This is a genomic window from Streptomyces sp. P9-2 (assembly GCF_051903975.1).
GTDB lineage: Bacteria > Actinomycetota > Actinomycetes > Streptomycetales > Streptomycetaceae > Streptomyces > Streptomyces cellulosae.
The window spans coordinates 1,921,185-2,377,811 of the sequence record NZ_CP192633.1 but is presented as its reverse complement, the minus strand read 5'-3'; the positions used below and the strand labels follow the sequence as shown (position 1 = coordinate 2,377,811).

Genomic DNA, 456,627 nt, shown 5'->3' with positions numbered 1-456,627 from the left:
TCATCTGGACCTGGCGGCTGCCGAGTCCGCGCTCGTACCCCTCTTCGGGGGCTTCGGTGACCTTCTCAGAGGTCATGTGTCGTGCGCCTTTCTCCATGCCGACCCGGGCCGTCCGTCGGCCTCGGATCGGGTCTCGATCCCCCCGGACTGATGGAGCTGAGCGGGCGCGGGGGCCCGCTCGTGCCTGGCCGGCGGTGACCGGCTCGGTGGCGCACCCGGCCGAACGTTCGGGTGGCGTTCGCCGGGCGGTCGTGAAGGTCTATCACGGCCGCCATACTGATCACACGGGGTCGCTGTGGCGCGCATCACAGGAAGAAGCGGGCAAAAGGCACCTGAAGAGCCCATAGATGGCGGTCATTTGACGCGATCGTTATCCGGATTTGAGTGTCCTCTGAGCGAACACTTCCGTGGACTTTTCCGGACATTCAGACCGCATGTCCGGCATGCCGCCCGGCGCGGGCGGCATGCGGCGGCGGGCTCACGGCATGAGCGGCAGGCTCACGGCATCAGCGTCGAGACGAGCGTCTCCTGGAGGCCGCCCAGCCAGAGGTAGGCCATCACCATCGGCTTGCGCGGGTCCTCGTCCGGGAGGTGGAACAGCACGTCGCTGTCGTCCTCGTCGGTGATCTCCAGCCGGGCGCCGATCGCCAGGCGCAGGTCGTTCAGCGCGCCGAGCCAGCGCAGGGACTCCTCGGGCGTCAGCTTGAGGACCGCCTCGCCCTCGCCGGCCGCCGCCGCCCGCAGCCCGTCCAGGGAGCGGATCACCGCCAGCGCGTTCTCCCGCTTGCCGGCCCGCAGGTCGTTCTCGGTGTAGCGGCGGAACTCGGCGGAGTGCGCCCGCTGCTCCTCGGCCTCCTCGGGCCGCTCGGCGCCCTCGGGGTCGACGTAGGCGTCGGGGAAGAGGCGGCGCAGCACCGGGTCGGAGGGCGGCTCGCTGGGGCCGTCGGCGAAGAGCTCCGCGAGCGGGTCGCCGCCGGACTCCTCGGCCGGGCCGGGGCCGATGATCTCCATCAGCTGCACGGCGAGCGAGCGGATGATGGAGATCTCGACGTCGTCGAGGGCGACGGCCGCGCCGCCGCCGGGGAGCGGTTCGAAGTGTCCTGGCATAAGGGCGATTCGCTGCTTCCGGTCCTGCGGGCGGGGGCGGGCCACGTCCGGTGCGGTCATGTCCGGCTTCATTTCCGGTCGTGCTGGAGGGTCGCCCACAGGCCGTAGCCGTGCATGGCCTGGACGTCGCGCTCCATCTCCTCGCGGGTGCCGCTGGAGACGACGGCCCGGCCCTTGTGGTGGACGTCGAGCATGAGCTTGGTGGCCTTGTCCTTGGAGTAGCCGAAGTACGTCTGGAAGACGTACGTCACGTAGCTCATGAGGTTGACCGGGTCGTTGTGGACGATCGTGACCCACGGGACGTCAGGCTCGGGTACGGCGAAGACCTCCTCCGCCGACTCGGTGCGTTCGATCTCCAGGGGTGCGGGTGACGTCACACTGCCCATGCTGCCACCGGAGGGGGGTGGTCGCACAAACCGGCCCGCCCCGCGACCACCCGCGCACCCAAATCGTCAGAGTGACGAAATGGGGGTACCATTCTCGCCATGGACACAGCGGACCTTGGGTTGCCGGTGAATGTTCCGTCCACGGCGCTCTTCACCGACCAGTACGAACTGACGATGCTGCAGGCGGCGCTGAAGGCCGGCACGGCCGGGCGGCACAGCGTGTTCGAGGTCTTCACCCGGCGGCTGCCGCACGGCCGCCGTTACGGCGTCGTCGCGGGCACCGGGCGGGTGCTCGACGCGGTGGAGAACTTCCGCTTCGACGAGGGCGTGCTGCGCTTCCTGCGGGAGAAGGCCCTCGTCGACGAGGAGACCCTCGACTGGCTGGCCGGCTACCGCTTCTCCGGGGACATCTGGGGCTACCCGGAGGGCGAGGTCTACTTCCCCGGCTCGCCCGTCATGCGGGTGGAGGGCAGCTTCGCCGAGTGCGTGCTGCTGGAGACGGTGATCCTGTCGATCCTCAACCACGACTCGGCCATCGCCGCCGCGGCCTCCCGGATGTCGTCCGCCGCGCAGGGGCGGGCGCTGATCGAGATGGGCGCCCGGCGCACCCACGAGCTGGCCGCCGTCGCCGCCTCCCGCGCCGCCTACATCGGCGGCTTCTCCTCCACCTCCGACCTGGCGGCCGGCTTCCGCTACAACATCCCCACGGTCGGCACCTCCGCCCACGCCTTCACCCTGCTGCACGACACCGAGCGGGACGCCTTCCGCGCCCAGGTGGACTCCCTCGGCGCGGGCACCACGCTGCTGGTGGACACCTACGACGTGGCCGAGGCGGTCCGCGCGGCCGTCGAGGTGGCCGGGCCGGAGCTGGGCGCGGTGCGCATCGACTCCGGCGACCTGCTGCTGGTGGCGCACCGGGTGCGGCAGCAGCTCGACGAGCTGGGCGCGAGGGACACGAAGATCGTGGTGACCTCGGACCTGGACGAGTACGCCATCGCCTCGCTGGCCGCGGCGCCGGTGGACGCGTACGGGGTGGGCACGCAGCTGGTGACCGGCTCGGGGCACCCGACCTGCTCGATGGTCTACAAGCTGGTCGCGCGCGCCGAGTCCGCGGACCCGGGGGCGCCGTTGGTGCCCGTGGCGAAGAGGTCCACCGGCGGGAAGACGTCGATCGGCGGCCGCAAGTGGGCCGCGCGGCGGCTGGACGCGGACGGCGTCGCCGAGGCCGAGGTGATCGGCACCGGCGAGGTCCCGGCCGAGCTGGCCGGCCGGGAGCTGCTGGTGCCGCTGGTGCGGGGCGGCGAGGTGGTCGCCCGGGAGCCGCTGGACGTGGTCCGCGACCGGCACGCGGCCGCCCGGGCCGGTCTCCCGCTGTCCGCGACACAGCTCTCCCGCGGGGAACCCGTCCTTCCGACGGAGTACGTGCACGTGCCGTCGGGTAGCTAAGAGCAAGCCGAAGGCGCGAGCCCCCCGTCCGCGTCCGCTCCGTACCGGGGCCCGAGGTGCGCCCGCCCGGTCCCGCCGAATCCATCCGTCCGCCCAGAGCCGAAGGACACCGACCATGCGCCGCGCACTGATCGTCGTAGACGTGCAGAACGACTTCTGCGAGGGGGGCAGCCTCGCCGTCGCCGGCGGCGCCGACGTGGCCGCCGCCGTGACCGAGCTGATCGGCCAGGCCCCGGCCGGGTACCGGCACGTGGTCGCCACCCGGGACCACCACGTGGACCCCGGCGACCACTTCTCCGACCACCCCGACTTCAAGCGGTCCTGGCCCGCCCACTGCGTCGCCGGCACCGAGGGCGTCGGCTTCCACCCGAACTTCGCGCCCGCCGTGACCTCCGGGGCGGTCGACGCCGTCTTCGACAAGGGGAAGTACGCGGCGGCCTACAGCGGCTTCGAGGGCGCCGACGAGAACGGCACACCGCTCGCCGAGTGGCTGCGGGAGCGGGGGATCGACGAGGTCGACGTCGTGGGCATCGCCAGCGACCACTGCGTACGGGCCACCGCGCTGGACGCGGTGCGGGAGGGCTTCCGCACCCAGGTGCTGCTCGACCTCACCGCGGGCGTCTCCCGGGAGACCACCGAGCGGGCGCTGGAGGAGATGCGCGAGGCGGGCGTGGAGCTGACCGGCAAGCCGGTCGTGCGGTGAGCCGGGTCAGGCGGAGGCGGCCGGGCGTCTGATCAGCGCCCGGATCGGGTGCCACAGCTCCACCGCGAGCACTCCCCCGGCGGGCGCCGTGCGCCATATCAGGCCGTCGGGATGGTGCAGCACCGCCGTGATCTCGTCGGGCGTGGGCGGCGCGGTGTTCCCGCGCAGGTAGACCGAGCGCAGACCCAGGTTGCGCAGCCTGGTCAGGGCGCGCGCCCGGTTCTGGGCGTGGACCAGCACCCGTACCCCGGCCGGGGCGTCGGCGGCGGGGCTGGGCAGGTTCATCGCCACCACCACCGTGCCGTTCGGCAGCTTGCAGAAGCCTCCTGCGGCCATGCGGTCATACCCCCGTGTCAACAGGTGTCAATAAGAGAGCCACAGGAGGCACCTAAACACGGATCGGCGGTGACCCGCCAGGGGGTCACCGCCGATCACGCTCTGACCTGCGAGAACGCTATTTACCGGCCCGCAGGGCCCACCTCGAGCTCGATCGTGGAGCCGTCCTTGGCCTCCTTGGTGATCTTGATCTTGGTGTTGGTGTCAGTGACCTGGACGCTGCCGGTCGGGTTCGCCGGGTCCCAGTAGGTGCTGGTGCGGTCGTTGAAGACCGCGACACCCTTGGAGCCCGGGATGTACTTCGCGACGTCCGCCTTGTGCAGCGTGATCGCGTCGGTGCGGAACTTGCTGAACGTGGCGTCGTAGGTCTGGATGCGGTTGCGCATCAGGGTGCCGTCGGACCACTTCAGCGCGGTCGGGTGGGAGTCGATCGGGAGGATCAGACCCTTGCCCGGGTGCACGCTGGTGTTGTTGTCCAGCTGGGAGGTGTCCCACTTCCAGATCAGCAGGCCGTTCTGGTACGCGTAGTGCTCGACCCAGTCCGGACGGCTGTTCGCGAAGCCGAAGTTGTACGGGCCGACCTTCAGGGTCTTGTCGTACGAGACGTACTGCCGGTTCTCGGCGATGTAGTACTGCTCGTAGTCGTTGGTGAACGACGCGCCGATGCGGGAGAAGCCCTTCGCCGTCCAGGCCGCGTCGGCCGTCTCGGCGTTGTCCGTGAAGAGCGCGGTGCCGTCCGCCGTCACCGTGATCGAGTCGGCCGTGAAGCCCTTCAGGGCGACGCCGCCGTCGGTCTGGTAGCGGAAGCGCAGGTCGATCTTCTGGCCCGCGTAGGCGTCCAGCGGGTACACGAGCTTCTTGAAGCCGTCGACCGTGCCGTGCAGGGCCGGCTTGTCGCTGCCGTCCCGCGGGATCGGCTGACCGTCCACCGTGCCGTCCAGGGCGGTCCAGTTGGCGCCGCCGTCGGTGGACACCTCGGTGTAGAGGAAGTCGTAGTCGGACTCGATCTCGTACCAGCCGTCCAGGGACAGCGCGGCCGACGACCTGCCGGTGAGGTCGACGCTGCGGGTGAGCGTGTTCCGCAGGTCGTCACCGCTGCCGCTCCACCACTGGGTCTGGCCCTCGGCCGGCTCCACGATCTCCGTGGTGACGGCCTTCTTCGGGAGCTCGACGACCAGCGCCTGCTTGTGCTTGGTGTTGTACTCGGCGACGCCCAGCTTGTGCCAGGAGTTGACCCCGGCCTTGGCGACGTCGTAGTTCAGCCAGCCGAGCTGCAGCTTGTCCCAGGCGGTCATGTCGCCGGGGAGGTCGCCGATCTCGTTCTTGCCCGTGCCCAGCCAGGAACCGGACGACATCAGCGTCCAGAAGCCGGTGGCGTTCTCGCCGCCCTGGGTGTCGTAGAGGTCCGGCAGGCCGAGGTCGTGGCCGTACTCGTGGGCGAAGACGCCGAGTCCGCCGTTCTCCGGCTGGATGGTGTAGTCGCCGACCCAGATACCGGTGTTGCCGATCTGCGTGCCGCCGAGCTTGTTGTTCTCGGGGCCGGTGGCGCCGGCGTCGGTGCCGAAGGCGTACCAGCGGTGGGCCCAGATGGCGTCCTCGCCCTGGGCGCCGCCGCCGGCGGACTCGTCCTCACCGGCGTGCACGATCTGGAAGTGGTCGATGTAACCGTCGGGCTCGTTGAAGTCGCCGTCGCCGTCGAAGTCGTAGCGGTCCCACAGGTCGTACTGGGAGAGCTGCGCCTTGATCTGGGCGTCGGTCCGGCCGGCGGCCTTCTGCTGCTCGGTCCAGGCGGTGACGCCGTCCTGCACCGCGTACCAGGCGCAGTTGTCGGGCACGCACTTGTTGGAGCCGTAACGGGCCTCGTTGTACGGCACCTTGACCCAGTCGGAGACCTCGCCGTCGACCGAGTAGCGGCCCGAGGACTGCTTCTCGTAGTAGGTCTTGACCGAGTCGACGCCCTTGCCGGAACCGAAGTACAGCTCCTCGAAGTGCTGCTGGTCGTAGTCCTCCTGCCAGGCCGTGGAGTTGTCGACCTTGCGGTCCGGCTCGGCGATCTGGTTGTGCAGGGGGCCCGGGGTGCCGCCGTAGCGGCTGTCGATCTTGTCGCCGAACTCCACCAGGATGGTGAAGATCTTGTCGGTCTTCTCCCGGCCGAGCTCGACGTACTTGCTGTCGCCCTTCTTGCCCTTCAGCTGGACGACCTTCGAACCGTCACGGTTCTTGACCGACGTCCTGCCGGAGAGCACCTGGTTGAGCGCCTCCTCGCGCTGGGCCGCCTGCGTCTTGGAGAGCGGGCCCTCGAGGTCGTGGTCGACGTGGTTGTTCGACGCCGGGTCGTGCCGGTCCACGGCGCCGGGACGGTCGGCCGGGTCGGCCGAGTCCGCCTGCGCCACGGTGAACGCAGAGCAGGTGGCGGTGGCCGCCGCAAGGGCCACGCCTATCGCGGCCGCTCTGAACGTCCAGGGTCTACTGGTCACTTGAGATCCCCTCCCGCGTGCCTGCGCGCGGCCGAAGGAGGTTCCGTCTATGGAAGGTCCCGCGCGCACGTGATCAACGCGTGTAGTCAAGTGACGTCATTTGACTAGAGGTTCGTCAGAAAAAACAGACCTTGACTTGAACAGATCAAACGCGTTATGCGGATCGGTGGTTCGCATTGCGGACAGTTCCGCGCGAAACCCCGGCGGGCGCGTCCGCCGGGCCCCGTGTGGGGCGCCATGAATCCGTGCGCCCCCTGTGCACCGGCCCTGTAGGTCACGTCACGCTTACTGTTCGTTCCCCTCGGGCACGCTCGCGGTTAGAGTCGCTTGGCGGAACGCCCTTGAGCCGGTGGAAAGCCAGGCCGACAGCCCCCGACTTCCGAGGACACGATGGCCATGCCCCGTCCGACTGTCGCTCAGTTCGCCTACGGCTCGTGCGCCGTGATCCTGTCGACCCTCGCCTTGCTGCTGCTGTCCGGAACGAGTTCCGGCGCGGGCGTCGCGGTGGTCGCCGTCGTGGCGCTCGCCCTGGGACTCGTGGTGGCCGTGCGCGTACCGGGCCCCACGTCCCGCCGTCCCGCCGCGGTCCCGCCCGCGACGCCGCTCCCGGTGCGGGCCACGGTGCCGTCCCCGTCCCGCGAGCGGGTCCGCGAACCGGTCCACGAGCGGGCGGCGTCCTGACGCACCGCCCGCCCCGCGTAAGGCGATTTCCGGCCGCGTGGCCGGGAGCGGGACGACGGCCCTCTGGCGCGCCGCCGGTGGTGCGACGGCCCGGGGTCACTGGGCCGTGACCACGACGGTTCTGGCCGCCTTGTCGTGCAGACCCTGCTTGTACGGCCGGTCGAAGTAGCTCCAGCCGCCCGAGATCGCGGTCCACACGCAGGCGCAGCAGAAGGCGAACGGCAGCCACAGCACGGCCGCGCGGATCAGCGCGGTCTGCACGGAGGGGTTGGAGCCGTCGGCGAGGTTCGCCACCCGCATGCCCAGCCACTTCTTGCCGAGGGTGCGACCGTAGCGGACGGCCATGAAGGTGTCGTACGCGATGTACAGGGCGGCGGCGATGACCGACTGGGCGAAGCCGCTGCCGACGTTCACGTCGTCGCCGTCGAAGTTGTACTCGCTGACCCCGACGGGCCAGGTGAGCAGCCAGACGACGATGCCGACGAGGATCATGTCGATGATGCGGGCGAGGGTGCGCCGGCCGCTGTCGGCGAGCGGGGGCATCCCGGCCAGCGGGTCGCCGGGCCCGCCGCCCCCGTAGGGACCGCCGCCGTACGGGCCGCCGGGTCCGCCTCCGTACGGGCCGCCGCTCCCGCCGTAGGGGCCGCCCGCTCCTCCGCCGCCGTAGGGGCCCGAGGCGCCGCCGCCCTCGTAGGGGTGGCCGCCGCCCTGGCCGGGCGGGGGCGTGGAGCCCGGGGTGTCGTACGGGGAGCCGGGGCCGGGGCCGCCCGGCGGGGGCTGTTTCCTGAACGGGTCGTCGTCCGGCGGCGGCTGCTTCCGGAACGGGTCCTCGTCCGGCGGCTGCTGACCGGGGCCGGGGGGCGGTTCGGTGGTCATGCCCCCGATCCGATCCCGAACCCCGCGGCCCCGCATCCGGCGGGCCGCCGTCCGGAGTACCGGCGCCGCCCGCCGGGCCTACACGCCGTCAGGCGGCTCGCACGGGCGCCCGTGTCAGGCGGCGGCGACGAAGGTGTGCGCGGCCTTGTCGTGCCAGCACTGGCGCCAGGGCTTGTCGAACAGGCACCACAGCACGCCGACCACCCCGATCACGAGCAGCCCGGGCACGCTGTAGACCAGCCAGCGCCGCAGCGCCGCGCCGAACTCGGGGGCCTCGTGCGCCTCGATGTCCCGCACCTCGATGCCCATGAGCCTCTTGCCCAGCGTGCGGCCCCACTTGACGGTGGGCAGCACCTCGAGGAGCACCCCGCCGAGCAGCAGGACGGCGAGGACGACGCCGAGGTGGACGGAGGTGGTGCCGTCGAGCAGCCACACCGTGACGGTCCGTCCGGACAGTCTGGCCGCCTCGATCTTCGCGTCGATGTGGTCCAGGGCCTTCATGCCGAGCGGCACGGCGGCCGCGGCGGTGACGGCGCCGATGACGGCCGTGTCGATCAGCCGGGCGGCCAGCCGCCGGCCCAGTGTGGCGGGGCGGGCGGAGGCCTGGCGGCGGGCGGCGGCCTGGAACACGTCGTCGACCGGCGGCTTCCAGGGCGCGACCTGCGGCTCCGGGGAGGCGCCCGCGAGCCGGTGCACCTGCTGCGGCCAGGAGGGCTGCCCGCCCCCGGGGCCAGAAGTCAGCGGGGCGGAGGCGGCGGGGGCCGCGGCCGGAGTCGCCCGAACGGGGGCGGCCGGGGCCGAGGCGGGTCCTGTGGTCTGCGGGGGCACGCCCGGCGCGGTGGCCTGCTGCGGGCCCGACGGCGGGGCGGCGGGCGCGGACGCCGGCGCGGCGGCGGCGCGCTCGGCCGCGGCCTTCCCGGCGGCGAAACCGGGCCGTCCGGGCGCGTTGGTCTCCCCGGTGCACGGGGAGACCGCGCGGAAGGTCATGGTGCCCTCGTCGGGGGACGCGGCGCCTGACGCGGCCGGCGGCTGCGCGGAGCCGGCCGTGGGCCTGCGGAACACGAACGTCCCGTCCGCCCGTGGGGCCTCCGAGGAGGCGGCCGCCGGCGCCGAGGCGTCCGGGGTGTGCGGGACGCGGGGGTCGGCGCCCGCGGCCCCCCAGGAGACCTTGCGGTCCTGGTCGCCGCCGAAGCCGGTCTGGCGGGAGCGGTCGGCGCCCCAGGCGGAGGCGGGCTCGGGCCGGCTGCCGTGCTGGGCGTCGGCCGGGGACGCCGGGGAGCCGTCCGCCGGGGCGGGCGCGTCGTCCGGGTCCTCGTCGAAGAAGTGCGGGCCGGTCTCCTCCACGGACGGCACGGCCGGGGCGGCGCCGGAGGACGCGGCCGGGGCGGCGCCGGGCGGCGGGGCGAGCGGCTCTCCGTCGGCGGGTGCCGGACGGCTGGTGCCCGGCACCCAGGAGGCGCCGTTCCAGTACCGGACGTAGCCGGGAATGGAGGGGTCCGGGTAGTACCCCTCGCGGGGCCTGTCGTCTCCGGGTGCCGGGGTTGGGGCGCTCATGTCCGTCGTCCCGTATCTGCTCGAGGGATGGGTTCGGGGGCCACCACATCTATCAGACGGGCGGGGCCCGGACGTCCCGTCCGGCCGGACCCCACCCCTTTCGGGCATCTCTTCGGTCAGAAGAGCTTGCCGGGGTTCAGAATGCTCAGCGGATCGAAGGCGAGCTTCACGGCCCGCTGCATCTCCATGGAGACGGGGCCCGCCTCCCGCGCCAGCCACTCCTTCTTCAGCACGCCGACGCCGTGCTCGCCGGTGATGGTGCCGCCGAGTTCCAGGCCGAGCGCCATGATCTCGTCGAAGGACTCGCGGGCCCGCCGGGACTCGTCCGGGTCGGAGGCGTCGAAGCAGACGGTCGGGTGGGTGTTGCCGTCGCCGGCGTGGGCGACGACGCCGATGGTCAGGCCGTGCTTCTCGGAGATCCGCTCGACGCCCTCGATCAGCTCGCCGAGCCGGGAGCGGGGCACGCACACGTCGTCGATCATCGTGGTGCCCTTGACGGCCTCCAGCGCGACCAGGGACATCCGGCGGGCCTGGAGCAGCATCTCCGACTCGGCGGCGTCCTCGGCGGGGACGACCTGGGTGGCGCCGGCCTCCTCGCACAGCGCGCCGACGGCGGCGAGGTCGGCGGCGGGGTCGGTGGTGTCGAACGCGGCCAGCAGCAGCGCCTCGGTGGACTCCGGCAGGCCCATGCGGGCCATGTCGTTGACCGCCTTGACGGTGGTGCGGTCCATCAGTTCGAGGAGGGAGGGGACATGGCCGCCGGCCATGATGCGGCACACCGCGTCGCTCGCGGCGGCGCCGGAGGCGAACTCGGCGGCCAGCACCAGCTGCTCCGGCGGCTTGGGCCGCAGCGCGAGGACGGCGCGGACGACGATGCCGAGGGACCCCTCGGAGCCGACGAACAGCCGGGTCAGGTCGTAGCCGGCGACGCCCTTCACGGTGCGGCGGCCGGTGGTGAGCAGCCGCCCGTCGGCGAGGACGACGTCCAGGCCGAGGACGTACTCGGCGGTGACGCCGTACTTCACGCAGCACAGGCCGCCCGAGGCGGTGCCGATGTTGCCGCCGATGGTGCACATCTCCCAGCTGGACGGGTCCGGCGGGTAGGCGAGGCCGTGCTCGGCGACGGCGCGGGAGAGGGCGGCGTTGATGACGCCCGGTTCGACGACCGCGATCCGGTTGACCGGGTCGATCTCCAGGATGCGGTCCATCTTGGTCAGCGAGAGCACGATGCAGCCGTCGGTGGCGTTGGCGGCTCCGGACAGGCCGGTGCGGGCGCCCTGCGGGACGACCGGCACGCGCAGCTCGGTGGCGGTGCGCATCACGTGCTGCACCTGCTCGACCGTGCGGGGCAGCACCACCACGGCGGGGCTGCCGGCCGGGCAGAAGCTCGCCATGTCGTTGGCGTAGGAGGCAGTGACGTCCGGGTCGGTGAGGACGGCCTCCGCGGGCAGGCCGCCGAGCAGCCGGTCGACGAGGGGGCCGGCCGCCACCGTGTCTTCATCGCGTCGCGCTTCGATACGGCTCATGATCACAGCGTCGCACCCGGGGCCATCGGTGTGAACCCCGTGGAAGCGGCCGGGTTCCAGCGGAGTGTGATGATCATATGGAGGCGGTGTGTGACGCACAGTGTGCGCCATGGACGACAAGCCTCGTGCGCGCCGACGGGGGCTCCGCCGCGCGCTGATCGCCTCGGCCGCCGGGGCCGCCGTGCTGGGCGGGGTGCTGGTGACGCTGCCGTGGGACGGACCCGAGCCGCCCCCGGCGCCCACCCCGCAGGAGCGCGCCCTGGTCGCCGTGACCAGCGGCGTCCCGGCCTCCCTGGGCGACCTGGAGGCGCTGGCCGCCGAACGCGAACGGCATCTGCGCACCCACCCCCGTGACGCGCGTGCCTGGGCCGAACTGGGCGCCGCCCGGGTGGAGCAGGGGCTGCGGCTGGCCGACCCGCGCTACTGGCCGCGCGCCGAGAAGGCCCTGCGCACCGCGCTGGAGGTACGGAGGGACGACGTGCGGGCGCTGCGCGCGATGGCCGTCCTCGCCAACGCCCGCCGCGACTACGCGAGCGCCCGCGCCTGGGGCGAGGCGGCGCGGAAGCTGGACCCCGGCCGGTGGACGACGTACCCGCCGCTGATCGAGGCGTCCGCCGGGCTCGGCGACGACGAGGAGGCCGGCCGGCTGCTGGAGAAGCTCGGGAAGCTGCGCTCGGGTCCCGCGGTGATGGCGCGGGCGGCGGCCGTGTACCGGGACCGGGGCTGGCGGGAGGACGCGGCGGCGAAGCTCGCGGACGCCGCGTCGGCCGCCGGGGAGCCCGCCGAGCGCGCGGCCTATCGGGAGCGGGCCGGGCAGCTCGCCTGGGAGCGCGGCGACCGGGAGGACGCGCTGCGCCACTTCCAGGAGGCGGTGCGCACCGACCCCGACCAGCGGGCGGCGTACGCCGGGCAGGGCAGGGCGCTGGCCGCGCTGGGCCGCACCAAGGAGGCGCTGAGCGTGTACCGCACGGCGCTGGCGAGGCATCCGCGGCCGGAGTACGCGCTGGAGCTGGGCGAGCTGTACGAGTCGCTGGGGATGCGGCCGGCCGCCGGGGCTCAGTACGCGCTGCTGCGGGAGCGGGTCCGGCTGGCCGCCGCGCACGGCGCGGACGAGGAGCTGGTGCTGGGCCGCTTCGAGGCCGACCACGGGGATCCGGAGGCGGCGGTGCGGCGGCTGCGGGCGGAGTGGAGGCGGCAGCCGTCGACGGAGGTCGCGGACGCGCTGGGCTGGGCGCTGCACCGGGCCGGGGAGAACGAGGAGGCGCTGCCGTTCGCGGTGCGGGCCACGGAGGGCACCGACGGCGGGGGCGTGCGCAGCGCGCTGTTCGCCTACCACCGGGGGATGATCGAGCACTCGCTGGAGCGGTACGGGGCCGCGCGCCGCCATCTGACGGAGGCGCTGCGGATCAACCCGTGGTTCTCGCCGCTGCACGCGCCCCGCGCGAAGGAGGCGCTGGCCCGCCTGGGTGAGCCGTCCGTCCAGGCGGGCCCCGAGTCCTCCTGAGGGCGCGCGGCGCCTACAGGTTGCCGCGCTTGGCCTGCTCGCGCTCGATCGCCTCGAACAGGGCCTTGAAGTTGCCCTTGCCGAAGCCCATGGAGCCGTGGCGCTCGATCATCTCGAAGAAGACGGTCGGACGGTCCTGGACCGGCTTGGTGAAGATCTGCAGCAGGTAGCCGTCCTCGTCGCGGTCGACGAGGATCTTCAGCTCGCGCAGCGTCTCCACCGGCACGCGGGTCTCGCCCGCCCACTCGCCGAGGGTGTCGTAGTACGAGTCGGGGGTGTCCAGGAACTGCACGCCGGCGGCGCGCATCTGGCGGACGGTGTGCACGATGTCGTTGGTGTTCAGCGCGATGTGCTGGACGCCGGCGCCGCCGTAGAACTCCAGGTACTCGTCGATCTGGGACTTCTTCTTGGCGACGGCGGGCTCGTTGATCGGGAACTTGACCTTGAGCGTGCCGTCGGCCACGACCTTCGACATCAGGGCGCTGTACTCGGTCGCGATGTCGTCGCCCACGAACTCCTTCATGTTCGTGAAGCCCATGACCTTGTTGTAGAACTCGACCCACTCGTTCATCCGGCCGAGCTCGACGTTGCCGACGCAGTGGTCGACGGCCTGGAAGGACCGCTTGGCCGGCGGCTCGACGATCGGGTCGGCGGAGACGTAGCCGGGCAGGTAGGGGCCGTCGTAGCCGCCGCGCTCCACCAGGGTGTGACGGGTCTGGCCGTAGGTGGCGACGGCGGCCAGCACGACGGTGCCGTGCTCGTCCTTCAGCTCGTACGGCTCGGCGACGGAGGTGGCGCCGTGCTCGATGGCGTACGCGTACGCGGCGCGGGCGTCCGGCACCTCGATGGCGAGGTCGATCACGCCGTCGCCGTGCGCGGCCACGTGGTCCTCGAGGAAGGCGCCCCACTCGGTGGACCGCTTGATCACCGAGGTGAACACGAAGCGGGCCGAGCCGCTCTCCAGCACGTAGGAGGCGGTCTCGCGGCTGCCGTTCTCCGGTCCGGAGTAGGCGACGAGCTGCATGCCGAAGGCGGTGGAGTAGTAGTGCGCCGCCTGCTTGGCGTTGCCCACGGCGAAGACGACCGCGTCCATTCCCTTGACCGGGAAGGGGTCTGCCTGCCGTGCGGTGTCGGGAGCGGTGTGTGTGGTCTGCGTCATAGGGGCAGGGTGGAACAGCCCTGCAAGGTGCGCAATAGTTCGGCCGTTCACTGGGCAACCTGCCCAGCGGAACGCCCGTAGCTGCGGGCTTTCTGTACAGGATGACCACTGGGGAGAGCGGTATGGCGATCGATCATCTGGACGGGCGGATCATCCTGCTGCTGGCGCGTGAGCCGCGGATCGGGGTGCTGGAGATGTCCCGCCGGCTGGGGGTGGCGCGCGGGACCGTGCAGGCCCGCCTGGACCGCCTTCAGTCGAACGGAGTCATCCGCGGATTCGGCCCCCAGGTGGATCCCGCGGCCCTCGGCTACCCGGTCACCGCGTTCGCCACCCTGCAGATCAGACAGGGTCAAGGCGCGGACGTACGGGCCCACTTGGCGACCGTGCCGGAGGTCCTGGAGCTGCACACCACCACCGGGACGGGGGACATGCTGTGCCGGCTCGTGGCTCGCTCGAACGCCGATCTTCAGCGGGTGATCGACCGCGTCGTCGGTTTTGATGGCATCGTCCGGGCGTCCACGGCGATCGTCATGGAGAACCCCGTTCCGCTGCGGATCATCCCGCTGGTGGAGCAGGCCGCGCTCGGCGAGTGACCGGACCTGGCCGAGCTGGGGGTGAGCGGATGTGAACTTCTGGGAGTACCTGGAGAGCCGGCACCAGCAACTGCTCGTCGACGCCTACCAGCACGCCAGCGTCGTCTTCCAGTGCATGGTGGTGGCCACCGCCCTCGGTGTGCTCATCGGGATCGTCACCTACCGCAGCGAGTGGGCGGGCAGCCTCGCCACCACCGTCACGGCGACCCTGCTGACCGTCCCGGCGCTCGCCATGATCGGCCTGCTCATCCCGATCGTGGGGCTGGGCGTGCCGCCGACCGTGATCGCGCTGACCCTGTACGGGCTGCTGCCCATCGTCCGGAACGCGATCGTCGGTCTGCGCGGGGTCGATCCGTCGCTGGTCGACGCGGCCACGGGCATCGGCATGTCCCGGCTGTCCCGGCTGGTGCGGGTGGAACTGCCGCTGGCGTGGCCGCCGATCCTCACCGGCATCCGCGTCTCCACGCAGATGCTGATGGGCATCGCGGCCATCGCCGCCTTCGCCTCCGGACCCGGCCTGGGCAACCTGATCTTCCGCGGGATCGCCTCCCTGGGCAGCAAGAACGCCCTGAACCAGGTGCTCGCGGGCACCCTCGGGATCGTCGTCCTCGCCCTGCTGTTCGACGCCGCGTACGTCCTGATCGGACGGCTGACCATCTCCAGGGGGATCCGTGCCTGAGCCGGAGACGACCGAGGCCGCTCCCCCGTCGTCCGGGGCGGCCATCGAGCTGGAGGGCCTCACCAAGCGCTACCCGGGCAGCGACCGGCCCGCCGTCGACAACGTCACCATGGAGATCGGGGCGGGCGAGACGGTGGTCCTCGTCGGCCCCTCCGGGTGCGGGAAGTCCACCACCCTGAAGATGATCAACCGGCTGATCGAGCCGACCGGCGGCCGGATCCGCATCGGCGGCGAGGACGTCACCGACATGGACCCGGTGAAGCTGCGCCGCACCATCGGCTACGCGATCCAGGCGAGCGGGCTGTTCCCGCACATGACCGTCGCGCAGAACATCGCCCTGGTGCCGAAGATGCTGCGCTGGCCGTCCGGGCGGGTGCGGGACCGGGTGGAGGAGATGCTGGACCTGGTCGGCCTGGACCCCGGCGAGTTCCGTGACCGCTATCCGCGCCAGCTCTCCGGCGGCCAGCAGCAGCGGGTGGGCGTGGCGCGGGCGCTGGCGGCGGACCCGCCGGTGCTGCTGATGGACGAGCCGTTCGGCGCGGTCGACCCGATCACCCGGGACCATCTCCAGGACGAGCTGATCCGGCTCCAGCGGGAACTGCACAAGACGATCGTGTTCGTCACCCACGACTTCGACGAGGCCATCAAGATCGGCGACCGGATCGCGGTGCTGCGCGAGCAGTCCCACATCGCGCAGTTCGACACCCCGGAGGCGATCCTCACCAACCCCGCCGACGACTTCGTGTCCGGCTTCGTCGGCGCGGGCGCGGCGCTGAAGCGGCTCAACCTCACCCGGGTCGGGGACGTGACGATCACCGACTACCCGACGGTGGGCGTCGACGACCCGCTCGACGAGATCTCCACCCGGCTGCGCTCCGCCGGCACGGACGAGGTGCTGGTGCTGGACAAGCGGGGCCGCCCCTACAAGTGGCTGCGGCGCGGCGACATCGTGCGCGCCCAGGGTTCGCTGGCCCGCGCGGGCGTCCTGGTGCACGACACGGTGACCCGGGACGCGACCCTGCGGGACGCGCTGGAGGCGGTCCTCACGGACAACACGGGCCGCGTCGCGGTGACCGGGCGGCGCGGCGCGTACGAGGGTGTCGTGGACGTGGAGACGCTGATGAACTCCGTGCACGAGCTGCTGGAGGCGGACCGCCTCGAGGCGCGGGAGTCGCAGGCGGGACTGGAGGAGCAGCGGTCCGCGCAGACGCACGCCGAGCAGGAGGGGGCGGACCCCTCGGGCGACCGCGGGGAGGCGCAGGCGTGAGGACCTCCGAGGGTCGGCGGCCCGAGGACGGGCCCGGAGTGCGTGAGGAGACGGGCCCCGACGGGGAGGAGGCCCCTCCCCCGGTCCGGCCCGCCGTGGCGCCCACGCGGGTCACCTGGCAGAAGCTGACGCTGCTGCCGCTGCTGCTGATCGCCGTGCTGCTGGCGACCTGGCTGTGGTTCGAGCAGGCCGACCTGGACGCCCTCACCCGCAACGCGCTGTCGGACGGGCGGGTGTCGAAGGCCCTGTGGCAGCACATCGAACTGACCCTGATCTCGACGTTCTTCGTGCTGATCATCGCCATCCCGCTGGGCATCCTGCTGACCCGGGGGCAGGCCGCGAGGGCCACCCCGGTCGTCATGACGCTCGCCAACATCGGCCAGGCCACCCCGGCGATCGGTCTGCTGGCGCTGCTGGTGATCTGGCTGGGCATCGGCCGCCGCGCGGCCCTGATCGGCATCATCGCGTACGCCGTGCTGCCGGTGCTGTCCAACACCATCGCCGGGCTGCGGGCCAACGACCCGGCGCTGCTGGAGGCGGCGCGCGGCATCGGCATGTCCCTGCTGGGCGTGCTCACGCGGGTGGAGCTGCCGCTCGCCGTGCCGCTGATCCTCGCGGGCGTGCGCACCGCGCTGGTGCTGAACGTCGGCACGGCGACGCTCGCCACGTTCGGCGGGGGCGGCGGGCTCGGCGTGCTGATCACCACCGGGATCACCAGCCAGCGCATGCCGGTGCTGGTGGTGGGGTCGGTGCTCACCGTCGCGCTGGCCCTGCTGGTGGACTGGCTGGCCTCGCTGGCGGAGCTGCTGCTGCGGCCGCGCGGGCTGGAGGCCGGGCCGTGAGCGGGCGTACGGGGGCACGGCCGGCCTTTGCGGCGGTGCTGCTGGCGGTGGTGTCGGGGTGCGGGCTGACCAGCGGGTCGCCGATGGTCGACGACGTGGAGCCGGGCACGATCGGACAGGGGAAGCCGCTGGAGGGCGCCGAACTCACCGTCACGTCCAAGGAGTTCACCGAGCAGCTGATCCTCGGCGCGATCATGGGCATCGCCTTCCAGGCGGCGGGCGCGGAGGTCGTGGACCGGACCGGCATCCAGGGCTCGGTCGGTTCGCGGGAGGCGGTCGTCAAGGGCGAGGCGGACGCCGGGTTCGAGTACACGGGCACGGCGTGGATCACGTACCAGGGCAACAGCAGGCCGATCCCCGACCCGCGCGAGCAGTGGCTGGCGGTGCGGGACGCGGACAGGAAGAACGGGGTGACCTGGCTGGAGCCGTCGGAGCTGAACAACACGTACGCCCTGGCCATGAACCAGGCCAACTACGAGCGGTACGGCACCCGCACCCTGTCGGAGGTGGCGGAGCTGTCGAAGACCGACCCGGGCGCGGTGACGCTGTGCGTGGAGGGCGAGTTCGCCAACCGCGCGGACGGGCTGCCCGGCATGGAGAAGGCGTACGGGATGAGCATTCCGGCGGGGAACATCACGCAGATGGACTCCGGGATCATCTACACGCAGACGGCCAAGGGCGCCTGCACCTACGGCGAGGTGTACACCACCGACGGGCGGATCAAGTCCATGAACCTGGTGGTGATGGAGGACGACAGGAAGTTCTTCCCCAACTACAACGCGGCCCCGACCGTGAACAGCGAGACGCTGGAGAAGTGGCCCGAGATCGCCGAGGTCCTCGCCCCGGTCACGGAGAAGCTGGACAACAACGTGGCGCAGACCCTGAACGCCCGGGTCGACGTCGACGGGGAGGACCCCCACCAGGTCGCGCTGGACTGGATGGTGGCGGAGGGGTTCGTGACGGAGAGGTAGCGGCGCGCCGGGTCAGCAGGCGGGGACCTTGCCGGTGCCCTTCTCCAGGGCGACGAGCGCGTCCACGGCGCCCTGGAGCGTGGTCACGGGGACCAGGCGCAGGCCCTTCGGCAGTTCGGCCTTGGCCTCGCCGCACTCGTCGCGCGGGACGAGGAAGACGGTGGCGCCGTCCCGCTTGGCGGCCTGCGTCTTCAGCGGCACGCCGCCGACCGCGCCGACCCGGCCCCCGGCGTCGATGGTGCCGGTGCCGGCCACGACCCTGCCGCCGGTGAGGTCGCCGCCGCTGCCGTCGCCGTCCAGCTTGTCGACGATGCCCAGGGAGAACAGCAGGCCGGCGCTCGGTCCGCCGACGTCGGCGAGCTTCAGGCCGACGTCGATGCCCTCGTTCTCCCGGCCCAGGTACTTCAGCGCGGCCCGGGTGGCCTCGTCCTGGGACTCCTTCATCTGCTTCCGGTTGTACTGCTCGATCTCCTGGACGTCGTCCCCGCTGGGGTAGACGGCGTCGCGGGGCATGACCGCCTCGTCGGTGCGGAACCAGCTGTCGATCACCTGCGTCAGATTGACGCGGGTGTCGGGCGAGGTCGCCTCGATCGTGGTCATCCGCAGCTGGCCCGTGGTCTTCCGTACGTCGGCGCCGGAGATGGTGATGACCTGCTGCCCCTTGTTCTCGCCGAGCACGTCGGCCGTCATCCCGGGCTGCGCCACGGAGAAGGGCAGCGGCGCGAGCACGGCGGTGGCCAGCAGCGCGGCGACCGGGGCGGCGCAGACGGCCAGGGCCTGGGGACGTGTGAGGCGAGTGAGCACGGGGCCAATCTAACGTGACGGACGGGGGGCCTGGCCGGGTGCCCGTCGGGCGGGCACGCGGGGTGGTCGCCGCCGGCCGGTGCGTGAGGCCGACGCGGGACGGCTGCGGCTTCCCGGGCCGTGCGGGGTGGTCGCCGCCGACCGACGCGTGCGGCCGGCGCGGGGCCTCCGCGGCTTCCCGGCCTGTGCGGGGCGGGACACCGCCCGATGCGTCAGGCCGACGCGGGACGACCGCGGCTTCCCGGCCCGTACGGGGCGGGCCACCGCCCACCGATGCGTGAAGCCGACGCGGGACGACCGCGGCTTCCCGGCCCGTACGGGGCGGGCCACCGCCCACCGATGCGTGAAGCCGACGCGGGACGACCGCGGCTCCCCGGGCCCGCGGGGCGGTCACCGCCCACCGATGCGTGAAGCCGACGCGGGACGACCGCGGCTTCCCGGCCCGTACGGGGCGGGCCACCGCCCACCGATGCGTGAAGCCGACGCGGGACGACCGCGGCTCCCCGGGCCCGCGGGGCGGTCACCGCCCACCGATGCGTGAGGCCGGCGCGGGACGACCGCGGCTCCCCGGCCCATACGGGGCGGGTCACCGCCCACCGATGCGTGAAGCCGGCGCGGGACGACCGCGGCTCCCCGGGCCCGCGGGGCGGTCACCGCCCACCGATGCGTGAAGCCGGCGCGGGACGACCGCGGCTCCCCGGCCCATACGGGGCGGGTCACCGCCCACCGATGCGTGAGGCCGACGCGGGACGACCGCGGCTTCCCGGACCGTGCGGGGCGGGCCACCGCCCACCGATGCGTGAAGCCGACGCGGGACGACCGCGGCTTCCCGGACCGTGCGGGGCGGGTCACCGCCCACCGATGCGTGAGGCCGACGCGGGGCCTCCGCGGCTTCCCGGGCCCGCGGGGCGGTCACCGCCCACCGATGCGTGAAGCCGACGCGGGACGACCGCGGCTTCCCGGCCGGAAGGCCGGTCATCCCCGCCTGGTGCGTGCGGTCGGCGCGGGGCTCGGCGGCCTCCCGCGCCGTACGGGGCGCGTCACCCCCCGCCCGATCCGCGCGCGCGGCTCAGCGCAATGCTTCCGCGACCTCCCGGGCCGCCTCCACCACGCGCTTGCCGACCCGTTCCGGTACGACGTCCGCCAGCATGACGACGCCCACGCTGCCCTCGACGCCCGTGACACCCACGAGCGGCGCGGCCGCCCCGCAGGCGCCGGTCTCCAGTTCGCCGTGGGTCAGGGTGTAGCCGGGGTCGCCGGGGGCCTTCCGCCGGGCGGCGAGTATCGCCTTGCCGGCCGCCCCGCGGTCCAGGGGGTGCCGGAAGCCCGCCCGGTACGCCACGTGGTAGTCGGTCCACGACGGCTCCACCACCGCCACCGCGAGCGCCTCCGCGCCGTCGACCAGGGTCAGGTGGGCGGTCGCGCCGATGTCCTCCGCGAGGGACCGCAGCGCCGGCATCGCCGCCTCCCGTACCAGCGGGTGGACCTGCCGTCCCAGACGCAGCACGCCGAGGCCGACCCGCGCCCGGCCGCCCAGGTCGCGGCGGACCAGCGCGTGCTGCTCGAGCGTGGCGAGCAACCGGTACACGACGGTCCGGTTGACGCCCAGTTTGTGGGAAAGCTCGGTGACGGTCAGCCCGTGGTCCGTGTCGGCGAGCAGTTTCAGGACCCGTAGGCCCCTGTCGAGCGTCTGAGAGGTCTCCGCGGTCACGACGCCCACTCCTTCAGTGGTGAGGTCGACGGCCCCCTCCCCGCATGTGCGTCACCGGTCCCGGCGGTCACGCGCTTCAGAGGGCCGCCGATCGGCCGGCGGCCCGGACCAGTCCCGGGCACAGTCGCTTCACGGCTGCGCTCCGCGGCGGCGCTGCCACGGGGCGTGTGCGTAGCGGGACAGTAGCGAGCCGGTCCGCTGAGCGGAAGGCTCCGTCCAGAATCCGGTCACCAGTTGAACAAACCGGTCACTTTTCTCCCGGTATGCACACAGGGGGACCGCTCCTGCCCACCTCACCGTCCACAGGAGACGCACAGGCGTCTCACCGCATGCGGGTGGCCCACTCCTGCACCTTGGCGATCCGCTGCCGCAGCTGTCCCGCCGTCGCCTCGGCGGAGGGCGGGCCGCCGCACACGCGGCGCAGCTCGGTGTGGATCACGCCGTGCGGCTTGCCGCTCTGGTGGACGTAGGCGCCGACGAGCGAGTTGAGCTTCTTGCGCAGCTCCATCATCTCCTTGTGGGAGACCACGGGCCGCCGCTCGGCGGGCAGTTCGAGCAGGTCGGCCTCCTCGGCCGGCTTCTTCTTGCTGTGCGCGATCTGCCGGGCCTGCCGCTTCTGCAGCAGCAGCTGCACCTGGTCGGGTTCGAGGAGTCCCGGGATACCCAGGTAGTCCTGCTCCTCCTCGCTGCCCGGGTGCGCCTGCATGCCGAACTCGGCGCCGTTGTACATCACCCGGTCGAAGACGGCGTCGGACTCCAGCGCCTCGAAGGGCAGCATGTCCTGCTCGCCGGTGTCCTCGTCCTGCTGCTTGTTCGCCTCGTCCATCTCCTTCTCGGACTCGGCGTACGGGTCCTCCTCGCCCTCCTTCTTGGGCTTGTCGAGGACGTGGTCGCGCTCGCGCTCCATCTCGTTGGCGAAGCCGAGCAGGTCGGGGACGGTCGGCAGGAACACGGACGCGGTCTCGCCGCGCCGCCGGGACCGCACGAAACGGCCGACGGCCTGGGCGAAGAACAGGGGCGTGGAGATCGTGGTGGCGTAGACGCCGACCGCGAGGCGCGGGACGTCGACACCCTCGGACACCATGCGGACGGCCACCATCCAGCGGTCGTCGCTCGCGCTGAACTCGTCGATCCGTTTGGACGCGCCGGCATCGTCGGAGAGGACGAGGGTGGCCTTGTGTCCGGTGATGTCACGGATCAGCTTGGCGTAGGCGCGGGCGGACTCCTGGTCGGAGGCGATGACCAGGGCGCCGGCGTCCGGGATGGCCTTCCTGACCTCGGTGAGCCGCTGGTCGGCGGCGCGGAGCACGGACGGCATCCACTCGCCGCGCGGGTCGAGGGCGGTGCGCCAGGCCTGGCTGATCGCGTCCTTCGTCATGGGCTCGCCGAGCCGGGCGGCGATCTCGTCGCCGGCCTTGGTGCGCCAGCGCATGTTGCCGCTGTACGACATGAAGATCACCGGCCGGACGACGCCGTCGGCGAGGGCGGAACCGTACCCGTAGGTGTAGTCGGCGGACGACCGGCGGATCCCGTCGTCGCCCTCCTCGTACGTCACGAACGGGATGGGGTTGGTGTCCGAGCGGAACGGCGTACCGGTCAGCGCGAGGCGGCGGGTGGCCGGCTCGAACGCCTCCAGGCAGGCCTCGCCCCACGACTTGGAGTCGCCGGCGTGGTGGATCTCGTCGAGGATCACGAGCGTCTTGCGCTGCTCGACACGGTTGCGGTGCAGCATGGGGCGCACGCCGACACCGGCGTACGTGACGGCGACGCCGTCGTACTCCTTGCCGAGCGGACCCGCGCTGTACTCCGGGTCGAGCTTGATGCCTATCCGGGCGGCGGCCTCCGCCCATTGCTTCTTCAGATGCTCGGTGGGCGCGACGACGGTCACCTGCTGCACGACGTGGTGGTGCAGCAGCCAGGACGCGAGCGTCAGCGCGAACGTGGTCTTGCCGGCGCCGGGGGTGGCGACCGCGAGGAAGTCACGGGGCTGAGCCTGGAGGTACTTGTCCATCGCCCCTTGCTGCCAGGCGCGCAGCTTGCCGGCGGTGCCCCAGGGGGCACGTCCGGGGAAGGCCGGGGACAGGTGGTGCGAGGCGGTGCCGGCGGTGGTAGTCACGATCTCCGGGAGGGTGGTTCGGGCGGCTCTGGTGCGTGGGACGACCGGGCCACCCTACCGATGGCCTGGTGGCGGCAACGCCGGTACGGGGCCGCGTCGCCCGGGGGTGGGACCCACGTCACAGTCAACGCGCGAAGCGCGGCAACTGGGCTGCGATCTTGGGCACGTCCAGCTCGCCCTGGCACACGTCCAGCACAAAGCGCTCGGCCTCGTCCACGTCGAACTGCGGGTCGAGCGGATGCCCGTTCATGTGCAGAAAGACCCAGGTCGCATACCAGGCGAGACGCTTGTTCCCGTCGACGAGCGCATGGTTACGCGCGAGGGACTCCATCAGGGCCGCGGCCTTCTGCCACACGTCGGGATAGGCATCCTGGCCGAACACGCTCGACTGCGGGCGCGCCAGCGCAGAGTCGAGCAGGCCGTAGTCGCGCACCGCGTCCTCCCCGAGCCGCTTCGCGAGAATCAGCAACTCGGGCAAGGTGAGGTAGTGCATCAGGCGAGCCTCCGGTTCAGCTCCGCACTCGCCTTCAGCACGTGGTCGGCCGCCTCGTTGAACAGCCGGGAATGTTCGTTTACGGCCGCCACCACCGCGTCGTGCGCGAAGGCCTGCATGCTGCGCCCCTCGGCAGCGGCGCGCTCGCGCAGGGCGTCGAGCTCTTCTTCGGTGAAACGCACGTTGAGTCCGGCCATACTTCGACGGTACTACGCGGTACCACCCGGTGTCACCTCGTGCCGTCCATGCCGTCCGGCACCGGGCGGAGGCGGGTGGCTATCCAGACGCCCACCAGGGCGACCGCCGCCATCGGCAGGAACACCGCGGCGAAGGCGGCCGGGTGGGACCCGGTGGCCTCCGTCGCCGCGTGGCTGACGGTGCCGCCGCCGAGGGCGGCGAAGGCGGCGCCGCCGATCGCCAGGAGGAGGACGTTGGAGAGGCCGTCGGAGATCTGGAGGGCGGCGGAGTTGGTGCCGGCCTCCTCCGGGGCGGAGAGGTGGAGCAGCAGGACGCTGGTGGAGGAGATCACCAGGCCCATGCCGAAACAGCCGAACGCCCAGGCGACCGCCAGCGTCCAGGCCGGCACGGAGTCGATCAGCACGCTCGGCGCGGCGGCGATCGCGAACGCGACCAGCAGCATCCCGACGGTCATCAGCCGCTCCCGGTGCGGCTCCAGGCGGGGCCGGGACTGCACCCAGGAACCCAGCGCCCAGGTGCCGCCGCCCGCCGCGAGGGAGAAGCCGGCGAGCGTCGGGCTGAGCCCCCGCTGGGTCACCAGCATCAGCGGCACGAAGGACTCCGCCGCGATGAACGACCCGGCGGCGACACCGCGCAGCAGCACCACGGAGGGCAGGCCGCGGGCCGCCCGGTACGTGCCGCGCGGGAGCAGGCCGAGCACGGCCGGGACCAGCAGCGCCACGCCCAGGGCGCCCGGCAGCAGGGACAGCCAGCGCAGGTCCTGCGCGGCGTACTGGAGGAGGCCCGCGCCGAAGGAGATCGCCAGCGCCAGCCGGATACGGCGGCGGTCGAAGGAGGCCGGGGCCTCTGAGGCGTCACCGACCGGGCCGGAGGCGAGCCGCCGGATCTGGGGCAGGGCCAGCGCCACCGGGAGCACCACGATCACCGGGATGCCGAGGAAGACCCAGCGCCAGCCGATGTGCTCGGTCACCGCGCCGGAGGCGAGCGGGCCGACGATCGACGGGACGACCCACGCGGCCGCGAACGCCGCCATGATGGCCGGGCGCAGCCGCTCGGGATAGGCGCGGCCGACGACGACGTACAGGGCGACGATCACCAGGCCGCCGCCGAGGCCCTGGACGGCGCGGCCCAGGATGAACAGCCACATCGTGCCCGCGGTGCCGCCGATCAGCAGACCGGCCGCGAAGGAGGCGATGCCCCAGGTGAGCGGGGCGAGCGGGCCGCGCCGGTCGGACCACTGGCCGGACAGCACCATGCCGAAGAGGCTGGTGGTGAAGTACCCGGAGAACGCGAACGCGTACAGGGAGACGCCGTTCAGCTCGCGCGCCGCGACGGGCATCGCCGTGCCCACCGCGGTCGCCTCGAAGGCGATCAGCAGCACGACGGAGACGACCCCGATGCTCAGCGCCCGGTACCGGCGGCTGAGGACGGTGTCGTCGGGGACGACGGCCGGGGCGGGCGCGCCGGCGGGCTCGGCGACACCCGTGTCGCGGGGGTTCGGGGCGGTCATGACCGCCAGGGTAAGGGCCACGGCCCTGTTTGACCCCTGTCGGGGGTCGGGGCCGGCACCGGGACCTTGGTCGTAGGACCCGGGGCACCCGGGGGCCTTTCCCTTTGTGAACGGCGCATGGCAGTCGCGTTGCACGCCCCGGTGCCCCCTTGAGCCCCGCGAGCGGACCACCGTACGGTCGAAGTACCGGTCAGGGAGAGGCGCCGTTCGGCACCTCGCCCCACCGACACGGCCGTGTGCCCGAGTGGTTCAGGGACTCGCCTGCAAAGCGAGTTACGCGGGTTCGATTCCCGCCACGGCCTCCGAGAAAGGGCGGACACCCCACACTCTCCGGGGGTGCCCGCCCCTTTCGACATGCGCCCGCGCCCGCGTGCCCGAGTGGTTCAGGGACTCGCCTGCACTGCACCCATCAGCGAGCTCCGCTCGCGGAGAGTTACGCGGGTTCGATTCCCGCCACGGCCTCCGAGAAAGGGCGGACACCCCACACTCTCCGGGAGTGCCCGCCCCTTTCGACATGCGCCCGCGCCCGCGTGCCCGAGTGGTTCAGGGACTCGCCTGCACTGCACCCATCAGCGAGCTCCGCTCGCGGAGAGTTACGCGGGTTCCATCCCCGCCACGGCCACCGAGAAAGGGGAGACACCCCACACTCTCCGGGAGTGCCCGCCCCTTTCGACATGCGCCCGCGCCCGCGTGCCCGAGTGGTTCAGGGACTCGCCTGCACTGCACCCATCAGCGAGCTCCGCTCGCGGAGAGTTACGCGGGTTCGATCCCCGCCACGGCCACCGAGAAAGGGCGGACACCCCACACTCTCCGGGGGTGCCCGCCCCTTTCGACATGCGCCCGCGCCCGCGTGCCCGAGTGGTTCAGGGACTCGCCTGCACTGCACCCATCAGCGAGCTCCGCTCGCGGAGAGTTACGCGGGTTCCATCCCCGCCACGGCCACCGAGAAAGGGCGGACACCCCACACTCTCCGGGGGTGCCCGCCCCTTTCGGCGTGCGCGTCGGAGCACCGATCCGCCGCGCTCCAGGGACGCCCCGCGTCAGAAGCGGCCCGCCCCCGTCGGGGCGACCCGCCTCAGAGAACCCCGCCCGCCTCGTCCTGGAAGAGCCGCGTCCAGTAGTGCCAGTCCGTGTCCTCCGTCGTGCCCGTGGGGTCGACCGAGGCGAGGACCTGGATCATCGTCAGGGCGAGCTGGTCGTAGGCGTCGCTCGTGAGGGCGTGGCCGGAGGCCTCGTCGAGGGTGCGCTCGCGGTGCAGGAGCCAGAGGGTGAACGCCAGCGTGGAGATGTCCGTGTTCAGCGGGCGCAGCGCGCCGTCCGACTCGCTCCAGCTCAGCACCGCCCCCGTCGCCCCGTCGACGACCAGGCTGTGGTCGTCGATCAGGTGCCCGACGCGTATCAGCCGGTCGGCGTGGGCCGGGAGGAGACCCGGCGGGAAGCCGCTGCCGCAGTCGTCCGCCGCGTACTCCGTGAGCGTGCGCAGCGGCTGGTCCGTGTCCAGGGAGAACAGGAAGCCGTCCTCGGGCAGGCCCGTCTCGCGCAGGAAGCGGCGGGTCGGCTCGTGCGTGAGCGTCGCGGGGAAGTCGACCTCCTCGAAGCGGACCACGCCGCCCCGGCCGAACTCCTCGTCCAGCAGGCGCAGCGGGAGGTCCAGGGCGAGGCCCGACGCCGTGCCGGGGCCGGCGACCAGGGCGAGGGGGCGGATCAGCGCCGCCATCCGCCAGAACGGCGCGGGCTCGCCGTCCGCGCCCTCCTCGAACACCGCGAGCAGTTGCCGCGAGGCCTCGGCGACCGCCTTCGTGCCGTACCGCCCGGCGTAGGCGGCGAACTGGCCGCGCAGTCCCGCCAGTTCGTCCGTGGCCGCGGCGAAGCGGACGAACGTCGGCAGGGACGGGGCGAGCGGGCGGCAGTCCATGAGGTCGGGCCGGTCCTGGACGTACGCGCTGGAGACCTCGCCGGTCGCGCCGTCGAGCAGCACGGACTCCGGCTCCAGGCCCGCCGGGACGGCGAACGCGCCGATGACGAGCCGGTCGCGCAGGGGCGGCGACAGCCGGTCGGCGGCGCCGGTCACCTCGGCGACCGTGTTCGGGCCGCCGGGGCGGGCCGCCTCCGCGAAGCTGAACAGGCCGTTGCCGCACGGCAGTCCGGGTCCGGTCAGCCAGCTCCGCGTCGACGCATGCGTGACCTGGGGACCGAGGTCGTGCTCGGTGAGTGTGATCGCCCTCGCGACAACGGTGTCGGTCGTGCTCATGATTCCCCCGCGATACGTGTGCTCGGTCCCGGGCCCGCGAACGTCCCGCCCCGGGCAGGACGGCCCGCGCCCTGCCGGGCCCACGGCCGTCCCCCACTGCTCCGAAGAGTACGCGGCGCCACTGACAACGCACCGGAAACGGGGAGCGCGGCCGGCGCCCTGTACATCAAGACGCGCGGAAGGCCCCGAGCGTTGCGCCGACGGCCCGACCGGCCCGGCGGAATCGCTCAGTTGGAGGTCACCACGGCGGCCTGCGGGCGGATCGGCAGCCGGTTGACCGGGCGGCCGGTGGCGGCGCGCACGGCGGAGGCGATCGCGGCCGGCGAGGCCACCACCGGCGCCGCGCTGACGGCCTTCGCGCCGAACGGCGCGACCACGTCACGCTCCTCGACGAGCTTCACGATCCGGATGTCGGGCGCGTCCAGCGCGGTCGGCAGGGCGTACCCGGTGAGGTCGGGGTGGCGGATCAGGCCGCGCGGGGTGCGCAGGTTCTCGGTGAGCGCGGCGCCCAGGCCCTGGGTGACGCCCGCCTCGATGCGCGCGGCGAGCTGCGCCGGGTTGAGCACCCGGCCCACGTCCTGCGCGACGGCGAGCTCCACGACCCGGACCGAGCCCAGTTCGATGTCGACGTCCACGACGGCGCGGATCGCGCAGAAGGCCATGCCGACGAAGGCGTCGCCCTGCCCGGTGTCGTCCAGCGGCTCGGTGGGGTGCGGCCGGCACTGCGCGGTCGCCCACAGCTCCTTGCCGTCCATGGCCTCGGTGACGGTCGTGGACAGCACTCCGTCGTACGAGGTGATCTTGCCGTCGGTGATCTGGAGCAGCTCGGTGGACATGCCGAACTTGTGCGCCAGCGGCTGGAGGAGCTGGGTGCGGACCATCTTGGCCGCGCGCTCCACGGCCCCGCCCGACACCCAGGTGTGGCGTCCGCGGCAGCCCGCCCCGGCCGGGGGCTGGTCGGTGTCGACGGGCACCACGTGCACCTCGTCGATGCCGAGGGTCTCCTGCACGATCTGCCGGGCCAGCGTGGAGAAGCCCTGTCCGGTCTCGACGGCCGCGCACAGCACGGTCGCCACGCCGTTCTGGACGCGCACGGTGGCCGTGGACACCTCGTCGGCGCCCTCGGCGCCCAGCATGTGCACCATGCCCAGGCCGTAGCCCACGCCCCGGCGCACCGCGGCCGGTTCGCCCGCGCCCTCGGGGCCGCCGGGCAGCAGCCACTCGTCCTCGGGGGTGTCCTTGGGCAGCGGCGGCAGCGGGAAGTCCCGTACGGCTTCGAGCAGTTCGGCGACGGGGGCGGGGCAGGTGACGGTCTGGCCGGTGGGCAGCACGTCGCCGGTGGCCATCACGTTCCGCAGCCGCACCTCGGCCGGGTCGAGGCCGAGCTTCTTGGCGAGCTTGTCCATCTGCGCCTCGTACGCGGCGCACACCTGCATCGCGCCCTCGCCGCGCACATGGCCGGAGGGCGGGTTGTTGGTGCGCACGGCCCAGCCCTCGATGAAGGCGTTGGGCACGACGTACGGGCCGCAGGCGAAGGCGACGGCGGCGGCCAGGGCGTCGGAGGAGGTGCCGGCGTAGGCGCCCGCGTCGAGCAGGATCTGCGCCTCGACCTTGACCAGTTTGCCCTCGGCGTCGGCGTGGTGGCGGTAGCGCAGCAGGGTGGGGTGGCGGTGGGTGTGGCCGAGGAAGGACTCCTCGCGCGTGGCGGCGAGCTTCACCGGGCAGCCGGTCTTCAGCGCGAGCAGCCCGAGGGGGAGCTGAAAGCTCTGGTCCTCGCGGTCGGCGGTGGCGCCGGGCACACCGGTGACGACGATCTTGACCTGGTCCTGCTGGAGGCCGAACGCGGCGGCGGCGGTGTCCCGGTCGCCGTGCGGGTCGGTGGACGCCAGGTACAGTTCGACGCCGCCGTCCGGGCGGGGCACGGCGAGCCCGGCCTCGGCCCCTATGGGGGCGGGGTCCTGGCGGCCGATGCGGTACAGGCCCTCGACGACGACCTCGCCGACCGCGTCCGCGTCGCCGTGGCGCAGCGGGATGTGCCGGACCAGGTTGCCGTCGGGGTGCAGCGGTTCGGCCTCGAAGGCCTGCTCGGGGTCGGTCACCGGGTCGAGCACCTCGTACTCGACGATGACCGCGGCGGCGGCCATGCGCGCGGTGTCCGGGTGGTCGGCGGCGACGGCGGCCAGCGGCTCGCCGTGGTGGCGTACGACCTCGGAGGCGAAGACGGGGCGGTCGGCCGTGCCGCGGCCGAGCACCGGGGTGCCGGGGACGTCCTCGTGGGTGACGACCGCGCGGACGCCGGGCATCTCGCGCGCGTGCGTGGTGTCGATCGACTTGATGCGCGCGTGCGGGTGCGGGGAGCGCAGCACGGCGGCCCACAGCAGGCCCTCGGCCCAGAGGTCGGCGGCGTACGGGAAGGTGCCCTCGGTCTTGGCGCGCGCGTCGGCGGCCGGGAGGGAGGCGCCGAGTCCGCGGCGCGGGCCGGTCTCCTCCTCGGTGGCCGCGTCGGCGGTCTGCACGGTGGCTGCTTCGTTGCTCACGCCTGGCCTCCGTCCTGGCCGTAGGGCTGGTCCTGCGGGGCGACGCCGAACGCCGAGGGGTTGACCCCGCCGGCGCCGGGGCCCGCCTGGTGCGGGATGCGGGGGGTGCCGTCGTCGTCCGCGGCGGCCTCGGCCTCGGCGTGCGCCTCGCGTTCGGCGACGACCTCCTGCACGGCGTTCACCACGCCCCGGTAGCCGGAGCAGCGGCACAGGTTGCCGCAGAGGGCCTGGCGGGTCTCCAGATCGGTCGGGGCCGGGTTGCCCTCCAGCAGGTCGTGCACGGTCATCGCCATGCCGGGCACGCAGAAGCCGCACTGCACGGCGCCGCAGCGGGCGAGGGCGCGCTGCACGTCGGAGGGGCGGCCGTCCTGGGCCAGTCCCTCGACGGTGCGGACCTCGCTGCCGGCCGCGGTGACGGCGGGGACCAGGCAGGACGCGACGAGCCGGCCGTCCACCTGGACGTTGCACGCGCCGCACTCGCCCTGCGAGCAGCCGTCCTTGGCGCCGGCGAGACCGAGGCGCTCGCGCAGCACGTAGAGCAGGGACTCGCCGATCCACGCGTCGCTGACGGGCCGGTCGGTGCCGTTGACGCGGAGCACGTAGGAGGCGAGGGGGTGGTCGTCGTGGTGGGCCACGAGGACGTCGGGGGCGGGGGTGTCCTCTTCGTCGGAGGCCTCCGGGGCGTCCGGACCCTCGGCGTCGGGGGTCTCGCCGTCGGCGGAGGGCTCCGCAGCGCCCTCCAGGGCCTCCGAGGGCCCTTCGGGGGCCTCGGCGGCCTCCTGGGCGTCCTCGGGGTGCCCAGGGTCGCCGTCGGCCTCGGACGCGGGTTCCTCGGCCTCCGGGGGGGACTGGGGGGACTGCGGGGCCTGAGGGTGGTCATGGGCACCGTCGGCCCCCGCGTCACCCTCGGCGGGCTCCTCCGACTGCCACTGCTGCTCAGGGCGTTCCTCGGCGGGCTCCTCCGACTGCCACTGCTGCTCGGGGTGTTCCTCGGCGGGCTCCTCCGACTGCCACTGCTGCTCGGGGTGTTCCTCGGCGGGCTCCTCCGACTGCCACTGCTGCTCGGGGCGTTCCTCGGCGGGCTCCTCCGACTGCCACTGCTGCTCGGGGCGTTCCTCGGCGGGCTCCTCCGACTGCCACTGCTGCTCGGGGTGTTCCTCGGCGGGCAGCGGCTGGGAGGCCTGCGGGGCGTCGTGCGACGCGGAGGCGTCCTCGGCGGGGCGCGCCTGCTCCGGGGAGGCGCCGGGCGCGCCCGGGTACGCGGGCGGGCCGCCGTGCTGCCGGGCGGAGGAGTCCTGGGCGTCCTGGGCGGGGCCGTGGTCGCCGCCCTGAGTGCCCTGGCCGTCGTAGGCGCCGGGCTGCGGCCCGTACGGATCGCCCTGCTGCTGGTGCTCCTGCGGCACGCCGGGTACGCCGGGGCCCCAGGGCGTGCCGATGGACTGCGACTCGGCCCAGGGCGCCGCGGCGCCGCCCGGGAGGGTCGCCGGCGGGGTGCCGCCCCACTGCTCGACCAGGGAGGACGTGGTGAACTCGCCGGACTCGTCCGGCAGGTCGCCGCCGGCCACGGGGATCGACCACTGCCCGGTGACGTCCTGCCCCGGCGCCTGTCCGTGCCCCTGGTGCTGCCCCTGATGCTGGCCCTGCGGGTGCTGCCGGCCCTGCGGGTGCTGCCGGCCCTGCGGGTGCTGCTGCTGCGCCTGCGCGTTCGGGTCGTAGGCCCACTGCCCGCTCGCGCCCGGGTCGTAGCCGTACGGGTCGCCGGCCGCCGCGTCGCCCTCCGCGGCGCCCGGGTCGTGCCACTGGGCGCCGTCGACGGGGGCGCCCGGCGTGGCCCAGCTGCCGGTGGCCGCCGGGTCCGTGCCCGCGGTGGTGGCAGGCGTGACGGTGATCTGCGGCGGGACGTAGCCGTGGCCGGGGGCGGCCAGCGGGCTCTCCATGGCGTCCAGCAGGGCGTCTATGCCGCCCTCCGGGAGGTTCACGAAGGCCGTGGCGCCGTCGTCGTAGTCGCCCTGCGGCAGCGGGTCCCAGCGGCTGCCGCCCGGAGGCGTGCCGCCCTGTCCGTGCTGGTCGTCGGTCACGACAACGCCCTCCCCAGTGCTCGTCGGGCCAGCGCGGCGACGGTGCGCCGCAGGTGCAGTACCGCGGGCGGCAGCGGCGGGACGGTGCCGTCCTCGCCGCGCGCGGCGTCGGGGATGCAGGCCGCGGCGACGTACTCCCCGAAGGCGCTGAGCGCCTCAGGGACGATCGCGCGGTTGTTGTCCCAGTCGATGAGCTGCGCGACCCACTGCTCGGCCTCCAGGGGCCGCAGCGGCATCGGCGCGATGGCGCCCACGGCGCAGCGCACCCCGCGCCGGGCGGGGTCGAGCACCAGGGCGACGGAGGCGACGGCGCGGCCGGGTCCGGTGCGGCCGGTCGCCTTCAGGAAGACCTGGGGGGCGTGCAGCAGCGGCACGCGCACGTAGCCGATGAGCTCACCGGGGCGCAGCACGTCCATGCCGGCCAGCAGGTGCGACACCGGGACCTCGCGGCGGGCGCCGCCCGGGCCCGCGACGATCAGCGTCGCCTCCAGGGCGGCCAGCACGGGCAGGGCGTCCCCGGTGGGGGCGGCGGAGGCGATGTTGCCGCCGAGGGTGCCGGCGTTGCGGATGTGCGGGGGTCCGGCGGCGCGCGCGGCGGCGGCGAGCGCCGGGATGAGCGCGGCGAAGTCGGGGCGCCCCATGCGCGCGTGCGTGAGTCCGGCGCCGAGCAGCGCGTGTCCGTCCAGGTACTGCCAGCCGCGGATCTCGCTGATCTTGCCGAGGCCGACCAGCGCGGCGGGCCTGAGCTGCCCGGAGTTGACGGCGGCCATCAGGTCGGTGCCGCCCGCGACGGGCACGGCGGCGGGCATGGCGGTGAGCGCCGCCACGGCCTCGTCCAGCGTCGTGGGCAGCGTCACGGCCTGCGCCGCCTGCGGTGCGTGCGTGCTCAAAACCGGCTGCCCCTTCCCGCTGCCCCACCTGGTCCCACCCGTGCGCCGTACGGTACGTGCTGACAGGGCGGACGTGGCAACTCTGGCACATCTTGGCAGGTGCCGAAGACGGGGGTCCGCTAGGAGGCATTCGCCCGCCTGGGCCCGGACCTGGCCGAATCCGTCCCTGAATCGCCCCGGCGCCGCGGAATCACAGCCTTCGGAAGCCCTTGTTCCGTTATGGCCCGACCTGTTCGGCCCGCAGCGAACGCGGGAGGCATGCGTCGTCCCCCGGGGCAGGAGAGCACCGGGGGACGGCCGGGGCCCGCGCCTGCGACGGCCCAGGTACGCGTCTACAGGGCGGGCGGCGGTCCGTCGATCGGGCGGCCGAGGACGCGCGGGCGGCGCTGCCACGGGCGGGGACCGGTGGGCGGGCGGTAGGCGACGCCGAGGGCGTCCAGGCGCCGGTAGTGCTCGGTCATGCGCCGCTCGAAGCCGGGGAAGTCCCGGCCGTCGGGGTGGGGCAGCTCGCTCCAGGCGACCTCGGCGAGCGCGGCGAGCCGGGGGAACGTCTGGTAGTCGACGCGCCCCTGGTCCTCCATCACCTCGGTCCACACGTTGGCCTGCGTGCCCAGCACCCGCCCCCTCTCCTCGGGCGTCAGCTCGGCCGGGAGGGGCTCGAACCGGTAGACGTCCTCCAGGGTGCGCACGTACCCGATGGGGACGGGCTCGTCGGGGCCCGCGTCCTGGCGGTGGTCGAGGTAGACCTGCTGCTCGGGGCACATCACCACGTCGTGGCCGGCGCGGGCCGCGGCGATCCCGCCCGCGTAGCCGCGCCAGGACGACACGGCGGCGCCCGGCGCGAGTCCGCCCTGGAGGATCTCGTCCCAGCCGATGAGCCGCCGCCCGCGTTCGGCCAGCCAGCGGTCGAAGTGGCCGATGAACCAGGACTGCAGGGCGTCCTCGTCCGCGAGCCCCAGCTTCGCGATCTGTTCCCGCGCCGTCCTCGACACCCGCCACTGGTCCTTGACGCATTCGTCGCCGCCCATGTGCACGAACCGCGAGAACGGCCCGGCGTCGGCGGGGAACAGTTCCAGGAGTTCCTCCAGCACCCCTTCGTAGAAGCGCAGGGTGTCCTCGGTGGGGGCGAGGACGTTCGGATTGATGCCCCAGGTGTCCCAGACGGTCAGCGCGGCGGTGTCGACGACATCGGAGTTGCCGAGTTCCGGATACGCGGCGATGGCCGCCTGCGAGTGTCCCGGGACGTCGATTTCGGGGACGACGCCGATATGCCGTTCGGCGGCGTAGGCGACGATCTCGCGGAGGTCGTCCTGCGTGTAGTGGCCACCGTGCGGACGCTCGTCCCAGAGGTCGGACGCACGGTGGCCGATTTTGGTGCGGGAGCGCCAGGATCCGACGTCGGTGAGGCGCGGATACCGCCGGATCTCGACACGCCAGCCCTGGTCGTCCGTCAGGTGCAGATGCAGCACGTTGAGTTTGTGCGCGGACATCAGATCGAGATAACGCAGCACGCCTTCCTTCGGCATGAAGTGGCGTGCCACGTCCAGCATCAGCCCGCGCCAGCGGAAGCGGGGCGCGTCCTCGACCGTCAGGTGCGGCACGGTCCACACCCGGTCGCGGCGGACGGGCGCCCTGCGGAACGCGTCGGCGCCGAGGAGCTGCCGCAGGGTCTGCGCGCCGTGCAGCACTCCGGCCGCGTCACCGCCCTCGACGAGGACGCCCGCGGGGCCGCTGACGAGCCGGTACGCCTCCTGCCCGAGCTCCGGCGCGAGCGCGAGCCGCACACCCTCGTGCGCCTCCGAGGGCTCCCGCGCCTCCCTCCAGGGCAGCCCGGTGGCGGCCCGCAGCACCCCCGCGAGCCACCGCCCGACGCCCTCCGTACCGGCGCCGGCATACAGTCCGGAGTCCTCCGTCAGACGGGTCTCCCCGGCGCCGGCGACGACGCTCCGGGGCGCCGGAATCAGTGAAGTCGGCATCACGTCAGTCCTTTACCGCGCCGCCCAGTCCGGAGACCAGACGCCGCTGCACGAGTACGAAGAAGACCAGCACCGGAATCGTCATCACGGTGGACGCCGCCATCACCCCGCCCCAGTCGGGGTCGTCGGGTTTGTAGAACACCAGCAGCGCCATCGGCAGGGTCGACTGGGAGATGTCGCTGATGATGAACGACTTGGCGAACAGGAAGTCGTTCCAGGCCGAGATGAACGAGAACACACTGGTGGCCACGAGGCCCGGCAGGACGAGCGGGAAAAGGATCTGCCAAAGGAACCGCGCACGGCTGGCGCCGTCCATGTACGCGGCCTCCTCCAGTGCCTCCGGAACGCCCTTCACGAACCCCCTGAGCATCCAGATCGCGAACGGCAGCGAGAAGGCGATGTGCGGCAGGATCAGCGACCACAGCGTGTTCAGCTGACCGAGATCCCGCATCACGAAGAACAGGGGGATCGTCAGCGCCTCCACGGGCACCATCTGGGCCACCAGAAACATGATCAGCAGGGTGGTCCGCAAACGGAACCGGAATCGTGTCACGGCGGTCGCGGCGAGAAATGCGATGAACGCGGAGGCGATCACCACGGCGACCGCGACGACCACGCTGTTGAGGAAGTAACGGCCGAAATCCTGCTGCCCGAACACCCGCCGGAACGAGTCCAGCGTGGGCGCGAGCGTCCACGGCCGCGGCTCGCCCCGGATCTCCCCGGCCGGCTTGAACGCGCTCAGCACCATCCAGTACAGGGGGAAGGCCACCACGGCGGCGACCACCAGGGCGGTCACCTCGGCCGCCGTCCGGCCCGGACGCCGGGTGAACCGGCGCAGAAGATTCACCCGGGATTCCACGTCCTGCCTCACGAGACTCACAGTTCCTCCCCCTGGCGGCGCAGCAGCCGCAGGTACACCAGCGTCACGGCGAGCAGGATCAGCAGCATCACCACGCCGATCGCGGCGCCCAGGCTGTACTGCGAGGACGCGAACGCCTTCTGATACGCGTACACGTTGAGCACCAGGTTCTGTCCCGCGATGCCCCCGCCGCCCGTCATGACGTAGATCTGTGTGAAGACCTTGAAGTCCCAGATGACCGACTGGATGGTGACGACGACCAGGATCGGGCGGAGCATCGGCGCGAGCACCGACCGCCAGATCCGCCACTGCGAGGCCCCGTCCAGGGCGGCGGCCTCCAGCACCTCGGCCGGGACGGCCCGGATGCCGGCGTAGACCGTCACCATGACGAACGGGAAGGAGCACCACACCACTTCGAGCAGCACCAGGAGGAACGCGCTGAACCTCCCGTACGTCCAGGAGTGGTCGCCGAGCCCCAGCACCCGGTTGACGGGGCCGAAGTCGGCGTCGAACAGGAACAGCCACACCGTGGACCCGGTGATCGCGGGGGTGGCCCAGGCGCCGAGCGCGGCCAGCATCAACGCCAGCCGCGGCACGGCCCGCACCCGGGTGAGCAGCACGGCGAGCGCACACCCCACGGCCAGCGTGGAGACGACACAGGCCGCCGCGAACACCACGGTGGCCAGCAGCACCTCCCAGAACTGCCCGTCCGAGAACAACGCGGAGTAGTTCCCGAACCCTTCGAAGGTGGTCGGCTCCCCACCGCTGACCTGCGCCTGGGTGTAGTGAAAGACCGAAATCAGCCCGAGCTGGTAAATGGGATAGGCGAGCAGCCCCCCAAGAACCACCAACGCCGGCGCGAGATACAACCAGGGTGCACCCGAACGCCCCCTCCGGGGGCGCGGGGCCGTGCCGGATCTGCGGCTGCCGCCGCGTGGGCGCGCCAAGCCCCCACCGGCCCGCGCCCGCGACCGCTCAAGAACCCCCGCCCCGGTAGGCCCGCTCACCCGACCGACCCGAACGCGTCGTTCATCTTCTTGGCAGCGTCCGCCGCGGCGGTGTCCACGTCCTTCTTGCCGGACACGACCTCCTGGAACATCGTCGGCAGCACCTGCCCCGCGTCGATCTGTGCCCACGCCGGCGACGCGGGCACGAACTTCGTGTCAGCGGCGAGCGTCGCGACGAACGGCTTCACGAAGGCCTCCTTCGCGGCCACCTGCTCCCGCACGTCGGAGAACGTCGGCAGGAACCCCATCGCCTCGAACAGCTTCCCCTGCGCCTCCTTGGAGGCGAGCCGCTTCATCAGGTCGACGGCGAGGGTGCGGTGCGTGGTGGACTTCAGCACGCCCAGGTTGTTGCCGCCCGCGAACGCGGGGGCGATCGACCCGGCCTTCAGGCCCGGCAGCGGCACGACCGCGTACCTGCCCTTGACCTTGCCGGCCTCGACGGCGGCGTGGCTGAAGTCGCCGCCGATCGCCATGGCCGCCTTGCCCGCGGCGAACGCGGTGATCGTGTCATTGCCGGTCATCGCGGCGCACTTGGCGGCCGGGCAGTTGTCGTCGCCGAACAGCGAGGTGTACGCCTCGATGCCCTTGCGCGCGGCAACGCTGTCGATGGCGGCGGCGTACGAACCGCCCTTGCCGGTGGCGAGTTCGCCGCCGTGGGCCCAGATGAAGGGCATCGCGCCGTAGGTGTAGGCGCCGCCGACGGCGAGCCCGTACAGCTCGGGCCTGGCGGCGCGGATCTCCTTCGCCGTGGAGATGAGCTCCTCCTGCGTCTTCGGGACGTCGAGGCCGAGCCCCTCGAAGACGTCGGTGCGGTAGTACAGCGCGCGGACGCCGACGAAGTAGGGGACGCCGTAGATCTTGCCGCCGACGGTGACGGACTGGCGGGCGGTGGGATCGGTGTCCTTGGCCTCGCCCCAGGCGCCGAAGTCCGCGGTGACGTCGGCGAGTCCGCCGTCCTTCACATAGCCGGCGGTGTCGGTGTTGCCGTACTCGATGAGGTCAGGGGCCGACTTGGGGTCGTTGAAGGCGGCCTTGATGCGTTGGGCGCGGGTCTCGACGGGGATGTACTCGACGGTGACCTCGGTGCCCTCGTGCTCCTTCTCGAAGTCGGCGAGGACGGAGTCGACGACCTGTTCCTTGGGCCGGTTGTTGACCTCCTGGAAGAGCCAGACGCGCAGGGTGCCGGTCTTCTCGTCCTTGTCGGAGGCGGAGTTGCCGGAGGTCTGAGGGGCGCAGGCGGCGGTGGCGAGGACGGCCGCGACGGCGACCATGCGGACGGACAGCTTCATGGAGTGCTCCTCCGAGCGCGTTGCATCATATGCAATGGCGGTTTCGCTGTGCACAACACACCGGAGGCTATGGAGTGGGTGAACCACGCCACAAGAGGTCTCAACCACTCTGTGACCGGCCGACGCACCCTGCGCAACGGGCAAGCAGCACAAAGCCCCCACAGGCACGCAAAGCGCGCCCACGGGGGCCTCGGAGGACTCGGACCGGCGTCAGGAAGGGGAGAGCGGGACTACTTGTCGCCCTTGCCCTTGTCGTCGCCGCCTTCACCCATGGACTCGTAGATCTCCTTGCACATGGGGCACACCGGGTACTTCTTCGGGTCGCGGCCGGGCACCCACACCTTGCCGCACAGCGCCACGACGGGCGTGCCGTCGAGGGCGCTCGCCATGATCTTGTCCTTCTGGACGTAGTGGGCGAAGCGCTCGTGGTCACCGTCGCCGTGGGAGGTCTGCGGCGTCGGCTCGACGAGGGTCCCCGTACCAGTCCCGCGCTCGGGCTCAAGAGTGCTCATAACAGCCAAGGGTACTGAAGCCCGCGCGGGTCAGTTGAGCGAAGGGTCGTCCGGATACGTGGCGACCATCGCCAGCTCGCTGCGCTGCCGGCGGAGCACCTCGCGCCACAGCCGCTCCGGCGCCGGACAGGACACGTCACCGGGCTCCGACTCCACCACGTACCAGGCGCCGTCGACCAGCTCGTCCTCCAGCTGCCCCGGGCCCCAGCCCGCGTAGCCGGCGAAGATCCGCAGCGAGCCGAGGACGGAGGCGAGCAGCTCCGGCGGGGCCTCCAGGTCGACCAGGCCGATCGCGCCGTGCACCCGGCGCCAGCCCAGCGGCGGGTCCTCCCCCGCCGCGCCGCCCGGGACGACGGCGACGCCGAGGGCCGAGTCCAGCGACACCGGGCCGCCCTGGAACACCACGCCGGGCTCGCCGGCCAGGTCCGCCCAGCCCTCCAGGATGTCGCCCACGTCCACCGGGGTCGGCCGGTTGAGGACGACACCGAGGGAGCCCTCCTCGTCGTGGTCGAGAAGGAGCACCACCGCACGGTCGAAGTTCGGGTCCGCCAGAGCGGGAGTGGCCACGAGCAGCCGCCCTGTGAGCGAGGACACCTCGGTCATGCCAGACATGATCCCGCATCTTCCCGCCGCGCGGGGAGGCAATGCGGGTGACGGAGTGAAGACGGCCGCCGCGCGCGAGAGCTTCCTGGTCGGGCGTCGTCCGGGCCGGGGTGAAGGGGTGCGGACGGGCGTCCGGGAGCGCGCCCGGCGCGCGTCGGCCGCCGGTGACCCCGCGTGGCCGCCGGTGAACGGTTCGTGTTGTGACAGAGCCATGACGTTCCCAGGGCCTCCTCGGGCTTACAGAAGGGGGGTGAAGGGCGATTACCCTTTCCCTTCTGACCCTCTGCCCCACTCCACGGAACGCGAGATTCATGACCGTCAACGACGTCGATGACGTACTGCTTGTCCACGGCGGAACCCCGCTGGAGGGCGAGATCCGGGTCCGCGGTGCGAAGAACCTCGTACCGAAGGCCATGGTCGCCGCGCTGCTGGGCAGCTCACCGAGCCGGCTGCGCAACGTTCCGGACATCCGTGACGTCCGCGTCGTCCGGGGGCTGCTGCAACTGCACGGCGTGACGGTCCGTCCGGGCGACGAGCCCGGCGAACTGGTGCTCGACCCCACGTACGTGGAGAGCGCCAACGTCGCTGACATCGATGCCCACGCCGGTTCCTCGCGGATCCCGATCCTGTTCTGCGGCCCGCTGCTGCACCGTCTCGGGCACGCGTTCATCCCGGGCCTCGGCGGCTGCGACATCGGCGGACGCCCCATCGACTTCCACTTCGACGTGCTGCGGCAGTTCGGCGCGACGATCGAGAAGCGCGCGGACGGCCAGTACCTGGAGGCCCCGCAGCGGCTGCGCGGCACGAAGATCCGGCTGCCGTACCCGTCGGTCGGCGCCACCGAGCAGGTGCTGCTCACGGCGGTCCTCGCGGAGGGCGTCACCGAGCTCTCCAACGCGGCGGTGGAGCCGGAGATCGAGGACCTGATCTGCGTCCTGCAGAAGATGGGCGCCATCATCGCGATGGACACCGACCGGACGATCCGCATCACCGGTGTGGACAAGCTCGGCGGCTACACCCACCGCGCCCTGCCGGACCGCCTGGAGGCCGCCTCCTGGGCGTCCGCCGCGCTCGCCACCGAGGGCAACATCTACGTCCACGGCGCCCAGCAGCGCTCGATGATGACGTTCCTCAACACCTACCGGAAGGTCGGCGGCGCCTTCGAGATCGACGACGAGGGCATCCGTTTCTGGCACCCGGGCGGGCAGTTGAAGTCCATCGCCCTGGAGACGGACGTGCACCCCGGATTCCAGACCGACTGGCAGCAGCCCCTGGTGGTCGCCCTGACGCAGGCCACGGGCCTGTCCATCATCCACGAGACGGTCTACGAGTCCCGGCTGGGCTTCACCTCCGCGCTCAACCAGATGGGCGCCCACATCCAGCTCTACCGCGAGTGCCTGGGCGGCTCCGACTGCCGCTTCGGCCAGCGCAACTTCCTGCACTCGGCGGTCGTCTCGGGCCCGACGAAGCTCCAGGGCGCGGACCTAGAGATCCCCGACCTGCGCGGCGGCTTCTCGTACCTGATCGCGGCCCTCGCCGCCCAGGGCACCTCCCGCGTCCACGGCATCGGCCTGATCAACCGCGGTTACGAGAACTTCATGGAGAAGCTCTCCGCCCTCGGCGCGAAGGTGGAGCTCCCGGGCAAGGCCCTCGGCTGACCCCGGCACGAAGACGCCGATGGGGCGGTCACCCTTCGTGGGTGACCGCCCCATCGGCGTTCACTGCAGCGCCCGAAGGGGCGCGGGGAACTGCGCGACCAGCCACATCGGGCCGGCAGACGGGCGAGGGGCGCCCAGCCGAACGGCGCGGGACCGCTCAGGCGTGGAAGCGCCCGCAGGGCGCCTTACTTACCCTTGGCCGCTTCCTTGAGCTTCGACCCCGCCGAGACCTTCACGCTGTACCCGGCGGGGATCTGGATCGGCTCACCGGTCTGCGGGTTGCGCGCGGTGCGCGCAGCGCGGTGGGTGCGCTCGAAGGTCAGGAAGCCGGGGATGGTGACCTTCTCGTCGCCCTTGGAGACGATGTCGCCGACGACGTCGGCGAACGCGGCCAGCACGGCGTCGGCGTCCTTGCGGGTCACCTCGGCGCGGTCGGCCAGCGCGGCCACCAGCTCACTGCGGTTCATGTTGTTACTCCCGTGTTCTTCTTGCCGTTGAGGCGTGCCACGCGGCGGAGCCGCATGTCGGGCACGGCGAAAGCCGATGCTGCCAGGTTCCTCGGTGAGTCCCCGGACCCGGGTCCTTCGTCGGACCCTCGCGCCCAGGGACGCATCCTGCCTCTACCTGCGGCGGTAATGCCAATCCGGCACCCGCAGGAGTCGTGAGAACACCCGAGGGAGTCACACGAAGAGCGCCACGGCCTCCGCACGGTGACGCTCCGTCCGCTTCCGGCAGCGGACAGCAGGGGGCCGGAGCCCGGGTCCGGCCGCCCACCCTAGAGGGCGGCCGGGACTACGGGTTCCGCGACGCGCCGTTTCAAACCCCGTGGCGATCCTCACAGCGTGCGGACCACCCCGGACGACGGCCTCGGCGGCCGTCCCGGACGTCAGGCGCCGGCGGCCTGCGCGGAGGTCACGCGCCGGCCGCCCCGGACGTCACGCGCCCGCGGCCTTCGCGGCCTCGCGCACCGCGTCGGCGACCGCGCCGGCGACCTTGTCGTTGAAGACGGACGGGATGATGTAGTTCGGGTTCAGCTCGTCCTCGGTGACCACGTCGGCCAGCGCCTGCGCGGCGGCCAGCATCATCTCGGTGTTGACGGTCCGGGACTGCGCGTCCAGCAGGCCGCGGAAGACGCCCGGGAAGACCAGCACGTTGTTGATCTGGTTCGGGAAGTCGGAGCGGCCCGTGGCCACAACCGCCGCCGTCTGACGGGCGATTGCCGGGTCCACCTCGGGGTCGGGGTTCGCGAGCGCGAACACGATCGCGCCCTCGGACATCGCGGACACGTCCTCGGCGCCCAGCACGTTCGGCGCGGAGACGCCGATGAAGACGTCCGCGCCGCGCACGGCCTCCTTCAGCGTGCCGGTGAGGTTCTCCGGGTTGGTGTTGTCGGCGATCCAGCGCAGGGCGGAGCCGGGGGCGGCGTCGACCAGGTCCTCACGGCCGGCGTGCACGACGCCGTGGATGTCGGCCACCACGGCGTTCTTCACACCGGCGGCCAGCAGCAGCTTGAGGATGGCGGTGCCGGCCGCGCCGGCGCCGGACATGACGACCCGGATGCTCTCGATGGACTTGCCGGTGACGCGCAGGGCGTTGGTCAGGGCGGCGAGGACGACGATCGCGGTGCCGTGCTGGTCGTCGTGGAAGACGGGGATGTCGAGGGCCTCGCGCAGCCGGGCCTCGATCTCGAAGCAGCGCGGCGCGGAGATGTCCTCCAGGTTGATGCCGGCGAAGCCGGGGGCGATGGCCTTGACGATCTCCACGATCGCGTCGGTGTCCTGGGTGTCCAGGCACAGCGGCCAGGCGTCGATGCCGGCGAACCGCTTGAACAGGGCGGCCTTGCCCTCCATCACCGGCAGCGCGGCCTTCGGGCCGATGTTGCCGAGGCCCAGCACGGCGGAGCCGTCCGTCACGACCGCAACGGAGTTGCGCTTGATGGTGAGGCGGCGGGCGTCCTCGGGGTTCTCGGCGATCGCCATGCAGACGCGGGCGACACCCGGCGTGTAGATCATCGACAGGTCGTCACGGGTGCGGATGGGGTGCTTCGATGCCATCTCGATCTTGCCGCCGAGGTGCATCAGGAACGTACGGTCGGAGACCTTGCCCAGCGTGACGCCCTCGATCTGGCGCAGCTGTTCGACGATCTCGTCGGCGTGGGCGGTGGAGGTGGCCGCGATGGTCACGTCGATCCGGAGCCGCTCGTGGCCCGACGCGGTCACGTCGAGGCCGGTCACCAGGCCTCCGTGGGACTCGACTGCCCCGGTGAGCTGGGACACCGCGGTTCCTCCCGCGGGCACCTCCAGCCGGATGGTCATCGAGTAGGAGACGCTGGGCGCCGTTGCCATGGCCGACTTCCTCTGCTTTTCAACCGTGTCGCGAATCGTGCCGTCCGATCGTCGCACCTACCGCTGAGTACGTGGTAGCCGCCCCGGATTGCGGACGTTTTGTTCATCGCCGTCTGTCGTCAGACGAAAAGTGAGTTCCACCATACGAGAGGCGTCGGGGCAACAGAAGAGGCCCCCGTCACTCTCGTGACGAGGGCCTCTCCGACGTTCATGACACCGACCCGCCATGCTCGCCTCGCGGCAAGTGGTCGCTCGAAGCGACTAAGGTTGGGCCCGGGGGCTTGGATCGAGCCGGTGCCACGTCCAGGCTAACAAACGGATCGCTCAAGGCCATTCCCATGACCGCGGGATATTTCCCGCGCCCCTCACCGGTCCGCCCTCAGGGCCGCCGCGGCACCCTCCGCTCAGTCCCGCAGCAGGTCGGGCACCCCGTCCGCGTCCGGTTCGTCGCGCTCCGCCGACACCACCGTGAGCTGCTGCGTCGCGCGCGTCAGGGCGACGTAGAGCACCCGCAGGCCGGCCGGGGACTCGTCGGCGATCTCCGCGGGGGAGACGACCACCGTCGCGTCGTACTCCAGGCCCTTGGCCTCCAGGCTGCCGAGCGCCACCACCCGGTCGCCGAGCCCGTCGAGCCAGCGCCGGGCCTCCTCGCGCCGCCGCAACGCGACGACCACGCCGACCGTGCCGTCCACCCGCTCCAGCAGCCGGGCGGCCTCGGCGCGCACCGTGTCGCCCAGCGACCGTCCGGCCACGGCGAAGCGCGGCTCGACGCCGGTGGAGCGCACCGCGCGCGGCGACTCGGAGCCGGGCATGGCGAGGGCGAGGACCTTCGCCGCCAGCTCGGCGATCTCGGCCGGGTTGCGGTAGTTCACGGTCAGCTCGAAGCGGCGGCGCGGACGGGTGCCGAGGGCCTCGTCGCGGGCCTGGGCGGCCTCGTCGGGGTCGGACCAGGAGGACTGGGCCGGGTCGCCGACGATCGTCCACGTGGCGTGGCGGCCGCGGCGGCCGACCATGCGCCACTGCATCGGGGTCAGGTCCTGCGCCTCGTCGACGATCACGTGGGCGTACTCGACGCGCTCCTGGGCGAGCCGCTCGGCCCGCTCGCGCTGGGTCTCCTCGCGCACCGGCATCAGCTCCTCCAGGCCGGTGAGCTGGTCCAGCGGGTCGATCTCGCGCTTCTTGCGGGGCCGGGCGGGGGCGCCCAGGATCGCCTGGAGTTCGTCCAGCATCGCGATGTCGTGCACGGAGCGCCCGTCCCGCTGGAGGGCGCGCGCCAGCTTGCGCACCTCCCCCGGGTTGAGGATGCGCCGGGCCCAGCGGCCGAGTCGGCGCTCGTCGGCCATGGCGTCCAGGACGGCGGCGGGGGTGAGTTCCGGCCACCAGGCGTCGAGGAAGGCCGTGAAGTCGTCCTCGGAGGTGATGTCCTCGTCGAAGGAGGAGCGGAGCTCGGCGGCGAGCTCGGGGTCGGTGTGCCGGTTCCCGGCGCCGGAGCGCTCCCACAGGGCGTCCAGGAGGAGCTTGCGGGCGCGGGGGCGCAGCAGGTTGACGGGGGCGGTGCCGCCGAGGGCCGTGCGGCGGACGGCCGCCAGTTCCTCGGCCTCCAGCTCCAGACGGCGGCCGAAGGCGACGACCCGCAGCCGCTGCGGCGAATCGTTCAGCTCCAGCGCTCCGCGCGCGGCCTTCCGCAGCACCTTGAGCATGCGGTACGAGCCCTTGATGCGGGCCACGGCCGGGGAGTCGTACACGGTGGCCTCGGCGCCGTCGACGAGGGAGCCGATGGCGCGGATGGCGACCTGGCCCTCCTCGCCGAGGGACGGCAGCACGCCCTCGGTGTAGGCGACCAGCAGCGGGGTCGGGGAGACGATGAGGATGCCGCCCGCGTACCGGCGCCGGTCCTGGTAGAGCAGGTAGGCGGCGCGGTGCAGGGCGACGGCGGTCTTGCCGGTGCCGGGGCCGCCCTCGACGTAGGTGACGGAGGCGGCGGGGGCGCGGATCACCAGGTCCTGCTCGGCCTGGATGGACGCGACGATGTCCCGCATGGTGTGCGTACGGGCCTGGCCGAGCGCGGCCATCAGGGCGCCGTCGCCGATCACGGCGAGTTCGCGGCCGTCGAGGGTGGCCTTCAGCTCGGGGCGCATCAGGTCGTCCTCGACGCTCTGCACCCGGCGCCCCTTGGAGCGGATCACGCGGCGGCGCACGACCCGGCCGGGGTCGACCGGGGTGGAGCGGTAGAAGGGCGCCGCGGCGGGCGCCCGCCAGTCGATGACCAGCGGGGCGTAGTCCTCGTCGAGGACGCCGATGCGGCCGATGTGCAGGGTCTCGGCGATGTCGGCGGTGTTGTCGGGGCGGACGGCGCCCTCGGCGGGCTCGACGGCGGTGTACGCGCCGTCCGGGCCCTTCTTGCCGTCCTTGCCGAGCAGCAGGTCGATGCGGCCGAAGAGGAAGTCCTCGTACTCGTGGTGCAGCCGGTTGAGGTGGACGCCGGCCCGGAAGACTTGGGCGTCCCGCTCGGCGAGGGCGCCGGGCGTGCCGACGTGGCCGCGCTGGGCGGCGTCGCGCATGAGGAACTCGGCCTCGGAGATCTTCTCCTCGAGGCGCCGGTACACCCGGTCCAGGTGTTCCTGTTCCACACGGATCTCCCGGTCGCGAACGGTGTCGTGAACCGGGACGACCGCGGATTCCTGTTGAGCCTGAGCGGCCACCGGGCCCCCTTCTGACGTGCTGGGCAGCCGTCAACCGTACGCGAAGGGGGCCCCGTGAGGCTACGCGTCGACCTCCACGAGCGTCTTGCCGTCGAAGGTCGAGATCACGAAGTGGTCGATCTGGTTGCGCTCGAAGGCCGCGCCGCCCTGGACGTACAGCGGCTGCTTGCCCTTGTCGGTCGCGGCGTCGGGCAGTCCGTAGCCCTCGCCGGTGACCGCCCAGGAGTTCACCGTCTCGCGCTCGCCGTTCTTGCCGACGGCGATGAGCGAGCACTTCTGTTCGCCCTTGACGTTCTTCAGCTCGGTGACGATCTCGGTTCCCCAGAGCTTGTCCTCCAGGGCCACGGTGGCGGTCACCCCGGTGGTGGGGTCCGTCGCCGTGATCTTCTCGGAGCTCTTGTCGAAGGCGTCCTTGACCGGGTTGGCCGCGAGCGTGCGGCCGGTGTTGCCGCCGCCGCTGCCGCCGCCGTCCCCGCCGCTCGCCGCGACGGCCACGAACGGGCCGCTGACGATCAGCGCGCCGGCCGCGGCGACCATGTAGAAATTGCGGCGGCGCTTGCGCGCCCTGCGCTCGGCCACCTCGTCGACGAGCTTCTCCACCACGCGCGGCGACGGCTTCGCGGACAGCGACTCGCCGATGGCGGGCGATCCGGCGGCGTCGGGCAGGTCCGCGAGCGCGGCCAGCATCGGCTCCATCCCGGCGAGTTCGTCGAGCTGCTGGGCGCACCACTCGCAGGTCGCCAGATGCGCCTCGAAAGCGCCGGCTTCGGCGTCGTCGAGGATGCCGAGGGCGTAGGCACCGACTGTCTCGTGCTCGTTCGGCACCGGTGATCCCTCCATGGCACCAGACATACCCGTCCCGCCCGTGCCGAATCCCTGGTTTCCCCCGTACACACTCATCACGCCGTCACCCCCCGCTCCTCCAGAGCCAGCTTCATCGACCGCAGGGCGTAGAACACCCGGGAGCGTACGGTGCCGCTCGGTATGCCGAGTGTCTGGGCCGCCTCATTGACGGTACGCCCCTTGAAATAGGTCTCGACGAGGACCTCCCGGTGTGCCGGGGTCAGGTCGTCGAGTGCGTCCGACAGCGTCATCAGCCACAGCGCCTTGTCGATCTCGTCCTCCGCGGGGATGACCTCCAGCGGCGACGGATCGACCTCCTGCGGCCGGGCCTGCCGGCTGCGGTGGCCGTCGATGACGATGCGCCGGGCGACCGTCACCAGCCAGGGGCGTACCGAACCGGTCGCCCGATTGAGCTGACCGGCGTTCTTCCAGGCACGGATGAGCGTTTCCTGGACGACGTCCTCGGCGCGCTGCCGGTCTCCGGCGACCAGCCTGAGGACGTACGCCAGCAGGGGTCCTGCGTGCTCGCGGTACAGCGCACGCATCAGCTCCTCGTCAGGTTCCGAGGGCTGGGAAGACATGCGATGTCGGGCCCTCGTTCCACGTTCATTGGCCACGGCCGCATCCTTGCGCACGCCCACCTCCGGTGTCCGGGGGATCCCCCAGTCGGTCGCTCGACAACCGGTACGCACGCGGGGCGTTGGGTGTTCAAAGAGAGACGGCAGTTTTCTCAGGGGCGTCGCACCGACCGGGACATGAACGCACATTCCCCCCGCTCTCCCTTCACATTTCCGACACACGGCGGGCGGGAGGGCGCGCATGAACCCACACGAGGGCTCAACGGGTGCGTGACGCAGATCACTTGAGCAATTATCAGGATCTCCGGGGCGCGAAAACCGCGAACGGGATAAGGGAGTTCATTCGGGCGCGGGCGGCCGGGTGCTGTTCAGGCGCGGGTGAGGGCCGCCGTACGGCGGCGGTGCCGTGCCACGCGTTCCCGGTTCCCGCAGACCTCGCTGGAGCACCAGCGCCTGCGGCGTCCCCGTGAGGTGTCGACGTACACGATGGGGCAGTTGTCGCCCTCGCACTGGCGCAGGCTCGCGCGGGCGGCCGGGTCGGTCAGCAGGTCCACCGCGTCCCGCGCCACCGCCCCGAGCAGCGCGTCACCCCCGGGCGGTCCGTCGAGCCGGCGCACCAGCGTCCCGTCCGCGCCCGGGACCGCGCGGGGCGCCGGGGGCGCGGAGCGGGCGAGGTCGTTGACCCGGGCGAGCGCGTGGCCGTACGACGGCGAGCGGGGCGCGCGCACCAACGGGACGAGATACGCGCGCAGTTCGCGGAAGGCGTCCAGCCAGGACGGGTCGGCGTGGGCGAGCGGGGTGTCCTCGGGGACGAGTCCGGCGCCGGTGATCCAGGCCCGCAGCGCGTCGACGGAGCCCAGCCGTTCCCCTGGATGAGTGGTCGCGAGCAGATCCAGGCAGACCCGCCCGGTGTCGAACCTCAGCTCGTAGGACGCCGTGACCGTGCCCAGTGCCATGTCCTGCCACCGCCTAGGTGGGCCCCCGCGCGCGTGGGGGCCGTGCGCGAACCGGGAAACCGTGCTCCCTCCACAGTGCCCGCCCGCCCCGAACCCCGGAACCCCTCCCGCCGGGTGCTTTCGGCACGGCCTCGCCGGCACGCACCGTGGCGCCCGGATCAGACCGCCGCGTCGTACTTGGTGTCCGCCGCCGGGTCGAGGGCGAGGCGGTAGCCGCGCTTGACGACCGTCTGGATCAGCTTGGGGGCGCCCAGAGCCGTGCGGAGGCGGGCCATCGCCGTTTCCACCGCGTGTTCGTCGCGGCCCGCGCCGGGGAGGGCGCGCAGCAGTTCCGCGCGGGAGACGACCCAGCCGGGCTTGCGAGCCAGGGCCCGCAGCAGGGACATCCCGGCGGGCGGCACCGGCCGCAGTTCGCCGTCGACCAGCACCGCGTGGCCCCGGATCTCCACCCGGTGTCCGGCGACGGGCAAGGTGCGGGCGCGGGCGGGGAGTTCGCGGCACAGGAGCTGGACCAGCGGGCCCAGGCGGAAGCGTTCGGGCTGCACGGTGTCGATGCCCCGCGCCTGGAGCGGCAGGGCGGTGACCGGGCCGACGCAGGCGGGCAGCACGTCGTGGCCGAGCGCGGCCAGCAGCTCGTCCAGCAGGCCCCGCTCCTCGGCACGGGACAGCAGCGACGCGGCGGCGGGCGCGCTGGTGAAGGTGACCGCGTCCAGGGTGCGGGCGACGGCCGCGTCGACCAGCCGGTCCACCGGCCCGATGTCCTCCGGCGGCAGCCACCGGTAGACCGGTACGCCCACCACCTCCGCTCCCGCGGCCCGCAGTGACTCCACGAACCCGGGCAGCGGCTCGCCGTGCAGCTGGACGGCGATGCGCAGCCCGTCGACGCCCTCCTCCAGAAGCCGGTCCAGCACCTCTGCCATCGACTCCGACGCCGGCGACCACTCCTCGTTCAGTCCCGCCGCCCGGATCGCGCCCTTCACCTTGGGCCCGCGGGCCAGGATCCGCACCTCGCGCAGCCGCTCCAGCAGGTCCTCGCCGAGCCCCCAGCCGTCCGCGGCCTCCACCCAGCCGCGGAACCCGATGGCGGTGGTGGCGACCGCGATGTCCGGGGCCCGCCCGATGATCTCCTTGGTGGCGGCCAGCAGCTCGCTGTCGTCGGAGAGCGGCACGATCCGCAGCGCCGGGGCGTGCAGCACCGCCGCCCCACGGCGCTCCAGCAGCGCGCCCAGTTCGTCGGCCCGGCGCGCCGCGGTCACGCCCACGGTGAACCCCGCGAGGGGCCCCTGTTCCGGAGACTGCTCTCGTTCGTCGTACATCACTCTCGTCCCGGCTCGAGTCGGCGTCCTGCACGGAGGTGCGGCTCCACGTCCGTGCCGAGCGAGCCTGTCAACCATCCATGACAGGCTCGGTTCGGCTTCATGTCACCAGTGTTACGTCACCCGCCGTCACACCTCGGCGTAGCTGAGCTGCGGCTTCTTCTCCGTGGCGGGGGTGTCGCCGGCCGGGCGGACGGCGGGCCGGCGAAGGTATACCGCCCACGTGACCGCGAAACAGACCGCGTAGCAGGCGAGGAACGCCGCGAACGCGCCCGTGCCTGAGCCGTAGGAGAGGAAGGACTGGCGGAAGGCCAGGTTGATGCCGACGCCGCCGAGCGCGCCCACCGCGCCGATCAGGCCCATCGACGCCCCGGACAGCCGCCGCCCGTACGCGGCCGCCGCCTCGCCTTCGAGGCCCAGCGCCTGCGCCTTGGCCTGGAAGATGCCGGGGATCATCTTGTACGTCGAGCCGTTGCCGAGGCCGGTCAGTACGAACAGCCCCACGAAGGCGACGGTGAACAGCGCCAGCGACTGCGCCATCGAGGCGGCGATCAGTACGGCGGTCGCGGCGCCCATGGCGACGAAGTTCCACAGGGTGATGCGCGCGCCGCCGTAGCGGTCGGCGAGCCGGCCGCCCAGCGGCCGGATCAGCGAGCCCAGCAGCGGCCCGACGAAGGTGACGTACGCGGCCTCCAGCGGGGTGCGGTCGAACTGGTTCTGCAGCACCTGCCCGAAGGCGAAGCTGTAGCCGATGAACGAGCCGAAGGTGCCGATGTAGAGGAACGACATGATCCAGGTGTGCGGGTCGCGCGCGGCGTCCTTGGCGGCGCCGGTGTCGTTGTTCACCGAGGCCAGGTTGTCCATGTAGAGCGCGGCGAGCACGGCGGCGACGAGGATCAGCGGGATGTACAGGCCCAGCAGGACCCGCGGTCCCCCGCTCGCGCCGATGATCGCGAGGGCGACGAGCTGGATGACGGGGACACCGATGTTGCCGCCGCCCGCGTTCAGGCCGAGCGCCCAGCCCTTCTTCCGCAGCGGGAAGAAGGCGTTGATGTTGGTCATGGAGGACGCGAAGTTGCCGCCGCCGATGCCGGCCAGCAGGCCGACCAGCAGGAACGTAGTGAAGGAGGTCCCGGGCTCCATCACCGCGAACGCGGCGACGGTCGGCACGAGCAGCAGGCCCGCGGAGACGATCGTCCAGTTCCGCCCGCCGAACACCGCGACGGCGAAGGTGTACGGGACGCGCACGACGGCGCCGACGAGCGTGACCATCGACGTCAGCAGGAACTTGTCGGCGGGGGTCAGTCCGTATTCGGGGCCCATGAAGAGCACCAGCACGGACCACATGGTCCAGATCGAGAAGCCGATGTGCTCGGACAGGACGGAGAAGAGGAGATTGCGGCGGGCGATCCGCTCTCCGGTGCGGTTCCAGAAGGTCTCGTCCTCCGGGTCCCACTGCTGGATCCAACGGCCGCTGCGGGCTGTCATGGGGCCTCCACTGCTCTCCGGGGCGCGGCGGTGCCGCGAGGGCTTGTCCCGAAGGTAGGGAGGGAGCGTTTCCGGCCTGTGGCACGCGGTGACCGGCAGGGAACGTTGCTCTCACCCCCGCCGGGGGCGGGGTGAGAGAAGTCCGTCACCGGTCACCGACGGCGCGGTGAGGGTCAGTGCTGCGGGGGCTGCCCGTAGGGGCCGGGCGCCTGCTGCGGCGGTACGCCGTACGGGCCCGGCTGGCCGTAGGCGGGCGGCTGCTGGGCGTACGGGCCGGGCTGCGCGTACCCCGGGGCGGGCTGCTGCTGCGGGAACGGCGGCGCGCCCTGGGCCTGCGCGCCGTACGGCCCGTACGGGCCGCCCCCGTACGGCGTGCCGGAGCCCGGAGGCAGGTAGCGCACGCGGCCCGTCTCGTCCGCCACCGGTGCGAAACCGGCCGCCTGGAGCCGCGCCGCGAACTTGGCGTTGCGCTTGCGGGTGACGACGAACCCGATGCCGAAGACCGCCATGAGGGCCAGCCAGATGATCCCCGCGATCACGAAGTCGTCCGAGGTGCCGCCCAGCCGGTAGGCGATGATCACGGAGCCGATGGAGACGCCGATCGCGCCGTAGCCCATGCGCTTCTCGGCGCTCTTGCCGGTGAGGTCGAAGTTGATGCGCGCCTTGAGCAGTTCGAACGCGTCCGGCACGAGCGGCGGCACGGAGACGCCGTCGTGGGCGTTGGGATACTGCGCCCAGTTCTGCGCGGCGCGGGCCCGCGCCTGCGGGCTGGGGTCGGGCACGATCAGCATCTTCAGCTGGCTGTTGTTCCCGCCGCCCTGCCGGACGTCGGCGTACTCGTAGCCGAACTGCTGGGCGACGAAGGCGAGTCGGGCGAGTTTCTTCACGGATGCCATGGGACTGGTGAGCTCCACCGGCTCCCCGCTCGCCATCAACTGCATCATCTTCTGCGTCTGCCGCTTGCTCATTCGCCCCGCGCCCCCTGGCCCACCGTTCACTTCAGCAACAGGGGCAGTGTGGCACGCCCGCCCACCTCGAACCAGAGCAGCTTCCCGGCTCCTCGCCTCGGCCCGCCGTCGCCGAGGGACCACCCACCCCAGGAGTCGGCGTACTCCTGCACGAGACGCAGTCCCCGCCCGGATTCGGCGCCGGGCCGAGCGGGCGGAACGGAGTCGTCGCCACCAGCCCCGCTGAACGGGGCCGGGACGTACGGGTGACTGTCCCACACGCCGACCCGCAGCCGGCCGTCGCTCAGCCCGGTGAGCCGCAGGGACGCGGGCCCCTTGGTGTGCAGGTAGGCATTGGTGACCAACTCCGACGTCAGCAACTCCACGACGTCGAGGGCGTCCTGCCTGCCGTGCCCGTCGAGCGCCGCCCGCACCGTCATGCGTGCGACGCGTACCGCGCGGGGGTCACGGGGGAGGCGAAGGGCGTACGCCCAGGAGCGGGGCGGGGCTACGGTGACCATGGGTGTCTCCGGGGATCAGAAGGGGACTTGGGTTTCGCACTCACGGCCACGCCGGGCGGTGGCAGTGCCTTGGTCGGTGCGCTTCCGGCTTACGAGCGCGACGTGTGAGCGATACCGCTACGGTAGAGCCGATCTGGAAGATAGATCTCCCAGGTGCGGGAGGTTCATCTCTATTTAGCTCGTGTGAGGGACGTGAGAGCCGCTTCGCGGCCAGGAAGGACACGCTGTGCCGCCCACGAACAATCCGACGCTGCGGCAACGGAGACTGGGCGCCGAGCTGCGCAAACTCCGCGAGAAGGCGGGGTTCACGGTGACCCGGGCCGCCGAGCACCTGGGCGTCAACCAAGGGCGCGTGAGCATGATCGAGACCGGTCGCAGCCCGGTGAGCGCCGACCTCGTGCGCGGGATGGCGTCCGCCTACGAGTGCTCCGACAAGGCTCTGGTCGACGCGCTGGCCGCCATGACCGGGCGCCGACGCCGGGGCTGGTGGGACGAGTACCGCGAGCATCTGCCCGCCGCACTGGTCGACCTGGCGGAGCTGGAACACCACACGACCGCGCTACGCGTCGCGCTGGTGATCCACATTCCGGCGCTGTTGCAGACCACCGATCACGCCCGCGCCCTCTTCCGGACCGTCGTGCCGCCCATGCGCCAGTACGAGATCGAGCACCGTCTCACGTACCGCATCAAACGGCAGGGCATCCTGCACCGAGAGGATCCGCCGTCCTACTCGGCGATCATTCACGAGGCGGCCCTCCGCATGGGCTTCGGCGGCTCTTCGGTGGCTCACGGCCAGCTCACACACCTGCTCGACATGGGCGAGTTGCCCCATGTCACCATCAGGGTGATCCCGTTCGGCACGGACCACTTCCCGAGCACCGGCCAGTCATTCGACTACCTCATGGGCGCCGTACCGCAGCTCGACACGGTCCAACTGGACACGCACCACGGGGGCTGCGGTTTCCTGGACGCGGAGGCACAGTTGGCCAAGTACCGAGCCGTACTGGACCACATGACGTCCTGCGCACTCGATCCCACCGAGTCCCGCAACTTCATCCACAACCTCATCCGGAAAGCCTGAGAAGGAACACCGTGCAGACCATCCGTTGGCGCAAGTCGTCCCACAGCGGCGACAGTTCGAACTGCGTAGAGATAGCCCCCACGGCCGCCGCCGTCCTCATACGCGACTCGAAGACGACGTCCGGCCCGCGGCTCGGCCTCTCCCCCACCGCGTGGGCCGCCTTCCTCACGCACATCAAGAAGTGACCGCCGACTCCGGCGGCCTTCTCTTCTTCTGCTACAGCTCAGATTGACGCCAGCGCTTCACCAAATCATCCAGGGACTGCTGCAGAAATTTCCCGGTGAACGCCTGCCGGTAGCTTCCGGTCGAAATACCGACGGCACTCGCCTCAGCACCGTCGATCAGCCTGACAGCACCGGAGGGACTCTCAGCGGAACCGAACTCGCCGAAGTCGAACCCCGGAAATGCCAAATTCGGCGAGTGGTAAATTTCCGGCTCGGCCGGAAATGCGGAAAGCAGACCCTCATCCCGCCCGACCACTTGCCATGATCCGTTCACGACCTCCGTATCATCACTGTAAACGGGGAACTTGCATGCGGAGGAATGTTCGGGGTGCACAGCGTCGAGGGAACGGAACTTCTCTCCGAAGATTCCGAACGCCACGCCGAACCTGTTGCGCGCGACCACGATCACCGCATACCAGGCGTCATCGACGGGAACAGCAAGAATGTCCCCCACCTCGGGCCGGGCAGAACTCCCTGCTCCTGCAATTACGAGGCGGGAGATATCCCCAGCGGACACATCCACGAGGTTCGCCGCTTCGCTGTTGACGAATTCCAGCAGGATGTTCGCCAGGTCATTCGGGGGTACAGGGCCCCCACCGTCCTCATCGGACAGGCCCGCTAGGAAGTCAGCCACGTCCGTGAACACCGAGTCACCCATTTCGGACACCCTGGACTCTGCCGGGCCAGAGTAGGCGGTTCCGTCCGCCAGAGTGGCCTCAAATTCGAGAGGGGCAGAGTAAATGGCTTCCGATGACCACTTGAAGAGCTCCAAGAACTCCTTCAAGGATGGCCGGCCACCTGCAGTCTCGGAGAACTCCAGCAGAATCGCCCTCAGCTTTGCGTTCACACGTTCGCCACTCACGGGCACCCTCCATTCTTATAGCTCTCGTAGGCAAGATATGCGGGCTTTTTTCCTGACTCCATCGGGTTGTCGCGATTCCCTCGATACGTTGGCCCCCTCCCGACGTAGGTACCGAAGTACTCCATCATCCGCTGTTCGAGGAGACGCGCTTGACCGTATGTCCTGGTACCCGGAAACACGCTCATCTTGTCACCCTTTGCAGGGCTGAACCGATCATGATTGTTGCCGTGCCGGGTCTGTAGCGTGAACGGTGTAACTCCCCGCTAGGTGGCAGCAGTTAAGGCTGCTGTGACCGATGGGAGCAGGACCGTGAAGCAGAATACGCGTTCGACCACTGAAGTGGACGAAGAGACGGCTGCGCCGTCTCTGGACAGGTCTCTGGTGGCCCAGCTGATGGCTCAGGCAAAGGCTGACGGTGTGAGCCTGACCGGAGAGGGAGGACTCCTCGCCCAGCTGACGAAACTGGTGCTGGAAGGAGCCCTGGAGGGCGAGCTCACCGACCATCTCGGCCGGGAGAACGGCCAGCGGACCGAGGACGGCCGCAGCGGGAACTACCGCAACGGGCACCGGTCGAAGACGGTGACGACGGAGGTCGGGCCGGTGGAGATCGACGTCCCGCGCGACCGGAACGGATCGTTCGAGCCGGAGTTGGTGAAGAAGCGGCAACGGCGACTGACCGGCGTCGACGAGATGGTGCTGTCGCTGTCGGCGAAGGGCCTCACCCACGGAGAAATCTCCGCGCACCTCGCCGAGGTCTACGGCGCCGAGGTGTCCAAGCAGACGATCTCCACGATCACGGACAGCGTGCTCGAGCGGATGACCGAGTGGCAGAACCGTCCGCTCGACCGCGTCTACCCGGTCGTATTCATCGACTGCGTGAACGTCAAGATCCGCGACGGCCAAGTCGCCAACCGACCCGTCTACATGGCGCTCGCCGTGACCGCGGAAGGAACCCGCGACATCCTCGGCCTGTGGGTCGGAGACGGCAGTGAGGGAGCCAAGTACTGGCAGCACGTCCTCACCGAGATCAAGAACCGAGGCGTCGCGGATGTCCTCATGGTCGTCTGCGACGGACTGAAGGAACTTCCCGAGTCCGTGACCCGCGTCTGGCCCCTGACCGTGGTCCAGACCTGCGTGGTTCATCTGCTGCGGAACAGCTTCCGTTACGCGGGCCGGCAGGACTGGGAGAAGCTCGCGAAGGACCTGCGGCCTGTCTACACGGCTCCGACCGAGGCCGCGGCAGCCGAGCGGTTCGGCGAGTTCCAGGAGAAGTGGGGGACGAAGTACCGGGCCGTCGTCCGGCTCTGGGAGAACGCCTGGGCGGAGTTCGTGCCCTTCCTCTCCTTCGATGCGGAGATCCGAAAGATCATCTGCACGACCAACGCGATCGAATCGGTCAACGCCAGGATCCGCAAGGCCGTCCGGGCCCGCGGCCACTTCCCGACCGACCAGGCCGCCCTCAAGTGCGTCTACCTGGCGATCATGAGCCTGGACCCGAAAGGCACCGGCACGAAGGCGTGGACCCGCCGCTGGAAGCCGGCCCTGAATGCCTTCGACATCGCGTTCGACGGCCGACTCACCCTCGGCACCGCCAACAACTGAAATCAACCAACGGAGTTACACCGTTCCGCAGACACTCCCGGACCCGGGCGGCGACGACCTGCCCCCGTACGTCGCCGCGCCCTCCGGCCACTTCAAGGGCGGCCTGATCACCCACAACGGCGACATCTACGGCGGTGACGGCCTCCAGGACCTCATCGTCCGCGTCGGCGGCAAGCTCTGGGTCTACCCCGGCGACGGCTACGGCGCGGTCGACATCGACCGACGGGTGGAGATCCTCCTCCCCGACAACGCGCCCAGCCCCGCCTCCCTCACCCAGATCGTCTCGGCCGGCGACGCCACCGTGGACGGCCGCACGGACTTCTTCGCCACCGTGGGCGAGGAGATCTGGGCCTTCACCGGCTACCACGGCGCCAGCATCGACAAGGCGATCCGGCTGTCCTCCACCCCCTGGGCCGACCGCGACATCGTCACCGTGGCGGACATCAGCGGCGACGGGGTGACGGACCTGGTCTACCGCACCGACGTCTCGGGCCGGCTCCTCTTCCGCAAGGGCATCAAGGCCGCCGCCGGCGGAACCGACCTGACCTCCCTGGCCTCCGCCGCCAACTCCGCCGACGGGGTCGACGCCGTCTACGGTTCCTCCGGCTGGGGCAGCTCCAGCATCTACCTGCTCATCGGCACCCCCGACGCCAACGGCGACGCCATCCCCGACATCTGGACCGCGCGCACCGACGGAACCGTACGCTTCTACGCCGGCGGCAGGACCGTCCTGTCCGGATCCGGCACCGAGATCATCGGAACGGCGAGCTACTGGAAGACCCGCATCGCCATCGGCTGAGCCGCACGGCCGCAGGCGAAACGGGCGAGGGCCGTCGGAGGTGTTGTCCGACGGCCCTCGCCCGTTTCGCGCGTCAGCGCCGTGACCGTCAGCCCCGGTGCGCCCCGGCGCCCGGCTGGGGGCGCTTGCTCCTGCTGCCGTTCGGCCACAGGCGTGGCTTACGCTTCGCCCCGAGGTCCTCGATCCAGCCGACTGCGAGGATCATCAGGCCGATGAGCGGCCAGACCAGGGCGAACGTCCAGAGCGTGTACGTGCTGTCGAGAGCGGCTGTCGCCCGCTCGCTCTGCATGAACGGAAGCTCGTACAGCAGGTCGATGATCGGGAACGTCGCCATGATCATCATGTTGTGCCACAGGTAGATGGTGACCGCCCGGTTGTTGGACAGGGTCACCAGCTTGTCCCAGTTCGCCAGGCGTCCGGGGAGCTCCCGCCACGACGGGGAGTACTGGAGCAGGATCACCACGAAACCGAACGACCAGGCGGCATCGGCCAGCGGAATGTCGTTGAGGTCCCAGCCCGAGGAACCGAGGTGGCCCGAAGCCCACCACAGGCCGAAGGCCATCACCAGGGACGCGCAGGAGACGGAGACGTACCGCGGGATCTGCTTCAGCATGCCGTCGTGATGGGCGAAGCCGAGGACCCAGCAGCCGCCGTAGACCGCGAAGTCGGTGACCGCGTTGCCCAGCTCGCCGGGGATGGTCACCAGGCCGGTGCCGACGATCGCCGTCAGGCCGAGCGGCGCGAGCAGTGTCGGCCAGGGAGCCTTGCGGAACAGCCACAGCAGCAGCGGCGACGCGATGACGAACCACAGGTAGGCGCGCAGGTACCACAGCGGCCCCACGGTGTCGTCCGCCCAGGTGCTCTCCAGCGGACCCACGACTCCGGCCTCCACCGGGTAGGGCGGGGCGCCGATCGGGACGACGTAGTTGACCAGGTTGATCAGACCCCAGACCCCGTCCTGGTCCGGGTCCTTCGAGGGGCTCCAGTCGACCACGAACAACAGCGTCAGCACGACCGCCGCGAACGCCCACAACGGCGGCAGCAGCCGACGGACCCGCCCGCGGATCACGCTCCACGCCGGACGCTTCAGCGACCGCGCCATCAGCGAGCCCGCCAGCGCGAACATCACGCCCATCGACGGGAACAGCACCGACAGCCAGGCCCACCCGAAGAGGTGGTACACCACGACGCGGACCAGAGCGATGGAGCGCAGCAGGTCCAGGTACCGGTCGCGGCCCGGCTTCCCGGGCTCCGGGGCGGGCACGGGCTCGGTCGTGCGCTGCTGCGGGACGTCGGCGTGCGGTGTTCCGCACGGGCCCGCCGGTTCCGGGCTCACGCCCGTACCGGTCGTGTATCCGTGGGTCATGCCACGGGCCTCCGATCATCGCCGCGCCGGCTCTGGCCCGGCACCGCTCCGGCGACGGGCGCCTCGACGACGCCGGTGCGGCGCAGCTTCTGCCAGCGCAGGCGGCCGCCGGTGAGTGCGGTGATCCAGGACTGGAGCAGCACGACGTACATGAGCTGGCGGTAGAGGATCTGCTGCAACGGCAGCGAGATCAGGTGGGTCATGCGTTCGCGGTCGAGGCGGAAGGCGAAGGCCGCGCAGACCGCCTGGATGGCGAGGACGCCCAGCCACGCCGTGATCGTCTTCTCGGTCGGGCCGAAGACGATGCCGTAGAGCAGGAAGACGTCGATCAGCGGGGCCAGCAGCGGGGCCACGATCATGAACAGGGAGACGAAGGGCAGCCCGATGCGGCCGAAGCGGCCGGAGGGACCCTTGTCGATCACCGCGCGGCGGTGCTTCCAGATGGCCTGCATGGTGCCGTACGACCAGCGGTAGCGCTGCGACCACAGCTGCTGGACGGACTCCGGGGCCTCGGTCCAGGCGCGGGCGTTCTCCGCGTAGACCACGCGCCAGCCGGCGCGGTGCAGCGCCATGGTGACGTCGGTGTCCTCGGCGAGCGTGTCGTCGCTCATGCCGCCGATGGGCTCCAGCGCCGACTTCCGGAAGGCGCCGACGGCGCCCGGGATGGTCGGCATGCAGCGCAGGATGTCGTACATCCGGCGGTCCAGGTTGAAGCCCATCACGTACTCGATGTGCTGCCAGGCGCCGATGAGGCTGTCCTTGTTGCCGACCTTCGCGTTGCCGGCGACGGCGCCGACCCTCGGGTCTGCGAACGGCTGGACCAGCTCACGGACGGTGGACGGCTCGAAGACCGTGTCGCCGTCCATCATCACGACGATGTCGTAACGGGCGTTGGCCAGGCCCCGGTTGAGGGCTGCGGGTTTGCCCGCGTTGAGCTGGCGGATGACCCGGACGTTGGGCAGGCCCATGGCCTCGACGATGCGGGCGGTGCCGTCGGTGGACCCGTCGTCGATGACCAGCACCTCGATGGGATGGTCGCTGGCCATCAGGGAGTTGACGGTGTTCTCGATGCACTTGGCCTCGTTGTACGCCGGGACCAGCACCGTGACCGGCTCGGTGACCGGCGGACCCCAGCGGAAGCCCCTGCGGCGCACCCGGCGGGCGTGGGCGCCGGACAGCAGCAGCATCAGCACGAAGCGGGCGATGACCAGGGTGCCGATGACGGCGAGGCCGACGACCAGCACGTCGGTGATCTTCTCGGAGGCCTGCACCAGGAAGATCCAGGCCTTGCCCTTCCACAGCTCGGGTCCGGTGACCGGGCTGTGCGCGCTGGGCGCGTCCAGGGCCTCGGTCAGGTTGTCGAACTCGTAGCCCTTGGCCTTCAGATCGGGCAGGAACCGGTCGAGGGCGGCCACGGTCTGGCTGCGGTCGCCGCCGGAGTCGTGCATGAGGACGATGGCGCCCTCGCCCTTCTCCGGGGTGGCGCGGCGGATGATCTCGTCGACGCCGGGCCGCTTCCAGTCCTCGCTGTCGGTGTTGTTGACGACGGTGAGGTAGCCGCGGCTGCCGATGTACTGGGTGACCGGCCAGGACGCGTTGTCCATGGCGTCGGAGAACGACGAGTAGGGCGGGCGGAACAGCGAGGTGCGGATGCCGGCCGCGCCGGTGATGGCGAGCTGGTTCTGCGACAGCTCCCAGTCGATGCGCTTCTTGGACTGGAGCGACAGGTCGGGGTGGTTGAAGGTGTGCAGGCCGATCTCGTGCCCCTCGTCGACCATGCGCTGGACGAGGTCCGGGTACCGGGAGGCCATGGTGCCGGTGACGAAGAAGACGGCGTGCGCGTCGTGCTTCTTCAGCACGTCGAGCACCTTCGGCGTCCAGATGGGGTCCGGGCCGTCGTCGAAGGTGAGCACCAGGTGGCGGTCCGGCACGCTCAGCGTGGCGGCCTTGCCCGTGCGGGCGTCTATCACCGGTCCGCCCTCGAGCACGTCCTTGGGCACCTCGGTGGTGGGCGCGGGGTCCTGCACCCGGTGGTCGGCGAGGATCTCGCTGTGCACATAGCCGCGGAGCATCAGCATGGCGGCGAGGGCGACCAGGACGAGCAGCGGCAGCAGCAGGCGCAGCGGTACGCGACGGCGCAGTGCGCCGCGCCGGTCCGGGCGGGGCGCCCGGCGGCGGTGGGACGGTGATGCCATCAGATGACGTTCTCCGGGGACGGTGCGGCGGCGGGGTCGGAGTCGGCGCCCGCGGCGGGTTCGGCGGCGACCGGCTGGTCGGCGGAGGGGGCGGACAGGGTGTCGGTGCCGCTCACCTCACCGCCGCCGCCTCCGGTGGGGTCGGTGGTGTCGGGCGGCGTGGTGTCGTCCGGGGCCGTCGGCGTGGTGGGCTGCGTGGCGGTGCCGCCGCCGGCCGGGGGCGTGGTCCCGGTGGTCGCGCCGCCTCCGACGCCGCCGGTGGCCGGCTGGGAGCTGGCGCGGCCCGCCGGCGTGGTCGCCGGGGAGCCGCCGTCCGGCTGCTGCACGCTGCCGCCGGTGCCGCCCGCCACGGGGGCGGAGACGCCGGGCCCCGGCAGGTCGGAGGCGCCCGGGGTGGGCGTGCCGAGGCCGGGGTCGAGGCTGGTGCCGGAGCTGGGCGCGGGGTCGGTCGCGGAGGGCCGGGGCGTGGTCTCGACCTGCTCGGCGGGCTTCTCCTCCTGGCCCGGTACGGGCATCCAGGGGGCGTCGGAGTTGCCGGACAGCAGGGTGGCGACCATGACGACGGCGTAGCCCGCGCAGGCGAGGCCGACGGCCAGGCCGATACGGCGGTAGAGCCGGTTGCGGCGGCCCGACTCGTCGACGAACACGGGGGCGGCCTCGGCCGGCGCGCCCGCTCGGGGCGTACGGCTCAGCACACCGCCGGCGCCGATCTGCACGGCGTCGAGCTGGACCGTCACCTCGTGCGGGTCGTGGGTGGCCTCGGTCGTGGGGTCGTCCTGCCACGGGTCGCGGACGGCGGCGTCGGCGGCCGGGGCGGGAGCCGCCGAAGCGGCCGGGGCCGACGCGGCGGCGGGGCGCGGCACGCGCAGGGCGGTGGTGCGCTCGGAGTCGTAGGCGTCCTCGGCGGGCCGGGGTGCGGCGGGCGCGGACGGCTTGCGGAAGGCGTCGAAGCGGTCCCGTCCGGCGGACGCCGCGGGGCCGGCGGCGTGCCGGGCGCCTCCGGACGCGCCGAGTCCGTCACCCGCGTGGGAGGTCGCCCCCGGACCGCCGCCCACCTCGGGCAGCACCTGGGTGCGGTCCTCACCGCCGTACCGGGGCGCGCCGGACGCGCCGGGGCGGCCGGCCGTCCCGGGCAGCACCTCGGTCCGGTCGTCACCCCCGGTCGGGGGCAGCACCTGCGTACGGTCCTCGTCCCTGCCGTTCCCGGACGGGAACACGCCGAGCCGCGCCCAGCGTTCGTCCAGGGACCCGGAACCGGAACCGGCGCGGAAGGTTTCCGCGCCGTCTCTCACTCCGGGTTCGGCGGGTCTCTCCGCCAGGGGGAGCACCCGTGTCTCACGGGCGTCCTCGTCCGCTTCCGCGAACCTCCGGGATCCGTCGGCCGACCGCGGCCGCCCCGGTTGGGCGTCTTCTCGCCACTTATCCACGCGCTCGCACTTCCCCCCAACGGAACCATCGGCGCGCGTACGACCCGAGCACCCGTCGACGGACCGGGCCCCCACCCGCTCCGAGCGCCCCGTTTATCACACCGTGCTCGAGCATCGAATGTAGCGCACGCGGGGGTTGTGTGTTTGCGGCGCGACCTTTTGTGTCAGCAGCGAGACATTGGGTGCGCTCCCATCACAGCGGCGTCCGATGCCGGGAGCCAGGAGTCCACGGGACGCTGCAACCAACTCCGCTCGGCGGCCAATTCGGCCGCGGACCTGCACAGTTCCTCCAAAGCGGGGTGGATCATTCCCTTTCGCCACACAAGGGACACGGGTGAGAGGGGTACCGGCTCCACCAGGGGTCGCGAAACCGTCCCCGGCAATGGCGGAAAACTCACCACGGCGAGGACGGGGTTCCGGGACCGCGCCATCACCCGCTGGAACTCCTCCTCCCCCACCGCCAGCGGCGCGGGCGGCGCGAGGTCGATGCCCCGCCCGTCGAAGAGCCGCCGCGCCAGGTCGGTCCACTCCTCGGTGCGCGTGTTGCCCGCCCCGGCGTAGACGGTCTCGCCCGCCAGCGCGGCGAGCGGCACCTCGGGCAGCCCGGCCAGGGCGTGGCCCTCGGGGAGCAGCACGGCCATCGGCTCGTACCGCACCGGCTGCTGGTCGAGCCCGGCCCGCACGGAGGGGGCGAGCCCCGCGAACCGGCCGAACGACGCGTCGAGCCGCCCCGCGAGCAGCTCCCCCGCCGCCCAGGTCAGCCCGCTCTCGTAACGGGCCATCAGCTCGTGCCCGGGGGCGCGCTCCCGCGCCCGGTGCAGCACCTCGCGGTGGGTTCCGAGGCCGGGCGAGTTGAGGTCCACCAGCAGCGGGCGGCTCTGTCCGGCGGCGGCGAGCAGGTCGTCCTGCGCCTGGAGCGCGGCGCGGGCATACGGCAGCAGGCGCTCGCCGTCGGCGGTGAGCGTGACCCGGCGGGTGCTGCGGACGAACAGCTCACAGCCCAGCTCCCGCTCCAGGCGCCGCACGTCCCGGCTGAGCGCCTGCTGGGCGACGTAGAGGCGGGCGGCGGCGCGGGTGAAGTGCAGTTCCTCGGCGACGGCGACGAAGGCGCGCAGCAGGCGGGGGTCGATGTGGGCGTGTGCGGACATGGCCGCGAACCTACAACACAGGTGCGTCAATGAGCGCCGAACAGGTGTTGGACCGGCCACCCCGCCAGGCGGGACGGTGAGGTCATGCCGCAGCCGACCTCGCGGGACACCCGCCTGTTCACCGTCACCGCCGACACCCTCGTGGCCGTCGACTTCACACCCCGCGAGCCCCGACCCCCGCGCGAGCCGGGCCCGTACCGCCGTCTGTTCGCGGTGCCCGGGGCCCGCGCCTTCACCGCGGGGAACCTGCTCGCCCGGCTGCCGATGGGGATGTTCGCGCTGAGCGCGATCGTGATGATCGCCGGGAGCCGCGGGTCCTACGCCCTGGCCGGCGCCGTCACCGCGACCGGGCTCGCCGCCACGGCGGTGGTCGCCCCGTGGACCGCGCGCCTGGTGGACCGTCACGGGCAGGCCCGGGTCGCGCTGCCGGCCACGCTGATCGCGGTGCTCGGCTCGCTGGCGCTGGTGCTGTGCGTGCGGTACGACGCCCCGGACTGGACGCTGTTCGCCGCGTACGCGGCGACCGCCACCACCCCGAACACCGGGGGCATGTCCCGGGCCCGCTGGGCGCATCTGCTGCAGGGCAGACCCGATGCGCTGCACACCGCGAACTCCTTCGAGCAGGCCGCCGACGAGCTGTGCTTCATGCTCGGTCCGGTGCTCGCGGCCGTGCTGTGCGGGACGTTCTTCCCGGAGGCGGGGACGCTGACGGGCGCGGTGCTGCTGCTGACGGGCGTCACGCTGTTCACCGCGCAGCGCTCCACGGAGCCCCCGGCCGTCCGCCGAGCCACCGGAAGGGCGCCCCTGGGCGCGCCGGGCGTACGGCCGCTGCTGCTGGTGTGCCTGGCGACGGGCGGGGTGTTCGGCTCGATGGAGGTCGTGACGATCGCGTTCGCGGACGGGCAGGGGCACCGTACGGCGGCCGGGGCGGTGCTGGCGCTCCAGGCGGCCGGTTCCTGCGTGGCGGGCCTGCTGTACGGGGCGGTGCGCCCGGCCGGGTCCGCGTGGTCCCGGCTGCTGTGGTGCCTGGCCGCGATGGCCGTGCTGATGACGCTGCCGCTGCTGGCCGCCGCCCTCACCGGCTCGCTGCTCGTCCTGGCGGGGGCGCTGCTGGTGGCGGGCATGGCGACCGCCCCGACGATGGTGACCACGATGACCCTGGTGCAGCGGCACACCCCCGAGGGACGGCTGAACGAGGGCATGACGCTGGCGGTCACCGGGCTGCTGGGCGGGATCGCCGGCGGCAGCGCGGCCGGCGGCTGGATCGTGGAGCACGTTTCGGCCACCGCCGGGTACGGAGTGCCGGTGGCGGCGGCGCTGACCGCCTTCGCGGTCGCCGGGACCCTCCTCGCGTTCGGCTCGTCGAACCGCTCCACGGATCACCGTCCGCACCATTGACGGCCACAGATCGTGCACATACCTTCACCCGTCGAAGCGCTTCGACAGGGCGTCGGCCGCTTCTTCCCCCCACGGACCGTGCCCACGAGGACTCCCGATGGTGAAGATCACGGATGTGGCCCGGCGCGCCGGCGTCTCCCCCAGTACGGTCTCGTACGCGCTGAGCGGCAAGCGGCCGATCTCCGACGCGACCCGGCGCCGGGTGCAGGCGGCGGTACGCGAGCTGGGCTACCGCGCGGACGGCGGCGGGCGGTTCCGGAGCGGGGCCCGGGCGAAGGTGCTCGCGCTGGCGGTGCCGATGCGGCCCGGCATCCATGTGCCGGTGGTGACCCAGTTCGCGGTGTCGGTGGTCACCGCCGCCCGCGCCCGCGACCACGACGTGCTGCTGCTCACCCAGGGCGAGGGCGACGAGGGCATCGGGCGGGTCACGGAGACGGGGCTCGCGGACGGGGTGATCGTGACGGACGTGCAGTTGCAGGACGCGCGGCTGCCGCTGCTGCGCTCCTGCTCCCTGCCGTCCGTGCTGATCGGGGTGCCCGCCGAGGCGGACGGCCTGACCTGCGTCGACCTGGACTTCCGGGCGGCCGGGGAGCTGTGCGTGGATCATCTGGCGGGGCTCGGGCACCGCGCGGTGGCGCTGGTCGGCTCGCCGCCGGAGGTGTACGTGCGGCGCACGGCGTTCGCCCGGCGGCTGGTGGAAGGGTTCACCGCGGCCGCCGACCGGCACGGGCTCGCCTCGACGGTGCTGCCGTGCGGCACCGGCCGGGACGCGGCCCGCGCGGTCGTGGAGCGGCTGCTGCGCGACGTGCCCGCGCTGACCGCGGTGGTGGTGCACAACGAGCCGCTCGTCGACCCTCTGATCGAGGCGTTCGAGGAGCTGGGCATGCGGGTCCCCGGCGATCTGTCCCTCACCGCCGTCTGCCCGTCCCCGGTGGCCGCGGCGGCCCGCGTCCCGGTCACGTCGGTGGCCGTGCCGGCCGCCGAGCTGGGCGCCCGCGCGGTGCATCTGCTGGTACGGAAGCTGTCCGGGGCCCCCGTACCGGGCACCACCCTGCTGCCGCCCCGGCTGACGGAGCGGGCGAGCACGGCGCCGCGCGGGCACTGAGACTCAGCCGAGCTGCCAGGCCTTCCCCAGCCGGTAGGCGGCGCACAGGTTCACGTCCAGGAAGTACGACCCGGCCGCCCCGCACTGCGCGTCCCCGCTCCCGGGGTCGACGGGCTGGCCGTGCCCCATCCCGGTGATGCTGTACGTCTCCACGGCGGCGTTCCCGGAGGGACCCCGGTAGACGCGGTGCGGGTACCCGGCGACGGTGTCGCTGACGTCGGCGGTGCGGTCGGCGCCGTGCACGTCGGTCCACTGGTCGACCAGGGCGGTCATGTTGGCCGGCTTCACCGTGTAGTCGGCCGTGCCCTGGAACACGGTGAGCGCAGGCCAGGGCCCGGTGTACCCGGGCCGCGCGGCCCGCACCCGGTCGCCCCACTGGGCGGGGGTCTGGGTGGCCCCGACGTACATGCACACGTACGCCGTCCCGGCGGCCTGCGCGCAGCCGTAGGGCAGTCCGGCGACGATCCCGCCCGCGGCGAACTTCTCCGGGTAGGCGGCCATCATCACGGCGGTCATCCCGCCGCCGGCGGACAGCCCGGTGACGTAGACGCGGGACGGGTCGCCGGAGACGTCGGCGAGCTGCCGGTCGACCATCTGCGCGACCGAGGCGGCCTCGCCCTGGCCGCGCTTGATGTCGGCGGACTCGAACCAGTTGAAGCACTGGCTGAGGTTGTTGCCGCTCTGCTGCTGCGGCAGCACCACGGAGAAGCCCCAGCGGTCGGCGAGGGTGGTCCAGCCGGTGCCGGAGGCGTACCCGGCGGCGTTCTGGGTGCAGCCGTGCAGGGCGACGACCACGGGGCGGCCCGCGGGCAGCCCGTCGGGGACGTAGCGGTACATCTTCAGGGCGCCGGGGTTGCCGCCGAAGCCGGTGACCTCCTGGAGGGAGGCGGCGGAGGCGGGCGCGGGGGACAGCAGGACGGAGAGGAGCGCGGCCAGGAGGGCCGTCAGCACGGTGGGGCGCAGTGCGGCTCTGGTCTGTGTCATGGAGAGCGAAGGTAGAAGCGTGAACCACCCACCGATATGGGTGCGGCCCCCACATCCCGGGGGTGCGCCCATGTGGCCGGGCATGTGGACGGGCATGTGTCCGCGCATGACACAGGCCCCGCCGCTCGCGCGACGGGGCCTGTGCCCACATGGGGTAAGTGGAGATGGCGGGAATCGAACCCGCGTCCAACGGTGCAGAAGCAGGGCTTCTCCGTGTGCAGTCGGCTGTGCTTTTCTCGGCCCCGGAGATCACGCCGACAAGTCTCCGACGGGCCCAGTCACTGTTGGATTTCCCTTTTCACCCCGTGACCGGGATCAAGGTTTAGTTCCCTAGATGATGCCAGGAACCGGGTCGGGAACACTCCCGGGCTGACACTCCCTTGAGTAGGGGAGCCGCTGCTCGCTACCTGAAGATCAGGCAGCGAGGGCGAGCTCGCCCTGGGAGATGGATCGCTTGGAATTGGCGATTATTTTTTTCGGCCTGTGGTTTACGAGATCATGGCCGCTTCCTCGACACGCTTCCCCTGCTTCGACAGCCGTTGTCGAAACCGATCATCCCCATGTTGTGTTGTCAAACCCTCCCGGAGGAGGTGACCCGCACCCTCAGTGAGGCGCGAAGCCATCGTACGTGACCAACGCGGGTCGATGCCAGCCTATTCCCGCGAGGTCCGGAAGCCTCAGGCCCGCTGCTTGCGGCGGACCGCGGAGATCGCCCGCTCGGCCTCCCGCCGGTCCTGCTTCTCGCGCAGCGTCTGTCGCTTGTCGTACTCCTTCTTGCCCTTGGCGAGCGCGATCTCGACCTTCGCCCGGCCGTCCTTGAAGTACAGGGAGAGCGGCACGATGGTGTGGCCGGTCTCCTGGGACTTGGCCTCCAGCTTGTCGATCTCCTCGCGGTGCAGGAGCAGCTTCCGCTTGCGCCGGGCGCTGTGGTTGGTCCAGGTGCCCTGGCTGTACTCCGGGACGTGCACGTTGTGCAGCCACGCCTCGTGGTCGGTGAGCTGGACGAAGCCGTCCACCAGCGACGCCCGGCCCTGGCGCAGCGACTTCACCTCGGTACCGGTGAGCACCAGGCCCGCCTCGTAGGTGTCGATGATGAGGTAGTCGTGGCGCGCCTTCTTGTTCTGCGCGATCAGCTTGCGCCCTTTTTCCTTAGCCATAGTGCCGCCCATTTTCGCACTACGGAGGGGGTCCCGGGGAAGCCGATTACCGGGGGCGCCTCACCTGCCGAGTCCGCTGATGACCGTCTCGGCGCGCTCCAGCGCCTGCCCGCCCGCCTCGAGGTCGGGGGTGATGCCGCGGCCGTCGACGCCGCGGCCGGAGGGGGTGCGGTAGTGGCCGACGGTCAGTTCCGCGACGGAGCCGTCGGGCAGCTCGGTCGGCATCTGCACCGAGCCCTTGCCGAAGGTGCGGGAGCCCACGACGACCGCCCGTCCGCGGTCCTGGAGGGCGCCGGTGAGGAGCTCCGCGGCGCTCATCGTCCCCGCGTCGACCAGCGCGACCAGGGGTCTCTTCGTGTCGCCGCCGGGCTCGGCGTGCAGGACGCGCTGCTCCCCGGAGACGTCGTAGGTGGCGACCAGGCCGCCGTCGAGGAAGGCGGAGGCCGCGGTGACCGCCTCGGCGACCAGGCCGCCGGGGTTGCCCCGCAGGTCGAGGACGATGCCGGACTCCTTCGGCGCCCCGCGCACGGCGTCCCCGACCCGCTCGCCGGAGCCCTTGGTGAAGGCGGACACCTGGATGACCGTGACGCCGGAGGCCAGGGAGCGGACGGTGACCGTCTCCCGGGAGAGCCGGGCGCGCCGCACGGTCTCGCTCCAGGACCGCGAGCCGCGCTCCAGGCCGAGCCGTACGGTGCTGCCGGCGGTCTTGCCCTCCCTGTCGCCGCGCAGCAGCGAGACGACCTCGGTGACGGGCCGCCCGTCGACCTTCTTGCCGTCGACGCTGCGCAGCCGGTCGCCCGCGCGGATGCCGGCCTCGGCGGCGGGCGTGCCGCTGCCGACCCTGCTCACCTCGATCCGCCCGTCCCGCTCGCGGGCCCACAGTCCGACGCCGGTGTAGGCGCCGTCGAGGGTGGCCTCGAACTCCTCGTACTCGCCGCGCGAGTACACGGCGCCCCAGCGGTCGCCGCTGCGGCTGACCGCGCGCTCCGCGGCCTCCAGCGGGGACCCGCCGTGGGCGGCGGCCTCCTCGGCGGCCCGGGCGACCTCGGCGTGGTGGCCGACGGGAGCGGCCTGCGCGGCGCCGTCCGCGGCGTCCCCGCGGTCGGTGCCGGGAAGGCTGCCCGTGGCCGCGCCGGCGACGAGCACGCTCGCGAAGACCAAGGTCAGGGCGGCGCCGCGGCGGACGCTGCGGGGCCGACAGAACGGGTCACGACCTGACATGCCGGTGAGTCTAGGACAACGCGAAGGGGCGCACGGCCTGTTGGCCGCGCGCCCCGGTTGGCAAGAGTCACACCTTCAGATACTTGCGCAGCGCGAAGAACGCGGCCAACGCCGGCATCAGCAGGCTGGTCGCCAGGATGAGCGGAAGCTTCGTCAGGACGGCGTCCCAGCCGATGAAGTTGATCAGGCTCAGCTTCTCCGACAGGGCGAGCCCGTGGTCGATGATGAAGTACCGCGCCAGGAGCAGGAAGGCGCACGCGAGGGTGCCGCCGATCAGTCCGGCGACCGCGGCCTCCATGATGAACGGCGCCTGGATGTAGAAGCCGGAGGCGCCCACCAGGCGCATGATCCCGGTCTCGCGCCGGCGGCTGAAGGCGGACACCCGGACGGTGTTCACGATCAGCATCAGGGCGACGACCAGCATCAGCGCCATCATGGCGAGGGCGGCGATGTTCATGCCCTCCAGCAGGCCGAAGAGGTTGTCCAGCAGGCCCTTCTGGTCCTGCACGGACTGCACCCCGTCCCGCCCGTCGAAGGCGGTCGCGATGACCTGGTACTTCTCCGGGTCCTTCAGCTTGATGCGGTACGACTCCTGCATCTGGTCCGGCGTGAGGGAGCTGGCCAGCGGCGAGTCGCCGAACTGCTCCTTGTAGTGCTTGTACGCCTCGTCCTGCGACTCGTACGTCACCGTGTCGACGACCGACATCTTCTCCAGGTCGGCCTTGATCTGGCCCTTCTGGTCGTCGGTCACCGCGCCCTTGGCGCAGTTGGGGTCGGACTCGGCGTCGGACTTGTTGCACAGGAAGATGGAGACGTTGACCTTGTCGTACCAGTAGCCCTTCATCGTGCTCACCTGGTCGCTCATCAGGAGCGACCCGCCGAACAGGGCGAGCGACAGGGCGACGGAGACGACGACCGCGAAGGTCATCGTCAGGTTGCGGCGGAGACCGACGCCGATCTCCGACAGGACGAACTGGGCGCGCATGGCGTCTGATCAAGCCTTTCCGTGGAGCGTCAGTGCTGGTAGCCGTAGACGCCGCGTGCCTGGTCGCGCACGAGGCGGCCCTTCTCCAGCTCGATGACGCGCTTGCGCATCTGGTCCACGATGTTCTGGTCGTGCGTCGCCATCACCACGGTGGTGCCCGTCCGGTTGATCCGGTCGAGCAGCTTCATGATGCCGACGGAGGTCTGCGGGTCGAGGTTGCCGGTGGGCTCGTCGCAGATGAGCAGCTTGGGCCGGTTGACGAAGGCCCGCGCGATGGCGACGCGCTGCTGCTCACCGCCGGACAGCTCGCCCGGCATGCGGTCCTCCTTGCCGCCGAGCCCGACCAGGTCGAGCACCTGCGGCACGGACTTGCGGATCTCGCCGCGCGACTTGCCGATGACCTCCTGCGCGAAGGCCACGTTCTCGCCGACCGTCTTGTTCGGCAGCAGGCGGAAGTCCTGGAACACGGTCCCCAGCTGCCGCCGGATCTGCGGCACCTTCCAGTTGGAGACGCGGGCGAGATCCTTGCCGAGGACGTGCACCTGCCCGTGGCTGGCCCGCTCCTCGCGCAGGACGAGCCGCAGGAAGGTGGACTTACCGGAGCCGGAGGACCCGACGAGGAACACGAACTCGCCCTTCTCGACCTCCAGGGAGACGTCCCGGAGGGCTGGGCGGGTCTGCTTGGGGTAGACCTTGGACACGTTGTCGAATCGGATCACGGATGCACCACGGGTAGCCGGGGGTAGATGAGCGTGACCTTACGCGACCCGGGGAGCCGAGCGCAGTCACCGGAGGGGGTTGTGGAAGAGATGCGCCCTTTGTTCCGGTGCCGGACAAGGGCAGCGTCCCCAGGGGCGCGGGGCTGTGACATGTGCGGCTCCGCCGCGTGGGCGCGAGCAACCCAACGGCGCCGCAGCCGCGCATCCTCATGAACCACCCTCTCCGTGAGCGACCCGGCGCAGCTTCCGGAGGAACCTGGCACAGTGGAAGGGGAACGTTCACGCGGTGGTGGGCGTTGAACCCCAGAGATCGGCGCGAGGAGGGCGAGCGCATGACGTACGACCGGCTGGTGTGCGCGAACTGCGCCGCGCCCGTGAGCGAGGGCCGGTGCCCCGTGTGCCGTGCGAACCGCGAGCGGATGCAGCAGGAGAACTTCTTCGCGGGGCTGACCCCGATGACCCTGATCGTCCTGTTGGCGGTGCTGGTGGCGGCGGTGGCGCTGCTCGCCCACCAGACCGTCTGACCACGACGGCCAGAAGCCCCACAAGTCCCACAGACACGGCGAGGGCCCGGAGCGCGGCGGCGCTCCGGGCCCTTGCGTCATGTCGTGCGTACGGTGCGTACGCGCGCGGCCACCGTCAGGCGGCGGCGCCGCCGCGGCCGGTCATCAGGCGCGGGAGCACCCGGAAGCCGATACCGCCGGCGATCATCGTGGCGGCGCCGATCACCAGGAAGGTGGTCTCGGCGGCGCCGGTCTCGGCCAGCTCCTTGCCGTTGCCCTGCGCCGAGGCCGCCGGGGCCTCCTCGCCGGTGTCGGTCAGGGAGGAGGAGCCCTCCTCCTGCGGCGAGGCGCCGCCGTCGGGGTCGAGGCCGCCGCCGGGGGCGGACTCGGAGGGCGCCTCGGTGGGCTCCTCGGTCGGGTCCTCGGTGGGCTCCTCCGGGGTGGTGGGCTCCTCGGTGGGCTCCTCCGGGATGGAGGGGTCCTCGGTGGGCTCCTCCGGGTCCTCCGTCGGCTCGGTGGGGAGCTCACTAGGCGGGCCGGTGGGCTCCTCCGGGTCGCCCGGGTCCTCCGTCTCGTCGCCACCGTCGCCCGGGTCCTCGTCGCCGGCGCTCAGGCTGACGCCCAGGCCGAGGCCCGCGTCGTTCGCCTCGGCGCTCACGCCGATCTCGAGGGCGGAGGCGGCGCCGGCCGCCGTGAGCGAGGCGCCGGCCGCTATCACGGCACCGGCCGCGATACGAGCGACACGGATCCGCGTCTTCTTGGTCATGTGGTTGCTACCCCCAGTAGCTCATCGTCAGTGAGGCAGCGCCCGGGGCCGTGATCAACGGAGGTAACTGTGGTGAAACGCCCCCCGGTTCACATGCGCCCCAGAAATGCGCATGCCACGCGCCACCCTTCCCACTTTCCAAAAGAACGTCAAGGGCGTTGCGTACGCGATGTCCGGCTCCGCACGCTTTGCCGGACACGGAAGCTGTGAGTGTGATGTAAATCCCGGACATCCCCGACACGACAAGCCAACTGCCGCTGCATCAGCGGCAGTTGGCTTGTCGACAAATCGGTGTGCGGGAGAGGTCTTACTTCTCCTGCTGCTTGCGCCAGCGAATTCCGGCCTCGAGGAACCCGTCGATCTCGCCGTTGAACACGGCCTCCGGGTTGCCCACCTCGAACTCCGTGCGCAGGTCCTTGACCATCTGGTACGGGTGCAGCACGTACGAACGCATCTGGTTGCCCCAGGAGTTGCCGCCGTCGCCCTTGAGGGCGTCCATCTTGGCCTGTTCCTCCTGGCGCCGCCGCTCCAGCAGCTTGGCCTGGAGGACGTTCATCGCCGTGGCCTTGTTCTGGATCTGCGAGCGCTCGTTCTGGCAGGAGACCACGATGCCGGTGGGGAGGTGCGTGATGCGGACCGCGGAGTCCGTGGTGTTCACGCCCTGGCCGCCGGGGCCCGAGGAACGGTAGACGTCGATGCGCAGCTCGGACTCGTCGATGTCGACGTGGTCGGACTGCTCGACGACGGGCAGCACCTCGACGCCCGCGAAGGACGTCTGGCGGCGGCCCTGGTTGTCGAAGGGCGAGATGCGCACCAGGCGGTGCGTGCCCTGCTCGACGGAGAGGGTGCCGTAGGCGTACGGCGCGTGCACGGCGAAGGTGGTCGACTTGATGCCGGCCTCCTCCGCGTACGAGGTCTCGATCAGCTCCGTCTTGTAGCCGCGCTGCTCGGCCCAGCGCAGGTACATGCGCTGGAGCTTCTCGGCGAAGTCGGCGGCGTCCACGCCGCCGGCCTCGGCGCGGATGTTGATCAGCGCCTCACGGGAGTCGTACTCGCCGCTGAGGAGGGTGCGGACCTCCATCTCGTCCAGTGCCTTCCTGACCGAGACGAGCTCCGACTCCGCCTCCGCGCGGGTGTCCGGGTCGTCCTCCTCCTCGGCCATCTCGAAGAGCACGGCGAGATCGTCGATCCGCGAGCGCAGGGCCTCGGCCTTCCTGACCTCCGCCTGGAGGTGGGACAGCTTGCTGGTGATCTTCTGCGCCTCGTCCGGGTTGTCCCAGAGGGACGGCGCGGCCGCCTGCTCCTCGAGCACGGCGATGTCTGCCCTCATCTTGTCGAGGTCCAGGACGGCCTCGATGGACTCCATGGTGGAGGAGAGGGACTTGAGCTCTTCGGATACGTCGACGACTGCCACGCCCTCCAGCGTAACGGCTTCCCGCCGCGGGCCATGCCGGGCGGGGGCGCCCGGCTCCCTCCCCCTCGTCCAAGGGCTGCGCCCCTGAACCCCGTTTTGCGCAGTTCCCCGCGCCCCTGTGGGCGGCTTCGGGGGCTCCGCCCCCGGACCCCCGTTCGCGCAGTTCCCCGCGCCCCTGAAGGGGCTGTCCCACCGTGGCCTGCCGGGTGCCGCAGGTCTCCCTCGCGTTCCTGGAGGGTTCGCCCCCAGCCCCCCTTCGCCAGTCCCCCGCGCCCCCGTGGGCGGTCTCGGGGGCTCCGCCCCCGGACACCCGTTCGCGCAGTTCCCCGCGCCCCTGAAGAGGCTCTCCTACCGTGGCCTGCCGGGTGCCCCAGGTCTCCCTCGCGTCCCCGGAGGGTTCGCCCCCAGCCCCCTTCGCCAGTCCCCCGCGCCCCCGTGGGCGGTCTCGGGGGCTCCGCCCCCGGACACCCGTTCGCGCAGTTCCCCGCGCCCCTGAAGAGGCTCTCCTACCGTGGCCTGCCGGGTGCCCCAGGTCTCCCTCGCGTCCCCGGAGGGTTCGCCCCCAGCCCCCTTCGCCAGTCCCCCGCGCCCCCGTGGGCGGTCTCGGGGGCTCCGCCCCCGGACCCCCGTTCGCGTAGTTCCCCGCGCCCCTGAAGGGGCTCTCCTACCGTGGCCTGCCGGGTGCCCCAGGTCTCCCTCGCGTCCTGGGGGCTTCGCCCCCGAACCCCCTTTGCGCAGTTCCCCGCGCCCCCGTGGGGCGCGGCTCACGGGGTCGCCGGGGCCGAGTTCTCCATGTCCGGGGGTGGGGACGGGGTGTCGTCGGAGGTGGCCAGCCAGGTGGCTACGCCTCCTGCCGCGAGGAGGGCGGCCGCCACGGCCAGGGTGAGGCGGCGGCGGCGTGTCACCGCTCTGTTGCGGGCCGAGCCGGGGCGGGGGGCGCCCGCGGCCCGGGGGGCGCGGGCCGTGCCGTGGGCTCCGCCGGCCAGTTCGTCGGGCGCGGGGACCCGCATCGACGTGTGCGTGTCGCGGTTGGAGTCGGAGGGCCGGGCGCCCGGCACCAGCGGGACCGCGCCCCGGCGGCGTACCGGCTGTCCTGCGGCGGGGGCGGCGCCGGACAGCTCCTCGGCGGCCTCCTCGGCCTGCTCGGTGTCCGGCTCGTCCACGTCCAGCGGCGGCATCCCTGCCAGCAGCGGCAGCAGCTCCCGCAGCCGGGCGGCCAGCTCGGAGGCGCGCAGACGGGAGGCGGGGGCCTTGGCCAGGCACTGCACCAGCAGCTGCCACAGCTCGTCCGGGATGCCGGGCAGGGGCACCACCGACTCGGTGACGTGCCGGCGCAGCACCGCGCCCGGGTGGCCGCCGCCGAACGGGGTGAAGCCCGCGAGCAGCTCGTAGAGGACTGTGGCGAGGGCGTAGATGTCGACGGCGGCGCGCGGCGGGAGGCCCTCGACGATCTCCGGGGCCAGGTAGTCCGGCGTGCCGATGATCTTCGAGGCGCGGGTGCGGCGCGGGGTGTCGATGAGTTTCGCCACGCCGAAGTCGGTCAGCAGGGCGCGGTGCGAGCCGCCGGGGCCGAGCGGGCCCTGCATGTCCAGCAGGACGTTCTCCGGCTTGACGTCGCGGTGGACGACCCCGGCCGCGTGCGCCGCCGCCAGGCCGTCCGCGACGTCCGCGGCGATCGCCACCGCGGCCTCCGGGGCGAGCCTGCGCTCCCGGTCGAGCCGGGTGCGCAGGTCGGTGCCCCGGACGAGGTCCATGACCAGCGCGAGGTCGTTGCCGTCGACGACCAGGTCCCGCACGGACACCACGTGCGGATGCTCCAGACCGAGCAGCGCCGTCCGCTCCTGCACGAAGCGGCCGACGAGCTCCTGGTCCGAGGAGAGATCCTCACGCAGCAGCTTGATGGCGACGGGCCCCTCGGGGCCCTCTCCCAGCCACACCGTGCCGGCGCTGCCCCGCCCGAGGATCTGATGGGCGGTGTACCGGCTGCCGATTCTCCGTGCCAAGACTGCTCCTACCGACGCGTGTTGTCGCCAAAGCTACGCGTCCGGACAGGTGGCCTTCACGGGAGACCCGGAAATCGGCCCCCAGATGTCGACAAAGCGGCAGACAAGCCTAGTTCGTCGGCTCCGAAGGACCGCCCAGCTTCTCGATCCAGCCCGTGACCGAGCCGAACCAGTCGCTGAGCTGGTCCCAGTAGCCCTTGCCGGTGCCGATCCAGTCCTGGAGCGGGCTCAGCTCCCAGATGAGCCAGCTCGCCACGAACAGGATGAGCAGCGTGAACAGGCATCCCTTGAGGCAGCCCAGGCCGGGGATGCGCATCGGGTTGGCGCTGCGCCGACGCGGCTCCCGCGTGGGGCGCTGCGGCTCCGGCGGGGGCGCGTACCGCTGCGGCGGCTGGGGCGCCTGGCGGCGCTGGCGCTCCGGCGGCGGGGCGTACTGCTGCGGCTGGGGCTGCTGCGGGTAGCCGTACCCGGGGCCGGGCTGCTGGGGGTGGTGCTGCGGCGGCTGCTGGGGCTGCCGGGACACCTGCCGCTGGGGGCGGCGGCGCAGCGGGTCCTGGCTGGGGTCCAGGTACTGGACCTGGGTCTGCTCGTTGCGGTCGCGGGCCGCGCGGAGCTGGTTCTGCCAGGGGTGCGGGTCCTCGGGGCCGCCGCCGGGCTGCCCGGGCGGCACCGGGGGCATCACGGCCGTGGGGTCGGCCGCGCCGGCCGGGCCGGTCTGCGGCAGGACGCTGGTCGCGGCGTTGGGGTCGTAGGCGCCGTTCGGATTCTGCGGCAGCACCTGCGTGGGGTCGGAGGCGCCCGGGGCGGACGGCTCGCCGGGGACCCGCGCGGGCGCGAGGTCGGGGGCGAGGAGCGCTCCGACGTTCTCCGCGGCGGCGATCTGCGCGGAGTTCGCGTGCACGCCGATGCCCTCGGCGACGACCCGCAGGCCCCGCGCCAGGTTCTCGGCGCTGGGCCGCTCCTCGGGGTTCTTGCGCAGGCAGCGCTCGATGACCGTCCACAGCGGGTCGGGCACGGTGGACGGGCGGCGCGGCTCGGCGCTCAGGTGCTGGTGCAGCACCTCCAGGGCGGACGCGCCGGAGAACGGCGGACGGCCGGTGACCAGCTCGTACAGCAGGATGCCGGCGCCGTAGATGTCGACGGCGGAGGTCTGCGGGCGGCCCTCGGCGGACTCCGGCGCGATGTACGCGGGCGTGCCGACGAACTCCTGGGTGCGGGTCAGGCCCGGGGAGTCGGCGAGGCGCGCGATGCCGAAGTCGGTGAGCATCGGATGCAGCTCGCCGCCCTGCTGCTTGAGCAGGACGTTGGCGGGCTTGAGGTCGCGGTGGACCACGCCGTCGGCGTGGCTGGCGCCGAGCGCGTCGGCGATCTGCGCGGTCAGCAGGGCCGCGGCCACGGGGGTGAAGGGGCCGTTCTCCCGCAGGTGGCGGTGCAGGTCGGGGCCGTCGACGAGGTCCATGACCAGCGCCAGCAGGTCGCCCTCGACCACCAGGTCGCGGACCCGGACGATGTTGGGATGGGTCAGCCGGAGCAGCACCGAGCGCTCCCGCAGGAAGCGCATCACCACATCGGCGTCGTTCGCGAGCTCCTCCTTGAGGACCTTGATCGCGACGGTCTCGCCGGGCTGGCCCGGCACGGCCGCCTCGGCGCCCGCGGTCTCCCGCTGGCGCGCGCGCCAGACGGTGCCCGTGGCGCCGCGTCCGAGCGGCTCCTCGAGCAGGTACTTGCTCCCTACCGGCCGCACGTCATGCGCTCCCTGCTGCTTGCTGGCTGGCGTACACCGTGGTCCACCCTGCTGCGGAATGTTCCGACCCACTGTAGTGCCGCCGCACGGGATACCGGCCGGCCGACTTCTGCGTCGCCCTGTGCTGGGTCTTACGCACCGGTGCCCGTTCCTGTTCGACGGTTTCGACGGTTCCGCTGGATTCTCCGCGGATTCCGCGTGTGCGGAGTCTGCCGGAAAGACGCCCGACTCTGTCCGTTGGTTGCCGCGGGCCGGACGTGACCGATCTCAAGTCGTCGCGGAACGATCATCCGGGCATCACTGGTCAGGCATTTTTACGGGCAGAGCCGACCAATCAAGATCATTTGATGCCCGGAGGCGGGCGCGCTGTCGGTGACAGGTGCGAGGATGCGGGCAGTACTGGCCGTACCGTGCGCGTGTGGCGGTGGGGGACGTCCGCGGAGGGGGACCGCGGGGCGGCTTCGTCCCCCGGTGCCGCGGGCGCCCGCGCAGAAGGGACCACTGACGGCGATGCAGATCCGGCTGACCGTCGTAGACCCGCTGGGCCCCTCCTCCCCCGTCCGGGAGCGGGCCGTGAGCTGCGACGTGCTGGTCACGGCGCCCGCGGGCACGGCCCTCGCCGCGGTCGCCTCCGCGCTCGCCTCGGCGGTCTCCGGCGGTGACGGCTCCTCGGGCTCCACGGGCGCGCCCGTCCTGTACGCGGGTGACCAGCGCCTCGACGCCCAGCGCTGCACGCTGGGCGAGCCGCCGCTGATCGACGGCGCCGTGCTGGCGGTGGGCGCCCCCGGCGAGCCCGAGCCGCACCCCGAGCTGGACACCGCCCCCACCCGGCTGCACGTGGTCGCGGGTCCCGACGCGGGCGGGGTGCATCTGCTGCACGGCGGGGAGATCCGCATAGGCCGCTCGGCCGACGCCGACGTGCCGCTCGACGACCCGGACGTCTCCCGGCTGCACTGCGCGGTAACGGTCGGCGCGGACGGCCGCGTCTCCGTCGCCGACCTCGGCTCCACCAACGGCACCACGCTGGACGGCCGCCCCGTCGGCACCCGCCCGGTGCGGCTCACCCCGGGCGCGCTGCTGCGCATCGGCGAGTCCGCCCTGCGGCTGACCCCGGCGGAAGGCCCGTCCGCCCGTACGGCGACCACCCCGGACGGGGAGGGACACGTACGGGTGCCGGGGCCGCGTACGGGGGAGGCGGCGCGCGACGCGGTGGGAGCGCCGGGAGGTCCCGTGGGCGCCCCCGAGGGGCCGCGCGCCCCGACCCGCCACGCCCACGGCTCCGCGGACTGGGCCACGCCCGCCCGCGCCGAGGCTCCTCCGTCGGGCCCCATCTCCCATGTGCCGGAGCAGAGCGGCCCCCCGGCGGCCGAGCGGCGCTACGACGGGGCCTCCGGGCAGCGCGCCGTGCGGATCGCCGCCCAGGGGAACGTGCCGCGGATGCCGCAGGGGCGGCGGGTGTCCCGGCCCGCCCCGGCCGACGAGACGCACGCGGGCCAGGGGCCGGCGCACGGTCTGTACGCGGACCCCGTGCACGGCCAGACGCGGGACGAGGCGCCCACCGCCCACCCCGGGACGCCGCCCGTCGGCCCCACGGGACGCACCACCGGCGACGCCCGTGACGGGCGGTACGCCGACGCCACCGCCGCGCAGACCTCCGACGCCCCCGACGGCACCCGCAAGGGCACCCCCGTACGGGGCACCGACGTCCCCGAGCCGGCGCGGGCGCGCAGGCGGGGCGGGATCGGCGCCTGGGCGCGGCGGCTCACCGGCGGGCGGGCCGAGCGGGACGCCGACGCGGCCCTCCGCGACGACCCGGCGCGCGGAGCCGCGTACGCCCCGGCGCCCGCCGGCCCCGCGCAGCCCGAGACCTGGCCGGACCCGGCCACCCTGCTGCTGACCGCGCTCGGTCCCGGCCCTCGGCTGTGGGAGCGGGGCCTTGACCACCCCGAGGCGCTCGCGGTGCGGCTCGGCACCGCCGACCGGCCCGCGCCGGACGGCTCCGGGCTGCTGCCCGTCGTCCCCGTGACGGTGGGGCTGCGCGAGGTCGGCGCGCTGGGGCTGGCCGGACCGCGCGAGCGGCTGGCCGGGCTGGCCCGTGCGGCGCTCGCCCAGCTCGCCGCGCTGCACTCCCCCGACACGCTGGAGATCGTCCTGATCGCGGCGGACCCGTCCCGTCCTTCGGACGAGCGCACCGCCGAGTGGTCCTGGCTGGGCTGGCTGCCCCATCTGCGGCCCGGGCACGGCCAGGACTGCCGGCTGCTCCTCGCCCACGACCGGGAGCAGGCCGCGGCCCGCGCCGACGAGCTGCTGCGCCGCCTCGCCGACCACGACCACGCGGGGGCCCCGGCGGATACCGGGCCGTTCACGGTGGTCGTGGTGGACGGCGACCCGGGCGGCGCCGACGTGCGGGACGCCGTGGCGCGGCTGGCGGTGGAGGGGCCGCGCGCCGGCGTCCATCTGCTGTGCCTCGCCGAGACGCCCGCCGCCTCGCCCGCGTCCCCGGTGACGGAGACGTACGAGGCGGCCTGCGCGGTGGCGCCCGCGTTCCGTGACTGCGGGGCGGTCGCGCTGCTCAGCGGGGACGTGGCGACCGCGCTGCGGCTGCTGCGGGTGGCGCGGACCGGCGACGGCTCACCGCCGGGCCCGGTCGGGCACGGCACCCTCGCCACCGTGGACGCGGTGTCCGCGGCCTGGGCGGAGCGGTTCGCGCGGGCGCTCGCGCCGCTGCGGCCCGACGGGCCCGCCGCCGGGCCGCACCCGCGGGTGTCGGCGCCGCTGCCCCCGTCGGCGCGGCTGCTCGACGAACTGGGCCTCGCCCGGGCCACGCCGGCGTCGCTGATGGCCCGGTGGGCGGACGCGGCCGACGACGCCGGCGCGCTGGGCGGTCGCGCGACCGCCGTCCTGGGCGCGGGCCCGCGCGGGCCGGTCACCGCGGACCTCGCCGCCGACGGGCCGCACCTGCTGGTGGAGGGTCCGGCGGGCAGCGGCCGTACGGAGCTGCTGCGGGCGGTCGTCGCCTCGCTGGCGGCGGCCGAGCGGCCGGACCGGCTGGGGATCGTGCTGGTCGACGGGCGCTCCGGGTCCGGTGAGGGGCTGCGGGTGTGCACGGACGTGCCGCATGTCTCCACCCATCTGAGCGCCGACGACCCGGTGCGGATGCGGGAGTTCGCGCAGTCGCTGAGCGCCGAGCTGAAGCGGCGGGCGGAGCTGCTGGGGCGGTCGGACTTCGCCGAGTGGCACACGGGGCGGGAGCTGGCGGACCGGATGGTGGCGCAGCGGACGGCCTCGAGTGGCGGGAACGGGGATCTGGACTCGCCGCCCAGTGCGACGGTGCGGCTGCGGCCGGGCGCGGACCGGCGCAAGACGCAGGCGGCGCCCGCGCTGCCCCGCCTTGTGGTGGTCGTGGACGACCTGGACCAGCTGGTCTCCCCCGCGCTCGGCGCGCCCGGGAGGCCGGCCGCGGGGTCGGTGATGCGGGCGCTGGAGGCGGTCGCGCGGGACGGTGAGCGGCTGGGGGTCCACCTGGTCGCCGCGACGGCGCCGTGTCCCCGGACGGCGCAGACGGAGCCGGTGAAGCAGGCGTCGCTGCGGGTGGTGCTGGACGCGGTGGTCGTGGGGCGGGGGCCCGAGGATCCGGCGCCGGGGCGTGGGTGGTTGGTCCTGCCGGACGGGCGGGGGACGGAGTTTCAGGGGGGCCGGGTGACGGGGCGAATCCCACGGACGGCGACGCTGCGGCCGACGGTGGTGCCGCTGGAATGGCACCGGATGGGAGACCCGCCGGCGCGACGCCAGGTACGCGAGCTGGGCAACGGCCCCACGGACCTCGCGCTCCTGGCCAGCGCCCTGGACAGGGCGGCCCGCCAGGTGGCCTCACCCAGGGTGCCGTCGCTTCTGTAAGCGGCCGCGCCGAAAACACCCCCCAGGGGCGCGGGGAACTGCGCGCCCGCCGGCAGGGGCGGAGTGCTGTCAGCAGGCCGCTGCGAAACGCCCCCAGGGGCGCGGAGAACTGCGCGCCCAGCCACCGACCGCCCGCACCCGGCGGCGTGCCTGCCCCGACGCGGGGCCCTTACCGCTGGCCCCAGCGGAAGCACCCTCCAGGGGCGCGGGGAACTGCGCGCCCGCCGGCAGGGGCGGAGTGCTGTCAGCGGGCCGCTGCGAAACGCCCCCAGGGGCGCGGGGAACTGCGCGCCCAGCCACCGACCGCCCGCACCCGGCGGCGTGCCTGCCCCGACGCAGGGCCCTTACCGCTGGCCCCAGCGGAAGCACCCCCCAGGGGCGCGGGGAACTGCGCGCTCAACCACCGGCTACCCGCACCCGGCGCTGCAACGGTGCCGGGGCACGGGGCGTAAGGCACCGAACCTCGCTCACGGCGCTTGCCAGGCGCCGCCTGCGCCCACCCGTGCCGCCCTGGGGGCACCTCCCAGGCCCCCAAGGCACTGGGGGAGGCACGACTGCCCGCAGCTAAGGCGGCAGCGGAGGCGCTGCAAGCGGGCCGCCGCGGAACACCCCCAGGGGCGCGGGGAACGGCGCGCCCAGCCACCGACCGCCCGCAGGCGGACCCGCGCCGTCAGGTGACCCCCGGTCACGACGGCATCACGATCCCCGAGTTGACACGGGACGCGCTCTTGCCACCCCCTCCCACCCGGCGTAGACCAGACCGCACGGGACAGCGCTCGACGTTCGGACAAGTACGACGGAGTACGAGAACGGGGCAGTCATGCGCAGGACGAGCAGGAACTTCCGGATACGCGGGGCGGCCGGGCGGCACGGGCCGGCTCTCCCACCCCGACGGGCCGTCAGGGCCGCCGCGGCACTGGCCGCCGGCGTGCTCGCGGTCTCCCTCACCGCCTGCGGAGGCGACGGCGACGGCGGTGACGGCGACGACAAGGGCAAGGCGTCCGGCGACACCGGAACCACCGTCACCCTGCCGAAGCTGGACGGCCAGACCCTGGAGGTCGCGGCCGTGTGGACGGGTACCGAGCAGAAGAACTTCAAGCAGGTCCTCGCGGAGTTCGAGAAGCGCACCGGCGCCAAGGTGACCTTCGTCCCCGCCCAGGACCCGATCATCAACTTCCTCGGTTCGAAGATCGCGGGCGGCGCCCCGCCGGACGTGGCGATGCTGCCGCAGCCCGGCGCGATCAAGCAGGCCGTGGAGAAGAACTGGGCCAAGCCGCTCGGCCCGGGGGCCACCAAGGAGCTGGCGAAGAACTACTCGCAGGGCTGGCAGGACATCGGCAAGGTCGACGGCAAGCAGTACGGCGTCTACTACAAGGCCGCGAACAAGTCGCTGATCTGGTACAACGCCCAGGTCTTCGAGAACGCCGGCGCGTCCGAGCCGAAGACGTGGGACGAGCTGCTGAACACCGCGCAGATGGTCTACGACTCCGGCGTCACCCCGTTCTCCGTCGGCGGGGCCGACGGCTGGACCCTCACCGACTGGTTCGAGAACATCTACCTCTCGCAGGCGGGCCCGGAGAAGTACGACCAGCTCGCCAAGCACGAGATCAAGTGGACGGACCCGTCCGTCAAGGAGGCCCTGGCCACCCTCGCGGAGGTCTGGGGCAAGAAGGACTACGTCGCGGGCGGCCCGAACGGCGCCCTGCAGACGGAGTTCCCGGCGTCCGTGACGCAGACCTTCACCGGCGGCGACCAGCCCAAGGCCGGCATGGTCTACGAGGGCGACTTCGTGCAGGTGAACATCGGCGAGACCAAGGCGGAGGTGGGCACCGACGCGAAGGTGTTCCCGTTCCCGGCGGTCGGCGACACCCCGCCCGTGGTGTCCGGCGGCGACGCGGCGGTGATCCTGGAGGACTCCGAGGCGGCGCAGGCGCTGGTGACGTTCCTCGCCTCCCCGGACGCGGCGGCCATCCACGCGAAGCTCGGCGGCTACCTCTCGCCGAACAAGAACGTGCCGCAGTCGGCGTACCCGAACGAGGTCCAGCAGACGATCGCCAAGGCGCTGGTCGACGCCGGCGACGACTTCCGCTTCGACATGTCCGACCAGGCCCCGCAGGCCTTCGGCGGCACGCCCGGCAAGGGCGAGTGGAAGGCGCTGCAGGACTTCCTGAAGAACCCGTCGGACGTGGCCGGCACGCAGGCGAAGCTGGAGGCCGACGCGGCCGCGGCGTACGGGAACTGACCGGCGATGGCGGCGGACACGGCGGCGGGGGCCGCGAAGACGGCCCCTGCCGCTCCCAGGTCGCGCAAGAGCGTCACCGGCACCCGCGGGACCGTGGCGGCGCTGTTCCTGCTGCCCGCCCTGGTGCTGCTCGGGGCGCTCGTGGTCTACCCGATCGGGTACTCGGTCATCCGCAGCTTCTACGACCAGTCCGGCGACTCCTTCGCCGGGTTCGACAACTATCAGGCGCTGTTCACCGACGAGGGCATCCGCACGGCGCTGAAGAACAACGTCATCTGGGTGGTGTTCGCCCCGACGGTGGCGACCGCGCTCGGTCTGATCTTCGCGGTGCTGACCGAACGGGTGCGCTGGGGAACGGCGTTCAAGCTGGTCGTCTTCATGCCGATGGCCATCTCCATGCTGGCGGCGGGCATCATCTTCCGCCTCGTCTACGACCAGGACCCGGACAAGGGCGTGGCGAACGCCGTGTGGGTGGGCGTCCATGACACGTTCGCCCAGTCCTCGGCGTTCCCGAAGGCGCACCCGGGCCGGGAGTCGCCGCTGGAGCCGGCCGGCGGGGGCGCGTTCGTCACCAAGGACACGGTGAGCGCCGGTGACACGGTGACGCTGCCGCTGGTGGGCGTCGCCCCGGACGTGATGCCGGACGACGCGAAGCCCGCCGCGGCGCCGAAGCCGGAGGACGACCGGATCACCGGCACCGCCTGGCAGGACTTCACCCGCGGCAAGGGCGTCGGCACGCTCAACCAGGTGGACCCCTCCGAGCTGGGCTACGCCGGAATGCGGATCGAGGCGGTGAAGGACGGGAAGGTGGTGGAGACGGCCACGGCCGCCGCCGACGGCACGTTCTCCTTCTCGTCGAAGGCCGACGGGGCGCAGCTGCGGCTGCCCGCGAGCAACTTCGAGGAGCCGTACAACGGCCTCGACTGGCTCGGCCCGTCGCTGGTCACCCCGGCCGTGATCGGCTCGTACATCTGGATGTGGGCGGGGTTCGCGATGGTGCTGATCGCGGCCGGGCTCGCGGGCATGCCCCGTGAACTGCTGGAGGCCGCCCGGGTGGACGGCGCCAACGAGTGGCAGGTGTTCCGGCGGGTCACGGTGCCGCTGCTCGCGCCTGTGCTCGCGGTGGTCACCGTCACCCTGATGATCAACGTCCTGAAGGTGTTCGACCTGGTGTTCATCATCGCGCCGGGCTCGTCCCAGGACGACGCCAACGTCCTCGCGCTGGAGCTGTACCGCAAGGGCTTCTCCGAGGACCAGCCGGGCGTCGCGAGCGCCATCGCGGTGTTCCTGCTGCTGCTGGTGATCCCGGTGATGTGGTTCAACGTACGGCGGCTGAGGCGGGAGGTGCGGCGATGAGCGCGGACGCCGGGAGCGTCACGAAGGCGGGCGCGCGGCCCGCCGAACCGGTCCGGGCGGAACGGTCGCCGGTGTCCCGGCTCGCCGGGTGGGTGAGCGGCGGCGCGGTCCGCGTGTTCCTGATCGTCGTCGGCCTGTTCTGGCTGGTGCCGACGGTCGGGCTGCTGCTGGCCAGTCTGCGCTCGCCGCAGGACATGGCGGTGGACGGCTGGTGGACGGTGTTCACCGAGCCGTCCGAGCTGACCTTCGGCGCGTACCGCACCCTGCTGGAGAACGACGACATCACCGCCTCGCTGCTGAACACGGTGTACATCACCGTGCCGGCGACGGTGCTGGTGGTGGTGATCGGGGCGCTCGCCGGGTACGCCTTCGCGTGGATGGAGTTCCCGGGCCGCGACTGGTGGTTCCTCGCCGTGGTGGGGCTGCTGGTGGTGCCGGTGCAGGTGGCGCTGATCCCGATCGCCGAACTCTTCGGCAAGCTGGGCATCTTCGGCTCCCTGACCGGCGTGGTGGTGTTCCACGTCGGCTTCGGTCTGCCGTTCGCGGTGTTCCTGCTGCGGAACTTCTTCGCGGAGATCCCGAAGGAACTGCTGGAGGCGGCCCGGCTCGACGGCGCGGGCGAACTGCGCCTGTTCGTGCGGGTCGTGATGCCGCTGGCCGGTCCGGCGATCGCCGCGCTCGGCATCTTCCAGTTCCTGTGGGTGTGGAACGACATGCTGGTCGCGCTGATCTTCACCGACTCGGGGAGCCAGCCGATCACGGTCGCCCTGCAGACGCAGGTACGGCAGTTCGGCAACAACATCGACGTGCTGGCGCCGGGCGCGTTCATCTCGATGGTGGTGCCGCTGGTGGTGTTCTTCGCGTTCCAGCGGCAGTTCGTGTCCGGTGTGATGGCGGGCGCCGTCAAGTAGGCACATCGCACGAGCGGTTGAGGGGCGGACCGGCCGAGGTCCGCCCCTTCGTGCGACACGATTCCCCCGGATGCCGCACGCTTGCGTAACCAAGGCGGGCCAACGGGCGTTGCCGGGCAGAACGCCCGCACCGACCGTTGGATGCCCCTTGCCCAGGTTCAGTGTCATTGTCCCCGCGTACCAGGTTCAGGCGTATCTGCGCGAGTGCCTGGAGTCGGTGCTGACCCAGTCGTACCCGGATCTCGAACTGATCGCCGTGGACGACTGCTCGCCCGACGCCTGCGGAGCGGTGATCGACGAGTTCGCGGCCCGCGACCCGCGGGTGCGGCCGGTTCACCTGCCGGCCAACGTCGGCCTGGGCCCGGCCCGCAACGCGGGCATGGCCCGCGCGACCGGCGACTACCTGGTGTTCCTGGACGGCGACGACACCCTCACCCCGGACGCGCTGCTCGCCGTCGCCGACCGGCTGAAGGAGACCGGCGACCCGGACGTCCTGGTCTACGACTACGCCCGCGCCTACTGGACCGGCGAGGCCGTGCGCAACCAGGTCGCCGACCGGCTCGCCGAGCACGGCCCGGCGCCCTTCACCCTCGCCGACCGACCCGGGCTGCTCGGCCTGCTCGCGGTGGCCTGGAACAAGGCGTACCGGCGGGAGTTCGTCGAGCGGGAGGGCTTCACCTTCCCGCCCGGCTACTACGAGGACACCCCGTGGACGTACCCGGTGCTGATGACGGCGGGGACGATCGCCACCCTGGACCGGGTGTGCGTGCACTACCGGCAGCGGCGGGCCGGCGGCATCCTGCACACCACCAGCGAGCGGCACTTCGAGGTGTTCGGCCAGTACGACCGGGTCTTCGCGCACCTCGACGCGCACCCCGGCCTGGAGCGCTGGCGGCCGGTGCTGTTCCGCCGCATGGTCGACCACCTGCTCACCGTCTACACCCGCCCCGACCGGCTGCCGCGCGGCTCGCGGGCCGCGTTCCTGCGCCGGGCCCGCGACCAGTACCGGCGCCACCGCACGCCCGGCGCGCCCGTCCCCGCCCGCGCCCGGGTGCGGCACGCGCTGGTCCGGTTCGGGCTGCACCGCACCTACCGCACCCTGCGCCTGGCCGCCGCCCTGGGCCGCCGCGCGGGCCGGCTGCGCCGCCGTGCGCTGCGGGGGCTGCGCCGCGTCCTGCTGGGCGCCCACTACCGCGTCCAGCGGCTGCTCCCGCTGGACACCCGCCGCGCGCTGTTCACCGTCGAGGACGACGGCGGCTACGGCGGCGACCCGGCCGCCCTGGAGTCCGCGGTCCGCGACCACGCGCCGCACGTCCGCACCGCCTGGGCGACCCGCCCCGAGCTGCACCACACCCTGCCCACCGCCACCCGCCGCCTGGTGCCCGGCACCGCCGCCCATCTGACCGCGCTGGCCCGCAGCGCGTACCTGGTGACCGACCGCACGCTCGTGCCCGGCCTGGTCAAGCGCAAGGGGCAGATCCTGGTGCACACGCCGCCCGGCACTCCGCTGGCGTACGCGGGCCTCGACCTCCAGGACCGGCCGGCGGCGGCCCGGGACACGGACTTCGCGCGGCTGCTCGAGGGCGTCGACCAGTGGGACCACGTCGTCACCGGCGACCGCCACTCGACGCTGACGTACGAGCGGGTGCTGCCCGGCCGCTACCGGACGCTGGAGTACGGCAGGCCGCGCACCGACCGGTTCCACACGGCGACCCCGGCGGACGTGGCCGTGCTGCGGGACTGTCTGGGCGTCCCGGCGGGCGCGGTGGCGATCCTGTACGCGCCCGCGCCCCGCGACTACCGCCGCACCCCGGTGCGCACGCTCGGCCTGGAACGCGTGGTGCGCCGGCTCGGGCCCCGCTTCGTGATCCTGTCCCGCGCCCCGCGCCCCGACGGCGAGCCCCGGGAGGCGGCCTCCGACCGGGTGGTGGACGTGAGCGCCCACCCGGACCTGATGACGCTGTGTCTGGCCTCGGACGCCCTGGTCACCGACTTCTCCCCGCTGATGTGCGACTACGCGGGCCTGGACCGCCCGATCGTGCTGCACGCCGAGGACCGGGAGGCGTACGCGGCGGCGCGCGGCCTCTACGTCGACCCGTGGACCTTCCCGCCGGGCGCGGTCGCGGACAGCGAGGACGAGCTGATCGAGATCTTCGCCGGGGGCCGCTGGTGCGGGCCGCGCGCGGCCCGGCTTCGGGCGGCGTTCCGGGACCGCTTCTGCCCGCACGACGACGGGCGCGCCGCCGAGCGGGTGGTGCGCACGGTGCTGCTCGGGGAGTTCGCCGAGCCGCTGTCCGTCCCGCCGGGGCGGCGCCGCCCGGTGCCGGCCGCCGCGAGCGCCCCGGAGACGCCCGTGGTGTCGCTGCCGCCGCAGCCGGCGGTCTTCTGACCGTCACTCAATCCGTCCGCCCGTCGTTGCCCCCACTGGGAGAACGCATGTCCCCCGGCTCGTCACGGCCCGCCCCGGCCCGGCCGCCCGCGCGGCGTCCGACGGGGCGGCCCGGGCGGCGGCCCGCCCGCTGAGCGGCCGCCGTCACGCCCTCGTCAACGGAAAGAGCAGAATGCCCCGCTTCAGCATCATCGTCCCGTCCCATGGGGTCGCAGGCCGGCTGGGCCAGGCGCTGGACTCGGTCCTCGCCCAGTCGTTCGGAGACTTCGAGCTGATCCCGGTCTGCGACGCGGCCGGGTCACCGGCGGCCGGTGTCGCCGCCGGGCACGCCGAGCGGGACTCCCGGGTGACGCCCGTCCACGCGCCGCCGTCCGAGGGGCTGGCGGGTGCGCGCAACGCGGGCGTGCGGGCGGCGACCGGGACCTATCTGCTGTTCCTCGACGGGGACGACGTGCTGGTGCCGGGCGCGCTGGCGGCGCTGGACGCGCGGCTGGCGGAGACCGGCCCGGTGGACGTGCTGCCCTGCGAGCACGAGCGGGTCCCCTGGTGGGAGGGCGAGGTCACGCGCCCCGTCACGCCGTTGCTGGAGCACGCCCCGGGAGGCGCCTTCGCCCCCGCCCGCGCCCCGCACCTCACGGGTGTGCGGCTGCCCGCGTGGAGCGCGGCCTGGCGGCGCGCCTTCGTCGTCGAGCACGAACTGGCTTTCCCGCCCGGCTGGTTCACCGACGTCGGCTGGTGCGGACGGGCACTGCTGCGCGCGGAGCGGGTGGCGGTGTCGCGCCGGGTGCTGGTGCGGCACCGGGCGCGCCGCCAGGGCGACCGGCTGCGGCTGCCGGGGGCGCACCACCACGACCTGCTGGACCAGACGGAGCGGGTGCTGGACGAGGCCGCGGGTCTCGGTCTGCCGTCGGAGCGGTCGGGGCCGCTGTTCGAGCAGCTCTTCGCGGCCGTGCTGAAGACCGCCGCGCACCCCCGCCGGCTGCCGTCCGGGCGGCGGGAGTTCTTCCGCCGGGCGAGCGCCCTGTACCGCGGGCACCGGCCCGCCGGGTTCCGGCCGCCGGGCGGCAGCCTGGGCGTGCAGCACCGGCTGCTGGCGTCCGGGTCGTACGAGGCGTTCGCCGCGCTGCGCGGCACCCGGCGCGCGGCCGGGCGGGCGGCGGCCGCGCTGCCCCGCCCGCGCGGACTGCGCACCCGGCTGCACTACGGCCTCCAGCTGCGCCGCCCGCTCGATCCGAACCTCGCGGTGTACTGCGCGTACTGGGGCCGGGGCTACGCCTGCAACCCGGCCGCGATCCACGCCAAGGCCCGTGAACTCGCCCCGCACATCCGGGGCGTGTTCCTGGTGGAGGCCGACCAGGCGCACACCGTGCCCGACGGCGTGGAGTACGCGGTGCTCGGCAGCCACCGCGCCTGGGAGCTGCTGGCCCGCGCCACGTATCTGGTGAACAACGCCAACTTCGCGGAGGGCGTGGTCAAACGCCCCGGCAGCGTGCACCTCCAGACCCAGCACGGCACCCCGCTGAAGACCATGGGCGTGGACCAGTCGGTCTATCCCGTCGTGGCGGCCGCGACCGGCAGCTTCACCAAGCTGCTGGGACGCGTGGACCGCTGGGACTACAACCTGTCCTCCAACCCGCACTCCACCCGCGTCTGGGAGCGCGCCTTCCCCGGCTCGTACGAGCAGCTGGAGTACGGCTACCCGCGCAACGACGTGTACGTGACGGCCGGCGCCGACGACGTGGCCCGGGTCCGCGCCGAACTGGGCGTCCCGGAGGGCGCGCGGGCCGTGCTGTACGCGCCGACGCACCGCGACCACCACACCGGGTTCGAGCCGGGGCTCGACCTGGAGGCGTTCTGCGAGGCGGCCGGCGAGGACGTGGTGGTGCTGCTGCGCGCGCACTACTTCTACGACCGGGGCGGGCGCGAACGCAGCGGCCGGGTCGGCCGAGTCATCGATGTATCCGCGCACCGGTCCTCGGAGGACGTGTGCCTGGCGGCGGACGCCCTGGTCACGGACTACTCGTCGATCATGTTCGACTACGCCAACCTGGACCGCCCGATCGTGGTGTACGCGGACGACTGGGAGGTGTACCGGGAGACGCGGGGCGTCTGCTTCGACCTGATGGCCGCCCCGCCGGGCCGGGTCGCGCGGACGCCCGAGGAGCTGGCGCGGGTGTTCCGCGACGGCTCGTACGCGGACGAGGAGGCGACGGCGCTGCGGGCGGCGTTCCGGGAGCGGTTCTGCCCGTTCGACGACGGCCGGGCCGCCGAGCGGGTGGTGCGCCGGGTGCTGCTCGGCGAGCCGCCCGAGGCCCTGCCGCCCGTGATCCCGCTCGCGGAGCGTGTCCCCGCCCCCGCGGCCGCCACCCTGGTGAGGAGCTGACGTGCCCCGCTTCAGCGTCATCGTCCCCGTCCACGCCGTGCAGGGCTATCTGCACGCCTGCCTCGACTCGGTGCTCGGGCAGTCGTACCGCGACCTCGAACTGATCGCCGTCGACGACCGCTCCCCCGACGGCTGCGGCGCGATCCTCGACGACTACGCGGACCGCGACGAGCGGGTGCGGGTGCTGCACCTGGAGGAGAACGTGGGCCTCGGCCGGGCCCGCAACGCCGGCATGCCGCACGCGACCGGCGACTACCTGCTCTTCCTGGACAGCGACGACACCCTCACCCCGGGCGCGCTGCGGGCGCTCGCGGACCGGCTCGACGAGACCGGCGACCCGGACGTGCTGGTCTTCGACTACGCCCGCACCTACTGGTGGGGCGGCACCCGCCGCAACGTCCTCGCCCACGTCCTGTCCGAGGCCGCCGGAAGCACCTTCACGGCCGCCGAACGGCCGGAGGTCCTCGACCTGCTGATGGTGGTGTGGAACAAGGTCTACCGCCGCGACTTCGTCGAGCGGGAGGGCTTCACCTTCCCGCCCGGCTACTACGAGGACACGCCCTGGACCTTCCCGGTGCTGCTCAGCGCCGAGCGCATCGCCACCCTGGACCGGATCTGCCTGTACTACCGGCAGCGCCGCCAGGGGAACATCCTGTCCACGACCAGCCGCAAGCACTTCGACGTGCACGAGCAGTACGCGCGGGTGTTCCGGTTCGTGGACGCCCGTCCGGCGCTCGCGCACTGGCGGCCGTTCCTGCACGCCAAGATGGGCGAGCACTGTCTCGACATCCTGTCCAAGCCGGACCGGCTGCCGCCGTCGGACCGGGCCGAGTTCTTCCGCCGTACCGCCGAGATGTTCCACGCCCACCGCCCGCCGGGCGCCCGGGTCCCCGCCGAACTGCGGGTCCTGTTGGGCTCCTACGCCGGGTACGTGCTGCGCCGCAGGGCCACGCGCACCGGCCGCGAACTCCAGCGGCGGGCCCAGCAGGTCCGCGCGGTGACGGCCGCGAAGGCGGTGCGCGCCCGGTCGCTGCCGCGCCGCCCGCTGGACCCGCACCTCGCCGTGTACTCGGCGTTCTCGCACCGCGGGATGCTCGGCGACCCGGCGGCCATTTACCGCGCGGCGCGCGAACTCGCCCCGCACATCCGGGGCGTGTGGGTGGTCGCCGACGAGGAGCGGGCGGCGACCCTGCCGCCGGGCACCCCGTACGTGCTGCCGGACACGCCGGAGTACCGCCGGGTGACCGGGCGGGCCACGTACTTCGTCAACAACGTCAACTGGGCGGGCACGCTGGTGAAACGGCCGGGCAGCGTGCACGTCCACACCCACCACGGCACCCCGCTGAAGTACGCGGGCGCCGATCTGCTGGGGAAGCCCGGCGCGCGGCTGCACTTCGACGTGCCGCAGATGCTGCGCCGGGCCGACCGCTGGGATTACGGCCTGGTCGCCAACCGCCACTCCGAGCTGGTGTGGGAGCGGGCCTTCCCCTGTCACTTCACCTCGCTGCGGTCGGGCTCCCCGCGCAACGACGTGCTGGTGCGCGGCGACGAGGAGCGGGCCCGCGCGACCCGGGAGCGGCTCGGCATCCCGGAGGGCGACACGGTCGTGCTGTACGCGCCGACCCGCCGCGACTACCGCAGGGACGGTCTGGTGGAGCGGATCGACCTGGCCCGGTTCGCCGCCGACCTGGGCGAGGGCCGCACCCTGGTGGTCCGACTGCACCCCACGCTCGCCGACGGACCGGCCCGCGGACTCGGCCTGTCGGAGCTGCACCGGCGGGGCGTGCTGGTGGACGCCACCGACGAGCCGGAGGTGCAGGACGTGCTGCTCACGGCGGACGTCCTGGTCACCGACTACTCGTCCGTGATGTTCGACTACGCCCTGCTGGACCGGCCGGTCGTGGTGCACGCCGACGACTGGGACGCCTTCCGCGCGAGCCGGGGCGCGTACCTGGACGTCACGGCCGAGGCGCCGGGCCATGTGACGCGCTCCTACCGGGAGCTGGCGTGGCTGTTCGCGTCGGGCACCTGGGAGGACGAGGAGTCGGCGCGGCTGCGGGCGGCGTTCCGGGAGCGGTTCTGCGAGTACGACGACGGCCGGGCCGCCGAGCGGGTGGTGCGGACCGTGATGCTGGGCGAGCCGCTGCCGGAGCCCTCGGGCGATCCGGGCCTGGTGCCCGCGCAGACCGCCGGCCGCGACCTGCTGACCCCGTCGTGAGGCCGCGCACCTGGGTGCTGCTGCTGGCCGCGCTGTTCGCGCTGATGCAGCTGGCCACCGTGGAGGGCCGCGACACCCCCGACAGCAAGAACTACGTGTCGTACGCGCTGAGTCTGACGGGCGCGGACAAGCGGGAGGCGGCGGCCGCCACCATCGACCACTACTGCTCCGGCAAGGCGTCGACGGCGCACCGCGCGCAGCTCGTGGACGTGGTGCGCTTCCACGCCCCCGACCCCGCGCCCCGGGTGTTCGAGGAGTGCCGGGAGCAGGAGTGGCGGCAGGTGGAGGCGCGTCTCGCGGCCGGGGACACCGCCGGGCACACGGTGCCGTTCATGCCGGAGCGGTTCATGCGGATCTTCGAGGTGCGGCCCGGCTATCCGCTGGTCCTGGCGCCGTTCGTGGCGCTGCTCGGGGTGACGTGGGGCGTGTGGACGGCGGGCGTGCTGATCACCTGCGCGGGCGGGGTGCTCGCGTATCTGGTGCTGCGCACGCTGGCGGCCCCGGTGCCGCTGGCGCTCACCGGGATGGCGCTGTACCTGGTCCTGCCGTGCGGGACGACGGCGATGCGCCCGATGACCGAGGGTCTGATGCTGGCGCTCACCCTGGCCGCGCTGTGGGGCTGCGCCCTGGTGCTGGGCGGGACGAGACCCCGGGCGGGGCTGGCGCTGGTGGGCGGCGCGCTGTTCGCGCTGTTCACGGTGAAGCACTCGCAGGCGCTGTTCCTCGGGGCGTGTCTGGCGGCGGCGGGCGTGGCGGTCGCGGTACGGCGGCGGTGGCGGGGGATGCCGGCGGGGCGCGGTCCCGTCGCGCTCGCCGCGGTGGGGTGCGCGGGGGTGCTGGGCACGGTGCTGGTGTCCCGGCTGCTGGACTACCCGTCGGTGTCGGAGAGCGTGCAGGACCTGCTCACGGACCACTTCGCCCGGCCGGACCGGGAGCGGCCGTGGGCGGAGTTCTTCCAGCTCCAGGGGAACTTCTGGATGGAGTGGGCGCGGCGGCAGCTGTGGGAGCCGTTCTTCGTGGCGGCGCTCGCGGCGGGCGCGCTGGGGGCGCGGCGGCGGCCGGCGTTCGGGGTGTTCCTGGCCGCGGCGGCCTGCACGGGGTTCCTGAACCAGGCGGGCCACCCGGACATCAACATCTGGGGCGACCGGCTGATCACGCTGGCCTGGCTGCTGCCGGTGCTGGGGGTGCCGCTGCTGCTGGAGCCGGTGCTGCGGCGGGCGGCGGTGCCCGCGCAGGGCGCGCCGGTGGAACCGGTGGGCTGACCGGGCGTCACCCGAAGCGGTGACGCCCGGTCAAAGGTGAGCCATACACGGGAACAGTGGGCAAATGCCTCGAATGCTCCTTTCTCTTCGCGTCCGATGAGCGCCGGCGTCCTCGTCCGGCGCCGCACCGTGGACGGCGCCACGGCGCTGCGCGGCGGCGGGTCCTGGCGGCCGTCGCCGTACCTGTGCGCCGGCTTCCTGTTCTTCCTGGTGATGTCCCTGGCGTTCTGGCGGGTGCCGCTGTGCTGCGACGCGGGCCAGCACGCGGCGGTGGTGGAGCGCCTGAAGGCCGATCTGCTGAACCCCCGGCACCCGATGGCGGACCTGCCCGGGGCGGGCAGTCCGTACTACTCGCCGTACGCCGTGGCGCAGGGCGTGTTCGCCCGGCTGACCGGGCTGGGCGGCTGGGAGGTGCTGCGGCTGACCGGGCCGCTGAACCTGCTGGTGCTGCTCACCGGGCTGGGCCGCTTCGTGCGGGTGCTGACCCCGCGCCCCTGGGCGCCGGTGCTGGCGCTGGCCGCGGTGGCGCTGCTGTGGGGTGTGGAGCGCGCCTGGTGGAGCGGCTACCTCAACCTGATGTCGATGACGGGCAATCTGCCCTACCCGTCGGCGTTCGCGATCGGGCTGGCCTTCTGGGCGTGGGCGCTGACCGGTGCCCGGGCCAGGGACACGGGGGGTGTGCGTTATCTGGGTCCGGGCGGTCTGCGTCCGCTGTCCGGGTACGCGGGCCTCGGCCTGCTGTACGGGCTGATCCTGCTGGTGCACCCGATCACCGCGGTCGCGGCGGTGATCGGGGCGCTGGCGCTGGTCGCCGGGTGGCAGCGGCGGTGGTCGGCGGCGCTGGCCGGGCGCTGGGCGCTGACCGGCGCGGCGGCGCTGCTGACGGCGGCCTGCTGGCCGTACTTCGACGTGTTCGCGCTGGCCGGGGACTCCAGCGTGGACGCGATGCACCGGCGGCTGTACCTGGATTTGGCCGGGCAGTTCGGGCTGGCGCTGCTGGGGCTTCCGGCCCTGTGGCTGCGGGCCCGGCGCTCATGGCGGGACCCTCTGGTGCTGATGTTCGCCCTGGACTGCGCGGTCGTGGCGTACGGCTGGGTGAGCGGCCACTACACCTACGGGCGCGCGCTCGGGCTGACGCTGGTGCCGCTGCAGCTCGCCCTGGCGGTGGAACTGGCGGCGCCCCGCCCGTGGCCGGTCTGGCGCCGGCTGCTGGGCGGGGCCGCGGCGGCGGGGGCCGTCGCCGGGCTGCTGACCGTGCACGCGGGGGCGCTGGTGCCGCCCGCGGCGGACCCGGTCGGCTTCCGGCAGCCCCCGGACTGGCCGTCGTACGACTGGGCCGCACGGCACATCGCGCCCGGGGAGGTGGTGATCACCGACGGCTACTACGCCGTCCACGCGATCGCCGGGTACGGGCCCGACCTGGCCGCACCCGCCTGGCCGGACGCCTCGCTGGACGAACGGGAGCGGCTGCGGCGGCTGGCCGATGTGCGCGCGTACCTGGACCCCTCCTCGACCCGCGCCCTGCGGGACACGGTGGTCCGCCGCTACCAGGTGCGCTGGCTGCTCCTCACCAAGTACCAGCGGGTGCCCGAGGAGGCCGTGGTGGTGGCCTGGAGCCGGCGCACCGGAGAGGTGCTGGCGCGGGTCGGGGCGGCCCCGCGGGACTACTCGACGACGATCTCGACGTCGATGTTGCCGCGGGTGGCGTTGGAGTAGGGGCAGACCTGGTGGGCCTGCTCGACCAGCTTGCGGCCGGTCTCCTCGTCGAGGCCGTCGGGCAGCTCGACGCGGAGCGTCACGGCGAGGCCGAAGCCCTCGCCCTGCTTGCCGATGCCGACCTCGGCGGTCACGGCTGCCTCGCTGACGTCCACCTTCGCGGCGCGGCCGACGACGCCGAGGGCGCTGCCGAAGCAGGCCGCGTAACCGGCGGCGAAGAGCTGCTCGGGGTTGGTGCCCTTGCCGTCGCCGCCCAGCTCCTTCGGGGCGCTCAGGCCGACGTCCAGCTTGCCGTCGGAGGTGACGGCGCGGCCCTCACGACCGTGGGTGGCGGTGGCGACTGCGGTGTAGAGCGCGTCCATGGGGACACCTTTCGTCTTCGGCGGGTGACCGGCCGGTTCCTGGGGACCCGGCCTCCGTGAGCTCAAGTAGAGCACACAATTTAATTGGACACAACCAAATGGCTCGCGCAGCGCTACCCTGGACGCATGACAGCGACACCCAGCCCCTCCCCGGCGACGGACGCGCCGGCCGTCACGGACGACTGGCTCCGTCTCGACCAGCAGATCTGCTTCAGCCTCAACTCCGCCGTCCGCGCCTTCAACGGCGTCTACCGGGTGGTGCTGAAGGATCTCGGCCTCACCTATCCGCAGTACCTGGTCATGCTGGTGCTGTGGGAGGACGGCACGGTGCCGGTGAAGCGGCTGGGTGAGCGCCTGCGCCTGGACTCCGGCACGCTGTCCCCGCTGCTCAAGCGGCTGGAGGCGGCCGGTCTGGTGCACCGGGAGCGCAGCGCGCGTGACGAGCGGTCCGTCGAGGTGCGGCTCACCGAGGAGGGGGCCGCGCTGCGCGAGCAGGCCGTGCGGGTGCCGCGCCGGATCGCCGCCGCGACCGGGATGCGGGCCGAGGAGATGCGGGCACTGAGCGCCACCCTCGCCGACCTCACCGCCGCCCTGGACAAGACGGCCGCGGAAGGCGCGTGACGCCCGCCGGGACCACCCCGGGGTGCGGGACGGCACGCGCCGGGCGAGCGTGGGGTGAACCTCCGCCGCGCGCCTCGAGGATGTCATGCACCCCGACCCGTCCCCCGCCGACACGGACGCCGACGCCGGCGCCGTCTCGGTCGTCGTCATAGGCCACGACGACGCCGCCCTCGTGGCGGACGCGGTGCGTTCCGCGCTCGGCCAGGGGCCCGCCGTGCGGGAGGTCGTCGCCGTGGACGACTGCTCCACGGACGGCAGCGCCGAACTGCTGGAGCGGCTGGCCGCCGCCGAGGCACGATTGCGGGTGGTCCGGCTGCCGGTCAACAGCGGCGGCTGCGGAACCCCGCGCAACACCGGGCTCGACGCGGCGGCCGCCCCGTACGTGATGTTCCTGGACAGCGACGACGTACTGCCGCCGGGCGCCGTCGACGCGCTCCTCGCCGCCGCGCGGGAGACGGACGCGCAGGTCACGGGCGGTCTGTGCGTACGCCGCGAACTGCCGTCGGGCCGTGAGGTGCCGTGGGAGCCCGCCCTGTACGCCTCCCCCGCCGTCCTCGCCCGCCCGGCCGACCACCCGCGGCTGGTCCGCGACACCCTCAGCGTGAACAAGCTGTACGCGACGGACTTCCTCCGCGCGCACGGCATCCGCTTCCCGGACGGCCGCTTCCCCTACGAGGACATGGTGTTCACCGCGCGGCTGTGGGCCGCCGCCCCGCGCGTCGCCCTGATCCCGGACCGGGTCTACGTCTGGCACGTACGCCGCGCCGCGCGCCGGCTGTCCATCTCGCTGGACCGCGCGGACATCGGCAACTGGCGCGCCCGCACCCACGCCTGCCGCACCGCCCACACGATCCTGCTGGACGCGGGCGAGAAGGGGCTCGCGCGTGCCGCCCGCGCCAAGTTCCTCGACCACGACCTGCGCATGTACGCCCGTGAGCTGCCGCTGCGCGACGAGACCTACCGCCGCGCCTGGTGGGCGCACACCCGCGAGCACCTCGCCGAGTACGACGCCGCCGACCGCTCCGGCGACCCGGCCGCCCCCGGGATGCTGCTCGCGCGGGTGCTGCTCGCCTCCCCCGAGCCGCGCGACCTGCCCCGCCTGCGCGAACTGGCCGCCCGCCCGGCGAGGCTGTGCCCGCCGTACGCCCGGACGCCCGACGGCACGCCCTGCTGGTCGCCGGAGCTGCCCGAGGTCACCCTGGAGACCCTCCCCGAACGCCCGGTCCGCCTGCTGCCGCTCGCCGTGGACGCCGAGCTGCGCGCCCGCACCCGCCTGCTCCGACTGCGCCTCCACGAGCTGTACGGCACGGTCGGCCGGGCCGGCCCGGTGGACGCGGAGGTCGAATGGCGCCACCGCGACCGCGCGGGCCTGACCCTGCGCCGCACGGTCCCGCTCCGCCCGTCCGCCGACGACACCTGGACCGCGGTCACGACCGTCCCCCTGGACCGCCTGGCGACGCTCGCCGGGGGCGCCTGGGACCTACGGGTGAGGCTGCGCTTCCAAGACGGAGCGGTCCGCACGGTCTCGGCCCACGCCCTGACGGACCCGGGCCTTCTCCGCCCCCGGGCGGTCGCGAGCACTCGCCACGGCGTGATCCTGGTCCGCCCCTACGCCACGCATGGAGGCGCGCTGGCGCTGCGGGTGGCGGCGGGGGCGCAGGGGGCGGGGAGGGTGCTGGCGGGGCGGCTGCGGAGGTGGTGGCCGTGACGCGAGACGGAGCCTCCGCCCGTCCCCGGAGGCGCACCGACCTGCGGATGCCGACGGCGCACAGGAAGCCCGCCGGGCCGACGGCTGCCTGACGCGGGCCCGCACCGCCTCCACTCTCCCATCGGCAGGCGCCCCGCGGCCCGCCACAGGCGCCCGGGCGCAAGCCCACTGCCTACCGGACGCCGACCACGGCGGCCGCCAGGACCGCACCCCCGCCGACTTCCCCACCCCAAGCAGCCGCCCAGCGGATGCGGCTGACACGCGGGGCGCAGGCCGGCTGCCGCACGGACTCACCTACGGCTGCCCTGACGCGGGCCCGCACCGCCTCCCCTCTCCCATCGACAGGCGCCCCGCGGCCCGCGACAGGCCCCCGGGCGCAAGCCCACTGCCTACCGGACGCCGACCACGGCGGCCGCCAGAACCGCACCCCCGCCGGCCTCCCCACCCCAAGCAGCCGCCCAGCGGATGCGGCTGACACGCGGGGCGCAGGCCGGCTGCCGCACGGACTCACCTACGGCTGCCCTGACGCGGGCCCGCACCGCCCCCCCTGCCGTGCCCCTGGCCGTCCTCGGCCGCCAGGCACGGCCCGGCCCTCATCCGCCCCTACGCCACCGAGGGAGGCGCGCCGCCCGGCGAGTCCCGGCCGGGGCTCAGGGCGCGACCCAGGCACCGGCCGGACGCCCGCGCCGACAACCGCCCCGGCGCGAGCCGGACTCACAGCGCCTTCAGCGCCGCCGCCGTCGCGCGGGACAAGCCCTCCAGGTACCCCTTCGGCAGCTTTGGGCTGCGGATCACCACCGAGCGCCAGTAGAGCGGGCCGGAGATCAGGTCCAGGGCCAGCCCGTGGTCCACGCCCGCGGCGATCTCGCCCCGCTGCTGGGCCGCCGTGACGATGCCCTTGGCGACCCCGTCCTGGCCCTCCCGCAGGGCCTTCTGCACGGCCTCGGCGATCTCCGGGTTGCGGGCGGCCTCGGCCTGGAGGTCGGGGAGGATCTGCGAGGCGACGGGATGGCGCAGGGCGCGGGAGCTGACCTCGTAGAGCAGGCGCAGGTCGGTCTCCAGGGAGCCGGTGTCGGGGGCGGGCAGGCCCTGGACGGCGAGGGCGGAGACCACGTCGAGGACGACGTGCAGCTTGGAGCGCCAGCGCCGGTACACCGCGGTCTTGCCGACGCCGGCCCGGCGCGCGATGCCCTCGATCGACATCCGGGCGTAGCCGACGGCGGCGAGCTCCTCGAAGACGGCCGTCCGGATGGCCTCGGTGACGTCCTCGCGCAGGACGGCGGCCCCGGCGGGGGCCCGGCGGCGCGGACGTGGCTCGGGCGCGTCGGCGTTCGTCATGCGCTCCAGCATAGGCCGCTCCCGTAGCGACGATACGGTTGCGTTCCGACGTGCATTCGACCTACGCTCGTCGACACGACGATACGGTCCCGTTCCGACGTAAGAACCGTCAGAACCGTGGCAGCCGTCGCCCCACCCCCTCCTAGCGAAAGCAGCGGATGTGAGTCAGGCAGTCGACACACCGCCCGCCGCGTCGGCGCGTCCGGAACCGCCCGGGACCGACCTCGCGGCCCTCGCCGCCCGGCACGGCCTCACGGTCAGCGGCGCCCGCCCGTCCCTCGGCGCGTACGTCCGCCAGCTGTGGGGGCGGCGCCACTTCATCCTCGCGTTCTCGCAGGCCAAGCTGACGGCGCAGTACAGCAAGGCGAAGCTGGGCCAGCTGTGGCAGGTGGCGACCCCGCTGCTGAACGCGGCCGTGTACTTCTTCATCTTCGGCCTGCTGCTGGGCGCCCGTAAGGGCATACCCAGCGACGTCTACGTGCCGTTCCTCGTGACGGGCGTGTTCGTCTTCACGTTCACGCAGAGCTCGGTGCTCGCCGGCGTGCGGGCGATCTCGGGCAACCTGGGACTGGTCAGGGCGCTGCACTTCCCGCGCGCCTCCCTGCCGATCTCCTTCGCGCTCCAGCAGCTCCAGCAGCTGCTGTTCTCGATGATCGTCCTGGTCGTCGTCATGATCGGATTCAAGAGCTACCCGGACGCGTCCTGGCTGCTGATCGTCCCCGCGCTGGCGCTGCAGTTCGTGTTCAACACCGGCCTCGCGCTGATCTTCGCGCGGATGGGCAGCAAGACCCCCGACCTGGCGCAGCTCATGCCGTTCGTGCTGCGGACCTGGATGTACGCGTCCGGCGTGATGTTCTCCATCCCCGCGATGCTCGAGGACAAGAACGTCCCCGCCTGGCTGGCGGACGTCCTGCAGTGGAACCCGGCCGCCATCTACATGGACCTCGTGCGGTTCGCGCTGATCGACCAGTACGACTCGTCGTACCTCCCCCCGCACATCTGGGCGTTCGCGCTCGGCTGGGCGGTGCTGGCCGGCGTGGTCGGCTTCGTCTACTTCTGGAAGGCAGAGGAGAGGTACGGCCGTGGCTGACACCCCCCAGGACAGGAGGCCGACGGTCGTCGCCGACGGCGTCGACGTGGTCTACCGGGTCAACGGCACCGGCGCAGGACGCGGCACCGCGACCGCCGCGCTGAACCGCATGCTCCGCCGCAAGGAGACCGAGAGGGCGTCCGGCGTGCGCCGGGTGCACGCCGTGCGAAACGTGTCCTTCGTGGCGTACCGCGGCGAGGCGATCGGCCTGATCGGCACCAACGGCTCCGGCAAGTCCACGCTGCTGAAGGCCGTCGCGGGACTGCTCCCGGTGGAGAACGGCAGCATCTACACCGACGGCCAGCCGTCCCTGCTCGGCGTCAACGCGGCCCTGATGGCCGACCTCACCGGCGAGCGCAACGTGATGCTCGGCGGGCTCGCGATGGGCATGTCCCGCGAGGAGGTGAGGGCGCGCTACCAGGACATCGTCGACTTCTCCGGGATCAACGAGAAGGGCGACTTCATCACCCTGCCGATGCGCACCTACTCCTCCGGCATGGCCGCCCGCCTGCGCTTCTCCATCGCCGCCGCCAAGGACCACGACGTGCTCCTCGTCGACGAGGCCCTCGCGACCGGCGACCGCTCCTTCCAGAAGCGCTCGGAGGCCCGCATCCGGGAGCTGCGCAAGCACGCGGGAACGGTGTTCCTCGTCAGCCACAACAACAAGTCCATCCGCGACACCTGCGACCGGGTGCTGTGGCTGGAGCGCGGCGAGCTGCGCATGGACGGGCCGACGGACGAGGTGCTCCGCGAGTACGAGAAGTTCACGGGAGCCCGCTAGCAGCTTTGGCGCGGACGCGGACACCGCTGTTCGGGCGAATTTCGCGCCGACCGATTCGCCCCATCGGTGTCACTATGTCTGGATAGCGACCGACGGGTAACGACCGACGGGACCGTCCGCGCCGCCGAGCAGCCGAAGGAGCCCCGTGATGCCCCAGCTCAGCGTCATCGTCCACGGGCCGAACACGCAGGACCACCTGACCGGCCTGCTCGACTCGCTCGTCGCCCACCCGCTGCCGGACGTGGAGGTCGTCGTCGCCGCCGTCGGCGACTGGGCCCGTGAGACGGCCGGGCGGCACGCCCAGCGGCTCCAGGTGGTCCCGCTGCCCGACGGCACCTCCGACGCGGCGGCGAGAGCGGCGGGGGCCGCGCGCGCCACCGGACGCTGGCTGCACTTCGTCCGCGCCAAGGACGCCCTCCCGCCCGGCAGCCCCCGCACCGTCGCCGAACGCACCGCCGAGCTGCCCGACACCGTCGACGTCCTCCTCCTGGACCATCTGCGCAGCACCTGGCGCAGCGCCGCCCTCCCCTCGGCCGACGGCCCCCTCCTCGCCCGCGCCGGACGCACCGAGCCGGCCCTCGCCGACAGCGCCTACCTGCTGCGTCTCACCCCGCTGCTCGGCACCCGCGTGCTGCGCGCCGACTTCTGGCGGGCGCACGAGGAGCACCTCACCACCGACGACGAGCCCCGCGCCGCCCTCGCCGCCCTGCTGCTCGCCGGCCGCGTCTCCTGTCTGCCGCACATCGCCTACGAGGACCGGCGGCTGCGCCCCGCGAGCCTCCCGCCCGTCACCCCCGAGCAGTACCTCGCCGCGGTCGACCGCTACGAGGCCCTGCTCGACCTCGCCCAGGACCGGCCCGCGGTCTACACCGTGCTCTACGAGATCATGGTCCGCGACTGTCTGCGCACCTTCGCCCGCGGCGCCGTGCCCGAGCCGGCCGCGCGGGAGTTCTTCCTGCGGGCCGGATCCGCCGCCGTACGCCGCCGCCCCGAGGGGTACCGCCGGCCCGGCGGCCCGGAGGGTGTGCGGCGCGCGCTGCTGGAGGAGGGCGCCTACACCCGCTACCGCGCCTTCCAGGCCGCCAACCACGCCCGCCGCGCCGTGCGCTCCACGGTGCGCGCGGGACGGCGGCAGGCGGGCGCCCTGATCCGCGACCACCAGTACCGCGCGGCGCTGCGCCGTCCGGTCGACCCGCACCTCGCGGTGTTCTCCGCCTACTGGAACCGCGGTGTCGCCTGCAACCCGGCCGCGATCGCCGCGAAGCTCGCCGAGCTGGCCCCGCACATCCACCCGGTGTGGGTGGTGACCGCGCGCAACGCGGCCCTGCTGCCGCCCGGCACCGACCACGTGGTCCCCGGCACCCGCCGCTACTGGGAGACGCTCGCCACGGCGAAGTACCTCGTCAACAACGTCAACTTCCCGAACGCGGTGGTCAAACGCCCCGACGCGGTGCATGTGCAGACCCACCACGGCACCCCGCTGAAGCGCATGGGCCTCGACCAGATGGCGTACCCGGCCGCCGCGCAGGGCCTGGACTTCGACGCCCTGCTGGAGCGCGTCGACAAGTGGGACTACAGCGTCTCCGCCAACAGCCACACCACCCGCATGTGGGAGCGTGCCTACCCGTCCCGGTACGTCTCCCTCGACCACGGCTATCCGCGCAACGACGTGTACTGCACGGCGGGCGCCGACGAGGTGCGCGCGGTCCGCGAGCGGCTCGGCATCGCCCCCGGCCGCCGGGCCGTCCTCTACGCGCCCACCCACCGCGACTACGAGGCCGGCTTCACCCCGCGCCTGGACCTGGCCGCGCTCGCCGACCGGCTCGGCGAGGACACCGTCCTGCTGGTGCGCGCCCACTACTTCTACGACTCCGGCCTCACCCCGCTGGCCGGCCTGCGCCGCTCGGGCCGCGTGATCGACGTGTCGTCGTACGACCCGGTCGAGGAGCTGTGCCTGGCCGCCGACGCGCTGGTCACGGACTACTCGTCGATCATGTTCGACTACGCCAACCTGGACCGCCCGATCGTGATCCACGCCGACGACTGGGAGACGTACCGCACCACGCGCGGGGTGTACTTCGACCTGATGGCCGAGGCGCCGGGGCCGGTCGCGCGCACCCAGGACGACCTCACCGAGATCCTCGCCGGCGACGCCTGGCACGACGAGGGCGCGGCGAAGGCGCGGGCCGCGTTCCGCCGCCGGTTCTGCGAGTTCGACGACGGCCGCGCCGCCGAGCGGGTCGTGCGGCGGGTGTTCCTCGGCGAGGACGAGGCGTCCCTGCCGCCGGTGCTGCCGCCGGAGGAGCGCACCCCGGCGCCGGCTCCCCAGGAGGTGACCGCGTGATGTCCACGTCCCGGCTCCCCGACGTCACCGTCACGGTGATCGTGCACAACGACGCCGGACGGCTGCCCCGCGCCGTGCGGTCCGTGTGCCGCCAGACCCACCGCGACCTGGAGATCGTCATCAGCGACGACCACTCCACGGACGACACCCCGAGGGTGGCGCGGGAGCTGGCGGCCGCCGACGCGCGCGTGCGGTACCTGCGGCTGCCGGAGAACAGCGGCGGGTGCAGCGCGCCCCGCAACCGCGCCGTCGAGATCGCCCGGGCGCCGTACCTGATGTTCCTCGACAGCGACGACGAACTGCCCGAGGGGGCGGTCGCCGCGCTGCTGGCCGCGCACCGGGAGCGGGAGATCGACTTCGCGATGGGCGCGGTGCGGCGGATCCGCGTGGACACCGGGCGCCGCTCCACCTGGATGCCGCACCTGGTGGGCGAGCGCCGCACCCTGGACGGCATCGAGGACGACCCGCGGCTGTTCTTCGAGCACCTGGCGACCAGCAAGATGTACGCCCGCGCCTTCCTCGACCGGCACGCGCTGCGCTTCCCGGAGGGCATCCACTACGAGGACCAGTTGTTCTCGGCGCAGGCCTACTGCCTGGCGGAGCGGTTCACGATCGTCCCCGAGCCGGTCTACCTCTGGTACATAGCCCCCTACGTCCGCTCCGACGCCGCGTCCATATCGAACCAGCGGCACCTGATCGGCAACGTCCGCGACCGGATCCATGTGCAGCGGCTGATCGACGCGTTCCTGGCGGAGAGCGGGCACGAGGGGCTGCGCGAGGACAAGGACCACAAGTTCCTGAAGCACGACTTCCGGATGTACGCGGGCGACCTGCCGTACCGCGACGAGGAGTGGATGTCCGCCTTCGCCGACGAGGTGAACCCGTACCTGGAGACGCTGTCCCCGGGCGCGTACGCGCGGCTGCCGCGCGCGGAGCGGGTGGTGCTGCAACTGGTCCGGGACCGCCGCCTGCCGGAGGCCGCGCTCGCGGCGCGGGGGCTCGGGTACGGGGTCGCCCCGAGGCGGCTGACCGCCGACGCGGACGGCCGGGTCTACTGGGGCGACCGGGTACCGGACAGCGTGGCCGCCCGCCGCGAGCTGGACCTGACGGAGCTGGAGCCGGACACCCGCCCGTTCCCCGGCGCGCTGTTCCGGCACGAGATCACGGACATCGCCCGCGTCCCCGGCGGCGGCGCCCGCCTGGACCTCACCGTGCGGACCTACGACCCGGCGCTTCGGCTTCCCGTCGGCCCGCAGCGCGCGAGCCTGGTGATCTCCCCGGGCCGGCGCCGCCTCACCGTGCCGTTCCGCCTGGACCCGGTGCGGCCCGGCGTGTTCGAGGGCACGGTACGGCTGGATCTGGCGGGGGCGCGCCTGCCGCTGGCCGGCTTCGCAGGAATCCGGCACCCCCTGCTCCGCCTCACCACAGGCGGCCAGAGCAACCAGGCGCTGCTGCTGGCCCCCCTGGACTTCCCGCCCCTGACGGCCCGCGTCCCGTACCGCTCCGGCACGGCCCCGCACCAGGTCACGATCGAACCGGAAGGCCACAACCCGGGCCGCCTGCAAATCCACTGGCAACCGACCGGCGCCCCAGCAGCCCTCCGCCCCCTCGCGACCCGCCTGACCCACCCGCGCCTGCGACGGGCGGTGCAGCTGGTGGCAGGCGCGCTGCGCTGACGGCCGGCGTCCCTACCGCGGCACGGTGAGTCACTCGTGGGCGACCGAGGCGTGGGCAGCCCCCCTTCCGCCCGCCGGCCGCCCACACCGTGCACCCCGGCCGCACGGGGCCGCCACGGGTGGCACGGACGCCCCGCGCTGACCGCCCCCGCGCCCCCATCGCTCCGCCACCGCACCAGGTCACCGTCCAACCGGAGATCCACGCCCCCGGACACCCCGGCCGGCCGTACCGGACCGTTCAACCCGGTGACCGGCACCCTGCGCCGACCGGTACGGACCCAGTGCCCCGGAGCCGCACCCCTCCGGGCCACCGTCCAGCCGGGAAGCCAACGCCCCGGAAGGCCACAGCCGACTCCCCCGGGCCCTCCTCCCGCCAACCGCCCGCACCGTGCGCCCCGGCGGGCACCGGGCCGTACGGCTGGCGACGGGTGCCCTGCGCCGGCCTCACGTCCCCCGGGACGCCACAGCCGCCCGCACCGTCCACCCCGGCCCACCGGGCCATGCGGCTGCCGTCGGGCCCCGCCCACCTCACCGCACCGCGTACAGCACCTCCCCCCGCGGCCCCCGCGCCACCGCCCTCAGCCCGGGGTCGTCCAGCGCCCCACGGCGGTCCAGCACCCACCGCACCTCGTACTCCCGCTCGATGCGCCGCCGCTCGGCCGGGGACGTGGCCGGCGCGAAGTAGGCCCGCGTGGCGGCGACCCGGCGGTCCTCGTCGGCGAGGAAGAAGTCCGGGTAGCCGGGGGCGACCGTGTAGGGGCCGTAGGCCGGGACCTGGCGGGCGACCCGGCCTTCCGCCATGACGACGTCTCCGTACCGCACCCAGCGGGTGATCCACCCGTAGCCCGGCCACGGGCGCCGGTACGTGTCCGCGACCGGCCCCGGCAGCGCGTCGGCCGGGACGACGTACCCGAGAGCGCCCGCCTGGGCCCAGGCGCCGGCCAGCAGCGCCGCGGCGAGCAGCGCCGCCCACACCGCACGTACCCGCCGCGACCCCGCCTCCACGACCGCGAGCGCCGCCGCGAGCTGCGCCGGGATCACCGCCGCCGGGAACGCCCGCGCCCAGGAGTAGTGCCCGGTCACGCGGCCCGCCGCCACGGCCAGCACCCCAAGGGCGCAGAACACCACCAGCGGGTCCCGGTGGTCGCGCCGCCACCGCGCGACCAGCGCGGCCACCCCGAGCAGCGCGAGACCGAACCGCGCGACCGGGTGCGCGTACAGCACCCGGTGCACCGTCTCCAGCCGCTCCCCCGCGTCCGCCAGCGCGTAGAAGTCGTAGTACGGCCATGCCCCCAGCACCGACACGCCCAGCAGCAGTGCCCCGCCGAGCCGGGGCCACACCGCGTGCCCGGGACGCGCGGCGGCCACCGTGGCTGCCGCGCCGGCCGTGGCCACCACACCGGAGAACTGGTGGCAGAGCAGGATCACCGCCCACAGCACACCCAGCCCCAGCCACACCCCCCACCCGGCCGGCCGGCGCACCGCCCCGCTCAGCCAGGTCCAGAAGTGGAAGGCGAGCCCCAGGGTGAAGGTGCTCGGGTAGGCCGCCGTCAGGGCCAGCGAGTGCAGCCCGGTGAAGCCGCTCCACAGCAGCGGCTCGGTGCCCCACAGGAACCACAGGGACAGCAGCGCGAGCACCGGCGCGGCCGGGCGCGCGCTCAGCGTCCGCACGTACCGCCACACGCCCGTGACCAGCAGCGCCAGCCCCGCAGCGGCGGCCAGCCGCAGCACCACGAACACGTCGAGGCCGGTCGCCCGGGCGACACCGCCGAGGACCAGCGTCCACGGCGAGTAGTACGGGCTCGGGGTGTTCGCGTCGACGAGCGGGTTGCCGGGGGCGAGCGGGGAGTGCCGCAGCCGCTGCACGGTCGCCGCGTGGATGCCCAGGTCGCCCATCCACGGCAGCCGTACGACGACCAGGACCAGCAGGAGCAGGACGAGTCCGGTGACGCCCGTGGCCAGGGCCCGGCCGACGGCGGCCGGGCGGATCCCGGAGCGGCGGGCGCCGGTCTCCCCGGACACGCCGGACGACGAGAAGCGGACAGTCACAGGGGAGCCCTATCCCGCCACAGCGCCGTCCCCACGGGTTCGCCGCCGATTCCCGCCCAACGCACCACACACGCGCGAGGGGCGCCCCGGACCGGCAAAGGTCCGAAGCGCCCCTCGACGGGTTCGGCGGGCTACGAGTTCCTGAGCAGCGTGCGCATGGTCCGCATGGCCACCGACAGGTTGGCCAGGTCGAACGAGTCGGAGTTGTGGATCTCCTCCAGGGTGGTGCGGGCCCGGCCCAGCAGCGCCGCGTTCTTCTGCTCCCACAGCGCGAACCGCTGCTCCGGCGTCGACGTGCCGTCGCCCTCCGCGAGCACGTCCGCGGTGACCGCCGCGTGCGCCGCGTACAGGTCCTCGCGGATCGCCGCGCGGGCCATGGACTGCCACCGGTCCGCGCGCGGCAGTTCGATGATGCGGTCCATCAGCTGGGTGATCCGCAGCCGGTCGGCGAGGTCGTAGTACACCTCGGCGACGTCCAGCGGCTCCTTGCCCATCCGGTCGGCCACCGACACGATGTCGAGCGTCGGGAAGGCGGAGGAGAACCCGGCGACCCGCGTGGCCAGCTCGTCCGGGACCCCGGCCTCGCTGAGCTCGTCGTAGATCTTCTGGTACCACTCCTGGTCCTCGCCGCGCAGCAGCTTCGGCAGCTGCGACCAGACCAGCTCCACCCGCTCGGCGAAGAACGACACCGTCTCCTGGAGCTGCAGCGGCTGCGGCCGGTTGTTCAGCAGCCAGCGCGTGCCGCGCTCCACCAGACGGCGGGAGTGCAGCCGGATCCGGGTCTGGACGGCCGCGTCGACCTTGGTGTCGAGCGCCTCCACGGCGTCCCACACCTCGTTGGAGCGGAAGATCGCGCGGGCCGCGGTCTGCGCCCGGACGATCTCCTCCAGCGATGCCCCGGTCTCCTCGCGCATCCGGTGCAGATACGTGGTGCCGCCGGTGTTGACCGTGTCGTTGACCAGCACGGTCGTGGTGATCTCACGGCGCAGCGGATGCGTGTCGATGTGCTCCGCGAACTGCTCGCGCAGCGCGGTCGGGAAGTACGCGTGCAGCAGGCCCTTCAGGTACGGGTCGTCGGGCAGCGAGGTGTGCAGCAGCTCGTCGGCGACGGTGATCTTTGTGTACGCCAGCAGCACCGCCGTCTCCGGCCCGGTCAGGCCCTGCCCGGAGGCGAGCCGCTCGCGGATCTGACGGTCGGTGGGCAGGAACTCCAGCGCCCGGTCCAGATGGCCCTCGCGCACCAGGTGCTTCAGGAAGCGCTGCTGCGCGTGGATCATGTCCTTCGACTGGGCGAGCGCGTTGGCGATGGCGGTGTTCTGCGCGTAGTTGTTGCGCAGCACCAGGCGGCCGACCTCGTCGGTCATCTCGGCGAGCAGCTTGTTGCGCTGCTTCACCGTCATGTCGCCTTCCTTGACCAGGCCGTTCAGCAGGATCTTGATGTTCACCTCGTGGTCGGAGGTGTCCACGCCCGCGCTGTTGTCGATGGCGTCGGTGTTGATCCGGCCGCCGTGCAGCGCGAACTCGATCCGGCCGAGCTGGGTCAGGCCCAGGTTGCCGCCCTCGCCGACGACGGAGACCCGAAGGTCCTTGCCGTCGACGCGGATCGCGTCGTTGCTCTTGTCGCCGACGTCCGCGTTCGACTCGGTGGACGCCTTGACGTAGGTGCCGATGCCGCCGTTCCACAGCAGGTCGACCGGCGCCCTGAGGACGGCCTTCATCAGGTCGGCCGGGGTCATCTTGGAGATCTTCTCCTCGATGCCCAGCGCCTCACGGATGTGGCTGTTGATCTGGATCGACTTCGCCGTGCGCGGGAAGACGCCGCCGCCGGCGGAGATCAGCTCCGTGTCGTAGTCGGCCCAGCTCGAGCGCGGCAGCTCGAACAGCCGGCGGCGCTCGGCGTACCCGGTGGCCGCGTCCGGGTTCGGGTCGATGAAGATGTGCCGGTGGTCGAAGGCGGCGACCAGACGGATGTGCTCGCTGAGCAGCATGCCGTTGCCGAACACGTCGCCGGACATGTCGCCGATGCCGACGACCGTGAAGTCCTCGCTCTGGGTGTCCACGCCCAGCTCGCGGAAGTGCCGCTTGACGGACTCCCAGGCGCCGCGGGCGGTGATGCCCATCTTCTTGTGGTCGTAGCCGGCCGAGCCGCCGGAGGCGAAGGCGTCCCCGAGCCAGAAGTTGTAGCTCTCGGCGACCTCGTTGGCGATGTCGGAGAAGGTCGCGGTGCCCTTGTCGGCGGCGACGACCAGGTAGGTGTCGTCCCCGTCGTGCCGGACGACGTCCGCCGGCGGCACGACCTCGCCGCCCACCATGTTGTCGGTGATGTCGAGCAGCGCGGAGATGAACGTCCGGTAGGAGGCGATGCCCTCGGCCATCCACGCGTCGCGGTCGACGGCCGGGTCGGGCAGCTGCTTGGCGACGAAGCCGCCCTTGGCGCCCACCGGCACGATGACGGTGTTCTTCACCATCTGCGCCTTGACCAGGCCGAGGATCTCGGTGCGGAAGTCCTCACGCCGGTCGGACCAGCGCAGACCACCACGGGCGACCTTGCCGAAGCGCAGGTGCACGCCCTCCACCCGCGGCGAGTACACCCAGATCTCGTACGCCGGGCGCGGCGCGGGCAGGTCCGGGATGGCCTGCGGGTCGAACTTCATGGAGACGTAGTCGTGCGGCTCGCCGCCGCTCGCCTCCTGGAAGAAGTTGGTGCGCAGCGTCGCCTTGATGACGGTGAGGAAGGAACGCAGGATGCGGTCCTCGTCGAGGCTCGCGACCTGGTCGAGGGCGGCGTCGAGCTCCTCCAGCAGGGCGTCCACCAGCTCGTACCCGGCGCGCTGCCGGTCCGGCGACATCCGCGCCTCGAACAGGGAGACCAGCAGCCGGGTGGTGTGGACGTTGTGGCGGAGGGTGTCCTCCATGTAGTCCTGGCTGAAGGTGGATCCGGCCTGGCGCAGGTACTTGGCGTACGCGCGCAGCACCACCGCCTGGCGCCAGGTCAGCCCGGCGCTCAGCACGAGGGCGTTGAAGCCGTCGTTCTCCGCCTTGCCGGTCCAGGTCGCCGCGAAGGCGTCCTGGAAGCGCTCGCGGGCGTCGTCGCCGAGGTAGTCCACCCCGCCGCCGGGCGCCTGCGGCATCCGCAGCCCGAAGTCGTAGATGTAGGCCACGCTGCGGTCGTCGCACCGCAGCTCGTACGGCCGCTCGTCGATGACCTCGACGCCGAGGCGCTGCAGCACGGGCAGCACCGCGGACAGGGAGACGGCCTCGCCGGTGCGGTAGATCTTGAAGCGGCGCTCGTCCGGCGCCGCGCCCACCGGCTCGTACAGGCTGAGCGCGAAGTCGTGCTGCTCGCCCAGCTCCTCCAGGCGCACCAGGTCGGCCACGGCGCTGCGCGGGGAGTGGTCGGCCTTGTAGCCCTCGGGGAAGGCGCCCGCGTAGCGGCGCAGCAGCTCGGCGGCGCGCTCCTCGCCGAACTCGGTGGTCAGCGCCTCCGAGAAGCCGTCGGACCAGGAGCGGGCGGCCTCGGCGAGCCGGGACTCGAGGCGTTCCTTGTCGCTGTCGGACAGGTGGCGCAGTTCGGTGCCCTGCGGGACGCGGACGACGAAGTGCAGCCGGGAGAGGACCGACTCGGTGTTCCACGCGGTGAAGTCGACGCTGACGCCGCCGAGCTCCTCCTTGAGGATGTCGATGATCCGCAGCCGCACCGCGGTGGTGTAGCGGTCGCGCGGCAGGTAGACGAGGGCGGAGTAGTAGCGCCCGTACTCGTCCTGGCGCAGGTACAGCCGCAGCCGGCGGCGCTCCTGGAGGTAGAGCACCGAGGTGGCGATGGACTGCAGTTCCTCGACCGGGGTCTGGAACAGCTCGTCACGCGGGTAGGTCTCCAGGATCTGGAGCAGGTCGCGCCCGTCGTGGCTGTGCGGGGAGAAGCCGGCCCGCTCCAGGACGTCCTCGACCTTGCGGCGGATCACGGGCACACGGCGCACGGACTCGGTGTACGCCGCGGAGGAGAACAGTCCGAGGAAGCGGCGCTCGCCGATGACGTTGCCGTCGGCGTCGAACTTCTTCACGCCGATGTAGTCCAGGTACGACGGCCGGTGCACGGTGGCGCGGCTGTTGGCCTTGGTGAGGATGAGCAGCTTGTGCTCGCGGGCCTTGGCGCGGGCGTCGGCGGGCAGCCGCTCGAAGGACGGGCTGACCGGGTGGTCCTCGTCGGTCGCGTGGTGCGGGTCGGAGCGCAGGATGCCGAGTCCCGTGCCGGGCACGGCGGCCAGCGAGTCGTCGGCGCGCAGCTCGTACTCGCGGTAGCCGAGGAAGGTGAAGTGGTCGTCGGCGAGCCAGTGCAGCAGCTCGCGGGCCTCCTCGACCTGCAGCGGGGGCAGGTCGGCGGGCATGGGCTCGTCGGGCAGGGCGTCGGCCAGCGAGGTGGCGGCCTGGCGCATCTTGCCCCAGTCCTCGACGGCCTCGCGGACGTCGGAGAGGACGCGCAGCAGATCGGCGGTGATCTGCTTGAGGTCGCCGCGGTCGGTCTCGCGGTCGATCTCCACGTGGATCCAGGACTCGACGTGCGCGTCGTGCGGCAGGTCGCGGGCGTCCTGCGGGAGGTCTCCGCCGACCGGGTCGGAGAGGACCTCGATCAGCTTGCCGGTGACGTCCCTGCGGACCACGAACTGCGGGTGGATCACGACGTGGATGCCGCGGCCCTGGCGGGTCAGCTCGTTGGTGACGGAGTCGACGAGGAAGGGCATGTCGTCGGTGACGACCTCGACGACGGAGTGGCTGCAGGTCCAGCCGTTCTCCTCGACGGTCGGGGTGTGCACCCGGACGTTCGCCGTGCCCTGCGGGCGGTTCTCGGCGAGCCGGCGGTGCGAGGCGGCGGCCCCGAAGATGTCGACCGGGTCGCGGTCGGTGAGGTCTTCCGGGGCGGTGTGCAGGTAGTAGCGCTGGAGGAACGTGAGGACGGCATCCCGGTCGGGCGTGTCCCCCTCCGCTGTCCCAGTCGGTAGTTTCCCCCCGGCCGGGCTGTTCTCAGCTACCCGGGCGGCCCGATCGAGCAGCTCGGCCTTGGCTTCGTCCAGCTTGGTCTGCATGGTCCTCTGGCTCCTGTCGCGCGCCGTTGCGTGACGTAGAAGGAAGTACGGTCTCCGACCCTGAGGTGCGGCGGTACGACACGGGGTGTCCGGTCTGTGCCGACGGTATGCCGCAAGGTGAGAGGAGCGGGGGCTTCTCGGCGGAATTCGATGCGCCCGACGGATGTGACGTGGCTCTCCGTGACGCCTGCCCCCTTGGGGTGCGCCGCGTCCCGTGCCGCCCGCGAGGATCAGCGGTCGCCACCCGGTCACGGATGTCCTCCGTGGTCGCCGGGCGCACAGCGGGGACGGCACGGTCCCCGCGAGCTATCGCGCTGATCACGCTGCCTAGGCTATCGCTCTCCGGAGGGGCCCCGTCATGAGCCGTATGTGTACAAAACCGGGGGGCGAACTTTGACGTTTCGCACAGTGCGCCCGGCTCCCCGGGTCAGGCGGGGACCGCGAGGCGCTCCGCCTGCGCCACGGCCTCGCTCAGGCTGTCGACCACCGGAACCCCGACCGCCTCCAGGCTCGCCCGGCCGTGCGAGCCGCCGGTCCAGAGCACGGCGTGCGCGCCCACGTGGAGCGCGGCCAGGGCGTCGTCGGCCGCGTCCCCGATGACCACCGTGCGGCGCGGGTCCACGGTGTCGCGCAGGGCGTCCAGGTGGCGCACCATGTGCTCCGCCTTGCTGCCGCCGGAGGGGCCGGTGCGGCCGTCGACGCGTATGAAGTGGGCGGAGATCCCGAAGTCCTCCACCAGCGGAAGCAGGTCCTCGTGCCCGTACATGCTGAGGATCGACTGGCTGCGGCCCGCCGCCGCCCAGCCCTCGAGCAGGTCCTCCACGCCGTCGGCGAGACCGCAGCGCACCCGGTGCTCGGTGTAGTGGCGGTGGAAGACGGCGTCCATGACCTCCCACTCGGCCTGGCTGGGCAGCCGGCCCATCAGCCGCTCGTAGAAGCGGGGCACCGGCACGCAGTACAGCTCCCGGTACCGCTCCGGCGTGATGGGCGCGAGGCCCAGCTCGGCGAAGGCCGCGTTCGTCGCCCCGATGACCGCGTCGACGTCGTGGAACAGCGTGCCGTTCCAGTCCCAGACGATGTGCGCGTCCGTGTGCGTCCCCATGCGGAAAACCTACCCGGGCCGTCAGGAGACGAGCTGCGGGATCTCCTGCGTCGCGTACCACAGCAGCTCGTGGTCCTCCGCGCCGTCCACGACGAACCGCGCGTCGTCGTCCCCCTTGTCCGCCGCGTCCAGCGCCCGCGCGGCGGCCGCCACGTCCTCCTCGGCGTCCTCCGCGTCCACGTGCACGGCGGCAGCCTTCGCGAGGCGTACGGGTCCGGCGAGGCGCACCTCGCCCAGCGTGGCCGGGTCCGGTCCCCGGCCGGGGTCGGCGGAGGCGGCGCCGTCGGCCACGTCCACGGCGACCACGACCCTGCGGCGGGGCGCGGCGGGGTCGGCGGCGAGGAGACGCAGGGAGGCGAGCGCGGCGCGGCCGAGCGCGGCGTACTCCAGTTCCTCGAGGTCGTCGGAGACGTACCACTCGCGCAGCGCGGGCGTCACGGCGTACGCGGTGAACGGCCCGTCGCCCAGCTGCCCCGTCCTGTGCGCCTCGGCGAGCCCGGGGAGGGTGAGGGGGACGTAGACGCGCATGGTCGGCCGCTTTCGTCAGCTCGGATCACTTCTTCGGCAAGGTCTCAGAATACGTCCCGCCCGTCCCCCTTCGAGTCCTCGTAACCCCCCGCGGGAGCGTCACCCCGAGTCCGGGGATTCACCCACCGCGCCCCCGTGAACAGGGGCTCGACAGCCGCGGGACCACCCGGATAAGTGAACTTCCCACCCGACGCCGCACGCCCCGCCCTTCCTTGCCCGGCCCCCGCACGGCCCCGTACAAGATCCACGTCACGAAGTTACTGCCCGGTACCCGGCTCCCCCGCCGGCCCGGCCTTCAGAACGGGGCCCTCGTGCACAAGGTCATGAGCAGAACACCACGCCGCTCCCCCGCAGCAGTCCCCCCACGCGTCCCCACAGCGGGCCCGTCCCTGGCCCCCTCCCCGGGCGCAGGCCGCCCCCGAGGAACGTCTCCCCGCCGCACCCGCCCAGCGGACAACCGCCCAGCGGGCCGAGCATCGACGCGCGGCGCCCGCGCGGGCTCATCGCCAGGAGCGCCGTCCGCCGCGCCGCCTGAGCACTGGGCGGGCCGCTCGAGCCCCAGGACGGAGCGCATGCGGGCACGCCCGCCGGCGCTCCGGGCCGGAGGCCCGACGGCACGGTGTCCGGGCCGCTGAGCCGGGTGCCGGCGGGCGCGGGACCAAGCAGCCGGCACCGCACGCCCGCAGGGTCCGCAGGGACCGCAGGGACCGCGCCTGAAGGCTGGGGCTCAGCGCGGTCGGCAGGGACCGCAGGGACCGCGCCCGAAGGCTGGGGCTCAGCGCCCGTCGCAGCGCCTTCCCAGGCCGCGCACAGGGCGCCGGACGGCACCGCGCCCGTGCGGCCGGGCGGGGCGCTGCGGGGCGTCCCGCAGCCCCGGCCCACCGACCGGTTCGCCGAGATGCTCGTCGCCGTGCTCAGCGGCCAGCGCCCCGTGCACGCCATGCTGCGGCACAGTGCCGGGCAGGCCTACGACGAGCTCATCCGGCTCGCGGAGCGTGGGCCTCTGCGGACGCGTGGGGCTCGGCCCGTCGTGCGGGACATCGGGTGGTTCGTGCCGCGGGAGGGCGCCATCGAGGCGTTCGCGCGGATCGGCGCCGGGGACAGGCTCCGCGCCATGGCGTTCCGGCTGGAGCGCGGCCGGGACCTCCGCTGGCGCTGCACCGCCGTCGAGCTCGGCGGCCCCCGCTGAGGACGCCGCACAACGGCCGGGGCCGGACACCCTCAGGTGCCCGGCCCCGGCCGACCGCGCCGCCAGTTCGGCGACGGCCGTGTCACTTCTTGCGGCGACGCCCGCCCCGCGCCTGCTTCCGGCGCTCCGCGCGGGTCAGCCCGTCCGCCGGCGAGCGCACCGGCTCGTCGTCGGTGGCCAGCTCGCCCTCGATGGTGCCGCCCTCGCCGTCCACCGTGGGAGCGGAGAAGTGGAGGTTCCGCCGCTGCGGGGCGTCCAGCCCCTTCGCCCGGATCTCCGGCCGCGCCTGCGCCGGCACCGCGTCCTGCTTCTCCAGGTCGGCGGTCGGCTTGACGTCCTCGACCGGCACCTCCTCGACCTGCTGCTCGACCTGGACCTCCAGGTTGAACAGGTAGCCGACGGACTCCTCCTTGATGCCGTCCATCATCGCGCTGAACATGTCGAAGCCCTCGCGCTGGTACTCGACCAGCGGGTCCTTCTGGGCCATCGCGCGCAGGCCGATGCCCTCCTGGAGGTAGTCCATCTCGTAGAGGTGCTCGCGCCACTTGCGGTCCAGGACCGACAGCACGACCCGCCGCTCGAGCTCACGCATGATCTCGGAGCCGAGCTGCGCCTCACGCGCCTCGTACTGGGCGCGGATGTCGTCCTTGATGGACTCGGAGATGAACTCGGCGGTCAGACCGGCACGGTCGCCGGCCGCCTCCTCCAGCTCCTCGACGGTGACGCTCACCGGGTAGAGCTGCTTGAACGCGCCCCACAGCCGGTCCAGGTCCCAGTCCTCGGGGAAGCCCTCGGCGGTCTCCGCCTGGACGTACGCGTCGATGGTGTCGTCCATGAAGTGGTGGATCTGCTCCTGCAGGTCCTCGCCCTCCAGGACGCGGCGGCGCTCGCCGTAGATGACCTCGCGCTGCCGGTTGAGCACCTCGTCGTACTTCAGGACGTTCTTACGCGTCTCGAAGTTCTGCGTCTCCACCTGCGACTGCGCGGACGCGATCGCGCGGGTGACCATCTTGTTCTCGATCGGCACGTCGTCCGGCACGTTCGCCATGGACATCACACGCTCGACCATCTGCGCCTTGAACAGCCGCATCAGGTCGTCGCCCAGCGACAGGTAGAAGCGGGACTCGCCCGGGTCGCCCTGACGGCCGGAACGACCGCGCAGCTGGTTGTCGATACGCCGCGACTCGTGCCGCTCCGTGCCCAGCACGTAGAGGCCGCCGAGCTTCTCGACCTCGTCCTTCTCGGCCTTCACGGCCTCCTCGGCGCGCGCCAGCGCCTCCGGCAGGGCCGCGGCCCACTCCTCGATGTGCTCCTCGGGGTCGAGGCCGCGCTGCCGCAGCTCCGCCTCCGCGAGGTCCTCGGGGTTGCCGCCGAGCTTGATGTCCGTACCACGGCCGGCCATGTTCGTCGCGACCGTGACCGCGCCGCGGCGGCCGGCCTGGGCGACGATCTGCGCCTCACGCTCGTGGTGCTTGGCGTTCAGCACCTCGTGCTGGATGCCCCGCTTGGAGAGCTGCTGCGACAGGTACTCGGACTTCTCGACCGAGGTGGTGCCGACGAGGATCGGCTGGCCCTTGCGGTGCTTCTCCTCGATGTCGTCGACGACCGCCTCGAACTTGGCGACCTCGGTCCGGTAGATCAGGTCCGACTGGTCCTTGCGGATCATCGGCCGGTTGGTCGGGATGGGCACCACACCGAGCTTGTAGATCTGGTGGAACTCGGCGGCCTCGGTCATCGCCGTACCGGTCATGCCGGACAGACCCGGCAGTTCCTTGCCGTTGTGGTCGTGGCGCTTGTAGAGGCGGAAGAAGTTCTGCAGCGTGATCGTGGCGAGCGTCTGGTTCTCGTCCTTGATCGGCACGCCCTCCTTGGCCTCGATGGCCTGGTGCATGCCCTCGTTGTACCGGCGGCCGGCGAGGATACGTCCGGTGTGCTCGTCGACGATCATGACCTCGTCGTCGATGATGACGTAGTCCTTGTCCTTCTTGAAGAGCTCCTTCGCCTTGATGGCGTTGTTCAGGTAGCCCACCAGCGGCGTGTTCACCGACTCGTAGAGGTTGTCGATGCCGAGCCAGTCCTCGACCTTGGCGACGCCGGACTCGTGGATGGCGACCGTGCGCTTCTTCTCGTCGACGTCGTAGTCGCCGGTCTCCTCGATGCCCTTGAGCGGGTTGCCCGGCTCACCGCGCTTGAGGCGCTTCACCAGCTTGGCGAAGTCGCCGTACCACTTGGTGGCCTGGTCCGCGGGGCCGGAGATGATCAGCGGCGTACGGGCCTCGTCGATGAGGATCGAGTCGACCTCGTCGACGATGGCGAAGTTGTGGCCGCGCTGCACCAGCTCGTCCTTCGACCACGCCATGTTGTCGCGCAGGTAGTCGAAGCCGAACTCGTTGTTCGTGCCGTAGGTGATGTCGCACGCGTACTGCTCGCGGCGCTGGGCCGGCGTCATGTTGGCGAGGATGCAGCCGACGCTCAGGCCCAGGAAGCGGTGGACGCGGCCCATCATCTCCGAGTCGCGCTCGGCCAGGTAGTCGTTGACCGTGATGATGTGGACGCCCTCGCCGGACAGGGCGTTCAGGTACGCGGGGAGCGTGCCGACGAGGGTCTTGCCCTCACCGGTCTTCATTTCCGCCACGTAACCCATGTGCAGGGCCGCGCCGCCCATGATCTGCACGTCGTAGTGGCGCTGGCCCAGCACGCGCCGGGCCGCCTCGCGGACCGTGGCGAAGGCCTCGGGCAGCAGGTCGTCCAGGCTCTCACCGTCGGCGTAGCGCTGCTTGTACTCATCGGTGAGGGCCCGCAGCTCGGCGTCGGAGAGGCCTTCGAAGTCCTCTTCGATGGAGTTGACCTGGTCCGCGATGCGGTGCAGCTTGCGCAGGATTTTGCCTTCGCCTGCACGCATGATCTTCGAGAGGACGGACACGGGGGTTGGTCTCCTTGCCGGTCGGGCCTGGGACGGTCGGTTTCCGTTTCACTGACTGAGCAACGGCCATCGTATGCGAGGACCCCGTCACGCCGGGAGGCCTGCCGGGGCGGTGACCGTCCGCCGCAGCCGAACCGTGGCACGGCTGCTACACGGACAACGTCCCAGGCGCCCGGATGGTGCCGCAGGCGTACGGCGAATCACACGCAGGGTGATCATCGGACCACCGCTGGGGAAAGGTATGGCGCCCGCCGCCGCGACGTGCGCAGAATCGCCCGATGGAACCCGTCACGCTCACCACCGACCGTCTGCTCCTGCGCACCGTCGGCCCGCAGGACACCGACACGGTGTACCGGATCTGCCAGGACCCGGACATCCAGCGCTGGACCACGATCCCTTCGCCGTACCTCCCCGAGCACGCGCGCGGTTTCACCGAGCAGAGCGTCCCCGACGGCTGGGCGAACGGCACGATGTTCACGTTCGGCGTCTTCCTGCCCTCCGGGGAGCTGGCCGGGATGCTCGGCATCACCATGCGCTCGTTCGCGACGGCCGAGGTCGGCTTCTGGAGCGCCAAGGAGCACCGCGGCAACGGCTACATCACCGAGGCCACCGTCGCCGCGTGCCGCTGGGCCTTCACCGAGATGTCCGTCGACCGCGTGGAGTGGCGCGCCGAGGTCGGCAACACGGCCTCCCGCGCGGTGGCCGAGCGGGCCGGCTTCACGATCGAGGGCGTGCTGCGCTCCTCGCTCGTCAACAAGGGGGTGCTGCGGGACGGCTGGGTGGGCTCTCTCCTCCCCTCCGACCTCGGTCTTCCGTCGACCACCCCGTACGTGCCCGCCCGGGGCTGACGTCACGGCGCCCGCCGTTGTCAGTGGGGCCCTCTAGGGTGCGGACGTATGACGACCCTGCCGCGTCCGACCACGGAACTCTCGGCCGACGAGGCCCGCCGCATCGCCCTGCGGGCCCAGGGACTCCTCGGCGCCCCCGACCGCCGCGCCGGTGTGCGCGGCGTCCTGCGCCGTCTCGGCGCCGTGCAGCTCGACACGATCTCCGTCCTCGCCCGCTCGCACGAGCTGATCCCCTACGCCCGTCTCGGCGCGGTGGGCCGCCGCACGGTGGAGGAGGCGTACTGGAAGCAGGGCGACCAGCCCGCGCACACGTTCGAGTACTGGTCGCACGCCGCGTGCGTCCTCCCCGTCGAGGAGTGGCCGCACTTCGCCTTCCGCCGCCGCGCCTACCGCGCCCGCCCGCACTGGAACCACGAGCTGCCCGACGGTGTGTACGACCAGGTGATCAAGCAGCTCCGCACGGAAGGGCCGCTGACCGCCACCGAGCTGGGCGGCGCGAAGCGCACCAGCGAGTGGTGGGACTGGTCGGGCACGAAGGTCGCCGTGGAACGCGCCCTGATGTACGGCGAGGTGGTGTGCGTGGAGCGGCGCGGCTGGAAGCGGGTCTACGACCTGGCCGAGCGGGCCGTTCCGGCGGGTCTGCTGGCAGAGGAGCCGTCGGACGAGGAGTGCCTGCGCCGCCTGGTGGGGCTCGCCGGGCGGGCGCTCGGGGTGGGCACCCGCGCGGACATCGCGGACTACCACCGGCTGAAGGGCGAGCAGGTCGACGCGGTGATCGCCGACTCGGGTCTGGTGCCCGTCACGGTCGCGGGCTGGTCCAAGCCGGCCTGGGCGGACCCGGAGGCCCTGGCCACGCCGCCGCGCGGCCGGCACCGCACGACGCTGCTGTCCCCGTTCGACTCCCTGGTCTGGGAGCGGGCGCGCACGGAGCGCATCTTCGGCTTCACCCACCGCCTGGAGGCGTACGTCCCCAAGCCCAAGCGGATTCACGGCTACTTCGCGATGCCGGTGCTGGCGGGCGGGCGGCTGGTGGGCCGCGTGGACCCGGCACGCGAGGGCCGCACGCTGGTCGCCAAGCAGGTCACGCTCGACGGGCGCAGTGCGGTGCCGCAGGTGGCGGGGGCGCTGGTGGAGGCGGCGGGCTGGGTGGACTGTACGGACGTCCGGGTGGAGCGGGTGGACGCGCCGGAGCTGCGCGAGCCGCTCATGGCCGAGCTGGCCCGGCTGCTCGCCTGAGCACCGTCCCGCGTCCCCGCGACTCGGCGGAGGTCAGCGGATCTCGAGGATCTTCTCCCGCATCGCGTAGACCACGGCCTCCATCCGGGAGTGCAGCTGCAGCTTCTCCAGGATGTTGCGCACGTGGTTCTTCACGGTGTTCTCGGAGATGAACAACTCCTTGGCGATGTCCCGGTTGTTCATGCCCGTGGCGACGAGTTTGAGGACCTCCAGCTCGCGGTCCGTCAGCCGGGGCGCGGGGACGAGCCGGCGCTCGTCGGTGCGCTGGATCATCGACTTGAACTCGGTGAGCAGCTTCGACGCCATGGAGGGGCTGATCTGCGACTGCCCGTCGGCGACGGCGCGGATGGCGGTGGAGACCTCGTCGGTGGAGATCTCCTTGAGCAGATAGCCGGTCGCGCCCGCCTTGATGGCGTCGTAGAGGTCGGCCTCCTCGTCGCTGATCGTCAGCATGATGATCTTGGCGCTGGGGACGACCTCCTTGATGGAGGTGCAGGCCTCGATGCCGCCCCGCTTGGGCATCCGCACGTCCATCAGGACGATGTCGGGCAGCAGATCGGCGGCCTTCTCCACGGCCTCGGCGCCGTCACCGGCCTCGCCGACGACCTGGATGTCCTCCTCGGCGGCGAGCACGATCTCCAGACCGCGGCGGAACAGCGCGTGGTCGTCCACCACAAGGACTCTGATCGGCTCCTTGCGTGGAGTGTCCGCGTCCGGGCCCATGCCGACGACGCCGTCGTGGGCACCCTCGTCCCGCATCGGTCCGAAGCTGTCCGCCATCGCGTTCCTCCCCCTGAAGGCTGTGGCCTGTGGTCCTGACCATCGCCAACCCAAGGCAACGGCCCACCGGTTGGGCCGCTGCCGCCATGATTCCATGCCGCACCGTCACCGGGGTGCCGGTGGGGACGCCGGGCGGTGGCACGCCGGTGCCCCTGGGGGCGCACACGCGCACCAGGGGCACCTGCTGTGCTGTCGCCGGGCGGGTCAGCCGCCGAGGGTTCCGCCCGCCTCGGGGGAGTGGTTCTCGGTGACCATCGTGTCGGTCCTGAGGTGGATCACGCCGTAGTCGTAGGCGTGGCGCCGGTAGACGACGCTGGGCTCCTTGGTCTCGGAGTCGACGAAGAGGTAGAAGTCGTGCCCGACCAGCTCCATCTCGTAGAGCGCCTGGTCGAGGGTCATGGGGGCGGCCACATGGGTCTTCTCGCGGACGACCAGCGGCCCGTCGCCCTGGACCTCCAGGGAACCGATCTTCTTGGTGGGGACCGCCTGCTCCTCTTCCCGCGCGGTGCTCGCGCCGGTGCCGTTGAGGGTGGCCACGCCGGGCACGTGGTCGGGGACCTCGGCGGCGGGGATCCTGCGCGCGCCGCGCCGTGAGAAACGCTTGTCGTGCTGCTTGCGCAGCCGGGCGTCCAGCTTCTCCGCTGCCAGGTCGAGCGCCGCGTACGGGTCGCTCGCCGCCGCCTCCGCCCGGATCACCGGACCGCGGGAGCGGAGCGTGATCTCCACCCGGTCACAGCGGTCGGCCTGTCGGGGGTTGGGCTCCTTGGACACCTCGACGTCGAGGCTCATCACCTTGCCATCGAGCTTCTGGATCTTCTCCAGGTTCAGCTTCTCGGCCACGTGCTTCCGGAACCGCTCGGGCACCTCGGTCTTGCGGCCCTTGACGACGATGTCCACGCAGAACTCCGTTCCCGGATCACTCCGCTTCGCTGCGGATGTGTCTCCCTTTTGCACCAGGCTCCGGTGTCGTCCGGAGCCTCGGACTCGGTGACGCCCACCTCCTCCCCCGTGCGAGAGATCTCCAGTCCACCGGTGCGGGTGATGGCGAAAAGGCCCGCACCACCGCATTCCGATCAGAGGGGTGTGGCCTGCGGCTTTCCCTCACAACCGAACATATCTCGCGCGGACGGATGGCGTCACCCTCTACCGCGACGTACCTCCATTCAGGGGAATTAACCCTCTGATTACCTGCAACGACGTAAGTTCTCAGTCAGTTTCGGTGTATTCCGAACGCATCTGGTGACGCCGCCACGACGGCCGCGCACACCACACCGGGCGTTCCGCCGGCGTATTTCTGGCCCGCCTCCTTCACCCTCCGGCCGGGCTGCCGGTCCGCTCCGCTCCACGCCGGCGGCGGTGTTCGCCGTTGTCCTGACCCTTCCCATGTCTCACCCAGGTACACGAACGCGGGCCGCGAATTGCTCGATGCCTTCCGGCCCCTTTCCGCCGGTTCCGTTTCCGGGCCGGGCGGCCCTTGTGCGGCCCTGACCGCGCGCGCCGCCTCGGCGAGGGTCGCCCCGGTCGTCATGAGATCGTCCACCAGCACGACCCGGCCCCGGCCCAGCAGCCGGGCGCAGCCCGGCCCCACTCCTAGGGCGCCCGCGACGTTGGCCAGCCGCTGCCTCGAGCCGAGCCCCGACTGGTCGGCCACCGGCCGCCGTTGCCGCAGCGCGGCGAGTACGGCTGCGGGTACCCCCGTCCGCCGCAGCTCACCCGCCGCCGCGTACGCGATCCGCCGCGCCGGGTCGTGCCCCCTCGCCCGCACGGCCCGCCGGGCGGACGGCACGGGGACGAGCAGTACGGGGGCGTGTGCGGCCGCGGCGGTGTCGCCCCGGTTGCCGGGCTGTCCGCGCGCTGCCGGCGCTCCCAGTCCCGCCCGCACCGCGCCCGCCAGGGCCTCGCCCAGCGGCCGGGCGAGGGACAGGGCGCCGCGCTCCTTGTGGGCGAGCAGGACGGCGCGCACCTCGTCGGCGTACGGGGCGGCCGCGTGCACGGGCGGCAGTCCGCGGGGCTCGGGCGCGGGGCGCACGCGGCGAGGCGCCCCGCCGTCCAGCGCCGTACGGCACCGGTCGCAGAGCACGGCGCGGGGCCTGCCGCATCCGCCGCACTCGGCCGGAAGCACCAGGTCGGTGAGGTCCCGCCACCAGCTCCGCATGGGCTCACTGTGCCAACGCCCCCGGCCACCCGGCCACCCCTGTGGACAACCACGTGACCAGGACCGAAACCGCTCGAACACCGGAGCGAGGGCAACCCCTCCGCAGGACCTTCTCAGCCCGGATAGACCGGTGCCGTCCCCTTCGTCACCTCGGTGACCTTCTGCCACTGCGCCCCCGACGGCAGCCGCACGATGCCGTCGACCGAGTACGCCACCAGCGGCGCGTTCTCGTCCCCGGCGGCGGTGAGCGCCTTGACGCCGGTCAGCGCGGCGGGCGGCGGCACGTCCGGGGTGGAGCCGTCGACCTCGACGTACTTCATCTGCTCCACGCCGCCGTGCTCGCGGCCGACGACCACGAGCCGGCTGTCCCCGGCCCACGACATGGCCGTGACCTGCTCCAGCTCGGGCGTGGCCGAGCGCAGCTCCACCACGGTGACCGTGGGGTGCTCGCCCGACCCGGCCTCGTCCGGGCCGCTGCGCTCGATGCGTCCGATGAGCAGCGACCGCTGGTCGCCGTTCTCCACGACGAGGGCGATCCGCACCCCGTCCGCGGCCACCCGGACCGCCTGGATGCGGCCCTCCAGGCCCGGCGTGCGCACCTGGAGCGGCTGCTCTGCGCCCTCCCCCAGCAGGTAGAGGCCGGGGCGGGCGGGGTTGCGGTCGGCGACCCACAGGTCGCCCTGGGCGTCCCAGCTCGGCGGGGTCAGCCGGTCCTGCTCGGTCTTGCCCTGGCTGCGCAGCACCGGCTCGCCGAGGGTGGCGCCCTGCGCCAGCGCGGAGACGAACAGGTCCTGCCCGTTCAGTGCGACACCGGCCGCCGTGCGCTCGTCCCGCGCGACCGCCACCGACCGCAGACCCTGCTCGCCCTGCCCGAGCGCGCCGGGCGCCGGTTCGGGGTCGGGAGTGCGGCTGCCGGCGGCGATCCGGACCAGCTTGTGATCCTGGTCGAGGTAGTACAGGTAGCCGGGCTGGTTGAGCGCGCCCCGGGTGGCGACGGTCTCGGCGCCGTCCTGGGTGAGCGAGCACAACTGCCCGCCGTCGGCCCGCAGTTCGACCTCGTCCACCGCGGGGCTGAGGTCGCGCAGCGTGAACAGCAGCTGGGCGGCCATCTCCTCGCAGCGGCCGGTGCCGACCTCGGACGCCCGGTCGTTGAGCGGCACGGTGAGCTTGCCCCGGTCGTCCGGGGTGAGCGGTCCCGCGCCCTTCCGCAGCTGCGTGCCGGTCGGGAAGCTCGACCGGACGACGGGGTCCAGCCAGCTCGTCGGGCCGGAGAGCAGCGAGCGCACCATCCGCGTCGTCGGGTCGACGTGCCGGCGTACGTACACGGGGTCGGCGACCGCCATCGGCAGCGACGACCCGTTCACGTCCACGTTCGAGGCGAAGTAGTACTTGTTGAAGGACGTGTAGTTGCGCTGGAAGTCCGACTTGCCCATGACGACGCCCTGCGGCACCGCGTCGATGCGCCACTGGCCGCTCTTGTCGTCCTTCACCAGCCGCACCAGCTCGCTGTAGTGGCCGGAGGAGGGCGCGTACGCCTGCTGCGCGTCCACGGTCGCGAACTTGGTGCCGGTCAGCGTGTACGTCAGGGCGGTGCTGTCCTCACGGATCTCCCGGTCGGCGCGGGCGCCGGGCCCGTCGGAGAGCACGGTGGTGGACTGCTCCGGCCGCCAGTACTTGGACGCCTCGGGGGTCAGGTACTGGCGGGCGGTCTTGTAGTCGGCGTCGTCGCTGGTCAGCGCCTCCAGGAAGCCCTGGACGATCTGGGTGGGGGTGGCGTCGTCGCTCGGCGGCATCGCGTACACCCGCACCTGCGTGTCCTGGCGCGGTGTGGACTCCACCCCGCGCAGATCGCCGCTGTCCGGCATCGAGGCGCACCCGGCCAGCAGGACCGCCCCGCACGCGGCGTACACCGCGGTCCTGGCCGGTGTCCCCCGCCCGCGCCTCACACGCTCACCGCCCACGCGTCGCCTCCCCGTCCTTCTGCGCACCACGCGGTGCGCCGTCCCCGCCCTCGCCGGCCGCCGGCCGGTCCGCTTCGGCCGGGACGCCCTCGTCGGTTTCCCCGTTCGTGCCGGGCGCCGCGCCCGGCGTCATCCGCGTACTGCCGGAACGGGCCACCACGCGCGCGCCGTTGCCGGGCAGGGCGGTGGGGTCGGCCGTGGGCGCCGAGGCGCCTGGTCGGGGGCCCAGCGGGTCGCGGGCGGACTGCGCCGTGTCGTCGGCGCCGGGCCGGTTCACGGGCACCGTGGCGCGCTTCTCGCTGTCGCCGCCGCGCGGCAGTCCCGCGTCGTCGAGGCCGCGGTTGCGCCGCGAGTCCTTGGGTTCCAGGGGTATCGGGGATCCGCGCAGCGGCTCGTCCGCCGTCCTGGGCAGCGTCAGCCGGAACTGGGAGCCGCCGCCCGGCTCGCCCCACGCCTGGAGCCAGCCGCCGTGCAGCCGGGCGTCCTCCAGGGCGATGGACAGCCCCAGACCCGTACCGCCGGTGGTACGCGCGCGTGCCGGGTCGGCCCGCCAGAAGCGGCTGAACACGCGCGTGGCCTCGCCGGGCTTGAGCCCGACGCCGTAGTCGCGCACGGCGACCGCCACGGCGCCGCCCGCGGCGGCCAGTTTGACGACGACGTCCCTGCCCTCGCCGTGCTCGACGGCGTTGACGACGAGGTTGCGCAGCACGCGCTCCACGCGCCGCGCGTCGGCCTCGGCGACGACGGGCTGCTGGTCGCCGACGACCTTGATGGTGGTGCCCTTGCGCTCGGCGAGCGGCTCCGCGCCGCTGACCACGCGCCGCACCACCTCGCGCAGGTCGATCGGCTCCGCCTCCAGGGCGGCCGCGCCCGCGTCGAAGCGGCTGATCTCCAGCAGGTCGGCGAGCAGCGACTCGAACCGGTCGAGCTGGTCGGCGAGCAGTTCCGCGGAGCGCGCGGTCACCGGGTCGAAGTCCTCGCGCGCCTCGTGGATGACGTCCGCGGCCATGCGCACGGTGGTCAGCGGGGTGCGCAGCTCGTGCGACACGTCCGACACGAACCGCCGCTGCATCCGGGACAGGTCCTCGAGCTGGCTGATCTTGAGCTGGAGGTTCTGCGCCATCTTGTTGAAGGCCTCGCCGAGCCGGGCGATGTCGTCCTCGCCGGTGACCTTCATCCGTTCCTGGAGGCGCCCCGCGGACAGCCGTTCGGCGATCCCGGCGGCCATCCGGACCGGCGTGACCACCTGCCGCACCACGAGCCAGGCGATCGCCCCGAGCAGCACGACCACGAACAGCCCGGCGGTCGCCAGGGTGCCCTTGACCAGGCTCAGCGACTTCTCCTCCTGGGTGAGCGGGAAGAGGTAGTACAGCTGGTACGGGTCGCCGTTGGGGTCGTTGACCTGCTTGCCGATGACGAGGGCCGGCTGGGACTCCTTGTCCTTCTCGGCGTAGACGATGCGCGTGTAGCTCTGCGCGGCCCCGGTGCCGGTGTCGATGCGCTCGCGCAGCGCCGCGGGGACGCTGGCGGCCGGGTTGACCCCGCCGGATGCGCGCGGTCCGCGCCCGCTGCCGCTGTCACCGCCGGCGGGCAGGGTCACCACGTCGAAGGCGCCCTGGCCGCCGCTGGACAGCGAGGCGACGAGGTCGCTCATCCACTGGATGACGCTCTGCGAGGGGCGGCCGTCGGGCGCGGTGCCCTCCTCGCCGGTGACACTCACGGCCTGCTCGGCCTGCTGCTTGGCCACGGCGAAACCGCCGGTGGCCTGGCTCTGCGACGCCTTCACCTTGGCCTCGAGCAGGCCGTTGCGCACCTGGCCGATGACGACGAAGCCGAGCAGCAGGACGACGCCCAGGGACATCAGCAGCGTCGTGACGACGACCTTGAGCTGGATGTTGCGCCGCCACAGCCGCATGACGGGCAGCAGCGGGCGCCGCACCCAGCGCATGACGAGGCGGACGACCGGGCTGCCCTGGACCCCGCCCTGGAGCAGGTCGCCGTCGAAGAGGTGGCGCCAGCGGGAAGCGGCCGTCCCCCGGCCGACAGGCCGCCCCGGACGGCCCCCGGACCGGCCGGGCGCCGAAGCGGCACTGTCCCCGGACATGTCAGCTCGGTCCTGCCTTGTATCCGACACCACGGACGGTCACCACGATCTCGGGCTTCTCCGGGTCCTTCTCGACCTTGGAGCGCAGCCGCTGCACATGGACGTTGACCAGGCGGGTGTCCGCCGCGTGGCGGTAGCCCCACACCTGCTCCAGCAGCACCTCACGCGTGAACACCTGCCACGGCTTGCGCGCGAGGGCGACCAGCAGGTCGAACTCCAGCGGCGTCAGGGCGATGGACTGCCCGTCCCGCTTCACGGAGTGACCGGCCACGTCGATCACCAGGTCGCCGATGGCGAGCTGCTCCGGCGCCGGCTCCTCGGACCTGCGCAGCCGCGCACGGATCCGGGCGACCAGCTCCTTCGGCTTGAACGGCTTGACGATGTAGTCGTCGGCCCCGGACTCCAGGCCCACGACCACGTCGACGGTGTCGCTCTTCGCCGTGAGCATCACGATCGGCACCCCGGACTCCGCCCTGATCAGGCGGCACACCTCGATGCCGTCACGGCCGGGGAGCATCAGGTCCAGCAGGACCAGATCCGGCTTGGTCTCACGGAAGGCGGCCAGCGCCTTGTCGCCGTCGGCTACGAAAGACGGCTCAAAACCTTCACCGCGCAGCACGATGCCGAGCATCTCGGCCAGTGCGCTGTCGTCGTCGACGACAAGGACTCGTCCCTTCATAAACGACATCATCCCATTAGCTAATCGTTACCTGGCGTGACCTGGCACACAGGGCGGCCAGAGCCTCGGTGGTCACGGGCGAAACGACGCCCTCTTCGGTGACGACGGCCGTCACCAGCTCCGGCGGTGTCACGTCGAACGCCGGGTTGTACGCGGTCGTCCCCAACGGGGCCACCGGAATTCCGCCTCCCGCCTCCGCTCCGGCCACCGGCACCTGCGGCGCCGTGATCTCTGTCACCTCATGGCCGGGACGCTGTTCCACCTCGATGGACGCCCCGTCCGGCGTCCGGGGGTCCACCGTCGTCACCGGAGCGACCACGATGAACGGCACATGGTGGTACCGCGCGAGCACCGCGAGCGGATAGCTCCCCACCTTGTTCGCCACCGAACCGTCGGCCGCGATGCGGTCCGCGCCGATCAGCACGGCGTCCACCTTGCCCGCCGCGAACAGCGATCCCGCCGCGTTGTCGGTGAGCAGGGTGTACGCCATGCCGCTGCGGGCCGCCTCGTACGCCGTCAGGCGAGCACCTTGCAGCAACGGGCGCGTTTCGTCCACCCACAGGCGCCGCAGCCGTCCCGCCCGGTGCGCCGCGAGCGCCACCGCGAACGCAGTCCCCTCGCCGCCCGACACCAGCGAACCGGTGTTGCAGTGGGTGAGGATCCGGTGCCCGCCGCCGGGCATCAGCTCGTCGAGCAGCGCCAGCCCGTGCTCCGCCATCCTCGCACTGGCCTCGGCGTCCTCCTGGTGCAGCCGCCGCGCGGCGGCCAGTGCCGCCCCGGCCGCCCGCCGCGGGTCGCCGCCGCCGTCCACCACGGCCCGGTACGCGGAGTGCGCCCGCCGCACCCCGAGCGCCAGGTTCACCGCCGTGGGGCGGGCGCTCTCCAGGGCCGCCGCCGCGTCGTCCACGTCGTAGCCCCGCACGGCCGCGAGCGCGACGCCGTACGCGCCCGCGATGCCCAGCAGGGGGGCGCCGCGCACGGCGAGCGAACGGATCGCCTCCACCAGTGCGGGCGCGTCCGTGCAGACCAGCTCGACCTCCTCGGCCGGGAGCCGCGTCTGGTCGAGCAGGACCAGCACCGGGCCTTCGGGAGGCTCCTCCCAGCGCAGTGCCGGCATCCCGGTGGGCCGCTTGTCGTCGCCGCTGTGCGCGTACTGATCAGCCATGCCGCCAGTCTGCCCCCTGTCACGCGGACAATAGAAGGCGAACAGCCTTGACCTCGGCAGGTCCACCGGGAAGCACCGCATGGCACGATGGCTGCCCGAGCCGTCACCGCGACCGCGGCCGGGCAGCGTGAAGGAGCGACGATGAACGACACTCCGGGCTGGGCCTCGCCCGGATCCGCCCCGTCCGACGGGCGGGAGCCGGGCACGTCCGGGCCCAGCGGGTCCGACGGCCGTCCGGAACCCGAGCAGTCCGCCGACCGTCCGCGGCAGTCGGGTGACGCCCCGCAGGAGCCGGGCGTGAAGTGGTCCAAGGACCAGCCCCCGGCCGCCCAGTGGTCCGCCCCCACCGGCACCCCCGGCGTCGGCGGCCCCGGCCAGGCCCCTCCGCCGCCCCCCGGCCCCGGCTGGGGCGCCCCGCCGCCCGGCGGACCCGGCGGCCAGGCCCCCTGGGGAGGCTGGGGCAGCCGCTGGGGAGGCCCCCCGCCCGCGGCGAAGCCCGGCGTCATCCCGCTGCGCCCCCTCGGCGTCGGCGAACTCCTCGACGGCGCCGTGTCGACCATGCGCACCTACTGGCGCACGGTCCTCGGCATCTCGCTGACCCTCGCCGTCCTCACCGAGATCGCAGCCGTGCTGCTCCAGGGCTTCGTCCTGGACGACACCGACACCGAGGTGCTCGAGGACCCCAGCGCCACCGTCGGCGAACTCACCGACGTCATGGGCGACCTGCTGCTCAGCTCCGCCGCCCTCTACGGCATCACCCTGATCGGCACGGTCGCGGCCACCGCCCTGCTCACCACCGTCACCAGCCGCGCCGTGCTCGGCCGCCCGGTGACCACCGGCGAGGCCTGGCGCGACGCCCGCCCGCAGGTCCTCAAGCTGCTCGGCCTGATCCTGCTGCTGGCGCTCATCGCGGTGGGCGTCGTCGCCGTCGGCGCGCTGCCCGGCATCCTCGTCAGCGTCTCGGCCGGCGCCGAGGTCGGCTTCGGGCTCACCCTGCTGGGCCTCGTCGCCGCGGCCGTGTTCGCCGCGTGGCTCATGATCCGCTTCTCCCTGGCCTCCCCCGCGCTGATGCTGGAGAAGCAGGGCATCGTCACGGCGATGCGCCGCTCCGCCCGGCTGGTGCGCGGCTCCTGGTGGCGGGTCTTCGGCATCCAGCTGCTCGCCGCGATCATCGCCTACGTCGTCGCGGCGATCATCGTCATCCCGTTCACGTTCCTCGCCGCCGCGTTCAGCGGCGACGGCGTCACCGGCTTCGTGACCACCGGCGGGGACATCGGCTGGACGTTCCTGATCATCAGCGGCATCGGCTCGGTGATCGGCTCCATGATCACGTTCCCGATCACCGCCGGCGTCACCGTGCTCCTCTACATCGACCAGCGCATCCGCCGCGAGGCCCTCGACCTCGAACTGGCGCGCGCGGCGGGCGTCCAGGGCCCCGGCGCCACCGGCGGGAGCTGATGCGGTGACCGTCTCGGGGGGAGTTCTCCAGGCCGTACCGGCGCTGCCGGCGACCGCCGACACCGTCGTACGCCTGCTGGCGCGCGGCGACGACGAACCGCCCGTCACCCTCCCGCGCGACCCCGCGCGGGAGGCGGCCCGGCGCGAGCTGTCGAAGCAGATGTACCACGAGAACGACCCCAGCTGGCTCCAGCGGGCCCTGGAAGCCTTCTGGGACTGGGTCGACGACCTCCTCGGTGCCGCGTCCACGGCGACACCCGGCGGCGCGCTCGGCCTGGTCGTCATCGTCGTCGCCGTGCTCGCCGTCCTGGCCGCCCTGTGGTGGCGCCTCGGCACCCCGCGCCGCAGCCCGGTCACTTCCCCCGTCCTGTTCGACGACCGGCCCCGCAGCGCCGCCGAACACCGCGCCGCCGCCGAGGCGCACGCCGCCCAGGGCCACTGGAACCAGGCCGTCCAGGAACGCATGCGGGCCGTCGTCCGCGCCCTGGAGGAACGCGCCCTCCTCGACCCCCGCCCCGGCCGCACCGCCGACGAGGCCGCCGCCGAGGCCGGCCGCGCCCTGCCCGCCCACAGCGACCGGCTGCGCACCGCCGCCCGCGACTTCGACGACGTCAGGTACGGCGGCCGGACCGCCACCGAGGACACGTACCGCGGGCTCGCCGCCCTCGACGGCGACCTGGAGCGCGCCAAGCCGGCCCTCGCCGGCACGCACGCCGACGCCCGCCAGGGAGCCGCCGGATGACGACCGAGGTCACCTCGCCGCCCACCTCGGCCTCCCCCACCGCACGCCAGGTGTGGACCCGCACCCGGGGCGTCGCCCTCGCGCTGGTGCTGCTCCTCGTCGCGGCCGTCGCCATCGCCGTCGTCCGCTCCGACGCCCGGCACGGCCGGCTCGACCCGCGCTCCGCCGACCCCTCCGGCAGCCGCGCCGTCGCCGAACTCCTCGCCGGCCGGGGCGTCGACACCCGCGTGGTCACCACCCTCGACGAGGCCGCCGACGCGGCAGGCCCCGACACCACCCTCCTCGTCGCCGTCCCCGACCTGCTGACGCCCCGCCAGCAGACGCGGCTGCGCACCGCCACCAAGAACTCCGGCGGCCGCACCGTCCTGGTCGCCTCCGGCGTCGCCTCCGTGGAACGCCTCGCCCCCGGCGTCATGGCCGACCCGGCCAACAGTCTCGAATCCACCCTCGAACCGGGCTGCGACCTCCCCGCCGCCGTCCGTGCGGGCAGCGCCGACACGGGCGGCATCCGCTACTCCTCCGCCCACCCCGAGGCCGACGAGTGCTACCGCAGCCACCGCCTGCCCACCCTGCTGCGGATCCCCGCCCCCTCCGGTGACGGCGACACCGTCCTCCTCGGCGCCCCCGACATCCTCCTCAACGACCGCCTGGACGAGCACGGCAACGCCTCCCTGGCGCTCCAGCTCCTCGGCTCCCGCCCCCATCTCGTCTGGTACCTCCCCACCCCCGCCGACGCCACCGCCGGGACCGAGGACGAGAAGAGCTTCTTCGACCTCCTCCCCTCCGGCTGGCTCTGGGGCACCCTCCAGCTGTTCCTCGCCGCCGCCCTGGCCGCCCTGTGGCGGGCACGCCGGCTCGGCCCCCTCGTCCCCGAGAAACTCCCCGTGGCGATCCGCGCCTCCGAGACCGTCGAAGGCCGCGCCACCCTCTACCGCAAGGCCGACGCCCGCGACCGCGCCGCCCTCGCCCTGCGCTCCGCCACCCGCGTCCGCCTCGCCCCCCTCGTCGGCGTCCCCACCTCCCAGGCGCACTCGCCCGAGGCCCTGCTCCCCGCACTGTCCGCCCGCCTCGACGGCGACGGACCGTCCCCCCACACGCTTCTGTTCGGCCCGCCCCCCGGCGACGACGCGGCTCTGATCCGGCTCGCCGACCAACTCGACGCCCTCGAAAGGCAGGTACGCCGTCCATGATGGACCCGACCACCGACAACGCCGCGCCCACCGGCGACCCGGCCGCCGCCCGGGCCGCCCTGGAGGCCCTGCGCGCGGAGATCGCCAAGGCCGTGGTCGGCCAGGACCCCGCCGTGACCGGCCTCGTCGTCGCCCTGCTCTGCCGCGGCCACGTCCTCCTCGAAGGCGTCCCGGGCGTCGCGAAGACCCTGCTGATCCGCTCCCTCGCGGCCGCCCTCGAACTCGACACCAAGCGCGTCCAGTTCACCCCCGACCTGATGCCGAGCGACGTCACCGGCTCCCTGGTCTACGACGCCCGCACCGCCGAGTTCTCCTTCCAGCCCGGCCCGGTCTTCACCAACCTCCTCCTCGCGGACGAGATCAACCGCACGCCCCCGAAGACCCAGTCGTCCCTGCTGGAGGCCATGGAGGAACGCCAGGTCACCGTCGACGGCACCCCCCGCGCCCTCCCCGACCCGTTCCTGGTCGCCGCGACCCAGAACCCGGTCGAGTACGAGGGCACCTACCCCCTGCCCGAGGCGCAGCTCGACCGCTTCCTCCTCAAGCTGACGATCCCCCTGCCGTCCCGCGAGGACGAGATCGACGTCCTCACCCGGCACGCCCAGGGCTTCGACCCGCGCGACCTGCGCGCCGCCGGCGTACGCCCCGTCGCGACCGCCGCCGACCTGGAGGCCGCCCGCCGCGCCGTCGCCGCCACCACGGTCTCCCCCGAGATCACCGCGTACGTCGTCGACATCTGCCGCGCCACCCGCGAGTCGCCGTCCCTGACCCTCGGCGTCTCCCCGCGGGGCGCGACCGCGCTCCTCGCCACCGCGCGCGCCTGGGCCTGGCTGACCGGCCGCGACTACGTCATCCCGGACGACGTGAAGGCCCTCGCCCTGCCCACGCTCCGCCACCGCATACAGCTGCGCCCGGAGGCCGAGATGGAGGGTGTGAGGGCCGACTCGGTCATCAACGCGGTCCTCTCCCACGTCCCCGTCCCCCGCTGATGGCTCCGACCGGACGCGCCGCGCTCCTCGCGGCTCTCGGCTCCCTCCCTGTCGGCATCTGGGAACCCGGCTGGACGGGCCTCCTCGCCGTCAACGCGCCCCTCGCGGTGGCCTGCGCCTGCGACTACGCCCTCGCGGCCCCGGTCCGCACGCTCGGCCTGACCCGCTCCGGCGACACCTCCGTACGCCTCGGCGACACCGCCGACGTCACCCTGACGGTCACCAACCCGTCCCGCCGTCCGCTGCGCGCCCGTCTCCGCGACGCCTGGCCGCCGAGCAGCTGGACGCCGGGCACGGAGACCGAGGCGTCCAGGCACCGGCTGACGATCCCAGCGGGCGAACGCCGCCGTGTCACGACCCGCCTGCGCCCGACCCGCCGGGGGGACCGCCAGGCAGACCGCGTCACCGTCCGCTCCTACGGTCCCCTCGGCCTGTTCACCCGCCAGGGCGCCCACAAGGTCCCGTGGACGGTCCGCGTCCTGCCGCCGTTCACGAGCCGCAAACACCTGCCGTCCAAGCTGGCCCGCCTGCGCGAGCTGGACGGCCGCACCAGCGTCCTGACCCGCGGCGAGGGCACCGAGTTCGACAGCCTCCGCGCCTACGTCCCCGGCGACGACACCCGCTCCATCGACTGGCGCGCCACGGCCCGCCAGTCGGAGGTCGCGGTACGCACCTGGCGTCCGGAGCGCGACCGCCACATCCTGCTCGTCCTCGACACCGGCCGCACCTCCGCCGGCCGCGTGGGCGACGCACCGCGCCTGGACGCCTCCATGGACGCGGCCCTGCTGCTGTCCGCCCTGGCTTCCCGCGCCGGCGACCGCGTCGACCTGCTTGCCTACGACCGCCGAGTACGCGCCCTGGTCCAGGGCCGCGCGGCCGGCGACCTCCTGCCGTCGCTGGTGAACGCGATGGCCACGCTGGAACCCGCGCTGGTGGAGACGGACGCCCGCGGCCTGACGGCGGCGGCACTCCGAACGGCCCCGCGCCGCTCCCTGATCGTGCTTCTGACGACGCTGGACGCGACACCGGTCGAGGAGGGCCTGCTGCCCGTCCTGAGCCGTCTGACGCAGCGCCACACGGTCCTGCTGGCCTCGGTGGCCGACCCGCACGTCGCCTCCATGGCGCGGGGCCGTGGAGACGTCGACGCGGTGTACGGGGCCGCGGCGGCCGCACAGGCCCACACGGAACGCGACCGCACAGCCGAACAGCTCCGCCGCCACGGGGTGACGGTCGTGGACGCGACACCGGAGGAATTGGCGCCGACGCTGGCAGACGCGTATCTGGCTTTGAAGTCGGCGGGGCGGCTGTAGAGCGCCTTCCTGCGGGAGGGGCTCGGGGGGGCTGTAAAACGCAGAAAGCCCCCGTGCCGAATGGCACGGGGGCTTTCTCAAGAATTGTTCGGCGGCGTCCTACTCTCCCACAGGGTCCCCCCTGCAGTACCATCGGCGCTGTAAGGCTTAGCTTCCGGGTTCGGAATGTAACCGGGCGTTTCCCCTACGCTATGACCACCGAAACACTATGAAACTGACAACCGGCACCACACCATGACCTGGCATGGGGTTGTTCATGGTTTCAGAACCAACACAGTGGACGCGAGCAACTGAGGACAAGCCCTCGGCCTATTAGTACCGGTCAACTCCACACGTTACCGTGCTTCCATATCCGGCCTATCAACCCAGTCGTCTACTGGGAGCCTTACCCTCTCATGGAGGTGGGAGTCCTCATCTCGAAGCAGGCTTCCCGCTTAGATGCTTTCAGCGGTTATCCCTCCCGAACGTAGCCAACCAGCCATGCCCTTGGCAGAACAACTGGCACACCAGAGGTTCGTCCGTCCCGGTCCTCTCGTACTAGGGACAGCCCTTCTCAAGACTCCTACGCGCACAGCGGATAGGGACCGAACTGTCTCACGACGTTCTAAACCCAGCTCGCGTACCGCTTTAATGGGCGAACAGCCCAACCCTTGGGACCGACTCCAGCCCCAGGATGCGACGAGCCGACATCGAGGTGCCAAACCATCCCGTCGATATGGACTCTTGGGGAAGATCAGCCTGTTATCCCCGGGGTACCTTTTATCCGTTGAGCGACGGCGCTTCCACAAGCCACCGCCGGATCACTAGTCCCGACTTTCGTCCCTGCTCGACCCGTCGGTCTCACAGTCAAGCTCCCTTGTGCACTTACACTCAACACCTGATTGCCAACCAGGCTGAGGGAACCTTTGGGCGCCTCCGTTACTCTTTAGGAGGCAACCGCCCCAGTTAAACTACCCATCAGACACTGTCCCTGATCCGGATCACGGACCCAGGTTAGACATCCAGCACGACCAGACTGGTATTTCAACGACGACTCCACCCGAACTGGCGTCCGAGCTTCACAGTCTCCCAGCTATCCTACACAAGCCGAACCGAACACCAATATCAAACTGTAGTAAAGGTCCCGGGGTCTTTCCGTCCTGCTGCGCGAAACGAGCATCTTTACTCGTAGTGCAATTTCACCGGGCCTATGGTTGAGACAGTCGAGAAGTCGTTACGCCATTCGTGCAGGTCGGAACTTACCCGACAAGGAATTTCGCTACCTTAGGATGGTTATAGTTACCACCGCCGTTTACTGGCGCTTAAGTTCTCAGCTTCGCCCACCCGAAGGTGAGCTAACCGGTCCCCTTAACGTTCCAGCACCGGGCAGGCGTCAGTCCGTATACATCGCCTTACGGCTTCGCACGGACCTGTGTTTTTAGTAAACAGTCGCTTCTCGCTGGTCTCTGCGGCCACCCCCAGCTCGAGCAGCACGTGCTCTCACCAGGAATGGCCCCCCTTCTCCCGAAGTTACGGGGGCATTTTGCCGAGTTCCTTAACCATAGTTCACCCGAACGCCTCGGTATTCTCTACCTGACCACCTGAGTCGGTTTAGGGTACGGGCCGCCATGAAACTCGCTAGAGGCTTTTCTCGACAGCATAGGATCATCCACTTCACCACAATCGGCTCGGCATCAGGTCTCACCCTTATACGAGTGGCGGATTTGCCTACCACTCGGGCTACACCCTTACCCCGGGACAACCACCGCCCGGGATGGACTACCTTCCTGCGTCACCCCATCACTCACCTACTACCAGCTCGGGTCACCGGCTCCACCACTCCGACCTCGTCCGAAGACTCAGCCGGCGGCTTCACGGGCTTAGCATCACTGGATTCGATGTTTGACGCTTCACAGCGGGTACCGGAATATCAACCGGTTATCCATCGACTACGCCTGTCGGCCTCGCCTTAGGTCCCGACTTACCCTGGGCAGATCAGCTTGACCCAGGAACCCTTAGTCAATCGGCGCAAACGTTTCTCACGTTTGTATCGCTACTCATGCCTGCATTCTCACTCGTGAACCGTCCACAACTACCTTCCGGTGCTGCTTCACCCGGCACACGACGCTCCCCTACCCATCCACACAGGCGTTGGCCCTATTGTGTGAATGACACGACTTCGGCGGTACGCTTGAGCCCCGCTACATTGTCGGCGCGGAATCACTAGACCAGTGAGCTATTACGCACTCTTTCAAGGGTGGCTGCTTCTAAGCCAACCTCCTGGTTGTCTGTGCGACTCCACATCCTTTCCCACTTAGCGTACGCTTAGGGGCCTTAGTCGATGCTCTGGGCTGTTTCCCTCTCGACCATGGAGCTTATCCCCCACAGTCTCACTGCCGCGCTCTCACTTACCGGCATTCGGAGTTTGGCTAAGGTCAGTAACCCGGTAGGGCCCATCGCCTATCCAGTGCTCTACCTCCGGCAAGAAACACACGACGCTGCACCTAAATGCATTTCGGGGAGAACCAGCTATCACGGAGTTTGATTGGCCTTTCACCCCTAACCACAGGTCATCCCCCAGGTTTTCAACCCTGGTGGGTTCGGTCCTCCACGAAGTCTTACCTCCGCTTCAACCTGCCCATGGCTAGATCACTCCGCTTCGGGTCTTGAGCGTGCTACTGAAACGCCCTGTTCGGACTCGCTTTCGCTACGGCTTCCCCACCCGGGTTAACCTCGCAACACACCGCAAACTCGCAGGCTCATTCTTCAAAAGGCACGCAGTCACGACGCAAGGACAAGTCCTTGCGCGACGCTCCCACGGCTTGTAGGCACACGGTTTCAGGTACTATTTCACTCCGCTCCCGCGGTACTTTTCACCATTCCCTCACGGTACTATCCGCTATCGGTCACCAGGGAATATTTAGGCTTAGCGGGTGGTCCCGCCAGATTCACACGGGATTTCTCGGGCCCCGTGCTACTTGGGTGTCTCTCAAACGAGCCGCTGACGTTTCGACTACGGGGGTCTTACCCTCTACGCCGGACCTTTCGCATGTCCTTCGCCTACATCAACGGTTTCTGACTCGTCTCATGGCCGGCAGACCATGAAAGAGAGATCCCACAACCCCCACGACGCAACCCCTGCCGGGTCTCACACGTCGTAGGTTTGGCCTCATCCGGTTTCGCTCGCCACTACTCCCGGAATCACGGTTGTTTTCTCTTCCTGCGGGTACTGAGATGTTTCACTTCCCCGCGTTCCCTCCACACTGCCTATGTGTTCAGCAGCGGGTGACAGCCCATGACGACTGCCGGGTTTCCCCATTCGGACACCCCCGGATCAAAGCCTGGTTGACGACTCCCCGGGGCCTATCGTGGCCTCCCACGTCCTTCATCGGTTCCTGGTGCCAAGGCATCCACCGTGCGCCCTTAAAAACTTGGCCACAGATGCTCGCGTCCACTGTGCAGTTCTCAAACAACGACCAACCACCCATCACCCCAAGCCATACGGCTCGAGTGCACTGGGGCCGGCACTGAAGGCAGCCATACGGCCGTACCCTCAGACACCCAACAGCGTGCCCGACACACTCCCCGCTTCCCTCAACGTTCCACGCTCCGAAGAGCAGTACTAGAAGGAGAAGACGATCAAGTGTGCCGAGTAGTCAACGTTCCACCCATGAGCAACCAGCATCAGACGTTCGCTGATGAACTGGCCTCTGACCAACCGAAGTTGGTGAGAAGTGCTCCTTAGAAAGGAGGTGATCCAGCCGCACCTTCCGGTACGGCTACCTTGTTACGACTTCGTCCCAATCGCCAGTCCCACCTTCGACAGCTCCCTCCCCACAAGGGGGTTGGGCCACCGGCTTCGGGTGTTACCGACTTTCGTGACGTGACGGGCGGTGTGTACAAGGCCCGGGAACGTATTCACCGCAGCAATGCTGATCTGCGATTACTAGCGACTCCGACTTCATGGGGTCGAGTTGCAGACCCCAATCCGAACTGAGACCGGCTTTTTGAGATTCGCTCCACCTCGCGGTATCGCAGCTCATTGTACCGGCCATTGTAGCACGTGTGCAGCCCAAGACATAAGGGGCATGATGACTTGACGTCGTCCCCACCTTCCTCCGAGTTGACCCCGGCGGTCTCCCGTGAGTCCCCAGCACCACAAGGGCCTGCTGGCAACACGGGACAAGGGTTGCGCTCGTTGCGGGACTTAACCCAACATCTCACGACACGAGCTGACGACAGCCATGCACCACCTGTACACCGACCACAAGGGGGACCCTGTCTCCAGGGTTTTCCGGTGTATGTCAAGCCTTGGTAAGGTTCTTCGCGTTGCGTCGAATTAAGCCACATGCTCCGCCGCTTGTGCGGGCCCCCGTCAATTCCTTTGAGTTTTAGCCTTGCGGCCGTACTCCCCAGGCGGGGCACTTAATGCGTTAGCTGCGGCACGGACGACGTGGAATGTCGCCCACACCTAGTGCCCACCGTTTACGGCGTGGACTACCAGGGTATCTAATCCTGTTCGCTCCCCACGCTTTCGCTCCTCAGCGTCAGTATCGGCCCAGAGATCCGCCTTCGCCACCGGTGTTCCTCCTGATATCTGCGCATTTCACCGCTACACCAGGAATTCCGATCTCCCCTACCGAACTCTAGCCTGCCCGTATCGACTGCAGACCCGGGGTTAAGCCCCGGGCTTTCACAACCGACGCGACAAGCCGCCTACGAGCTCTTTACGCCCAATAATTCCGGACAACGCTCGCGCCCTACGTATTACCGCGGCTGCTGGCACGTAGTTAGCCGGCGCTTCTTCTGCAGGTACCGTCACTTTCGCTTCTTCCCTGCTGAAAGAGGTTTACAACCCGAAGGCCGTCATCCCTCACGCGGCGTCGCTGCATCAGGCTTTCGCCCATTGTGCAATATTCCCCACTGCTGCCTCCCGTAGGAGTCTGGGCCGTGTCTCAGTCCCAGTGTGGCCGGTCGCCCTCTCAGGCCGGCTACCCGTCGTCGCCTTGGTGAGCCATTACCTCACCAACAAGCTGATAGGCCGCGGGCTCATCCTGCACCGCCGGAGCTTTCGATCACCAAGGATGCCCAAGGCGATCAGTATCCGGTATTAGACCCCGTTTCCAGGGCTTGTCCCAGAGTGCAGGGCAGATTGCCCACGTGTTACTCACCCGTTCGCCACTAATCCCCACCGAAGTGGTTCATCGTTCGACTTGCATGTGTTAAGCACGCCGCCAGCGTTCGTCCTGAGCCAGGATCAAACTCTCCGTGAATGTTTACCCGTGATCGGGTGCACACATCACGAGAGCGGAACATCGGGAGGAATAATCCCGACGTTCACAGCGTCCTCGCTGTGTATTTCTTCAAAGGAACCTCGTCTCAGAGAGACGGGGTATCAACATATCTGGCGTTGACTTTTGGCACGCTGTTGAGTTCTCAAGGAACGGACGCTTCCTTTGTACTCACCCTCTCGGGCTTTCCTCCGGGCGCTTCCCTTCGGTCTTGCGTTTCCGACTCTATCAGATCTTTCTGATCCGATTTCCTCGGCGCTTTCCAGGTCGACGCTTTCGCACTTTCCTTTCCGGCGGATCCGACTTTATCAGAACTTCCGGGGCGGATTGACCGGCCTCGAATTCCGACTTATCGGGGGGTGCTTCCGCGGAATCTGCGTCCCGGCGGGAAGCCAGTAGATGTTCACCGTCGCCTTCAGGGTCGGAACCCATCTCCAGGCAACTGTTCAAATCTACCTCCCCACCGGCGCCGCGTCAACGGCTCCCGTGGGGCGAAGAGGAGACTAGCAGCTCACCGCGGCCCGTTGCACATCAGGCGGCCGTAGGCACAGCGGCGCTTCGCTCGGATGCCTCGACGTCGCCGGTCGCACCCGCTCGGGCGGCACGTCCGCCCAGGACATAGACGTACGCCAGGAAGGCCAGTTCGGCGACGACGCCGATGGTGATGCGAGCCCAGGTGGGCAGGCCGGACGGGGTGACGAAGCCTTCGATGGCGCCGGAGACGAAGAGGACCAGGGCGAGGCCGATCGCCATGGCGAGGGCGGCGCGGCCCTCCTCGGCGAGGGCGGTGCGGCGGGTGCGCGGGCCCGGGTCGATGACGGTCCAGCCGAGCCGCAGTCCCGTGCCGGCGGCGACGAAGACCGCGGTGAGTTCCAGCAGGCCGTGCGGGAGGACCAGGCCCAGGAAGGTGTCGAGGCGTCCGGCGGAGGACATCAGACCGAAGCCGACACCCAGGTTGAGCATGTTCTGGAAGAGGATCCACAGGACCGGCAGACCGAGGAACACCCCGAGGATGAGGCACAGGGCGGCTGCCCACGCGTTGTTCGTCCACACCTGCGCGGCGAACGAGGTCGCCGGGTTGCTGGAGTAGTACGTCTCGTACTGGCCGCCGGGGCGGGTCATCTCCCGGAGTTCCGCGGGCGCCGCTATGGCGGCCTGGACCTCGGGGTGGGTGCCTATCCACCAGCCGAGCAGCGCGGCCACCGCCGTGGAGATCAGCGCCGTCGGCACCCACCAGTGACGCGCGCGGTAAACGGCCGCGGGGAACCCGTGGGTCAGGAAGTGCGTGACGTCGCGCCAGGACGCCCGGCGGGTGCCCGTCACCACGCTGCGCGCGCGGGCGACCAGCTGGCTGAGCCGGCCGGTGAGCTGGGGGTCGGGGGCGGCCGACTGGATCACCGAGAGGTGGGTGGCGGCCCGCTGGTACAGGGTGACGAGTTCGTCGGCCTCGGCTCCGGTGAGCCGGCGGCGTCGTCCGAGCAGGGCGTCGAGGCGGTCCCACTCCGCGCGATGGGCGGAGACGAAGACGTCGAGGTCCATCGGTGTCCCTGCTCCTCGGCTGTTCGTACTGCGGTGCGATGTGCCATCAGCTTGGCAGACTGGCGGTGTTCGGGGCAGACCCAGGGAAGGGCGGCAGGCGTGAGTGAGCTGGTGACGGGCGAGGCGGTGGCGTTGGAACTGCGCCCCGCGAAGCTGCCCAGCAGGGGGCTGGCCGTGCTGCTGGATCTGGCGGTGGCCGTGACCGTCTATGTCCTGGTGACCCTCGGTCTGGTGGCGGCGACGGCCTCGCTGGACGAGGCGGCGCGGACGGCGGTGTCGATCGCGACGTTCGTCCTGGTGCTGGTGGGCGGTCCGATCCTGGTCGAGACGCTCACGCATGGGCGGTCGCTGGGGAAGCTGGCGTGCGGGCTGCGGGTGGTGCGGGACGACGGCGGGCCGATCCGGTTCCGGCACGCGCTCGTGCGGGGGCTGCTCGGGGTGATCGAGATCCTGATGACGTTCGGCGTCGTGGCCTGCGTCGCCTCGCTGGTGTCGGCGCGCGGCCGGCGGCTGGGGGATGTGTTCGCCGGGACGCTGGTGGTGCGCGAGCGGGTGCCGGCCGCCGGGCAGGGCGGTTTCGTGCCGCCGCCTCCGCCGTGGCTGGCGGGACGTTTCTCCGGGCTCGATCTGTCGGCGGTGCCCGACGGTCTGTGGCTCGCCGTCCGTCAGTACCTGACGCGGATGCGGCAGCTCGATCCGCAGGTCGGCTGGTCGATGGCGGAGCGGCTGGCGTCCGACGTGGCCGGGCGCACCGGGGCGCCGGTGCCTCCGGGGGTGCCGCCCGCGATGTATCTGGCGGCGGTGCTGCAGGAGCGGCAGACGCGGGAGGCGCAGCGGGCGTTCGGGGGCGGAGTGGCCGCCCCGGCCACCCCAGCCTCTCCTGTTCCCGCCGTCGGCCAGGGCGGGCCTGTGCTGCCGCCGCCCGCCGTTCCGCCGCCCGCCGTTCCGCCGACCCCCGTGTCCCCGGCCGTGCCTCCCTCGAGCAGCGAGGCCCCCGGCGTGCCCGCCGAGCGGCCCGCCACCGGCTTCGTGCCGCCCGCCTGACCACCGCCGGAGGCGGCGCTTCCTCAGCCGAGGTCCGACGGCGGTGAGTCCAGGTCCTCCAGCTCCACGCCGGGCGCCGACAGGACGACGTCCCCCGCCAGGTGCACGGTGTGCTGTTCGCCCGTGTCCAGGGCCGTGACCTGGTACGCGTCCACGGTCAGGGGTCCGTTGTCAGTGGGGTGTGTTTCTCTGTCGACCAGCGCCCAGGACTGGTCCACGGTGCGGGGGGCGAGGACCGGGTCGGTGAAGGCGACGAGGCGTACGCGGGTGGCCGCGGCGGAGGGGGTGAGGCGCAGGAGACGGGCGGTGGCGATGAGGAAGGCCGGGGACGAGCCGGTGAAGGCGTGGGCGCGCACATTGCCTTCGGTGGCGTGGGCCCCGGTGGGGTCGGTGCGGACCCAGGTGACGCCGTCGAGGGCGGCGCCGCGGACCTGCCAGCTCGCGGCGTGCAGTTCGAGGCGGAGGGGACGGCCGAGTTCGTCGAGGGTGAGGTCGACCGAGCCGGCGTGGTCGCCGTCGGGGGCGGTGAGCCGGGAGACGTAGCGCCAGCCGGAGGGGCCGGGGGCGCACTGGAAGTGTTCGTCCGCGAGGGGGGTGTGATCGTGCGGATCGTGGAGCGAATAGCGGCCGCGGGGCATGGGGGTCCTGGGTCGTGAGGGCGGGACCGGTCGCCGGTCCGACAACGGGGCAGGCCCCCGGCACGGGGGTGCGGGGGCCTGCCTCGGGGCGGCTCGGGCTCGGTGAGGAGCGCGGCCGGCTCAGTAGCGGTAGTGGTCGGGCTTGTACGGGCCCTCGACCTTCACGCCGATGTAGTCGGCCTGGTCCTGGCGCAGCGTGGTGAGCTTGACGCCGAGCGCGTCCAGGTGGAGGCGGGCGACCTTCTCGTCGAGGTGCTTGGGCAGCACGTAGACGCCGGTCGGGTACTCGTCGGGCTTGGTGAACAGCTCGATCTGGGCCAGGGTCTGGTCCGCGAAGGAGTTGGACATCACGAACGACGGGTGACCGGTGGCGTTGCCCAGGTTCAGCAGGCGGCCCTCGGACAGCACGATGATCTTCTTGCCGTCGGGGAACGTCCAGGTGTGGACCTGCGGCTTGATCTCGTCCTTGACGATGCCGGGGACCTTCGCGAGGCCGGCCATGTCGATCTCGTTGTCGAAGTGGCCGATGTTGCCCACGATCGCCTGGTGCTTCATCTTGGCCATGTCCGAGGCCATGATGATGTCCTTGTTGCCGGTCGTGGTGACGAAGATGTCGGCCTTGTCGACGACCTCGTCGAGCGTGGTGACCTGGTAGCCGTCCATCGCCGCCTGCAGCGCGCAGATCGGGTCGATCTCGGTGACGATCACGCGGGCGCCCTGGCCGCGCAGCGACTCCGCGCAGCCCTTGCCGACGTCGCCGTAACCGCACACGACGGCGGTCTTGCCGCCGATCAGGGTGTCGGTGGCGCGGTTGATGCCGTCGACCAGGGAGTGGCGGCAGCCGTACTTGTTGTCGAACTTCGACTTCGTCACGGCGTCGTTCACGTTGATCGCCGGGAACAGCAGGGTGCCGTCACGCTGCATCTCGTACAGGCGGTGGACGCCCGTCGTGGTCTCCTCGGTGACACCGCGGATCTCGGAGGACAGCTGGGTCCACTTCTGCGGGTTCTCGGAGAGGGTGCGGTTGAGGAGCTCCAGGATGACCCGGTGCTCGTCGGACTCGGCGGTGTCCGGGGAGGGGGCCTTGCCGTCCTTCTCGTACTCCACGCCCTTGTGGACGAGGAGCGTGGCGTCGCCGCCGTCGTCGAGGATCATGTTCGGGCCGCCGGTGGGGCTGTCCGGCCAGGTCAGCGCCTGCTCGGTGCACCACCAGTATTCCTCGAGCGTCTCGCCCTTCCAGGCGAAGACGGGGACGCCCTGCGGGTTGTCGGGCGTGCCGTTCGGACCGACGGCGATGGCGGCCGCGGCGTGGTCCTGGGTGGAGAAGATGTTGCAGGACGCCCAGCGGACCCGCGCGCCGAGCGCGACCAGGGTCTCGATGAGGACGGCGGTCTGCACGGTCATGTGCAGGGAGCCGGTGATCCGGGCGCCGGCCAGGGGCTGGGCGTCGGCGTACTCCTTGCGGATCGCCATGAGGCCGGGCATCTCGTGCTCGGCGAGGGTGATCTCCTTGCGGCCGAACTCGGCCAGGGAGAGATCGGCGACCTTGAAGTCCTGTCGGTTGTCGACAGTCGTCATTACGGGCTGCTCCTCGGGTTGGGTCGAGGTGGGTACGGCTGGTCTGCGCGGCGGCGGACACAGGGGTGCCCGAGGAGGGCACAGGCATGCCCGCGTACGCGCAGCGCAGTCCGTCGGAGGCCCTCTCTCCCTCGGCCGGTCCGCGGGGGACCGCCCGACCGCCATCAGCAGCGACGTCTGGCTCCGTCCCAAGCTACACCGACCCGCCCGGCGGTCCCCAGTCCGGCCGGGAACACATCAGGCCGTTCTGGGGCCGCGGTGCGGTCCCGGAACGGCCTGAAGGCGGTGTCGGGGCGGATCAGTGCGCTGCGTCCGGCTGGGTGGGTCCGCCGGGCGTGGCCTCGGGGTCAGGGCCCTTGGCGGCCTCGGTCTCGCTGTAGATGTCGGGCTCGAGGTAGATCACCCGGGCGATCGGCACGGCGTCGCGGATGCGGGTCTCCGCGGCGTTGATGGCGGCGGCCACCTCGCCGGCGGTGTCGTCGTGCTGCACCGCGATCTTGGCGGCGACGAGCAGCTCCTCCGGGCCGAGGTGGAGGGTGCGCATGTGGATGACGCGGGTGACGGTTTCGCCGTCGACGACGGCGGCCTCGATCTTGCGGGTCTCCTCCACGCCCGCGGCCTCGCCGAGCAGCAGCGACTTGGTCTCGGCGGCGAGCACCAGGGCGATCACGATGAGCAGGACGCCGATGCAGAGGGTGCCGATGCCGTCCCAGACGCTGTCTCCGGTGGCGAGCGCCAGGCCGACGCCGCCGAGGGCGAGCACCAGACCGACGAGCGCTCCGAGGTCCTCGAGGAGGACGACCGGCAGCTCGGGCGCCTTGGCGTGACGGACGAACTCCTTCCAGGAGCGGCCGCCCCTGAGGCCGTTGGACTCCTTGATGGCGGTGCGGAAGGAGAAGCCCTCGGCGATGATCGCGAAGACCAGCACGCCGACCGGCCAGTACCAGTGCTCCAGCTCGTGCGGGTGCTTGATCTTCTCGTAGCCCTCGTAGAGGGCGAACATGCCACCGACCGAGAACAGCACGATGGAGACGAGGAAGGCGTAGATGTACCGTTCGCGGCCGTAGCCGAAGGGGTGCTCCGGGGTCGCCTTGCGCTGGGCCTTCTTGCCGCCGACGAGCAGCAGTGCCTGGTTGCCGGAGTCGGCGACCGAGTGCACGGACTCGGCGAGCATCGACGAGGACCCGCTGAAGACGAACGCCACGAACTTCGCTACCGCGATCGCGAGGTTGGCGGCGAGTGCCGCCACGATCGCCTTGGTGCCGCCTGACGCGCTCATGTGTTCGCGTTGTCCCTTCGTACGCCGTTGAGTCCGGGCAGGCGTGTGCGCCTGCCGCCGGGCCGTCGCCCGTGCTGCGACGGTGGGCCATTGTTGCAGCCCCGCCCGGCGACGGCGCGTCAGGTCGTCGTCATGGACCTTCAGATGACGACGGTGGCCCGGAAGACGGTTCCGGTACCCCAGACCTCGGCCTTCTCACCCGCGGGGACGAACACGGACTGTCCGGGCGTCAGGTCGTGCTCGCCCGCGCGGACCGTGCCCGCGGTGCACAGCAGGATCTGCGGGGCGTCGAGGGTGAGGTCGTGGGCGGGGGCGCCTTCGGGGAGGACGTAGCGGGAGAGCCGGAACTCGTCGGTGGGGGTCTCGTAGACCTCCTCGTCGTCCGGGCCCGCCTCCGGGCGGAGCACACCGGGGTCGGCGGCCTCGAAGCGGACGATGCGCAGGAGTTCGGGGACGTCGACGTGCTTGGGGGTGAGGCCGCAGCGCAGGACGTTGTCGGAGTTGGCCATGATTTCGACGCCGAGGCCGTCGAGGTAGGCGTGCGGGACGCCGGCGCCGAGGTACAGGGCCTCGCCGGGCTGGAGCCGGACGTGGTTGAGGAGCAGCGCGGCGATGACGCCGGGGTCGCCCGGGTAGTGGTGGGCGATGCCGGCGTAGGGGGCGTAGTCGCCGCCGAGGCGGTCGCAGGCCGCGGCCGTCTCCGTGACGGTGTGGGCCGTCTCGTCGGGGTCGGCGGTGAGGACGGCGGTGAGCACCTCGCGCAGTGCCGCCTCCTCGGGACGGGCGTGCAGCAGGTCGACGTACGGCTTGAGGGAGTCGACGCCGAGGCCGTCGAGGAGTTGGGCGGCGTGCAGGGGGTCGCGGAAGCCGCACAGGCCGTCGAACTCGGTGAGGGCGCAGATGAGTTCGGGCTTGTGGTTGGCGTCCTTGTAGTTGCGGTGCGGGGCGGTGACGGGGACGCCGCGGCGCTCCTCGTCCTCGTAACCCGCCTGCGCCTGGGCGCGGTCGGGGTGGACCTGGAGGGACAGCGGGGAGCCGGCGGCGAGGAGTTTGAGCAGGAACGGCAGGCGGGGCCCGAATTTGGCGACCGCGGCCGCGCCGAGTTCGCGCTCCGGGTCGGCGTCGATGACCTCGGCGAGGGTGCCCCGGCCGGTGCGCGAGGGGGCGCCGGGGTGGGCGCCCATCCACATCTCCGCCTGCGGTTCGCCGGTCGGTTCGGCGCCGAGCAGCCGCGGGATGGCGGTGGTGGAGCCCCAGGCGTAGGGGCGGACGGTGTTGTCGAGGCGGTCCATGGGGCTCTTCGCGTTCCTTCTGCCGGTTCTCGTGCGGGCGCGCCGGGCCGGGCGTCCGCGCGGGGGGTCAGGGGGTCTTCGGCATCATCGGGGTGTGGAGGCGAGCGCCAGGTAAACGGCGGCGAAATCGGTGACGGCGATCAGTTCCGCGAGGGTCTCCAGTTCGCCGCCCTCCTCCGGTTCCAGCTCGCTGATGGGCGTGTCGTGGGTGAGGGCCAGCTCGCGGGCTGCGGGGGCGGCGGTGAGTCCGCCGAGGGGCCGGTCGCGGAGCAGTACCACGCGCGCGTGCAGGGCGGGCTGCTCCTCCACGCGGTCGCGGAAGAAGTCGTCCGGGTCGGCGCCGGCGGCGAGCGGTCCTGCCAGGAGGGCGCTGTGCGCGGCGAGGGCCTCGGGCAGTTCGGCGACGACGGCGGGGGTGCCGGACAGCTCGGCGAGCGCGGCGGCGAAGCGCCGTCCGGCCGGTCCGGCCGAGACGCCCTCGGTCCACACGAGGGGCAGCGCGTCGGCGAGTTCGGCGGCGAGGGTCTTGGCCGCGTTGCTGTACGTGGCGACGGCGGGCCCGCAGCGTTCGGCGACGGCGTCGAGGCGGTCGGCGACCTTCTGCAGGACGTCCGGCGGCGCGGTGAGCAGGCCGGTGCGGTCCAGCAGGGCGAGCAGCGGGGTGAGCAGCGCCCACAGCACGCCGGGCGCGGAGGCGGCGAGGGGTTCGTCGTGGTCGTAGGGCGCGACGGCCATGGGGACGAACAGGCCGTGGCTGCCGGAGACGGCCTCGGCGAGCGGGGTGCCGGCGGGGGCGACGGCGACGACGGTGAGGCCGCGCCGGTAGGCCTGCTCGGAGAGGAGGGACAGGCCCGGTTCGGTGCCGTCCGGGGTGGCGATCAGCAGCAGGTCCACGGACCCGGCCCAGCCCGGCAGTTCCCAGCGCAGGGCGCCCGCGGCGGGCGCGACGCCGGTGGGGGCGAGGCGGGTGACGGGGCTGCCGGCGCCGGCCAGGGTGCCGAGCAGGTCGGCGGCCTGGGTGGCGGCGGCGCCGGGCCCGGCGATGAGCACGGCGCGGGGGCGGCCGTCGGGCTTCAGGTCGCCCACGCCCGCCTCGGCGGCGTGCCGTGCCGCGGTGCGGACGCGGGCGCCGGCCTCGGCGGCGCCGCGGAGCAGGGCGCGGTGGTCGGCCTCGGCGAGGCCCTCCGGTGAGTCGAGCAGCGATTCGTCGAGCATGGGCGACTGGCTCCGATCGGCGGGGCGGTACGCGGGGGCTCCGGGCGCGCGGCGGCTACTGCGGGCGTCGGGCCTCGTCGACGAGGAGGACGGGGATGCCGTCGCGGACCGGGTACGCGAGTCCGCAGTCCTGGCCGGTGCAGACCAGCTCGGTGTCGCGCTCCTCGAGGGAGGAGTGGCAGGCCGGGCAGGCCAGGATCTCCAGGAGGCCGGCTTCGAGAGGCATGAGGGTCCCTTCGCTGGTGGATGTGCTGGTCAGGGTACCGCCGGTGGGGGCCGCGCGGCGGGTCCGGGGAGGTCCCCCCGGGCACCCGCCGTCCCGGCCTGCCGGGGGCTCGGGGACTACTGCCTGATCAGGGCGAGGGCCTCGTCGCGGATGCGGATCATGGTGGCCTCGTCGCGGGCCTCGGCGTTGAGGCGCAGCAGCGGTTCGGTGTTGCTGGGGCGGACGTTGAACCACCAGTCGGCGGCGGAGACGGTGAGGCCGTCCAGGTCGTCGAGGGTGACGCCCTCGCGGCCGTCGTAGGCGGCGCGGATCGCGGCGAGGCGGGCGGCCTGGTCGTCGACGGTGGAGTTGATCTCGCCGGAGCCGGCGTAGCGGTCGTACTGGTCGACGAGCGCGGACAGCGTGCCCTGCTGTTCGCCGAGGGCGGCGAGGACGTGCAGGGCGGCGAGCATGCCGGTGTCGGCGTTCCAGAAGTCGCGGAAGTAGTAGTGCGCGGAGTGCTCGCCGCCGAAGATCGCGCCGGTCCTGGCCATCTCCGCCTTGATGAAGGAGTGGCCGACGCGGGTGCGTTCGGGGGTGCCGCCGTTCTCCCGGACGACCTCGGGCACGGACCGGGAGGTGATCAGGTTGTGGATGACGGTGCCCGTGCCGCCGTTGCGCGCGAGTTCACGGGAGGCGACCAGGGCGGTGACGGCGGAGGGCGAGACGGGTTCGCCGCGCTCGTCGACGACGAAGCAGCGGTCGGCGTCGCCGTCGAAGGCGAGGCCGAGGTCGGCGCCCTCCTCGCGGACCCGCTTCTGCAGGTCGACGAGGTTGGCCGGGTCGAGCGGGTTGGCCTCGTGGTTGGGGAAGGTGCCGTCGAGCTCGAAGTACATCGGGACGAGCGTGAGCGGCAGTCCTGCGAGGACGGTGGGGACCGTGTGGCCGCCCATGCCGTTGCCTGCGTCGACGACGACCTTGAGCGGGCGGATGCCGGTGAGGTCGACGAGGGAGCGCAGGTGGGCCGCGTAGTCCTCGAGGGTGTCGCGGCGGGTGACCGTCCCGGTCGTGCCGGCCTTCTGCGGGGCGCCCGTGTCGCTCCACTCCTCGACGAGGGCGCGGATGTCGGCGAGGCCGGTGTCCTGGCCGACGGGGGCGGCGCCGGCGCGGCACAGCTTGATGCCGTTGTAGCGCGCCGGGTTGTGCGAGGCGGTGAACATCGCGCCGGGCAGGTTCAGCGCGCCCGAGGCGTAGTACAGCTGGTCGGTGGAGCACAGGCCGATCTCGGTGACGTCGGCGCCCTGGCCCGCCGCGCCGCGGGCGAAGGCGGCGGACAGGCCGGGCGACGAGGGGCGCATGTCGTGGCCGGTGACGACGGCGGTCGCGTCGGTCACCCGCACGAAGGCGGCCCCGAAGAGCTCGGCGAGCGCCTCGTCCCACTGGTCGGGGACGACCCCGCGCACGTCGTACGCCTTCACGATCTGCGAGAGATCAGCAGCCACGGCCAGCCCTTCCGGAAGTCCTGTCGGTCACCACAAACTACCCGCAGTGTCCGACGGGGCCGTCGCGGAGGCTCAGGGCAGCATCCAGCCGAGCACCACCGTGCTCTGGCCGACCACGATCAGGCACATCACGAGCAGCAGGCCGAGGCTCCAGGGCAGCACCTTGCGCAGCAGGTCGCCCTCGCGGCCCGCGAGCCCGACGGCCGCACAGGCGATGGTGAGGTTCTGCGGCGAGATCATCTTGCCGAGCACGCCGCCGGAGCTGTTGGCGGCGGCGAGCAGTTCGGGCGAGAGGCCTGACTGCTGGGCGGCGGTGACCTGGAGGGCGCCGAAGAGGGCGTTGGCGGAGGTGTCGGAGCCGGACACGGCGACACCGAACCAGCCGAGCACCGGGGACAGGAAGGCGAGGCCCGCGCCCGCGGCCGCCACGAAGTGGCCGATGGTGGCGGCCTGTCCGGAGAGGTTCATGACGTAGGCGAGGGCGAGCACGCTGGTCACCGTGAGCAGCGCGAACCGCAGTTCGCGCACGGTCTCCAGCCACTCCTTGGCCGCCACGCGCGCGTGGACGCCGAGGACGGCCGCGGTGGCGAGGCCGGCGAACAGCACGAGCGTCCCGCCGGTGGAGACGAGCGGCAGGCTGAACATGTTGCCGCCGACGGGCTCGCCGTCGGGGTTCGCGACGTCCAGGAAGGGCCAGTTCCAGGTCTGGGTGGCGCCGGCGAGCCAGTCCTTGACGGCCGGGATCTGCGCGACGGCGAAGATCGCGACGATCAGCGCGTAGGGGGCGTAGGCCCGGACGACCTCGCCGCGCGGGTCCTCGGCGTCCAGTTCCTCGCTGCGGGTGCCGGTGAGGACGGAGGTGCGTACGGACTCGGCGGCGGGGACGCGGGAGTGGGGCACGGCCATCAGGGCGCCCGCGCCGGCGAGGGCGGCGCCGATGTCGGCGAGCTGCGCGGAGACGTAGTTGGAGGCGGCGAACTGCGCCACGGCGAAGGCGACGCCGCACACCAGGGCGGGGATCCAGGTCTCGCGCAGTCCGCGCCGGCCGTCGACCAGCCACACCAGCACGAGCGGCACCACGAGGGCCAGCAGCGGCGTCTGGCGGCCGACCACGGACGCCACGGAGTCCAGCGGCAGCCCAGTGACCTGGGCTAGCGTGACGACGGGCGTGCCCATCGCGCCGAACGCCACCGGCGCGGTGTTGGCGACCAGCGCGACCACGGCGGCGCGTACGGGGTCGAAGCCGAGGGCGACCAGCATCACGGCGGAGATCGCGACGGGGGCGCCGAACCCGGCCAGCGCCTCCAGCAGGGCGCCGAAGCAGAACGCGACGACGAGCGCCTGGATGCGGGGGTCGTCGGAGAGCCGGCCGAAGGAGCGGCGCAGGATGTCGAAGTGGCGGGTGCGGACCGTCATCCGGTAGATCCACAGGGCGTTCACGACGATCCACATGATCGGGAAGAGCCCGAAGACGGCGCCCTGCACACCGCTGGAGAGCGTCTGGTCCAGTGGCATCCCGTACGCCAGCCAGGCCACCGCGACGGCCGCCGCGAGGCCGATGAGGCCCGCGAGGTGGGCCTTCATCCGGACGCCGCCGAGCAGCACCAGCACGATCAGCAGCGGCAGGGCCGCCACGAGGGCGGAGAGGCCGAGTGATCCGGCGACGGGTTCCAGTTCCTGGACGTACACGAGCGCCTCCCGGATTCCGCCATGCGAAAGCGATTTCTCGCTGGGTCACCGGAATGGTCGTGTCCGCGCCAAGCGGGCGTCAATGGGTGTGCAGTGAAGGGATGTGACGGGGTGACGGCCGCGCGCCCTCAGTTGTCGGGGGAGCGCAGAACCCGCAGATGGCCGCGGCGGGCGACCTCCATCGGGTCGGCGCCTCGCGCGCCGCCGCCTGCTCCGGCCGCCCGCTCCTGGGGGCGGGCCGCCTCGCGCACGGCGTTGGCGAGCGCTTCCAGGTCGTCCCCGCTGGGCTGCGCCGGGGCGGACCCGTCGAGCAGGCGGACGACCTCCCAGCCACGCGGCGCGGTGAGGCGCTCGGAGTGCTCGGCGCACAGGTCGTAGCAGTGGGGCTCGGCGTAGGTGGCGAGCGGGCCGAGGACCGCGGTCGAGTCGGCGTAGACGTACGTCAACGTCGCGACGGCGGGACGGCCGCAGGCGGTGCGCGAACAGCGACGTACAGGGCTCACGACGTTGGACGGTACCGCACTCTTGAGCGGGCCGCGACGACTCTCCACCAGGTCACTCCCCCGTGTCGGGGTGTGAAACGCCCCACATACCCCAGGAAACACACCTCTGTGACCAGGCGGTACGCCGGAACGGCGGCTTTCGGACGGTTCTGATTCCGGTCACCAGTCGGCATAAACACCGTCAAATGCCTTGAGGTGATCGGTCGAGGAGAGATACGGAATCGAGCCCAAGCTTGGCTGGAATGGTCAGGTTGTGACATGGCGCGCGGGTCGGCCGGAACGCGCGTGGGCGTGGGGCGGCCCGGCGGCACGACGACTACCCTTCGCAGTGATGGACAGCCCCGTGACTCCTCGCTCCGCAGGCCCCGGGCCCCGACGCCGTGACCGACACGGCAGGGGCATGCGCGGCCCGATCGCACCACCCCAGGTGCCGCTGGCCGCCAGCCGCGCGGAGACGTTCGCGGACCTGGTGCAGGACTCGGTGGAGCGTCTCGAGCGGCGCTGGCCGCAGCTCGCCGACATCGATTTCCTGGTGCTGGACGTCCCCCGGCTGGACGGCGCGGCCGGACCCGGCTGGGACGAGACGGTCCCGCTGGGCGGGACGGTGACGGCCCGCGACGGCCGCCCCGCGCGCGTGGTGATCTACCGGCGGCCGGTCGAGATCCGCTCCAAGGGACGCGACGAGCGGGCGGCACTGGTCCACGAGGTCGTGGTCGAACAGGTCGCCGACCTGCTGGGTCTCACCCCCGAGACGGTCGACCCCCGGTACGGGGAGGACTGAGGTACCGGGGGTGCTGGAGTCTCCCTGCGGCTACCGCTGGAGGACGGACAGGTCCTCGGACGCGTCCGGCACCGCCACCATGCCCCGGTCGTCAGGGAGCGGCTGCACCGTGAAGAACGGGACGCCTCCCTCCGTCGAGGCCAGGGTGCGCGAGGCGTAGACGGGGCCGCCGGTCCGCGTCTCCACCGTGAGCGCGTAGCTGCCCTTCAGACCCGCGGGCACGGGCGCCTCGATGTCCTGCGTCGTCCCCGACTTGATGCTGTACGTCTTCGTCTGCGGCGTGCCGCCCTTGGTGCCGGCGGAGGCCGTCACCTTGATCTCGGCGTCGCCCTCGGGCGCGGTGACCGACAGGGTGGTGCCCTTGGCGGTGTTGTCCAGGGCCGTCGCACGCGTCTCGACCGGGCGGGCCGCCGGGATGAACGCCGACTCCTGCCCGCCCTCCTCGCCGCGCAGCACCCGCACCGCCGCCACCACCGGCACGGAGCTGTCCGGCGCGGTCAGCACCAGGGAGCCGGCCTCTCCACGGGTGAGGTCGCCCAGGTCGAAGCCCGCGGTCATCCCGCCCTTGAGGTGCAGCGTCTCGTTGCCTGCCGGGGTGATCAGACCGGACGGGGCGGCGAGGCGCACCTTCAGGTCGACGTCGGCGTCCCCGGGCGTGAAGGCGACCAGGCGCACGGCCGTGGCGTCCTTCGGGATGCCCGGCAGGACCAGGCTGCCCGACGGGTCGGCCGACGCGGGCAGCCAGTCGCCGCCCGTCTCGTCGTCCAGGGCCTGCACGGCGGCGCCGACCCGGCCGCTGCGGACCACCACGTGCACGGTGACGTCGGTCTGCTTCTCGGCGGTGAGCGTGGACAGCAGCACCGGCTCGGAGGAGCGCGGCTTGACCGTGATGCCCTCCCCCACCGTCGTCTCCAGCTCGCCGTCCTTGCCGTAGAGCTCGATGTCGACCACGGCCGCGGAGTCGTCCGGGTTGGTCAGGTGGATGTAGTCGGTGCGGCTGTCGTCGGTGCTCGCGCCGGGGAACCAGAACTGGGTGTCGGCGGCGGAGCAGGCGACGCCCTGGAGGCCGCGGCCGGTGCCGGCGGCGACCTCGGTGGTCTGCTGCGCGGTCCAGCCGGACGCGAAGCGGCCGTCGGCGGTGCCGACGAGGGCGGGAGCGTCGGCGCCTTCGGCCTCGGCGGTCACCGGCGTGCCGGGCTCCTTCAGCTGCAGGACGGGCTTGCCGCCCTGGTCGTCCTTCGCGGAGCCCTTGCCGTCCTTCTCGCTCTCCTCGTCGGCGGAGGCGTCCTCGCCGTCCGTCCCGCCCACTTCGTCGGCTGAAGCGTCCTCGTCCGGGACGGACTGCTGCGCGGCCGACCGGAGCACGGCCGTGCCCTTGTCGTCCGCGCCCTCCGTGACCGGGGTGAACGAGGTGTACGTCGTCTCGGCGAGGTCGGAGGTGCTGGGCTGCGGGCACAGCAGGCCGGTGCGCTCCACGGGCAGGGTGGCCGCCGACCCCGTCGGCTGCTCGGCGGCCTCGGGGCCGGGCGCCGTGAGCGCGGCGACGCCCGTGACGGCGGCGAGCGCTGTGGCGCCCGCGATCAGGGACAGGGTGGTGCGGTTCACTGCTGGCTCCCGTCAGGACGCTCGTTGCCCGTGGCGTGGGGGTCGTACGCGGGGTCGTAGCCCTGTGGGTACGCCGTCCCGTCGTATCCCTGCGGGTACGTCTGGTCGTAGCCCTGCTGCGGGGCGCCGTAGCCGTACGGGTCGTACCCGCCGTCCTGCTGCGGGTAGCCCTCCGCCGGGTACTGCTGCTGTCCGCCGTAGCCGCCCGCCGGGTACTGCTGCTGGTAGGGCGCGGCCGCGTAGGCGGTCTCGTCGTACTCCGCGTTCTGGTACTGCCCCTGGTCCCAGTCGCCGTAGCCGGCCTGGTGCGGGACGGTGGCGGGGGGCTGCTCTGGAGGGGCGGGCATGTCGCCTTCGCCGTACGGGTCGGGGCCGGGCGCGTCCATGGCGTCGGCGTCCGTGGCGCTCACGCCCTCCGGGTCGCCGCCCTCGCCGTTGGCCGCGGCCTCCGCCTCGGCCTGCGCGCGCAGGCGGCGGGCGCGGCGGCCCTCGCCGGCCATGGCCTCGGCCGGGACGGGCGCCTCCTCGGGCAGGTCGTCGTCGATGTCACGGCTGCGGCCGGGCAGCGCCATGACGACAAGGACGATCGCGAGCAGGCCCTGCGCCCACATCCACAGGGTGTGGGTGAGCGGCTCGTCGTAGGTGACGTCCAGGGCGCCGCCGGACGCGGGCAGTTCGAAGCCCTGGGCCCAGCCGTCGACCGTGGTCGGGGTGAGCTCCTTGCCGTCGAGGGTGGCGGTCCAGCCCTCCGCGGCGGAGTCGGCCAGGCGCAGGACGCGGCCCTCCGCGCCGTCCTCGATCTCGGTGTGGATCTCGACCGGGCCCGCGGCCACGGGCTCGGGCTCGCCCTTGCCCTCGGCGGGCACGACGGCCGCGCGGGCGACCTGGCGGTCCACCCGCCACAGCGCGCCGCCCTCCTGCTGGCTGAGGCGGCTCAGGCCGGGCGTGGCGTCCAGCACGCGGGTGACCTCGCGCGGAGCGCCCTGGTGGACCAGGACGTAGCGGACGGCGAAGCCGCCGAGCTGGTCGGCCTGGTCGGCGCCGGAACCGGCGACGAGGTTGGCGACGACCTTGTCGAGCAGTTCGTTCTCACCGTCCTGGGCGGCGATCTCCGCGTCGCCCATGCGGGCCCCGGAGCCGCGCACCAGGACGTAGTCGACGCGGTCGGCGGAGTCCGTGTCGAGGACCAGGGTGCGGGCCTGGTCGCGGGTGGCGCTCTCCTCGGCGACGAACGCCGGCACCTGCACCGGGTCGCGCCGTTCGACGGGGCCGTCGGCGCCGCGGACCATCCAGCCGACGGCGAGGACCAGCGGTCCGACGGCACAGGCCAGGGCGATCAGCGCGGCGACCGGCTGGCGCCAGCCGAAGCTCATCTCGGCGACGCGCGCGCGGGCGCCGTCGGCGCCGAGCGCGCCGGCGGCCAGCAGGGCGATGCCGTAGACGAGGGTGGCGGGGCCGGCCCAGGTGGAGCCGTTGGACAGGGCCGCGAAGAGGAGGCCGGCCACGGCGGCCGTCCACGCGGTGAGGATCGCCGTGCGGCGCTCGGCGCGCAGCAGGGCGGCCAGCGCGGCGAGGACCAGGCCGATCAGCAGCAGTCCGCCGCTGGTGCCGGGCCCGCCGGGGCTGGCGCCGAGCAGGTCGAGCGCGGAGGCGGCGGACTGCCCGAACGGCAGGCCGGCCTCGGTGAAGAAGCCGAACGGCAGCAGGGACAGCGACCAGGGGGCGAGCACCAGCAGGGGGCTGCCGAACTGCGCCAGGAAGCGGGGGCCGTAGGCCTTGAGGTCCGCCCTGCGCAGGGCCAGCACGCCGATGCCGAGGACCAGCGCCATCGGCCACATGATCGGGGTGAAGGCCGTGGTGAGGGTGAGCAGCAGCGCGTACGCCCAGGTGGCGCGCCAGCTGCCGCGGCCGTCGGGGGCGGTGAGTCCGCTCGCGGCGATGCCGGCGCGGGCGAGGAGGGGGAGCAGCACGGCGAGCACGGCCGTGCCGATGTGTCCCGAGGCCAGGGCGCCGGTCGCGGCGGGCAGGAAGGCGTAGGCGACGGCCGCCCACGCGCGCAGCAGCCGGGACTCGACCAGCGGGCGGGAGGCGAAGTACGCGGTGACGCCGGCCAGCGGCACCGAGCAGACCAGCATCACGGTGACGGCTAGGCCGGTGGAGCCGAGCAGCAGGGTCGCCAGCGCGGCGACGACGGCCAGGTAGGGCGGTGCGGTGCCGGTGCCGCCGGCGCCGACCGCGTGCCAGGCGTCGGTGTAGCGGGCCCACAGGTCACCCGCGGCGGCGGGCGCGGGCAGCAGGGCGCCGCCGGCCAGGGCGCCGCCGCCGAGGAGCTGACGGCACGCCACCAGGGAGACCAGCAGCAGCGTCAGGAAGAGGACGGGACCGGGGCGGCGGGCGATGCGCTTGAGGCGCGCGAACTGCTCGATCTCGAGGAAGTCGGCGTCGTCGCCGCCGGGTCCGGACTCCATCGCGCTGCCGTGCCGTCCGGCGCCGGAGACGGCCTCGGGGTCGGAGCGGCCGACGAGGTTGCTCGCGACCTGCTCCACGGTGACGCGGACGGTGGCGCCGGGCGGCGGGAACAGCGGGCGCAGCTCGCCCTTGTCGACCTGGGGGCTGCCGCGGTCGCGGCGTCCGGCGAGGATGCGCTCGGGGCGGAGCAGGACGCCCATGAGGCCGCGGATTTCGTCGACGGCCTGCCCCGGCACCTTGCCGACCAGGTAGGCGAGGGTGCGCAGCAGCGTGCCGAGGACGACCCGGAGCAGCACCCAGGGAAGGGCGGCCGTGCGGGTGTTGACGAGGAGGGTGTGGACGGCGCCGGCCTTGTCCACCTTGTGCGGGGAGGCGGCCGTGCGGCCCACGCAGTCGACGGTGCGGCGCTCGCGGGAGGCCGCCTCGGCGTGCCGGACGACCGCCTCGGGCGCGACGAGGACCCGGTAGCCCGCGGCGTTGAGCCGCCAGCACAGGTCGACGTCGTCGCGCATGAGGGGCAGGTGCCGGTCGAAGCCGCCGAGCTGCTCGAAGAGGTCGCGGCGGACGAGCATGCCGGCGGTGGACACGCTCAGCACGGGCCGTACGTGGTCGTGCTGGCCCTGGTCCTGCTCGCGGCGGTCCAGGCCGGTCCAGCGGCGGCCGGAGTTGGCGATGGAGACGCCGACCTCGAGCAGCTGCCTGCGGTCGTACCAGCCGCGGAGCTTGGGGCCGACGACGGCGACGTCCTCGCGGCCGAGCTCGTACTCGTTCTCCACGACGCGCAGCAGCTCGGCGAGCGCGTCGGGCTCGGGCGCGCAGTCGTCGTGCAGCAGCCACAGCCACTCGACCGGTTCGCCGAACGGCAGTTCGGGCAGGTCGTAGGCGTCGTCGCGCCAGCTGCGGGTGACCGGGTCCCAGCCGCTCGGCCGCCTCAGGTACGGCAGGTCGTCGGGGGTGAGGTGCGGGGCGCCGCGGTGGCACTCCTCGACGGCCTGGCCGAAGCCGGTGCGCCGGGCGAGGTGCAGCACGCGCTCGTCGCCGAGGGCCTCGGTGACCAGCCGGGCGGAGTCGTCGGCGCTGCCGGTGTCGGCGGCCATGGCGAACTGGACGGGGCGCTCCTGGCCGAGCAGGCCGGCCAGGGCGTCCGGCAGCCAGCGGGCGCCGTCGTGGGAGACGAGGACCGCGGTCACCACGTGACGCGGGAACTCAGGTGCGGCAGCGGAATCCTGACGGGCTGCCGTGTGGCTGTGCACGGACATCGAGGTACGGGCCCCGGTTCGGTGGACTGTGGGGACGCCCGTGCCCGATGGGGGCGGCGGGGCGTCTCGGACGAGCGACCACACTATCGGCTGCACAACAAGGGGGCCCGCCGCCTGTGGACAACCCACCGGCGACGGGCCTTAAGTGACGTTTGTACGAAGAAGCGTGTGGATATCGGGTGTGCTCCGGGCGTCGCCCGGGGCGCCGCGCGTCAGACGGCGGCCTTCTTCAGACGGCGGCGCTCCCGCTCGGACAGACCGCCCCAGATGCCGAAGCGTTCGTCATGGGCGAGGGCGTACTCGAGGCACTCGGAGCGGACCTCGCACGCGAGGCAGACCTTCTTGGCCTCCCGGGTGGAGCCGCCCTTCTCGGGGAAGAACGACTCGGGATCGGTCTGGGCGCACAGCGCGCGCTCCTGCCAGCCGAGTTCCTCGTCCGCGTCGTCGACCAGCAGTTGCTGCACCAGCTCGGTCATGTGCGCCCCTCGTCCGTCTTTCGCGTCCCCGTGATGTGGCCGTTACCGATTCCGGCTGAACGACACGAGTGAAATTACAAGTGTGCTGCTCCGGGCGAGTCAAGCCGAGATCTGCTATTGGGCCCCTTATTCACTCTGCGGAACCAAGGCCGAGCGGAAAGTGTTCAAATCACCCTAAACCTTGACACACAGACGGGACCCGCATGGACGTCCGGCCCCGCACACGGCCTCACAAGGGAGGACGCCCAGAGGATCGATCTCGTTCCGACACCCCTGCCGCGGCGATCCGGATCACAGTCGGATCACGGGATCGCAACGGCGCGCGGGGCGCCCGGCCGTGCGCACCTTGTGTCCCGGCAACCGGCTGAACAAACCTTTCACCTGTCAGATGAACCGGATGAGGTGAACCAGGTCCCACATACCGGGCTTCGAGTTGACTTCGGGGGTGTGAACCGCTCTCCTTGTGGGCATGCTCGCGAATCCGGCACTCACCTCGACCCGCTCCGCCGGGTTCCTCGGTGCTGCCCGCGCTCGCTGTAGCTGTCGCTGTACCGGCTGTTGAGCCACCGCGCTCCCGCCGACGCCGCGTCCCCGCAGGACCCGGCCTCCTCCTCCTGCTGAACCCGCTCCCACCCGGGGCATCCCCTGCCGCCCGCCCGCGACCCGGGCCCCACGCGGCGACACCCCCACCGCCCCGCTTCTTCGCGCCGAGGACCTCCGTACTCCATGAACAGCGACAGCGACCTCCAGATCGCCGGCGACATCCTCGAAGTCCCGCACCTGCTCCAGCCCGAACGTGAACACCCCTCCACCGTGGCCGAGTTCGCCGGCCTGGCCCGCGCCGTCGCCGCCGACCGCGCCCAGTGGGAACCCCTCGTGCGGTTCGACGCCACCACCCGCTGGTACCACCGGCTGCGCACCGGCCCCGGCTACGAGGTGTGGCTGCTCTCCTGGGTGCCCGGCCAGGGCAGCGGGCCGCACGACCACGGCCGTTCCTCCGGCGTGCTCACCGTCCTGGACGGCGCCCTGACCGAGCGCACCGAGCGCGGCACGCGCGTGCTGGCCGCCGGGGACCAGCGGGTCTTCGCCCCCGGCTACGCGCACGACGTCGTCAACGACACCCTGGAACCCGCGGTCAGCCTGCACATCTACCACCCCGGCCTCACCGAGATGCCGATGCACCCCGAGTCCCGGCTCCGCACGGCCGCCGCCTCCCCCGCCGCCCCGCACTGCGAGGCGCGCCCGGCAACGGTCCGGTGACTGGCTGACGCGATGTCGTAGCGGCCTGCGAGGATGACCCCATGCGCATTGTGGTTCTGGCAGGCGGCATCGGCGGTGCCCGTTTCCTGCGCGGTCTGAAGCGGGCCGTGCCGGACGCGGACATCACGGTCATCGGCAACACCGGGGACGACATCCACCTCTTCGGGCTGAAGGTCTGCCCGGACCTCGACACGGTGATGTACACGCTCGGCGGCGGTATCGACGAGGAGCAGGGCTGGGGGCGGAGCGACGAGACCTTCCACCTCAAGGAGGAGCTCGCGGCCTACGGCGTCGGCCCGGACTGGTTCGGGCTCGGCGACCGTGACTTCGCCACGCACATCGTGCGCACCCAGATGCTCGGCGCGGGCTTCCCGCTGAGCGCGGTCACCGAGGCGCTGTGCGACCGCTGGCAGCCCGGCGTACGCCTGATCCCCATGACCGACGACCGCGTGGAGACCCATGTGGCGGTCGAGCTGGACGGCGAGCGCAAGGCGATCCACTTCCAGGAGTACTGGGTGCGGCTGCGTGCCTCGGTGCCCGCGCAGGCGGTCGTGCCGGTCGGCGCGGAGCAGGCCAAACCCGCCCCGGGCGTCCTGGAGGCGATCGGCGAGGCCGACGTGATCCTCTTCCCGCCGTCCAACCCGGTGGTGTCCGTCGGCACGATCCTCGCGGTGCCCGGCATCCGCGAGGCCATCGCCGACGCGGGCGTGCCGGTCGTCGGCCTCTCCCCGATCGTGGGGGACGCGCCGGTGCGCGGCATGGCCGACAAGGTGCTCGCCGCCGTCGGCGTGGAGTCCACGGCGGCCGCGGTCGCCGAGCACTACGGCTCCGGGCTGCTGGACGGCTGGCTGGTGGACACCGTGGACGCGGCGAGCGTGGAGCGGGTCGAGGCGGCGGGCATCCGCTGCCGGGCCGTGCCGCTGATGATGAGCGACGTGGACGCGACCGCCCGGATGGCCGGCGAGGCGCTGGCCCTGGCCGAGGAGGTCCGTACGGCATGAGCGAGGCGCACCCCGCCTACCGGGTCTGGGCCCTCCCCGGCCTGCCCGAGGTCCGTCCCGGCGACGACCTGGCCAAGCTGATCGCGGCCGCCGCGCCCGACCTCCTCGACGGCGACGTCCTGCTGGTCACCTCGAAGATCGTCTCCAAGGCCGAGGGCCGGATCGTCGAGGCCGCCGACCGGGAGGCCGCGATCGACGCGGAGACCGTACGGGTGGTGGCCCGGCGCGGCCCCCTGCGCATCGTCGAGAACCGGCAGGGCCTGGTGATGGCCGCGGCCGGCGTCGACGCCTCCAACACGACACCGGGCACGGTCCTGCTCCTCCCCGAGGACCCGGACGCCTCCGCGCGCGCGATCCGCCAGGGAATCCGTGACGCGCTCGGCGTCGAGGTCGGCGTGATCGTCACCGACACCTTCGGCCGCCCCTGGCGCGCGGGCCTGACCGACGTGGCGATCGGCGCGGCGGGCGTGCGCGTGCTGGACGACCTGCGCGGCGGCACCGACGCGCACGGCAACCCGCTCTCCGCCACGGTCGTCGCCACCGCCGACGAGCTGGCCGCCGCCGGCGACCTGGTCAAGGGCAAGGCGGCGGGCCTCCCCGTGGCGGTGGTCCGCGGCCTGCCGCACACCACGTCCCCCGACGACACCGAGGGCGCCCGCGCCCTGGTCCGCGTCGCGCGCGACGACATGTTCCGTCTGGGCACGTCCGAGGCGGTGCGCCAGGCGGTCACCCAGCGCCGTACGGTGCGGTCCTTCACGGACGAGCCGGTGGACCCCGGTGCGGTACGCCGCGCGGTCGCCGCGGCCGTCACCGCCCCCGCGCCTCACCACACCACGCCCTGGCGCTTCGTCCTCCTCGAATCCGCCGAGACGCGCACGCGCCTGCTCGACGCGATGCGCGACGCGTGGATCACTGACCTCCGCGGGGACGGCAAGCCGGAGGAGTCCATCGCCAGGCGGATCCGCCGCGGCGACGTCCTGCGCAACGCCCCGTACCTGGTCGTGCCCTGCCTGGTGATGGACGGCTCCCACCACTACGGCGACGCCCGCAGGGACGGCGCGGAGCGGGAGATGTTCGTCGTCGCCACAGGCGCGGGCGTGCAGAACTTCCTGGTGGCCCTCGCGGGCGAGCGGCTCGGCTCGGCGTGGGTGTCCTCGACGATGTTCTGCCGCGAAGTGGTCCGCGAGGTCCTGGACCTGCCCCCCGGCTGGGACCCGATGGGCGCGGTCGCGGTGGGCCACCCGGCCGAGGAACCGCGCCCCCGCCCCGAGCGGGATGCCGCCCGGTTCATCGAGGTGCGGTGAGCGAGGCCCTACCCTCGTAGGAGCTCTTCACTCTCACCTCAAGGACTCTCGTGGCCGGACGCTTCGCTCCCCGCCCGACACGGACCACCGTGCGCGGCGGCCATGTCGCGATGCCGTCCCCACGAGGCCCCCGCGACGCGCCGGCCTCACCCCGGACCCGTACCTACGTACCGGACCACCCCCTGGACCTGGGCCTGGTCCTCGGCCCGCTGCGCCGGGGCACCGGCGACCCCACGTTCCGTACGACCCCGGACGGTGCCGCGTGGCGCACCAGCCTCACGCCCGTGGGGCCCGGCACCCTGCGGGTGACCCGGCACGGCGACACGATCCGCGGCCAGGCGTGGGGCCCCGGCGCCGACTGGCTCCTGGACCGCATGCCCGAACTGCTCGGCGCCGCCGACGACCCGTCCGCCTTCGTGCCCCGGCACAAGCTGCTGGCGCTCACCCACCACCGCCTGCCGGGCCTGCGGCTGCTGCGCACCGGACTGGTGCTGGAGTCGCTGATCCCGTCGATCCTGGAGCAGAAGGTCACGACCGGGGAGGCGTACCGGGCGTGGCGGCTGCTGGTCCGCAAGTTCGGCGTACCGGCTCCCGGGCCCGCGCCCGAGCGGATGGCGGTGATGCCGGCGCCGCGCACCTGGGCGCTGATCCCCTCCTGGGAGTGGCATCGCGCCGGCGTCGACGACAAGCGGGCGTCGACGGTGCTGCGCGCGGTGCGGGTCGCTGCGCGGCTGGAGGAGGCGGCGGGGATGCCTCCGGAGGAGGCACGGGCGCGGCTGGAGGTGGTGCCGGGGATCGGGCCTTGGACGTCTGCGGAGACGGTGCAGCGGAGTCATGGGGCGGTGGACTCTGTGACGGTGGGGGATGTGCATCTGCCGGGGATCGTGGGGTGGGCGTTGGCGGGGGATCGTGACGCCGATGACTCCGTCATGCTGTCGTTGCTGGAGCCCTACGCGGGGCAGCGGCACCGTGCGGTGCGGTTGATCCTGCTGAGCGGGAGGACGCCTGCGCGGCGGGCGCCCCGTATGCCGCACGGGGACATCGGGCGGCTTTAGCACCCCGTACGGGTGGTGCACACCCGTTTCCTTCTTCTCACCCCGGGTTGGCGCGAGCCGGGGGGAATCGGCGCACCTCCGGCGCCGACGAGGCGCCGCCGCACCCACCCTCCCCCACTCTCGGCTTCGCTCGAGCGGGAGGTACCCCCATCGCCCTGGGGGCACCTCCCAGGCCCTTAAGGCACTGGGGGAGGCATGAATGCCCGCAGTTGGCGGCGACACTGGCGGCCGCCGCCCGCGCGGAGCCGTAGCCGCGTACGGCGGGGAGGGGACGGGGTGGGGGTGGGCGCCCGCAGCGGCTGGCGCGTCCGCGCCCCGCACTTTTCCAGCTCGCACTCTCGCGCCAGACCGAGGACGACCGCCCCCACCGCGGCCCCGCACCACCCACCGCCCGCAGGCGCTACGCCCGCCCCCACCGAACCTCGACACTGCGCCGCAGGCGTCGAACCGCACCCCCCAGTCGAACCGCACCCCCCACCAGGGCGTCACAGGCACGCAGCCTCAACCCCCTACTGGTCGGACGAGAACCGCACCGCCCCCGCCGGGATCTCCGCGTCGCACCACACCCGCACCCCCTCCCGCAGCTCGTTCCGCGCCCCGATCACCGCCCCGTCTCCTATGACCGCCCCCGTCAGCACAGCCCGCTCCCCCACCCGCGCCCGCGTCCCGATCAGCGAGTCCGTGACCACCGCCCCCGGCTCGATCACCGCGCCCGGCAGGATCGTGGAGCCGAACACCCGCGCGCCCTCCGCGACGAACGCCCCCTCGCCCACCACCGTCCCGCCCGCCAGCTTCGCGTCCGGCGCCACCCGTGCCGTCGGCAGCACCAGCCGGTCCCCGCACCGCCCCGGCACCGCAGGCGACGGCGCCTTCCCCAGCACCAGATCCGCCGAGCCCCGTACGAACGCCGCCGGTGTCCCGAGGTCCAGCCAGTACGTCGAGTCGACCATGCCCTGCAGGTGCGCGCCCGCCGCCAGCAGCCCCGGGAACGTCTCGCGCTCGACCGACACCACCCGCCCCGCGGGAATCGTGTCGATGACCGACCGCCGGAACACGTACGCCCCCGCGTTGATCTGATCGGTGACGATCTCCTCAGGCGTCTGCGGCTTCTCCAGGAACGCCAGCACCCGCCCGGTCTCGTCCGTCGGCACCAGCCCGTACGCCCGCGGATCGGTCACCTGCGTCAGGTGCAGGGAGACGTCCGCCCCCGACGTCTCGTGCGTCCGCACCAGCGCCCGGATGTCCAGCCCCGTCAGGATGTCCCCGTTGAAGACCAGCACCGGCTCGTCCGGCCCGGAGTGCAGCCGCGAGGCGACGTTGCGGATCGCGCCGCCCGTGCCGAGCGGCTCCTCCTCCGTGACGTACTCGATGTGCAGTCCCAGCGCCGCCCCGTCACCGAAGTACGGCTCGAACACCTCGGCGAGGTACGACGTGGCGAGGACGATGTGCTCCACGCCCGCCGCGCGGGCCCGCGCGAGCTGGTGCGTGAGGAACGGCACCCCGGCCGCCGGGACCATGGGCTTGGGCGTGTGCACCGTGAGGGGGCGCAGTCGCGTGCCCTTGCCGCCGACCAGGAGGATCGCTTCTGTCACCTGTCGTCTCTGCTTCCTGCCGGGACCGGCCGAACTGTCTTTCGGCCGGCCAGTGTATGCAGACGGTGCCCGGCAGGGGCGGAGCAGCCGGCCCCGTGGGCCGTACGTGACGCGTCCCTCAGCGGCCCTGGTAGTCGGCCGCCTTGGACCGCACGCTGCTCAGCTTCTTGTACAGCTTCCCCCCGGGGCAGGAGGTGTTGAACCCGTCCCGGTGACCGGAGATCACCTTCATCTTCACCTTCTTGCCTTTCGCGTACAGGTTGCCACCGCCGGACGTCAGGGATGTCTTCTTCTTCGGGTTCATGCCGTGGAGTCCGAGCTTCCAGGCGGTGAGCCGGGCGACGGCCTTCACCGCCTTGGAGGACGGCTTCTTGGAGCCGTAGGAGCCGATGACGGCGATGCCGGTGGTCCGGGAGTTGAACCCCATGGTGTGCGCGCCCTTCACCGGCTTGGCCACGCCGCCGGCCCGGCCCTCGTAGATGCGGCCGCACTTGTCGACGAGGAAGTTGTAGCCGATGTCCCGCCAGCCGAGGCTCCTGGTGTGGTAGCGGTAGAAGCCGCGGATCAGGGAGGGCGCCTGCGCGCAGGTGTAGTTGTTGCCGGAGGCGGTGTGGTGCACGAAGGCCGCCTTGACCGTGCTCGTGTACACGAAGCTCTTCTCGCGCAGGCTCTCGTCCGCTCCCCAGCCGCGCCGGGTGACGATGGCCGGGCGCGGCCCGATGTACGGCTTGGCCCGCTGCTGCTCGGTCAGCTCGGAACCGCGCAGCGTGACGAGTTCCTCCCGTGTCTCCTCGGCGGTGAGCGAGGGGATGCGGGTGGCGCCGAGCGGCACGAGGGCGGAGTTGGCGGCGGAGGCGGCCTTGGCCGCGGCGGTCATGACGCCCGTACGAGGTTCCTCCGCGCCTTCGGCGGGCTCGCCGCCCTCGGCGGACCCGGCGGACCCGGTGGACCCGGCGGGTTCGGCACCCTCCGCGGACTCCCCGCGCTCCGCGGACTCGCCACCCTCGGCAGGCTCACCGCCCTCCGCGGACTCGGCGGCCCCGGCGGACCCGGCGGGTTCGGCGGGTTCGGCGGGTTCGGCGCCCTCCGCGGACTCGCCGGGTTCCGCCTCCCCCGGGTCGACCAGGTCGAGCCGCATCCCGGCCGGCAGGGTGGTCACCTCCCCCGCGTCACCGGCGCCCTCCCCGCCTGACGCCCCTTCACCTGACCCCGCGTCGACAGGATCGACGTCCTCCGGCTCGCCGGCCTCCGGCAGCACCCGCACCTCGACCCCGTCCGATTCCCCCACCCACAGCGGCGCGGTGGCGCCCCGCACCTGCCCGGAGGCGGCCTCCGAGGAGTCCGGGTCCGCCCCGTGCTCGGTGTAGTGGGTCTCGACGTCCTGCCAGTCGGTCCACTCCCCGGTGCCGGCCGCACGCGTGCGGACCTGTACGCGGCCGTGCACGTCGGCGGACGGGTCGTCCCAGACGACGCCGAGGAGGGAGAAGGTCCGTACCGTGCGGGGCGTCAGGCCGAGGACGGCGCCGGAGGCACGGTCGTGGGTGAGGGGCCGCAGGGGCAGCGACTGGGTGCTGCCGGGAACGTCGGCGCCGGCGGACGAGGCGACCGCGCCGGACGGGACGACCGCGCCGGGCGGGCCGGACGCCGCAGCGGGCGGGGCGAGCGGGAGGGCGAGGGCCGCGGCGCAGGTGACGCCGACTGAGGAAGCAAGAATTCCACGCATGCCCCTGAGCTTGGACATAGTCAGACAAATCTGTCCATCGCTCATATGACGGTCTGTCGGCTGCCGTTCCCCCGAACCGGTGGCCCGCGCATGGCCCGCACGGAGGGTGCGCCCGGCGGGGGCCGCGTACGCTTGCGCGGGTGAACGCCACCGACCGCACCCCTGCCGACCTGCTGAGTTCCGCGCTCGCCGCGGACCCGGGACGCCCCCTGGTGACCTTCTACGACGACGCCACGGGCGAGCGGGTCGAATTGTCCGTCGCCACCTTCGCCAATTGGGTGGCCAAGACCGCCAACCTCCTCCAGGACGAACTGTCCGTCGAACCGGGCGACCGGGTGACCCTGCTGCTGCCCGCGCACTGGCAGACCGCGGTGTGGCTGCTGGCGTGCTCGTCGGTCGGCGTCGTGGCGGACGTCGGCGGCGACCCGTCCGCGGCGGACGTGGTGGTGAGCGGCCCGGAGCCGGAGCGGCTGGAGGCCGCCCGCGCCTGCTCGGGCCCGCGGGTCGCGCTGGCGCTGCGGCCGCTCGGCGGGCGCTTCCCGCAGCCTCCGGAGGGCTTCGCCGACTACGCCGTGGAGGTGCCGGGGCAGGGCGACCGGTTCGTGCCGTACGCGCCCGTCGACCCGGAGGAGCCGGCGCTGATCGTGGCGGGCCGGGAGTTCTCGGGCGAGGAGGTCGTCGAGCGGGCCGCCGCGGAGGCGCCGGACCTCGGGCTGACCGGCCCGGGCTCCCGGATCCTCTCCGGGCTTCCGTACGACACGTGGGAGGGGCTGAACGCCGGGCTGTACGCGCCGCTGGCGACCGGCGGCTCCGTGGTGCTGTGCCGTCACCTCGACCGGCTGGACGCCGAGGCCCTGGACAAGCGGGTGGAGAGCGAGCGGGTCACGGTCATCGCCCGCTGACCCGCCCCCGGCGGACACCGCCGGTCACGCCGCTCACCCGTTCGGCGCAGCACCACCCCCCACCCCTCCCTCCCCGGGGCCACAGTCGTAGAAAGCGGCACACCGAGCGGCACGCGCTCCACGAAGCGCACCCGCCCGGCACGCGCAGCAGCCCGCACCCGTACGCCGTCCCGGCCCGTACGCAGGGAGGGGTGGAACCGGCATGAGCGACACCGCAGGCATACCCCCCGAGGGACAGGGCGCGGCGGGGCGCCGCCCCGGTCCGGGCGCCGGCTCCTCGCCGAGTGGGCGCGGCTCGGTCCGCCGCCGTCGCCGGCGCTGGGTGTGGGGCGTGGGTCTCGGGGTGTCCCTCGCGCTGGTGGGCGCCGCGGCCGCCGGGTGGGCGGTGTACATGAAGCTGGAGGGGAACATCACCCCGGACGAGGCTGCGGCGGCCGAGCTCGCCCGGTTCGAGAAGGACCGGCCCACCGCGCTGGTGAAGGACGCCCTCAACATCCTGCTCATCGGGTCGGACTCGCGCGCGGGCGCGGAGAACGGCCGTTACGGGCACGACCCGGGCACCGAGCGCTCGGACACGGTGATCCTGCTGCATCTGTCGGCGGGCCGGCGCAGCGCCACAGCGGTGTCGGTGCCGCGCGACCTGATGGTGGACGTGCCCGACTGCCGGCGCAGGGACGGCTCGCGTTCCGCGCCGATGTTCACCCAGTTCAACGCGGCCTTCGAGGTGGGCGGCTCGGCCTGCACCATCCGTACCGTCGAGAAGCTGACGGACATCCGCGTGGACCACCACGTCGTCGTCGACTTCAAGGGGTTCAAGGACATGGTCGACGCGGTGGACGGCGTCGAGGTGTGCCTGCGCGAGCCGATCGACGACGAGGACGCCCACCTGCATCTGCCGGCGGGGCGCGTGACGCTCGACGGGGAGCAGGCCCTCGGGTACGTCCGCGCCCGGAAGACCCTCGGGGACGGCAGCGACACCGGTCGTATCGAACGCCAGCAGCTGTTCCTCGGCGCGCTGGTCAACAAGGTCCGCAGCAACGAGATCCTGCTGAATCCGGTGAAGCTGTATCCCGTTCTGGACGCGGCCACCTCGTCCCTCACCACCGACCCCGAACTCGCCAGCTTGCGCGGTTTGTACGAACTCGTACGGGGGCTTCGCGACATCCCTACAGAAGGCGTGCAATTCCTCACCGTGCCAAGGGAGTCCTACGCCGGGGACGTGAATCGGGATCAGCTCGCCCAGCCCGCCGCCGGGAAACTGTTCGAGCGGCTGCGCAAGGACGAACCCGTACGTGTGGATACGGACGGTGAGCGAAAGGCCACGGAAAAGGAAACGACGGCACCGGCGGACAGCGCCTCCCCGGCGCCCACGTTCTCCGGGAACACAGCCGCCGAGGACACCTGCGCGTAAAGGAAACTCAAAGGCAACTCCCAGGCTGCGAACTCCTGTCCATGGAAATGGGCGGATTGCCCCTTGTGAAGGCGTGGAATTGGTCACCGACGTCGCCGGAGGCCGATCCGGCCCGTTAGTGTGAGCCCTCCGGTGCGTCCGTTCCTTCAGGTCCGTCCTGAGATCCCGCACTGTGTGACCGAGACCCGAGCGCCTTGGGAGGGGAAAGGCGCCGCGTGGCCCCGACGGAGGATTCGAGCGACCGTGGACGCGCAAGGCCGTGGGCGGGGAGAGAACATCGATCCCGCAGACCAGTGGGTACTCAATCCGACCACCGGCGAATACGAACTGCGACTGAGCCCTTCCGCACCGCAGTCGCCCATTCCGGCCCCGCGCGGGCCGCGGAACACGGGTGCGGGAAATCCGCGCGCCCGGTCGGCGTCGCCCGACCAGGCGCCCGAGCGCCCGGGCCGCGCCTCGCCCGAGCCTGAGACGCCCGGGCGGGACGTGCCGCCGCAGCGCCGCCGCCGCGGTGTGCGGGAGGAGGAACCCCCGGCCGGCCGCCGTGGGCGCCGGCCGGCGAAGAAGAACGCGAAGGCCAAGAAGGTGCTGCTGTGGACCAGCGGCACGGTGGCCTTCCTGGTGCTCGCCACGGGTGTCGGCGGCTATCTGTACCTGGAGCACCTCAACGACAACATCACGTCCGTGTCGGACGACGGCGCGAGCACCGGTGGCTTCAAGAAGGACCAGGCCATCAACATCCTGCTGATCGGCACGGACAAGCGCACCGGCTCGGGCAACGAGGGCTACGGCGACAAGGGCAGCGAGGGTCACGCCGACACCACGATCCTGCTGCACGTCTCCAAGGACCGCTCCAACGCCACCGCGCTGAGCATCCCGCGTGACCTGATAGTCGACATCCCGGACTGCCCGACCGAGCAGGAGGACGGCAGCCAGAAGGTCATCCCGGGCGAGACCGGCGTCCGTTTCAACACCAGCCTCGGCCAGGGCGGCCGTACGCCCAGCTGCACCATGCGGACCGTGACCGAGCTGACCGGCATCCAGCCGGACAACTTCATGGTGGCGGACTTCAACGCGGTGAAGACGCTGACCTCCGCGGTCGGCGGCGTCCCCGTGTGCCTGGGCAAGGACATCAACGACCCGGACTCGCACCTGAACCTGCCCAAGGGCACGCACCGGATCGAGGGCGAGGAAGCCCTGGCGTTCGTGCGCACCCGTCACTCGGTGGGCCTGGGCGGCGACCTGAGCCGTATCCAGCTGCAGCAGCAGTTCCTCAGCTCGCTGATGCGTGAGCTGAAGTCGAACGACACGCTCACCAGCCCGTCCAAGATGATCAAACTGGCCGAGGCGGGGACGAAGGCGCTCACTGTCGACTCCCAGCTCAACAGCATCAACAAGCTCAAGGACCTGGGCCTGGAGCTGGGCAAGCTCAACGTCAAGAACCTGACGTTCGCGACGGTTCCGGTGGTGGACAACCCGGCGGAGAAGGTGAAGGCGACCGTCGTCCTCAACGACGCCGAGGCGCCGCAGGTCTTCGAGATGATCCGCAACGACGTGTCGTTCACCGAGGTCAAGCAGCAGCAGAAGAAGGAGAAGGCCGCCGTCGCCGCCCGTCTCAAGGGTGAGAAGGCCCCGGCGTCCGAGGTGCGGGTGCGCATCCTCAACGGCGGAGCGCCCTCCGGGAGCGCCCAGTCGACGCTGAGCTGGCTCCAGGTCGAAGAGGGCGTCACCAAGTCGGAGAACGCGGGCAACGCGCCCGCCGAGGTCGCGAAGACGACCCTCGAGTACGCCCCCGACCAGGCGGACGAGGCGCGCCGGCTGGCCGACATCTTGGGCCTGTCCGGAGCGGCGCTGAAGCCGGGCGAGAGCGTCACCAACTCCCAGGGTCTGCCGACGATGACGCTGACGCTCGGCAAGGACTTCAAGGGCGCGGGCGTCAAGATCAACGCGCCCTCGGCCAAGGTGCCCGACAGCGCCAACAAGTCCACGGCGGACAAGGTCGTCTGCGCCGAATAAGGCACCGGACGGGCCCGTCTCGCGTCTTCGGGGACGCAGACGGGCCCGTTCCATGTCCAGGGGTGGGGAGAAACACCGCACGATGACGCGAAGTGACGTGTACGAGGAGGCGGCGGCGCGGCAGGACGGCGCCCCGCGCGCCTCCGAGGGCGGCGACAGCGGCGGCGACGCCGGCGGGAGACCGCGCGCCGGACGGGCGCGGCGCGCCCTGCGCTGGTCGGCGACGGCCCTGGCCGTGCTGATACTCGGCACGGCGGGCGCCGGTTACCTGTACTACGACCACCTCAACGACAACCTGGTGAAGGGTGAGCGCAGCAGCGGCGACTCCAAGGCCGAGCGGTCCGCGCCGAACGCGGCCGGGCAGACGCCCCTCAACATCCTGCTGATCGGGTCCGACAGCCGCGCCTCCGACGCCAACGTCGCCCTCGGCGGCGGCAAGGCCAACCGCGGCAATCCTCCGCTCGGCGACGTGCAGATGCTGATCCACCTGGCCGCCGACCGGAAGAGCGCGGCCGTGGTGAGCATTCCGCGCGACACCCGCGTCGACATCCCCCGCTGCACGGACCCGGAGACCGGGACGACGTACCCGGCGACGAACGACATCATCAACACCTCGCTGGGGCGCGGCGGTCCGGGCTGCACGCTCGCCACCTGGGAGAACCTCACCGGCGTCTACGTCGACCACTGGATGACCATCGACTTCGCGGGCGTGGTGCGGATGGCGGACGCGGTCGGCGGGGTCGAGGTCTGCGTCCGGCAGAACGTGTGGGACCGGCCGCTGCCCGGCGTGCCGGGCGGCTCGGGCCTGAAGCTGCGGGCGGGGAAGACCAAGGTGCAGGGGGTGCAGGCGCTGCAGTGGCTGCGCACCCGGCACGCGTGGGGCAGCGACATCCTGCGCACCCGCGCGCAGCGGATGTACATGAACTCGATGATCCGCACCCTGCGCGGGCAGAACGTGTTCACCGACACCGGGCGGCTCACCGACCTCGCGGAGGCGGCCACCAAGTCGCTCCAGGTCTCCGAGGAGATCGGGTCGGTGAAGAAGCTGTACGACCTGGGGATGCAGCTGAAGACGGTGCCGCCGGACCGCATCACGATGACGACCCTCCCGACGGTCCCGGACCCGCAGAACGCCAACCACCTCCTCCCCGCCGGGGACGACGCGGAGAAGGTCTGGGCGCTGCTCCGCGACGACGTGCCGTTCGACGACAAGGGCGGCAAGGGCGCGAAGAACAAGACGGCCGGGAAGGCGTCCCGCGAGGAGCGCACCGCCGACCCGTCCGCGCCCGACGACGAGATCGGCGTGCTGGTGCGCAACGCCACCCGGTCCGCGACCGAGGGGCCGGTCTCCGGCCGGGCGAGCACGATCGCCGGAGAGCTGGCCGGGCAGGGCTTCACCCGTGCCGCGCCGGACACCTCCGCCGCCGGCGCCGAGGAGCGGACCGTCGTGCGCTACCCCACCGACGATCTGAAGGGGGACGCCCAGCGGGTCGCCAAGTCCCTGGGCATCCCGGTGAGTTCGGTGCGCCGGTCGGCCGACGTCTCCGGTGTCACCGTGGTGGTCGGCGCGGACTGGCGCGAGGGAGACACGTACAAGGAGCCGGAGCCGCCGCAGGCGGGCGACCTGCCGGAGGACGCCGACGCGCTCACCGCGGCCGAGAAGGGCGCCTGCATGGACGTGTACGCGCCCTATCGCTGGTAGCGCCCGCGGCGGGCGGGGTCCCCGCCGCCCCGTGGGGAAATCGAGGGAAAACCCGGGGCAACTGACGGGCCTGTCAAGCGTCTAACAGGACGCAGGGCGGGGCCTGCGTGCCGGAGCGAGGTGTTTCCAGGGGTGGGGAAGGACGGGGCAGTGACACAGAACGCCACGCGGGAGACGGCCCACCACGAGGAGCCCGCGCCGGCTCCCGACGACGCGCCGCCCGCCGACGACGCCCCGCCCGCCGACGGCTCGGTGCCGCGTCCGCGGCGCTTCCGCCGGATACTCAAGTGGTCCGCCGCGGTGCTCGCGCTGCTCATACTCGCGGCCGGCGCGGCGGGTTACCTGTACTACCGGAAGCTCAACGACAACATCCGCAAGGACCCGCTGAACCTGGGCGACAGCAAGGTCGCCGAGCCGACGCCCAACGCGGCGGGCCAGACCCCGCTGAACATCCTGCTGATCGGCAGCGACGCGCGGGACAGCGAGGAGAACCAGAAACTCGGCGGCGCCCGCGAGACGTTCGGCTCGACGCCGCTGGCGGACGTGCAGATGCTGGTGCACCTGTCCGCGGACCGCAGCAACATGTCCGTGATCAGCATGCCGCGCGACACCCTGCTGCACATCCCCAAGTGCACCGACCCGGACGACGGCACGGTGTACCCGGCGAGCGAGGGCCGCCGCATGACCAACGAGAGCCTCGGGCACGGCGGTCCGGGCTGCACGGTGGCCACCTGGCAGGAGCTGACCGGCATCCACATCGACCACTTCGTGATGGTGGACTTCGCTGGCGTGGTCGCCATGGCGGACGCGGTCGGCGGCGTCCCCGTCTGCGTCGACGCCAACATCCACTCGCGCGACAGCCAGGGCCACGGCTCGGGGCTGAAGCTGCCGAAGGGCACCCACCCGGTCAAGGGCGAGCAGGCCCTGCAGTGGCTGCGCACCCGGTACGGCTTCGAGGACGGCAGCGACCTCGCGCGCGCCAAGGCCCAGCACATGTACATGAATGCGCTGGCCCGGCAGCTGCGCGAGAACGCCACGCTGAGCAGCCCCAACAACCTGCGCAGGCTGGCCGAGGAGGCCACCCGGGCGCTCACCGTCGACCCCGGCCTCGACACGGTGAAGAAGCTGTACGACCTGAGCACCGAGCTGCGCAAGGTGAAGCCGGAGCGCATCACCATGACGACGATGCCCAACCGGTACGTCGGCGCCCGCGTGGAGCCCACCGAGGACGCCGAGAAGCTGTTCCGGCTGGTGCGCGAGGACATCGCCCTGGACGGCAGGGACGCCAAGCCGAAGCCGGCCGTGGAGAAGCCGCCCGCCGACCCGGCCGCGGACGACGCCGCGATCGCCGTGCAGGTCCGCAACGGCACCCGCACCGACACCCTCGCGCCCGCCTCCGGCCGGGCCACCGCGATCGCCGGGGAGCTCCAGGAGAAGGGCTTCACGAGCGCCGCCGCCGACACCGAGGGCGCGTACACCGAGGAGCGGACCGTGGTGCGCTACCCGAGCGCCGACCTGGAGGGCGACGCGCGCCGTGTCGCCGCGGTCCTCGGCATCCCGGCGGACGCGGTGGAGCGGTCCACGGACGTGTCCGGAGTGACGCTCGTCGTGGGCGCGGACTGGCGCGAGGGCACGCGGTACGAGGCGCCCGAGGAGGACGACACCACGCCCGAGTCGGCGCAGGCGCTCAACGGCGCGGACGACAAGGCCTGCATGCACGTGGACCCCGCCTTCACCTGGTGACGAGCGAAGGCCCCCTCCCGGTGCGGGGAGGGGGCCATTGGACATCGGGGGTGACGGGGCGTCAGACGGCCTTGGCGTCCTCCGCCGTGACGGCGGGCCGGCGGGAGGCGATGACCTTCTTCGCCAGGGAGCGCGGGCTGGTCAGGAAGCCCCACCCCCACGACATGTGCATGGTGGCCAGCGCCACCGGGATCTGCAGCCGCGCCTTCAGCGACAGGCCCTTGCCGGCGGGTATCGAGCCCGCGACGATCGCCGCGAGGTAGCCGCCGGGGACCACGAAGCCCCACGGGGTGAGCGCCGCGCCCACCACGATGCCGGCCGCGATCGCGCACACGGCGGTCGGCGGGGCGAGGTAGCGCAGGTTGATGGAGCCGGAGTGGTAGCGGGCCACCACGTGGCGCCAGCGGCCGTAGTCCTTGTACTGCTTGGCGAGCGCCCGCACGGACGGGCGGGGGCGGTACGACACCCGCAGTTCGGGCGAGAACCAGATCAGCCCGCCCGCCTCGCGGATGCGGAAGTTCAGCTCCCAGTCCTGGGCGCGGATGAACTCCACGTTGTAGCCGCCCTGCCGCTCCAGCGCCTCGCGCCGGAACACGCCCAGGTACACGGTGTCGGCGGGGCCGGCCTCGCCGCCGGTGTGGAAGGCGGCGTTGCCCACGCCGATCTTCGAGGTCATCGCGGCGGCGACGGCCCGCTCCCAGTCGTTCTCGCCCTCGGCGTGCATGATGCCGCCGACGTTCTGCGCGCCGGTCTCCTCCAGGAGGCGTACGGCGGTGGCGATGTAGTTCGGGGAGAGCATCCCGTGGCCGTCGACGCGGACCACGATCGGATGGCGCGAGGCCTTGATCGCCGCGTTGAGGGCGGCCGGGGTGCGGCCCGTCGGGTTGGGCACGGTGTGCACCCGCGGGTCCTCGGCGACGAGCTCGGCGGCGATCTCGTCCGTGCGGTCCGTGGACGGACCGAGGGCGATCACGACCTCCATCTCGCCGGCGTACTCCTGGGCGAGGATCGCGCGGACCGCGCCGCGCAGATGCCGCTCCTCGTTGAGGACGGGCATGATCACGGAAACGGCCGGGGGCCGCACGTCGGGATTGGCGTTCATAGGAGCCTCACGTTACCGCGAACGGGGGACACGTCCGCGCGTGCCGGGGTGCTGTGCGGAGGGCCGCAGATCGTATCGGCCTACGGTGCTCACGATTCCACGCTCGGCCGTCGTCCGGAGGTGCCCCCCTTGCCCACGCCGCCGCGCTCCCCCCGGCCCCGAAACCCCGACCGGCGCCCGGCGCGGCCGCCCCGCCCGGCCGCGCGCCCGCCCGCGCCCCCGCGCCGCCGGCCGCGGTGGGTCATGCGCACGGTCACCGCGCTGTCGGTCGTGGTGCTGGCCTCCGCGGGGATCGGGCACGCGGTGCTCAGCGGGCTCGACGACGACATCGCACGGGTCGACCCGTTCCGCGACATGAAGAACCGGCCCCGGGCCGGGCACGGCATGAACATCCTGCTGGTCGGCACGGACGGGCGGGACACCGTCGGCAAGGAGGAGCGGGAGCGGTACCGGCTCGGCGGGGCGCCCTGCCACTGCACCGACACGATCATGATCGTGCACATCTCCGAGGACCGGGACCGCGCGAGCGTCGTCAGCCTGCCCCGCGACTCGTACGCCCTGACGCCCCCGCACACCGACCGGGTCAGCGGGCAGCGGCACAAGGGACACCCGGTGAAGCTGAACGCGGCGTACGCGGAGGGCGGGCCGCAGCTCACCGTGCGGACGGTGGAGCGGATGACCCGGGTGAAGATCGACCACTACCTGGAGGTCGACTTCGCCAGTTTCATGAAGACCGTCGACGTGGTCGGGGGTGTGGAGATCTGCACCGACCAGCGGCTGAAGGACAGCCACACCGGGCTCGACCTGCCCCCGGGCCGCCACACCCTGAAGGGCGGCGAGGCCCTCCAGTACGTCCGTGCCCGGTACGTCGACGGGGGGTCCGACCTGAGCCGGATGCGGCGGCAGCAGCACTTCATGGCGGCGCTGGTGGAGCGGGCCACGTCGTCGGGGATCCTGCTGAACCCGATGCGGTTCCGGGACGTCACACGCGCGGTGCTCGGCTCGGTCCGCGCGGACGAGGGGTTCGGCACGGGCGAGCTGCTCGACCTGGGGCGGGCGATGCGGAACTTCTCGCCGTCGTCGTCGGAGTTCACCACCGTGCCCGTGGTGACGCCGGGGCACGTCGTGAAGGGCATCGGCTCCACGCTGAAGTGGGACCCGCAGAAGTCCGAGCTGATCTTCGACGCGCTGCGCCGCGACGAGCCGCTGTCCACGCGGTCCTCGGCCGGCGCCGCGCTGCGGGTGCCGGTCGACCCGAAGCAGATCCGGGTGCAGGTGGAGAACGGCACCCGCACACCGGGTCTGGGCCGGCGCGTGGACGCGGCCCTGGCGGCGACCGGCTTCGCCACCACCAAGGCCCCCGTCAACGCCGCCCGCCAGGACCACCGGCGCACGGTCGTCCTCTACGACCCCCGCTGGGACCGCTCCGCGAAGTCCCTCGCGACGGCCCTCCCCGGCAGCGAACTCCGTCCGGTGAAGGGGCAGGGCCCCACCCTGAAGGTCGTCGCGGGCACGGACTTCGAAAAGGTCCGCAAGGTCCGCCCGAAGGACCCGAGCCAGGGAGAGTTCGGGGTGGTACGCGGCGACGAGGTCAACTGCGGCTGACCCCGCCTGCGGCGGAAACCCTCCGGGTCCCTGCGCGCCCTGGGCGCCGGCATCCCCGTCGGGCCGCTCGCCCCGCAGGGCGGCCCGACGGCCTCGGCGCCACCGCGCCACTGGGCGGTGCCGACGGGCAGTCCGTGGCCCTGGCGGGGGGCGAGTGCCTTCCGCGAGCAGCCGTGCCGGAGCCGGTCGGGCGACGGGCGCGAGTCCGGCGCGGAGCGCCCGCCACAGTCCCGCCCCCGCAGACCCCGGGCTCTCGCCGGTGCTGTCGTACAGCCGCGCCGGGCGGCCGGGAGCGGATCACACGGGCCGCACCAGGACGACGCGGGCCCGTGTCATGCCTTTCCGGGAGCCCTCGGGGCGCAAGCAGTGTCCAGGCACGCCGCTGCGCGACAGCAGTCGCGGCCACCGGCCGTCGGCCGGACCCTCATGGGTCGGGACGCCGTCATGGTCCCTGCGCGCTCGGCGGGCGAGCCGTGTCGCGGGCGCCCGGGTCAGGGGGGCCGGACCCCCTGACCCGGGCTCGGGGGCATCCCGCCCCCGGGCGTCCCGAGGGCGGGACGGCGTCAGTCGTCGAAGCCCTCCGCCGCTCGCTTCTCCCGCAGCTCCAGGATCGCGCGGCGGCGGGAGAGGCGGTGGGTGCGGCGGATCTGGGCCTCCTGGTAGCGGCGGCGGTCGCGGTCCGACTCGGGGAGGACCGGCGGGACGCGGCGCGGCCTGCCGTCGGCGTCGACCGCGGCGAAGACGAGGTAGGCCGAGCCGACGTGCGTCGCCGGCGCGGACTCGTTCCAGCGTTCGGCCAGCACCCGCACCCCGACCTCCATCGAGGTCCGGCCCGTCCAGTTGACCTGGGCCTTGACGTGAACAAGGTCACCCACGCGAACCGGCTCGAAGAACGCCATCTCGTCCATGGAGGCCGTCACGGCCGGCCCTCCGGAGTGCCGGCCGGCGACGGCGCCCGCCGCGTCGTCGACCAGTTTCATGATCACCCCACCGTGCACGGTGCCCAGAAGATTGGTGTCGTTGTGGGTCATGATGTGGCTGAGGGTGGTGCGGGACGCCGAGACGGGCTTGCCCGGGATCTCCGGACTGTCCGTCTGCGCGGCAGGGGCCTGGTCTGTCATGGCCTCCACCTTATGCCGAGGTGACAAGCGGGTGTTTTGTGTCAGCTTCGCAACAGCGCCGCCCTGATTTTCCGACGACCCTTGTATCGCCGCCCCGGCGGACCTGCACACTGTCTGGCATGAATGATTGGCCCGAGGCATGGTCCGACGACAACCGCGGCGGCCGCTACGGACGCGGGAGCGCGAGCGCACAGCCCGAGAGCCCCCGTGTCATGCGGCAGGTCCGGCGGGGTCAGCCGGCCCCTCCCGGGCCGGGCGCCTACGGCGGTGTCCCGCAGCAGCCCCAGTACGTGGACGGCCGCGGCAGCGGCGGCTACGACAGCGGCTACAACACCGGCCAGGTGTACGGCGGGGGTGGCGGACACGGCGGCGGTGACGGCTACGCCCCGCAGCGCCCCGCGCCGGACTGGCGGCGCCGTATCAAGGTGACGGTGATCACCCTGGTGACCGTGCTCTTCGTCACCACCGTCGCCACGTACTTCTGGGCCGACTCCAAGCTCAACCGCGAGGTCGACCTGTCGAAGGTGATCGAGCGGCCCGAGAAGGGCGAGGGCACCAATTACCTCATCGTCGGCTCCGACAGCCGCGAGGGCCTGTCCGACGAGGACAAGAAGCGGCTGCGCACCGGCTCCTCCGACGGCAAGCGCACCGACTCGATGATGATCCTGCACACCGGCGGCAACGGCCCGACCCTGATATCGCTGCCCCGTGACTCCAACGTGGAGATCCCCACGTTCAAGGGCTCCGAGTCCGGGAAGACCTACCAGGGCACCGGCCGCCAGGTGAAGCTGAACGCCGCGTACGCCGAGGACGGCCCCGAGCTGCTGGTGCGCACGGTGGAGTTCAACACCGGCCTGCACATCGACCACTACGTGGAGATCGGCTTCGCCGGTTTCGCGAACATCGTGGACGCGGCCGGCGGCGTCGAGATCGACATCCCGCAGGACATCAAGGACACCAAGTCCGGCGCCGACTTCAGGAAGGGCAAGCAGACCCTGAACGGCGAGGAGGCGCTCGCCTTCGTCCGCACCCGTTACGCGCTGGCCGGCTCCGACCTGGACCGCACCAAGAACCAGCAGAAGTTCCTGTCCGCCCTGGCCAACCAGGTGGCCACCCCGAGCACGGTGCTCAACCCGTTCCGCCTCTACCCGACCATGGGCGCGGGCCTGGACTCCCTGATCGTCGACAAGGACATGGGGCTGTTCGACCTGGCCGACATGTTCTGGTCGATGAAGGGCGTCAGCGGCGGCGAGGGCACCTCGATGAACATGCCGCTCGCCGGCTCCACCGGCGGCAACCTGCTGTGGGACAAGGACAAGGTGAAGCAGCTGGTCAACCAGCTGAACAACGACGAGAAGGTGACCGTCACGGGCGACTGACACCGCCGGGCACCACGACGAGGGCACCCCCGCCGGGGTGCCCTCGCGCATGTCCGGCGCGTCCGTCACATCGGGGCGCCCGCCATCGCGCGGCACATCTCCGAGCAGCGGCGGCACGACTCGGCGCACCGCGTCATCAGCTCGTCCTCGGGCATCGACATGCACGCCTCCGCGCACAGGTCGCAGGCCTGCGCGCACATCATGCACATCTCGTTGTGCAGTGGGGACCGCCGCATCATCATGTCCGCGCACATGCGGGTCATCTCCGAACAGTCGAGGAGCGCGCGCATGATGCGTGTCTGGGCCTCGCCACCCCGCTGCAGACACGCGCTCATGGCCTCCTCGCACACGCCGTGACAGGCCATGCACGCCTGGATGCAGTCCTGCATCTCCTTGCTCAGCGGTTCCGTGGCCGGCTGCTGCTGGGTCATGGTTCCTCCCAGGGTCGTGCGAGAACCGGCGTTCGGTCCTCGCACCTCCCGTCCTACGCCCCTGTGTCCATGACCACCACAGGACGCTGCTTGGCCGGGCCGGGAGCGGCAACCAGGGTGGGTGGCGCCGGTGACCGCGGCGCCGAGGGGGCGTATCGCGGGACGGACAGGGAGAGGGCCATGACAGCACAGACGGAGCGGCAGCGGCTGCGCAGACGCCTGGAACGGCTCATCGGCATCGCGGCGACCGAGGGCAACGAACTCGTGCCGCTGCGCAACGGCGACGAGATCTTCCCGGCGATGCTGGAGGCGGTCCGTGCCGCGGAGCACACCGTCGACATGATGACGTTCGTCTACTGGCGGGGCGGCATCGCGCGCGAGTTCGCCGAGGCGTTCGCCGAGCGGGCCCGCGCGGGGGTCCGGGTGCGGCTGCTGCTGGACGGCTTCGGCGCGAAGGAGATAGAGCCGGAGCTGCTGGAGGCGATGGAGGAGGCCGGCGTCCATGTGGCGTGGTTCCGCAAGCCGACCCGGCTGTCGCCGATGCGGCAGAACCACCGCTGCCACCGCAAGGTGCTCCTCACCGACGAGCACACCGCCTTCACCGGCGGGGTGGGCATCGCGCAGGAGTGGTGCGGCGACGCCCGCAACCCCCAGGAGTGGCGCGACACCCACGTACGGGTCAGGGGCCCGGCCGTGGACGGCATCGCGGCGGCCTTCGCCCAGAACTGGGCCGAGTGCCACGACGAGCTGTACGACGCGTACGACCGCTTCACCCCGCAGGAGCAGCCCGGCACCGCCACGGTGCAGGTGGTGCGCGGCTCGGCCAGCTTCGGCTGGCAGGACATGCAGACCCTGCTGCGCGTGGTGATCACCTCGGCGCAGGAGCGGTTCCGGCTGTCCACGGCGTACTTCGCGCCGGACGAGTACTTCATCGACCTGCTGGCGGCCGCGGCCCGCCGGGGCGTGAAGGTGGAGATCCTGCTGCCCGGGCCGCACACCGACCAGCGGGCCTGTCTGCTGGCCGGGCGTCAGCACTACCAGACGCTGGTGGACGCGGGCGTGGAGGTGCGGGAGTACCAGCCGACGATGCTCCACACGAAGATCATCACGGTGGACGGGGTCTGCTCCCTGATCGGCTCGACCAACTTCAACCGCCGCTCGCTGGAGCACGACGAGGAGGTCATGCTGGCCGTCCTCGACGAGGGCTTCACCGCGCGGCTCGACGAGGACTTCGACGCCGACCGCAAGCAGAGCGAGGCCGTCGACCCGGCCCGCTGGCGGCGCCGTCCGCTGCGCGCGCGTCTGGCGGAGGCGGCGGTCACCCCGATCCGGCGTTTCCTGTGAGCCTGCGGCGATGAGTTCTCCCCTTCCGGGGAGTCCTCACACTGTCACCCAACGAGGAGGGACAGTGTCACAGCTGCTGAGAGTGCAGAACTTCAACGTCTCGAGCGACGGGGTCGGCGCGGGCGAGGACCAGACCCTGGAACGGCCCTTCGGCCACGTGGACCCCGGCACGCTCTTCGCCTGGGCAGGCGCGACCGCGAGCTGGCCCAACCGCACCGACCCCGGCGGGACCCGGGGCATCGACGACTACTTCACCCGCGACTTCGCGAACAACATCGGCGCCGAGATCATGGGCCGCAACAAGTTCGGGCCCCAGCGGGGGCCGTGGCAGGACCACGAGTGGCGGGGCTGGTGGGGGGACGAGCCGCCGTTCCGCACGCCGGTGTTCGTGATGACCCACCACCCGCGTCCGTCGTTCACGCTGTCCGACACCACGTTCCACTTCGTCGACGGCACCCCGGAGCGGGTGCTGGAGCTGGCGCGGGAGGCGGCGGACGGCAAGGACGTCCGGCTCGGCGGCGGGGTCACCACCGTGCGGCAGTTCCTCGACGCGGGTCTGGTGGACACCCTGCACGTGGCGGTGTCGCCGGTGAAGCTGGGCTCCGGGCTGCGTCTGTGGGACTCCCCGGAGGACCTGCTCGACCGGTACCACCTGGAGGCCGTGCCCAGCCCGAGCGGCGTGACGCACCACCTGTTCTGGCGCCGGTGAGCGCGACGCGGGGGCCGGTGGCGGGGCCGGACGACGCGGAAGGGCGCCCGGGGGATCCCGGGCGCCCTTCCGTCAGGTCTGGCCGTGCTCACGGCAGGTTGCGCGCCATCACGATGCGCTGGACCTGGTTGGTGCCCTCGTAGATCTGCGTGATCTTGGCGTCGCGCATCATGCGCTCGACCGGGTAGTCGCGGGTGTAGCCGTAGCCGCCGAGGAGCTGGACGGCGTCCGTGGTGACCTCCATGGCCACGTCGGAGGCGAAGCACTTGGCGGCGGCGCCCTGGAAGGTCAGGTCGCTGTCGCCCCGCTCGGACTTCGCCGCCGCCGCGTACGTCAGCTGGCGGGCGGCCTCGATCTTCATGGCCATGTCGGCGAGCATGAACTGCACGCCCTGGAAGTCGGCGATCGGCTTGCCGAACTGCTTGCGCTCCTTGACATAGCCCTTGGCGTAGTCGAGGGCGCCCTGGGCGATGCCGAGGGCCTGCGCGGCGATGGTGATGCGGGTGTGGTCCAGGGTCTTCATCGCCGTGGCGAAGCCGGTGCCCTCCTCGCCGATCATGCGGTCGGCGGGGATCCGGACGTTGTCCAGGTAGACCTCGCGGGTGGGCGAGCCCTTGATGCCGAGCTTCTTCTCCGGTGCGCCGAAGGAGACGCCCGGGTCGGACTTCTCCACGACGAAGGCGGAGATGCCCTTGGAGCGCTTCTCCGGGTCGGTGACGGCCATCACCGTGTAGAACTCGGACTCGCCGGCGTTGGTGATCCAGCGCTTCACGCCGTTGAGCACCCAGAAGTCGCCGTCGCGGACGGCGCGGGTCTTCATGCCGGCGGCGTCGGAACCGGCGTCCGGCTCGGACAGGCAGTACGAGAACATCGCCTCGCCCTTGGCCAGCGGGGCCATGTACTTCTTCTTCAGCGCCTCGGAGCCGGAGAGGATGACCGGCAGCGAGCCCAGCTTGTTCACGGCGGGGATGAGGGAGGAGGACGCGCAGACGCGGGCCACCTCCTCGATCACGATGACCGTGGCGAGCGCGTCCGCGCCGGCACCGCCGTACTCCTCGGGGACGTGGACGGCGTGCAGGTCGTTGGCGACGAGCGCGTCGAGGGCCTCCTGCGGGAAGCGGGCCTCCTCGTCCACCGCGGCGGCGTGCGGCGCGATCTTCGCCTCGGCCAGCGAGCGGACGGCGTCCCGGAGCATGTCGTGCTCCTCGGACGGGCGGTACAGGTCGAAGTCAGCCGATCCGGCCAAGGTCTCTCACGCTCCAAAACGCTGCGATGCTGGTCACGCTAACTACCGTTAAGTAACTCAAATGTTAGGCCTTCTCCCATGCTCGTGGATAGGTGAGCTGGGCGACAGCGGGGGAACAACCGGACGAGGGGCGCAGGGCCGCCCCGGATATGCTCGGGCGCGCACGTGCCTGCCGCAGACGTCTGGAGCACCCCCCATGGCCCTCAGGATCACCGTGATCGGCACCGGTTATCTCGGCGCGACCCACGCCGCGGCCATGGCCGAGCTGGGCTTCGAGGTGATGGGCCTGGACGTGGTGCCCGAGAAGATCGACAAGCTGCGCCGCGGCGAGGTCCCGATGTACGAGCCGGGACTCGAGGAGCTGCTGCGCCGGCACGTGGCCGGGATCGAGGGTTCAACCGGCCGGCTGCGGTTCACCATGGACTGGGCGGAGCTGGGCGAGTTCGGCGACGTCCACTTCGTCTGTGTGAACACCCCGCAGCGGCACGGCGAGTACGCCTGCGACATGTCGTACGTCGACTCGGCGATCGCCTCGCTCGCCCCGCATCTCAAGGGCCCCGCGCTGGTCGTGGGCAAGTCGACGGTGCCCGTCGGGTCGGCGGACCGGCTGGCCGCCTACCTCGCCGAGCACGCGCCGGCCGGGGCGGACGCGGAGCTGGCCTGGAACCCGGAGTTCCTGCGTGAGGGCTTCGCGGTGCAGGACACCCTGCACCCGGACCGGATCGTGGTGGGCGTGCGCAGCGAACGGTCGGAGAAGCTGCTGCGCGAGGTGTACGCCACGCCGATCGAGGAGGGGTCGCCGTTCGTGGTGACGGACTTCCCGACGGCGGAGCTGGTGAAGACGTCCGCGAACTCCTTCCTCGCCACGAAGATCTCTTTCATCAACGCGATGGCGGAGCTGTGCGAGGCCACCGGCGGCGACGTCGCGAAGCTGGCGGAGGCGATCGGGTACGACGACCGGATCGGCCGGAAGTTCCTGCGCGCCGGGATCGGCTTCGGCGGCGGCTGTCTGCCGAAGGACATCCGGGCGTTCATGGCGCGCGCCGGTGAGCTGGGCGCGGACCAGGCGCTGACGTTCCTGCGCGAGATCGACTCGATCAACATGCGCCAGCGCGGGCGGATGGTGGAGCTGACCCGGCAGGAGCTGGGCGGCGGGCCGTTCCTCGGCAAGCGGGTGGCGGTGCTGGGCGCGACCTTCAAGCCCGACTCGGACGACGTCCGTGACTCGCCCGCGCTGAACGTGGCCGGGCAGATCCACCTCCAGGGCGGCCAGGTCACGGTCTACGACCCGAAGGGCATGGACAACGCCCGCCGCATCTTCCCGACGCTCGGGTACGCCGGCTCGGCGCTGGAGGCGGTGCGCGGCGCGCATGTCGTGCTGCACCTGACGGAGTGGCGGGAGTTCCGCGAGCTGGACCCGGCGGAGCTGGGCGAGGTGGCGGCCGAGCGGGTCGTCCTGGACGGGCGCAACGCGCTCGACGCGGAGGCCTGGCGGCGGGCCGGCTGGCGCTTCCGGGCGATGGGACGCCCCGGGGCCTGAGACGCGGCTCCCGCGCGGGGAAAGGGTGACGCCGGTTCGGCCGAGGCTCAGTCGGCCGAACCGGCGTCGTGTTGCATTCTGCCCCAACGGGCGCGAACGTGCCGGGACTACCCCTGCTTCGCCCGGTACCGGCGCATCTTCTCGCGGGCCCCGCACACCCGCATCGAGCACCAGCGGCCGCGTCCGGCCGGGCTGCGGTCGTAGTACGCCCAGTGGCAGGCCGGGGACTCGCACGCCTTGAGGCGCTGCCAGGTGCCGGCGGTGACGGCCTCGGCGACTGCGGCGGCGACGCGGGAGAGCAGCGGGCCGTCGTCGACCGGTGCGAGGGCGGCGGAGCCGTCGGCGGGGTCGACCGTGACCACCAGGGGCGCGCGGGCGAGCAGCTCGCCGAGCGGCACGACCGGGCGGTGGGCGGGGTGGCCCGCGTGCGCGAGCAGGGTGGCGCGGAGCGACTCGCGCAGCGCGCGGGCGTCGTCGACGGTGTCCTCGGTGAGTCCGAAGGGCGCGCGGCCCTCGGGGGTGTCCAGCGCGTCGGCGCCGGTGGCGAGGTCCACGGTGTTGACCAGGTCGTGGACCAGGGCCAGCCGCCCCGGCGGGGCCGCTCTCTCACTCATGACGCGACGGTACCTTTCCCCCATCTCCTTGCGACGTTACCCGCTATGCGGGAGCATGCGGTAACGGTTACCTGAAGACCGCTTCAAGCGGTAACACGAGGAGGCAGTCATGTCCGTGGCCAAGGTGGGCGCCGTCGTCCTGGACTGTCGGGACCCGCAGGCACTGGCCGGTTTCTACGCCGGTGTCGTGGGCGGCACGCCGGAGGGCGAGGGCGACTGGGTGGACCTCGCGGTCCCCGGCGGTCCGACGCTGGCCTTCCAGGCGGCCCCGGGGTTCGTCCCGCCGGAGTGGCCCGCGGCCGACCGCTCCCAGCAGTTCCACCTCGACCTGACCGTCGAGGACCTGGACGCGGCCGAGAAGGAGGTTCTGGCGCTGGGCGCGAAGGCGCTGGACGCGGAGGACCGCTCGCGCTCCTTCCGGGTTTACGCGGACCCGGCCGGGCACCCGTTCTGCCTGTGCGCCTGCTGACACCTGCCGACACCTGCCGACACCTGCTGAGAGCCTGCCGAGACATGCGAGACATGGAGGAACCGATGGCCCCCGTGGCACGACTGCGCAGTGTCGTCCTGGACTGCCCCGACCCGAGTGAGCTGGCGGTCTTCTACGCGGCCGTCGCCGGGGGCACGCCCGTGGCGGAGGACGAGGACTGGGTGGTCCTCCAGGTCCCCTCGGGCCCCCGCCTCGCCTTCCAGCGCGCCCCGGGCTTCACCCCGCCGGCCTGGCCGGCCGCCGACCACGACTCGCAGCAGTTCCATCTCGACTTCGACGCGGGCGGTACGTGGGAGGAGGTGGACGCGGCGGAGGAGAAGGTGCTGGCGCTGGGGGCGCGGGTGTTGGACCGGGAGGACTACGAGAAGAAGGACTTCCGCGTCTACGCCGACCCGGCGGGGCATCCGTTCTGCCTGTGCCGCATCGAACAGCCGTGAGCGGCGCCCGGGGTGCGGGAGCGGCGGTGCGCTTCCGACGCCGGGCGCGGGCGGTCCGTGGCCGATCGCGCAGTTCCCCGCGCCCCTGAGGCGTGCTGCCGCCGCCGGCGCCTCCCCCGCAGGGGCAGCGGCACCCGCCAACGCCGGGCGCGGGCAATCCGTGGCCGACCGCGCAGTTCCCCGCGCCCCTGAAGGGTGTTTCCCCCGCCGGCGCCTCCCCCGCAGGGGCAGCGGCACCCGCCAACGCCGGGCGCGGGCAATCCGTGGCCGATCGCGCAGTTCCCCGCGCCCCTGAGGCGTGCCGCTGCGGCGCCCCTGCAAGCGCCCCACCGCCCGGCAGGCCTACTGCCCGCCACAACTGCGGGCAGTCGTGCCTCCCCCAGTGCCTTCAAGGCTCTGGGAAGTACCCCCAGGGCGGCACGGGTGGGCGCAGCGGCACCCTTGCGACGCCGGGTGCGGGACGTCCGTGGCTGGTCGCGCGGTTCCCCGCGCCCCTGAGGGCGCCTCCGCTGACGCGCCCTCAGGGGCAGCGGTACGCGCTTCCGGAGGGCGCGTCAGCCGTCGAGGGCTGTGATCGTCGCCGTCGACGGCTTGCGGCGTTGCTGGGCCGTGTGGGCCGTGAAGGTGGCCGCCCGGAGGACGCGTTGGACGTTGCCCCAGGTCAGGAGGGCCACGTCGGACTCCTCCCAGCCGCGGCGGAGGAGTTCCGCGATCAGGCGGGGATAGCAGGACGGGTCGCGAAGCTCCTGCGGATGCGCGCTGCCCGTGTCGTACGTGCCGGACAGGCCCACGCAGTCCGGGCCGGCGAGGGCACGGACGCGGTCGAGGTGGTCGGCGACGTCGCGGACGGTCGGGCCGGCCTGCTCGGCCGTGAGCGGCACCAGGCACAGCCCCTTCGCCTCCCCCACCGCGGCCAGCAGGTCGTCGGACAGGTTCGCCGGATGCGGACGCAGATCGCGGGCGCCGGAGCGGGTGAAGAGGACCGGCGCCTTGGAGACCACGAGGGCCCGGCGGATCGTGGCGGCGGAGGCGTAGGAGAGGTCGGCGACCATGCCGAGCCGGTTCATCTCCCGCACGACCTCCTCGCCGAAGCGGGTCAGCCCGGCCGGGCCCGCCCAGGAGGTGCCGGCGAGGGTGAGCACCCGGACGCCGAGGGCGTGCAGGGAGCGCAGGACGCTCAGTGAGTCGCCGAGGGCGGGTGCGCCGGCGGGTCCGAACAGCACGGCGACCCGGCCGCAGTTGCGGGCGTCGACGACCTCCCCGGCGGTGCGGGCGGGCCGCAGCCCCGCCTCGTGGGCGGCGACGACCCCCCGCGCCAGGTCCAGCAGCTCCAGGGTCGTGGCGAGCGCCCGTTCGCCGTCGTGGCCGTCGGGCAGGTGCAGCGACCAGAACACCGCGCCGACCTGCCCCTGACGCAGCCGCGGCAGGTCCGCGTCGACGGCGGACTCCCCGAGGTCGAGGTCGTACCAGGGCAGTCCGCGCAGCGTCCACGGCAGGCCGCTGTAGCCGTCGCAGACGGGGTGGGCGGCGAGGACGGCCCGCGCGCGGTCGAGGGGGGCGTCGTCCGGGTCGGAGACGGGCCGGTACTCCTCCGGCCCGACGACCACCGCCTCCTGGGGGTACGGCTCGTCGGCGCGGCCCACCTCGGCGGCGGTGTGCAGGTCGTCCTGGAGATCGGCCATAACGGGGCTCCGTACGTCGTGACCTCGGGCGGTACGGTCACGGTCGCACGGAGCACCCTCAAGCTTCCTGGTGAACGCGGCGTTCGGGGTAAGCGGACGCCCGGCCCCCGCGCCGCGTCCGCCGGTCAGCCGTCCAGCGCCTCGATGGTGGCGTTGGACGGCGCGCGCGTGGCGCGCAGGTCACGGGCCACGTCCTCGGCCGCGCCCAGCACCCGCACCGCGTTCTGCCAGGTCAGCTTGGCGAGGTCGGCGCGGGACCAGCCGCGGTCCAGCAGCTCGGCGATCAGCCGGGGGTAGCCGGAGACGTCGTTCAGCCCGTCGGGGGTGAAGGCCGTGCCGTCGTAGTCGCCGCCGATGCCGATGTGGTCGACGCCGGCGACCTCGCGCATGTGGTCGAGGTGGTCGGCGACCGTGGCCACCGTGGCGACGGGCCGCGGGCGGCTCTCCTCGAAGGCGCGGTGCAGCTTCATCGCCTCGGGGCTGGTGTCGAGGTGGTGGAAGCCGTGCGCGCGCAGGTTCTCGTCGGCGGCAGTCGTCCAGTCCACGGCGGCCTGGAGGACGAACTTCGGCACGAACGTCACCATCGCGACGCCGCCGTTGGCGGGCAGCCGCTCCAGCACGTCGTCGGGGATGTTGCGCGGGTGGTCGCAGACCGCGCGGGCCGAGGAGTGGGAGAAGATCACCGGCGCGGTGCTGGTGTCCAGCGCGTCCCGCATGGTCGTGGCGGCGACGTGGGAGAGGTCGACCAGCATGCCGAGCCGGTTCATCTCCCGCACCACCTCGCGGCCGAACGCGGACAGTCCGCCCACGCCGGGCTCGTCGGTCGCCGAGTCGGCCCACGCCACGTTGAAGTTGTGGGTGAGGGTCAGATAGCGCACCCCGAGCTCGTACAACCCCCGCAGCGTGCCGAGGGAGTCGGCGATGGAGTGGCCGCCCTCCGCGCCCATGAGGGAGGCGATACGGCCCTCCCGGCGCGCGGCCTCCATGTCGGCGGCGGTCAGCGCGGGTGCCAGGTCCCGCGGGTGACGGTCGATCAACTGCCGTACGCAGTCGATCTGTTCCAGCGTGGCCGGCACCGGGTCGGGGGCGTCGGCGCGCACGTACACCGACCAGAACTGCGCGCCGACGCCGCCGGCGCGCAACCGGGGGATGTCGGTGTGCAGATGGGCGGACTGGTCGCCGGCGATGTCGCGGGCGCCGAGGTCGTAGGAGACCTGTTCGCGCAGCGCCCAGGGCAGGTCGTTGTGCCCGTCGACGACGGGGAACTCGGCGAGCAGCGCGCGGGCGTCGTCCAGGGAGGTCATGCCGTCCACCCCGCTCACTTGCCGAAGCCGAAACCGGCGCCGGAACCCTCGGCCTTGGCGCGCAGCCGCTTGCCCTTCTCGGCCGCCTGGTCGTTCAGCTCCTGCTGGAAGTCCCGCATGCGGCCGCGCAGTTCCTCGTCGTGGGCGGCGAGGACACGGGCCGCGAGCAGGCCCGCGTTGCGCGCGCCGGCGACGGAGACGGTGGCGACCGGGACGCCGGCCGGCATCTGCACGATGGACAGCAGCGAGTCCATGCCGTCGAGGTACTTGAGCGGCACGGGCACGCCGATGACGGGCAGCGGGGTCACCGAGGCGAGCATGCCGGGCAGATGGGCGGCGCCGCCCGCGCCCGCGATGATCACCTTGAGCCCGCGGTCCGCGGCCTGCTCGCCGTACGTGATCATCTCGCGGGGCATGCGGTGCGCGGAGACGACGTCGACCTCGTAGGCGATCTCGAACTCGTCGAGGGCCTTGGCCGCCGCCTCCATGACGGGCCAGTCGGAGTCGGACCCCATGACGATGCCAACGACAGGGCTCATTCGGTGATCGTGCCTCTCAGGTAGCCGGCTGCGTGACGGGCGCGCTCCAGCACGTCGTCCAGGTCGTCGCCGTAGGTGTTCACGTGACCGACCTTGCGGCCGGGCTTCACGTCCTTGCCGTACATGTGGATCTTCAGCTGGGGGTCGCGCGCCATGCAGTGCAGGTACGCCGAGTACATGTCCGGGTAGTCGCCGCCGAGGACGTTGACCATGACCGTCCACTTGACGCGCGGGCGCGGGTCGCCGAGCGGGAGGTCGAGGACGGCGCGGACGTGGTTGGCGAACTGCGAGGTGATCGCGCCGTCCTGGCTCCAGTGGCCGGAGTTGTGCGGGCGCATCGCGAGCTCGTTGACGAGGACGCGGCCGTCGCGGGTCTGGAACAGCTCCACCGCGAGGTGGCCGACCACGCCCAGCTCCTTGGCGATGGTCAGGGCCATCTCCTCGGCCTTCAGCGCCAGCTCCTCGTCGAGGTCGGGCGCGGGCGCGATCACGGTGTCGCACACGCCGTTGACCTGCCGCGACTCCACGACCGGGTAGGCGACGGCCTGGCCGTGCGGGGAGCGGACCACGTTGGCGGCCAGCTCGCGCACGAAGTCGACCTTCTCCTCGGCGAGCACGGGCACCCCGGCCTTGAACGGCTCGGCGGCCTCCGCCTCGGAGTCCACGACCCACACGCCCTTGCCGTCGTAGCCGCCGCGCACGGTCTTCAGGACGACGGGGAATCCGTCGCCCTCCGCCGCGAACGCGGCCACATCGGCCGGATCCGACACGATGCGGTGGCGCGGGCAGGGGATGCCGATCGCGTCGAGCTTCGCGCGCATCACACCCTTGTCCTGGGCGTGCACCAGCGCCTCGGGCCCGGGGCGGACGGGCACGCCGTCGGCCTCCAGGGCCCGCAGGTGCTCGGTGGGCACGTGCTCGTGGTCGAAGGTGATCACGTCGCAGCCGCGCGCGAAGTCGCGCAGTGTGTCCAGGTCGCGGTAGTCGCCGACGACGACGTCGCCCACCACCTGGGCCGCGGAATCCTGCGGGGTGTCACTGAGGAGCTTGAACCTGATGCCGAGCGGGATGCCCGCCTCGTGTGTCATACGAGCGAGCTGACCGCCGCCGACCATGCCGACTACCGGGAACGTCACGACCCCAGGGTATCCGCCCACGCCAGGGTGGCCGATTCCCGCCCGTCCCCCGGGACGGACGGGGCACATGGTGCCGGTGCGACGCGTCGTCCGCAGGAAGATCGCGCGTGCGGGTGGTTAGCATGGCGGAGTTGACGCACTCGACCGACGGGAGCCTGTGGGCGATGGAACAAGGTTCCTCGGGGCTTCGACGGCTCTTCCGCGAAGTGGCCAAGTTCGGCGCGGTGGGGGGAGCCGGGGTTCTGGTCAACCTCGGTGTGTTCAACCTGGTCCGTCAGGCGACCGACCTCCAGGTGGTGCGCGCGAGCGTCATCGCCACCGTGGTCGCGATCGTCTTCAACTACGTCGGCTTCCGGTACTTCACCTACCGTGACCGCGACAAGTCCCGCCGCACCCGCGAGATGTCGCTGTTCCTGCTGTTCAGCGTCATCGGCCTGGTGATCGAGAACGGCGTGCTCTACACGGCGACGTACGGTTTCGGCTGGGACAGCTCCCTGCAGAGCAACATCTTCAAGTTCCTCGGCATCGGCATCGCGACCCTGTTCCGCTTCTGGTCCTACCGCTCGTGGGTGTTCCGCGCCCTGCCGGTGCGGGAGGAGCCCGTGGCGGGCGGCGGCTCCACGGTCGCCGGGGAGCGTCCCCGGCAGCGCGTGCCGTAACGGCCCCTTCTCGTCGTCCGGCCGCCGCGCCTCTCAGCGCACCGTCCTGCCGGACTCCTCGCCGGGGTCCTTCCGCGGGGGCGTGCGGGACAGGAACAGGCCGAACACGGGCGGCTTGGCCTGGAGCATCTCCAGACGGCCGCCGTCCGCCTCCGCGAGGTCGCGGGCGACGGCCAGGCCGATCCCGGTGGAGTTGCGGCCGCTGATCGCCCGCTCGAAGATCCGCGACCCCAGTTCGGCGGGCACGCCCGGACCCTCGTCGGTGACCTCCACGACGACCTGGTTGCCGGTGACGCGGGTGCGCAGCGCGACCGTGCCGCCGCCGTGCATCAGCGAGTTCTCGATCAGCGCGGCCAGCACCTGGGCGACCGCGCCCGGGGTGCCCACGGCGCGCAGGTTCCGCTTGCCGGAGGTCACGATGGCCCGGCCGGCGCTGCGGTAGGCGGGGCGCCACTCGGCGAGCTGCTGCTTGATCACCTCGTCGAGGTCGAAGGTGACGGCGGAGCCCGTGCGCGGGTCGCGGGAGTTGGTCAGCAGCCGCTCCACCACGTCCGTCAGCCGCTCCACCTGCGCGAGCGCGATCGTCGCCTCCTCCTTCACCGTGTCCGGGTCGTCGGTCACGGTGATCTCCTCCAGCCGCATCGACAGCGCGGTGAGCGGGGTGCGCAGCTGGTGGGAGGCGTCGGCGGCGAGCCGCCGCTCGGCGGTCAGCATGCGCGCGATGCGCTCGGCGGAGGCGTCCAGCACGTCGGCGACCCGGTCCAGCTCGGGGACGCCGTAGCGACGGTGGCGGGGGCGCGGGTCGCCGGAGCCGAGGCGCTCGGCGGTCTCGGCGAGGTCGGTCAGCGGGGAGGCGAGCCGGTTGGCCTGCCGGATCGCGAGCAGCACGGCCGCGATCACCGCGAGCAGCGCCACGAAACCGATGATCAGCAGGGTGCGGCCGACCTCCTCGGTCACCGAGGAGCGCGGCTCCTGGACGGTGACCGTCTCGCCCTCCTCGCCGGGCGCGGTGGCGCTGATGACGTCGCCGTCCGGCTTGGAGCCGACCTCGATGGGCGGCTTGCCGGGGATCCGTACGACGGCGTACCGGTCGTCGGGCATCTGGTCGCCGATGATCTCGGCGGTCACTTTGTCCTCGACGAGCAGGCGGCTGTCGACGATGCTGGCGAGCCGCACCGCCTCGGACTCCACGCGCTCCTTCGCGGTCTCGGTGATGGTGCGGGTCTCGACGATCACCAGGGAGACCCCGAAGACGGCGATCACGACGAGGACCACGGCGAGCGTGGACTGGATCAGACGGCGGCGCATGTTCTCTTACCCGGTGGCGGAACCCCGGCGGGGGCTCAGCTCTTCTCGAAACGGAAGCCCACGCCGCGCACGGTGGCGATGTAACGGGGGTTGGCCGCGTCGTCGCCGAGCTTCTTGCGCAGCCAGGAGATGTGCATGTCGAGGGTCTTGGTGGAGGACCACCAGGTGGTGTCCCAGACCTCGCGCATCAGCTGGTCGCGGGTGACCACCCGGCCCGCGTCGCGCACCAGCACCCGCAGCAGGTCGAACTCCTTCGCGGTGAGCTGGAGCTCCTCGTCGCCCATCCACGCGCGGTGCGACTCGACGTCGATGCGCACGCCGTGGGTGGCGGGCGGCTGCTGCGGCTCGGCGGCGCCGCGCCGCAGCAGGGCCCGGACCCTGGCCAGCAGCTCGGCCAGGCGGAACGGCTTGGTGACGTAGTCGTCGGCGCCCGCGTCCAGGCCGACGACCGTGTCCACCTCGTCGGCGCGCGCGGTGAGGATCAGCAGGGGGACCGAGTGCCCCTCGGCGCGGAGCCGGCGGGCGACCTCCAGGCCGTCCATCCCCGGCAGCCCGAGGTCCAGCACGACCAGGTCGACGCCGCCCTGCATTCCGGCGTCCAGGGCGCCGGGTCCGTCCTCACGCACCTCGACTTCGTAGCCCTCCCGGCGCAGGGCGCGGGCCAGCGGCTCCGAGATGGACGCGTCGTCCTCGGCGAGCAGTACACGGGTCATGCGGATGATGGTAGACCCGTGGCCCGAGCCGCAGGGGTGTGATCGCCGGGCTCGGTTCTTACCGGCGTCTCACCCGATTCCCACCTCCCGGCCCTCCGATTCGTACCTGCGGGTGCGAGGTGCGATGCTGTGCGGACCTTCGAATAGGCGATCACGGTTCCATCGAAACCTGTGATTCGCGTCTCAAGTCCTTCCATATCCGGCAGTGTCCTGCCGTATGGTGAGTCAACGCCTGTTGCACCACGGGGACCTTTGGCGGCAGTTGACGCTGAGGGTCTCTTTTGTGTGCGGGCCGGCACATGCTGCCGGTCCCTGAAGGAATGACCTGTGGCCGGGCCTTTGCCGCGCGTGGACGCACGGCGGGGGCGTGGATCCCGGTGGTCGCCGTCCGTCGCTCCGTGATCCGGGGCGGCACCCCCCAGGCGTGGGGCGGACGGTACGGCCCGCCGGTGCCGGCCAGCCCCCCACCGGGCGCGTACCCGTCTCGCGCGACGCGTCCCGACAGCAAGGAACGACCATGGCGTCCAGCCTGACGAAGGACTCGGTGACTCCGGGCACCCCCGGTTCCGAGAAGACCTTCTTCGGCCACCCCCGCGGACTGGCCACTCTCTTCATGACCGAGATGTGGGAGCGTTTCTCCTACTACGGCATGAGGGCTCTGCTCCCGCTGTACCTCGTCGCGCCGGGCGGTCTCGGTCTGAGCGCGGGCACCGCCACCGCCATCTACTCGGTGTACCTGTCGCTGGTGTACCTGCTCGCCATGCCCGGCGGCTGGTTCGGCGACCGGGTCTGGGGCCCCCGCAAGACCGTCGCCGTCGCCGGCGGCGTCATCATGCTGGGCCACCTGACGCTGGCCCTGCCCTACTCGGGCACCTTCTACGGCGGTCTCGGCCTCGTCGCGATCGGCTCCGGTCTGCTGAAGGCCAACATCTCCACGATGGTCGGCCAGCTCTACCAGGGCCCGGACGACCCGCGCCGGGACGGCGGCTTCACCGTCTTCTACATGGGCATCAACCTCGGTGCCTTCGCGGCGCCGCTGATCATCGGCACCGTCGGTGAGAGCGTCAACTGGCACCTGGGCTTCGCGCTCGCCGCGCTCGGCATGGGTCTGGGCGTCACGCAGTTCCTGCTGGGCAGCCGCCACCTGGCCGCGCAGTCCAGCGTCGTCCCGAAGCCGCTGTCGGCCGAGGAGAAGGCCTCCACGCTGCGCAAGGCCGCGCTGTGGGCGGGCGTCGCCGTCGTGGCGTACGCGATCGTCGGCTTCTCCGGCCACTACACCCTGAACTGGATCCTGGTCCCGCTGACCCTGCTCGGCGTGATCATCCCGGTGATGGTGCTGGCGCGGATCAAGCGCGACAAGGACCTCGACCGCGCCGAGCAGTCGAAGATGTCCGCGTACATCTGGTTCTTCGTCGCCGCGGCGATCTTCTGGATGATCTACGACCAGGGCGGCTCGACCCTGTCGATCTTCGCCGACTCCTCCGCCGAGAACAGCGTGCTGGGCTGGGACTTCCCGGTCTCCTGGTACCAGTCGGTCAACCCGGTCCTGATCATGGCGCTGGCCCCGGTCTTCGCCTGGATCTGGCTCGCGCTGAACCGGCGCGGCAAGGAGCCGAGCACGATCGTGAAGTTCTCTTCCGGTCTGATGCTGGTCGGCGTCTCGTTCTTCCTGTTCCTGGCCCCGCTGTCGATCGCCGAGGGCGGTCACAAGGCGGCGGCGCTGTGGCTGGTGGCGATCTACTTCACCCAGACCGTCGGCGAGCTGCTGCTCTCCCCGGTGGGCCTGTCGGTCACCACGAAGATGGCGCCCGCGAAGTACGCCTCGCAGATGATGGGCGTCTGGTTCCTCGCGGTCACCGCGGGCGACGCCACGACGGGTCTGCTGTCCATCGCGGGCGTGGACCTCAACAAGACGGGCATCGTCGCCCTGGAGGCGACCCTCGCGGTCGTGGCGGGCTTCGCGATCTGGATGTACCGGAACAAGGTGAAGTCGTTGATGGGGGATGTCCGCTGAGGCGGGCGTAACGCACGCTGAGCTGTACGAAGGGCCCCGGCCGAGAGGCGGTTTCCAGGGGCCCTTCGGGCGTGGGGGCCGCACGCCGGGTCGGCTCGCCGGGGGCTGGTCACGCAGTTCCCCGCGCCCCTGAGGCGGGCTGTCGCCGCGGGCATTCGTGCCTCCCCCACTGCTTTAAAAGCCCGAGAGGTACCCCCAGGGCGGCGCGGGTGGGCGCGGCGGCACCCCTGCAACGCCGGGTGCGGGCCGTCCGTGGCTGAGCGCGCAGTTCCCCGCGCCCCTGAGGCGTGCTGTCGCCGCGGCCCCTTGTGACGCCCCACCGCCGGTGTGGAGCAGTCGTACCGCCTGGCTGCGGGCATTCGTGCCTCCCCCAGTGCCTTAAAAGCCCGGGAGGTACCCCCAGGGCGGCGCGGGTGGGCGCGGCGGCGCCTCGTTGGTGCCGAGGTGCGCAGACTCCCCCCGTCCGGACCAGCACCGGTGCCTGTTGCCTTCAGGGCGCTCAGACGGCGCCGTGGCGGCCTGGGAGCCCCTGAGATGGGTTCCGGGGCGCCCGGAAAGCCGAAGCGGCCTCCAAGGACCCCTCTGCGGGTCCTGGAGGCCGGTGCGTACCGGGTGCCGGAAGGCGACCCGACGTTTACGACGGCGTGCCCAGCTCGGCCCAGACCGTCTTGCCCGCCACATCAGGCAGTCGCTGGACGCCCCAGTCCAGACACAGCCGCTGCACGATGAACATGCCGTGCCCGCCCGGCCGCCCCGCGCGGTGCGGCGTCCGGGGCGACGGCTGCCCCGTCCCCCGGTCGGTGACCTCGAGACGGATCACCTTGCGGTCGCAGGTGATGGTCAGCAGATCCGGCCCCTCCGCGTGCAGGCACGCGTTGGTGACCAGCTCGGACACGACGAGCAGAACGTCCTCGGCGGCTGCCCGCCGGTCCGCGGTCGCGGCCGGCAGCCACCCCCAGTCGTACAGCGCCTGCCGCGTGAAGTCCCGCGCGAGCGGCACGACCCCGCTCTGGTCCTCGAAGCTCAGCCGGCGCACCTGTGCGCCGCCGGGCGGCCGCGGTGGGGACGCCGGGTCGGCGATCGGCGTGGCCACACCGCCGTCCGGGGCGCCTGCGGCCGGTGCAGCGCCCCCGGGCGTCCCGGAAGCGCCGCTGGGCTCCGGACCGCGGTCGCCCGGCGAGTAGGGCCGGGTGGTGCTCATCAGCGCTTCACCTCACCGTGTCACCAGTTCACATTGCAAAATCTTCCGTACTCGGCCGGTCACGCGCGGACGGCCCGAATGGTTCTCGGCACCCTCCCGACCACCGCGTCCGGGACGTACAGGGTGACTCCTGCCCGACCCGTCCGACGGAACACCCCCGTATTCGCACGAAAAGACGCTCCGGGAGCCCCCCGTCGCCGGCGGATGCGTCACGGGCATCCCGCCCGGCCTTCCCGACCGCGTCACGCCGAATCGTCGGCCAGGGCCGCCTCGAGCGTGTCATGGACGGCGAACACCGCGTCCGCCCCCGTGATCTCGAACACGCGCGCAACGACGGGCTGCATGCCCACCAGGGCCACCCCGCCGCCGCCCGCCTCGGCCTTCAGCCGGGCGCCGAGCAGCACGTTCAGCCCCGTGGAGTCACAGAACTCCAGCCGGGAGCAGTCGATGACAAGCCGCTTGAAACCCTTGGCGAGGCAGTCCTCCAGTGGCTCCCGCAACAGATCGGCGGTGTGGTGGTCCAACTCACCCGCCGGGGTCACGACGGCACTGGGGCCCTCTTCTCGCACCTCGACCAGAAGCCGGCCCGACTGTGCGCTGCCGACCGTCCCGCGGTCCATGCCGTCTCTCTCTCCCGAGGTCGTGGCTGTTCCTGACGCTCTCGAACATTACGCCTTCCGGCCACGCATCGACACTCTAACAATCACGCACAAACGGACATAACCGAACAGAACGCACTTGCGGCGGGCTCCGAGCAGCCGGTAGGGCTAGTAAAGACACGTACCCGACACGGCCGGCTTTGGAGGCGCCGCACACCGCAGTGCACGTATTGGCTTCGGCAGCCATATGCCGAGAACGATGGAGGACATCATGTCACCCCGGCTCGACGCATCGCCTACCCATGAAGCGACGTCGACACCCCCTCCGGAACATCTGGATCCCATCGAGCAGGACGACCTGGGAGTCGTCCCGGACGGTCTACTCGCCGGACTCCCGGAGATCCCCCCGTACGACGAGGTGGGCCCGGTCGACGCACGGGCTCTGTCCAAGACCCTGTTCGAGCGCCTCGAGTCGCTCGACGAAGGCAGCCACGACTACTCGTACGTACGCAACACGCTCGTCGAACTGAACCTCGCGCTGGTCAAGTTCGCCGCCTCCCGGTTCCGCTCCCGCAGCGAGCCCATGGAGGACATCATCCAGGTCGGCACCATCGGCCTGATCAAGGCGATCGACCGCTTCGAACACACGCGGGGTGTGGAGTTCCCCACTTTCGCGATGCCGACCATCATCGGCGAGATCAAGCGCTTCTTCCGCGACACCTCGTGGTCCGTGCGCGTACCGCGCCGTCTGCAGGAGCTGCGGCTGGACCTGGCCAAGGCCGGTGACGAACTGGCCCAGCAGCTCGACCGCGCGCCGACGGTGGCCGAACTGGCGGACCGGCTGGGCATCACCACCGACGAGGTCGTCGAGGGCATGGCCGCGTCGAACGCGTACACCGCCTCCTCGCTGGACGCCCAGCCGGAGGAGGACGACGCCGAGGGCGCCCTGGCCGACCGCATCGGTTACGAGGACCACGGGCTCGAAGGCATCGAGTACATCGAGTCGTTGAAGCCGCTGATCGCCGAACTGCCGTCGCGGGACCGGAAGATCCTGTCGCTGCGGTTCGTCGCCGGCATGACCCAGTCGGAGATCGGCGAGGAGCTCGGCATCTCCCAGATGCACGTCTCCCGTCTGCTGTCCCGCACGCTGGTGAAGCTGCGCAAGGGCCTCACGGTCGAGGAGTGATCCCGGCCGCGTGACGTCCGTCCTCCAGAGGGCGGCCCGGTTCCTCCGGGCCGCCCTCGAGGAGTTCCAGGGCCTTCCTGCGGCCTTTCAGACCTCCCGTACGCCCCTGCGCCACACGCCCGTGACCAGCGGGACGCCCGGCCGGTAGGCCAGGTGCACATGGCTGGGGGCGTCCAGCATCACCAGGTCCGCGTACGCGCCCGGGACGAGCCGTCCGACGTCGGTGCGCCGCAGCGCCGCCGCCCCGCCCGCGGTGGCCGCCCGGACGGCCTCGTCGGGCGTCATCCCCATGTCCCGTACGGCGAGCGCGATGCAGAACGGCATCGACGAGGTGAAGGACGAACCGGGGTTGCAGTCGGTGGACAGCGCCACGGTCGCCCCCGCGTCCAGCAGCCGCCGGGCGTCGGGCCACCGGGCGCGGGTGGAGAACTCGGCGCCCGGCAGCAGGGTGGCGACGGTGTTTCCGCTCGCCAGCGCGTCCACGTCGGCGTCGGTGAGGTGGGTGCAGTGGTCGGCGCTGGCCGCGTCCAGCTCGACGGCAAGCCGCACCCCGGGGCCGTACGAGAGCTGGTTGGCGTGGACGCGCGGCTGCAGCCCCTTCGCCTTGCCGGCGGTGAGGATCGCGCGGGCCTGGTCGCCGTCGAAGGCGCCCTTCTCGCAGAACACGTCGATCCAACGGGCGTGCGGCGCACAGGCGTTCAGCATCTCTCCCGTGACCAGGGCGACATAGCCGGCCGGGTCGTCGGCGAACTCGGGGGCGACGATGTGCGCGCCGAGGTAGGTGACCTCGTCGGTGTGGGCGGCGGCGAGGCGCAGGGCGCGGGCCTCGTCCTCGACGGTCAGCCCGTAGCCGGACTTGGTCTCGAAGGTCGTGGTGCCCTGCCGCAGCGCCTCCGCGAGATAGCGGGTGAGGTTGGCCTCCAGTTCCGCGTCGCTCGCGGCGCGGGTCGCGGCGACGGTGGTGCGGATGCCGCCCGCGCCGTACGGGCGGCCCGACATCCGGGCGTTGAACTCCTCGGTGCGGTCGCCCGCGAACACCAGGTGGGAGTGGGAGTCGACGAAGCCCGGAAGGACCGCGCGGCCGCCGGCGTCGACCCGGTTGTCAGTGGGGGGTGCTTTGCTGGATTCACCGGTCCACACGACGCGGTCGCCCTCGACGACGACGGCCGCGTCCCGGACCAGGCCGAGGGGGTCCGAGTCGCGGAGGGAGGGGTCGTTGGTGACCAGCGTGGCGATGTTCGTGATGACGGTGGCGCTCATGGTGTCCTCATGGGTCGCGTGCTCATGGGTCGTCAGGCGCGCAGGTCCTGGATCGCCCGCGCGAGGGCTCCGGGCACGTCGGGGACCAGCGTGTGCGCCCCGTCGCGCACCACGTGCCGGCCTGCGACGACCGTGTGCCGCACATCGGCGGCCGTCGCGGCGAATACGGCCGTCTCGGCTCCCAGCCGCGGCAGCGGCCCCGCTGTCCTGACCGAGTCCAGCGCGACGGTGGTGAGGTCGGCGCGCGCCCCGGCCTCGATGACGCCGGTGTCGTCCCAGCCGAGCGCCGCGTGCCCGTCGACGGTGGCCGCACGCAGCAGGGCGGCGGCCGTCCAGTGACCGCGGGTGCGGGTGCGCAGCCGCTCGTCGAGCTCCATCGCGCGCGCCTCCTCGAAGAGGTCGACGACGGCGTGGCTGTCGGAGCCGAGGCTGAGCGGGGAGCCCTCGTTCTGCAGGGCCACGGCGGGTCCGATGCCGTCGGCGAGGTCGCGTTCGGTGGTGGGGCACATGCAGGTGCCGGTGGAGCTGCCGCCGATCAGCGATACGTCCTCGGCGGTGAGGTGGGTGTTGTGCACACCGGTGGTGCGCGGGCCGAGGACGCCGTGCAGGGCGAGGAGCTGGGCGGGCGTGCAGCCGTGGATCTCGTGGCACGCCTCGTTCTCGGCGGTCTGCTCCGACAGATGCACATGGAGGGGGGCGCGCCGCTCCTCCGCCCATCCGGCGACGGTCGCCAACTGGTCGGCGGGTACGGCCCGCACGGAGTGGATAGCCGCCCCGATCCGCGCGTGATCCCGTTCCTTGAGAACTGAACAGCGTTCCGCCCAGGCGTCCGCGGTGCCGTCGGAGAAGCGCAGCTGGTGCCGGTCGGGCGGCCGTCCGAAGCCGGAGGAGAGGTAGGCGGTGTCGAGGAGGGTGATGCGGATGCCGGCCTCGGCGGCGGCCGCGAGCAGCGCCTCCCCCATGGCGTTGGGGTCGGCGTAGGGGGTGCCGCCGGGCGCGTGGTGCACGTAGTGGAACTCTCCGACGGCGGTGATCCCGGCCAGCGCCATCTCGGCGTACACGGCGCGGGCGAGGGCGTGGTAGCTGTCCGGGGTGAGCCGGTCGGCGGTGGCGTACATGACCTCGCGCCAGGTCCAGAAGGTGCCGGAGCCGACCTGGACGGTGGAGCGCAGGGCACGGTGGAAGGCGTGGCTGTGGGCGTTCGCCAGTCCGGGGAGGGTCAGTCCGCGCAGGATCTCGGCGCCGTGCGGGGGCGTGGGGACGCCGGTGCGGACGGCGGCGATGCGCCCGTCCGTCACGTCGAGGGCGACGCCCGGCTCGACATGGGTGCCGAGCCAGGCGTGCTCCAGCCAGTACGTCCGCGGGGTGGCGGTCACGGGGCGGCCAGTCCTTCCAGTACGTCGGCGAGGGCGAGGACCCCGGCCACGCAGTCGTCCTCGGCGGCGGACTCGGCCGGGGAGTGCGAGACGCCGGTGGGGTTCCGTACGAACAGCATGGCGGTCGGGACGCGTCCGGCGAGGATTCCCGCGTCGTGTCCGGCGCCGGTGCCGAGGACGGGCACCTTCAGGCCGGCGTCCTTGCCGAGGATGCGGGCGAGCCGGTCGCGCAGGGCGTGGTCGAACTCGACGACGGGGGTGAAGGACTCGCGCTCCACGTCCAGCTGGACGCCGTGGGCGGCGGCGGACGCGCGAGCGGCCCGCTCCACCCCGCCGACCACCGCGTCCAGGCGCTCCTGGTCGGCGGCGCGGGAGTCGAGCCAGCCACGCACCAGGGAGGGCACGGCGTTGACGCCGTTCGGCTCGACGGCCATCTTGCCGAACGTGGCGACCCCGCCCGCCTGTTCGGCCTCCCGGCGGGCGGCGAGGACGGTCTCCGCGTACGGCAGCATCGGGTCGTGCCGGTCGGCGAGCCGGGTGGTCCCGGCGTGGTTGGCCTCGCCGCGGAAGTCGAACCTCCAGCGGCCGTGCGGCCAGATCGCGGACGCGACGCCGACCGGGTCGCCGGTGAGGTCCAGGGCGCGGCCCTGTTCGACGTGCAGCTCGACGAACGCGCCGATGCGGGCGAGGCGTACGGGGTCGGGGCCGATGGCGTCCGGGTCGTAGCCGGCGGTCTCCAGGGCCTGCGGGAGGGTGATGCCGTCGGCGTCGGTGAGGCGGTGGGCCTGGTCGACGGTGAGCGCGCCCGCGGTGAGCCGGGAGCCGACGCAGGCGAGCCCGAAGCGGGCGCCCTCCTCGTCGCCGAAGTTGACGATGCCGAGGGGCTTTACGGGCCGCACGCCCCGGCGGCGCAGTTCGTCGAGGGCGGCGAAGGCGGAGACGACGCCGAGGGGGCCGTCGAAGGCGCCGCCGTCGGGCACGGAGTCCAGGTGCGACCCGGTGACCACGGCGTCCCCCTCGGCGGGGTCGCCGAGCCAGGCCCACTGGTTGCCGTTGCGGTCCACCTCGTAGGCGAGGCCGCGGCGGCGGGCCTGCTCGCGGAACCAGTCCCGGCAGTCGGCGTCGGCGCCGGTCCAGGCGAACCGGCGGTAGCCACCGCTGGCGGAGTTCCGTCCCACGGGCAGCAGTTGCCGCCACATCTCGTGGAACGAATCAGGCTGTGGGCAGTCGTTCCGCAGGGCGATGGGGGTCCCCCCGCTCGAACGAAGCCGAGAGTGGGGGCGGGTGGGCACAGCCAGATCCGCGGACGGCGACGAACCGCTCGCCTCCACCGAGGAGTTGCCGTTACCCGTCACGCGTCGTCACCCTCACGCATAGGCACCCGGACACCCTTCGCGTCCGCCACCGACTCCGCGATGTCGTACCCGGCGTCCACGTGCCGGATGACACCCATGCCGGGGTCGTTGGTGAGCACGCGGCGGATCTTCTCGCCGGCCAGGGCGGTGCCGTCGGCGACGGTGACCTGCCCCGCGTGGATGGACCGCCCCATGCCGACGCCGCCGCCGTGGTGGATGGACACCCAGGAGGCGCCGGAGGCGACATTGACCATGGCGTTCAGCAGCGGCCAGTCGGCGATCGCGTCGGAGCCGTCGAGCATCGCCTCGGTCTCCCGGTAGGGGGAGGCGACGGAGCCGCAGTCGAGGTGGTCGCGGCCGATGACGACCGGCGCGGACAGCTCGCCGCTCGCGACCATGTCGTTGAAGCGCTCGCCGGCCTTGTCGCGCTCGCCGTAGCCGAGCCAGCAGATGCGGGCGGGCAGGCCCTGGAAGTGGACCCGCTCCCCGGCCATCTTGATCCAGCGGGCGAGGGACTCGTTCTCCGGGAAGAGGTCGAGGATCGCGCGGTCGGTCCTCGCGATGTCGGCGGGGTCGCCGGAGAGTGCGGCCCAGCGGAAGGGGCCCTTGCCCTCGCAGAACAGGGGGCGGATGTAGGCGGGGACGAAGCCGGGGAAGGCGAACGCCCGCTCGTACCCCGCGAGCTGGGCTTCGCCGCGGATGGAGTTGCCGTAGTCGAAGACCTCGGCGCCGGCGTCCTGGAAGCCGACCATCGCCTCGACGTGCCGGGCCATGGACTCGCGGGCGCGGGCGGTGAAGCCGGCCGGGTCCTTGGCGGCCGCGTCGGCCATGTCCTCGAAGGCCGTGCCGAGGGGCAGGTAGGCGAGGGGGTCGTGGGCGGAGGTCTGGTCGGTGACGATGTCGATCGGGGCGCCCATGGCGAGGAGCTGGGGGACGGCCTCGGCCGCGTTGCCGAGGACGCCGATCGACAGGGGGCGGCGGGCGTCGCGGGCCTCGGTGGCGAGCTGGAGGGCGTGGTCGAGGGAGTCGGCCCTCACGTCCAGGTAGCGGTGTTCGATGCGGCGGTCGATGGCACGCGGGTCGCAGTCGACGCAGATCGCGACGCCGTCGTTCATGGTGACCGCGAGCGGCTGGGCGCCGCCCATGCCGCCGAGTCCGGCGGTGAGGGTGATGGTGCCGGCGAGGGAGCCGCCGAAGCGCTTGGCGGCGACGGCGGCGAAGGTCTCGTAGGTGCCCTGGAGGATGCCCTGGGTGCCGATGTAGATCCAGGAGCCGGCGGTCATCTGCCCGTACATGGTCAGGCCGAGCTGCTCCAGGCGGCGGAACTCCTCCCAGTTCGCCCAGTCGCCGACCAGGTTGGAGTTGGCGATGAGGACGCGCGGCGCCCACTCGTGGGTCTGCATGACGCCGACGGGGCGGCCGGACTGGACGAGCAGGGTCTCGTCCTGCCTGAGGGTCCTCAGGGTGCGGACCATGGCGTCGAAGGAGCGCCAGTCGCGGGCGGCCTTGCCGGTGCCGCCGTAGACGACGAGCTTGTCGGGGTGCTCGGCGACCTCGGGGTCGAGGTTGTTGTGCAGCATCCGCAGGGCGGCCTCCTGCTGCCATCCCAGGGCGCTCGGTTCCGTGCCGCGCGGTGCCCGGACGGGGCGGGGTCCTGACATGGGGGGCCTCCAGGTGACCAGGGATGGGACTGCAGATATTCACATCCTCGCGAGCTGAATAGACCTAGTCAATACAGGGGGTGCGTCGGCGCCTCCGTCCGGGGGATGTTTGGCTGGATGCATGCGCGCGAACGAGCAGATGAGTGACAGGGCGGGCGACGTGACGGCCGGGGCCGACCCGCGGGCCGCCGGGCGGGCGGCCCGCCGGGACGCCGCGGTGCGGGCGGCCGTGGAGCAGGGGTTTCTCGACACCGGCGCGCCCCTCGTGGCGCTGCTCGACGTGACGGGCATCCGTGAATCGGCGGCGGACCTGCGGGACGCGTTCGAGGCGGTGACCGCGCCCGGCACGCCGGTGCTGCACGCCTTCGCGGTGAAGGCGAGCCCGCTGGTGCCGGTGCTGCGGCTGCTGCACGAGGAGGGCGTCGGCGCGGAGGTGGCCAGCCCGGGCGAGCTGGCGCTGGCGCGCGCCGCGGGCGTGGAGCCGGGGCGGACGGTGCTGGACTCCCCCGCGAAGACGCTCGCCGAGCTGCGGGAGGCGCTGGAGCTGGGCATCGCCGTCAACGCGGACAACCCGCAGGAGCTGGAGCGGATCGACGCGCTGGTGGCCGGCACGGAGGTCCGCTCGCCGCTGGGCATCCGGGTGAACCCGCAGGTCGGGGGCGGTTCCATCGAGGCGCTGTCGACGGCGACGGCCACCTCGAAGTTCGGTGTGGCGCTGCGGGACGAGGGGGCGCGGGAGTGGGTGGTCCAGGCGTACCTGGACCGTCCGTGGCTGACCCGGCTGCACGCCCACACCGGCTCCCAGGGCATCGCCCTGACGATGATGGCGCGCGGGGTCGCGGAGACGTACGAACTGGCGGAGGAGATCAACCGGCGGGCCGGACGGCAGCAGGTCGACACCCTCGACATCGGCGGCGGACTGCCGGTGAACTTCGCCTCCGAGGAGAGCGGCCCGACGTACGCGGAGTACGCGCGGCTGCTGAAGGAGACGGTGCCCGGGCTGTTCGACGGGCGGTACGGGCTGGTCACCGAGTTCGGCCGGTCGCTGCTGGCCAAGCACGGCACGGTGGTCACGCGCGTGGAGTACGCCAAGAGCGCGGGCGGCCGTCCGGTCGCGGTGACCCACGCGGGCGTGCAGGTCGCGACGCGGACGGTGTACGCGCCGGAGTCGTGGCCGCTGCGGATCGCCGCGTACGACGCGAAGGGGCTGCCCAAGGAGGGCCCGGCGGTCGTCCAGGACGTGGCCGGCCCGGCCTGCTTCGCCGGCGACCTGCTGGCGCGGGGGCAGGAGCTGCCGCTGCTGGAGCAGGGCGACTACGCGGCGGCGCTGGACACCGGCGCGTACTACTTCGCGCACCACTACGCGTACAACTCGCTCCCCCGCCCGGCGATCCTGGGCTTCACCCAGTCCCCCACGGGCGCCGTCACCTTCGCGACGGTCCGCCCGGCCCAGCGGATCGAGGAGATCGTGACGGAGTCGGGAGCGGCCCACGCGGATGCCCTGACGGGTCTGAGCTGACCCGCCCGGGGTGTGACATCGCCCGGCCGTCCCGGGCGCGTGACCGCCACGCGCCCGGGGTGGTCGGTCAGGCGGCCGTCGCCAGCTTCCGCCGCGCTCCGCCCGGGGCCGCGTCGCCCGCCGCGATGCCCGTCGTGCGGTAGGCCTTCACGGCGCGGCCGGCCGGGCGGCCCGCGCCCCTGCGGAGCCAGTCGACCCGGACCCACAGCAGTACGTCGTCGGCGCGTTCCAGGCGGCCGATCCATGCCGCCTTCAGCCACAGGCCCACGCCGCACCCGGCGAGCAGCAGGCCGGCCGCGGCGGGCGCCGCGAGGGAAGAGCCGAGCGCGGCGACGAAGGCGATCAGCAGCCACCAGCGGTGCGCCCGGCGCCAGTTGCGCGCGGTGACCGCGCGGTCCTGCAGCACGTCGTGCCGGCCGGCCCGGGCCGCCGCGCGGGCCAGGGCGCGGTACCGGCCCCGCCGCGTCAGCGCCACCAGCGCCGCGGCCACGAGGAACAGCGCGGCTCCACCGAGCGCGCCGATCCGCAGCCCCGTCAGGCCCGGCACGAACGCCCCGGCGCCCGCGGCGACGACTCCCAGCCACCACAGTGGCGCGGCTCCGGCCCGTACGACGACGGCCACCCGGGCCAGCCCCTGTCCTCCGCGCGTCACGTCCAGCCTCCCGTCTTCCGATTCCTGAGGAAGTCCATCTGTGGCAAGTCCCTTACCTGGGGAACGCCTGTGAGGGAAGTCCCCTGCGAACGGACGCTAGCGGGGCAAGCTGAGACGATTCTGAGAAGACGCGGGGTCGGCTCGCGCGTCATTCCACGAACAGCCCCCGCGCCGCCGCCCGGGCGTCGAACTCCTCGAGCCGCGCCTGCGCGTCGGGCAGGTCGTCGCACATGGCCTCCAGCAGCACCCGCCCCAGCAGCATCGGCGCGCACGCGGTGTCGAACACCAGCGCCGTGCCGACGGCGGCCGGCAGCAGCAGGTCGGACGTCTTGGCGACGGGCGCGAACGGCGAGTCGGCGACGGTGACGACGGTCAGTCCGGACTCCTTGGCGTGGACGAGCGCGTCGAGCACCTCGCGCGGATGCCGCGGCAGCGCGAAACACAGCAGCGCCGACGCCCCCGCGCGCACGGCCGCGTCGATCCGGTCGAGCAGCATGGTGCCGCCCTCGTTGAGCAGTCGTACGTCCGGGTGGACCTTGGCGGCGAAGTAGGCGAAGCCGTGCGCCTGGGCGGCGGCCGCCCGCAGGCCGAGCACGGGCAGCGGCCGGCTCTCCGCGAGCACCCGCCCCGCGCGCCGCACGGGCTCGGGGTCGGCCAGCACCTCCGCGAGATGCCGCAGGTTCTCGATCTCTGCCTCGACGGCCTGCTGGTACTCGTTGGACGAGCCGGCGTCGGGAGCGGGTTCGGCCGGCGCGACCTCGCGCAGGTAGCGGCGCAGCGCGGGGTAGCCGTCGAAGCCGAGGGCGACCGCGAAGCGGGTCACGGACGGCTGGCTCACCCCGGCCAGCTCGGCCAGCTCCACGCTGGACAGGAACGGCACGTCGGCGGCGCGCCGCACCATGCTGTGCGCGATGCGCCGCTGCGTGGGCGTCAGCCGGTGCCCCTCGAAGAGCGCCTGGAGACGCGCCGCGGGGCTCTCGGTGCCGCTCATGACCTGACTCCCCCTCGGCCGTCCCCGGCCCATTCATCCGTCCTGACTTCTGCATGCCGTTATACAGGCGAACGCCCCACCGCGCCGGGCGGGCGCCGGACCCGGCACGGATCACGCCATGTCCGGGATCCGGAACCCTCTTCTCCGACACGTCCGGATCTCGACGATTTCGCCACGAGGTCCGCCCGGCCGGGAACGGCCGGATAGCGTAAGTCGTCGAACATGTAAGCAATTTAAGACTCAGGTGCCCCACGGGGCACAGGGCGCAGGAGTGGGTGGGGGCGTGGACGCGCAGAGTCGTGGGCGGGCGGAAGGGGCCGATCCCGCCGACCAGTGGGTGCTCAATCCGCAGACCGGTGACTACGAACTGAGGCTGGACGGCGGGCCGCCGCCGGCACCTCCGGCGCCCTCGGTGCCGCGCCAGCGCACCCCCCGGGCGCCCGGCCCGCGCCCCGGCGGCACGCGCGAGCGCGCCCCGGGCCCGCCCGAGCGGGACGAGGACACCGCCCCCGACGGCCCCCGCGACTCCCACCGCCGCAAGCGCAAGCAGCCGAAGAGGTCCGGCAGGCGCAAGGCGCTCATGTGGACCGGGGGCGTGATGGGCCTGGTGCTCGTGGGCGGCTCGGCGTTCGCGTACTACTGGTGGGACCGCCTGTACGGGAACATCGACACCGTCGACATCGGGGACGTCGGCAGCGACACCGTCCTCGGGGACGGCCCGGCCAACATCCTGGTCATCGGCAACGACGTCCGCACCGGCAAGGGCAACGAGGCGTACGGCAACCGGGACAACGTGACCGGGCACGCCGACACCACGCTGCTGTTCCACGTCGCCGGGGACCGGTCCAACGCGACGGTGGTGAGCATCCCCCGCGACCTGATGACCGAGATACCGGACTGCGAGACCCGGCAGTCCGACGGCTCGACGAAGACGATCCCCGGCTCGGACGGCACCACCCGGTTCAACGAGTCGTACGGCGTCGAGGGCCGCGACCCCGGCTGCACCATGCGCACGGTCGAGCAGCTGACCGGCCTGGACGTGGACCACTTCATGATGTTCGACTTCAACGCCGTCAAGACGCTGTCCACGGCGGTCGGCGGCGTCGAGGTGTGCCTGGAGGAGCCCCTGAAGGACACCTCGGGCGGCACCAAGCTCGACCTGCCGGAGGGCAAGAGCGTCATCCAGGGCGAGGAGGCGCTGTCCTTCCTGCGCAACCGGCACGGGCTGAAGAACGAGAGCGACCTGGACCGGATCGGGATGCAGCAGAAGTTCGTCGCGTCGATGCTGCGCCGCCTCAAGGAGGACACGCTCAGCAGCCCGTCGAAGATGCTGGACGTCGCCGACGCGGCCACCAAGTCCCTCACCGTGGACAAGGGCATCGGCAGCCCCACCAAGCTGCTCACCCTCGCCAAGGAGCTCGGCAAGATCGACCTGAAGAACATCACCCTGATGACGCTCCCGGTCGTCGACAACCCGGACGAGCCGACGCCCGTCACCGTCGTGCCGGACCCGGTGAAGGCGCCGCAGGTGTTCTCCATGCTCCAGGACGACGTGTCGTTCACCGAGGTGAAGAAGCAGCAGAAGAAGGCCAAGGACAAACAGGAAGCGCTGCTGAAGGGCGCGCGGGCCGAGGCGTCCGCCGTGCGCGTCGACGTCCTCAACGGCGGCGGCCCGCAGGGCGCGGCCGGGGAGACGGTCGCCTGGCTGCAGAACAGCCAGGGGGTGCCCCTCTCGGCGAACCAGGGCAACGCCCCCGCGAAGGTCGCCCGCACCCAGCTCGTGTACGCCCCGGACCAGGCGGACCAGGCGCGCAAGCTCGCCGACCTGATGGGCCTGCCGGCCGCCGCGATGAAGCCCACGGCGGACGCCGGCGGCGACGGACCGATGACGCTGACCCTCGGCCCCGACTTCAAGAAGGCCGGGGTGCCGATCGCGACGCCGAAGAAGGTCGACGTCCCGCAGTCCCGCGCCGACGAGAAGATGTGCAAGGGCTGAGGCCCGGTCGGCGTGCGCGAACCGGGGAACGGCGGCCCGAGGGCGGGAACGGGGGTTACCCCCAGTGCGGGCCGCCTCCCGCGTGCCTACCTTGTGAGGCATGACCGGAATGGACGCGCGGGACGCCGAGCTCAAGAAGGAACTCCACGCCTCCCTGCAGGCCCGCAGGGAACTGGGCGAGGACTACGAGACCGCCCTGGTCGACTCGTTCCTGGAGAAGGTCGACCAGCGCATCGACGGCGCCGTGGAGCGCCGGGTCCGCCGGCAGCTCGCCGAGCAGCGGCTGACGTCCGCCCGGGACGCGCGGGCGCCGAAGGCCACGGACTCCTGGGGCGAGCGGTTCGGCTTCGGGATCGTGTCGCTGGTGCTGGCGGTGCCGCTGTCCGCGATCGGCGGGGGCGTGGCCGACCTGCCCGGCCTGCTGGTCGCCTGGGCGGGGATCGTCGGCGTGAACGTCGTCCAGGCCGTGCGCACCAACCCGGGGCTGTTCCGCGGCCGTCGCTCCACGCGGGACGACGACGCCTGGGAGGACTGAGCGGGGGGCTCGGCGTACGCGCCGGGGGAAAGATGTGCGCGGGGACCGCCGCACCCCCGTTGCCGGGGGGCGGGACGACGGCGGTCCCCGCGAACACGCGCTGCGCCACGGGCGTAGTGCGTTTCACAGGCGTCCATGGAGGTCCGGGAGCCGCTCCGGAGGTCCTGCGACGCCGTGTGAGCCGCCGGCCGGAACGGGGAGCCGCTCCCGTCCCGCCGACATCCACCACTGTGCCGGAGCTGTGTTAACCGAGTGCTGCGCGGGCGTGACGTGCTCGTACCACTTCTCGGAAGTCCCGCCTCTGGGGTCCGGGACCTGGGTGCGGGCCGTCGTGGGTTGCGCGCGCAGTCCCCCGCGCCCCTTCGGGACGCGGGGACCGCAGCACCCCTCAGGGGACGCGGGAACTGCGCGATCAGCCCCCGCCCCGCCGCGGACGACCTCTCAGGCGCCGTTCTTGGCCAGGAAGGACAGCAGGTCCTGACGGCTCACCACGCCCGTCGGCTTGCCCTCCACCAGCACGATCGCCGCGTCCGCCTTGCCCAGCACGGCCATCAGGTCCGCGACCGGCTCACCGGAGCCGACCTGCGGCAGCGGCGCGGACATGTGCTTCTCCAGCGGGTCGTCCAGCGACGCGCTCTTGCTGAACAGCGCGTCCAGCAGCTCACGCTCCACGACCGAGCCGACGACCTCCGCGGCCATCACGTCCGGGTGGCCGGCGCCCGGCTTCACGACCGGCATCTGCGAGACGCCGTACTCGCGCAGCACCTCGATGGCCTGGCCGACGGTCTCGTCCGGGTGCATGTGGACGAGGGACGGGATGTGGCCGCCCTCCTTGTCGTCCAGGACGTCGGCGACGCGGGCGCTCGGGCCGCTGTCCTCGAGGAAGCCGTAGTCGGCCATCCACTCGTCGTTGAAGATCTTGCTGAGGTAACCGCGGCCGCTGTCCGGCAGCAGCACGACGACGACGTCGTCCTCGCCGAGCCGGGAGGCCACCTCCAGCGCCGCCACGACCGCCATGCCGCAGGAGCCGCCCACCAGCAGTCCCTCCTCCTTCGCGAGGCGGCGGGTCATCTGGAAGGAGTCCTTGTCGGAGACGGCGACGATCTCGTCCGCGACGTCACGGTCGTAGGCGGTCGGCCAGAAGTCCTCGCCGACGCCCTCCACCAGGTACGGGCGGCCGGAGCCGCCGGAGTACACCGAGCCCTCGGGGTCCGCGCCGATGACCTTGACGCGGCCGTCGCTGGCCTCCTTGAGGTAGCGGCCGGTGCCGGAGATGGTGCCGCCGGTGCCGACGCCGGCCACGAAGTGGGTGATCTTCCCCTCGGTCTGCTCCCACAGCTCGGGGCCGGTGGAGTGGTAGTGCGACAGGGGGTTGTTCGGGTTGGAGTACTGGTCCGGCTTCCAGGCGCCCGGCGTCTCACGGACCAGCCGGTCGGAGACGTTGTAGTACGAGTCGGGGTGCTCGGGGGCCACGGCCGTCGGGCAGACGACGACCTCGGCGCCGTACGCGCGCAGGACGTTGATCTTGTCCGTGGAGACCTTGTCCGGGCAGACGAAGATGCACTTGTAGCCCTTCTGCTGGGCCACGATGGCGAGTCCGACGCCGGTGTTGCCGCTGGTCGGCTCGACGATGGTGCCGCCGGGCTTCAGCTCGCCGCTCTTCTCGGCCGCCTCGATCATGCGCAGGGCGATGCGGTCCTTCACGGAGCCGCCCGGGTTGAAGTACTCCACCTTGGCCAGGACGGTGGCCCTGATGCCCTTGGTCACGCTGTTGAGCCGCACCAGCGGGGTGTTGCCGACGAGGCTGATCATCGAGTCGTGGAATTGCACCGTTGTCTCCGGATGCTGCAAAAGAGGTGGTCGTGGTGGTGATGCCAGCCTAGGCCCTTCCCGCCGCACTACCCGGCCGGGTCGTTCACTCCCCGTCGGGATTGGACCACCGTCCGTACGGGGCAAGACCTGGGTGTACGGCTACGAGGAGGTGGCGGCGAGCATGACGGGCATGTCGAGGGCGCGGGTGGCCCGGCGCATCGCGGCCGGCGCCGCGTACGGCGGCGGGGGGATCGGGCTGGCCGGCGCGGCGGCGGTGGGGGTGCTGCTCGCGGAGATGCAGCTGGCCCGGCGCCGGGTGGGCAACGGCGCGACTCCTCACGTGCCCCACGCGGACGGGCTGTACGGCGCCTCCTACACGGTGCCGGGCGATCCGGCGCTGCGGCTGACGATGCTGGGCGACTCCACGGCGGCCGGGCAGGGCGTGCACCGGGCCGGGCAGACGCCGGGCGCGCTGCTCGCCTCCGGGGTGGCGGCGATCGCGGAACGTCCGGTGGGGCTGTCCACGGTCGCGGTGCCGGGTGCCTGCTCGGACGACCTGGACCGGCAGGTGAGCCGGGCGCTGGCGGACCCGTCGCGGGTGCCGGACATCTGCGTGATCATGGTCGGCGCCAACGACGTCACCCATCGCATGCCGCCCACCCGCTCCGTGCGGCACCTCGCGGCGGCGGTGCGGCGGCTGCGGACGGCCGGCGCGGAGGTGGTGGTCGGCACGTGCCCGGATCTCGGCACGATCGAGCCGGTACGGCAGCCGCTGCGCTGGCTGGCCCGCCGCGCCTCACGGCAGCTCGCGGCGGCGCAGACGATCGGCGTGGTCGAGCAGGGCGGGCGCACGGTGTCGCTGGGCGACCTGCTGGGCCCGGAGTTCGCGGCGAACCCGCGGGAGCTGTTCGGCCCGGACAACTACCACCCCTCGGCGGAGGGGTACGCGACGGCGGCGATGGCGGTCCTGCCGACGGTGTGCGCGGCGCTGGGGCTGTGGCCGGCGGATGAGGAGCGTCCGGACGCGGCGCGCCGCGAGGGGTTCCTGCCGGTGGCGCGGGCGGCGGCGGAGGCCGCGTCGGAGGCGGGTACGGAGGTCACGGCGGCGATGCCGACGGGGCCTCGGGGCGCCTGGGCCCTCCTCAAGCGCCGCCGGCGCCGGAGGGTGACGGAGTCGGAGCCGGAACCGTCCACGCAGCCGTCCCCGTGACCCACCTCGCTCCTCCGCGACGCCGGGTGCGGGTAGTCCATGGCTGGTCGCGCAGTTCCCCGCGCCCCTGAGGATGCTTCCGCAGCTGCGGGCAGACGTGCCCCAGGCGGCACGGGTGGGCGCAGCGGCACCCATTCGACGCCGGGCGCGCGGGCAGTCCGTGGCTGGTCGCAGTTCCCCGCGCCCCTGAGGGACGCTTCGGCCACGGCCGCTGGAGGGGCGCCGCTGCCGTTGACCGACCCACCCCCAGGCCACCAAAAAGCAAGCGCTTAGAAAGTTGCGGCCCATCTCACACCCCGACACGCGTGACCGCACGCATACGTACCGGTAACTTCCCAACGGACGCCGCCCAGCGCCACGCCGCACCCTCTTCACTCTGGAGCCGTGATGCCCGAAGCCGTGATCGTTTCCGCCGCCCGCTCCCCCATCGGCCGCGCCTTCAAGGGCTCGCTCAAGGACCTGCGGCCGGACGACCTGACCGCCACGATCATCCAGGCGGCCCTCGCCAAGGTCCCCGAGCTGGACCCGAGGGACATCGACGACCTGATGCTCGGCTGCGGTCTGCCCGGCGGCGAGCAGGGCAACAACCTCGGCCGGGTCGTCGCCGTGCAGATGGGCATGGACCACCTCCCCGGCTGCACGATCACCCGCTACTGCTCCTCCTCCCTGCAGACCTCCCGCATGGCGCTGCACGCCATCAAGGCCGGCGAGGGCGACGTCTTCATCTCGGCCGGCGTCGAGACGGTCTCGCGTTTCGTGAAGGGCAACTCCGACAGCCTCCCGGACACGCACAACCCGCTGTTCGCCGAGGCCGAGGCCCGTACCGCCGAGGTCGCCCAGCAGGAGGGCACCACCTGGCACGACCCGCGTGAGGACGGCCTGGTCCCCGACCCGTACATCGCGATGGGCCAGACCGCGGAGAACCTCGCCCGCTGGAAGGGCGTCACGCGCCAGGAGATGGACGAGTTCGGCGTCCGCTCGCAGAACCTCGCCGAGGAAGCCATCAAGAACGGCTTCTGGGAGCGCGAGATCACCCCGGTGACGCTGCCCGACGGCACGGTCGTCAGCAAGGACGACGGCCCCCGCGCCGGCGTCACCATGGAGGGCGTCTCCGGCCTGAAGCCCGTCTTCCGCCCCGACGGCCTGGTCACCGCCGGCAACTGCTGCCCGCTCAACGACGGCGCCGCCGCGCTCGTCGTCATGAGCGACACCAAGGCCCGCGAGCTGGGCCTGACCCCGCTGGCCCGGATCGTGTCCACCGGCGTCTCCGGCCTCTCCCCGGAGATCATGGGCCTCGGCCCGGTCGAGGCGAGCAAGCAGGCCCTGAAGCGGGCCGGCCTGACCGTCGACGACATCGACCTGTTCGAGATCAACGAGGCGTTCGCCGCCCAGGTGATCCCCTCCTACAAGGACCTGGGCATCCCGCTGGAGAAGCTGAACGTCAACGGCGGCGCCATCGCCGTCGGCCACCCCTTCGGCATGACCGGCGCCCGCATCACCGGCACGCTCATCAACTCCCTGCAGTTCCACGACAAGCAGTTCGGTCTGGAGACCATGTGCGTCGGCGGCGGCCAGGGCATGGCGATGGTCATCGAGCGCCTGAGCTGACCCCCGCGCGCCGCTGAGTCACCGAGGCGGCACACCGCGTGAGAAAACGGCCCGGCACCCCCGTTCCCCGGGGCGCCGGGCCGTTCTGTGATCCAAATTCCCCCAGGATGTGACCTACGCCTCGCGGACGGGGTATTCGCGCAGGTCACGGAAGCCCGACCGGGCCTCCACACCCCGTCGGACTGTCCGATTCGTGACGTTACGCACTGACAGATGGTTAGTCCGCCCTTCAAGCTGATGTAGGAAGTCGGGGGTCGACTGTGAACCGGGAGTACGTCAGTGAGCGCCATGCCGATCGCCCTGCTGATCACCACGGCCGCCACCGGCGCCGTGGGCGTCGCCGTCCTGCGCAGCGTGCTCGTGCTGCGCCGACAGGTCACGGCACTGCACACCGAGCTGGCCAGGAGCCGGGCCACGGCCCGGGCCCAGGTCCCGCCCGCCCGCTCGGCGGGACCGGACGAGATACGCGCCGCGGTCGCCGAGGCGCTCGCCGAGGAGCGCGAGCGCGAGCTGGCCGAGGCGCGGGCGTTCTGGGCCGCCCAGGAGGCCCGTGACGCCTCGGACGGCCCGTCCCTGCTGGGTCTGCCCGACAGTGAGCTGTTCCTGCCCCGGCAGGCCGATTTCGCGGGGCTGGAGCCGGCCGTCGAGCCCGGCGGCGACACCGAGGAGCACGCCGGGGACTCCCCCGAGCTGGCCGCGGCCCGCCGCCGTCACCCCTCGCACCCGGACTTCGTGCCGCACTCCTCGCCGGTCGTGGGCGACCACGAGCGCACGGTGGAGGTGCTGGAGGAGCTGGCGGCCGCGCGCACCGAGCTGACCGACGTCCGCCCGGGCCCGCTGGGCACCCTGGACGTGTACGTGTTCGCCGACGGCACCACGCTGTGCATGACGCCGGGCCACCGCGAGACCGCGGACCGGCTGGCGGAGGCGCTGCGCGCGGGCGAGACGCCGTTCCTGCTGGGCGGCTCCGGCATCTCCGGGGCGTACACGCTGACGTTCTCGTGCGGCGAGGACAGCGTCTACATCCTCGCGGACCGCGTCATCGCGTCGCTGTAGGTCCCATGGTTCTTGACGCCCCCGGCGTTCCGGGGGCGCCCCTGTACCGCCCGGCGCACGCCCCTCGCGGGGTCACACACCCGCGCGCTCGCGTGCCTCCTCCACGAGCCGGGCGGCTTCGGCCACTTCCTCGTCGCTTTTCAGCACGAGGGCGAAGTCGTGTCCGGCGACCGTGATCTGGTCCGCGGCGGCGAACATGCCCGCGTCCGGCATCTCGCGCGGCTCGGTCCCCGGCTCCTCGACGAGCTGGGTGCGCCGCGCCAACTCCCTGGCCAGGGCGAGCGCCTCGGCCGCCGCCCCCCGCTGCAGCCGGCTCTGCGGCGCGGCCCGCAGGCGGTCGGCGAAATGATCCACGGCACGGATGAAGGGCGTCGTATCAACCACGCGGCGAGCGTACGCGGCGCGGCAGGACTGTTGCCAACGGACGGGTGCTCGGGCACGGTGACCTGAAGGACCGGCTTGTATCCCAGCGTCCGGAGGCGCCGATGTCCCAAGTCTTCTCCGCAGAGACCCACCGCAACATGCTCGCCCGCATCCCGCACTGCACCGGTCGTGAGATCTCCGACTGGCTGCGCACCGTCGAGGAAGGCCCGGCGCTCGTCCGCTTCGAGGAGAAGGTCAGCTGGCTGAGGCACGAGTACGACCTGGCGTACGGCCACGCCAAGGCGATCGTGCACGAGTACGACCTGCGGAGGGCGGCGCGCCGGCTGCTCTAGCCGGCGCCCGGCCCGTCCCCCCGGAACGGCCCCGAGACACGGCGAAGGGCCCCGGTCGGAACCGGGGCCCTTCGTCATGCCGTGCGGTTGACGCCGGGGCGTCAGTCGCTGTTGAGGATCGAGATGAGCCGCAGGAACTCGAGGTAGATCCACACCAGGGTCAGCGTGAGGCCGAAGGCGGCGAGCCAGGCCTCCTCACGCGGGGCCCCGTAGGCGATGCCGTCCTCGACCTGCTTGAAGTCCAGGGCGAGGAAGCAGGCGCCGAGGATGATGCCGATGACGCCGAACAGGACGCCGAGGGCGCCGCTGCGGAAGCCGAGGCCGTCGCCGCCGCCGATCACCGCGAACAGCAGGTTCACGGCCATCAGCAGGATGAAGCCGAGGGCGGCCGCCATGACGAAGCCGTAGAAGCGGCGGTTGACGCGGATCCACCCGGCCTTGTAGGCCACCAGCACACCGGCGAACACCGCCATGGTGCCGATCACGGCCTGCATGGCCGCGCCGTCGGCGATGCGGTTGTCGACGATGCTGGAGATGACGCCGAGGAACACACCCTCGAACGCGGCGTACGTCAGGATCAGCGCGGGCGAGGCCTTGCGCTTGAAGGACTGGACGAGCGCCAGGACCATGCCGATCAGGGCGGCGCCGATGCCGATGCCGTAGGACCGGCTGATGTTGGCGTCGTCGACCGGCAGCAGCGCCCAGGAGAGCGCCGCGGCGACGACGAGCACGCCCAGCGTGGTGGCCGTGCGCATCACGACGTCGTCGATCGTCATCCGGCCGGCCGCGGCGGGGGCCTGCGGCGGCGCGCCGTACTGCTGCTGCTGCGCGTACGGGTTCTGGGCGTACGGGTTGCCCGTCGGCTGTGCGTACGGGTTGGCCTGCGTGGCGACTGCGGGGCCCCCGGCCTGCGGCGCGGTGTTGAAGCCCGCGTAGCCGTTGTCGCGGCCGAACCCCCGTCGCGAGAAGACCGGGTTACTGCTCCTCATTTCACTCCTCCATGGCCACTCGGTGCGGCCTTGGCTCAAGAGTAATAGGTAGGCAAAGGAATGACCCTAATGCTTGGGGAGGATCTTTCCCTCGTTGTGCTGCGCAACACGCTACGCGTCCTGGTGATTCCCTTCACGGCGGGTGACGCACCGGTACCGAGCCGGTACCTGCCCGGAACCGGCCGGAGACAGTGACCGGCCGGTGGTCGGCCGAAGGACCGGCCGAGGGGTCAGTCGAGGGGGAAGCCGGTGTAGCCCTCGGCGAGGTCGGCCGCGGCGGACCGGGTGGTGGCGACGCGGTCCAGCCGGGCGAGCTGCAGCCGGTCCTCGAAGGCGGTGGCGCCGGGGGCGCGGTGCAGCAGGGCGGTCATGTCGTGGGAGTAGCGCTCGGCCTGCCAGACGCGGCGCAGGCAGGTCTCGGAGTACGCGTCGAGCAGCTCGGCGGAGCCGGTGCGCCGTTCGTGTTGCAGGGCACGGGCGAGGACGACCACGTCCCCGACGGCGAGGTTCAGGCCCTTGGCGCCGGCGGGCGGCACGATGTGGGCGGCGTCCCCGGCGAGGAAGAGGCGGCCGTACCGCATGGGCTCGTGGACGTAGGAGCGCATCGGGGTGACCGACTTCTGGGTGACGGGGCCGCGCTCCAGGGTCCAGCCGTCGGCGGTCTCCAGGCGGCGGGTGAGCTCGTCCCAGATCTCCTCGTCGGTCCACTCCTCGGCCTTGGTGCCCTCCGGCACCTGGAGGTAGAGGCGGGAGACGGACGGGGAGCGCATGGACAGCAGGGCGAAGCCGCGGTCGTGGCGGGCGTAGACCAGCTCGTCGTGGGAGGGCGGCACGTCGGCGAGGACGCCCAGCCAGGCGTACGGATAGACGCGCTCGAAGACGCGGGAGACGGCGGCGGGCACCGCGGTACGGCACACGCCGTGGAAGCCGTCGCAGCCGGCCACGTAGTCGCACTCCAGCACCTCCTCGCGGCCGTCGCGGCGGTAGCGGATCCGCGGGGCGTCGGTGTCGACGCCCTCCACGGCGAGCACCTCCGACTCGAAAAGGACCGGGGGACCGTCGGTCTCGGCGAGGGCGATGAGGTCCTTGCAGACCTCGGTCTGGGCATAGACGGTGACGCGGCGGCCGCCGGTGAGGTCGGGGAAGTCGACGCGGTGGCGGCGCCGGGCGAACCGCAGCTCGATGCCGTCGTGGGGCAGGCCCTCGCGGTCCAGCCGCTGTCCCGCCCCGGCCGCCCGGAGCACGTCGGCGGTGCCCTGCTCCAGCACCCCGGCGCGCTGCCGCCGCTCCACGTAGGCGCGGTCGCGGCTCTCCAGGACGACGCAGTCGATCCCCGCGAGCCGCAGCAGCCGCGCCAGCATCAGCCCGGCAGGCCCGGCCCCGACGATCCCCACGGCGGTACGCATCGACCGTCCCCCTTCACCCGCGAAACCGAACGCGAGTTTCCGCGCGCGGGCGCCTGGGTGTCAACGGGGCCCGCGGTGCCCCGAATCGCCCTACCTGACCGCCGGCTCAACTGTTCAATGCACCGGAGGGCGCAGGCATGTGGAACCGCATCGAAATGACGTGGTGCCGCAGACGGGGCGCCGGACGCGTCCGTCGCCGTCACGTCCCTCGAAGGGGGACGAAGGTCAGGCCGTGCGGCCGTGGTGGTGCCCGGAGCCGGACTTGAACCGGCACGCCCGCTCAGGGGCAGCGAGGTTTAAGCTCGCCGTGTCTGCATTCCACCATCCGGGCAGGCCGTGGGCTCCGCTTCGCGGTTCCGAGCCTATCGGTGACCCTCCCTCCGACTGCGGCGGGATGGGCCGATCTTGTCTTATTTTATTGGCGCCTGAGGGACCATCAGACACCGGAACGCACCGTCAGCACGCTCCACCAGCCTTGCGTGCCACGAGGCCCTCCGCACGCGGAATGACGGAATTTCACCGCCTGAACAGGGCGCACCACCCGTTCCGGGGACCGACCCGGGTAGGGGTCGTCCGTCATCCCCAGGTATGACCCGGCGCCCGGCGCTCCCTCCCGAGTCGCCCCCGGGAACCGGCGCAGCGGGTGACTACGCGGCGGCGAAGCCACGGAACGATGGTCGTGTCCCAGAAACACGCCGTCCCACAGGAGCTCATCCGTGACCACCGCCCCCCTCGCCGACCGGACCACCGCCGTGGCCGCACGCGCCACGGAGCTGTCGAAGATCTACGGCCAGGGCGAGACCCGGGTGGTCGCCCTGGACCGCGTCTCCGTCGACTTCCGGCAGGCCGAGTTCACCGCGATCATGGGTCCCTCGGGTTCCGGCAAGTCCACACTGATGCACTGCGTCGCCGGGCTCGACACCTTCTCCTCCGGCTCCGTGCGCATCGGCGACACCGAGCTGGGAGCGCTGAAGGACAAGCAGCTCACGCGGCTGCGCCGGGACAAGATCGGCTTCATCTTCCAGGCGTTCAACCTGCTGCCGACGCTGAACGCCCTGGAGAACATCACGCTCCCCATGGACATCGCGGGCCGCAAGCCCGACAAGGAGTGGCTGGACACCGTGATCCGGATGGTCGGACTGGCCGACCGGCTCGGCCACCGGCCCGCCCAGCTCTCCGGCGGCCAGCAGCAGCGGGTCGCGGTGGCGCGGGCGCTGGCGTCCCGGCCCGACATCGTCTTCGGCGACGAGCCCACCGGCAACCTCGACTCCCGCTCCGGCGCCGAGGTGCTCGGCTTCCTGCGCAACTCCGTGCGCGAGCTGGGCCAGACGGTGGTCATGGTGACCCACGACCCGGTCGCCGCCGCCTACGCGGACCGGGTGGTCTTCCTCGCCGACGGCCGCATCGTCGACGAGCTGTTCGGGCCGACGGCCGACTCCGTGCTGGACCGGATGAAGCGGTTCGACGCCAAGGGCCGCACCAGCTGAACCCGGGCCGCCCGCCGCCGCCCGTCCCCCTCTCCTCGTACGTCTGGACCGAGAAGACACCCATGTTCCGTACCGCCTTGCGCAACGTCCTCGCGCACAAGGCCCGGCTCCTGATGACCGTCCTCGCCGTGATGCTCGGCGTGGCCTTCGTCTCGGGGACCCTGGTCTTCACCAACACCCTCTCCGCCGCCCTGCAGAAGCAGTCCGCCAAGGGCTACGACCATGTCGACGTCGCCGTCTCCCCCGCCTGGAAGGAGGCCGAGGGCGACCAGGTGGGAGAGACGCACCGCCTCACCAGGGAGCTGGTCGACGACGCCGCCGCCGTGCCCGGCGCCGAGCGGGCGATCGGCGTCGTCTCCGGCTTCACCGCGATCGCCGGCAAGGACGGCAAGCTGATCGGCGACGGCTTCCAGTCGCACGGCGGCAACTACTGGGGCGACGACGACCCCCGTTATCCGCTGGCCGAGGGACGCGCCCCGAAGGGCGAGGGCGAGATCATCATCGACTCCGAGACCGCCCGGCGGGCCGGCTACGAGGTCGGCGACACCGTGCGCATGTCGGTCGACGGCCCCGTGCTGGAGCCGGTGATCACCGGTGTGTTCACCACCGACGACGGCAACGTCGCGGCCGGCGGCAGCCTCACCCTGTTCGACACGGCGACCGCGCAGAAGCTGTTCGGCAAGCCGGGCGCCTTCGACGAGATCGACGTCCAGGCCAAGGCCGGGGTCACCGAGACGGAACTGCGGGACCAGCTGGAGAAGGCGCTGCCGAAGGGCGCCGTCGACACCGTCACCGGCAAGCAGCTCGCCGACGACCAGGCGGAGATGATCGCCTCCTCGATGAGCGGTCTGAAGCAAGGGCTGCTGGTCTTCGCCGGGATCTCCCTGTTCGTCGGCACGTTCATCATCGCCAACACCTTCACCATGCTGGTCGCCCAGCGCACCAAGGAACTCGCGCTGCTGCGCGCCGTCGGCGCCTCGCGCCGTCAGGTCACCCGCTCGGTGCTGATCGAGGCGCTGGTCGTCGGCACGGTCGCCGCCGTCACCGGTCTGCTCGCCGGCATCGGCATCGGCGTCGGACTGCGCTCCCTGATGGGCGTCCTCGACGCCCCCGTGCCCGACGGCCCTCTGATCGTCAGCCCGGGCACGGTCGCCGCCGCGTTCGCCGTCGGCATCCTGGTCACCGTGCTCGCCGCGTGGCTGCCGGGCCGCCGCGCCGCCAGGATCCCGCCGGTCGCGGCGATGAGCGCGGTGCACGCCAAGGCCACCACCAAGTCGCTCGTGCTGCGCAACACCCTGGGCGCGCTGCTCTCGGCGGCCGGTGTCGCGGTGGTCCTCACGGCCACCACGATGGACGGCACCGACGGCCAGGCGCCGATGGGTCTCGGCGCGGTGCTGCTGATCATCGGCGTGTTCGTGCTGACCCCGCTGCTGTCCCGTCCGCTGATCGCCGCCGCCTCGCCGGTGCTGCGCCTGTTCGGGGTCTCCGGCAAGCTGGCCCGGCAGAACTCGGTGCGCAACCCGCGCCGCACCGCCGCCACCGCGTCCGCGCTGATGATCGGACTCACCCTGATCACCGGTCTGACGGTGACGGCGGGCAGCCTCCAGCAGGCCATCGAGAAGCTCGCGGCGTCCTCGATCAAGGCGGACTACACGGTCTCGATGGTGAACTACAACGCGCTGTCCCCGGACGTCGAGAAGACGCTGAAGGACACCGAGGGCGTGGTCGCCACCAGCCCGATGCGCAACGCGGTCACCCGTGTCGACGGCGAGACCGAGTACGTCACCGGCGTCGACGGCTCCACCGTCTCCGGCCTGCTGGACCTGCCGGTCCGGCACGGGGCGTTCGAGGTGGCCGGCACCCGGGTGGTCGCGGACGAGACGACCGCGGCGTACTACGGCTGGAAGGCCGGCGACACCTTCACCCTGGCCTTCGAGGACGGCGCCAAGGAGCGGCTGACGCTCGCCGGCGTCTACGAGTCCAACGAGATGGTCCGCGGCATCCTGCTCGACACCGCCGTCCTCGGCCCCCACGACAAGGACGCGGCCGACATGCAGGTGCTGGTGAAGACGGCCGACGGCACGTCCGACGCGGTCAAGGACTCGCTGGAGAAGGCGCTCGGCAGCAACCCGGGCATCGCGGTCCAGGACCGGAAGGACATCTCCGACGAGATCGGCCAGATGTTCACCATCGTCCTGAACATGGTCTACGGCCTGCTGGCGATGGCGGTGATCGTGGCGGTGCTCGGCGTCGTCAACACGCTGGCGATGTCGGTGTTCGAGCGGTCGCAGGAGATCGGCATGCTGCGGGCGGTCGGCCTGGACCGGCGGGGCGTGAAGCGCATGGTCCGGCTGGAGTCGATGGTGATCTCCCTGTTCGGCGCCGTCCTCGGTCTCGGTCTGGGCGTGTTCTTCGGCTGGGCGGCCGGCGAGCTGATCGCCCCGCGGATGGCGACGTACGAACTGGTCGTGCCGTGGGACCGCATGGGCCTGTTCCTGCTGCTCGCGGCGGTGGTCGGGGTGCTGGCCGCGCTGTGGCCGGCGCGGCGCGCGGCCCGGCTGAACATGCTGCAGGCGATCAAGGCCGAGTAACCGGCGCCTCCGAGCACGACGGGCCCTGCTCCCCCTGGAGCGGGGCCCGTTCTCGTGCGCCCGGGTCAGGTCCAGACGCGGCTGCGCAGCGGCAGTCCGGAGGCGCCGGACTCGGGCGTGCGCACGGCGACGACCTGGTTCACGCCGATGCGGTTGCGTTCGAAGGCGAGCGCGGAGGCGGCCATGTAGAGCTGCCAGACCCGGGTCCGCCCGGGCCCGGCGAGGGCGACCGCGCGCGCCCGGTCCGCCTCCAGGTTGGCCACCCAGCGGCGCAAGGTGAGGGCGTAGTGCTCGCGCAGGGACTCCACGTCGCGGACCTCGAACCCGGCGCGCTCCAGCAGGGTGACGGTGGTGCCGAGCGGGGCCAGCTCGCCGTCGGGGAAGACGTAGGCGTCGATGAACTCGTCGACCTGGTACGCGGACTCGTCGCGCCGGGGACGGCGGGCGATCTGGTGGTTGAGCAGTCGGCCGCCCGGCTTCAGCAGCCGGTGCAGGACGGTCGCGTACTCCAGGTACCGCTCGGAGCCGACGTGTTCGGCCATGCCGATGGAGGAGATCGCGTCGTAGGGGCCGTCCCCGACGTCCCGGTAGTCCTGGACGCGGATCTCCACGCGGTCGGTGAGCCCTTCCTCCGCGATCCGCTTGCGGGCGTAGGCGGCCTGCTCCTGGGACAGGGTGATGCCGACGACGCTCACCCCGTGCTCGCGGGCCGCGTGGATCGCCATGGAACCCCAGCCGCAGCCGACGTCCAGCAGCCGCTGCCCGGGCCGCAGGGCGAGCTTGCGGGCGACCAGTTCCAGCTTGTCGTGCTGGGCCTGTTCGAGCGTGGCTTCCGGGGACGGGGCGGGCCAGTAGGCGCAGGAGTACACCATGGACGGGCCGAGGACGATCTCGTAGAAGTCGTTGCCGACGTCGTAATGGTGGCTGATGGCGCGCTTGTCGCTGCGCTTGGTGTGCAGACCGCGGCGGGGCCTGCGGACCTCCTCGCGGGGCGGGGCGGGCGGCAGCGGCGGGCCCGCCATCGCCAGCAGCCGGCGCACCGCCGAGCGGAACTCCGGGTCGCGCAGGGACTGGGCGAGGCCGGGGGCGTCCTCGTCGCGTTCCCAGATGCTCCCGGCGAGCAGGTCCAGCGCGGTGTAGAGGTCGCCCTCGATCGTCAGGTCTCCGGCCACCCAGGCGCGGGCCAGACCCAGCTCGCCCGGCTTGAACAGCAGGCGGCGCAGGGCGCGCCGGTTGCGCACGACCAGGACGGGGGCCTCCGGGGGGCCGGCTTCCGAGCCGTCCCAGGTGCGGACACGCACCGGAAGGGGTGCGCCGAGCAACTGCTCGAGAATGCCTTTCAGCCGCGAGGCGGCGTCTGCCATGGTGTACACCTCCGTGACCGGATCCCGGAATGTCGTCAACCATGTGAACACCGCGGCGCGGCCGTGACAGTCCCCGGCGCGCGTCATCTTCGGGCAAAACACGGAAACGCAACCCGCGGGGAGTCCCCCGGAACACGCCGAAGGGGCCGCCCGCACCACGGATGGCGGGCGGCCCCTTCGGGGGGTCCTACGGGTGACCTGGGGGTGACCCCGGGTCAGGAGGCCTTGGCCTCGGTCTTCTTCGGCTCGGCCTTGGCGGCGGGCGCCGGGGCCGGCTTGGCGGCCTCGTAGAACTCCTCGCGCGGGGACTCGATCGCGCCCAGGGACACGACCTCGCGCTTGAGGAACATGCCGAGGGTCCAGTCGGCGAAGATCCGGATCTTGCGGTTCCAGGTCGGCATGGCCAGACCGTGGTAGCCACGGTGCATGTACCAGGCGAGCCGGCCCTTGAGCTTGATCTTGAACTTGCCCATCACGATCATCGCGACGCCCTTGTGCAGGCCGAGGCCCGCGACCGCGCCCTTGTTGGCGTGGCTGTACTCCTTCTGCGGGAAGCCCCGCATGCCGGAGATCACGTTGTCGCCGAGGACCTTGGCCTGGCGCAGCGCGTGCTGGGCGTTCGGCGGGCACCAGGCGTTCTCGTTGCCGGCCTTGCGGCCCACGAGGTCCGGAACCTGGGCGTTGTCGCCCGCGGCCCAGATGTAGTCGGTGCCCTTGACCTGGAGCGTCGGCTCGGTGTCGACGTGGCCGCGCGGGCCGAGCGGCAGGCCGAAGCGGGCCAGCGCCGGGTTGGGCTTGACGCCCGCGGTCCACACGATGGTGCCGGCGTCGACCTCGAGGCCGTTCTTCAGCACCACGTGGCCGTCGACGCAGGAGTCCATGGAGGTGGACAGGTAGACCTCGACGCCGCGGCTCTCGAGGTGCTCCTTGCCGTACGTGCCGAGCTTCGGACCCACCTCGGGGAGGATCTTGTCGGCGGCGTCGACGAGGATGAAGCGCATGTCCTCGCGGGACACCGTCTTGTAGTACTTGGCCGCGTCCCGGGCCATGTCCTCGACCTCGCCGATGGTCTCGGCACCGGCGAAGCCGCCGCCCACGAAGACGAAGGTGAGCGCCTTGCGGCGGATCTCCTCGTCCGTGGTGGAGTCGGCCTTGTCGAGCTGCTCGAGGACGTGGTTGCGCAGGCCGATGGCCTCCTCGACACCCTTCATGCCGATGCCCTGCTCGGCGAGGCCGGGGATCGGGAAGGTACGGGAAACCGCGCCGAGCGCGATCACCAGGTAGTCGAAGGGCAGCTCGTACGCCTCACCCACCAGGGGGGCGATCGTGGCGACCTTGCGGTCCTGGTCGATGGTGGTGACCCGGCCGGTGAGGACCTCCGCCTTGGGAAGCACGCGCCGCAACGGGACGACGACGTGCCGCGGGGAGATGCTGCCGGCGGCGGCTTCGGGGAGGAAGGGCTGGTAGGTCATGTACGACCGCGGGTCGACGACGGTGACGGTCGCCTCGCCGTAACGCATCTTCTTCTGGATGCGCCGAGCTGCGTACAGGCCTACGTACCCACCGCCTACTACGAGGATCCTGGGACGCTCCGTGGTGCTCATGCCATCGAGTATCCACCCGCCTGAGGGGGGTACCTCGTGCGCCCCTTCACAAGCTCCGGCAGGGCCTGTGCTACCATCCCGCGCTTCTTGATCCAGATCACAGTCCGGATCGGGAACCGGGCTCCCGCTTGACACGTTGTCAATGCCGCGTGAGCAGCCTCTCTGCGGTCCGGGGCAGCCCGTGAGGCCGACCGGGCGGTCGGCGCGAGGGGTGCACAGGGGCCGTTCGCCACCCTCTTCTGAACGTGTTCAAAGGGGTGTTGAGTGCCCGAACGGGTCAATCGAACCCTCTTCTTCGCCCTCTCGGGGCCAATTCCTTGTGAAGAACTTCACGAACTTTCCCGGAGAGGCCCGTCCCGAGGGGCCGGAAGGCCCCCCGGAGTGCCGCTCAAACGCTATCCCGACTGCTCAGCGGAGTGCTACCGACTGGTAACAAAAGAGAGCTAGGCCACGGACCAGGCGATCCCGTCCAGGATGTCGTGCTCCGACACCACGACCTCCTCGGCGCCCGTCCGCTCCATGATCGCCAGCAGCACCAGGGCCCCCGCGCCGATCACGTCGACCCGGCCCGGGTGCATGGACGGCACCGCGGCCCGCTCGGCGTGGGTGGAGCGCAGCAGCCACTCGGTGATCTCGCGGACCCGCTCGCGGGAGACGCCGGAGTGGTGGATGGCCGCCGAGTCGTACTCGGGCAGGTCCTGGGCGATCGCCGACACGGTGGTGACGGACCCCGCGAGGCCCACCAGCGTCCGCGCCTCGCGCAGCGGCACCGCCTCCTCCGCCCGGTCCAGGGCGGCCTCGATGTCGGCGCGCATCGCCGCGATCTGCTCCTCGGTGGGCGGGTCCGTCACGGCCCCGTCCACCACCAGGTGGCGCTCGGTCATGCGGACGCAGCCGACGTCCACGGAGCGCGCGGCGCGCACACGGTCGTCGCCGACGACGAACTCGGTGGAGCCGCCGCCGATGTCCACCACCAGGAACGGCCGGCGCAGGTCGTCGCGGCCGGTCAGCTCCCTGGTGGCGCCGGTGAAGGAGAACTCCGCCTCCTGGTCGCCGGTGATCACCTCGGGCTCCACGCCCAGGATGTCCACCACCCCGCGCACGAAGTCGTCGCGGTTCTCCGCGTCACGGGAGGCCGAGGTGGCGACGAAGCGCAGGTGCTGCGAGGCTCCGTGCTTCTCGATGATCTCCGCGTACTCGCGGCAGGCGGCGAAGGTGCGCTCCAGCGCCTCCGGGGCCAGCCGGCCGGTGCGGTCGACGCCCTGGCCGAGCCGCACGATCGTCATCCGCCGGTCCAGATCGGTGAGTTCGCCGGTCGCCGGGTCGGCGTCGGCCACCAGCAGACGGATGGAGTTCGTGCCGCAGTCGATGGCGGCGACCCGGGTCACTTGGCGTCCCCCTCGGCCGCGGGCGTCACGCACGGGCCCTTGGCCCACCACTCCGGCAGCATCGCCAGCGCCTCGTCGCCGAGCGGGTTGACGCCCGGTCCGGCGGCCAGCGAGTGCGCCACGAGGACGTGCAGGCACTTCACCCGGTCCGGCATGCCGCCGGCGCTGGGGAAGTTCTTCAGCTCCTCGATCTCGTCGCGGCGCCGGATGTAGTCCTCGTGCGCCGCGCGGTAGGCGGCGGCCAGCTCCGGGTCGGCGGCCAGCCGCTCGGTCATCTCCTTCATCACGCCGTTCGCCTCCAGCGTGCCGATCGCGGAGTTCGCCCGCGGGCACGTCAGGTAGTACAGCGTCGGGAAGGGCGTGCCGTCGGGCAGCCGCGGGGCGGTCTCCACGACGTCCGGCTGCCCGCAGGGACAGCGGTGCGCGATGGCGCGCAGCCCGCGCGGGGGCCGGCCGAGCTGCTGCTTGAAGGCCTCGACGTCCGCGTCGGTGGGCTCGGTGCGCGGCGTCGTGGGCGGAGGGGTGTCCATACGTGTCTTTCTGCGGTGTTCCGTCGGAATCACTGGGCGGCGGCGTCGGCCTTGTCGACGCCGTCCCAGACGTTGGCGTACCAGGGGCGGTCGGCGGCCCGGAGGTCGCCGCGCGTGGTCCCGGCACCGGCCGGGTCGACGACGATGTAGCCGGTCTCCCCCGGCATGACGTAGTGCAGGCGCCTGCGGATCTCCTGCTCGGCGTACGCGTCGTCCTGCCAGCGGGCCTTGAGGTCGCGCAGCCGTTCGACCCGGCGGCGGGTCTCGTCCTGCTCCTTCTGCAGGTCGGCGATCTCCGCGCGCTGGGAGACGTACTGCCGCATCGGGTAGGCGAGGGCCACGACCAGGGAGCAGAGGACCAGGGCGAGCAGGGCCGCGCGGCCGGTCAGCCGGGAGCGGCGGGCCTGCCGCTTGGTCTGCGAGCGGTAGACCCGGGCCGCGGTCTGCTCACCGATCAGCCGGATCCTGGTCGCGGTGGAGAAACGCTCTCGGTCCTTCACCGCCATGTTCCCGCCTCTCGTTCGCTGTCCTACGCGCGTACGTCCCCGCACACGGTACGGGACCGGGTACGGGGACGTACGTACGACGCTTCCTGCGGGGGTGAGGTCAGCCCTTGCTGTGCCTACTGGTTCGCAGAGCGAAACCGGGGGAAGGCGCTGCGGCCGGCGTACACCGCGGCGTCGTCGAGGATCTCCTCGATGCGCAGCAGCTGGTTGTACTTGGCGACGCGCTCGGAGCGGGCCGGGGCGCCGGTCTTGATCTGGCCGCAGTTGGTGGCGACGGCGAGGTCGGCGATGGTGACGTCCTCGGTCTCGCCGGAGCGGTGGGACATCATGCACTTGAAGCCGTTGCGCTGGGCCAGCTCGACGGCGTCCAGGGTCTCGGTGAGCGAGCCGATCTGGTTGACCTTGACCAGCAGGGCGTTGGCGGCACCCTCCTCGATGCCGCGGGCCAGGCGCTCCGGGTTGGTGACGAACAGGTCGTCGCCGACGAGCTGGACCTTGTCGCCGAGCTTGTCGGTGATGGTCTTCCAGCCGTCCCAGTCGTCCTCGAACAGCGGGTCCTCGATGGACACGAGCGGGTACGCGTCGACGAGCTCCGCGTAGTACTCGGTCATCTCGGCCGCCGAGCGCTCCTTGCCCTCGAAGGTGTAGACGCCGTCCTTGTAGAACTCGGAGGCGGCCACGTCCAGGGCCAGGGCGATCTGCTCGCCGGGGGTGTAGCCGGCTTCCTTGATCGCCTCGAGGATCAGGTCGAGGGCCTCGCGGTTGGAGCCGAGGTTCGGGGCGAAGCCGCCCTCGTCGCCCAGACCGGTGGCCAGGCCCTTGCCCTTCAGCACCTTCTTGAGGGTGTGGTAGACTTCGGCGCCCCAGCGCAGCGCCTCGGAGAAGGACTCCGCGCCGATCGGGGCGATCATGAACTCCTGGATGTCCACGTTGGAGTCGGCGTGCGAGCCGCCGTTCAGGATGTTCATCATCGGCACCGGCAGCAGGTGCGCGTTCGGGCCGCCCAGGTAGCGGAACAGCGGCAGGTCGCTGGCCTCGGAGGCGGCGTGCGCGACGGCGAGCGAGACGCCGAGGATGGCGTTGGCGCCGAGCGAGCCCTTGTTGTCGGTGGCGTCCAGGTCGAACATCGCCTGGTCGATCAGGCGCTGCTCGGTGGCGTCGTAGCCGACGAGCTCCGGGCCGATCTGCTCGATGACGGCCAGTACGGCCTTCTCGACGCCCTTGCCCAGGTAACGGCCGGCGTCGCCGTCACGGAGTTCGATGGCCTCGAAGGCGCCGGTGGAGGCGCCGGACGGGACGGCGGCACGACCCGTGCTGCCGTCGTCGAGGCCGACCTCGACCTCGACCGTGGGGTTGCCTCGGGAGTCCAGGATTTCCCGGGCTACGACGACGTCGATGGACGGCACGAGCATCTCCTTCTTGGGATGTGACGCGGGTGAGCGGGGCCGCGGGGCCCTGCGAGTCCGAGCCTAACCGGCTCCGGGCGTTCGGCCATCTCGCCGCCCGCCTCATGGACAGAACAGAGCGTAAATTGTTTCCGTACGGAACAAAGCCGTCTCGGCAAACCGTGACCGGAATGCGTCCGGACATGACCCCGCCCCGGTGCGCACGGGGGAAGAAACGCACCGGGGCGGGGAGCCCGTGGGGGGACGGGAGGGACCTCGCGGTCTGCCCTTACTTGAGGTGCAGCTGCTGGCCCGGGTAGATGAGGTCGGCGTCGTCGACGATGTCGTCGTTCAGCTCGAACAGCTTCGCCCAGCCGCCCTCGACGTCGTGCTCCGCGGCGATCGAGCTGAGGGTGTCGCCCTTGACGACCTTGTACTCGCCGTCGCCCTTCTCGACCTTCTTGCCGGTCGGGGTGGTGACGGTCTTCTTCGCCGCCTTCTCCTCGGCCGGGGCGGCCGGGCGCTCGGCGGAGCGGGAGGCCTTCTCCTCGGTGCGCTCGGCGGGGGCCTCGGTCTTGGGGGCCTCGGCGGCGGCACCGCTGTACGGGGTGTTGGACAGGCCCGTGCCGCAGACCGGCCAGGCGCCCTTGCCCTGGCCCGCGAGGACCTTCTCGGCGATCTCGATCTGCTGCGCCTTGGAGGCCTGGTCGGCGGTGGCGGCGTACTGGGTGCCGCCGTACGCGGCCCAGGTGGAGGCGGAGAACTGCAGACCGCCGTAGTAGCCGTTGCCGGTGTTGATGGACCAGTTGCCGCCGGACTCGCACTGGGCGACGGCGTCCCACTCGGACGCGGTGGCCGCGGAGGCGGTGCCGGACGCCATCAGCGGGCCGGCGACGGCGGCGCCGGTGACACCGGCGATGGCGATGGCGCGGGTGGCCTTGGACGGACGACGGTGCTTGCCCTTGCCGGAAAACAGCATGGTTGGATCCCCTCACCGACGCCTACGAGGTGAGCTGTCGGGTTCGGGCCGGTTGAGTTGCCCGGCCACGTCCCTCACGGGACGCGGCTTCACCCCGAGCCGTACCGGACGTCAACCGTCCGGTCGCGGCACTTACCTGGGTCCCCCGCTCCTGCCTACGGCGCATGACGCGACGACTGTTCCCGTGCTGCCACTGGCAGGATTCGGCGTGGCGGCAGCCGGGGCCCGCGATGGCGAGCGGTCACGACCGTAAGCACGCGATCGGCGGAATTTCAAAGATGATCAGGGCCTCTGAGACCTATCTCTCACGGCCCTTATTACGGACATTCAGCTCTAATCGCTCCGTCAACTGCCGCCGCACGGGGGTGCCTTCTGCCACCCTTTTCCGACCGCTATTCGCCGGTTTCTGCGTCCACCAGGAGGCGCTGGCCGGGCAGGATGAGGTCCGGGTCGTCGCCGATGACCTGCTGGTTCTCGACGTAGAGGGCCGTCCATCCGCCGGTCAGGGCAAGGGAGTCGGCGATGGAGGCCAGGCTGTCGCCGGTCTGGACGGTGTAACGGTCATCGGAGATGCCCGCAGGCGTGTCCGCGGAGGGTGAGGCGTGCCGGCCGGACGACGGGGTCCCGGTACCCGCGGTCGCACCCTCCTCCGCGCTGACACCGCGATGGCGGCCCGAGCCGCCGTCCTCGGACTCACCGACGGCCGAAGAACCGGTGCTCTGCCCCGACTTGTCCGACTCGTCACCTCCGGGAGTGGCGGAGGTGGACGCGGAGGCGCCGGCGCCCGTGCCGCTCTTCGCCTCACCGGACGAACCGGACGTCGCCGACGGAGAGGGAGAAGCGGACGAATCACCGGATTCCGGCGAAGCGGACGGAGTGCTCGAGCCGCCGAGCCCGAGCAGGGAGTCGTCCCGGTCCTCGCCGGTCGGCACGCCCGGGTCGACGTTCGGGGACGCGGTGTCCTGGTTCAGACCCGTGAGCAGGCCGCAGGCGCGCCACTTGCCGACACCCTGGTCGGCGAGGATTCTCTCGGCCACGGTGATCTGCTGGTTGCGGCTGGCCGCGTCGGCGCTGGGCGCGAACTCCAGGCCGCCGTAGTTCTCCCAGTCGTCCTGGGTCAACTGCAGGCCGCCGTAGTAGCCGTTGCCGGTGTTCTGGCTCCAGGAGCCGCCGCTCTCGCACTCCGCGACCCGGTCCCACGTCTCACCGTCCGCCGCGCTGGCGGCGCCCGCACCGAGGAGCGGGATCGCGATCGCGGAGCCGGTCACCCCGGCGGCGACGAGCAGAGCCGGAGCCTGGCGGGGGCGACGGTGTCGGCCGTTCCCGGAGAGCATGCGGAAGCCTTTCACTCGGCAACAAGAACCGGCACGGGCGAGCAAAAGCGTGCAGCGCGCCGTACTTGATGGGTGAACGTATAGGCAGTCGATCACTTGTCACAAGTTCATGCCGTGCAGATCACATGAAGATCACAGAGTTGAGCATGCCTCAGGTTCCCGCACGCCGACCCCCGGGGAGGGACAGGAAGGTCAGGTCTGTCCCGAACTCCCCCTTGGATACGGAGGGGAGAATTCCACCGGAAGCGTGCGGAGTCCCCGCATGATGAGGCCGCCCCGCCAGCGCAGTTCGGACGGATCGGCGGCGAGGCGGAGGTCCGGAAGACGCGTCAGGAGCGTGGCGAGCGCCGTCTGTCCCTCCAGGCGCGCGAGCGGGGCGCCCAGGCAGTAGTGGATGCCGTGCCCGTACCCCAGATGCTGGTTGTCGCGGCGGCCCAGGTCCAGGGTGTCCGGGTCGGCGAACCGCTCCGGGTCCCGGTCGGCCGCGGCGAGCACGACGAGCACCGGGTCGCCGGTCTCGATCCGCTGCCCGCCGATGACGACCGGCTCCGTGGCGAACCGCCAGGTCGCCAGCTCCACCGGGCCGTCGTAGCGCAGCAGTTCCTCCACGCCGGTCTCCAGCAGCCCGCGGTCCCCCTCGGCCAGCGCCCGCTGCAGACGCTCCCGCTGCTCCGGGTGCGTGAGCAGGGCGTAGGTGCCGTTGCCGATGAGGTTGACGGTGGTCTCGAAGCCGGCGAAGAGGAGGATGAACGCCATCGCGGCGGCCTCGTTCTCCGTGAGGTGCTCGCCGTGGTCCGAGGCGCGGATCAGACCCGAGATGAGGTCCTCGCCGGGTTCGGGCTCGGCGGGCAGCGCCTCGCGCTTGCGGTGGATCAGCTCGGCGAGGTATCCGCGCATCTTCTTCACCGACCGCGCGACCCCGCCGCGCGGGCCGCCGCCGTGACGGATCATCATGCCCGCCCAGTCCCGGAAGTCGTCCTGGTCCTCGCGGGGGACGCCGAGGAGGTCGCAGATGGCGTAGATGGGGAGAGGGAAGGCGAAGTCGTGGATCAGGTCGGCGGTGCCGCTGCCGTTTGCGGCGAAACGGTCGATGAGGTCGTCGGTGAGTTCTTGCACGCGGGGTGCGAACTCCGCCACCCGGCGGGGGGTGAAGGCCTTGCTGACCAGTCGGCGGAGGCGGGTGTGGTCCGGGGGGTCGATGTTCAGCAGGTGCGTCATGAGGTCGGCCTGCCGTTCACCGGGGATCCCGGTTTTGCCCTTCGCGTGGGCGGGCTCGTCGTGGTGGGCGGGGTTCTTGGACAGGCGGTTGTCGGCGAGGGTTTGACGTGCGTCGGCGTAGCGGGTGACCAGCCAGGCGTGGACGCCGCTGGGGAGTTGCGTCTTGTGCACGGGGGCGTGTTCGCGGAGCCAGGCGTAGGCGGGGTAGGGGTTGGTGGCGAACTCCCAGGTGAACAGGTCAGGGGCGGGGGGTGACTGGTCGGGCATGGGGTGACCCTAACGGGGCGGGGGTTACGGGCCTGAGGGCCTGTGCGGGTGGGTGGGGGGCAGGGTGCGCAGTTCCCCGCGCCCCTTCGGGCCCTGACGGGCCTCGCTTCGGGGCCGTGGGTCCCTGCGGGGCCGTGGGGGCAGGGTGCGCAGTTCCCCGCGTCCCTGGGGGGTGGGTGGTTCGCGTCGTGGGGATGTGCGGGTGCGTGGGGGTTGCTCGCGCAGTTCCCCGCGCCCCTTCGGGCCCTGACGGGCCTCGCTACGGGGCCGTGGGTCCCTGCGGGGCCGTGGGGGTTGCTCGCGCAGTTCCCCGCGCCCCTGAGGGGGTGGTTCCTGCGCTTCTTGAGGGGCGGGGGTGTGGTACGCCTTCAGGGGCGCGGGGAACTGCGCGGACGGGGGTTCGGGGGCGGAGCCCCCGTGGCGGAGGGTTAGGCGTCCCCCGCCTTTTCGGTCGCGCGGATCGCGTCGCGGTACGCCCGGGCTGCCGCCCGGAGGGCCGCTTCCGCGTCCACACCCTCCCTCTCCGCCCTCGCGGCCAGCGAAAGCAGCTCGTAACCGACCCCCTCCCCGGAGGGGAGAGGAACAGCGAGGCCCGCCGAGCGGGCACGCGACGCCAGTTTCGTGGCCAGCGCCAACGCCGGCTGCCCCACAGGAACCCCGTCCGTGACGGACTCCCTCCGCTTCTCCTCCGCCTTCGTCCGCATCCAGTGCGCCTTGACCTCCTCCGGCGTCCGCGCCGTCTCCTCCCCGAAGACGTGCGGGTGCCGGTGGACGAGCTTGGCGACGATGCCGCCCGCGACGTCGTCGACGGAGAACGGCTCCTCCTCGTGCTCCTCGGCGATGCGGGCGTGGAAGACGACCTGGAGCAGCACGTCCCCCAGTTCCTCGCGCAGCTCGTCGCGGTCGCCGTCCTCGATGGCCTCGACGAGCTCGTACGCCTCCTCGATGCCGTACTTGGCGAGGCCCTTGTGGGTCTGCTGCGAGGACCAGGGGCACTCGGCGCGGATGCGGTCCATGACCTGGACCAGGTCGAGCAGGCGGGCGCCGGGGAGGTCGTAGGAGGCGGGGAGGAGTTCCAGCTCGGGCATGGTGACCCGGCCGCTGCCGGCCATCCGCGCCAGTCCGTCGGTGAGCGCGGGCTCGCCCTCGCCGGTGGCGACGACGACCACCGTGCGGCCGCCGGCGCAGGCGTCGACGACCTCCTCGGCGGTGGGCGCGGCCTCCTCGACGGTTATCCCGGCCTCGCGCAGGTAGGGCAGCTGCGGGTGGGCGCCGTCCGCGCACAGCACCCGGTCGGCGGCGTGCAGCGCCTGCCAGGCGGGCCAGGACAGCAGTCCTGGCGCGACCCGGTGGCTGGTGGTGAGCAGGACGACACGGCCGGGGGCGGGGCTGGTTGCGTTCACCCTTCGAAACTAGCCCACGTCACAGCCCCAGCGGCGGCCCGTCCACGGCGGTGACGTCCTTCACCCACGGGGTCTTGGCGTCGACGCGGCTGCTCTTCTGCGCGTCCCACTCGCCGTAGCGCGGGTTGAGGTCGACGTCGAGCTCCTTGCTCGCGTCGGACAGCGCCCTCCAGAACTCGGGGCTGCTGGTGTCGGTGCCGAGCTCCTGGGCGAGCTTCTGCGCCGTGACCTGGAGCCGGAGGTTGTCGTCGAGGCGCTGCGGCGGCACCCCGTACTGCTGGAGCCAGGCGGCCTCCAGCGCCTCCGCGCCGCCGGCCTGCTCCTCGAACTCGGCCCGCGTCCGCTGCACCTCGCGGTCGGAGACGGTCACCCCGGCGTCGCGCGCGGCGCGCTCCAGCACCCGGTCCAGCACCATGCTGTGCAGGGTGTCGCGGGTGAGGCCGCCGGTGCGGGCGATGGCCTGCTGGTACTGCGCGTCGTCCGGGACGGCCTCCCGCTGGGCGGCGCGCACCTCGTCGACGCGGTTCTCCAGCTGCGACACGGTGATCCGCTCCCCGCCGACCACGGCCGCCGCACCGGGGTGCGCGTCGTTCCCGCAGGCGGTGAGCAGAGGGGCCGCCGCGATCGCGGCGGTGAGGAGGAACGCGGTGCGACGACGGCGGTGCAAGGAAACCTCCTGAGGAGAGCTTGTGCGGCGGTGCACAAAGTCTTGCGGTGATCGATGGTAGGCATCGGCCAAGCTCTGGCCAACCCATTCGACCAACGATTCACGGCGACTTCCGGCACCGCCGCGCCCGCCGTCTCCCCCGCGCGGGCACGGCCGCGGCCTACCCGCGCACCTGCCCCAGCCACTGGAGGGTGCGCCGGATGTCCGCCGCGAGCGGGTGCCCGGGACCCTGGACGCGCTCCACGTCGTGGAGCAGCCGCACCAGCGTGTCGTGCGCGGCGGCCCGGTCGCCGAGGGCGAGCAGCAGATGCCCGATGCGGCGCCGTACGTCGTGGGCCTGCTGCGGGTCGCCCGCGGCCACGTACTGGTTCTCGTAGTACGGCAGCAGCGCCCGGTACTCGGCGAGGGCGGCCGCCGGGTCGCCGAGCTGCTCCAGGCACTGGGCGGCCTCGTAGCGGTGACGCAGGGACTGCGGGTCGGCCTGGCCGGCCTCGGCGGCGCGCTCGTCGGCGAGGCGGCGCAGCTCGGGCAGGGCGCGCCGGTACTGGCCGTCGTCGAGGAGCGTGGCCGCGTACTGCTTGCGCAGGGTGCGCACCACCGGGGAGTGCTCGCCGTGCTGGTCGGCGGCGACCGGGAGGATCGAGCCGAGGATGTCGACGGCCTGGGTGATGCGGCCCTCGCCGAGCAGCCGCTTCACCTCGTCGACGGCGGCGGCCACGTCGGCCTTCTCCGCCGTCGGCGCGGGCGGCGCGGCGGGCGCGGGCTGCGGCGCCGGCGTCCTGGCGCGGTCCGGCCAGGGGGCGTGCGGGCGCAGGAAGGGGCGGGTCGGGTCCAGCGGGGCGCCGGTGGGCGTGCCCCGGGAGGGCAGCAGCAGCGCCAGGTGCTCGTACACCTCCTGCGCGGAGTCCGGGCGGTGCTGCGGGTCCTTCGCGAGCAGCCGCAGCACCAGGGCCTCCAGCGCCTCCGGCACCTCGGGGCGCAGCCGGCGCACCGGCACGGGCGGCTCGTACAGGTGCCGGTGCAGCACCCCGAGCGCCGTGGAACCGGAGAACGGCACGTCCCCGCTGAGCAGTTCGTGCATCAGCACGCCGAGCGCGTACAGGTCGGTGTACGGGCCGACCGCGCCGCCCATCGCCTGCTCGGGCGCCATGTAGGCGGGCGAGCCGATGGGGGTGCCGGTGTGGGTCAGGCGCGTGGTGTCCGCGTCCATCACGGAGGCCACGCCGAGGTCGAGCACGGTGACCGTGCCGTCCTGCTTCACCATCACGTTCCGCGGCTTGAGGTCACGGTGGACGATCGGCACCGCGTGCACGGCGCTCAGCACGGCGCACAGCTGCGCGGCGACCGCGACCGACCACTGCCACGGGTACGGGTCGTGCTCGGCGAGGTGGTCGCCGAGGTCGGCGCCGTCGACGTACTGCATGACGAGGAACAGCTCCTCGCCCTCGCTGCCCGCGTCGTGCACGGTGACCAGGCCGGGGTGGTCGACCTGCGCGGTCACCCGGCACTCGCGCACGAAGCGGCGGCGCAGTTCCTCGGCCTCGTGTCCCGCCACCTTGTCGGGGCGCAGCAGCTTCACCGCCACGCGCCGGTCCAGCCGCTTGTCGTAGGCCGTCCAGACCTGTCCCATGCCGCCCTGGCCGATGAGCGTGGACAGTTCGTACCGTCCGGCGACGACCCGTCCCGTCGTCACGCTCACCGTCCGCCCTCGTGGTCACCCTGCGGCCGCTGCTGTCCGTCCTGCCGGCGCAGGTAGTCGCTGAGCTCGTCGAGCTCGGCGCGCACCTGGTCGATCCGGGCGGGCGGGGGCCCCTGCGGCGGCTGCGCCTGCGGCGGGGGCACGGGGGTGTGCGGGGCGGTGGAGGGCGGCACGGGGCCGGGGTACGGGGTGTGCGGAGGCTGGGGCTGCGAGAGGGACGTGGGCGTGTACGGCGAGGCCGGCTGCGGATAGCCGTAGGGCGTCGGGCCGCCGGGGGCGTGGACCGTGGTGGCGTGCGGGGACGGCGGTACCGGGCCGCCGTACGGGTTCTGACGCCGGGGCAGGCGGATGTCGACGGTCAGGTAGTACGCGCTTGCGCACGCGCCCAGGGCGAGCATGACGGCAAGGCCCACGTCGCCCCGCCAGTCCTCCTCGGGGACGGACCCGATCACGGCGATGCACGCCACGACCAGCGGGATGCTCACCCAGGCCGCTATCCAGTCGAAGACCCGTCCGCGCAGCACCGCGACCCGGAACAGCGGCACGGCGGTCAGCATGCCGCAGCACAACACCCCTGAGGCCGCGTACAGCACGCGCTGCGTGATGACCGATCCCGAGCTGGGTGGGGGCGGCGGCGCGCCGTGGCCGTACATGCTGCTCCTGGGCTGTGTGGCCGATGTGTGGACTCCGGTGGAGAGTCCGAGCGTATCGGCCCGGGGCGACAACCGGTCCGTGATGTACCGAACCGTTGTCGTACGGGGTGCGTTCGGAAGCCGCGGGATGCCGTACGGGAGCCGTTCCGGGAGCCGCGCGGCCGTCAGCCTGGGGCGATCGTGCCGTCCGTCAGGCCGTCGTACATCCCGCGCACGAGCTGCTCGCCGAGGCGTCCGGCCTCCCTGAGCGCCCTCTCGAACGAGTCCAGGGCCCGGAAGCGCTCGCCGTAGCGCCGCTGTTCGTCCGGCGCCAGGCGCGGGAGCTGGAGGCGGCGGACGTCGAGCCGGGTGGCGGTGGACGCGTAGCTGCTGGCCTGGCGGTGGTTGGCTGTGCCGCGCAGGAACCCGGCGAGGAACCACGCGTCGAGCGCCGCCGGGTCGGGGCGCAGCAGCACGAGGTTGCGGCCGAGGACGGCCCCCGCGGTCGTCTCGTCGACGACGCGGGCGACGGCCCCGCCGCCGAGCACGGGCAGCACGACGTCGCCCGGCTCGGTGAGCACCGGCTCCTCCTCGCTCTCCGGGAGCGTCCCGGAGGGCGCGGTCCCGGCCAGCACGTCGTGGTCGGTGAGCACGGGCACGCGCGCGTGGCCGCCGTGTCCGCCGGTGCGCATCACCAGCGCGCCCGCGCGCGCCAGTTCGCCGACGGTGGTGAGCGGGTGCCGCCCGGACGCGGCGGAGGACGGCACGGGCTCCGCGGGCGGCGGGGCCAGTTCGGCGGTCAGCCGCAGCGTCTCGTCGAGCCGCGCCCGAACGTCGGTGAGCCGGCCGGCGCCGTCGGTGTCCGCCGGGGGCGGCAGCCGGCGGGCGGGGGTCAGGTCGACGTCGTCGTCGAGGAGTTCGATGACCGGCACCGAACGGGCCGGGCCGGGCCGTTCCTCGACGGTGCCTTCCCGGTCGAAGGCTCGCCAGGCGTCCAGCACGGTCTTCCGCACCCCGGGCCAGTCGGGCCCGCCGCGTCCCTCGGCGGTGAACCGCCCGGCGTCGACGAGCAGCACCTCCGGCTGGGCGGGCGTCCGGTCGGGCCGGCGCAGCACCCACAGGTGCAGCGGCACGCTGTACGGGGGCGCGGCCCCGGCGGGCAGGGCGACGACGGCGCGCAGCGCGCCCCGGCGCAGCAGGTCGGCCCTGATCCTCCGTCCGGAGCGGCGGGACGCCACGGCGGGCGGCATCAGCATCACGGCGGTGCCGCCGTCCCTGAGCCGTGCGAGCGCGTGCTGCACCCAGGCCAGCTCGGACTCGGTGCGGGCGGGGAAGCCGTACTCCCAGCGCGGGTCGTAGGCGAGGTCGTCGTGGCCCCAGTTGCGCTCGTTGAACGGCGGGTGGCACAGCACGGCGTCGGCCCGCAGCTCCGGGTAGGCGTCGGCCCGCAGGGTGTCGCCGGCGGCGGCGTGCACGGGGGCGCGGGTGTGCAGGGCGAGGCGCAGGGCGGTGAGGGCGGCGAGCTCGGGCGAGCTGTCCTGGGCGTGGAGGCGCCGGTCGGGGCGGTCGGCGAGGGCGCGGAGCAGGGCGCCGGTGCCGCAGGCGGGGTCCAGGACGGTGGCGGGGGCGCCGGCGAGGTCGGCCATGAGGGCGGCGAGGTCGGGCGGGGTGAGCGTGTACTGGCGCGGGTTGGCGTCGAGGTGCCGGCCGAGCAGGAACTCGAAGGCGGGGCGGGCGCCCCGCTCGGCGGCGAGTTCGGCGACGCCGCGCAGGAGGGGGACGGAGGGGAGGAGGCGGGGGGCGGCGGGGATGTCGAGGGCGGGGGCCGCCGGGGTCGCCGGGGGTGCTGGTGTCGCCGGTGCGGCGGGCGCGGCGGGAGCGGGCGGGGTGTTCACAGGGTGCTGACCGTTCACGCGTGAGCGGCCGGCGCGGCCCGTCCTGGCCGTCTCGGGCATGCGCGGTGTGAGCACCTCCTCCAGCGCCGCGGGCAGCATCGCGGCGAGCCGCTCGTCGGTGCCGGAGCTGATGTCGAGCCAGACGGGCGGCCGGTCGTGGATCAGCAGCAGCGCGCAGCCGGCGTGCACGAGGGCGGTGACCGGCCCGTCGGGATGGCCGGCGAGCTGCTGCCAGACGCGCTCCTTGAGCGGGACCTCGGCGAGCTTGCGGTGCCGCCGCAGCCACTCCTCGACCTCGGCCAGGGCGAACGCGGGGCTGGTCTCGGTGCCGCCGACCGGCCGGGGGAAGTCGGCGTGCCGACGGCGCCAGTTGCTCACCGCGGCCCTGCCCACGCCCGCCAGCCGGGCGATCCCCGCGGCGGTCACTTCAGTCGCGTTGTCCTGCATCCCGGAACCCGCCCCCGCTCTCCCGCTGCTCCCTTTGTGACGACGAGCATACCGAGGACCGCACGAACGAGCGGTTCACGCCCGTGCACACTTGGATTCACAGTCATCATGTTGACTCGGTTCACAGTCTCTGCTCTGATTGACCCCGCAAACGAGCGGCCGCCGATGAAACGGGGGCGGCCGACGCCTGGGGAGGGGACACCGTCATGGGTATGAAGAGCAAGATCGCGCTGGGCGCCGTCGTGGGGATCGTCGTCATCGGCGCCGTCTCGGCCAACGCCGACAACACCGACACCGGCTCCGCCGACAAGGGCGCCTCCGCCTCCGCGGACCGGCAGCCCGGAGGGGGCGCGAAGGACGCGGGGGCCGACGCCGGCCAGGGCGAGGGGCAGGCCGAGAACACCGAGAAGGCCGAGAAGAAGCTGTCGCAGGCCGAGCAGTTCAAGGCGTTCGTGGAGGAGAACGGGACGCCCCAGGAGAAGGAGGCCGTCGCGCACGTCACCAAGGTGCAGGGCGCCGACGAGCAGAACGACATCCTCGACACCGCCGACATCTACACGGACTTCACCGGCGGACTCATGGGCGAGGGCTCGGGCCCGGCCAAGCTGATCGCCTCCGCCTTCGCCGACTGGAAGCAGAGCGAGAACGGCCTCGTCACCGTCTACGACGCCGACGGCGAGCTCCTCGGCAACGGCCAGTTCTGACGCCGCCCCGCTTCCACGGAGAGCCGGCGCACGGCAGGGGGTTCAGACCCCGCACTGCTCCCGCATGGTCTCCTTGTCCGCCTTCGTCACCGGCATCTCGTACTTCACGGCGACCTGGGCGAAGCGGACGGCGTAGGCGCAGCGGATGCCCTTGCTGGGCGGGAGCCACGAGGCCGGGCCGGAGTCGCTCTTGGCGGAGTTGGCGCTCCCGTCGACGGGGAGCAGGTTGAGCGGGTCGTTGGCCAGCTGCCGGCGCTTGGCCTCGGACCAGCGGGAGGCGCCCATCTGCCAGCTGTAGGAGAGCGGCACGACGTGGTCGATCTGCACCTCGGAGGCCTGCTGCTTGCGCCACTCGATGGTCTTGCCGGTGTAGGGGTCGGCCAGGGTGAGGGAGACGACGACGCAGTCGGAGCCGGAGCGGAAGCGCAGCTCCTGGCCGTCGCGCTGGAGGATGTCGTTGCGGGTGTCGCAGCCGTTGCGGGCGAGGGGGACGCCGTCGGCGGTGTCCATCCACGCGTAGCCGTACTCGTCGCGGTCGTAGCCGGTCTTGGGGCCGCGGCCCTTGGTGGCGACCTTGTCGATGAGGGCGGCGGCCTCCGCGCGCTCCTGCGCGTCACGCACGGGGGCGAGGCCGGGGCGGGTGCCGTCGGGGTTGTCCAGCGGGCTCGCCGCGCGCCCGTCGGGGGCCGGCGCCCCGCTGCCTCCGGACGCGGGGACGTCCACGTCGGGTATCGACTCGCACCCCGCGAGGAGAACGACCGCGACGGCCGCCGCTCCTCCCCCGCGCCGCATCCTGCTGCCCCACCCCAGGTCTCGCGTCACCGCGCCCCTCCCTTGCCCTTTTCTCCACCCTGCCCCGGCAGGAGCGGTCCATCCGGAAGCTCACCGTAACGAGCGAGTGGTCCAGACCTGTCGCCGCCCGCTTGGGCATGCTCCGCGATCCACGCGTATGGTCGGATTTGGGCTACTTCGGAAGGAGCTCTGGATGGGCATCCTCGACAAGTTCAAGAGCAACAAGTCGGCGCAGAAGGCCGCGCACAAGGCCTCCGACGCCGCCGAGAAGAAGATGAACGAGAGGACCGGCGGCAAGTACGAGCAGCAGATCGACACCGGCCAGCAGCAGGCGGAGCGCCGGGCCGGCATGGAGCGCGACCGTCCCGACCAGCCGTAGGGCCTCACACAGACATCAGGGCCGTCCGCGATGCGCCTCGCGCGCACCGCGGACGGCCCTGCCGTACGGTCAGCCGGCTTACGACCCGAGCACCGAGGTGAGGAACTCCCCCACCCAGCCGAGCAGGTCCCGCCCGACCAGCGGCTTGCCGCCGACCTTCGCGGTCTTCGGGCGCGGCACCAGCACCTGGCGGGACGTCGGCTTGATCACCGAGCCGGGGTAGAGGCGCTTGAGCCGCAGCTCCTGCGACTCGCGCAGCTCCACCGGCGCGAACCGGATGTTGTTGCCCTGCAGCACGATCTCGCCGACGCCGCACGCCCGCGCGAGCATCCGCAGGCCCGCCACCAGCAGCAGGTTCTCCACCGGCTCCGGCAGCTTGCCGTAGCGGTCGACCAGCTCGTCGCGGACCGCCTTGATGTCCTCCTCGCTGTTCGCGGAGGCGATCGCCCGGTACGCCTGGAGGCGCAGCCGCTCGCCGGGCGCGTAGTCGTGCGGGACGTGCGCGTCGACCGGCAGCTCGATCTTCACCTCGAGCGGCGCCTCCTCCACGGCCTCGCCGGTCTCCAGCTGGCGGCGGTAGTCCGCGACGGCCTCGCCGACCATCCGCACGTACAGGTCGAAGCCGACGCCCGCGATGTGCCCGGACTGCTCGCCGCCGAGCAGGTTGCCCGCGCCGCGGATCTCCAGGTCCTTCATCGCCACGTACATGCCCGCGCCCATCTCGGTGTGCTGGGCGATGGTCGCGAGCCGCTCGTGCGCGGTCTCCGTCAGCGGCTTCTCCGGCGGGTACAGGAAGTACGCGTACCCGCGCTCCCGGCCTCGGCCGACGCGGCCGCGCAGCTGGTGGAGCTGGGACAGGCCGAAGTTGTCGCCGCGCTCCACGATCAGGGTGTTGGCGTTGGAGATGTCGATGCCGGACTCGACGATCGTCGTCGACACCAGCACGTCGAACTTCTTCTCCCAGAAGTCGACGACGACCTGCTCCAGCGCCTGCTCCGACATCTGGCCGTGGGCGGTCGCGATGCGCGCCTCGGGCACGATCTCGCGGAGCCGGGCCGCCGCGCGGTCGATGGACTCGACGCGGTTGTGGATGTAGAAGACCTGGCCCTCACGCAGCAGTTCACGGCGGATCGCGGCGCCGATCTGCCGCTGGTCGTAGGGGCCGACGAAGGTGAGCACCGGGTGGCGCTCCTCCGGCGGGGTGGTGATCGTCGACATCTCGCGAATGCCGGTGACCGCCATCTCCAGGGTGCGAGGGATGGGCGTGGCGGACATGGTGAGCACGTCGACGTTGGCGCGGAGCTTCTTCAGCTGCTCCTTGTGCTCGACGCCGAACCGCTGCTCCTCGTCGACGATGACCAGGCCCAGGTCCTTGAACTTGGTCTCGGACGAGAACAGCCGGTGCGTGCCGATGACCACGTCCACCGAGCCGTCCTTCAGCCCCTCCAGGACCGCCTTGGCCTCGGTGTCGGTCTGGAAGCGGGACAGCGCCCGCACGTTCACCGGGAACTGCGCGTACCGCTCGCTGAACGTGCCGAAGTGCTGCTGCACCAGCAGCGTCGTCGGCACCAGCACCGCGACCTGCTTGCCGTCCTGGACGGCCTTGAACGCGGCCCGCACCGCGATCTCCGTCTTGCCGTAGCCGACGTCGCCGCAGATCAGCCGGTCCATGGGGACGGATTTCTCCATGTCCTCCTTGACCTCGGCGATGGTGGTGAGCTGGTCGGGCGTCTCCGCGTACGGGAAGGCGTCCTCCAGCTCGCGCTGCCACGGGGTGTCCTGGCCGAAGGCGTGCCCGGGCGCCGCCATCCGCGCGCTGTACAGCTTGATCAGGTCGGCGGCGATCTCCTTGACGGCCTTCTTGGCGCGCGCCTTGGTCTTGGTCCAGTCGGCGCCGCCGAGCCGGTGCAGGGTGGGCGCCTCGCCGCCGACGTACTTGGTGATCTGCTCGAGCTGGTCGGTGGGGATGTAGAGCCGGTCGCCGGGCTGGCCGCGCTTGGCGGGGGCGTACTCCACGACCAGGTACTCGCGGGTGGCGCCCTGCACGGTGCGCTGCACCATCTCGATGTACCGGCCGACGCCGTGCTGCTCGTGGACGATGTAGTCGCCCGCCTCCAGCGTGAGCGGGTCGATGGTCTTGCGGCGCCGGGCGGGCATCCGGGCGCCCTCGCGGCCGGACGCCTTCTGGCCGGTGAGGTCGGTCTCGGTGAGCACGGCCAGCTTGAGCGCCGGGGCGACGAAGCCGTGGTCGATGCAGCCGCAGGAGACGTGCACCACGGACGGGGTCAGCTCGTCCAGGTCGTTGTCGAGGCGGGCGGCGATGCCCTCGCCGCCGAGCACCTCCACGGTGCGGGCGGCCGGGCCGTGGCCCTCGGTGACGTAGACCGTGCGCCAGCCGTCGGCGAGCCAGCCCTTGGTGTCGGCCAGGGCCCGCGCGGTGTCGCCGCGGTAGGACTCGGGGGCGTGCAGGCCCAGCTTGAGGGTGTCCGCGTCCAGTTCCTCGTCGGCGGCGAACGGGGACACCGTCCACCACATCATGTCCAGCTCACGGGCCCGGTCCCGGACGTCGGCGAGGGACCACAGGGAGGCAGCGCCGACGTCGATGGGCGCCTCGCCGCCGCCGGCGGTGGCCGCCCAGGACGCCTGGAGGAACTCCTGCGAGGTGGCGACCAGGTCGGAGGCGCGCGTGCGCACCCGCTCCGGGTCGCAGACCACGGTCATGGCGCCCTTGGGCAGCACGTCCAGCAGCAGCTCCATGTCGTCCACGAGGACCGGGGCGAGGGACTCCATGCCCTCCACCGCGATGCCCTCGGCGATCTTCCCGAGCAGCTCGCCCAGCTCCGGGTGCTCCTCGGCGAGCGCCCGCGCCCGCTCGCGCACCTCGTCGGTGAGCAGCAGCTCACGGCAGGGCGGCGCCCACAGTCCGTGCTCGGCGACCTCCAGGGAGCGCTGGTCGGCGACCTTGAAGTAGCGGATCTCCTCGACGTCGTCGCCCCAGAACTCCACCCGCAGGGGGTGCTCCTCGGTGGGCGGGAACACGTCGAGGATGCCGCCGCGCACCGCGAACTCGCCGCGCTTCTCGACGAGCTCCACGCGCGCGTACGCGGCGGCGGCGAGGGCGTCGACGACCTCGTTCAGGTCGGCGGTCTGGCCCGTGCGCAGGGAGACCGGCTCCAGGTCGCCGAGGCCCTTGACCTGCGGCTGGAGCACGGACCGCACGGGGGCGACGACGACGGAGACCGGGCCGGTCTCGGGGTCGTCGGGGCGGGGGTGGGCCAGGCGCCGCAGCACGGCGAGGCGGCGGCCGACGGTGTCGCTGCGGGGGCTGAGCCGCTCGTGCGGCAGCGTCTCCCAGGACGGGTACTCCACGACGCCCTGGGGCGGCAGCAGCGAGCGCAGTGCGGCTGCCAGGTCCTCCGCCTCGCGTCCGGTGGCCGTCACGGCGAGCACCGGGCGGCCCGCGTCACGGGCCAGGGCGGCGACCGCGAAGGGACGGGCCGCGGGCGGGCCGACCAGGTCGACGTGCATGCGGTTGCCGTCGGCGGCGGCCGAGACCGCTTCCGCGAGGGCGGTGTCCTTGACGACGGCGTCGAGCAGACCGTGCAGGCTCATGCGGGGCGGAATCCCTTCCGGGGATGTGCAACACAACGGGCCCGACACGCGCCGCGGGCCGGGGGTGTCCAGGGTACGTCGCCCCGCCGACAGCCGCCGGGGCTGTGGACGACGACGGGCCACGCGCCCCGCCCGTCGCACGCGCCGGAGCCGGAAGGCCCCCGTGGGACCTTCCGGCTCCGGTCTCCCCGCAACCCCCGTGTGCGGTGAACCTCTGCTCTGCTGCTCCTGCCGGCCGCTACTCGGTCGCGATGGCGTTCAGGACGTTCATCCGGCCCGCCCGGAACGCCGGGACCAGCGCGGCGAACAGGCCGACGAACGCCGATCCGGCGAACACCCCGGCGATGGTGGGCCACGGGATGTCGAGGACCTTCAGGCCCTCCAGGGCGAGGAGCTGCTGGGCGGTGGCGCCCCAGCCGAGGCCGAGGCCGAGGCCCAGCAGGGCGCCGAAGAGGGCGATCACGACCGACTCCATGCGGATCATGCGGCGCAGCTGCCGGCGCGAGAGGCCGATGGCCCGCATCAGGCCGATCTCCCGGGTGCGCTCCACGACCGACAGGGCCAGGGTGTTCACCACGCCCAGGATCGCCACGACGATCGCCAGCGCCAGCAGGCCGTAGATCATGTTGAGCAGCTGCCCGATCTGGTCCTTCAGGGCCTCCTTGTAGTCGGTCTGGTCGCGCACCTCGTACTGCGGGAAGCGGTCCATGGACTGCTTCAGCGCGGCGTACGCGGCGTCCTTCCGGCCGTCCTCGGCCGAGGCGAGCACCATCGCGGTGAGCGGTATCTCCTTCTTGGGCACGTACCGGGCGAGGGTGTCGATCGACGTGTACATCGCGCCGGCGTCGATGGCGCCCTCGCTGCTGGTGATGGCCCGCACGGTGAGGGTGCCGGTCCTGCCGTCCTCGAAGGCGACGTCGACCGTCGAGCCGAGGGTGATGCCGTGGTCCTTCGCGTAGTCCTCGTGGACGGACATGGAGTCCGGCCGGTAGGCGTCCGCGAGCTTCCCCTCGACGGTCTCGATGCGCATGTCGACGGCGTACGTCGGGTCGGTGGCGGTGATCGCGGTGTCGTCGCCGGTCTTCCCGTCGGGCGTGGTGAAGTCGGCCTTCGTCCACTTGTACTCGGTGACCCGGTCCAGGCCCTCGGTGGCCTTGATCGCCGCGACGGCCTCGGGGCTGACGCCCTGCCCGTTGTCGTCCTGGACGATGAAGTCCGTGCCCACCACCTTGTCGAGCTCCTCCGTGGCCGAGGCGACCATGGAGGAGCCGACCACGGACAGGCACGCCACCAGCGCGAGGCCGATCATCAGCGCGGCGCCCGTCGCGCCGGTGCGGCGCGGGTTGCGCAGGGCGTTGCGCTCGGCCATGCGGCCGACCGGGCCGAACACCCTCAGCAGGACCGCGCCGAGGACGCGGACCACGCCGCTCGCGAGCACTGGGCCGATGACGACGAAGCCGATCAGGGTCAGCACGATGCCGAGGCCCAGCCACATCGAGCCTTCGGTGGCCTTCTCGGCGGCGCCCGCCAGGTAGAGGGCGGCCGCCCCTCCTCCGGTGAGGACCAGGCCGGTGACGGCGCGGAGCCGGCCGGTGCGCCCGTCCGCCGGGGTGCCGGCGTCGCGCAGCGCGGCCATCGGGGAGATCTTGCCGGCGCGGCGGGCCGGCAGGTAGGCGGCGAGGACGGTGACGACCACGCCGAGGAGCAGGCCGACCGCGGGGGTGGTCCAGGCGACGGTGAGGTCGTCGGTGGAGAGCTCCATGCCGATGGCGCCCATGAGCTTCATCAGCCCGACCGCGAGGCCGACGCCCGCGCCGACGCCGAGGACGGAGCCGACGACGCCGAGCAGCAGCGCCTCGACCAGCACGGACCGGTTGACCTGGCGGCGGGAGGAGCCGATGGCCCGCATCAGGCCGATCTCCCGGGTGCGCTGGGCGACCAGCATGGAGAACGTGTTGATGATCAGGAAGATGCCGACGAGGAAGGCGATCCCGGCGAAGCCGAGCATCGCGTACTTCATGACGTTCATGAAGCCCTCGACGTCCTTCTGGTTGGCCTCGGCGGTCTCCTTCGCGGTGAGCACCTTGTAGCCGCCGCCGAGCTCGGCCAGGACGTTCTGCTTGAGCCGGTCGTCGCTGACGCCCTCGGCGGCCGTGACGTTGACGCCGGTGTAGACGCCGGTCGAGCCGGTCAGGACCTTCTGGGCGGTCGGGGTGTCGAAGTAGAAGACCGCGGCGCCCGGGTTGGTGACGGTGAAGTCGGCGATGCCGGAGATCTTCGCCGTGTGCGTGCCGAGCGCGGTGATGACGCTCAGCTCGTCGCCGATGCCCAGGTCGTGCTTCTCGGCGGTGTCGGCGTCGAGCATGATCTGGCCGGAGCCCTTCGGCGCCGCACCGGAGGTGATGTCCATGATGCGGGCGTCGTTGCTGTTCCAGCTGCCGACGACGGTCGGGGCGCCGCTGGTGGGCGACAGGTTGTCCCGGTCGCCGTCGATGACCGTGACGGCGGTGGAGGACACCGCGCCCTCGGCCTCCTTCACGCCGTCGGCGCGCTTCACCTCGTCGACCACGGAGGCCGGTATCACCCGCGGCCTGCCGTTGGCGGCGGAGGTCTCGCCGTCCGCGCCGGCGTCCTCGGAGCTGACGGTGACGTCGGAGGCGGTCGCCGCGAACAGCTTGTCGAAGGTGGTGCCCATGGTGTCCGTGAACACCAGCGTCCCGCACACGAACGCCACCGACAGCAGCACCGCCACCGCCGACAGGGCCATGCGTCCCTTGTGCGCGAGGAAGTTGCGCAGCGAGGTCTTCAGCACGGTCATGACGTGCGCCCCCGGGCGTCGGAGTCGGGGGTCCGGGGGTCCCCCCCAGAGAAGCACAGCATGCGGTCGAGGACCTGCTCGGCGGTGGGCTGGTGCATCTCGTCGACGATGCGGCCGTCGGCCAGGTACAGCACGCGGTCCGCGTAGGAGGCGGCGACCGGGTCGTGGGTGACCATGACGATGGTCTGGCCCAGCTCGTCGACCGAGCGGCGCAGGAAGCCGAGCACCTCGGCGCCGGCGCGGGAGTCGAGGTTGCCGGTCGGCTCGTCGCCGAAGATGATCTCCGGCCGGGCGGCCAGCGCCCGCGCTACCGCGACCCGCTGCTGCTGGCCGCCGGAGAGCTGGGTGGGCCGGTGCTTCAGCCGGTCCGCGAGCCCGACGGTCTCCACCACCCGGTCCAGCCACGCCTTGTCGGGCTTACGGCCGGCGATGTCCATGGGCAGCGTGATGTTCTCGATCGCGTTGAGCGTCGGGAGCAGGTTGAACGCCTGGAAGATGAAGCCGATCCGGTCGCGGCGCAGCCGGGTGAGCTTCTTGTCCTTCAGTCCGGTGATCTCGGTCTCGTCCAGGTAGATCTGACCGCTCGTCACGGTGTCGAGCCCGGCGAGGCAGTGCATCAGCGTGGACTTGCCGGATCCCGAGGGGCCCATGATCGCGGTGAACCGGCCGCGGGCGATGTCCACGTCGACGTGGTCGAGGGCGACGACGCGGGTCTCCCCCGACCCGTACGCCTTCACGACCTGCCGCGCCCGCGCGGCAACGGCCGTAGTCCCTCCAGTACCCCCGTGCCTGGGAATGGTCACAGCCGATGTCACGGTAAGTCTCCTATGTCAGTCGTCAGAAGAAAGCGGTGCTCCCGGCGGCCGCCCGTCTGTGCGGCGGCCGCCCGGTGCGTGGTGTGCGGGTCGTGCTTCAGTCTGGCGGGGGGAGGGGGTCCGGCGCGCTGATGCTCAGCGCAGTCTTCTGCTGTGGAAAACCCCACCCCCGCTGCTGTGCTCCGCCGCCCCCCAGCGGCGTAAAGCCAGGTTAAGGACGGGGGCGGTCCCTTCTCGTCCTCCGGCGGGACGAACCCTCCCCGAGCCGGGGTACGGAGATGCCCCTAGGGGCTCTCACCCCTGGGGCGGACACCGTCTCGGGGTCGGTCATCCTTCGGTCGCCCCCTTTCTCCTCCCGCCCGCACCCCCGGGCCCGCCCCGCCGGGCCGGACCAGCGTCCACCCTGACGCCGCGTCAGGGGCAAGCGGAGGGCCCTCCGGTGGACAGCGTGATGTCCCGCGTACACCTCAAAAGTCGGAGTTAATCCGGGTAACACCCCAGCTCAGGGTATGTGCCACCCGCGAGAGCACTCACCGGCGCGCGAGTTGCGCCAAACCGTCGCGCTCCGCGCTACGCGCGAGTAACGTGCGGGCTCCGCTCCGCCACCCCCCTCCCTGCGGTCCCCGCACGGACCCGAACCACGCAAGGAGCACGGGATGCCCGCCGACCCCTTTCCCCCTCCCCGCGACCCGCACCGTCCCCCGCCCCCGTACGCCGATGCCCCGTACACCGATCCCCGCGCGGGCGTCCCGTACGCCGCCTCCCCGACCCACCGCACCTATCCCTGGATGCCGCCCGCCCCGCCGCCGCCCCGGCCGCACCGGGCGCCCCGGCACGCCCCGCTGGGCCACCACAGCGACCTGCGCCGGCTGCGCCGCGCCTACCGCTGGCAGCGCCGCACCGCCACCCTCACCGCGCTCGGCTACTTCGTCCTCTTCCTGGTGCTGTCCGCGTTCGCGCCGTCCTTCATGACCGGCACCGTCGCCGACGGCGTCCCCACCGGTCTGCTGCTCGCCGTGGGCCAGGTGCCCGTCACCTGGCTCGCCGTCGCCCTGTACGAGGCGACCGCGCGCCACCGCGTGGACCCGCTGGCCGCACTGATCCGCCGTCAGGCGGTCGTCGACGCACGGCGGGAGGCGGTCCGGTGAACCCGCTGTTCGACGACACCGCCGAGACCATGTCCCTGGTCGGCTTCTCCACGGTCGCCACCATCACCCTGCTGCTGTGCGTGCTGACCGGCCCCGACCGGGACGACCTCGACGAGTTCTACACCGGCTACAGCTCGCTCTCCCCCATGCGCAACGGGCTCGCCATCGCCGGTGACTACATCTCCGCGGCGACCGTCCTCGGCACGAGCGGCGTCATCGCCCTGTTCGGCTACGACGGCGTCGTGCTCGCGCTGAGCACCGCCCTGTCGCTGATGCTGCTGATGTTCCTGCTGGCCGAACCCCTGCGCAACGCGGGCCGGTTCACCATGGGCGACGCGCTGACCCGCCGGATGCCGGGCGGCCGCTCGGTGCGGATCACCGCCAGCGTCGTCACCCTCGCCTCGCTGCTCCCGCTGATGCTGGTGCAACTCGCGGGCACCGGACAGCTGATGGGGTTCATCCTGGGCTTCTCGGGCGAATCGATGCAGACCGGGTGCATCGTCGGCGTGGGCGCGCTGATGATCAGCTACGCGGCGATCGGCGGGATGAAGGGCACCGCCCTCATCCAGATCCTGAAGATCGTGCTGCTGCTCGGCTCGGGCCTGTTGGTCGCCGCGCTGATGCTGCACCGCTTCGACTGGAACCCGGGCGCCCTCTTCGACGCGGCCGCCGCCCACAGCGGAACCGGCGACGCCTTCCTCGCCTCCGGACTGCAGTTCGCCGGCAGCGCGAGCCCCGGCATCGACATGATCAGCTCACACCTCACCGTGGTCCTCGGCGGCGCCTGCCTCCCCCACATCACCATGCGCATGTACACCGCGGACAGCGCCCGCCAGGTGCGCCGCTCGATGTCCTGGGCGGTATCGGGCGTGGCGCTGTTCGTGCTGGTCATCACGGTCGTCGGGTTCGGCGCGACCGCGCTGCTCGGACGGGCCGTCGTCGCCGGGGCCGACCCGCGGGGCAACACCGCCTATCTGCTCGGCACGCGCGCGGTGTTCGGCGCGGAGGTGTCCACCGCGGAGACCGTCCTGTTCACCACCGTCACCACGGCGATCTTCCTGACGGTCCTCGCCTCGGTCGCCGGGATGATCCTCGCCTGCGCCAACTCCCTCGCGCACGACGTGTTCGCCGCCCGCGTCCGGGAGATGACACCGCGCCGGGAGATGCTGCTCGCCCGCCTGTCCGCCGCCGCCGTCGGCGTCCCCGCGATCCTGCTGGCCACCCTGGTGCAGCACCACAGCCTGCATCCGCTGATCACGCTGTCCTTCTGCCTGGGCGCCTCGGCCATCGCCCCCGCCCTCGTCTACGGCCTCTTCTGGCGCCGCTACACCCGCACCGGCCTGCTCGCCACCCTCATCGGCGGGACGCTCTCCGTGCTGGTGCTGATGCCGGGCACCAACCTGGTCTCCGGGTCCCCCGTCGCCGCCTTCCCCGACGCCGACTTCACCTGGTTCCCCTTCACCACCACCGGACTGCTGTCCATCCCCGCGGGCTTCCTCTGCGGCTGGCTCGGCACCCTCGCCTCCGGCCACACCCGGGCGGAGGAACAGCGCCGCCAGTACGAGGAGGTGGAGGGCCGGATCCTCGCCGGCGCGATCCGCAGGAGACCCTGACCGCCGGAAGACCCCGACCGGCCGCGCGCAAGCGTCACTCCACCGCGCGGCCGGTCAGCGCGCTCAGGCTCGCGCACACATGGTCCATCTGCGTCTGCACGTCCTCCCGCCGGTCCGCGTGCTCCCGCAGCACCCGCTCGGTCTCCCGCTCGACGCCCTCCACGCGCGCGTACGCCTCCGCCAGCACCTCGGCCGCCCGCTCCCGCGCCTCGTCCGCGCACCGCCGGGCCGCCTCCTCCGCGTCGGCGAACGCCTGCCGCGCCTCCGCCAGCACCTTCTCCGCCCGCTCCTCCGCCTCCGCCTGACGGGCGTCCAGCTCCGCCGCCCGCGCCGCCTCCTCCTGCGCCACCTCGTCGAGCCGCTGCGCCTGCGCCCGCGCCTCCTCGGCGAGCAGCTCCGAGGTGCGCTCCCGCATCCGCCGCACCTCCGCCAGCGCCTCGGTACGCCGCTCCTTCACGTCCAGCCGCGCCTCGATACGGATCTCGTCGGCCTTCTCCCGCGCCACCGCCAGCCGCTCCTTGGCGTACTCGTCGGCGACGGCGCGCAGCGTCGCCGCGTACGCCCGCGCGGCCTCCTCCACCTCGGCGGCGTCGTCCCGCGCCAGGTCGACCAGGTCCTGCGCGTGCTGCTTCGCCGACTCCCGTACGGCCGTGGCCTCCTCCAGCGCCAGCAGGAACAGCCGCCGGGGCCCGTCACCGAGCGACTCGTACGTCTGCTCCGGCAGCCCCGCCGCCCGCTCCCGCAGCCGTTCGAGCTCCTCCTCCATCTCCCGCGCCAGGACGGTGAGCCGAGCCGCGCGCTCCCACGCGGCGTCCCGGTCGTCCGACAGCGCCTCGACGTACGCGATCACCTGCAGCGGGCGGTAGCCGCGCCCCCGGCGGACGATCTCGAACCCCCGTGACGACACCGATGTGCTGCTCACCCTGGAACCCCTTCCACCGACGGACATGAAGCCCAGCACGACGACCGAGCACAAAAAGGGATGAATCGCGCACATCTTGATCGATGACAAGGAAGTGTTCATAACGCGACACTCCGCCGGGCGGGGGCGGACAGACGTGAGCCGGGCCCGGTCGTCGTCACGACCGGGCCCGGCTCACGGGTCACACCTTCAGCGGCGGCGGCTCACAGCAGCCCGTCCCACATCTGCTCCAGCAGCACCGACCACCAGGTCTCCGGCGACCCCAGCGCCGCCGGGTCCAGTGCGGCAAGCTGCGCCTGGAAGTCGACCGTCCAGCGGCCCGCCTGCTCCTGGTTCAGCCCGAACCGCAGCCGCCACATCCGGCCCAGCAGCGCCAGGCAGCGCGCGAACTCCGGCAGTCCGGTGTTCACGAACTGCGGCGGCACCGCCGTACCGCCGGGACCGGCCTCCACCGGCACCGCGACGATGTTCGCCGTGCCGTACTGCACACAGATCGCCTTGCCGAAGTCGCTGCCCATCACCAGGTACGAACCCGCGTCCGGCGCCGGCTGTACACCCCGCTCCGCGGCCAGCTCCGCCAGCGTCGGCACCGGGCGGCCCGGCTGGGCCTGCGCCCAGAAGAACGGTCCCATGTCCGTCGGCAGACCCGCCGTCACCAGCGTGTGCGCCACCACCGGCGGCACGCCCTGACGGGACACCGCCGCCTGCTCGAACCGGAACACGCCCGGCCCGAACGCGGCCGCCAGCTCCTGCCCGATCGCCTCCGGCGGGAGGGGCGGGGCCGGCTGCACCGGCGGGATCGGCGCCCGCACCGGCGCGGGCCGCGCGGGACCGTCCGCCACCTGGTGCAGCTCGCCCTGATGGGCGAGGAGCTGCCGCATGCCCTGCTGCCGGCTCGCGTGGTCCGTGCCGTACGGCGCGATCGACGTGATGCGCGCCTGCGGCCACTGCTCGCGGATCATCCGCGCGCAGTACGCGCCCGGCAGCTCGCACGACTCCAGCTCCGTGTGCAGCTCCAGCACCTGGTTCGGCGGCACGTTCATCGCGCGCAGCTCGTGGAAGATCTGCCACTCCGGGTGCGGGGTGCCCGGCGCGGAACGCCGGATCAGCTGCTGCTCGGAGCCGTCCTGCGCGCGGTAGCGCAGCACGGCCTGATAGCCGGGACCGACGGTCGGCTGACCGGGCGGCTGCTGCGGATACCCGTACGCCGCCGGCTGCCCCGGCACGGGGACCCCTGGCGGGGGCGTACCGGGGGGCATGGCACCGGGAGGCATCGCGCCGGGCGCCATCGGCGGGGTGCCGGGGGCACCGGGCGGCGGGGGCGCGCCCGGGCCGCCGACGGGAGGTGCGGCCAGGACGGTCTCCGCGTGATGCACGGGGGCGGCGCCGGGAGCGCCGGGCCGACCAGGGGCTCCCGGAGCACCGGGGGCGCCGGGCGGGCCCGGAGGCTGGGGTGCGCCGTGGGCACCCCCGGTGCCGGGCTGACCGGGAGCGCCGGGACCACCCGGGGCACCGTGCTGACCGGGCACACCGGGCTGCCCCGGAGCACCAGGCGGACCGGGAGGCTGAGGCGCCCCCGGCGCACCGTGCGCACCGGGCTGGCCCGGAGCCCCGGGCTGGCCAGGCTGACCGGGAGCGCCGGGAGGACCGGGCGGCTGAGGCACACCGGGACCACCCGGGGCACCGTGCTGACCGGGCGCACCGGGCTGACCAGGCGCACCGGCCTGCCCCGGAGCACCAGGCGGACCGGGAGGCTGAGGTACGCCCGGCGCACCCGGCGCACCGTGCGCGCCCGGCTGACCCGGAGCACCAGGCGGTCCCGGAGGCGTGGGCACCCCGCCCGAGCTGTTCGGGTCGGCGAGCATCGTCGCCGCGTGGTGCACCCCGCCCGGAGGCGTGCCGGGCCCACCCGGCGGAGGCGGCGCGGGCGTCCCCGGCGGAGGCGTCTGCCCGCCCGGCCCCTCCGGGCCGAGCGACGACACCAGCTGCGTCGGCACATACCCGCTCCCGCCACCCTGCGCGGGCGTGCTGCCGGGGCGCGCGCCCGGCGTGCCCGGGGCGCCCGGAGGCGGCGGGGTCGTCGGACCCTGCCCCCGCCTCGGCGGCGGAGTCGCCTTGCTGGTCGCGGCGTCGGCGATGTCACCGGCGTCCGGAGCGGGCGCAGCCGGCGGCGGCACGGGCGTACCCGGCGCCGGGGTGCCGGGAACACCGGCCTGGGTGGGAGGCGGAGGCGTCGCGGGCCCCGCCTGGGTGGGCGGCGGAGTCGCCTGCCCCGTCCCGCCCGTCGGTACCGCCGGCGCGACCGCCGTCGGCGGCAGCTGGCTGCCGCCCGAGATCAGCGCCGTCTTGGCGTCGGGCGTCGCCGGGGTGTCCCCACCCGGCTCCCTCACCTGCGGCGCGTACACGGTCTGCGGCAGCGGCACCGAGCGGTCCTCACCGGCGTCCGCCGTGGTGTCCGTACCGGCCCACGGCGTGCCCTCGTCCGGGGCGCCGCCGCCGGCCGCCGGCCACGCGGACCCGCTGCCGCCGGAGCCGGCCGAGGAACCCTCGGAATCACCCCGCCCCGCGTCCGGCGCACCCGCCTGCCCAGGCACCGCACCGGCACCGGACCCCGCCGACGCCGCCACAGGCACCCCCGCACCCCCTGACGTCTCCCCCCGCCGGTCCGGAATCCCCAGCCGGTCCGCCGCCTCCTGCAGCCACTCCGGCGGACTCAGCAGGAACGACGTCTGGTTGAGATCCACCCGCGCCGCAGGAGCCGGCGCCGGCTCCTCCGCCGCCGCCTCGTCCCGGCCGTACTCCTCCTCGTACCGGCGGATCACCTCGCCCACCGGCAGCGCCGGCCACAGCGTGGCCTCGCCGCTGTCCCGGGCGATCACCAGCCGCTGCCCGCCGCCGTCGACACGCGGACCGTCCGCACGGTCCTCCGCCCACACCACGAACCCGAGGCCGAACTCCCGCACCCGCACCTCACGGTGCTGGTACGCGGGCACGTCCCCGTTGACCCACTCCTCCGCGCGCTCCTGCGCCTGCGCGAACGTCACCATCGCTACGACTCACTCCCCGCGGAAGAGACCGGAACGGCACGCGCGAACCCGCCGTCCACCATCAGATTCGCCACCGTCTCCAACTCCGGAGGAGACCCCGCGAGCCGCGACAGGAACACGTCGAAGTCCTCACCGCACGGCAGCAGCAGCCGCTCCACGCGCTCCGCGGGCGACCACGACGGATCCACGTCCCGCACGTCGTCGTACGCGCTGAACCACACCGAACCCTGCCGCTCGCCCCTCACCTTCACGGCCAGCAGACCGCCCTGCACGAAGGAGACGCACAGATAGTCCTTGGTCAGATGGTCCCGCAGACACTTGTTCACATACACCAGGTCGTTGACCGCGGCCTCGTCCCGCACCGTGAAGAACGGCTGGTCCACCAGCAGACCCAGCTCCGCGTCCAGCGCCGTCCCCACCGGCGCGCAACCGCCCGCCGCCTTCAGGAACGACCGGTACGCGCCCGGCAGCCGGTACCCGAGGTCCTCCTCGACACCCAGCACCTGCGACTCCGTCACCGCCACACCCGACTTCGGCAGCCCGAAGTGCGCCGGACGCGTCTCCTGCAACGGCCGCGTGCCCCGCTTCGCGTGGTCCACCGCCGCCGTCGCCACACCACCGTGATGCCGCAGCAGCGCCTTCACCTCGACCGGCACCAACTCCAGACGGCGCGTGCCCGCCACGTGGTGCCACGTCCAGCCGTGCGGCGTCGCCACCGCCGGCACCGTGTCCCACAGCTCGTGACCCGTCGCCGCCAGCGCCGCGTTCGCCGACACGTAGTCCGTCAACCGCAGCTCGTCGACACCGAAACCCTCCGGCGGATCCGCGATCTCCGCGGCAGCGCGCGCATAGGGCGAGAAGTCGGGGTAGCCACGCTCGTCCACCCGCACCCCTCTCGGGTGACGGGCCGCCCGCACCGGATCCGGGAAGTGCACGACCTGCCCGGCGTAGGCCGCGTTCGGCGGCGCGGAAGTTCCCCCAGCCTGGCGGCCGGGAGGCGCCCCCAGCCCGAGCCGACCTGTCGTCATGGCGGTTGCCCCCTGCGGCACTCTGTACGACCCGCCCCGCCCCGCCATCGGAGCCGTCACGGACCGTATTCGACTGTCACGTCTGTCTCGACTGCTTCTGGTGCCACGACCCCTCGGCGCCCGCGCACGGAACACCGCCGGATCGCGGTGCCGACAGCCTATGCGGTACGCCCCCACCGGTCACCGGGCACCGGTCACCAGGCCCTCCGCTTCCGTGACCCGACGTCACCCCACCGTGACAGCCCGCCCCCGCACGGGCGTGTCGCCCCGCCCCAGCTTCCCCAGCCGCCACGCGATTTGGCACTCTGTGACCACCGGGGGGATGCTCGGGAGGGGATGACGATCATGAACGCGACGCAGACGGGGACGCACACCGGACCATCCGGCGACCCCCGCTCCGGCGACCCCCGCATCGGCTGGAGCGCCACCGACAGCACCCCGGCGCCCGCCCTCCGGCACCGCCGCGACGGCATCCTCCCCACCATCGCCGCCGCCCTCTCCGTCCGCGGCGCCACCCTCACCGGCACCGCCGCCCGCGGCGACACACCCCCCGCACTGCACCCGCTCGTCCAGGACTTCCTCGACACCCTCACCAGCGACCAGCGCGACCGCTTCACCGGACGCTGCGCCGAAACCATCCTCATCTCCCGGCACATCGCCACCGCCGACGCCGCCCGCAGCAAAAGAGCCGCCCGCAAACCCATGACCAACGGCGAGGCCCGCAAAGCCCTCAAACACGCCAAACTCACCACCCGCCGCATCCGCGAGGACGGCGACCCCCTCCACGGCAGCTACGCCGCCCCCTGCCGCGCCTGCACCGCCCTCACCGCCCACTTCGGCGTCCGCACGGTCGACCCCGCCGCCACCGACGGCTGAACCACCCCCGCACCACCACACGACCTCGACGAACGAAGGGCCGATGCACACCGACCGCACCTCCTCCCCCAGTCTCGGCTCCGCTCGACCGGGGGGACCCCCATCCCGCTTCGCCGTCCCCGTCGACGCCGCACTGCGCGCCGCCGGCTGGCAACCCGGCCGCTGGGACATCAAACAGGCCGAGATCTGGGCCGACACCCTCCGCGACCACACCTCGCCCGCCGGACACCGCCACACCGTCTTCCCCGCCGCCGTCGAGGCCTGGGCCGAATTCGGCGGACTCCACATCCGGCCCACCGGACCCGGCCGACAGATCGCCCCCACCCCCGTCCACATCGACCCCCTGCACGGCCTCCACCTCGCCCGCACCCTCGGCGACCTCGGCCGCGCCCTCGACACCGAGGTCTGCCCCCTCGGCACCGAGACCGACACGAAGGCACTCCTCGCCATCGACGCACAGGGCCGCGTCTACGCCCTCGACCACACCGGCGACTGGTACCTCGGCCCCGACATCGACCACGCCCTCGCCACCCTCATCTCCGGCGTCCAGCCCCAGCGCCTCACCACCGGCTGACCAGGGGCGGCCCCCGGCCCCACGACGCCGCGATCTACCAGGCCGGGACCTACGACGCCGGAATCACCGCCGACACCCGGAAACCCCCCGCGTCCGTCGGCCCCGACACGAACACCCCGCCCAACGCCGACACCCGCTCCCGCATCCCCACCAGACCGTTCCCCCCCGACGGCAGCCCCGCCGACGAACCCACACCCGACGGCGGCTCGTTCTCCACCTGCATCGCGATCTCCGACACCCGGTGCGCCAGCCGCACATACGTCTTCGCACCCGCCGCGTGCTTGTGCACGTTCGTCAACGCCTCCTGCACCACCCGGTACGCCGTCGCCTCCACCTCCGGCGCATACGAGCGGCACTCCCCCTCCACCGACAGATCCACCACCATCCCCGCCGCCGCCGACTGCCCCACCAACTCGTCGATCTCCGCCAGCGAAGGACCCTCCGCCGGCTCCTCCACCGCCACCCGCGACGCCGCCGCAGCAGCCGCCGCACCCACCGCCGCCAACGGCACCGACGCACCCTCCCCCCGGGGCCGCACCGCGTCCCCGCCCGCACGCAGCACCCCGAGCATCTCCCGCAACTCCGTCAACGCCTGCCGGCCCATGTCCCCCACCAGCGCCGCGTTCCTCACCGCCTTCTCCGGATCCTTCCGCGCCACCGCCTGCAACGCCGCCGCGTGCACCACCATCAACGACACCCGGTGCGCCACCACGTCGTGCATCTCACGCGCGATCCGCGTCCGCTCCTCGTTACGCGCCCACTCCGCGCGCTCCTCCGCACGCTCCGCCAGCAACTGAAGCTCCCGCTCCAGACTGTCCGCCCGCTCCCGCAGACTCTCCATCAGCCGACGCCGCGCCCCCACGTACAAACCCAGCAGCACCGGCGGAGCCGTCACACCCAGCGCCGTCGTCACCGAGGCGAACGGCACCAGCCAGTCACCGACGTCCACGTCCCCGCGCGCGATGTCCTGCCGCATCCGCACGAACATCACGATCAGCACACCGACCATCTGCATACCCGCCAGCGAACCGATGATCCGGCGCGGCAGATCCGACGCGGCCAGCGAATACAGCCCCACGATCCCCAGCAGGAACCCCATCGCGGCCGGCGTCACCGCGATCGCCACCAGCACCACCGCGATCGGCCACCGCCGCCGCACCAGCAGCACCGACCCCGCGGCCAGCCCGAACACCACCCCCACGGCGACCGGGATCCCCGCCTCCCACGCGAACGGAACCCCCTCGACCCCGCACTCCAGCGCGGACGCCGCCGCAAGCCCCACATCGAGCACGGCACTCCGCCGCCGCTCCCACCACCAGGGCCCTCCCCGGGCCGTCACATGCTCTTCCCCCGTCGCGGTCATGCCCCCCAGCCTAAAGGCGCTCCCCGTCCGTTTTCCGGGGAGTTTTCACCTCAACCCCGGACCACACCGACCGACCGATCAGCCGCGATACGCCCCACAATCCCTCGAACTGCTGAATCGCGCACCGTTCGACCCGGGAACCCTCCATTCCGGCCGGACGGTATGCCCATGGCACATCCGACCGGCACATACGCCGACTTCGAAGGCTTGCGCGAACAGGCCGTCGCCCTCCGGCGCGAGGGACTCAGCCGACGCCAGATCCGCGACCGGCTCCACGTCGACAACAACGACATCCTCAACCGCCTCCTCCAGGGCGAACCCGCCCCGGACTGGACCCGGCGCCCCAACGCCAAGGACGACCTGCGGGCGCGGGCCCGCGAGCTCCGCCTCCAGGGCTGGACCTACGACCAGATCCAGGTCGAGCTGGGCTGCTCCAAGAGCGCGATCTCGTTGTGGGTGCGGGATCTGCCGAAACCGGAACGGCGCACTCCCTCGGAGCAGGCGCGACTGGCGGGCCGCATGCGCTGGGAGCACGAGCTGGCGGTGCGGGACGAGCAGCGTCGGCGGACCAAGGAGGCCGCGGCCCGGGAGATCGGCCCCCTGTCCGACCGCGATCTCTTCCTCGCGGGTGTGGCCCTCTACTGGGCCGAGGGCGCGAAGGACAAGCCCTACGACCGGAGGGAGAACGTCCTCTTCGTCAACAGCGACCCAGGGGTGATCAAGCTCTACCTCGCGTGGCTGGACCTGCTCGGTGTGGAGCCCGAGCGCCTCCGTTATCGCGTCATGATCCACATGACGGCCGACGTGGAGGGCGCGAAACGATACTGGGCGGATCTGGTCGGCGTGGACGTCTCCGTGTTCCAGAAGACGACCATCAAGAAGCACAACCCGGCGACCGTCCGGAAGAACGTCGGAGCCACCTATCGCGGCTGCCTGGTCATCCGGGTGTCACAAGGCGCCGACCTGTACCGGCGCATCGAAGGCTGGTGGACAGGAATGGTCTCCGGGATCACCACGCCACCCTCCTCGGGTAAGGTCTGACGCAGCCATCCGCCATGGGGTAACTGGTAGCCCGCGGGCCTTTGAAGCCCTGTAGTGCTGGTTCGAATCCAGCTGGCGGAGCTGCAAGGTTCGGGTCCTGGCCGGTCACGGTCAGGACCCGCTCTCATGTCCCCCCGGAAACGCCCCGGTATCCTGCGGATGTCCATCCCCCCACCTCCAACACAGCCGAAGGGCATCCCGTGAGCGCCAATCGCCCGGCAGCCGTCGTCGTTCTCGCAGCGGGTGAGGGCACCCGTATGAAGTCGGCCACACCCAAGGTCCTGCACGAGATCTGTGGTCGTTCCCTGGTGGGTCATGTGCTCGCCGCCGCCGGTGAGCTGGACCCGGCGAATCTCGTCGTCGTCGTGGGTCACGCCCGTGAGCAGGTGACCGCGCATCTCGCCGAGGTCGCCCCCGACGTGCGGACCGCCGTGCAGGCGGAGCAGAACGGCACGGGGCACGCCGTGCGGATGGGTCTGGAGGAGCTGGGCGGTGCCGTGGACGGGACCGTGGTCGTGGTGTGCGGCGACACCCCGCTGCTGACCGGTGAGACGCTGCGCCGGCTGTCCGAGACGCATGTGGCGGACGGCAATGCGGTGACGGTGCTGACGGCGGAGGTGCCGGACGCGACCGGGTACGGCCGGATCGTCCGGGACGCTTCCGGTGCGGTGACGGCGATCGTGGAGCACAAGGACGCGTCGGACGAGGTGCGGGCGATCCGGGAGATCAACTCGGGTGTGTTCGCGTTCGACGGTGCGCTGCTGACGGACGCGCTGAAGAAGGTGCGTACGGACAACAGTCAGGGCGAGGAGTACCTGACGGACGTGCTGGGGATCTTGCGTGAGGCGGGGCACCGGGTGGGTGCGTCGGTGGCGGGGGATCACCGGGAGATCGCGGGGATCAACAATCGTGTGCAGTTGTCTCAGGCGCGGCGGATCCTGAACGACCGGCTGCTGACGGCGGCGATGTTGTCGGGCGTGACGGTGGTGGATCCGGCGTCGACGTGGGTGGATGTGACGGTGACGTTCGAGCGGGACGCGCTGGTGCACCCGGGGACGCATCTGCATGGCGCCACGCATCTGGGTGAGGGCTGCGAGGTGGGTCCGAACACGCGGCTGACGGACACCCGGGTGGGTGCGGGGGCGCGTGTGGACAACACGGTGGCCGTGGGCGCCGATGTGGGTCCGGAGGCGTCGGTGGGTCCGTTCGCGTATCTGCGTCCGGGGACGCGGCTGGCGCGGAAGGGCAAGATCGGTACGTACGTGGAGACGAAGAACGCGTCGATCGGTGAGGGGTCGAAAGTTCCGCATCTGTCGTATGTGGGTGATGCGACGATCGGCGAGTACTCGAACATCGGTGCGGCGAGTGTGTTCGTCAATTACGACGGACAGGACAAACATCACACGACGGTCGGGTCGCACTGCCGGACGGGGTCGGACAACATGTTTGTTGCTCCTGTCACGGTCGGAGACGGTGCTTACACGGCCGCGGGCTCGGTGATCACGAAGGATGTGCCGCCCGGTTCGCTGGCGGTGGCCCGTGGTCAGCAGCGCAACATCGAGGGCTGGGTGGCTCGTAAGCGTCCGGGGAGTGCTGCCGCGAAGGCCGCGGAGGCGGCGTCGCGGGAGTCGGCCGGCGAGGACTGACCGGAGAGCGTCCCGTTCGGGACGGCGTACCGTGAGAGGTGCGGAAACGCGCACCCCACCAGCTGAGACACCTCTGAGGAGACAGTGCTGTGACCGGGATCAAGACGACCGGCGAGAAGAAGATGATGTTCTTCTCCGGCCGCGCCCACCCCGAGCTTGCCGAGGAGGTCGCCCAGCAGTTGGGTGTCGGGGTCGTCCCGACGAAGGCCTTCGACTTCGCGAACGGCGAGATCTACGTCCGGTATCAGGAGTCGGCCCGTGGCGCCGACTGCTTCCTGATCCAGAGCCACACGGCGCCGATCAACAAGTGGATCATGGAGCAGTTGATCATGATCGACGCGTTGAAGCGTGCGTCGGCCCGTTCGATCACGGTGATCGTGCCGTTCTACGGGTACGCCCGGCAGGACAAGAAGCACCGCGGCCGTGAGCCCATCTCGGCGCGTCTGATCGCGGATCTGATGAAGACGGCGGGTGCGGACCGTCTGCTGACGGTGGACCTGCACACGGACCAGATCCAGGGCTTCTTCGACGGCCCGGTGGACCATCTGTTCGCGCTGCCGCTGCTGGCGGACTACGTGGGCGCGAAGGTGGACCGCTCGAAGCTGACGGTGGTGTCCCCGGACGCCGGCCGTGTGCGGGTGGCGGACCGCTGGTGCGACCGGCTGGGCGCGCCGCTGGCGATCGTGCACAAGCGCCGGGACAAGGACGTGGCGAACCAGGTCACGGTGCACGAGGTGGTCGGTGAGGTGAAGGGCCGCGTGTGTGTGCTGGTGGACGACATGATCGACACCGGTGGCACGATCTGCGCCGCGGCGGACGCGCTGTTCGCGCACGGTGCGGAGGACGTGATCGTGACGGCGACGCACGGTGTGCTGTCGGGTCCGGCGGCGGATCGTCTGAAGAATTCGAAGGTGAGCGAGTTCGTGCTCACGAACACGCTGCCGACGCCGGGTGAGCTGAGCGAGAGCCTGGACAAGATCACGGTGCTGTCGATCGCGCCGACGATCGCGCGTGCGGCGCGTGAGGTGTTCGAGGACGGCTCGGTGACGAGCCTGTTCGACGAGCAGTAAGGGTTCTGCGGTCCGGCATCCGTTTGGCTGCCGGTGATCGTTTTGGGTACGGCCTCCTGGCCCGGGTAAACTGCACGAGTTGCTCGGCGAGGGAGGCCGTACCGCTTCTTCGGAAGCTTTCGTACGGCGGTCCGTTATCGACGCGCTCTTCGTAGCAGGCCGTTCGTGGCCGGGTGACCACGTCCGTTTCTGACTATGAGGAGTGATCATGTCCGAGGTGAAGATCGCCGCCGAGACGCGCAGCGAGTTCGGCAAGGGTGCCGCCCGCCGTATCCGTCGTGCCGACAAGGTTCCCGGTGTTCTGTACGGCCACGGTTCCGACCCGCTGCACCTGACCTTCCCGGGTCACGAGCTGCTGCTCGCCCTGCGTACGCCGAACGTCCTGATCGCGCTGGACATCGACGGCAAGTCCAACGAGCTGGCCATTCCGAAGGCCGTTCAGCGTGACCCGCTGAAGGGCTTCCTGGTCCACGTCGACCTGCAGCTGGTGCAGCGCGGTGAGAAGGTCCAGGTCGAGATCCCGGTGCAGGCCGAGGGCGAGCTGGCCCCGGGCGGCAACCTGCTGGAGCACGTCCTGGACGCGCTGCCGGTCGAGGCCGAGGCCACGCACATCCCGGAGAACGTGACCGTCTCCGTCGAGGGCCTGGAGGCCGGCGCCTCCGTCCTGGCCAAGGACATCGAGCTCCCCAGCGGTGTCACCCTCGCGGTGGACGGGGACACCGTGGTGCTGCAGATCCTGGCCGCGCAGGCGGAGGAGGCGCCCGAGGGCGCCGAGGAGGGCGAAGAGGCCGCCGAGGCCTGAGCCTGTCGGATCCAGTCGTCACGTCGGCCGCTGCTCCCGTGCGGGGGCGGCGGCCGACGCGTATGTGGGAGGAAGCGTGGGCGTGACGGAGGACGCGGCGGGCCCCTGGCTGATCGCCGGGCTGGGCAATCCGGGGCGGGGGTACGCGATGAACCGGCACAACGTGGGGTTCATGGTCGTGGACCTGCTGGCGGAGCGGATGGGCGGCCGGTTCAAGCGGGCGGCGAAGGCGCAGGCGCAGGTCGTGGAGGGCCGGATCGGGTCTCCGGGGCCGGGGAGCCGCCGGGTGGTGCTGGTGAAGCCGATGTCGTACATGAACCTGTCGGGCGGGCCGGTGAACGCGCTGCGGGAGTTCTACAAGGTGCCGCCGCAGCGGGTGGTGGCGGTCCACGACGAGCTGGACATCGACTACGGGACGCTGCGGCTGAAGCTGGGCGGCGGGGACAACGGGCACAACGGCCTGAAGTCGCTGACGGGCGCGTTCGGCCGTGACTACTACCGGGTGCGGTTCGGGATCGGGCGGCCGCCGGGGCGGATGCCGGTGGCGGACTACGTGCTGAAGGACTTCTCACCGGCGGAGCGCAAGGAGCTGGACTACTTCGTGGACCGGGCGGCGGACGCGGTGGAGTGCCTGGTGACGGAGGGTCTGGAGCGGGCGCAGAGCGCCTACAACTCCTGATACGCGGCCGAAGGCGACTTCGGCCGACATGTCACCTGGAGCCGCCCGCGGGAGTTGACCGGGCGCGAGGTCATGGCCAAAGATCGCGGCCATGCCTTCCGCTGTCCGTTCCTCGCGCGGTTCCTCCGCGCTGCGCTTCGGCCGGTTCACGGCGATGGGCGCTGTCGCCGTGCTGATCCTGATCGCCGGTGTGTGGGCGTCGTGGGGGACGGCGCAGCACGTGATGCTGACCAAGGGCCGTGAGCGCGGCACCGTCGAGGTGACGCGGTGCGCCGAGGACGCCTGCGAGGGCCCGTTCCGGCCGCTGTCGCCGGGCGCGCAGCCGCGCGAGAAGGTGGTGCTGGACGACACGGTGGCCGTGGAGAAGGGCCGCACCTACACGGTGGTGCTGAAGCCGGGCGCCTCTGAGGCGGTGCGCTCGGGTCCGGCCGGGGTGCTGTACGCGTGGGTGCCGCTCGGGGGCGCGCTGCTGCTGGCGTCGGTGGTGGTGGCGGGCGGTCTGCTGCGGACGCGGCTCGGGTGGGTGATGGCGCTGGCGGGCGCGGGGCTGCTGACGGCGGCGTTCGTGGCGCTGTAGCTCTGGACGTGAATGGGGCGGTGCCCTCCGGGTCGTGAGGATCCGGAGGGCACCGCCCCTTCGTCGTGTACCGGTCGTCAGCCGGTGTTGCGCAGGCCCGCCGCGACACCGTTCACGGTGAGCAGCAGGGCGCGGGAGAGCAGCGGGTCGGGCTGGTCGCCGGCGGCGGCCGCGTCGCGCTGGCGCTTGAGCAGGGCGACCTGGAGGTAGGAGATCGGGTCCAGGTAGGCGTCGCGGATGGCGAAGGTCTGCTTGAGGACGGGGTCGGCGTCCAGCAGTTCCCGCTCGCCGGTGACGCGCAGCACCTCGGTGACGGTGAGGTCGTGCTCGGCCTTGATGGTGTCGAAGACGTGCTTGAGCTCGTCCGGGACGAGGGTGTCGACGTAGTGCTGGGCGATCCGCAGGTCCGTCTTGGCGAGGGTCATCTCCACGTTGGAGATGAAGTTGCGGAAGAAGTGCCACTGCTCGTACATCTCGTCGAGCACGGTGTCGAGGCCGGCCTCGCGCAGTGCCTTGAGGCCGGAGCCGACGCCGAACCAGCCGGGGACGATCTGCCGGGACTGGGTCCAGCCGAACACCCACGGGATGGCGCGCAGGCCGTCGAGGGAGACGCCGGAGCCGGGGCGGCGGGAGGGCCGCGAGCCCAGGTGCAGTTCGGCGAGCTGGTCGACGGGGGTGGAGGCGAGGAAGTACGTCGGCAGGTCGGGGTCCTCGACGAAGGACCGGTAGGCGGCGTGGGCGGCGTCGGAGACGACGTCCATGGCGGCGTCCCAGCGGGCGAGGGCCTCGACGGACTGGCGGGGCGCGGTGTGCAGGGCGGAGGCCTGCAGGGTGGCGGCGACGGTCAGTTCGAGGTTCTCGCGGGCGAGGGACGGGATGAGGTACTTGTCGGAGATGACCTCGCCCTGCTCGGTGACCTTGATCTCGCCCTCGAGGGTGCCCCAGGGCTGGGCGAGGATCGCGTCGTGGGTGGGGCCGCCGCCGCGGCCGACGGTGCCGCCGCGGCCGTGGAAGAGGCGCAGGCGGACGCCGTAGCGGTGGGCGACGTCGCGCAGGCGGCGCTGGGCGCGGTGGATCTCCCACTGGCTGGTGGTGATGCCGCCGAACTTGGAGGAGTCGGAGTAGCCGAGCATGACCTCCTGGACGTCGCCCCTGAGCGCGACGAGGCGCCGGTAGGACGGGTCGGAGAGCATGTCCTCCAGGATGGTGTCGGCGGCCTTGAGCTCGTCGGTGGTCTCGAGGAGCGGCACGATGCCGATCTTGGCCCAGCCGGCGTGCAGGTCGATCAGGCCGGCCTCGCGGGCGAGGACGGCGGCGGCGAACACGTCGTCGGCGCCCTGGCACATGGAGATGATGTACGACTCGATGACCTCGGGTCCGAAGACTTCCAGGGCGCGCTTGACGGTCTGGAAGACGCCGAGGGTCTTCTCGCCGGCCTCGTCGACGGGCGCCGGGGTGGGCGCGAGGGGACGGCGGGAGCGCAGTTCCTTGGCGAGGAGCTTGGAGCGGTACTCGCGGGGCATGTCGGCGTAGCGCCAGGACTCCTCGCCGAGCCGGTCGAACAGCTGGCCGAGGGCGTGGTGGTGGGCGTCGGCGTGTTCGCGGACGTCCATGGTGGCGAGCTGGAGGCCGAACGCGGCGAGGGTGCGGATGGTGCGGGCGAGGCGTCCGTCGGCGAAGAGGCCGCCGCGGTGCTCGCGCAGGGATGCCTGGATGATCCGCAGGTCGGCGATGAGCTCGCTGGTGCCCAGGTAGTCGCGGCCGGGCTCGTGCGGGGTGCCCTTGGCGAGGCGGAGCTTGGTGTTCTCCAGCTTCTGCCGGATGCAGGTGGCCTTGAGCCGGTAGGGCTCCTCGGCGTTGAGCCGCTTGTAGCGGGGACTGATCTCGGGGAGCGCCTCGAGGTCGGCCTGGAGGGAGGTGAGCAGTTCCTCGGTGGCCCCGGTGTAGCGGATGGAGTTGGAGAGGAAGCCGCGCAGCTCGTCGATCATCTCCAGGGCGTCGTTGATGCCGTGTTCGTGCTGGAGGATCAGGACGTCCCAGGTGACCTGGGGGGTGACGTTGGGGTTGCCGTCGCGGTCGCCGCCGATCCAGGTGCCGAAGGTGAGCGGGCGGGTGTCGTCCGGGAGGTGGACGCCGACGCGCTCCAGCTCGGCGGTGAGGTCCTCCAGGACGTCGCCGACGGCGCCGGCGTGCAGCTCGTCGAGGTAGTAGATGGCGTTGCGGGCCTCGTCGGCGGGCTCGGGGCGCACCACGCGCAGTTCGTCCGTCTGCCAGACGAGGTCGATGTTCTCCGCCAGCCGGGTGTCGAGGCGGCGCCGGTCGGTGGCCAGGACGGGGGTCTCGAGGAGGGCGGCGATGCGGCGGAGCTTGTTGAGGACGGAGCGGCGGGCGGCCTCGGTGGGGTGGGCGGTGAACACGGGCCGCACGTTGAGGTGCCGCACGGTCTGCCGCAGGTGCTCGGGGTCGGCGTCCTTGAGCCGGTCGGCGGTGCGGGAGAGGAGGCCGCCCTCGGCGGCGCGGCGGGCGGCGAGTTCGCGTCCGCGGTGCACCTGTTCGGTGACGTTGGCCAGGTGGAAGTAGGTGGAGAAGGCGCGCACCAGCTTGGCGGCCGTCTCCAGCTCGGTGCCGCGCAGCAGCTCGGCGGCGGCCTCGCCGTCCTCGCGGGTGAGGCGGCGGACCTTCTCGACGAGGTCGAGGAGCTCCGGGCCCTCCTGCCGGACGAGCGTCTCTCCGAGGAGGTCGCCCAGTCGGCGGATGTCGGCACGCAGTTCGGCGCTCGTCGTGGTGGTCTGGTCGTCGGCACTGCTCACAGGTGCGGCTCCTTGCAGTGTTGGAAGCTCGTCTGGGAGGGAACCCGGACGAGCGTCTCGCGCGGCGTGCGCCGCTTGCGGGCCGGACGTCCGGGAAGAAATCAGAGCGGACCGCGCTGTCCGACCGACTTCCAAGGATAGGTGTCGAGCCGGACGCGCTGGCCCACGGGCTCTTGCCGCGGGGCGACGCACTGCCATACTTACGATGCCGTAGGTTACGGGACCGTAGGAAAGCGATGCGGTTCCGGCGGCCCGGCACCTTCCCTCAGTCCACATACCCCACAGGGGAACGCATGACCTCAAGCTCCGACGTGCTCGACGAAGCCACGCAGCAGTCCCGGTCCGACGACACCGCACCCTCCGCCACGCTGGGCGGGGAGCGGAAACGGTCCATCGAGCAGATCACGCTGCTCCTCTTCATCGTCGTCCCCTTCCTCGCGCTGCTGGCGGCCGTGCCGCTGGCGTGGGGCTGGGGGGTGAGCTGGCTGGACCTCGGCCTGCTGGTCTTCTTCTACTTCCTGGGATGCCACGGCATCACCATCGGCTTCCACCGTCACTTCACGCACGGCTCGTTCAAGGCGAAGCGGCCGCTGAAGATCGCGCTGGCCGTCGCCGGTTCGATGGCGGTCGAGGGACCGCTGGTGCGCTGGGTGGCCGACCACCGCAAGCATCACAAGTTCTCCGACGCGGAGGGCGACCCGCACTCGCCGTGGCGGTACGGGGAGACCATCCCCGCGCTCGTCAAGGGCCTGTGGTGGGCGCACATCGGGTGGATGTTCGACGAGGAGCAGACGCCGCAGGACAAGTACGCGCCGGATCTGATCAAGGACCCGACGCTGCGGCGGATCTCCCGGCTGTTCGTGCTGTGGACGGTGCTGTCGCTGGCGCTGCCCGCGCTGATCGGCGGTCTGGCGACCATGTCGTGGTGGGGCGCCTTCACCGGCTTCTTCTGGGGTTCACTCGTCCGGGTGGCTCTGCTGCACCATGTGACCTGGTCGATCAACTCGATCTGCCATGCCGTCGGCAAGCGTCCGTTCAAGTCGCGGGACCGTTCGGGCAACGTGTGGTGGCTGGCGGTGCTGTCGTGCGGTGAGTCCTGGCACAACCTGCACCACGCCGACCCGACGTCCGCGCGCCACGGTGTGGAGCGCTGGCAGGTGGACTCCTCGGCGCGGCTGATCCGCTGGTTCGAGCAGCTGGGCTGGGCGTACGACGTGCGGTGGCCGTCACGCTCGCGTATCGATTCGCGCCGTGTGACCACGGATGGCGCCGCCCGGCGCGGGAAGGAACCCGCCGAGGCGGCATGATGGTCGCCGTGGCGACCGACTCCAGCACCCCAAGCAATGACAAGCCGCGGCGTGCGCGCCGCACCCGGATGACCGGTGCCGAGCGCCGCCAGCAGCTGCTGGAGATCGGCCGCACCCTCTTCGCGGCGAAGGGGTTCGAGGGCACGTCGGTGGAGGAGATCGCGGCGAAGGCCGGGGTCTCCAAACCCGTGGTGTACGAACACTTCGGCGGCAAGGAGGGGCTGTACGCGGTCGTGGTGGACCGTGAGATGCGGCGGCTGCTGGACATGGTGACCGGCTCGCTGACGGCCGGTCATCCCCGGGAGCTGTGTGAGCAGGCGGCGTTCGCGCTGCTGGACTACATCGAGGAGTACACGGACGGGTTCCGCATCCTGGTCCGTGACTCCCCCATCCCCCAGTCGACGGGGTCCTTCGCCTCGCTGATCTCGGACATCGCCACCCAGGTGGAGGACATCCTGGGCCGCGAGTTCAAGTCGCGCGGCTTCGACCCGAAGCTGGCCCCGCTGTACGCGCAGGCGCTGGTGGGGATGGTGGCGCTGACCGGCCAGTGGTGGCTGGACGTGCGCAAGCCGAAGAAGGCGGAGGTGGCCGCCCATCTGGTGAACCTGGCCTGGCACGGCCTGGACGGCCTGGAGCCGAAGCCGCGGCTGATAGGCCACCGCAAGTCCTAGCTCCGTACGGGCTCCAGGAACTCCAGGCGGTTGCCGACGGGGTCCTCGCTGTAGAAGCGGCGGTGGCCGGGGAGCAGGCCGTCCCAGGTGACAGGTGCTCCGTGGGCGGCCAGCCGGGCGGCGTACGTCTCGATGCCGGTGACCCGCAGACCGGGGTGGGCCTTGCGGGCGGGCCGGAAGTCCCGCTCGATCCCGAGGTGGAGCCGTACGTCACCGGCCTCGAACCAGCAGCCGCCGCGTGCGGCGAGGGCGGGCGGCTTGGGCGTCTCGGTCATGCCGAGGACGCCGGAGTAGTAGGCGCGCAGCCGGTCCTCGGATCCGGGCGGTGCGGCGAGCTGCACATGGTCGACGGCGGTCAGCATCGGTTTTCAGCCCTCCTTGACGGCGACGGCGAAGACGCGGCGGAACCGGAACGGGGTGCCGTGCGCGGTGGCCGGGTAGGCCCGGCGCAGGGCGGCGCGGTACGCGGCGAGGAACTCCTCCCGGGCCGGCGGGTCGTCGTCGAGGGCGGTGAGGACGGGACGCAGCCCGGTGCCCTTCACCCAGTCGAGGACGGGGTCCTCCCCCGTCAGCAGATGGACGTACGTCGTCTCCCAGGCGTCCACGGAGCAGCCGAGGGCGGCCAGGCGGTCCAGGTATTCCTCGGGCGGCAGCACGGCGTCCTCGTGGCGCAGCACCCCGGACAGGCGGTCCCGCCACCGTGGGGAGGCGGCGAGGTCGCGCATCAGGGTGTGGCTGGGGGCGCCGAAGTTGCCGGGCACCTGGAAGGCGAGGACCCCGCCGGGCACGAGCCCGTCGATCCACGCGCCGAACCGTTCCACGTGCCCGGGCACCCACTGCAGGGTGGCGTTGCTGACGATGAGGTCGTACGGCTTCTCGGGCGTCCAGGTGCGGACGTCGGCGTGGGCGAAGTCGAGGCGGCCGCCTCCGGCGGTGGGGCCCTCGTGGTCGGCGCGGGCCTTGTCGAGCATCTCCGGGGAGTTGTCGTAGCCGGTGATGCGGGCGGCGGGCCAGCGGCCGGCGAGGAGGGCGGTGACGTTGCCGGCGCCGCAGCCGAGGTCGGCGACGCGGGGCGGGTCGCCGGGCAGGCCGGGGACGCGGGCGAGCAGGTCGGTGAAGGGCCGGGTGCGGTGCCCGGCGTGACGCAGGTACTGGGCGGGGTCCCAGACGAGACGGGCGGCTGCGGCGGACACGGGACCTCCCGGATCGCGGATCGGCGTACCCCCAGCGTGCCGCCCGAATCATCTCGACGTCAAGAAGGTTGACATCAAGAGACTTCACATCGACACAACCACTACACTGATCCTTATGGAGGACGAGGTCGATCGGCTGGTCGCAGCGTGGCGCCGGGAGCGCCCGGACCTCGACGTGGAACCGCTCGAGGTGCTCAGCCGGGTCAGCAGACTGGCCCGGCACCTGGACCGCGCACGCCGCCTCGCCTTCACCGAGCACGGCCTGGAGTCCTGGGAGTTCGACGTGCTCACCGCGCTGCGCCGCGCGGGCACCCCGTACCAGCTCTCCCCCGGGCAGCTCCTCACGCAGACGCTCGTCACCTCGGGCACGATGACCAACCGCATCGACCGGCTCACCAAGAAGGGCCTGGTGGAGCGGCTGCCGGACCCCAGTGACCGGCGGGGTGTGCTGGTGCGGCTGACCGACGAGGGCAAGGACCGCGCGGACCAGGCACTGGCCGGTCTGCTCGCCCAGGAGCGGGCGATCCTCGGCGAGCTGACGCGCGCCCAGCGGGTGGAACTGGCGGGGCTGCTACGCCAGTTGACCGCCCCGTTCGACAACATCCCCGGATAGGTCCACGGGTCCGACCCCGGCCCGCCGCGCGAGGGCGACGGCGGCCAGCGTGGAGTGCACACCCAGCTTGCCGAGGACGTTCTGCATGTGGGTCCGCACGGTGTGCGGGGACAGGTACAGCCGCTCGGCGACGGCCTTGCGTCCCAGTCCGGCGACCATGCAGCGCAGCACCTCCCGCTCGCGCGGGGTGAGCGACTCCACGAGCCGTTCGCTCTCCGTGCGGTGGCGCCGGGCGGCGGTCAACTCCCGCAGCACGCCGGTGAGCAGCGCGGGCGGCAGATGGGTCTCGTCGCGCAGCACGCCGCGGATGACGGTGAGCAGCCGGCTCAGTGAGCAGTCCTTGGCGACCCAGCCGGAGGCGCCCGCCTGCAGGGCGAGGGCGGCACGGGCCGGGTCGTCCTTCTCGGCGAGCACGACGACCCGCACCTGCGGGTGCGCGGAACGCACGCCGCCCACCAGGGAGATGCCGTCCACGGCGCCGTCCTCGTCGACGGCCTGCACGGGCACGGCGGGACGCCCGTCCGGCACCGGGACGCCCAGGTCGGCGTCGACGAGCATGACGTCGAACCGCCGCCCCTCGGCCGCCGCCCGCTCCAGACAGCGCAGCGCGGCCGGGCCGCTGCCCGCCGCGGACACGTCGACGTCGGGCTCCGCGGCCAGCGCCGCGGCCAGCGACTCGGCGAAGATGCGGTGGTCGTCGACGACCAGGACTCGAATGCGAACCACGTAACCCCCTTCCCCATGCTCTTCCCAGAGCAGGGGACTACCCCGTCGCCGGTGGACGACACCGGCGCGGACACGGCACCGAGGCCCCCGTGGCTTTTCCTCGCCGGAAGCGGGACGGGCCGGCGTCGTCCGCACGGCCGCCGCCGCGCGACGACCGCTTCCCCCGCCCCGGACGCCGTGCCCGGCTGTCTCGCCCCCTGAACGCACGCCGGCCCCCACCGGCGCTGTTCATCAGAGTACGGGCGGGGGCCCGGAGCGGAAGCTGATTTGCAGAACTTGCGGCCTTCCGCGTTTATGGTGTGCCGCATGTTTCGTCTCGAGACAGAAGTCGACAAGGCCCGACGCGATCTGCTCCACAGGCGGCTCCGGGACACCAACACGGCGTCCTCCCCGGTCCTGCGCGCCCTCCGCGGAACCCCCGCCGAGCGTGAATCCCCTTTGCACGTGTGGGCTTTGGACGCGAACGGAGCCCTCGCGGGCGGCCTGGTCGGCCACACCTGGACGACATGGCTCCACGTCACCTACCTCTGGGTCGACACAGCCCACCGGGGCACGGGCCTCGGCACGGCCCTCCTGTCCGAGGCGGAACGCCTGGCCGTCGCGGACCGCGCCTGCACGCACGCCCGCGTGGAGACGTGGGACTTCCAGGCCCCGGACTTCTACAAGAAGCAGGGGTACGAGGTGGTGTGCGTGATCCCCGACTATCCGCCGGGGGTCACGGAGTACACGTTGACGAAGAGGCTGAGGTGACACCGCCGCCGACGCACGCCGTTAACATGCGAGTTCGATGATCGGCGTGAGGGCGGGGGACGGTGCGGGTGCTGACGAAGAGGGCTGTCGCCGTGATGGCGGCCGCCGTACTGCTGTCCGGGTGCGGCGACGGGGGACCGGACGCCCGGAAACCGTCGGAGACACCGACGGCGAGCGCGGCTGCGAAGCCGGCCGCTGCCACGTCCGCCGCGGTCCAGGCGGACGTCCGGGCGGGTCTCGCGGCGGGCGGTTTCGACGCGCCGCGCTTCACCCGGAACGAGGCCAACGGCCCGTTCACGGCGTGTGTGCTGACCGCCGTGGTGTCCACGGCGGCGGATCCCGACCGGGAGGACACCGCGCGGCTGGCCGCCGAGATGAAGCGCCGGGGCTGGACACAGACCGAGTTCTGGGCGGAGGACGGCATGCAGATGCTGTCGCTGACGAAGACGCCGTGGACGCTGGACGTCGGCGGCGGGACCGTCCCGGAGGACCAACTCGCACTCCCCGAGGGGGAACCCGCTCAGGACTTCACGGGGCTCTTCCTCTCCATGGCCGACCGCGCCTGCCAGGACCGGGTGCTCGCGGGCCGGACCCCTACCGGTTGAGGATCTCCTCGATCCTTTCGGCCACCTTCTCCGCCTGGATGTCCCGCCCTTTCTCGTTGGGGTGGGCGTACCACGGCAGGTGGTTCGGGGAGTGTTCCAGGAGGCCGCCGATGGCCCTGTCGGCGCCGTCGCATGCCGTGTTCGTGGCCGTGCGGGCGTAGAGGTCGACGAAGTCGGCGTCGTGGGCCGCGGCGGCCTTCTTCGTCACCTCGTCCAGTCGCTGCTGGATGCGGTCCATGACCGGCATGGCGGCCTGGGGGGCGTCGGCGAGGGGCAGTTGGGTCTGGCCCGGGGCCGGGGTCAGGCACTTGGTGGTGTCCTCGGGGACCAGTCGGGGGTAGCCGACCAGGACGGGGGTCGCCTTCGGGGAGAGGTTCCGGATGTTTCCCAGCATCCGGTTCAGGTCCGCTTCGACCTGTGCGAATCGCCCGTCCAGCCACAGCTTTCCGTCGCCCGACTCGAAGAACTCGCCGCACTCGGACGCCGGTTCGGCCGGGGCCACCGGCTCTCCCGGCAGCAGGGACTGGTTCCGCAGTGCCGCCGAGCACTGTTTCAGGACGCTGTTGAAGCCCAGCGTGTTGCCGCCCACCGTGCCCACGGCCAGGCGGGTGTCGCTCGTGAGCGCGGCCTGCTGCGGCGGGACCTCCCCGCGGCTGAAGGGCAGCTCCTGCTTCTCCCAGAAGTGGTGGACGCGCGCTCCCGAGCAGGAGACGTCCGCCTGGACGTCGAGCGTGACGCCCTTGTCCGCGAGGCGCCGGGTGGCGACGGCGGGGTGGTTCTCCGCCGACCGGAAGCAGAAGGCCGCGTCGAGGCTCTCGTCGCTGAGGGGCGGGACACCGTAGTTGGCGGTGTAGGAGTCGCCGAAGAAGACGGTCGGTACAGGGTCGGCGGGTGCCGCGCCGGCGCCCACTGCCGGGGCGGCGAGCGCCGCGCAGACGCCCAGTGCGATGGCCGAATACATGCCTGTGCCCTTTCGTCGCGGCCCACGAGGAGCACAACGGATTGCCACTGTCCGTATTCAGTCATATACGGAAAGTGGCAATCCAGCCGCCGTGTGCCGCAACCGGGCGACTACCGCACCCGCCGCGCCCCCGCCGAAGGCACCGCCTCGAAGACGCGCGGCGTCTTGAAGCCCGCCGACGCGAACGCCTCCTCCACCGCCTTCGTGATCACCGGGACGTCCGCCTCCTCCGCCAGCACGATCGCCGAGCCGCCGAAGCCGCCGCCCGTCATACGGGCGCCCAGGGCGCCGGCGGTGACCGCCGTGTCGACGACCAGGTCGAGCTCGGGGCACGACACGCGGAAGTCGTCGCGCAGCGAGGCGTGGCCCTCGATCAGGAGGGGGCCGATGGCGCGGGTGTCGCCCGACTCCAGGAGGGAGACGACCTGCTCGACGCGGTGGTCCTCGGTCACCACGTGGCGGACCAGACGGCGGACCTCCTCGTCGTCGCCGAGGCGGACCAGTGCCGCGTCCAGCTCCTCGTACGGCACGTCCCGCAGGGCGTCGACGCCGAGCAGGGCCGCGCCCTTCTCGCAGCCCTCGCGGCGCTTGCCGTACTCGCCCTCGCTGTGGCTGTGCTTGACCTGCGTGTCGACGACGAGCAGGCGCATGCCCTCCGCCGCCAGGTCGAAGGGGATCTGACGCTGGGACAGGTCGCGGGTGTCGAGGAACAGGGCGTGGCCGGCCTCGCAGCAGGCGGACGCGGTCTGGTCCATGATGCCGACGGGCGCGCCGACGTAGACGTTCTCCGCGCGCTGGGACAGCCGGGCGAGCTGCCAGCCGCGCAGGCCGAGGCCGAAGAGGTCGTTCAGCGCGAGGGCGACGACGACCTCCAGGGCGGCCGAGGAGGACAGGCCGGCGCCGGACGGGACGGTGGACGCGAGGTGGACGTCCGCGCCGGTGACGGCGTGTCCGGCCTCGCGCAGCGCCCACACGACGCCCGCCGGGTAGGCGGTCCAGCGCTTGTCGGACTCGGGGGTGAGGCCGTCCACCGTCAGTTCGACGACCGGGCCCTCCACGTCGGCGGAGTGCAGGCGCAGCACGCCGTCGTCCCGCCGGGACACCGCGGCGACGGCGGTGTGCGGCAGGGCGAACGGCATGACGAAGCCGTCGTTGTAGTCGGTGTGCTCGCCGATGAGGTTGACCCGGCCGGGTGCCGCCCACACCCCGTCGGGCGCACTCCCGTACAGCTCCTCGAACCGTGCGGCGACGGCTTCCGCCGCGGCCGCGCTGGACTCGCTCATGCCCTGACCCCTGACCCTTCGTTGCCTTCTAGTTGCCGCGCTGCTGCGCGAACGTCCACGCGTCCGCGACGATCCCCTCGAGGTCGGCGCGTGACGGGTTCCAGCCGAGCTTCTCGCGGGCCGTGGCGGCGGACGCCACCAGGACCGCGGGGTCGCCGCCCCGGCGCGGTGCGACGACCTCGGGGACCGGGTGCCCGGTGACCTTGCGGACGGTCTCGATCACCTCGCGGACCGAGAAGCCGTTGCCGTTGCCGAGGTTGCAGATCAGGTGCTCGCCGGGCGTGGCCGCCTTCAGCGCGAGCAGGTGCGCCTCGGCCAGGTCGGCGACGTGGATGTAGTCGCGGACGCAGGTGCCGTCGGGCGTCGGGTAGTCGTCGCCGTAGACGGAGATCGCCTCGCGCCGGCCCTGGGCGACCTGGAGGACCAGGGGGATGAGGTGCGACTCGGGGTCGTGACGCTCGCCGTACGCGCCGTACGCGCCGGCGACGTTGAAGTAGCGCAGGGAGACCGCGCCGAGTCCGTGGGCCTGCGCCTCGCCGGTGATCATGTGGTCGACGGCGAGCTTCGAGGCCCCGTAGGGGCTGGTGGGGCGGGTGGGCGCGGTCTCCGGGATCGGGACCTGCTCCGGCTCGCCGTACGTGGCGGCCGTGGAGGAGAACACCAGGCGGCGTACCCCGGCCTCGCGCATGGCGCCGAGGAGCGCCATGGTTCCGCCGACGTTGTTGTCCCAGTACTTCTCCGGCTTCTGCACGGACTCGCCGACCTGGGAGAAGGCGGCGAAGTGCAGCACGCCGTCGTACGAGGAGTCCAGCCACTTGGCGGCGTCGCGGATGTCGCCCTCGACGAACGCGGCGCCCGCGGGGACGCCCTCGCGGAAGCCGGTGGAGAGGTTGTCGAGCACGACGACCTCGTGCCCGGCCTCGACCAGATGCTGGGCGACGACGCTGCCCACGTACCCCGCGCCCCCGGTGACCAGGTACTTCCCGCTCATGAACTCGCTACCTCTCGCAGTCGCTCGGCCGCGCGCTCCGGCGGCACGTCGTTGATGAACACGTTCATGCCGGATTCGGAGCCCGCGAGGAACTTAAGCTTGCCGGACGTACGGCGAATGGTGAAAAGCTCCAGGTGCAGCGCGAAGTCGTCGCGGGTGACGCCCTCGACGTCGTCCAGGGGGCCGAACGGGGCCTGGTGCCAGGCGGCGATGTACGGGGTGGGCGGCTCGTTCTCCCCGAAGATCCGGTCGAAGCGCCGCAACAGTTCCAGGTACACCCGGGGGAACTCCGCGCGCGCCGCCTCGTCGAGTCCGAGCAGGTCGGGCACCCTGCGCTTGGGGTACAGGTGGACCTCGTACGGCCAGTGCGCCGCGTACGGCACGAACGCCACCCAGTGTTCACCCTCAAGGACGACCCGCTCGCCGGCGCGTTCCCGCTCGACCACGGCGTCGAACAGGTTCTCCCCGCCCGTCGCCTCCTTGTGCGCCGCCACCTGGCGCAGCATCAGGGCGGTGCGGGGAGTGGTGAAGGGGTAGGCGTAGATCTGCCCGTGGGGGTGCTGGAGCGTGACGCCGATCTCGGCGCCGCGGTTCTCGAAGCAGAACACCTGTTCAACGGAGGGCAGATGCGACAGCTCGGACGTCCGGTCCGTCCAGGCGTCCAGCACCAGCCGTGCCTGCCGTTCGCTCAGTGCGGCGAAGGAGGCGTCGTGGTCGGAGGTGAAGCAGACGACCTCGCAGCGGCCGGAGTCCCCGGCGAGCGAGGGGAAGCGGTTCTCGAAGACCACCACGTCGTACGACGAGTCGGGGATCTCGCTCAGCCGGTCGCCCTCCGAGGGGCACAGCGGGCACTCGTCGGCCGGCGGGTGATACGTACGGCCCTGCCGGTGCGAGGCGACGGCGACGAAGTCGCCCAGGAGCTCGTCGCGGCGGATCTCGGACGTGGTCACGGTGGCGTCCAGCGGACGGCGGTCGACCGCGTCGCGCACGGTGTCGTCGGCGAGGTCGTAGTAGATGAGCTCCCGTCCGTCGGCCAGCCGGGTCGAGGTCTTCTTCACTGTGGCACTCCTCCGCACCCGCCAGTCACTCAACACAATCAAACATAACACATCACAACTCACCAACCAGCGGTGCTCATCACGATCAAACAAAGAACGTGTACGAACGTGTTCAATAACTGAACACGGAGGCGTAGATTCCGCGTCGGATCAGTTCGCGAACGAAGCGAGTGTGTATGCATACCCCCACATACCTGGCCTCAGGGCTTCGGCTCCCCACCAACTGGCTGGACTACACGATCCTCGGGATCTACTTCCTCGTCGTGCTGGGCATCGGCTTCGCCGCCCGCCGGTCGGTCAAGACGAGCCTGGACTTCTTCCTGTCCGGGCGCTCCCTGCCCGCCTGGGTGACCGGACTGGCGTTCATCGCGGCCAACCTCGGCGCCACCGAGATCCTCGGCATGGCCGCGAACAGCGCGCAGTACGGCGTCTACACCACACACTGGTACTGGATCGGCGCCATCCCCGCGATGGTGTTCCTGGGCCTCGTGATGATGCCGTTCTACTACGGCTCCAAGGTCCGCTCGGTCCCCGAGTTCCTGCTGCTGCGCTTCGACAAGGCGGCGCACCTGCTGAGCTCGATCCTGTTCGCCGCGGCCGCCATCCTCATCGCGGGCGTCAACCTCTACGCCCTCGCGATCGTCGTCGAGGCGCTCCTCGGCTGGCCGCAGTGGGTGGCCATCGTCGTCGCCGGCTTCTTCGTCCTCGCCTACATCACCCTGGGCGGACTGTCCTCGGCGATCTACAACGAGGTCCTGCAGTTCTTCGTCATCCTCGCCGCGCTCATCCCCATCACCGTGCTCGGCCTCAGGAGCGTCGGCGGCTGGGACGGCCTGACCGACAAGCTCACCGCCTCCCACGGCGACAACTTCGTCACCGCCTGGGGCGGCACCGGCATCGGCAGCGACAACCCGCTCGGCGCCAACTGGCTGACCATCGTCCTCGGCCTCGGCTTCGTCCTCTCCTTCGGCTACTGGACGACCAACTTCGCCGAGGTGCAGCGCGCGCTGTCCGCGAAGAACCTCTCGGCGGCCCAGCGCACCCCGCTGATCGCCGCGTTCCCGAAGATCTTCATCGTCTTCCTGGTGATGATCCCCGGCCTGGTCGCCGCCGTGCTGGTCCCCAAGATCGGCACCAGCGGCTCGGACCTGCAGTACAACGACGCCATCCCGTACCTGATGCAGCAGCTCCTGCCCAACGGTGTGCTCGGCATCGCCGTGACCGGTCTGCTCGCCGCGTTCATGGCGGGCATGGCGGCGAACGTCTCCTCCTTCAACACCGTCTTCACCGCCGACATCTGGGCGAAGTACGTGGTGAAGGGCCGCGAGGACTCCTACTACGTGCGCTTCGGCCGCCTGATCACCGCGATCGGCGTGCTCGCGTCCATCGGCACGGCGTTCCTGGCCAGCTCGTTCTCGAACATCATGGCCTACCTGCAGACGCTGTTCTCCTTCTTCAACGTGCCGATGTTCGTCGTCTTCATCATCGGCATGTTCTGGAAGCGGGCGTCCATGAAGTCCGGCTTCTGGGGCCTCATCGCGGGCACCACCGCGGCGATGGTGAACTACTTCTGGATCTACAAGCAGGGCATCATCGACATCCCCTCCGACCAGGGCGCCAACTTCGTCTCCGCGATCGCGGGCTTCGTCGCGGGCGCGGTCGTCATGGTCGCGGTGTCGCTGTTCACGGCGCCCAAACCCGCCGCCGAGCTGCAGGGTCTGGTCTACGGCACCCGCTCGCCCGGCATGGCGGAGCCGCCCGCGGAGGGCGACGACGCGTGGTACCGCAAGCCGGCGCTGCTGGGCTGGGGCGCTGTGGTTCTGGCTGCCGCCTGCTACATCCCGTTCTCGTTCTGACCGCGGGAGGATTGAGAGAGCATGTCCGATCACTACTCCGAGGCCGATCTCCAGAAGGAGATCACCGAGCTGGAGACCAAGTCCGCGACGGCCGCGCGGTTGTTCGACATCCGGCGGATCATCGGTGGGCTGTTCGTCGTGTACGGGGTGATCGTGATGATCGCCGGGTTCACGGCGTCCGATGCCGACATCGAGAAGGCGGAGGGGGTCAACATCAACCTGTGGACGGGGTTGGGGATGCTGATCCTGGGGCTGCTGTTCCTCCTCTGGCTCTGGCTCCGCCCGACGGTCCCGCCGCCGGCGGCGCCTGACGAGGACGCGTCCTCTTCTTGACGCACGCTGCTTTTCCACACGGGGTGTGCGGTCTCCTGTACGGGGGTTGCACACCCCGTGTGCATGGGGGGGCGCCCGCGTGGGTGCAGGACGGCCTCGCCAGCCCCCGGGGGTGGCCCCGTCGCCCCAGCCGTACGACTGCCCGCAGTCGGCGAGGACAACAGCCACCGGCGTGGGTGCGGGCCGGGGGGTGCCGGCGCACCTCGGCGCCAACGAGGCGCCGCCGCGCCCACCCGTGCCGCCCTAGGCGGCACGATTGCCCGCAGTTGGCGGGGGGTGTGCCCCGCCACCGATGTCCGTGTAGCCGCCCGCGGCGGGGAGGGGACGGGGTGGGGGTGGGCGCCCGCAGCGGCTGGCGCGTCCACGCCCTGGGCCTCTCGAGACACACTCTCGCGCGCCAGACCGAGGACGACCACCCCCACCGCGGCCCCGCACCACCACCCCACCGTGGGCGCTACAGCAACCCCCACCGGACAGGTGGATGCGCCGCAGGCGTCACACCTCAGCCCCCACCAGGCGCCGGGAGGCCACCGGACCTCAACCCCACCGAACAGACCCCCGCGCCGCGGGCCACGCAGGCGTCACGACCGCGTCGACGCCCGGTCCAGCAACCCCGTCCGCGCCGCCAACGCCGCCGCCTCCAGCCTCGACCCCACCCCCAGCTTCATCAGCACCCTCTGCACATGCGTCCGGGCAGTGGACGGCGCGATCCCCATCCCCGCCGCGATCAGCCTCGTGTCCTCCCCCTCCGCGACCCTCACCAGCACCTCAACCTCCCGAGGCGTCAGCATCGACAGCAGCCGCGCGCCCTCGTCATCAGGCTGAGCCGCAGGATTCAGCAGCTCCCCGAACGCCCCCTGCAGCAACGCGGGCGCCACCGCCGCCTCCCCCGCCCGCGCCTTCAGCATCGCCCGCTCGACCCCCTCGATCCGCTCGTCGTGCCGCACGTACCCCGACGCCCCCGCCGCGAACGCCGCCGCGATCCCCCGCGGTGACGGCACCGGCCCCAGCACCACGACCGCCACCTGCGGCCGCTCCCGCTTGATCTTCACGACCGGGTCGAACGTCCCGGCCTCCGCCGGCGCCGCCGTCCCCAGCAGACAGACCTCCGGCGCCCTGCTGATCACCAGGTCCGCGGCCCCCGCCGCGGGCGCCGCCGCGGCCAGCACCCTGTGCCCTCGCAGCTTCAGCGCCGAGGCGAGCGCCTCGGCGAGCAGTCGGTGGTCGTCGACCACCATCAGCCGCACTCCCATCGGACAACCATCCCCCCAGACAACACACCCCCGGATGCCCCCGGAAGCTACACGCTTGTTCGACGTCGCGCTCCCCCTACCGGCGAGAATCGCCCCGGAACGCCGAAATTCTCGTGTTCGATGGCGAAGAGCACGTGATGAGCGGTACGCGAACGGTCCCGTCCCTGAGCAGGGACGGGGCCGTCAACGAAGGCACAAGCGTGACAGCGAACGATCACTCCGTGCCGAAGGCGATCACCGAGTACTCCTTCTCCCGGCTCGTGAAGTCACTCGCGTACACGGAGGACATGTACAGCCCGCCCTGACCGAACTGGATCTCCGAGTAGTCCGGCGACATCCGCGACTCCACGTCGCGCACCGCCTCCGTCGACGGGTTCTCCATCAGGAGCGTCTCCTTGAAGGACTCGCCGTCGATGCTGACGACCTGCCCGCCCTTGTCGTACGGGGGCCGCTTGTAGGCGATGACGTTGGGGCCGTCCATGCGCAGCGGGAAGATCTCGTAGTTCTCGCCGGCGTCGGCGCGCTGGCCGGTCTGCTTGCCGGTGGCCAGGTCGAACGCGACGACCTCGTTGGTCTGGCTGTAGCCGTCGCCGCCGCTGTCGTGCTCCTCGGTGGCGATGTACAGCCGGTCGTTGCCGACCGTCACGCCCGTGCAGCTCTCCACCTTGTAGATGGCGTCGCAGCGGGCGGCGAACTCGTCACCCGGCGCGGACAGGCGGGCGCGCAGCTTGCCGGTCTTGTTGTCGATGGAGAAGAAGTCCGAGATGCCGCTGCCGTCACCGGCGCTGTCGCCGACGTCGGCGGCCACCACGAGCGGGTCGGTGGAGACGACGGCCGCGTACTCGATGCCCTCGTCCATCTTGTACTCGGCGAGGATGTCGCCCGACTTGGGGTCGACGTTCTGGATGTGCAGCTGACGCTGGTCGTACGAGCCGCACTTGCGGACCGCGACGAGCTTGGCGCCGCCGCCGTACCCGGCGTCGTAGCAGGAGTCGGACGTCTTGGGCGCCCAGCGCTCGTCACCGGAGGCGAGGTCCCAGGCGGCGCCGCCGCTGGTGGAACCGGCCGCGACGGTGCCGCCGCCGATCGTCACGTTGTTGAAGCTGACCGGCATGGTGCCCGACTTGGCGGTCTTGGTCCACAGCTTGGTGCCGGCCGCCAGGTCGACCACCGCGACCTCGGTGCAGGACTGGGGGTCCGTCTTGCTCGGCATGGCCGGCTTGTGGACGATCGCGGTCCTGTTGTCCTCGGTGACGTGCGAGGTCGCCGCGCACACCGGACCGGGGAGGTCAAGGGTCCACTTCTTGGTGCCGGTCTTGCGGTCGTAGCCGGTGATCTCCGACAGGCCGCTCTTGGCGTAGACGGAGTCGGTCAGCCAGGAGCCGGCGATGGGAATGGTCGAGACGCCCTTGGGCACCTTGGGCGAGGGCACCTGGAAGAGCACCTTGGACCCGGTGGCGGCGGGCGCCTTCTCCTCGGCCTTCCCGGTGGTGGTGCCTCCGTCGCCGGAGCCGCCCTCCTTGCCGTCGCCCTCGCCGCCCTTGGTGTCGCCGCCCTCGGCGGTGGTCTGCTTGTCGTCGTCCTTGCCGGACGAGTTCGCGTACCAGACGCCGCCGCCGACGATCAGCGCGATCGCGACGACCGCCGACACGATGATGGCGACCTGGGCGTTGACCTTCCGGCCGCCGCCGCCCTGTCCGGCCTGCGCCTGCATCGGCACGGTCGGCTGCGCGTAGCCGTACGGCGGCTGCTGCCCGTACGGTCCCGGCTGCTGCGGCTGGCCGTAGGGACCGGGCTGGCCGTACGGACCGGGCTGCTGGGCCGGGTAGCCGTAACCGGCGGGCGGCTGCGGCTGCTGCGGGTAGCCGTAGCCGGGCCCCTGCGGGGGCGTCGGCGGCGCGGCGGGCGGCGGGGTCCCCGGCGCCTGCGGGTAGCCGTAGCCCGGCTGCGGGGCCTTGTTCAGATCAGGTCCGGCGGGCGGCTGCGCGGGCGGGGTGGGGGGCGCCGAGGGCGCCGGAGTCTGCGGCTCCGACGGGTCCTGCGGCGGCCCGAACCCCGGCTGCTGCGGGGGCTGGTTGGGCGGCGGAGGCGGCTGGGTCATGGCGTGGATACCTCAGGGGAAGGGGACGACGGGCGGTCGGAGAGTGACGCGGGCTGCGCTCACGGGCCTCACTTGCCGTAGGCGAGCATCAGCTTCTCCTTCGCGTCGTCGTTGCCGTTCAGCCGGGTGGTCGACAGGTAGAAGCGGCCGTCGACCCAGTCGATCGCCTTGCTGAAGAAGCCGTTCTCGATGTCGGCGACCGCCTGCGGGTTCTGCATCAGCGTGGCCGGTTTGTGGTTCGCGCCGCTGACGGGCAGGGCGACGACCTGGCCGCCGGAGTCGTAGGACGGCTCGACGTAGGCGACGAGCTTGCCGCCCTCGACCTTCATCGGGATCATCGACTCCTCCGCGGGCGAGGACTGACGCCACAGCTCCTTGCCGTTGGCCAGGCTGATGGCGACGAGCTCGTTGGCCCCGGTGGTCGCGGCCGTCGGCAGGTAGAGGGTGTCGCCCGCGACGACGACGCCCGTGCAGCCCTGGAGGTCGCGCGCGAGGATGGCCCAGCCGCAGCCGGGGTCGAACTTCTCGTCGACGGCGACCTGGGAGCGCAGCTTGCCGGCGGCGGTGAAGGCCGCGATGTTCCACGACTTCTGGTCGCTGCCCTCCTCCTCCTTGGTCGCGTAGACGACCAGTGGGGAGACGGAGTAGGTGCGCTCGACGCGCCAGCCCTTGGCGTACTGGTAGGTCCACTTGGCCTTGCCGGTGGCGGGGTCGAGCTCGCGGACCTCGTCGTGGGCGTTGTCGCCGCCGGCGCCGCAGGAGGCGACCTGGATCAGCCGCTCGCCGCCCGCGAACGCGGCCGGGAAGCAGGGGGCGTCGCCGTACTTCTTGGAGTCCCACAGCTTCTTGCCCGTGCGCACGTCGTAGCCCGTGCCGGACTGCGAGCGTCCCACCACCAGGGTGTTGCCGGCGAGGGTCATCTCGATGGAGAGCACGCTGTCGAACAGGTCGCCGTCGGCGACCTCCTGCGTCCAGCCCTTCTCGCCCGTGTTCAGGTCGACGAGCTGGAGCTGGTTGCACTTGGCGCTGTCGCTGCTGCCGCTCATGGACGCGACGACGATCTTGTCGTCGGCCGTCCTCTCCGGGGTGACCGCGCAGATCTTGTGAGGGAAGGCGATGGTGTCCCAGGCGGGCTTGCCGTCGGTGACGTCGTACCCGTAGAGGTCCTTGTAGGCCGCCTTCACCGCGGTCTTGCCGGTGATCCACTGGCCGGGGGCGTCGGCGCCGGAACCGGGGGCGTCGGGCGCCTCCTTGTACCAGAGCACCTTGGACTCGCCCGCCTGGCGGCCCTCGTTGAGGTCCTCGGTCTCCTCGCCGCCGTCACCGCTGCCGTCGCCCGGGTTGACCGGGGCGCCGCTGGACTTGCCCGGCTTGGGGTCGTCCGTCTTCTCGGCGACCGGCTCCTTCTTGTCGTCGTCGCCGGAGACGGCCCACACCGTGCCGCCGACGATCAGCGCGACCGCCACCGCGGCGGCGGCGATCAGGAGCGGCTTGCCCTTGAAGGGGTTGCGGGAGCCGCCGCCGGGCGGGGTGCCGGGCGCGCCGGGGAAACCGGGCTGCTGCGGATAGCCGTACCCGGGCTGCCCGTACGGGCCGGGCTGCTGCGGCTGTCCGTAGGGTCCGGGCTGCTGGTAGGGCCCGGAGGCGTAGGGGCCGGGCTGCGTCGGGGGCTGCTGGGGGTAGCCGTACCCGGGCTGCGGCTGCCCTTGCGGGGGCGGCGGCGCCGCCGGGGCGCCCGGCGGGGGCGGAGGGGTCTGCGGCGGCGTCTGCGGCGGGCCGAAACCCCCGCCCGGCGGCGGATCCTGTGGAGGTCCGAAGCCGCCCTGAGGCGGCTGGTTGGGCGGCTGAGTCATCAGCGCGTTCCCCCTTGCTCACTGATTTTTAGCCACGCCCTGAGGTTCGTGATGACCCAGAGTCGTCGTCGGTCACTTACCGGACGGCTCTTTCTATCACCCGGCACCGACACGCCACCGGGCCGCGTCCTCCCCTGTTCCCAAGGGAGGACCGGCCTGTGATACGTCCGTTACGCGCCTTCACGCCCTCTTCACGCAGCGCGCGCTCCCCGCACGCGGGCGCGTGACGCTGCTCTCGCGCCGGTCAGGCGTCCTCGGCGAGTTCCAGCCAGCGCAGCTCCAGTTCGTCGCGCTGACCGGCCAGGTCCCGCAGTTCGGCGTCCAGTTCGGCCACCTTCGCGAAGTCCGTGGCGTTCTCGGCGATGGCGGTGTGGAGGGTGGCCTCCCTGGCCGAGATCTTGTCCAGCTGGCGCTCGATGCGCTGGAGTTCCTTCTTCGCGGCGCGCTGGTCGGCGGCGCTCTTCTCGGGCGTCGCGGAGCGGGCCGGGGCGGCGGCCTGGGCGGAGGCGGCGGCGGCCTCCTCCATGCGCTTGCGGCGCTCCAGGTACTCGTCGATGCCGCGCGGCAGCATCCGCAGGGTGCCGTCGCCGAGGAGGGCGAAGACGCGGTCGGTGGTGCGCTCGACGAAGAACCGGTCGTGGGAGATCACGATCATCGAGCCGGGCCAGCCGTCGAGGAGGTCCTCGAGCTGGGTCAGGGTCTCGATGTCGAGGTCGTTGGTGGGCTCGTCGAGGAAGAGGACGTTGGGCTCGTCCATCAGCAGCCGCAGCAGCTGGAGGCGGCGGCGCTCACCGCCGGAGAGGTCCCCGACGGGCGTCCACTGCTTCTCCTTGTTGAAGCCGAAGGTCTCGCAGAGCTGACCGGCGGTCATCTCGCGTCCCTTGCCGAGGTCGACGCGCTCACGCACCTGCTGCACGGCCTGCAGCACCCGCCAGGTGGGGTCGAGTTCGGCGACCTCCTGCGACAGGTAGGCGAGCTTCACCGTCTTGCCGACGCGGATGCGGCCGGCCGCGGGCTGCGTCTCGCCCTCGCTGCGGGCGGCCTCGGCGAGCGCGCGCAGCAGGGACGTCTTGCCGGCGCCGTTGACGCCGACCAGGCCGATGCGGTCGCCGGGGCCGAGCTGCCAGGTGACGTGCTTCAGCAGCACCTTGGGCCCGGCCTGGACGGTCACGTCCTCCAGGTCGAACACGGTCTTGCCGAGCCGGGAGGAGGCGAACTTCATCAGCTCGCTGCTGTCGCGCGGCGGCGGCACGTCCGCGATCAGCTCGTTGGCGGCCTCCACGCGGAAGCGCGGCTTGGAGGTGCGGGCGGGGGCGCCGCGGCGCAGCCAGGCCAGCTCCTTGCGGACCAGGTTCTGCCGCTTGGCCTCCTCGGTGGCGGCGATGCGCTCGCGCTCGGCGCGGGCGAAGACGTAGTCGGAGTAGCCGCCCTCGTACTCGTGGACGACGCCGCGCTGCACGTCCCACATGCGGGTGCAGACCTGGTCGAGGAACCACCGGTCGTGGGTGACGCAGACGAGCGCGGAGCGGCGGTTGCGCAGATGCTCGGCGAGCCAGGCGATGCCCTCGACGTCGAGGTGGTTGGTCGGCTCGTCGAGGACGATCAGGTCCTGCTCCTCGATGAGCAGCTTGGCCAGCGCGATACGGCGCCGCTCGCCGCCGGACAGCGGTCCGATGACGGTGTCGAGCCCCTTGGGGAAGCCGGGCAGGTCCAGCCCGCCGAACAGCCCGGTGAGGACGTCGCGGACCTTGGCGTCGCCGGCCCACTCGTGGTCGGCCATGTCGCCGATGACCTCGTGCCGGACGGTGGCCTCCGGGTCCAGGGAGTCGTGCTGGGTGAGCACGCCGAGCCGCAGCCCGCCGGAGTGCGTCACGCGCCCGGTGTCGGCGTCCTCCAGCCGGGCCAGCATGCGGATCAGCGTGGTCTTGCCGTCGCCGTTGCGCCCCACGACCCCGATCCGGTCCCCCTCGGAGACGCCGAGCGAAATCCCGTCCAGCAGCGCACGGGTGCCGTACACCTTGCTGACGTTCTCGACATTGACCAGATTGACGGCCATTTCTCTCCTGCCCGGTGGATCGATCAGCTTTCCAGCGTAGGCCCTGCCGGGGCGGGGCCGGGACGCGAGGAGTCAGTCACTCTTTGTGATGATGTGATCGGGATACGGCCGCTACTGTGGAGGACAGGCACCAGGATCTTGTCCATGGGAGGACCCATGACAGCCGAGTCCGTAGAGCACCACGTGCAATGGCCGGTGCCGCCCCTGGACGGATACACCGTGGACGACCTGTTCACGCTGCCGGATCTCCCGCCGCACACCGAGCTGATCGACGGGAGCCTGGTTTTCGTGAGTCCGCGGCGCCGCTTCCATGGGAACATGGTTGACCTGCTCGTCTTCGGCCTGCGCAGCAGTGGTCTGCCCGCCGAATTCAGGGTCAGCCGGGAAATGACCGTGGTCCTCGACAGGCGCAATGGTCCTGAACCCGATGTGAGCGTGATCCGGACCGACGCGATCACCGGTCCGGAACAGACGAGTTACCGGGCCAACGACGTACTTCTGGCCATCGAGGTGGTCTCACCCGAGTCCGAGTCCCGCGACCGCACAACCAAACCGCACAAGTACGCCGCCGCCGGCATCCCGAATTTCTGGCGCGTCGAAGCGAGCGGGACAGACGGCAGGCCCGTGATCCACGTCTACGAACTCGACCCGCTCACCAGGGCGTACATCCACACCGGCATGCACCACGACCGCATCAAGGTCGACAAGCCCTACTCCATCGACATCGACCTGACCGCCATCGACGAACTCTGAGGGATGACCGTCAGACGACCGTGGCCCCCGGCACCGGCCCTGACGCAGTGCGTACGTCTCGGCAGGTGCCGGAGGTCCGCAGCGCCGCCGCGAGGGCCTCCGCCGCCTCCGCGTCCCGCGCCAGGAACGCCGTCGTCGGCCCCGACCCCGACACCAGCGAGACCAGCGCCCCCGCCGCGCGCCCCGCGGCCAGCGTGTCCGCCAGCTCCGGGAACAGCGACAGCGCCGCCGACTGAAGATCGTTGGACACGGTGGCCGCGAGCGCTTCCGCGTCACCCTTGGCGAGTGCGCCGAGCAGTTCCCGCGAAGCCACCGGCTCCGGGACCTCCCGCGCTTCCGCCAGCCGGTCGAACTCCCGGAACACCGCCGGTGTGGACAGCCCCCGGGTGGCCATCGCGAACACCCAGTGGAAGGCGCCCCCGACCTCCAGCTCCGTCAGCTTCTCGCCGCGCCCGGTGCCGAGTGCGGCCCCGCCGACCAGGCTGAACGGCACGTCGCTGCCCAGCTCGGCGCAGATGTCGAGGAGTTCGTCCCGCGAGGCGCCCGTGCCCCACAGCGCGTCGCAGGCGAGCAGGGCGCCCGCGCCGTCCGCGCTGCCGCCGGCCATGCCGCCCGCGACGGGGATGTCCTTGGCGATGTGCAGATGGACGTCGGGCGTGCGGCCGTACCGCTCGGCGAGAGCGACGGCGGCGCGGGCGGCGAGGTTGGTGCGGTCCAGGGGGACCTGCGCGGCGTCGGGGCCCTCACAGGTGATGCTCAGCCCGTCCGGCGACGGGGTCGCGGTCACCTCGTCGTACAGGCCGACCGCGAGGAAGACGTTGGCCAGCTCGTGGAAGCCGTCGGGGCGGGCCGCGCCGACCGCGAGCTGGACGTTGACCTTGGCGGGGACGCGGACGGTGACGCTCACTGCGGGGCCTGCCCCTCGTGTCCGACGGCCTTGGGCTCGGCGTCCTTGTGCTCGGCGATGCGCGCGAACTCCTCGACGGTCAGCGACTCGCCCCGCGCCTGCGGGGAGACCCCCGCGGCGACCAGCGCCGCCTCGGCCGCGGCCGGCGAGCCCGCCCAGCCGGCGAGGGCGGCGCGCAGCGTCTTGCGGCGCTGGGCGAAGGCCGCGTCGACCACGGCGAACACCTCACGCCTGCTCGCGGTGGTCTTCAGCGGCTCCGCGCGCCGCACCAGCGACACCAGGCCGCTGTCGACGTTCGGCGCGGGCCAGAACACGTTGCGGCCGATGGCCCCGGCGCGCTTCACCTCGGCGTACCAGTTGGCCTTGACCGAGGGCACGCCGTACACCTTGGAGCCGGGGGCGGCGGCGAGCCGGTCGGCGACCTCGGACTGGACCATCACCAGCGTGCGCTCGATGCTCGGGAAGGTCTCGAGCATGTGCAGCAGGACCGGGACGGCGACGTTGTAGGGGAGGTTGGCGACCAGCGCGGTCGGGGCCGGGCCCGGCAGCTCGGTGACGTGCATCGCGTCGGAGTGGACCAGCGCGAACCGGCCGGCGCGCTCCGGCATGCGGGCGGCGACGGTGGCGGGCAGCGCCCCGGCCAGCACGTCGTCGATCTCCACCGCGGTGACCCGGTCGGCGGCCTCCAGCAGCGCCAGCGTGAGCGAGCCGAGTCCGGGGCCGACCTCGACGACGACGTCATCGGGGCGTACCTCGGCGGTGCGCACGATACGGCGGACCGTGTTGGCGTCGATGACGAAGTTCTGGCCGCGCTGCTTGGTGGGCCGTACGCCGAGGGCGGCCGCCAGTTCGCGGACGTCGGCGGGGCCCAGGAGGGCGTCGGGGGTGGGGCTGGTCACGGGACAAGGGTACGGGGCGCGCGGGTACGCCCCGGTCACCGCCGGTGCCGTCACCCGCGCAGGTGGACTCCGCAGTGCGGCCAGGCGGCGGCGCCGCTGCGGACGTAGAGCTGCTTCGCGCGGTACGTCTGCTCGGCCGGGGGCGCGTCCTGGGGGCGGCCGGCGCCGCCGAGGTCGCGCCAGGTGCGGGTGTCGAACTGGTACAGCCCGCCGTACGTGCCGGACGGGTCGGTGGCGTCGGGCCGGCCGCCGGACTCGCACCGCGCGAGCGCGTCCCAGTCCAGCGCGTCCGTGCCCCGCACGGACATCGGTACGGGCCGGGTGCCGACCCGTACCCGGCGCGCGACGGGTTCGCGCACCACCTCGGTGTGCAGCAGCCGGGGCCGCTGCCGGACGCCGTTGACGGTGCGCTGCGCGTAGGTGAGGCGCCGCAGCCCGGGCCGTCCGGCGCGGTCGACGACCACCGTGCCGTGGGCCAGCGCGGGGTCCTCGACGCGTTCCTCGGTGAACGGGATCTCCTCGTCGCGGACCTCCGTGCCGTCGGTGATGCGCAGCACGGTGACGACCTGGCCGTCGCGCGGGAAGCTGCCGGGGGCGACGGAGGTGGTGTCGCGTCCGCGCAGGGTGACCCCGGCCTGGTGCACGGCCTCCCGCACGGTCGCGGCGTTGGTGCGGACGCTGCGGGCCCGCCCGTCGGCGAGGACGGTCACCGCCCGTTCGGTGCGGACCTCCAGGGCGAGCCCGGCGGGTCCGACGCGGGTGCCGGGCGGGACGGACAGATGGGCGCCGGCGATCCGTACGCCCAGCCGCCGCAGCGCCTCCTGGACGGTGGGCGCGGTCGTCCACACCTCCTGCCGGGTGCCGTCGAGGGTGAGCAGCAGCGGGCGCGCGTGCCGCACCTCGACGGTGCCGCCGTCCTCCAGGGCGGTGCCGGGGGCGGGGCTGATCTCGTCGTGCGGTCCGGTGCGCACGCCCTCCTCGGCGAGCAGCCCGGTGACGTCGTCGGCGAAGGTGTGCAGGGTGCGGGGGCTGCCGTCGACGGTCAGCTCGACGCCCTTGTCCTCGGCGACGAAGGCGCTGGTGCCGCCGGCGAGGAACGCGACGACCAGCGCCTTCGGCAGCAGCCGGCGCGCGGCCTCGGCCCGCTCGGCGTACCGGCCGGGGCGCCGGTGCGCGGACCGCCTCGACGGAGAGGCGGGCGCGCGGCGGGGCAGGGCGGGCACGGTCTCCGCCTCGTGGATCCCGCCGCACACGGCGTGCGTCGGGCACGTCTTGTGATACGTCTCGAACCGCAGGGTGGTGCTCACGCCGACACGCTCCAGGGCTGGCCACGGGGACCCCCGAGGGGGCTCCCAGAACCTAGCCGAGCGCCGATCGCTCTCCCAAGCGACACGACTACGGAGCGTGGATGTGGCGCGGGTCCGTCAGTAGCCGAAGGCGCGCGCGGTGTTGGCGCCCAGCGCGGTGGCCAGCGCGTCCTCGTCGATGCCGCGCACGGCGGCCATGGCACGCACGGTGACCGGCACCAGGTAGGGGGCGTTGGGGCGGCCGCGGTAGGGCACGGGGGTGAGGAAGGGCGCGTCGGTCTCGACCAGGACCAGCTCCAGCGGGGCGACGGCGAGGGCGTCCCGCAGGTTCTGCGCGTTCTTGAAGGTGACGTTGCCGGCGAACGACATGTAGTAGCCGGCGCGGGCGCAGATCTCCGCCATGTCGGCGTCGCCGGAGTAGCAGTGGAAGACGGTGCGCTCGGGGGCGCCCTCCTCCTTCAGCACGCGCAGCACGTCCGCGTGGGCGTCACGGTCGTGGATCACGAGCGTCTTGCCGTGCCGCTTGGCGATCTCGATGTGGGCACGGAAGGACCGCTCCTGCGCCTCCTTGCCGTCCTCGCCGGTGCGGAAGTAGTCGAGACCCGTCTCACCGACGCCCTTGACGTGGGGCAGAGCGGCCAGCCGGTCGATCTCGGCGAGCGCCTCGTCCAGCGCCGCGTCCCCGCCGGGCTCGCGGGCGCCCTGCCTCGACCAGCCGTCGGCATCGCCGAGCACGATCCGGGGCGCCTCGTTCGGGTGCAGGGCGACCGTCGCGTGCACGGCGTCGTACGCGGCGGCCGTCTCCGCCGCCCACCGGGACCCCTTGAGGTCGCAGCCGACCTGCACCACGGTCGTCACCCCCACCGACGCGGCCTTGGCGAGGGCCTCCTCGACGGTGCCGGACTGCATGTCGAGGTGGGTGTGCGAGTCCGCGACCGGCACCCGCAGGGGCTCCGGGAGCGGCGGCGCGGCGTTCTTGTCGGTGGTGTCGGCAGGCATGCTCCCGATCCTACGGAAGCGGCGCGGCCCCCTTCGGCGCCCAGGGCGCCTCCACCGGTCCGGCGGCGGGCACCCGGCGCTCCCGGTGGGCGGCGTCGCGCGCCGAGGCGACCCGGCCCGGGCGGAGGATCCGCACGACGTGGCCGTCGCAGCTGTGGCAGGTGGGCCGGCTGAGCGGGGAGGGCACGATGCGGCCGTCCGCCACGTACAGGACGAAGGTGTGGCCGTCGGCGTCGACGTGGTGCTCTATCTCGTACGCCTGCTCCCAGCCGTAGCCGCAGCGCATGCAGGCGAAGGCGTACGCCTCGGTGACGACGGCGGTGGCGCCCGCGCGCAGTGCGCCCGGTCCGGAGATCTCGGTCATGCCGGCTCCTGTCTGGTCCGCTGACGGGACGGGCCCGTGCCCGTCCCGTCGACCAGTGGACTCCCCGGCGGCCCTGAGCACACGGGCGCCGGCGGAGTATTGGAGCCGATTTGGCCGTGTCTTACCGGAACGCCCCGGACGCTTTACCGACGCGGGGGCGTTCCATGACGATGGCGCGCCCTGTCGCGCGCCTCAGACGCTCCCGGCGTTCTTCGCCGCCACCACCGCGTCGAAGACCTGCCGCTTCGGCAGCCCCGCCTCCGCCGCGACCGCCGCGATGGCCTCCTTGCGCCGCTCGCCCGCCTCCTCGCGCACCCGCACCCGGCGCACCAGTTCGGCGTCGTCGGTCTCCTCGGGGCCCTTCTCGGGGGCGCCCTCGACGACCACGGTGATCTCCCCGCGTACGCCCTCGGCCGCCCACGCGGCCAGCTCGCCCAGCGGGCCGCGCCTGACCTCCTCGTACGTCTTGGTCAGCTCGCGGCAGACGGCGGCGCGGCGGTCGGCGCCGAAGACCTCGGCCATCGCGGCGAGGGTGTCGTCGAGGCGGTGCGGGGCCTCGAAGTAGACGAGGGTGCGGCGCTCGCCGGCGACCTCCCGCAGCCGGCCGAGGCGCTCGCCCGCCTTGCGGGGCAGGAACCCCTCGAAGCAGAACCGGTCGACGGGCAGCCCGGACAGCGCGAGCGCGGTGAGCACGGCGGACGGGCCCGGCACCGCGGTGACCCGGATGTCCTGCTCGACGGCCGCGGCGACCAGCCGGTAACCGGGGTCGGACACGGACGGCATGCCGGCGTCGGTGACGAGCAGCACGCGCGCGCCGCCCGCCAGCTCCTCGACCAGTTCGGGCGTGCGGGCGGTCTCGTTGCCCTCGAAGTACGACACCACCCGCCCCTTGGGGGTGACGCCGAGCGCCTGGGTCAGCCGGCGCAGCCGCCGGGTGTCCTCGGCGGCGACGACGTCGGCGCCGGCGAGTTCCTCGGCGAGCCGGGGCGGCGCGTCGGAGATGTCGCCGATGGGGGTGCCTGCGAGTACGAGGGTTCCGGTCACGCGTCCATCCTCCCAGGAGCGGACGGAGGCGGGGCATACCGCCCATGCGCGGGACTCACACAGCGCCGTTCCCTACGATGGCGCGGTGACCAGTACCGCGTCCTCCACGGACACCCGCCAGGAGCAGTCGCCGCTCGAGCAGCGGCAGACGTGGCAGCACCGGCTGCGGCGTTTCGGCCACCGTACGCCCGCCGTCAGGGGCGACGTCCGCGACCGCCTGGTCCCGCCGTACACGGAGCCGTCGGGCCGGCTGTGGAAGACGCTCGGTGTGCCGCCGTTGCTGGCCGACCGGCTCGTCCGCTGGTCGGGGTGGGGCGGTCCGCTGCTGGTGACGCTGGTGGCGGGGGTGCTGCGGTTCTGGAACCTGGGCCACCCCAAGGCGGTGATATTCGACGAGACGTACTACGCGAAGGACGCGTGGGCGCTCGTCCACCGCGGGTTCGAGGTGAACTGGGACAAGGACGTCAACCGGATCGTCCTGGACTCGGGCGGCGACGTCCCGATCCCGACGGACGCGGCGTACGTCGTCCATCCGCCGGTCGGCAAGTACGTGATCGGTCTGGGCGAGCTGCTCTTCGGCTTCGATCCGTTCGGCTGGCGGTTCATGACGGCGCTGCTCGGCACGCTGTCGGTACTGATGCTGTGCCGGATCGGGCGGCGTCTGTTCCGCTCGACGTTCCTCGGGTGCCTCGCGGGCGCGCTGATGGCGGTGGACGGGCTGCACTTCGTGATGAGCCGCACCGCGCTGCTCGACGGCGTGCTGATGTTCTTCGTGCTGGCCGCCTTCGGGTGTCTGCTGATCGACCGGGACAAGGCGCGTGAGAAGCTGGCCGCCGCTCTGCCGGTGGACGCGGACGGGCGGGCCCGTCCGGACGTGGACGTGGCCGAGAACACCCGGATCGGCTTCCGTCCGTGGCGTCTCGCGGCGGGCCTGATGCTGGGCCTGGCGATCGGCACGAAGTGGAACGGCCTGTACATCATGGCCGCGTTCTGTGTGATGTCCGTGCTGTGGGACGTCGGCGCGCGCCGGGTCGCGGGCGCGGTGCGGCCGCGGGTGGCGGTGCTGAAGCGGGACCTGGGCTGGGCGTTCCTCTCGACCGTGCCGGTCGCGGTGGTCACGTACTTCGCGTCCTGGACCGGCTGGATCCTCTCCGCGACGGACGGCAGCGGCGGCTACTACCGCGACTGGGCCACCCGCGACGGGCGGACCAGCGACTGGGCGTGGCTGTTCCCCGACTGGTGGCGCAGCCTGTGGCACTACGAGAACCAGGTGTACGAGTTCCACGTCGGCCTGTCCTCGCCGCACACGTACGAGTCCAACCCGTGGAGCTGGATCGTCGCCGGCCGCCCGGTGTCGTACTTCTACGAGTCGCCCGCGCCGGGCGTGGACGGCTGCCCGGCGGACGCGGGCGAGAAGTGCGCGCAGGAGGTCCTCGCCATCGGCACGCCGATGCTGTGGTGGGTGGGCTGTCTCGCCCTGCTCTACGTCCTGTGGCGCTGGGCTTTCCGCCGCGACTGGCGCGCGGGCGCGATCGCCTGCGGCATCGCCGCGGGGTACGCCCCCTGGTTCCTCTACCAGGAACGCACGATCTTCTACTTCTACGCGATCGTCTTCCTGCCGTTCCTGTGCCTGGCGGTGGCGATGCTCCTGGGCGCGATCGTGGGCCCACCGCGCTCTTCGGACACGCGCCGAGTGGCAGGCGCGACGGCGGCGGGCGTCCTCACCTTGCTGATCGCCTGGAACTTCATCTACTTCTGGCCGATCTACACGGGCACGCCGATCCCGATCGACGACTGGCGGTCGCGGATGTGGCTGGACACGTGGGTGTAGCCCTCCGGGCGCGTTGAGGGAGCGGCCGCTACGCGTCGAGCAGTTGCAGGACGGCGTTCCAGAAACGGTTCCAGCGGCGGTGCTGCTTGCTGCAGTACCGCCGCCTGCGCCACCGGCCGCGCGGCTGCGGCACCGGCGCACCACACCACTGGCAGGGCCGCGTACGGGCCGTTGCTCCCCGTCCATGCGGCACACCGTAGCCGTCGTTCGGCGCGTTCCGGGGCCCGTTGACCCGCTCACCGAGAGGTGCGGCCGCAGCCGCTCGCCAGGGGTCTCTTTGGGACAACGATCCTTCACTCACGCCCCCTTGGGTGCTCCCAGCGCATAGGGTTCGACTTCGTGCCGGGCTTTTGAACGTGTTCAGGGGGCGCGGGGCCCGGCCGGGGGAGGACAGCCCGATGGGCAAGGGGGTCAAGGTCGCCGTCGTCGGCGGTGTGTTCGCCGTGATGGTCGGCGGTGCGGGGTACGGGGCGTACAACATCGTCTCCGCGCTGAACGGGAGCGGGGGCGGATCGAGCGCCGCGGAGACGCGTAGGTCGGGGCCGCCAGACAAGGACGAGGTGCGCGAGACGGCCGACGCGTTCTTCGGCGCCTGGGAGCAGGGGCAGGCCACGACGGCCGCCTCGTACACGAACAACGCGCAGGACGCGGGCGCGCTGCTGACCGCGTACGGCGGGGAGGCCCGAATAGGGCGGGTGGACATCACCCCGGGCGCCCCGCGCGGCACCACCGTGCCGTTCACGGTGAAGGCGGCCGTCTCCGCCGACGGCGTCTCCAAGCCCCTGCGCTACACCAGCACGCTGACCGTCGTGCGCGGGCAGACCACCGGCCGCGCGCTGGTCGACTGGAAGCCGTCCGTCGTGCACCCGGATCTGAAGGAGGGGGACACCCTCGTCACCGGGGAGTCCGCGCAGCCGCCCATCGAGGCGGTGGACCGCGACGGCACCGTGCTGACCAGGGAGAAGTACCCGTCCCTCGGCCCGGTCCTGGACACCCTGCGGGAGAAGTACGGCGCGAAGGCGGGCGGCAGTCCGGCCGTCGAGCTGTCGATCCGGCACGCGACCGACGAGGCCGACACCCCGCTGCTCACCCTCGCCGAGGGCGAGCCGGGCAAGCTGCGCACCACGCTCAGCGCCGGCGTGCAGGCGGCCGCCGAGAAGGCGGTGAAGGACTACCCGGAGTCCTCGGTGGTGGCGCTGAAGCCCAGCACCGGCGAGGTCCTCGCGGTGGCCAACAACCGCGGCGACGGCTTCAACGCGGCCTTCCAGGGCCAGGTCGCCCCCGGCTCCACCATGAAGATCATCACCGCCGCGATGCTCATCGACAACGGCGTGACCTCCATGAACGGCCCCGCGCCCTGCACGGACACCGCCACCTGGCAGAGCCAGACCTTCAAGAACCTCACCGGCATGGAGCCGAACGAGGGCGCCACCCTCGCCAACAGCTTCCTGCGCTCCTGCAACACCGCCTTCATCAAGCTGATCGACGAGAAGCCGATCGACGACTCCTCCCTCACCCGGGAGGCGCAGGAGCGGTTCGGGCTGGGCCGGGACGACTGGAAGACCGGCATCGCCTCCTTCGACGGCAGCGTGCCGGCCTCCGGCGGCCCGGACCGCGCGGCGAACGCCATCGGCCAGGGCCAGGTGCAGATGAACCCGCTGAACATGGCGTCGGTGACGGCCACCGCGATCACGGGCGCGTTCCGTCAGCCGTACCTGGTATCCCCCGAGCTGGACGGCCGTCCGCTGGCGCAGGCGAAGGGGCTGCCCGCCGAGACGTCGGCGCAGCTCAAGGAGATGATGCGGCTCACCGCCACCCAGGGCACGGCGCAGAAGGCGATGTCCGGCCTGGACGGTGACATCGGCGCGAAGACGGGTTCCGCGGAGGTCGACGGGAACGCCACGTCGGACAGCTGGTTCACCGGTTTCCGCGGTGACGTCGCGGCGGCGGCCATGGCCCAGCAGGGCGGCCACGGCGGCGACGCGGCCGGGCCGATTGTCGCAGCCGTGCTACGAGCGGGCGGCTGAGCGCACGGCCCGTCCGGCGGGACTTTAGGGTGGGGGCCGTCGTCGGCGCGGCCGCGCCGACGGGGCCTTGACTCGATCGAGAGCCACGCGGGCCGCGGGGGGCCGGGGCGGGGCGACGGAGGACGGACAGCAGTGGGGAACAGAGGGCGCGCCGGGGACCGGCGGAACATGCGACCGGTCGTGATCGGCGCGGCGATGGCCGTGTTGATGGGCGGCGCCGGCTACGGCGCGTACGCACTCGTCGAGGGCGGGGGCCGGGACGGCGGGGGCTCCTCCTCCCAGGCGGACACCGTGAAGTCGGGTCCGCTGTCGCCCGAGGAGGTCACCGCCGCCGCCGAGCAGTTCCTCACCGCCTGGCAGTCCGGCCAGGTCGCCGAGGCCGCCGCGGCGACCGACGACCCGGTGGCCGCGAAGGCGGCGCTCACCTCGTACGTGAAGGACGCCCGCGTCCGGAACCTCGCCCTCACCCCCGGCGCCCCCGCCCGGGACTCGGTGACCTTCGCCGTCAAGGGCACGGTGTCGTACGAGCAGACGACGAAGCCGCTGACGTACGACAGCACGCTGACCGTGGTGCGGCGGGCCGGGGACGGGGAGCCGCGCGTCGACTGGCGGCCGTCCGTGCTGCACCCGGAGCTCCGCGAGGGCGACAAGCTGGTCACCGGCGAGGCGGGCACCCCGCCGGTGAAGGCGCTCGACCGCGACGGCGGCGAGCTGACGACGGAGAAGTACCCGTCGCTGAAGTCCGTGCTGGACAGTCTGCGCGACAAGTACGGCGAGAAGGCGGGCGGCGAGGCCGGCGTGGAGCTGCGTGTGGTGCGCGGCGAGGCGTCGAAGAAGGCGGAGCTGTCCGACACGACCCTGCTGGAGCTGAGCGAGGGCACGCCGGGCACGGTGAAGACCACGCTGAGCCCGTCGCTGCAGGCGCTCGCCGAGACCGAGGTGGCCAAGCGGAAGCGGGCCTCGGTGGTGGTGGTGCGGCCGTCGACCGGCGAGATACTCGCGGCGGCGAACTCCTCGCACGGCTTCAACGTCGCCTTCCAGGGGTCGCTGGCGCCGGGCTCCACGATGAAGGTGGTCACCTCGTCGATGCTGATCGAGAAGGGCCTCGCCTCCATCGACAAGAAGCACCCGTGCCCCAAGTACTTCAGCTACGGCGGCTGGAAGTTCCAGAACCTGGACAAGTTCCAGATCAAGGACGGCACCTTCCGCGCGAGCTTCGCCGCCTCCTGCAACACGGCCTTCATCAGCCAGGCCCCGAAGCTGAAGGACGACGACCTCACGAAGTTCGCCCAGGACTACTTCGGTCTCGGCCGCAACGACTGGAAGGTCGGGGTGTCCACGTTCGACGGCGCGGTGCCGGTGCAGTCGGACGCGCCGATGGCCGCGTCGCTGATAGGCCAGGGCGGGGTGCGGATGAACCCGCTGAACATGGCGTCGGTGTCGGCGACGGTGAAGGCGGGCGTGTTCCACCAGCCGTACCTGGTGTCGCCGGAGGTGGACGGGCGCCAGCTGGCGACCGCGCCGCGCACCCTGTCCGCGGACACGCTCGCGCAGCTGCGGGAGCTGATGTCGTACACCGCGACCGCCGGCACGGCCACGGAGGCGATGGCCGGGATCGACGGCGAGCGGGGCGCGAAGACGGGCTCGGCCGAGGTGGACGGGCAGAAGAAGCCGAACGGCTGGTTCACGGCGTACCGCGGCGACCTGGCGGCGGCCGCCGTCGTCCAGGCGGCCGGCCACGGCGGCTCCACGGCGGGCCCGATCGTGGCGACGCTGCTGAAGGCGGGCTGAGGCCTTCCGGCCGTCAGTGCGGGACCGGCTCCGCCTTCGCCACGTGGGTGAGGCGGAGGAAGCGGGACAGGGTCTTCGTGTCGAACTCGACCACCGAGTGGCCCTGGCCGCTGTGGAACTCCACCACCGCCTGCACCCGGCCGCACGGCCAGACGCGTATGCCGCCGCTGTCCACGGGCGCCTTGAGCCCGTGTTCCAGCAGGTCCCGGTCGACGACCCATTCGAGGGGCCGCGCCCCGGGCAGGTCCACCCGCACATGGCGGGGGTCGTGCTCGGGGTCGTACCGCAGGACCACGGGGACGGCCCCGTGACTCTCCAGCAGGGGATCCTCGTCCGTCACGATGTGGACTCGCGCGTACTGCTCGATCACGGACATCGGTGGGCCCCTCACGCTGCGTCGTACGCCCGGCAAGGCATTCATGGCTTACAAGCCCTTTACCCACCCCTGTCCATCGTGCACCCAAATCGGAATCCGCGCTTCCGAGCGGCCTATATCACAGATGAGGTAACCGAGGGGCCGGGCGAGACGTAGGACAAGCCACTCGCTCTTGCGAATCATTCGCAAGAGGGGACATCATCGAGTCCGTGCACGCACCTGACGGATTCATCGACGTCCCCGTATCCGCCGCCGCCGGCGTCCTCGCCGCCGGCGCGATCGCCGTGAGCCTGCGCGGCGCGCGCCGCGAGCTCGACGCCACCGCGAGCCCCGGCGCGGGCGCGGGCGCCGAGCGCACGGCCCCGCTGGCCGGACTGGTCGCGGCCTTCATCTTCGCCGTGCAGATGCTGAACTTCCCGGTGGCCGCCGGCACCAGCGGGCACCTTCTCGGCGGCGCGCTCGCGGCGATCCTCGTCGGCCCGTACACGGGTGTGCTGTGCGTGTCCGTGGTGCTGCTGCTCCAGGCGGTGCTGTTCGCCGACGGCGGCCTCACCGCGCTCGGTGTGAACATCACCACGATGGCGATCACCACCACCGTGGTCGCCTACGCCCTGTTCCGGGTGCTGGTGAAGGTGCTGCCGAACTCCCGCCGCTCGGTGACCGCCGCGTCCTTCGTGGCCGCCCTGGTCTCCGTGCCCGCATCCGCGGTCGTCTTCACGCTGCTGTACGCGGTGGGCGGCACCACCGACGTGTCGATCGGCAAGGTCGCCACCGCGATGGTCGGCGTGCACGTCCTCATCGGTCTCGGCGAGGCCGCCATCACCGCGCTGACCGTCGGCGCCGTCGTCGCCGTACGCCCCGACCTGGTGCACGGGGCGCGCGGGCTGCGGCAGAGGCTCAAGCTGCGGGTGAACGGCGAGCTGGTCGACGCCCCGGAGACCGCCGAGCCCGTCCCGGCCGCCGCGCGCTCCCCGCGCAAGGTGTGGATCGCCGGCCTGGTCACCTCGCTGCTGCTCGCCGGGTTCGTCAGCTTCTACGCCTCGGCCGACCCGGACGGCCTGGAGAAGGTCGCCGCCGACCACGGCATCGACAAGCGGGCCGAGGAGCACGCGATCTCCGACTCGCCTCTCGCCGACTACGGCGTGAAGGACGTCGACGACGCCCGGCTGTCCGGCGGTCTCGCGGGCGTGATCGGCGTCGGCGTGACGGTCGTGGCGGGCACGGGCGTCTTCTGGGCGGTCCGCCGCCGGCGCAGCGCCGACGAGCAGGCGGAGGACACCTCCCCCGCCGGCACGAGCGTCTGACGTGGGCGCGGGTCACTCCCACCGGCTCTACCGGCACGGCCACTCCCCCGTGCACGCGCTGCCGCCGCACACCAAGCTCGCCGCGGTGCTCGCGTTCGTGATCGTGGTCGTGTCGACGCCGCGCGAGGCGATGTGGGCGTTCGCGGCGTACGCGGTGCTGCTCGGCGTGGTCGCGTACGCGGCGCGCGTGCCCGCCGGCTTCCTGCTGAAGCGGCTGCTCATCGAGGTGCCGTTCGTCGCGTTCGCCGTGCTGCTGCCGTTCGTCGCCGAGGGCGAGCGGGTCGACGTCCTCGGGCTGTCGCTGAGCGTGAACGGCCTGTGGGGCGCCTGGAACGTGCTGGCCAAGGGCACCCTCGGCGTCGCCGCGTCCGTGCTGCTCGCCGCCACCACCGAGCTGCGGGAGCTGCTGCACGGCCTCCAGCGGCTGAAGCTGCCGCCGCTGCTGGTGCAGATCGCGTCCTTCATGGTCCGCTACGGCGACGTCATCACCGACGAGATGCGCCGGATGCGGATCGCCCGCGAGTCCCGGGGCTTCGAGGCGCGCGGGATACGGCACTGGGGTGTGCTCGCCAAGTCGGCGGGCGCGCTGTTCATCCGCTCCTACGAACGCGGCGAGCGTGTCCATCTGGCGATGGTGAGCCGCGGCTACACCGGGGTCATGCCGGTGATCGACGACGTGGCGGCGTCCCGGGCGCAGTGGTCGTACGCCCTGACCCTCCCCTGCGCCGCCCTCGTCGTGTGTCTGCTGGGATGGACCCTGTGAGTACTGCTTCCCTGGAGGTCTCCGGCCTCGCCTTCGCCTACCCCGACGGCCATCAGGCCCTGTTCGGCGTGGACTTCACCATCGGGCGCGGCGAGCGGGTCGCGCTGCTCGGGCCGAACGGCGCCGGCAAGACGACGCTCGTGCTGCACCTCAACGGCATCCTCACCGGCGGCGCGGGCACCGTCCGCGTGGCCGGGCTCGAGGTCGGCAAGCGGAACATGGCGGAGATCCGGCGCCGGGTCGGCATCGTGTTCCAGGACCCGGACGACCAGCTGTTCATGCCGACGGTGCGGGAGGACGTGGCGTTCGGTCCGGCGGCGGCCGGGCTGAAGGGCGCCGAGCTGGAGGCGCGCGTGGACCGGGCGCTGGAGCGGGTCGGCATGGCGGAGTTCAAGGACCGCCCGCCGCACCACCTCTCCTTCGGGCAGCGGCGCCGGGTGGCCGTGGCGACCGTGCTGGCGATGGAGCCGGAGATCCTCGTCCTGGACGAGCCGTCCTCCAACCTCGACCCGGCGTCCCGCCGTGAACTGGCCGACATCCTGCGGTCGTTGGACGTCACCGTCCTGATGGTCACGCACGACCTGCCGTACGCGCTGGAGCTGTGCCCGCGTTCTCTGGTCCTCAGCGACGGGGTGATCGCGGCGGACGGCCCGACCGGGGATCTGCTCGCCGACGACGCGCTGATGCGGGCGCACCGCCTGGAGCTGCCGTACGGCTTCGACCCGCGGTCCGTGCCTGCGCCACCCGCCCGTGGGTGACGGGCGCACCGCAGCCTGGAATCGCAGGCGCGGCGGCGTGGTTGCACCCACTGTCGCAGGCGAGTGGAAGGAACGACAGGACGTGGACGTCGAGGTGCACGGCACGGTGGCCGACGGCTGGGAACCGGTCCGGGAGACGTTCGCCCGGAACTTCGAGCGGCTCGGGGAGCGGGGCGCCGCGCTCGCCGTGTACCGGGACGGGCGCCGGGTCGTGGACCTGTGGGCCGGCACGAAGGACGTCGACGGCGAGGCGCCCTGGCAGCGGGACACCGCGCAGGTCGTGCGGTCGGCGACCAAGGGGGTCGCGGCCGCCGCGGTGCTGATGCTGCACGAGCGGGGCCTGCTGGACCTGGACGCGCCGGTCGGCCGGTACTGGCCGGAGTTCAAGGCGCACGGCAAGGAGGGCGTGCTGGTCCGGCACGTCCTCGGGCACCGCGCCGGGCTGCCGGTGCTGGACCGCCCGCTGAGCTTCGCCGACGCGGCCGACCCGGTACGGGCCGCGGAGGCGGTGGCCGCGCAGGCCCCCGTGTGGAAGCCGGGCACGGACCACGGCTACCACGCGCTGACGTACGGCTGGCTGGTGGACGAGCTGGTGCGCCGGGTGACCGGGAAGGGCACCGGGGAGTGGGTGGCGTCCGAGATCGCGGCTCCCCTGGGCGGGCTGGACCTGTGGGTGGGGCTCCCGTCCTCCGAGGCGCATCGCGTCGGGCGGGTCGGCAAGGTCGAGGCGCCCGAGCCGTCGGGCGCGCTGCGCGCGCGGCCCAAGCGCTCGGTCACCGCCGCCTACGCCGACCCCGACTCCCTCACCCGCCGCGCCTTCGCCGCGATCGACCCGTCCCCGGACCACAACGACCCGGCGTTCCACGCGGCCGCCCTGCCCGCCGCCAACGGCATCGCGACGGCGGACGGGCTGGCCCGCTTCTACGCGTCACTGGTCGGCCCGGTCGACGGGGTGCGGCTGCTCTCCCCGGACATGGTGGAGCGCGCCCGCGCCGAGGAGTCGGCGGGCCCCGACCGGGTCCTGGTGGTCGGCACCCGCTTCGGGCTCGGCTACATGCTGCACGGCAGCGCGTCCCCGCTCCTGGCCCCGGGCTCCTTCGGCCACCCCGGCCGCGGCGGCTCCCTCGGTTTCGCCGACCCGGAGTCCGGCGTCGCCTTCGGCTACGTCACCAACGGCTTCCGCCGGACGGTCACGGCGGACCCCAGGGCGCAGGCGCTGATCCGCGCGGTGCGGGGAAGCGTGGAGAGCGTTCCCCGTTCCTAGACGTGGATGTTCCTCGACGTGGATGTTCCTAGACGTGGATCGGGTGGGAGACGCGGCCGGACGCCTCGTCGATCTCGCGGTGCGCCTTGTCGAGCATCTGCATGGCGAGTTCGTTCAGGGCCCGCGCGCCGGCGATCTCCTCACCGACCCGCGGCTGATTGGAGTCGGTGTAGTGCCGGGACGCGTGCCCGTGGGCGCGCACCTCGGACCCGTCGGGCAGCCTGACCATCGCGACCGCGCGGGTGTGCTGGTCGTCTTCCGAGAACTCCATCTCGATGTGCCATCCCACTGCGGTGTGCATCATGACGGATCACCTCCGGATTACCTCTCGTTCCAGGGTGCGCCTCGCCCCGCCACCCTGCACCCGGCCGCCCTGACCGTCCTGCACGCCGCCGAGACGGGCGGCAGGTTGTGGTCGGGCGGGCCGACCGGGACGACGGTCCGGGCCGTCCCCGCCGGACACCGCTCCACCGTGCACGAGGCATGAGGCGACCGGCGCACCCCCCGGCGCCGGCGCCCGAGATCTCACGCCTCGCGTTCGCGGACGTCCACCGGCGTCGCCCCCGCGTGGGTGATCAGGTCCTTCGGGGACATCGGGAAGACCGTGTAGGGGGTGCCGGCCGCGGCCCAGACCACCTGGTGGTCGAGGAGGGAGCGGTCGGCGAGGACGCGGGTGCGGGTGCGGTGGCCGAAGGGGGGTACGCCGCCGATGGCGTAGCCCGTGGTCTCGCGGACCACGTCGGCCTTCGCGCGGGTGACCTTCCCTGCGCCCAGTTCCTCGCGGACCCGCTCGAGGTCCACGCGGGAGGCGCCGTCCATGAGGACGAGGACCGGGACGCCGTCGGCGGCGAAGATCAGCGACTTGCAGATCTGGCTGAGCTCGCAGCCGATCGCGGCGGCCGCCTCGGCCGCGGTGCGGGTGGCGTCGGGGAAGCGGCGGACCTGGCCGGCCACGTCCTCCAGGCCCAGCTCCCGCAGGGCCTCGGCGAAACGGGGGTGGGCCGCGGAGCCCTCGGTGTCGGTGGCTGAGGTCGTCATGCGGGGCACCGTAACCGCCGGGGCCCGGCGCACGCGACCTCGTTCCGTGCCACGGACACACGCGTTTCCGGGACGGGAACGAGGAAGCCGGTGAGGGCGCCCCGTCCCCACGGAGCCCTCACCGGCTGGTCGTGACCGTCCGGGCGGTCAGGCCCGGACGAGTTCCTTGTCCTCGTCGTCCTTGTCCGCCGCGCGGTCGTGCACGGCGAGGCTCTCGCCCTCGACGTCGACGTTGGGCAGCGCCCGGTCCAGCCACCTCGGCAGCCACCAGGCCTTCGCGCCGAGCAGCGCCAGGACGGCCGGGACGATGGCCATGCGGACCACGAACGCGTCGAAGAGGACGGCGATCGCCAGGCCGAAGCCGATCATCTTGACCATGGAGTCGCTGGACCCGATGAACCCGGAGAACACCGCGATCATGATGATCGCCGCGGCGGTCACCACCCGTGCGCTGTACCGGAACCCGGTGACGACGGCCTGCGCCGGCTTCTCGCCGTGGACGTGGGCCTCGCGGATGCGGGTCACGAGGAACACCTCGTAGTCCATGGCGAGGCCGAAGACCACGCCGACCATGAAGATCGGCATCATCGACATGATCGGGCCGGTCTCCTCCACGCCCATCAGGCCGGACAGCCAGCCCCACTGGTAGACCGCGACGACCGCGCCGAGCGCCGCCAGCACGGAGAGCAGGAAGCCGAGGGCCGCCTTCAGCGGGACCAGGATCGAGCGGAACACCACGATCAGCAGCAGGAACGCGAGTCCGACCACCAGCACCAGGTACGGCACCAGCGCGTCGTTCAGCTTCTGCGAGACGTCGATGTTCATCGCGGTGGCGCCGGTGACCAGGACCTCGGCGCCGGTGTCGTCCGTGATGTCGGCGCCCGCGGCCCGGATGTCGTGCACCAGGTCCTCGGTGGCCGCCGAGGACGGCTTGGCGTCCGGGATGACGGCGATCGTCGCGGTGTCGCCGGCCTTGTTGGGGGCCGCCGGGGCGACGTTCACGACGTTGTCGAGCGCCTTGATCTCGTCGCCGGCCTGCTGGAAGACGGCCTGCGGGTCGTCGCTGCCCTGGGCGTCGACCACGACCACGAGCGGGCCGTTGAAGCCGGGGCCGAAGCCCTCGGAGAGCAGGTCGTAGGCGCGGCGCTGCGTGGTGGACGTCGGCTGGGAGCCGTCGTCGGGCAGGCCCAGCTCCAGGGAGCCGGCCGGGACCGCGGCGGCGCCGAGGCCGACGATGCCGAGCAGCAGCACGGCCAGCGGCCGGCGGACGACGAAGCTCGCCCAGCGGGTGCCCATGTTGGGCCTGTCCGCCTCGTCCTTCTCCTTGTTCTTGGCGCGTCCGCCGCCGAGCAGCTTGCTCTTCTCGCCCGCGGGGCGGATCCGGCGGCCGGCGTAGCCGAGCACGGCGGGGATCAGGGTGAGGGCGATGAGGACGGCGACGGCGACCGTGCCGGCGGCGGCGATGCCCATCTTCGTCAGCATCGGGATGTTGACGACGGACAGGCCGACCAGGGCGATGACGACGGTCAGACCGGCGAAGACCACGGCGGATCCCGCGGTGCCCACGGCCCGTCCGGCCGCCTCCTCGCGCTCACGTCCCTCGGCGAGTTCGGCGCGGTAGCGGGAGACCACGAACAGGGCGTAGTCGATGCCGACCGCGAGACCGATCATCGAGGCCAGGATGGAGGTGGTGGAGCCCAGGTCGAGCGCGCTCGCGAGCGCGGTGATGGTGGCGACGCCGATGCCGACGCCGACGATCGCGGTGAGCAGCGGGAGCCCGGCGGCGAGCAGCGAGCCGAGGGTGATGACCAGGACGACCGCGGCGACGCCGATGCCGATGATCTCCGCGGAGCCGGTCTCCGGGACGGCCTGGAGGGCGTCACCGCCGATCTCGACGGTCAGCCCGGAGTCGCGGGCGTCCTCGGCGGCGGCCTTCAGGTCCTCGCGGGAGGACTCCTCCAGCTCCATGCCGGGGACCTTGTAGGTCACGGAGGCGTAGGCGACCGTGCCGTCCTGGCTGACGCCGCCGCCCTGGTACGGGTCGGTGACCTGGGCGACCTCGGCCCCGCCGGACAGCTCGTCGACGGTGTCCTGGACGGCCGCCTTGTTGCCCGGGTCGGTCATCTTCTGGCCGTCGGGCGCCTTGAAGACGACGCGGGCGGTGGCTCCGTCGGCGCTGGCGCCGGGGAACCGTTCGTCCAGCAGGTCGAAGGCCTTCTGTGCCTCGGTGCCGGGGATGGAGAAGGAGGAGCTGCCGGCGGCGGGCGCACCGGCCGCGCCGGCGCCCGCGAGCGCCAGCAGCGCCACCCAGAACAGGGCGACGACGTGCCGTTTCCGGAAGGAGAACCGGCCGAGTCGGTAGAGGAATGTGGCCACGAGGGCGTACTCCCGGTCAGGTCGTGGATGTATCAGGGCAGGGGGGATCAGCCCGACGACGCCGGGGCACCGCCCACGCCTTCGAGGCAGTGGGGGAGGTGACGTCAGGAGGCGGCTGACTTGAGGTGACTGGGGGAGGTCAGTCGGGTGGGGCGACTCCCAGGGCGGGGAGCACCACGGCGTCGATGTACGACGTCAGGAACGCCTGCGTGGGAGGCTGCTCGTCGATCAGCGTCCGGGTGGCGAACGCCCCGACCAGCATGTGCACGATGTAGTCCAGCGCCGGGCAGTCCGCGCGGACCTCGCCCCGTCGGATCGCGCGGTCGACGACCCGGCGGAACTCCTCGACCTCCGGCTCCACCAGCAGCTCGCGGAGTGCCTCGCGGAGGTCGTCGTTCTGGTGCACGGCCATGGCGAGGGCCCGCATGAGGGCGACGTTCTGCGCCAGGACGCAGTCGTCCTCGCGGCCGATGATCGTGTGCAGGTCACCCCGCAGGGACCCGGTGTCCACGTCGGCGATGCCGCCCGGCTTCTGGCTGTGCATCGCCCGGACCACCAGCTCGGCCTTGCCGCCCCACTGACGGTAGAGCGTGGCCTTGCTGGACCGGGTGCGCGCGGCCACGGCGTCCATGGTGAGGGCGTCGTAGCCGACCTCACGGAGCAGGTCGAGCACGGCCCGGTACAGCTCGGCCTCGCGCTCGGGGGTGATCCGGCTGCGACGTGACGTCGCGATGTCACTCATGCCGACCACCTTTCCGCTCCGGGTCCCACCGCGTCAAAGAAACGACACGGTTTCGTACAAGGAGACGGTACCCCGGGCGACTAACGAAACGAAACGGTTTCGTTCGTGTTCTGCGTCACGGTTGTTCGCTCGGCATAAGCGATACGCACGAGTTGCTGCGGTCCGTCCCCCGGAAAAGCATGGGGAGGGTGACCTATCTGCGTCTGCCGCACCTCAAGGACGACCTGCTGTGCTTCGTGGCGGAGGACGACCTCTGGCTCGCCCCGCTGGACGGAGGGGGCCGCGCCTGGCGGCTCACCGTCGACCGGACCAAGCTCGGCCACCCCCGCTTCTCCCCCGACGGCCGCCACATCGCGTACACCAGCTGGCGCAGCCTGGACCCCGAGGTGCATCTGGCGCCGGTGGACGGCGGCCCCGGACGGCGGCTGTCCTACTGGGGCAGCTCCGACACCCGGGTCTGCGGCTGGGCCCCGCCCGACGAGCACGGGCACGCGTCGATCCTCGCCGTCACCTCGCACGGCGAGCCCTTCTCCCACTTCACCTGGGCCTACAAGCTCGGCCGGGACGGCAGCCCAGGGCGCAAGCTGCCCTGGGGCCCGGTCTCCGACATCCAGGTCGCCGAGGTGGCGGGGGAGCGCAAGTCGCTGCTGCTCACCGGCACCCCGCCGCACGAACCGGCGTCCTGGAAGCGCTACCGGGGCGGCGCCACCGGCCGGCTCTGGCTGCACGGGCACCGTCTGCTGGAGGGCATCGACGGCCATCTGCACTCGCCGATGTTCGCCGGCGGGCGGATCGCCTTCCTCTCCGACCACGAGGGCATCGGCAACCTGTACTCGTGCGCGTACGACGGCACCGACCTGCGCCGCCACACCGACCACGACGCCTTCTACGCCCGGCACGCCTCCACCGACGGCACCCGCGTCGTCTACCAGTGCGCGGGCGACCTGTGGATCGTCGACGACCTGTCACCCGACTCCGCGCCGCGCCGGCTGGACGTGCGGCTGAGCGGTCCGCGCTCCGGCCGGCGCCCCTACCAGGTGCCCGCCGCGCAGCATCTGGACGGCCTGTCCGTCGACGAGACCGGGCGGGCCAGCGCGGTCGTGGTGCGCGGCAGCCTGTACTGGCTCACCCACCGCGACGGCCCCGCCCGCACCCTGACCGACACCCCGGGCGTCCGGGTGCGGCTGCCGGAGATGCTCGGCGCGGGCGGCCAGGTCGCCTACGTCACCGACGCCGAGGGCGAGGACGCGGTGGAGATCGCCTCGCTGCCCCGGGCGACCGGCCACCGCCCGCACCGCCGGCTGGCCGCCGGGAAGCTGGGCCGGGTGCTGGAGATGGTCGCCGACCCGGAGGGGCAGCGGCTCGCGGTCGCCGCGCACGACGGGCGGCTGCTCCTAGTGGACACCGACGAGGCGACGGACGGGACGGCCGAGGAGGTCACCGAGCTGATCCACTCCGGCAACGGCCCGGTGCGCGACCTCGCGTTCTCCCCCGACGGCGCCTGGCTGGCCTGGTCCCACCCGGTGATCGGGCGGTCGCTGCGGCAGATCAAGCTCGCCCGCATCAAGGACCGGCTGGTCCTGGACGTCACCAACGGCCGCTTCGAGGACGAGAACCCGGTCTTCACCCGCGACGGCCGCTATCTGGCGTTCCTGTCCTGGCGCGGCTTCGACCCGGTGTACGACGTGCACACCGGCGACCTGTCGTTCCCGCTGGGCTGCCGCCCGTACCTGGTGCCGCTGTCGTCGGCGACGCCCTCGCCGTTCGCGCTGAACCCGGAGGGCCGGCCCGCCGCCGGGGGGCTCGACCCGCTGGAGGAGGAGGGCGAGGAGGGCGGCACGGTCACCGTGGAGGCGGAGGGCCTGGAGAGCAGGGTGACGCCCTTCCCGGTGGCCGCGTCCAAGTACTCGGGGCTGTACCCGGTCGCGGGCTGCGGGCTGGTGTGGCTGCGCTGGCCGATCTCGGGCGCGCTCGGCGAGACGTTCGCCCACCCCGACGACACCACCGGCCGGCCCACCCTGGAGCACTTCGACGTGCCCAAGGCCAAGAAGTCCGAACTGGTCAGGCACCTCGACTTCTTCGCGGTCAGCGGCGACGGCACCCGGCTGGTCGTGGTCGACGAGGACGACCTGCGCGCGGTCCCCGCCACCGAGCCGGGCGACGGCGACTCGACGGTGTGGATCGACCTGCGCCGCATCAAGCACGAGGCGGACCCGGCGGCCGAGTGGCGCCAGGCGTACGCGGAGGCGGGGCGGCTGATCCGCGCCTACTTCTGGGAGCCGGACATGTGCGGCATCGACTGGGACGGCGTGCTGGAGCAGTACCGCCCGCTGGTCGAACGGGTGGCCTCCCCCGACGAGTTCGCCGACCTGCTGCGCGAGGTCCTCGGCGAACTCGGCACCTCGCACGCCTACGTCACCGCCGCCCGCCGCAACGAGGGACCCCCGCACTACCAGCGCCGCCAGGGACTGCTCGGCACCGACCTGGTGCACAGGGAGGCGGGCTGGACGGTGAAGCGGATCCTGCCCGGTGACTCCTCCGACTCCCGGGCCCGCTCCCCGCTGGCCGGCACGGGCATCCGCGAGGGCGCGGTCCTCACGCATGTCGACGGCCGCCCGGTGGACCCGGTGACCGGGCCGTACCCGCTGCTCGCGGCGGCCGGCGGCACCACCGTCGAGCTGACGTTCCGCCCACCCGTCGCCCACCACCACCCTTCTGCGGAAGGCCCTGCGGGCCACTCCCGTTCGGGCGACGGCCCGCCCCGGCGGGTCGCGGTCGTCCCGCTGATCGACGAGACCCCCCTGCGCTACCAGGACTGGGTGGCCAAACGACGTGCCGTCGTACGCGAGTTGAGCGGAGGCCGCTGCGGCTATCTGCACATCCCCGACATGGGCGGCTCCGGCTGGGCGCAGTTCAACCGGGACGTGCGGATGGAGATGTCACGGCCCGCGCTCATCGTGGACGTGCGCGGCAACGCGGGCGGGCACATCAGCGAGCTCGTGGTGGAGAAGCTGACCCGCACCATCATCGGCTGGGACCTCACCCGCGACGCCCAGCCCGTGAGTTACGCCTCCAACGCGCCGCGCGGGCCCGTGGTGGCGCTGGCCGACGAGGCGACCAGCTCCGACGGCGACATGATCACCGCCGCGTTCAAACTGCTGAAGCTGGGCCCCGTGGTGGGGCAGCGCACCTGGGGCGGCGTGGTCGGCATGACCGGCCGGCACCGGCTCGGGGACGGCACGGTGATCACGGTGCCGATGAACGCGGCCTGGTTCGACGTGTACGGCTGGTCCGTGGAGAACCGGGGCGTGGACCCCGACCTGGAGGCGCTGCGCACCCCGCTGGACTGGGCGGAGGGCAGGCACGCGGTCCTGGACGACGCCGTACGGCTCGCGCTCGACCTGCTGGAGGCCGAACCGCCCGCCTCTCCCCCGGGTTACGCCGACGTGCCCGACCGTTCGCGTCCCAAGCTGCCGCCGCGGAGCCGCTGAGGGCGTGAGAAAGGGGTGCCCCCTTCGCCAGGGGCACCCCTTCCTACGGCACGTCACTGCCCGGGTGCGTCGACGTCAGACCTCGTGGTCCTGGTCGAAGCGCTCCTCGGACTCGCGGCGACGCTGCGGGTCCTGCTCGTCGTCCCGACGGCGGCCGCGGTTCTGCAGCTGCTCCTTGCCCTGCTGGGCACGCTGCTTGGCCTGCTGCTGGAACTGGCCGGCCTTCTCCTGCATCTGGTCCTTCATACCCATGTGGGTTCACTCCCGTTGTGGGGTGGGGGAACTTGCCCCATCAGATTCACACGGGCGGTGACCCTGCGCATGTCGATCAGTCACGGACCGTAGCGCGGTGCTGTTCGTCGGCGTTGCCGCCCGCGCCGACCAGCCCGATGCGCAGCCCGTCGAGGCGGCCCGCGAACCGCTTCATCTCCCGCTGCCCCACGGTGCCGATGACGGCGGGGAGACAGCCGCGGATGCCCTGCATGCCGCGCAGCCAGACCTGCCCGTAGACGTGCGCGGAGCGCCGCTCGATGCCGGCGACGAGCCGGTCCACGGCGGGTCCGAGCGGGTAGGTCTTGTTGGCCGGCCAGGGCAGCCGCTGCCTCAACTCCCGCATGACGTCGTCCTGGTCGGCGCCGCGCACCATGTCGGTGTCGGTCCACGACAGGTAGCCGACGCCCACCTTGACGCCCCGGTGGGCGACTTCGGCGCGCAGCGCGTGCGCGTACGCCTCCACACCGGACTTGGAGGCGCAGTACGCCGTCATCATCGGCGCGGGCGTGATCGCGGCGAGGGACGCGATCTGCAGCAGGTAGCCGCGGGTCTCGACGAGCAGCGGCAGGAACGCCCGCGCGGTCACGGCCGATCCGACGAGGTTGACCTCGATGACGCGCCGCCAGGCGTCCGGATCGGACTCGGTGAACGGACCGCCCGTCGCCACACCGGCGTTGGCGACCACGACGTCCACCCGGCCGAACCGCTCGCGCACCTCCGCGGCGACCCGGGCCATCGCCTCGTGGTCGGTGACGTCCGCGTACCAGTGGTCGCTGTCGCCGTGCAGCCGGGCGGAGACGTCCTTCAGCGCGTCCGGTTCCAGACCGACCAGCGCCACACTCGCGCCGCGCGCGGAGAGTTTGCGGGCGAGCAGCTCCCCGACCCCGCGCGCCGCGCCGGTGACGACGGCGACCTTACCTTCGAGACTGACCCTGCTCATGCGCTCTCCTCGGCGGGTACGGGCGGCTGTTGGGCGCTCACGTGGGCGGTGACGAGGTCCCGGATCCGCGTGGTGACCAGGTCGGGCGCCTCGACGGGGGTCATGTGGCCGACGCCGGGCAGTTCGGTGAGGCCGCGGCAGTCGGGCAGCGCGTCGGCGAGCGCGCGGGCGTGCACGGGCGGGGTGAGCCGGTCCGCGGTGCCGGCGACGATCTGCACCGGAACGTTCAACTCCCGTACGGCCGCGTCGAGGTCGAGCGTGGCGAGCACGTGCGACCAGGCGTGGCGGACCGTGCGGGGGCAGGCGTGCACGATGCGGGCGCAGGCCTCCACCATGTCCGGCGCCGAATCCGGGCCCATGGTCGCGTACTTGAGGATGCGGCGGGCGGCGGGCGTGACCGGGCCGAGCGGGGCGCGGCTGCCGAGGATGTGCCCGGTGATCCAGGTCCTGACCCGGCCGGGCCGCAGCGGCAGCACCGTGGACTCGGGGACGAGCCGGGCACTGCCCGTGCTGCACAGCAGGACGGCGGCGGCGTGCTCGCGGAACGCGGGCCGGGTGGAGGCGGCCATCACCGTCATGCCGCCCATGGAGTGCCCGGCTACGACCGCGCGTTCGCCGGGGGCGAGGGTGGCGTTGAGGACGGCCTCGAGGTCGTCGGCGAGCGCGTCCGTGCTGCACGCGGGGCTCGCCGGGCTGCGGCCGTGGCCGCGCTGGTCGTAGGCGATCACCCGGTGGTCTGCGGCGAGTTCGCGGATCTGCGCGGCCCAGAAGGCGGTCGAGCAGGTCCAGCCGTGCGCGAGGACGACGGCGGGGGCGCCCTCGGGCCCGTGCACCTCGACGTGGACCGGGGCGCCGTCGGCGGAGGTGGCGGTCAGTTCGCGCACCGGGGCGGGCGGGGCGTAGCGGCCGGTGGTGACGGGGGTGGGGCGGCTCACGCGGCCACCTCCTCGTTCTCGGCGCCGGTCGCGGGCCGCGCGTCGGCGGGGCGCAGCACGGCGTACTCGGCGAGGTCGACGCGGCGGGTGGCGCGCCGGAACTCGGCGGTGGTTCCGGGCCAGATGGTGGTGTTGCGGCCGCCGGCGTCGAGGTACCAGCTGGTGCAGCCGCCGGTGTTCCACACCGTGCGCTTCATCCGTTCCTGCACCCGGTGGTTCCAGGCGCGGACCGCGCTGGGGCGGGCGTCGAGGGCGGCCCGGCCGCCGAGGACGTCGAGCTGGCGCAGGTAGTCGGCCATGTAGTTCAGCTGGGACTCGATCATCAGGATCATCGAGGAGTTCCCGAGGCCGGTGTTGGGGCCGATGATCGTCATCCAGTTGGGGAAGCCGGCCGCGGAGGCGCCGCGCAGCGCCTGCATGCCGCCCGACCAGACCTCGGAGAGGGTCTTGCCCTCGGGGCCGACGACGCGCTCGGCGATCGGCATGTCGGTGACGTGGAAGCCGGTGGAGAAGATGATCGCGTCGACCTCGGTCTCGGTGCCGTCGGCGGCGACCAGGGTCGAGCCGCGCACCTCGGTCAGCCCGCTCGCGACGACGTCCACGTTGGGCTGCGCGAGGGCCGGGTAGTACGTGCTGGACAGCAGGATCCGCTTGCAGCCGATGCGGTAGTCGGGCGTGAGCTTGGCCCGCAGCTCCGGGTCCTTGACGGCCCGCGCCATGTTCCGCTTGGCGAGCTGCTCGACGAAGCCGAGTTCACCCGGGTGCTTGGTGAACGCCTGGACCTGGAGCTCGCGGATGCCCCAGAGCAGCCCGCGGCGCAGCTTGGTGGTGAAGGGCAGCGCCCGGTGCACGGCGCGTTCGGCGGCGCCGATGGGCCGGTCCATGCGGGGCAGCACCCAGGCGGGCGTGCGCTGGAACAGGGTGAGCTTCTCCACCTGCGGCTGGATCGACGGGACGATCTGGATCGCGGAGGCGCCGGTGCCGATCACGGCGACGCGCTTGCCGCGCAGGTCGTAGTCGTGGTCCCAGCGGGCGGAGTGGAACACCTTGCCGGGGAAGGCGTCGAGGCCGGGCACGTCCGGCAGCTTGGGCTCGGACAGCGGGCCGGTGGCGGAGACGACGACGTCCGCGCTCCAGTCGCCGGCGGTGGTCTGGATGTCCCAGCGCAGGTGCTCGGCGTCCCAGGTCATCCGCTTCACCTCGGCGTTGAAGCGGATGTGCGGGCGCAGTCCGAAGGTGTCGGTGACGCGCTCCAGGTAGGCGCGGATGTGCTCCTGGCCGGAGAAGGAGCGCGGCCAGTCGGGGTTGGGCGCGAAGGAGAAGGAGTACAGGTGCGAGGGCACGTCGCAGGCGCACCCCGGGTAGCTGTTGTCGCGCCAGGTGCCGCCGACGCTGCCGGCCCGCTCCAGGACGACGAAGTCCGTGATCCCCTCGCGGCGCAGCCGTACGGCGGCCCCGAGTCCGCCGAATCCCGACCCGATCACCGCGACCCGTACATGCTCGTGCTCGGCCATCCCAAAGCCTCCGCGCATCACTCAGAACCATGCCAGTGAACACTGGCGCAATGGGGAGAGTAGAGCAGTGCCGTACTCATGGGTAGGGGTCGCGCGAGGAAAGTTACCGGCGGTACGACCTAGGCTTCAGGCGTGACGGACGACAGCGGCACCGAGAGCGGCAGCCCCACGGAACGGCGCGAGTACCGCATGGAGGAACTGGCGCGGCTCGCCGGCATCACCGTGCGCACCCTGCGCTTCTACCGCGAACGCAAGCTCATCCCGCCACCCCGCCGCGAGGGCCGCATCGCCTGGTACGACGACCAGCACCTGGCCCGGCTGCGCACCATCACGGCGCTGCTCGAGCGCGGCCACACCCTGAACGGCATAGCCGAGCTGGCCGAGGCCTTCGACAACGGCCGAGGCGTCGGCGACCTGCTCGGCATGGAGGTCCCCACCGAGGAGACCCCGGTCCGTCTCACCCCCGAGGAGCTCGCCGACCACTTCGCCGGCGAGGTCACCCCGGAGAACCTGGCCGCCGCCCTGGACCTCGGCTACCTCGGCGTCGACGGCGAGGAGATCGTCCACATCAGCCGCCGCCTGCTGGAGGTGTCCTCCGCACTGGTCCGCGAGGGCATCCCGCTCGGCGAGGTCCTGCGCACCGCCGCGGAGGTCCGCACCCACGCCGACGCCCTCGCCGACCTGTTCGCCGCCCTGGTCCTGCGCCACGCCCCGGAGGAGGCCCTCCACCGCCTGCGCCCGCTGGCCCGCAGCGTGGTGGACGCGGAGCTGTCGCTGGCGCTGGACCGGAGACTGCGGAAACGCGACAACCCCATGTGATCGCCTCACCTCATAGAGGTACTTTCCGGGGAGTGGCAGACGGACGTCAGTTCACGCTCCGACAGTAAGAGTTCGCGCGGATAGGTCACGGGCGTCGGGCGGTCCGTGTGTCCCATCGGTAGGCCGTCCATGCTTTGCAAATCAGGCGCCGGATTACGATGACCGCGCCGGCGAGCGCTACCCACGCGGCCTGCACCACCGCACGCCGGTCCGTGACGATCGCCAGTGACTTGAAGCCCCGTGTGTGCCAGGAGTTCGTTCGTTCGACAACCCATCGGTGGGTGTGGTTGATCGGCAGGAACGCGCCCTTTGGGGTGATCTGCCATCCGCAGCCCAGCTCGGTCAGCAGGTTGCGGGTCATGCGCGAGTCGTAGCCCGAGTCCAGGTGCACCGTGATCCGGTCGGGCAGATGGAAGCCGAAGCGCCCAAGGGTCTCCAAGGTGGGGCGTAACAGCGGCGAGTCGTGCCGGTTGGCGCCGGCGAGCGCGCACCCGATCGGGAGCCCGCCGCCTTCGACCAGCAGCGACCGTTTGGTCCCCGATTTTCCGCGGTCCACAGGCGAGGGGCCGGTGTTCTCCCCGCCGCCGGGGGCTTTCACGATGCATCCGTCCACGGTGAGGTTATCCAGGTCCAGGCCGATGGCCTGGTCAAAGGCATTCAGCGCGGCCTGGTGCAGGGCTTCGAAGACTCCCGCGGCGATCCACTCGTCCCGCCGGGACCGCAGCGTGGTCGCGGAGACCTGGTGGTCGGCGTGCTGCTGGTAGGTGCCGCCCAGCACGAGCCGGGCCAGGAGCTTGTCGAACACGACCCTGTCCGGGACGCGGGGTCGATGACAGCCCAGCGGATGGACGATCTGGCGGCGCGGGAGCAGCGCGTGGAACTGCTCCCACAGAGGGCCGGTGATGGAGGAAGGCAGGACGGGCACGTGACCTTCTGCTTGACCGGTGGTGATCGTGGACCTGTTGTTTCCAGGGCTGCGCCCGTCCAGCGGTCCGGCCGGGCGCAGCCCTGCTCAAGATCACCCGAGCGGTTCCTCCATCACCGTGGCGGGCAGGGAGATCCGCCAGGTGACGCACCCGGCCGCGGCGAGCCCGGCGATGGCCAGGAAGCTGCTGGCGAGGAACGGGTCGATGCCGTCCAGGGTGGGAGCGAACCCGATGCCGACGTAGAGCGTGATCCCGGTGGAACCGCCCAGTTGGTCGGCGGCTCGCTGGACGCCGGAGGCGATGCCGGCGTCGTCCTCGGTCACGCCGGTCACCGCGACGTACTGCAGTCCGACGATCCCGAACCCCATCCCGGCCGCGATGAGCGTCATGGCCGGAATCATCGCCCAGCCGGTGGCCCCGAGGGAGGAGACCAGGGCGATGGCGGCCATCGCCAGCATGGTGAAGCCGATCCCGGCCAGGACACAGGCCCGGGCACCCCACCGTCCGAGCAGCCGGGGCACCAGCACCGAGGCCGCGATCAGGGACACCGCCAGGGGCAGCATCGTCAGACCGGCCTGGAGCGGGCCGGCGCCCAACCGGTCCTGCAGGTAGTAGGTGAACAGCAGGAACGAGGTGGACAGTGCCGCGCTCAGCAGGGCGGTGGCGAGGTTGGCCAGGACGCGCGGCCGGTTGCGGAAGAACCGCAGCGGCACGAGCGGGTTCCGTGAACGGCGCTCGACCCCGACGAACAGGGCCCCGGCCGCCACCGCGCCGACCAGCGCCGCCGGCGGCAGCCAGGACAGCGTGCCGTCCGCCTGTCCCGCCTCGACGACGCCGAGGGTGAACAGCAGCGGGGCCGCGACCAGCAGGAGCGAACCGGGAAGGTCCAGCGGTGCGGGCCCGGCGGGCCGTTCGCTCGGTACGAGAAGGGCCGCAGCCGCGAGCACGACCAGGATGAACGGCACGGACACCAGGAAGATCCACCGCCAGCCGAGCAGCTCGGTGATGATTCCGGAGACCACGAACCCGAGGACGAGGCCACAGCTCGCGACGGCCGCCCACACGCCCAGCGCCCGCGACCTGCGCGGCCCCTCGGGGAACATGAGCACGACCACCGCCATCGCCGCCGGAAGCGCGATCGCTTCCCCGGCGCCCTGCAGCAGCCGGGCCGTCACCAGCACGGCGAAGGACGGCGCGAGCCCGGCCAGCAAGGACGCGGCACCGAAGAGAGTTGTGCCGAGCAGGAGGATGCGGCGCCTGCCGAGCACGTCGCCCAGCCGACCGCCGAACATCAGCAGCCCGCCGCCGGTGATCGTGTACCCGACCACGACCCAGACCAGGGCGTGACCGTCGACCCCGAAGTCGGCGCCGATCGAGGGCAAAGCGACGTTGACCACGGTCACGTCCACCGCAATGAAGAACTGCAGCATGGCCATGCAGCACAGCACCAGCCACGCACGCACCGGGGACGATCCGTCCCGGCGCGAAGAGAGAATGCCTGAAAACACCGAGTGCTCCGTTGCCCAGAAGAAGTTCCGAGCAGCACGAACGTGCCGCTCCGGTCCAACCACGAAGCAGCGGAACGTTCAACAGAAGTGAGACGAACGCCCCGCCGCTAGCGGAGCGTCCTCGTCACCGCGGCACAAGCCGCGCACGAAGCACCAGACATGTCGCCGATGCTACCGGAGCCGACGGCAAGTGATCCTTTGACGTCACTCCGCCGCAGACCTACCAGCCACCCCCGCACCACACCCAACCCCTGTCCCCCGTCACGCCCGGCCGAGCCAGCGCCGTCGGGTCAGATGCTGCCTCCTCTTGCTCCCACCTATCCGCGCGACCTCTAAGAGCCAGGACCCCGGCGGCTGTGCCACCAGCCCCGGGGTACGGCCGGGCTCGTTCCCTTCGGCTATCGGAAGTCGCCGCACCCGTCCGGCGTGGGCTGGTGCTTGACTCCCGATCCTGACGCCGTCGCCATCGTCCGCGAGATCGTCGATGACGTGCGTTCGGGGCTGTCGCTGATCGCCGTCGCAGGCAGGCTCAACGACGCAGACGTGCCAGTGCCACGAGACCGTCACGCCCTGCTCCAGGGACGCCCCATGGGCGGCCGTCGCCATGGCCGCGACTTCGACAGGTTCCGCTGGACGTCCGGCACACTGTCCAAGGTCTTGCGGAGTCCATCGTTGAAGGGGCATCGCATTCATAAGGGACAGACCGTTCGCGACGCCTCGGGGACGCCGGTGTTGATCGGCCCGCCCCTGCTTACCGAGGAGGAGTTCGACAGCCTGCAAGAGCTGCTCAGAGCCCGCTCGAACGGCAGCCGCCCCAGGAGTCGTACGACCGCCCTGCTCACGGCAGTCGCCTACTGCTCGGGGTGTGGTGGCCGCATGTACTTCGCCGCTCGTAAGGGTTATTCGTACGGCGACTACGTATGCCGGGCGACCGCGCGCGCCGAAAAGTGCCTCGCACCAGCCGCGATGCGGTCCGACTGGCTTGAGGCATACACAGTCGCCCGCTACCGCGAGCTCACAGCGACCGGCTCACCGGTCTCTCGTCAGGTGCTCCTCGACAGCGGCGCCCGTGTCACCGTCTCCAAGGGCCACCGCGGTGGAAACTCGACCAGGCTGGCTGGGCCGGACACCTCTCGCCTGTCCTTCACCCTCACCGAGAAGAGCGCGCGATCGGACAGCTGAGTCCGACAAGCTTCGTGTGAGCACACGGCATGGTCTCGCGTTTCGCGTGCCCGCACGAGAATCTCACTGTCCGAAGACCACTGTCACGGGCGCGTGATCCGACCACCGTTCCTCGTGACTGGCCGCTCGTTCGACGAGTCCCTTGACCGCTCGCGCGGCCAGCCCGGGGGTGGCAACGGCCAGGTCGATCCTCCAACCGGTGTCATTGTCGAAGGCGCGCCCTCGGTACGACCACCACGAGTAAGGGCCGTCGACGTCCGGGTGCAGGGCGCGCACCACGTCGACGTAGCCGCCGTCGGCCGGGTCGAGGACGCGGGAGAGCCACGCGCGCTCCTCGGGCAGGAAGCCGGAGTTCTTGGTGTTGCCGCGCCAGTTCTTCAGATCGGCCTTCTCGTGCGCGATGTTCCAGTCGCCGCAGACCACGACCTCGCGCCCGTCGGCGGCGGCCTTCTCCCGCAGCTCCTTGAGGTACACGAGGAACTCGTCCATGAAGCGGATCTTCTCGTCCTGCCGCTCCGTGCCGACCTCGCCGGACGGCAGGTACAGGGAGGCGACCGTCACACCGGGCAGGTCCGCCTCGACGTACCGTCCGCTGCCGTCGAACTCCGCGGAGCCGAAGCCGATCCGCACCCGCTCGGGCTCGCGCCGGGTGTACAGGGAGACGCCCGCGCGGCCCTTGGCGGCGGCCGGCGCGTGCACCACGTGCCACCCCTCGGGCTCCCGCACGGTCTCGGGGAGCTGCGCCGCCTCGGCCCGCACCTCCTGGAGGCACAGCACATCGGCGGAGGTCCCGGCGAGCCACTCCACGAAGCCCTTCTTGGCGGCGGCGCGGAGTCCGTTGACGTTGACAGAGGTCACAGTGAGCACCAGGGCACGATACGACACCCGCAGGTCCGGGCATGTTTTACGGTGTTCGTCATGGAAATCCGCCGGGTCCCCTACGACCACCCCGACGCCGTGAAGCTGGACGCAGCAGTCCAGGCCGAGTACGACATCCGCTACGGCGACGGCGGCGACGCCACCCCGATGGACCCCGCGGACTTCCGGCCCCCCAACGGCATCTACCTGATCGCCTACGACGCGCTGGGCGTCCCGGTCGCCTCCGGCGGCTGGCGCGTCCAGGACGCCAACGAGGAGGGCAACCGGGACGGCGACGCGGAGCTGAAGCGCATGTACGTCGTCGAGGAGATGCGCGGCCGCGGCCTCGCCCGCCGCATCCTCGCCGCCCTGGAGGAGGACGCCCGAGCCGCCGGCCGCGTCCGCATGGTCCTGGAAACCGGCACCAAGCAGCCGGAGGCCATAGCCCTCTACACCTCCAGCGGCTACGAGCCCTGCGAGAAGTTCGGCTACTACCGCTTCCACGAGGAGAGCCTCTGCTACGCGAAGTACCTGTGATCCATCAGGAGAACCGTCCACGCCCCGCCGGGAGACCCTGGCGGGGCGCCGTGCGTGAAGAGCCGCCGCGCTGCAGGGGTTTGGGCCGGCCTCGTCGGCGCACGGCCGCGAACAAGTCGAAGCCCCGACCAGGTGAACCCGGTCGGGGCTTCGTTGCGTGGACCTGAGGGGATTTGAACCCCTGGCCCCCTCGATGCGAACGAGGTGCGCTACCGGACTGCGCCACAGGCCCTTGCAACGAGTGAAACTTTAGCATCCCGATCGGGGTGCTCAAAAATCCGTTGTCCGGGTCCTACTCGTTCGCGGCCTTGGGGCGGTCGCCGTCCTCGTACTGGTCGAAGAGCGGGGTGCGTCCGCGCTCGCGGGAGCGGCGGGCGGAGGCGGCGCGGCGGGCGTCGGTGCGGCCGTCGCCCGCGTCCCGGTCGTCGGCCGCCGGGGGCTCCGGCTCCGCGTCCACCGCCTGGGCCTCCTCGGCCGGTACGGCGCTGGAGCGGGCGGAGCTCCAGGTGTCCGGGGCGCCGAGGTCGACGTCGCCGGAGGCGCGCGGGGCGACCGGGGCGGTCACGTACGTGGGGAGCGGGACGGGGACCGGGTCCCAGCTGTCGCCGCCCTGGCCGGGCCGCCGGCTGCGCTCGCGCTGCTGGTCGACCCACTCGGCGTGGTCGGTCTGCTCGACCAGCGCGCGCCGGTCCGCGGCGAGCGCAGACAGACCCGGGTCGGTGTCGGCGCCCGCTTCCGGGCCCTCCGGTTCGTCCGGGTCGGCCTCGTCGACGACGGGACGGCGACGGGGCCGCCGCTCGCGCAGCCGCTGCGCCGCGGCCTCGGCCTGGCGGCGGTCCATCTGGTAGGCGAACCGGCGGCGCTCCTGGGAGCGCAGGTAGGCGATGTAGGCGCTGAGCAGCACGGCGGGCACGCCCGGCGCCCAGAGGAACGCCAGACCGCCGACGGCGGCGACGACCGCGCCGAGCGTGAAGGCGAGGAACAGCATCGTGATGGTGCGCCGGCGGCGCGCGAGCACCTTCGAGCGCCGGGCGCGCTCGGCGGCGGCCTGCGCGGTGCGGTCGCGGCGCGCGGCGTCCGGGGAGCGGCGCGCGGCGGGCACGCGGCCCTGGGCGGCGGGCCGCTCGTCGCGGGAGGCCGGCCGCTCGTCGCGCGGGGCGGGCGCCTCGGACGCGTGCGGTTCGCCGCGCTCCTGCCGCTCCTGCCGCTCCGGCCGTTCCTCGGGCGGGGCCGGCAGGGGCGCCTGGGTCTGCGGACGGGTCTGGGACACGGCGAAGGCCCGGACGTCCACCGAGTCGGTGATCGCATCCGGGTCGTGGACGCCCTGCTCCCCCTCGTCGGCGGAGCGCGCCCGCAGGTCCTTGGCGTACCGGCGCTCCATGCCCGCCCGTCCGGACAGCAGCCGGATGGCGGTGCTGAAGCGTTCCGTCGGACGCGCCTCGTTCAGCTCGTCCTGCCTACGGAGCCACATCGGCACCAAGTAGGCGGCCCAGGCCCCGACGATGACTGCGTAGATGAGGCCGCTGCTGCTCACGTCTCACACCGTAGAGGGGTTTGCACGGGGCCATAGGCCAATTGGGCCGGTGTGTCGCACGATCTGGCTGATATTTCGAACTTTTCTTGTGATGGATGCGATCAGACAGGCGCCGGATCCCGGTAATTGCCGGTTCCGAGTCGGTCATCCCGCGCCACAATTCGAACGTATATTCAATTACCGGGGCCGTGCGGGATTCCCCGGTCGCGCTGTTCGCGTCCGGGCAGCTCATGGCGGGACCGCTCCTGCGCGCGGGTGCGGCGCCAGCGGGCGAGGAGACCGTCGGGGACTTCTTCCGCGGTGAGCGCGAACACGAGATGGTCGCGCCACGCGCCGTCGATGTGGAGATAGCGCGGGCGCAGCCCTTCCTCGCGGAATCCGAGTTTCTCCACGACCCTGCGGCTCGGCCCGTTCTCGGGGCGAATGCAGACCTCGATGCGGTGCAGTCCGACCGTGCGGAAACAGTGGTCGACGACCATCGCGACGGACGTCGGCACCACACCCCGTCCGGCGACGGCCTCGTCCACCCAGTAGCCGATGTGCCCGGAGCACATGGAGCCCCAGGTGATCCCGGCGACCGTCAACTGCCCGACCAGGCGCCCCTGGTACTCGATGACGAACGGCAGCATGCGGCCCGCGTTGGCCTCGGAGCGCAGGTGGCGCACCATCTGACGGTAGGTGGGGCGGTGGGTGACGGGGCCGCTGGGCGTGGGCGGCGGGATGGTCGCCTCCCAGGGCCGCAGCCAGTCGCGGTTGCGGCGGTTCACCTCGCGCCAGGCCTTCTGGTCGCGCAGCTTTATCGGCCGGAGGACGATGTCGCCGTCCCTCAGCTCCGCGGGCCAGTACGGGGCGTTCAGCTCGCACCCCCGTCGCCGGCGTCCGTGCGGGGGTGGTCCCCGCCGCGCAGCTGGTCCACCGCGTGCCTCAGCAGCGGCTCCAGGACGGCGAGGCCGTCCTTCACCCCGCCGCTGGAGCCGGGCAGGTTGACGATCAGCGTGCCGCGCGCGACCCCGGCCAGCCCCCGGGAGAGGGCGGCGGTGGGCACCTTGTCCCGGCCGTACGCGCGGATGGCCTCCGCGATGCCGGGGACCTCGCGGTCGATCACCCGGCGGGTGGCCTCGGGGGTGCGGTCGGTGGGCGAGACGCCGGTGCCGCCGGTGGTGACGACGACGTCGTACCCGGCGTCGACGGCGGCGCGCAGGGCGGCCTCCACGGGGTCGCCGTCGGGGACGACCCGCGGGCCGTCCACGGCGAAGCCGAAGCGCTTCAGGCCGTCGGCGATCAGCGGGCCTCCCGTGTCCTGGTAGACGCCGGCGGCGGCGCGGTTGGACGCCGTGACGACGAGGGCCCGGTACGGGGCCGCGGAGGGCGTCATGACCGGCTCCAGTCGCCCGACTTGCCGCCCGTCTTCTCCTCCACCCGCACGTCCGTGATGACCGCCTCCTTGTCGACCGCCTTGACCATGTCGATCACGGTGAGCGCGGCCACGGACACCGCGGTGAGGGCTTCCATCTCGACGCCCGTGCGGTCCGTCGTCCGTACGGTCGCCGCGATCTCCACGGCGTCGTCCGCGACCTTCAGGTCCAGTTTCACACCGGACAGGGCCAGGGGGTGGCACAGCGGGACGAGGTCGGGGGTGCGTTTGGCGCCCATGATGCCCGCGATGCGCGCGGTGGCGAGCGCGTCGCCCTTGGGCACGCCCTCGCCGCGCAGCAGCTCGATCACGCGGGGCGCGACGAGCACGCGGCCGGTGGCGCGCGCGGTGCGCGCGGTGACGTCCTTGGCGGACACGTCGACCATGCGGGCGGCGCCCGCCTCGTCGATGTGGGTCAGACGGGACTGGTCGTCGGTGGGTCCGGGGGTGTCCCCCCGGGATGGCACGGTCATGATCGTGTGGCGCTCCCGGTCCTGGCCCGGCGCGGTGCGGGGCGCGGGCCTGCTGTGCGCGACACGGTACCGCCATCGGGCGGTGCTCAGCCGAGCAGGACCACCTCGACCTCGGTGCCCGGCGCCACGTCCTCGACGTCCTCGGGGACGACGACGAGCGCGTTCGCCCGGGCGAGGGCGGCGACCAGATGCGATCCGGCGCCGCCGACGGGCGTGACGACGCCGTCGGCGTAGCGGCCGCGCAGGAACTGGCGGCGGCCCTTCGGGGAGGTCAGCGCCTTCTCGGCCCTCAGTTCGGCGCGCACGCGCGGCCGGTGCACGTCCCTCAGGCCCATCAGGGTGCGGATGGCGGGGCGGACGAACAGCTCGAAGGAGACGTACGAGGAGACCGGGTTGCCGGGGAGGGCGAGCAGCGGGGTGTGGTCGGGGCCGACGGTGCCGAAGCCCTGCGGCTTGCCCGGCTGCATGGCGAGCTTGCGGAACTCCACGCCGCTGCCGGGCTCGTCCTCGTCGCCCGCGTGCGACAGCGCCTCCTTGACGACGTCGTACGCCCCGACGCTGACGCCGCCGGAGGTGACCATCAGATCGGCGCGGACCAGCTGGTCCTCGATGGTGTCGCGGAGGGTCTCGGCGTCGTCGGCGACGGCGCCGACGCGGTAGGCGATGGCTCCGGCGTCGCGGGCGGCCGCGGTGAGGGCGAAGCTGTTGGAGTCGTAGATCTGGCCGGGGTGCAGCGGCTCGTCGGGCTGGACGAGTTCGCTGCCGGTGGAGAGCACCACCACGCGCGGACGCGGCCGCACCCGGACCGTGCCGCGGCCGACGGCGGCGAGGAGGGAGATCTGCGGCGGGCCGAGGACGGTGCCGGCCTCCAGGACGCGGTCGCCGGCCCGTACGTCGCTGCCCTCGGCGCGCACGTGCGCGCGGGCGGGCGCGGGGCGGTAGACGCTGACCTGTCCGCCGGCGGCCTCGGGGGCGAGGCTGCGGGCACGCATCCCGGAGACGGGGCCCTCGCCGAGTCCGCCGTCGGTCCACTCGACGGGGACGACGGTCTCGGCGCCGGGCGGGAGCGGGGCGCCGGTCATGATGCGCGCGGCCTGCCCGGGGCCCACGTGCAGGGGGTCGGCCGCACCGGCCGCGACGTCGCCGACGACCTCGAGCGAGGCCGGGTACTCCTCGCTCGCGCCCGCGACGTCGGCGACCCGCACCGCGTAGCCGTCCATCGAGCTGTTGTCGAAGGGGGGCAGGGAGACCGGGACCGTGATGTCCTCGACGAGGACGCAGCCCTGTGCGTCGAGGAGGTTCAGCTCGATGGGGTCGAGCGGGCGGACGGTCGCGAGGATGTCGTCCAGGTGCTCGTCCACCGACCAGAGGTGGTCCGGTTCTGCGGTGCGGGGCGCGGCGCTGCTCAACGTTGCTGCATCTCCTCGGTGACGAATCGCTGGAGCCAGGTCCGGAAGTCCGGTCCCAGGTCCTCACGTTCGCATGCGAGACGGACAATGGCACGCAGGTAGTCCCCGCGGTCGCCGGTGTCATAGCGGCGGCCGTGGAAGATGACGCCGTGCACCGGGCCGCCGAGCGTGGCGTCCGCGGCGAGCTGCTGGAGGGCGTCGGTCAGCTGGATCTCGCCGCCGCGGCCGGGCTCGGTCTTGCTCAGCACGTCGAAGACGGCCGGGTCGAGGACGTAGCGGCCGATGATGGCGAAGTGGGAGGGCGCCTCCTCGCGGGAGGGCTTCTCGACCAGTCCGCTGAGCCGGACGACGTCGGCGTCGGCGGTGGCCTCGACGGCGGCGGAGCCGTAGAGGTGGATCTGCTCGGGGGCCACCTCCATCAGCGCGACGACGCTGCCGCCGTGCTCCTGCCGCACCTCGATCATGCGCTGGAGCAGCGGGTCGCGCGGGTCGATCAGGTCGTCGCCGAGGAGGACGGCGAAGGGTTCGTCGCCGACGTGCGGGGCGGCGCACAGCACGGCGTGGCCGAGGCCCTTCGGGTCGCCCTGGCGGACGTAGTGCATGGTGGCGAGGTCGCTGGACTCCTGGACCTTGGCGAGACGCTCGCCGTCGCCCTTGTTCTCGAGCGCGGACTCGAGTTCGTAGTTGCGGTCGAAGTGGTCCTCGAGGGGGCGCTTGTTGCGGCCCGTGACCATGAGGACGTCGTCGAGGCCGGCGGCGACGGCCTCCTCGACCACGTACTGGATCGCCGGCTTGTCGACCACCGGCAGCATCTCCTTGGGCGTGGCCTTGGTGGCCGGCAGGAACCGGGTGCCGAGACCGGCGGCGGGGATGACAGCCTTGCTGATCCGCGGGTGTGACTGAGACATGGGCGACACCCTAGCCGGTGTCTTTGTACTGAATCTGTGACTCCGCTGAAAAAATCCTCATATGAGCACATGAAGACAGCACAAGGATCGACTTGAGACATAACCGAGGCCAGCCCGAACCTGACAAGCGCACACGACGGCGTGAAGTCCTCCAGGTGAGGAACGGATTGACGGCCGATGACGTTCAGGAGCACGCCGCCGCCCTGGCCCGCCGGGCGCTCGCCCTGCCCGAGCTGGCCGACGCCCGCACGGTGGCCGCGTACGTCTCCGTGGGGAGCGAACCCGGCACCCTCACGCTGCTGGACGAGCTCCGCGCGCGGGGCGTGCGGGTGCTGCTGCCCGCGCTGCTGCCCGACAACGACCTGGCGTGGGGCGTCTACCGGGGCCCGGACTCCCTGCTGCCCACCCGGCACGGCGGCGGGCGGATGACCCTTCTGGAGCCCTCCGGGGAGCGGCTGGGCCCGCGCGCCGTGACGGAGGCGGACGCCGTGCTGCTGCCCGGCCTGTCGGTGGACGCCCGCGGGATGCGCCTGGGCCGCGGCGGCGGCTCCTACGACCGTGTCCTCGCCCGCCTGGAGCGGGCCCGGGTGCGTCCGGCGCTGGTGGTGCTGCTGTACGACTGGGAGGTCGTGAAGCGGGTGCCGGAGGAGCCGCACGACCGGCCGGTGGACGCGGTGGTGACCCCGTCCGGGGTGCGGCGGTTCGGCCGCCCCGATCCGGAGTCCTGAGAGCCGCCCCCCCAAAGGAGAACCGGCCTCCACGCGCGCGTGGAGGCCGGTCTGCGGGTCCGCGGGGTGCGGCGGCAAGTCAGGGCTTGAGCACCAGGGTGTCGGTGGTGGAGTCCTCGACCGCCTTCTCCGAGTAGGCCCACTCCAGCAGTTCGCCCTCGGCCCACTTGTCCGTCTGGTCGACGTAGTGGGCGTTGTAGGCGTGGCCGGAGGCTCCCGTGAGGTTGATCCAGCGGGACTTGTCGAGGTCGTCGAGGTTGACGACCATCCGCATGGACGGCACCCAGACCACGCCGTAGCCGCCGGAGGCGTTCCAGCCGGTGGCGTTGACGGTGGCCTCGCCGCCGCCGAGCTTCCACGGGCCCCGGTTGAGCACGTACTTCACGAAGCCCGGGCCGTCGCTGCCGAGCGTCTGGTTGTCCAGGAACAGGCGGTGCAGGCGGCCCCAGTTCCAGGTGTCGATGTCCTTGCCGAGCTTGGCGGTCAGCTCCCAACGGGCGTCGATCATGGCCCGCTTGAACAGCTCGTCACGGTTCTCCGCGCCCGGCCGGGTGCCGCGCTTCGGCGTCGTCCACCACTCACTGTCCTCGTCGGCCATCAGCCGGCGGACCACCTCGAACCAGCGGTCGCCGCCGTCCGGCTGCGCCTGGCTCGCGGAGCGCTGGCCGCACTCGCGGACCTTGCCCGCCTCGTCGGCCGGGCCGGTGGTGTTGACCGGCTCGACCCACAGGCACTGGCCCTTGACCCGCAGCTCCTTGGGCAGCTTGTGGCCGAAGGACAGCTTGAGGATGTTGCGCCAGACGGAGTTGAAGTACGCGGCGGCCGCCGAGTCGGCGTCCTGGGTGTAGTCCCAGCCCTCCAGCAGCTTCTGCGCCTCGCGGACGTGCTCGTCACCGACGTCGATCTTGAGCAGTTCGGGCACCAGCAGCTTGGCGATGGAGCTGGAGTTGTCCAGCTGCATCTGCCGCATGTCGTCCGTGGAGATCTTCCCGCCGTCCTTGATCTTCGACTGGATCAGGTCGTTGATCCGCTGGCTGCGGGCGCCGTAGCCCCAGTCGGTGGTCAGCGTGTACGGGTAGTCCTCGTCGACGACGGCCTGGTTGGCGGTGACGATGTAGCCGCGCTCCGGGTCGAACTCGTAGGGCAGTTCGTCCTGGTCGACCCAGCCGGTCCACTCGTAGTCCGGGTCCCAGCCGGGGGCGGGGACGGAACCGTCGTGCTTCTCCGCGCGGGTCGGGATCTTCCCGGGCAGGGTGTAGCCGATGTGGCCCTCGGTGTCCGCGTAGACGAGGTTCTGCGAGGGCACCTCGAACAGCTCGGAGGCCTCCCGGAAGTCGTCCCAGTCCTTGGCCCGGTTGATCGCGAAGACGGCGTCCATGGTGCGGCCGGGGTCCAGGGCGGTCCAGCGCAGCGCCACGGCGTAGCCGTCGCCCCGGTCGGGGGCGGCGCTGTCGACGGCGGCCTTCTTGCCGGTCTTCACCAGCTCGTCCGAACGGTCCGACAACAGCGGGCCGTTGTTGGTCTCACGGATCACGATCTTCCGCGAGGCGCCGCCGGCGACCTTGATGGTCTCCTCGCGCGTCTCGAACGGCACCACCTTGTCGCCGTACTGGTAGCCGTCGCCGGTGATCTTCTCCAGGTACAGGTCGGTGACGTCGACGCCGGAGTTGGTCAGGCCCCAGGCGATGTCCTGGTTGTGGCCGATTATCACGCCGGGCATGCCGGCGAAGGTGTAACCCGTGACGTCGTAGCGGCACTTGTCGGAGACGCTGCGGCAGTGCAGGCCCATCTGGTACCAGACGGACGGCAGCGAGGCCGACAGGTGCGGGTCGTTGGCGAGCAGCGGCTGGCCGGAGACGGTGTGGTCGCCGGAGACGACCCAGGAGTTGGAGCCGATGCCGTCGCCGTTGACGCCGACGGCGGTGGGGAGGTCCTCCAGCACCTGCTGAAGTCCGGTGAGCTGACTCTCGAAGCCGGCCGCGTCGCCCTCGGCGCCGGTGCCCGTGCCGCCTTCGGCGCCACCGCTCCCCGTACCGCCGCCGAGCTCCGAACCGGCGCCCTCGCCCTCGGAGCCGCTGCCGTCACCCTCTCCGTCGCCCGAGCCGCCCGCGGCCTCGAACGTGCCGCTGCCCTCGTCGTAGCCGCCCTCCTGCACGATCGGCTTGTTCCGGCCGTACGGGTACGACGGGTACAGGTCGGCGATCTGCTTCGGGCCCAGGCGGCTGGTCAGCAGCGCCCGGTCGATCTCGTCCTGCATGTTGCCGCGCAGGTCCCAGGCCATCGCCTTCAGCCAGGCCACGGAGTCGACCGGGGTCCACTCGCCCGGCGCGTAGTCGTTCTCGAAGCCCAGCGCAGCGTACTCGAGGGAGATGTCCTTGCCGTCCTTGCCCTCGAGGTAGGCGTTGACGCCCTTGGAGTACGCCTGGAGGTACTTCTTCGTGGCGGGGGAGAGCTTCTCCTCGTACTCCTGCTTCGCGATGCGGTCCCAGCCGAGGGTGCGCAGGAACGCGTCGTTGTCGACCTGGCCCGCGCCGAACATCTCCGAGAGCCGGCCGGACGTCATGTGCCGGCGCACGTCCATCTCGTAGAACCGGTCCTGCGCCTGGACGTAGCCCTGCGCCATGAACAGGTCCTCGTCGGAGGAGGCGTAGATCTGCGGAATGCCGTAGCCGTCGCGTCTGACGTCGACGGGCCCGGACAGTCCCTCGAGGGTGATCGACCCCGTGGTCTGCGGGAAGGAGGCGCGCACGGTACTGACGGACCAGTACGCCCCGTAGGCGACGCCTCCGATCAGGGCCAGCACCAGGACGAGCACGATGAGGCGGCCCTTGCGCCCCTTCTTCCTGCCGGACGTGCCGGCGGCCTGCTGACCCGTGGAGGCGGCGGTGGTGTCGGTGGGCATCGCTGTCCTTGCTGTCCTAACGCGAGCGGCAGGTCGGGCTGTGCTTTTAACTGAGCGCTGGAGCAACGATAGGCGCAGGGCTCCGCGCCCCTTGACGCGGAGTGGGGAACCAGCCCGGACGGGCGTTCGATCTTGCCGCCTTTCGCGTCAAGAACGCGTCAAGAGTTAGGTAAGGTAACGAAGTAGTTCGCCGTGACAATCGAAGCGGTTCGCCCGGAAAGCGGGCGCATCGCCCGCGACGGACGCGCGCTCCCTCTCGGGTGCGCCTGGGCCGGGGAAGGGAACGCCGCTGACTGTCCACCACCTCAACCAGCTCCTGCTCGTCTGCTCGCTCGTCCTGCTCGTCGCCGTGGCGGCGGTGCGGATCTCCTCGCGCAGCGGGCTCCCCAGCCTGCTCGTCTATCTGGGCATCGGCATCGCCATGGGCCAGGACGGCATCGGCGACATCCAGTTCGACAACGCCGAGTTGACCCAGGTCATCGGGTACGCGGCCCTGGTCGTGATCCTCGCCGAGGGCGGTCTGGGCACGAAGTGGACCGAAATCAAACCGGTGCTGCCCTCGGCCGCCGCGCTGGCGCTCGTGGGCGTCGCGGTGAGCGTCGGCGTGACGGCCACGGCGGCGCATCTGCTGATCGGCCTGGAGTGGCGGGCGGCACTGATCATCGGCGCGGTCGTCTCCTCCACGGACGCGGCGGCCGTCTTCTCGGTGCTGCGGAAGGTGCCGCTGCCCGCGCGGGTGCGGGGCACCCTGGAGGCGGAGTCCGGCTTCAACGACGCCCCCGTCGTGATCCTCGTGGTGGCCTTCTCCACGGCCGGTCCGGTCGAGCACTGGTACGTGCTGATCGGCGAGATACTCCTGGAGCTGGCGATCGGCGCCGCCATCGGCATCGCCGTCGGCTGGCTCGGCGCCTGGGGTCTGCGGCGCGTGGCGCTGCCCGCCTCCGGCCTCTACCCGATCGCCGTCATGGCCATCGCGGTCGCCGCCTACGCGGCCGGCGCGCTCGCCCACGGCAGCGGCTTCCTCGCCGTGTACCTCGCCTCGATGCTGCTCGGCAACGCCAAGCTGCCGCACTGGCCCGCCACCCGCGGCTTCGCCGAGGGGCTCGGCTGGCTCGCCCAGATCGGCATGTTCGTGCTGCTCGGACTGCTGGTCACCCCGCACGAACTGGGCGACGACATCGTGCCCGCGCTGATCGTCGGGCTGGTGCTGACCATGGTGGCCCGCCCGCTGAGCGTAGTGGTGTGCCTGGTGCCGTTCCGGGTGCCCTGGCAGGAGCAGACCCTGATGTCCTGGGCGGGCCTCCGCGGCGCGGTGCCCATCATCCTGGCGACCATCCCGATGGTGCAGGGCGTCGAGGGCAGCGAGCGCATCTTCAACATCGTCTTCCTGCTGGTCGTCGTCTACACCCTGGTGCAGGGCCCGACGCTGCCCGGGCTGGCCCGGCTGCTGCGGCTCGGCGACTCCGGCGCCGCCGACCTGGGCGTCGAGTCGGCGCCTCTGGAGCGGCTGCGCGGCCACCTGCTGTCGGTCACCGTTCCCGAGGGGTCGCGGATGCACGGCGTCGAGGTCGGCGAGCTGCGGCTGCCCGCCGGGTCCGCCGTCACCCTCGTCGTGCGGGACGGGACCTCCTTCGTGCCGACGCCGGAGACGATGCTGCGGCGCGGGGACGAGCTCCTCGTCGTCGCCACCGACCCGGTACGGGACGCGGCGGAGCGCAGGCTGCGCGCGGTCGCCCGGGGCGGCAAGCTCGCCGGCTGGCTGGGCAACGGCCGCGACACCGAGGGATCGCAGGCCGGACGGTGAGAGGGTGCTCACTTTCACAGGTGTGCACGCCGTTACCCCCTGTATCATGAAGCGACCCCAGATCGAACCAACTCTGCCTGACGCAGAGCTGGCGCGACCGTATGGCGGCCGGGCGCCCTGAGCTGTGGCGCCGGTATCTACCGCAGTCAGCGCAAGAGGACAGCTCTCGGCGTGCCCGCGCGACCTCGCGCGGGGCGCTACCAGGTGGCGGAAAGGCACGGGCCGTGGCATCCACGGTCACCACGTCGAAGGACTCGGCGGCCACGTCCCGACCGGGATACGGCCGCCTGCTGCGCACCCGCGGCGCGTGGACGTTCCTGCTCCCCGGCTTCGCGGCACGCCAGCCGTTCGCGATGCTCACCCTCTCCATCGTGCTGCTCGTCCAGCACACCACCGGCTCCTACGGCGCGGCCGGCGCCGTCGCGGCCGTCACCGGCGTCTCCATGGCGCTGTTCGCCCCGTACACCGGCCGGCTCGCCGACCGGCACGGCCAGCGGGCCGTGCTGGTGCCGGGCGTGCTGGTGCACGCGGCGGCCGGTCTCGCCCTCACCGCCCTCGCGCTGAACGGCGCGCCCCTGTGGGCGCTGTTCGCCGCGGCCGTCCCCACCGGCGCCTCCGTGCCGCAGGTCGGGCCGATGGTCCGCGCCCGCTGGGGCGTCCGCCTCAAGGGCTCCCCGCTGATGGCGACCGCCGCGGCCTTCGAGTCCGTCACCGACGAGTTCACCTTCGTCGTCGGCCCGCTGCTCGCCACCGCCCTGTGCACCACGGTCGACCCGTCCGCGGGACTGATCACCGAGGCCGCGCTCACCCTCGTCGGCGGTCTGCTGTTCGCCGCCCAGAAGGGCACCCAGCCGCCGGTCGCCGTGTCCGCCGACGGCCACACGCGCGTACGGCACGCCTCCGCGCTGCGCGTGCCCGGCGTGCGCGTGCTGATCGTGACCTTCCTGGGCATCGGCTCCGTCTTCGGCGGCATGCAGGTCTCCCTGGCCGCGTTCACCGAGTCCATCGGCGAACCCGGCCTCAACGGCGTCCTCTACGGCGTCTTCGCCGCCGGCAACATGCTCGCGGGCCTCGCCTGCGGCGCGATCGCCTGGAAGGTCGCCCCGCGACGCCGGCTGATCGTCGCCTACGCCGCCCTCGCGCTGGCCGCGTCCGCCCTGTGGACGGCCGACTCGGCGCTGCTGCTGGGCGCGCTCGGCCTGCTGGTCGGCATGTGCATCGCCCCGGCCCTGATCACCGGCTACACGCTCGTGGAGAGCCTGGTCCCGGCGGGCGCCCGCACCGAGGCGTTCACCTGGCTGACCGGCGCCGTCGCGCTGGGCCAGGCCGCCGCCGTGACCGTCGCCGGACAGTTCGAGGACCGGCTGTGGGACGGCGCCGGCTTCCTGGTGCCGATGGGCGGCACGCTGCTCGCCCTGGCGACCCTGCTGGCGCTGCGCTCGCGGCTCGCGGGTGCTCCGCGCGGGCGTACCGTCGCACGTGGCATCGGTCACCGCGAGCCCGTCGCAGTGGACTAGGCCCACGGAATGCGTCACTATGGACCGTCGTTAGCACTCATTGAGTGAGAGTGCCAGGAGGAAGACAGTGCCGACCTACCAGTACCAGTGCACCGAGTGCGGCGAGGGCCTCGAGGCGGTGCAGAAGTTCACCGACGACGCCCTGACCGAGTGCCCCAGCTGCCAGGGCCGCCTGAAGAAGGTGTTCTCCGCGGTCGGCATCGTCTTCAAGGGTTCCGGTTTCTACCGCAACGACAGTCGCGGCTCCTCGTCGAGCTCCTCGCCGGCGTCGTCGAAGTCCTCCGGATCCTCGTCGTCGAGCTCCTCGTCGTCGGACTCCGGTGCCGGCTCGTCCTCGTCCGGCTCCTCCGGCAGCTCGACGAGCACGACGGCGGCGTGACCGCCTGACGTTTCGCGCTTCGCAGGGCCCTGTCGTCTCTGACGGCGGGGTCCTCGGCGTTTCCGGGGTCCTGGGGACGGTTCGGGGACGGCTGACGGGGTTCTCTCCCGGTCGTTCCGGGTGCCGTTAGGGTCGGGCCATGGCGAACATGGCGAACGCCGAGATCGGCGTGATCGGCGGATCCGGCTTCTACTCCTTCCTCGACGACGTGACCGAGGTCCAGGTCGACACCCCCTACGGGGCGCCCAGCGACTCCCTCTTCCTCGGCGAGGTGGCCGGCCGGCGGGTCGCCTTCCTGCCCCGGCACGGACGCGGCCACCATCTGCCCCCGCACCGCATCAACTACCGCGCCAACCTGTGGGCGCTGCGGTCGGTCGGCGTGCGCCAGGTGCTCGGCCCGTGCGCGGTGGGCGGCCTGCGCCCCAAGTACGGCCCGGGCACGCTCCTGGTGCCGGACCAGCTCGTGGACCGCACCAAGTCCCGGGTCAACACCTACTTCGACGGGCTGCCGCTGCCCGACGGCACCGTGCCGAACGTCGTCCATGTGTCGCTGGCCGACCCCTACTGCCCCACCGGGCGGGCGTCCGCGCTGAAGGCGGCACGCGGCCGGGACTGGGAGGCGGTGGACGGCGGCACGCTGGTCGTCGTCGAGGGCCCGCGCTTCTCGACCCGCGCCGAGTCGCTGTGGCATCAGGCGCAGGGCTGGTCGGTGGTGGGCATGACCGGGCACCCGGAGGCGGCGCTCGCCCGTGAGCTGGAGCTCTGCTACACGTCGCTGACGCTGGTCACGGACCTGGACGCGGGCGCCGAGACGGGTGAGGGCGTCTCCCACGACGAGGTGCTGCGGGTGTTCGCGGCCAACGTGGACCGGCTGCGGGGGGTGCTGTTCGACGCGGTGGCGGCGCTGCCGTCGACGGAGGAGCGGGACTGTCTGTGCGCGTCGGCGCTCGGGGGGATGGATCCGGGGTTCGTGCTGCCGTAGGCGGGGCGGCCCACCCGGGGGCGGAGGCGGCGGGCCGGCGCGCCGGCAGGCTGCGCGGAGGCGCTCGTTCGGGTGGGGCGGTTTTCCACAACCGAGGATGTGTTCACAGCCTCCGGCGGGATTCCGTCGGGGGCTTCATCGTGGGGTCCGCAAGCCGTTCCCGCGCCCCAGGTGGTGGTCCCGTGTCCATGTCGTCCATGTCGTCCGCGCCCTCCGCGTACCGCCGTTCCCCGTTCCCGCGTCCGCACGGCGCCGATGTGCCGCCGCCGTGCGAGGTGCCGCGGTTCGACCCGGTGCGGGTGCGCGGTGCGCTGCCGCTCGCTGGCCGGCTGGCGCGGCACCGGAGGCGGGCGGTGGCGGCCGGTCTCGCGGTGACCGCGGCGGCGCTGGTCGCGGCGGGCCCGAGGGACACCGACCGGTCGCGCGGGCATCCCGAGCCGGCCAGGGCGGCGGCCGGGACTCCCGTGGCGTCCGGCGGCGACGACCGTCCGGTACGGCAGCGGCGCGCGGGCACGACGGTCACCGCGCCGGTGCGGATCGCCGACGCGGCCACGGTCCGGCTGCTGCGGCCCGGCGACCGGGTGGACGTGATCGCGGCCGGGGAAACGGTGTCCGGCGGTGAGGCGCGCGTGGTCGCGCGCGGAGCACGGGTCACGGAGGTGCCGGAGCCTGCGGACGGCGACGGGGGTGCGCTGGTCGTCCTGTCGGTGCCGCGCGACACGGCGGCCGAGCTGGCGGGCGCGAGCGCCACGGCACGGCTGGCGGTGACGCTGTGGTGACCCGCGCGGCACCGGGCGCCCCGACCGGCCGACGGTCGTTTCCGCCCGCGCCCTCAGCTCCCTCCGTACAGCTCCCCGTACGACGGCCACGCCCCGCCCGGACCGTCCACCGGGGTGGCCGCCCGCACCGCGCGGACGATCGCCCGGGTCACCAGGTCCGCGCCCGCCGCGAGCACCTCGTTCAGTGCGAGGGGGTCCTTCGCGTCGAGCGGCCGGGTGCCGGTGGCCAGGGTGAAGACGGTGTCGCCGTCGTTCAGCAGATGCACGGGGCGGACGGCGCGCGCGATGCCGTCGTGCGCGGTGCCGGCCAGCTTCTGCGCCTGCGCGCGGGTCAGGTCGGCGTCGGTGGCGACCACGGCGAGGGTGGTGTTCATCGGCGGCGGGGCGTTGCGCTCGGCCGACTCCGCCAGGCGGCGCCGTGCGGCCCGGTGCACTTCGGGGTCGGGCAGACGCGGGCGCCCGCCGAAGTACTCGCCGTAGAGGACCCCCGTCTCCAGGTCCACCGCCGAGCCCACCGCGTTGGCGACGACCAGCGCGGCCACGGTCACCCCCGAGGGCAGGACCGTGCTCGCCGAGCCGACGCCGCCCTTGAGCTGGCCCACGACGGCGCCCGTCCCGGCGCCCACGCAGCCCTGCGGCACCGGAGCCCCGGGTTCGGTGGCCGCGGCGGCCTCGATCGCCTCGCGGCCCAGGGCCGCGTCCGGCCGGGCCCGGAAGTCGCCGCCGCGGCGCAGGTCGAAGACGCAGGCGGCCGGCACGACCGGCACCACGTGCGTGGGTTCCGGACCGACCCGCACGCCGCGGCCCCGCTCCTCCAGCCAGGCCATCACCCCGGACGCCGCGTCCAGGCCGAAGGCGCTGCCGCCGGTGAGGGTGACCGCCTCGACGCGCTGCACCACGTTGCGCGGGTCCAGCGCGTCGGTCTCCTTCGTGCCCGGACCGCCGCCGCGCACGTCCACGGCGGCGACCGCGCCGCCCTCGGGGGCGAGCACCACCGTGGTCCCGGTGAGCCATCCGTCGCCGGTCCGCGTCGCGTGCCCCACGCGCACGCCGGCCACATCCGTCAGAGCGTCAGCCTTCATGGAGGCAGTCATGCCCCCGCGGCCCCGGCCGTACCCTGGACGCATGAGTACCGCTCCCGAGCCGCCGCGCGAGCCGAAGCCCGCGCTGGTCTTCGACGACCCGCTGGACCAGCCGACCTCCGACGACACGGACCGGGGCTGGGGCGAGCGCCCGTCCGGCGACAGCGCCGCCGACCTGAGGCGTTTCCTCGACGAGAAGCCGCCGCACCACATCTGACCGGGCGGCGGGGCGCCCTACCGTCCGCCGGCGCCGGGCTGCTCGCCGCCGCCGTCCGTCCGCAGGCTCTTGCCCCCGCCCTGCGCGCGCTCGGCCAGCAGCGCGTCCCGGATCTCCTTCAGGACCTCCAGCTCGGTCACCTCGACGACCTCGTGGGCGCCTTCCTTCGCCTTCCGGCGCGCCTCCACGCGGGCCAGGTACTTCGCCATGGGCAGCACCATCAGGAAGTAGACGACGGCCGCCGTGATCACGAACTGCAGCGTGGCGCCGAGCACCGAGCCCCACAGGATCCGCACCCCGGTCGCCGCGTCCCCGGTGCCCTCGCAGGGGCCCTTCAGACAGGACGTGTAGCTGTCGAGGTTCTGGGTGCCGAACGCACCCACGAGCGGGTTGATGATCCCCTCGACGACCGAGTTGACGATGTTGGTGAAGGCGGCGCCGATGACGACCGCCACCGCCAGATCGACGACGTTCCCGCGCATCAGGAAGGCCTTGAAGCCCTGCCACAGGCTCGTCTTCTCCTGGTCGCTCACTGCGGGGCCTCATTTCTCGTGCGTAGGTGCGGAAGAAGGCGCTCCGCAACTTACGGCACCACCGAGGCGCCATGTCCAGTCGCGTCCGGCAGCAGGACGGGGTGGGGTGAGGAGGGGGCGGAGCCGCCGGCGTGCGCGGGACGGCGCGCAACGGGTCGCGTCCCCTCCCTCACGCACCCCTGAAGTACCGTTTGACCAGGAACAATTCAGGCCGTGGCAAGGTCCGCCGGGAACTTCTCGTGTGTTCCGCTCGTCGTTCGGGCATACGTTTTCTCGGTTCCCGGACACGACGTCCGGCCGAGGGGCTACGGTATGCACCCACAAGGTGACATGCAGCAACGCCGGGAGAAACCTTGAGCGTTCCGTACGAGACGGCAGCGTGCGAACCACCTGACTCGTCCGACTCACCGGAGGAGCATCTCGCGCGCCTCCTGGGCCGCGCCCTGAACTCCTTCGAGCTGCCGGACGAGACGATCCGCCGGCTGGACTGCGCGCTCGCACACGACGGTTCGCTGCACTCGGCGCACCACGGCGCGGGTCTGCACCGGGAGACGTACCGGCACACGTGGCTGCTGGCGGACGGTTCTGCGACGACGCTGTGGGAGCTGGTGCACAACACCACCCCGGGCGGCGAGCCGCAGCACGAGGTGTACGTGGACGAGGAGGAGCTGCGCACGGCGACGGCGCGGCTGCCGCTGCCCCCGGAGGCCCCGGACTTCGAACTGCCGGTGACGGCCCCCGCGTTCACGCTGCCCGCGGTCCGTCATGTGTACGTCCCGGACGACTCCCCCGATCACGCGCGGCGTTTACTGCGCCGGGCGGAGAACGCGGACCGGCCGGACGCCGAGACGGCGGCGCTGCTGTCGACGGCGTGCGCGCACCGCATCACCCAGGCGTTCGGCCGCCCGTCGCGGGCGGGCCGGGTCGCGCTGTGCTTCTCGCTGTACGAGCACGCGTTCCTGCTGGGTGACGGCGGTGAGGTCTCGCTGTGGGAGGTCGAGCACACGCTGACACCGGACGGGCGGCACATGTGCGAGGTGTACGCGAGCGAGGACGCCGCGCGGCGGGCGATGGAGCGCCGCGCCGCCCAGGGCTGCTGAACCCCGGCTGCTCGCGGCGCGGAGCACCAGGCAGGGCGCTCCGGTCTAGTCGCCTTCGGAAAGGCGCCGTACGAGGACGGCGAACGCGTCGCGTTCGGCCTCGGTGAGGCGTACGGTCTCCGCGCTCGGGCCTGTGGCCCGCTGACGCGGGATGGTCGGGGTGCCGTGGTGGGCGTGGGCGTGCGCCGGGACGGGCTGCTCCGCCCCGGCGTGGTGGCGCGCGCGCCTGCGGAGGCGTACGCGGCGCCTGAGGGCGTCGGCCAGGCCGGCCGCGCAGGCCACAACCACCAGGGTGAGGACGGTGGCACCCGTCGTCCGCGAGAGGGTCTCGTGCTCAGCCATGCCGCCCAGTACACACCACGGTCCGGGGAGTTGTACCCCGGACCGTGACGATCGTGATCTATATCGCACTAGGCATGAACTGCCCACACACCCCCAAAAGGACTCATCGTCACACCGTCTGCGCGGCGACCGTTTCCTTGTCCGCCGCCGGGCTCGCGGCCGCCGGTGCGAGGGCGGTGTCCCCGTCCGTCGCCGGGGCGGCCGGATCGGCCGTGCGGCGCAGGCCCTTGAGGACGATCACGAGGGCGGTGGTGACGCCGACGCCGGCGGCGATGGCGACGAGGTAGAGCAGCGGGTTGCCGATGAGGGGGACCACGAAGATGCCGCCGTGGGGTGCGCGCAGGGTGGCGCCGAACGCCATGGACAGGGCGCCGGTGACCGCGCCGCCGGTCATGGAGGCGGGGATGACGCGGAGCGGGTCGGCGGCGGCGAAGGGGATGGCGCCCTCGGAGATGAAGGAGGCGCCGAGGACCCAGGCGGCCTTGCCGTTCTCGCGTTCGGCGCGGTTGAAGAGCCGGCCGCGCACGGTGGTCGCGAGGGCCATTGCCAGCGGCGGGACCATGCCGGCGGCCATCACCGCGGCCATGACCTTCATCGCGGAGTCGCTCGGGTCGGCGACGGCGATGCCGGCGGTGGCGAAGGTGTAGGCGACCTTGTTGACGGGGCCGCCGAGGTCGAAGCACATCATCAAGCCGAGGAGGGCCCCCAGCAGGACGGCGTTGGCGCCGGTGAGGCCGTTCAGCCAGTCGGTCATGCCCTTCTGGGCCTCGGCGATGGGCTTGCCGATGACGACGAACATCAGGAAGCCGACGACCGCCGAGGAGATCAGCGGGATCACCACCACCGGCATGATGCCGCGCAGCGCCGACGGGATGTTCACCCGCTGGATGGCGAGCACCACACCACCGGCGATCAGACCGGCGGCGAGACCGCCGAGGAAGCCGGCGTTGATGGTGAGGGAGATCGCGCCGCCGACGAAACCGGGGACGAGTCCGGGCCGGTCGGCCATGCCGTAGGCGATGTATCCGGCGAGGACGGGGACGAGGAAGCCGAAGGCGACGCCGCCGATCTGGAAGAGCAGCGCGCCCCAGCTGTCGGCCTGGGTCCACACGAAGTGCTCCATGACCGACGGGGCCTCGTTGATCTCGTAACCGCCGATCGCGAAGCCGAGGGCGATGAGGAGACCGCCGGCGGCGACGAACGGGACCATGTAGCTGACGCCGGACATCAGCCAGCGGCGCAGGCGCGTGCCGTAGCCCTCGCCGTCGGTGCCGGCGCGTTCGACGGGGGTGGCTCCCCCGGCGGGGGCGGCCTCGGTGGTCTCGCCCCGGGCGGCCTTGTCGCGGGCCTCGGCGATGAGGGCGGCGGGCCGGTTGATCGCGGCCTTCACACCGGTGTCGACGGTGGGCTTGCCTGCGAAGCGCTGCTTGTCCCGTACGGGGACGTCGTGGGCGAGGATCACGCCGTCCGCGTCGGCGATCACGGCCGGGTCGAGCCGGGTGAAACCGGCGGAGCCCTGCGTCTCGACGACGATCTCGACGCCCGCCTCGCGTCCCGCGTTCTCGAGGGACTCGGCGGCCATGTAGGTGTGGGCGATGCCGGTGGGGCAGGAGGTGACGGCGACGATCCGGAACGGGCGGTCGCCCTCGGGAGTGGTGGGGCCCGTGACGGCGCCGACGGAGGCCGCCGCCGGCGCCGCCACGGAGTCGTCGGGGGCGGGGTCCGCGCCCTCGGGTCCAGCGCCCCCTGCAGCCGCACCCTCGGGTCCAGCGCCCCCAGAAGCCGCGCCCTCGGGTCCAGCGCCCCCTGCAGCCGCACCCTCGGAAGCCGCCTCCCCGGAGACCGTCTCCTCCCCCCGGATCAGCGCAGCCGCGCGCCCCGCTTCGTCCACCGCCCGCAGCGCGTCCGTGAACTCGGTGTTCATCAGCCGCCGCGCGAGGGCGGACAGCAGCGTGAGGTGGGCGTCGTCCGCGCCGGCCGGGGCGGCGATGAGGAAGATCAGGTCGGCGGGCCCGTCGGGGGCGCCGAAGTCGATGCCGGAGGGGCTGCGGCCGAAGGCGAGGGTCGGCTCGGTGACGTGGGCGCTGCGGCAGTGGGGGATGCCGATGCCGCCGTCGAGGCCGGTCGGCATCTGCGCCTCACGGGCGGCGACGTCGGCCAGGAAACCCTCCAGGTCGGTGACCCGGCCCTGGGCCGCCATGCGCTCGGCGAGGGCGCGGGCCGCCGCTTCCTTGGTGTCGGCGGACAGGTCGAGGTCGACCAGGTCCGCGGTGATGGTGTCGCTCATCGCGGGCTCCTTCGCACGCGTATCGCCCGGGTGGCCCGTACGGCGGGCCGGGCGGGGGTGGGGACGAGAGGGGGACGGGGGAGCTCGTACAAGGGGTCGTGATCGATGGGTGTCATCCGGCCGCTCCGTCCAGCGGCAGGTCGACGGGGATGTCGGCGGTGACGGTCACGGCGGCGGGGTCGAGGTCGCCGGGGGCCGGCATGACGCTGCCGGGGAGGCGTACGGCGGCGGCGCCGTGGGCGACGGCGGCGGCCAGCGCCTCGGGTCCGCGCCCTCCGGCGACGAGGAAGCCGGCGAGGGAGGCGTCGCCGGCGCCGACGTTGCTGCGGACGGCGTCGACGGGGGCGGTGCCGTACCAGGCGCCGTCGGCGTCGACGAGGAGCTGGCCGGCGGCGCCCAGGCTGGCGAGGACGGCGCCGGCGCCCGTCTCGCGCAGGTCCTTGGCGGCCTTGAGGGCGTCGCCGACGGTGGCGAGGGGGCGGCCGACGGCCTCGGCGAGCTCCTCGGCGTTGGGCTTGACGACGTCGGGGCGTTCGCGGAGGGCGGCCAGCAGGGCGGGCCCCGAGGTGTCGAGGGCGATGCGCAGGCCGGCGGCGTGGACGCGGGCGACGATCGCGGCGTACCAGGAGGGGCCGAGGCCGCGCGGGAGGCTGCCGCAGCAGACGATCCAGTCGGCGCCGGCGGCGTGGCGGCGGACGGTGCCGAGGAGGTTCTCCTGCTCGTCGGGGGTGAGCTCGGGGCCGGGCGCGTTGATCTTCGTGAGGACGCCGTCCGCCTCGGCGAGGGCGATGTTGGAGCGGGTGGCGCCGGTGACGGGGACGGGGGCGACCTCGATGCCCTGGGCGTGGAGGAGGTCGGCGACGAGGGCGCCGGGGGCGCCGCCGAGGGGCAGGACGGCGACGGTGCGGCGGCCGGCGGCGGCGACGGCGCGGGATACGTTGACGCCCTTGCCGCCGGGGTCGACGCGTTCGCCGGTGGCGCGGACGACCTCGCCGCGGTCCAGGGACGGCACCTCGTAGGTGCGGTCCAGGGACGGGTTGGGGGTGACGGTGAGGATCATGCGCGTACCACTTCCGTGCCGCCGGCCTCGATGGCGGCGGCGTCCTGCGGGCTCAGCCCGGTGTCGGTGACGATCAGGTCGACGTCGTCGAGGCCGCCGAAGCGGGCGAAGTGCTCCTTGCCGTACTTGGAGGAGTCGGCGAGCAGGACCACGCGCCGGGCGGCGGCCGTCGCGGCGCGCTTCACGGCGGCCTCGGCGAGGTCGGGGGTGGTGAGCCCGTGCTCGGCGGAGAACCCGTTGGCGGCGAGGAACAGCACGTCGGCGCGGATCTCGGCGTACGCCCTGAGGGCCCAGGCGTCGACGGCGGCGTGGGTGCGGTGCCGTACGCGTCCGCCGACGAGGTGGAGCTGAATGCCGGGGTGGTCGGCGAGGCGGGCCGCGATGGGCAGGCTGTGGGTGACGACGGTGAGGGAGAGCTCCGGGGTGAGGAAGCCCGCGAGGCGGGCGGCGGTCGACCCGGCGTCGACGATCATGGTGCCGTCGGCGGGGACCTCGGCGAGGGCGGCGCGGGCGATGCGGTCCTTCTCGTCGGCGGCGGTCGTCTCACGTTCGGCGAGGTCGGGTTCGAAGTCGAGGCGTCCGGCGGGGATGGCGCCGCCGTGGACGCGGCGGACGAGTCCGGCGCGGTCCAGGGCCTTGAGGTCCCGGCGGATGGTCTCGGCGGTCACCTGGAACTCCTCGGCGAGCGAGACCACGTCGACGCGTCCGCTGTCGCGGGCGAGGCGCAGGATCTCCTGCTGCCGTTCCGGTGCGTACATGGCCGCGTGCCTCCCGGTTCCGTCCGCGCCCGCACCCGTCGCGTGACCGCGTCCGTGTCCGAACGTGTGATTTCGCTGGGAGGCTACGTCGGGATGTCCGGAAAGTAAACAGTCGGAGCCCGAAAGCGGGCACAATCGGGCGTCCGATCATGTCTGCTTCCGGGTTCCATCCAACCAGCACACGGCTCCGTCAGGGCACCAGCTCCGGCCCCGTCAGGACACCAGCTCCGGCCCCGTCAGGGCACCAGCTCCGGCCCCGTCAGGACACCAGCTCCGGCCCCGTCAGGACACCAGCTCCGGCCCCGTCAGGACACCAGCTCCGGCTCCTTATCCCCCGCTGCCGGCGCCTCCTCGACCGCCGCCGCGCCCTCGACGTGCTGCGCCGGCCGCTTCGGGAGGGCGAACATCAGCAGGAAGATCGCGCCGAGCACCGCGGCCACCCAGCCCAGTGCGTGGGTGAAGCCGTCCACGAAGGCGGGGCCCACCTCGGCGGGCGCGAGCGGCTCGTCGATGACGCCGAAGAACACCACGGAGACCAGGCCGAGGCCGAGCGCGTGGCCCATCTGCTGCACGGTGTTGATGAGTCCCGACGCCGACCCGGCGTGCTCGCGCGGCACCTCGGACAGCACCGCGTCCGTCAGCGGGGCCACGATGAGGCCCATGCCGGCGCCCATGACGACCAGCGGGAGCGCCATCTGCCAGGAGGTGACGGCGAGTCCGTAGTGTTCGGCCTCCGCCAGGTAGATCAGCACGCCGGCCGCCATGACCAGGGCGCCCGCCTGGAGCACCTTGCGGCCGAAGCGCGGGACGAGCTGCTGCACGGACATCCCGGCCGCCACCGACACCGCGATCGAGAACGGCACGCCCGTCAGTCCGGCGCGCAGGGCGCTCCAGCCGAGCCCGATCTGCATGTAGAGCGTCCAGACCAGGAAGAACACGCCGAGGCCGACGCCGAACACCGTCTGCACGGCGATGCCCGCCGCGAAACTCTTCACCCGGAACAGCGACAGCTCGATCAGCGGGGAGCCGTCCCGGGCGCCCTTGGCCCGCTCGTACGCCACCAGCGCCGCGAACACGACGAGCGCGCCCGCCATCGACACGTAGCCCCACACCGGCCAGCCCAGCTCGCGGCCGCGGGTGAGCGGGTAGAGCAGCATCAGCAGGGCGAGGGTGACGAGCGCGACGCCGGGCAGGTCGAGCTTCAGGGCGCGGGGCGCCTTGGACTCGGTGATGAAGCGGCTGCCGAGGACGAGGGCGGCGACGCCGACGGGCAGGTTGATCAGGAAGATGGGCCGCCACTCCAGACCGAAGAGGTTCCCCTCCGTCAGCAGCGCGCCGAGCAGCGGCCCGGAGACCGCGCCGAGGCCGACGATCGCGCCGAACAGGCCGAAGACCTTGCCGCGTTCGTGCGCGGGGAAGGTGGCGTGGACGATCGAGAGCACCTGCGGCACCATCAGCGCGGCCATGGCGCCCTGGAGGATGCGGGAGGCGACCAGCATCTCGGGGTTCACGGCGAGCCCGCACAGGGCGGAGGCGACGGTGAAGCCGCCGATGCCGACGAGGAAGACGCGCTTGCGGCCGTGGATGTCGCCGAGCCGTCCGCCGGTGACCAGCCCGGCGGCGAAGGCGAGCGCGTAGCCGGCGGTGATCCACTGGATCTGGCTGAAGGTGGCGCCCTCGTCGCGCTGGATCGACGGGACGGCGATGTTGACGATGGTGACGTCGACGAGGTCCATGAAGGCCGCGGTCATCACGATGGCCAGCGCGAACCAGCGCCGGCGGTCGCCCGTGGCGGGCTCCGGGGTCGGTGCGTGAGCGATGTCGGTGGAGTGCATGTCCGTGACGCTAGAACCCCAGTAGGACAGATCCGGTCCTAGTGGTGCGGCATGCTCGACGCATGACGACGGACACCCCGGCACGGCTGCTCCAGTTGCTCTCCCTCCTCCAGACGCCCCGCGAATGGCCCGGCGGCGAACTGGCCGACCGGCTCGGCGTGTCGCGGCGCACGGTCCGCCGGGACATCGAGCGGCTGCGGGACCTCGGCTATCCCGTGCAGGCGACGATGGGCTCGGACGGCGGCTACCGGCTGGTCGCGGGCAAGGCGATGCCGCCGCTGGTGCTGGACGACGAGGAGGCCGTCGCGATCGCGGTCGGCCTGCGGGCCGGCGCCGGTCACGCCCTGGAGGGCGTGGACGAGGCGTCGGTGCGGGCCCTGGCGAAGCTGGAGCAGGTGCTGCCCGGCAGACTGCGTCACCGCGTCAGCGTGCTCCAGGCCGCGACGACACCGCTGACCAGCGGCGACGGTCCGACCATCGCCCCGGAGACGCTCACGGTGATGGCGTCCACGGTGGCCGGGAACGAACGCCTGCGGTTCTCCTACCGCGCCGCCGACGGCACCGAGTCCCGGCGCCTGACCGAGCCGCACCGGCTGGTGTCCACCGGCCGCCGCTGGTACCTGGTCGCCTACGACCTCGACCGCGCGGACTGGCGCACCTTCCGCGTCGACCGGGTCAGCGACCCCTTCGCCACCGGTGCCCGCTTCAGCCCGCGCGAGATGCCGACGGGCAGCGCCGCGGAGTTCCTGCGCCGGTCCGTGAACCGCGCGCTCGACTCGTACGAGATCACCGTCACGTTCGCCGCGCCCGCCGCGACGGTCGCGTCCCGGCTCCCGCCCTGGATGGGCGCGCCCGAGCCGCTGGACGAGGACAGCTGCCGGCTCCGGGCGACGGTGAGCGGCCCGAAGGACTGGATGGCGGTACGCCTGGCCATGATGGGGCACGCCTTCACGGTGCAGGAGCCGCCGGAACTGGCGGAGGCGGCGCGGGTGCTGGGCGCGCGGCTGACGGAGGCGGCGGGGTAGCGCACCCCGTGGAACTACGGCCTGCCCACCACCGCGTCCCACGGGAAGTCCCGTAGGGCTGTCAGGTTGGCGGCGGCCAGTTCGGCGGGGCCGTCCGGGCCCTCCGCCGGACCGTCCCCCGCCGCCCAGCTCTCCATCGCCGTGCGGACGGCCGCGCCCGCGACGGACGCGGCGAAGCACAGGCGGGAGCGGGCGGCGATGTCGGCGTCCAGCCGTGGGGGCGCTTCTCCGGTCAGCCGGTGGGCCAGCGCCTGAGCCAGGTCCCGCTCCGAGGCACGGCAGGCCTCCGCCCACACCCTGCCCAGCGCGGGGTTGTCCGCCGCGAGCCGGATGAGGGTGCGGACCCAGTTCCAGGACTCCTCGGAGACCCCGAGGCCGGGGGTGAGGGTGTGCCGGGCGGCCTCCTCGAGCACGCGCGGCAGGGGTGTCCCGGCGGGGGCGGTGCGGACCGCGTCCACCCAGCGCCGGGCGCCGAGCGCGTAGAGCGGGCCGACGGCCTCCTCCTTGGTGGGGAAGTACCGGTAGAAGGTGCGCGGGGCGACGCCGGCCGCGTGGGCGATGTCCTCGGCACGGGTGGCGCGCAGGCCGTTCCGGACGAAGAGGGCGGCGGCGGTACGGGCGATGTGGAGGCGCGTCCGCGCCTTGCGCCGTTCGGTCAACGAGCCGTCGGCCGCCGGGTCTTCGGGGAACGGCGGGGGCGGCGTCGGGGTGGTGCTGCTCACGTTCGGCAGGCTATGCCCATGTGGCACAATCTGCCATCTGGCGGGCCACCCCGGGGTTCAGGTCCGGGGTGACCCGCTGTCGAGCGCAGAGAAAGAGCCGGGTCCGGCGCCCGGGGGGACAGGCGCCGGACCCGGCGTGGGAAGTCCCGGCGCCGGGGGGGGTGGTGCGTCGGGACGTGGCGCGTGGGTCGGCCCCGGAGCCTCAAGGCCCCGAAGCGTGCCGACTGCTGGGTTCTCACGTCTTGTTCCCTGGCCCCGCCGGGTTGAAGCGGCGGGGAACAGCCATGTTTGCGCGGTCTTCCGCCACCCGGCGCACGCGGCCCGCGCCTCTCACGCGACCGCGCGAGGCCCGCCCGTCACGCGGGGCGACAGGCGCGCCCGCACGCGGGCCGGCCGCCGCGCCGGCGGACGGGAGTCCCCGTCACGCCGCCGCGTCGAACCCGGTGGAACGGGCCAGCTTCTTCAGTTCCAGCAGCGCGTGCTTCTCGATCTGGCGGATGCGCTCGCGCGTCAGACCGTGCTCCTTGCCGACCTCGGTGAGCGTGCGCTCCCGGCCGTCCTCGATGCCGTAGCGCATCTTGATGATGGAGGCCGTGCGCTGGTCGAGGCGGCCGATCAGGTCGTCGAGCTCCTCGCTGCGCAGCAGCGTCATCACGGACTGCTCCGGCGACACCGCGGAGGTGTCCTCCAGGAGGTCGCCGAACTGGGTCTCGCCCTCGTCGTCCACCGACATGTTCAGCGAGACCGGGTCGCGCGCCCAGTCGAGCACGTCGGTGACGCGCTCCGGCGTGGAACCGAGCTCGGCGGCGATCTCCGCGGGCTCGGCGTCACGGCCGTGCTCACGGTTGAACTCGCGCTGCACACGGCGTATCCGGCCCAGCTCCTCCACCAGGTGGACGGGCAGGCGGATCGTGCGCGACTGGTCGGCTATGGACCGGGTGATGGCCTGCCGGATCCACCAGGTGGCGTACGTCGAGAACTTGAAGCCCTTGCGGTAGTCGAACTTCTCGACCGCGCGGACCAGACCGGCGTTGCCCTCCTGGATCAGGTCGAGCAGCGGCAGACCGCTGCGCGGGTACCGTCGCGCGACGGCGACGACCAGGCGGAGGTTGGAACGGATGAAGATGTCCTTCGCCCGCTCGCCCTCGTCGACCAGGGCCTGGAGCTCCTCGGGGGTGGCTCCGGCCTTGTTCTCCTCGAGGCCGTCGAGGATCTGTCGTGCGAACACACCCGCTTCGATGATCTGGGACAGCTCGACCTCCTTGGCGGCGTCGAGCAGCGGTGTGCGCGCGATCTCGTCGAGGTACATGCCGACCAGGTCGCGATCGGCGATCTCGCCGCCATGGGCGCGAACACTGCTTGCCGAGTCGACCGTCTCGCCGGAGGCGGACTGACGACGGGCGACGGCACGGGTTGCCATGCGTGCTCCCTTGCGATGATGAGGTCAGCGGGTGGTCCTGCGGACACTCGGCACGGTCTTCAGAATCTCTTCCGGACTCTGCTCGGGTGCCCGCATCCGTAGGAAACAACGACTGGAATCAGGACAGAATTCCCAACCCGCCCCCCGATTTTTCTGATCATGCAGTACCCTGTCCGGCCACGCAGGGAGGTGCGATGCCGCCGGTTCATGCGGAGGTGCAGGTCAGGCCAGGAGTCGAGGGTGACCTCGTGGCCCTCACGGACCTCTACAACCACTACGTACGTGAGACGGCCGTCACGTTCGACACCGTGCCGTTCACTCCGGCGGAGCGACGCCCCTGGCTGCTCTCCCACCCTGTAGACGGCCCCCACCGCCTGATGGTTGCCACGGACGCCGCCTCCGGGCGGGTCCTCGGGTACGCCTCGTCGAGTCCGTTCCGCGCGAAGCCCGCCTACGCGACGTCCGTCGAGACGACGGTGTACGTCGCCCCGGACGCCGGCCGGCGCGGCATCGGCACCCTGCTCTACCAGGCGCTCTTCGGCGCGCTGGCGGGCGAGGGCCTGCACCGCGCCTACGCGGGCATCGCCCAGCCGAACGCCGCCTCGACGCGGCTGCACGAGCGGTTCGGCTTCCGGTACGTCGGCACGTACCGAGAGGTGGGTCACAAGTTCGGCCGCTGGTGGGACGTGGCCTGGCACGAGAAGGAGCTGTGACGCGGCTGCCGTGGCACCCGCGTCGGCGGACCTCAGCCGAACTGCACCGACCGCTTGGCCAGCCCCATCCAGAACCCGTCGATCACGGACTTCTGTTCCCCGAGCTCCCCGGCCGCGTCGGCGGCGCCCATGGTGACGAAGAGCGGGGCGAAGTGCTCGGTGCGCGGGTGGGCGAGCCGGCCCGCCGGTGACTTGCGGGTGAAGTCGAGCAGCGCGTCCACGTCCCGCGTCTGGAGCGCCTCCCTGCCCCACGCGTCGAACTCGGCCGACCAGGCGGGGATGCCGCCCTGGCGCAGCGCGGCGAGGTTGTGGGTGAAGAACCCGGAGCCGACGATCAGCACGCCCTCGTCACGCAGCGGCGCGAGGCGGCGGCCGATCTCCATCAGCTTCACGGGGTCCAGGGTCGGCATGGACACCTGGAGGACGGGGATGTCGGCGTCCGGGTACATCTCGACGAGCGGGACGTAGGCGCCGTGGTCCAGGCCCCGGTCGGGGACGTCCTGGACGGGGGTGCCGGGGGCGCGCAGCAGCTTGCGCACGGATTCGGCCAGCTCGGGGGCGCCGGGGGCCGGGTAGGTCACCCGGTAGTAGTGCTCGGGGAAGCCCCAGAAGTCGTAGACCAGCGGGACGGTCCCGGTGGCGCCGAGGGCGAGCGGGGCCTCCTCCCAGTGGGCGGAGACGACGAGGATCGCCTTGGGGCGGGGCAGGCTCGCGGACCAGGCGGCCAGCTCGCCGGGCCAGACGGGGTCGTCGGCCAGGGGCGGGGCGCCGTGGCTGAGGTAGAGCGCCGGCATGCGCTCCTGAGTGGCGGCGGTCATGACGGCGACTCCTTTCGGTCATCTGCTTGAACTCTCAACTTCCACGACCGACTGTACGCCCCATTTGTTTAACCTTCAAGGAGAACGCCCGTACAGTGGACTGCATGAACACGGCACCCGCATCTTCGGCAGCCGCCGGGGAGCCACGCTGGCTCACCGACGAGGAACAGCGCGTCTGGCGTGCGTACGTCGACGCCACCACGCTTCTCGAGGACCACCTCGACCGTCAGCTCCAGCGGGACGCGGGCATGCCGCACGTCTACTACGGGCTGCTGGTGACGCTGGCCGAGGCGCCGCGCCGGCGACTGCGGATGACGGAGCTGGCGAAGGACGCCAAGATCACCCGCTCGCGTCTGTCGCACGCGGTCGCGCGCCTGGAGAAGAACGGCTGGGTCCGCCGGGAGAACTGCCCCTCGGACAAGCGCGGCCAGTTCGCCGTGCTCACCGACGAGGGCGTGGACGTCCTGCGCCGCCACGCGCCCGGCCATGTCAACGCCGTACGGCAGGCGGTGTTCGACCGGCTCACCCCGGAACAGCAGAAGTCCCTCGGCGAGATCATGGGGATCGTCGCCGAGGGACTTCAGCCGAGCGAAGCGGGTGCGGACCTGCCCTGGCTCCGCTGACGCGGCGGAAGCCGGGGCAGGTCCTTCGGAACCGCTCGGAAGGGGCGTCCCCTTCCCCTCCCGCGCGGATGGCTCCGGGAGGCGGGCCCGTGGGTCAGTGCATGGCCACCGGCACGGCCGCCTCGTTCTCCGCGGCCGCGTCGGAGGACCCGGCGACCGCCGTGCCGCCCGGACGGCCCGCGTTGATCAGGGTCAGGGCGATGGCCGCGGCCACCACCAGGATCCCGACGGCGAACCAGATGGCGCTGGTGTAGCCCTGCACCTGCCCCTGGAGCTGGACCAGCTGCTGCTGGGCCCGGCCCGAGGCGCCGCCGATGTGGTCGGCGACGTAGGCGGTGGTGGCGGAGGCGGCGATCGTGTTCAGCAGGGCCGTGCCGATCGCGCCGCCCACCTGCTGCGAGGTGTTGACCATCGCGGAGGCGACACCGGAGTCACGCGGCTCGACGCCCAGGGTGGCCAGCGACATGGCCGGCATGAACGCCGTACCCATGCCGAGACCGAGCAGCAGCATGCCGGGCAGCAGCACCGCCGCGTACGAGGTGCCGATCTCCAGCTGGGTCAGCAGCAGCATGCCGAGCGCCGCGACCAGGAAGCCGGGGCCCATCAGCAGCCGGGGCGCGACCCGGGTCATCAGCCGGGTGCCGATCTGGGTGGAGCCCGTGATCATGCCCGCGATCATCGGCAGGAAGGCGAAACCGGTCTTCACCGGCGAGTACCCCTTCACGACCTGCAGGTAGTAGGTGAGGAAGAGGAACAGGCCGAACATCGCGATGATGGCCAGGCCCAGCGACAGGTAGACCCCGCCGCGGTTGCGCTCGGTGATCACACGCAGCGGCAGCAGCGGCGCCTTGACCCGCGCCTCCACGGCCACGAACGCGGCGAGCAGCACGGCCGAGGCGACGAACATGCCGATCGTGACGGAGTCGCTCCAGCCCTCGGACTCGGCGCGGGTGAAGCCGTAGACCAGCGCGACCAGACCCAGGGTGGACAGGATCACGCCGGGCACGTCCAGCGGGGAGCGGTTGCGGCCGCCCTTCGGCTCACGGATGACGAAGTACGCGCCGGCCGCGGCGACCACGGCGAACGGGATGTTCACGAAGAACGTCCAGCGCCAGTCCAGGTACTCGGTGAGGAAGCCGCCGAGGATCAGGCCGACGGCGCCGCCGCCGCCGGCGATCGCGCCGTAGATGCCGAACGCCTTGGCGCGCTCCTTGCCGTCGGTGAACATCACCGCGAGCAGCGACAGCGCGGCGGGCGCGAGCAGCGCGCCGAACGCGCCCTGGAGTGCGCGGGCGCCGAACATCATCGCCTCGTTGGTGGCCGCGCCGCCCAGCGCGGACGCCAGCGCGAAGCCGCCGAGCCCGACCACGAAGGCCCGCTTGCGCCCCCACAGGTCGGCGATCCGGCCGCCGAACAGCAGCAGTCCGCCGAAGGCCAGGGCGTAGGCGGTGACCACCCACTGGCGGTTGCCGTCCGAGATGCCGAGGTCCTGCTGGGCGGAGGGCAGCGCGATGTTCACGATGGTGGCGTCCAGGACGACCATCAGCTGGGCGATCGCGATGAAGACGAGCGCTTTCCAGCGGTTGGCGTCCGGGCCGCCCGCGTCGACGCGGCCCGGGGCCTTTCCGGCCGGGGAGACTGTTTCAGACATGGGGGTACCCACTTCGGGACTTGTAGCGGAATGAAAGTGTGAGTAATGAAAAATCGGGCGTGTTCGGCCGACGGCACGTCCCCGTCGACGGCCGTTTCTGCCGGTGCCCGTGGTCAGGACGGGCGGCCTGAAGGAGTCAGGAGAGGCTCAGCGGCGCAGATCCTCCACGGTCACGGCCGTACCCGGCAGGACGGAGGGGGCGGGCGCCCTCATGCCGTCCAGGAAGAGCTGGATGTGGCGGTGGACGAAGCGGTCGGCGTTCATGCAGGCGGTGCCGGCCGGGGGCCGGCTCAGCTGCGCGACGCCCACCATCAGATCGCCGTACTCCACGTCGCCCCGCAGTTGGCCGGCCGCACGGGCGCGGTCCATGAGCTGGGCGACGAGGCTCTCGGCGCGCCGCCGCGCCTCATCCAGGTCGGGGTGGCACTGGTCGAAGGTGCTGGAGATCATCGGGCACAGCGCACTGATCCGCTCGTCCGCGGCCGTGTGCGCGAAGCGCTCCAGCGCCTCGAAGGCGTCCCCGGTCTCGCTCAGCGCCTGCTCGGCCGCCCGCACCGTACGGTCCATGACGGAGCAGACGACCTCGCGCACGAGCGCGTCGCGGTCGGGGAAGTTGCGGTACACCGTGGCATTGCCGACACCGGCCCGGCGGGCGATCTCGTCGAGCGGGACCTCGGGCCCGAACTCGGTGAACATCTCCCGGGCGGCCGCGACGATCCGCTCCCGGTTACGCAGGGCGTCGGCGCGGGGCCGGGGCGCCTTGCGCGTCACGGGGGTCTCGGTCGTCGCGGTCACGGTGCCCTCCTCGGGGTGTTGCTCTGACGTCTGTGCTGTGTCTGCGGTTCTGCGTCTGCGGTGAACCGGGGAGCGCGTCCCCGGATCGAGCGGACACAGGGGTAAACGGGGAGACGATCCCCGGTTATTTCCCGGCACGGGACATTTCTTGTGTGACCCAGGTCACATTTTCACGATCGGTCATCCCCACGATCGGACCACCCGGCGAGCGCACCCCCGACCCGTGACGCAGGGTGATCACGAGGGTGCAGTCGGCGACGGCGGCTGCCGTGCGAGCGGAGGTCCCCCATGCAGCCGCAGCCGAGCCGAGGCCGGATATCCCCGCGCCGTCTGGCCGCCCTGGGCTCGGTCGCCGCCCTCACCCTCGCGGTCTGCAGCTCGGCCGGGAGCGGCCACCTCTCCCCCACGACCACCGCCCCCGGCGCCGGCCCGAGCGCCCTCTCCCGCAGCTCCGCCCACGGCCCGTGCATGATCGGCAGCGACCGCGACGTCCAGATGTCCGAGGGCGTCCCCACGGACCCCGGCTACACCCGTTCCACCGGCACGGTCCGCGCCCTCACCCTGATGATCGACTTCTCGGACGCGCCCGGCGACGGCGACGCCCTGGACCGCTACCGCGAGTTCTTCCCGCAGACCCGCGAGTGGTTCACCACCAGTTCCTACGGCCGCCTCGACTACCGCCCCGAACTCCCCGTCCCCGAGTGGCTGCGCATGCCCAAGTCCTTCCGCCAGTACGGCATAGAGCGCGGCGCCCCCTTCGACCCCGGCTACCGGGAGCTGATCCGCGACATCGTCTCCGAGGCCGACACGGAGGTGGACTTCCAGGAGTACGACCTGGTCAACGTCCTCGTCACCCCCAACGCGGGCCCCGCCGCCCTGGACACCGTCCTGTCCGTCACCTTCGCCGGCAACGACGAGGCCCCCACCGCGGACGGCCGGCCCGTCTCCAACGCGTCGTTCGTCTACTCCCGCCAGGACGACGGCTCCGGCTCCTACGGCCGCACCGGCTACCGCGTGCTGCCGCACGAGAACGGCCACGTCTTCGGCCTGCCCGACCTCTACACCGCCGAGGGCGGCGGCGCCGTCGGCCACTGGGACATCATGAGCGAGGACTGGGGCGCCAACAACGACTTCCTCGCCTGGCACAAGTGGAAGCTGGGCTGGCTGGACACGTCCCAGGTGAGCTGCGTGGCCGAGCGGGGCTCACGGGAGTACGTCCTGACGCCGCTGGCCCGCGCGGGCGGCCCGAAGCTGCTCTTCATCCCGCTCGACGCGCACTCCGGGTACGCGGTCGAGGTGCGCACGCGCGGGGGGAACGACGAGGCGGTGTGCCGGCCGGGCGTCCTGATCTACCGGGTCGACGCGGACGTGGACACAGGGATGGGCCCGATCACCGTGCACGACGCGACCCGGGACAGCGGAGGCTGCACCCGGGCGCCGAACGTGCACGCGGAACTGTCGGACGCGACGTTCAGACCGGGGCAGAGCTTCATGGACCGGGAGGAGGGGGTACGGGTGGCGGTGCTGGCGGAGGGCGAGGAGGAGTACCGGGTGAGGGTGACGCGGATGTCGGGGCGGTAGCGGGGGCGCGGGCAGCGTGTTTTTCTCAACTCCCGGGGCTAGGTTGCTCTTTGACAGCAGCACCGGCCGGCCCCGGGAGGACGACGTAGTGACGGAGATATCCGCGGCAGCACTCGAGGCGCGCAAGCGCATCAGGACCGACCAGCCGCACACCGCCCGCATCTGGAACTACTGGCTGGGCGGCAAGGACAACTACCCGGTCGACCAGGCGGCGGGCGACCAGATCCGCGAGCTGCACCCGGGCATCGGCGACTACGCCCTGGCCGACCGCCAGTTCCTCGGCCGGGCGGTGCGGCACCTGGCCGGCCAGTGCGGGATCCGCCAGTTCCTGGACATCGGCACGGGCCTGCCCACGGCCGACAACACCCACGAGGTGGCCCAGCGGGTCGCGCCCGACTCGCGGGTGGTCTACGTCGACAACGACCCCATCGTGCTGGCCCACGCGGAGGCGCTCCTCACGAGCACACCGGAGGGCAGCACGGCATACCTCGACGAGGACCTGCGCAACATCGACGCGATCTTCGAACAGGCCGCGAAGACACTGGACTTCAGCAAGCCGGTCGCGCTGATCCTGCTGGGCGTGGTCATCTTCGTCGAGGACGACGAGGAGGCGTACGGGGTGGTGCGCCGCCTGATGGACCGGCTCCCGTCGGGCAGCTACCTGGTCCTCTCCCACACGATCACGCGCCCGGACATGCCGGACGTGGACGCGGCGGTGGCGTTCTGGAACGAGAACGGCACACCGAAGCTGACGCAGAGGACACCGGGGGCGGTGTCCCGCTTCTTCGAGGGGCTCGAGCTGCTGGACCCGGGCGTGGTGTCCTGCAACCGCTGGCGACCGGAGGACGGGGCCGGCGAGCTGCCGGCGGAGGTGGCGATGTTCGGAGGGGTGGGGCGGAAGCCGTGAGGCGGGGGTAGGCGGGTGGGGGCCGGGGAGAGCCTGGTCGATCGTCTCGATCTTCGGCTGTCCCCGACCCCCACCCACCCGGACACCGATCCGGTACCCTGTGGATCGAGCGCCCAGGCGGTCGCCGCTGTCCCCGTGACCGGGCCCGCAGCCACCGACCAGGACGCACGCCTTCGTAGCTCAGGGGATAGAGCACCGCTCTCCTAAAGCGGGTGTCGCAGGTTCGAATCCTGCCGGGGGCACGCTGCCTGACCAGGCAATATGCGTCGAACAGGCCCCTCGGAGTGACCTCCGGGGGGCCTGTTTCGTGCCCGGTGGGGACAAGGTGGGGACGTAACGCTAAGAGACGTCCTGATTACAACTCTTCCCGTCCTCGCTCGCGTCGGGCTGGACGAGGTACAACGCCTTCGGCTCCCCGGCCTGTGAAGGCTCCCCGGCCTCCGTGGAGTTGTCGGTCGCCGGGTCCGCACCCTTGCGGGGCACCAGCGCGACGGGGGCGTCGGCGGCCTCCTTCTCGAACTGGGGCATCAGCGAGGTGTACGTGTCCGCGGTGAGCGAGTAGGAGGCGCGGCCGAGGAGGGCCTGGATGGCCTTCATGGAGAGGCCGGCAGCGAGGCTCAGGGAGGCCGCGCAGTGCTTGCCCTCCCATTCCGTCCGCTGGGCCTTCTGCACGTCGCGCCAGGCGGTCATGAGGGCGAAGGTCGCCGAGTCGAGGGTGACGGTGCGGCGGCCTCTGCGGCTCTTGGGGGTGTCCTCCCAGACGTCGTAGGAGGCGTCGGAGACGAGCTGTTCGACGATGTTGGCGCGCCCCTTGGTCATGTCGACCTCAGCCCAGGGCAGGCCGGCGGCCTCGCCTCGGCGGGGCGCGCAAAAGACCATGAGGTGTCACATGACGTAGAGCGGGTGCTCGACAGCCGCGTCGAGGAACTCACCCGTCTGTTCCGGTGCCCAGACCATGACGGGGCCGGGCTTCTGTCCGGTCTCGCGCCAGCGGGCCACGCGTTCGTCGGTCCAGACGAGCGGGTCGGGGGGCGGTACTTGGGGATGACGACGCCGTCGGTCCAGTTCTCGGAGATCAGCTTCCCCCTGACGGCGTCGCCGAGGCGGCGGAGAGGGTGTCGAGGTATCTCTTCTGGGTGCCGGGGCCACTGTTCTTGCGGGGTTCGGAGTTGGCCACCTTCAACGCCGCCTGGGCGGCCTTCCATCGGGCACGCAGGTGGGGCGGTCGGGGCTTCTTGGCCTGCTTCCATGCTCTGGGCCGTCGCGCCGTCGGCCCACGCGTCGACGACACGGCGGTCGTCGCCGTCGAACTGGTCACCAACGCGCTGCGGCATACGAGAAGCGGCCCCCGACCCCACACCGGATGCTCTCCGTCCGGGGCTCCTCGTATTCAGCACCGACGCGTTCATGTTCACAGACTTCGTTGCGTTATGAAACGGTGACCGCACGACCACGCTGCGTATGACGGCATCTGGAGGGATTTGCCCAGGTGGAAGATCGCGCTTGACGTAAACCCAACTGGTTTCGCGCAAATCCCAATAGATAGCGTTGGCGCACTCGTGAGAACCCTCGCCCCACCGGGAGCCATCCGTGAACCGCCGTCCCAGATTGCTCGCAGCCGCCGCGCTGACCGCTGTCGCGGTTCTGCCGCTGTCCGCCTGCGGAGGCGGCGATGACAGTTCCAAGGGCAATGACAAGATCGCGGGGGCGGACACCGGGGGCGATTCGTCAACCTCCGCTTCACCGAGCGCCAGCGCATCGGACACCGCCGACCGGCCAGACATCACGCTGCCCGAGGACATGAAGAGCGTCTTCGAAGGCTGGAAGACGGGGGATGCCACCAAGGACGCGGCTCTGGCCGACGCTGAGCGAGCACTCGGTTCTGTTGACGACGCGATTGCCCGAGGCGATACAAAGTCGAAGGCACTCGGCTTCTACTACCAGGACGACGCGCTCATCAGCGAAGTCAAGTGGGTTCAGGCGTGGCTTGACGCCAACATCTCCTGGACCGGGACCATCCGCTACTTCGATCCGCAAGTGACGCTCAGCGACAAGAAGACCGCTGACGTCATCTACTGCGCGGACGACAGCAAGGCGTACAACAAGGACCGAAAGACCGGCAAGGTCGACAAGACGCCGGCCAGCGACAGTCCTTACGTCCTTTACAACACCCGCCTGGAGAAGAACGACCACGGCGTATGGGTGACCACCGGCCTGACCACCAAGCGGGGACACGAGCGGTGCGGAAGCTGATCACGCCGCCCCGGATCGGCACCGTTGCCCTCCTGGTTCTGGTTTCGGCTGGGATTCCGAGTGCGGCGTGGGCGACACCAGGACCCGCGCCTTCCGTGACCGAAGTCGACTCCGGCGCATCAGGCGGCGCCGACGGCGACAAGCTCACCTCGACCGTCTCCGCCGGGATCGTCTACGACCGTTCGAAGAACGGCAGCGGCACGTCGACGGGTGCCGTCACGTCGACTTCCACGTCCTGGACTCCCCCTGCCTGCTACTACGCGCCGAAGTACACGCCCAAGGAACTTGAGGCGCAGATGCGGCAGGTGTGGGCGAGCAGCGCGCCCAGCCACGATTGGGCCCTGAAGACGCAGAACTACTTCGTCAGCGGCGACCCGTACAACGACTTCAACAAGGACAAGGCGGACGAGGGCTACTGGTGGGACTCGTACGTCACCGAGGGCAGGGAGGCCGACCCGGCGTCCAATGAGTGCGACGAGATGCCGTTCTGGGTCGACAAAGGTGACACGCCGCCGGCCGACCGTCCGCAGGCCATCACCGCCGAGACCCTCGCCCAGCTCGCCTACGGCGAGATCCGCGTCCCCTCCACCAAGGTCGACCTCGCCCCGGCGAACATGACGAAGGTGAACCTGCCGACGTGGGCCTGGCTGGACACCGCGGACTTCAAGCCGGTCTCTGTCACGGCCTCCGTCCCGCTGCTCGGCCTCAGCGCGACGACCACCGCCGAGCCGATCTCGCTGAAGATCAGCCCCGGCACGGACGACGCGGTCACCTATCCCGCCTCCGGCGAGTGCGAGATCCGCAACGGCAAGATCGGCGAGCCCTACGCTAAGGGCAAGGCCGGCGAGACCCCTCCGTGCGGAGTGAAGTACCTGCGGTCCTCCGGCGACGGCTCGTACAAGCTGCAGGCAACCGTCACCTGGAAGATCAGCTGGACGAGCACCACCGGCCAGGGCGGCGACCTCCCCGACGGCGCCTTCGGCGCCGACCAGGACGTCGTCGTACAGGAAATCCAGGCCGTCAACCGGTAAGCATTGGAAAGCAGTTCAGCATCTTCATGGGAGATTCGGCGTGGCCGACAGGATGCAAGCGGACCTTGACATGATCAAGGACTGCTCAGACGCGCTCTTCCGTCTCCACAAGGAGTTCGACAAGCACGGCAACCCGGCCGACGGCTACGGCGACGAGTTGGGCAGCGACACGCTCCGGGACGTCTTCGACGATTTCTCCGACACCTGGGAGAAGAACCGCAAGAAGCTGATGAAGGACATCGAGAACCTGGCCAAGTTCACGCAGAACGCGGCCAAGTCCTACGACGGGCTCGACCACGAACTGGCCAACGCTCTGCGAGAGGCCAAGAAGAGCGGGAAGAAGGGGAAGAAGTGACAGCCCGCCCGAAGGACTGGTCGCCGCTGTACGACTCCGACCCCGTGCCCGGCGACCCCGACGAGGTGGCCAGGCTCGGCAAGAAGCTGCGTGCCATGGCCGACGAGATCGACAGGCAGGCCCGCAACATCAAGGCGCTGTCCTCGGTCGACGGCTGGAACAGTGAGGCCGGCCGGGCCTTTCATGAGACGGCGGGTGACACGGCGGGCCGGCTGAAGAAGGCGTACGACCGCTACGACGAGGCATCGGCCGCGCTCGGCACCAAGGTCATCGACGGGGAGAGCGAGGAGTACGCCAGCGAGCTGCACCGGGCGCAGCGTCTGGCGGACAAGGGTCTGCGGGAGTACCGGGACGCCGAGGCCGACTACAAGGCCGCCAACAAGGTGCTGGAGCCGCTCAACGGCAAGGTCCTGACCGGCGACGATGCGGTGACGCACAGCAAACAGCAGAAGAAGCACGACGATGCCGCGCAGCTCATGCTCGAAGCCGAAAAGAAGATCATGCGGGCGAAGACCATCCGCGATGAGGCTGCCCGTCGTGCGGCCAGGCGGATCAAGAACGTGATCCACCATGACGGGGTCCATGATCCCGGCGGCATCATGGACTGGATCGCAGATCATGCGGACTGGTTCTCTGCCGCGGCGACCGTCTTGGCGGTGGTCGCTCTGGGAGCCGCCATTGTCTTCTCCGGTGGTCTCTTGGCGCCGGTCATCGCAGGTTTGGCCTCGGTGGCCAGCGCTACAGCCCTGTCGGGACGCCTGTACGACGTCTTTGCACGAGGCGGGAAGTTCGACGCGCTGAAGATCGGCCTGGATGTCCTCGGGGTGTTCCCCGGGTTCGGTGCCCTGCGCGGTCTGACCGCGGCGGGCAAGGGCGGTCGCCTCCTGGCCGCGCAGAGGGGCATCTGGGAAGGCTTCACGAACGGCTTCGGCGTGAAGAGGATCAACGACGGGGTCAGGATCGCCTCCAGGATCCTCAAGAACAAAGGCATCACCAAGATCAAGCTGCCCGAAGAGGGGTTCAAGCCCGAGGTTGTGACCCGATACATCAAGGGGACCAGCCTGGGTCTCCTCATCGGCAAGGGCGTCAACAAGGTGACCGACCAGCTGTCCGAGCCAGAGAGCACCACCCGGTCTCTGAAGCCACGGACCACTCCCTCGTCGGCTTCCTTCCACGCCGCCCTGGCACCCGCAGCATAGGAGTAGACCGTCATGAGCAATCAACACGGCCTGGAGCTTGGGCAGTTCATGGGAGACGACGGCGGAGTCCACGACATGGTCCCCTCGTCCGTCATCGCCGCCGTCCCCGAGGCCAAAGCGGCAGCCGAGCGCTACGGCCGTGAAGTGCGCTTCGATTTCCTCGACGACCACTCCGTCCACTGGCTGCTGTTCCACCGCTGGGAGGACAACCGGAAGTGGCGCGTGCGCGGCTGCCTGGCCAGCATTCCCCTCTTCGTCTTCGCAGCGGGTGCCTGGCCGTTCTGGGACCTGGTGGCATCCCAGAAACCCCGCTCCTTCCAGATCGCCTTCATCTGCGCGCATACGCTGATCGTCCTCGGGATGATCGTCGGCCTGTATCTGTGGCGCCGCCCCAGCCTGCGTGACCCGTCGATGCGCAATGTGCGCATCCGGGCCCGCCGGTACCGTGAGATCGCAGGCATCGCACGCAGCGGCGGCGCCGACATCCCCGCCGCCTACCCCTACTACGGCATGTACGCCTCGTCCCGGAAGTTCTTCCCGGACGCCCCCGAACTGCCCACTCCCGATCAGGGACGGCCCGAGTGACCACCGTCCCCGAGCTCTCCGCACTGATCCCGTCTCAGCCCGCACCGGTCGCCGTCCGCTCCGACGACATCCACGTGCGATGGATGATGCCGGAGGGCTTCCACGACCTGCCCATCCACGAGACGGACCACGACCAGGCCGCGCGGCTCCTGGCAGAGCTGGCGGACAAGGCCCTCCCCGGTGTGTCGGAGGACGACAAGACCGCGTTCGCGGTCATGTGCGCGCTCGGCTTCGACGGGCTCCGGGCGGCCGGAGCGGAGTACGCCGGTGTCTGTGTGACGGCCGTGGACGGGACGCCTTGCTCCGCCACGGTGTTCGCGACCCTGGTGGACAGCCCAGATGCGGCAGACGTCGCCGGCGCAGCACGGAACATCGCATCAAGCCTCCGCCGGGTTGCGGCCGGAGAGGTCTCCGAGATCGAACTCCCCTGCGGCCTCGCCGTGTCCTGCATCGGTACCCAGCAGCCGCAGCTCCCAGGCGAACTCACCGAGACGGGCGAGAGCCTGCCGTTTCCGACGGCGTTCATCCGCGTCTACGTTCCCCTCCCCAACGGCACGACTCTGGTCATGGAGATGGGGACACCCACGATGGAGGGCTGGGACCTCTTCTCCACGATGTTCGGCAACACCGTCAGCAGCATCCGCCTCTACAACGCCAACGGCTCTGCGCTGATCACCTCCGGGACCACGCCATGACCACCGCCGAGGCGCCGCCATCGGACTACCGGCTCCTCGTTCCCCGCGACTGGTTCCGTGTCGACCTCACCCACGAGCGGTGGCGCCGCCAGCTGAAGACGTTCGTCGACAAGCAGTCCGCGGGTAGCGGTGCCTCCGCCGAGGTCACCCGGCGCATCTGGGAGACGCTGCGGAACACCGCCGAACTCGGGCTAGTACAGAGCGCGTTGCAATTCTTCCTCAAAACCGAATCGCCGGACGGTGCAGCCGTACCGGCTTCGCTCCTGATCGCGATGGCGCCCTCCCCGCGTGGGCTGGCCCCGCAGGCAGTCGACTTCGCTCACGCCCTGGTACAGCGAGTCGATCCAGGTACGAGGGTGGATACTGTCGAACTGCCTGCTGGGGAGACGGTCCGTGCGCTCACGGAGACGACCATGGACTTCCATGTCCGCATGCCTGGCGAAGTCGGTTACCTGCATCTCGCGTTCTCCATGCCGCTGAGCGGCACGGATGGCCCCATGGGCGATCTCTGTGACGCCATAGCGCACTCCCTCCGCTGGGTCTGACACGAGGACGTGGCGGCCTGATGCTCGAGAGGTCGCGCGGTTGCTGACTGTGCGACCTCATCAGCGCCTGGCCCCAGCTCGGGCTCGGCGGTCAGTTCGTGCGAGTGTTCGACAAATGCGGCCCTATGTAGCCGACGATCACTTTGCCCGTGGTGCCGGCTGTGTCGTCGTAGACGCAACAGAGCGGCCCCGAAGGGAAGCGGCTACTTCCCTTCGGGGCCTGAGCCGACTGATTGGCGCGGCCCCACCGGTGCCCGTCCCCGCCCGGCTGCGCGAGGAGATCAAGGAGGCGTACGCCCACTCCGACGCCCTGCTGGAGGAGGAGCGGTTCGCGCAGGCCGCCGAGGTGCTCGGCGAGGTCATCGAACCCGCCGCCCTCGCCCTCGGCTCCGAGAGCAAGCAGGTCCTGTCGCTGCGCCGCCAGCGAGCGGCCATCCGCCTCCTAGGCGGTGACTACCGGGCCGCCCTGCCCGAGTTCGACGCCCTCACCGACGCCTACACCCGTATCGCCGGGCCGACCAGCGAGCAGGCCCGCGCCCAGGCGGCCCGTTGCCGCGCCGAACTCGGCCAGGTCACCGACGCGCTGGCCGCGCTCCAGGCCGTGCTGAACGTCGTGCGGGCTGTCGGCAGCGACGTGAGCGAGGAGGCCGTGGAGCTGCGGCACAACATCGGGATGCAGTTGCCCGCCCAGGGCCGGACCGCCGAGGCGCGGCAGGTTCTCGAACCGCTCCGCCAGGACCTTGTGCATGGTGTTCGGCCCGGAGGACGAGATGACCGTCGAGATCGCCGAGGCGCTCGTCGTGATCCGCCTCGACCTCGACGGTTCGGCTTCCTGACCCGCTTCCTGCAGAAGCAGCATCGCCAGAACCGTGCTGCTCCGCGGCCGAGGGTTTCGCGACGGTCACGTCGCCGGACGGTTCAGCGCTCACCGGTGTCGCCGCCAGGCCAGTGGTGCCACCGGCCGTCTTCCGATCCTCTGGCGACAGGTCCACGGCGTCTGGTCTTCCACTTGCCGTGGGCTTGCCGGTCAAATGTCGGCCTGCCGCCCGGCGCGAGCGTACCTGCGTGCCGTCGGTCGGAGATTCCTTTAGCACGAACAGCCCCGTCGTGATCAGTGATGCGCGATGTCGCCCCCTCATCACACTTCCCTGGCGGCGCCTGCCTTTATTTGCCTTCTTTTGGGCGCGCAAAACAACCCTCCCCATATTCGGGCGACAAAACCAGGAATCCCCGCACATATCCAGACCCCCTTCGCTAGTCTTCGCAGCTCAGTGTCCAAAAGCTGACAGGAGGGTCCTGTGGCGGCCCAAGTAACCATCAATGAGGGCGTGCTGTGGGTGGGGGGCGAGGCTTATCCTCTGCGTAACATCTCCCACGTCGGCCAGCGCATGGTAGAGGTCGACAAGGGTGCGGCGTGGAAGGAATTCTTCGTCCGTACCCTCGTCTGGCTGTTCTTCGGTGGCATTTTCGCCGCCATTGTGGACGTCGTAGGCGTCATTCTTTTCCTCGGCGTCCAGGCCTTTCTGGTGTGGAGGCTGGTCAACGCCCTGCAGAGGCCGCCGGTGTACGGACTCGTCCTCAACACCTCCGGTACTCAGCGCGAGGCCATCTGGTCCACCCGGCAGGAGGAAATTCACCAGCTGATCCACGAGATCACCAAGGCGATCGGCAACCCCGACATCGCCCAGATGATCATCAACGTGGAGCACGCGGTGGGCGGCGACCTCATCAAGCAGTACGGCTCGGGCAGCATCGGCAAGGCACAGCACAGCGGCAGCGGGGGCATCCAGGCGTCATGAGCGGGGACCAGATCCAGCAGTACGGGGCGGGCAGCATCGGCAAGGCCGAGCACACCGGATCCGGGGACATCGTGGCCGGCGGCAAGAACGTCGGCGTGGCGGAAGCGGGGCCCGCGTTGCAGGCCCTGCTCGCCGAGATCGAGCGGCTGCGGCCGCACTTGGACACCGCGGACCAGGCGGAGGTGGACGCCGCCGCCGGCGCCATCGCCCAGGAGACCTCCGCGGAACGCCGGCGTTCGCTCGTGCAGCGCATCTCCGGCATCGCCGCCCTCGTCGGCGAGGTGGGCCTGCCGGTCGTCACGGCCGCGAAGGCCCTGCTGGCCGGTTGAGAGCACCCAGGGAAAGACCCCGGACCGGTAACGGTCCGGGGTCTTTCCGTACGGACGAAAGGCCGTCAGCCCAGCGGATTCGTCGTGTCCCTCAGCGTCGTCAAGACGTCGGTGTACAGGCGGGACTTGATCGTGCCCAGCGTGTTGCCCGCCTTGCCGGACAGGGACTCGGCCAGCGCCACCGCCGTCGTACGGACCTCCGCCTCCGGGACCGCCCGGTCCACGATCGACGCCGCCGCCGCGTCCTCACCCCCGTACCGCCGTGCCGTCGTCATCGCCTCGTGCGCCGTCTGCGGGGTCAGGCGGGCGCGGATGAGGCCGGACATGCCCGGGGTGAACGGGATGTCGATGTCCGCCTCCGGGAGGCACCAGTAGCCGCGGTCCGCGCGCATCACGCGGAAGTCGTGGGCCAGCGACAGCATCGCCCCGGCCGCGAACGTGTGGCCCTGGAGCGCGGCGACCGTGATCACCGGCAGCGACAGCATCCGCGCGAACAGTTCGTGCACCGAGACCACGTAGTCGTGGTAGTGGTCCGCGTTGGCGAACAGCCACTCCAGGTCCAGGCCGTTGGACCAGAACTTGCCCGTCGCCGCCGTCACCAGGGCGCGCGGGCCCTCCGCCTTCTCCACCTCGTCGAGCGCGGCCCCGACCGCGGCGATCCAGTCGGGGTGGAAGCGGTTCTCGCCGTCTCCCAGGTCGAGGACGAAGACGTTCTCGTGGCGGTCCAGCGTGGGCATGGCGGCGCTCCGTTCACCTGTGGCCTACTCGTCAGTAACTTAAGGGCCGGGCACAGGGAACGCAAGACTCCGGAGCATGCCCGCGTGCGTCAGGAGTAACTGAAGTCGCCCACCGTCCAGGCGCTGACGTCCTCGATCGCCACCCGGTACATGCCGCCCGTCTCCGGGACGCCGACCGTGCCCTGGATGATGCGGGCCACATGGAAGTGGAGGTGGGTGGGCGGGCCTTCCCGCTTCACCGGGGCGTCGAAGACGGAGGCGAACTCGGCGAGCTGTTCCGAGTCCTTCAGCACCTCCGCGACCCTCTTCCGCCACACGGATTCGGGAGCCAGCCGGCCGGTGATGACGGCACCACCGGTGACCACGGTCAGAGACATCTGGCTGCTCTGCCCCGATTCCACGCGGGCGGCGATGTCTACGATCAGCTCGTCGGGCTTCACCATGGGCCGGATTCTATGCGGGGGCGCTCCCCGGCGCGCCGCCCGCTGTCCGGGACACGACCCCCGCACCCCTCTGACCTGCCCGGACAAGGTGAGGGTTGTCCAGGACAAGCCCTTCCCCGTTGATCCCGGCCGCCGCCGTTCGGCAAGGTCGAGGGTGTCAGCGGGGGATCGGGCCGCGGCGAGGGGGAGACCGCGGCCCGCACCGCCGCCGCGGGCCCGCGCACACACGGCGCCCGACTGACGCGCCGGGCGTCCGGCCTCAGGACACGTCCACGCGTACCGGGTCGCCCAGCAGCCCGTCGGTGTAGGCCACGTACTTCGGGGTGAAGGTGCCCTTGCCGGTGACGGTGCCGGAGATGTTCTCGCCCGGGGCGAGGTCCACCGTGTCGATCTCCTCCTCGTCCACGCCGAGTTCCACCGTGTGCTTGGTGCCGTCGGTGTCGGTGATCGTGAAGTACAGCGGGTTCACGCCCACCTCGTCGTCGCCGTCGTTGACGACGGTGACCAGCACGCTGGTGTAGTCGCTGCCGTCGGCCAGGATGCTCTTGCTGAACTCCGCGCGCTCCGCGGTGAGCTTCACCGGGCCGCCGCCGCCCTGCTCGGACGTCTCCTTCGCCCCGGCGGAGGCGCTGACGGAGGACTCGGCGGCCGTGTTCCCGCCGTCGTCGGAGTCGCCGCCGCTCGCCGACAGGGCGGCGATGAGGACGACGAGGCCGAGGACGCCCGCACAGCCGAAGCCCGCGAAGGTGAGGAATCGGCCCCTCCTCGGGGGCGGCGGGGGCGGTGTGCCGTGGAAGCCGTACCCCGGAGGCTGCGGGTACGGCTGCTGGTTCGGGTACGGCTGCTGGTTCGGGTCATTGGGCTGGGTCACGGTGCTGCATCCCTCTTACGTCGTTCGCTTCGTGCGCGTAGGTGACCCACGAGGTATGCGACCAGTTGCCCACTACCGGACGTATTCACCCGATCGTGGTGAAGCGTCCCCGCCGCGATAATCGGGGCATGACCTCACCTCCTCTCGGCGTGGACGCCGTGCACGAGCGGCTCGCGGGCGATCTGCTCGCCGTCGGGGCGCCGTACGGCCTGGTGCTGGCCGGCGGGGAGGCCGTACGGGCGCACGGGCTGGTGGACGCCCGGGTCAGCGAGGGGATGGATCTGGCCACCGAGCACCCCGCGGGCATGGCGGAGATCGCCGGGGCGGTGCGGGCGGGGCTGGAGGAACGCGGGTGGCCCGTCGAGGCGCCGGTGGTCGATCCGCTGGCGGCGCGGCTGGTGGTGGGGGACGAGGAGACCGGGGTGCGGTGTCGGGTCGACCTGCGCAAGGAGGTGCTCTGGCGGCCGCCGGTGAGCACAGCGGCCGGTCCCGCGCTGTCGCTGGAGGACCTGGTCGGTACGCGGGTGCGGGCGCTGGCGGACCGGGGGCTGCCGCGTGACCTGGTGGACGTGCACGCGGCCGCGGACCGGTGGAGTCCGGCCGAGCTGGAGGAGCTGGGGCGCCGGCACGCGCCCGACACCTTCGACCTGGCCGAGCTGCAGTCCCGGCTGACCGGCACGGAGTGGCTCGACGACCGCGAGTTCCGCGCGCACGGGCTGGACACGCCGCAGCTCGAGGAGCTGCGGCGCTGGGCGCTGGGCTGGGCGGACGACATCGCGGAGCGGCTGGTGGAGGGCGGGGCCCCCGAGGAGTAGACCCGCGGTCCGCCTCCCCGGCCGGGGAACGGTGCATTCCCGTCAGGGTGCCCGGCCGGGCTCCGGCGGCCGGAGCTAGGGTCGGCCCCATGACGACTACCGAGAACAACAGCGCCTCGCCGCTCGCCGTCGAGGTCGGCGCCCTCACCGGCGGTCCGGCCGACCTGTCCCAGTACGCGGGCCGTGCCGTGCTCGTCGTGAACGTGGCCTCCAAGTGCGGGCTGACACCGCAGTACGAGGGTCTGGAGCGGCTGCACGAGCGGTACGCGGAGCGCGGGTTCACCGTGCTCGGCGTGCCCTGCAACCAGTTCCTCGGGCAGGAGCCGGGCTCCGCCGAGGAGATCGCGGAGTTCTGCTCGGCGACGTACGGGGTGACGTTCCCGATGACCGAGAAGGTCGAGGTGAACGGGGACGGCCGGCACCCGCTGTACGAGCGTCTTGTGGGTTTCGCCGACGCCGAGGGGCACAGCGGGGACATCCGCTGGAACTTCGAGAAGTTCCTCGTCGGCCGGGACGGCGCCGTCGTGGCCCGTTTCTCCCCGCAGACCGAGCCGGAGTCGGCGGAGGTCGTGGCGGCCGTGGAGAAGGCCCTCGGCTGAGCCCTGGCCCTACCCGTCGACGTGCCCGTTGACCTTGCCCTTGGGTCAAGGGCGAGGGTCTGCGTCACCGGGCGGACGGACCGCCCGGTGACGGAGAATGTCGACGTGGACGAGGAACTGCTCTCCATCGGGGCGTTCGCGGCCCGCAGCCGCCTGTCGGCGAAGGCCCTGCGCCTGTACGACCGGCTGGGGCTGCTGGCGCCGGCCCGGGTCGACGCGGACACCGGCTACCGGTACTACCGGGCGGACCAGGTCGAACAGGCCCGGCTGGTGGCGCTGTTGCGGCAGCTGGACATGCCGCTGGCGCGGATCGCCGAGGTGGTGGACGCGGGCGACGGGACGGCGCGGGCGCGCCGGCTGGACGCGTACTGGGCCGAGGTCGAGGCGCGCCACGCCTCGCAGCGGACGCTCGCCGACTATCTCCGTGGACGGTTGTCGGGGAGGAGCCTCGAGATGTACGGGAAGTTCACGGTGGAGACGGTGGACGTGCCGGAGCAGGTGGTGATCACCGAGTCGCGGCACATCCTGGCGGACGAGCTGCCGGCGTGGATCGGCGCGTCGCTGGGACGGCTGGAGGAGGGCGCCCGCGCCTGCGGCGGGGTGTCCGGGTCGCCGTTCGTCGTCTACCACTCCGAGGTGTCGGTGGAGAGCGACGGGCCGGCGGAGGCGTGCGTGCCGATCGCCGACGAGGCGGCGGCCCGTGCCTGGGCCGAGGAGCGGGGCCGGGCGCGCGGGACGACGGTACGGGTGGAGCCGGCGAGGCGGCTGGCCCGCACCCGGATCACCAAGGCGCAGGTCGCGCACCCGCAGATCCTGGCCGCCTTTGAGGCGGTGGAGGCGTGGATGCGGGAGCAGGGGCTGACGTACGCGGGACCGTGCCGTGAGATCTACTTCGCGGACTGGGACGCGGCGGGTCCGGAGGACCCGGTGTGCGACGTCGCCTTCCCGGTCGCGGAGGCCGAGTCCACGGCGGTCTGAGGCGACTTCCGCGGTCACGGGGCCGGTCGCGGGGGTTCGCGGCCGGTCCTGCCTCTTCCGGTGGGGCGGGCCGGGGTTCGGGGCCGTGCGCCGGGAGTGGGGCGCGAGCCGGCCCTCTCGGCAAGGACGGCGGACTCGTCGAGAGGGCCTGTCGGTGGGGCTGCTGCCTGCGCCGGAGGACGCGGGGACTACTTGACCGAGGCCACGAAAGCGTTCCACGCGTCGGCCGGGAACGCCAGCTTCGGACCCTCGGGGATCTTGGTGTCCCCGAGCTCCAGCGCCTCTCCGGTGGTCGACCTGACCATCACGCACGCGCCGTTGTTGTTGGTGTAGGAGGACGTCGTCCACGTTTCCGTGGCGCCCAGACGAATTGCCATGTTCGCTCCGTAGCCAGATGCTGAGTTGCTGTCACCGGCCTGCGCATTCCGGCGTGGACCGCAGAACGGATTGCGCCAACCGTCGGTGCTGGTTGGCGTGATCGACGCTACTCGTCACCCTCGGCGTCCGGAGGTGTCGTTCACTCGACCGGATGGCATATTCCGGGCGGGACTTCCAGTCGTACACGTCGTCCGTGTATCATCCGCCGCTTCCGCAACGGGAGTTCAGCGCGCGTACTCCTTGGCGAGCCGCTCCACCAGCCGCCGCGACTGCTCCACGTTCAGCGACTGCGCCCTCAGGTGCTCGTACATCACCGTGTACTTCTGCACGTCGTGCGGCTTCTCCAGGTACAGGTCGCTGGTGACGCCCTCGATGTAGACCACGCTGGAGTCGGCCGCGTCGGCGAACTCCAGGATGGAGTACTGGCCGTTGATGCCCGCGTGCGCGCCGACCTCGAACGGCAGCACCTGCACGGTGACGTGCGGCAACTGGCTCAGCTCCAGGACGTGCTCGAGCTGTTCGCGCATCACCTGGCGGCTGCCGACGACCCGGTGCAGCGCGGCCTCGTCGAGCACCACCCACAGCCGCAGCGGGTCCTGTTCGGCGGTGATCCGGCTCTGCCGGCGCAGCCGCACCTCCACCCGCTTGTCGTTCTCCTGCTCGGTGGACTCCGGCGAGCCTCCCTGCACGATCGCCTCGGCGTACGGGCGGGTCTGCAGCAGGCCGGTGATGATCTGCGGTTCGTACACCCGCAGCGACTCCGCGTCCGTCTCCAGGCCGATGTAGACGCTGTACGGGATGTCGCCGAAGGCGTGCCACCAGCCCTGCTGGCGGGAGTCCTTGGCCATCTGCATCAGCGAGTCGACGATCCGCTGGTCCTCGACCTCGTACACCCCGCACAGGTCGCGCACGTCGCGCTGGCTGATGCTGCGGCGGCCGTTCTCCAGCCGGCTGATCTTCGACTGCGACACCAGCAGCCGCTCCGCGACCTCCTCGGCGGTCATGCCCTTCAGCTCACGGAGCCGGCGCAGCTCCTGGCCGAGCCGGCGCCGCCGGACGGTGGGATTGACATTGGACGCCACGGGACGTGCACCTCCGGCTGCGTGCCTCGTACTTGCACTGTGGACCTGGACTTCGTCGTGCCACTGTGTGTGTCTGCTCGATGACTCGACGACTCGTTGAGCAGACTGCCACCAATCTGCGTACTACCGCTGGGAAATGGTGGATATACGACCGGTACACGCCGGCTCACGGCCGGGGGGCCGTGAGTTCGGTGTGCCCTCGGGCACGCCGAGCGGGGCGGAGAGAGCCCGTGTGTTCTCTCCGCCCCGCTCGGACAGCGGCTCCCGTGACCGGGTCTGCGGTGCCGTGGATCCGGGGTGCGCCCCGCCGAGCCCGGGGGACGTACGGCTCAGTGGGCGGCTGCGCGTGCCATGGATCCTCGGCGTGGTTGCGCCGGAACGCCGCGGGCGGGCTCCGGTGCGCCCCTGCCGCCGGGGGCCTGCCGGCCCGCCGGTGGTGCGGAGCTACGGCGCGGCTGGGCCGCGACGCCGTTCTGGACGTCCATCACCGCGTGTGCGACGAGTCCGCCCATGGGGTCGTGCCGGATCAGGTCCCGCAGCCGGGAGCGCGAGGACCGGCCCTCGTTCCCCGGGTACAGGTGCTTGCCGAGGCCGACCGCGTGCGCCAGCGCGGCGAGCGCCGCGGTCCGCGGGTCCGGCGGCACGCCGGTGCGGATCGCGGAGTCCAGCCGGGCCCTGATCTCCCGGCTGATCTCGGTGTCGGTCGCCTGGTAACGGGTCGTCGGCAAGACCCCGCACATCTGGCCGGCCACGGCGTGCACCATGCCGCACCGCTCCAGATGCGAGAGGTAGGTCTGGCGGAGCCCGAGTCGGGGCCCGCCGATCCAGTGGACGGCCCGCACGGGAGCGCCACGCCGTCGCAGCAACTCCAGTGCGCTGTCCAGTGTTGGGTCTCCAGTCGGCCGTGGTACGACCACGGCGATACGATCCCCGTCTGGGGCTATCCGTCCGGCCAGCGCCAGCTCCACTAGCTGTGCTCCGGCCAGACCGAGGTCGAGCGACTGCGGCTGTGCAGTGGTACCCGTGGCCGGGTCCAGTGCCAGCAGCAGAAGCTCCTCCGGAAGTGTTCTGCGGCTCCTGCCCATCCATGCCTCCCCGCGTGGATGAATGACAGGGTGACCCCTCTCACATTGGTCTGTCGAGGGTGCGTGACCGGTTCGTAGTGGAACCGGTAGGTATGTCGTTCTCGTCTACCACGTGGGGTAAGCCCGCACACAGGACACTGGTACATGGTTCGGACAGCGCTTCGGAGCGATGTCACGGGCGGGCGGTTCACGGTTCGGTTGGCGCACGCGGGACGTGCGGCACATGGAGGAGGCATCGGTGGCGGGCGAGTCCCCCGACAGGTCGAAGCAGCGCGAGTCGTCGGCAGAACAGACGTCGGGGAGCGCCGGGCCGGTTCCCGAGAAGCAGGATCCCCGCCTTGCGGTCGCCCGTGGGGCGGGTGACGCGAAGGACGGCCGGAAGGCCGACACGGCTACGCGCGTGCTGTCGGTGCCGCAGGCTTCCAAGGGGCCTGACGCCGATGCCTCCGCCGGCGCCGAGGGCGCGGAGGCGGGTGACGGGCGTCTGCGGGAGGCCGTCGCGGCGTGGGTGCGGTCGGCCGAACCTGGGTCCGAGGCTTCCTCGGAGGCTCCTGAGGGCGCCTCCGGCGTCGGGGAGGACGAGGGGGCCGAGGAGGGCGTCGAGTCCGCCCAGAGCGGCGAGAACGGCGGTGAGGGGGCTCGCGGGGGCGGTGCGGCCGACAAGGACGCGGGTGCGGCCAAGGACGCGGGTGCGGCCGGTGACGTGACGGAGGACGCCGCCCCGTCCGAGGACGCCGACCGGGGTGACGCCCCTGAGGGCGAGGCCGACGACGCCACGACCGACGGGCCCAAGCCCGCCGACGGCAAGGCGGACGCCAAGGACGACGGCGAGGGCGCCGTCACGGCCAACGATGTCGAGGGCGCCGACAAGGCCGGCGACGCCAAGGGCGATGCCGGGACCGACGGTGGCGAGCGCGACGAGAACGGCGCCGACCCCGAGGCCGACGGCAGGACCTCCGCCGGCGCCGGTAAGACCGCCGGCGCCACCGGTGACGCCACGACCGACGATGGCAAGAGCGCCGGTAAGGCCGCCGCCGGCGCCGCAGTCACGGCCAAGGCCGCCGCTGACGCCGGTAAGGGCGACGGCGAGGCCACCGCCAAGGACGGCGACGGCAAGGCCGACGGCGGCACGGGCACCGGCACGACCGCCGACGCCGAGCCCGGCGAAACCGCCCCCGGCGCCGAGGGCGACGACGAGACCCCCGGTGACAAGTCCGACGGCGACACCGACTCCCCCGTCGATCAGCCCACCGCCGTCTTCCGGGCCCCCCGCCCCTCCAAGCCCTCCGTCGATCAGCCCACCACCATGCTCAAGCTGGGCGACGCGGCCGCCCGGGCCGCCGAGGCCGAGCGGACCAGCAAGTTCGTCGCGTTGAAGCCCGACCCCGCCATAAGGCAGACCCCGCGTCAGGACGGGCCCGCCGCGGCGGAGTCGACGACGTTCCTGCCGCAGGTGGGTCCGGAGCGGACGACGCAGCAGCCGTTGCCGCCGAAGCCGCCGCTGGACCTGCTGGCCGAGCTGACCAACACCCCGCCGCCCCCGCAGACCCCGCTGCGGACGGCCGTGCGGCGGATCAAGATCTGGACGCCGCTGGTCGTCCTGCTGGTGATCGTCTTCGCGGTCGTGCAGAACTTCCGTCCGCTGCCGACGCCCACGCTGGTGCTGACCGCGCAGGACACGTACACGTTCGAGGGCGGCAAGCCGCAGATCCCGTGGCCGGAGAACGGCCAGGCCGCGCTGGACGTCGACGGCATCGGCACCTTCGGCTCGTCCGGCGAGCAGAAGCCCGTGCCGATCGCGAGCGTCGCCAAGGTGATGACCGCGTACGTGATCCTGCGTGACCACCCCCTGAAGAGCGGTGCCGAGGGTCCGAAGATCGAGGTCGACGCGCTCGCCGAGCAGCAGTCGGACGCCGGGCAGGAGTCGACGGTGAACGTCACCAAGGGCGACGCGATCAGTGAGCGGGAGGCCGTCGAGGCGATCCTCATCGCGTCCGCGAACAACGTGGCGCGGCTGCTGGCCCGCTGGGACGCCGGCTCGGAGGAGGCGTTCGTCGAGAAGATGAACGAGGCCGCCGAGGACCTCGGGATGTCGGACACGACGTACACCGACCCGTCGGGCCTGAACAACACCACCGTGAGCACCGCCGTGGACCAGGTGAAGCTGGCCCGGGCGGCGATGCAGCAGCCCGCGTTCCGCGAGGTCGCCGCGATGATGGAGTACACCGACTACAAGGGCGAGAAGCACGGCAACTGGAACCGTCTGGTCGGCAAGGACGACGTGGTCGGCATCAAGACCGGCACCACCACCTCCGCGCTGGGCAACCTGTCGTTCGCGGCGAAGAAGGACGTCGACGGCGAGGTGCACCGGATCGTCGGCGCGGTGCTGCGCCAGCCGGAGGGCGGCGAGGACCACACGATCCTGTCGGGCGCCCTGGACGCCGGGCACAAGCTGATCCTGGCCGGCCAGGACGCGCTGCGGGCGGAGACCATCCTGAAGAAGGGCACGGTCGTCGGGTACGCGGACGACGGTCTCGGCGGCCACACCCCGGTCGTCGTCACCGAGGACGTCAAGGCCGTCGGCTGGGCGGGGCTCGAGGTGAAGCTGACGTTCGCCGGTACGGAGCTGCCGCACACGGCCCGGGCCGGGACGAAGGTCGGCACGCTCACCGTGGGTGACGGCAAGAACGGCGCCGTCAAGGTGCCGGTCGCGCTGAAGGAGGACCTCGTGGAGCCCGGCTTCACGGACAAGCTGACCCGCGTCGCCTGATCCGGCGGCGGATCGACGACGGCCGCACCCCGCGGACCGCCGCCCACCCGGGCGGACGGTCCGCGGGGTGCGTGCTAGCGTCACGAAACGGGCAGGAAACGGGCGAAGAACGGGATCACGGGGAGTGCCGACAGGTGGCGACAGCGGAGCCGACACGCGCCGACGACGCGAACCCGGGCCCGGGAGCCGGCCCGCGAATACCCGCATCCGGAGCGGAGCGGTCACAGGCGGACGCCTCCCAGGAGGACGCCCCGAAGGGGGGCGCCCCTCAGGGTGACTCCCCCCGGAGCGACCAGGGCCGTGCGAAGGCCGCCGTCCTCGCCGTGCGCGCCCGCAGGCTGCGCCACCCCGTGCTGTCCGTCACCGCGCTGTCCGGGCTGCTGCACGTCGTCTGGTTCTTCACCTTCGCGAACAGCGGCGGCGACCTCGCCGCGCAGGACGCGTGGGCCGAGTTCGTGGGCCGGCACCCTGACTCCGCGTACAACCTCGCCTGGTACGGCGGGATGCACCCGGTGTCGTACAGCGTGGTGTCGCCGTACCTGATGTCGGTGCTCGGCGTGCGGACCACGATGATGATCGCCGGCACGGTGTCGGCGGGTCTGCTGACGTTGGTGCTCATGCGCAGCCGGTCCGTGCGCAACCCCCTGTGGGCGGCGCTGGCGGGCGTGTTCGCGCTGCTGTGCAACGCCGCCTCCGGCCGGGTGACGTACGGGCTGGGCACGATGTTCGCGCTCGGCGCGGTCGCGGTCGTCTTCTGCTGGCCGTACCGGTGGCGGTACAAGCGCTGGGCGAAGGCGCTGTGCGCGGCCCCGCTGGCGGCGCTCGCGACGATGGCCTCGCCGGTCGCCGGCCTGTTCGTGGGACTGGTGGCGGTGGCGCTGTTCCTGCAGAAGCGCCGGCCGGGCGCCTGGGCGCTGGGGCTCGCGCCGAGCGCGGTGGTCGCGGTGTCGGCGTGGCTGTTCCCGTTCTCCGGCACGCAGCCGATGGGCTTCGGCTCGGTCGTGCTGCCGTTCGCGTACTCGGTGCTGGTGTACGTCCTGGCGCCGAAGGACTGGAAGACGGTCCGGATCACCGCGGCGGTGTACGGGCTCGGCGTGGTGCTGGTCTGGCTGATCAGCTCGCAGATCGGGTCGAACATGACCCGGCTCGCGATGCTGTTCGGCGGTGTGGTGCTGGTGGCGGCGCTGCCGTTCGCCGAGCCCCGCTCCCTCAAGTGGTACGCGCTGGTCGTCGCCGTCGTCGGCTTCAACTGCTGGATCGGTGTGAAGTCGGTCAACGACGTGGTGAACACGACGCCCGCCGCGTCCTGGGCGCGTGAGCTGGCGCCGCTGGTGAACGAGCTCCAGGAGGTCGGCGCCGAGCAGGGCCGGGTGGAGGTCGTCCCGGCCCGCTCGCACCGCGAGGCGTCCGCGCTGGCGCCGTACGTGAACCTGGCGCGCGGCTGGAACCGCCAGGCCGACATGGAGCGCAACCCGCTCTTCTACGACGACACCCTCAACGCGGCCAACTACCACGAGTGGCTGAAGCGCTGGGGCGTGCACTACGTGGTGCTGCCGAAGGACGAGCCGGACGGCGACGGCGGCCAGCGCGAGCGGGAGCTGGTGCAGCAGGGCCTGCCGTATCTGAAGCAGGTCTGGGGCGACGCGAACTGGCAGCTGTTCGAGGTGCGGGCGCCGACCCCGCTGGCGGAGCCGAACACGGTCGTGGAGCGCGCCGAGCAGGGCGAGTGGACGCTGCGGGTGGAGAAGCCGGGCCGGATCCTGATCCGGGTGCCGTACTCGCCGTGGCTGGGCCTGGTCGACGCCGAGGGCAAGGCGCTGGACCCGCCGCAGGAGACGGAGGAGTCCGAGAACCGCCCCGAGGGCGAGCCGAAGTCGTACGAGAACGTGCACGGCTGCCTGATGGAGACGGAGGAGGACGCCAACGGCGACAAGTGGACGATGCTGCTGGCGCCCGAGGCGGGGACGTACCGCCTGGCGGCCCCGTACAAGTGGGGCGAGCGGGGCACGCCGTGTCCGGAGGAGATGCGCTGAGGCCGGCCCCGGGGAGGGTTCCCCGGGGCTTCTTCATGTCGCCATTCTGTTCAGATCACTGAACGACGGTCAGCAAGGCGAACGTTTTTGCCTGGTCTTGACCGACCGTTTTCTTGTCGTGCTCCCGCCACAGTGCCCACGATGAGCGGGCACTTCGCACCCTTCCTCGTTCCTGCCCCGCTCAGGCGAAGTGCCAACCAGCTGAGCGGTGTTCACAAGGCGGACCCTGGAAGGGGGGACATGAACGGTCTCGACTGGGCGGTGCTCATCGGCTACTTCGCCGTGATGGTCGCCATCGGTGTCTGGTCGCACAAGCGGGTGGACAACGTCAGTGACTTCTTCACCGCCGGCGGCAAGATGCCCTGGTGGCTCTCCGGGATCTCCCACCACATGTCGGGCTACAGCGCGGTGATGTTCACCGGCTACGCCGGCATCGCCTACACGTACGGCGTCACCTCGTTCGTCACCTGGTCCTTCCCCATCGCCCTCGGCATCGCCATCGGCTCCAAGCTGTTCGCCCCGCGCATCAACCGGCTGCGCTCCCGGCTCCATGTGGCCTCGCCGCTGGAGTACCTCAAGAACCGCTACGACCTGCGCACCCAGCAGGCGCTGGCCTGGTCCGGGATGCTGCTGAAGATCGTCGACGTGGGCGCGAAGTGGGCGGCCATCGCCACCCTGCTGTCGGTGTTCACCGGGGTCTCGCTGAACCAGGGCATCCTCATCACCGGCGCGGTCACCGCCGTCTACTGCACCATCGGCGGCCTGTGGGCGGACGCGCTGACGGAACTCGGGCAGTTCGTCATCCAACTGCTCGCCGGCATCGCGATGTTCGTCGCGGTGGTGATGGAGCTCGGCGACCACGGCGGCTTCCTCGGCGCGTGGGACGAGCCGGAGCTCCAGGGACACGGGGAACCGCTGGTCGGGCCGTACGGCACGGTGTTCCTGCTCGCGTTCCTCTTCATCAAGCTGTTCGAGTACAACGGCGGGATGCTCAACCAGGCCCAGCGGTACATGGCCACCTCCGACGCGCGTGAGGCGACGCGGTCCGCGCGGCTGTCGGCGGTGCTGTGGCTGGTCTGGCCGCTGGTGCTGTTCTTCCCGATGTGGATGTCGCCGCTGCTGGTCGAGTCGCAGAAGGCGGACGGGTCCGACTCCTACGCCCTCATGACCGAGCAACTGCTGCCGCACGGACTGCTGGGGCTGGTCATCGTCGGATTCTTCTCCCACACGATGGCCATGTGCTCCTCCGACGCCAACGCGATCGCTGCGGTGTTCACGCGGGACGTGGCGCCGGTGCTGTCCGCCCGGGCGCGGGCGTGGGGGGAGCGGTCCGGCCTGGTCGCGGCCCGGGTGACGACCGTGGTGTTCCTGGGGCTGTCCATGGCGGTGGCCACGCAGGTGGACTCGCCGACGTTCAAGGACATCATCACCGTGGTGATCAAGTGGGTGGCCGGGCTGATGGGGCCGATCGCGATTCCGATGATGCTGGGGCTGCTGCGGCCGTTCCGGCGGTCCGGGCCGACCGCCGCGCTGGTCAGCTGGGGGCTGGGGCTGGTGGCGTTCTGGCTGGTGAACTACCCGGTCCACTGGGCTGTGGAGGGTGGGGTGCCGTTGGAGTACCAGGTGTCGATTCCGTTGGCCGTGTCGCTGGTGCTGTACGTGGTTGTCGGGTTCGTCAAGCCCGAGGACACGGAGGAGAGGCTTGCGGTTATCGAGCGGGTCAACTCCGACGGGGACGAAGGTGGGGCGGGGGTTGCTCTTCCCGCTCCTGCGGGGGAGGGCGGGGTTCCTGTGAAGGACTGAGGTTTCTTCGCCCCCTCCACCCCTTCCGTTCCCTTCCCTTGGGGGCTTCGCCCCCGGACCGCCTTTGCGCGGTTCCCCGCGCCCCTAAGCGCCTCTCCTAAGCGCCTCGCGGATAGCGGGTCAGCCAGGCCGGGGAGGATGTTGCCGGGGTGTGGAGGGCAGGGCCCTGGGTCATTTCCATCGCGAAGTCGTCGGCCAGTTCCAGGATCGTGGGGCGGCCCTCCAGCTCGGCCAGCCAGGCCGGCGGGAGGGCCGTCTCGCCGTGCAGGGCCCCCAGCAGGCCGCCCGTCAGCGCCCCGGCCGCCGCGCTGGGGCCGCCGTGGTTCACGGCGAGGCACAGTCCGTGCCGTACGTCCTCCCCCACCAGCGCGCAGTACACGGCAGCGGACAGCAGGCCCTCGGCCGTGGCGTCGCCGAGCAGTTCCGTGACCCGGTCCGGGCCGGGCATGCCCTGCCGCACCGCGCCCAGCGCCCGCTGGAGGGCGTCCGTCACCGGCTGGTGGCCCGGCCGCGCGGCCAGCAGCGCGAGCGTGCGCTGCACCGCCGTGTCCAGGCTGTCGCCCCGGGCCAGCGCGTGCACCACCACCGCGTACGCGCCCGCCGCGAGGCAGGCGACGGGATGACCGTGGGTCTGCGCCGCGCACTCCACCGCGAGCTGCGCCACCAGTTGCGGGTCCCAGCCGACCAGCAGCCCGAACGGCGCCGAGCGTGCCGCCGCCTCCGGTCCCGCCTCGCCGGGGTTCTTGGGCGCGTCCAGCGTGCCCATCGTCGCGTCGCCCAGGCCGAGGAGCAGCGGGCGGGCGGGGTCGCGGCGGGCGTACAGCCACTCCTCCCGGGCCAGCCAGCCGTCCTCCTTGCGCCGCTCGTCCGGCCCCCAGTCGCGCTGCGTGGTGGCCCAGCGCAGATACGCCCGGTGCAGATCGGTCGGCGGGTGCCAGGCGCCGGTGTCGCGGCGTACCTGGGCGCGGATCAGGCCGTCCACGGTGAAGAGGGTGAGCTGGGTGTGGTGGGTGACCGCGCCGCGCCGGCCGTAGGCGGGGGCGAGGTCGGTCAGGCCCTCCGCGCCGTGGGTCCGGCGGATCGCGTCGAGGTCCAGGCCGTCCACGGGCGCGCCCAGCGCGTCGCCGACGGCCACCCCGAGCAGCGTTCCGCGCACCCTGCTGCGGAAGTCCTGCTGCTCACGGCGCCCCCACACGGGCCCGGCAGTACCAGCCACCAAGACCTCCCGGGACCGTCCGTACGCACGACGCCCAGCACTGTAATCGAACGGGGGTGGTGGGCCGCGAGGCCGGATCGCCTTCCCGTTCGCTGTACGGCTCGCTGTACGGAGTGTGACCCGAGCGGCCGGGAGTCGCCTGTTTCACCCGTCGAGGTCCCGTACGACCGCATCGCGCCGCTCGCGCGCCCAGGCGTAGGACGGGTTCAGCTCCAGGGCGCGGTCCAGGTCGGCGAGCGCCTGGTCGAGGTGGCCGAGGCGGTGGTGGGCCACGCCCCGGCTCGCGTACGCCGACGCGTATCCGGGGTCGAGGGCGAGGGCGCGGTCGTAGGCGTCGAGGGCCTCCTGGTCGCGGTCGGCGGCGTGGAGGGCGTCACCGCGCTCGCAGTGGGCCCACGCGGAGCCGGGGTCGGCGGCGACGGCACGGTCCAGGGCGGAGAGGCGGCCCTCCGGGTCGCCCAGCTCCCGGGCCACGCGGGCGCGGCGGACCAGGGCCCAGCCGTAGTCGGGCTTGAGGGCGAGGGCCCGGTCGAGGGCGGTACGGGCGCCCTCCGGGTGGCGGAGGGCGAGGCGGGTGGCGCCGAGGGAGGCCCAGGCGTAGGCGTCGGCGGGGTCCAGGGCGGTGGCGCGTTCCAGGTCGGCGGCTGCCTCGGTGAGGAGTCCGACGGCGCGCAGGAATTCGCCGCGCAGGCCGAGGGTGCGGGGGTCGTCGGGGGTGAGGGCGAGAGCGCGGCCCAGCTCGGCGACGGCGGCCATACGGTCGTGCCGCGCGGCGTGCGCGAGGGCGCGGTCGCGGTGGATGCGGGCGAGGAGGGGCGGGGGGATGGTGGCGGTCACGGGAGTCACATGGCGCGCCGCCTGGCTGGGAGACGGGTCTGCCGCGGCATCCCGGACGCTGACGGTATCTGCCGAGGCGCGGCGCCGCCGTGGGCTGCTCGCCCGGCGCCTGGGTCTGGAGGCCCGGTCCGCCCCTCGCTGCCAAGGCTCGGACGAATGGGCGCTCCCCGCCCACTCGAGCAGTGTGTCGAGAACGGCCTGCGTCCCGCCGGAGGCCAGCGCGGTCGACAGCCTGTCGCCCCACGTGCTCACCTCCGGCATGAACACGTCCCGCCCCGCGTCCTCCAGGACCCTGATCCAACGAGCGGCGAGCGCCTCCCCTTGGTCGCAGGCCTCCACAAGGCCCCACAGACTGTCGGACACCGCCGCAGGATCGTCGGCGCACAGACGGTGGTACAGCTCTCCCAGGCGCAGCTCGCACCAGGTCTCGTCCAGCCACAGCGTGGCCGTGTCCCGGCCGCTCTCCGTCTCTTCCCGCCACCGGCGGAAGGCTTGCGCCAGCCTGGTGTGGCCGTCGGTCCAGGCGCGCGGGGAGCGTCCACGCTGAAGCCGCAGCATGGGGGCGCGCACGATGTCGTGGTAGCGGATCCGGCCGCCGAGCCGGTCGACGAACGGCAGGGTGGCGACCCAGCTGTACAGCTCGTCGGCCCGCTGCGCATCGCAGTCGGCGGCAACGGCCAGGACGTCCACGTCGAGCAGGCGCGGCAGCGCGCCCGCAAGGGCGGCTGCGCGGTGGCCGGGGTCCTGCTCCCACTTCAGAAAGCGTTCCACAGCGGTGGCGCTGGGGTCGGAGATGTATTCGGGGCCGCCAGGGCGGGTGCCGGCGATCGTGGACAGCAGCACCGGGAGGCCACCGGTGAGGCGCAGCGCCTCGGCGACGACGGGCTCGGCGGTGACGCCCCGCTCGGCGAGCAGTCCGCGCGCCTCCGCCTCGGTGAACGGCTGGAGCGGCAGGGAGGTCATGAAGTCGGCGAAGGTTCCCCAGCGGGCCGGGTCGGCGGGGTGCCGGCCGGCGGTGACGACGACGACCGTGTCGGGCAGGACGCCGTAGCGGTCGGTGGTGAGCAGGTCGTGCAGCCAGGCGTCGAGGAAGGGGCCGGTGCGCTCGTAGGTGTCGAGGAGGAGGACGGTCCAGGGGACGTCGGAGGCGACCGCGTCGAGTTCGTCCGCGAGGACGGGGGTGAGGACGCTCGCCGGGTCGAGGACCAGGCGGACGTCCTCGTGGCTGCGGAAGCGTGCGGCGAGGACGGTGCGCAGCCGGTCGGCGCCGTGGGCGAGCTGCTCGGGGTCGAGGACGGCGGTGAACGGGGCGACGCCGGGGACGAGTCCGAGTCCGGCGAGTCCGGCACGGGCGAGGGCCATGCCGCCCGCGGAGGGGGCGCCGTCCGGGGCGGGGTCGAGGGCGGCGAGAGCGGCGGTCTCGGCTTCGTGCCGCCGCTCACGGTGAGTCGCGAGCGTCCGCTCGAGATCCTTCAACCGGTGTCCCCGTAAGGCGAACTGACGGCACACCGCCTCCAGCACCTCGGGCACGGACCCGGAGGTCTCGTCGACGTACGCCGTCAACGCCCCCTGTTCACGGGCGAGATGCTCGAACTCCTTGACCAGCCGGGTCTTCCCGACGCCCGCGGCGCCGTGCACATGGAAGAGGAAGCGGTGCCGCTCGTCGTCGGGCGAGGTGCCGAAGTTCCGCCGGAACAGCTCGCGACCAGCCCGGCCCGCGTCCGCCGCCGCACCCGCTCCTGAAGAGAAACCCGCCCACGCGCCACCCGCGCACCCCTTCCCCCGCGTCACGACAGCCTCATTCTGCCGCACGCCGATCCGACACCGCAGGGCGACGGCAGTCGGGCTTCACTCTACGTGACCATTCCCCTTGACTTCGGAATATGTTCCGAAGTACCGTCGAGGCGTGTCCACACCAACGGTCGCCTTCTCCGAACTCTCGAAGAACTCGAAGCGTGTCGCCGAGACCCTCGACCTGGCCCACCGCGTGCACGTCACGCGTCGGGACGGGGAGGACCTCTACCTCACGACGGCCCGCCACGACCAGCAGCGTGAGGAGACGGCGGACATCACCGCCCGGCTCCTCGGCGCCCTCGTCCGTAGCGACGCAGGCGAGCGGGCCATACTGCGCGCACTCCCCACGGTCTTCCCCTGGGTGCGCCATCTGTCCGCCGAGGAGGCGAAGGAGTTCGTGGCGGATCTCATCGACGCCACGAACGACGCCGCACACCTGGACGTCCACGGCAACCTGCACCGTCTGGTCACCGAATGGCGCGCGACCGCTCGCATCCTGGCGGAGCCCGAACTGACGGCGAAGCTCACGCGGCGACTGCCGGACGAGGACCACGGCGAGGTGACGGCGCCGTGAGCCCCAAGCGCGGCGACGACGTCGCGCCCCCGCCGGTGGACGGCGAATGGCGTCTGCGTTTCGCGACGAACGAGGCCGCGAAGGGGTGGGGCGAACTGGGCGCGGAGGCGCCGGGCAACGCGCGCCGCTGCTTCGAGGCCCTGCGCAGGGACCCGACGTCCCGCTCGGACCCGGATCGTCAGCACCGCCTGCGGGGCCGGCTGGCCACGGGGAACCTCGGCGGCCGGGACCATCCCCAGTGGGAGTACGAGGTCACGGCCGGCGGCCGGGTGCGCTACCTCGTCGACGAGGCGCGACGCACCGTGCACTTCGTCCACGCGTCGCCGCGGCACCCGAAGGACACCGAGTAGCCGGGACGGGTCGAACGGTCGGCTACTGCACCACGTACACCGTCGTCCCCGCCGTCCCGAACGTCCACAGCGCCTTGCCGTCCTGCTTGGCGACGCGGATGCCGCCCGTCTGGGCGCCCGGGTCGGGCGGTGGGGGTGAGGAGCCGTCGACCGCGTTGGAGAAGGCGACGAAGACGCCGGACTTCTGGGCGAAGTACATGATGTGCTCCACCGGGACGCCGTCGCTGCCGGTGGTGGCCTCGTTGCGGGTGCCGATCGCGTAGGAGCCGGGGTCCGGGGCGACCGTGCCGGGCCACACCGGGAAGGAGCGGCGGGCCGCGTCGCTCGCGTCGACCAGCCAGACGCGCTTCTGGCCGAGGGAGTAGACGATGCGGCGGCCGGTGCCGGAGTCGGCCGGGACCGCGGGGGCCGCCGGCTTCTTCGACGGGGCGGCGGACGGCTTGGGGTCCGCCGTCGCCGTGGCCTTCGGCGGAGTGGTCGCGGCGACGGGCTTCGTGCCCTGGTCCGCCTGGACGCCCAGGACCACCACCACGGCTATCGCGCCCGTGGTCAGCCCGGTCACCCAGGCCCACGAAGGAAGACGGGCAGACACCGGTACGCACTCCTCAGCAACCGAAAGCGGGTCGGATCATCCTACTGCCCGCCGGTACCGGCCCCGGCGTCAGTCGAGGACCGGCAGCAGCTCCGGAAGGTGGCCGTCCGACGCCTCCGCCGCACGCCGCCGCTCCTCGGGGACCTCGCCGTACAGGGTCGTGCGCGGCCTCGCCGGGCGGCCCGCCGCCTCCGCGACCGCGATGAGGTCCTTGACCGACTTGTAGGAGCCGTACGAGGAGCCCGCCATGCGGGAGATGGTCTCCTCCATCAGCGTCCCGCCCAGGTCGTTCGCGCCGGAGCGCAGCATCTCCGCCGCACCCTCCGCGCCCAGTTTGACCCAGCTCGTCTGGATGTTGGGGATCCACGGGTGGAGCAGCAGGCGGGCCATCGCCGTGACCGCGCGGTTGTCGCGGACCGTCGGGCCCGGGCGGGCGATGCCGGCCAGGTAGACGGGGGCGTTGGTGTGCACGAAGGGCAGCGTCACGAACTCGGTGAAGCCGCCGGTGCGCTGCTGGATGCCGGCCAGGGTGCGGAGGTGGCCGAGCCAGTGGCGGGGCTGGTCGACGTGGCCGTACATCATCGTCGACGAGGAGCGGACACCCAGTTCGTGGGCCGTTTCCACGACCTCGATCCACGTCGCCGCCGGCAGCTTCCCCTTGGTGAGGATCCAGCGGACCTCGTCGTCGAGGATCTCCGCCGCCGTGCCCGGGATGGTGTCCAGGCCCGCTTCCTTCGCCGCCGTGAGCCACTCGCGGATGGACATGCCGGTGCGGGTCGCGCCGTTCACCACCTCCATCGGGGAGAAGGCGTGGACGTGCATCCCGGGGACGCGTTCCTTCACGGCGCGCGCGATGTCGAAGTACGCGGTGCCGGGCAGGTCGGGGTGGATGCCGCCCTGCATGCAGACCTCCACCGCGCCGACGTCCCACGCCTGCGCGGCACGGTCCGCGACCTGCTCCAGGGAGAGCGTGTACGCGTCGGCGTCGGTGCGACGCTGCGCGAAGGCGCAGAAGCGGCAGCCGGTGTAGCAGACGTTGGTGAAGTTGATGTTGCGGGTGACGATGTACGTCACGTCGTCCCCGACCGCCGACTTCCGCACGTCGTCGGCGACCCGGCACAGCGCGTCCAGCGCGGGACCGTCCGCGTGGAACAGCGCCAGCGCCTCCGCGTCCGTCAGCTTCGTCGGGTCGTCGGCGGCCGTGCGCAGCGCCTCGCGCACGTCGGTGTCGATCCGCTCGGGGACCATGCCGGGCGCGGCGGCCTCGCGCAGCGCGTCCCAGTCGCCGTACACCTCGTCGAAGTCGGCGCGGCGGTCGCCGGTGCGGCCCTCGGTGTCGATGGTGCGGTGCAGGTCGGTGCGGCCGGTGGCGGTGAACGCCTCGTCCGGCTCCTGCCAGGGCAGGCCCTCCGGGAGGGCGTCGGGGCGTGCCAGACCCGTCTCCGGGTCGGCGAGCGCGGCGACGTGCGGGCGCAGCCGCGGGTCCAGCCAGGGCTCGCCGCGGCGCACGAACTCCGGGTAGACGCAGAGGCGTTCGCGCAGTTCGAAGCCGGCCGCGCGGGACTGCTCGGCCAGTTCCTCGATCTGCGGCCAGGGCCGCTCGGGGTTGACGTGGTCGATGGTGAGCGGGGAGACCCCGCCCCAGTCGTCGACGCCGGCGGCGATCAGCCGCCCGTACTCGGAGTCGACCAGGTTCGGCGGGGCCTGGAGACAGGCGGTGGGGCCGAGGACCAGGCGGGCGACGGCGACGGTGGCGACCAGTTCGTCCAGCTCCGCGTCCGGCATGCCGCGCATCGCGGTGTCCGGCTTGGCGCGGAAGTTCTGGATGATCAGTTCCTGGATGCCGTGGTGGGCGCGGGAGACCTTCCGCAGGGCGAAGAGGGACTCCGCGCGCTCCTCGTAGGTCTCGCCGATGCCGATGAGGATGCCTGAGGTGAAGGGGACCGAGGAGCGGCCGGCGTCCTCCAGGACCCGCAGCCGTACCGCCGGTTCCTTGTCGGGGGAGCCGTGGTGGGGGCCGCCGGGCTCGGACCACAGGCGGGTCGCGGTGGTCTCCAGCATCATGCCCATGGACGGCGCGACCGGCTTGAGCCGCTGGAAGTCGGTCCAGGACAGCACGCCCGGGTTGAGGTGCGGGAGGAGGCCGGTCTCCTCCAGGATGCGGATGGAGATGGCGCGGACGTAGGCGATGGTGTCGTCGTAGCCGTGCGCGTCGAGCCACTCGCGGGCCTCGGGCCAGCGGTCCTCGGGCTTGTCGCCGAGGGTGATGAGCGCTTCCTTGCAGCCGAGCGCGGCGCCCTTGCGGGCGATGTCCAGCACCTCGTCCGGCGACATGAACATCCCGTGCCCGGCCCGCCGCAGCTTGCCGGGCACGGTGACGAACGTGCAGTAGTGGCACTTGTCCCGGCACAGCCGCGTCAGCGGGACGAACACGCTCTTGGAGTACGTGATGACGCCGGGCCGCCCCGCCGCCTCCAGGCCCGCGTCGCGGACCCGGGCGGCGGAGGCGGAGAGGTCCGTCAGATGCTCACCGCGGGCCTGGAGCAGGACCGCGGCCTCGGAGACGTCCAGGGAGACGCCGTCGCGGGCGCGCCTGAGCGCGCGGCGCAGACTGTTCTCGGTCGGGCCGCCGGTTCCGGACGTCGCGGAAGTCGTCATTCTTTGAGCATACGTTCGGCGTGATCAGGACCCGGGAGCGGTGACGAACGGCTGCAGGGCGTCCAGCGCCCGCAGCACCTCCGTCTCCCCCGCCGGCGGCAGCTGCGCCACGACCTCCTCCACGCCCAGCTCCGCGAAGTGGTCCAGCTTCCCCGCGCTGGGACGGACCGCGTACGGGACGACCTGGAGGGCGGCCGGGTCACGGCCGGCGTCGGCCCAGGCGGCGCGCAGCGCGGGCAGCGCCTCGGTCAGACCGCGCCCGCCGATCGGCAGCCAGCCGTCGGCGTAGGAGCAGATGTCGGCGAACAGCTTGGGTCCCGCCGCCCCGCCGACGAGGGTGCGCGGGCCGCTCACCGGGCCGCGCGGCTTCTGCACCGGCTTGGGGTACGCGACGCTCGCCCGGACGCTCACGAACTCGCCGTCGTAGGCGGTCGGTTCGTCCGCCCACAGGGCGCGCATCAGGCCGATCCGGTCACGGACGAGCGCGCGCCGGGTGCGCCACTGCACGCCGTGGTCGGCGGCCTCCTCCACGTTCCAGCCGAAGCCGACGCCCAGGGTGAACCGGCCGCCGGAGAGGTGGTCGAGGGTCGCGATCTGCTTGGCCAGGTCGATCGGGTCGTGCTGCGCGGCGAGCGTGATGCCGGTGCCGAGCCCGAGCCGCTCGGTGACGGCCGTGGCCTGCCCGAGCGCGACGAAGGGGTCGAGGGTGCGGCCGTACTCGCGGGGCAGCTCGCCGCCCGCCGGGTAGGGGCTGGTGCGCTCGACGGGGATGTGCGTGTGCTCCGGCAGGAACAGCCCGGTGAAGCCCCGCTGCTCCAGTTCCCGGGCCAGCCGGACCGGGGTGATCGTCTCGTCGGTGAGGAAGATCGTGACGGCGATGCGCATGGGCGGCCTTTCGTACGCGGACGACGCCCCATGCATACCCGCCCGCTCCTCCCCTGTCCATACCGACCGGTCGGCATCACGCCGTGTCCGGCCCGCGGAACCACAGGCGGCCCGGCCCGCGGACCCGTCCCGAAATCCGTCGATTCCCTTCCCTTCCACGGCAGTTCACTGCTCAATACAAAGGTTGCACCGCACCACCCCTGCACCACCCAGCCCTGTCCTCACCGACACCCGGGAGCAGCAGCATGTGCGAGGAGCATCAGGCCGGCGCCGGACGGCGTGCCGTCTTCCTGACGGGCGCCGCCGCCGCGCTTACCTTGGGGAGCGTGAGCTTCGCCTCCGCGGCCGACGGCGGCCGCAGCCAGACACGGACCGTGAAGGGCACCCTCGACCCCGGCGCCCCCGACTTCGTGTACGTCCCCGTCGAAGTGCCGCACGGCGTACGGGAGATCAGGGTCGCGTACACCTACGACAGACCCCAGGTCCCGCCCGGCACCGCCGGGAACGCCCTGGACATCGGCGTCTTCGACGAGCGCGGCACCGGCCTCGGCGGCGAGGGCTTCCGCGGCTGGTCGGGCGGGGCGCGCACCGAGTTCTTCGTGCGCGCCGACGAGGCCACCCCCGGCTACATCCCCGGCCCGGTACGCGCGGGCACCTGGCACATCGCGCTGGGCCCGTACACGGTCGCCCCGCAGGGCCTGTCGTACGAGATCACGGTGACGCTGACGTTCGGCGAGCCGGGACGGACGCCCCGGCCGGTGTATCCGCCGGAGCGGGCCAAGGGGCGGGGGCGGGCCTGGTACCGGGGCGACTGCCATCTGCACTCCTGGCACTCCGACGGCCGCCGCACCCCCGGGGAGATCGCCGCGCTGGCCCGCGCGGCCGGCCTGGACTTCGTCAACTCCAGTGACCACAACACCCATTCCGCGCACGCCCACTGGGCGGAGGCGGCCGGGGACGACCTGCTGGTGCTGCTCGGCGAGGAGGTCACCACCCGCAACGGGCACGTGGTGGCGCTCGGCACCGACCCCGGCACGTTCGTCGACTGGCGCTACCGGGCCCGTGACAACCGCTTCGGCCGGTTCGCCCGGCAGATCCGGCGCGCGGGCGGCCTGGTCGTGCCCGCCCATCCGCACGCCACCTGCATCGGCTGCAACTGGAAGTTCGGCTTCGGCGAGGCGGACGCGGTCGAGGTGTGGAACGGCCCCTGGACGCCCGACGACGAGGTGGCGCTCGCCGACTGGGACGGCATGCTGGTCGCGTCCGTGCGGGACGGACGCGACTGGATCCCGGCCCTGGGCAGCAGCGACGCGCACCGCGACCCGGACGCCGTCGGCCTGCCGCAGACCGTCGTCCTCGCCGACGACCTCTCCCGCCGCGCCATCCAGGACGGCATCCGCGCGGGCCGCTGCTACGTCGCCGAGTCCGCGGCCGTCTCCCTCACCCTGACCGCGTCAGGCCCGCGCGGCGAACACGCGGGCATCGGCGAACGGCTGCGGGTCGCGGACGACTCCCCCGTCACCGTCCGCGCCGAGGTCACCGGCGCCCCCGGCCGCACCGTACGCCTCGTCACCGACCAAGGAGTGCTGCACACCTCCGCGCCGCTGCCGGCGAGCGGCGAGGGCACGGTGGAATGGCGGACCACCCCGGCGTACGCCGCGTACGTGCGCGCGGAGGTACGGCACGAGGCCACCCTCCCGCCGCTGCCCGGAAGCTTGGCCGCTTTCACCAACCCCGTCTTCCTCGGCCGCCGGTAGGCTCGGCGCCACGATGACTTCTCGCGCCGAACGCAAGTACCGCGTCGCCACGGCCTTCCAGCGCCGCGTCGGGAACCCCCTGCTGCGCCGGATGCCCTTCCAGACCCTGCTGGAGACCACCGGCCGCGTGTCGGGCCTGCCCCGCGTCACACCGGTGGGCGGGCGGCGCGCCGGCGGCGCCTTCTGGCTGGTCTCGGAGTTCGGTGAACGCTCGCAGTACGTGCGGAACATCAAGGCGGACCCCCGGGTGCGGGTGCGCATCCGGGGCCGCTGGCACACCGGCACCGCCCACCTGATGCCCGAGGACGACCCCGTCGCCCGGCTGCGCACGCTCCCCCGCCTCAACAGCGCCGCCGTCCGGGCCGTCGGGGCCGAACTGCTCACAGTACGGGTGGATCTGGACGGATGAGGTCGCACATGTGTGGAGTCCGTGGCGGCCCGCCGTTCCCCGTGTGATCGGTGTCTCGCGAGGCTGACTCATGCGTCAGGAGAAGGCAAACTGGCGTAGTTGCTCGGAATGCATAGGGGGACTGCATGGACGGTGTGCCGCGAGGACCCGAGCAGCGGGGTCCCGGCTCCTCCCCGGAGCCGGTGGCGCTGCGGTTCGGTGTGCTGGGTCCGGTGCGCGCCTGGCATGGCGACGTGCCGGTCGCCACGGGCAGTCCGCAGCAACGCGCGCTGCTGGCCGCCCTGTTGCTGCGCGAGGGCCGCACCGCGACGGCCGCCGAGCTGATCGACGCCCTGTGGGGCGAGGAACCGCCCTCCCAGGCACTGGCCGCGGTGCGCACGTACGCGTCCCGGCTGCGGAAGGTGCTGGACCCGGGCGTCCTGGTCAGCGAGTCCGGCGGCTACGCCGTGCGCGGGCTCGGCGAGGGCGCCCTGGACCTCGGGGCCGCGCAGGAACTGGCGGCGGAGGCGGAGAAGGCCCGCAACACCGGCGACCTGTGCCACGCCCGCGACCTGCTCAACCGGGCGCTGGCGCTGTGGGACGGCGAGACGCTGGCCGGGGTGCCCGGCCCGTACGCGGAGGCGCAGCGCGTCCGCCTGGAGGAGTGGCGGCTCCAACTCCTCGAGACGCGGCTGGACATGGACCTGGAACAGGGCTGCCACGCGGAGGCCGTCTCCGAGCTGACCGCGCTGACCGCCGCCCACCCGCTGCGGGAGCGGCTGCGCGAGCTGCTGATGCTGGCGCTGTACCGCAGCGGCCGCCAGGCGGAGGCGCTCGCCGTGTACGCCGACACCCGGCGGCTGCTCGCCGACGAGCTGGGCGTCGACCCGCGCCCGGACCTGAGCGAGCTGCAGCAGCGCATCCTGGAGGCCGACCCGGCCCTCGCGGAACCGCCCGCCCGGCTGCCCACCGCGGAACCCGTCCCCGTACGTCCGGCACAACTCCCCGCGACAGTCCCGGACTTCACCGGGCGGGCGGCGTTCGTGCGGGAGCTGGGCGAGGTCCTCGCGTCCGCGACCGGCGAGCAGGCGCAGGTGATGGCGGTGTCCGCCGTCGCCGGCATCGGCGGCGTCGGCAAGACCACCCTCGCCGTGCACGTGGCGCACGCGGCCCGGGACGCGTTCCCCGACGGCCAGCTCTACGTCGACCTCCAGGGCGCCGGCGCGCGCGCCGCGGAGCCGGAGACGGTCCTCGGCTCGTTCCTGCGCGCCCTCGGCACCGCCGACTCGGCGATCCCGGACTCCCTGGAGGAGCGGGCGGCGCTGTACCGCTCGGTGCTGGACGGCCGCCGGGTGCTGGTGCTGCTGGACAACGCGCGCGACGCGGCGCAGGTACGGCCGCTGCTGCCGGGCACGGCGGGCTGCGCGGCGCTGGTGACGTCCCGGATGCGGATGGTGGACCTGGCCGGGGCGCACCTGGTGGACCTGGACGTGATGTCGCCGGAGGAGGCGCTGGCGCTCTTCACGAAGATCGTCGGCGAGGAGCGGGTGCGCTCCGAGCGGGAGGCCGCCCTGGACGTGGTGGCCGCCTGCGGCTTCCTGCCGCTGGCCATCCGTATCGCCGCCTCCCGGCTGGCCTCCCGCCGCACCTGGACGGTGTCGTTCCTCGCGGCGAAGCTCGGCGACGAGCGCCGTCGCCTCGACGAACTCCAGGCGGGCGACCTGGCCGTCGCGGCCACCTTCGAGCTGGGCTACGGCGCGCTGGACGCGGCGCAGGCCCGCGCGTTCCGGCTGCTGGGCCTGGCCGACGGCCCCGACATCTCGGTGGCCGCCGCCTCCGCCCTGCTGGACCTGGACGCGGACGCGACGGAGGACCTGCTGGAGTCCCTCGTCGACACGTCCCTGCTGGAGTCGGCGGCGCCCGGCCGCTACCGCTTCCACGATCTGGTCCGGCTCTACGCGCGTGCGTGCGCCGAGCGGGACGAGCAGCCGCCGTCCGAGCGGGAGGCCGCCCGGTCGCGGCTCCTCGACTACTACCTGGCCACGGCGGTGCGCGTGTACGGCATCGAGCGGCCGGGCGACCGGACCGTGGCGCACCTGGAGAAGGGCCGCTTCGAGGGCGAGGAGTTCGACGGCGCGGCACAGGCGCTGGACTGGCTGCACAGCGAGGCGGGGCCACTGCTGGCGTGCGTGCAGCAGTCGCTGGGCCCGGCCATGGTGCGCCGGGCCGTGGACCTGCTGGTCGCCGCCATCGACCTGGCCGAGTCCGGGGTGGACTCCCGCCAGTACGGCAAGACCGCGCGGGCCGCGTGCGAGGCGGCGGCCGCCCTCGGGGACGCCCGCGCCGAGGTGCGGGCCCGGGTCACCGTCGCCCAGGTGCTCAGCCAGGCGGGCCGGTTCGAGGCCGCCGAGGAGGAAGCGAGGCGGGCGGACGCGCTGCTGGCGGAGGCGGACGACCCGTGGGCCAACGGCACCGCCCCCAACCAGCTCGGCATCATCGCCCTGTGCACCGCCCGGTACGCGGACGCCGAGGGCTACTTGCTGCGCGCCATCGACGCCTTCCGCGCCGACGGCAACCGGCCCGGCGAGGCCAGCGCCGTCTGCAACCTCTCCCGCACGCTCGCCTCCATGGGCCGCAGCAACGAGGCCGTCGAACTGGCCCGGCGGGGCGTGGAGATCTACGACGAGCTGGGCATGTCGATGCGGCTGGCGAACGCCCGGTACGCGTCCGGGATCGTGCTCGGCCAGGCGGGCCGCTCCTCGGAGGCGCTGGCCCAGCTCGACGAGGCGCTGTGCATCTTCGCGGAGAACCGCCAGTCGCTGTGGGAAGGCACCACCCACTACCGCATCGCCGAGGTGCACCTGCGGGCCGGACGCCCGGCACGGGCCGCCCGGCACGCCGAACAGGCCCTGGCGATGGGCTGCATCGGCGGCGACTGGATGCGGGCCAACGCCCTCACCCTGCTCGGCCGGGCGCTGGACACCCTCGACCAGGGCGACCGGGCGCGCGCATGCTGGCGCGAGGCGCTGACCCTGTACGACGAGACGGGCTCCGCCGAGGCCGTGCAGGTGCGCCGGCTGCTCGCCCCGCTGTCGGCGGCCTGAGGACGGTCTGAGGGCGGTCTGAGGGGGGCTGAGGAGGGGCTGAGGGCGGCCCCACCGGAGGCGTTCATCGAACGTTTATGGCGGGCTGCCACTCTCATGGAACGGATGCGTCGCGTCGGGGGGCAGGCGGATCCGAGGGGCTCATCTCTACTCTGAGACCCGCTGGAACGCCCGTTCGGCGGCCTTCGGGGGAGTCGCCGAACGGGCCGTTCAACCGCACGTCCCAGTCCACCTGTTGGGGGTTGCACAGATCATGACGGAAGCTACGAACGAGCCGGAGTTCACGACGCAGGACCAGCACGCGCCGACGCCGCCGAGCAAGGACGACCCGGAGGTCACCACGCTCGACCAGCACGCGCCGGCCCCGCCGAGCATCGGCGAGGTCACCACGCTGGACCAGCACGCCCCGGCGCCGCCGGCCCTGGACCGGGACGGCCAGTAAGCCTTCTTCCCACACGGGGACCGGCCGCGGCGGCACGGAGGGGGAGCCGTCGCGGGCGGGTAGTGAGAGGGGCCTTGGTCCGGTGTCGTTGCGACACCGGACCAAGGCCCCTCTCCCATGTGGTGTCGCGGTCAGGCCGCCGGGGCGTAGGAGTCGAGTTCGCACTCGTCGATCTGCGGGAGGCTCGTCTCGTCGTCCACCGGGACCTCGGCCGTGGTGGTCTCGCCCGCCGGGACGAGGACCTCCTCGGTGCCGCGGGTCAGTTCCTCGCCGGCGGCGTCCTTGAAGACCACCGTCACCGAGAAGGTGCCGTCCACCGTGTCGTCGTTGGTGACCTCGACGGTGGCGTACGGCGTCTGCTCGGACGCGCAGTCCACCAGCGTCACGGTGGCCGCGTCCGGGGACGGCGACGCCTCCGAGCCGCCGGAGCCGCTGCTGCCGCTGCCGTACTCGTCGTCGTAGTCGTCATCGTCGTCGTAGTCGCGGTGCGAACCGCTCGACGAGTCGTGGTTCTGGCTGGAACTGCTGCAACCGCCGCCGCTGCTGTCGCCGTCGTGGTGCCCGCTGCTGCCGCCGTGGCCGCGGCCGGTGGAGAAACCGGTGAGCGTGAGGACGACGAGTGCCGAGACAGCGGTGAGCTTGAGTGTCTTCCCCCGAGAAGTCATGACCGCCAGGCTAGCGATCTTTGTGTCACGGCCATGTCACTACCTGGCGACCGTCCCGTACCCGGCGTAGCGTCGGCCCTGAGGGCGGCGGACACCGCCGCCCCCGAGGCGGCCGCCGTCCGGGCCCCTTCCGTGCAGCCGGCACGACGGCCGTCCCGCGCGAAGGCCACGAGAGACGCCGGGCCGCCGGGGCCGCCGCGTCTCACGCCGTCCGCGCCGTGCCCGTGCCCTTCTCCGCGTCCAGCGCGTACACACAGCGGTCCTTGCTGCACGCGTACACCACGCCGTCCCGCACCACCGGCGAGCCGGTGATCTCGCCGCCGGTCGCGAGCTTCCAGCGCAGCCGGCCGTCGTCGGCCTTCAGCGTGTACAGCAGGTGGTCGCTGGAGCCGAAGTGGATCCGCCCCTCGGCGACCGCGGGCGCGCCCACGATCTCGCCGCCGGACTGGAAGCGCCACTTGGGCGTGCCGGTGACCGCGTCCAGCGTGTAGAGGCCCTTGCCGCTGCCCACGTGGACATGGCCCGCGGCGACCAGCACCGGCTCGACCGAGGAGCGCGCCTCCGTGGCGATGCGCCAGCGGTCGCGGCCGTCGGTGGCGTCCAGGGCGTAGACCGTGCCGAGGTAGTCGGCGAGGTACACCCCGCCGCCGGTGACCGCGGGGCCCGGCACGAAGGCGGGCGGGCTCAGGAAGACCGCCGGGGCCTCGAAGTGCCAGCGGACGTGCCCCGAGCCGGCCTCCAGGGCGAGCACACGGGTGCCGGCGCAGACGTAGACGTAGCCGTCGGGCGCGGCGGTGAGGCGGACCGGGACGCCGCCGCACGAGGCCGCGTCGCCGATCGGGTACGACCAGCGCTCCTCGCCGGTGCGGGCGTCCAGGGCGCGCAGCCGGGCGTCCTGCCAGACGTAGGCGGTGCCGTCGAAGAGGGCGGGTCCGGCCTCCGGGGACTCGAAGTCGGTCTGGCAGCCGGTGAGTTCCCACAGCTTCTGCCCCGTGGACGCCTCCCAGCCCTGCACGCCGCCGCCTCGGGTGCCGGTGAGGACCGTGCCGCGGTCGGCCTTGAGGGAGTACACCCAGGCGTCCGTGTTCAGCCGCCACAGGTCGCCGCCCTCGCGGGCGTCGAGCGCGTACAGGGTGGGCCCGTCGGAGGCGTGGATGCGGCCGTCGGCGACCGCCATCGACCAGGCGACGTCCCGCGTCTTGAAGCGGCGCCGGCCGGTGGCCACGTCCAGCGCGTGCACCTCGAAAGAGGTGACGTACACCAGGTCGCCGGCCACGGCGGGCGTGCCCCACACGTCGTTGGACATGCGGAACCGCCAGGGGCGCCAGCCGCCGGGGCTCTCCGGCGGCGCGGCGGGCGCCGGGGGCGCGGGCGCGGCGGCCGGCTCGGCGCCGTTGACGCCGGGGCGGGGCTTGGTCCAGGTCGCGGCCAGGGCGGCGGCGGGCGGGGGCGCCTGCACGGCGGCCGCGCGCGTGTCGGCGACGCGCGGGCCGGGGCCGATGGGCACCGCGGCGCCCGCAAGGCGGACCGGCCCCGTGCCTGCCGCGCCCACGGGGGCCGGCTGGGGCGGGGGCGGCGGGACGACCGGGTCGTGCGGCGGCGGGGGCGGTACGTGCGGACGCGCGCCGCCGCCGCTGCGGCCGCTGTTCTGCGGCGGTCTCGCGGGACGCCCGCCGCGGCGCGCCTCGATCAGGCTGACGGCCCGCTCGGGCAGCCAGGCGGAGGCCGTGCCGCTGTCGTCGGAGCCGGAGCCGAACAGGTGCGGGGCGAGCTGCGCCTGGAGGTCGGCCGGGTTGGGCCGGGCCGTCGGGTCCATCTGCATGCAGGACTCGATGAGCGGCCGCAGCTCGTCCGGCAGGCCCTCGAGGTCCGGGCCCTCGCGCAGCAGCATGAAGACCGTCTCGACGGGGTTGGCGCCGTGGAACGGCGGGTGGCCGGTGGCGGCGAAGACCAGCATGGAGCCGAGGGAGAACACGTCGCTCGCGCCGGTGACGCTGCGGGAGTCCTTGGCCTGCTCCGGGGACATGTAGGCGGGGGTGCCGACGGCGACGTTGGTCATCGTCAACCGGGTGTTGGACACCCCCGAGGCGATGCCGAAGTCGATCACGCGGGGGCCGTCCTCGACGACCAGCACGTTGGACGGCTTGAGGTCGCGGTGGACCAGGCCCGCGCCGTGGATCGACTGGAGCGCCTCGGCGACGCCCGCGGCGAGCCAGCGCACGGCCTGCGCGGGCAGCGGCCCGCACTCGTTCACTATCTCCTCGAGCGAGGGGGCGGGCACGTACGCGGTGGCCAGCCACGGCACGGCGGCGCGCGGGTCGGCGTCCACGACGGCCGCCGTGTAGAAACCGGAGACCGCGCGGGCCGCCTCCACCTCGCGCGTGAAACGCACCCGGAACAGCTGGTCCTCGGCCAGCTCGGTCCGGACCGTCTTGATCGCCACCCGCCGGCCGGACGCCGAGCGCGCGAGATAGACCAGCCCCATGCCGCCGGCTCCCAGCCGTCCCAGCACCTCGAACGGCCCGATTCGCCGCGGATCGTGCTGCGTCAGCTGATCCACCACTTGCCTGCCACCTCCCCGTACGCGTCGCGCCACCACCTGTGCGCGACCGTAGTGCAGCGTCTCACCACCGCACCGCCGTGGCGGCACGCACCCCGATTCTTCCTGTCCGGGCCCCCTGGTGCGAACCGGCCGACAAATCGGGTGTCCAGGTTTACATATGACTCGAATGGACGGTCGGACGGTGTACAGGAGACGGACCGCGGCGGCGCACCGAGCGTACGGTCAGCGCCGCAGCAGCGCGAAGGACGCCCCCTGATTGTCGGTGACGACGGCCGCCGTTCCGTACGACGTCTCGAAGGGCGGAACCTGCGTGCGTCCGCCGAGGCGGGTCACCGTCTCCAGCGCGGGCTCGAGATCCGTCACCGCGAAGTGGACGAGGAGGTGCGGGGGCATCTCTGGGGCGAAGACCTCGGAGACGGGCGCGCGTCCGAAGTCGGGGTCGGCGTCCTCGCCGAACAGGGCGTCGTGGAAGAGGTCGCCGTAGAAGGCGTTGGCCGTCTCCGTGTCGCGTGCGTAGAGCTGCACCCAGGCGAAGGTGCCGGGCTCGTGGCGGCGGCCGAAGCCGGTCGCGGTGCCGGGCTCCCACAGCGAGAACACGGCGCCCTCGGGGTCGGTGACGAGCGCGGTGCGGCCGAGGTCGCCGAACGGCGCGGGGGTCGCGACCACGCGTCCGCCGGCCGCGCTGATACGCGCGCACAGACTGTCGGCGTCCGGGGTGCAGAAGGACACCGTCCACACCGTCGGCAGGCGTCCGTCCGTCTTGCGCGCGAGGGAGGCGACGGGGTCGCCGTCCTTATGCGCCCGGACCGTCCCGGTGGGCTGGTCCTCGAAGGTCCAGCCGAACAGCTCACCGTAGAACCGCTTGCCCGCCTCCAGATCCGGCAGCTGCGCGTCCACCCAGCAGGGGGTGCCCTCCGTGTACTCCGATGCCCTGTTTTCGGCCATGCCGACAACGTAGCCGTGCCGCCCGCACCCCGCCGACCAGGCACACCAGGGTTCTTCGGGGCCCGCACCCCATTTGCAGTCGGCCGAATCGCGCTCCTGAACCCCGTCGGTAAGCTGACGGCATGACAGGACAAGTGCGTACCGTCGACGGCCGCGTGGCCGGCCGACGTGGGCAGGAGACCCGGCAGAAGCTGCTCGACTGCCTCAGCGAGATGCTCAGCTCGTCCCCGTACCGGGATGTCAAGGTCATCGACGTCGCCCGCCGCGCGGGGACCTCGCCGGCCACCTTCTACCAGTACTTCCCCGACGTCGAGGGCGCCGTGCTGGAGCTCGCCGAGACCATGGCGGCGGAGAGCGGCTCCCTGAGCGAACTGGTCGAGGGACGCTCCTGGAGCGGGCGGGCCGGGTGGCAGACGGCGCAGGAACTGGTCGACGGTTTCCTGGAGTTCTGGCGGAAGCACGACGCGATCCTGCGTGTGGTGGATCTCGGCGCCGCCGAAGGGGACAAACGTTTCTCCAAGATCCGTCTGAAGGTGCTCAACGCCGTGGAGGGCTCGCTCGCCGAGGCGGTCTCCGAGCTCCAGGCGAAGGGCCGGATCGACAAGGACGTCAACCCCGGCGCGATCGCCGGGTCCCTGGTCGCCATGCTGGCGGCCGTGGCCTCGCACCAGAAAGGTTTCTCCTCCTGGGGCGTCAAGCAGGCCGAGATCAAACCGAACCTGGCGCTGCTGGTGCACCTGGGGGTCACCGGGCGCAAGCCGACCAAGTAGCGGGCCCGGCCCCGCGCCCCTCCCCGACCTCGCGATTCCTGTCATCCGGGCGGCGGTTCACTCCGGTGGACCGCCGCCTGTCGCGTCCCCGGGGGCGGTCCGGTTCCGATGGTGGGGGCGCGAGGGCGGAACACGCCCGCGCCCGGACGGTGCGGCACCGCACGGCTGCCTGCCGCCCATGTGCACGTCCCGACGCCGACGACGCTGGAGGAACCGCCATGGCCCTGTCCCGTGAAGAGCGCGAGACGTTCCTGTCCGAACCGCGCGTGGCCGCGTTCGCGGTGGACGCGGGCGAGGGCCGCGCCCCGCTGACGGTGCCGATCTGGTACCAGTACGCGCCCGGCGAGGACGTGTGGATCCTCACCGGGCTGCACTCCCGCAAGAACCGGCTGCTGCGGGCGGCGGGACGCTTCTCCCTCCTGGTGGAACGCGTCGAGCCGACCACCCGCTACGTCTCCGTCGAGGGCCCCGTCGTCGACACCTCCCCCGCCACGATCGAGAAGCTGCGGGAGATCTCCGCGCGCTATCTGCCGCCCGAGAAGGTCGAGGGGTACGTCGACTTCGCGTGGAAGAACCGCGGGGAGCAGGTCGTGGTGCGGATGCGGCCGGAGCGGTGGGTGTCGTCGGACCTGGGCTCCATCTGAGCCGACAATCGCTGCATGCAACCGGAACCGGAACCCGAACCTGATCTCCACGAGCTGCTGCGTTCCCTGCGAGTGTGGGACCCGGCCGTCACCGACCTGCGCCCCTTCGACCCGGAGCGGGCCCCCGCGGAGCCGCTGCCGCTGTTCGCGCGGTGGCTGGCGGACGCGGCGGCGGCCGGACAGCCCGAGCCGCACACCATGTCCCTGGCGACGGCGGACGCGGACGGCCTGCCGGACGTGCGGATCGTGATGCTGCACGGCGCGGACGAGCGAGGCTGGTCGTTCGCCACGCACGCACACAGCCGCAAGGGCGGCCACCTCGCCGCCCGCCCGTACGCGGCCCTCGCCTTCTACTGGCCGGTCCTGGGCCGTCAGGTCCGCGTACGGGGCCGCGTCACGGCCGCCCCGCCGGAGGAGGCCCGGGCGGACCTCCAGGCCCGCTCGACGGGCGCGCTGGCGGCGGCGCTCACGGGCCACCAGAGCGGGGTGCTCTCCTCCCCCGAGGAACTCCGCCGTGCCTCGGAGGCGGCCTGGGAGAAGGCGCGCAGTGCCCCGACGACCCCGGCCCCGTCGTGGACGCTGTACCACCTCGATCCGGACGAGGTGGAGTTCTTCCAGGGCGATGCGCAGCGACGCCATGTGCGGCTGCGGTATCGGCGGGAGGGGGAGGGGTGGGTGCGGGAGTCGCTGTGGCCGTGAGGGGGTGCCGGGAGGCTGAGGTGGCCCGACTGGGCCGGCAGCGCGTCGCCGTCGGCGCGCCCAGGTCGGACCGCTGCGGGCGCGAAGGACCCTGCGCCGCGGCGAGGCACGGCCTCCCGCTCCGGGCCCGCCCGACCGTCGATCCGGGTCCCGCCCCGACGCCTCACGGCCCCGTCGGGTCCGGGTCCGTTGCCAGGCGGGCGTGGAGGTGGGTGTCGCGGAAGGCGTCGTGGCGGTTGAGGGCGAACATCGCCCCCCGCAGCGTGCCTTCCGGGCGGAAACCGCAGCGGGTCGCGATGTGGCAGGACGCCTCGTGGCCGGTCGCGTGGCCCAGTTCCAGGCGGTGGAGGGCGCCTTCCGTCAGGGCCCAGTGCGCGGCGAGCAGGACCGCGCGGGTGGCCACGCCCCGCCCCCGGGCCTCCGGCAGGACCCAGTAGCCGATGCGGCCGGCCCGCATGACCAGGCGTATGTCCTCGATGCCGATGTGGCCGAGCGGTGTGCCGTCGGTGGCGTCCGCGACGTGGAAGGAGAGGGTGGACCCGTCCTCGGCGAGGGCGACCCGGTTGCGCAGCGAGCGGCGGGCGCCGGCCAGGTCGTCGACCGGGCGCAGCGGGGTGTTCCAGCGCCGGAACTCCGGGTCGGTGAGGCCGCGCAGCCAGGCGTCCACGTCGTCGTCGGAGTCCGGGTCCCAGGCGCGCAGCAGCAGGCCGTGGCCGCGGAGTTCGGACGGCGGGCGGGGTCGGGTGGGCTGGGGAGAAGACATGGGGACATTGAACCCGCGATCACGACATCATGTGATCATTCCGCAACCAATTCCGGTCTTGACCGAGACCCATCAACCCTCTGCCGGATTACGCTCGCGGTCATGGCCGACTCCTCCACGTCCGCGCAGCCCACCGCGCCCCTTCGGGCGGACCGCCCCGTCCACGTCGTCGGCGGCGGCCCCGGCGGACTGTCCGTCGCGTACGCCCTGCGCGCCCGCGGGGTGCGGGCCGTCGTCCTGGAGCGCTCCGAGCGGGTCGGCGACTCCTGGCGCCGCCACTACGACCGGCTGCACCTGCACACCACCCGGCGCCGGTCGGCGCTCCCCGGCCTGCCGATGCCCCGCCGCTTCGGCCGCTGGCCGTCCCGCGACGACGTGGTCCGCTACCTGGAGAAGTACGCCGAGCACCACCGCCTGGAGATCGTCACCGGCGTCGAGGTGTCCCGCATCGAGCGCACCGAGGACGGCGCCGGCTGGCTGCTGCGCGCCACCGGCGGACGTGAGCTGACCGGCGCGGCGGTCGTCGTCGCCACCGGCTTCAACCACACCCCGCGCGTCCCCGACTGGCCCGGACGGGACACGTACGCCGGGGAGTTGCTGCACGCGTCCCAGTACCGCAACCCCAAGCCGTTCGCCGGGCGGGACGTGCTGGTGGTGGGCGTCGGCAACACGGGCGCCGAGATCGCCGTGGACCTGGTGGAGGGCGGCGCCTCCCGGGTGCGGCTGGCGGTGCGCACCCCTCCGCACATCGTGCGCCGTTCGACGGCCGGCTGGCCCGCGCAGTACTCCGGGATCCTGGTCCGCCGTCTGCCGGTGCCGCTGGTCGACCGGATCAGCCGCCTCCAGGCGCGGGTCGCGGTGCCGGACCTGTCCGCGCACGGCCTGCCCCGCCCGGAGACCGGGCTCTACAGCCGCGTCCTGGAGGGCGCGATCCCTGTGCAGGACGTCGGTCTGATCGACGCCGTGCGCGCGGGCTCGGTGGAGGTGGTCGCCGCCGTGAAGGGCTTCGAGGAGGGCGAGGTGCTGCTGGCGGACGGCGAGCGGATCGCGCCGGACGCGGTGATCGCGGCCACCGGGTACGAGCGCGGTCTGGAGGGCCTGGTCGGCGGGCTGGGCGTGCTGGACGCGCGGGGCAGACCCGTGGTCCACGGCGCCCGCACCCCGGCCGGCGCCCCGGACCTGTACTTCACCGGCTTCACCAACCCGATCAGCGGCAACCTCCGCGAGATGGCCCTGGACGCGCAGCGCATCGCCCGGGCGGTCGCCCGCAGCGGGAAGGCGTCCCGGCTGCCGGGCGCCTGACCCTCCGGGGCGCCTGACCGTCAGGGCGTCCGACCCCCAAGGCTCCTGGCCCTCAGGGCGCCGGCGTCAGCACGTCCGGTCCTCAGGGCGTCTGCCCTTCAGGGCACCTGACCGTCAGGACATCCGGCCCTCACGCTGCCCGCCCCCGAGGCGCCCGACCCGCAGACTGCCGACCCTCGGGCTGCCCGGCCCTCAGGGCACCTGACCGTCAGGACATCCGGCCCTCGGCGCGCCCGGCCCTCAGGGCGTCTGACCCTCAGGGCACCTGACCGTCAGGACATCCGGCCCTCACGCTGCCCGCCCCCGAGGCGCCCGACCCGCAGACTGCCGACCCTCAGGCTGCCCGGCCCTCAGGGCGTCTGGCCGTCAGCACGTCCGGCCCTCGGCGCGCCCGGCCCTCAGGGCGCCAAGACCGTCAGGGCTGACCCGTCAGGGTGCCAGACCCCACAGCGCCTCAGCTCGCCGTCAGCACCACCGGCCGCTTCCGCATCACCAGCGCCATCAGCGCCGCCGCCGCGCACAGCGCGCCCGACGCCAGCCACACCACGTCGTACGAGCCGAACGAGTCCCGCGCGAGGCCGCCCGCGAAGGCCACGATCGCCGCGCCCACCTGGTGCGACGCCAGCACCCAGCCGAACACGATGGGGCTGTCGTCGCCGTAGTGCTCCCGGCACAGTGCGAGGGTGGGCGGCACGGTGGCGACCCAGTCGAGGCCGTAGAAGACGATGAACAGCAGCATCGGCGGGTGCACTGAGGGCGCGAGCAGCAGGGGCAGGAAGAGCAGGGAGACGCCGCGCAGCGCGTAGTAGACGGCGAGCAGCCGGCGTGAGTCGAAGCGGTCGGTGAACCAGCCGGAGGCCACCGTGCCGACGACGTCGAAGACGCCGATGACGGCGAGCAGGGACGCGGCGGTCGTGATCGGCATGCCGTGGTCGTGCGAGGCGGGCACGAAGTGGGTCTGGATCAGCCCGTTGGTGGAGGCGCCGCAGATCGCGAACGTGCCGGCGAGCAGCCAGAAGGGACCGGTGCGGGCGGCCGAGCCGAGCACGGTCAGCGCGCGCCGGGCGGCCCCGGGCACGGGCGCCGGCTTGGGCACGAACTCCTTGGCCCCGTACGGCCTCTGTCCGACGTCGGCGGGGTGGTCGTGCAGCAGCAGCCAGACGAACGGCACCACGGCGAGCGCGGCGAGCGCGACCGTCACGGCCGCGGGCCGCCAGGAGTAGCGGTCGACGATCCATGACAACAGCGGCAGGAAGATCAGCTGTCCGGAGGCGGACGCGGCGGTGAGGATGCCGCTGACCAGGCCGCGCCGCTCGGTGAACCAGCGGTTGGTGACGGTGGCGGCGAAGGCCAGCGCCATGGAGCCGGAGCCGAGGCCCACGAGCAGGCCCCAGCAGAGCATCAGTTGCCAGGGAGCTGTCATCCACACGGTGGCGCCGGATCCGGCCGCGATCACGGTCAGCGCGACGGCGACGACCCGGCGGATGCCGTAGCGGTCCATCAGCGCCGCCGCGAACGGGGCGGTGAGCCCGTAGAGGGCCAGGTTGACGGAGACCGCGGCGCCGATGGTGCCGCGCGACCAGCCGAACTCCTCGTTCAGCGGGTCGATGAACAGCCCCGGCACGGAGCGGAAGGCGGCGGCGCCGATGATCGTCACGAAGGTGACGGCGGCGACGAACCAGGCGCGGTGGACACGGAGGCGGGTCGGCTTGCGGCCGCTCGCGGGCGGCCCGACGTCGGCGGTCTTGCTGGTCGTGGTCACGCCGTACAGCTTCGGGGAAGCATGTCCGCTTCAACGAGTGGCCCGAGGGACAGCATTCGCTAGGATCGGGCCATGTCTTCGCACCCGGTCGAGAGCCACTCCCCCGCCGGTCACCGGCCCCACCGCGTGGTCGTCCTCGCCCTCGACGGCGCGCTGCCGTTCGAACTGGGCATCCCTCACCGCGTGTTCGGCCGCCCGCGGGACGAGGACGGGCGCCCGCTGTACGAGGTGGTCACCTGCTCGGTCCGGCCGCCGGGACCGGTGGAGACGGACGCCGACTTCACCATCCATGTGCCGCACGGCCCGGAGGCCCTGGCCACCGCCGACACGGTGGTCATCCCGGCCTCCTACGAGCTGGGCCCGGTCTTCGAGCGGGGCGAACTGACGGACGAACTCGCCGAGGCGCTCGGCCGCATCCCGCCGACGGCCCGCATCGCCTCCATCTGCACGGGCGTGTACGTCCTCGCCGCCTCCGGCCGCCTCGACGGGCGCCGCGCCACCACGCACTGGGCGGACGCGGAGCGGCTGCAGCAGCTGTTCCCGAAGATCGACGTCGACCCGGACGTGCTGTTCGTCGACGACGGCGACATCCTCACCTCGGCGGGCGTGGCGGCCGGGATCGACCTGTGCCTGCACATGGTGCGGCGCGACCACGGCGCCGCCGTCGCCAACGACGTGGCCCGGCGCACGGTGGTGCCGCCGCACCGGGACGGCGGCCAGGCGCAGTACATCCAGCGTCCGGTGCCGGACCCTCAGCAGGCGTCCACGAGCGGCGCCCGCGCCTGGGCGCTCGGCCGGCTGCACGAGCCGATCCAGCTGCGCGACATGGCGGAGCGCGAGTCGATGTCGGTACGCACCTTCACACGCCGTTTCCGTGAGGAGACCGGGGTGAGTCCGGGGCAGTGGCTCACCCGTCAACGGGTGGAGCGGGCGCGGTACTTGCTGGAGACCACCGAGCTGACCGTGGACCAGGTGGCGCGGGACGCGGGGTTCGGCACGGCCCAGTCCATGCGGGCCCACCTCCAGGCAGCCCTCGGCGTGACCCCGACGGCCTACCGGCGCACCTTCCGCGCGGGTTCGACGCGCGAGGAGGGGGCGGCGGTCGCGGTCTGAGTCCCGCACGCGTCCGCTTGTCCACAGGGTGTGGACAGAGAATCGCCGCGGCGGCGGTGCGGCGCTGCTCGCCCCGAGCACGGCAGCCCCGCACCGCCCTTCGGCTCCGGCGGCCCCGCCAGGTCCCCCGCGCCCGGGAGGCACACGCCGGATCACGACCCACACTCGCCGAGGGCTCCCGTCGCGGCGCCCTCGCCGTCCCCTCACGGCGAATCGCTGACGACCAGAGTCATCACCCGGTCACGGCGCGTCAATACCACTTCGGGGGCGGATACGGCGTTCGCGGCACTTGCCCTGTTCGTCGGCTCGGCGCACGGGAGCACATCCGGCGCACCGCATCACGCACGGCACCGGAGCGCCGTCGCGCCATGCACCCGTGCCTCCCCGAAGACGCGGCAACCGTCGGACGCGGAACGCTCAGACCGCCTCGTACGCCAGCCCGTCATACGTCACCGTGCTGCCGCCGCAGGAGGCGCGGGCGGCGTCGGTCGCGGCGCCGCAGCGGTCGAGTTCGCACCAGATGCGCTTGCCGGCACCCTCGGTGCTCCAGCCCCAGCGGTCGGCCAACCCGTCGACGAGGGCGAGTCCGCGACCGCCGGTCGCCTCGTCGCCCGCGCAGCGCGGCACCGGGGCGCGGCCGCTGCGGTCGGCGACCTCCAGGCGGACGGTGACCTCCTCGGCCGCGTCCGCGCCGGGCAGCGAGAGTCTCAGGACGGCCGGACAGCCCGTGTGCACCACGGCGTTGGTGACCAGTTCGGAGACGAGCAGGATCAGCGTCTCGGCCAGCGGTTCGTCGGCCCCTATGCCGGACCCGGACAGCCGTGAGCGGGCCCAGCGCCGGGCCCGCCCCACCTCAGCGGGGTCGGGCCGGATCTCCAGCTGCACTTGAAGCACCTGCACCGCTCACACCATCCGAACCGGCGGACACTTGGACTCGCGCCTCACGAGGGCCACGATCCTAGCCATTTTCTGCATGGCCAGAACAATGGCCGGGACCGGGGTCACGGACCGTGACTCCCTTGCGGGACAGCATGGTTGACCTACAGTCACCCCAACAAGCGCTTCGGGCATATTCCAGCGCGAAGGAGTACCCGTACGGCATACTGTGCGACGCTTGCCGCGCCGACTCGAACGGAGCGCGGTGCACGGCCCGTTGGCCCCACGGACACCCGCTGGAACGGCGCCTCGGGCAACCGGCCCGACGACGGCCCGGCCGCGGTGGACGCTCACGACGACTCGCATCCCGCACAACGTACCGGAGCCGCGCCCCGACTCCGGGCCGTGACGAAAGAACTCACCCGGCCCGGTGCCGTACGGACGCTCCGTGATCAGGAAAATGCCACGATCGGTGACACGAACGGTGCCGTGAACGCCCGGCGCGTCACTCGGGGACGGTGAAGTAGCGGGCGAACGCGGAGACGATCTCCTCCTCGCCGATCCGCCCGTCCCCGTCGGTGTCCAGCTGCGCGGCGGCCTCCGCCGCCACGTTTCCGTCGACACCGAGCACCTTGAGCACGCGCGCGGTGTTCTCCACGCCGACGGAGGCGTCCCCGGCGGTGTCCGCGACGGCGAGCGCCGCGTGCAGGAAGGGGCGGGCGATCTCGGCGAAGCGCTCCGGGTTGTCCCGCAGCCGCTTGACCGCGCCGGTCACGAACTCCTCGCGGGTGATGCGCTGGTCGCCGTCCCGGTCGGCGATGCCGGCCATGCCCTGCCAGAACGCCTCGGCGCCGACGTACAGGGCCTGGCCCCGGTCGGAGCGGGCCGCGGTGCCGAACTCGGCGAGCAGCGCCTTGGCCGCCGCCATGAAGTCCTCGCGGTCGATGTAGCCGTTGCCGTCCTGGTCGAAGCCCGCGAAGCGGGCAGCGATCCTGCGCTCGTACTCGCTGGTGACCATGTCTTGTTCAGGCCGCCTTAGGTCGGAGGGGTCGTCTCGCTGGGAGCGTACGGGGTGCGGGGGCGCGGGGGAGCCCGAAAGCGGCGCTTGGACCAGGACCGGGGGAACACCGGGACACACGTGTGACACGTGTGAGCGGCACCACGCGCGGACCACGAGGTGAAGGGGGTCACGAGGGCGGCGGCTCAGGCGGAGAGCGGGCGGGCGTCCTCGTCGACGGCGGACGGCACGTCCGGGTGGATCTCGAACAGCCGGCGCACCCCGAGCGCGCCGAGCACCTTGTTGACGTGGCTGCCGTCGGCGGCGCCGCGCGCGGGCAGGATCAGCCGGAGCCGGCCCTGGCAGGAGCGCAGCAGCCGGCGGGAGGCTATGAGCACGCCCACCCCGCTGGAGTCGCAGAACCACACCTCGGAGAGGTCGAGGACCAGCTGGTGCCGCCCCTCCGCCACGACGTCGTGCACCCGCTGCCGCAGCACCGGGGACGTCACCAGGTCCAGCTCGCCGGAGACCCGGAGAACGGCCCATTCGCCGTTCTCCTGGTCGGTCACGTTGAAGGCCACCACCACGCCCCTCGCTCGCCGAAACGGAAGCAATGCCTACGCTTCCTTGCTGCGCGGCTGCCCACCGGCCGTTCCCTGAAACGCGGACCCAGAAACGGTTTCCGAACAGAAGGGGCTTGTTCTGGTCGTAATCGATCCGATTCGATCGGTTCCGATCGACAGGCGACGGGGCAGACATGATCCGCACGGCATGCCACCTGCGTGGGCGACCCTCTACCACGGAAGGCACCGCGAGGGGCGCACATTGCCACAAAGGGGCGTGCACGCACGTGGATGGCGACTACATTCGTGGGCGTCGCCGGTCACACGCCGGACCCGGGACCGACCACCCCGGGACCCGCGGGACGAACAGGGGGTGAGGGGCCGCATGCAGAAGAAGGACGTACCGCCCCGCTGGGACCGCAAGATGCAGCAGCGGCTCGCCCGCGGGGAGGCGGCCGCACTCGGCGAGCTCTACGACCGTTTCGCCTCCCTGGTGCACGGCCTCGCCCACCGCGTCCTCGGGGACGAACACGCGGCCGACACCGTCACCCGTGACGTGTTCGCGCACGCCTGGCAGCACCCCGACACCTACGACCCCCGGCAGGGGCCCCTGCGCAGCTGGCTCGCCGCCCTGACCAACCGGCTGGCCGTGGAGCGGCTGCGCACCACCGAGACCGCCGCGCTCGCCCGGGGCGGGCCCGGCACCACCGAGGACCTGGAGCGCAAGGTCCGGCACGCCACGGTCGCCGCCCGCGCCGACTACATCGTCCAGTCCATGCCGGCGCCCCTGCGGGCCGCGCTGGAGCTGGCCTACTTCCAGCGCCGCGACTACCGGCAGACCGCCGCCGACCTCGGCGTCACCGACGAGGAGGCCCGCCGCCGGCTGCGCCTCGGCCTCCAGTTGCTGGCCACCGCCCACGACGCCGGGACGCCGGGGGCGCCGCCCGGAATGGGAGGTGCCGCGTGAGCGGGCGCCGCCCCGGGCCGTACGACGACCGCGGATCCCTCGCCTCCGCACCGGACGCGCTGCCCACGGCTGCCGAGCACCAGGTGCTGAAGTCGCTGCTCGGCGCCTGGGCGCTGGCCGCCTGCGCGCCCGCCGAGGCCGACGCCGTCGAGGAGCACCTCGGCATGTGCGGGTCCTGCGCGGACGAGGCGCTGCGGCTCCGTGAGGCCGTGGGCCTGCTCCAGCGGCCCGAGAGCCTCGACCTGAACCCGGCGCTGCGCACCCGCGTCCTGGAGACCTGCCTGGAACGCCGCCCGCCGCGCATCCCCGTCCCCGACTGGGCCGCCGCCTACGACACCGAGACCGCCCGCCTCGACGCGCTGCTCCAGGACTTCGGCGACAACGAGTGGCACGCGCCGGTACGGCTGCGGTGGTACGAGGGCGAGGAGGCGAGCAGCCGGCGCACCACCGTCGCCGGGGTGATCGCCCACCTGATGTCCGTCGACGGGCTGGTCGCGGTCGCCCTCGGCCTGGAGGACCCGCTCGGCGACGTCCGGCCCGAGCGGCCCACGCCGTCCGACCGCACCGAGGCGTACTGGCGTGCCGCCCGCTTCCCGCCCACGCGCGCCGTCCGCGGGCCCTGGCGGGAGCAGAGCCACCGGCTGATCCGCACGGTCTCCTTCACCGGCAGCGACACCGGCCGCATGACCGTCCCCTACGGCGACTTCGCGCTGCCGCTGCACGACGCGATGCTGGACCGCGCCTTCGAGTGCTGGGTCCACGCGGAGGACATCGCGGAGGCGGTGGACTATCCGTACGACCCCCCTGCGGGGCGCCATCTGCACGAAATGGTGGACCTCGCGGCCCGTCTGCTTCCCGTGGTCCTGGAGAACCGCCGTCACCACGGGCTGGCGGCCCCCGTGGAGCGGCGGCTGGTCGCCGCCGGGGAGCCGGGGCGGAGTCTGCGGCTGGAGATCGAGGGGTCGGGGGGCGGGGAGTGGCTGATCCCGCTGGACTCGCCCGCGGCGAAGGGGTCGGCCGAGCACGAGGTGGCTCATGTGGCCCTTGACGGGGCGGAGTTCTGCCGGCTGGCGGCCGGCCATGTGCCGCCTCGGGAGGCTGCGGCGGGGCAGGAGGGGGATCGGGAGGCGATCAGGGATGTGCTGTTCGCTGCGGCGAGCTTGAGTCGCATGTAGGGCGCGGGCGGCTGATCCGCGGTTTCGCGCAGTTCCCCGCGCCCCTGTGGGCCGCCGGTCCGTCGCCGGGCGCAGGTACGTCCTGGTTCCTCGCGCCGTTCCCCGCGCCCCTTCGGGGCGCGTCCACCGCGGCACCCTCAGGGGCGCGGGGAACTGCGCGAACGGCACCAGGCGGCCCGCAGCCGACGACGGGACCCGAGAGGCCCCGCCTCTCAGGCGAACACGACCGTACGGCGACCGTTCAGCAGAATCCTCCGCTCCGCATGCCACTTCACCGCCCGCGCCAGCGCCTGGCACTCCACGTCCCGCCCGATCGCGACCAGCTGGTCCGGCGTGACGTCGTGCGACACCCGCTCGACCTCCTGCTCGATGATCGGCCCCTCGTCGAGATCCGCGGTGACGTAGTGAGCGGTCGCGCCGATCAGCTTCACACCCCGCGCATGCGCCTGGTGGTACGGCTTCGCGCCCTTGAAGCTCGGCAGGAAGGAGTGGTGGATGTTGATGATCCGCCCCGACAGCTGCTTGCACAGGTCGTCCGAGAGCACCTGCATGTAGCGGGCGAGGACGACGAGTTCGACCTCTTCCTCACGCACGATCTCCAGCAGCCGCGCCTCGGCCTCCGGCTTGGTGTCCCTCGTCACCGGGATGTGGTGGAAGGGGATGTTGTACGAGGCGACGAGCTCGGCGAAGTCGGTGTGGTTGGACACCACTCCGGCGATCTCCACGGGCAGCGCGCCGGTCCGCGCACGGAACAGCAGGTCGTTCAGGCAGTGCCCGAACTTGCTGACCATCAGCAGGATGCGCATCTTCTCGTCGGCCCGGTTGATCTGCCAGTCCATCTGGAAGGAGTCGCCGATCGCGGCGAAGCTCGCCCGCAGCTTGTCCACCGTGACCGGCGCCTCGGCGGAGAAGTGGACGCGCATGAAGAACAGACCCGTGTCGTGGTCGCCGAACTGCTGGCTGTCCTCGATGTTGCAACCGGTCATGAACAGGTAGCTGGACACGGCGTGCACGATGCCCTGCTTGTCGGGGCAGGACAGGGTGAGGACGTACTGGTCGGCGGGTGCCGCGGCTCGGGTGGACTGCTCGCTCATGGGGAAAAGGGTCGCACACCCGGACCGGCGCCCGGCCGGTCGTCCCGCTACGCGGAACGCGTCATGATGCGCAGCACCTCGAGCGTGCTGGGCTGCGCGTCCGGGTCGTCGCCGTCGCTCGCCGCCATCCGCACGTGCGCGTCGCGCGCGGCGCGCACCGCCTCCGGCCACCCCTCGTGCTCCAGGTACGCGGTGACCGGGGCGTCCGGCCCGACCTGGTGCATGATCCGCAGCACACGCAGCACGGCGGTGTCGACGAGCGCGGCCTCCTGCGAGTCGCGGAAGATCGTGCCGACGTACTTCTCGGCGGACCAGTTGTCCAGCCAGGTGTCCTCGACGAGCCGGTACACGGCGTCGGTGACGTCCCCGTAGCCGGGCACGCCGGCCAGCCAGACGTCCCGCTGGAAGGCGGGGTCGGAGAGCATGTGCAGCGCGGAGCGCACATTGCTGCGCCAGCGCCACCACGGCATGTCGTTGAGTGGCATGCCGCCCATGGTGGAGGAGCGACGGCCGCGACGGGAAGAGTTCTCCGAACCTTGCACGGTCGTCGATCGTACGTTTCCGCTCCGTACGCCCCGGACGGGCCCCCGTAATTCACCTCCGCGTCACCTCCCGTCGACCGAGCGTCACGGCGCGGTTCGCCGTGTGAGGGAATGGTGCGGGGACATGACCGGCAGGCGACGCATCCGCAGCACCGTCCTCCCCCGCTCCCTCGTCCGGCCCGCCCGCGCCGGCGCCCTGGCCGCAGGCGCGCTGACGGCGTGCGCCGCGCTGGTCGCCGGCTGCGGGATCGTCCCCGGCGTCACGGGGGGTTCCGGGGACGACACGATCACCGTGATGACCTGGGCGCCCGAGAACACCGGCGCGACCAACAAGCCCGGCATGCCCGCGTTCGCCGAGGCCTACGGCCGCTGGGTCAACGCGCGTGGCGGCATCAACGGCCGCCCGCTGAAGGTGCTGACCTGCGACGAACGCGACGACGCGACGGCCGCGGCGCGCTGCGCCCGGCGCGCGGTCGCGGAGAACGCCGTCGCCGTGGTCGGCTCGTACAGCCAGCACGGCGACGCCTTCCTGCCCACACTGGAGGCCGCCGGCATCCCGTACATCGGCGGCTACGGCCTCACCCACGACGAGTTCACCAGCCCCCTGTCCTACCCGGTCAACGGCGGACAGCCCGCGCTGCTCGCCGGGCTCGGCCGCACCCTCGCCGACGCGTGCGGGCCGGTCGCGCTGGTCCGGCCCGACACCATCGCGGGCGACCAGCTCCCGCCGCTGCTGGACTCGGGCCTCGCGGCGGGCGGCCACGACCGGGCCGGCGACCTGCGCGCCGCCGAGGACGCGACCTCCTACGGCGACGCCGCCGAGCGCGCCCTGGAGCACGCGGCCACCGGCAGCGGGGAGGAGGGCTGCGTGGTCCCCGCGCTCGGCGACCGCACCGGCACCTTCATGGACTCCTTCCGGCGCGCCCGCGCCCGGTACCCGGAGGTGCGCACCGCGACCGTGCTGGGGAGCGTCGACCAGACGGTGCTGGACGCCTCCGGCGGGGCGTCGGGGCCGTACGAAGGGGCGTACGTCACCGGCTGGTACCCGGAGGCGGGCGACGCGCGCTGGGACCCGATGAGGGAGGTGATCCGGGCGGAGGCCTTCGGCGACAACCGCATCGACCCGGCGGACGCGGGCGTGCAGACGACGTGGATCGCCTACACGGTGCTGCGTCAGGCCGTGGAGTCGCTCGGCGACGGCGAGGTCAGCGCGGACACGGTGTCCGCGGCCCTGGACGGCGGCCTGAAGGTCACCACGGGCAACCTCACGCCCACCCTCCGCTGGAAGTTCCAGGACACCCTGGCCTCCGTCGGCCTCCCCCGCCTGGTCAACGCGAACGTCACCCTCCACCAGGTCCGCGACGGCCGCCTCACCGAGGCCACGACCGGCTTCACGAACGTGACGTCCACTCTCAAGAACGCGGCTCTGTGAACACCCCGAGGGGCGCGGGGAACCGCGCGCCAGGCCACAGCGAACCGGCGGCCGCGCGAGAACCTGAACCCCCCGCCCCTTGGGCGAACCACACCCCTTACAACTGTGTGGGCGCCCGCTCGGTCAGCCCGTACTGACGAGCGATCGCGTTCCACAACTCGGACGCCTTCTGCTTCTGCTCGGTGGCGGTCCCGCTCTCCCGGTTCCCCGCAGCGGTCTGCTCGGTACTCCGGGCAGACCCCTTCTTGCACACCTTCTTCCCCTTGGCCTGCTCCGCCCACTTCGCGTAGTGGTCGTCGGCCGAGGCGGACGCCTTCCACGCCTTCCGCAGCGCCTCGCTCAGCGCCTCGTGCTCGGGCAGCTTGTCCACGGAGAGCTGGCCCAGGTCGGTCACGAGCTGCCGCCGCTGCTTCGCGGCCTCCCGCAGATCGGACGCGGCCTTGTCGAGGTCACGGCACGCCTTGACGTCCTCCACCGCGTTGATCACGGAGCTGCGGCTGTCGCCGCTGTGCGCGAGCAGCTTGTCCAGCTCGACGGCCTGCTCGCGGGCCGGGTCCACGCTCGGTGAGGCCGACGCCTCGGTGCTCGCGGGCGCGGTGGCGGAGACGGGCTGGTTGGTGTCGCCGTCGTCGTCCTTGTCGCCGCTGCCGAGCAGGGCGCCTGCGCCGACGCCGACGAGGGCGATACCGACGCCGACCGCGGCGATCAGCGGCCAGCGCGGGCTGCCGCCACCACCGCCGCGTCCACCGCCGCGTCCGCCGCCGTGGCCACCCCCGTGGCCGCCCCCGTGGCCGCCCCCGTGGCCGGAGACGGGCGGGGCGGGCGGGGTGCGGTCGGTCCGGACGGGACGGCCGTAGTCCATGCGCGGCATCTGCTGCGTGGTGCCTGCCGCGCCGTCGCCGTCGCGGAAGAGGTTGTCGAACTCGGCGGGCGGCTGCCGGCCCGCGTCGCCCTGCGCGGCGTCGTACGGCGGGGGCGGCCCCTGGTCGGTGATCGGGGCGATGAACTGGGTGGGCTCGGCGTCCGGGTTGCCCGGCATCGGTCCGGGACCGGCCGGCGGCTGGGTGATGCCGAGATTCCGGGTCAGCTCCGCGTCGTGCGTCGCGGGCATCTCGGGCGGCAGCGCGCCGGGGGCGACCGGGGGTATGTACTGGGTCGCGCCCTCGTCTGCGCCGCCCGCCGGGACGGGCGGTATGACCTGCGTGGCGCCCTCGTCCGCGCCGGGCGCGGGGGGCGGCAGCGGGGCGCCGTGGGCGGGCGGGTAGCCGTACCCGCCGCCGGGCGCGGCGTAGGCGGAACCGTTCTGCGGAGGCAGCTGGCCGCCGGCGGTGTGCCCGCCGTACGGGGCCGGCTGGCCGTACCCGCCGCCCTGGCCGTACGGGTCCTGCCCGCCGTGCGCGGGCGGGTAGCCGCCCTGGGACGGCGCCCCCTCGGGCGGCAGCGGCCCGGGACCGCCCTGCGGCTGACCGCCGTGGGCCTGCCCCGAGGCGTCCCAGGAGGGCGGCTGCCCCTGCTGCCGGCCGCCGTGCCGGCCGAGCTGCGGCTGCCCGCCCTGCTGCTGACCGTGCGCCTGACCGCCGTGCGGCAGCTGGGCGTGGTGGCCGCCGTGCTGGGGCTGGCCCCCCTGCTGCTGACCGTGCGCCTGACCGCCGTGCCGGCCGTGCTGCGGCTGCCCGCCCTGCTGCTGATGGCCCCCGTCCCACCCGGACGGCGACTGCTGCTGCCACTGTCCGTCGTTCGCCGGCGGCCACTCCTGGGCCGCGGACGGGGCGGCGGCCTGCTGGTCGGGGCCCCAGGGGTTCCCCCAGGTCTGGCCGCCGGGCGGCGCCGAGGCGGGGAACCCGCCGGCGGGCGGGCCGTCCGTACCGCCGGGCGCGACCGGACCGGACGTCATGCCCGGCAGCAGGGGCTCACCACCGTCCGAGGGCAGCACGATGCCTTCGCGCGCTTGGCGCGCCGAGGGCTCCTCGCCCTGTCCACTCTGCGTCACCGGGACTCCTACCAATGGGGGACCTTGTGAATCGGGCTCACGCTACCGGGTCCCCGGAGCCCGGTGCCACGCAGCACAGAACCTGACCTCCTGCCCTGTGAGCGCGGTAACAAAACCGGGTCACCGCACGCTGATTAGGTCACCCCCTTCCCGTCCGCGTCCCGCGGGAGTGTCGCGTACGTCACGCCGCCGTCTGCAGCTCCATCCGCGCACCGAACTCCCGTACCACCGGCTCCTCCCGGTACGGCTCGAGACGCTGCTGGAGGTCGTCCAGGTACTCCGCGCCCCGGTTGGAGCGCAGCCCGCCCAGCAGTTCGGCGGCCTTCAGGCCCGTGGCGCAGGCCTGTTCGATCTCGCGCTGCTGCACCTGGGCGGTGGCGAGCAGCACGTAGCCGATGGCCCGGCGCCGTGCCCGCGTCGGCGGGTGGCCGTCCAGCGACTCCCGCGCGTACCGCGCGGCTGCCTCCGCCTGGCCGAGGTCGCGGTGGCAGTGCGCCAACTCGTCGGCCAGGTACGCCTCGTCGAAGTGCGCGATCCACGGCGGGTCGTCCCCCGAGGCCGGGTCGGCGGCCTCCAGGGCGCTGACGGCCCGCCCCGCGGCGGCGTGCGCGGCCGGGGCGTCGCCCATCAGCGCGTGCCCGCGGGCCTCCGCCGCGAGGAACATCGCCTCCGCGCGCGGCGTCACGCGCCCCCGTGCGCCCTCCTGTGCCGCGCGCGCCAACTGGGCGATCTCGCGCGGGTTTCCGAGCTGCGCGGCGAGGTGGCTCATGGACGCGGCGAGCACGTACCCGCCGTAGCCGCGGTCCCCGGCGGCCTGCGCGAGCCGCAGGGCCTGGATGTAGTACCGCTGGGCGAGGCCCGGTTGGCCGGTGTCGACGGCCATGTACCCGGCGAGTTCGGTGAGTCGGGCGACGGCAGCGAACAGGTCGCGCCCCACCGCCTCGCGGTACGACCCCGCCAGCATCCCCGAGACCACGCTGTTGAGGTAGTGCACCACGACCGGGCGGACGTGCCCGCTGCCGTACTGGTGGTCCAGCGCGACCAGCGCCTCCGTCATGGAGCGCACCGCCGCCACGTCCGACTGGCCCACGCGGGGGCCGGTGTTGCGCGCGACCTGCCCGTCGGGCGCGGAGATCAGCCAGTCGCGGCTGGGCTCCACCAGCGCGGAGGCGGCGACGGACGAGCCGGACAGGAAGTCCCGCCGCCCCACGTCGCTGCGCCACAGCTCGCAGACCTGCTCGATGGCTCCCAGCACCGTCGGCGAGAACTGGAGGCCCACCCCGGACGCGAGGTTCTTGCCGTTGGCCATGCCGATCTCGTCGATCGTGACCGTACGGCCCAGTTTGCGGCCCAGCGCCTCCGCGATGACGGCCGGCGCCCGGCCCCGCGGCTGCTGTCCCCGCAGCCAGCGGGCCACCGACGTCTTGTCGTAGCGCAGGTCGAGGCCGTGCTCCGCGCCGCACATGTTGACCCTGCGGGCCAGTCCGGCGTTGGAGCATCCGGCTTCCTGGATGAGCGCCTGCAGCCGTTCGTTCGGCTGCCGGGCGACGAGCGGCCTTGCGGCCATGGCGTACCCCCTGAGGCTGCGGTGCCTGCCCACGCACCGGGTTGACGTGTCTCTTCCGCGGCCGTACGTCTCACGTCGTCCCGGCGAGACGTCCGGCCGGGAGGATCAATGCCCCGTCGACATACCGACAATGCGGGACATGTGAGAATTGCCGGGGTATCGACGGCTGCCGACCCCCCTCCTGGTTACCCCGATGCGGTGGCGGATCCCCCCGCGCGCCCCCACGGATGCACCCATGCGCCCCGGAGACGGGACCGGTGCCCCTCCCCCGCGCATACGGCGGGGCGTAACCCCTGGTGACGGGTGAAGTTGTGTTCATCGTGGAAGAGACGATCGCGGGCGCCGAAGCCGTACAGATCCCGAAGCAGCGCGGGGAATCGCTGCTGGACACCGCCGTGCGCTATGCCGAGGAGCGCCACTGGGACGTGGTGCCGGGCACCTGGACCGAGGTCGTCGACGGGGTGCACGTCTGCTCGTGCGGTGACGCGGCGTGCTCCGCCCCGGGCGCGCACCCGGCGGAGCCCGGCTGGGCGGACCAGGCGACCGGGAGCGCCAGCGCCGCGCGGCGGATGTGGCAGAAGCAGCCCGGCGCCTCGGTCCTGCTGCCCACGGGGCGCGCGTTCGACGCGATCTCCGTGCCGGAGACGGCCGGTCTGCTGGCGCTGGCGCGGATGGAACGGATGGGGCTCACGCCGGGCCCGGTGACCCTGACTCCGTACCGGCGCACGGAGTTCTTCGTCCTGCCCGGTGCGGCGGCGAAGCTTCCGGAGCTGCTGCGCAAGCTCGGCTGGACGGCGTCGTCGCTCGACCTGGCGGTCCTGGGCGAGGGGTCGTACGTGGCCGCGCCGCCGACGCGGGTCGGGCGCCACGGCGCCGTGCAGTGGGCGCGCCGGCCCACCCAGGAGAACCGCTGGCTGCCGGACGCGGAGGAGCTGGTGCCGTCGCTGGCGTACGCCTGCGGCCGGGACCGGTGACGGCGGACTCCCCGGGCCCGCGCACCCCGTCGCCGTCCCCGTAGGCTCGGGGACGACGGAGGGAGACGTGGTGGGCGCTGTTGCCGTACGCGTACAGGGGCTGTGGAAGCGGTTCGGGGAGCAGGTCGCCGTCGGCGGGATCGACCTGGAACTGCCCGCGGGGCGGTTCATCGGTCTGGTCGGGCCGAACGGCGCCGGGAAGACCACCACCCTGTCCATGGTGACGGGGCTGCTCCGCCCGGACCAGGGAACCGTCGAGATCGCCGGGCACGACGTGTGGCGCGACCCGGTGCGGGTCAAGGCGCGGATCGGCGTGCTGCCGGAGGGACTCCGTCTGTTCGAGCGGCTGTCCGGGCGTGAACTGCTCGCCTACACGGGCCGGTTGCGCGGGCTGCCCGGCGAGGAGGTCGACAAGCGGGCCACGCAGTTGCTCGACGTGCTCGACCTGGCCGGCGCCCAGCACAAGCTCGTCGTCGACTACTCCACCGGCATGCGCAAGAAGATCGGTCTCGCGGCGGCGCTGCTGCACAACCCCGAAGTACTGTTCCTGGACGAGCCGTTCGAGGGCGTCGACCCGGTGTCCGCGCAGACCATCCGGGGCGTCCTGGAGCGCTACACCGCCTCCGGCGCGACCGTGGTGTTCTCCTCCCACGTCATGGAACTGGTGGAGTCGCTGTGCGACTGGGTGGCCGTGATGGCCGCCGGCCGGATCCGCGCCCACGGTCCGCTCGCCGAGGTGCGCGGCGACGCGCCGTCCCTGCAGCGGGCGTTCCTCGAACTCGTCGGCGCGGACAGCCGCGACGCCGGGTCCGACCTCGACTGGCTGGGCGGAGGCGCCCGGTGAGCACGCCCGCCCTCACTCCGGTCGTCGTCCGGCTGAAGCTCTCCCTGCTGCGCAACGGGCTGCGCCAGTCCGGCGGGCGCCGCGCCGCCTGGATCGCGTCCGCCGTGATCGCGCTGCTGTTCGCCGCGCTGCAGATGCTCGGTCTTGTGGCGCTGCGGGGCGTCGACGGCGCGGAGTCGCTGGTGGTGCTGCTGGTGGCCGTGCTGGCGCTGGGCTGGGCGGTGATGCCGCTGTTCTTCCCCGGCGGCGACGAGACGCTCGACCCGACCCGCCTGGTGATGCTGCCGCTGCGCCCGCGTCCGCTGGTGCGGGCGCTGCTGGCGGCGTCCCTGGTGGGCATCGGGCCGCTGTTCACGGTGTGCCTGCTCGTCGGTTCGGTGATCGCCGTCGCCAGGGGCGCGGCCGCGTGGGCGGTGGGCGTCGTCGCGGTGCCGCTGGCGCTGCTGGTGTGCGTGGCGCTCGCGCGGGCCGTGGCGGCGGCGAACGTACGGCTGCTGACCAGCCGCAAGGGGCGTGACCTGGCGGTGCTCAGCGGGCTGGTCGTCGCGATCGGCGCGCAGGTGGTCAATTTCGGTGCCCAGCGGCTGGGTTCGGGCGGGCTCGACCAGCTCGACCCGGTCGCGGCCGTGCTGCGGTGGCTGCCGGGCGCTTCGGCGATCGGCGCGGTGCACGCGGCGGGCGAGGGGGCGTACGGGGCCGCCGTCGCGCAGTTGGCGGTGAGCGCGGGGGCGCTCGTGGTGCTGCTGGCGCTGTGGTCGCGCACCCTGACCCGGCTGATGACCGCGCCGGACGGCTCCACCCTCCAGACGGGCGACTCCGCGGCCCGCGACCGCCCCTCCACGGGCCTCGCGCGCCTGCTGCCCGCGGGCAGGACCGGCACGGTGATGGAGCGCAGCCTGCGCTACATCTGGCGCGACCCGAAGACGAAGGCCGCGTGGGTGACGTCGCTGGCGATCGGCCTGATCGTGCCGGTGTTCAACGCCTGGCAGGGCACCGGCTCGGTGTACTTCGCCTGCTTCGCGGCCGGGATGCTCGGCATCCAGATGTACAACCAGTTCGGCCAGGACACGTCCGCGTTCTGGATGGTCGCGATGACGATCTCCTCCGCCCGCGAGGCCTACGCCGAACTGCGCGCCCGCGCTTACGCGTTGCTGCTGATCACCCTCCCGTACGCCACGCTCGTCACGGTGGTGACGACGGCGATGCTGGACGACTGGGCGCGGCTGCCGGAGGCGCTGGGCCTGTCCTTCGCGCTGCTCGGCGCGATGCTCGCCACGGGCGCGTGGACGTCGGCGCGCTTCCCGTACTCCGTCCCGCAGGAGGGTTACAAGAACGTGGCCCCCGGCCAGGTGGGCCTGGCGTGGATCTCCATCTTCGGCGGCATGATGGCGGCGGCCCTCCTCTGCCTCCCGGTCATCGCCCTGACGATCTGGCTGAATCTCGACGACGCGGGCCAGGACGTCCGCCGGCTCCTCCTCCCGGCCGGCGCGGTCTACGGCGCCCTCCTCACGTACGGCGGCCTCCGCCTGGCCGCCCCGCAGACGGCGGCGCGGCTGCCGGAGATCGTGACGGCGGTGAGCAAGGGATAGGGCCCGGGAAACCGATGGCAGGCGACGGGCAGCCGCTGCCGGCGTCCGCCGTGACCGTGCTCGAACCGAGGAGGTGACACCCGTGACCGCAACAGCGACGACATGGGTGCTCCCCTCCGGGGTCACGGTCGGGTGACAGGCAGGTCGCCCGGGAGCGCCGTGGCAGCGCACTCCCGGAAGGCACGACCATGCACTTCACCTGGGAACGACGCCTCGACGGCGGCGTCCTGGAACGCGGCTTCACCCTCGACGGCGTCCCGGGCCTCCTCTGGACGCCCGCGAGGGCGTCCGCGCCCGTCCCGCTGATCCTGCTGGGCCACCCGCCGCTGGGCCTGGACGCGATGTACCCGCGCCTGGTGGCGCGCGCCCCCCACGCGGCGGCGGACGGTTTCGCGACGGCCACGCTCGAACTCCCCGGCAGCGGCGACCGCCCGTCCTGGCCGGCTCTGAACCAGGCCCGCGAGGACCTCCGCCGCACACTGCGGGCGGGCGGCCCGGTGGACGACGATCTCGTGGACGCCCTGGTGCTCCCGCTGGTGGACGCGGCGGCCCCGGAATGGCGCGCGGCCCTGGACGCCGCACTCGCGCTCCCCGAGATCACCGGCCGGCCCGGTGGACCTCTCGGGCGGCCTGGTCTCCCTCGCCGTCCGCCTCACGGTGACGGACCCGCGCACCAAGGCCGCCGTGCTCTTCGCGGGCAGCTTCGCCCCACGCGCGACCTTCGAGGAGGCCCGCCGGCTCACGATCCCGCTGCACGTCCTCCTCCAGTGGGACGACGAAGGCAACAACCGCGAAGCGTCCCTGTCCCTGTTCGCCGCCTTCGCCTCGCCGGACAAGTCCCTCCCGCCCACATGAGCGGCCACACAGGACCCGGCCACGGCGGGAGAGGCGGCGACGGGGTTCTTCCGACGGCATCTGAAGGCGGGGTGACGTAAGAATCCGGGGCCCGGCAGACAGCGGCTCCAGGCTCGCTCACTCCCCGTCGAGCGAGTCCAGGAACGGTTCGATCGCGGCCAGCCAGGCCTCGGGCTGGTCGTAGTGGACGAGGTGGCCGGCGTCGGCGACCTCGGCGTACTCCCCTCGGGGGAGGACGCGGACCATTTCCTGGGCCTCGGCGCGGCCCAGTTCGCCGTCGAGGCCGCGGACGACCAGGGCGGGGCAGCGGACCTGGGCCAGTTCCTCCCAGTGGGCGTCGTGGACCCAGGTCTCGCGGGAGCGGAGCATCTGGTCGGGGTCGAAGACGGGGCGCCAGCCGTCGGGGGACTCGGCCATCACCTCGGCGTAGAACTCGCCGCGGGCCGGGTTGGGGCGCTCCACCCAGGGGTCGTCCTCGCCGAACCACTTCCGTACGTCGGCGAGGGTGGCGAAGGGGACCGGCCAGGACGTGAACCACTCCGCCCACTCGCGCTGCGAGGCGCCTCCGAGGGCGGAGGCCCGCATGTCGCAGATGACCAGGCCGCGGACCAGGTCGGGGCGTTTCGCGGCCAGCTGCCAGGCGGTGAGGGCGCCCATCGCGTGGCCGATGAGGACGGCGGGGCCGAGGGCGAGCTGTTCCAGGGCGGCCTCCGCGTCGTCGACGTAGGCGTCGCGGGTGAAGGCGCCCTCGGGGGGCTTCTCGCTGCGGCCGTGGCCGCGCTGGTCGAGGGCGACCGCGCGGTGCCGCGCGGAGAGGCGGCGGGCGGTGGACGCCCAGTGCGAGGCGCGGCCCATCAGGCCGTGCAGTAACAGCACGCCGGGCGCGTCCGGCGTGGCTCCCCCCTCGGCTCCGGCCTTGGCCGGGTCGCCGAACTCCCAGGCGGCCAGGCGTACGCCGTCCGCCCCCGTCACGTCGATGCGTCGCGCCATGGTCTGGCACCCCCCAAGCTCGCTGCCTGCCCACTGACCCTGTCCGTCGCCGGCGCTCCGGCCCCCCGCCGGCCGCCGGTCTCTGCCTGTTGCCACTGCCGCACGCTATCGAATGGGTATTCGATAATGCCCTTCTGTCCGGCAACACCCCTCGTTCGAGTGACCCCCCGCGGGGATTGTCCGGCGCGGGCCTGGGGAGATCTTCAGCGGGAGGCGGACCGCTCGGGGAAATCGGTCCGAGGGGAATGACCCTGGGAGCTCGGGGCTCCGGGTCAGCACAGGGGAGGACAGGCCCCGGCGCCGTGCGGCGCCGGGGCTCCTCACGTGGTCACGGCACATCGTCCCGCCCCTCCCCGGCCCGGGCGGCCTCCACGCCACCGGGCCAAGAACCCCTCAGGTCATATGCCTCACGCGACAGCCTCGCACGCCGGCCCGGCGAACGCTGCGATTCGGCGCAACGCGGACGCGGCACAGCCGGATCCGGCGGGTTATTCGGCGCGTTCACGTCCGGCGGGCGGGAGTCTTGCGCCTCCTGGGCCCCGGTGGTCCCGCCGGCCGCGGAGGGCGTCGACGCGTCAGGGCTTCGCGACGAACACGTGCGAGGCGACCTCCGACTCCAGCTCCGCCGCCTCGCCGCTGCTGCCCACCAGCACGCCGCCCGCGGACTCCGTCACGCTCACCACCGAGCCGGGCTGCACGCCCGCCCGGCGCAGCGAGTACATCAGCTGCGCGTCCGTCTGGATCGGCTCGCCGATCCGGCGCACCACGACCGTCTTGCCCTCGGCGCCCGGGTCCAGGTCGGCCAGCGACACCATGCCCTCGTCGAGGAACGGCACCGTGCCGTCCGTCTCGCCCAGCTCCTCGAGGCCCGGGATCGGGTTGCCGTACGGCGACTCGGTCGGGTGCCGCAGCAGCTCGAGCACGCGACGCTCGACGGCCTCGCTCATCACGTGCTCCCAGCGACACGCCTCGGCGTGCACCTGCTCCCACTCCAGGCCGATCACGTCGACCAGGAGACACTCGGCGAGACGGTGCTTGCGCATCACGCGGGTGGCCAGCCGGCGGCCCTCCTCCGTGAGCTCCAGATGGCGGTCCGGGGCGACGGACACCAGGCCGTCACGCTCCATCCGCGCCACCGTCTGGCTGACGGTCGGCCCGCTCTGGTCGAGCCGCTCGGCGATCCGGGCGCGCATGGGGACCACACCTTCCTCCTCCAGCTCGAGGATGGTGCGGAGATACATCTCCGTGGTGTCGATCAGTCCGGACATACATGCCCCTCGATGAGATCTGCGGATTGGCTCTGCCGGAAGGCTGGACGGCTCACCGGCGTGTGCGCTGGCCCGAGACTCAATTCTTACGCATACGACGGACAACCGGGCCGCGCCCCGGAAACGCGCGGCTCCGGCGGGCGGCGGACGGGGTGTCCCCGACACCCCGCGGACACCGTATTGACACGGCAGTGGTCCAGACCGCACGGTGATCCGCGACATGTCCGCCCCGAAGGGAGCCGCATGAGCGACCGCACGCCCGCCGGTCAGTTCCTCGACGCCGCGATCGGGCTGCTGCGGCGGCTGCGCGACGAGGAGGCCGGGCCCATCGCGGCGGCGGCCACCATGATCGCGGACACGGTCGCCGACGGCGGGCGGCTCTTCGCCTTCGGCGCGGGCCACTCCTCGCTCGCCGCGCAGGACCTCGTCTACCGCGCGGGCGGGCTCGCCCTGATGAACCTGCTCACCGTGCCGGGTGTCGTCGGCGTCGACGTCCGTCCGGCCACGCTCGGGTCCGCGCTGGAGCGGGTGGAGGGGCTGGCGGGCACCGTGCTGGACGCCTCCCCGCTGCGGGAGGGCGATCTCCTGGTGATCATCTCCCTGTCCGGGCGCAACGTGATGCCGGTGGAGATGGCGACGCGGGCACGCGCCAAGGGCGTGAAGGTCATCGGCGTGACGTCGGTGGCGTACGCGTCGGAGACGTCGCCACGGAATCCCTCCGGGACGTTCCTCAAGGACCACTGCGACCTGGTGCTGGACTCGGGGATCGCGGTCGGCGACGCGGAGCTGACCTGGGAGGGCGTGGCCGCGCCGTTCGCGCCCGCGTCCACGGTCGTCACCTCGGCGCTGCTCCAGGCGGTCATGGCCACCGCCGCGGCCGCCCTCGCCGACCGCGGCGTGGAACCGCCCCTGCTCCGCTCGGGCAACGTGGACGGCGGCCACGACTGGAACACGCACGTGATGACGGAGTACGGCGACCGGATCTTCTACCAGCACTGAGCCCGGTACGACCTGGGTCGCCCCGGGCAGGCGCTGCTCACGGCGAGCCTTCGTCCGCGGCCCGGCGGGGGCGTGGCGCGCGGTTCCCCGCGCCCCTCAACGGTGACGGCGGGGTCGCGCCCCGAAGGGGCGCGGGGAACTGCGCGACCGGCCACCACGGACCCGCAGCCGACGTCCGCGCCCGTCGCGACCGGCCCCTCACCCCTCCCCGGGAAGCAGCGCCGCCAGATCCAGCGCGGACGCGATGTGCGCCGCCACGTCCTCCGCGTACATCGCGTCCGCGCGCTCGAAAGCCGTGCGGTTGGACGTGCGCAGAAACGTCACGGCACCAAGCGTGCGGCCGCGGCTGCGCAGGACCGTGCACAGGGCGTGGACCGTGTCCTGAGGCCACTGGCGGGCCAGCGCCCACTCGCGTGCCGCGCCCGCCTTGAGCGAGCCCGCGCCCGCCCGCACCGTCCCGGCGCGCTCCACGCACTGCAGGGCAGGGTGCCCGTCGGCGTACAGCACCGGCAGGCCCGCCCGCCCTTCGAGGCGGCTGGGGCCCGGGGCGCCCGACGGGGTCTCCGCGATCCGCACCAGGCGGACCCGGTCGGTGTCGGTGCCGCCCTCGGCGACCCGGTCGATCAGCGCGTGGTCGGCGAACCCGGCGAGTGCGAAGTCGAGGTGGACGGTGGCCGCCTCGGCCGGGTTCTCGCACTCCGCCGCCGCACGGGCGGCCCGGTGCAGCTGCTGGGCACGGAACCGCAGCAGCGACGCCTCCTGCTCGCCCTGCCGCGTCTCGGTCACGTCCTGGAACAGCCAGCCCACACCCAGCGGCACCGGCTCCTCCGCGAGCGGCGACGACAGCCGCACGAAGCCGTTCCGCCAGCAGCGCCGGCGCTCGCCCTCGGGCGTCCGCACGGTCACCCACAGCTCGGCCGGCGCGGGCGGCGCGCCCTCGGCGAGCACATGGGTGAGGGCGCTCTCCAGCTCCTCCACACCCTGCGACAGCAGCTCCCCCAGCGGCCGCCCCAGCACCGACGTACGGCCCGCGCCGAGCGCCCGTGCCGCGTACGCGTTGACGACGGCGGGACGCAGGTCGGCGTCGACGAGGACGACGCCCCAGCCGGCGTCCTCCAGCAGCGCCTCGCTCAGCGCGATGGAACGCTCCAGGTCGATCTGCGCGTGGACCTCGCTGAACGCGCAGTACACGCCGGCGGGCTTGCCGTCGGGACCGCGTACGGCGGCGGACTGGGTGCGCACCAGGACCCGGCGGCCGTCCTTGGTGAGCAGCGCGAACTCGTTGACCTGCCGGCCGGGCGCGTCCATGGCCGACATCAGCCGCGCCTCGACCTCCTCGGCGTCCGCGCTGCGCACGGCCCACCCGGCGAAACCGGCGCGCCCGACCGCCTCCTCGGCGGTCCAGCCGAGGATGCGTTCGGCCTCACGGTTCCAGTGGGTCACCACGCCGTCCGCGTCGAAGGCGCACAGGGCGGCGTCCATGCCGTCGAGCAGCGCCGCGAGCAGGTCGGAGCCACCAGGCCCGTCCCGCTCGGGCTCGGGCCCCTCCGGCCCCAGCTCGTCGGTGGCCCCACTACGCCGGGATGCACTCACCTGAACCCCCTGCAGGCTGTGTCCGCACGTACGGCACGACGATTCGCTCACCAACAATCATTCAACTTGAACGTGACCCAGCGCACATCGAGTTCCCGACAAGATTGTGGGAATTGTTGCCTGCTCCCTGGTACCCACGCTTTCACGAGGTAAAAGACCCCGTGCCGGGGACCGGTTCGCACGGGGTCCGGCCGATGGGGAAGGCCGGCACAAAAAAGTGGTTGATCCGGCGGCGGGCGGTTCTTAGGGTGGCGGTACTTCGGAAAGGAGGTGGTTCGGCAGATGTATGACAACCGGACGGAAGAGGTGGCTGCGGGCTAGTGGCCCGCCGTCGTACTCGGTTCGGCGCCGGACCGGCGTGCGCGAGATGCACGCGACCGGCCTAATCCAACGCAGTCACCCGACCCGCGAGTCGCCGGTAACGTCCGGCCGGCTCCCCCGAGGGGGAACCAGACTCGCGGGTCGCCTGCGTTTCCGAAGGCTCTCAGCCCTTCGAAGGGCTCAGGGCGCTCAGTGCGCGAGGGACGCGTAGCCCTCGACGTCGCGCGGGTCGCGCGGGCCCGGGCCCACGTAGCGGGCCGACGGGCGGACCAGCCGGCCCGTGCGCTTCTGCTCCAGGATGTGCGCCGACCAGCCCGCGGTGCGGGCGCAGGTGAACATCGACGTGAACATGTGCGCCGGGACCTCCGCGAAGTCCAGCACGATCGCGGCCCAGAACTCCACGTTCGTGGCCAGCACCCGGTCCGGGCGGCGGGCGTGCAGCTCGGCCAGCGCGGCCTTCTCCAGCGCCTCGGCGACCTCGTAGCGCGGCGCGCCCAGCTCGCGGGCGGTGCGGCGCAGCACGCGGGCGCGGGGGTCCTCCGCGCGGTAGACGCGGTGGCCGAATCCCATCAGGCGCTCGCCCTTGTCGAGGGTCTTGCGGACGTACGCGTCGGCGTCCCCGGTGCGCTCGATCTCCTCGATCATGTGCAGCACGCGCGAGGGGGCGCCGCCGTGCAGCGGGCCGGACATGGCGCCGACGGCCCCGGAGAGCGCGGCGGCGACGTCCGCCCCGGTGGAGGCGATGACGCGGGCGGTGAACGTGGAGGCGTTCATGCCGTGCTCGGCGGCCGACGTCCAGTACGCGTCGACGGCGGCGACGTGCTTGGGGTCGGGCTCGCCGCGCCAGCGGATCATGAAACGCTCGACGACCGACTCGGCCTTGTCGATCTCGCTCTGCGGCACCATCGGCAGCCCCTGGCCGCGCGCCGACTGGGCGACGTACGACAGGGCCATGACGGCGGCGCGGGCGAGGTCCTCGCGGGCCTGCTCGGCATCGATGTCGAGGAGCGGTTTCAGGCCCCACACGGGGGCGAGCATGGCGAGCGCGGACTGCACGTCGACGCGGATGTCGCCGGAGTGCACGGGGATGGGGAACGGCTCGGCGGGCGGCAGTCCGGGCGCGAACGCCCCGTCGACGAGCAGCCCCCAGACGTTGCCGAAGGAGACGTGACCGACCAGGTCCTCGATGTCGACGCCCCGGTAGCGGAGGGCGCCGCCCTCCTTGTCCGGTTCGGCGATCTCCGTCTCGAACGCGACGACTCCTTCGAGCCCGGGTACGAAGTCGGACATCAGGCGGCTCCCTCGATAGGTGGGTGACAGATGGTGTTGTGGGGTGGGACGACCATGTGTCGTGGCGCGATCGGTGTGGGTCCGGGGGATCCGCGGTCGGCTCGGTGAAAACTCGCGGTCTGGACGTCACCCCTGTGATGCCCGGCTGGCGGTCACCCAACCGGATCAGTGCCAGCACGATATCCCTGAGTGCCAGTTTTGGGGAGGGTTCGCGGCACTGAGTGCCACCCGTGAGGTTGGGCACCGGCTGTCTGTGACGTGGGCCACCACTCCCTCGCGGCCTGGGCGGATACGGCAGGATGACGGCGTGACCGACCGAGACGCCGTCCCCCTCGATCTCGCCTCGATGCGCAAGCAGTACCGGACCGAGGGGCTCTCCGAGACCGACCTCGCCGCCACCCCCGTCGAGCAGTTCGCGCGCTGGTTCGCGCAGGCCGCGCGGGAGGGCGGGCTGTTCGAGCCGAACGCCATGATCGTGTCGACCGCGGACGCGGCGGGCCGGCCGAGTTCGCGCACGGTGCTGCTGAAGCACTTCGACGAGAGCGGGTTCGTGTTCTACACGAACTACGAGTCCCGCAAGGGCCGCGATCTGGCCGAGAACCCGCACGTCTCGCTGCTGTTCCCGTGGCATCCGGTCGCCCGGCAGGTCATCGTCACCGGCACGGCGCGGCGCACCGGGCGCGACGAGACGGCCGCGTACTTCCGCACGCGGCCGCACGGGTCCCAGCTGGGGGCGTGGGCCAGCGGCCAGTCGACGGTGATCGCGTCCCGCGAGGAACTGGACACGGCGTACGCCGCCCTGGCGGCGCGCTATCCGGAACCCGAGCGGGTCCCGGTGCCCCCGCACTGGGGCGGCTTCCGGGTGGTCCCGGAGACGGTGGAGTTCTGGCAGGGCCGCGAGAACCGCCTCCACGACCGCCTGCGGTACGTGGCCGTGCCGGGCGGCGGCTGGAGGGTGGAGCGGCTCGCGCCGTGAGCGGTCTCCCTGCGGGGCGCGCCGGATCGTCCCGCGGGCAGCCCGGCCGGGCAGGCGTACAGCAAAGCCGTCACCGCGAGCGCCGCCGCTCAGGCCCCGGGCACTGCGCCGCCGAGACACGCGAGGACGACGGACCGGGTGTCCCGCCCCCGTGCCTCTCCCGCGGCCGTGGGACGCCGCTACGCTCGGCAAACGGTCCCGCCGCGCCCGCCGGACGAGGCCGTGGCCGCCGCCCGAGACCTCGCACGCAGAGCGACGAGCAGCCGGCCCTGGGGCGCCCTCACCTCGCGTGACCGCGTGGCGTCGGGCCCCGCCCGCGAGATGCCTGACACCAGGTAACGCCCTTGCGCGCCTGCAACGCGCGGCACGGGACGCCGTCCGGGCAGCCCGGCGCACGGAGTCGCCGTGGGATTCGTCGCAGGCGTCCCCCGGGGCGCCGGTGCGGAGGGCCGGGCCCCGGCGCCCTGGCCGCGCGCGGGCGCGCCGTCACGCGCCGTGAGAGTCTGCGCGCCTCGGCGCGTCCTCAGAGCTTGCCCCAGACCCGTACCGTCCTGTGGCCCTCGAAGACGTCCGCGAAGCGGGTGAGGAACTCGTCCGAGAAGTGCGGCCAGTTCCAGAACTCGAAGCCCAGGTGGGCGAAGGCGAAGAAGTCGTCCGCCCAGCGGTACTCGGGAAGCGGGACGGAGGCGGCGCAGGCGGGGCAGACGACGTCGGCCTCCCCCTCCTCGTCCCAGGTGCGCAGGGCGGCGCCGAACGGCTCCCAGGCCTCGTCGTCCGACTGCCAGGTGTCGGTGATCAGCCGGGTCGTGGCCTCGCAGCGGGGGCAGGTGACCGCCTCCGGCTCGCCCTGGCCGGCGCTGAAGACCGTGCGGCCGACCTGCACGTCCAGGCCGCCGCCCGGTTCCCAGGAGGCGTCCTCCGGGCCGCAGACGCCGGCCCAGTTCGGGCCCGGCGGGTGCCCCAGCGGTGCGCCCAGCACGCAGTCGGTCCGGTCGGGCAGGACCATGCCCTCGGACAGCAGCCACGCGAGACCGCGGTCCGCGTAGGCCGCCGCCTCCTCCGGGCTCGCGTCGAGGTCGACGATCGTCTGGAAGTAGTCACCCATGACGGACACCGTAGGCCCGGCCACCGACAGTGACCTCAGCGCAGCGCCTCGTCCAGGAGGTCCGCCCACTGGGCGACGACCCGTTCGCGGCGGGCGGTGTCGTCGGAGAGGAGGTTGGCCAGGCCCAGGCCGCGGGCCATGTCGAGAAAGCCCTGGACGGTCTCGCGGACGCCGGGGCGGGACTCGTCCGCGCCGAGGAGTTCCACGGCGATGCGGTGCGAGTCGCGTCCGACGCGCAGCTCCAGCTCCGTCACCCGAGGCCGCAGCTGCTCCTCGTTGGAGGCGGCCACCCACAGGTGCAGGGCGGCGCGGAAGAGAGGCCCGGTGTAGAGGTCGACGAGGGCGGCGACCACCGCGCGGCGGTCGGCGGCCGCGGCGCCTTCGGGGAAGAGGGCGCGCAGAGCCGTGGAGCGTTCCTCGGCGACGTACTCCACGGCGGCCGTGAAGAGGTCCTCCCGCGTGGGGAAGTGGTGCTGGGCGGCGCCCCGGGAGACGCCGGCCCGTTCGGCGACGACGGAGACCGTGGAGCCCGCCCAGCCGTGTTCGGCGAGGCAGGCCACGGCGGCCTCCAGGAGCCGCTGCCGGGTGGCCCGGCTGCGGTCCTGCTTGGGCACGCGTGCGGCACGGTCGGCCGTGTTCACCTCGCCCATGCCGCGTTCACACCGCCCATTCCGGATCCCGTCGTTCGAGGAACGCCGTCATGCCCTCGCGCGCGGGCGCGGAGGCGAAGAGGCGTGCCGAGAGCGCGGTCAGGGCGTCCGCGTCCCGGTCGAAGGTCTCCAGAACCTTAGCCGTGAGCAGCCGTTTCGTCTCGGCGAGGGCCTCGGGCGCGGACCGGCGCAGACCGTCGAGGACCGGCTCCAACGTCTCGTCCACGTCCTCGCCGGCCGCCGTCAGCAGGCCGATGCGCGCGGCCTCGTCGGCGTCGAAGCGTTCCCCGGTGAGGTAGTAGCGGGTCAGCGCCCGCGGGTCGGTGCGGGGCAGCAGCGGCAGGGAGATCACCGCCGGGGCGACCCCGATCCGCACCTCGGTGAAGGCGAACGTCGCCGTACGGGAGGCGACGCCGATGTCGCAGGCGGCGAGCAGCCCGAGCCCGCCCGCGCGGACGTGCCCGGTGACGCGGGCGACGACCGGTTTGGGCAGCTCGACGATCTGCCGGAGCAGACCGACCAGCGAGGCGGGCGCGGGCGGGTCCTTCAGGTCGGCGCCCGCGCTGAACGTGTTGCCGGTGTGGGTGAGGACCACCGCGCGGACGCCGGGGTCCTTCCCGGCGTCGGTGAGCGCGGCGGCGAGGTCGCCGACGAGGGCGGCGGACAGGGCGTTGCGGCGCTCCGGGGCGTTGAGGGACAGCGTCTCGACGCCGCGGGTGCGACTGCGGCCGATCAGGGTCACGAGGGCTCCTTGTGCGCCGCCCGGAGTTCGCGGCGCAGGATCTTTCCGGAGGCGGCGCGGGGCACGCCGTCGATGAAGGTGACGTGCCGGACCCGCTTGTACGGGGCGACGCGTTCGGCGACGTACATCATGACCTCGCCCTCGGTGAGGTCCGGGGCGGAGGGGTGGCGGACGACGAAGGCGTGCGGGACCTCGTTGCCGTCCTCGTTGTAGACGCCGATGACGGCGGCGTCGGCGACGCCGGGGTGGGTGAGCAGCAGCGCCTCCAGCTCGGCGGGCGCCACCTGGAAGCCCTTGTACTTGATGAGCTCCTTCACCCGGTCGACGACGAACAGCCACCCGTCGTCGTCGACGTGGCCGACGTCCCCGGTGTGCAGCCACCCGTCCTCGTCGATCATCGCGGCGGTGGCGTCGGGGCGTCCGAGGTAGCCCTTCATCACCTGCGGGCCGCGGATGAGGATCTCGCCGGACTCGCCGGGACCGAGGTCCTTGCCGGGGTCGTCCAGGGACACGATCCGCATCTCGGTGCCGGCGATGAGCTTGCCGACGGTGCCGGGCGGCGCCTGGTCCATGAGGTCCAGCGGGACGACATGGGTGCCGGGCGACAGCTCCGTCATGCCGTACGCCTGCCCGACCGGCGGCAGGCCGAGCCGCTGCGCGCAGGCGGCGGCGAGCTTGGCGTCCAGGGGCGCGGCGGCGCTGATGACGTGCTTCAGGGACGACAGGTCGTACTCGGCGACCAGCGGGTGCTTGGCGAGGGCCAGCACGATCGGCGGGGCGACGTACAGGGCGGTGATGCGGTGGTTCTGGATGGCCGCGAGGAACGTCTCCAGGTCGAAGCGCGGCAGCACGACCACGGTGGCGCCCTGCCGCAGCGGGGCGTTCATCAGCGCGGTGAGGCCGTAGATGTGGAAGAACGGCAGCACGGCGAGGACGCGGTCGCCGGGTCCGGCCGTGATCGACGGCTGGAGCTGGGCGAGGTTGGTGGCGATCTGCCGGTGGGTGAGCATCACGCCCTTGGGTGTGCCGGTGGTGCCGGAGGAGTACGGCAGCGCGGCGACGTCCTCGACCGGGTCGATGCCGACGGCCGGCTCGGGGCCCGTGCAGCCCAGCATGTCGATCAGCGAGCGGTGTCCGGGCGCGCTGTCGCAGACGAAGATCTCCTCGACGCCGCCCGCGAGTTCGGCGGCCCGGCGCGCGCTGTCCAGCAGGGGCGACACGGTCACGATCCACCTCGCCGCGCTGTCCTCGAGCTGCCTGGCGAACTCCTCGGGCGTGGCGAGCGGGTGCACGGTGGTGACGGCGGCGCCCGCGCGGGTCGCCGCGTAGAAGGCGGTGGGGAAGGCGATCGTGTTGGGGCTGTGCAGGGCGAGCACGTCCCCCTTGCGCACGCCCGCCTCGGCGAGTCCGGCGGCTACCCGCCGGTGGAAACGGTCGAGCTGTTCGTAGGTGAGGGTGGTGCCGTCGGTGCCGTCGATCAGGGCCGGGGTGCTCCCGAACTCGGCGGCGCGGGCCAGCACCGCGTCGTGGATGGGGAGTTCGACCGGCGTGACGTCTGCGTACGCGCTGCGGAACATGGTTCCTCCAAGACGGCCGGGAGGCTTGCCGGTCGCCTAGTACGACTTGGGCAGGCCCAGGGTCTGGTGGGAGACGTAGTTGAGAATCATCTCCCGGCTGACCGGCGCGATACGAGACACGCGCGCGGCGGTTATCAGCTGGGCGAGCCCGAACTCGCGGGTGAGGCCGTTGCCGCCGAGGGTGTGCACGGCCTGGTCGACGGCCTTCACACAGGCCTCGGCCGCCGCGTACTTGGCCATGTTGGCGGCCTCCCCCGCGCCGATGTCGTCGCCCGCGTCGTAGAGGTGGGCGGCCTTCTGCATCATCAGGCGGGCCAGTTCGAGGTCGATGTGCGCCTGCGCGAGGGGGTGCGCGATCGCCTGGTGGGAGCCGATGGGCGCCTTCCATACGGTGCGGTCGCGCGCGTACTCGACGGCGCGGGCCAGCGCGAAGCGGCCCATGCCGATCGCGAAGGCGGCCGTCATGATGCGCTCGGGGTTGAGGCCGGCGAACAGTTGGAGCAGGCCCGCGTCCTCGTCGCCGACCAGTGCGTCGGCGGGCAGCCGCACGTCGTCGAGGACCAGCTCGAACTGCTTCTCCGCGGCGTTCAGTTCCATGTCGATCTTGTGGCGCTGGAAGCCCGGGGTGTCGCGCGGGACGATGAACAGGCAGGGCTTCAGGCGGCCGGTGCGGGCGTCCTCCGTGCGGCCGACGATGAGAGTGGCATCGGCGATGTCCACCCCCGAGACGAACACCTTGCGTCCGGTGAGGATCCAGTCGCCGGTGGCGGGGTCGCGGCGCGCGGTGGTGGTGATGCGGTGGGAGTTGGAGCCGGCGTCGGGCTCGGTGATGCCGAAGGCCATGGTGCGGGTGCCGTCGGCGAGGGCGGGGAGCCAGCCGCGCTTCTGCTCCTCGGTGCCGAAGCGGGCGATGACCGTGCCGCAGATGGCCGGTGAGACCACCATGAGGAGGAGGGGGCAGCCCGCGGCGCCCAGTTCCTCCAGGACGATGGAGAGTTCGGAGATGCCGCCGCCTCCGCCGCCGTGCTCCTCCGGGAGGTTGACGCCGAGGTAGCCGAGCTTGGCGGCCTCCGCCCAGAGTTCTGTGGCGGGCCTGTCCTCTTCGACGGTGCGGGTGAAGTAGGCGCGGCCGTACTTGTGGCCGAGGGCGGACACGGCTGTGCGGAGGGCTTTGTGTTCTTCTGACTCGATCACCGGCATGTGGGCTCCTTGGGAGGAGGGGCTGTGAGTCGTTGGGTGGGTGCGGGTTGTGTGTGGCTGGTCGCGCAGTTCCCCGCGCCCCTAGGTGTGTTGTCCGGGGACGTTGGTGACACGCGTGCTGGGTTCTTGAACGGGTGAGGGCCTCCGGGTTCGGTGTGGATTGCGACATCTGCACCGATCCGAGGAGGCCCTCGTGCCCCACCGTAATGCCCCGCTGACCGAGACCGGGCGTCTTCGCCTGGCCCGCTGTGTCGTCGACGACGGCTGGCCGCTGCGCCGGGCTGCCGAGCGTTTCCAGGTCAGCCACACCACCGCCGCCCGCTGGGCCACCCGCTACCGGCAGCTCGGCGTCGCCGGAATGAACGACCGCTCCAGCCGGCCCCACCACCAGCCCCGCAGGACGCCGGCCGAGATCGAGATGGAAGTCCTCCGGCTCCGGCGCGAACACCGCATCGGCCCGCTGCGGCTGGCCGTCCGGTGCCACATCGCGGCCTCCACCGCCCACCGCATCCTCCAGCGGCACGGCCAGCCGCCTCTGAGGGCCCTGGACCGGGCCACCGGCGAACCCGTCCGCCGCTACGAACGCGCCCGACCCGGCGAACTGGTCCACATCGACGTCAAGAAGCTCGGCAGGATCCCCGACGGCGGCGGCCACAAGACCCTCGGCCGGGCCGACGGCCACCGCAGCCGGACCAACGGCGCCGGCTGGGCCTACCTGCATACCGCCCTCGACGACCACAGCCGGATCGCCTACACCGAGGACCTGCCCGACGAGACCGCCCCGACCTGCGCAGCTTTCCTCGTCCGGGCCACGGCCTACTTCGCATCGCTGGGCATCCGCATCGAGCGGGTCCTGACCGACAACGCCTGGGCCTACAGCAAGAACACCTGGCGTGACACCTGCCGCGACCTGGGCATCAGCCCCCGCTGGACCAGGCCTTGGCGGCCCCAGACCAACGGCAAGGTCGAACGCTTCCACCGCACCCTGCTCGACGAATGGGCCTACCAGCGGCCCTACACCTCAGACCACGAGCGCAGGGAAGCGTTCACCGACTGGCTGCACTGGTACAACTACCACCGCCCCCACACCGGCATCGGCGGCCACCCACCAGCCAGCCGCGTCACCAACCTGCCCGGTCAGCACACCTAGGGGGCGGTTGCGGTCTGCGGTTCCCGCGGGTTCGTGGGGGTTGCTCGCGCAGTTCCCCGCGTCCCTAGGGCGTGTGTGGCTCCACGACCGCCAACAAGGTGCCGAGCTCCACCTGTTGGCCCTCCCTTGCGTGGAGGGTGGTCAAGGTGCCTGTGGTGGGGGCCGTGATGTTGTGTTGCATCTTCATCGCCTCCAGCCAGAGCAGTGGCTGGCCCGCTTCCACCGTCACGCCGTCCGTGACGCCCTCCGCGATGCGCACCACCGTGCCCGGCATCGGGGCGAGGAGGGAGCCGGGGGCGTGGTCCGCCTCGGGGGCCGGGAAGCGGGGGAGGGCCGTCAGGGCCGCGGGGCCCGCGTAGACGTGGTCGCCGTAGCGGGCGACCTCGTAGCGGCGCCGTACTCCGTCGGTCTCCAGGATCACCAGGGACGCGTCCGCGTGGACGACCGTCACGCCGTCGGCCGTGAGGCCGGTGCGGGTGTGGTGGTAGCGGACCTCGTGCTCCTCGCCGTTCATCGCGTACCGCTTGACCTGCGGCTGCGACGGCACGTTGCGCCAGCCGCCGAAGCGGGAACGGCCGTGCGCGTCGGCGAGGGCGGCGGCGAGCGGGGCGTACGGGTCGGCGGCGGGCTCGGTGAGGGCCGGCAGGTGGCGGTCGTAGAAGCCGGTGTCCATACGGCCCTGGGTGAACTCCTCGTGGCGCAGGGAGCGGACGAGGAGGTCGCGGTTGGTGACGGGGCCGTGGATCACGGCGCGTTCCAGGGCGGCGGCCAGTTTGCGGACCGCCTCCGCGCGGGTGGGGGCGTGGGCGACGACCTTGGCGAGCATCGGGTCGTAGTGGACGCCGACGTCGTCGCCGTCGGCGTAGCCGGTGTCGAGGCGCACGCCGCCGGGGACGGCGAGGCGGTGGAGGCGGCCGGTCTGCGGGGCCCAGTCACGGGCCGGGTCCTCGGCGTAGAGGCGGGCCTCGACGGCATGGCCGCGCGGGGCGGGCGGCTCCGGGTCCAGGGCGTGACCCTCCGCGACCCGGATCTGCTGGGCGACCAGGTCGACGCCGAACACCTCCTCGGTGACGGGATGTTCGACCTGGAGCCGGGTGTTCATCTCCAGGAAGTGCGCCCGGTCGCCGGCGACCAGGAACTCCACGGTGCCGGCGCCCACGTAGCCGACCGCGCGGGCGGCGCGTACGGCGAGCATGTGGAGTTCCCCGGTGAGCGCGTCCGAGAGGCCGGGCGCCGGGGCCTCCTCGATCACCTTCTGGTGGCGGCGCTGGAGGGAGCAGTCGCGGGTGCCGAGCGCCCACACCGTGCCGTGGGTGTCGGCGAGGACCTGCACCTCGACATGGCGGCCGTTCTCCAGGTACGGCTCGACGAACACCTCCCCGTCGCCGAAGGCGCTCGCCGCCTCCGCGCGGGCGGCGGCGAGCGCGGCGTCCAGGTCGGCGCGGCGGCGTACGACGCGCATACCGCGTCCGCCGCCGCCCGCCGCGGCCTTCACCAGCACCGGCAGGTCGGCCTCGGTGACGCCGGTGAGCGGCTCGACACCCATGAGCTGCTTGGCGCGCGTCTTGGACGCCATCGCCTCGATCGCCTCCGGCGACGGACCGATCCACACCAGTCCCGCGTCCTGGACGGCGCGCGCGAAGCCGGCGTTCTCGGACAGGAACCCGTAGCCGGGGTGCACGGCGTCCGCGCCGGCCGCGAGGGCGGCCTTCACGATCAGGTCGCCGCGCAGATACGTGTCGGCGGGCGCGGAGCCGGGGAGCCGTACGGCGGTGTCGGCGACGCGGGTGTGGAGGGCGCCGGCGTCGGCGTCGGAGTGCACGGCGACGGTCGCGACGCCGAGGTCGCGGCAGGTGCGGGCGATACGGCAGGCGATCTCGCCGCGGTTGGCGACAAGGACGGTGGTGATCACGGGTTGCTGCCTCACATCCGGAAGACGCCGAAGCCGCCGCGCGCGCCCTCGTAGGGCGCGGTGTGGACGGCGGACAGGCACAGGCCGAGGACGGTGCGGGTGTCGCGCGGGTCGACGACGCCGTCGTCGTACAGCCGCCCGGACAGGAACATCGGCAGGGACTCGGACTCGATCTGCTGCTCCACCATGGCGCGCAGCGCCGCGTCCGCCTCGTCGTCGTACGGCCGTCCCTTCGCCGCCGCGGACTGGCGGGCGACGATGGACAGCACGCCGGCGAGCTGCTGCGGGCCCATCACGGCGGACTTGGCGCTGGGCCAGGCGAACAGGAAGCGGGGGTCGTAGGCGCGGCCGCACATGCCGTAGTGGCCGGCGCCGTAGGAGGCGCCCATGAGTACGGACAGGTGCGGGACGCGCGAGTTGGACACCGCGTTGATCATCATCGCGCCGTGCTTGATGATGCCGCCCTGCTCGTACTCCTTGCCGACCATGTAGCCGGTGGTGTTGTGCAGGAACAGCAGCGGGATGTCGCGCTGGTTGGCCAGCTGGATGAACTGCGCCGCCTTTTGCGACTCCTCGCTGAAGAGGACGCCCCGCGCGTTGGCGAGGATGCCGACCGGGTAGCCGTGCAGGGACGCCCAGCCGGTGACGAGGCTGGCGCCGTACAGCGGCTTGAACTCGTCGAAGTCGGAGGCGTCGACGATCCTCGCGATCACCTCGCGCGGGTCGAAGGGGATCTTCAGGTCGCCGGGGACGATGCCCAGCAGCTCCTCCGGGTCGTACTTGGGCGGCTCGGCGTGGCCCGGATCGGGGTACGCCTTGCGGTGGTTGAGGCGGGCGACGACCCGGCGGGCCTGGCGCAGCGCGTCCGGCTCGTCCACGGCGAAGTGGTCGGCGAGGCCGGAGACACGGGCGTGCATGTCGGCGCCGCCCAGGGACTCGTCGTCGCTCTCCTCGCCGGTCGCCATCTTCACCAGCGGCGGACCGCCGAGGAACACCTTGGCCCGCTCCTTGACCATGATCGTGTGGTCGGACATGCCGGGCACGTAGGCGCCGCCCGCCGTGGAGTTGCCGAAGACGACGGCGATTGTGGGGATGCCGGCCGCCGACAGCCGGGTCAGGTCGCGGAAGATCGCGCCGCCCGGGATGAAGATCTCCTTCTGCGAGGGCAGGTCTGCGCCGCCGGACTCGACCAGGCTGATCAGCGGCAGCCGGTTGGCGAGCGCGATGTCGTTGGCGCGCAGGGCCTTCTTCAGCGACCAGGGGTTGCTGGCGCCGCCGCGCACGGTGGGGTCGTTGGCGGTGATCACGCACTCCACGCCCTCGACGACCCCGATGCCGGTGACGAGGGACGCGCCCACGGTCCAGTCGCTGCCCCAGGCGGCCAGCGGGGACAGCTCCAGGAACGGGGTGTCGGGATCGAGCAGCAGCTCGATCCGCTCCCGGGCGAGCAGCTTGCCGCGCTTGCGGTGCCGTTCGACGTACTTCTCGCCGCCGCCCGCGAGGGCCTTCGCGTGCTCGGCGTCGAGTTCGGCCAGCTTGGCGAGCATGGCCTCGCGGTGCTCCCGGTAATCCGGGTCGGACGGGTTCAGGGCGGACGCGAGGACCGTCACAGGAGCACCTCCGGGATGTCGGCGTGCCGGGAGCGCAGCCACTCCCCCAGCGCCTTGGCCTGCGGATCGAAACGGGCCTGCGCGGCGACGCCCTCGCCGAGGATGCCCTCGACGACGAAGTTCAGGGCGCGCAGGTTCGGCAGTACGTGCCGGGTGACGGGCAGCTCGCGGGCCTCGGGGATCAGGTCGTGGAACCGCTCGACGGTCAGCTCGTGCGCGAGCCACCGCCAGGCCTCGTCGGTCCGCGCCCACACGCCGACGTTGGCGTTCCCGCCCTTGTCCCCGCTGCGGGCCCCGACGACCCGTCCGATCGGCGCCCGGACGGTCGGCCCCGGCGGCAGCGGCTCGGGGAGGGCGGGGTTCGGTACGGCGTCGAGGGGGGCCGTGTCCTGGGGCGGTTCCACGGTGATCCGGCGCCCGTCGTGGAGGACGGCCACATGGTCGACGTCCCCATGGGGCACGTACACATCCTCGAAGACCCCGTACGGGGAGCCCTTCCCCGGTGGCGCCACCACATGGAAACCGGGGTAACTCGCCAGCGCCAGCTCAATGGCGGCCCCGCTGAGCACCCGCCCCACCTTCTGCTGGTCCGGGTCCCGTACGACGAGACGCAGCAGCGCGCTCGCGGTCTCCTCGGTGCCGGCGTCGGGCTTGTCGGTGCGGGCGAGGTCCCAGCGCACCTCCGCGGGCGGGGACGTGGCGAGGGCGTCGGCCATCTGCTCGCGGACCAGGGCGGCCTTGGCCTCGATGTCGAGCCCGGTGAGGACGAAGACGACCTCGTTGCGGAACCCGCCGAGCCGGTTGCGGCCGACCTTGAGCGTGGGCGGCGGGGCCTCCCCGCGCACCCCTTCGATCCGCACCCGGTCGGGCCCGTCCTGGGTGAGCCTGACGGTGTCCAGGCGCGCGGTGACGTCCGGCCCGGCGTACCGGGCGCCGCCCGTCTCGTACAGCAGTTGCGCGGTGACCGTGCCGACGTCGACGACACCGCCGGTGCCGGGGTGCTTGGTGACGACGCCGGAACCGTCGGGGTGGATCTCGGCGAGCGGGAAGCCGGGCTTCAGCAGCTCGCGCGGGTCGTGCTCGGCGAAGAAGGCGTAGTTGCCGCCGGTGGCCTGCGTCCCGCACTCCAGCACATGCCCGGCGACCACGGCTCCCGCGAGCCGGTCGTGATCCGTCGGTTTCCAGCCGAAGTGCGCGGCCGCGGGCCCGGTGACCAGGGCGGCGTCGGTGACCCGCCCGGTGACGACCACGTCGGCGCCGGCCCGCAGGCACTCGGCGATGCCGAAGCCGCCGAGGTAGGCGTGCGCGGCGAGGGCGCCGGGGTGGCGGGCGGTGAGGTCGTCGCCCTCGACGTGGGCGACGCGGAGGGGGACGCCGAGGCGGTCCGCCAACTCCCGTACGGCTTGGGCGAGGCCGGCCGGATTGAGCCCGCCCGCGTTGGTGACGATCCGGACGCCCTTCTCGTGGGCGAGGCCCAGGGTGTCCTCGAGCTGGCGCAGAAGCGTGCGGGCGTACCCGGCGGACGGGTCCTTCAGCCGGTCGCGGGCCAGGATCAGCATGGTCAGCTCGGCGAGGTAGTCGCCGGTGAGGACGTCCAGGTCGCCGCCGGTGAGCATCTCGCGCAGGGCGTCGGAGCGGTCGCCGTAGAAGCCGGAGAAGTTGCCGATGCGCAGGGGTTCCTCGGTCACCGCGCGCCGTCTCCCTCGGGCTCGTTCCCCTCGGGCTCGTTCCCCTTGGGCTCGTTCCCCTCGGGCTCGCGCCCGCCGCCGGGCGGCCCGGCGAAGGCCTGCGCGATGTCCAGCCAGCGGTCGGCGTCGGGCCCGTCGGCGATGAGGTCCAGGTCGGCACGGTGGGCGCGCTGGGTGACGAGGAGGCAGAAGTCGAGGGCGGGGCCGGTGACGCGCTGGGGAGCGTCCTCGGGGCCGTACGCCCACACGTCGTCGCCGTCCGGCGCGGTGAGTTCGACGCGGAACGGGTCGGCGGGCGGGGTGAGGCCGTGCACGCCGTAGGCGAAGTCGCGGGTGCGGACGCCGAGCCAGGCGATGTGGCGGAGGCGGGCGGTGGGGGCGCGGGTCACGCCGAGCGCGTCGGCGACGTCCTGGGCGTGCGCCCAGGTCTCCATCAGGCGGGCGGTGGCCACGGAGGCGGCGGACATCGGCGGCCCGAACCAGGGGAACCGCGCCCCGTCCGGCGCCTCCCGCAGCGCCTTCTCCAGCGCCGCCCTCCCCTCCCGCCAGCGGGCGAGCAGCGCGGCGGGCTCGGCACGGGCGTACTCCTCCGCGCCGTCGTCGACGTACGTGTACGGGGCGGCGAGGGCCTGCTCGACGAGCGCGCGGAAGCCGTCCGGGTCGGTGACGGCGGTCAGGGCGTAGTGGTCGGTCCAGGCGAGGTGCCCGATCTGGTGGGCGACGGTCCATCCTGCGGCGGGTGTGGACAACGCCCACCGCTCCGGCTCCAGCCCGGCCACCAGCCGGTCGAGCTCCTCACTCTCCTCACGCAGATCGTCGATCACAGGCGTCGGATCGGACACGAGTCGCTCCCCTCGGGGCACGGACACGGCGGTGTGCGGCGTGGTTGGGGGGAGCATGGCAGGGGGTCAGGAAACAAGCAAGCGTGCTTGCATGTCTCCGTAGCCGAAGCTGCGGCGGTGCGGCAAGAGGGAAAACGCGGACTCATTTGCCCCGCGAGTTCTCCTGAATTGACCTGTTTCCCACCTGCACCTCGCCACGGCGAACACCTCTTGCCGTAGCCCATTCAGGCATGGATGCTTATGCCATGTGGCATCTCATAACGTTTCGCCATGCGAGCCGCGCTACCGTCACGCGGCAGAGCGTGAAGTGCCAGTCATGCATGCGTCACAACCGCAGCTCGCCTGAAGCAATCGGTCAGACTGCCCGGCATGATCCTGATATCAGGCGCGGAGCCACGACGCACGCTAGCCTGTTGAACCCGCGACCCCCGCCCTGGCGGACACGGTGCGCACAGGTGTGTCACGACGAGAAAGGGCTGCCGTCCATGTCCGAAAACCCGATGTTCCTGCGCCAGCGCCTGCGGGATCGCCTCAAGCGGGCACGAGAGGCCGCGGGGATGACGCAGCAGCAGGTGGCCGAGGCATTCGGCTGGTCACCCTCCAAGGTGATCCGCATCGAGAACGGAAAGATCGGCGTCAACATCACGGACGCGATGGCGCTTGTGCAGCATTACGGCATCAGCGATGAAGAGGGCACCGAATTGGTGTCCCTGGCGAAGGCCGCCCGCCAGCCATCCTGGTACGCGCCCTACAAGAACGTGATGACTCCACAACTGGAAGCCTACATCTCATACGAGGAAAGCGCGTCCATTGTGCGCAACTTCGAGCGTAACGTCGTTCCTGGACTGTTGCAGACCGAAGAATACGCACGCGCCATCCTCGGCGAGTTCCGGACAGGCCGGGACCTGGAATTGAGTGTCGAACTCCGCATGCGCCGCCAGCAAGCCCTCGACAACACCGAAGCCGAGTTCTTCTTCATCCTGGACGAGTCGGTGCTGAGGCGGACCATCGGCAGCGACTCCCTCATGCAGCAGCAGCTCGAGGCCCTGCTCCGGATCAACGAGTACCCGAACGTGCAGATCCAGTACGTCCCCTTCCGCAAGGGCATTTACCCCCTCTTCCGGACGCCTTACCAGATCTTCGAATTCAGCGGCGGATCGGACGACCTAGTTGCTTACCTCGAGAACCCCGACGGTGACGTTCTCCTCAGCGAGTCCATGCCGAGGTACGGAGCACGTCGCTCACCGGCGGACTACCTGGATGTCTTCTGGCAAGTGGAGCGCGAAGTCGCCGAAAGCATCATGGAGGGCGTACCCGCGGCCGCATGAGGAGATGCGCGAAAGAAACCTAGAGAGAGGATTTCGATGATTTGACGTACTCGATGAATCGACCCCAGGCATCGGCAGTGCACGACACGTGACGCACCAAGGGGAACTTCGAGTCGCGCAGGTGAACTCTTTCCTGCGCCCTGAATTCCAGGCAAGCACCACTCTCACTGTACGAACTCTTCTTCCATATGCCTCGTGAGTGAATCACTGCACCTCCATTTTCCCGTCAAGACACACGAGGGGAATTATCGGTGATCACACATTGACCTGACAAGGATCGTTTCAGGGCGATTGATTCACTAGGCATGGAAGTCGGAAGGGCGGCGTCCGCCTCAGCGGGAACACGCAGCGCACCCGCCACAGGGAACACCGTCCACACAAAAGGGAGCCTCAGGCCTAGCCGGCAAGCATCCGGCCCGGGGCTCCCCTGGCAGAGCGACCCTCACTGATCAGAAAGGGACACCCTACTCATGCAGTGTAACGACTCCTCCGGTCCTGTCTTCCGGAAGAAGGCCCGCGAGTTCTTCAAGACCTGGGGGCGGGCAGGAGCAACCCAGGTTCTGCGAGGTGCGGGCTCAGCAGCCGGAGCCGCCCTCTTCTCCTTGATACTGGCCTGGTTGCAGAGCCGGTAGGGAGATAACCGGCCGAACACCATGCGCCGCCGGGGTCCACCAGCGCACCCCGGCGGCGTCGCCCCGCCCCCGCACCTCCGTCGGAAATCAGCCGTACGCCGTCCGGCATGGCGGAGGGCCTGCGGGAATGCTCAGGCCGTGCAGACACCAGAGGCCGGGGCTGTAGGCGCTACCAACGTGGCGGGCCGCGGCGACGGATCGGGCGGCCCCGCACGGAGACACCGCCTTCGTCCGCGCCTCAGCCTGTCAGTCCTTCCAGACGGTCATGTCCGCCCTGACGAAACCCAGGTCCGGCATGGCGGTCGACTTGACCTGGATGACCAGAAGGCCGACGTTGCCTTCGCCGTCCCGGAAGCAGATCTCGGTGCCTGCCGCGGAGGCGGCCAGCGGGTGGGCGCCGGGCTTCTGGTTCGCGGTGAGCATGCTGCACGTGTCATAGGTGCCTTCGCCCGGGTCGCCGAAGATCTGGGTGAACACCACGGTGTCGCTGTCCAGTTCGCACCCCGCCATGGAGCAGCCGAACCGGATGTCCCCCTTTCGGTCGTCGGACACCTCGCCGTCACTCGTACGCAGAGAGTTGTCGGCGGTCAGCATCCGGCCGCTGTAGCCGTACGCCCGCGGCGTCCCGGTCGCGCCCGCCGCCCGGTCGGTCCCGGCATCCGTCGCGTCGGTCCCCGCTCCCGCACCGGCCGTCGACGCACCGTCACCGTCCGGCCCGGACTCGTCGCGCGGACTTCTCCGCATCCGTCGCGCCGCCACCGGCTCCCGTCTTCTCCTTCTCCGCCGGTCCCGGCGTCGCGGGGGCGGAGGCGGCCGTGTCCTTGCCGCGCCCGTCGTCGCGACCGTCCCCCGGCCCGTCGCCTCCATGACCGACCAGGCGGCGGCGATCACCAGCGCGACCGCGGCGACGCCGGCCGCCGCGTACAGGGCCGGACGTCGCCGACGGCTCCGGCGCCCCTCCGGTCCGGGCGGCCCCCCGGCAGCCCCGGCGCCTGCGCGTGGACGGGCCCCGACGGCGGCGTCCACGGCGTCGGGGCGGTCACCGGCAGCGTGTGCGCCATTGTGGGCGGCACGGCCGTGTCCGGGGACACGACCGGCGGCGGCACCGTCACCTCCGGCACGGCGATCTCCCGCCAGACGGCCGACCCGGATCCGGTGTCGGTGTCCCGCGCCAGTTCCTCGCGGCACCAGGCGACGACTTCCGCGGGGGTGGGCCGTGCTTCCGGGGCCTCGGCCAGGCACCGGGCGAGCAAGCCGCGCAGCCGGTCGGGCAGTTCGGACAGGTCGGGGGCGGAGTGCACGATCCGGTACAGCACGCTCACCGCCGGCCCGTCCGCGTACAGCGGTCGGCCCAGAGCCGCGAAGGCCGCCGTCTGCCCGAGCGCGAAGACGTCCGTGGCAGCCGACACCTCGCCGCCGGACGCCTGCTCGGGGGCCATGAAGTGGGGCGTGCCGATCGTGGTGCCGGTGGCGGTGTGCGCGGTGGCGTCGGCGGCGCGGGCGATGCCGAAGTCGATGACGCGCGGCCCGTCGGAGGCCAGCAGGACGTTGGCAGGCTTGAGGTCCCGGTGCACGATCCCGGCCCCGTGGATGGCCTGCAACGCCTCGGCGATCCCCGCCGTCAGCCACAGCACCGCCGTCTCGGGCAGCGGCCCGCGCCGGGCGACGGCCTCCGTGAGGGAGGGGCCCGGCACGTACAGCGTGGCCAGCCAGGGCGGTACAGCCTCCGGATCCGCGTCGATCAGTTCGGCGGTGTACGCGCCCTTCACCGTCCGGGCCGCCCTGATCTCCTGGGCGAAGCGCCGCCGGAAGGTGGGGTTGTCGGCCAGTTCCGACCGTACGACCTTGACGGCCACCGCCCGGCCGCCCCGTGTGTGCGCGAGGTACACCCGCCCCCATCCCGCCCGCGCCCAGCCGCGCGGCGAGCCGGTAACCCCCCACGGTGCGCGGATCGTCGTCCTGCAGCGGCTGGAACACCTCGGCCGTATGCGTCATCGGTTCCCTCCCCGTCGTCCCGATGAGTTGATCAACAGCCTACGAGGTGATCTTCGGCGGCATGCCGTGGGAGCTTGCGGGCTCACGCCCCGTGCTGGAAGGCGACGTCCGTGACGTCGCGTTCCAGGACGACGCCCTGATGGCCGTAGGTGCGGACCGAGGGCACCTTCAGCAGCAGGCAGAAGCGGTCGGTGGAGGCGACCGTGTCCACTATCCGGCCGTACGACCGGCGCAGGAAGTAGAGGGCGGCGTGGTTGGAGAGTGCGGTCTGCCCGCAGACCAGGATGACGGGGCGCTCACCGCCGGGAGCGGTGAACTTGGCGAGAAGCGCATACGCCTCGTTGTCGCTGCTCCATCGATGGAGCGCCCCGCCCACCTCGATGGCCAGCGGGTGCTCGGGGTGGTCGTAAAGGTGAAACGTGACGCCGGGCAGGGTGTGCGCGACATGACCCGCGCTGCGGGCGTTCGCCCCGAGCGGGCCCCCGATGCAGAACTCGGGCCGGTTGCCGTTGCTCCCGCGGAAGTCGTCACCACGGACGACCTCGACCTCGCACTCCAGGCTGTGGCTGACGACGGCCGCCTCGATCATCGCCTGGACGTCGTGGTGATCCGTGGCGCCCGGAGCGCCGTACTTGTTACTCATGACGATCAGGCACGTGTCGCCGGGCCGGGCGCCGACCACGCTCATCCGCAGCCTCAGCTCACGGGTGTGCTTGCCGCGCTGCCACAGCCACACCGCCAGGCCGCTCAGACAGCTGGCGAGCAGCCCCAGCATCAGATCGCCCAACGCCCCCGCCAGCATGCCGCTCCCCCCTGCGCGTGCCCGTACCCTACCCGGCCGCGCGGTAGGCGACGCCGCACCCGCCTCACGAGCCGTTCGTCAGAAAACCGGCTGCTGGGAGAGACCGAAGCGGCTCCAGTCCCGCCGCACCTCGGCGCCCCGCGATCGTCAGGAGCCGCCCGGGGTCTTCCTCGCCCTTCCCCGCCCCACCTGCGTCCGCACCGCCCCCATGCTCGCCACGATCACGAGCGCGATGGCGGCCGCCTCCGTCGCGGCGAGGGCCTGGTCGAGGACGAGGAAGCCGGCGGTGGCCGCGAGGGCGGGTTCCAGGCTCATCAAGATCGCGAACGTGGACGCGGGCAGGCGTCGCAGCGCGAGGAGTTCGAGGGTGTACGGCAGGACGGACGACAGCACCGCGACCGCCGCGCCCAGCGCGAAGGTCGTCGGGTTCAGCAGCTTCGCGCCGGACTCCAGCACGCCCAGCGGCAGGAACAGCAGCGCCGCCACCGCCATGGCGAGCGCGAGTCCGTCGGCCTGCGGGAAGCGGCGCCCGGTCCGGGCGCTGAAGACGATGTACGCCGCCCACATCGCCCCGGCGCCCAGCGCGAAGGCGACGCCCACCGGGTCGAGGCCGCTGAAGCCTCCGCCGCCGAGGAGGAACACGCCGGCGAGGGCGAGCGCGGCCCACACGAGGTTGATCGCGCGCCGGGAGGCGAGCACGGAGAGGGTGAGCGGGCCGAGCACCTCCAGGGTGACCGCGGGGCCGAGCGGGATGCGGGCGACGGACTGGTAGAAGAGGCCGTTCATCGCGGCCATGGCGACACCGAAGACGATCACCGTGCCCCAGTCGGCGCGGGAGTGCCCGCGCAGCCGCGGCCGGCACAGCACCATCAGCACCACGGCCGCGACGAGGAGGCGGATCGTCACCACCCCGAGCGCGCCGACGCGCGACATCAGCGTCACGGCGAGCGCCCCGCCGAACTGCACGGAGATCCCGCCGGCCAGCACCAGTCCGACCGGCCCCAGGGTGCCGCGGCGGCCGCCCGGTGCGCCGGCCTGCGCGGGGGCCGGGTCGTGGACCTGTCCGGAAGCGGTGGACGGGGTGGCGGCGCTGGGCGTGGTCACGGTGCCTTCCAGGGACGTAGGAGACGCGGGCGGTGCGAGTGAGGCGCGACTGCACCGAGTGTGCACCTCGGTGGACTCACGGGTCCAGCGTATTGGACTACGTCAGTACCGTGAAGTGTTTATATGCCTGACAATGCGACCGGTGTCCCGTCCGGGTCAACTCCGTCCACGGTGCGGACGTCCTACCCGGTACGGTTCCCCCTGGTGACACCCCGTCCGCTCCCCCTTACGGCTGAGGTTCCGTGCGACGACTCCTGGTCCGTGTCTGGCGGCTGCTGCGTCCGCTGCAGAGCCGCATCGTGTGGCTGCTGCACGCCAAGTTCGTGGTCGGCGTGACGGGTGTGGTGCGCGACGACGAGGGACGGGTGCTGCTGCTGAAGCACCGGATGTGGCCGCCCGGCCGCCAGTGGGGCCTGCCGAGCGGCTTCGCGCGCAAGGGCGAGGACTTCCGGGCGACGGTGGTGCGCGAGGTCAAGGAGGAGACCGGCCTCGACGTGGAGGCCGGCCGCCTGGTCATGTTGAACAGCGGCTTCCGTACGCGGATGGAGGTGGCCTTCGAGGCCCGCCTCCTCGGCGGCGAACTCCGGCTCGACCCCCTCGAGATCCTGGAGGCCCGCTGGTGCGAGCCGGACGCCCTCCCCGAGGACGTCCAGCCGGTGTGCCACCCCTTGGTGCGGGGCGAGACGTCACCCTGAGACCCGCTGGTGCTTAGCGGGGGACGCCGAGGGCGTCGAGGCGCCCGTGCATGACGTCGGCCGGGAGAGACGGGTTGCGGAGGGCCGAGGTCGCGGTCGCCGGTTCGTCGCACGCCCGCAGCAGCAGGGCGGGCGGCAGGGCGGGGTGCCCGGCCGCCGCACTGCTCACGGAGCTCTCGTCGTCGGCCAGCAGGCGGGCCAGTACGTCGGCGTCGACGTCCGGATCCAACACCGCAAGGGCCCGCTTGACCGGGTCCGGGTCGTCGGCGAAGCGCTTCGCGAGGCCGGCCTTGGGGAAGTTCCGGTGGGACAGCAGCAGGCTCTTGGTGATGACCTGGCACTTCAGGTAGGTCTCCAGCACCACCTCCCCGTCCACGGTCGGCTGTCTCTCGCACAGCAGCAGCCGTACGGCGTAGTCGTCGTCGTGCGACAGCAGCTCGACGGCGTCGGCGGGCAGGTGCTCGGCGAAGGCGGCACTGCGCCGGAGCCAGGTGTGGGACGACCGCGCGCAGTCGCGCAGCACGTCGGCGTCCTCGCAGGTGCGCACCCACTCGACGGGGCCCAGCCGGTCGGACGGGCCGACCGTGAAATCGATGGCGGCCCGCTCGGCCTCCGTGAACTCCGGGCGGACCGACACGGCCAGACGGACGCTGTGCTCAGGGTCGTCCGCGAGCTTCCGTACGACATCGAGGGGAGCGCGGGTGTTGAGCGCCAGCGCTTGCCGGTCCCACGCGTCGTCGCCGGCCGCGACCTGTTCGGCGAGCGCGGCGGTCATGGCTCCGTACCGGATGACGTCCCGCCGGGGACTGGCGTCCAGCCCGCTCTCGAGAAGCACGCCGGTCCAGAAGGCATCGTCACCGCAGGCTGTGATCCTGGACCGCTGCCGGACGTCGTCGTCCGGGTCGTGCAGCAGACGCTCACGCTCACTCTCGGACAGCAGGGACCAAGAGCCACAGGAGGCCTCCCGCATGAACGCGTCCTCGTGGTCGCAGAGCCCGGCGATCAACCGATCGTCGAAGTTGCCGTAGAAGGCCGCGTCCCTCCGCACGATCGGCTCGGGGTCGTCGAGCAGCCGCCGCTGCACGGGGAGCGGAAGCGACGGAGCGCCGGAACGGAAAGGGTTCGGCGCGTTGGCGAGCACCTGTCGGACGCGGAAATGGGGATCGTCGACCAGCCGTCCGCGCTGCTCCCCGGAGACCGCGAAACTCTCCGCGAACGTGGCACGGAGACGCCGCTCCGGATGCACGACGATCGCGTCGACCACCTCGTCCGGCAATGGGCGCGCCATGAAGGCCCCCCACGCACCGGCGGCCTCCTGATGCAGCAGCCGCAGCAAGACGTCGGTCGGAGCCGAGGCGTTGAAAGCGATCGCGTTCAGCTGATTCCTACGTCGGTCGAACATCAACCCGTCCCCCACTGCCCCACCCGATCACCCCGAACCCGCCGATTCTGCCCACCCGGACACGGCGGGTCAACGCCGACGATCACGCCCGCGACCTGCATGTGCGTACGCCGCGACCGGACGCCTCACCGGCGCGGGGCGGCGCGTCGGACGACAACGCTCGTCGGGACGCCGTGACGGGCACCGCTCATCTGCCGTAGACGGGCCACGCCGAAGGGAGCAGGCGCGGCTGGAACCGCCAGGTCCGGTTTCCGGGGCCAACTGGCTCGTCGCCCGGAGCCGACAACGCGGCGACATCCTGGTTGACGCATTCGGACACCACGCCCGAACACGACCGCCGCCACCATGAGGGCCCGCCACTCACGCCTACGGAGCACCACATGGCACGCACGATGAACGGGCCACAGCGAACGGCCATCTGGATCAAAGCTATCGGCGCGGTCACGGCCGTGGCCCTCGCGGCCCTCGGTGCCTATGTGGCTCTGCACCAGACCGACCCGGCCCCTACCAACTCCTGCCACGGCCGGACCATCTGCGGCGAGGACAACGACAACAACCAGGTGGGCGTCGGCGAGCCCGCCGTGAAGCAGTGAGGCGGGGGACGGCGGCCGCCGTGTTCGCGGCCCTCCTGCTCCTGGCGTCCGGCGCCTCCGGATGCAGCAAGGAGACCAACAACTGCAAGGACAGGGCCGTCTGCGGGAAGGGGAACGACAGCAACGGGCTGTCGGACGAGGCCGCCGGAAGCGGCGGTGCGGGCGAGGACCCCTCGGCGGACTCCGCCGACTTCGCCGAGTCTCCCGACCCGTCCTCCACGGACGAGGCGGACACCGCCGAGCCGTTCCCCGACGCGGAGTCCGCCGAAGACGCCCCCGAGGACGCCGCGGAAGCCCCGTCGGGGAACGGCGAGAGGCCCGAACAGGGGCCACGCACCCTGTTCCTGAGCGACGTGCACCCCATCGAGAAGGACGTCCGCAAGGGCACCACCGAGATCGCGGGGACCACGTACACCTCGTCCATCTGGAAGGACATCGGACCGAGCAGCAGCCTCAACAGCGTCTACGTGGTGTACGCGCTCAACGCGGACTGGACGACCTTCACCGCGGACGTCGGCCCCGACAGCGACTCGCGCCCCGACGTCGTGGTCGACTTCGAGGTGTACCTCGACGACCGGAAGCTCGGTGAGACCCATCGGGCCACCGTCACGGAGTCCGCCCACATCGAGGAGGACGTCACGGGCGGCATCCGGCTCCGCCTCGTCGCCAAGTTCGTCAGCGGGTCGAGCAACGGCTCGTACTCGGGCCAGGCCGCCTGGGGGTCCGCCCGGCTCGAATAGTCACGGCCTGCTGTCCGTCGCCTTGTTAGGGTGCCGCGATGGCAGAGATCAGGCAGGTTCAGATCACCTTCGACTGCGCCGAACCCGAGCGGGTGGCCCGGTTCTGGTGCGAGGTGCTGGGGTACGCCGTCGTGCCGCCCAAGGGGTACGCCTCCTGGGAGGAGTTCAACCGGGAGCGGTTCCCCGACGGGGACGGCGCCTGGTGTTCGGCGAGCGATCCGACCGGCGCGGGGCCGCGGCTGTTCTTCCAGCGGGTGCCCGAGGGCAAGACCGTCAAGAACCGCGTCCACCTCGACGTCCGCGTGGGCACCGGGCTGACCGGTGAGGAGCGGCTCGCCGCGCTGGAGGCCGAGTGCGCCCGGCTCATCCCCCTCGGCGCCACCCGGCAGCGGCTCCTCTACGACGGCACCGACTCCTGCATCGTCATGCAGGACGTCGAGGGGAACGAGTTCTGCCTCGACTGAGGCATCCCCTCACGCCCCCTCGTCCAGCGCCTCCGCCAGGATCTCCGCCAGGTGGCGGCCCCGCACGCCGCCCAGCTGCTCCAGCTGCGTCCGGCACGAGAACCCGTCCGCCTGGACCACCGCGCCCTCCGCCGCCTCCCGTACGGCGGGCAGCAGCTGCTCCTCCGCGCAGGCCCGCGAAACCTCGAAGTGGCCCTCCTCGAAGCCGAAGTTGCCCGCCAGACCGCAGCAGCCTCCCGCCAGTTCGCCCGTGAGGCCCGCCGCCTCACGCAGCCTGCGGTCGGCGGCGTCGCCCAGCACCGCGTGCTGGTGGCAGTGGGTCTGGCCGGTGACCGGGCGGTTCACGGCGGGCGGGGTCCAGTCGGGGGCGTGCCGTTCCAGCGCCTCCGCGAACGTCAGGACGCGTGCCGCCAGCCGAGCAGCGCGCGGGTCGTCGTGCAGAAGCTCCGGGGCGTCCGTACGCAGCGCCGCCGCACAGCTCGGTTCCAGCACCACCAGCGGCGCGTCCGTCGCCAGGACCGGTTCCAGGAGGTCCAGGGTGCGGGTCAACACCGCGCGTGCCCGGTCCAGTTGACCTGTCGAGATGTACGTCAGGCCGCAGCAGACCCGCCCGCGCCGCGCCCTCAGCAGGGAAAAGGCAGAGCGTGAGCGCGCGTCGCCCACCCGGGCCCCGGACCCCGGCCGCAGCGTCGGCGGTAGCACCACCCGCATCCCCGCCGCCTCCAGGACGCGGACGGCCGCCCGGCCCACCGACGGCGACAGATGCTCGGTGAAGGTGTCCGGCCACAGCACCACCAGCGGGCCATCGCCCCCAGCGGGCCTCCGCCTCCGCCACCACCGGGTGAAGGGCTCCGTCGCCAGGCGCGGGATCTCCCGCTCCCCCGCGATCCCGCCCACCCTCTTCGCCGGCCGCGCGAGCACCCGCACCGACGCCAGCGCGTTCGCCGCTCCCGCCGTCCGGGTCCGGGACGCCCAGGACAGCCACACCGGCAGCCACCCCATCGCGTAATGCGCGGCCGGCCGGCGGCGGCCCTCGTAGTGGTGGTGCAGGAACTCCGCCTTGTACGTGGCCATGTCGACGCCCACCGGGCAGTCGGAGCGGCACCCCTTGCAGGACAGGCACAGGTCGAGCGCGTCCCGTACCTCCGTGGAGCGCCAGCCGTCCGTCACCACCTCGCCCGCGAGCATCTCGTGCAGCAGCCGGGCGCGCCCGCGCGTGGAGTGCTCCTCCTCGCCCGTCGCCCGGAACGACGGGCACATCACGGCGGACCCCGACACGGACGTCGTACGGCACTTGGCGACGCCCACGCAGCGCCGCACGGCGGCCGAGAAGTCGCCGGCGTCGGCGGGGTAGCCGAAGGCGACGTCGACCGGTTCGCGTGGGAGGGCGGTGAAGCGGAGGTCGGCGTCGAGGGGCGCGGGGCGGACCAGCATGCCGGGGTTGAGCAGGCCGTCCGGGTCCCACACGCCCTTGACCCGCTCGAAAAGGGCGACGGTCTCCTCCCCGTACATCCGCGGCAGCAGCTCCGCGCGCGCCTGCCCGTCGCCGTGCTCTCCGGAGAGGGAGCCGCCGTGGGCGACGACGAGGTCCGCCAGTTCCTCCGAGAAGCGCCGGAAGCGGGCGACGCCCGGCCCGGTCAGCAGGTCGAAGTCGATACGGACGTGGATGCAGCCGTCCCCGAAGTGCCCGTACGGGGTGCCGCGCAGGCCGTGCTCGGCGAGCAGCGCCCGGAAGTCCCGCAGATAGTCGCCGAGCCGGGCGGGCGGCACCGCGCAGTCCTCCCAGCCGGGCCACGCCTCGCTGCCGTCCGGCATCCGGGTGGCCGTCCCGCTGGCGTCCTCCCGGATGCGCCACAGGGTGCGCTGCCGGGCCGGGTCGGTGACGACCAGCGCGTCCACGACGTCCGCCGCCCGCACGATCGCCTCGGCGGCCGCGCGGGCCTCCGCCTCGGTGTCCCCGCCGGCCTCGACGAACAGCCACGCCCCACCGCGCGGCAGATCGGCCGCGGACGGCACCAGATCGGCCGCCATCCCCTCCACCGTCAGCGGCCCGTACGGCAGCAGCCCCGCCGCCGCCTGCGCGGCCCCGCTCTCGTCGGCGTACGCCAGCACGGCGAGCGCCCGCGCGCGGGGCGCCCGTACGAGGGTCAGCTCCGCCTCGGTGAGCACGGCGAGGGTGCCCTCCGAGCCGCAGAGGGAGCGGGCGACGTCGGCGCGGTTCTCCGGGAGCAGGGCGTCGACCGCGTACCCGGAGATACGGCGCGGCAGGTCGGGGAAGGCCGTGCGCAGGCGCGCCAACTCCCCGTCCACCAGCTCGCGCAGACCGACGGGCGCGCCCGCCCAGCCGGGTCCGGGGCGCAGCCGTTCGCCGCGGGCGGTGATCACCGACAGGGTGCGGACGTTGTCGGCGGTGGTGCCCCAGGCGACCGAGTGGGAGCCGCAGGAGTTGTTGCCGATCATGCCGCCGAGGGTGCAGCGGCCGTGCGTGGACGGGTCGGGGCCGAAGCGGAGTCCGTGCGGGGCGGCGGCCTCCTGGAGACGGTCGAGGACCAGACCGGGCTGCACGACGGCGGTGCCGGCGTCCGGGTCGAGGGACAGCAGGCGGTTCATGTGGCGTGTGAAGTCGAGCACGATGCCGGTGCCGGTCGCCTGTCCCGCGATCGACGTTCCGCCGCCGCGCGGCACCACGGGCACTCCGCGCTCCCGGCACACCGCCAGCGTCGCCGCGACGTCGTCGGCGTCCCGGGGCGCGACCACGCCGAGCGGAATCCGGCGGTAGTTGGAGGCGTCCATCGTGGTCAGGGCCCGCGCGGTGACGCCGAGGTCCACCTCGCCGCGTACCGCCTCGCGCAGCGCCGCCGCCAGTTCCCGCTGATCCGTCATGCCCTCAGGATGCCTCCGCGGGGTCGCGGCGCGGGCGGCGGCACACCCTCCGCGGGACCGGGCCGGGACGCGCGGCCCGGACTGTTTAACCAAAAACGGAAGCAGAATCTTCCCAACCCGATCACGAACTCCCATATAGTGACGGCGAGTTGCGCGCCGTTGCCGGACCTCGTTCGCAAACTGACCCCTTGCGGCATCAGAAGTCCGGCGTCCATCGAACGGCCCGAGGGCCGCGCAGCCACGACGGTGCACGCCCGCGGACCCGGCCGAGGACCTGACCGAGGACCTGACTGATGACCTCCCCCCTGCTCCCCGGCGACCGCCCCACCGCCCGCAGCCTGCTGCCCGCCCCCGTGCTCACCGCCGCGTTCTGCGCGGTCGCCGTCGTGGCCTCGTTCGTCGTGTTCCCGTCGGAGGCGTTCGGCGCGGTCCTGGTGACCGGCGTGGTCGCGTCCGTGCTGCTGTGCGCCGCCGTCACGGCCGCCGCGTACGCCCGTCTGTCCGCGCGCGCCGCCCGGGAGCGGCTGGAGGCCGTCACCCAGGACGTCGGACGGCTGCTCCAGGAGCGGTCCCGGCTGACCGAGGACGCCCGCCGCCGGCACGAGCTGCTGACCGGCGAACTCACCCGCGAGCGCGCCCGGTTGTCCGCCGAGCTGGACCAGGAGCGGGCCCATCTCGCCGAGGCGCTGGCCGACGAGCGCGACCGGCTCGCCGAGCAGCACGCGGCCGAGCTGGCCCGGCTGGCCCAGGAGCGGACCGAGGAGCGCACCCGGGCCGACGACGCGCACACGGCGGAGCTGGCCCGGGCCGCGGAACGGCACACCGCCGAACTGGACCGGCTCACCGTCCAGCACGCCGGCGAACTCGCCAAGCTCACCGAGGAGCACACCGAGGAGCGCGAACGGCTGGAGGAGGAGCGCGACCGCCTGGCGCGCGAGCGGATCCGCCTCGCCGGGGAGAACGCGCGGCTCACCACCCGGCTGCGGGAGGCCGAGGGCGCCCGCGCGTCCGCCCTCGCCGCCACCGCCAACGCGGCCGGACGGATGCAGGCGCTGGCCACCGGCATGCTCGCCGACCTGCGCGCGATGGAGGAGAAGCACCACGACGAGGAGGTCCTCGCCGACCTGCTCCACCTCGACCACCGCACCGCCCAGGCGGGCCGTCTCGCCGACTCCGTCGCCGTCCTCACCGGCGCCCGCTCCGGCCGTCGCTGGGCCCGCCCCATCCCGATGGAGTCGATCCTGCGCGGCGCGATGGGACGCATCGCCGGCTACCAGCGGGTCCGCGTCCACTCCGCCAGCGACACCTCCGTCGCCGGGCACGCCGCCGAGGGCGTGATGCACGCGCTCGCCGAACTCCTCGACAACGCCGCGAACTTCTCGCCGCCGACCGCCGAGGTCCACGTCTACGTGGAGGAGGTGCCGGCCGGTGTCATCGTGTCCGTCGAGGACAGCGGCCTGGTGATGGGCGAGGCGCAGCTGCGGCGCGCCGAGCGGGCCGTCACCGGCGAGTCCACCGAGCTGGGCGGCCTCACCGGCACCCGGCTGGGTCTCGCGGTCGTCGGCCGGCTGGCCCGGCGGTACGGGCTGCGGGTGTCGTACCGGCCCTCCGCGCGCGGCGGCACGGGCGTACTGGTGCTGCTGCCGCAGGACATCCTCGTACCGGCGGACGCGGCGCCCCTGCGGCCGGTCACGGAACCGGCGGTGAACGGGGCGGCCGCCCGCACCCTGACCGCGGCGGTGAAGCCGGCGGACGTGAAGGAGCGGGAGGCCTCCGCCGGGGTGCCGTCCGCCGCGAAAGCCGCGATGCCGTCCGGCACGAGCGACGCGGAGCCCGACGCCCCGACGGGCCCCTCCGGCACGCGCGGCGCGGAGTCGTCCGGCACGGAGGACGACCAGCCGTCCGCCGCCGACGACAAGGCTCCGGCCGCCGAGGACGCGCCCCTGGTCCTCCCCCAGCGCCGCTCCGTGACCCGCGAGGCCACCGAGCCCGAGCCCCGCCACGGCGCCACCGGTGACACCGCCGCCTCCCCCGCCTCCCCGGAGACGGAGCGCCCTGCCACCTCCGCCCGCGCCGCCGTCCTCCCCGCCCCCTCCTACGCCGCCGCCCGTTCCGGCGGCGACGTGGACGCCGACCCGGTGCCGGCCCACGCCTCCGCGTCCGGCGACGGCGACGCGCCGCCCCTGGTGCTGCCCCGCCGGCGCCGTGGCCGCACCCTCGCCGAGGCGGAGCGCCGGGCGGGCGCGAGCAGCCGTGGAGCGGAGTCCCGGCCCGCGCCCACGGCCGAGGAGACCCGCGCCCGCACCGCCCGTTTCAGCAGCTTCCGCCAGGCCGTGCGGACCCCCACCCCGGACGACACGGCCGACCCCGACGCGGGCGTCCCCCCGGCCCGCGAGACCACCCCCGACCCCGAGACCGCACCTCAGCCCACCCCCGTGACTCCGGAAGGCGACACCACCTCATGACCGGCACGACCACCGCGGACGAGAAGCTCACCTGGCTCATCGAGGGCCTGTTGGAGCGCACGCCGGGCGCGCGGCACGCGCTCGTGCTGTCCCGTGACGGCCTGAAACTGTGCCGCACGACCGAGCTCTCCAACGACCAGGCCGACCAGCTCGCCGCCATCGCGGCCGGCATCCAGTCGCTGTCGCACGGCGCGTCCGTCGAGTTCGGCGACGGCACCGGCGGGGTGCGCTCGGCGATGACCGAGTTCTACGGCGGCGTGCTGTTCATCGTGGAGGCCGGCCAGGGCGCGCACCTGGCCGTCGTCACCACGGAGGACGCGGACGCCGGGCTCGTCGGGCACAACATGAGCGAGCTGGTGGAGCAGCTCGGCGAGCACCTGACCGCGCCGCCGCGCAGCTCATGAGCCGGCCCGGCAGGGACGACGCGCCCGACCGGCTGTACACCCTCACCGGGGGGCGCAGCCGGTCCGGGCCGGACAACCCGTTCGACCTGGTGACCCTGGTCGTCGCCGAGTGCGACCCGGTGCCCGGCATGCAGTCGGAGCACGCGGCGATCCTGCGGCTCACCGGACGGCCCACCGCGGTCGTGGAGATCGCGGCCGAGCTGAAGCTGCCGGTGAGCATCACCCGGATCCTGCTGTCCGACCTCCTCGCGGCGGGCCGGGTCAGCGCCCGTCACCCCCGCAACGCCGCCGTACCCGACCCCGACATCCTGGAGCAGGTGCTCGTTGGACTCCGCAACCTCTGAGACGCCGGTGGCGTCCGAGACGCGCACCCCGCTGGGCGCGTCGGCCGACAACGGCCTGAAGATCGTGGTCGTGGGCGGCTTCGGCGCCGGCAAGACGACGATGGTCCGCTCCGTGAGCGAGATCCGTCCCCTCAACACCGAGGAGACGATGACCCAGGCCGGCGAGGGCGTCGACGACCTCAAAGGGGTGCGCGGCAAGACCGCGACCACCGTCGCCTTCGACTTCGGCCGCATCACGCTCGACGAGCGCAACGTGCTGTACCTGTTCGGCGCGCCGGGGCAGGAGCGGTTCTGGTTCCTGTGGGACCGGCTGTTCTCCGGCACGCTCGGCGCGGTGGTGCTGGTCGACACCCGGCGCATCGACGACTCCTGGTACGCCATCGACCGGCTGGAGCGGCACGGCACGCCGTTCATCGTGGCCTGCAACGACTTCGGCGGGCCCACGTTCACCCCGCAGCAGGTCCGCGAGGCGCTCGACCTGGACCCGCACGTGCCGCTGGTGAACTGCGACGCGCGGTCCCGCGAGTCCAGCAAGATCGTGCTGATCACGCTGGTGGAGCACCTCAAGGAGCTGTACGCCGATCAGGCCCGAGCCCCCCGTCAGGAGCTGGTGTGAGTCCCGCCTCCGTCCCCGACGCCGTCCCGTTCAGCGGCCCCCTGCTGCAGGACGACCCGGCCCGCGTCTACCGCGAGCTGCGCCGTGAGCACG

General features: G+C 72.4%; 374 protein-coding genes, 9 tRNA genes, 3 rRNA genes, 1 other RNA gene, 3 pseudogenes and 1 riboswitch (2 of these 391 running past the window's edge). Of the genes and pseudogenes, 168 read left to right on the top strand and 222 right to left on the bottom strand.

Annotated elements, in window-relative coordinates:
• The 3 genes from ACQY0Z_RS11035 to clpS form a co-directional block, all read right to left on the bottom strand.
• Window positions 1-76, bottom strand: partial view of an amino acid permease gene (locus tag ACQY0Z_RS11035; protein ID WP_189897820.1) — the start only. Its footprint begins 1,343 nt before the window's first position; the window shows 76 of its 1,419 coding nt (coding positions 1-76); the start codon lies at window positions 74-76; the stop codon falls past the left edge of the window.
• A 422-nt stretch (window positions 77-498) separates the two neighbouring features.
• Window positions 499-1,107, bottom strand: coding sequence for a DUF2017 family protein (locus tag ACQY0Z_RS11030; protein ID WP_189898135.1), 609 nt, complete (start codon window positions 1,105-1,107; stop codon window positions 499-501).
• Between the two features lie 68 nt (window positions 1,108-1,175).
• Window positions 1,176-1,493: an ATP-dependent Clp protease adapter ClpS gene (gene clpS / locus ACQY0Z_RS11025; RefSeq protein WP_006131673.1), complete on the bottom strand. Its 318-nt coding sequence runs from the start codon at window positions 1,491-1,493 to the stop codon at window positions 1,176-1,178.
• Window positions 1,494-1,592: 99 nt separating this feature from the next.
• Between clpS and ACQY0Z_RS11020 the strand changes: the two genes are divergently transcribed.
• Complete coding sequence (locus ACQY0Z_RS11020; RefSeq protein WP_189897818.1) at window positions 1,593-2,939, top strand: nicotinate phosphoribosyltransferase; 1,347 nt, start codon at window positions 1,593-1,595, stop codon at window positions 2,937-2,939.
• Window positions 2,940-3,054: 115 nt separating this feature from the next.
• Window positions 3,055-3,642 (top strand): isochorismatase family protein, encoded by a 588-nt coding sequence (locus ACQY0Z_RS11015; protein ID WP_347225435.1) that lies wholly within the window; start codon window positions 3,055-3,057, stop codon window positions 3,640-3,642.
• Window positions 3,643-3,648: 6 nt separating this feature from the next.
• On the opposite strand, the gene ACQY0Z_RS11010 is transcribed toward ACQY0Z_RS11015, so the two are convergent.
• Together ACQY0Z_RS11010 and ACQY0Z_RS11005 are read right to left on the bottom strand one after the other, a co-directional pair.
• On the bottom strand, window positions 3,649-3,978 hold the full coding sequence (locus ACQY0Z_RS11010; protein WP_189897815.1) for a hypothetical protein: 330 nt from the start codon (window positions 3,976-3,978) through the stop codon (window positions 3,649-3,651).
• Between the two features lie 122 nt (window positions 3,979-4,100).
• Entirely contained in the window at window positions 4,101-6,455 is a 2,355-nt protein-coding gene (locus ACQY0Z_RS11005) for an immune inhibitor A domain-containing protein (protein WP_189897813.1), read from the bottom strand.
• Between the two features lie 390 nt (window positions 6,456-6,845).
• Between ACQY0Z_RS11005 and ACQY0Z_RS11000 the strand changes: the two genes are divergently transcribed.
• Complete coding sequence (locus tag ACQY0Z_RS11000) at window positions 6,846-7,136, top strand: hypothetical protein (RefSeq protein ID WP_189897811.1); 291 nt, start codon at window positions 6,846-6,848, stop codon at window positions 7,134-7,136.
• Window positions 7,137-7,232: 96 nt separating this feature from the next.
• Here ACQY0Z_RS11000 and ACQY0Z_RS10995 read toward each other — a convergent pair whose 3' ends face one another.
• The 3 genes from ACQY0Z_RS10995 to ACQY0Z_RS10985 form a co-directional block, all read right to left on the bottom strand.
• The gene (locus ACQY0Z_RS10995) at window positions 7,233-8,012 is read right to left on the bottom strand and encodes an RDD family protein (RefSeq protein WP_439812182.1); all 780 of its coding nucleotides are present in this window, start codon (window positions 8,010-8,012) and stop codon (window positions 7,233-7,235) included.
• A 114-nt stretch (window positions 8,013-8,126) separates the two neighbouring features.
• Window positions 8,127-9,566, bottom strand: a complete 1,440-nt coding sequence (locus tag ACQY0Z_RS10990; protein ID WP_439812181.1) for an RDD family protein — start codon at window positions 9,564-9,566, stop codon at window positions 8,127-8,129.
• A 116-nt stretch (window positions 9,567-9,682) separates the two neighbouring features.
• Window positions 9,683-11,098 carry an FAD-binding oxidoreductase gene (locus ACQY0Z_RS10985; RefSeq protein ID WP_439812180.1) on the bottom strand — a complete coding sequence of 472 codons (1,416 nt, stop codon included), beginning with the start codon at window positions 11,096-11,098 and terminating at the stop codon, window positions 9,683-9,685.
• A 103-nt stretch (window positions 11,099-11,201) separates the two neighbouring features.
• Between ACQY0Z_RS10985 and ACQY0Z_RS10980 the strand changes: the two genes are divergently transcribed.
• Window positions 11,202-12,596: a tetratricopeptide repeat protein gene (locus ACQY0Z_RS10980; protein WP_439812179.1), complete on the top strand. Its 1,395-nt coding sequence runs from the start codon at window positions 11,202-11,204 to the stop codon at window positions 12,594-12,596.
• A 13-nt stretch (window positions 12,597-12,609) separates the two neighbouring features.
• On the opposite strand, the gene hppD is transcribed toward ACQY0Z_RS10980, so the two are convergent.
• On the bottom strand, window positions 12,610-13,755 hold the full coding sequence (hppD, locus tag ACQY0Z_RS10975) for a 4-hydroxyphenylpyruvate dioxygenase (protein ID WP_254587756.1): 1,146 nt from the start codon (window positions 13,753-13,755) through the stop codon (window positions 12,610-12,612).
• A 122-nt stretch (window positions 13,756-13,877) separates the two neighbouring features.
• On the opposite strand from hppD, the gene ACQY0Z_RS10970 reads away from it, so the two are divergent.
• From ACQY0Z_RS10970 to ACQY0Z_RS10950, 5 genes are all read left to right on the top strand, one after another.
• Window positions 13,878-14,348: an Lrp/AsnC family transcriptional regulator gene (locus tag ACQY0Z_RS10970; RefSeq protein ID WP_006134418.1), complete on the top strand. Its 471-nt coding sequence runs from the start codon at window positions 13,878-13,880 to the stop codon at window positions 14,346-14,348.
• Window positions 14,349-14,379: 31 nt separating this feature from the next.
• A complete protein-coding gene (locus ACQY0Z_RS10965) occupies window positions 14,380-15,027 on the top strand; it encodes an ABC transporter permease (RefSeq protein ID WP_189897802.1) in 648 nt (215 codons plus the stop codon).
• Entirely contained in the window at window positions 15,020-16,294 is a 1,275-nt protein-coding gene (locus ACQY0Z_RS10960; RefSeq protein WP_439812178.1) for a betaine/proline/choline family ABC transporter ATP-binding protein, read from the top strand. Before ACQY0Z_RS10965 ends, ACQY0Z_RS10960 begins: the two co-directional genes overlap by 8 nt.
• Window positions 16,291-17,136: an ABC transporter permease subunit gene (locus tag ACQY0Z_RS10955; RefSeq protein WP_189897798.1), complete on the top strand. Its 846-nt coding sequence runs from the start codon at window positions 16,291-16,293 to the stop codon at window positions 17,134-17,136. The genes ACQY0Z_RS10960 and ACQY0Z_RS10955 overlap by 4 nt, the downstream gene beginning before the upstream one ends.
• An 83-nt stretch (window positions 17,137-17,219) precedes the next feature.
• Window positions 17,220-18,107 carry a glycine betaine ABC transporter substrate-binding protein gene (locus ACQY0Z_RS10950; protein ID WP_254587759.1) on the top strand — a complete coding sequence of 296 codons (888 nt, stop codon included), beginning with the start codon at window positions 17,220-17,222 and terminating at the stop codon, window positions 18,105-18,107.
• A 12-nt stretch (window positions 18,108-18,119) separates the two neighbouring features.
• Here ACQY0Z_RS10950 and ACQY0Z_RS10945 read toward each other — a convergent pair whose 3' ends face one another.
• The 6 genes from ACQY0Z_RS10945 to ACQY0Z_RS10920 all read right to left on the bottom strand — a co-directional run bounded on the left by ACQY0Z_RS10945 (window position 18,120) and on the right by ACQY0Z_RS10920 (window position 24,939).
• Window positions 18,120-18,911 carry a S16 family serine protease gene (locus tag ACQY0Z_RS10945; RefSeq protein WP_439812177.1) on the bottom strand — a complete coding sequence of 264 codons (792 nt, stop codon included), beginning with the start codon at window positions 18,909-18,911 and terminating at the stop codon, window positions 18,120-18,122.
• 1,069 nt (window positions 18,912-19,980) lie between these two features.
• Complete coding sequence (locus tag ACQY0Z_RS10940; RefSeq protein ID WP_189897794.1) at window positions 19,981-20,622, bottom strand: IclR family transcriptional regulator; 642 nt, start codon at window positions 20,620-20,622, stop codon at window positions 19,981-19,983.
• A gap of 322 nt (window positions 20,623-20,944) precedes the next feature.
• Window positions 20,945-22,738 carry a DEAD/DEAH box helicase gene (locus tag ACQY0Z_RS10935; RefSeq protein WP_254587754.1) on the bottom strand — a complete coding sequence of 598 codons (1,794 nt, stop codon included), beginning with the start codon at window positions 22,736-22,738 and terminating at the stop codon, window positions 20,945-20,947.
• A 124-nt stretch (window positions 22,739-22,862) separates the two neighbouring features.
• Window positions 22,863-23,231, bottom strand: a complete 369-nt coding sequence (locus tag ACQY0Z_RS10930) for a type II toxin-antitoxin system death-on-curing family toxin (protein ID WP_019525059.1) — start codon at window positions 23,229-23,231, stop codon at window positions 22,863-22,865.
• Window positions 23,231-23,428 carry a hypothetical protein gene (locus ACQY0Z_RS10925; protein ID WP_254587753.1) on the bottom strand — a complete coding sequence of 66 codons (198 nt, stop codon included), beginning with the start codon at window positions 23,426-23,428 and terminating at the stop codon, window positions 23,231-23,233. The genes ACQY0Z_RS10930 and ACQY0Z_RS10925 overlap by 1 nt, the downstream gene beginning before the upstream one ends.
• Before the next feature lie 32 nt (window positions 23,429-23,460).
• A complete protein-coding gene (locus tag ACQY0Z_RS10920; protein ID WP_189897791.1) occupies window positions 23,461-24,939 on the bottom strand; it encodes an MFS transporter in 1,479 nt (492 codons plus the stop codon).
• Window positions 24,940-25,169: 230 nt separating this feature from the next.
• Between ACQY0Z_RS10920 and ACQY0Z_RS10915 the strand changes: the two genes are divergently transcribed.
• The 5 genes from ACQY0Z_RS10915 to ACQY0Z_RS10895 all read left to right on the top strand — a co-directional run bounded on the left by ACQY0Z_RS10915 (window position 25,170) and on the right by ACQY0Z_RS10895 (window position 25,881).
• Window positions 25,170-25,241: transfer RNA gene (locus ACQY0Z_RS10915), tRNA-Cys, on the top strand.
• A gap of 64 nt (window positions 25,242-25,305) precedes the next feature.
• A tRNA-OTHER gene (locus ACQY0Z_RS10910) sits at window positions 25,306-25,401 on the top strand.
• 64 nt (window positions 25,402-25,465) lie between these two features.
• A tRNA-OTHER gene (locus ACQY0Z_RS10905) sits at window positions 25,466-25,561 on the top strand.
• A 64-nt stretch (window positions 25,562-25,625) separates the two neighbouring features.
• A tRNA-OTHER gene (locus ACQY0Z_RS10900) sits at window positions 25,626-25,721 on the top strand.
• 64 nt (window positions 25,722-25,785) lie between these two features.
• A tRNA-OTHER gene (locus tag ACQY0Z_RS10895) sits at window positions 25,786-25,881 on the top strand.
• A gap of 133 nt (window positions 25,882-26,014) precedes the next feature.
• Here the strand turns inward: ACQY0Z_RS10895 and ACQY0Z_RS10890 are convergent.
• From ACQY0Z_RS10890 to ACQY0Z_RS10845, 10 genes are all read right to left on the bottom strand, one after another.
• Entirely contained in the window at window positions 26,015-27,190 is a 1,176-nt protein-coding gene (locus tag ACQY0Z_RS10890; RefSeq protein ID WP_189897790.1) for an SUKH-4 family immunity protein, read from the bottom strand.
• Window positions 27,191-27,417: 227 nt separating this feature from the next.
• Window positions 27,418-29,727, bottom strand: coding sequence for a xanthine dehydrogenase family protein molybdopterin-binding subunit (locus ACQY0Z_RS10885; protein WP_189897789.1), 2,310 nt, complete (start codon window positions 29,725-29,727; stop codon window positions 27,418-27,420).
• The gene (locus tag ACQY0Z_RS10880; RefSeq protein WP_439812176.1) at window positions 29,724-31,805 is read right to left on the bottom strand and encodes a 2Fe-2S iron-sulfur cluster-binding protein; all 2,082 of its coding nucleotides are present in this window, start codon (window positions 31,803-31,805) and stop codon (window positions 29,724-29,726) included. Before ACQY0Z_RS10880 ends, ACQY0Z_RS10885 begins: the two co-directional genes overlap by 4 nt.
• Entirely contained in the window at window positions 31,802-32,695 is an 894-nt protein-coding gene (locus ACQY0Z_RS10875) for an FAD binding domain-containing protein (protein ID WP_189897787.1), read from the bottom strand. The genes ACQY0Z_RS10880 and ACQY0Z_RS10875 overlap by 4 nt, the downstream gene beginning before the upstream one ends.
• Window positions 32,696-33,027: 332 nt before the next feature.
• Window positions 33,028-34,671 carry a beta-N-acetylhexosaminidase gene (locus tag ACQY0Z_RS10870; protein ID WP_189897786.1) on the bottom strand — a complete coding sequence of 548 codons (1,644 nt, stop codon included), beginning with the start codon at window positions 34,669-34,671 and terminating at the stop codon, window positions 33,028-33,030.
• Window positions 34,672-34,675: 4 nt separating this feature from the next.
• A complete protein-coding gene (locus ACQY0Z_RS10865) occupies window positions 34,676-35,518 on the bottom strand; it encodes an ABC transporter permease subunit (RefSeq protein ID WP_189898133.1) in 843 nt (280 codons plus the stop codon).
• A gap of 29 nt (window positions 35,519-35,547) precedes the next feature.
• Complete coding sequence (locus ACQY0Z_RS10860) at window positions 35,548-36,477, bottom strand: ABC transporter permease subunit (RefSeq protein WP_189897785.1); 930 nt, start codon at window positions 36,475-36,477, stop codon at window positions 35,548-35,550.
• 56 nt (window positions 36,478-36,533) lie between these two features.
• Window positions 36,534-37,826: an extracellular solute-binding protein gene (locus ACQY0Z_RS10855; RefSeq protein ID WP_439812175.1), complete on the bottom strand. Its 1,293-nt coding sequence runs from the start codon at window positions 37,824-37,826 to the stop codon at window positions 36,534-36,536.
• 230 nt (window positions 37,827-38,056) lie between these two features.
• Window positions 38,057-38,338, bottom strand: a complete 282-nt coding sequence (locus ACQY0Z_RS10850; protein WP_019525837.1) for a DUF3039 domain-containing protein — start codon at window positions 38,336-38,338, stop codon at window positions 38,057-38,059.
• Window positions 38,339-38,368: 30 nt separating this feature from the next.
• Window positions 38,369-38,941 (bottom strand): YqgE/AlgH family protein, encoded by a 573-nt coding sequence (locus tag ACQY0Z_RS10845; RefSeq protein WP_189897783.1) that lies wholly within the window; start codon window positions 38,939-38,941, stop codon window positions 38,369-38,371.
• Window positions 38,942-39,252: 311 nt separating this feature from the next.
• Here ACQY0Z_RS10845 and murA point away from each other — a divergent pair, with 311 nt between their 5' ends.
• Window positions 39,253-40,599, top strand: coding sequence for a UDP-N-acetylglucosamine 1-carboxyvinyltransferase (gene murA, locus ACQY0Z_RS10840; RefSeq protein ID WP_019525835.1), 1,347 nt, complete (start codon window positions 39,253-39,255; stop codon window positions 40,597-40,599).
• 185 nt (window positions 40,600-40,784) lie between these two features.
• Here the strand turns inward: murA and ACQY0Z_RS10835 are convergent, their stop codons facing one another.
• The 10 genes from ACQY0Z_RS10835 to ACQY0Z_RS10790 all read right to left on the bottom strand — a co-directional run bounded on the left by ACQY0Z_RS10835 (window position 40,785) and on the right by ACQY0Z_RS10790 (window position 52,295).
• Window positions 40,785-41,066 (bottom strand): HU family DNA-binding protein, encoded by a 282-nt coding sequence (locus ACQY0Z_RS10835; RefSeq protein ID WP_003990598.1) that lies wholly within the window; start codon window positions 41,064-41,066, stop codon window positions 40,785-40,787.
• A gap of 468 nt (window positions 41,067-41,534) precedes the next feature.
• Window positions 41,535-42,944 (bottom strand): NAD-dependent malic enzyme, encoded by a 1,410-nt coding sequence (locus ACQY0Z_RS10830; protein WP_381731171.1) that lies wholly within the window; start codon window positions 42,942-42,944, stop codon window positions 41,535-41,537.
• A gap of 404 nt (window positions 42,945-43,348) precedes the next feature.
• On the bottom strand, window positions 43,349-45,646 hold the full coding sequence (locus ACQY0Z_RS10825; protein WP_439812174.1) for a HelD family protein: 2,298 nt from the start codon (window positions 45,644-45,646) through the stop codon (window positions 43,349-43,351).
• A 60-nt stretch (window positions 45,647-45,706) separates the two neighbouring features.
• Window positions 45,707-46,471 carry an anti-sigma factor family protein gene (locus ACQY0Z_RS10820; RefSeq protein ID WP_337662801.1) on the bottom strand — a complete coding sequence of 255 codons (765 nt, stop codon included), beginning with the start codon at window positions 46,469-46,471 and terminating at the stop codon, window positions 45,707-45,709.
• 74 nt (window positions 46,472-46,545) lie between these two features.
• The gene (locus ACQY0Z_RS10815) at window positions 46,546-47,130 is read right to left on the bottom strand and encodes a sigma-70 family RNA polymerase sigma factor (RefSeq protein ID WP_078492847.1); all 585 of its coding nucleotides are present in this window, start codon (window positions 47,128-47,130) and stop codon (window positions 46,546-46,548) included.
• A gap of 305 nt (window positions 47,131-47,435) precedes the next feature.
• Entirely contained in the window at window positions 47,436-48,023 is a 588-nt protein-coding gene (locus tag ACQY0Z_RS10810; protein WP_439812173.1) for a CGNR zinc finger domain-containing protein, read from the bottom strand.
• A gap of 158 nt (window positions 48,024-48,181) precedes the next feature.
• Window positions 48,182-49,339, bottom strand: a complete 1,158-nt coding sequence (locus ACQY0Z_RS10805) for a uroporphyrinogen-III synthase (RefSeq protein WP_347226484.1) — start codon at window positions 49,337-49,339, stop codon at window positions 48,182-48,184.
• A gap of 129 nt (window positions 49,340-49,468) precedes the next feature.
• Window positions 49,469-50,827, bottom strand: coding sequence for a nitrate/nitrite transporter (locus ACQY0Z_RS10800; RefSeq protein ID WP_439812172.1), 1,359 nt, complete (start codon window positions 50,825-50,827; stop codon window positions 49,469-49,471).
• A 173-nt stretch (window positions 50,828-51,000) separates the two neighbouring features.
• Window positions 51,001-51,795 (bottom strand): hypothetical protein, encoded by a 795-nt coding sequence (locus ACQY0Z_RS10795; RefSeq protein ID WP_189897776.1) that lies wholly within the window; start codon window positions 51,793-51,795, stop codon window positions 51,001-51,003.
• Between the two features lie 26 nt (window positions 51,796-51,821).
• Window positions 51,822-52,295, bottom strand: coding sequence for an ATP-binding protein (locus ACQY0Z_RS10790; RefSeq protein ID WP_189897775.1), 474 nt, complete (start codon window positions 52,293-52,295; stop codon window positions 51,822-51,824).
• A gap of 226 nt (window positions 52,296-52,521) precedes the next feature.
• Here ACQY0Z_RS10790 and ACQY0Z_RS10785 point away from each other — a divergent pair, with 226 nt between their 5' ends.
• Together ACQY0Z_RS10785 and ACQY0Z_RS10780 are read left to right on the top strand one after the other, a co-directional pair.
• Entirely contained in the window at window positions 52,522-53,376 is an 855-nt protein-coding gene (locus ACQY0Z_RS10785) for a helix-turn-helix domain-containing protein (RefSeq protein ID WP_190000873.1), read from the top strand.
• A gap of 11 nt (window positions 53,377-53,387) precedes the next feature.
• A complete protein-coding gene (locus tag ACQY0Z_RS10780) occupies window positions 53,388-53,561 on the top strand; it encodes a DUF397 domain-containing protein (protein WP_189897773.1) in 174 nt (57 codons plus the stop codon).
• Between the two features lie 31 nt (window positions 53,562-53,592).
• Here the strand turns inward: ACQY0Z_RS10780 and ACQY0Z_RS10775 are convergent, their stop codons facing one another.
• Window positions 53,593-54,462 carry a hypothetical protein gene (locus ACQY0Z_RS10775; RefSeq protein WP_189897772.1) on the bottom strand — a complete coding sequence of 290 codons (870 nt, stop codon included), beginning with the start codon at window positions 54,460-54,462 and terminating at the stop codon, window positions 53,593-53,595.
• 393 nt (window positions 54,463-54,855) lie between these two features.
• Between ACQY0Z_RS10775 and ACQY0Z_RS10770 the strand changes: the two genes are divergently transcribed.
• Entirely contained in the window at window positions 54,856-56,064 is a 1,209-nt protein-coding gene (locus ACQY0Z_RS10770) for an IS256 family transposase (protein ID WP_381731694.1), read from the top strand.
• Window positions 56,065-56,104: 40 nt separating this feature from the next.
• Window positions 56,105-56,863: pseudogene (locus tag ACQY0Z_RS10765) on the top strand (DNRLRE domain-containing protein); the annotation flags it as partial.
• A gap of 88 nt (window positions 56,864-56,951) precedes the next feature.
• On the opposite strand, the gene ACQY0Z_RS10760 reads toward ACQY0Z_RS10765, so the two are convergent.
• The 4 genes from ACQY0Z_RS10760 to ACQY0Z_RS10745 all read right to left on the bottom strand — a co-directional run bounded on the left by ACQY0Z_RS10760 (window position 56,952) and on the right by ACQY0Z_RS10745 (window position 62,999).
• Complete coding sequence (locus ACQY0Z_RS10760) at window positions 56,952-58,229, bottom strand: acyltransferase family protein (protein ID WP_189897770.1); 1,278 nt, start codon at window positions 58,227-58,229, stop codon at window positions 56,952-56,954.
• Complete coding sequence (locus ACQY0Z_RS10755; RefSeq protein ID WP_254587752.1) at window positions 58,226-60,424, bottom strand: polysaccharide deacetylase family protein; 2,199 nt, start codon at window positions 60,422-60,424, stop codon at window positions 58,226-58,228. The genes ACQY0Z_RS10760 and ACQY0Z_RS10755 overlap by 4 nt, the downstream gene beginning before the upstream one ends.
• A complete protein-coding gene (locus ACQY0Z_RS10750; RefSeq protein WP_439812171.1) occupies window positions 60,424-61,716 on the bottom strand; it encodes a hypothetical protein in 1,293 nt (430 codons plus the stop codon). The genes ACQY0Z_RS10755 and ACQY0Z_RS10750 overlap by 1 nt, the downstream gene beginning before the upstream one ends.
• A gap of 299 nt (window positions 61,717-62,015) precedes the next feature.
• Window positions 62,016-62,999, bottom strand: coding sequence for a LysR family transcriptional regulator (locus ACQY0Z_RS10745; protein ID WP_439812170.1), 984 nt, complete (start codon window positions 62,997-62,999; stop codon window positions 62,016-62,018).
• Window positions 63,000-63,083: 84 nt separating this feature from the next.
• Between ACQY0Z_RS10745 and ACQY0Z_RS10740 the strand changes: the two genes are divergently transcribed.
• Both ACQY0Z_RS10740 and ACQY0Z_RS10735 read left to right on the top strand, forming a co-directional pair.
• Entirely contained in the window at window positions 63,084-64,397 is a 1,314-nt protein-coding gene (locus tag ACQY0Z_RS10740) for an MFS transporter (protein ID WP_254587749.1), read from the top strand.
• Between the two features lie 97 nt (window positions 64,398-64,494).
• Window positions 64,495-65,502, top strand: coding sequence for a LacI family DNA-binding transcriptional regulator (locus ACQY0Z_RS10735; protein ID WP_347226489.1), 1,008 nt, complete (start codon window positions 64,495-64,497; stop codon window positions 65,500-65,502).
• A gap of 3 nt (window positions 65,503-65,505) precedes the next feature.
• Here ACQY0Z_RS10735 and ACQY0Z_RS10730 read toward each other — a convergent pair whose 3' ends face one another.
• The 6 genes from ACQY0Z_RS10730 to ftsE all read right to left on the bottom strand — a co-directional run bounded on the left by ACQY0Z_RS10730 (window position 65,506) and on the right by ftsE (window position 70,568).
• Entirely contained in the window at window positions 65,506-66,486 is a 981-nt protein-coding gene (locus ACQY0Z_RS10730; protein ID WP_189897764.1) for an extracellular catalytic domain type 1 short-chain-length polyhydroxyalkanoate depolymerase, read from the bottom strand.
• A gap of 156 nt (window positions 66,487-66,642) precedes the next feature.
• Window positions 66,643-67,046, bottom strand: a transfer-messenger RNA (tmRNA) gene (gene ssrA, locus ACQY0Z_RS10725).
• A gap of 117 nt (window positions 67,047-67,163) precedes the next feature.
• Entirely contained in the window at window positions 67,164-67,643 is a 480-nt protein-coding gene (gene smpB, locus ACQY0Z_RS10720; protein ID WP_019525820.1) for an SsrA-binding protein SmpB, read from the bottom strand.
• Between the two features lie 60 nt (window positions 67,644-67,703).
• Window positions 67,704-68,864 (bottom strand): S41 family peptidase, encoded by a 1,161-nt coding sequence (locus ACQY0Z_RS10715; RefSeq protein ID WP_439812169.1) that lies wholly within the window; start codon window positions 68,862-68,864, stop codon window positions 67,704-67,706.
• 67 nt (window positions 68,865-68,931) lie between these two features.
• On the bottom strand, window positions 68,932-69,849 hold the full coding sequence (ftsX, locus tag ACQY0Z_RS10710) for a permease-like cell division protein FtsX (protein WP_019525818.1): 918 nt from the start codon (window positions 69,847-69,849) through the stop codon (window positions 68,932-68,934).
• A gap of 29 nt (window positions 69,850-69,878) precedes the next feature.
• Window positions 69,879-70,568: a cell division ATP-binding protein FtsE gene (gene ftsE / locus ACQY0Z_RS10705; RefSeq protein ID WP_019525817.1), complete on the bottom strand. Its 690-nt coding sequence runs from the start codon at window positions 70,566-70,568 to the stop codon at window positions 69,879-69,881.
• 332 nt (window positions 70,569-70,900) lie between these two features.
• Here ftsE and ACQY0Z_RS10700 point away from each other — a divergent pair, with 332 nt between their 5' ends.
• A complete protein-coding gene (locus ACQY0Z_RS10700; RefSeq protein ID WP_019525816.1) occupies window positions 70,901-71,092 on the top strand; it encodes a hypothetical protein in 192 nt (63 codons plus the stop codon).
• 115 nt (window positions 71,093-71,207) lie between these two features.
• Here ACQY0Z_RS10700 and ACQY0Z_RS10695 read toward each other — a convergent pair whose 3' ends face one another.
• The 4 genes from ACQY0Z_RS10695 to ACQY0Z_RS10680 all read right to left on the bottom strand — a co-directional run bounded on the left by ACQY0Z_RS10695 (window position 71,208) and on the right by ACQY0Z_RS10680 (window position 76,998).
• Window positions 71,208-71,837 (bottom strand): LPXTG cell wall anchor domain-containing protein, encoded by a 630-nt coding sequence (locus ACQY0Z_RS10695; protein WP_381729040.1) that lies wholly within the window; start codon window positions 71,835-71,837, stop codon window positions 71,208-71,210.
• Between the two features lie 307 nt (window positions 71,838-72,144).
• Complete coding sequence (prfB, locus tag ACQY0Z_RS10690; RefSeq protein ID WP_019525814.1) at window positions 72,145-73,251, bottom strand: peptide chain release factor 2; 1,107 nt, start codon at window positions 73,249-73,251, stop codon at window positions 72,145-72,147.
• A gap of 764 nt (window positions 73,252-74,015) precedes the next feature.
• Complete coding sequence (locus tag ACQY0Z_RS10685) at window positions 74,016-75,254, bottom strand: serine/threonine-protein kinase (RefSeq protein WP_347226491.1); 1,239 nt, start codon at window positions 75,252-75,254, stop codon at window positions 74,016-74,018.
• Window positions 75,255-75,363: 109 nt separating this feature from the next.
• A complete protein-coding gene (locus ACQY0Z_RS10680; RefSeq protein ID WP_439812168.1) occupies window positions 75,364-76,998 on the bottom strand; it encodes a serine/threonine-protein kinase in 1,635 nt (544 codons plus the stop codon).
• Window positions 76,999-77,508: 510 nt separating this feature from the next.
• Between ACQY0Z_RS10680 and ACQY0Z_RS10675 the strand changes: the two genes are divergently transcribed.
• The 9 genes from ACQY0Z_RS10675 to ACQY0Z_RS10635 all read left to right on the top strand — a co-directional run bounded on the left by ACQY0Z_RS10675 (window position 77,509) and on the right by ACQY0Z_RS10635 (window position 95,372).
• Window positions 77,509-80,895 (top strand): FtsK/SpoIIIE domain-containing protein, encoded by a 3,387-nt coding sequence (locus tag ACQY0Z_RS10675; RefSeq protein WP_439812167.1) that lies wholly within the window; start codon window positions 77,509-77,511, stop codon window positions 80,893-80,895.
• A gap of 820 nt (window positions 80,896-81,715) precedes the next feature.
• The gene (locus ACQY0Z_RS10670) at window positions 81,716-83,137 is read left to right on the top strand and encodes an ABC transporter substrate-binding protein (RefSeq protein ID WP_439812166.1); all 1,422 of its coding nucleotides are present in this window, start codon (window positions 81,716-81,718) and stop codon (window positions 83,135-83,137) included.
• 6 nt (window positions 83,138-83,143) lie between these two features.
• The gene (locus tag ACQY0Z_RS10665) at window positions 83,144-84,493 is read left to right on the top strand and encodes a carbohydrate ABC transporter permease (protein ID WP_189905631.1); all 1,350 of its coding nucleotides are present in this window, start codon (window positions 83,144-83,146) and stop codon (window positions 84,491-84,493) included.
• Window positions 84,490-85,404 (top strand): carbohydrate ABC transporter permease, encoded by a 915-nt coding sequence (locus ACQY0Z_RS10660; protein ID WP_439812165.1) that lies wholly within the window; start codon window positions 84,490-84,492, stop codon window positions 85,402-85,404. Before ACQY0Z_RS10665 ends, ACQY0Z_RS10660 begins: the two co-directional genes overlap by 4 nt.
• Before the next feature lie 148 nt (window positions 85,405-85,552).
• Window positions 85,553-87,793 carry a bifunctional glycosyltransferase/CDP-glycerol:glycerophosphate glycerophosphotransferase gene (locus tag ACQY0Z_RS10655; protein ID WP_439812164.1) on the top strand — a complete coding sequence of 747 codons (2,241 nt, stop codon included), beginning with the start codon at window positions 85,553-85,555 and terminating at the stop codon, window positions 87,791-87,793.
• Between the two features lie 172 nt (window positions 87,794-87,965).
• Complete coding sequence (locus tag ACQY0Z_RS10650) at window positions 87,966-90,176, top strand: bifunctional glycosyltransferase/CDP-glycerol:glycerophosphate glycerophosphotransferase (protein ID WP_439812163.1); 2,211 nt, start codon at window positions 87,966-87,968, stop codon at window positions 90,174-90,176.
• Between the two features lies 1 nt (window position 90,177).
• On the top strand, window positions 90,178-92,394 hold the full coding sequence (locus ACQY0Z_RS10645; RefSeq protein ID WP_439812162.1) for a bifunctional glycosyltransferase/CDP-glycerol:glycerophosphate glycerophosphotransferase: 2,217 nt from the start codon (window positions 90,178-90,180) through the stop codon (window positions 92,392-92,394).
• A complete protein-coding gene (locus ACQY0Z_RS10640) occupies window positions 92,391-93,656 on the top strand; it encodes a hypothetical protein (RefSeq protein WP_381727210.1) in 1,266 nt (421 codons plus the stop codon). Before ACQY0Z_RS10645 ends, ACQY0Z_RS10640 begins: the two co-directional genes overlap by 4 nt.
• Before the next feature lie 96 nt (window positions 93,657-93,752).
• On the top strand, window positions 93,753-95,372 hold the full coding sequence (locus tag ACQY0Z_RS10635) for a hypothetical protein (RefSeq protein WP_439812161.1): 1,620 nt from the start codon (window positions 93,753-93,755) through the stop codon (window positions 95,370-95,372).
• Here the strand turns inward: ACQY0Z_RS10635 and ACQY0Z_RS10630 are convergent.
• Window positions 95,321-95,734 (bottom strand): organic hydroperoxide resistance protein, encoded by a 414-nt coding sequence (locus ACQY0Z_RS10630; protein WP_189905646.1) that lies wholly within the window; start codon window positions 95,732-95,734, stop codon window positions 95,321-95,323. The two genes, ACQY0Z_RS10635 and ACQY0Z_RS10630, sit on opposite strands and share 52 nt — an antisense overlap.
• Before the next feature lie 126 nt (window positions 95,735-95,860).
• On the opposite strand from ACQY0Z_RS10630, the gene ACQY0Z_RS10625 reads away from it, so the two are divergent.
• On the top strand, window positions 95,861-96,355 hold the full coding sequence (locus ACQY0Z_RS10625; RefSeq protein ID WP_189905648.1) for a transcriptional regulator, SarA/Rot family: 495 nt from the start codon (window positions 95,861-95,863) through the stop codon (window positions 96,353-96,355).
• An 85-nt stretch (window positions 96,356-96,440) separates the two neighbouring features.
• Window positions 96,441-98,063: a glycosyltransferase family 2 protein gene (locus ACQY0Z_RS10620; protein ID WP_439812160.1), complete on the top strand. Its 1,623-nt coding sequence runs from the start codon at window positions 96,441-96,443 to the stop codon at window positions 98,061-98,063.
• Window positions 98,064-98,777: 714 nt separating this feature from the next.
• On the opposite strand, the gene ACQY0Z_RS10615 is transcribed toward ACQY0Z_RS10620, so the two are convergent.
• Entirely contained in the window at window positions 98,778-99,413 is a 636-nt protein-coding gene (locus ACQY0Z_RS10615; protein ID WP_189905652.1) for a TetR/AcrR family transcriptional regulator, read from the bottom strand.
• Window positions 99,414-99,561: 148 nt separating this feature from the next.
• On the opposite strand from ACQY0Z_RS10615, the gene ACQY0Z_RS10610 reads away from it, so the two are divergent.
• From ACQY0Z_RS10610 to ACQY0Z_RS10595, 4 genes are all read left to right on the top strand, one after another.
• Entirely contained in the window at window positions 99,562-100,491 is a 930-nt protein-coding gene (locus ACQY0Z_RS10610) for an ABC transporter permease (protein ID WP_439812159.1), read from the top strand.
• Complete coding sequence (locus ACQY0Z_RS10605; RefSeq protein WP_254588539.1) at window positions 100,484-101,272, top strand: ABC transporter ATP-binding protein; 789 nt, start codon at window positions 100,484-100,486, stop codon at window positions 101,270-101,272. Before ACQY0Z_RS10610 ends, ACQY0Z_RS10605 begins: the two co-directional genes overlap by 8 nt.
• Before the next feature lie 148 nt (window positions 101,273-101,420).
• Window positions 101,421-103,616, top strand: coding sequence for a CDP-glycerol glycerophosphotransferase family protein (locus ACQY0Z_RS10600; protein ID WP_439812158.1), 2,196 nt, complete (start codon window positions 101,421-101,423; stop codon window positions 103,614-103,616).
• Window positions 103,616-105,292: a glycosyltransferase gene (locus ACQY0Z_RS10595; RefSeq protein ID WP_439812157.1), complete on the top strand. Its 1,677-nt coding sequence runs from the start codon at window positions 103,616-103,618 to the stop codon at window positions 105,290-105,292. Before ACQY0Z_RS10600 ends, ACQY0Z_RS10595 begins: the two co-directional genes overlap by 1 nt.
• 528 nt (window positions 105,293-105,820) lie before the next feature.
• Here the strand turns inward: ACQY0Z_RS10595 and ACQY0Z_RS10590 are convergent.
• The 4 genes from ACQY0Z_RS10590 to ACQY0Z_RS10575 all read right to left on the bottom strand — a co-directional run bounded on the left by ACQY0Z_RS10590 (window position 105,821) and on the right by ACQY0Z_RS10575 (window position 114,052).
• Window positions 105,821-107,341: a hypothetical protein gene (locus tag ACQY0Z_RS10590; protein ID WP_381730910.1), complete on the bottom strand. Its 1,521-nt coding sequence runs from the start codon at window positions 107,339-107,341 to the stop codon at window positions 105,821-105,823.
• Window positions 107,342-107,472: 131 nt separating this feature from the next.
• On the bottom strand, window positions 107,473-112,422 hold the full coding sequence (locus ACQY0Z_RS10585; RefSeq protein WP_439812156.1) for an NAD-glutamate dehydrogenase: 4,950 nt from the start codon (window positions 112,420-112,422) through the stop codon (window positions 107,473-107,475).
• A 427-nt stretch (window positions 112,423-112,849) separates the two neighbouring features.
• Complete coding sequence (locus ACQY0Z_RS10580; RefSeq protein ID WP_254588442.1) at window positions 112,850-113,524, bottom strand: HAD family hydrolase; 675 nt, start codon at window positions 113,522-113,524, stop codon at window positions 112,850-112,852.
• 21 nt (window positions 113,525-113,545) lie between these two features.
• Complete coding sequence (locus ACQY0Z_RS10575) at window positions 113,546-114,052, bottom strand: DUF6912 family protein (RefSeq protein ID WP_189905666.1); 507 nt, start codon at window positions 114,050-114,052, stop codon at window positions 113,546-113,548.
• Window positions 114,053-114,887: 835 nt separating this feature from the next.
• On the opposite strand from ACQY0Z_RS10575, the gene ACQY0Z_RS10570 reads away from it, so the two are divergent.
• Window positions 114,888-115,241: an Rv3235 family protein gene (locus tag ACQY0Z_RS10570; protein ID WP_189905669.1), complete on the top strand. Its 354-nt coding sequence runs from the start codon at window positions 114,888-114,890 to the stop codon at window positions 115,239-115,241.
• A gap of 82 nt (window positions 115,242-115,323) precedes the next feature.
• Here the strand turns inward: ACQY0Z_RS10570 and secA are convergent, their stop codons facing one another.
• Window positions 115,324-118,164, bottom strand: coding sequence for a preprotein translocase subunit SecA (gene secA / locus ACQY0Z_RS10565; RefSeq protein WP_189905679.1), 2,841 nt, complete (start codon window positions 118,162-118,164; stop codon window positions 115,324-115,326).
• Window positions 118,165-118,442: 278 nt separating this feature from the next.
• On the opposite strand from secA, the gene ACQY0Z_RS10560 reads away from it, so the two are divergent.
• Both ACQY0Z_RS10560 and ACQY0Z_RS10555 read left to right on the top strand, forming a co-directional pair.
• The gene (locus ACQY0Z_RS10560) at window positions 118,443-119,012 is read left to right on the top strand and encodes a GNAT family N-acetyltransferase (protein WP_189905681.1); all 570 of its coding nucleotides are present in this window, start codon (window positions 118,443-118,445) and stop codon (window positions 119,010-119,012) included.
• Between the two features lie 48 nt (window positions 119,013-119,060).
• A complete protein-coding gene (locus ACQY0Z_RS10555) occupies window positions 119,061-120,248 on the top strand; it encodes a winged helix-turn-helix domain-containing protein (RefSeq protein ID WP_189905683.1) in 1,188 nt (395 codons plus the stop codon).
• A gap of 33 nt (window positions 120,249-120,281) precedes the next feature.
• Here the strand turns inward: ACQY0Z_RS10555 and ACQY0Z_RS10550 are convergent, their stop codons facing one another.
• The 7 genes from ACQY0Z_RS10550 to mtnA form a co-directional block, all read right to left on the bottom strand.
• Window positions 120,282-121,028, bottom strand: a complete 747-nt coding sequence (locus tag ACQY0Z_RS10550; protein ID WP_439812155.1) for a response regulator — start codon at window positions 121,026-121,028, stop codon at window positions 120,282-120,284.
• A 204-nt stretch (window positions 121,029-121,232) separates the two neighbouring features.
• Window positions 121,233-121,925: a ribosome hibernation-promoting factor, HPF/YfiA family gene (gene hpf, locus ACQY0Z_RS10545; protein ID WP_189905688.1), complete on the bottom strand. Its 693-nt coding sequence runs from the start codon at window positions 121,923-121,925 to the stop codon at window positions 121,233-121,235.
• A 313-nt stretch (window positions 121,926-122,238) separates the two neighbouring features.
• A complete protein-coding gene (locus tag ACQY0Z_RS10540) occupies window positions 122,239-123,183 on the bottom strand; it encodes a ComF family protein (RefSeq protein ID WP_439812154.1) in 945 nt (314 codons plus the stop codon).
• A gap of 113 nt (window positions 123,184-123,296) precedes the next feature.
• Complete coding sequence (locus ACQY0Z_RS10535; RefSeq protein ID WP_189905692.1) at window positions 123,297-125,144, bottom strand: LpqB family beta-propeller domain-containing protein; 1,848 nt, start codon at window positions 125,142-125,144, stop codon at window positions 123,297-123,299.
• Window positions 125,134-127,248, bottom strand: a complete 2,115-nt coding sequence (gene mtrB, locus ACQY0Z_RS10530) for an MtrAB system histidine kinase MtrB (protein ID WP_189905695.1) — start codon at window positions 127,246-127,248, stop codon at window positions 125,134-125,136. Before mtrB ends, ACQY0Z_RS10535 begins: the two co-directional genes overlap by 11 nt.
• 1 nt (window position 127,249) lies before the next feature.
• Complete coding sequence (gene mtrA, locus ACQY0Z_RS10525; RefSeq protein WP_004987303.1) at window positions 127,250-127,939, bottom strand: two-component system response regulator MtrA; 690 nt, start codon at window positions 127,937-127,939, stop codon at window positions 127,250-127,252.
• A 4-nt stretch (window positions 127,940-127,943) separates the two neighbouring features.
• Entirely contained in the window at window positions 127,944-129,092 is a 1,149-nt protein-coding gene (gene mtnA, locus ACQY0Z_RS10520; RefSeq protein WP_439812153.1) for an S-methyl-5-thioribose-1-phosphate isomerase, read from the bottom strand.
• A gap of 141 nt (window positions 129,093-129,233) precedes the next feature.
• Between mtnA and ACQY0Z_RS10515 the strand changes: the two genes are divergently transcribed.
• From ACQY0Z_RS10515 to ACQY0Z_RS10495, 5 genes are read left to right on the top strand one after another with little or no spacing between them, the layout of a single operon-like run.
• Entirely contained in the window at window positions 129,234-130,550 is a 1,317-nt protein-coding gene (locus ACQY0Z_RS10515; protein WP_439812152.1) for a DUF7544 domain-containing protein, read from the top strand.
• Window positions 130,551-130,554: 4 nt separating this feature from the next.
• Window positions 130,555-131,292, top strand: coding sequence for a DUF4129 domain-containing protein (locus tag ACQY0Z_RS10510; RefSeq protein ID WP_439812151.1), 738 nt, complete (start codon window positions 130,555-130,557; stop codon window positions 131,290-131,292).
• Window positions 131,289-132,482, top strand: a complete 1,194-nt coding sequence (locus ACQY0Z_RS10505; RefSeq protein WP_189905703.1) for a DUF4350 domain-containing protein — start codon at window positions 131,289-131,291, stop codon at window positions 132,480-132,482. Before ACQY0Z_RS10510 ends, ACQY0Z_RS10505 begins: the two co-directional genes overlap by 4 nt.
• Window positions 132,482-133,471 carry an AAA family ATPase gene (locus tag ACQY0Z_RS10500; RefSeq protein ID WP_439813354.1) on the top strand — a complete coding sequence of 330 codons (990 nt, stop codon included), beginning with the start codon at window positions 132,482-132,484 and terminating at the stop codon, window positions 133,469-133,471. Before ACQY0Z_RS10505 ends, ACQY0Z_RS10500 begins: the two co-directional genes overlap by 1 nt.
• Window positions 133,471-134,781, top strand: a complete 1,311-nt coding sequence (locus ACQY0Z_RS10495; RefSeq protein WP_439812150.1) for a DUF58 domain-containing protein — start codon at window positions 133,471-133,473, stop codon at window positions 134,779-134,781. Before ACQY0Z_RS10500 ends, ACQY0Z_RS10495 begins: the two co-directional genes overlap by 1 nt.
• A gap of 86 nt (window positions 134,782-134,867) precedes the next feature.
• On the opposite strand, the gene rrf is transcribed toward ACQY0Z_RS10495, so the two are convergent.
• The 4 genes from rrf to ACQY0Z_RS10475 form a co-directional block, all read right to left on the bottom strand.
• Window positions 134,868-134,984 (bottom strand): 5S ribosomal RNA (rrf, locus tag ACQY0Z_RS10490).
• Window positions 134,985-135,073: 89 nt separating this feature from the next.
• Window positions 135,074-138,197: ribosomal RNA gene (locus ACQY0Z_RS10485) — 23S ribosomal RNA — on the bottom strand.
• A gap of 308 nt (window positions 138,198-138,505) precedes the next feature.
• Window positions 138,506-140,033: ribosomal RNA gene (locus ACQY0Z_RS10480) — 16S ribosomal RNA — on the bottom strand.
• The 16S, 23S and 5S rRNA genes sit together here, the layout of an rRNA operon.
• Window positions 140,034-140,582: 549 nt before the next feature.
• On the bottom strand, window positions 140,583-141,590 hold the full coding sequence (locus tag ACQY0Z_RS10475; protein WP_189895812.1) for a stage II sporulation protein M: 1,008 nt from the start codon (window positions 141,588-141,590) through the stop codon (window positions 140,583-140,585).
• A gap of 99 nt (window positions 141,591-141,689) precedes the next feature.
• Between ACQY0Z_RS10475 and ACQY0Z_RS10470 the strand changes: the two genes are divergently transcribed.
• The gene (locus ACQY0Z_RS10470; protein ID WP_439812149.1) at window positions 141,690-142,634 is read left to right on the top strand and encodes an RDD family protein; all 945 of its coding nucleotides are present in this window, start codon (window positions 141,690-141,692) and stop codon (window positions 142,632-142,634) included.
• 23 nt (window positions 142,635-142,657) lie between these two features.
• Here the strand turns inward: ACQY0Z_RS10470 and ACQY0Z_RS10465 are convergent, their stop codons facing one another.
• The 9 genes from ACQY0Z_RS10465 to ACQY0Z_RS10425 all read right to left on the bottom strand — a co-directional run bounded on the left by ACQY0Z_RS10465 (window position 142,658) and on the right by ACQY0Z_RS10425 (window position 152,583).
• Window positions 142,658-143,272: a hypothetical protein gene (locus ACQY0Z_RS10465; protein WP_189895814.1), complete on the bottom strand. Its 615-nt coding sequence runs from the start codon at window positions 143,270-143,272 to the stop codon at window positions 142,658-142,660.
• A 120-nt stretch (window positions 143,273-143,392) separates the two neighbouring features.
• On the bottom strand, window positions 143,393-144,850 hold the full coding sequence (gene ahcY / locus ACQY0Z_RS10460) for an adenosylhomocysteinase (RefSeq protein WP_189895815.1): 1,458 nt from the start codon (window positions 144,848-144,850) through the stop codon (window positions 143,393-143,395).
• Between the two features lie 298 nt (window positions 144,851-145,148).
• A complete protein-coding gene (locus ACQY0Z_RS10455; protein ID WP_347225182.1) occupies window positions 145,149-146,129 on the bottom strand; it encodes a cation diffusion facilitator family transporter in 981 nt (326 codons plus the stop codon).
• Window positions 146,130-146,269: 140 nt separating this feature from the next.
• On the bottom strand, window positions 146,270-147,421 hold the full coding sequence (gene manA, locus ACQY0Z_RS10450) for a mannose-6-phosphate isomerase, class I (RefSeq protein WP_189895817.1): 1,152 nt from the start codon (window positions 147,419-147,421) through the stop codon (window positions 146,270-146,272).
• An 84-nt stretch (window positions 147,422-147,505) separates the two neighbouring features.
• On the bottom strand, window positions 147,506-148,636 hold the full coding sequence (locus tag ACQY0Z_RS10445; RefSeq protein ID WP_439812148.1) for an SIS domain-containing protein: 1,131 nt from the start codon (window positions 148,634-148,636) through the stop codon (window positions 147,506-147,508).
• A gap of 55 nt (window positions 148,637-148,691) precedes the next feature.
• Window positions 148,692-148,862, bottom strand: coding sequence for a Trm112 family protein (locus ACQY0Z_RS10440; RefSeq protein WP_439812147.1), 171 nt, complete (start codon window positions 148,860-148,862; stop codon window positions 148,692-148,694).
• A 116-nt stretch (window positions 148,863-148,978) separates the two neighbouring features.
• Window positions 148,979-150,343 carry a phosphomannomutase/phosphoglucomutase gene (locus ACQY0Z_RS10435; RefSeq protein ID WP_347225179.1) on the bottom strand — a complete coding sequence of 455 codons (1,365 nt, stop codon included), beginning with the start codon at window positions 150,341-150,343 and terminating at the stop codon, window positions 148,979-148,981.
• 72 nt (window positions 150,344-150,415) lie between these two features.
• Complete coding sequence (locus ACQY0Z_RS10430) at window positions 150,416-152,032, bottom strand: L-lactate permease (protein WP_189895820.1); 1,617 nt, start codon at window positions 152,030-152,032, stop codon at window positions 150,416-150,418.
• Window positions 152,033-152,160: 128 nt separating this feature from the next.
• Window positions 152,161-152,583, bottom strand: coding sequence for a DUF3499 domain-containing protein (locus tag ACQY0Z_RS10425; RefSeq protein ID WP_006134663.1), 423 nt, complete (start codon window positions 152,581-152,583; stop codon window positions 152,161-152,163).
• 352 nt (window positions 152,584-152,935) lie between these two features.
• On the opposite strand from ACQY0Z_RS10425, the gene ACQY0Z_RS10420 reads away from it, so the two are divergent.
• The gene (locus ACQY0Z_RS10420; RefSeq protein ID WP_254587451.1) at window positions 152,936-153,316 is read left to right on the top strand and encodes a metallopeptidase family protein; all 381 of its coding nucleotides are present in this window, start codon (window positions 152,936-152,938) and stop codon (window positions 153,314-153,316) included.
• Window positions 153,317-153,346: 30 nt separating this feature from the next.
• Here the strand turns inward: ACQY0Z_RS10420 and ACQY0Z_RS10415 are convergent, their stop codons facing one another.
• The 3 genes from ACQY0Z_RS10415 to ACQY0Z_RS10405 form a co-directional block, all read right to left on the bottom strand.
• Window positions 153,347-154,921 (bottom strand): DUF5719 family protein, encoded by a 1,575-nt coding sequence (locus ACQY0Z_RS10415; RefSeq protein ID WP_439812146.1) that lies wholly within the window; start codon window positions 154,919-154,921, stop codon window positions 153,347-153,349.
• The gene (locus ACQY0Z_RS10410; RefSeq protein WP_439812145.1) at window positions 154,918-158,583 is read right to left on the bottom strand and encodes a glycosyltransferase; all 3,666 of its coding nucleotides are present in this window, start codon (window positions 158,581-158,583) and stop codon (window positions 154,918-154,920) included. Before ACQY0Z_RS10410 ends, ACQY0Z_RS10415 begins: the two co-directional genes overlap by 4 nt.
• Before the next feature lie 278 nt (window positions 158,584-158,861).
• Complete coding sequence (locus tag ACQY0Z_RS10405) at window positions 158,862-159,125, bottom strand: WhiB family transcriptional regulator (protein ID WP_006134669.1); 264 nt, start codon at window positions 159,123-159,125, stop codon at window positions 158,862-158,864.
• 726 nt (window positions 159,126-159,851) lie between these two features.
• Between ACQY0Z_RS10405 and ACQY0Z_RS10400 the strand changes: the two genes are divergently transcribed.
• The 4 genes from ACQY0Z_RS10400 to ACQY0Z_RS10385 are packed head-to-tail and all read left to right on the top strand — an operon-like array spanning window position 159,852 to window position 163,745.
• A complete protein-coding gene (locus ACQY0Z_RS10400) occupies window positions 159,852-160,385 on the top strand; it encodes a cysteine dioxygenase (protein WP_189895826.1) in 534 nt (177 codons plus the stop codon).
• 41 nt (window positions 160,386-160,426) lie between these two features.
• Complete coding sequence (gene cofD / locus ACQY0Z_RS10395; RefSeq protein ID WP_189895829.1) at window positions 160,427-161,386, top strand: 2-phospho-L-lactate transferase; 960 nt, start codon at window positions 160,427-160,429, stop codon at window positions 161,384-161,386.
• Window positions 161,383-162,690: a coenzyme F420-0:L-glutamate ligase gene (locus ACQY0Z_RS10390; RefSeq protein WP_381731595.1), complete on the top strand. Its 1,308-nt coding sequence runs from the start codon at window positions 161,383-161,385 to the stop codon at window positions 162,688-162,690. Before cofD ends, ACQY0Z_RS10390 begins: the two co-directional genes overlap by 4 nt.
• Before the next feature lie 50 nt (window positions 162,691-162,740).
• Window positions 162,741-163,745 carry a DNA-3-methyladenine glycosylase family protein gene (locus ACQY0Z_RS10385; protein WP_189895832.1) on the top strand — a complete coding sequence of 335 codons (1,005 nt, stop codon included), beginning with the start codon at window positions 162,741-162,743 and terminating at the stop codon, window positions 163,743-163,745.
• A gap of 509 nt (window positions 163,746-164,254) precedes the next feature.
• Here ACQY0Z_RS10385 and ACQY0Z_RS10380 read toward each other — a convergent pair.
• Together ACQY0Z_RS10380 and ACQY0Z_RS10375 are read right to left on the bottom strand one after the other, a co-directional pair.
• Complete coding sequence (locus ACQY0Z_RS10380) at window positions 164,255-165,337, bottom strand: sugar phosphate nucleotidyltransferase (RefSeq protein ID WP_189895834.1); 1,083 nt, start codon at window positions 165,335-165,337, stop codon at window positions 164,255-164,257.
• A gap of 118 nt (window positions 165,338-165,455) precedes the next feature.
• On the bottom strand, window positions 165,456-167,060 hold the full coding sequence (locus tag ACQY0Z_RS10375) for a peptidoglycan recognition protein family protein (protein ID WP_347225174.1): 1,605 nt from the start codon (window positions 167,058-167,060) through the stop codon (window positions 165,456-165,458).
• A 140-nt stretch (window positions 167,061-167,200) separates the two neighbouring features.
• Between ACQY0Z_RS10375 and ACQY0Z_RS10370 the strand changes: the two genes are divergently transcribed.
• The 5 genes from ACQY0Z_RS10370 (at window position 167,201) to ACQY0Z_RS10350 (ending at window position 174,834) form a co-directional block, all read left to right on the top strand.
• On the top strand, window positions 167,201-167,962 hold the full coding sequence (locus ACQY0Z_RS10370) for a TIGR03089 family protein (protein ID WP_439812144.1): 762 nt from the start codon (window positions 167,201-167,203) through the stop codon (window positions 167,960-167,962).
• A gap of 202 nt (window positions 167,963-168,164) precedes the next feature.
• Window positions 168,165-169,373, top strand: coding sequence for an LCP family protein (locus ACQY0Z_RS10365; protein ID WP_189895839.1), 1,209 nt, complete (start codon window positions 168,165-168,167; stop codon window positions 169,371-169,373).
• 243 nt (window positions 169,374-169,616) lie between these two features.
• A complete protein-coding gene (locus ACQY0Z_RS10360; protein ID WP_439812143.1) occupies window positions 169,617-171,389 on the top strand; it encodes an LCP family protein in 1,773 nt (590 codons plus the stop codon).
• 82 nt (window positions 171,390-171,471) lie between these two features.
• The gene (locus ACQY0Z_RS10355) at window positions 171,472-173,091 is read left to right on the top strand and encodes an LCP family protein (protein WP_439812142.1); all 1,620 of its coding nucleotides are present in this window, start codon (window positions 171,472-171,474) and stop codon (window positions 173,089-173,091) included.
• A gap of 150 nt (window positions 173,092-173,241) precedes the next feature.
• Window positions 173,242-174,834: an LCP family protein gene (locus ACQY0Z_RS10350; RefSeq protein WP_439812141.1), complete on the top strand. Its 1,593-nt coding sequence runs from the start codon at window positions 173,242-173,244 to the stop codon at window positions 174,832-174,834.
• Window positions 174,835-174,895: 61 nt separating this feature from the next.
• Here ACQY0Z_RS10350 and ACQY0Z_RS10345 read toward each other — a convergent pair whose 3' ends face one another.
• Entirely contained in the window at window positions 174,896-175,936 is a 1,041-nt protein-coding gene (locus ACQY0Z_RS10345; RefSeq protein WP_189895845.1) for a glycosyltransferase family 2 protein, read from the bottom strand.
• 129 nt (window positions 175,937-176,065) lie between these two features.
• Here ACQY0Z_RS10345 and ACQY0Z_RS10340 point away from each other — a divergent pair, with 129 nt between their 5' ends.
• Window positions 176,066-177,541 (top strand): LCP family protein, encoded by a 1,476-nt coding sequence (locus ACQY0Z_RS10340; RefSeq protein ID WP_439812140.1) that lies wholly within the window; start codon window positions 176,066-176,068, stop codon window positions 177,539-177,541.
• A 563-nt stretch (window positions 177,542-178,104) separates the two neighbouring features.
• On the opposite strand, the gene ACQY0Z_RS10335 is transcribed toward ACQY0Z_RS10340, so the two are convergent.
• On the bottom strand, window positions 178,105-178,662 hold the full coding sequence (locus tag ACQY0Z_RS10335; RefSeq protein WP_189895848.1) for an acyl-CoA thioesterase: 558 nt from the start codon (window positions 178,660-178,662) through the stop codon (window positions 178,105-178,107).
• Between the two features lie 119 nt (window positions 178,663-178,781).
• Here ACQY0Z_RS10335 and ACQY0Z_RS10330 point away from each other — a divergent pair, with 119 nt between their 5' ends.
• On the top strand, window positions 178,782-180,041 hold the full coding sequence (locus ACQY0Z_RS10330) for an LCP family protein (protein ID WP_189895850.1): 1,260 nt from the start codon (window positions 178,782-178,784) through the stop codon (window positions 180,039-180,041).
• A 65-nt stretch (window positions 180,042-180,106) separates the two neighbouring features.
• On the opposite strand, the gene ACQY0Z_RS10325 is transcribed toward ACQY0Z_RS10330, so the two are convergent.
• The gene (locus ACQY0Z_RS10325) at window positions 180,107-180,472 is read right to left on the bottom strand and encodes a four-helix bundle copper-binding protein (protein WP_189895852.1); all 366 of its coding nucleotides are present in this window, start codon (window positions 180,470-180,472) and stop codon (window positions 180,107-180,109) included.
• Window positions 180,473-180,652: 180 nt separating this feature from the next.
• Between ACQY0Z_RS10325 and ACQY0Z_RS10320 the strand changes: the two genes are divergently transcribed.
• Window positions 180,653-181,816: a phospholipase D-like domain-containing protein gene (locus ACQY0Z_RS10320; RefSeq protein ID WP_189895854.1), complete on the top strand. Its 1,164-nt coding sequence runs from the start codon at window positions 180,653-180,655 to the stop codon at window positions 181,814-181,816.
• Window positions 181,817-181,880: 64 nt separating this feature from the next.
• Window positions 181,881-182,525: a dihydrofolate reductase family protein gene (locus tag ACQY0Z_RS10315; protein ID WP_189895856.1), complete on the top strand. Its 645-nt coding sequence runs from the start codon at window positions 181,881-181,883 to the stop codon at window positions 182,523-182,525.
• Window positions 182,526-182,613: 88 nt separating this feature from the next.
• Here the strand turns inward: ACQY0Z_RS10315 and ACQY0Z_RS10310 are convergent, their stop codons facing one another.
• Window positions 182,614-183,771, bottom strand: a complete 1,158-nt coding sequence (locus ACQY0Z_RS10310; protein WP_275980482.1) for an acyl-CoA dehydrogenase — start codon at window positions 183,769-183,771, stop codon at window positions 182,614-182,616.
• A gap of 196 nt (window positions 183,772-183,967) precedes the next feature.
• On the opposite strand from ACQY0Z_RS10310, the gene ACQY0Z_RS10305 reads away from it, so the two are divergent.
• Complete coding sequence (locus ACQY0Z_RS10305) at window positions 183,968-185,311, top strand: UDP-glucose dehydrogenase family protein (protein ID WP_189895858.1); 1,344 nt, start codon at window positions 183,968-183,970, stop codon at window positions 185,309-185,311.
• A gap of 107 nt (window positions 185,312-185,418) precedes the next feature.
• Here ACQY0Z_RS10305 and ACQY0Z_RS10300 read toward each other — a convergent pair whose 3' ends face one another.
• Entirely contained in the window at window positions 185,419-185,925 is a 507-nt protein-coding gene (locus tag ACQY0Z_RS10300) for a CGNR zinc finger domain-containing protein (RefSeq protein WP_189895859.1), read from the bottom strand.
• 109 nt (window positions 185,926-186,034) lie between these two features.
• Between ACQY0Z_RS10300 and ACQY0Z_RS10295 the strand changes: the two genes are divergently transcribed.
• Window positions 186,035-186,394: a VOC family protein gene (locus ACQY0Z_RS10295; protein WP_439812139.1), complete on the top strand. Its 360-nt coding sequence runs from the start codon at window positions 186,035-186,037 to the stop codon at window positions 186,392-186,394.
• 65 nt (window positions 186,395-186,459) lie between these two features.
• On the top strand, window positions 186,460-186,852 hold the full coding sequence (locus ACQY0Z_RS10290) for a VOC family protein (protein WP_019527171.1): 393 nt from the start codon (window positions 186,460-186,462) through the stop codon (window positions 186,850-186,852).
• Window positions 186,853-187,406: 554 nt separating this feature from the next.
• On the opposite strand, the gene ACQY0Z_RS10285 is transcribed toward ACQY0Z_RS10290, so the two are convergent.
• The 4 genes from ACQY0Z_RS10285 to ACQY0Z_RS10270 all read right to left on the bottom strand — a co-directional run bounded on the left by ACQY0Z_RS10285 (window position 187,407) and on the right by ACQY0Z_RS10270 (window position 191,513).
• Complete coding sequence (locus ACQY0Z_RS10285) at window positions 187,407-188,534, bottom strand: dipeptidase (RefSeq protein WP_189895862.1); 1,128 nt, start codon at window positions 188,532-188,534, stop codon at window positions 187,407-187,409.
• Window positions 188,535-188,659: 125 nt separating this feature from the next.
• Window positions 188,660-189,838: a membrane dipeptidase gene (locus ACQY0Z_RS10280; protein ID WP_189895863.1), complete on the bottom strand. Its 1,179-nt coding sequence runs from the start codon at window positions 189,836-189,838 to the stop codon at window positions 188,660-188,662.
• Between the two features lie 14 nt (window positions 189,839-189,852).
• Window positions 189,853-190,377, bottom strand: coding sequence for a 5-(carboxyamino)imidazole ribonucleotide mutase (purE, locus tag ACQY0Z_RS10275; protein ID WP_189895864.1), 525 nt, complete (start codon window positions 190,375-190,377; stop codon window positions 189,853-189,855).
• Window positions 190,374-191,513 carry a 5-(carboxyamino)imidazole ribonucleotide synthase gene (locus ACQY0Z_RS10270; RefSeq protein WP_189895865.1) on the bottom strand — a complete coding sequence of 380 codons (1,140 nt, stop codon included), beginning with the start codon at window positions 191,511-191,513 and terminating at the stop codon, window positions 190,374-190,376. Before ACQY0Z_RS10270 ends, purE begins: the two co-directional genes overlap by 4 nt.
• A 164-nt stretch (window positions 191,514-191,677) precedes the next feature.
• Between ACQY0Z_RS10270 and ACQY0Z_RS10265 the strand changes: the two genes are divergently transcribed.
• Entirely contained in the window at window positions 191,678-192,172 is a 495-nt protein-coding gene (locus ACQY0Z_RS10265) for a GtrA family protein (protein WP_189896444.1), read from the top strand.
• Window positions 192,173-192,205: 33 nt separating this feature from the next.
• On the opposite strand, the gene ACQY0Z_RS10260 is transcribed toward ACQY0Z_RS10265, so the two are convergent.
• Together ACQY0Z_RS10260 and ACQY0Z_RS10255 are read right to left on the bottom strand one after the other, a co-directional pair.
• Window positions 192,206-193,480 carry an ATP-binding protein gene (locus tag ACQY0Z_RS10260; protein WP_189895866.1) on the bottom strand — a complete coding sequence of 425 codons (1,275 nt, stop codon included), beginning with the start codon at window positions 193,478-193,480 and terminating at the stop codon, window positions 192,206-192,208.
• A gap of 35 nt (window positions 193,481-193,515) precedes the next feature.
• Entirely contained in the window at window positions 193,516-194,193 is a 678-nt protein-coding gene (locus ACQY0Z_RS10255; protein WP_189895867.1) for a response regulator transcription factor, read from the bottom strand.
• A 517-nt stretch (window positions 194,194-194,710) separates the two neighbouring features.
• Here ACQY0Z_RS10255 and ACQY0Z_RS10250 point away from each other — a divergent pair.
• Window positions 194,711-196,207 carry an oligopeptide:H+ symporter gene (locus ACQY0Z_RS10250; protein WP_347225165.1) on the top strand — a complete coding sequence of 499 codons (1,497 nt, stop codon included), beginning with the start codon at window positions 194,711-194,713 and terminating at the stop codon, window positions 196,205-196,207.
• Window positions 196,208-196,841: 634 nt separating this feature from the next.
• Here the strand turns inward: ACQY0Z_RS10250 and ACQY0Z_RS10245 are convergent.
• On the bottom strand, window positions 196,842-197,408 hold the full coding sequence (locus ACQY0Z_RS10245) for an ATP-binding protein (protein ID WP_189895869.1): 567 nt from the start codon (window positions 197,406-197,408) through the stop codon (window positions 196,842-196,844).
• Window positions 197,409-197,650: 242 nt separating this feature from the next.
• Window positions 197,651-198,028 carry an STAS domain-containing protein gene (locus ACQY0Z_RS10240; protein WP_019522686.1) on the bottom strand — a complete coding sequence of 126 codons (378 nt, stop codon included), beginning with the start codon at window positions 198,026-198,028 and terminating at the stop codon, window positions 197,651-197,653.
• Window positions 198,029-198,278: 250 nt separating this feature from the next.
• On the opposite strand from ACQY0Z_RS10240, the gene ACQY0Z_RS10235 reads away from it, so the two are divergent.
• A complete protein-coding gene (locus tag ACQY0Z_RS10235) occupies window positions 198,279-199,193 on the top strand; it encodes an RNA polymerase sigma factor SigF (RefSeq protein ID WP_026243486.1) in 915 nt (304 codons plus the stop codon).
• 87 nt (window positions 199,194-199,280) lie between these two features.
• Here the strand turns inward: ACQY0Z_RS10235 and hutI are convergent, their stop codons facing one another.
• The 4 genes from hutI to hutU form a co-directional block, all read right to left on the bottom strand.
• Window positions 199,281-200,453 carry an imidazolonepropionase gene (hutI, locus tag ACQY0Z_RS10230; protein ID WP_381725682.1) on the bottom strand — a complete coding sequence of 391 codons (1,173 nt, stop codon included), beginning with the start codon at window positions 200,451-200,453 and terminating at the stop codon, window positions 199,281-199,283.
• Window positions 200,454-200,485: 32 nt separating this feature from the next.
• Window positions 200,486-201,829 carry a formimidoylglutamate deiminase gene (locus tag ACQY0Z_RS10225; RefSeq protein ID WP_189895872.1) on the bottom strand — a complete coding sequence of 448 codons (1,344 nt, stop codon included), beginning with the start codon at window positions 201,827-201,829 and terminating at the stop codon, window positions 200,486-200,488.
• Window positions 201,826-203,028 (bottom strand): allantoate amidohydrolase, encoded by a 1,203-nt coding sequence (locus tag ACQY0Z_RS10220; RefSeq protein ID WP_347225164.1) that lies wholly within the window; start codon window positions 203,026-203,028, stop codon window positions 201,826-201,828. Before ACQY0Z_RS10220 ends, ACQY0Z_RS10225 begins: the two co-directional genes overlap by 4 nt.
• A 152-nt stretch (window positions 203,029-203,180) precedes the next feature.
• Window positions 203,181-204,845: a urocanate hydratase gene (gene hutU / locus ACQY0Z_RS10215; RefSeq protein ID WP_439812138.1), complete on the bottom strand. Its 1,665-nt coding sequence runs from the start codon at window positions 204,843-204,845 to the stop codon at window positions 203,181-203,183.
• A 121-nt stretch (window positions 204,846-204,966) separates the two neighbouring features.
• Between hutU and ACQY0Z_RS10210 the strand changes: the two genes are divergently transcribed.
• A complete protein-coding gene (locus ACQY0Z_RS10210) occupies window positions 204,967-206,364 on the top strand; it encodes a diaminopimelate decarboxylase (protein ID WP_439812137.1) in 1,398 nt (465 codons plus the stop codon).
• 67 nt (window positions 206,365-206,431) lie between these two features.
• Here ACQY0Z_RS10210 and ACQY0Z_RS10205 read toward each other — a convergent pair whose 3' ends face one another.
• On the bottom strand, window positions 206,432-207,016 hold the full coding sequence (locus ACQY0Z_RS10205; RefSeq protein ID WP_439812136.1) for a hypothetical protein: 585 nt from the start codon (window positions 207,014-207,016) through the stop codon (window positions 206,432-206,434).
• Between the two features lie 148 nt (window positions 207,017-207,164).
• Window positions 207,165-208,007 (bottom strand): MurR/RpiR family transcriptional regulator, encoded by an 843-nt coding sequence (locus ACQY0Z_RS10200; protein WP_189895879.1) that lies wholly within the window; start codon window positions 208,005-208,007, stop codon window positions 207,165-207,167.
• 283 nt (window positions 208,008-208,290) lie between these two features.
• Between ACQY0Z_RS10200 and ACQY0Z_RS10195 the strand changes: the two genes are divergently transcribed.
• Both ACQY0Z_RS10195 and ACQY0Z_RS10190 read left to right on the top strand, forming a co-directional pair.
• Entirely contained in the window at window positions 208,291-210,003 is a 1,713-nt protein-coding gene (locus ACQY0Z_RS10195) for an LCP family glycopolymer transferase (RefSeq protein WP_439812135.1), read from the top strand.
• A gap of 109 nt (window positions 210,004-210,112) precedes the next feature.
• Window positions 210,113-210,538, top strand: coding sequence for a hypothetical protein (locus ACQY0Z_RS10190; protein WP_189896445.1), 426 nt, complete (start codon window positions 210,113-210,115; stop codon window positions 210,536-210,538).
• A gap of 441 nt (window positions 210,539-210,979) precedes the next feature.
• On the opposite strand, the gene ACQY0Z_RS10185 is transcribed toward ACQY0Z_RS10190, so the two are convergent.
• Window positions 210,980-212,368, bottom strand: coding sequence for a cystathionine beta-synthase (locus ACQY0Z_RS10185; protein ID WP_189895882.1), 1,389 nt, complete (start codon window positions 212,366-212,368; stop codon window positions 210,980-210,982).
• 163 nt (window positions 212,369-212,531) lie between these two features.
• Between ACQY0Z_RS10185 and ACQY0Z_RS10180 the strand changes: the two genes are divergently transcribed.
• The 3 genes from ACQY0Z_RS10180 to ACQY0Z_RS10170 all read left to right on the top strand — a co-directional run bounded on the left by ACQY0Z_RS10180 (window position 212,532) and on the right by ACQY0Z_RS10170 (window position 216,224).
• On the top strand, window positions 212,532-213,560 hold the full coding sequence (locus tag ACQY0Z_RS10180) for a GDSL-type esterase/lipase family protein (RefSeq protein ID WP_189895884.1): 1,029 nt from the start codon (window positions 212,532-212,534) through the stop codon (window positions 213,558-213,560).
• A 387-nt stretch (window positions 213,561-213,947) separates the two neighbouring features.
• Window positions 213,948-215,168: an acetyl-CoA C-acetyltransferase gene (locus ACQY0Z_RS10175; protein ID WP_189895886.1), complete on the top strand. Its 1,221-nt coding sequence runs from the start codon at window positions 213,948-213,950 to the stop codon at window positions 215,166-215,168.
• A 279-nt stretch (window positions 215,169-215,447) separates the two neighbouring features.
• The gene (locus ACQY0Z_RS10170; RefSeq protein WP_189895887.1) at window positions 215,448-216,224 is read left to right on the top strand and encodes a hypothetical protein; all 777 of its coding nucleotides are present in this window, start codon (window positions 215,448-215,450) and stop codon (window positions 216,222-216,224) included.
• Window positions 216,225-216,296: 72 nt separating this feature from the next.
• Here the strand turns inward: ACQY0Z_RS10170 and ACQY0Z_RS10165 are convergent, their stop codons facing one another.
• The gene (locus tag ACQY0Z_RS10165) at window positions 216,297-216,608 is read right to left on the bottom strand and encodes a hypothetical protein (protein WP_189895889.1); all 312 of its coding nucleotides are present in this window, start codon (window positions 216,606-216,608) and stop codon (window positions 216,297-216,299) included.
• A 101-nt stretch (window positions 216,609-216,709) separates the two neighbouring features.
• Between ACQY0Z_RS10165 and ACQY0Z_RS10160 the strand changes: the two genes are divergently transcribed.
• Window positions 216,710-216,940, top strand: coding sequence for a DUF4287 domain-containing protein (locus ACQY0Z_RS10160; RefSeq protein WP_033276183.1), 231 nt, complete (start codon window positions 216,710-216,712; stop codon window positions 216,938-216,940).
• Window positions 216,941-217,041: 101 nt separating this feature from the next.
• Here the strand turns inward: ACQY0Z_RS10160 and ACQY0Z_RS10155 are convergent, their stop codons facing one another.
• The 3 genes from ACQY0Z_RS10155 to ACQY0Z_RS10145 form a co-directional block, all read right to left on the bottom strand.
• Window positions 217,042-217,929 (bottom strand): Bax inhibitor-1/YccA family protein, encoded by an 888-nt coding sequence (locus ACQY0Z_RS10155; RefSeq protein ID WP_189895890.1) that lies wholly within the window; start codon window positions 217,927-217,929, stop codon window positions 217,042-217,044.
• 230 nt (window positions 217,930-218,159) lie between these two features.
• Complete coding sequence (locus tag ACQY0Z_RS10150) at window positions 218,160-219,335, bottom strand: 4-hydroxybenzoate 3-monooxygenase (protein ID WP_439812134.1); 1,176 nt, start codon at window positions 219,333-219,335, stop codon at window positions 218,160-218,162.
• A gap of 244 nt (window positions 219,336-219,579) precedes the next feature.
• A tRNA-Leu gene (locus ACQY0Z_RS10145) sits at window positions 219,580-219,666 on the bottom strand.
• 385 nt (window positions 219,667-220,051) lie between these two features.
• Between ACQY0Z_RS10145 and ACQY0Z_RS10140 the strand changes: the two genes are divergently transcribed.
• Together ACQY0Z_RS10140 and ACQY0Z_RS10135 are read left to right on the top strand one after the other, a co-directional pair.
• Window positions 220,052-220,822, top strand: a complete 771-nt coding sequence (locus ACQY0Z_RS10140; RefSeq protein ID WP_254585215.1) for an ABC transporter ATP-binding protein — start codon at window positions 220,052-220,054, stop codon at window positions 220,820-220,822.
• Between the two features lie 62 nt (window positions 220,823-220,884).
• The gene (locus ACQY0Z_RS10135) at window positions 220,885-223,413 is read left to right on the top strand and encodes an ABC transporter permease (protein ID WP_439812133.1); all 2,529 of its coding nucleotides are present in this window, start codon (window positions 220,885-220,887) and stop codon (window positions 223,411-223,413) included.
• Window positions 223,414-223,478: 65 nt separating this feature from the next.
• Here ACQY0Z_RS10135 and ACQY0Z_RS10130 read toward each other — a convergent pair whose 3' ends face one another.
• The 14 genes from ACQY0Z_RS10130 to ACQY0Z_RS10065 all read right to left on the bottom strand — a co-directional run bounded on the left by ACQY0Z_RS10130 (window position 223,479) and on the right by ACQY0Z_RS10065 (window position 240,731).
• Window positions 223,479-224,777 (bottom strand): class I SAM-dependent methyltransferase, encoded by a 1,299-nt coding sequence (locus ACQY0Z_RS10130; protein ID WP_254585217.1) that lies wholly within the window; start codon window positions 224,775-224,777, stop codon window positions 223,479-223,481.
• A 215-nt stretch (window positions 224,778-224,992) separates the two neighbouring features.
• Entirely contained in the window at window positions 224,993-226,381 is a 1,389-nt protein-coding gene (locus tag ACQY0Z_RS10125) for an FAD-dependent oxidoreductase (RefSeq protein ID WP_189895899.1), read from the bottom strand.
• Between the two features lie 443 nt (window positions 226,382-226,824).
• On the bottom strand, window positions 226,825-227,769 hold the full coding sequence (locus tag ACQY0Z_RS10120; RefSeq protein WP_439812132.1) for a Ppx/GppA phosphatase family protein: 945 nt from the start codon (window positions 227,767-227,769) through the stop codon (window positions 226,825-226,827).
• Complete coding sequence (locus tag ACQY0Z_RS10115) at window positions 227,766-228,299, bottom strand: DUF501 domain-containing protein (protein WP_189895903.1); 534 nt, start codon at window positions 228,297-228,299, stop codon at window positions 227,766-227,768. The genes ACQY0Z_RS10120 and ACQY0Z_RS10115 overlap by 4 nt, the downstream gene beginning before the upstream one ends.
• Before the next feature lie 29 nt (window positions 228,300-228,328).
• Complete coding sequence (locus ACQY0Z_RS10110) at window positions 228,329-228,805, bottom strand: FtsB family cell division protein (protein ID WP_439812131.1); 477 nt, start codon at window positions 228,803-228,805, stop codon at window positions 228,329-228,331.
• A 116-nt stretch (window positions 228,806-228,921) separates the two neighbouring features.
• Window positions 228,922-230,211, bottom strand: coding sequence for a phosphopyruvate hydratase (gene eno, locus ACQY0Z_RS10105; RefSeq protein WP_439812130.1), 1,290 nt, complete (start codon window positions 230,209-230,211; stop codon window positions 228,922-228,924).
• Between the two features lie 268 nt (window positions 230,212-230,479).
• Entirely contained in the window at window positions 230,480-231,169 is a 690-nt protein-coding gene (locus ACQY0Z_RS10100) for a transglycosylase family protein (RefSeq protein WP_189895909.1), read from the bottom strand.
• Window positions 231,170-231,173: 4 nt separating this feature from the next.
• Window positions 231,174-231,342: riboswitch (cyclic di-AMP (ydaO/yuaA leader) on the bottom strand.
• 219 nt (window positions 231,343-231,561) lie between these two features.
• Window positions 231,562-232,503, bottom strand: a complete 942-nt coding sequence (locus ACQY0Z_RS10095; protein ID WP_189895910.1) for a transglycosylase family protein — start codon at window positions 232,501-232,503, stop codon at window positions 231,562-231,564.
• Between the two features lie 192 nt (window positions 232,504-232,695).
• Window positions 232,696-233,988: a cytochrome P450 family protein gene (locus tag ACQY0Z_RS10090; protein ID WP_347225161.1), complete on the bottom strand. Its 1,293-nt coding sequence runs from the start codon at window positions 233,986-233,988 to the stop codon at window positions 232,696-232,698.
• Window positions 233,989-234,416: 428 nt separating this feature from the next.
• Window positions 234,417-235,391, bottom strand: a complete 975-nt coding sequence (locus ACQY0Z_RS10085) for a nucleoside triphosphate pyrophosphohydrolase (RefSeq protein ID WP_254588697.1) — start codon at window positions 235,389-235,391, stop codon at window positions 234,417-234,419.
• Between the two features lie 19 nt (window positions 235,392-235,410).
• Window positions 235,411-236,058 (bottom strand): SurA N-terminal domain-containing protein, encoded by a 648-nt coding sequence (locus ACQY0Z_RS10080; protein ID WP_189895917.1) that lies wholly within the window; start codon window positions 236,056-236,058, stop codon window positions 235,411-235,413.
• 160 nt (window positions 236,059-236,218) lie between these two features.
• Window positions 236,219-237,715: a protein kinase domain-containing protein gene (locus ACQY0Z_RS10075; protein ID WP_275981759.1), complete on the bottom strand. Its 1,497-nt coding sequence runs from the start codon at window positions 237,713-237,715 to the stop codon at window positions 236,219-236,221.
• A 38-nt stretch (window positions 237,716-237,753) separates the two neighbouring features.
• Window positions 237,754-238,410, bottom strand: coding sequence for a hypothetical protein (locus tag ACQY0Z_RS10070; protein ID WP_189895921.1), 657 nt, complete (start codon window positions 238,408-238,410; stop codon window positions 237,754-237,756).
• Between the two features lie 164 nt (window positions 238,411-238,574).
• Window positions 238,575-240,731, bottom strand: coding sequence for an N-6 DNA methylase (locus tag ACQY0Z_RS10065; protein ID WP_439812129.1), 2,157 nt, complete (start codon window positions 240,729-240,731; stop codon window positions 238,575-238,577).
• A 206-nt stretch (window positions 240,732-240,937) separates the two neighbouring features.
• Between ACQY0Z_RS10065 and ACQY0Z_RS10060 the strand changes: the two genes are divergently transcribed.
• Complete coding sequence (locus ACQY0Z_RS10060; RefSeq protein ID WP_189895925.1) at window positions 240,938-241,435, top strand: hypothetical protein; 498 nt, start codon at window positions 240,938-240,940, stop codon at window positions 241,433-241,435.
• Window positions 241,436-241,477: 42 nt separating this feature from the next.
• On the opposite strand, the gene ACQY0Z_RS10055 is transcribed toward ACQY0Z_RS10060, so the two are convergent.
• Entirely contained in the window at window positions 241,478-242,227 is a 750-nt protein-coding gene (locus ACQY0Z_RS10055; protein ID WP_254588347.1) for an HNH endonuclease family protein, read from the bottom strand.
• A 193-nt stretch (window positions 242,228-242,420) separates the two neighbouring features.
• Between ACQY0Z_RS10055 and ACQY0Z_RS10050 the strand changes: the two genes are divergently transcribed.
• Complete coding sequence (locus ACQY0Z_RS10050; RefSeq protein WP_189895927.1) at window positions 242,421-242,606, top strand: Rv0909 family putative TA system antitoxin; 186 nt, start codon at window positions 242,421-242,423, stop codon at window positions 242,604-242,606.
• A gap of 78 nt (window positions 242,607-242,684) precedes the next feature.
• Here ACQY0Z_RS10050 and mfd read toward each other — a convergent pair whose 3' ends face one another.
• The 3 genes from mfd to ACQY0Z_RS10035 all read right to left on the bottom strand — a co-directional run bounded on the left by mfd (window position 242,685) and on the right by ACQY0Z_RS10035 (window position 249,851).
• Window positions 242,685-246,218 carry a transcription-repair coupling factor gene (gene mfd, locus ACQY0Z_RS10045; RefSeq protein ID WP_439812128.1) on the bottom strand — a complete coding sequence of 1,178 codons (3,534 nt, stop codon included), beginning with the start codon at window positions 246,216-246,218 and terminating at the stop codon, window positions 242,685-242,687.
• Between the two features lie 238 nt (window positions 246,219-246,456).
• Window positions 246,457-249,036 carry an ABC transporter permease gene (locus ACQY0Z_RS10040; RefSeq protein WP_381728456.1) on the bottom strand — a complete coding sequence of 860 codons (2,580 nt, stop codon included), beginning with the start codon at window positions 249,034-249,036 and terminating at the stop codon, window positions 246,457-246,459.
• Window positions 249,033-249,851 carry an ATP-binding cassette domain-containing protein gene (locus ACQY0Z_RS10035; protein WP_189895931.1) on the bottom strand — a complete coding sequence of 273 codons (819 nt, stop codon included), beginning with the start codon at window positions 249,849-249,851 and terminating at the stop codon, window positions 249,033-249,035. Before ACQY0Z_RS10035 ends, ACQY0Z_RS10040 begins: the two co-directional genes overlap by 4 nt.
• Window positions 249,852-250,507: 656 nt before the next feature.
• Between ACQY0Z_RS10035 and ACQY0Z_RS10030 the strand changes: the two genes are divergently transcribed.
• Window positions 250,508-250,999 carry a DUF485 domain-containing protein gene (locus ACQY0Z_RS10030; protein ID WP_347225159.1) on the top strand — a complete coding sequence of 164 codons (492 nt, stop codon included), beginning with the start codon at window positions 250,508-250,510 and terminating at the stop codon, window positions 250,997-250,999.
• 29 nt (window positions 251,000-251,028) lie between these two features.
• Window positions 251,029-252,612 carry a sodium/solute symporter gene (locus tag ACQY0Z_RS10025; RefSeq protein WP_347225187.1) on the top strand — a complete coding sequence of 528 codons (1,584 nt, stop codon included), beginning with the start codon at window positions 251,029-251,031 and terminating at the stop codon, window positions 252,610-252,612.
• Window positions 252,613-252,646: 34 nt separating this feature from the next.
• Here ACQY0Z_RS10025 and ACQY0Z_RS10020 read toward each other — a convergent pair whose 3' ends face one another.
• From ACQY0Z_RS10020 to ACQY0Z_RS10010, 3 genes are all read right to left on the bottom strand, one after another.
• The gene (locus ACQY0Z_RS10020; RefSeq protein WP_189896451.1) at window positions 252,647-253,561 is read right to left on the bottom strand and encodes a cellulose-binding protein; all 915 of its coding nucleotides are present in this window, start codon (window positions 253,559-253,561) and stop codon (window positions 252,647-252,649) included.
• 176 nt (window positions 253,562-253,737) lie between these two features.
• Complete coding sequence (locus tag ACQY0Z_RS10015) at window positions 253,738-256,581, bottom strand: SUKH-4 family immunity protein (protein WP_439812127.1); 2,844 nt, start codon at window positions 256,579-256,581, stop codon at window positions 253,738-253,740.
• A gap of 2 nt (window positions 256,582-256,583) precedes the next feature.
• Window positions 256,584-257,609, bottom strand: a complete 1,026-nt coding sequence (locus ACQY0Z_RS10010) for an SMI1/KNR4 family protein (protein ID WP_189895936.1) — start codon at window positions 257,607-257,609, stop codon at window positions 256,584-256,586.
• 345 nt (window positions 257,610-257,954) lie between these two features.
• Here ACQY0Z_RS10010 and ACQY0Z_RS10005 point away from each other — a divergent pair, with 345 nt between their 5' ends.
• Complete coding sequence (locus ACQY0Z_RS10005; protein ID WP_189895938.1) at window positions 257,955-258,485, top strand: YwqJ-related putative deaminase; 531 nt, start codon at window positions 257,955-257,957, stop codon at window positions 258,483-258,485.
• Window positions 258,486-258,528: 43 nt separating this feature from the next.
• The gene (locus tag ACQY0Z_RS10000; RefSeq protein WP_439812126.1) at window positions 258,529-259,059 is read left to right on the top strand and encodes an SUKH-3 domain-containing protein; all 531 of its coding nucleotides are present in this window, start codon (window positions 258,529-258,531) and stop codon (window positions 259,057-259,059) included.
• A gap of 49 nt (window positions 259,060-259,108) precedes the next feature.
• Here ACQY0Z_RS10000 and ACQY0Z_RS09995 read toward each other — a convergent pair whose 3' ends face one another.
• Window positions 259,109-260,422: a sensor histidine kinase gene (locus ACQY0Z_RS09995; protein WP_347225156.1), complete on the bottom strand. Its 1,314-nt coding sequence runs from the start codon at window positions 260,420-260,422 to the stop codon at window positions 259,109-259,111.
• A gap of 168 nt (window positions 260,423-260,590) precedes the next feature.
• Between ACQY0Z_RS09995 and ACQY0Z_RS09990 the strand changes: the two genes are divergently transcribed.
• From ACQY0Z_RS09990 to ACQY0Z_RS09960, 7 genes are all read left to right on the top strand, one after another.
• The gene (locus tag ACQY0Z_RS09990; protein ID WP_439812125.1) at window positions 260,591-261,463 is read left to right on the top strand and encodes a hypothetical protein; all 873 of its coding nucleotides are present in this window, start codon (window positions 260,591-260,593) and stop codon (window positions 261,461-261,463) included.
• Window positions 261,464-261,471: 8 nt separating this feature from the next.
• Window positions 261,472-261,544, top strand: a tRNA-Gln gene (locus tag ACQY0Z_RS09985).
• Between the two features lie 119 nt (window positions 261,545-261,663).
• Window positions 261,664-263,109, top strand: coding sequence for a bifunctional UDP-N-acetylglucosamine diphosphorylase/glucosamine-1-phosphate N-acetyltransferase GlmU (gene glmU, locus ACQY0Z_RS09980; protein WP_439812124.1), 1,446 nt, complete (start codon window positions 261,664-261,666; stop codon window positions 263,107-263,109).
• A gap of 89 nt (window positions 263,110-263,198) precedes the next feature.
• Window positions 263,199-264,179 carry a ribose-phosphate diphosphokinase gene (locus ACQY0Z_RS09975; protein ID WP_019522625.1) on the top strand — a complete coding sequence of 327 codons (981 nt, stop codon included), beginning with the start codon at window positions 263,199-263,201 and terminating at the stop codon, window positions 264,177-264,179.
• Between the two features lie 208 nt (window positions 264,180-264,387).
• On the top strand, window positions 264,388-264,981 hold the full coding sequence (locus tag ACQY0Z_RS09970) for a 50S ribosomal protein L25/general stress protein Ctc (protein ID WP_189895945.1): 594 nt from the start codon (window positions 264,388-264,390) through the stop codon (window positions 264,979-264,981).
• 76 nt (window positions 264,982-265,057) lie between these two features.
• Window positions 265,058-265,660 (top strand): aminoacyl-tRNA hydrolase, encoded by a 603-nt coding sequence (gene pth / locus ACQY0Z_RS09965; protein WP_439812123.1) that lies wholly within the window; start codon window positions 265,058-265,060, stop codon window positions 265,658-265,660.
• A gap of 91 nt (window positions 265,661-265,751) precedes the next feature.
• The gene (locus tag ACQY0Z_RS09960; protein WP_189895948.1) at window positions 265,752-266,237 is read left to right on the top strand and encodes a hypothetical protein; all 486 of its coding nucleotides are present in this window, start codon (window positions 265,752-265,754) and stop codon (window positions 266,235-266,237) included.
• 77 nt (window positions 266,238-266,314) lie between these two features.
• On the opposite strand, the gene ppc is transcribed toward ACQY0Z_RS09960, so the two are convergent.
• On the bottom strand, window positions 266,315-269,047 hold the full coding sequence (gene ppc, locus ACQY0Z_RS09955) for a phosphoenolpyruvate carboxylase (protein WP_189895950.1): 2,733 nt from the start codon (window positions 269,045-269,047) through the stop codon (window positions 266,315-266,317).
• A gap of 293 nt (window positions 269,048-269,340) precedes the next feature.
• Between ppc and ACQY0Z_RS09950 the strand changes: the two genes are divergently transcribed.
• Together ACQY0Z_RS09950 and ACQY0Z_RS09945 are read left to right on the top strand one after the other, a co-directional pair.
• Entirely contained in the window at window positions 269,341-270,354 is a 1,014-nt protein-coding gene (locus tag ACQY0Z_RS09950) for an acyl-CoA desaturase (RefSeq protein WP_381729484.1), read from the top strand.
• Window positions 270,351-271,025, top strand: a complete 675-nt coding sequence (locus ACQY0Z_RS09945) for a TetR/AcrR family transcriptional regulator (RefSeq protein WP_026243476.1) — start codon at window positions 270,351-270,353, stop codon at window positions 271,023-271,025. The genes ACQY0Z_RS09950 and ACQY0Z_RS09945 overlap by 4 nt, the downstream gene beginning before the upstream one ends.
• On the opposite strand, the gene ACQY0Z_RS09940 is transcribed toward ACQY0Z_RS09945, so the two are convergent.
• Together ACQY0Z_RS09940 and ACQY0Z_RS09935 are read right to left on the bottom strand one after the other, a co-directional pair.
• The gene (locus ACQY0Z_RS09940; protein WP_439812122.1) at window positions 271,022-271,387 is read right to left on the bottom strand and encodes a VOC family protein; all 366 of its coding nucleotides are present in this window, start codon (window positions 271,385-271,387) and stop codon (window positions 271,022-271,024) included. The two genes, ACQY0Z_RS09945 and ACQY0Z_RS09940, sit on opposite strands and share 4 nt — an antisense overlap.
• A 6-nt stretch (window positions 271,388-271,393) precedes the next feature.
• Entirely contained in the window at window positions 271,394-272,218 is an 825-nt protein-coding gene (locus ACQY0Z_RS09935; protein WP_439812121.1) for a trans-aconitate 2-methyltransferase, read from the bottom strand.
• Window positions 272,219-272,333: 115 nt separating this feature from the next.
• On the opposite strand from ACQY0Z_RS09935, the gene tamR reads away from it, so the two are divergent.
• On the top strand, window positions 272,334-272,831 hold the full coding sequence (gene tamR, locus ACQY0Z_RS09930; RefSeq protein ID WP_006135804.1) for a MarR family transcriptional regulator TamR: 498 nt from the start codon (window positions 272,334-272,336) through the stop codon (window positions 272,829-272,831).
• On the opposite strand, the gene ACQY0Z_RS09925 is transcribed toward tamR, so the two are convergent.
• Window positions 272,790-273,557: a LuxR C-terminal-related transcriptional regulator gene (locus ACQY0Z_RS09925; RefSeq protein WP_254587460.1), complete on the bottom strand. Its 768-nt coding sequence runs from the start codon at window positions 273,555-273,557 to the stop codon at window positions 272,790-272,792. The genes tamR and ACQY0Z_RS09925 overlap by 42 nt on opposite strands.
• 294 nt (window positions 273,558-273,851) lie before the next feature.
• Here ACQY0Z_RS09925 and ACQY0Z_RS09920 point away from each other — a divergent pair, with 294 nt between their 5' ends.
• Window positions 273,852-274,307, top strand: a complete 456-nt coding sequence (locus tag ACQY0Z_RS09920) for a GNAT family N-acetyltransferase (protein WP_439812120.1) — start codon at window positions 273,852-273,854, stop codon at window positions 274,305-274,307.
• A 68-nt stretch (window positions 274,308-274,375) separates the two neighbouring features.
• On the top strand, window positions 274,376-274,912 hold the full coding sequence (locus ACQY0Z_RS09915; protein WP_439812119.1) for a hypothetical protein: 537 nt from the start codon (window positions 274,376-274,378) through the stop codon (window positions 274,910-274,912).
• Here ACQY0Z_RS09915 and ACQY0Z_RS09910 read toward each other — a convergent pair.
• From ACQY0Z_RS09910 to galT, 4 genes are all read right to left on the bottom strand, one after another.
• Window positions 274,902-275,873, bottom strand: a complete 972-nt coding sequence (locus tag ACQY0Z_RS09910; RefSeq protein ID WP_439812118.1) for an SGNH/GDSL hydrolase family protein — start codon at window positions 275,871-275,873, stop codon at window positions 274,902-274,904. The two genes, ACQY0Z_RS09915 and ACQY0Z_RS09910, sit on opposite strands and share 11 nt — an antisense overlap.
• A 110-nt stretch (window positions 275,874-275,983) precedes the next feature.
• On the bottom strand, window positions 275,984-277,156 hold the full coding sequence (gene galK / locus ACQY0Z_RS09905; protein WP_189895963.1) for a galactokinase: 1,173 nt from the start codon (window positions 277,154-277,156) through the stop codon (window positions 275,984-275,986).
• A 28-nt stretch (window positions 277,157-277,184) separates the two neighbouring features.
• Window positions 277,185-278,147, bottom strand: coding sequence for a UDP-glucose 4-epimerase GalE (gene galE / locus ACQY0Z_RS09900; protein WP_254587457.1), 963 nt, complete (start codon window positions 278,145-278,147; stop codon window positions 277,185-277,187).
• Complete coding sequence (gene galT / locus ACQY0Z_RS09895; RefSeq protein ID WP_254587456.1) at window positions 278,144-279,205, bottom strand: galactose-1-phosphate uridylyltransferase; 1,062 nt, start codon at window positions 279,203-279,205, stop codon at window positions 278,144-278,146. The genes galE and galT overlap by 4 nt, the downstream gene beginning before the upstream one ends.
• Before the next feature lie 176 nt (window positions 279,206-279,381).
• Here galT and ACQY0Z_RS09890 point away from each other — a divergent pair, with 176 nt between their 5' ends.
• Together ACQY0Z_RS09890 and ACQY0Z_RS09885 are read left to right on the top strand one after the other, a co-directional pair.
• Complete coding sequence (locus ACQY0Z_RS09890) at window positions 279,382-281,061, top strand: sodium:solute symporter family protein (protein WP_189895969.1); 1,680 nt, start codon at window positions 279,382-279,384, stop codon at window positions 281,059-281,061.
• A gap of 21 nt (window positions 281,062-281,082) precedes the next feature.
• Entirely contained in the window at window positions 281,083-281,394 is a 312-nt protein-coding gene (locus tag ACQY0Z_RS09885) for a hypothetical protein (RefSeq protein WP_254587455.1), read from the top strand.
• A gap of 581 nt (window positions 281,395-281,975) precedes the next feature.
• Here the strand turns inward: ACQY0Z_RS09885 and ACQY0Z_RS09880 are convergent.
• From ACQY0Z_RS09880 to ACQY0Z_RS09865, 4 genes are all read right to left on the bottom strand, one after another.
• Window positions 281,976-282,647, bottom strand: coding sequence for a helix-turn-helix transcriptional regulator (locus ACQY0Z_RS09880; RefSeq protein WP_006135813.1), 672 nt, complete (start codon window positions 282,645-282,647; stop codon window positions 281,976-281,978).
• A 214-nt stretch (window positions 282,648-282,861) separates the two neighbouring features.
• Complete coding sequence (locus ACQY0Z_RS09875) at window positions 282,862-284,748, bottom strand: outer membrane protein assembly factor BamB family protein (RefSeq protein WP_381729477.1); 1,887 nt, start codon at window positions 284,746-284,748, stop codon at window positions 282,862-282,864.
• A gap of 68 nt (window positions 284,749-284,816) precedes the next feature.
• The gene (locus ACQY0Z_RS09870) at window positions 284,817-286,601 is read right to left on the bottom strand and encodes an outer membrane protein assembly factor BamB family protein (RefSeq protein ID WP_439812117.1); all 1,785 of its coding nucleotides are present in this window, start codon (window positions 286,599-286,601) and stop codon (window positions 284,817-284,819) included.
• A gap of 244 nt (window positions 286,602-286,845) precedes the next feature.
• Window positions 286,846-288,657 (bottom strand): ABC-F family ATP-binding cassette domain-containing protein, encoded by a 1,812-nt coding sequence (locus ACQY0Z_RS09865; protein ID WP_381724623.1) that lies wholly within the window; start codon window positions 288,655-288,657, stop codon window positions 286,846-286,848.
• A 156-nt stretch (window positions 288,658-288,813) separates the two neighbouring features.
• Between ACQY0Z_RS09865 and ACQY0Z_RS09860 the strand changes: the two genes are divergently transcribed.
• On the top strand, window positions 288,814-289,410 hold the full coding sequence (locus ACQY0Z_RS09860) for a Uma2 family endonuclease (protein WP_381724621.1): 597 nt from the start codon (window positions 288,814-288,816) through the stop codon (window positions 289,408-289,410).
• Window positions 289,411-289,420: 10 nt separating this feature from the next.
• Here the strand turns inward: ACQY0Z_RS09860 and ACQY0Z_RS09855 are convergent, their stop codons facing one another.
• The 6 genes from ACQY0Z_RS09855 to rsmI all read right to left on the bottom strand — a co-directional run bounded on the left by ACQY0Z_RS09855 (window position 289,421) and on the right by rsmI (window position 294,930).
• Window positions 289,421-290,317, bottom strand: a complete 897-nt coding sequence (locus ACQY0Z_RS09855) for a 4-(cytidine 5'-diphospho)-2-C-methyl-D-erythritol kinase (protein WP_381724619.1) — start codon at window positions 290,315-290,317, stop codon at window positions 289,421-289,423.
• Window positions 290,314-291,216, bottom strand: coding sequence for a 16S rRNA (adenine(1518)-N(6)/adenine(1519)-N(6))-dimethyltransferase RsmA (rsmA, locus tag ACQY0Z_RS09850; RefSeq protein WP_254585608.1), 903 nt, complete (start codon window positions 291,214-291,216; stop codon window positions 290,314-290,316). Before rsmA ends, ACQY0Z_RS09855 begins: the two co-directional genes overlap by 4 nt.
• A gap of 50 nt (window positions 291,217-291,266) precedes the next feature.
• Window positions 291,267-292,523: a ubiquitin-like domain-containing protein gene (locus tag ACQY0Z_RS09845; RefSeq protein WP_439812116.1), complete on the bottom strand. Its 1,257-nt coding sequence runs from the start codon at window positions 292,521-292,523 to the stop codon at window positions 291,267-291,269.
• Window positions 292,524-292,640: 117 nt separating this feature from the next.
• Entirely contained in the window at window positions 292,641-293,522 is an 882-nt protein-coding gene (locus ACQY0Z_RS09840) for a TatD family hydrolase (RefSeq protein ID WP_189895985.1), read from the bottom strand.
• A gap of 10 nt (window positions 293,523-293,532) precedes the next feature.
• Window positions 293,533-293,886, bottom strand: coding sequence for a hypothetical protein (locus tag ACQY0Z_RS09835; protein WP_254585609.1), 354 nt, complete (start codon window positions 293,884-293,886; stop codon window positions 293,533-293,535).
• A 192-nt stretch (window positions 293,887-294,078) separates the two neighbouring features.
• Window positions 294,079-294,930: a 16S rRNA (cytidine(1402)-2'-O)-methyltransferase gene (gene rsmI, locus ACQY0Z_RS09830; protein WP_189895987.1), complete on the bottom strand. Its 852-nt coding sequence runs from the start codon at window positions 294,928-294,930 to the stop codon at window positions 294,079-294,081.
• An 85-nt stretch (window positions 294,931-295,015) separates the two neighbouring features.
• On the opposite strand from rsmI, the gene ACQY0Z_RS09825 reads away from it, so the two are divergent.
• The 3 genes from ACQY0Z_RS09825 to ACQY0Z_RS09815 all read left to right on the top strand — a co-directional run bounded on the left by ACQY0Z_RS09825 (window position 295,016) and on the right by ACQY0Z_RS09815 (window position 300,579).
• On the top strand, window positions 295,016-296,761 hold the full coding sequence (locus ACQY0Z_RS09825) for a dolichyl-phosphate-mannose--protein mannosyltransferase (protein ID WP_254585610.1): 1,746 nt from the start codon (window positions 295,016-295,018) through the stop codon (window positions 296,759-296,761).
• Between the two features lie 398 nt (window positions 296,762-297,159).
• Complete coding sequence (locus ACQY0Z_RS09820; protein WP_439812115.1) at window positions 297,160-298,788, top strand: penicillin-binding transpeptidase domain-containing protein; 1,629 nt, start codon at window positions 297,160-297,162, stop codon at window positions 298,786-298,788.
• A 168-nt stretch (window positions 298,789-298,956) separates the two neighbouring features.
• Window positions 298,957-300,579: a penicillin-binding transpeptidase domain-containing protein gene (locus tag ACQY0Z_RS09815; protein ID WP_275980625.1), complete on the top strand. Its 1,623-nt coding sequence runs from the start codon at window positions 298,957-298,959 to the stop codon at window positions 300,577-300,579.
• A 13-nt stretch (window positions 300,580-300,592) separates the two neighbouring features.
• On the opposite strand, the gene ACQY0Z_RS09810 is transcribed toward ACQY0Z_RS09815, so the two are convergent.
• On the bottom strand, window positions 300,593-300,955 hold the full coding sequence (locus ACQY0Z_RS09810; RefSeq protein WP_189895996.1) for an SsgA family sporulation/cell division regulator: 363 nt from the start codon (window positions 300,953-300,955) through the stop codon (window positions 300,593-300,595).
• 209 nt (window positions 300,956-301,164) lie between these two features.
• Between ACQY0Z_RS09810 and ACQY0Z_RS09805 the strand changes: the two genes are divergently transcribed.
• The 4 genes from ACQY0Z_RS09805 (at window position 301,165) to ACQY0Z_RS09790 (ending at window position 305,044) form a co-directional block, all read left to right on the top strand.
• Entirely contained in the window at window positions 301,165-302,259 is a 1,095-nt protein-coding gene (locus tag ACQY0Z_RS09805; RefSeq protein WP_254585613.1) for an energy-coupling factor ABC transporter permease, read from the top strand.
• 1 nt (window position 302,260) lies between these two features.
• Entirely contained in the window at window positions 302,261-303,022 is a 762-nt protein-coding gene (gene cbiQ / locus ACQY0Z_RS09800; RefSeq protein ID WP_189896000.1) for a cobalt ECF transporter T component CbiQ, read from the top strand.
• Window positions 303,010-303,780 carry an ATP-binding cassette domain-containing protein gene (locus ACQY0Z_RS09795; RefSeq protein ID WP_189896002.1) on the top strand — a complete coding sequence of 257 codons (771 nt, stop codon included), beginning with the start codon at window positions 303,010-303,012 and terminating at the stop codon, window positions 303,778-303,780. Before cbiQ ends, ACQY0Z_RS09795 begins: the two co-directional genes overlap by 13 nt.
• Window positions 303,781-303,862: 82 nt before the next feature.
• Window positions 303,863-305,044 (top strand): serine hydrolase domain-containing protein, encoded by a 1,182-nt coding sequence (locus tag ACQY0Z_RS09790; RefSeq protein WP_439812114.1) that lies wholly within the window; start codon window positions 303,863-303,865, stop codon window positions 305,042-305,044.
• A gap of 28 nt (window positions 305,045-305,072) precedes the next feature.
• On the opposite strand, the gene ACQY0Z_RS09785 is transcribed toward ACQY0Z_RS09790, so the two are convergent.
• The 4 genes from ACQY0Z_RS09785 to ACQY0Z_RS09770 all read right to left on the bottom strand — a co-directional run bounded on the left by ACQY0Z_RS09785 (window position 305,073) and on the right by ACQY0Z_RS09770 (window position 309,200).
• A complete protein-coding gene (locus ACQY0Z_RS09785; RefSeq protein WP_189896004.1) occupies window positions 305,073-305,348 on the bottom strand; it encodes a DUF1876 domain-containing protein in 276 nt (91 codons plus the stop codon).
• A 221-nt stretch (window positions 305,349-305,569) separates the two neighbouring features.
• A complete protein-coding gene (locus tag ACQY0Z_RS09780; RefSeq protein WP_189896006.1) occupies window positions 305,570-306,082 on the bottom strand; it encodes a YbaK/EbsC family protein in 513 nt (170 codons plus the stop codon).
• Window positions 306,083-306,229: 147 nt separating this feature from the next.
• The gene (locus ACQY0Z_RS09775; protein ID WP_439812113.1) at window positions 306,230-308,458 is read right to left on the bottom strand and encodes an MMPL family transporter; all 2,229 of its coding nucleotides are present in this window, start codon (window positions 308,456-308,458) and stop codon (window positions 306,230-306,232) included.
• A gap of 139 nt (window positions 308,459-308,597) precedes the next feature.
• On the bottom strand, window positions 308,598-309,200 hold the full coding sequence (locus tag ACQY0Z_RS09770; protein WP_189896011.1) for a TetR/AcrR family transcriptional regulator: 603 nt from the start codon (window positions 309,198-309,200) through the stop codon (window positions 308,598-308,600).
• A 188-nt stretch (window positions 309,201-309,388) separates the two neighbouring features.
• Between ACQY0Z_RS09770 and ACQY0Z_RS09765 the strand changes: the two genes are divergently transcribed.
• Window positions 309,389-312,691: a S41 family peptidase gene (locus ACQY0Z_RS09765; protein WP_254585615.1), complete on the top strand. Its 3,303-nt coding sequence runs from the start codon at window positions 309,389-309,391 to the stop codon at window positions 312,689-312,691.
• A gap of 75 nt (window positions 312,692-312,766) precedes the next feature.
• On the opposite strand, the gene ACQY0Z_RS09760 is transcribed toward ACQY0Z_RS09765, so the two are convergent.
• From ACQY0Z_RS09760 to ACQY0Z_RS09745, 4 genes are all read right to left on the bottom strand, one after another.
• Complete coding sequence (locus ACQY0Z_RS09760) at window positions 312,767-312,943, bottom strand: hypothetical protein (RefSeq protein ID WP_167338231.1); 177 nt, start codon at window positions 312,941-312,943, stop codon at window positions 312,767-312,769.
• A gap of 76 nt (window positions 312,944-313,019) precedes the next feature.
• The gene (locus ACQY0Z_RS09755; RefSeq protein ID WP_439812112.1) at window positions 313,020-313,904 is read right to left on the bottom strand and encodes an SDR family oxidoreductase; all 885 of its coding nucleotides are present in this window, start codon (window positions 313,902-313,904) and stop codon (window positions 313,020-313,022) included.
• Window positions 313,901-314,839, bottom strand: a complete 939-nt coding sequence (locus tag ACQY0Z_RS09750; RefSeq protein WP_347225138.1) for an alpha/beta fold hydrolase — start codon at window positions 314,837-314,839, stop codon at window positions 313,901-313,903. Before ACQY0Z_RS09750 ends, ACQY0Z_RS09755 begins: the two co-directional genes overlap by 4 nt.
• Window positions 314,836-316,353: a flavin-containing monooxygenase gene (locus tag ACQY0Z_RS09745; protein WP_381724601.1), complete on the bottom strand. Its 1,518-nt coding sequence runs from the start codon at window positions 316,351-316,353 to the stop codon at window positions 314,836-314,838. The genes ACQY0Z_RS09750 and ACQY0Z_RS09745 overlap by 4 nt, the downstream gene beginning before the upstream one ends.
• A 189-nt stretch (window positions 316,354-316,542) precedes the next feature.
• Here ACQY0Z_RS09745 and ACQY0Z_RS09740 point away from each other — a divergent pair, with 189 nt between their 5' ends.
• Window positions 316,543-317,172, top strand: coding sequence for a MerR family transcriptional regulator (locus ACQY0Z_RS09740; protein WP_189896454.1), 630 nt, complete (start codon window positions 316,543-316,545; stop codon window positions 317,170-317,172).
• Window positions 317,173-317,257: 85 nt separating this feature from the next.
• Here ACQY0Z_RS09740 and ACQY0Z_RS09735 read toward each other — a convergent pair whose 3' ends face one another.
• On the bottom strand, window positions 317,258-318,097 hold the full coding sequence (locus ACQY0Z_RS09735) for an IS5 family transposase (protein WP_254588432.1): 840 nt from the start codon (window positions 318,095-318,097) through the stop codon (window positions 317,258-317,260).
• 93 nt (window positions 318,098-318,190) lie between these two features.
• Entirely contained in the window at window positions 318,191-319,534 is a 1,344-nt protein-coding gene (locus ACQY0Z_RS09730; protein WP_254588434.1) for an MFS transporter, read from the bottom strand.
• Window positions 319,535-320,044: 510 nt separating this feature from the next.
• Between ACQY0Z_RS09730 and ACQY0Z_RS09725 the strand changes: the two genes are divergently transcribed.
• A complete protein-coding gene (locus ACQY0Z_RS09725; protein WP_254585617.1) occupies window positions 320,045-320,788 on the top strand; it encodes a recombinase family protein in 744 nt (247 codons plus the stop codon).
• Between the two features lie 63 nt (window positions 320,789-320,851).
• Here ACQY0Z_RS09725 and ACQY0Z_RS09720 read toward each other — a convergent pair whose 3' ends face one another.
• A complete protein-coding gene (locus ACQY0Z_RS09720; protein ID WP_189896021.1) occupies window positions 320,852-321,655 on the bottom strand; it encodes an exodeoxyribonuclease III in 804 nt (267 codons plus the stop codon).
• 51 nt (window positions 321,656-321,706) lie between these two features.
• On the opposite strand from ACQY0Z_RS09720, the gene ACQY0Z_RS09715 reads away from it, so the two are divergent.
• Complete coding sequence (locus tag ACQY0Z_RS09715; protein ID WP_189896023.1) at window positions 321,707-322,183, top strand: GNAT family N-acetyltransferase; 477 nt, start codon at window positions 321,707-321,709, stop codon at window positions 322,181-322,183.
• 158 nt (window positions 322,184-322,341) lie between these two features.
• On the opposite strand, the gene ACQY0Z_RS09710 is transcribed toward ACQY0Z_RS09715, so the two are convergent.
• The 7 genes from ACQY0Z_RS09710 to galU all read right to left on the bottom strand — a co-directional run bounded on the left by ACQY0Z_RS09710 (window position 322,342) and on the right by galU (window position 327,921).
• Window positions 322,342-322,415: transfer RNA gene (locus tag ACQY0Z_RS09710), tRNA-Ala, on the bottom strand.
• 60 nt (window positions 322,416-322,475) lie between these two features.
• Complete coding sequence (gene sepX / locus ACQY0Z_RS09705) at window positions 322,476-323,717, bottom strand: divisome protein SepX/GlpR (protein WP_254585618.1); 1,242 nt, start codon at window positions 323,715-323,717, stop codon at window positions 322,476-322,478.
• Window positions 323,718-323,890: 173 nt separating this feature from the next.
• A complete protein-coding gene (locus ACQY0Z_RS09700) occupies window positions 323,891-324,574 on the bottom strand; it encodes a GNAT family N-acetyltransferase (protein WP_189896458.1) in 684 nt (227 codons plus the stop codon).
• Window positions 324,571-325,092, bottom strand: a complete 522-nt coding sequence (locus ACQY0Z_RS09695; protein ID WP_189896028.1) for a MogA/MoaB family molybdenum cofactor biosynthesis protein — start codon at window positions 325,090-325,092, stop codon at window positions 324,571-324,573. Before ACQY0Z_RS09695 ends, ACQY0Z_RS09700 begins: the two co-directional genes overlap by 4 nt.
• On the bottom strand, window positions 325,089-325,604 hold the full coding sequence (gene moaC / locus ACQY0Z_RS09690) for a cyclic pyranopterin monophosphate synthase MoaC (RefSeq protein ID WP_189896029.1): 516 nt from the start codon (window positions 325,602-325,604) through the stop codon (window positions 325,089-325,091). The genes ACQY0Z_RS09695 and moaC overlap by 4 nt, the downstream gene beginning before the upstream one ends.
• Before the next feature lie 86 nt (window positions 325,605-325,690).
• A complete protein-coding gene (gene glp / locus ACQY0Z_RS09685) occupies window positions 325,691-327,013 on the bottom strand; it encodes a molybdotransferase-like divisome protein Glp (protein ID WP_439812111.1) in 1,323 nt (440 codons plus the stop codon).
• Entirely contained in the window at window positions 327,010-327,921 is a 912-nt protein-coding gene (galU, locus tag ACQY0Z_RS09680; protein ID WP_189896031.1) for a UTP--glucose-1-phosphate uridylyltransferase GalU, read from the bottom strand. Before galU ends, glp begins: the two co-directional genes overlap by 4 nt.
• A 92-nt stretch (window positions 327,922-328,013) precedes the next feature.
• Between galU and ACQY0Z_RS09675 the strand changes: the two genes are divergently transcribed.
• Window positions 328,014-328,649, top strand: coding sequence for a 5-formyltetrahydrofolate cyclo-ligase (locus ACQY0Z_RS09675; protein WP_439812110.1), 636 nt, complete (start codon window positions 328,014-328,016; stop codon window positions 328,647-328,649).
• A gap of 79 nt (window positions 328,650-328,728) precedes the next feature.
• Here ACQY0Z_RS09675 and ACQY0Z_RS09670 read toward each other — a convergent pair whose 3' ends face one another.
• Complete coding sequence (locus ACQY0Z_RS09670) at window positions 328,729-331,551, bottom strand: penicillin acylase family protein (RefSeq protein WP_439812109.1); 2,823 nt, start codon at window positions 331,549-331,551, stop codon at window positions 328,729-328,731.
• Between the two features lie 289 nt (window positions 331,552-331,840).
• Between ACQY0Z_RS09670 and ACQY0Z_RS09665 the strand changes: the two genes are divergently transcribed.
• From ACQY0Z_RS09665 to ACQY0Z_RS09645, 5 genes are all read left to right on the top strand, one after another.
• Entirely contained in the window at window positions 331,841-333,355 is a 1,515-nt protein-coding gene (locus tag ACQY0Z_RS09665) for a potassium/proton antiporter (RefSeq protein WP_347225185.1), read from the top strand.
• A gap of 224 nt (window positions 333,356-333,579) precedes the next feature.
• Entirely contained in the window at window positions 333,580-334,872 is a 1,293-nt protein-coding gene (locus tag ACQY0Z_RS09660) for an MFS transporter (protein ID WP_254585625.1), read from the top strand.
• A gap of 67 nt (window positions 334,873-334,939) precedes the next feature.
• Window positions 334,940-335,251, top strand: coding sequence for an FmdB family zinc ribbon protein (locus ACQY0Z_RS09655; RefSeq protein WP_439812108.1), 312 nt, complete (start codon window positions 334,940-334,942; stop codon window positions 335,249-335,251).
• Window positions 335,252-335,390: 139 nt separating this feature from the next.
• Window positions 335,391-336,233 (top strand): S-methyl-5'-thioadenosine phosphorylase, encoded by an 843-nt coding sequence (locus ACQY0Z_RS09650; protein WP_439812107.1) that lies wholly within the window; start codon window positions 335,391-335,393, stop codon window positions 336,231-336,233.
• Between the two features lie 197 nt (window positions 336,234-336,430).
• On the top strand, window positions 336,431-337,012 hold the full coding sequence (locus ACQY0Z_RS09645) for a hypothetical protein (RefSeq protein WP_189896462.1): 582 nt from the start codon (window positions 336,431-336,433) through the stop codon (window positions 337,010-337,012).
• 53 nt (window positions 337,013-337,065) lie between these two features.
• Here ACQY0Z_RS09645 and ACQY0Z_RS09640 read toward each other — a convergent pair whose 3' ends face one another.
• Window positions 337,066-338,094, bottom strand: a complete 1,029-nt coding sequence (locus ACQY0Z_RS09640; RefSeq protein WP_189896039.1) for a P1 family peptidase — start codon at window positions 338,092-338,094, stop codon at window positions 337,066-337,068.
• A gap of 43 nt (window positions 338,095-338,137) precedes the next feature.
• Between ACQY0Z_RS09640 and ACQY0Z_RS09635 the strand changes: the two genes are divergently transcribed.
• Window positions 338,138-338,311, top strand: a complete 174-nt coding sequence (locus ACQY0Z_RS09635) for a hypothetical protein (protein ID WP_189896040.1) — start codon at window positions 338,138-338,140, stop codon at window positions 338,309-338,311.
• 17 nt (window positions 338,312-338,328) lie between these two features.
• Here ACQY0Z_RS09635 and mscL read toward each other — a convergent pair whose 3' ends face one another.
• Window positions 338,329-338,844 carry a large conductance mechanosensitive channel protein MscL gene (gene mscL, locus ACQY0Z_RS09630; RefSeq protein WP_189896042.1) on the bottom strand — a complete coding sequence of 172 codons (516 nt, stop codon included), beginning with the start codon at window positions 338,842-338,844 and terminating at the stop codon, window positions 338,329-338,331.
• Window positions 338,845-339,197: 353 nt separating this feature from the next.
• Between mscL and ACQY0Z_RS09625 the strand changes: the two genes are divergently transcribed.
• On the top strand, window positions 339,198-339,944 hold the full coding sequence (locus ACQY0Z_RS09625; protein WP_254585628.1) for a DUF6227 family protein: 747 nt from the start codon (window positions 339,198-339,200) through the stop codon (window positions 339,942-339,944).
• 45 nt (window positions 339,945-339,989) lie between these two features.
• On the opposite strand, the gene ACQY0Z_RS09620 is transcribed toward ACQY0Z_RS09625, so the two are convergent.
• From ACQY0Z_RS09620 to ACQY0Z_RS09600, 5 genes are all read right to left on the bottom strand, one after another.
• Window positions 339,990-340,286 (bottom strand): hypothetical protein, encoded by a 297-nt coding sequence (locus ACQY0Z_RS09620; RefSeq protein WP_189896045.1) that lies wholly within the window; start codon window positions 340,284-340,286, stop codon window positions 339,990-339,992.
• A gap of 109 nt (window positions 340,287-340,395) precedes the next feature.
• Window positions 340,396-342,573: a PTS fructose transporter subunit IIABC gene (locus ACQY0Z_RS09615; protein ID WP_381724584.1), complete on the bottom strand. Its 2,178-nt coding sequence runs from the start codon at window positions 342,571-342,573 to the stop codon at window positions 340,396-340,398.
• A 112-nt stretch (window positions 342,574-342,685) separates the two neighbouring features.
• A complete protein-coding gene (gene pfkB / locus ACQY0Z_RS09610) occupies window positions 342,686-343,633 on the bottom strand; it encodes a 1-phosphofructokinase (protein WP_254585630.1) in 948 nt (315 codons plus the stop codon).
• A complete protein-coding gene (locus ACQY0Z_RS09605; RefSeq protein WP_439812106.1) occupies window positions 343,630-344,391 on the bottom strand; it encodes a DeoR/GlpR family DNA-binding transcription regulator in 762 nt (253 codons plus the stop codon). The genes pfkB and ACQY0Z_RS09605 overlap by 4 nt, the downstream gene beginning before the upstream one ends.
• Window positions 344,392-344,696: 305 nt before the next feature.
• Entirely contained in the window at window positions 344,697-346,226 is a 1,530-nt protein-coding gene (locus ACQY0Z_RS09600; RefSeq protein ID WP_439812105.1) for an MFS transporter, read from the bottom strand.
• A gap of 62 nt (window positions 346,227-346,288) precedes the next feature.
• Between ACQY0Z_RS09600 and ACQY0Z_RS09595 the strand changes: the two genes are divergently transcribed.
• Window positions 346,289-347,251: a helix-turn-helix transcriptional regulator gene (locus ACQY0Z_RS09595; protein WP_189896054.1), complete on the top strand. Its 963-nt coding sequence runs from the start codon at window positions 346,289-346,291 to the stop codon at window positions 347,249-347,251.
• 14 nt (window positions 347,252-347,265) lie between these two features.
• Here the strand turns inward: ACQY0Z_RS09595 and ACQY0Z_RS09590 are convergent, their stop codons facing one another.
• Entirely contained in the window at window positions 347,266-347,973 is a 708-nt protein-coding gene (locus tag ACQY0Z_RS09590; RefSeq protein WP_189896056.1) for a TetR/AcrR family transcriptional regulator, read from the bottom strand.
• A 421-nt stretch (window positions 347,974-348,394) separates the two neighbouring features.
• Window positions 348,395-349,393: a sigma-70 family RNA polymerase sigma factor gene (locus ACQY0Z_RS09585; RefSeq protein WP_019524161.1), complete on the bottom strand. Its 999-nt coding sequence runs from the start codon at window positions 349,391-349,393 to the stop codon at window positions 348,395-348,397.
• A 194-nt stretch (window positions 349,394-349,587) separates the two neighbouring features.
• Between ACQY0Z_RS09585 and ACQY0Z_RS09580 the strand changes: the two genes are divergently transcribed.
• Window positions 349,588-350,106, top strand: coding sequence for a GNAT family N-acetyltransferase (locus ACQY0Z_RS09580; RefSeq protein ID WP_189896058.1), 519 nt, complete (start codon window positions 349,588-349,590; stop codon window positions 350,104-350,106).
• Window positions 350,107-350,138: 32 nt separating this feature from the next.
• On the opposite strand, the gene ACQY0Z_RS09575 is transcribed toward ACQY0Z_RS09580, so the two are convergent.
• The gene (locus ACQY0Z_RS09575) at window positions 350,139-350,924 is read right to left on the bottom strand and encodes a dioxygenase family protein (protein ID WP_189896060.1); all 786 of its coding nucleotides are present in this window, start codon (window positions 350,922-350,924) and stop codon (window positions 350,139-350,141) included.
• A 104-nt stretch (window positions 350,925-351,028) separates the two neighbouring features.
• Here ACQY0Z_RS09575 and ACQY0Z_RS09570 point away from each other — a divergent pair, with 104 nt between their 5' ends.
• Window positions 351,029-351,547, top strand: coding sequence for a MarR family winged helix-turn-helix transcriptional regulator (locus ACQY0Z_RS09570; protein ID WP_439812104.1), 519 nt, complete (start codon window positions 351,029-351,031; stop codon window positions 351,545-351,547).
• 94 nt (window positions 351,548-351,641) lie between these two features.
• Here ACQY0Z_RS09570 and ACQY0Z_RS09565 read toward each other — a convergent pair whose 3' ends face one another.
• Window positions 351,642-353,198 (bottom strand): MFS transporter, encoded by a 1,557-nt coding sequence (locus ACQY0Z_RS09565; RefSeq protein WP_189896063.1) that lies wholly within the window; start codon window positions 353,196-353,198, stop codon window positions 351,642-351,644.
• Between the two features lie 147 nt (window positions 353,199-353,345).
• Window positions 353,346-353,993, bottom strand: a complete 648-nt coding sequence (locus ACQY0Z_RS09560; protein ID WP_189896065.1) for a TetR/AcrR family transcriptional regulator — start codon at window positions 353,991-353,993, stop codon at window positions 353,346-353,348.
• A gap of 288 nt (window positions 353,994-354,281) precedes the next feature.
• Between ACQY0Z_RS09560 and ACQY0Z_RS09555 the strand changes: the two genes are divergently transcribed.
• The 3 genes from ACQY0Z_RS09555 to ACQY0Z_RS09545 all read left to right on the top strand — a co-directional run bounded on the left by ACQY0Z_RS09555 (window position 354,282) and on the right by ACQY0Z_RS09545 (window position 356,723).
• A complete protein-coding gene (locus ACQY0Z_RS09555) occupies window positions 354,282-355,574 on the top strand; it encodes a M6 family metalloprotease domain-containing protein (protein WP_215048954.1) in 1,293 nt (430 codons plus the stop codon).
• 88 nt (window positions 355,575-355,662) lie between these two features.
• Window positions 355,663-356,481 carry an SAM-dependent methyltransferase gene (locus tag ACQY0Z_RS09550; protein WP_439812103.1) on the top strand — a complete coding sequence of 273 codons (819 nt, stop codon included), beginning with the start codon at window positions 355,663-355,665 and terminating at the stop codon, window positions 356,479-356,481.
• 169 nt (window positions 356,482-356,650) lie between these two features.
• A tRNA-Arg gene (locus tag ACQY0Z_RS09545) sits at window positions 356,651-356,723 on the top strand.
• 97 nt (window positions 356,724-356,820) lie between these two features.
• Here ACQY0Z_RS09545 and ACQY0Z_RS09540 read toward each other — a convergent pair.
• Window positions 356,821-357,300: a hypothetical protein gene (locus tag ACQY0Z_RS09540; protein ID WP_439812102.1), complete on the bottom strand. Its 480-nt coding sequence runs from the start codon at window positions 357,298-357,300 to the stop codon at window positions 356,821-356,823.
• Window positions 357,301-358,071: 771 nt separating this feature from the next.
• Between ACQY0Z_RS09540 and ACQY0Z_RS09535 the strand changes: the two genes are divergently transcribed.
• The 10 genes and pseudogenes from ACQY0Z_RS09535 (at window position 358,072) to ACQY0Z_RS09490 (ending at window position 365,272) form a co-directional block, all read left to right on the top strand.
• Window positions 358,072-358,734 (top strand): hypothetical protein, encoded by a 663-nt coding sequence (locus ACQY0Z_RS09535; protein WP_254587761.1) that lies wholly within the window; start codon window positions 358,072-358,074, stop codon window positions 358,732-358,734.
• A 95-nt stretch (window positions 358,735-358,829) separates the two neighbouring features.
• Window positions 358,830-359,765 (top strand): hypothetical protein, encoded by a 936-nt coding sequence (locus ACQY0Z_RS09530; RefSeq protein WP_370879087.1) that lies wholly within the window; start codon window positions 358,830-358,832, stop codon window positions 359,763-359,765.
• Window positions 359,766-359,805: 40 nt separating this feature from the next.
• Window positions 359,806-360,120 carry a hypothetical protein gene (locus tag ACQY0Z_RS09525; RefSeq protein ID WP_028959599.1) on the top strand — a complete coding sequence of 105 codons (315 nt, stop codon included), beginning with the start codon at window positions 359,806-359,808 and terminating at the stop codon, window positions 360,118-360,120.
• Window positions 360,117-361,319, top strand: a complete 1,203-nt coding sequence (locus tag ACQY0Z_RS09520) for a putative T7SS-secreted protein (protein ID WP_189896071.1) — start codon at window positions 360,117-360,119, stop codon at window positions 361,317-361,319. Before ACQY0Z_RS09525 ends, ACQY0Z_RS09520 begins: the two co-directional genes overlap by 4 nt.
• Window positions 361,320-361,331: 12 nt before the next feature.
• Window positions 361,332-361,904, top strand: a complete 573-nt coding sequence (locus ACQY0Z_RS09515) for a hypothetical protein (RefSeq protein ID WP_254587764.1) — start codon at window positions 361,332-361,334, stop codon at window positions 361,902-361,904.
• A complete protein-coding gene (locus ACQY0Z_RS09510) occupies window positions 361,901-362,599 on the top strand; it encodes a hypothetical protein (RefSeq protein WP_189896074.1) in 699 nt (232 codons plus the stop codon). The genes ACQY0Z_RS09515 and ACQY0Z_RS09510 overlap by 4 nt, the downstream gene beginning before the upstream one ends.
• A complete protein-coding gene (locus tag ACQY0Z_RS09505; protein ID WP_439812101.1) occupies window positions 362,596-363,144 on the top strand; it encodes a hypothetical protein in 549 nt (182 codons plus the stop codon). The genes ACQY0Z_RS09510 and ACQY0Z_RS09505 overlap by 4 nt, the downstream gene beginning before the upstream one ends.
• Before the next feature lie 229 nt (window positions 363,145-363,373).
• Window positions 363,374-363,980: pseudogene (locus ACQY0Z_RS09500) on the top strand (serine/threonine protein kinase); the annotation flags it as partial.
• A 462-nt stretch (window positions 363,981-364,442) separates the two neighbouring features.
• Window positions 364,443-364,943 (top strand): DUF6232 family protein, encoded by a 501-nt coding sequence (locus tag ACQY0Z_RS09495; RefSeq protein ID WP_028959594.1) that lies wholly within the window; start codon window positions 364,443-364,445, stop codon window positions 364,941-364,943.
• The gene (locus ACQY0Z_RS09490; protein WP_028959593.1) at window positions 364,940-365,272 is read left to right on the top strand and encodes a hypothetical protein; all 333 of its coding nucleotides are present in this window, start codon (window positions 364,940-364,942) and stop codon (window positions 365,270-365,272) included. The genes ACQY0Z_RS09495 and ACQY0Z_RS09490 overlap by 4 nt, the downstream gene beginning before the upstream one ends.
• 65 nt (window positions 365,273-365,337) lie before the next feature.
• On the opposite strand, the gene ACQY0Z_RS09485 is transcribed toward ACQY0Z_RS09490, so the two are convergent.
• The 3 genes from ACQY0Z_RS09485 to ACQY0Z_RS09475 form a co-directional block, all read right to left on the bottom strand.
• Window positions 365,338-366,009: an enoyl-CoA hydratase-related protein gene (locus tag ACQY0Z_RS09485; protein ID WP_439812100.1), complete on the bottom strand. Its 672-nt coding sequence runs from the start codon at window positions 366,007-366,009 to the stop codon at window positions 365,338-365,340.
• An 89-nt stretch (window positions 366,010-366,098) separates the two neighbouring features.
• Complete coding sequence (locus tag ACQY0Z_RS09480; RefSeq protein ID WP_019524133.1) at window positions 366,099-366,452, bottom strand: hypothetical protein; 354 nt, start codon at window positions 366,450-366,452, stop codon at window positions 366,099-366,101.
• Between the two features lie 259 nt (window positions 366,453-366,711).
• Window positions 366,712-367,323 carry a DUF4352 domain-containing protein gene (locus tag ACQY0Z_RS09475; protein ID WP_439812099.1) on the bottom strand — a complete coding sequence of 204 codons (612 nt, stop codon included), beginning with the start codon at window positions 367,321-367,323 and terminating at the stop codon, window positions 366,712-366,714.
• 128 nt (window positions 367,324-367,451) lie between these two features.
• Between ACQY0Z_RS09475 and ACQY0Z_RS09470 the strand changes: the two genes are divergently transcribed.
• The 3 genes from ACQY0Z_RS09470 (at window position 367,452) to ACQY0Z_RS09460 (ending at window position 369,715) form a co-directional block, all read left to right on the top strand.
• On the top strand, window positions 367,452-368,138 hold the full coding sequence (locus ACQY0Z_RS09470; protein ID WP_439812098.1) for a nucleotidyl transferase AbiEii/AbiGii toxin family protein: 687 nt from the start codon (window positions 367,452-367,454) through the stop codon (window positions 368,136-368,138).
• Between the two features lie 89 nt (window positions 368,139-368,227).
• Complete coding sequence (locus ACQY0Z_RS09465) at window positions 368,228-368,737, top strand: glutathione peroxidase (protein WP_254587768.1); 510 nt, start codon at window positions 368,228-368,230, stop codon at window positions 368,735-368,737.
• Between the two features lie 87 nt (window positions 368,738-368,824).
• Complete coding sequence (locus ACQY0Z_RS09460) at window positions 368,825-369,715, top strand: MerR family transcriptional regulator (RefSeq protein ID WP_439812097.1); 891 nt, start codon at window positions 368,825-368,827, stop codon at window positions 369,713-369,715.
• Window positions 369,716-369,903: 188 nt separating this feature from the next.
• On the opposite strand, the gene ACQY0Z_RS09455 is transcribed toward ACQY0Z_RS09460, so the two are convergent.
• The 3 genes from ACQY0Z_RS09455 to ACQY0Z_RS09445 form a co-directional block, all read right to left on the bottom strand.
• Window positions 369,904-370,092, bottom strand: a complete 189-nt coding sequence (locus ACQY0Z_RS09455; RefSeq protein WP_189896082.1) for a DUF397 domain-containing protein — start codon at window positions 370,090-370,092, stop codon at window positions 369,904-369,906.
• A 225-nt stretch (window positions 370,093-370,317) separates the two neighbouring features.
• Window positions 370,318-371,175: a helix-turn-helix domain-containing protein gene (locus ACQY0Z_RS09450; protein WP_019524126.1), complete on the bottom strand. Its 858-nt coding sequence runs from the start codon at window positions 371,173-371,175 to the stop codon at window positions 370,318-370,320.
• 329 nt (window positions 371,176-371,504) lie between these two features.
• Window positions 371,505-372,260: a GOLPH3/VPS74 family protein gene (locus tag ACQY0Z_RS09445; RefSeq protein WP_254587770.1), complete on the bottom strand. Its 756-nt coding sequence runs from the start codon at window positions 372,258-372,260 to the stop codon at window positions 371,505-371,507.
• 223 nt (window positions 372,261-372,483) lie between these two features.
• On the opposite strand from ACQY0Z_RS09445, the gene ACQY0Z_RS09440 reads away from it, so the two are divergent.
• From ACQY0Z_RS09440 to ACQY0Z_RS09430, 3 genes are all read left to right on the top strand, one after another.
• Window positions 372,484-375,030: a D-alanyl-D-alanine carboxypeptidase gene (locus ACQY0Z_RS09440; protein ID WP_439812096.1), complete on the top strand. Its 2,547-nt coding sequence runs from the start codon at window positions 372,484-372,486 to the stop codon at window positions 375,028-375,030.
• Between the two features lie 134 nt (window positions 375,031-375,164).
• Entirely contained in the window at window positions 375,165-377,063 is a 1,899-nt protein-coding gene (locus tag ACQY0Z_RS09435; protein WP_439812095.1) for an MFS transporter, read from the top strand.
• 240 nt (window positions 377,064-377,303) lie between these two features.
• Entirely contained in the window at window positions 377,304-378,866 is a 1,563-nt protein-coding gene (locus ACQY0Z_RS09430) for a sodium:solute symporter family protein (RefSeq protein ID WP_189896088.1), read from the top strand.
• Between the two features lie 97 nt (window positions 378,867-378,963).
• On the opposite strand, the gene ACQY0Z_RS09425 is transcribed toward ACQY0Z_RS09430, so the two are convergent.
• The gene (locus ACQY0Z_RS09425) at window positions 378,964-380,082 is read right to left on the bottom strand and encodes an ADP-ribosylglycohydrolase family protein (RefSeq protein WP_189896090.1); all 1,119 of its coding nucleotides are present in this window, start codon (window positions 380,080-380,082) and stop codon (window positions 378,964-378,966) included.
• A gap of 144 nt (window positions 380,083-380,226) precedes the next feature.
• Window positions 380,227-382,710 (bottom strand): tetratricopeptide repeat protein, encoded by a 2,484-nt coding sequence (locus ACQY0Z_RS09420; protein WP_439812094.1) that lies wholly within the window; start codon window positions 382,708-382,710, stop codon window positions 380,227-380,229.
• Window positions 382,711-382,825: 115 nt separating this feature from the next.
• On the opposite strand from ACQY0Z_RS09420, the gene ACQY0Z_RS09415 reads away from it, so the two are divergent.
• Complete coding sequence (locus ACQY0Z_RS09415; RefSeq protein WP_439812093.1) at window positions 382,826-383,287, top strand: prevent-host-death family protein; 462 nt, start codon at window positions 382,826-382,828, stop codon at window positions 383,285-383,287.
• Window positions 383,284-383,637, top strand: a complete 354-nt coding sequence (locus ACQY0Z_RS09410) for a hypothetical protein (RefSeq protein ID WP_439812092.1) — start codon at window positions 383,284-383,286, stop codon at window positions 383,635-383,637. The genes ACQY0Z_RS09415 and ACQY0Z_RS09410 overlap by 4 nt, the downstream gene beginning before the upstream one ends.
• 22 nt (window positions 383,638-383,659) lie before the next feature.
• Here ACQY0Z_RS09410 and ACQY0Z_RS09405 read toward each other — a convergent pair whose 3' ends face one another.
• From ACQY0Z_RS09405 to ACQY0Z_RS09395, 3 genes are all read right to left on the bottom strand, one after another.
• Complete coding sequence (locus tag ACQY0Z_RS09405) at window positions 383,660-384,229, bottom strand: hypothetical protein (protein WP_189896095.1); 570 nt, start codon at window positions 384,227-384,229, stop codon at window positions 383,660-383,662.
• A 69-nt stretch (window positions 384,230-384,298) separates the two neighbouring features.
• Window positions 384,299-386,887 carry a bifunctional FO biosynthesis protein CofGH gene (locus ACQY0Z_RS09400; protein WP_254587835.1) on the bottom strand — a complete coding sequence of 863 codons (2,589 nt, stop codon included), beginning with the start codon at window positions 386,885-386,887 and terminating at the stop codon, window positions 384,299-384,301.
• Between the two features lie 24 nt (window positions 386,888-386,911).
• The gene (locus ACQY0Z_RS09395; protein ID WP_439812091.1) at window positions 386,912-387,772 is read right to left on the bottom strand and encodes an LLM class F420-dependent oxidoreductase; all 861 of its coding nucleotides are present in this window, start codon (window positions 387,770-387,772) and stop codon (window positions 386,912-386,914) included.
• Between the two features lie 245 nt (window positions 387,773-388,017).
• Between ACQY0Z_RS09395 and ACQY0Z_RS09390 the strand changes: the two genes are divergently transcribed.
• The 4 genes from ACQY0Z_RS09390 to ACQY0Z_RS09375 all read left to right on the top strand — a co-directional run bounded on the left by ACQY0Z_RS09390 (window position 388,018) and on the right by ACQY0Z_RS09375 (window position 393,463).
• Window positions 388,018-389,529, top strand: a complete 1,512-nt coding sequence (locus ACQY0Z_RS09390) for a CehA/McbA family metallohydrolase (protein ID WP_439812090.1) — start codon at window positions 388,018-388,020, stop codon at window positions 389,527-389,529.
• Window positions 389,530-389,542: 13 nt separating this feature from the next.
• A complete protein-coding gene (locus ACQY0Z_RS09385) occupies window positions 389,543-389,938 on the top strand; it encodes a nitroreductase/quinone reductase family protein (RefSeq protein ID WP_189896103.1) in 396 nt (131 codons plus the stop codon).
• Window positions 389,939-390,063: 125 nt separating this feature from the next.
• Entirely contained in the window at window positions 390,064-393,021 is a 2,958-nt protein-coding gene (locus tag ACQY0Z_RS09380; RefSeq protein WP_189896105.1) for an AfsR/SARP family transcriptional regulator, read from the top strand.
• A 253-nt stretch (window positions 393,022-393,274) separates the two neighbouring features.
• Window positions 393,275-393,463, top strand: a complete 189-nt coding sequence (locus ACQY0Z_RS09375) for a hypothetical protein (RefSeq protein ID WP_019524593.1) — start codon at window positions 393,275-393,277, stop codon at window positions 393,461-393,463.
• Between the two features lie 131 nt (window positions 393,464-393,594).
• Here the strand turns inward: ACQY0Z_RS09375 and ACQY0Z_RS09370 are convergent, their stop codons facing one another.
• From ACQY0Z_RS09370 to ACQY0Z_RS09360, 3 genes are all read right to left on the bottom strand, one after another.
• Entirely contained in the window at window positions 393,595-394,128 is a 534-nt protein-coding gene (locus tag ACQY0Z_RS09370; RefSeq protein WP_347225118.1) for a hypothetical protein, read from the bottom strand.
• A 202-nt stretch (window positions 394,129-394,330) separates the two neighbouring features.
• Window positions 394,331-396,691 carry an outer membrane protein assembly factor BamB family protein gene (locus ACQY0Z_RS09365; protein WP_189896109.1) on the bottom strand — a complete coding sequence of 787 codons (2,361 nt, stop codon included), beginning with the start codon at window positions 396,689-396,691 and terminating at the stop codon, window positions 394,331-394,333.
• Window positions 396,692-396,913: 222 nt separating this feature from the next.
• Complete coding sequence (locus ACQY0Z_RS09360) at window positions 396,914-397,636, bottom strand: VOC family protein (protein WP_439812089.1); 723 nt, start codon at window positions 397,634-397,636, stop codon at window positions 396,914-396,916.
• Window positions 397,637-397,770: 134 nt separating this feature from the next.
• On the opposite strand from ACQY0Z_RS09360, the gene ACQY0Z_RS09355 reads away from it, so the two are divergent.
• From ACQY0Z_RS09355 to ACQY0Z_RS09345, 3 genes are all read left to right on the top strand, one after another.
• Window positions 397,771-398,406: a TetR family transcriptional regulator gene (locus ACQY0Z_RS09355; RefSeq protein WP_019524577.1), complete on the top strand. Its 636-nt coding sequence runs from the start codon at window positions 397,771-397,773 to the stop codon at window positions 398,404-398,406.
• Window positions 398,407-398,624: 218 nt separating this feature from the next.
• Window positions 398,625-399,050: a pyridoxamine 5'-phosphate oxidase family protein gene (locus ACQY0Z_RS09350; protein ID WP_189896112.1), complete on the top strand. Its 426-nt coding sequence runs from the start codon at window positions 398,625-398,627 to the stop codon at window positions 399,048-399,050.
• A gap of 15 nt (window positions 399,051-399,065) precedes the next feature.
• Complete coding sequence (locus ACQY0Z_RS09345; protein WP_189896114.1) at window positions 399,066-399,749, top strand: pyridoxine/pyridoxamine 5'-phosphate oxidase; 684 nt, start codon at window positions 399,066-399,068, stop codon at window positions 399,747-399,749.
• Window positions 399,750-399,912: 163 nt separating this feature from the next.
• Here ACQY0Z_RS09345 and ACQY0Z_RS09340 read toward each other — a convergent pair whose 3' ends face one another.
• Window positions 399,913-400,512 (bottom strand): GNAT family N-acetyltransferase, encoded by a 600-nt coding sequence (locus ACQY0Z_RS09340; RefSeq protein WP_439812088.1) that lies wholly within the window; start codon window positions 400,510-400,512, stop codon window positions 399,913-399,915.
• A 102-nt stretch (window positions 400,513-400,614) separates the two neighbouring features.
• Here ACQY0Z_RS09340 and ACQY0Z_RS09335 point away from each other — a divergent pair, with 102 nt between their 5' ends.
• On the top strand, window positions 400,615-401,814 hold the full coding sequence (locus tag ACQY0Z_RS09335; protein ID WP_189896117.1) for a flavin-containing monooxygenase: 1,200 nt from the start codon (window positions 400,615-400,617) through the stop codon (window positions 401,812-401,814).
• Window positions 401,815-402,268: 454 nt separating this feature from the next.
• Here the strand turns inward: ACQY0Z_RS09335 and ACQY0Z_RS09330 are convergent, their stop codons facing one another.
• On the bottom strand, window positions 402,269-403,576 hold the full coding sequence (locus ACQY0Z_RS09330; protein WP_439812087.1) for an MFS transporter: 1,308 nt from the start codon (window positions 403,574-403,576) through the stop codon (window positions 402,269-402,271).
• A gap of 72 nt (window positions 403,577-403,648) precedes the next feature.
• Here ACQY0Z_RS09330 and ACQY0Z_RS09325 point away from each other — a divergent pair, with 72 nt between their 5' ends.
• Entirely contained in the window at window positions 403,649-404,689 is a 1,041-nt protein-coding gene (locus ACQY0Z_RS09325; protein ID WP_439812086.1) for a GlxA family transcriptional regulator, read from the top strand.
• A gap of 417 nt (window positions 404,690-405,106) precedes the next feature.
• Here ACQY0Z_RS09325 and ACQY0Z_RS09320 read toward each other — a convergent pair whose 3' ends face one another.
• From ACQY0Z_RS09320 to ACQY0Z_RS09310, 3 genes are all read right to left on the bottom strand, one after another.
• The gene (locus tag ACQY0Z_RS09320) at window positions 405,107-405,574 is read right to left on the bottom strand and encodes an ATP-binding protein (RefSeq protein WP_189896466.1); all 468 of its coding nucleotides are present in this window, start codon (window positions 405,572-405,574) and stop codon (window positions 405,107-405,109) included.
• A 496-nt stretch (window positions 405,575-406,070) separates the two neighbouring features.
• Window positions 406,071-406,583 (bottom strand): EF-hand domain-containing protein, encoded by a 513-nt coding sequence (locus ACQY0Z_RS09315; protein WP_189896123.1) that lies wholly within the window; start codon window positions 406,581-406,583, stop codon window positions 406,071-406,073.
• A gap of 185 nt (window positions 406,584-406,768) precedes the next feature.
• Complete coding sequence (locus tag ACQY0Z_RS09310; protein WP_189896124.1) at window positions 406,769-407,149, bottom strand: anti-sigma factor antagonist; 381 nt, start codon at window positions 407,147-407,149, stop codon at window positions 406,769-406,771.
• 361 nt (window positions 407,150-407,510) lie between these two features.
• Between ACQY0Z_RS09310 and ACQY0Z_RS09305 the strand changes: the two genes are divergently transcribed.
• Both ACQY0Z_RS09305 and ACQY0Z_RS09300 read left to right on the top strand, forming a co-directional pair.
• Window positions 407,511-408,092, top strand: a complete 582-nt coding sequence (locus ACQY0Z_RS09305) for a sigma-70 family RNA polymerase sigma factor (protein WP_189896126.1) — start codon at window positions 407,511-407,513, stop codon at window positions 408,090-408,092.
• Window positions 408,089-409,267: a maleylpyruvate isomerase N-terminal domain-containing protein gene (locus ACQY0Z_RS09300; protein ID WP_189896128.1), complete on the top strand. Its 1,179-nt coding sequence runs from the start codon at window positions 408,089-408,091 to the stop codon at window positions 409,265-409,267. The genes ACQY0Z_RS09305 and ACQY0Z_RS09300 overlap by 4 nt, the downstream gene beginning before the upstream one ends.
• Window positions 409,268-409,479: 212 nt before the next feature.
• On the opposite strand, the gene purU is transcribed toward ACQY0Z_RS09300, so the two are convergent.
• Entirely contained in the window at window positions 409,480-410,361 is an 882-nt protein-coding gene (gene purU, locus ACQY0Z_RS09295; protein ID WP_189896129.1) for a formyltetrahydrofolate deformylase, read from the bottom strand.
• Window positions 410,362-410,408: 47 nt separating this feature from the next.
• Window positions 410,409-410,855 (bottom strand): SCO4402 family protein, encoded by a 447-nt coding sequence (locus ACQY0Z_RS09290; protein WP_189896131.1) that lies wholly within the window; start codon window positions 410,853-410,855, stop codon window positions 410,409-410,411.
• Between the two features lie 172 nt (window positions 410,856-411,027).
• On the opposite strand from ACQY0Z_RS09290, the gene ACQY0Z_RS09285 reads away from it, so the two are divergent.
• Complete coding sequence (locus ACQY0Z_RS09285) at window positions 411,028-412,335, top strand: ABC transporter substrate-binding protein (RefSeq protein WP_189896133.1); 1,308 nt, start codon at window positions 411,028-411,030, stop codon at window positions 412,333-412,335.
• 97 nt (window positions 412,336-412,432) lie between these two features.
• Here ACQY0Z_RS09285 and ACQY0Z_RS09280 read toward each other — a convergent pair whose 3' ends face one another.
• On the bottom strand, window positions 412,433-414,325 hold the full coding sequence (locus ACQY0Z_RS09280; protein WP_439812085.1) for a hypothetical protein: 1,893 nt from the start codon (window positions 414,323-414,325) through the stop codon (window positions 412,433-412,435).
• A gap of 181 nt (window positions 414,326-414,506) precedes the next feature.
• The gene (locus ACQY0Z_RS09275; RefSeq protein WP_189896135.1) at window positions 414,507-415,892 is read right to left on the bottom strand and encodes a transcriptional regulator; all 1,386 of its coding nucleotides are present in this window, start codon (window positions 415,890-415,892) and stop codon (window positions 414,507-414,509) included.
• Window positions 415,893-416,203: 311 nt separating this feature from the next.
• On the opposite strand from ACQY0Z_RS09275, the gene ACQY0Z_RS09270 reads away from it, so the two are divergent.
• The 4 genes and pseudogenes from ACQY0Z_RS09270 to ACQY0Z_RS09255 all read left to right on the top strand — a co-directional run bounded on the left by ACQY0Z_RS09270 (window position 416,204) and on the right by ACQY0Z_RS09255 (window position 420,229).
• On the top strand, window positions 416,204-416,866 hold the full coding sequence (locus tag ACQY0Z_RS09270; RefSeq protein ID WP_254586993.1) for a bifunctional DNA primase/polymerase: 663 nt from the start codon (window positions 416,204-416,206) through the stop codon (window positions 416,864-416,866).
• Between the two features lie 67 nt (window positions 416,867-416,933).
• The gene (locus tag ACQY0Z_RS09265; RefSeq protein ID WP_254586986.1) at window positions 416,934-417,710 is read left to right on the top strand and encodes an ABC transporter ATP-binding protein; all 777 of its coding nucleotides are present in this window, start codon (window positions 416,934-416,936) and stop codon (window positions 417,708-417,710) included.
• Complete coding sequence (locus tag ACQY0Z_RS09260) at window positions 417,707-419,299, top strand: transporter (protein ID WP_189896139.1); 1,593 nt, start codon at window positions 417,707-417,709, stop codon at window positions 419,297-419,299. The genes ACQY0Z_RS09265 and ACQY0Z_RS09260 overlap by 4 nt, the downstream gene beginning before the upstream one ends.
• A gap of 188 nt (window positions 419,300-419,487) precedes the next feature.
• Window positions 419,488-420,229: pseudogene (locus tag ACQY0Z_RS09255) on the top strand (alpha/beta hydrolase).
• Window positions 420,230-420,271: 42 nt separating this feature from the next.
• Here ACQY0Z_RS09255 and ACQY0Z_RS09250 read toward each other — a convergent pair.
• Together ACQY0Z_RS09250 and ACQY0Z_RS09245 are read right to left on the bottom strand one after the other, a co-directional pair.
• Window positions 420,272-421,144 (bottom strand): alpha/beta fold hydrolase, encoded by an 873-nt coding sequence (locus ACQY0Z_RS09250; RefSeq protein WP_439812084.1) that lies wholly within the window; start codon window positions 421,142-421,144, stop codon window positions 420,272-420,274.
• Between the two features lie 575 nt (window positions 421,145-421,719).
• Window positions 421,720-422,412, bottom strand: a complete 693-nt coding sequence (locus tag ACQY0Z_RS09245) for a metal-dependent transcriptional regulator (RefSeq protein ID WP_006134258.1) — start codon at window positions 422,410-422,412, stop codon at window positions 421,720-421,722.
• A 243-nt stretch (window positions 422,413-422,655) separates the two neighbouring features.
• Between ACQY0Z_RS09245 and ACQY0Z_RS09240 the strand changes: the two genes are divergently transcribed.
• On the top strand, window positions 422,656-423,411 hold the full coding sequence (locus ACQY0Z_RS09240; RefSeq protein ID WP_439812083.1) for an SIS domain-containing protein: 756 nt from the start codon (window positions 422,656-422,658) through the stop codon (window positions 423,409-423,411).
• A 198-nt stretch (window positions 423,412-423,609) separates the two neighbouring features.
• Here the strand turns inward: ACQY0Z_RS09240 and ACQY0Z_RS09235 are convergent, their stop codons facing one another.
• Together ACQY0Z_RS09235 and ACQY0Z_RS09230 are read right to left on the bottom strand one after the other, a co-directional pair.
• Window positions 423,610-425,004, bottom strand: a complete 1,395-nt coding sequence (locus tag ACQY0Z_RS09235) for a PAS domain-containing protein (protein WP_254586989.1) — start codon at window positions 425,002-425,004, stop codon at window positions 423,610-423,612.
• A gap of 510 nt (window positions 425,005-425,514) precedes the next feature.
• Complete coding sequence (locus ACQY0Z_RS09230) at window positions 425,515-426,615, bottom strand: citrate synthase 2 (RefSeq protein ID WP_189896145.1); 1,101 nt, start codon at window positions 426,613-426,615, stop codon at window positions 425,515-425,517.
• Window positions 426,616-426,922: 307 nt separating this feature from the next.
• Between ACQY0Z_RS09230 and pdxH the strand changes: the two genes are divergently transcribed.
• The gene (pdxH, locus tag ACQY0Z_RS09225) at window positions 426,923-427,591 is read left to right on the top strand and encodes a pyridoxamine 5'-phosphate oxidase (protein WP_189896147.1); all 669 of its coding nucleotides are present in this window, start codon (window positions 426,923-426,925) and stop codon (window positions 427,589-427,591) included.
• 523 nt (window positions 427,592-428,114) lie between these two features.
• Here pdxH and ACQY0Z_RS09220 read toward each other — a convergent pair.
• From ACQY0Z_RS09220 to ACQY0Z_RS09200, 5 genes are read right to left on the bottom strand one after another with little or no spacing between them, the layout of a single operon-like run.
• The gene (locus ACQY0Z_RS09220) at window positions 428,115-428,696 is read right to left on the bottom strand and encodes a hypothetical protein (protein WP_189896149.1); all 582 of its coding nucleotides are present in this window, start codon (window positions 428,694-428,696) and stop codon (window positions 428,115-428,117) included.
• Between the two features lie 35 nt (window positions 428,697-428,731).
• A complete protein-coding gene (locus tag ACQY0Z_RS09215) occupies window positions 428,732-429,346 on the bottom strand; it encodes a TetR/AcrR family transcriptional regulator (RefSeq protein ID WP_189896150.1) in 615 nt (204 codons plus the stop codon).
• Window positions 429,347-429,353: 7 nt separating this feature from the next.
• Complete coding sequence (locus ACQY0Z_RS09210) at window positions 429,354-430,088, bottom strand: enoyl-CoA hydratase family protein (protein WP_347225000.1); 735 nt, start codon at window positions 430,086-430,088, stop codon at window positions 429,354-429,356.
• A complete protein-coding gene (locus ACQY0Z_RS09205) occupies window positions 430,085-431,665 on the bottom strand; it encodes a 4-coumarate--CoA ligase family protein (RefSeq protein WP_439812082.1) in 1,581 nt (526 codons plus the stop codon). Before ACQY0Z_RS09205 ends, ACQY0Z_RS09210 begins: the two co-directional genes overlap by 4 nt.
• A 36-nt stretch (window positions 431,666-431,701) precedes the next feature.
• Window positions 431,702-432,865, bottom strand: coding sequence for an acyl-CoA dehydrogenase family protein (locus ACQY0Z_RS09200; protein ID WP_381724797.1), 1,164 nt, complete (start codon window positions 432,863-432,865; stop codon window positions 431,702-431,704).
• Window positions 432,866-433,058: 193 nt separating this feature from the next.
• Here ACQY0Z_RS09200 and ACQY0Z_RS09195 point away from each other — a divergent pair, with 193 nt between their 5' ends.
• The gene (locus ACQY0Z_RS09195) at window positions 433,059-434,015 is read left to right on the top strand and encodes an IS481 family transposase (protein WP_439812081.1); all 957 of its coding nucleotides are present in this window, start codon (window positions 433,059-433,061) and stop codon (window positions 434,013-434,015) included.
• A gap of 64 nt (window positions 434,016-434,079) precedes the next feature.
• On the opposite strand, the gene ACQY0Z_RS09190 is transcribed toward ACQY0Z_RS09195, so the two are convergent.
• The 4 genes from ACQY0Z_RS09190 to ACQY0Z_RS09175 are packed head-to-tail and all read right to left on the bottom strand — an operon-like array spanning window position 434,080 to window position 440,067.
• Window positions 434,080-435,927: an acetyl/propionyl/methylcrotonyl-CoA carboxylase subunit alpha gene (locus tag ACQY0Z_RS09190; protein ID WP_347224998.1), complete on the bottom strand. Its 1,848-nt coding sequence runs from the start codon at window positions 435,925-435,927 to the stop codon at window positions 434,080-434,082.
• 11 nt (window positions 435,928-435,938) lie between these two features.
• Window positions 435,939-437,537: an acyl-CoA carboxylase subunit beta gene (locus tag ACQY0Z_RS09185; RefSeq protein WP_254587924.1), complete on the bottom strand. Its 1,599-nt coding sequence runs from the start codon at window positions 437,535-437,537 to the stop codon at window positions 435,939-435,941.
• A complete protein-coding gene (locus tag ACQY0Z_RS09180) occupies window positions 437,534-439,225 on the bottom strand; it encodes an acyclic terpene utilization AtuA family protein (protein WP_439812080.1) in 1,692 nt (563 codons plus the stop codon). The genes ACQY0Z_RS09185 and ACQY0Z_RS09180 overlap by 4 nt, the downstream gene beginning before the upstream one ends.
• A complete protein-coding gene (locus ACQY0Z_RS09175; protein WP_439812079.1) occupies window positions 439,222-440,067 on the bottom strand; it encodes a TIGR03084 family metal-binding protein in 846 nt (281 codons plus the stop codon). The genes ACQY0Z_RS09180 and ACQY0Z_RS09175 overlap by 4 nt, the downstream gene beginning before the upstream one ends.
• A gap of 485 nt (window positions 440,068-440,552) precedes the next feature.
• Here ACQY0Z_RS09175 and ACQY0Z_RS09170 point away from each other — a divergent pair, with 485 nt between their 5' ends.
• On the top strand, window positions 440,553-441,395 hold the full coding sequence (locus ACQY0Z_RS09170) for a helix-turn-helix domain-containing protein (RefSeq protein ID WP_439812078.1): 843 nt from the start codon (window positions 440,553-440,555) through the stop codon (window positions 441,393-441,395).
• A 19-nt stretch (window positions 441,396-441,414) separates the two neighbouring features.
• On the opposite strand, the gene ACQY0Z_RS09165 is transcribed toward ACQY0Z_RS09170, so the two are convergent.
• The 5 genes from ACQY0Z_RS09165 to ACQY0Z_RS09145 all read right to left on the bottom strand — a co-directional run bounded on the left by ACQY0Z_RS09165 (window position 441,415) and on the right by ACQY0Z_RS09145 (window position 445,928).
• Window positions 441,415-441,603, bottom strand: coding sequence for a DUF397 domain-containing protein (locus ACQY0Z_RS09165; protein WP_439812077.1), 189 nt, complete (start codon window positions 441,601-441,603; stop codon window positions 441,415-441,417).
• A 670-nt stretch (window positions 441,604-442,273) separates the two neighbouring features.
• Window positions 442,274-442,786: a hypothetical protein gene (locus ACQY0Z_RS09160; RefSeq protein WP_439812076.1), complete on the bottom strand. Its 513-nt coding sequence runs from the start codon at window positions 442,784-442,786 to the stop codon at window positions 442,274-442,276.
• Between the two features lie 128 nt (window positions 442,787-442,914).
• Window positions 442,915-443,916, bottom strand: a complete 1,002-nt coding sequence (locus tag ACQY0Z_RS09155) for a serine/threonine-protein kinase (RefSeq protein ID WP_439812075.1) — start codon at window positions 443,914-443,916, stop codon at window positions 442,915-442,917.
• A 188-nt stretch (window positions 443,917-444,104) separates the two neighbouring features.
• Entirely contained in the window at window positions 444,105-444,824 is a 720-nt protein-coding gene (locus ACQY0Z_RS09150; RefSeq protein ID WP_439812074.1) for a hypothetical protein, read from the bottom strand.
• A gap of 147 nt (window positions 444,825-444,971) precedes the next feature.
• Window positions 444,972-445,928 carry an EamA family transporter gene (locus ACQY0Z_RS09145; protein WP_439812073.1) on the bottom strand — a complete coding sequence of 319 codons (957 nt, stop codon included), beginning with the start codon at window positions 445,926-445,928 and terminating at the stop codon, window positions 444,972-444,974.
• A 242-nt stretch (window positions 445,929-446,170) separates the two neighbouring features.
• Between ACQY0Z_RS09145 and ACQY0Z_RS09140 the strand changes: the two genes are divergently transcribed.
• The gene (locus ACQY0Z_RS09140) at window positions 446,171-446,623 is read left to right on the top strand and encodes an NUDIX hydrolase (protein ID WP_439812072.1); all 453 of its coding nucleotides are present in this window, start codon (window positions 446,171-446,173) and stop codon (window positions 446,621-446,623) included.
• Window positions 446,624-446,636: 13 nt separating this feature from the next.
• On the opposite strand, the gene ACQY0Z_RS09135 is transcribed toward ACQY0Z_RS09140, so the two are convergent.
• The gene (locus tag ACQY0Z_RS09135) at window positions 446,637-448,025 is read right to left on the bottom strand and encodes a hypothetical protein (protein WP_439812071.1); all 1,389 of its coding nucleotides are present in this window, start codon (window positions 448,023-448,025) and stop codon (window positions 446,637-446,639) included.
• A 380-nt stretch (window positions 448,026-448,405) separates the two neighbouring features.
• On the opposite strand from ACQY0Z_RS09135, the gene ACQY0Z_RS09130 reads away from it, so the two are divergent.
• From ACQY0Z_RS09130 to ACQY0Z_RS09120, 3 genes are read left to right on the top strand one after another with little or no spacing between them, the layout of a single operon-like run.
• A complete protein-coding gene (locus tag ACQY0Z_RS09130) occupies window positions 448,406-448,618 on the top strand; it encodes a hypothetical protein (protein WP_191883178.1) in 213 nt (70 codons plus the stop codon).
• Between the two features lie 20 nt (window positions 448,619-448,638).
• The gene (locus ACQY0Z_RS09125) at window positions 448,639-449,358 is read left to right on the top strand and encodes an NPCBM/NEW2 domain-containing protein (RefSeq protein WP_439812070.1); all 720 of its coding nucleotides are present in this window, start codon (window positions 448,639-448,641) and stop codon (window positions 449,356-449,358) included.
• A 38-nt stretch (window positions 449,359-449,396) separates the two neighbouring features.
• Entirely contained in the window at window positions 449,397-449,822 is a 426-nt protein-coding gene (locus ACQY0Z_RS09120) for a VOC family protein (protein ID WP_439812069.1), read from the top strand.
• A 9-nt stretch (window positions 449,823-449,831) separates the two neighbouring features.
• On the opposite strand, the gene ACQY0Z_RS09115 is transcribed toward ACQY0Z_RS09120, so the two are convergent.
• Window positions 449,832-452,705: an FAD-binding and (Fe-S)-binding domain-containing protein gene (locus tag ACQY0Z_RS09115; RefSeq protein ID WP_189896168.1), complete on the bottom strand. Its 2,874-nt coding sequence runs from the start codon at window positions 452,703-452,705 to the stop codon at window positions 449,832-449,834.
• Between the two features lie 293 nt (window positions 452,706-452,998).
• On the opposite strand from ACQY0Z_RS09115, the gene ACQY0Z_RS09110 reads away from it, so the two are divergent.
• The 5 genes in view from ACQY0Z_RS09110 to ACQY0Z_RS09090 are tightly spaced (each overlapping or abutting the next) and all read left to right on the top strand, a layout consistent with a single transcriptional unit that may run on beyond the window.
• The gene (locus ACQY0Z_RS09110; protein ID WP_439812068.1) at window positions 452,999-455,170 is read left to right on the top strand and encodes an ATP-binding protein; all 2,172 of its coding nucleotides are present in this window, start codon (window positions 452,999-453,001) and stop codon (window positions 455,168-455,170) included.
• Window positions 455,167-455,574 carry a roadblock/LC7 domain-containing protein gene (locus ACQY0Z_RS09105; RefSeq protein WP_019524535.1) on the top strand — a complete coding sequence of 136 codons (408 nt, stop codon included), beginning with the start codon at window positions 455,167-455,169 and terminating at the stop codon, window positions 455,572-455,574. Before ACQY0Z_RS09110 ends, ACQY0Z_RS09105 begins: the two co-directional genes overlap by 4 nt.
• Window positions 455,571-455,918, top strand: coding sequence for a DUF742 domain-containing protein (locus tag ACQY0Z_RS09100; RefSeq protein ID WP_189896174.1), 348 nt, complete (start codon window positions 455,571-455,573; stop codon window positions 455,916-455,918). Before ACQY0Z_RS09105 ends, ACQY0Z_RS09100 begins: the two co-directional genes overlap by 4 nt.
• Window positions 455,899-456,534: a GTP-binding protein gene (locus tag ACQY0Z_RS09095; protein ID WP_381724785.1), complete on the top strand. Its 636-nt coding sequence runs from the start codon at window positions 455,899-455,901 to the stop codon at window positions 456,532-456,534. The genes ACQY0Z_RS09100 and ACQY0Z_RS09095 overlap by 20 nt, the downstream gene beginning before the upstream one ends.
• Window positions 456,531-456,627, top strand: the 5' portion of a protein-coding gene (locus tag ACQY0Z_RS09090; RefSeq protein WP_189896175.1) for a cytochrome P450. The gene runs 1,136 nt beyond the window's last position; 97 of the gene's 1,233 nt are visible here — the first part of the coding sequence; it begins with the start codon at window positions 456,531-456,533; the stop codon falls past the right edge of the window. Before ACQY0Z_RS09095 ends, ACQY0Z_RS09090 begins: the two co-directional genes overlap by 4 nt.

Excerpts from the sequence above, each read along its gene's own strand:
- ACQY0Z_RS11030 (WP_189898135.1), bottom strand. The coding sequence starts at position 1,107 with ATGCCAGGACACTTCGAACCGCTCCCCGGCGGCGGCGCGGCCGTCGCC.
- clpS (WP_006131673.1), bottom strand. The coding sequence starts at position 1,493 with ATGGGCAGTGTGACGTCACCCGCACCCCTGGAGATCGAACGCACCGAG.
- ACQY0Z_RS11020 (WP_189897818.1), top strand. The coding sequence starts at position 1,593 with ATGGACACAGCGGACCTTGGGTTGCCGGTGAATGTTCCGTCCACGGCG.
- ACQY0Z_RS11015 (WP_347225435.1), top strand. The coding sequence starts at position 3,055 with ATGCGCCGCGCACTGATCGTCGTAGACGTGCAGAACGACTTCTGCGAG.
- ACQY0Z_RS11010 (WP_189897815.1), bottom strand. The coding sequence starts at position 3,978 with ATGGCCGCAGGAGGCTTCTGCAAGCTGCCGAACGGCACGGTGGTGGTG.
- ACQY0Z_RS11000 (WP_189897811.1), top strand. The coding sequence starts at position 6,846 with ATGGCCATGCCCCGTCCGACTGTCGCTCAGTTCGCCTACGGCTCGTGC.
- ACQY0Z_RS10995 (WP_439812182.1), bottom strand. The coding sequence starts at position 8,012 with ATGACCACCGAACCGCCCCCCGGCCCCGGTCAGCAGCCGCCGGACGAG.
- ACQY0Z_RS10990 (WP_439812181.1), bottom strand. The coding sequence starts at position 9,566 with ATGAGCGCCCCAACCCCGGCACCCGGAGACGACAGGCCCCGCGAGGGG.
- ACQY0Z_RS10980 (WP_439812179.1), top strand. The coding sequence starts at position 11,202 with ATGGACGACAAGCCTCGTGCGCGCCGACGGGGGCTCCGCCGCGCGCTG.
- hppD (WP_254587756.1), bottom strand. The coding sequence starts at position 13,755 with ATGACGCAGACCACACACACCGCTCCCGACACCGCACGGCAGGCAGAC.
- ACQY0Z_RS10970 (WP_006134418.1), top strand. The coding sequence starts at position 13,878 with ATGGCGATCGATCATCTGGACGGGCGGATCATCCTGCTGCTGGCGCGT.
- ACQY0Z_RS10950 (WP_254587759.1), top strand. The coding sequence starts at position 17,220 with ATGGTCGACGACGTGGAGCCGGGCACGATCGGACAGGGGAAGCCGCTG.
- ACQY0Z_RS10930 (WP_019525059.1), bottom strand. The coding sequence starts at position 23,231 with ATGCACTACCTCACCTTGCCCGAGTTGCTGATTCTCGCGAAGCGGCTC.
- ACQY0Z_RS10925 (WP_254587753.1), bottom strand. The coding sequence starts at position 23,428 with ATGGCCGGACTCAACGTGCGTTTCACCGAAGAAGAGCTCGACGCCCTG.
- ACQY0Z_RS10920 (WP_189897791.1), bottom strand. The coding sequence starts at position 24,939 with ATGACCGCCCCGAACCCCCGCGACACGGGTGTCGCCGAGCCCGCCGGC.
- ACQY0Z_RS10890 (WP_189897790.1), bottom strand. The coding sequence starts at position 27,190 with ATGAGCACGACCGACACCGTTGTCGCGAGGGCGATCACACTCACCGAG.
- ACQY0Z_RS10870 (WP_189897786.1), bottom strand. The coding sequence starts at position 34,671 with ATGCCGACTTCACTGATTCCGGCGCCCCGGAGCGTCGTCGCCGGCGCC.
- ACQY0Z_RS10855 (WP_439812175.1), bottom strand. The coding sequence starts at position 37,826 with ATGAAGCTGTCCGTCCGCATGGTCGCCGTCGCGGCCGTCCTCGCCACC.
- ACQY0Z_RS10850 (WP_019525837.1), bottom strand. The coding sequence starts at position 38,338 with ATGAGCACTCTTGAGCCCGAGCGCGGGACTGGTACGGGGACCCTCGTC.
- ACQY0Z_RS10845 (WP_189897783.1), bottom strand. The coding sequence starts at position 38,941 with ATGACCGAGGTGTCCTCGCTCACAGGGCGGCTGCTCGTGGCCACTCCC.
- murA (WP_019525835.1), top strand. The coding sequence starts at position 39,253 with ATGACCGTCAACGACGTCGATGACGTACTGCTTGTCCACGGCGGAACC.
- ACQY0Z_RS10835 (WP_003990598.1), bottom strand. The coding sequence starts at position 41,066 with ATGAACCGCAGTGAGCTGGTGGCCGCGCTGGCCGACCGCGCCGAGGTG.
- ACQY0Z_RS10830 (WP_381731171.1), bottom strand. The coding sequence starts at position 42,944 with ATGGCAACGGCGCCCAGCGTCTCCTACTCGATGACCATCCGGCTGGAG.
- ACQY0Z_RS10810 (WP_439812173.1), bottom strand. The coding sequence starts at position 48,023 with ATGGCACTGGGCACGGTCACGGCGTCCTACGAGCTGAGGTTCGACACC.
- ACQY0Z_RS10805 (WP_347226484.1), bottom strand. The coding sequence starts at position 49,339 with ATGTACGACGAACGAGAGCAGTCTCCGGAACAGGGGCCCCTCGCGGGG.
- ACQY0Z_RS10800 (WP_439812172.1), bottom strand. The coding sequence starts at position 50,827 with ATGACAGCCCGCAGCGGCCGTTGGATCCAGCAGTGGGACCCGGAGGAC.
- ACQY0Z_RS10795 (WP_189897776.1), bottom strand. The coding sequence starts at position 51,795 with ATGAGCAAGCGGCAGACGCAGAAGATGATGCAGTTGATGGCGAGCGGG.
- ACQY0Z_RS10790 (WP_189897775.1), bottom strand. The coding sequence starts at position 52,295 with ATGGTCACCGTAGCCCCGCCCCGCTCCTGGGCGTACGCCCTTCGCCTC.
- ACQY0Z_RS10770 (WP_381731694.1), top strand. The coding sequence starts at position 54,856 with ATGGCTCAGGCAAAGGCTGACGGTGTGAGCCTGACCGGAGAGGGAGGA.
- ACQY0Z_RS10760 (WP_189897770.1), bottom strand. The coding sequence starts at position 58,229 with ATGACCCACGGATACACGACCGGTACGGGCGTGAGCCCGGAACCGGCG.
- ACQY0Z_RS10755 (WP_254587752.1), bottom strand. The coding sequence starts at position 60,424 with ATGGCATCACCGTCCCACCGCCGCCGGGCGCCCCGCCCGGACCGGCGC.
- ACQY0Z_RS10745 (WP_439812170.1), bottom strand. The coding sequence starts at position 62,999 with ATGTCCGCACACGCCCACATCGACCCCCGCCTGCTGCGCGCCTTCGTC.
- ACQY0Z_RS10740 (WP_254587749.1), top strand. The coding sequence starts at position 63,084 with ATGCCGCAGCCGACCTCGCGGGACACCCGCCTGTTCACCGTCACCGCC.
- ACQY0Z_RS10735 (WP_347226489.1), top strand. The coding sequence starts at position 64,495 with ATGGTGAAGATCACGGATGTGGCCCGGCGCGCCGGCGTCTCCCCCAGT.
- ACQY0Z_RS10730 (WP_189897764.1), bottom strand. The coding sequence starts at position 66,486 with ATGACACAGACCAGAGCCGCACTGCGCCCCACCGTGCTGACGGCCCTC.
- smpB (WP_019525820.1), bottom strand. The coding sequence starts at position 67,643 with ATGGCTAAGGAAAAAGGGCGCAAGCTGATCGCGCAGAACAAGAAGGCG.
- ACQY0Z_RS10715 (WP_439812169.1), bottom strand. The coding sequence starts at position 68,864 with ATGTCAGGTCGTGACCCGTTCTGTCGGCCCCGCAGCGTCCGCCGCGGC.
- ftsX (WP_019525818.1), bottom strand. The coding sequence starts at position 69,849 with ATGCGCGCCCAGTTCGTCCTGTCGGAGATCGGCGTCGGTCTCCGCCGC.
- ACQY0Z_RS10700 (WP_019525816.1), top strand. The coding sequence starts at position 70,901 with ATGACGTACGACCGGCTGGTGTGCGCGAACTGCGCCGCGCCCGTGAGC.
- ACQY0Z_RS10695 (WP_381729040.1), bottom strand. The coding sequence starts at position 71,837 with ATGACCAAGAAGACGCGGATCCGTGTCGCTCGTATCGCGGCCGGTGCC.
- ACQY0Z_RS10675 (WP_439812167.1), top strand. The coding sequence starts at position 77,509 with ATGCAGATCCGGCTGACCGTCGTAGACCCGCTGGGCCCCTCCTCCCCC.
- ACQY0Z_RS10670 (WP_439812166.1), top strand. The coding sequence starts at position 81,716 with ATGCGCAGGACGAGCAGGAACTTCCGGATACGCGGGGCGGCCGGGCGG.
- ACQY0Z_RS10665 (WP_189905631.1), top strand. The coding sequence starts at position 83,144 with ATGGCGGCGGACACGGCGGCGGGGGCCGCGAAGACGGCCCCTGCCGCT.
- ACQY0Z_RS10660 (WP_439812165.1), top strand. The coding sequence starts at position 84,490 with ATGAGCGCGGACGCCGGGAGCGTCACGAAGGCGGGCGCGCGGCCCGCC.
- ACQY0Z_RS10650 (WP_439812163.1), top strand. The coding sequence starts at position 87,966 with ATGCCCCGCTTCAGCATCATCGTCCCGTCCCATGGGGTCGCAGGCCGG.
- ACQY0Z_RS10635 (WP_439812161.1), top strand. The coding sequence starts at position 93,753 with ATGAGCGCCGGCGTCCTCGTCCGGCGCCGCACCGTGGACGGCGCCACG.
- ACQY0Z_RS10630 (WP_189905646.1), bottom strand. The coding sequence starts at position 95,734 with ATGGACGCGCTCTACACCGCAGTCGCCACCGCCACCCACGGTCGTGAG.
- ACQY0Z_RS10625 (WP_189905648.1), top strand. The coding sequence starts at position 95,861 with ATGACAGCGACACCCAGCCCCTCCCCGGCGACGGACGCGCCGGCCGTC.
- ACQY0Z_RS10620 (WP_439812160.1), top strand. The coding sequence starts at position 96,441 with ATGCACCCCGACCCGTCCCCCGCCGACACGGACGCCGACGCCGGCGCC.
- ACQY0Z_RS10615 (WP_189905652.1), bottom strand. The coding sequence starts at position 99,413 with ATGCTGGAGCGCATGACGAACGCCGACGCGCCCGAGCCACGTCCGCGC.
- ACQY0Z_RS10600 (WP_439812158.1), top strand. The coding sequence starts at position 101,421 with ATGCCCCAGCTCAGCGTCATCGTCCACGGGCCGAACACGCAGGACCAC.
- ACQY0Z_RS10595 (WP_439812157.1), top strand. The coding sequence starts at position 103,616 with ATGTCCACGTCCCGGCTCCCCGACGTCACCGTCACGGTGATCGTGCAC.
- ACQY0Z_RS10585 (WP_439812156.1), bottom strand. The coding sequence starts at position 112,422 with ATGCAGACCAAGCTGGACGAAGCCAAGGCCGAGCTGCTCGATCGGGCC.
- ACQY0Z_RS10580 (WP_254588442.1), bottom strand. The coding sequence starts at position 113,524 with ATGGGGACGCACACGGACGCGCACATCGTCTGGGACTGGAACGGCACG.
- ACQY0Z_RS10575 (WP_189905666.1), bottom strand. The coding sequence starts at position 114,052 with ATGCGCGTCTACGTCCCCCTCACCCTCCCCGGGCTCGCCGAGGCGCAC.
- ACQY0Z_RS10560 (WP_189905681.1), top strand. The coding sequence starts at position 118,443 with ATGGAACCCGTCACGCTCACCACCGACCGTCTGCTCCTGCGCACCGTC.
- ACQY0Z_RS10555 (WP_189905683.1), top strand. The coding sequence starts at position 119,061 with ATGACGACCCTGCCGCGTCCGACCACGGAACTCTCGGCCGACGAGGCC.
- ACQY0Z_RS10550 (WP_439812155.1), bottom strand. The coding sequence starts at position 121,028 with ATGGCGGACAGCTTCGGACCGATGCGGGACGAGGGTGCCCACGACGGC.
- ACQY0Z_RS10540 (WP_439812154.1), bottom strand. The coding sequence starts at position 123,183 with ATGCGGAGCTGGTGGCGGGACCTCACCGACCTGGTGCTTCCGGCCGAG.
- mtrB (WP_189905695.1), bottom strand. The coding sequence starts at position 127,248 with ATGTCCGGGGACAGTGCCGCTTCGGCGCCCGGCCGGTCCGGGGGCCGT.
- mtrA (WP_004987303.1), bottom strand. The coding sequence starts at position 127,939 with ATGATGTCGTTTATGAAGGGACGAGTCCTTGTCGTCGACGACGACAGC.
- mtnA (WP_439812153.1), bottom strand. The coding sequence starts at position 129,092 with ATGGCTGATCAGTACGCGCACAGCGGCGACGACAAGCGGCCCACCGGG.
- ACQY0Z_RS10515 (WP_439812152.1), top strand. The coding sequence starts at position 129,234 with ATGAACGACACTCCGGGCTGGGCCTCGCCCGGATCCGCCCCGTCCGAC.
- ACQY0Z_RS10505 (WP_189905703.1), top strand. The coding sequence starts at position 131,289 with ATGACGACCGAGGTCACCTCGCCGCCCACCTCGGCCTCCCCCACCGCA.
- ACQY0Z_RS10500 (WP_439813354.1), top strand. The coding sequence starts at position 132,482 with ATGGACCCGACCACCGACAACGCCGCGCCCACCGGCGACCCGGCCGCC.
- ACQY0Z_RS10495 (WP_439812150.1), top strand. The coding sequence starts at position 133,471 with ATGGCTCCGACCGGACGCGCCGCGCTCCTCGCGGCTCTCGGCTCCCTC.
- ACQY0Z_RS10475 (WP_189895812.1), bottom strand. The coding sequence starts at position 141,590 with ATGGACCTCGACGTCTTCGTCTCCGCCCATCGCGCGGAGTGGGACCGC.
- ACQY0Z_RS10465 (WP_189895814.1), bottom strand. The coding sequence starts at position 143,272 with ATGCCCCGCGGCCGCTATTCGCTCCACGATCCGCACGATCACACCCCC.
- ahcY (WP_189895815.1), bottom strand. The coding sequence starts at position 144,850 with ATGACGACTGTCGACAACCGACAGGACTTCAAGGTCGCCGATCTCTCC.
- ACQY0Z_RS10455 (WP_347225182.1), bottom strand. The coding sequence starts at position 146,129 with ATGAGCGCGTCAGGCGGCACCAAGGCGATCGTGGCGGCACTCGCCGCC.
- manA (WP_189895817.1), bottom strand. The coding sequence starts at position 147,421 with ATGGACCGCCTCGACAACACCGTCCGCCCCTACGCCTGGGGCTCCACC.
- ACQY0Z_RS10445 (WP_439812148.1), bottom strand. The coding sequence starts at position 148,636 with ATGCTCGACGAATCGCTGCTCGACTCACCGGAGGGCCTCGCCGAGGCC.
- ACQY0Z_RS10440 (WP_439812147.1), bottom strand. The coding sequence starts at position 148,862 with ATGCCTCTCGAAGCCGGCCTCCTGGAGATCCTGGCCTGCCCGGCCTGC.
- ACQY0Z_RS10420 (WP_254587451.1), top strand. The coding sequence starts at position 152,936 with ATGCGCGGCCCGATCGCACCACCCCAGGTGCCGCTGGCCGCCAGCCGC.
- ACQY0Z_RS10405 (WP_006134669.1), bottom strand. The coding sequence starts at position 159,125 with ATGACCGAGCTGGTGCAGCAACTGCTGGTCGACGACGCGGACGAGGAA.
- ACQY0Z_RS10400 (WP_189895826.1), top strand. The coding sequence starts at position 159,852 with ATGAACAGCGACAGCGACCTCCAGATCGCCGGCGACATCCTCGAAGTC.
- cofD (WP_189895829.1), top strand. The coding sequence starts at position 160,427 with ATGCGCATTGTGGTTCTGGCAGGCGGCATCGGCGGTGCCCGTTTCCTG.
- ACQY0Z_RS10390 (WP_381731595.1), top strand. The coding sequence starts at position 161,383 with ATGAGCGAGGCGCACCCCGCCTACCGGGTCTGGGCCCTCCCCGGCCTG.
- ACQY0Z_RS10375 (WP_347225174.1), bottom strand. The coding sequence starts at position 167,060 with ATGCGTGGAATTCTTGCTTCCTCAGTCGGCGTCACCTGCGCCGCGGCC.
- ACQY0Z_RS10365 (WP_189895839.1), top strand. The coding sequence starts at position 168,165 with ATGAGCGACACCGCAGGCATACCCCCCGAGGGACAGGGCGCGGCGGGG.
- ACQY0Z_RS10355 (WP_439812142.1), top strand. The coding sequence starts at position 171,472 with ATGACGCGAAGTGACGTGTACGAGGAGGCGGCGGCGCGGCAGGACGGC.
- ACQY0Z_RS10345 (WP_189895845.1), bottom strand. The coding sequence starts at position 175,936 with ATGAACGCCAATCCCGACGTGCGGCCCCCGGCCGTTTCCGTGATCATG.
- ACQY0Z_RS10335 (WP_189895848.1), bottom strand. The coding sequence starts at position 178,662 with ATGACAGACCAGGCCCCTGCCGCGCAGACGGACAGTCCGGAGATCCCG.
- ACQY0Z_RS10330 (WP_189895850.1), top strand. The coding sequence starts at position 178,782 with ATGAATGATTGGCCCGAGGCATGGTCCGACGACAACCGCGGCGGCCGC.
- ACQY0Z_RS10325 (WP_189895852.1), bottom strand. The coding sequence starts at position 180,472 with ATGACCCAGCAGCAGCCGGCCACGGAACCGCTGAGCAAGGAGATGCAG.
- ACQY0Z_RS10320 (WP_189895854.1), top strand. The coding sequence starts at position 180,653 with ATGACAGCACAGACGGAGCGGCAGCGGCTGCGCAGACGCCTGGAACGG.
- ACQY0Z_RS10305 (WP_189895858.1), top strand. The coding sequence starts at position 183,968 with ATGGCCCTCAGGATCACCGTGATCGGCACCGGTTATCTCGGCGCGACC.
- ACQY0Z_RS10300 (WP_189895859.1), bottom strand. The coding sequence starts at position 185,925 with ATGAGTGAGAGAGCGGCCCCGCCGGGGCGGCTGGCCCTGGTCCACGAC.
- ACQY0Z_RS10295 (WP_439812139.1), top strand. The coding sequence starts at position 186,035 with ATGTCCGTGGCCAAGGTGGGCGCCGTCGTCCTGGACTGTCGGGACCCG.
- ACQY0Z_RS10290 (WP_019527171.1), top strand. The coding sequence starts at position 186,460 with ATGGCCCCCGTGGCACGACTGCGCAGTGTCGTCCTGGACTGCCCCGAC.
- ACQY0Z_RS10285 (WP_189895862.1), bottom strand. The coding sequence starts at position 188,534 with ATGGCCGATCTCCAGGACGACCTGCACACCGCCGCCGAGGTGGGCCGC.
- ACQY0Z_RS10280 (WP_189895863.1), bottom strand. The coding sequence starts at position 189,838 with ATGACCTCCCTGGACGACGCCCGCGCGCTGCTCGCCGAGTTCCCCGTC.
- purE (WP_189895864.1), bottom strand. The coding sequence starts at position 190,377 with ATGAGCCCTGTCGTTGGCATCGTCATGGGGTCCGACTCCGACTGGCCC.
- ACQY0Z_RS10265 (WP_189896444.1), top strand. The coding sequence starts at position 191,678 with ATGGAACAAGGTTCCTCGGGGCTTCGACGGCTCTTCCGCGAAGTGGCC.
- ACQY0Z_RS10260 (WP_189895866.1), bottom strand. The coding sequence starts at position 193,480 with ATGCGCCGCCGTCTGATCCAGTCCACGCTCGCCGTGGTCCTCGTCGTG.
- ACQY0Z_RS10255 (WP_189895867.1), bottom strand. The coding sequence starts at position 194,193 with ATGACCCGTGTACTGCTCGCCGAGGACGACGCGTCCATCTCGGAGCCG.
- ACQY0Z_RS10250 (WP_347225165.1), top strand. The coding sequence starts at position 194,711 with ATGGCGTCCAGCCTGACGAAGGACTCGGTGACTCCGGGCACCCCCGGT.
- ACQY0Z_RS10245 (WP_189895869.1), bottom strand. The coding sequence starts at position 197,408 with ATGAGCACCACCCGGCCCTACTCGCCGGGCGACCGCGGTCCGGAGCCC.
- ACQY0Z_RS10240 (WP_019522686.1), bottom strand. The coding sequence starts at position 198,028 with ATGGACCGCGGGACGGTCGGCAGCGCACAGTCGGGCCGGCTTCTGGTC.
- ACQY0Z_RS10235 (WP_026243486.1), top strand. The coding sequence starts at position 198,279 with ATGTCACCCCGGCTCGACGCATCGCCTACCCATGAAGCGACGTCGACA.
- hutI (WP_381725682.1), bottom strand. The coding sequence starts at position 200,453 with ATGAGCGCCACCGTCATCACGAACATCGCCACGCTGGTCACCAACGAC.
- ACQY0Z_RS10220 (WP_347225164.1), bottom strand. The coding sequence starts at position 203,028 with ATGTGGCGGCAACTGCTGCCCGTGGGACGGAACTCCGCCAGCGGTGGC.
- hutU (WP_439812138.1), bottom strand. The coding sequence starts at position 204,845 with ATGTCAGGACCCCGCCCCGTCCGGGCACCGCGCGGCACGGAACCGAGC.
- ACQY0Z_RS10210 (WP_439812137.1), top strand. The coding sequence starts at position 204,967 with ATGCGCGCGAACGAGCAGATGAGTGACAGGGCGGGCGACGTGACGGCC.
- ACQY0Z_RS10200 (WP_189895879.1), bottom strand. The coding sequence starts at position 208,007 with ATGAGCGGCACCGAGAGCCCCGCGGCGCGTCTCCAGGCGCTCTTCGAG.
- ACQY0Z_RS10190 (WP_189896445.1), top strand. The coding sequence starts at position 210,113 with ATGGACGCGCGGGACGCCGAGCTCAAGAAGGAACTCCACGCCTCCCTG.
- ACQY0Z_RS10180 (WP_189895884.1), top strand. The coding sequence starts at position 212,532 with ATGACGGGCATGTCGAGGGCGCGGGTGGCCCGGCGCATCGCGGCCGGC.
- ACQY0Z_RS10175 (WP_189895886.1), top strand. The coding sequence starts at position 213,948 with ATGCCCGAAGCCGTGATCGTTTCCGCCGCCCGCTCCCCCATCGGCCGC.
- ACQY0Z_RS10160 (WP_033276183.1), top strand. The coding sequence starts at position 216,710 with ATGTCCCAAGTCTTCTCCGCAGAGACCCACCGCAACATGCTCGCCCGC.
- ACQY0Z_RS10155 (WP_189895890.1), bottom strand. The coding sequence starts at position 217,929 with ATGAGGAGCAGTAACCCGGTCTTCTCGCGACGGGGGTTCGGCCGCGAC.
- ACQY0Z_RS10150 (WP_439812134.1), bottom strand. The coding sequence starts at position 219,335 with ATGCGTACCGCCGTGGGGATCGTCGGGGCCGGGCCTGCCGGGCTGATG.
- ACQY0Z_RS10135 (WP_439812133.1), top strand. The coding sequence starts at position 220,885 with ATGTTCCGTACCGCCTTGCGCAACGTCCTCGCGCACAAGGCCCGGCTC.
- ACQY0Z_RS10130 (WP_254585217.1), bottom strand. The coding sequence starts at position 224,777 with ATGGCAGACGCCGCCTCGCGGCTGAAAGGCATTCTCGAGCAGTTGCTC.
- ACQY0Z_RS10125 (WP_189895899.1), bottom strand. The coding sequence starts at position 226,381 with ATGAGCACCACGGAGCGTCCCAGGATCCTCGTAGTAGGCGGTGGGTAC.
- ACQY0Z_RS10115 (WP_189895903.1), bottom strand. The coding sequence starts at position 228,299 with ATGGACACCCCTCCGCCCACGACGCCGCGCACCGAGCCCACCGACGCG.
- ACQY0Z_RS10110 (WP_439812131.1), bottom strand. The coding sequence starts at position 228,805 with ATGGCGGTGAAGGACCGAGAGCGTTTCTCCACCGCGACCAGGATCCGG.
- ACQY0Z_RS10100 (WP_189895909.1), bottom strand. The coding sequence starts at position 231,169 with ATGCTGTTTTCCGGCAAGGGCAAGCACCGTCGTCCGTCCAAGGCCACC.
- ACQY0Z_RS10095 (WP_189895910.1), bottom strand. The coding sequence starts at position 232,503 with ATGCTCTCCGGGAACGGCCGACACCGTCGCCCCCGCCAGGCTCCGGCT.
- ACQY0Z_RS10090 (WP_347225161.1), bottom strand. The coding sequence starts at position 233,988 with ATGCCCGACCAGTCACCCCCCGCCCCTGACCTGTTCACCTGGGAGTTC.
- ACQY0Z_RS10070 (WP_189895921.1), bottom strand. The coding sequence starts at position 238,410 with ATGTACGGCCACGGCGCGCCGCCGCCCCCACCCAGCTCGGGATCGGTC.
- ACQY0Z_RS10065 (WP_439812129.1), bottom strand. The coding sequence starts at position 240,731 with ATGCAGGACAACGCGACTGAAGTGACCGCCGCGGGGATCGCCCGGCTG.
- ACQY0Z_RS10060 (WP_189895925.1), top strand. The coding sequence starts at position 240,938 with ATGGGTATGAAGAGCAAGATCGCGCTGGGCGCCGTCGTGGGGATCGTC.
- ACQY0Z_RS10055 (WP_254588347.1), bottom strand. The coding sequence starts at position 242,227 with ATGCGGCGCGGGGGAGGAGCGGCGGCCGTCGCGGTCGTTCTCCTCGCG.
- ACQY0Z_RS10050 (WP_189895927.1), top strand. The coding sequence starts at position 242,421 with ATGGGCATCCTCGACAAGTTCAAGAGCAACAAGTCGGCGCAGAAGGCC.
- mfd (WP_439812128.1), bottom strand. The coding sequence starts at position 246,218 with ATGAGCCTGCACGGTCTGCTCGACGCCGTCGTCAAGGACACCGCCCTC.
- ACQY0Z_RS10040 (WP_381728456.1), bottom strand. The coding sequence starts at position 249,036 with ATGACCGTGCTGAAGACCTCGCTGCGCAACTTCCTCGCGCACAAGGGA.
- ACQY0Z_RS10030 (WP_347225159.1), top strand. The coding sequence starts at position 250,508 with ATGCCCGCCGACCCCTTTCCCCCTCCCCGCGACCCGCACCGTCCCCCG.
- ACQY0Z_RS10025 (WP_347225187.1), top strand. The coding sequence starts at position 251,029 with ATGTCCCTGGTCGGCTTCTCCACGGTCGCCACCATCACCCTGCTGCTG.
- ACQY0Z_RS10020 (WP_189896451.1), bottom strand. The coding sequence starts at position 253,561 with ATGTCCGTCGGTGGAAGGGGTTCCAGGGTGAGCAGCACATCGGTGTCG.
- ACQY0Z_RS10015 (WP_439812127.1), bottom strand. The coding sequence starts at position 256,581 with ATGGTGACGTTCGCGCAGGCGCAGGAGCGCGCGGAGGAGTGGGTCAAC.
- ACQY0Z_RS10010 (WP_189895936.1), bottom strand. The coding sequence starts at position 257,609 with ATGACGACAGGTCGGCTCGGGCTGGGGGCGCCTCCCGGCCGCCAGGCT.
- ACQY0Z_RS10005 (WP_189895938.1), top strand. The coding sequence starts at position 257,955 with ATGAACGCGACGCAGACGGGGACGCACACCGGACCATCCGGCGACCCC.
- ACQY0Z_RS10000 (WP_439812126.1), top strand. The coding sequence starts at position 258,529 with ATGCACACCGACCGCACCTCCTCCCCCAGTCTCGGCTCCGCTCGACCG.
- ACQY0Z_RS09995 (WP_347225156.1), bottom strand. The coding sequence starts at position 260,422 with ATGACCGCGACGGGGGAAGAGCATGTGACGGCCCGGGGAGGGCCCTGG.
- ACQY0Z_RS09990 (WP_439812125.1), top strand. The coding sequence starts at position 260,591 with ATGGCACATCCGACCGGCACATACGCCGACTTCGAAGGCTTGCGCGAA.
- ACQY0Z_RS09970 (WP_189895945.1), top strand. The coding sequence starts at position 264,388 with ATGTCCGAGGTGAAGATCGCCGCCGAGACGCGCAGCGAGTTCGGCAAG.
- ACQY0Z_RS09960 (WP_189895948.1), top strand. The coding sequence starts at position 265,752 with ATGCCTTCCGCTGTCCGTTCCTCGCGCGGTTCCTCCGCGCTGCGCTTC.
- ACQY0Z_RS09950 (WP_381729484.1), top strand. The coding sequence starts at position 269,341 with ATGACCTCAAGCTCCGACGTGCTCGACGAAGCCACGCAGCAGTCCCGG.
- ACQY0Z_RS09945 (WP_026243476.1), top strand. The coding sequence starts at position 270,351 with ATGATGGTCGCCGTGGCGACCGACTCCAGCACCCCAAGCAATGACAAG.
- ACQY0Z_RS09940 (WP_439812122.1), bottom strand. The coding sequence starts at position 271,387 with ATGCTGACCGCCGTCGACCATGTGCAGCTCGCCGCACCGCCCGGATCC.
- tamR (WP_006135804.1), top strand. The coding sequence starts at position 272,334 with ATGGAGGACGAGGTCGATCGGCTGGTCGCAGCGTGGCGCCGGGAGCGC.
- ACQY0Z_RS09920 (WP_439812120.1), top strand. The coding sequence starts at position 273,852 with ATGGTGTGCCGCATGTTTCGTCTCGAGACAGAAGTCGACAAGGCCCGA.
- ACQY0Z_RS09910 (WP_439812118.1), bottom strand. The coding sequence starts at position 275,873 with ATGTATTCGGCCATCGCACTGGGCGTCTGCGCGGCGCTCGCCGCCCCG.
- galK (WP_189895963.1), bottom strand. The coding sequence starts at position 277,156 with ATGAGCGAGTCCAGCGCGGCCGCGGCGGAAGCCGTCGCCGCACGGTTC.
- galE (WP_254587457.1), bottom strand. The coding sequence starts at position 278,147 with ATGAGCGGGAAGTACCTGGTCACCGGGGGCGCGGGGTACGTGGGCAGC.
- ACQY0Z_RS09890 (WP_189895969.1), top strand. The coding sequence starts at position 279,382 with ATGCATACCCCCACATACCTGGCCTCAGGGCTTCGGCTCCCCACCAAC.
- ACQY0Z_RS09885 (WP_254587455.1), top strand. The coding sequence starts at position 281,083 with ATGTCCGATCACTACTCCGAGGCCGATCTCCAGAAGGAGATCACCGAG.
- ACQY0Z_RS09880 (WP_006135813.1), bottom strand. The coding sequence starts at position 282,647 with ATGGGAGTGCGGCTGATGGTGGTCGACGACCACCGACTGCTCGCCGAG.
- ACQY0Z_RS09875 (WP_381729477.1), bottom strand. The coding sequence starts at position 284,748 with ATGACCCAGCCGCCTCCGCCGCCCAACCAGCCCCCGCAGCAGCCGGGG.
- ACQY0Z_RS09870 (WP_439812117.1), bottom strand. The coding sequence starts at position 286,601 with ATGACTCAGCCGCCCAACCAGCCGCCTCAGGGCGGCTTCGGACCTCCA.
- ACQY0Z_RS09865 (WP_381724623.1), bottom strand. The coding sequence starts at position 288,657 with ATGGCCGTCAATCTGGTCAATGTCGAGAACGTCAGCAAGGTGTACGGC.
- ACQY0Z_RS09860 (WP_381724621.1), top strand. The coding sequence starts at position 288,814 with ATGACAGCCGAGTCCGTAGAGCACCACGTGCAATGGCCGGTGCCGCCC.
- ACQY0Z_RS09840 (WP_189895985.1), bottom strand. The coding sequence starts at position 293,522 with ATGCCTGCCGACACCACCGACAAGAACGCCGCGCCGCCGCTCCCGGAG.
- ACQY0Z_RS09835 (WP_254585609.1), bottom strand. The coding sequence starts at position 293,886 with ATGACCGAGATCTCCGGACCGGGCGCACTGCGCGCGGGCGCCACCGCC.
- ACQY0Z_RS09820 (WP_439812115.1), top strand. The coding sequence starts at position 297,160 with ATGGGCAAGGGGGTCAAGGTCGCCGTCGTCGGCGGTGTGTTCGCCGTG.
- ACQY0Z_RS09815 (WP_275980625.1), top strand. The coding sequence starts at position 298,957 with ATGCGACCGGTCGTGATCGGCGCGGCGATGGCCGTGTTGATGGGCGGC.
- ACQY0Z_RS09810 (WP_189895996.1), bottom strand. The coding sequence starts at position 300,955 with ATGTCCGTGATCGAGCAGTACGCGCGAGTCCACATCGTGACGGACGAG.
- ACQY0Z_RS09795 (WP_189896002.1), top strand. The coding sequence starts at position 303,010 with ATGGACCCTGTGAGTACTGCTTCCCTGGAGGTCTCCGGCCTCGCCTTC.
- ACQY0Z_RS09785 (WP_189896004.1), bottom strand. The coding sequence starts at position 305,348 with ATGATGCACACCGCAGTGGGATGGCACATCGAGATGGAGTTCTCGGAA.
- ACQY0Z_RS09780 (WP_189896006.1), bottom strand. The coding sequence starts at position 306,082 with ATGACGACCTCAGCCACCGACACCGAGGGCTCCGCGGCCCACCCCCGT.
- ACQY0Z_RS09770 (WP_189896011.1), bottom strand. The coding sequence starts at position 309,200 with ATGAGTGACATCGCGACGTCACGTCGCAGCCGGATCACCCCCGAGCGC.
- ACQY0Z_RS09760 (WP_167338231.1), bottom strand. The coding sequence starts at position 312,943 with ATGGGTATGAAGGACCAGATGCAGGAGAAGGCCGGCCAGTTCCAGCAG.
- ACQY0Z_RS09755 (WP_439812112.1), bottom strand. The coding sequence starts at position 313,904 with ATGAGCAGGGTCAGTCTCGAAGGTAAGGTCGCCGTCGTCACCGGCGCG.
- ACQY0Z_RS09745 (WP_381724601.1), bottom strand. The coding sequence starts at position 316,353 with ATGGCCGAGCACGAGCATGTACGGGTCGCGGTGATCGGGTCGGGATTC.
- ACQY0Z_RS09740 (WP_189896454.1), top strand. The coding sequence starts at position 316,543 with ATGGAGGAACTGGCGCGGCTCGCCGGCATCACCGTGCGCACCCTGCGC.
- ACQY0Z_RS09730 (WP_254588434.1), bottom strand. The coding sequence starts at position 319,534 with ATGGCCATGCTGCAGTTCTTCATTGCGGTGGACGTGACCGTGGTCAAC.
- ACQY0Z_RS09715 (WP_189896023.1), top strand. The coding sequence starts at position 321,707 with ATGGAAATCCGCCGGGTCCCCTACGACCACCCCGACGCCGTGAAGCTG.
- ACQY0Z_RS09695 (WP_189896028.1), bottom strand. The coding sequence starts at position 325,092 with ATGACGCCCTCCGCGGCCCCGTACCGGGCCCTCGTCGTCACGGCGTCC.
- moaC (WP_189896029.1), bottom strand. The coding sequence starts at position 325,604 with ATGACCGTGCCATCCCGGGGGGACACCCCCGGACCCACCGACGACCAG.
- galU (WP_189896031.1), bottom strand. The coding sequence starts at position 327,921 with ATGTCTCAGTCACACCCGCGGATCAGCAAGGCTGTCATCCCCGCCGCC.
- ACQY0Z_RS09670 (WP_439812109.1), bottom strand. The coding sequence starts at position 331,551 with ATGCCCACCGACACCACCGCCGCCTCCACGGGTCAGCAGGCCGCCGGC.
- ACQY0Z_RS09650 (WP_439812107.1), top strand. The coding sequence starts at position 335,391 with ATGGCGAACATGGCGAACGCCGAGATCGGCGTGATCGGCGGATCCGGC.
- ACQY0Z_RS09645 (WP_189896462.1), top strand. The coding sequence starts at position 336,431 with ATGTCGTCCGCGCCCTCCGCGTACCGCCGTTCCCCGTTCCCGCGTCCG.
- ACQY0Z_RS09640 (WP_189896039.1), bottom strand. The coding sequence starts at position 338,094 with ATGAAGGCTGACGCTCTGACGGATGTGGCCGGCGTGCGCGTGGGGCAC.
- ACQY0Z_RS09635 (WP_189896040.1), top strand. The coding sequence starts at position 338,138 with ATGAGTACCGCTCCCGAGCCGCCGCGCGAGCCGAAGCCCGCGCTGGTC.
- ACQY0Z_RS09620 (WP_189896045.1), bottom strand. The coding sequence starts at position 340,286 with ATGGCTGAGCACGAGACCCTCTCGCGGACGACGGGTGCCACCGTCCTC.
- ACQY0Z_RS09615 (WP_381724584.1), bottom strand. The coding sequence starts at position 342,573 with ATGAGCGACACCATCACCGCGGACCTGGTCGACCTCGACCTGTCCGCC.
- pfkB (WP_254585630.1), bottom strand. The coding sequence starts at position 343,633 with ATGATCCTCACCGTCACCCCCAACCCGTCCCTGGACCGCACCTACGAG.
- ACQY0Z_RS09605 (WP_439812106.1), bottom strand. The coding sequence starts at position 344,391 with ATGTACGCACCGGAACGGCAGCAGGAGATCCTGCGCCTCGCCCGCGAC.
- ACQY0Z_RS09600 (WP_439812105.1), bottom strand. The coding sequence starts at position 346,226 with ATGCACTCCACCGACATCGCTCACGCACCGACCCCGGAGCCCGCCACG.
- ACQY0Z_RS09595 (WP_189896054.1), top strand. The coding sequence starts at position 346,289 with ATGACGACGGACACCCCGGCACGGCTGCTCCAGTTGCTCTCCCTCCTC.
- ACQY0Z_RS09585 (WP_019524161.1), bottom strand. The coding sequence starts at position 349,393 with ATGGCAACCCGTGCCGTCGCCCGTCGTCAGTCCGCCTCCGGCGAGACG.
- ACQY0Z_RS09580 (WP_189896058.1), top strand. The coding sequence starts at position 349,588 with ATGCCGCCGGTTCATGCGGAGGTGCAGGTCAGGCCAGGAGTCGAGGGT.
- ACQY0Z_RS09575 (WP_189896060.1), bottom strand. The coding sequence starts at position 350,924 with ATGACCGCCGCCACTCAGGAGCGCATGCCGGCGCTCTACCTCAGCCAC.
- ACQY0Z_RS09570 (WP_439812104.1), top strand. The coding sequence starts at position 351,029 with ATGAACACGGCACCCGCATCTTCGGCAGCCGCCGGGGAGCCACGCTGG.
- ACQY0Z_RS09565 (WP_189896063.1), bottom strand. The coding sequence starts at position 353,198 with ATGTCTGAAACAGTCTCCCCGGCCGGAAAGGCCCCGGGCCGCGTCGAC.
- ACQY0Z_RS09555 (WP_215048954.1), top strand. The coding sequence starts at position 354,282 with ATGCAGCCGCAGCCGAGCCGAGGCCGGATATCCCCGCGCCGTCTGGCC.
- ACQY0Z_RS09540 (WP_439812102.1), bottom strand. The coding sequence starts at position 357,300 with ATGACCAAGGGGCGCGCCAACATCGTCGAACAGCTCGTCTCCGACGCC.
- ACQY0Z_RS09515 (WP_254587764.1), top strand. The coding sequence starts at position 361,332 with ATGAGCAATCAACACGGCCTGGAGCTTGGGCAGTTCATGGGAGACGAC.
- ACQY0Z_RS09505 (WP_439812101.1), top strand. The coding sequence starts at position 362,596 with ATGACCACCGCCGAGGCGCCGCCATCGGACTACCGGCTCCTCGTTCCC.
- ACQY0Z_RS09490 (WP_028959593.1), top strand. The coding sequence starts at position 364,940 with ATGAGCGGGGACCAGATCCAGCAGTACGGGGCGGGCAGCATCGGCAAG.
- ACQY0Z_RS09485 (WP_439812100.1), bottom strand. The coding sequence starts at position 366,009 with ATGCCCACGCTGGACCGCCACGAGAACGTCTTCGTCCTCGACCTGGGA.
- ACQY0Z_RS09480 (WP_019524133.1), bottom strand. The coding sequence starts at position 366,452 with ATGGTGAAGCCCGACGAGCTGATCGTAGACATCGCCGCCCGCGTGGAA.
- ACQY0Z_RS09470 (WP_439812098.1), top strand. The coding sequence starts at position 367,452 with ATGACCTCACCTCCTCTCGGCGTGGACGCCGTGCACGAGCGGCTCGCG.
- ACQY0Z_RS09465 (WP_254587768.1), top strand. The coding sequence starts at position 368,228 with ATGACGACTACCGAGAACAACAGCGCCTCGCCGCTCGCCGTCGAGGTC.
- ACQY0Z_RS09455 (WP_189896082.1), bottom strand. The coding sequence starts at position 370,092 with ATGGCAATTCGTCTGGGCGCCACGGAAACGTGGACGACGTCCTCCTAC.
- ACQY0Z_RS09445 (WP_254587770.1), bottom strand. The coding sequence starts at position 372,260 with ATGGGCAGGAGCCGCAGAACACTTCCGGAGGAGCTTCTGCTGCTGGCA.
- ACQY0Z_RS09440 (WP_439812096.1), top strand. The coding sequence starts at position 372,484 with ATGGAGGAGGCATCGGTGGCGGGCGAGTCCCCCGACAGGTCGAAGCAG.
- ACQY0Z_RS09430 (WP_189896088.1), top strand. The coding sequence starts at position 377,304 with ATGAACGGTCTCGACTGGGCGGTGCTCATCGGCTACTTCGCCGTGATG.
- ACQY0Z_RS09400 (WP_254587835.1), bottom strand. The coding sequence starts at position 386,887 with ATGACGACTTCCGCGACGTCCGGAACCGGCGGCCCGACCGAGAACAGT.
- ACQY0Z_RS09395 (WP_439812091.1), bottom strand. The coding sequence starts at position 387,772 with ATGCGCATCGCCGTCACGATCTTCCTCACCGACGAGACGATCACCCCG.
- ACQY0Z_RS09390 (WP_439812090.1), top strand. The coding sequence starts at position 388,018 with ATGTGCGAGGAGCATCAGGCCGGCGCCGGACGGCGTGCCGTCTTCCTG.
- ACQY0Z_RS09385 (WP_189896103.1), top strand. The coding sequence starts at position 389,543 with ATGACTTCTCGCGCCGAACGCAAGTACCGCGTCGCCACGGCCTTCCAG.
- ACQY0Z_RS09380 (WP_189896105.1), top strand. The coding sequence starts at position 390,064 with ATGGACGGTGTGCCGCGAGGACCCGAGCAGCGGGGTCCCGGCTCCTCC.
- ACQY0Z_RS09375 (WP_019524593.1), top strand. The coding sequence starts at position 393,275 with ATGACGGAAGCTACGAACGAGCCGGAGTTCACGACGCAGGACCAGCAC.
- ACQY0Z_RS09370 (WP_347225118.1), bottom strand. The coding sequence starts at position 394,128 with ATGACTTCTCGGGGGAAGACACTCAAGCTCACCGCTGTCTCGGCACTC.
- ACQY0Z_RS09360 (WP_439812089.1), bottom strand. The coding sequence starts at position 397,636 with ATGGCCGAAAACAGGGCATCGGAGTACACGGAGGGCACCCCCTGCTGG.
- ACQY0Z_RS09350 (WP_189896112.1), top strand. The coding sequence starts at position 398,625 with ATGGCCCTGTCCCGTGAAGAGCGCGAGACGTTCCTGTCCGAACCGCGC.
- ACQY0Z_RS09345 (WP_189896114.1), top strand. The coding sequence starts at position 399,066 with ATGCAACCGGAACCGGAACCCGAACCTGATCTCCACGAGCTGCTGCGT.
- ACQY0Z_RS09340 (WP_439812088.1), bottom strand. The coding sequence starts at position 400,512 with ATGTCTTCTCCCCAGCCCACCCGACCCCGCCCGCCGTCCGAACTCCGC.
- ACQY0Z_RS09335 (WP_189896117.1), top strand. The coding sequence starts at position 400,615 with ATGGCCGACTCCTCCACGTCCGCGCAGCCCACCGCGCCCCTTCGGGCG.
- ACQY0Z_RS09325 (WP_439812086.1), top strand. The coding sequence starts at position 403,649 with ATGTCTTCGCACCCGGTCGAGAGCCACTCCCCCGCCGGTCACCGGCCC.
- ACQY0Z_RS09315 (WP_189896123.1), bottom strand. The coding sequence starts at position 406,583 with ATGGTCACCAGCGAGTACGAGCGCAGGATCGCTGCCCGCTTCGCGGGC.
- ACQY0Z_RS09305 (WP_189896126.1), top strand. The coding sequence starts at position 407,511 with ATGCAGAAGAAGGACGTACCGCCCCGCTGGGACCGCAAGATGCAGCAG.
- purU (WP_189896129.1), bottom strand. The coding sequence starts at position 410,361 with ATGAGCGAGCAGTCCACCCGAGCCGCGGCACCCGCCGACCAGTACGTC.
- ACQY0Z_RS09290 (WP_189896131.1), bottom strand. The coding sequence starts at position 410,855 with ATGGGCGGCATGCCACTCAACGACATGCCGTGGTGGCGCTGGCGCAGC.
- ACQY0Z_RS09285 (WP_189896133.1), top strand. The coding sequence starts at position 411,028 with ATGACCGGCAGGCGACGCATCCGCAGCACCGTCCTCCCCCGCTCCCTC.
- ACQY0Z_RS09275 (WP_189896135.1), bottom strand. The coding sequence starts at position 415,892 with ATGGCCGCAAGGCCGCTCGTCGCCCGGCAGCCGAACGAACGGCTGCAG.
- ACQY0Z_RS09250 (WP_439812084.1), bottom strand. The coding sequence starts at position 421,144 with ATGGCGCGACGCATCGACGTGACGGGGGCGGACGGCGTACGCCTGGCC.
- ACQY0Z_RS09245 (WP_006134258.1), bottom strand. The coding sequence starts at position 422,412 with ATGTCCGGACTGATCGACACCACGGAGATGTATCTCCGCACCATCCTC.
- ACQY0Z_RS09240 (WP_439812083.1), top strand. The coding sequence starts at position 422,656 with ATGAGCGACCGCACGCCCGCCGGTCAGTTCCTCGACGCCGCGATCGGG.
- ACQY0Z_RS09230 (WP_189896145.1), bottom strand. The coding sequence starts at position 426,615 with ATGTCCGACTTCGTACCCGGGCTCGAAGGAGTCGTCGCGTTCGAGACG.
- ACQY0Z_RS09220 (WP_189896149.1), bottom strand. The coding sequence starts at position 428,696 with ATGGGTGACTACTTCCAGACGATCGTCGACCTCGACGCGAGCCCGGAG.
- ACQY0Z_RS09215 (WP_189896150.1), bottom strand. The coding sequence starts at position 429,346 with ATGGGCGAGGTGAACACGGCCGACCGTGCCGCACGCGTGCCCAAGCAG.
- ACQY0Z_RS09205 (WP_439812082.1), bottom strand. The coding sequence starts at position 431,665 with ATGTTCCGCAGCGCGTACGCAGACGTCACGCCGGTCGAACTCCCCATC.
- ACQY0Z_RS09200 (WP_381724797.1), bottom strand. The coding sequence starts at position 432,865 with ATGCCGGTGATCGAGTCAGAAGAACACAAAGCCCTCCGCACAGCCGTG.
- ACQY0Z_RS09170 (WP_439812078.1), top strand. The coding sequence starts at position 440,553 with ATGTCCGAAAACCCGATGTTCCTGCGCCAGCGCCTGCGGGATCGCCTC.
- ACQY0Z_RS09150 (WP_439812074.1), bottom strand. The coding sequence starts at position 444,824 with ATGCTGGCGGGGGCGTTGGGCGATCTGATGCTGGGGCTGCTCGCCAGC.
- ACQY0Z_RS09135 (WP_439812071.1), bottom strand. The coding sequence starts at position 448,025 with ATGTTCGACCGACGTAGGAATCAGCTGAACGCGATCGCTTTCAACGCC.
- ACQY0Z_RS09130 (WP_191883178.1), top strand. The coding sequence starts at position 448,406 with ATGGCACGCACGATGAACGGGCCACAGCGAACGGCCATCTGGATCAAA.
- ACQY0Z_RS09120 (WP_439812069.1), top strand. The coding sequence starts at position 449,397 with ATGGCAGAGATCAGGCAGGTTCAGATCACCTTCGACTGCGCCGAACCC.
- ACQY0Z_RS09115 (WP_189896168.1), bottom strand. The coding sequence starts at position 452,705 with ATGACGGATCAGCGGGAACTGGCGGCGGCGCTGCGCGAGGCGGTACGC.
- ACQY0Z_RS09110 (WP_439812068.1), top strand. The coding sequence starts at position 452,999 with ATGACCTCCCCCCTGCTCCCCGGCGACCGCCCCACCGCCCGCAGCCTG.
- ACQY0Z_RS09105 (WP_019524535.1), top strand. The coding sequence starts at position 455,167 with ATGACCGGCACGACCACCGCGGACGAGAAGCTCACCTGGCTCATCGAG.
- ACQY0Z_RS09100 (WP_189896174.1), top strand. The coding sequence starts at position 455,571 with ATGAGCCGGCCCGGCAGGGACGACGCGCCCGACCGGCTGTACACCCTC.